This window comes from Cryobacterium algoricola, assembly GCF_004402485.1.
In the GTDB taxonomy this organism is placed as follows: domain Bacteria; phylum Actinomycetota; class Actinomycetes; order Actinomycetales; family Microbacteriaceae; genus Cryobacterium; species Cryobacterium algoricola.
In genome coordinates, this window is sequence record NZ_SOFG01000011.1 from 113354 (window position 1) to 567439 (window position 454086).

The window sequence follows — 454086 nt, forward strand, 5'->3', positions numbered from 1 at the left end:
GCCTTCTCCACCCTTTCATGCTCGATTCGTGTTTCGACGGTTTCGGACACGTCGTCATAGGCGACCGCGAGGTCGCGGATGCCGATCTTCGTGTCCCGGTCGCGTCCGGCCTGCGACGACCTGATCCGGTCGACCGCACGACGGTGCGCCATGGTCATGATCCAGGTGGAAGCCCCGCCACGCGCCGGCTCGTACCGCGTCGCCGATTGCCAGATCTCCAGGAAGATCTCCTGGGTCACTTCTTCCGACTGGGCGTGGTCGATGAGCAGACGCTTGACCAGACCGAGCACCCGAGGGGCCATCTGGTCGTACAGGTCCCCGAAGGCGGTCTGGTCCCCCGTGGCAACTCGGGCAAGCAGCTCCTCTTTTGAGGGAGGCGCTGTCGACTCGGTGTCGGCGGCGAAGTCAGCAGTCATGAGAACCAGCATGTCAGGTCTTATCCCGTTCCATGACTAGTGTTCGGCGCCGAACACGAAATGGATTGGTCAGAAAAGGCTGAAGGCCGGGCCGCAGAACGCCTCTCGGCGCGAGGCCGCTCAGAGCGGCGAATATTGGAGCCCGGGGTTACTGCGGCCCGACCAGCATTCAGTGTAAACGACGAAGGCGGATGTTTATTCCTAGTCGAGCGAATCGCTGCGCCACAACCGGGCGCACGATCCGAATTCCTGGGCTGTCGTGGAAAAACGCAGGGCGCGCGTGGTCAGTTCCGAGGCCCGGGATACCCCGGACGCGGCGAGCTCCGTCGCGTCGAGATCGTCGGCGACACTCGCGCATCCGCTCGCGATCACCCGGCAGAACGCCGCGGCACGGTCGAGCGCGACGGCGAAGTCGCCGGTGAAGATGCCGCGGAGGATCTGGTCGGCGAGGACGATGATCTCGGCGGGCCCCGTCGGCGCGGCCGCCCCGGCGATCACGGGGTCGATCGCCACGGTGACCTCGGTGCCGCGCTGGTATAGGAACGCGGTGCCCTCTGGGTCCTGGCGGATGAGCAGGCGGACGAGGTAGATCCGCCAGAGCGCGCCGGGCAGGCTGCGCGGCGTTGCACGCGACCACAGCTCGGCGACCGCGTCGATGCCGTGCTCGTCGGTGTATGCGACGAGCCGTTCGACGACCTCGGGATCAGGGTCGCTCCGCACCCGGGCGAGCAGCGCGTGCGCGGTCTCGTGCGCGACCCGGCTGATCGTGGCCGGGTCCTGGCCGCCCTCGAAGGATTCGAACTTGCTGCCCGAGAACTGGGTGGGCTTGTGGAAGTCCTCTGCCAATCGAATCCTCCGTGTCTCCTGCGTGTCTCGTGCGTGTTCGGTGTCTCGTGCGTGTCTCGTGCGTGTCCGATGGTGCCGTTGCGGGCCGATTCTTCCCGGTCCGAACGTCTCCCCCACGGTACCCAGAAAAACCTCGCGCGAATCCACGGTAGATTATTTACCGCGGGCCTCTAGCTCAGTTGGTAGAGCAAAGGACTTTTAATCCTTGGGTCGTCGGTTCGAGCCCGACGGGGCCCACTCTTTGTGTTATCGGCAATATTCTCCGGACGGTTGCGGCGATAACACCACCGTGTTATCGTCAATCACATGAGCACAAGATCAGTGATAGTCGAGGCGACGGCCGAGTTGCTGGCACAGTCCCCGAGCGGAGACATCTCCACGCGCGCCGTGTGCGAAGCGGCGGGCGTGCAACAGCCGGTCATCTACCGGCTGTTCGGTGACAAGGACGGCCTCCTCGCGGCCACCGTCGATCACGTCTGGGACCAGTACCTCGGCATGAAGCGCGCCGCCGAGGAATCCGCCGATCCACTGACCGACCTGCGGGCGGGCTGGGACAGTCACTCCGCGTTCGCGCTCGCCCACCCGAACGCCTACCGGTTACTGTTCGGCTCCGGCGGCGTCGCCAAGGCGGAGTCCGCCGACGAGGCGATGCGCCTGCTTCGCCTCGTGCTCGACCGTTTGGCGGCCGAGGGACGACTGCTGGTCGCCCCGGAGATCGCGGCCCGGGTGGTGATGGCGGCGAACACCGGGGTCTCGCTCGCGCTGATCCTGCACCCCGCTCTCTATCCGGATGCCTCGCTGTCGTCGACGATGCGCGACATCGTCCTCGGTTCCCTCGTCTCCGGCGCCACGCCGGCCCCGGGCGCCGGCGAATCGGGTCGCATCGCCGCGATCACCCTCCGAACCACGCTTCCGACCCTGCCCGGCGAACTCTTCACCGACCGCGAAGCCGGGCTGCTCGACGAATGGCTGGGACGCATCCAGTCGTCGTCGCCCACCGACTGACCGCCCCAGCCACACCGACGTTCACCACGCGCCCCACCGGGGCGTTGTCTGTCGCGCCCCATTCCCGGCGCGGACCACCTCTGTACAGAAAGCGATTCACCATGAGCAGCACCATCAGTACCGACCCCGCCACCGGCATCCCGCGCGTCGCCCTCGTCACGGGAGGGTCCGGCGGCATCGGACGCGCCGTCGTCGATCGGCTCGCGCGCGACGGGTTCGCCATCGGCGTGCACTATGCCGGCAACCGGGAGCAGGCCGAAGCGACGGTTGCAGCGGTCGTCGCCGCGGGTGGCCGCGCGATCGCGGTCGGCGGCGACGTCGCGGACGAACAGGCCATGTCGGCCGTTTTCGACTCTGTCGAGGCGGAGTTCGGCGGGATCGACGTCGTCGTGAACACGGCGGGCATCATGCTCCTCTCACCGATCGTGACGCTCGACCTCGGCGACCTCGACCGGATCTACCGAACCAACATCCGCGGCACCTTCGTGGTCTCCCAGCAGGCGGCCCGCCGCATCCGACCCGGTGGGGCGATCATCAACTTCTCCACCTCCGTCACCCGCGCCCAGTTCCCCGGCTACGGCGCCTACGTCGCGAGCAAGGCCGCGGTCGAGAGCATCACGCTGATCCTCGCCCGCGAACTGCGCGGCAAGGACGTGACCGTGAACACGGTCGCCCCCGGCCCCACCGCGACCCCGCTGTTCCTGAACGGAAAGGACGAGGCCACGATCGCGAACCTCGCCACGGCGGTTCCCCTCGAGCGCCTCGGCCAGCCCGACGATATCGCCGAGACGGTCGCGTTCCTCGCCGGTCCAGCCCGCTGGGTCAACGGCCAGGTCGTCTTCACCAACGGCGGGCTCGCCTGACAGCTGCCGAGAGCGAGCCCGTTCGTACTACGCTCGGGCTATCGCCCAACCAACGGATACCCGGCACGAGGAGTCGAAATGCCCAAGAAGGTCAAGTGGCTCGAGGAGCCCATCCCGGAGAACTACCCGAAGGCGGGCGACTACCTGCGGCTGCTGGTGAACGAGCACGCCGTCGAGGCGACAACGCTCGCCCTCGAGGCGGCGCCCATCACCTTCCACAAGGCCAAGGACATCCTGCGCGCCGCCGGATTGCAGCTGCTCACAGCGGAAAACCCGCATGTCGCCAGGTATCTCAAGCTGATCCGTGAGGGAGGCCGGCTCGCGCCGATCCTGCTCGTGCGCGGCAACCTCCCCTCGGCCGTTCCGCTGCACATCGCGGACGGGTACCACCGGGTCTGCGCGACGTACCTCACGAACGAGAACACCGACATCCCGGTGCAGCTGGCGGACCTGACGCTCTAAGCGCGCCATGGTGCACTGCCGGTCGAATGTCCGGATACCCCGATGACGTTCCAGACCCTTGCGATCATCTCCCTAGTCGGCCTCCTCGGTCCGTTACTGGCGACCCCGCCGCGGTGGCGGGTTCCGGTCATGCTCGGCGAGCTCCTCGCCGGGATCCTCGTCGGCCGTTCCGTACTCGGCCTCGTCGACTCGAGCGATCCGACCCTGACCCTCCTTGCTGACGTCGGCTTCGCACTGATCATGTTCGTGGCCGGCACCCATGTCCCGGTGCGTGATGCCGGCATCCGCTCGGCGCTCGGCAGGGGAACGGCCAGGGCCGGCCTCGCCGCCGTCATCGCGGTCGTGCTCGGCGTGGCGACCGCTGTGCTGTTCGGCACCGGGCACGCACCGTTGTATGCGGTGCTGCTCGCCTCGTCGTCCGCGGCGCTCGTGCTTCCGGTGATCGACTCGCTGAAACTGACCGGGCCTTCGGTGCTGCAGGTCACGGCACAGGTTGCGATCGCCGACGTCGCGGCGATCGTCGCGCTGCCGATCGTGATCGACCCGGCCAACGCGGGCCGGGCCTCGCTCGGTGCCGTGGCCGTCGGGGTGTCCGCGGTGCTGCTGTACCTCGTGCTGTCGCGGCTCGAGCGAAGTGGCGCCCGGCTGCGGGTCCACAAGCTGTCCGAGGACCGCAAGTTCGCCCTCGAGCTGCGGGTTCAGCTGACGATCCTGTTCACGTTCGCCGCCCTCGCGGTCGTGAGCCACGTCTCGATCATGCTCGCCGGGTTCTCCTTCGGGCTCGCCGTTGCCATGGTCGGGGAACCGCGGCGCCTGGCCCGGCAACTGTTCGCCATCGCCGACGGGTTCTTCGGGCCGCTCTTCTACGTGTGGCTCGGCGCCTCGCTCAACGTGGTCGACCTGGTATCCCGGCCCGGAATGATCCTGCTCGGAGTTGCCCTCGGCCTCGGCGCCCTCCTTGCGCACGCCTCGGCCCGGCTGCTCGGTCTCCCACTGCCGTACGGCCTGCTCGCGGCCGCCCAGCTCGGCGTGCCGGTTGCGGCAGCGACGATCGGGACCCAGCTGCACCTGCTCGCCCCTGGCGAGGCGGCCGCGCTGATCCTGGGCGCGCTGATCACGATCGGGGTCGCGACCGTGGCCGCGGGCGTCGCCTCCCGGCGGCAGGCCGCCGGGTCGCCCGCCGCACCGGGGCCGCCCGCCGCACCACCGACATCCGCCTGACCGGCGAGCGGCTGCCGCTGCTCGCGCGCCAGGTGCGCCGTTTCGCGCCAGGCATGCCTGGCGCGAAACGGCGGAGTTGGCGCGCAACTCGGGACTAGTGCCGCGGAGCGGCGCAACTGGTGCGCGGGCCGCTGGGCCGCTGGGCCGGGCGACGGCACGGGGAATTCTCGGGGAGCACACAGCGTTGACACGGTCAGCACTCGGGCTCAGCCGCCAGACTTGTCGCTCCGCAGTCGCGCCACGCGCGCTGCGGGCACACAGCGGAGCGGGAGCTGCGGGGTGACGCGACAATTCAAGGAGGTCGCACGTGGAAAGAATCAACGAAGAAGTCGAGACCGAGACCGGCACGATCGAGAAGTACCGCCGGCACGCGAACGGACGCGGACTGGTCTCCGGCGGGGCACGGGTCGACCCGACCGCCTTCATCTCCGGAACGGCATACGTCGAGAGCGGAGCCAGGGTGGGCGCGGAGGCCTGGATCGGACCGGGCAGCTGGATCGACCACAACGCCCTCGTCGGCGCACGGGCCTTCATCGGCCAGAACGTGCACGTGGGCGTCGACGCCGTGATCGGCGGGGCCGCACGTCTCGGGAGCCACTCCCGGATCGGGGACGGCGCGCGGGTACAGAGCGGAGCGGTCGTCGACCGCGATATCCGGATCCCGGCGGGCGGTATCGTGACCGCCGCCGTGCGCGGGCAGGCACGAACGGCCGCGACGCGGCATCCGCTCGAAGCGGACGCGCCGGCCCGCCTGCGCCGCGCCGCCTGAGCAGCGACCGTGACCGAGGCCCCGACCGGGTGATACCGGTCGGGGCCTCGCCGCGTCGGGCTGCGGAGGCTCCGCACGGCTTGTGAGCTCGGCTTCGACGATCGACTCGGACGTTCGGCCGAGACGTCCGGCTCCCGGGCTCCGCCCAGGCGTTCGGCCTAGAAGAGGGTGACGGCGGCCTGGGCGATGGCGAAGATCGCGAGCCCCGCGAGGGAGCCGACGACCGTGCCGTTGATTCGGATGTACTGCAGGTCGCGACCGACCTGCAGCTCGATCTTCTCGCTCGTCTCCGCCGCATCCCAGCGTTCGACGGTCTCGGTGATGACCCCGGCGATCTCGTCGCGGTAGGTGCGCACGAGGTAACTCACCGAGTCGGCGATCCAGCGATCGATGCGCCCGCCGAGTGCGCCGTCGCCGGCCAGCCGCTCGCCCACCTCGATCACGGTGGAACGGATGCCGGCCCTCAGGTCGCTCTCCGGGTCGCCGAGCGACGCCGCGAGAGACACCTTCACGGCCTCCCAGGTCTCGCTCGCGAACTCGCGCAGGCGGGCACTGTCCAGGAGCTCGAGTTTCAGGGTCTCGACGCGGTTGATCATCGCCGGGTCGTGCTCGAGGTCGTCGGCCAGCTCGACGAGATAGCGGTCGATGGCCTCGCGAAGCGGATGCTCGGCATCCGCCCGGACGGAGGCGACGAACCCGAGCACCTCGCGATGCGCCCTGTCGTCGACGAGGCGGTCGACGAAGCCGGGGAGCCAGCTGGGCAGTCGCGCAGATACGGCTTTTCCGAATGCCTCGGGGTGCGCGATCAGCCAGCCCTCCGCCCGGTCGAGGAGCAGGTCGACGACGGCGTGCTGCTGCCCGGACGCGAGGAGCCGCGCGCCGACCCTGCCGATCGGAGGCGCCCACTCCGGGCGCACGAGGTGTTCGCGGGCCACGGTCTCGATGAGGTCCTTGATCGCGTCGTCGCTCAGGAGGGTGAGCAGGCCCGTGCCGGCGACGGCGATCTCATCGGTCAGCCTCCTGGCATTGTCCGGCTGTTTCAGCCAGGTGCCGAGCCGGCGGGACACCCCGATCGAGTCGAGTTTGCCGCGGACGACCTGCTCGGAGAGGAAGTTGGTGCCGACGAATTCGCCGAGGCTCGCGCCGATCTCGTCCTTGCGGCTCGCGATGATGTTGGTGTGCGGGATGCGCAGCCCCAGCGGATACCGGAACAGCGCGGTCACGGCGAACCAGTCGGCGAGGGCGCCGACCATGCCGCCCTCTGCGGCGGCCCGCACGTATTGCAGTGCGGGAATACGATCCTGCAGCGCGAAGGACACCGCGAAGACGATCGCCATCAGCAGGAGCAGGGCGAGGGCGAGCCGCTTCATCCGGACGAGGGCGACGAGTCGGGCGGCGTCGGCGGGGCCGAGCACGGCGGTGCGGCGCTGCCGGGTGCCGCGAGGCTTCGGCCGGCCGGGTGTCGGCTGGCCGGGTGTCGGTTCGCCGGGCTGCGGTTCGCGCGTCAGCGCCATGAATGTGAGCCTAGGCCTGGAATCCGGTCGGGCGAATGGCCCAGCGCACCGTCCAGGACTCGTCCGGCGCGAGCCAGCGGAGGCCTGCCCCCGAGTTGAACGCATCGGCAGGCGCCGTCATCGGCTCGATCGCGACGGCGCGGCCGGGCACGGGGACATCGCCCTCGCTCGCGGTGACGGGGAACTCCGTGGGGGTGAAGACCTGCACGTAGCGCATGTTCTCGTCGCCCCAGACGGTGACCCTGCGGCCGTCCGGCGCGGTGAGCGAATGCTCGCGTCCGGCGCCGCCGAAGGCGTCGTCGAGGGCGAGGTCGGCGACGCGCGCGCCGGCGCGGAGGTCGTAGCGGGTGCCGTCGACCGGGGTGTCGACGCCGGTCGGGTTGAGCCGGGCATCCACTTCGAGGCGGGTGGCCGCGTCGACGCGCAGCACGAGGTCCTCGGTGGGGACGTCGCCGATCTTGAGGTAGGGGTGCACGCCGATGGCGACGGGGGCACTCTCGGTGCCGACGTTGTGCACGGTGTGCGTGACCTCGAGGCCGGTCTCGGTCAGTGCATAGGTCACGCTCGTGTCGAGCTGGAAGGGGAAGCCGGACTGGGGGAACACGGTCGCGGCGAGGGTCACGGCCGCCGCGTCACGTTCGACGAGGCGATACGGCGTGAAGCGGAGGAGTCCGTGGATGGCGTTGTTGAGGAGCGGCTCCGTGATGCTGAGCTGCTGCCAGTCGTCACCGTTCCGCCAGATCCCGTCCCGGATCCGGTTGGGCCAGGGCACGAGCACGATGCCCGCGGACATCGGCGGCTCGACCGCAGCGGCGAAGGATTCGACGAGGTCGATGCCGTTCAGGGCATACGCCCGGATCCCGGCCGCGACCTCGGTGATCGTCGCGGTGGCCCGCCCGTCCGGGGTCTCGTGGGTCAGTTCGTACTGGGTTCCGGTGGCTGCGCGCATGGGACCAGCCTATTCGCCCTGGAGCACGGTCAGTCCTGCCTCGCGGAGCCGGGCCAGCGCGTCGGGGTGCGCCGCGGCATCCGTCAGCAGGGAATCGAAGGATTCGAGGGGTCCGACCCTGCCGAGATGCACCCGGCCGAGCTTGGAGCCGTCGGCCACGACGATCGCCCGGGTCGCCGCCTGGAGCATGAGCGTCTTGACCCCGGCCTCCGGCAGGTTGATGTTCGTGACACCGCCGGCCGCGTCGACGCCGTTGCAGCCGATGAAGGCGAGGTCGGCGTGCACCTGGCTCAGCACCGTCGCGGCGAGCGGTTCGACGAGGGAGTGCTGCAGCGGCCGGAGTGACCCGCCCGTGACGATCACGGTGAATCGCGGAATGGCGGGCTCGAGTTCGAGGGCGATGCTGAGGCCGTTGGTGATCACCACGACGTCGGTCAGCTCGGTGCGGGCGAGCAGGGCCCTGGCGATGGCGAGGGTGGTCGTGCCGACGTCGAGGATCAGGCTCTGCCCGCTCACCACGAGGGACGCGGCGAGCGCGCCGATCTGCTGCTTCGGGATCACGGATGCCCCGAGCGACTCCTCGAAGGACGCCTCGGTGTCCGCGGCGGGCGTCGAACCCGGCGTCAGCGCGGGCACCGCTCCCCCGTGCACCCGGTGCACAAGGCCGGCCGTCTCGAGGGCGTCGAGGTCGGCGCGCGCGGTGACCCCGGACATCCCGAAGGCCTCGCGCAACTCGCTCACCCGCACGAAGCCGCGCTCGTCGACGAGCCTGCGGATCTGCTCCCTGCGCTGGTGCTGCGGGAGCAGTTCGCGGTCGGACGGCACGTCGGATGTCATCTCCCCATCTTCGCTTACTTTCTTTTGGTTATCAATCAGAAACCACTGGTTTCGGTTGCGCAGATCCGCTAACGTGGGGAGGGTTATGGACACCGTCATGGACACCGCAGGCTTCGTCGCCGCACCCGGCATCACCCGTCACCACCACACCCTGGCCGACGGCCGGGACCTCATCTACTTCGACGACCCGGACACGCGGCTCTCGCCCGAACGTGCCGCCGACACCCGCGTGCTCGATCCGCGCCCGCCGACGGCGAGCATGCGGCAGGACCCGCTCAGCGGCGAATGGGTCTCGATCGCCTCCGCTCGCCAGAACCGGGTGTTCCTGCCGCCGGCGAACCTCGACCCGCTCGCCCCCTCGACGCCGGAGAACCCGAGCGAGGTGCCGAGCAACTACGACGTCGCCGTGTTCGAGAACAAGTCGCCGTCCTTCGGTCCGCTGCTGACCGACCCGAACGCCCCGGCCGGGCTGGCCGAACTCGCCGAGATCGGCCTCGGGCGCACCCGCACCTCGGTCGGGCGCTGCGAGGTCGTCTGCTTCAGCCCCGAGAACGAGGGCTCCTTCGCGAGCCTGTCCGTCACCCGGGCGCGCACCGTGATCGAGGCCTGGGCCGAGCGCACCCACGTGCTCTCGCAGCTGCCGGGCATCCAGCAGGTGTTCCCCTTCGAGAACCGCGGCGAAGCGATCGGGGTGACGCTGCGGCATCCGCACGGCCAGATCTACTCGTACCCGTACATCACCCCGCGCACCCAGCGTGTGATCGCCTCGCTCGAAACCTACGGCCCGTCCCTGTTCGCCGACGTGCTCGCGAGCGAGCAGGCCGCGGACCGGGTCATCATCCGCGGCGAGCACTGGACGGCGTTCGTGCCGTTCGCGGCCCGCTGGCCCATCGAGGTGCACATGCTCCCGCACCGCCAGATCCCCGACTTCGCGGCGACGAGCCTCGCCGAGCGCGACGAGCTCGCGGTGCTCTACCGGAGGCTGCTCCGCGGCATCGACGCGATCTACTCGACGCCGACGCCGTACATCGCGGCCTGGCACCAGGCCCCCGTGCACACCCACCGGGACGACATCCGGCTGATGCTGCAGGTGACGAGCCCCCGCCGGGCCGAGGACAAGCTCAAATTCCTCGCCGGCTCCGAAGCCGCGATGGGCGCCTGGATCGGCGACGTCACTCCCGAGCAGGCCGCGGCGGGCATCCGTACGGCCGTCGAGCGGTCGATGGCCGCGGATGCCGCGAGCGAGGCCCGCGCATGAGCGCCCTCGACTCCGCAGCGACCGCCGGTTTCGCCAAGCGCTTCGCCGGCGAGCCGGACGGCCTCTGGTCCGCGCCCGGCCGGGTGAACCTGATCGGGGAGCACACCGACTACAACGACGGCTTCGTGCTGCCGTTCGCGATCGACCGGCGCACCGTGATCGCGCTCGGCGCGCGGACCGACCGGCTGGTGCGGGTGGCGAGCTCGTTCTCCGACGAGATCGTCGAGATCTCCCTCGACGAGCTGACCCCCGACATCCTCTCGGGCTGGTCGGCGTACCCGCTCGGCGTCGCCTGGGCGCTCGGCGAGTTCGGGGCCCCGCTCGCGACGGAGCCCGGTTTCGACGTCTACATCGTCTCCGACGTGCCCATCGGTGCTGGGCTATCGTCATCCGCGGCCATCGAGAGCGCCGTCGCGGTCGCGCTGAACGACGTGTGGGCGCTCGGTTTCGACCGGCGCACCCTGGCCAGGGTGGGCCAGCTCGCCGAGAACCGGGCCGTCGGGGCGCCGACGGGCATCATGGACCAGTCCGCCTCCCTGCTCGGTGAGAAGGACGCCGCGGTGTTCCTGGACTGCCGGAGCCTGGAGTCCGAGGTGATTCCGCTCGGGTTCGACGCCGCCGGACTCGAACTGCTGATCATCGACACGAAGGTGAGCCACGCGCACTCGACCGGCGGGTATGCCTCGCGCCGGGCATCCTGCGAGCTCGGCGCCCGGCTGCTCGGCGTCGACTCGCTCCGCGACCTCGGGGTCGTCGACCTCGCGCGTGCCGCCGAGCTGCTCGACGACGAGACGTTCCGCCGGGTGCGGCACGTGATCACAGAGAACCAGCGGGTGCTCGACACCGTGCGCACGCTGCGCGAGTCCGGCCCTGCCGCGATCGGCGCGCTGCTCGACGCCTCACACACCTCGATGCGCGACGACTTCGAGATTTCCGTGCCCGAGCTCGACCTCGCGGTCGTCGCGGCGCGCGGGGCCGGCGCCCTCGGCGCGCGGATGACGGGCGGCGGCTTCGGCGGCGCCGCGATCGCGCTCACCCCGCACGAGCTCATTCCCACGGTCACCGCTGCCGTGCGCTCCGCGTTCGCGGACGCCGGCTTCGCCGCCCCGGACACCTTCGTGGTGCGCGCGGCGAACGGCGCCGGCCGCGAGGGCTGACCCACCCCGTCCCCTCGTCTCTGGACATAACTCCTGCAGATTCGTCCGGCCGCCCCGGCGCCGCCAGTGAAACACTGGGCGGCTGGGCAGCCGGCCGGGAATCTGCAGGAGTTATGCCGATTCGGGCGGGGTGACGGGAGTCGGCGTACCGCCCGTGATGCGGAGCAGCTCGGCGTAGCTGGTCGGGAAGACGGTGTGGGCGTGGCCGGCGGCCGCCCACACTTCGGGATACCCGTCGAGGGCGACGTCGACGAGGGTGCGCAGCGGTTGCGGGTGCCCGACCGGGGCGACGCCGCCGATGACCTGCCCGGTCGCGCTCTTGACCAGTTCCTTCGACGCGCGCCCGATCGTGCCGCCGAGACGGGTGCCGAGCCAGGGCGTGTCGACCCGGTGCGCGCCCGACGTCAGCACGAGCAACGGCTCGCCGTCGAGGGTGAAGACGAGGGAGTTGGCGATCGCGCCCGGCTCGATGCCGAGGGCGTCCGCGGCCTGCTGAGCGGTCGTCGCGGCGTCGTCGAGCCAGCGGATGTCCGGCGAGAGCCCGAAGGCGGCGAGCGCCTCCCGCACGCGGTCGACGGCGGGGTGTGCGGTGTTCACCATCCGGTCAGCCTAGCCCGTCCCGAATTCAGGAGTTGCGGCCCGTTTCGGCTCGTACAAGCGCTTTCCCGGGGCTAACGCGGCGCAATTCCTGAATTCGACACAGGTCTGGTGCACGGCGGGCACGGGTGCGGGGAGCGGGTGCGGGGAGCGGGCGCGCGGCACGGGCACGGGGAGCGGACACGTGCACGGGCACAGGCACGGATGCCGCACTAGGCTGGCGCGTATGACTGCCGACAGCGCCGCCCGCATCATCACCCTGCCCGACCGGCCGGGCCCGAGCATCGCGGACTCCGCGTTCGTCGCCCCGGGAGCCGTGCTCGTGGGGCACGTGATCCTCGCCGATCAGGCGAGCGTCTGGTACAACTCGGTGTTGCGCGCGGAGGCCGAACCGATCCGGATCGGCGCGGGCTCGAACCTGCAGGACAACGTCTCCTGCCACGTCGACCACGGGTTCCCGCTCATCGTGGGCCGGGACGTGTCCGTCGGGCACGGCGCGGTGCTGCACGGCTGCGTCGTCGAGGACGGCGCCCTGATCGGCATGCAGGCCACCGTGCTCAACGGCGCCGTGATCGGGGCCGGCTCCCTCGTCGCGGCCGGGGCCGTCGTGCTCGAGGGCACGATCGTGCCGCCGCACTCGCTCGTCGCGGGGGTCCCGGCCAAGGTGCGCCGACCCCTGACGGATGCCGAGGTCGCGGGCATCCGCCAGAACGCCGCGAATTACCTGGGGCACGCCGCCCTGCACGCAGCCGCCCTCGCCTGACCCGCCCCGTTCTCCCCTCGCCAGACCAGCCCCGCCCCGTTCGGAATTCAGGAGTTGAGGCTGGAAAGCCGCTCGGAATGCGCTCTTCGGGGCGCGGATGCCCGGATCTCCTGAATTCGGAACACCCGTCACCGGATGCCGGGGTGCCGGGCAACGGATGTCGGGTGCCGGGTAGCGGGTGCCGGGCAACGGGTGCCGGGCGCCGGGCTAGAGCAGGGTGCGCTCGGCGGCCTTGACCACGTTGCTGAGCAGCATGGCGCGGGTCATCGGACCCACGCCGCGCGGGTTCGGGGAAAGGTGGCCGGCGACCTCGGCGACGTCGGGGTGCACGTCGCCCGTGAGGACGCCCTTGCCGGTGAGCGGGTCGACCAGCCGGGTGATGCCCACGTCGAGCACCGCGGCGCCCGGCTTGATCCAGTCGGCCTTGACCAGGTGCGGCACCCCGACCGCGGCCACGACGATGTCCGCGCGGCGGACCTCCTCCGGCAGGTCGACGGTGCGCGAGTGGGTGAGGGTGACGGTCGCGTCGAGGCCCTTGCGGGTGAAGAGCAGGCCGAGCGGCCGGCCGACGGTGAGCCCACGGCCGATCACGACGACCTTGCGGCCGACGATCGGCACCTCGTAGCGGCGCAGCAGCTCGACGATGCCGGCGGGCGTGCACGGCAGCGGCGAGCTGAGCTGGCCTTCGATTCCGAGCACAAGCCGGCCGAGGTTGGTCGGGTGCAGGCCGTCGGCGTCCTTCGCGGGGTCGATCAGTTCGAGCATGGCGTTCTCGTTGTGGCCGACCGGCAGCGGCAACTGGATGATGTAGCCGGTCACCTCGCGGCTGGAGTTCAGGTCCTTGATCGCGGCGCGGACATCCGCCGTGGTCGCCGAGGCGGGCAGGTCGATGCGGATCGACTCGATGCCGACTTCGGCGCAGTCGCGGTGCTTGCCCGCGACGTAGGAGCGTGAGCCCGGGTCGTCGCCGACGAGCAGGGTGCCGAGGCCGGGAACGATCCCGTGCGCGCGCAGCTCGGTGACCCGGGCGATGAGTTCGGTCTTCACGGCGGACGCGGTCGCGACGCCGTCGAGGATGATTGCGGTCATGCGTGATCCAATCGTTTGGTGCTTTCGAGCGCGGTTGATCTCCGCGTTCGCCGAACCAATTCGACGGAGATTCTGGGTGAAAGACCCGGAATCGGGCCTCCCGCGCAGTTTCTTCTCAGAATCTCCGTCGAATTCGTCAGGGGGTGGTGGTGCAGGATGAGCGGCGTGGGCTACTGCTGCAGTCCGGGGTAGAGCGGGAAGGCCTCGGTGAGCGTCTTCACCCGGGCGCGGAGCGCCTGCACGTCGGCGCCGGGCTTGAGGGCCTCTGCGATGACGTCGGACACGACGGTGAACTCGGCGTCGCCGAAGCCGCGGGTCGCGAGGGCGGGCGTGCCGATCCGCAGGCCGCTCGTGACCATCGGCGGGCGCGGGTCGAACGGAACCGAGTTGCGGTTGACCGTGATGCCCACCTCGTGGAGGGCGTCCTCGGCCTGCTGGCCGTTGATCTCCGAGTGGCGGAGGTCGGCGAGCACAAGGTGCACGTCGGTGCCACCGGTGAGCACGTCGATGCCGGCGGCGCGTGAGTCCTCGGCCGTCAGGCGGGCGGCGAGGATGCTGGCACCGCGCAGGGTGCGCTCCTGGCGTTCCTTGAATTCCGGCTCAGCGGCGAGCTTGAACGCGGTCGCCTTGGCGGCGATGACGTGCATGAGCGGGCCGCCCTGCTGGCCGGGGAAGACGTTCGAGTTGAGCTTCTTGGCGAGCGCGGTGTCGCGGGAGAGGATGAAGCCGGAGCGGGGACCAGCGAGGGTCTTGTGCACGGTCGAGGACACGACATCGGCGTACGGCACCGGTGACGGGTGCAGGCCGGCGGCGACGAGCCCGGCGAAGTGCGCCATGTCGACCCAGAGCAGGGCGCCGACCTCGTCGGCGATCGCGCGGAACGCGGCGAAGTCGAGGTGGCGCGGGTACGCCGACCAGCCGGCGATGATGACCTTCGGCTTGTGCTCGATGGCCTTGTCGCGGACGACGTCCATGTCGACGAGGAAGGTATCCGGGTCGACGCCGTACGCGACCGGGTTGTAGAGCTTGCCGGAGAAGTTCAGCTTCATGCCGTGGGTGAGGTGACCGCCGTGGGCGAGCTCGAGGCCGAGGATGGTGTCGCCGGGCGTCGCGATCGCGGAGAGCACAGCGGCGTTCGCGGTGGCGCCGGAGTGCGGCTGCACGTTCGCGTACGCGGCGCCGAAGAGCGACTTGGCCCGCGCGATCGCGAGCTCCTCCGCGACGTCGACGAACTCGCATCCGCCGTAGTAGCGGCGGCCGGGGTAGCCCTCGGCGTACTTGTTGGTGAGCACGGAACCCTGCGACTGCAGGATGGCGCGGGGCACGAAGTTCTCGCTCGCGATCATCTCGAGGTAGTCGCGCTGGCGACCCAGTTCGAGTTCGAGAACGGCGGCGATCTCGGGGTCGACGACCTCGAGCGGCTCGTTGAATGTGGAATGCAGCGTGGTACCAGACACAGATTCGGACACGGGTCTCCTCAGACTTGAATTAATCGTCGTGGCCCAGGCGTGCGGCCACTAACCGTGTCAGTCGCTCCCCGATGGTGACCCATCTTTCGTGCTACGCCAGTTGCGACACGCAAATCCTATCAGGCGCCGCGGTCCCCGCGCCGGTTCGCGCGTCCCAGCTCGTCGACGATGAGCAGCTCCGGCCGGAACCGGTCGGTGTCGTGCGCGACCCGCGCGATCAGGTGCGCGGCCATCGGGGCGGTGAGCGCCTGGAAGGCCACGATCGCAACCGAGAGCGTGACCGTGCCGAGGGTGAAGTTGTTGACCGCGACATCCGCCGTCACGGCGATGAGGCCGAAGATCTGCGGCTTGGTCGCCGCGTGCAGCCTGCTGAGCACGTCCGGGAAACGCAGCAGGCCGACACCGGCCGCGAGGCACATCAGTGCGGCGGAGAGCACGAGCACCGCCGTCACCACGTCGCCGATCACGTCGGTCACGAGTGCTCCTTCCCGCCGAGGAAGCGGCCGACGGCGAGGGAGCCGAGAACCGCGAACAGGGCGAGCACGAGCAGCACCGGCAGGGTGTCGACGTGCCGGTTGATCGCCATCTCCGCGCCGAGGGCGCAGATCACGGTCGCGACGAGCACGTCGGAGGCGATCACCCGGTCGAGCACGGAGGGGCCGCGAATGATGCGGTAGACCGCGCACAGTCCCCCGGCGCCGAACAGCAGGGCGGCAACGATCACGACGATTCCCATCAGGCTTCCTCTCCCGGGTCGTCTGGGTTCCGGCGGTCGCGGTCGTCGCCGTCCCGAGCGGATGCCCGGCTCACGTCCCCGGCCGCGGCGCCCGTTGCCGCCGCGACGGCCGCCACGGTATCGCCGAGCGCGAGCCGTTCGAGGTCTTCGCGGGAGCCGAACGCGCCCACGATCCGCCGCTCGGTCGCGAGCACGCTCGCCCGGAAGTGGTCGATCTGGGCGTGCGTCCGCACTCCGAGCACGTGCAGGTAGAGGGTGGAACTCACCCGGTCGGTGTCGACAACGATCGATCCGGGCACGATCGAGGTCGCAACGGCCGTCCAGGTCAGGATGAGGTCGCTCCGGGTGCGGAGCGGCACCGCGATGATCGCGCTGTCCGGGCCTGCCGGCCTCCGGAACGGCCTCAGGGCGAGCCAGGCGACCTGCACGGACGCGCGCACGATGTCTCCGAGCAGTCGGAGCAGGAAGCCGAGGGTGCGTGCCGGGTTGATCCGGCCGCTCAATTGCACGGCGGGGAGGTAAAACACGACGGAGACGAGCGAGGCGAGCACGGCCCCGGTCACGAGGTTGAGCCAGGAGAAGCTGCCCCAGAGCAGCATCCAGAGGAACACGAGCCCGAGCCAGAGCGGGAGCTGGTTCAGGAGGGCGGCGCGGCGTTCCGCGCGGGTCGTCACGGTGCGCCGCCCGGGAAGACCGCGTCGACGTAGTCGCTCGGGGCTTCGATGTCGGCGGCGGCCCGCGCCGCGAAGTCGAACACGGGACCCGCGAAGACCGTGAGCCCGATGGTCAGCGCGAGGAGGCCCGCCGTGGCGCCGACCATGAGCGGGGAGACGGTCTTGGTCACGACCGTGCCGTCGTCGTGCGGGTCGTCGGTGAGGCGGTCGAGCATGGGCGAGTCGTAGTTCTCGACCTCGCGGCGCGGGCGCCAGAAGGCCATGTTCCACGCGCGGGCGAGGGCGTAGAGGGTCAGGAGCGAGGTGGCCGCTCCCGCCCCGATCACCGCCCACGCGAGTGGGGTGCCGAGCTGTGCCCCGGCCTGGAACAGGGCGAACTTGCCGAGGAAGCCGGAGAACGGCGGGATGCCGCCGAGGTTCATCGCGCCGATGAAGAACAGCACCGCGACAACGGGAGCGGCCTTGAGCATGCCGCCGAGCCGGGCGAGGGAGGTCGTGCCGCCGACGCGCTCGATGAGCCCGGCAGCGAGGAACAGGGTGGTCTGGACGCTGATGTGGTGCACGACGTAGAAGATCGTCGCAGCGAGGGCGAGCGGGGTGCCGATCGCGATGCCGAAGATCAGGTAGCCGATGTGGCTGACCAGGGTGAAGGACAGCAGCCGCTTGATGTCGGCCTGGGCGAGCGCTCCGAGGATGCCGATCAGCATCGTGAGCGCGGCGACGATGAGGAGCGGCACCTGGAACGGGTTGCTCGGGAAGAGCAGGGTCTGGGTGCGCAGGATCGCGTAGACGCCGACCTTGGTGAGCAGTCCCGCGAAGACCGCCGTGACCGGGGCCGGTGCCGTCGGGTAGGAGTCCGGGAGCCAGAACGAGAGCGGGAACACGGCGGCCTTCACCGAGAAGGCGAGGAGGAGCATCAGCCCGAGGATGCCCTGCACGTCTCCGGGCAGGGCGGGGATGCGCTCGGCGAGGAGGGCGAGGGTCACGGTCCCCGTCGCGCCGTAGATCAGGGCGATCGAGCTGAGGAAGAGGATCGAGGAGACCAGGCTCACGACGATGTAGGTGACCCCGGCACGGATGCGCGCACCGGTGCCGCCGAGGGTGAGCAGCACGTAGCTGGCCGAGAGCAGCATCTCGAAGCCGACGTAGAGATTGAACAGGTCCCCGGCGATGAACGCGTTGAACAGTCCGGCGGCGAGCACCAGGTAGGTCGGGTGGAAGATCGAGACCGGGGTTTCCCTGTCGCCGTCGACGATGCCCTGGCCGACGGCGAAGAGCAGCACGCCGAGGAGCATCACGGCCGAGACGAGCAGCATCAGTGCGGAGAGCCGGTCGACGACGAGCACGATCCCCCACGGCGCCTGCCACCCGCCGACGTGCACGACGGCGGGTCCCTGCTGGTCGACGAGCACGAGCAGGGTGGCGCTGATCAGGGCGACCGCGGTGAGCGAGGCGACGCCGACGCTGATCTGGGTCACGGTGCGCCGGCCGAGGGCGAGCGTGATCGCACTGCCGAGCAACGGGATGGCGACGACAAGGGGGACGAGGACAGTCGCGAGGTTCATCGGGCGGCATCCGTGTTCCCGGGGCGGGCGGGCGCCCCGTCGTCGTGGTCGTAGTCGTCCGGGTCCTCGTGATCGTCGGGGTCGTCATGATCGCTCGCGTCGTCATGATCGCTCGCGTCGAGGGACGCGCGCACGGCCGCATCGTCGTCGGTGGACGACCGGAAGTCCTGCTCCGCCGAGGACGCGGTCTCGGTGGCGTGCTCGTCGGTGAGGGTGTCGCCCTCGTCGCCGAGCTGGGCGAGCCACCATGCCCGGTAGACGAGGGCGAGGATGAGCGCGGTGATGCCGAAGTTGATCACGATCGCGGTGAGCATGAGGATCTGCGGCACGGGATCGACCATGTCGGCATCGCTCGCGGTGCCGGTGATGATCGGCGAGCTGCCCGGCCGGCCGCTCATGATGAAGATCAGCAGGTTCGTCGCGTTGCCGACGAGGACGAACCCGATCAGCACCCGGGTGAGGCTGCGTTCGAGCATGATGTAGACGCCGGTCGCGTAGAGCGCGGCCATGATCAGGACCAGGGTTAGCGAGGCGCTCACGGGACCACCTCGGGGACGGGCTCAGCGCCGGGCCCGGCGCCGGGCGCCGCTGCGGCGGCCCCGTCCGCGGTCGCCGAGGCGTCCGACCCGGCGGGCGGGGCCTCGCCGGTCTCGCTCTGCCGGTCGATCTCGCTGCCGAGGCTGCGGAGGATGTCGAGGGCGAGGCCGATCACGACGAGGTACACCCCGATGTCGAAGATAGTCGAGGTGCCGAAGGAGAGGTGGCCGAGCAGGGGCACGTCGATGCTCGCGTACCCGGACAGCAGCGGAATGCCGGTGACGAACAGCGAGGCGACCGCGGTTCCCACGGCGAGGATCACGCCGAGGCCGAGGATCTTGCCCGGGTCGATCGGGGCAGCCTCCCCGATCTCGTAGCGTCCTCCGGCGAGGTAGCGGGCGACGAGGGCGAGGCCGGCGAGGAGCCCCCCGGCGAAGCCGCCCCCTGGCGCGTTGTGCCCGGCGAAGAGCAGGAACACCGACACGACGATCGCCGGGTGGAAGAGCAGCCGCACGATGACCTCGATCAGGATCGACCGGTCCGCCGGCCTGATCGTGCGCCCGGCGAGCAGCCAGGACTGCCGGGTGACGGCGTGGCCGGCCGAGGACGCCTGCGGGTCGGCCACGACGCGGCGGCGGTTGCGCGGCGACCGCTGGGTGCGGGAGCCCTTCAACCGCGGCAGGGTCTCGGTGCGCCCGGAGACGAAGAGCAGGCTCGCGACGCCGGTCGCGACGACGATGAGAACGGACACCTCCCCCATCGTGTCCCAGGCCCGGATGTCCACGAGCGCGACGTTGACGATGTTCGTGCCGTGCGCCTCGAGCGTCAGGCGGGGCAGGTCGAGGGCGATGCTCGGGTCCTGCCGGGCGCCGAGGGCGATCACCGCGATCGTGCCCATCGTGAGACCGACGAGGATGCCGATCAGCGCGCGACGCCGGCGGTGCAGGGGTGCCTGCGGCCGGGCGACGTTCACGGGCAGTCGGCGCAGCACGAGCACGAAGACGACGAGCGTCATCGTCTCGACGAGCGCCTGCGTCAGGGCGAGGTCGGGTGCACCGTGGAACGCGAACAGGGCCACCATGCCATAGCCGGTCACCCCCGCGAGCAGCACCGCCGTCATCCGCTGCCCGGACCGGGAGGCGGCTATCGCCGCGAGGATCATGATCACGGCGATGATGACCTGGCCGGGGTAGTCCCAGAGCACGACCGTGTCGGGCCAGGTGCGGTTGACCGTGGCGGCGAGGCCGAGGGCGAGCACGAAGACCACGAGGATCGTGCCGAGATACTGCGGCAGCCCGCCGTGCTGTGCGAAATGGGTGAGCCGCGCCGCGGTGCGGTCGACAGTGCGCACGAGCAGCCCGTAGCCGCGGCCCGCGTCGACGGTGCCGGGCACCCGCTCCTGCAGCGCAGCGACCCGGCGACGCCTCCAGAACATCGCGGCGCCGAGGGTGAGCACGACCGCGGTGATGCCCAGGGCCGGTTCGAACCCGTGCCAGAGGGCGAGGTGCGCGTGCCCGCCGCCGGGGACGGTGTCCGCGTACGGCGCGAGGAGCGGATCGAGCGCCCCGGCGAGCGGGCCGAGCACGATCGTCGCGACGGCGAGCAGCCCCGGCGCGAGCAGGATGTCCCAGCGGCTCGGGTGCAAGGCCGTCGGCGCACGCCCGGTCCGGGACGCGAATGCGCCGTGAAAGAAGCGGATGCTGTAAGCCACGGTCAGGACCGAGCCCACCGCGGTGCCGGCGAGGGCCGCCCAGCCCCAGCCGTCGCCGTGCAGGCCCGCCTCGAGGAAGGCCGTGAAGACCGCCTCCTTGGCGACGAAGCCGAGCAGGGGCGGGAGGCCGGCCATCGAGGCCACGGCGACGAGCGCGATCGCGGCGAGCGCCGGGTCACTGCGGCCGATTCCGGACAGCTTCCGGAGGTCGCGGGTGCCCGCGCGGTGGTCGATGATCCCGACGACGAGGAAGAGCGCGGCCTTGTAGAGCGCGTGGGCCAAGAGCAGCGCAACCCCGGCGAGCGCCGCGTCGCGGGTGCCGAAGCCGACGACGACCATGATGAAGCCGAGCTGGCTCACGGTGCCGTAGGCGAGCACGAGCTTGAGGTCGTGCTGGCGCAGGGACCGCCACGCGCCCACGAGCATCGTCCAGATGCCGATCGTCATGAGCACCGGCATCCACCCCTCGGTGTCGGCGTACCCGGGGGCGAGCCGGGCGACGAGGTAGATGCCGGCCTTCACCATGGCCGCGGCGTGCAGGTAGGCGCTCACCGGGGTGGGGGCGGCCATCGCGGCGGGGAGCCAGAAGTGGAACGGGACGAGTGCCGACTTGGAGAACGCCCCGACGAGGATGAGCAGGATGGCCCAGGTCGCGACCGGGCCGGTGACGGGGTGCGCGACGAGCAGGGCGAGCGAGGTGGTCCCGGCCTCGACGCTGAGCATCACGATGCCGACGAGCATGACGAGTCCGCCGAACGTCGTCACGATGAGTGCCTGCAGCGCGGCGCCCCTGCTTTCCCTGCGGAACGTGTAATGGCCGATCAACAGGTAGGAGAGCACGCTCGTGATCTCCCAGAACATGAACATCACGACCACGTCGTCCGCGGTCACGAGGCCGTACATGGTGCCGGCGAAGGCGAGGAGGCAGGCGGCGAAGCGGCCGAGTGCCGGTTCGTCCGCGTCGAAGTACCTCGCGCAGTAGAGGAGCACGAGCGCGCCGACCCCGGTCACGACGAGGGCGAGCAGCCAGGCCAGGGTGTCGACGCGGAAGGACAGCGCGACGCCGAGCTGCGGAATCCACGGCACGCTCTCGGTGACCGAGCCGCCCTGCGTGACCGTCGCGGTCTGGGTGAGCGTGACGACGAACGCCGCGGCGGGCAGGAGTGCGATCAGATAGAACACCCGGGTCGACAGCACGCGGGTGAGGGCCGGCGTCAGGACGGACAGCACCAGGAAGGCGAGCAGGATCGTCGTCATGCGGCCTCCGGCTCTGATCTGGGGTCAGGGGTGATCAAGTCTACCTAGTGCCCGATGGACGAACCCTGTTAGGGGGCACCGCCGCCGCGCCGGTAGGGTGGGCGAAAGCAACTGGATCGGAAGTGCCCCCATGACAAGTGCCATCCGGGGGCCACAACGCCCCGATCCGACCGGGTCAGAACCCGGGCCGCAGCCCGGCCACGAGCACGGGCACGAGCACCACGGCCTGCCGGTCGAGACGCCGCTCGAGCACATCCACGACGCGACGAGCGTGCACGAGGACGCCGGCCTGCACAAGGGGCTCAAGGGCCGCCAGGTGCAGATGATCGCCATCGGCGGAGCGATCGGCACCGGGCTCTTCCTCGGCGCAGGCGGCCGGCTCGCATCCGCCGGACCCTCCCTCGTCTTCGTCTACGCGATCTGCGGGTTCTTCGCGTTCCTGATCCTGCGCGCGCTCGGCGAGCTCGTGCTGCACCGCCCGTCGTCCGGCTCCTTCGTCTCCTATGCGCGTGAGTTCTTCGGCGAGAAGGCCGCGTTCGTCACCGGCTGGCTGTACTGGATCAACTGGGTGATGACGGCGATCGTCGATGTCACGGCCGTCGCGCTCTACATGAACTTCTTCGCCAAGTACTGGGCGCCCTTCGGGAGTGTGCCGCAGTGGCTCTACGCACTGACGGCCCTCGCGGTCGTGCTGTGCCTCAACCTGCTGTCGGTGAGCGTGTTCGGCGAACTCGAGTTCTGGTTCGCGCTGATCAAGGTCGTCGCGATCGTGTCCTTCCTGCTCGTCGGCACCTGGATGGTGATCTTCGGCACCCCGATCCCCGGCCAGGAGGCCGGCTTCAGCCTGATCACGGACAACGGCGGCTGGTTCCCGAACGGGGTGCTCGCCTCGATCGTCGTCGTGCAGGGCGTCGTCTTCGCCTACGCCTCGATCGAGCTCGTCGGCACGACCGCCGGCGAGACCGCCCACCCCGAAACGGTGATGCCGAAGGCGATCAACACCGTGATCGTGCGCATCGCGGTGTTCTACGTCGGCTCGATCCTGCTGCTCTCTCTGCTGCTGCCGTACACCGCGTACCAGGCCGGCGTCAGCCCCTTCGTGACATTCTTCGGCAGCATCGGCGTCGGCGGGGTCGACGTGATCATGAACCTCGTCGTACTGACGGCAGCCCTGTCCTCGCTCAATGCCGGCCTCTACTCGACGGGACGGATCCTCCGGTCGATGTCGCTCGCGGGATCGGCGCCGCGCTTCGCCGGGAAGGTGAGCCGCACCGGGGTGCCGTTCGGCGGCATCCTCTTGACCGGCGTCGTCACCCTGCTCGGCGTCGGCCTCAATGCGATCGTGCCGGATGAGGCGTTCGAGATCGTGCTCAACATGGCGGCGATCGGGATCATCAGCGCGTGGGGAATGATCGTGCTCTGTCAGCTGCGCCTGCAGGCGTGGGCCAAGCGCGGGATCCTGAAGCGTCCGGCGTTCCGCCTGTTCGGCGCGCCGTACACCGGGTACGCGAGCCTCGGCTTCCTGGCGACGGTTCTCGTGCTGATGGCCTTCGACTGGCCGGTCGGCACGCTCACGATCAGTTCCCTGATCGTGATCATTCCCGCGCTCATCGTCGGCTGGTATGCCTGCCGAGGCCGGATCCTGCAGATCGCGCTCGCCCGCGACGGCAAGACCGGGGCCTTCCCGATCAAGGCAAACCGGCCGCTTGCCGACGAGCAGGGGAACGGGAAGTCCCCGCACTAGGGACAGGCCGGCGCCGCTTGCACCGACGGGTGTGGTCGCGGCGACCGGGTTCAACGAGCGACGAGCGACGAGCGACGAGCGACGAGCGACGGTCGACGGTCGAGCCTCGACCCGTGCCCCGCGGCCGCGTTACGCGGCCGAGCGGCGGCGGATCACCAGTTGGCTCACCAGCACGAGCACGAGCGCGGCGACGAGGATCCCGACGTAGACGAACGGCACGGAGGTGATGCCTGAGCGTTCCAGCAGGATTCCGCCGAGGAGGGCGCCGCCGCCGATGCCGGTGTTGAACGCGGTCGTGTAGAAGGCGCTCGCGGTGTCGCGGATGCGCCGGGACGCCGTGTGCATCAGTCGCGTCTGCAGGAGCGCAGGGAGCGCGCCGAACGCGACGCCCCAGAGCAGGAATGCGACGATCGCGACCGGGAGCATGCCACTCCAGATGCTCAGCGCCGAGACGCTGACCGCGCTCACGACGAGTCCGAGCACGATGCCGAGCTGGGGTCGCGCGGAGAAGACCGTGCCGCTGAGGAGCAGTCCGACGGCACCGGCGATCCCGTACGCGAACAGGAACGGGGCGATCGCGGACGGATCGACCCCGAGCCCGTCGATCAGGAACGGCGCGATGTACGTGTAGAAGGAGTAGTGACCGATCATGATCAGTGCCGCGATGACACAGATCAGGGCGACGGGTGCGATCGTCGGGTCCCGGCGCGCGGGGGCCTGGGGGCGGGGGGCTGCTGCCTCGGCCTGGACCGTCAGAGGTTCCGGGTCGGGGGCGGATGCCGCGGCATCCGTCGCCTGCGCCGGAGCACCCCGGTCGCTGCGCGGCGGGGCCACGTAGTGCTCGACCTTCGGCAGGAACCGCCAGACGAGGGCCGCGCCGATGAGCATGAGCACGGCGAGCAGGACGAAGGACAGCCGCCAGCCGAGCGCGTGCCCGGCCGCCGTGCCGAGGGGCACGCCGAAGACGAAGGCGAGGGTGCCGCCGGAGATCGTGATCGAGATCGCCCGGCCGATCTGTTCCTTGGGCACGAGGTGGGCGGAGTACGCGCCGACGACGCCCCAGAACAGGCCGTGGGCGAGGCCGCCGAGCACGCGGGTGGCGACGACGAGTTCGTAGCTGGGGGCGAGCGCGGTGAGCACGTTGCTGAGCGCGAAGACGAGGAGCACGAACACGATCAGGCCGTGCCGGGGCAGCCGTTTCGTGAGCAGGGCGAGGGGGGTGCTCGTGAGCACGACGGTGAACGCGAACCAGCTCACGAGCAGGCCGGTCAGCGACTGCGGCACGCCGAGGTCAGCGCTCATCTCCGGGAGCAGGCCGGTCGGCAACATCTCGGAGGTGACGGAGAGGAACACGGCGCCGGACAGGGCGAGCAGCCCGATCCAGGGGAACCGGGCGGGAGGGGTGGAGGCGACCGAGCCGGTGCGGGGGCGGTCGGAGTGCGCGGTCGCGCCGTTGGCGGGATCGAAGCGGGGCAGCTCGATCGGCGAAGTCAGGGACATGGATGTGCTCACAGAGGGCTGGGCCTGCAGCCCGGTCGGGCCGGGCCGGCGCCAGCCGGATCGTGTGCGCGCAGCGTGCGCGCCCGGGGCCTGTCGCTTGTGCCGGCCGCATCCAGCCTAACCGACGGCCCAGCGGCAGCCGATAGCCTAGACGGATGACTAGTTCCACTCCGCTGCCCGCACATCACCACTGGGTCATCGCACTCGTCTGCGTCGACCAGCCGGGCATCGTCCACGCCGTGAGCGGCGCCATCGTGCAGGCCCACGGCAACATCACCGAGAGCCAGCAGTTCACCAGCGCCGACACCGGCCGGTTCTTCATGCGGCTCCAGATCGAGTCACCCGCCTCCCGCGAGGAGCTCACGGCCGCCCTCGCGCCCGTCGCAGAGCGCTACGCGATGGTCTCGGTCATCGACGTCGTCGGCCGGCCGCTTCGCACCCTCGTCCTCGCCTCGACCGCGGGCAACTGTGTGAACGACCTGCTGTTCCGGCACCGCGGCGGCCAGGTCCCGATCGAGATTCCGCTCGTGCTCAGCAACCACGGCACCCTGCGCGATCTTGTCGGCTTCTACGGAGTGCCGTTCGAGTCGCTCCCGATCACGGATGCCGCGAGCAAGGCTGCCTTCGAGGCCCGGGTCATCGAGGCGATCGAGGACAACGACATCGAGCTCGTCGTGCTCGCGCGGTACATGCAGATCCTGTCCCCGGAGCTGTGCGCGGTCCTCGAGGGCCGCGCCATCAACATCCACCACTCGTTCCTGCCCGGGTTCAAGGGTGCGAACCCGTACAAGCAGGCCCACGCGCGCGGGGTGAAGCTGATCGGCGCGACCGCGCACTTCGTGACGAGCGATCTCGACGAGGGGCCGATCATCGAACAGAACGTGGTCCGGGTGGACCATTCCCGCACGCCGGCCGAGCTCGTCGCGATCGGCCAGGACGAGGAGAGCCGCACCCTCACGCAGGCGGTGACCTGGTTCGCCGAGCACCGTGTGCTGCTCGACGGCGCCCGCACGATCATCTTCAAGTAGGCCGCAGGCATCCTCCAGACCCCCGACCCTCGACCCCGCCGGGGTGTTCCGAATTCAGGAGTTGACGCCTAAACCGGGCTGAATCCGGGCTACTCGGGCCCGATCGGGGCTCAACTCCTGAATTCGGGACAGGGCCGCCCGTGGCTTTGGCAGCGGATGCCGCGAGGTGTGCTCGATAGGATAGGCGGGTGACTGACTCCCGTGCCCTGCCGAAGATCGGGTTCAACGACATCCTGCGGTTCCTGCTCGAACTGTTCGCCTTCGTCACACTTGCGGTGTGGGGCTTCACGACCTGGCCGTTCCCGTGGCCCGCGCTGCTCGTCGGCGTCGTCGCGCCTGCGTTCGCGATCACGCTCTGGGCGCTGTTCCGGTCCCCCAAGGCCGTCTTCCGGCTCGACCCGTTCGGCAAGGCGATCATCGAGATCGCCGTCTTCGGCGCTGCCGCGATCGCCTGGTGGGACATGGGCCTGCCGATCATCGGGGGCGTCTTCGCGGTCGTCGCTACGGTCAGCGGCGTCCTCTCCGGTCGCGCCGAACTCCGCTAGCTAGCCCCCTCGCTCCCGGCCGAGCGGATGCGGCGGGGCGATCAGGCGGGACGGACCGCGCGGGTCTCGCGCGGCATCCGCAGGGCGACGGCGCTCGTCGCGAGGAAGAACAGCGCACCGACACCGAACGCGACCGGGTACGAGACGGAGTCGGCGAGCAGTCCCGCCGCGAGCGGGCCGATGATCGCCCCGAAATCCGAGAACATCGAGAAGACCGCGACCGGGCGTCCGCCGCCGGCCCCCGCTGCGTCGCCGACCGCGGCGGCGGGGGCCGTGCCGAGGAACGCCGAGGCGACCCCGTAGACGCAGAGCAGCACGGTCAGCACCACGATATTGGGCGCGAACGGGACCGCGAAGATGGTGACGGCCGCGAGCAGGCACGCGCCGATGATCGCCGGACGGCGTCCGACGGTGTCCACGAAACGGGCGGCGGGCGCGAGTGCGAGCGTCTGGGCGACCGCAGCGACGGCGAAGGCCACGCCGGTCCACGAGCTCGGGCCGCGCAGCACCTCGACGACGAGAACGGGGATCAGCGCGTTGCGCACGCCGAACGAGGTCCAGCCCTGCGCGAAGTTGGCCAGGCATGCGGCCCGGAACCGGGGGTCGGCGAGCACCGTGCGGAACGGGACCCGGGGCGCCGGCGTGCCGGAGGCATCCGCCGGCGCGTTGCGATAGCCGGGACTCAGCAGCAGAAGCCCGAGCACGCCCGCGATCGCGAGCGTGCCCGCGTAGAAGAAGAACGGCGCGGTGAGCGAGATCGTCGCGAGCAGGCCGCCGAGCGCGGGTCCCGCCATGCCGCCGAGCAGGAACCCGCCCTGGTAGAAACCGATGGCGCGGCCGCGGATGCCCGGAGCGGTCGAGCCGAGCAGGAGGGTCATCGCCGAGACGGTGAACATCGCGGAGCCGATGCCGCCTGCCCCGCGCAGCAGGAGCAGCTGCGGGTAGTTCTGGGCGATGCCCGCGAGCCCGCTCGAGAGGGCGACGATGCCGATGCCCGCCGCGAGGATGGTCCGCTCCCCCGCCCAGTCGATCAGGCGCCCGCAGAACGGGCTCGCGACGAACCGCATCAGCGCGAACGCGGAGACGACCGCGCCGATCTCGAGGTTGCCGACGCCGAAGCTCCGCACGTAGACGGGCAGCACCGGGACGACGACCCCGAAGCCGACCATGACGAAGAAGGCGATCACGCCGAGGACGAGCACATCCCGGGAGAGGCGCGACTGCGCATCCGCCGCCGAGGTCGGGGTTCGGGGGCGGAAGAATCGCATCTCCTCAGGCTAAGCGGTCGGAGCACGGCCGGGTGGCCGCCCGCCGGGCCACACTGCTGTCGGGGTGCTGGATTGCCGGGCTGCCGGAGCAACCAGGGCTACCATGCCAGGCGGATGCCGCGGCTCAGCCGGCGAGCACAGTCTCCGGTTCGGGATGCGGGGTCTTGACCTCGGCGGCGAGCGCGGCATCCCGCCGCCCGCCGATGGCCCGCAGCGCGTTGAGGATCGTCGCGAGGTCGACGAGTTCCTGCAGCAGCGCCCCGATCGTCGCCGGGATCAGGCCGAAAGCAGCGAGACCCATCAGGACCAGGCTGAGCGCAATGCCGAGCCAGATGCTCTGCAGCGCGATCCGGATGGTGTCCTTACCGATCGCGACCGCCCTGGCCGTGCGGGAGATATCGTCGATCAGGATGACGACGTCGGCGGACTCGCTCGCCGCGGTCGCTCCACGCGCTCCCATGGCGACGCCGACGTCCGCGACCGCGAGCACGGGCGCGTCGTTCACCCCGTCGCCGACCATGATCACCGGGCGCTGCGTGATCGCGCGAACGGCGTTGACCTTGTCGACCGGCAGGCAGTCTGCCTGCACATTGTCGATACCCACGAGCCCGGCGATGTGCTCGGCCGTCGGCCGGGCGTCTCCGGTGAGCATGACCGTGTTGTGGATACCGAGGGCGCCGAGGTCGGCGATCGTCTGGCGGGCGTTATCACGCAGCCGGTCGCTCGCGACGATGCTCCCGGCGAAGCGCCCGTCGACGGCGACGTAGATGGCGAGCTCACCGCCGTCTAGGCGTGCCTGGGCGGCGTCCGGAGCCATCCCTGCGATGTACGAGAACTTGCCGACGGCGATTTCCCGGCCGTCGAGCGTTGCGACGACGCCGTGCGCCGGCACTTCGCTCGCCGTGTCGGTCGCCGTGAGGTCGAGGTCCCTGGCCTTGGCCGCAGCGATGACGGACGCCGCGAGCACGTGCGAGGAGTACTGCTCGGCCGACGCGGCGAGCGCGAGAACCTCGTCGGCGTCGAACCCGGCCGCGGGCAGCACCCGTGCGATCGTCGGGGTGCCGTGGGTGAGTGTGCCGGTCTTGTCGAAGACGGCCGTGCGGGCGGTCGAGAGGGACTCGAGCACTCCGCCGCCCTTGACGATAATGCCGTTGCGCGCAGCACGACTCATGCCGCCCATGAAGGCGATCGGCGCGGAGATGAGCAGCGGGCACGGGGTCGCCACGACGAGCACCTCGGCGAAGCGCAGCGGGTCCCCGGTGAGCAACCAGGCGAGCCCAGCGACGGCGAGCGCGACCGCGGTGAACGGCACCGCGTAGCGGTCGGCGAGCCTCACGACGGGGGCCTTGCTCGCCGAGGCTTCCTCGACGAGCGCGACGATCTGCTGGTACTGGCTGTTCGCAGCGGTCGCCGTTGCGCGGATCGTCGCGGCCGCCTGGCCGTTGATCGACCCGGAGAGGATGGCGTCGCCGGCGTTCCGCTCCACCGGCAGGCTCTCCCCGGTGAGGGACGACTCGTCGAAGGCCGCGCTCGCGGATTCGAGCACCCCGTCGACCGGGACGATCTCGGCCGGGCGGACGAGCAGAAGGTCCCCGGCCTGCACGTCCGTGGCCGGAACGTCCTCGACGTCCGCCTGGTCTCCCCCGGACGGGATCCGGTGGGCGTTCTGCGGCGCCCGGTCGAGCAACGCATTGAGTTCCCGCTTGGCCCGGTTCACGGCGAAGTCTTCGAGGGCTGCTCCCCCGGTGAGCATCAACACGATCAGGAGGGTCGCGACGTACTCGCCGACCAGCACCGTGGCCACAATGGCCGTGATCGCGAGCAGGTCCACGCCGAAGCTGCCGCGGCGCAGCTGTTTGACCATGCCCACGGCGGAGATCGCGGCGACGAACAGGCCGAAGCCGCCGAAGAGCCAGACCAGGCTGTCGGCGAGGCCGCAGAGCGCGAGCCCGATTCCGACCAGCCCGAGCACGATGGTCGCGGCGACAAGCGGATACCGCCGTGCGGCGGCGAGCAGACGGGACATGCTTCAAGTGTCGTCCCATCCCCCGATCACCGCCAGCAAGGTGAGGCTCCCCTGTCAGGGACGGATGTCCGGCCCGCGCGCGGCGGGCCGGGCATCCGTTTGGAGGGGACGACTCAGAGCACGAGCGCGGTCATGAAGGCCGCGTTGATGGCCTCGCCGACCTTGGCCGGGTGCACGCAGTCGCCGAGCGGATGCACGTTGGCGCGTCCCGCGAGCGCGAGCGTGAGTGCCGTGTTGGGGCGCACCCCGAAGGCCGCGATCACGGTCGACGCGGCGACGTGCACGGCGCCGTCCGGGCCGGTCGCGGTCAGGCCGTCGGCGTCGACGGAGGTGACGGTGTGGCCGGTGAGGATCCGGACGCCCTTCTCGGCGAGTTCGCGCAGCAGGGTGATCCGGTTGATCACGATCATGTCGCGGGCGAGCTCGTCGGCGAGTTCGACGATCGTGACGTTGCAGCCCTGGCCGGCGAGTTCGAGCGCGGCGTCGGAGCCCGAGAGCCCGCCGCCCGCGATGACGACGTCATGGCCGACAGGGGCGCCGCGGTGGAAGTCGAGCACGTCGATCACGTTCGGGCCGTCGAGGCCCGGGATGGGCGGCATCAGCGGAATGGACCCGGTCGCGACGATGATCTCGTCGGCCTCGAAGGTCGCGAGCGAGTCCGCTGTGACGGTCGAGTCGAGGTGCACGGACACGGGCAGGTGGGTGAACTGGCGTTCCCACCAGCCGATCATCGCGCGCAATTCCTTCTTGAACTCCGGGGTCGCCGCGGGCAGCAGCACGCCGCCGAGCGCGGATCCGGCCTCGTAGAGGTCGACGGAGTGTCCGCGGAGCGCCGCGACCCTGGCGGCCTCGAGCCCGCCGGGGCCGCCGCCGATCACGACGACGTGCTTGAGGACATCCGCCTTCTCGACGCGGCGCTCGCGTTCGAAGCCGACCTGGGGGTTCACGGCGCAGCCGAGCGGCAGCGCGAAGAAGGCGTTGCCGACGCACATCGAGTTGCAGCGGATGCACGGGCGGATGTCCGCGCGATTGCCGGCGGTGAGCTTGCCCGCCCACTCCGGGTCCGCGATCAGTCCGCGGCCGATGCCGGCGAAGTCGGCGTCGCCCGCGGCGAGTGCCGCCTCGGCGTTCTCGGGGGTGAGGTTGCCGACGGCCATCACGGGGATGGACACGACGTCCTTGAGTGCGCGGGCGGCCGGGACCATGCACGCGTCGCCGAGGTAGTACGGCGGGAAGACGTAGTCCATGGCCTCGTACGAGCCGTCGTCGGCGATGATGAGGTCGAGGCCGGCCGCTGCGAGCACGACGGCGATCGCCTGGCCCTCCGCGGTCGTGCGTCCGCCGGGGAAGCGGTGGTTGACCGAGAGCCGGAAGCTGACCGGAAGCCCGGGGGCGTTCGCCTTGACGGCGGCGATGATCTCGGTCGCGAACCGGCAGCGGTTCTCGACCGAGCCGCCGTAGACATCCGTGCGGCGGTTCCAGCACGCGCTCATGAACTGGTCGATGAGGTATCCGGTGTGGCCGTGGATGTCGATCGCATCCATCCCCGCGGCGGCGGCACGGGCGGCGGCCTCGCCGAAGCGGCGCACGAGCACGTGGATCTCGTCGATCTCGAGCGGCCGGCAGAGCACGCTCGGGTCGGCGTAGTGGGGGTTGTCCGAGGCGGAGATCGGCAGCCGGTCCGCGTCGATCACGTTGATGTTGCGGCCGAGGCCTGCGGTGAGCTGGAGGGAGATGAGGCCGCCGACGGCGTGGATCGACTCGGCGAGCGCGGTGAGGCCCGGAAGCGCGGCGTCGGTGTGCACGCAGCAGAGACCGGCGTTGAGCGTCTCGTAGTCCTCGGAGACGGCGCTGATGCCGGTCATCACGAGCCCGGTGCCTCCGCGGGCACGTTCGGTGTAGTACGCGATCTCCTTCTCGGTGAAGAGCCCCTCGTGGGTGCCCATCTCGGTGCCCATCGGCGCCATGATCACCCGGTTCGGGAGCTCGAGGGTGCCGATGCGACCCGGTTTGAGGACGTGTGCGAAGCCTGTCATGGTGTACTTTCCCGTGCGATGTCCGAAGGTCGTCGTCGACCTGGAGCGCAACCCCGGGCGGGAAATCGGGCGGGAAAGATGGAGCAAGAGCAACGACCTGAATTGTTTCAATCCTAGGTGAGCCGCCGGAGTCAAACCCGAAGAAACGCTATGGATTCGTTCCGGATGTTCGGTCCCTCAGCATCGCGAAGTCGATCGCGAGCAGGTATTTGATCCGCTCCTCACGCATCCGCGCATAGCCGGGGGCATGGCCGTCGACGGTCTGGCGGATCAGGCGTGCGGCGAGGGCCTTCCGGATCTCGTAACTCGCGTCGTGCTGGGCGTTCTCGACGATCGCGGCCAGTTTCTCGTCGTCGTCCGCGACCGCGTGCAGGATGAGGGCGAGGCCCTTGTGGGCGCGACGGCGGCGGGCGAGCCTGCCGAGGTCGAGCCGTTCGTCCTCGGTGAAGCCCTGCGACCAGCGCCGCGACGCGAGTTCCCGCCGTTCCTTCGCGACGCGGGCGGCATCCTCTTCGTTCTGCACGGCCAGGAGCAGCAATTCGTCGCGTGCGACCGTCGCGTAGGACGCTTCGTCGAAGTTGTCGTGCTCGCGGAGTGCCCCGACGATGATGTGGTTCTTCACGGCCATCCGCACCGCGGAGAGGGCGATCAGGAGGCCCTCGTCGATGATCCGTTCCATCGCGTTCATCCGCGGCACCGCATCGAAAGCGCGGGTCGGTCGCTGGACACCGAATGCCATTCAGCTGCCATGCCGCGTCGCTTTCTCGTCCGGGTGAGAAACTATGTCTCTCACCGCAATTTTATGGGCATTCGACAGCAGTGCGCATGCCGCGCGCAATACCCGATGGGAAAGGTCCCGATGTCCCCGCTCGATCCCGGCACGTCCCTGCCCGGCGTCGTCGCGCGCCTCCGGGCGGCGGGGTGCGTTTTCGCCGAAGACGAGGCAGACCTCCTCCTCGGCGAGGCCCGGTCGGCGGCCGAACTCGAGGTCCTGCTCGAACGCAGGGTGGGTGGAGAGCCGCTCGAGTACGTCCTCGGCTGGGCGCAGTTCTGCGGGCTGCGGATCCACGTCGAACCCGGAGTCTTCGTGCCCCGGCGACGCACGGCGGCGCTCGTACGCGAGGCCGCCGAGCTCGCCGGTCCCGCCGCGATCGTCGTCGACCTCTGCTGCGGGACGGGAGCGGTCGGCGCCGCGCTGCTCGCGGTCCGGCCGGAACTGGGGCTCGACCTCCTGGCAGCGGACCTCGACCCGGTCGCGGTCCGCTGCTCCCGCGTCAACCTGCCGGGACGGACCGTGCTCGAGGGTGATCTTTTCGCCCCGCTGCCCGCGGCCCTGCGCGGCCGGGTCGCCCTCCTGCTCGTGAACGCGCCATACGTGCCGACCGGCTCCATCGAACGGATGCCGCAGGAGGCCAGGGAGCACGAGCACCGACTGGCACTCGACGGCGGTTCAGACGGGCTCGACGTGCAGCGACGGGTCGCCGCGGCGGCGGCCGCGTGGCTCGCCCCCGGCGGCCATCTCCTGATTGAGACGAGTGCGCGCCAGGCGCCGGTCACGAGCGCGCTGTTCGCCAGGAACGGCCTGGTTCCGCGCACGGCGTACCACGAGGACGTCGACGGAACCGTCGTGATCGGCGCGCGCCCCCGCGCTTGACCGGAAGACCGCAGGCACGAAGAAAGGCCCCGACCGTACGGTCGGGGCCTTTCTCGGAACCTGCCCTGGTTACGCCAGGCGCGTCTGCAGGTTCGTGGCGATGGCGGCGAGGAATTCCTCGGTCGTCTGGTAGCCCTGGTCCGGGCCGACGAGCAGCGCGAGGTCCTTGGTCATCTGGCCGCTTTCGACGGTCTTGATGACGACATCCTCGAGGGTCTCGGCGAACTCGGCGAGCGCCGGGTTGCCGTCGAGCTTGGCCCGGTGCGAGAGGCCGCGGGTCCAGGCGTAGATCGAGGCGATCGGGTTCGTCGAGGTGGGCTTGCCCTGCTGGTGCTGGCGGTAGTGCCGGGTCACCGTGCCGTGGGCCGCCTCGGCCTCGACGACCTTGCCGTCGGGGGTGGAGAGCACGCTCGTCATGAGGCCGAGCGAGCCGAAGCCCTGGGCGACGGTGTCCGACTGCACGTCGCCGTCGTAGTTCTTGCACGCCCAGACGTAGCCGCCTTCCCACTTCATGGCGGATGCGACCATGTCGTCGATCAGGCGGTGCTCGTAGGTGAGGCCGGCAGCCTCGTAGCGGGCCTTGAACTCGGTGTCGAAGATCTCCTGGAAGATGTCCTTGAACCGGCCGTCGTATGCCTTGAGGATGGTGTTCTTGGTGGACAGGTAGACAGGGTAGTTCCGCACGAGGCCGTAGTTGAGCGAGGCACGGGCGAAGTCACGGATCGAGCTGTCGAGGTTGTACATACCCATCGCGACGCCGCTGCCGGGAGACTGGAAGACCTCGAAGGTCTGCGCCTCTGAGCCGTCCTTGGGGGTGAAGGTCATGCTGAGCGTGCCCTCCCCCTCGAAGCGGAAGTTGGTGGCCCGGTACTGGTCGCCGAAGGCGTGGCGGCCGATGATGATCGGCTTGTTCCAGCCGGGAACGAGGCGCGGGATGTTCGAGATGATGATCGGCTCACGGAAGATCGTGCCGCCGAGGATGTTGCGGATGGTGCCGTTCGGCGACGCCCACATCTTCTTGAGGCCGAATTCCTCGACCCGGGCTTCGTCAGGCGTGATGGTCGCGCACTTGACTCCGACGCCGTGTTTCTGGATGGCGTGGGCGGCGTCGATCGTGATCTGGTCGTCGGTCTCATCGCGCTTCTGGATCGACAGGTCGTAGTACTCGAGGTCGATGTCGAGGTACGGGTGGATGAGCGTGTCCTTGATGGCCTGCCAGATGATGCGCGTCATCTCGTCGCCGTCGAGCTCGACGACGGTGCCTTCAACCTTGATCTTCGCCAATGAATTCTCCTCAGAATGGTGCGCGGCCGCTTGGCCGAGGCAATTCTACAAGACCCCCGCAACTGTCTCGACATCGAGACAGTTAAGGCCCGGCGCACAAAACCCGACTACCACGCCGCTCGGCCGCAGGTTAGCCTGTTGCCATGGGTGAACTACGTCTGGAAGAACTGTCCGCACGCAACATTGTTGCGGCCAATAGCCTCAGTCTCAAGCCGGGCCAGGAGCAGTACGTCGCTCCGGTCTCCTATTCGGTCGCGGGATCCGTGATCAACCCCGCGACGTCGTGGCAGCGGGTCGTGCTGCTCGACGGAGAGGTGGCGGGCTTCATCCACGGCAACTTCGAGCCGGACTCCGTGCACGAGGAATTCCGGGCGTGCATCTGGCGGATCAACGTCGACGCGGATGCCCAGGGCAGGGGCGTCGGCAAGTTCGCTGCAGAGGCCCTCGCCGAGGAGGCCCGCAAGCGGGGCTTCGACCACATCACCGTGATCTGGGAACCCGGCGCAGAAGGACCGGAGTCCTTCTTCCACCGGATCGGCTTCGTCGACATCGGCGAGACGGCATACGGCGAGACGATCGGCTCGCTCAAGCTGTAGCGGGCCGCTGGTTCAGCAGCGGGTCATGCGCCTCTCCCCCGACAGCGACTTCGTCACGCACGTCCTCGGCATCGTCGACTCGATTCCCGCCGGGCGGGTGATGACGTACGGCGATGTCGCGGCGGTCCTCGGCTCCCGCGGCGCCCGGGTCGTGGGCCAGATCATGGCGCACTACGGGGCGGATGTCCCCTGGTGGCGGGTGATCCGGGCCGGCGGCCACCCGCCGGTCGCGCACGAGGCCAGGGCGCTGCCGCACTACCGTGCGGAGGGAACGCCGCTCGTCCTGCTGAGCACGGCGGACGCCGGTTACCGGGTCGACTACAGGGCGGCGCGCTGGTCACCGTCCTGAACCGCACCTCGCGGGCGGTGGCGGCAGCGGGTACCGTGCCCCGCATGGACAGCGAAGAAGGCTTTCAGGACCCCGTCGTCACCAACCCCGGCCTCTACCGGGTGATCCTCGAGAATGAGCGGGTACGCGTGCTCGAATACCGGGATACGCCCGGTGCCGCGACCGCACCGCACCGCCATCCGGACAGCGTCATGGTCACCCTGAGCGAGTTCAGCCGGCGGATCTCGTCGAACGGTCGCTCCGTCGACGTCGAGCTTCCCGCCGGGGTCGCGCGCTGGCTTCCCGCCCAGGAGCACACCGGTGCGAACACCGGCCATACCGACACGCATTCGATCTTCATCGAGCTCAAGGAGCCGACGCGGCATCCCCGCGGACTCACCGACGAGCAGCCGCTCGGCCCGCAGTCCGCGGCGCCGTCCGCGCCGGATACCGACGACGAGGCGAACGTCTGGGGCTTCTCCTAGCGCGTCGCAGGCAAACGGTGTTAGCGTGCGGCATGTCCAGTGAACAGAACGCCACGCATTCCCTCGATCCGCTCGTGACGGATCCCGGCGTCTACCGGGTATTGCTCGAAAACGACCGCGTTCGCGTGCTCGAATTCCTCGATGCCCCCGGCGACACCACCAACCCGCACGAGCATCCAGACAGCGTGATGATCACGTTGAGCGCCTACGCCAGGAGGCTCTCCTTCGAGGGCCGCGAGGTCGACGTCGAACTCCCGGCCGGCGAGACCGCCTGGCTCCCCGCCCAGGAGCACGCCGGCGTGAACATCGGCACGACACCGACCCACGCGATCTTCGTCGAGCTCAAGGAGCAGGCCGTGCGGGCCCCCGATCCCAGCGTGCATCCGCTCGGCCCGGCGCCGCGTCCGCTGATCGGCATCCCGCTGTCCGACGCCTCGAGCGACGAAGAGAAGGCCTGGGGCTTCGCCTGAGCCGACCGGCCCTGTCTGCCTGCCGGCTCAGGCCGGCAGGCACCAGTCGCCTGACCGCATGGTCGCGGTGACGTAGAGTCCGGCGTCGAGCACGATCAGGTCGGCCGGCTGCCCCGCGGCGATGCGGCCGCAGTCGGTGAGGCCGATCATGTCGGCCGGGTTCTGCGTGGCCGCTCGCACCGCTGCGGCGAGGTCGACGCCGGCCGTGTGCACCGCGAACCGGACGGCCTCGCTCAAGGTGAGGACGCTCCCGGCGATCGTCCCGTCCGCGAGGCGGGCCTCCCCGTCCAGCACGCTGACGGGGAGGCCGCCGAGGGTGTACTCGCCCTCGTCGGCACCGGCCGCTGCCATCGCGTCGGTCACGAATACCGGCCGCGACGGGCTCTCCGTGATGAAACGGACGACGGCGGGATGCAGGTGCACCCCGTCGGCGATCAGTTCGGCGAACACGGCGGGGTTCTCGAGCAGCGCGAGTGCGGGCCCGGGTTCCCGGTGGTGCAGGGGACGCATCGCGTTGAAGAGGTGCGTCCCCGCCGTGGCCCCGGCCTGGATGGCCTGCCTGGTGATGTCGTAATTGGCGTCCGTGTGCCCGATCGCGGCGACCGCGCCGTATCCGACGATCCGACGGACGGCGTCGAGGCCGCCGGGAAGCTCGGGGGCGATCGTGACCATGCGCACCGTGCCGTGGCCGGCGCGCATGAGTCGGTCGATGCTCTCCGGGTCGGGCACCCGCAGCAGCTCCGCCGTGTGGGCACCCCGATGGATCGGGCTCAGCCAGGGTCCTTCGAGGTGGATGCCCGCGAGCAGGCCGGAATCGACGAGGTCGGCGAGGTCGGCCACCAGGCGTTCCATCTCGTCCAGCGGCGCCGTGACGAGGCTCGCCATCAGCGTGGTCGTGCCGTGTTCCCGGTGGGTCGCCGCGATCCCGGCCGCCGCGAGGGCGGTGTCGGCGTCGTTGAAGCTGTAGCCGCCGCCGCCGTGGTTGTGCGCGTCGACGAAGCCGGGGGCGAGGATGCCGTCCGGGAAGGATGCATCGGGGACCCGCGGCGGGACGCCGGCCCCGACGGCATCGATCCGTCCGGCCCTGACCTCGACCCAGCCCGGGGTGTGCACGGCGTCCGCGGCGACGACGGTGCCGGCGCTGAGCAGAATCGAGTCGGCCACGGGTTTAGATACCCTGCCAGGCGTACTTATGCGCGTAGGCGTACGCGTAGTAGTCCCGGTTGGCGAGGCGGGATGCCGCCGCCTCGTCGACGAGGACCGTCACGTGGGGGTGCAGCTGGATGACAGAACCCGGCTTGCTCGAACTGACCGGTCCCTCCACGGCCGCGGCGATCGCATCCGCTTTCTCTTCGCCGAAGGCGAGCAGGATGAGGTGCCTGGCCCGGCGGATCGTGCCGAGACCCTGGGTCATGCAGTGGATCGGCACCTGGTCGGGAGAGTCGAAGAAGCGCGCGTTGTCGACCCGGGTCTTTTCGGTCAGGGTCTTGATCCTGGTGATGGACGCGAACGAGGAACCGGGCTCGTTGAACCCGACGTGGCCGGTCTGCCCGATGCCGAGGATCTGCACGTCGACGCCGCCGGCCGCGAAGATGGCGGCCTCGTAGTCGATTCCCGCGGTCTCGAGGGTGGCCACGTCGCCGTTGGGGGTGCGGATGTTCGCGGGGTCGAGCCCGAGGGGCACGACGACGTCGCGGGTGATGACGGCGCGGTAGCTCTCGGGGTGTCCCGTCGGCAGCCCGACGTACTCGTCGAGTGCGAAGCCGCGCACCCGGGACATGTCGAGGGGGTCCTCCGCGAGGGACGCGGCGAGCGCCGCGTACACCGAGAGCGGGGTCGAGCCGGTCGCGAGGCCAAGGACGGCGTCGGGCTTGCGCGCGATCAGGGCGCGGATGGATGCCGCTGCGAGCGTGCCCGCTGCGGTCTCGCTGTCGAGGACGATTACTTCAGCCAATGTGGTGCTCCAGATTCACGATCTTGATTCGGGGGTGCGGCCGGGGCCGCGGGCGAACCCGCGGCCCCGGCACGGGTGGGGTCAGACCGCCGTAGACGACGCGGAGTCCGGCACGGTCGCGTCGGGGACTTCGTCCTCGCCGCGGCCCGGGGTCTTGAGGTTCCACTTGCGGATCACGAAGCGGAACAGGAAGTAGTAGATGGCGGCGTACGCGAGCCCGATCGGGATGAGCAGCAGCGGTTTCTCGGCCAGGCCGAAGTTGAGCACGTAGTCGAACGTGCCCGCGCTGAAGGTGAACCCGTCCCGGATGCCCAGGGCATTCACGAGGGCGAGCGAGGACCCGGTCAGCACCGCGTGGATGAGGTAGAGCGGGAACGCGACGAACATGAAGGAGAACTCGAGGGGTTCCGTCACGCCGGTGAGGAGGGCCGTCAGGGCGCCGGAGAGCATGATGCCGCCGACGATCTTCTTCTGGGACGGCTTGGCCTCGTGCCAGATGGCGAGAGCGCCTGCGGGCAGCGCGAACATCATGATCGGGAAGAACCCGGTCATGAAGGACCCGGCGGTCGGGTCGCCGGCGAAGAACCGGGCGATGTCGCCGTGCGCTCCGTTGTAGTCGCCGATCACGAACCACATCACCGAGTTGAGGATGTGGTGCAGCCCGACCGGGATCAGCAGGCGGTTGGTGGTGCCGTAGAGGAACCCGCCCCAGATGTTGTTGGAGGAGACGAATTCGCCGAAGGCGGAGAGGCCGGTCGCGAACGCGGGGTAGACGAAGGCCAGCAGCACGCCGAGCACGAGGGCCGTGCCTGCCGTGATGATCGGGACGAACCGGCGGCCGCCGAAGAAGGCCAGGTAGCTCGGCAGGGAGATCCGGTGGAAGCGTTGCCAGAGCAGGGCCGACGTGATGCCGATCAGGATGCCGCCGAGGACGCTGTAGTTGACGAGCACCTGCTTCTCGTCACCGGTCGGCGCCCCGAGCACCAGGGGCGACATCGCCTCGCCCACCTTGGAGAAGACGAGGTAGCCGACGACGGCGGCGAGGGCGGTCGATCCGTCGGACTTCTTCGCGAAGCCGATCGCGACGCCGACCGCGAAGAGCAGCGGCAGCGCGTCGAAGAGTGCGCCGCCCGCCGAGGCGATCACGGCCGCTCCGGTCTCGAAGCCCGGGATCCGCCCGAGCAGGTCCGGCTGGCCGAGGCGCAGCAGCAGGCCTGCCGCCGGCAGTGCCGCGATCGGAAGCATAAGACTTCGACCGACTCGTTGGAGTTGGGCGAGGCCGGGGAACCTGCGTTTCGTCCCGGCGTCTACGGTGATGCTGGACATGGATCTCCTCCTGATGGTGCCTAAGTGGTGCGTGGATGCTGCGTGGAAATCGTGGGGGTCAGGGCTGGTGTTGCAGGTTGAGCGTCATGTGGATCTGGTAGCGGTCGCCGCGGTACCACGAGGTGACGTGTTCCAGGAAGGCAGACCCGGCGGACGAGGTCCGGCGGAAGACGATGAGGGGCGCGCCGGCAACGATGCCGAGGGTGTCCGCGAGCTTCGGGTCGGCGGCCTCCGCCCAGACGGCCTGTTCCGCATTGTCGATCCGCAGGCCGTATTCGGTCGCGAACGTCGCATAGAGCGACCGGGTCAGGTCCTTCTCGCCGAGTTCGGGGAGCAGTTCCGCCGGGTAGTAGCCGCGCTCGAGCGCCATCGGCACCCCGTCGGCGAGCCGGAGGCGTTCGATCTCGAGGACCTGGGCGCCTGAGCCGAGTCCGAGCGCCGCCCGCACCGCGAGGGGCGCCTCGACCAGCCGGGCCGAACGCACGATCGTCGCAGGGACGAGGCCGCGCCTGCGCATGTCCTCGGTGAAGGACGCGAGGTGCAGGTCGCTCTGCACGCGTTCGCCGGCAACGAAGGTGCCCTTGCCCTGCACCCGGTAGAGCACGCCCTCCTCGACGAGCTGCCGGATGGCCTCACGCACCGTCGAGCGGCTCACGCCGTAGCGCGTCATGAGCTTGCGCTCCGGCGGGATCGCCGCGTGGGGGGCGAGGCTGGTCTCGACCAGCTCCGCCAGGATGGAGCGCAGCTGAGCGTGCTTGGAGACCGGTCCTGATTCCAGGACCGGGGCCTCATCGATGTCGGTCATCTCGCTGCGTCCTCCGGAAGAGTTGGGGTGTTGTCGATACCAGCATAGGACCACTTCCGCTTCATGGTCCGTACTGGTACGATCCAATAGTTCGATGATGAAGCCGCGGCACCCTGCTTGTCAAGACCCCCAGCCGCTCGGGTTCTCCGAGAACACCCGAAACCGAATCAGACAGGGCGCAGACTTGGCTCACGGCCGGAACGCTTCACGCGTACCCCGACCCGTGTGACCGGTTCCCGGCCCACCATCACTGGAGGAAACACCATGAGCAGCAAAGCGGAGCAAATCCTCGCCGGCCTCGGCGGATCGGACAACCTCGTCGAGATCGAAGCGTGCATCACCCGGCTGCGCACCGAGGTGAAGGACCCCGCCCTCGTCAACGAGCCGGCCCTCAAGGCAGCGGGCGCCCACGGCGTCTTCCGGTCCGGCACCATCGTCCAGGTCGTCGTCGGCCCGGAGGCGGACAACCTCGCCGAAGACATCGAAGACCTCCTGTGAGCCGTGGTGCCCCCGTCGTCCTCGTGACACCCGTCGTGATCCTCGCGCCGGTCCCCGGTCGTGCGGTCGACCTCACCGCGGTGCCCGATCCCACGTTCGCCCAGGCGATCGTGGGGCCCGGCGCCGCGATCGACCCGCCCCGCGGCATGATCGACGCGATCGCGCCGATCGGCGGCAGGCTGCTCAAGGTCTTCCCGCACGCCTACGTGATCGTCTCCCCCGACGGGATCGGCGTGCTCGTCCACCTCGGCATCGACACGGTCGAGCTCCGCGGTGAGGGCTTCACCCTGCGGGCGAAGCAGGGCGACCAGGTCGCCGCCGGCGACGTGATCGTGAGCTGGGACGCGGCGGCCGTCGCGTCCGGCGGGCGCGATCCGATCGTGCCGGTCATCATCCTCGAGCGCACGCCGCACGACATCACCCTCGCCGACGCCGTCACGGCCGGCGCCGACCTCGCAGCGGGCGACCTCTTCCTCACCGTCACCTCCTGACGGCGGGCCCGCGAGAGCGGAGAAACGGCCCCTTCGCGCGCAGCGAAGGGGCCGTTTTCGTACTCTCGCGGACACGCATCCGCTGTCAGGCGGGCGGATGCTCCTACACGAGTGATTCGCGCCAGGCCGCGTGCAGCTGGGCGAACCGTCCGGTGCCGTCGATCAGGTCGTCGGGGGCGCCGTCTTCGACGATGATCCCGTGCTCCATCACGAGCACCCGGTCGGCGATCGCGACCGTGGACAGCCGGTGCGCGATGATGACGGCCGTGCGGTCGGCGAGCAGGGTCTGCAGCGCCTGCTGCACGAGCCGCTCGCTCGGGATGTCGAGCGAGGACGTCGCCTCGTCGAGGATCAGCACCGCCGGGTCGGCGAGGAAGGCCCGTGCGAACGAGATCAGCTGGCGCTGCCCCGCGGACACCCGGCCGCCGCGCTTGTTCACGTCGGTGTCGTAGCCGCCGGGGAGGTTCTCGATGAACTCGTGCGCACCGACGGCCTTCGCCGCCGCGACGATCTCGGCGGGGGACGCATCCGGCTTGCCGATCGCGATGTTGTCTGCGACGGACCCGCTGAACAGGTAGGCCTCCTGGGTGACCATCACGATGGCGCGGCGGAGGTCCTTCGGGTGCAGCCGGCGCAGGTCGACCCCGTCGAGCAGCACCGTGCCGTCGGTGGGATCGTAAAATCGCGCCATGAGCTTGGCGAGCGTCGACTTGCCCGCCCCGGTCGAACCGACGAGGGCGATGGTCTGGCCGGCCGGAATCCGGAGGTCGAAGGCCGGCAGCACCACGCGGTCTGCCTGGTACTCGAAGCGCACCCCTTCGAACGTGACGGCGCCGTGTGCCTCCCACAGGTCGATGGGGGCGACCGGGTCCGGCACTCCCGGGTGTTCCTCGAGCACTCCGGAGATCTTCTCGAGTGCAGCGGCGGCGGACTGGTAGGAGTTGTAGAACATCGCCATCTCCTCCATCGGGTCGAAGAACCGCCGGGTGTAGAGCAGTGCCGCGAGCAGCGCGCCGATCGCGAGCTGCCCGTCGACGACGCGGAACCCGCCGAGGAGGAGCACGACGGCGACGGCGATGTTACCGATCAGGATGAGCCCGGGATCGAAGATTCCGAACAGCTGGATGACCCGGCCGTTGACCTTCCGGTAGTCCTCGACGAGGCCGCCGAAGACCTCTTCGTTGCGTTTCTCCGCGCGGAACGCCTTGACGGCGCGGATGCCCGTCATCGTCTCGACGAACTTCACGATCAGGCTCGCCGATGCGGTCCTGGACCGACGGAACAGCGTCTGCGAGCGCACCTGGAACCAGCGGGTGAGCGCGAACAACGGGATCAGGGAGCCCAGAAGCACGAGGCCGCTGATGCCGTCGAGGGTCACGAGCGCGATCGCCGTGAAGGTCATGTACAACAGGCCCTGCACGAGCTGGTTGATGCCCGAGTCGAGCAGCTCGCGGATCGCGTCGAGGTCGCTCGTCTGCCGGGAGATGATCCGCCCGGAGGTGTACGACTCGTGGAACTCGAGGCTGAGCCGCTGGGTCTGCAGGAACACCCGTTTGCGGAGGTCGATCAGCACCGCCTGGCTGATCCTGGCCGACATCATCGTGTACCAGGCGATCAGGATCGCCCCGATCACGCCGGTGAGGAGGTAGACCCCGCCGGTCGCCGCGAGCGGGAGCCAGTCCTGGGCGAGGAGGGCAGGCAGCCCCCGGTCGATCCCGTACGCGATCAGGGCGGGACCTGCGACCTGCGCCGCGGTCGAGAGCACCACGACGAGCATCGCCGCGGTGACCCGCCAGCGCACCGGTCGGAGCAGCGAACCGAGCAGGCGCAGCGAGCGCGCGCGGATCTGCTTGCTCTCGGCCGTGGTGAAGTTGTTGCGTTCTTCGCCTTCCACTCCGGTGACGCTCATCGTGCGGCCTCCTCTCGTGCGATCTGTTCTGTTCGTGCGATCCGCTCTGCGCGTGCAGCCGATTCGTCCCTGGCGACCTGCCGGGTGGCGTCGCGCCGTTCTTCGTCTTCGAGGCTCGAGATCACGAACCGGTAGTGCTCGTTGGTGCGCAGGAGCTCGGAGTGCCGGCCGACCGCGGTGATCCGGCCGTCCTCGAGCAGGGCGACCCGGTCGGCGAGCGTCACCGTCGACGGCCGGTGCGCGACGATGAGCGCCGTCGTCGAGGCGAGCACCTCGCGGAGCGCGGCCTCGACGAGGGACTCGGTGTCCACGTCGAGCGCGGAGAGCGGGTCGTCGAGCACGAGCACCGCCGGCTTCGCCGTGACCGCGCGGGCGAGCGCGATCCGCTGGCGCTGACCGCCGGAGAGGCTCATGCCCTCCTCGCCGACGAGGGTGTCGACACCGTCGGGCAGGTCACGCACGAAACCGGCCTGCGCGATCTGGAGGGCCTCGTCGAGCGCGGCATCCGCTGCCGCCGACCGCTCGGCGAACTCGGGCCGGCCGAGCAGCACGTTGTCGCGCACGGACGCCGAGAACAGTGTCGCGTCCTCGAATGCCATCGCGAGATGGCCGCGCAGTTCCTCGCGGCCGAACGCGCGCACGTCGACGCCGTCGAGGGTGACCGCACCCTGGGTGACGTCGTAGAGGCGGGTGGTGAGCGCGGTGAGGGTGGACTTGCCCGACCCGGTCAGGCCGACGAGCGCCATGGTCTCCCCCGGCTGCAGCACGAGGTTGACGCCGTCGAGCAGGTCGGGGAAACGCGCGGGCGAGTCCGGGTAGCGGAAGTGGACGTCCTCGAAGGCGAGCCGGCCGCGGGGCGCGGCGAGCGTGACCGGCCTGGCGGGGTCCGTGATGCTGTTCGGGGCGTCGAGCACGTCGAAATACCGGTCGGTCGCGGTGCGGGTGTCGAAGGTCATCGACAGCAGGAACCCGATCGACTCGACCGGCCAGCGCAACACCGTCGCCGTCGCGAAGAACGCGACGAGGCCGCCGACGCTGAGCTCGCCCTGGGCGGCGAGCCAGACCCCGGCGACGAGGCACAGCGCGAACGCGACGTCGGGCACCATCAGGAGCCAGAGCCAGATGCCGGCGATCGCACGCGCCTTCTCGATCTCGGTGCCCCGGAGGTCCTCGGCCTGCTGGGAGAAGTTCTTGAGCGCGAAGCTGCCGCGCCCGAAGGCCTTGAGCACGCGGATGCCGTGGACGGACTCCTCGACGGCGGTCGCGAGGTCGCCGGCCTGGTCCTGGCTGCGCCGGGCCACAACGGAGTACTTCTCCTCGAACAGGTACCCGACGATCCAGAGCGGGATCGAGCAGACGATGAACACGACGCCGAGGATCCAGTTCATCGACACGAGCACAGCGGCGCCGATCACGATCGTGACGATATTGACGACGAGGAGGACCAGGCCGAAGGAGATCCAGCGCCGGATCAGGTTGAGGTCGCTCACCGCACGGGACAGCAACTGCCCGCTCGGCCAGCGGTCGTGGAAGGAGACCGGCAGGTCCTGCAGGCGCGCGTAGAGCGCGTTGCGCATGCTCGCCTCGACGTGGGTGCCCGGCACCAGCACGAACCAGCGGCGGAGCGCGATCAGGATCGCCTCGAGCACGCCGAGACCGAGGATCAGCAGGACGGCAGGCCAGATCCCGGCGGGATCCTGCCGGGAAAGGGCGCCGTCGACGAGGCCCTGCAGCACCTGTGGGATCGCAAGGGCAACGACGGCGGCCAGGAGGGCCGCGATCATGCCGAGGACGAGCCGGGGCAGCGCGGGGCGCACGTAGGGGAACAGGCGCAGCAGGGTGCGCAGCGTGCTCGCACGCTTGCGGGCAGACGCGGTCTGGGCCGCGGCCGGGGTCGTGGAGGCGGTTGCCGGGTTCGGGGTCGTGTCCATGGGAGTGTGCGGGGTGGTGTCGAGAGGAGTGGTGGGTGTGATCTGGGTCACGAGTGGAGCCTGTTCGGATACATGGTGCCGAGGTCGCCGACCGGGCTGCGGTGGGCGTCGAGGAGTCGAAGACGTCGCGTCAGGGTCGCGATCGACAGTGGGGCGGGAAGCTGGGCGCTACCATACGAGCGCGACGGCGGGATGCCGGTCGCGGGCTGCGGGTTACGGGCGGGGTGCTGGAGGAGGGAGCCGGCGCGCGGTGCGGATCGAGTGGCTAGGCCGCGCTGTCGCGGAGGCCCACGGCAGAGCCAGCGCCGGTGATCGCATCCTGAGCGAGCTGTGGCTGTGCTGTCTGTGTCATGTCGGCCTCCTGAGCGCGTCGATTCTCGTGGTGCTCCCCGGGTCAGGCAGCCTTCCAGACTACGACCACACCGCGTCTGGACGCAAGCACCCGTTTGAGGGGCAGGCTTCGGGTCAGCGGATGCGTACGCTCAGGCAGGTGACGCAGCCCTCGAGCTTCTCGAATTCGGAGATGTCGACGGTGACGACGCGGTAGCCGCGGGCGGCGAACAGGGCGGCGGAGAGCGGAGCCGCGCTCGACATCAGCACGGCGTCCGGGGCGAGCACGACCACGGCGGTGCCGTATTCCTCGGGGACGGGCAGGAACGGATCGAACACCGTGGAGTCGTCGACGAGGGGCGGATAGCCGATCACGGTTCCGTCGGGGAGGGCGGTGACGGCGGACTTGAGGTGCAGGACCTTGCTGATCGGGACAGGGACGACCGTGTAACCGAGCGGGGCGAGGATGTCGCGGAGCTGGTCGATTCCGGCGTCGTTCGTGCGCAGGCTGCGGCCGACGTAGACGTCGCGTCCGATCTTGAGCACGTCGCCGCCGTCGAGGGTGCCGGGCAGCACGAGGTGGTGCACCGGGACGCCGAGGCTGCGGACGGCGGCCTCGGCCCCCGAGGTCTCGTCCCTGCGGGTCGGGGCACCCGGGCTGGTCAGGACGGCCACGTCGCCGAAGGAGATCACGGCATCCTCGATGAAGACCGAGTCTGGCAGCGACGGGGCCGGTTCGACTTCGACGATGTCCCACCCCTCCGCGGCGAGTGCCGCGACGTAGCCGTCCCACTGCGTGCGCGCGAGACCGAGGTCGACGGGCACACGCTCGATGTGCGTGAGCTGGCCCTCGGCGAGGTTGTCGGCGGGGCGGCGAACCAGGGCGATCCGGCGGGCGGCGGGGTCGAGTGCGGGGATGTCCATCCCGACAGTGTATGGGTCCGCCGGGTGTGGGTTCGCCGGGTGCTCGCCGCCGTGCCCGCCTGGTCAGAATTTCTGGTCGTTGACTTCCTGGATCGGCATCGAGCGGGTGAATTCCTCGCCACGGTGCACGGCCTCGGAGTCACCGGAGAACAGACCGGGCGCCTCGGTGACCGGGCGTTGGGCCCCTGCGGGCCTGGGCGCCGCGGACCCGGACGGTCGGCGGCCCGGTTGCCGTACCTCGACGCGGCCGAGCGGGAGGGCTTCGGGGTTCTCGGCGACGAGCCAGGCGACCAGGTTCTCCCGCACGATGCAGCGCAGGTCCCAGAGCATGGCGGCATCCCCCGCCGAGACCAGCACGCGGATGCGGACGAAACCGCCGACGGCATCCGTCACCTGGAGCACGGCGACGCGCCGGTCCCAGAGCTCGGTCTGCGCGACGATCCGGTTGAGTTCCTCGCGCATGGCCACCGCGCTGACCCGCCAGTCGACGTCGAACTCGACGGAGCCGAGCAGTTCGCTCGTGCGACGGGTCCAGTTCTGGAACGGCGTGGTCGTGAAGTAGGTCGAGGGGAGCACCATCCGCCGGTCGTCCCAGATGTGCACGACGATGTAGGTGAGGGTGATCTCCTCGATCCTGCCCCATTCGTTCTCGACGATGACGACGTCGTCGACGCGCAGGGCGTTGCTGAACGACAGTTGCATGCCGGCGAAGACGTTGGCGAGGCTCGACTGGGCGGCGAGGCCGGCGACGACGCTCAGCAGTCCCGCCGAGGCGAAGAGGCTCGCCCCGACCGCCGCGGCCCCCGGGATGCTCAGGAGCACCGTGCCGATCGCGCAGACGATGACCACCACGACGCTGATCCGGCGGAGCATGCGCAACTGGGTGCGGACCCGCCGGGCCACCCGGTTGTCCCGCACGTCGATGCGGTAGCGCGCGGCGATGACCTCCTCGAAGAAGTACATCAAGGCCGCGACGAGCCAGGTCGCCGCCGCGATGAACAGGGCGCGCATGATGAAGTCGACCGCGCGGGACAGCTCGGGCGTCGTCACGAGATACACGGACGTCGCGATCCAGAGGGCTCCGATCAGGATCACGATCCGGAACGGGCGCCGGCACAGGCGGATGAACGTGCGCGCCCAGGCCCGCTTGCGCGCGGCCATCCGGAAGACGAACGCGGCGATCGCGGTGATCGCGAGCGCGGCGACCACCGCGATGACGATCGCGATCAAGAAGGCGGGTTCGATGAAACCATCGAGGAATGGCACGGGTGTCCCTTCGCCCGGAACACCGGCTAGCGACCCGGACACTTCCATCGTGCCAGATCCCGCTGGCAGGAGCCTCCGCGGCTCAGTGGAAGAAGTGACGCTCCCCGGTGAAGTACATCGCGACGCCGGCCTCGGTGGCCGCGGCGATGACCTCGGGGTCGCGCACCGAACCGCCGGGCTGAACGACCGCGGTGACCCCGGCCTCGAGGAGCACCTGGAGGCCGTCGGCGAACGGGAAGAACGCGTCGGACGCCGCGACGGAGCCGGCGGCACGGTCCCCGGCGCGCAGCACGGCGAGGTGGCACGAGTCGACTCGGTTGACCTGGCCCATGCCCACCCCGACGGATGCCCCGGAGCGGGCGAGCAGGATCGCGTTCGACTTCACGGAGCGGCAGGCCTTCCACGCGAACTCGAGGTCGGCGCGGGTGGCCGCGTCGACCTCCTCGCCGGCGACGAGGGTCCAGGTCGAGGAGTCGAAGTCCTCGAAGGAGTCCGTCTCCTGCACGAGCAGCCCGCCGGAGATCTGGCGCAGCTCGAGCGAGGACCGGTGGTAGTTCTCCGGAAGCTCGAGCAGGCGGATGTTCTTCTTCTGGCTGAGCAGTTCGAACGCGGCGGGTTCGAAGCCGGGTGCGACGAGGACCTCGGTGAAGATCTGGCTGACCGTCTCGGCCATGCCGAGGGTCACGATGCGGTTGGCCGCGATGACCCCGCCGAACGCGGAGACCGGGTCGCAGTCGTGAGCCCGCTTGTGGGCGGAGGCGATCGCATCCGGTGCCTTGGGGTTGGCCACGGCGATGCCGCACGGGTTGGCGTGCTTGATGATGGCGACGGCGGGTTCGGCGAAGTCGAAGGCGGCGCGCACGGCCGCGTCGGCGTCGACGTAGTTGTTGTACGACATCTCCTTGCCGTGGCGCTGCACAGCCTGGGCGATGCCTTCTCCGCCGTCGCCGAGGTACAGCGCTGCGGCCTGGTGCGAGTTCTCGCCGTAGCGGAGCACGCTGCCGCGGGTGGCCTCGATCGCGAGGGTGGCCGGGAAGGGGCCCTCGTCGTCGAATGCGGTGCCGATCACGGCGTCGAACTCGTCGAGGATGGCCTCGTCGAGGGCCTCGGTGTCGTCCTGCCACTGGTCGTAGACATTCTCGGTGAACCAGGCGGAGACGCTCAGGTCGTAGCCGGCCGTGTGTTCGAAGGCGAGGGAAGCGAGCTTGCGACGAAGCTCGAGCGTCGTGCCGCCTGCCTCGACGGCGGCGACGATCTCGCCGTAGTTCTCGGGGTCGACGACGATCGCGACGTTCGGGTGGTTCTTCGCCGCGGCGCGCACGAGTGCGGGGCCGCCGATGTCGATCTGCTCGATGACCTCCGCTGCGGGGGCGCCGGAGTTCACGGTCTCGACGAAGGGGTACAGGTTCACCACGACGAGTTCGAAGGGCGCGATGCCGAGCTCGGTGAGCTGGGCCTCGTGGGCGGCGAGGCGCAGGTCGGCGAGGATGCCGGCGTGCACTCCGGGGTGCAGGGTCTTGACCCGGCCGTCGAGGGACTCGGGGAAGCCCGTGACGGCGGCGACATCGGTCACGGCGAAGCCGGCGGCACGGATGCTCGCCGCGGTCGACCCTGTCGACACGATTTCGACGCCGGTCGCCACGAGGGCGGCCGCAAGCTCGACCAGGCCGGTCTTGTCGCTCACCGAGATGAGCGCCCGCCGCACCGGGACGACGTCGCGTTCGCGGTAAAGGCTCTGGTCGTTGCTGTGCCCGCTCATATCTGGGAGTGCTCCTTGAGGTTCGTGTTTCCGTTGGCGATGTCGAGAACGGCCTGCACGAGCAGGCGCCGTTCGACGATCTTGATCCTGGCGTGCAGGGAGTCCTCGGTGTCGTCCGGAAGCACCGGAACCCGTTCCTGCGCGACGATGGGGCCGTCGTCGACACCGGTGTCGACGACGATGAGGCTGGCTCCGGTCTCTGGAACGCCCGCGGCGAGCGCGTCGCGCACCCCGTGGGCTCCGGGGAACTCGGGCAGGTAGGCCGGATGCGTGTTGAGCAGGTTCGGGGACAGCGCGGCGACGACCCGGGCGGGCAGGAGGCGCATGAAACCGCTCAGCACGACGAGGTCGGGTGACCACTGCCGGATGACGGCGAGCAGCTCGTCGCCCCACGCCTCACGGGAGTCGAAGGAGCTGTACGGCACGGTGAAGGTGGACACGCCGAATTCTTCACCGAGGTCGAGGCCGTCCGCGTCCCGGTCGGCGCCGATCGCCACGACCCGCGCCGGGTACTCGGCATCCTGGCACGCTTCCAGGAGGGAACGGAGGTTGGATCCCCCGCCGGAAATCAATACGACCAATGACAGCACTGGTCGAGCCTATCGTTTGCCGGTCCTCGCCGGTGAGGCCGGGGCGGGGGCCGAGGCAGGGGAGGCGGCCCCGCGCGTCCGGATCGGGGGCGTCAGCATACCGAGCACCGCGGCGACGCCGACCTCGAGCGCGGCGAAAGCGCCGACCAGCATCGGGTTCGGTCCGACGTCGACGAGACGGCCCGGTCCGAGCGCCCCGCCGGACCACCAGGCCAGCACTCCGAGGACAATTCCGGCGACGACGCCGGCCAGGACGCCGGTGAGCGCGAGCCGGCCGCGACCGACGCCGGCCCCGCCCGCACGGTACTGGCGCTGCCGGGTCGCGACGGCCGCGAGAAAGCCGAGGAGCACGGGCACGAGCAACCCGAGATACCCGAAGGCGAGGCTGCCGTGCGGGAGCACCCCGAGCAGCGGCAGGCCGGGCACCTGGCCGAGGACGGTGCCGACCGGGGACACGCTCGAGCCCAGGCCGACGGCGACGCCGGGTCCGACGAACCAGGCCGCCGCCCAGATCACGAGGTTGGGAATGAGGGCGAGCTGGGCGATCGTCAGGGTGATGCCGCCCATCACGCCGGCCTGCACGGTCTCGTAGAGTCCGATGATCGTCGCGAAGTTGCTGAGCACGAGCACGAAGACGGCGAGGGCCGCGACGCCGATCGTCCCGGTCGCGGCACCGAAGCCGGCACGGAGGGCGCCGGCCAGGATCGAGCGCCATTCGGCAGGCACCTCCGGCAGCCGGGGCAGTCGCGGCAGGGCGGGAAGCGCGGGGAACGCGGGAAGGGCGCGCAGCCAGGCCGGGCGCGTCGTGCGCGAAGCGGATGCCGCGCCCGCGGATCCCCCACCGGTGCCGGCCACTGCGGGGCGGCCGGTGGCCCCGCGACCGGGCGCCGGGTGGGCGGACGCCCCGGGAAGGTGAGGCGCCTGGCCGGAGACCGGGTGCTCCGGCGACTCGGTCCGATGACGCGCGCCGATGAACACCCCGGCGGCGAACACGGCCGTGGGCAGGAGCACGCCCTGCGGGATCGACGGCTGCAGGGCATCCGTGCCGACGGTCAGGGTGAGCAGGGTCGCGAGCAGCCCGTAGACGGGGATCGCGGTCAGGACGCCGGTCCAGCGGTGCGGCGAGTCCGCCGCGCGGCGACCGGTGTGCCTGCCGAGGAACAGGGCGAGCACGGCGAAGCCGAGCAGCGCGATCGTGAGCGAGAACGGGGCCTCCGCGCCGGGCAGGCCGAGCGCGGCGACGACCGTGGGGTCCAGCTGGACGGCGAGGTCGACGCCGTTGCCGAGTAGCCAGACGTTGACGGCGGCGCGCCAGAAGACGAGCCAGTCGACCGCGAGACCGTACTGGGTGGCCCACAGGATGGTCAGGGGCACGAGGGAGACGCCGACTCCGATGGCTACGACAATGAGCGCCTCGAGTGCGGCGAGCAGGGCTGTCGTTAAGCGGTTCATCCGGTGGGAGCCTACCTCGCCCGGCTGACCGGTCCCCGCGCCCCCGCCGCGACGCGCGAAAAAAAGGGGGCCCGCCGTGGTGGCGGGCCCCCTTGTGGGCTCTGCGAGCGGATGCCGGGCTACAGCGCGGCGAGCACCTCGCGCAGCAGGGTCGCGGTCTCGCTCGGCGTCTTGCCGACCTTGACCCCGGCGGCCTCGAGGGCCTCCTTCTTGCCCTGGGCGGTGCCGGCGCCGTCGGAGACGATCGCACCGGCGTGGCCCATGGTCTTGCCCTCCGGCGCGGTGAAGCCGGCGACATAGCCAACGACGGGCTTGGTGACGTGCGCCCGGATGTAGTCGGCCGCCTTCTCCTCGGCGTCGCCGCCGATCTCGCCGATCATGACGATCGCGAGGGTCTCCGGGTCGTTCTCGAAGGCCTCGAGCGCGTCGATGTGGGTGGTGCCGATGATCGGGTCGCCGCCGATGCCGATCGCGGTCGAGAAGCCGAGGTCGCGCAGTTCGTACATCATCTGGTAGGTCAGGGTGCCCGACTTGGAGACGAGGCCGACCGGGCCCTTGCCGGTGATGTTCGCCGGTGTGATGCCGACGAGCGCTTCGCCGGGCGTGATGATGCCGGGGCAGTTCGGCCCGATGATGCGGGTCTTGTTGCCCTTGGCCTTGGCGTACGCCCAGAACTCAGCGGAGTCCTGGACCGGGACGCCCTCCGTGATGATGACGAGCAGCGGGATCTCGGCGTCGATGGCTTCGATGACGGCGTCCTTGGTGAAGGCCGGCGGGACGAAGGCGATCGAGACATCCGCCCCGGTCTTCTCGATGGCCTCGGCGACCGAGCCGAAGACGGGGAGTTCGACGTCGCCGTGCACGACCGTGGTGCCGGCCTTGCGGGCGTTCACGCCGCCGACGACCTGGGTGCCTGCCTTGAGCATGAGGGCGGTGTGCTTGGTGCCCTCACCGCCGGTGATGCCCTGGACGATGACCTTGGAGTCCTTGTTGAGGAAGATAGACATGTTCGAAAATCCCTTACTTCGCGGCGTAGGCGAGCTCGGCGGCCTTGGCGGCGCCCTCGTCCATGGTGGCGGCCAAGGTGACCAGCGGGTGGTTGGCCTCGGTGAGGATGCGGCGGCCTTCCTCGACGTTGTTGCCGTCGAGGCGCACGACGAGGGGCTTGTTCGCGGCGCTGCCGAGCTCGGCGAGCGCGCCGACGATGCCGCGGGCGACCGCGTCGCAGGCGGTGATGCCGCCGAAGACGTTGACGAAGACGCTCCTGACCTGGGGGTCGCCGAGGATGACGTCGAGTCCGGCCGCCATGACCTCAGCGGATGCTCCGCCGCCGATGTCGAGGAAGTTGGCCGGCTTGACGCCGCCGAAGTTCTCGCCCGCGTACGCGACCACGTCGAGCGTGGACATCACGAGACCGGCGCCGTTGCCGATCACGCCGACGACGCCGTCGAGCTTGACGTAGTTGAGGTCGTTGAGCTTGGCCTTGGCCTCGAGCGGGTCAGCGGCGGCCGCGTCCTCGAGCAGGGCGTGCTTCGGGTGGCGGAAGCCGGCATTCTCATCGAGGGTGACCTTGCCGTCGAGGGCGATGATGTCGCCCTCCTCGGTCAGGACGAGCGGGTTGACCTCGACGAGCGTCGCGTCCTCGCCCTTAAAGACGTTGTAGAGCTGCACGAAGACCGGGGCGACCTTCTCGACGAGCTCGGCGGGGAACTTCGCCTCGACGGCGATCCGGCGTGCGGTGTCGAGGTCGATCCCGAGGTTCGGGTCGATCGCGACGTACGCGAGCGCTTCGGGCTTCTCGACGGCGAGAACCTCGATTTCGACGCCGCCCTCGTAGCTCGCGAGCGAGAGGTAGGAGCGGTTGGAGCGGTCGAGCAGCACCGAGAAGTAGAACTCCTGCTTGATGCGCGCACCGCCGGCGACCATGACCCGGTTGACGGTGTGCCCCTTGATGTCGAGTCCGAGGATCGCCTGGCCTGCCGCGAAAGCGTCGTCGGGGGTCTTGGCGACCTTGACGCCGCCGGCCTTGCCGCGACCGCCGACCTTCACCTGGGCCTTGACGACGACGACACCGCCGAGCTTCTCGGCAGCGGCGCGCACCTCCTCGGGTGTGTCCGCGATGATGCCCGGCAGAACCGGGACTCCATACTGCTCAAACAGGTCTCTTGCCTGATATTCGTAAAGGTCCACGCTGCTCTTTCCAATCCACGACTGAGCGTTCCTGCAGGGTACGAGGGGTGTGACGGCACAGCGTCCGGCATCGAATGTAGCTCGACGTCGAGACAATCTGACCAGTTCAAACTCTAGCGTCACACGTAACCCCCGCCTCGCCAAACCGTCAGGGCGGCAGTACCATGCCAGCCACACCCCCCGACACCCGGAAGGGACCGCGCATGGCCGGACCGTTCAGGACATCCGCTCCCCCGCATGTTCTCGAACTGCGGGTGCACGGCATCAACAACACCTCGCCGTTCGCGCTGCTCGACCTGCCGCCGGACGAGGTCGAGCTCGCCGCCGGCGACGTGCTCGGCAGCTTCTGGACGCCGACGGACGACTCCCTCCGGCGTCATCGCCGGGCAGCGGATGCCGCGGAGCAGCGCGGCTACGTCCCTCGCCGGATCCGCCGCGAGGCGTACTCCTGGGGCGGGCTGGTGCGCAGCACCCCCGGCGGGACCGGGCCGGTCTGGGCGGTCCTCGCCGCGCTCGCCCGGATCGGCTGGGCGCTGCTCCTCCCGTTCTCGATCGCCAACGCTGCCGCCTGGTGCTGGCGGCTCCCGACCCAGGCGGTGCCGCGCGGACTCAGCGTGCGGGCCGGGGTCATCCGCTTGTTCGGCGTGCTGCTCACGCTCCTGCTCGTCGCGACGGTCGCGAACCTCGGCGTCGACCTGCTGGCCCGGCAGTGCTACGTCGACGGGGCGCTGGTCTGCTCCGGGTTGCCCGGTGCACTCGGCGGCCTCGGCGCGTGGACGACCGGGCAGCGGATGGCCGTCTTCTCGCTCGCGCCGATCGCGATGATCCTCGGCATCTGGCAGCTCTCGAACGGGGCACGGCTGCGGTACGACGTCGCCGACCGCTACCTCGCTGCCCGGCCGGCGGCGGCACGACCGGGCGTGCGACCGGCGGACGGGCGACCCGGCACGCCGACCGTCGCGCCCCCGCCGCTGCTGGAGTCGCCGCAGCTCTGGAATCGGCGCGGCGAAACGCACCGGCTCTCGCTCACCCACCTCGCGGCCGGGCTGAGCCTCAGCTCGCTGCTCTCGTGCGCCGCCCTCGCCGGCGGCGCTGGAGGAGCCGGGGTGCGCGCAGGCGCGTCCGGAACGGCGGCGGGCGTCGTCGTCCTGGTCGCGGGGGCCCTGCTCCTGGCGGCCCTCGTGACCGCGTTCTGCACGCGCACTCTTCCCGTCGAACCCATCGCACGCACGACGGCGGCCCGGTGGCACACCGCGCTCGTCCTGCTCGGCATCGTGACGCACCTCGCGGCGCTCGTCGTCCTCGGGCTTGCCCCGCCCTTCCCCGGCGACGGCGGCGCGGCGGGCCCCGGACCGACCGGGGAGGCGGCGGCCTCCGTCGCCTCGATCTCCTCGATCACGCTGCTCGCGCTCCTCGGCGGCATGCTCGCCTGCATCGCGGCGAGCGCCGCGTTCCGCTACCCCGCCCCGCGCGGCCGAATTCGGTTCGAGGCGTGGCACGGCCTCGCGCCGGCCGTGTTCCTGACCGTCGCCCTCACCGTCGGGCTCATCCTGTCGAGCCTCCTCACGGTCGGGGTCGGCACCTGGCTGAACGGCGGGGCCGGCGCGAGCGCCCTGCTCGGTGCGCCGGCGAACGCGGCCGGGTCGCCGGCGACGCCCGTCCTGACCGTGCCTGGCGTGTACCCGTGGTTCGGGGGGCTCGCGTTCGCGCTCCTCGCCGCGGCGGCGCTCTCCGTTGCCTGCGCCATGATCCGCCCGCGCCGGGTGGGCCCGCGCGTCGCCGAGTGGAGCCCGGACGACAGCCCGCCCGGGTCCGGCGGCGTCGGACCGGGTCCGGCGAGCACGGTCGTCGCCGGGGGCGGCACCGTGGACATCGTCCCCGCCACGACCGGCGACGACGCGGGAGAGCCCGGCTTCGGCGGACCCGGCGGCCCGGGCGCCCCCGGTGGCGAGACCCCGATGCCGGCGGGATCAGAGGCCGAACTCGTGGCACTGCTCCGTCCCGTGCGCGACCGGAAGCGGGCGCTCGCGGCTCGCCTGCACCTCGTCGAACCGGTCACCGGGATCCTCGCCGGGGCCGGCTTCCTCGCCCTCCTCGCGACCGAGGTCCTCACCCTCGTCGTGCCCCGGCTGGTCCCGGCGGATGCCGCGACACCGGCACCGGGGTCCGTCCCGACCGACGGCATCACCGCCCCGCCCGGGCTGCTCGCCTGGCTCGACGTGTCGATGGCCGGCTGGGCAGGCGTCGCCGTGATCGTGCTCGCCGGGCTCGTCCTTCGTCCGGCCCCCGGGCGGGCGACGAGGCCGCTCGCGATCGTCTGGGACCTCGCCTGTTTCCTGCCGCGTGCCGGGCATCCGCTCGGCGCTCCCTGCTACACCGAGCGGGCCGTGCCCGAGGTCTGCCGCCGGGTGCTCTGGTGGCTGGACGGCCGGGCGGACGGCACGCCGCCGCGGCAGCGGGAGGTCGTGCTCGCCGCCCACAGCATGGGCACGGTCGTCGCGATCGCCGCGCTCTTCTCGCTGGCCGCGCACCCGGACTGGTCGGCGCGGCGGGACCGGGTCTCGCTGTTGAGCTTCGGCGTGCAGGTGCGGCCGTACTTCGGACGGTTCTTTCCCGAGATCCTCGGGCCGGACGTGCTCGGCACCCTGCCGTGCCAGCGCCCGCGACTGTGGAGCGCCGACCCGTGGCTGGCCGACGCCCGGGCGACCCCGCTGCCGCCGGAACCGGCTTCGCCCGCTGCCGCGCTCCCGGTGCGGCGCTGGATCAGCCTGTGGCGGGCGACCGATCCGCTCGGATTCCCGGCCTGGTCGAACCGGGCGCCGGGCAACCCGATCGACCGCTTCGCCGACGAGATCGACACGAGCGGGTACACGGGCGCGGTCGGCACCCACGGCGAGTACTACCGCACCCGCCAGTACCACGATGCCCTCGCCGACCTCGCCGGCACTACCCTCCCCGCCTAGCCTCCGCCGGGCTCCGTCGTCGAGCGCGGGTGTTGCGCCGTTGCGCGGGCGGTGCACCACCAGCGAAATGGCGCAACACCCGCGTTCGACCGGAAAGGTACAGGTCGGGGCGGATGCCGGGGGTCAGCCGAGCGCGAAGAGGGCGGAGGAGGCGAGGGCGGTGCCGACGCCGATGGACTGCGGCAGCGTGAGGCGCTCCCCGAGGACCGCGATCGACAGCAGGATCGTCGCCACCGGATACAGGGCGACCAGCACGCCGACCACGGCGAGGTTGCCGGAGTACAGGGCGACGAGCAGGAGGGCGTCCCCGACGCCGAGCAGCACTCCGGCGACCATGCTCCCGGCGATCCAGCGCGGCCCGGCCGACCGAAGCCGGCCCAGCACGAACGGGCGTCCACCGGCGGACCTGCTGCGCCACATCCCGAGCACGAGCAGCAGCAGGAGACCGAGGCCGATCTCCACGAAGGCGGGGACCAGCCCGGCGGACCCGGGGGCGAAGGAGAGCGCGACGACGGACAGGCCGAACGCGATCCCGGACCCGATGCCGACGATCCAGGCCTGGCGGGACACCCGCGCGCTTCCCTCGCGGCGCGAGGTCGACACCAGCACGGCGCTCGCGAGGGCGAGACCGACGGCGACCCAGGCCGCACCGGAGAGCTGCGTGCCCGCCACGGTGGCGACGCCGACCGGCACCCCGGCGACGAGGAGGCCAATCACCGGGGAGAGCACGCTCACGGGACCCACCGTGAGCGCCTGGTAGAACAGCACGAAGCCGAAGACGGCGGCCACCCCCGAGACCGCACCCCAGAGCACGGCCTCCCCCGACCAGGTTCCGCCCACGGAAATCAGGCCCGCGCTGAGCGCGACCGTCGCCCACAGGTAGGTCAGGGTCGTCGCGGGCAGCACTCCGAACCGCCGTGCGCCGAGGGTTCCGAAGAAATCCGAAACGCCATAGGACAGCGCGGACGCGAGCGTCAGCACGACCACCAGAATCACGAGACCATCCTCCAGCACGACGGCCCGGCGCGGCAATGCCGCGTGCGCGGCCGACGCGCCGCGTTCGTTCGGGCCGGCAGAGCCGGGACGGCGGACCCGGGGACGGCGAAGGACGGCAGAGTCGGATCGGGCCCGGGTCGGGGCCGAACCGGGCCGGGCCAGGCTGGCGTGAGTAGCGCGAACGCCCCGGGGCTGCTTGACTTCGGGCATGACTGAACTCGATCACGGCATCGAACCGCACGCCCCCGGCCACGCCGAACGGCTCAACTGGCTGCGCGCCGGCGTGCTCGGAGCAAACGACGGCATCGTCTCCGTCGCGGCACTCGTCGTCGGCGTCGCCGCGGCCACCCCGGATGCCGCGGCGATCCTGATCGCCGGAGTCGCGAGCCTGCTCGCCGGGGCGATCTCGATGGCCCTCGGCGAATACGTCTCGGTCAGCAGCCAACGCGACACCGAACGCGCCCTGATCGCCAAGGAACGCTGGGAGCTCGCCAACCTGCCCGAGCAGGAACTCGCCGAACTCGCCGAGATGTACCGGGCGAAGGGGCTGAGCGTTGAGACGGCCCGCCGCGTCGCGGACGAGCTCACCGCGCACGATGCCCTCGCCGCGCACCTCGAGGTCGAACTGCACATCGGCACCGAGGAGCTTTCCAACCCGTGGCACGCGGCGTTCGCATCCGCACTCGCGTTCACCGTCGGCGCGATCCTGCCGCTGCTCGCGGTGCTGCTGCCACCGCCTGCGTGGCGGCTGCCCGCCACCTTCCTCGCGGTGGCGGTCGCGCTCTCGATCACCGGCTGGCTGAGCGCGTACCTCGGCGGAAGCCCCCGCGGCCGTGCGATCGCCCGGGTCCTCGTCGGCGGCCTGCTCGCCCTCGCCGTGACCTGGGCGATCGGCGCCCTGATCGGCACCTCGATCTGACCGTAGGCTGGTGCCATGTCCTCACCACGCACGCTCCCCGCATCCGCTCTGCTCGCGGCGGGCATCGACGCCGCCCTCGTGCTCGTCTTCGCGGCGATCGGCCGCGCGAGCCACGGAGAGAACCTGCTGGGAGTGTTGACGACCTGGTGGCCGTTCCTCGGCGGCCTCACGATCGGCTGGCTGATCATGCGCGCCTGGCACGCCCCGCAGCGGATCGTCTACACCGGGCTCGGCGTCTGGCTGTGGACGGTCGCGGGCGGGTTGCTCCTCCGGGTCGTGAGCGGTCAGGGCATTCAGCCGAGCTTCATCGTCGTGACGGCGATCGTGCTCGGCCTGTTCCTGGTCGGCTGGCGCGGCATCGCGGTGCTGGTGCGCCGGATCCGTGCGCGTCGCCAGACCGCGACGCCGGTCCGGTAGCCTCAGCCGGCCGCGATCGCGTCGTAGCCGAGGAAGGCCGAGAAGAGCACGGCCGCGACGAGCGCCGCTGCTGCGAGCGCGCGCATCCGCTCGATCGGGCTGCGGCCCCAGGCGACGGCGAACCCGGCCCCGGCAAGGGCCTCGCACCACCACTGCGGGCCGCCGATGAGCACGATGCCGTACAGGCCCTCGCCGAGGATGAGTCCTCCGATGATCGCCGCGGCGACGATCCGCTGCCGCGGCAGGGCGCTGCGGGCCAGCGCGCCGGCCCAGCCGCACAACGCCCCGGCGGCGACGCCGACAACGCCCCAGAGCAGCAGGATGCGCGGCGATGCCGGCTGCGGCGCCAGGAGCACCCACGCGGAGACCATCGTGAGCAGGGCGAGCGCCCCGACTCCGGCCGCGGCCCAGCCGCGCACCCGGAGCGCTGCGGTGACGAGGAACGGCACGAGGCCCCAGAGCGCACTCGTGTTCGCGAGGGTGTCCCACGGCGCGGGCAGCACCGCGAACGACAGCCGGGCGAGAAGCCCGGCCGCGACTCCCGCGGCGGCGGCCCAGAGGTACCCGGCACCCCGGCGGCGCGGTACGGGCTCTCGGGAGGTCACGGCCCCAGCCTAGGTCCCCGACCCGCCCGCCCTGGTCGGCATAACTCCTGCACATCTCCAGACGGCGGGATAGCCGCCGCGTGTTTCCGGGCCTCGGGAGTCCCTCCGGCAGAATCTGCAGGAGTTATGCCTCGGCAACGACGAAATGCCGCAGCCAGCGCCCCGCGGGTGCGGACGCTGGCTGCGGCAGGGGCGGTCGGTTAGACGAGAACCTTGAGGGAGGTGTTCCAGTTGAAGTCTTCGAATGCCGGGTTGACCTGCAGGGTCATCACGAGGAACTGGAAGCCCTCGAGCTCGCGGGCACGACGCAGCGGGCCCACGACGATCGGGCGCTGGCCGGCATCGGTGACGAAGGCGGCCACGGCCGCATTGGCCTCGTCGGAGTCGGAGGCGATGAACACGTCGAGCGGGAGGCCGGCGGCGGTGCCTGCGACGAGGGCGCCTGCGAAGGTCGTGTTGAAGGCCTTGACGATGGTCGCTCCGGGTGCGGCGAGTGCGGCGAGCTCTTCGGCGGCGGAGGTGCCGGGGGCGACGACGAGGGAGTCGAAGGTGCTGAAATCGACGGGGTTGGTGATGTCGATCACGGTCTTGCCGGACAGTGCGGAACCGAGGGCGGTGACGACGTCCTTGGCGGCGTCGAACGGGAGTGCGAGCACCACGATGTCGCCGGTCAGCGGGCTGGTCAGCATCCCGGAGGTGACCTCGGCGCCGAGCTCGGTGGCAAGCGCCGCCGCCTTGGCGGGGTCACGGTCGAGGATCTGGAGGCCGCGTCCGGCGACGACGGCACGGGTGCCGATGCCGCGAGCCATGTTGCCGCTGCCGATGATCGTGATGTTCGTCATAGTCGTTCTTCCTCCGGAAAAGTGTCGAGTGGATGCTGCCTCCGGCGGGATCCCCGTCACAATTACTTGAAGCAACAACTAAAGGCTACGACTTTTTAGTTGAACCGTCAAGTTAACAGGTAGAATTCTCGTCATGACCGAACCGCGCTGGCTGACAGATGACGAACGCGAAGCGTGGCTGCGCCTGATGGCCGTGACCATGCTCCTTCCGGGACGACTCGAGACGCAGTTGAAGCGGGATGCCGGGCTGAGCCACTTCGAGTACTACGTGCTCGCGATGATCTCCGAGAGCACCGACCGGTCGCTGGCCCTGAGCGAGCTCGCCGCGCGCACGAACTCGTCGCTGTCCCGCCTGTCGCACGTGATCGCCCGGCTCGAAGTCCAGGGCCTGCTCACCCGGTGCGCCTCGCCGAGCGACGGTCGCACCTCGATCGCCCAGCTGACCGAGGCGGGCTGGGCGAAGGTCGTCGCGAGCGCGCCCGGCCATGTCGAGGAGGTGCGCTCGGTGGTCTTCGACTCCCTGACCCCCGGGCAGGTCGGCCAGCTCTCCGAGATCTGCGGCAGCCTGCTGGGAACCCTGGACCCCGACCACCGCCTGCTCCGCCCGAGCTGAGCGCGCCCCGGGTTAACGTTCGTAGTCGTCGACGTCGTCGAACTCATCGGCATCATCGATGTCGATGATGCTGTGCTCGTCGACGCCGCGGTCGTCCTCGTCCTCGTCGTCCTGTTCGACGGCGCGATCGTCGGCGTCGATCGTCCAATCGAGATCATCGTCCGGGTCGTCCTCCGGAACCAAGTCGTCCTCGAGGGTGAGCCCGACGTCGTCGATGTCGCGATCTTCGTCCAGGCCGTCGCTGCCGGAGTCCGTTCGCCGTGGCCAGAGCCCGTCCGGGTCAATTCTCATAGTCGCTGCCTCCTCGTCGGAAGAGGGACGTCCCCCGCTGGGTGCCCCCCGCGCGAGCAACGGTACGCCACCGCCCCGCCACCGACAAGGGCCGGATGGACCCTGTTCATAACCGGCGGGAATCGGGCGCGAACGGTGCCGGGCCTGCTCAGCCGGGGCCGGAGCGCAGCCCTGCGGTGGCGACGAGCGAGCCGTCCCGCAGGACGGCGAGCACCTCGATCGGAAAGGTCTCGATGCTGCGGTTCAGCGCCGCCTCCCCTCCGGCCACGATCGTCGTGGCGAGCACGTCGACGGTCACGATGTCGAGCCCGATCACGCTGACCTGCCGGTACGGAGAGGTCCCGCCGCCCGCGCTCGTCCAGATGTGCTCGCCGCGCTCGGCGCTTCCCGAGGTCGCGACGGCCCGCACCGGGGCGACGAGCGGCACGGAGGCCAGGAGTTCCTCCCGGTTCGCCGGATCGACGATGCCGGCGACCCAGTCCTGACCGGGTGAATGGTCGCCGCTCACGAGCAGGTCGCCTCCCGCGTTGACCGACCACTCCGAGAGGCCGAGACCCAGCAGGGCCTCCCCCGCTTCCGCGATCGCGAGGCTCTTCACGACCCCGGACAGGTCGAGCACGCCGTCGGCGCGGTGCGGTGTGAACACGCCGTCCGTGCGGTCGCGCCAGTCGAGCGCGATCGCGTAGCAGTCGCGCAGGTCGGCGCTCGCCTGGGTGAGGCGGATGTCGCCGCGCGCGATCCTGCTGATCTCCGAGTCCGGCCGGTACAGGCTGAACCGCTCGTCCCAGCGGGTGAACACGTTTCGGACGGCGGCGAGGGCCTCTTCCGGCACGGGGACTCCTGCGCGGCCTCCGTCTGCCGCCGCGCGACCGACCGCCGCACCGGACGTCCCGCCTGCCGCGCCGCCGATCCGAAGGCTCACGACGGTGCCCATGGTCTCGAAGGTCTGCACGTCCATGGCACCCACGCTAGCGGCGCCGATTGCCGGAAGCACGATCTAGAACCCGGCCGTGTCGAGCGCCGCCTGCAGGGAGGTGGTGTACCCCTTCGAGGTGTATGTGGCGCCGCTGACGTTGCTGACTTTCGCGGATTGGGCGGAGAGCACCTCGGACCGGAGGATCGGGGCGGCCTGCGCGCTGATCGCGACGGAGCGGCCGCCGTCATTGGTCAGCTGCAGGGCGGTGACCTCGGTGATCGTGCCATTGGCGATCGTGACGGAGACCTGCACCGGGCCGAAACGGGTCTGCACGGTCGACCCCGTGAAGGTTCCGGTCGGCCGGGCCGCCGGGGCTGGCGCTGCCGGGGCCGGCGCTACCGGGGCGGGTGCCGCAGGGGCGGGTGCCACTGCGGGCGCGGTCGAGCCCGCGGACACCGTCGCCGGGCCGGAGACGGCCGGTGCGGAGGCGGTCGGCGTCGGCGTTGCCGGGCCGGCGCTCGGCGCGGGGATCGTCGCTGGCGCCGCCTGCGGCGCCGAGAGCGCCTGCATCGACGCATTCGCCTGGGCGCCGACCTGCCAGCCGACGGCGAGCACGGACAGGGATGCCAGGGTGGCCAGGCTGACTGCGCGGGCCCTCACCAGTCGAACCTTTCGAAGTGGATCTGCCGGGTCGGCAGGCCGGCTGACCGGGCGTCCCGCACGACCTCGTCCGTCCACTTGCGTGGCCCGCAGATGTAGACATCCGCTTCACGGAGCTTGGGCACGAGAGTCGCGAGGGTGATCCGGGCTTGAACGGCGTCGCCGGGGAGCCAGCTGCTGGTTCCGGGGGCGCGCTTGCCTGCGATGATGCGCAGTTCGGCGCCGCGGGCCCGGCACAGGGCCGCGAGTTCATCGACGAGGTAGGTGTCGTCGACCGTGCTCGACCGGAGGAGCACGGTCGCCTGCCCGGGTGCGAACGTGGCGGTCTCGAGCAGCGAGCGAATCGGGGCGACCCCGATGCCCGCGGCGATCAGGACGATCCGAGGCGAGGTGCGGGCGAAGTCGGTGAAGAGTCCGTACGGGCCTTCGAAGCTCACCCGGGTGCCGACGGGCACGCGGGGCAGCGCGGAGGACGCGTCGCCGAGCCCGCGCACCGTGATTCGGAGGGAATTGTGGGTCGGCGCGGCAGAGAGCGAGAACGGGTGCGCCTGCCACCACAGCCCGGGGGTCCAGAACCGCCAGATGAAGAACTGGCCGGACTTCGCCTTGAGGCTGCGCAGCTGACGGCCGGAGAGGCGGATCGAGACGACTCCGCGAGCCTCCTGGTCGACTCCGACCACGGTGAGGCGAGCCCGCAGCGAGCGCACGATCGGCACGATGAAGCGGAAGAGGATGATGGACCCGGCAACGCCGGCATACAGGGCCAGCCAGTAGTAGCGCTGCAGCGACCCCTCGCGGAACAGGGTGCCGACGCTGAGCTGGTGCGGAATCGCGACGAGCACCGCAACGTACGAGAGCAGGTGCACGAGGTGCCACACCTCGTAGCGGAACTTGTGCCGCACGATGACGAGCGAGGTGATCACCACGGCGATGAGCAGGCCCACCCCGAGGAACGCGAGCGGCATGTCCGGCAGCGACGAGAACATGATCCATACCTCGTCGAAGAACCCGGCGGGCTGCACGAGCGCGTAGCCGATGGTGAGCAGCACGGCGTGGGCGAGGATCAGGTAGAGCGCCGGCTTGCCGAGCGACTGGTGCAGCGCCATCGCGCTGTCGTGGCCGAAGGCCCTGTCGATTGCGGGCAGACGCGCGGCGAGCAGCATCATCACGAGCAACAGGTCGGTGCCGACCAGGCCGGTGACGATTCCGAGTGCCGTGATGGCGTCGGCCGGTGTGCTGATCCTCGCCGCTCCCCCGTCGGCGAGGAAGACCGCGACGACGAGCGCCACCGAGACCACCGCGAGGATTTGCAGGCTGTCGGCCAGACGCATCCGCCGCGGGTAATTCGGGTGGATGCGCGGCGGGGCGTTGTGCTGTCGTGCACGCGTGTCGAGGCTCATACGGTGAGCATCCCCGGCGAATCCAGTGAATCTCTATCGAGCACCTGAGAGTAACCTGTGTGTCGCCAATGTGCGCTGCACGAGTTCACAGGTTCCCCTCGTCCGCTGCAGAACGGATGCCCGCGGCTAGAACCCGGCGGCGTCGAGCGCCGCCTGCAGCGAGGTGAGGTACCCCTGGGTCGTGTACGTTGCGCCGCTCACATTCGCCACCGCGGCGGACTGGGCTTTCAGCACTTCGGCCTTGAGCACGGGGGCCGCGCGGTTGCTGATCTGCACCGACCTGGAGTCCTTGTCGGTCAGCTGGAGCGCCGTGACGTCGGTGATCGTGCCGTCGGCGAGGGTGACCGACACCTGCATATTGCCGAACCGGGTGGCCACGACAGAGCCGGTGAAGGTCCCGGTGATTCCGGCCGCCGCGGGGGTCACCGTCGGGGTCGGGGTCGCCGTCGCTGCCGGCGCCGCGGTGGCGGTCGCGGTTGCCGCGGCCGCAGGGGTCGACGCGACGGGGGCGGATGCTGCGGCAGACACCGTCGCATCCGTCGCGGTCCCGCCCAGGGTGTCCTGCAGGGAGGCGATGGCCGGCGTGCCGACCAGCCAGCCGATGGCCAGTACGGACAGGGACGCTGTTGCGGCCGCAGCCGCTGCTCGTTTTCTCACCAGTCAAACCTTTCGAAGTGGATCTGTTGCGTGGGGAGTCCGGCCGAGCGGGCATCCCGCACGACCTCGTCGGTCCACCGCCGTGGACCGCAAATGTAGACGTCCGATTCGCTGAGCAGCGGAACGAGGGTGTTCAGGGAGATCCGCGCGTTCACGGCGTCTCCGGGCAGCCAGCTGTGGGCTCCGGGGGCACGCGTGCCGGTGATGATGCGGAACTCGGCACCCCGGAGGCGGCAGAGCTCGGCGATCTCCTCGACGAGGTAGCTGTCGGCGACGGAGTGCGAGCGCAGCAGCACGGTCGCCTGCCCCGGCGCGAAGGTCGCCGTTTCGAGGAGCGCACGGATCGGGGCGACCCCGATGCCGGCCGCGACGAGCACGATCCGCGGGCTCGTCCTGGCCCGGTCGGTGAACAGCCCGTACGGGCCCTCGAAGCTCACCCGGGTGCCGACCGGTACGGAGGCGAGGTCGGTCGAGCCGTCGCCGAGGGCGCGGACCGTGACCCGGAGGGAGTTGTGGGCTGGCGCCGCGGAGAGCGAGAACGGGTGCGCCTGCCACCACTGACCGGGCGTCCAGAACCGCCAGATGAAGAACTGGCCTGCACTCGCCTGCAGGTGGTGCAGCTTGCGTCCGGAGAGCCGGATCGACACGACTCCGGGCGCTTCGCGGTCGACGCCGGCGACGACGAGCCGGGAGCGCAGCGACCGCACGATGGGGAGCACCACCCGGTAGACCACTACGGATCCGGCCACGCCGACGTACAGGGCGAGCCAGTAGTACCACTGCGGCGAACCGGCGACCAGGACCGTGCCCGCGGTCAGCATGTGCGGCAGCGCGGCGAGCACGGCGACGTACGAGAGCAGGTGCACGATGTGCCAGACCTCGTAGGGCAGGCGGTGGCGCACGATGACGAGCGAGGTGACGACCACGACGACGAGCAGGCCGAGGGCGATGAAGGCCAGGAGCATGTCGGGCATCCCGGTGAGCATGCTCCAGGTCTCGGCGAACACGTTCACCCCGCTCGAGAGTGCGTAGCCGATGATCAGGAACACCGCGTGGGCGAAGAGCAGGTACAGGGCGGGTTTGCCGAGCGACTGGTGCAACGCCATGGCGCTGTCATGGCCGAAGGCCCGGTCGATCGCGGGCAGCCGGGCGGCGAGCAGCAGCATCACGAGGAGCAGGTCGGTGCCGACGAGGCCGGTCACGATGCCGATCGAGGTGAGCGTGTCCGCGAGGGTGCCGAAGCGGGCCGCCCCGCCGGAGCTGAGGAAGAGGGCGACGGCGAGCGCGACCGAGACGATGCAGAGCACCTGCAGGGTGTCGGCGAGGCGCATCCGTCTCGGGTAGTTCGGGTTGACGCGCGGGGCGGGTCGACGGCGGATGTGCGTCGTCTCGGGGAGACGCTGCTGGAGGAGCAGGGGTCTGGTGTCGAGGCTCATGTTCCGAGCATCGGGCCACCTCCCATGCGGAGGCTTTCGATAGCCTATGAACCGGCTATGAGCCGCTGGGCGCTTCCGTCGGTCCCCGATGTTCGCGACGCTGGGCGGCGGCTCCGGCCCCGAACCGGAACAACAGCACGAGCAGGATCGCGACCCCGGCCCCGAGTGCGGTCTCGACGACCCGGTCGACGAGCAGGGCAGGCACCGGAACGGGGCTGCCGAGGTGCACGACGGAGAGCGCGAGCGGGGTGATGAAGAGCAGAGCGGCACCGTAGTGCTTGCCGACCAGGATCTCGGCGCCGAACTGGCTGACCGTGATCACGACGACGAGCCAGGCGACGGATGGCCCAGGCAGCAGCACGAGACCGGTCACCACCACGCCGAGTGCGGTCCCGACCACGCGGTGCACCGCGCGGGAGATCGAGTGGGCTGCCCGGGGCGGTGGCAGCACCGCGACGACGGCGACGACGGCCCAGTAAGGGTGCCCGATGCCCACGATCAGGGCGAGGCCACCGGCCAGGAGCACGCCGACCACGTTCTGCAGGATCACGAGCCAGACCTGCGGGTCGCGGTAGGTGGCGGGGCGAAGCCGCGGAGCGCGCGGCAGGTCCTTGAACAGGCCGGTCGAATGCGGCTCGAACATCCGGCGGAGGCCCCAGCCGGACATGGTGAGCAGCCAGGCAAGCACGGCCGCGGCGGTGGCGACGAGCATCCGCTCGCCGACCTCGCCGGGCGGAGTCGGCAGTTGCGCGCACACGGAGAACGCGAAGACGAAGAACAGCGGGGTACCGGGGACGAGCCCGGCCGTCGTCGCAACGAGGATGCCGCCGATGACTACGAGCAGCAGGCCGCCGACGAGGAGCGGAAGTCCGGCCCCGGCGACGGCGACGCCGAGGGCGAGCGCGATGCTGCCGAGCAGGAAGGCGCCGGCGATCGTGATCGTGCGCGCCCGGAGCCGGTAGGGCTCTCCGCGGCCGTAGAGAGCGGTCATCGCCCCGAAGGATGCGTATGCGGTCCAGTCGATCCGCCCGGCAATGATGAGCACGATGAGGGGGATGGCCACGGCGAGGCTGGCCCGCAGCGCGACCTCGACGTCGAGTGCGCGCAGGGACCTGAGCCGGGCGAGGAGGGTCTCCGGAGTCTCCGGAGTCTCCGGAATCTTTGGAGTCTCCGGAATCTCGGGAGCGAGCGCTCCCGGCACTAGATCTTCTCGATCGGCGCGATCTTGATCAGGAGCTTCTTTGCGCCCGCCGTGTCGAACTGGACATGGGCGACCCGCTTGGTGCCTTCGCCGGTGACCTGGTTGACGCGGCCGTCGCCGAAGCTCGAGTGCCGGATCCGGTCGCCGGCAGCGAGCTCGAGGTCGCCGTTGTCGCGGACCTGGGTGACGGTGTTCGCCCACTCGGTCTTCGGTTTCGGGGCGGGCGGCAGCTCGCTGAAACCGCTGCGGGTGGAGTTGAAGCCGCCGCCGAAACCGTCGCGACGGTTGAGCGCACGCGACTGGGTGCCGTTCCGCGAATTGGCCATGCCGGGCGACTGCTTCCAGTCGATCAGCGTGGCCGGGATCTCCTGCAGGTACCGGCTCGGCATGGCCACGTTGATCTCGCCGAACTGGGCGCGGGTCATCGCGAGCGAGAGGTAGAGACGCTGCCGGGCCCGGGTGATGCCCACATAGAAGAGGCGACGCTCCTCGGCGGGTCCGCCGGGCTCATTCGCCGACATCTGGTGGGGCAGCAGCCCCTCCTCGACCCCGGTCAGGAACACGGCCTCGTACTCGAGGCCCTTCGCGGTGTGCAGGGTCATCAGGGAGACGGTGCCCGAGGCGTCGTCGAGGTCGTCGGCCGCAGCGACGAGCGACACCTGGGTGAGGAAGTCGACGAGGCCCGCGTCGGGGTTCTCCCGGTTGAAGTCCTTCGTCTGAGCGACGAGTTCCTCGATGTTCTCCGCTCGCGCTTCGTCCTGGGGGTCGCGGCTGTTGCGCAGCACCGTGAGCAGCCCGCTGCCCTCGAGCACGAAGGTCAGCAGCTCGGAGACGTTGACCGGCCCGCCGGGATACGCGGGGTCGATCTTGAGGGCGGCCTCGTCGAGCACGCCGGCCAGCTGCAGGATGGCGCCGGTGACCTTCGGGCCGAGTCCGAGTGATGCGGAGTCGCGCATCGCCTCGCGGAAGCTGATCTGGTTCGCTTCGGCGAAGCTGCTGAGCCCGGTCTCGGTGGCCGGGCCGATGCCGCGCTTGGGGGTGTTCAGGATGCGCCGCAGGGCGAGCTCGTCGTCGGGGTTGGCGACGGAGATCAGGTAGGCGAGGGCGTCCTTGATCTCGGCGCGCTCGTAGAACTTGGTGCCGCCGACGACGCGGTACGGCACGGCGGCACGGACGAAGATCTCCTCGAGCGCCCTGGTCTGGGCGTTGGTGCGGTAGAACACGGCCATGTCCCGATAGGCCATGCCCGCCCCGTGCAGTGTCTCGATCTCGTCCGCGACGAACTGGGCCTCGTCGTGCCCGTTGTACGCGGTGTAGCCCACGATCTTCTCGCCGTCGCCGCCCGCGCTCCACAGCTTCTTCTCCTTGCGGTCGAAGTTGTGGCCGATCACTGCGTTCGCCGCGGAGAGGATGTTCTGGGTCGAGCGGTAGTTCTGCTCGAGCAGGATGACCTTCGTGCCGGGGAAGTCGCGTTCGAATTCGCTGATGTTGCGGGTGTCGGCACCGCGGAAGGCGTAGATGGACTGGTCGGAGTCGCCGACGACGGTCAGGGACGCACCGGGGATGCCGCCGCTCGGTTCGCGCAGGTTGCGCACGTGCACGCCGGTCGCCTCGAGCTCGTCGGCGAGCTCGGGCGTGACGGGGAGAGTGAGCTCGCGCACGAGGGAGTACTGGGCGTGGTTGGTGTCCTGGTATTCGTCGACGAGAATGTGCCGGAAGCGGCGCCGGTAGGTTGCGGCGACGCGGGGGAACGCGCGGAAGAGGTAGACCGTCTCGCCGATCAGGTCGTCGAAGTCGAGGGCGTTCGCCGCACGCAGCCGCTGCGTGTACTGGCGGAAGATCTCGATGAACATGACCTCCTGCGGGTCACTGAGGTTGGCGTTGCGGGCGTAGGAATCGACGTCCGCGAGCTCGTTCTTGAGCTTGGAGATCTTCGCGGCGGCGTTGCCGGGGGTGAATCCGTAGCTGTCGGCGTCGAGCGACTTGATGATGCGTTTGAGGGTGACCTTCGTGTCCGCGGAGTCGTAGATGCTGAAGCTCGACGAGAGACCGGCGCTTTCGGCCTCGCGGCGCAGGATGCGCACGCAGGATGAGTGGAAGGTCGAGATCCACATTCCCTCGGCACCCTCGCCGAGGAGCACCTTGACGCGCTCGCGCATCTCGGCGGCGGCCTTGTTGGTGAAGGTGATCGCGAGGATCTGGCTCGGGTAGGCCTCCCGGGTCTCGAGAAGGCTCGCGATGCGGCGGGTCAGCACGCTCGTCTTGCCACTGCCCGCGCCCGCGATGATGAGGAGGGACGGCCCGCGGTATTCGACGGCCTCGAGCTGCTGCGGGTTGAGCCCGTCGAGCAGGGGGCTCTGCCGGTGGCCGGTCTCTCCGGCGGGGCCGCCGGGGCCGGCGCCATAACCGGCGCCATAGCCGTCGAGGATTATCGGCGTTGCCGAAGGAGTGCGTACGGGGGTGTTGTCCGGGTCGAAGGGCGTCATCATCTCGCCTCCAAGTCTAAGCGGTGCCCCTGACACCGGCCGAGGCGGCCCGGCGGCGTGACCGACCGAAGCTCAGCTGGATACCGCCCGGTTCAGCGGTCCTCGCGGGCCTCGGCCGCGAGTTCGTCGCGGACCGCGACAGCGAGGTCGGGGTGGTCGGCGAAGACTCCGTCGATCCCCGTGCCCATGATCGTGCGGAACTCGGTCTGCCAGTCGCCGAAGTCGGCGCGGAACCGCCCGCGCTGGAAGGTCTTCGCGAGGAACACGTTCTCCGGGCGCAGGGTCCAGCAGTAGATCTCGAGGTTGGCGGCGTGGGCGGCGTCGACGAGGTCCGAGGCGCCCGTGACGTGCCCGTCCTGCCCGATCTCGAGGATGAGCGATTTCGGGACGCTGACCCCGTCGACGAGTCCGCTCAGCCCGTAGAGGCCCTGGTCGGTCAGGTAGTCCGCATAGTCGGGAGCGGCCCGGCCGACCAGGCGAACCTGGTCTGCGGGCTTCCCCGTCGCCTCGAGCAGGAAGATCCGTTTTCCGTAGATGCCGCGCGCATAGACCTGGTCGAGCAGGGTGCGTTCGAAGCTCTCGATCGTGAGTCGTCCGTCGCCCGCGTTCCAGCCTGCGGTGTTGACCTCTGCGGCGAAGAGTTCGTCGATGGGGAGGCCGATCGACTCGAAGTAGCTCGCGTGCTTGATCTCGGCGACGACGCCGACGGGGCGCCTCGCCCGGCTGGACACCCGGTCCATCAGCTTGAATACGTCGCGCAACCGGAGCAGCGGGAAACGACCGTCGAAGGACGCGCTGGCCTTGCGCAGCGCCGGCAGTCGTTCCCTCGCGCGCAGGGTGCGCAGTTCGGCCCAGGTGAAGTCCTCGGTGAACCAGCCCGTCATGCGGATGCCGTCGATGACCTTCCGGGTACGGCGGTCGGCGAATTCGGGGTGCGCCGCGACATCCGTCGTCGCGGAGATCTCGTTCTCGTGCCGCACGATGAGCACACCGTCCCGGGTGACGACGACGTCCGGTTCGACCGCGTCAGCGCCGAGGGCAACCGCGAGTTCATAGGCGCCGCGGGTGTGTTCCGGCCGGTAACCGCTCGCCCCGCGGTGACCGATCACGATCGGTTGCATGCCCTGACCATACGCGCTGCTGGCAGACTCGAAGCGATGACACTCTGGAGCGAACCCGACACCCGGCGCCACCCGCCGGGCGTGTACCGCGCCCGCCTGACCGTCGGAGTCTCCCTGGTCGCGCTCGGCGTGGCCGCGACGAACCTCACGAGCACGTACAGTCTCTTCTTCCTCGCCCTCGGTCCGGCCCTGCAGTTGCTCGGCTGGCTCGCGCTGCCCGGTGCGCTCTGGCGGCGGCTGCTGGTGATCCTCCCCGCGGAGATCGCCGCGCTCACGCTGCTGGCCGGACCCGATTTCACCGGCGCGTTCGCCGTGCTCCTCGCGTGCTGGCTGTTCGTGCGGCACCGGCCGGGCATCAGCTACCTGGTACTGCTCGCCCCGGTCCTGGTGAGTTTCATCCTCAAGCTGTCGCTGCACAACTCCTCGCAGAACTGGGTCGGCGACGTGGCCGGCTCGGTCACCGTGATCGCCTCGGCGTGGCTCGCCCGGTGGCTCGCGCAGCGGCGCTGGGCGCGGCTCAATCCGCCGCCGGCCGGTGAAACGGCCGGACCGGGTGACACCGGGGACAATCCCTCAGGATCTACTCGGCAGACGCCCAGCAGGGCTGAATAGACTCTCAGAAACGCCCACCGGCGCGTTGCCGGATCCCCGGCGTTGACAATATCCGACCTGATTGAGATCTTAGGAACATGGCATCCTCAAACCCCGCATTCTCGCGCAATCCCGCCTTTGCCGCACAAGGATCAGCGGCAGCGACCAGCCTGACCGAAGCTGACCTGCAGCGCATCTACGAAGCGCCGTCCGCAGGCTCACAGGACACCGGCCGGATGACCTACGAAGACACCATCGTGAAGACCACGCTGAGCTTCGCCCTGTTGCTCGTCGCGGCGGCCGCATCCTGGCTGCTGACCCCGACGATGCCGTTCCTGCCGTTCCTCGGCATGATCGTCGGCCTCGTGCTCGGCCTCGTCAACGCCTTCAAGAAGGAGCCGTCCCCCGGCCTGATCCTCGGCTACGCCGCGGCGGAAGGCCTCTTCGTCGGCGGTATCTCGTACATCTTCGAGGCGATCTACCCGGGCGTCGTCGTCCAGGCCGTGCTCGCGACCCTCGTGGTCGTCGGCGTGACCCTCGCGCTGTTCGCGAGCGGCAAGGTACGCGCGTCCAAGCGCGCGACGAAGGTGTTCATGGTCGCGATGGTCGGCTACTTCGTGTTCTCGCTGCTCAACTTCGGCCTCGTCGCCTTCGGAGCCGTCGACAGCCCGTTCGGCCTCAGCAGCAACGTGAAGATCTTCGGCATCCCCCTCGGCGTCGCGATCGGCATCCTCGCGGTGCTGATGGCCGCGTACTCGCTCGTTCTCGACTTCGACTTCATCCAGCGCGGCGTCAACAACCGCGTCGCACGCAAGTACGGCTGGTCCGGCGCGTTCGGCATCATGGTCACCGTCGTCTGGCTCTACGTCGAACTGCTCCGCCTCTTCGCGATCTCGCGAAACTAAGCAGTACCCGCGCGGGCGCGAGCTCCCGCACAGAACGTGAAGTCGGAGATTCTCGCGACACGCCGCATCCGCAGGCCGGATGAAGGGTGTGTCGGGAAGATCACCGACTTCACGTCGTTAAAGCGGGCGGCGTGGCGACGGAGTCCGGTTCAGATCCAGCCCTTGTCCGTCGCGGTGCGGATCGCCTCTGACCGGTTGCGCGCCCCGAGCTTGGCGGATGCCGCCGAGAGGTAATTCCGGATGGCCCCGGGACTCAGGTGCAGCGAACGCGCGACCTCGGGGGCGCTCCGCCCCTCGGCCGCGAGGAGCAAGACCTCGGTCTCCCGCGCGGTGAGCGGTGATTCGCCGTACATCATCGCGTTGATCGCGAGCTGCGGGTCGATCGCGCGTTCGCCGGCTTGGATCTCCCGGATCACGGCGAGCAGGCGCCCTGAGGCCAGGTCCGTGTGCTGGAAGCCATCCGCGCCGCCCCGGATGGCGCGCCGGACGTCACCGGGCCGCGGATGGCTCACGAGCAGCAGAACCTTGACCCGCGGGTCGGCGGCCTGGATCAGCGGGAGCAGCCCGAGGCCATCGATCCCGGGCAGGTGGATGTCGAGGACGATGACGTCGGGAGCCGTGCGGCGCACCGTCGACAGGACCTCAGCGCCGTCGCCGATCGCGGCAACGACCTCGATATCGGCTTCGAGCGAGAAGACCGCCACGAGCGCCGTACGCAGGAGAACGTGATCCTCGACGAGCAGCACCCGGATCAGCGAGCCAGGCCCCGGTGCCGGGGCAGGATGCGCGGGCTGGGTGGGGTCGAAGCTCATCCGGTACCTCCCCACGTCGGTCGACTGCCCGCGATCACGGCAGTTGCGAGGTGGAAGGTCGCGTATGGACTCTAGCAAACCCTGGCGTCGAAAAACCCCCCCGAACGGGGTGAGAATGTGCAGAGAAGTCCCGATCACAGACGGAGCGGTCAGCGCTGGGACGACGAGGCCTCCACGCGCCATTGCTCGTCCGGACCCCGGGAGCGCGAGGTCGCCCGGCTCATCGAGAAGGTGCGCGTGCGAAACCGCCAGGACAACCGGACCATCGCGATGCCGGACTGCCGGTAGTGCTCGGCGAGCGCGCGGGTGAACACGGCGCGGCCCGGCACGTCGGCCCAGCCGTCGACGCCGGTGTACACGGCTTCGACACGCGGACGGGCCGCCGCGTTCCGGAACAGGGCGGGAAGTACCCGCTGTCACCGCTCCCCCTGACAGCTGTCACCTCGGAACGACCCCGTCTCCCGAGGTACGGAAAAAGCACCCTCGTTGTGACAACGCGGGTGCTTCGTCCGTACTTCACCGGGAGAGGGTCACTCCCACTCGATGGTTCCCGGCGGCTTCGACGTGACGTCGAGAACGACGCGGTTGACGCCATCCACTTCGTTCGTGATGCGGTTCGAGATGCGGGCGAGCAGGTCGTACGGGAGGCGGGTCCAGTCGGCCGTCATCGCGTCCTCAGAGGAGACCGGGCGCAGCACGATCGGGTGGCCGTAGGTGCGGCCGTCGCCCTGCACGCCGACGGAGCGGACGTCTGCGAGGAGCACGACCGGGCACTGCCAGATGACCCCGTCGAGGCCGGCGGCGGTGAGTTCGGCGCGCACGATCGCATCCGCGTGGCGCAGCAGTTCGAGCCGTTCGAAGGTGATCGAACCGACGATGCGGATGCCCAGGCCGGGTCCGGGGAACGGCTGGCGCTGCACGATCTCCGGCGGCAGCCCCAGTTCGGCGCCGATCGCGCGCACCTCGTCCTTGAACAGGGTGCGGAGCGGTTCGACGAGTTCGAACTTCAGGTCTTCCGGCAGGCCGCCCACGTTGTGGTGGCTCTTGATGTTCGCGGTGCCGCTGCCGCCGCCGGACTCGACGACGTCGGGGTACAGGGTGCCCTGCACGAGGAAGCGAATCGGGTCGCCGTCCAGCTCCGCGGCTTCCTTGATGAGCTCGGCCTGGGCCTGCTCGAAGGTGCGGATGAACTCGCGGCCGATGATCTTGCGCTTGGTCTCCGGGTCACTGACGCCCTCGAGCGCTGCGAGGAACTGCTCGCGCACGTCGACGGTAACGAGGCGCACACCGGTTGCCTTGACGTAGTCTTCCTCGACCTGGCGACGTTCGTCCTGGCGGAGCAGGCCGTGGTCGACGAAGACGCAGACGAGCTGGTCGCCGATGGCCTTGTGCACCAGGGCGGCCGCGACGGCGGAGTCGACGCCGCCGGAGAGCCCGCAAATGACCTTTCCGGTGCCGACCTGGGCGCGGATCTTCGCGACCTGTTCCGCGATGACGTTGCCGCTGTTCCAGTCGGCGGGAATCCCGGCGGCCCGGTGCAGGAAGTTCTCGAGCACGTCCTGGCCGAATTCGGTGTGCTTGACCTCGGGGTGCCACTGCACGCCGTAGAGGCGGCGGTCGTCGTTCGCGAACGCGGCGACCGGGGTCGAATCGGTCGAGGCAAGCACCGCGAAGCCCTCGGGGGCGCGCGAGACGGAATCGCCGTGGCTCATCCACACGGTCTGCTCGTTCGGCTGCCCGGCGAGGAGGACGTTCTCCCCGGTCGCGACCGTCACGGGGGTCGAGCCGTATTCGCTGAGCCCGGTGTGGGCGACCTCGCCGCCAAGTGCGGTCGCCATCACCTGGAAGCCGTAGCAGATGCCGAGCACGGGGATGCCGAGGTCGAAGATCGCCGGGTCGAAGGTCGGGGCGCCCTCGGCGTAGACGCTCGAAGGTCCTCCGCTCAGCACGATCCCGACCGGGTTCTTCGCGGCGACCTCCGCGGCGGTGATCGAGTGCGCGACGATCTCCGAGTAGACGGATGCCTCACGCACGCGGCGCGCGATCAACTGGGCGTACTGGGCACCGAAGTCCACCACGAGAACGGGGCGGTCGGTGCCGGACGCCTCCGTCGGGGTCACGACCGCGGTCGGGTCGGCAACTGAAGTCATGAATGGGCCTCCGCACCCTCGGCGTCGGAAAGCGCCCTGGCGGCAAGCCAGGCACGAACCTCGCGGGCGACGCGGCCCTCGAGGAAGAAGGACAGGGTGGGGATCACGCCGCCAAGGGCGATCAGCAGGAACCGGGTGAACGGCCAGCGCATCAGGCTCCAGAGCCGGAAGTCCGCGAACAGGTAGAGCACGTAGAACCAGCCGTGCATGATCAGGATCGCGGTGCTCAGGTTGAACGCGGTGACGGTGTCCCTCGGGACGAGCAGCCCGTACGGACCGCCCAGCTCGAGCTCGTACTGGAAGACGAACTTCAGGACGACCTCGGCGCAGAGCAGCAGCAGGAAGACGCCGGTGATGATCGAGGAGGTCTGGTAGAGCTTCAGCGCCCCCGGGATGCTGGGAACATCAGCGGGTCTGGGTTCGAGTGGCATGCGCCAATTCTAACCGGCGGCGGTCAGAGCTTCCTCGCGGAGCTCCTCCTCGCGCTCCCAGGCATCGCGCACGAGGCGGTACCAGAGGAACACGGCGAAGCCGGCGAAGACGACCCACTCGACGGCGTAGAAGATGTTCAGCCAGTTGAGGGAGGCATCCGTCAGCGGTGCGGGCGAATCGATTGCGGTGAGACCGGATGCCGCGGCCCCGTCGACGATGTAGCCCGGGTAGACCGCGGTGCCGTCGAAGCCGGCCCAGAGGTTGATCAGGGCCGCAGTGGACACCGTCGTCATGCTGTGCGGGTCTCGGCCGTCCGCGGGAACGACGGGGGCTTCGGTGGGGAGGAACCGGCCGGCCAGGGTGATGACCTGGTTGGCGGGGGCCGCCGCGAGGCTACCCATCGTCGACCGGGCCTCCGCCTCGGCCGCCACCCAGCCGCGCGCGACGGCGATGCTCGCTCCCGCACTGCTGCCGCCGCTGGCACCGACGATGAAGTGGCTCACGATCCAGTACCCGCTCGTCCCGTCGTTGGAACGGTTGCTGATCAGTTGCTCGTCGCCGGGCACGTAGCTGCCGTCGACGGTCACGAGCTGGCCGGTCGCGGAATCGCGCGGAGCTCCGCCGGGGGTCACGACCTCGTCGAGGGGTTTCACGGTCTCCGTGCTCCGCTCCACGACCACGCCGGATGCGACGGCGCGTTCGAGCTGCCAGTGCCCGAGTGCCGCGAAGCCGGCCGCGACGGCGAGAGCGAGGAGGAGCGCGAGAATCCAGCGGGGGCGGAACATCATGCGGATCATTGGTAGTCACCTGTCCCGGCGTCGGGTGCCGGCTTGTCCCTCTGGGCGCGAGTGCGCGAAAGTCGTTTGGCGTATTCGGCCATCGGGTCGGCGTCTGCGGCCTGGCCGGACTCGGAGCCGGAGCCGGAGCCGGAATCGGGGCCTGGGCCGGGATCTGTGTCCAATTCCACGCCGACAGACGAGTGCACGTCGGCAGGCGAGAGCGCCTGCGTCACAGCATCGGCACCGGCATCGGCATCGGCATCGGCGTCGGCGTCCGGGTGTGCGTTCGCATTCGGGTTCGCGCCTGAGCGCGCGGCGACGTTCGGGCGTCCCTGCGTCGGCAGCGGCGTCGGACCGTCGAGTTCGTCGATGCCGTCGTCCACAACGTGCTTGACGTACTCGCCGCGCTCGGCCTGTTCCGCCCGCTCGTCGTGGTCGGCGCGCCGGTCGTGGTCCGTGCGCTTCCGCGGCTCCGGCCGCACGGGCGGCAGCGGCTGTTCGCCGAGGTGGGCGGCGGCGCGCTGCGCGTCCTGGTCGCTCAGTGCGCCGGCTGTCGCCGCGTCGACGAGCCGGAACTCCTCGGCGTGCATCGGGTCGCGGTCGGGCCGGATTGCCGCGCGCTTCCGGCGACGACCGGGTAGCAGGGCGCCGAGCCGTTCCGAATTCGCGGCGAAGAGCGGACCGAGGATGGCCATGGTGAGCACGTAGAGGCCCGCGAACGGCTGGAGCAGGCCGTTCAGGCCCGCCCCGACCGAGAGGGTCGCGAGGATGAGCGTGAACTCTCCGCGGTTCACCAGGATCGCGGCGGCATTGAGCCCCTCGGAGATTCCCATCGAGTGCAACCGGGCCAGCAGCATCCCCGAGATCAGGTTGAGCACGAAGGTCATCACGACCGCCGCGAGCACGACGAGGATGACCGAACCGAACTCCGCGATGTGCAGCGCGAGGCCGAAGTTGAGGAAGAAGAAGGCGGCAAAGATGTCCCGCAACGGGACCGCGACACGTTCGAGCCGGGTGCGGTAGGTGCTCGCGCCGAGGACGACGCCGATCAGGAACGCGCCGATCGCATCCGTCACCCCGATGATCTCGCCGATGCCGGCGAAGAGCACGGCGAGCCCGAAGAACAGGATCGTGAAGAGTTCGTCGTCCTTGGTGCGGACCAGGCGGGACACGACCCGGCCGCCCCAGCGGGCGAGCGAGAACATCACGACGAGGAAGAGGAACGCGATGCTCAGCTGGAGCACGATCGGCCAGATCTCGGTCTTGCCGCTCAGCACGACCGAGACGATCGACAGGTACACCGCGATGAAGATGTCGCCGACGACGGTGACGCCGAGGATCATCGGCGTTTCCTTGTTGGCGAGGCGGCGCAGCTCGATCAGGAGTTTGGTGATGATCGCGCTCGAGGAGGTGCCGGTCATGCCCGCGATGACGAGGGCCTCGCGGGTTCCCCAGCCGACCATCATCCCGAAGGCGAAGCCGATGCCCATGTTGATCACGACATACGACCCGCCGGAGAGCAGCAGCTTCCCGGCGTCGTTGAAGAACTCCTCCTGGTCGAACTCGAGGCCGAGGCTGAACAGGAGCAGGATGAGCCCGAAGACGGCGATGAGCTCGATGTCGGCCGAGTGGAAATCGAGCGGGAACCAGTGGGTGTACGGGCTCGCGAACAGGCCGACGATCATGTAGATCGGGATGGACGGCAGGCCGATCAGTTTTGCGGCGCGACCGAGCACATAGGCCACGACCAGCAGGATGCCGAGTGTGATCAGGTCCGTGCCGAGGTTCATCCGTTAGCCCCCAGGGGGCGCGTCGACGGTCTTGGCCTTGAGCTCACCGGTGCGGAAGAACGTGAACGCCTTGGCGACCTTCTCCGGGGACCCGGCGACGACAAGCGTGTCACCGGGGAAGACCCGGAAGTCCTGGGCCGGTGCCGGGTTCGCAGACTCGCCGCGCACGACGGCGACGACCGTGAGGCCGGCGATGCCGCGGTCTGCGGGATTGCCGAGGGTCTGGCCGGCGATGTGGTCCTCGTAGTCGACCGTGAACCAGTCGATGCTGAGACCGGGGATCTGGTCGAGCGCGGTGAGCGACTCGGTGATCTGGGTGCCGCCGAGGAGTTCGGCGAGGGTGTGCGCCTCGTCTTCGTTGAGGCGCAGGGAGACCTTGCTCGCGTCGGGGCCGCCCTCGTCGTCCGCGAAGGTGATGAGGTCGCTGTGTCCGGAGCGGTGGGCGATGACGCCGACCTTGCCGCCGTCATCGGTGATGAAGGTGTGCAGCACACCCACTCCGGGAAGCTTGACCCGCCGAACGTCAACCATGGTTACGACTCCTGAAGATTAAGGGCAAGTGGCCCCAGTCTACCGATGCAGTCCGTGACCCCGGCCGGGGCGCAAACGGATGCCGGGCGCACGTCGTGCGCCCGGCATCCGCCAGGGGGTGGTGCTGCCGCGTCAGTTTGTGACGGCGTCACCCATTGCCGACCGCTCGGTCAGGACGATGTCGGGAGCCTCGAGGCGCACCCGGTCGGCGGACTCGTCGTCGGGTTCGAGCTGCGAGGCCCGTTCCGCGGCGACGCGCTTGAGGTAGACCGCGACCTCGCGTTCCTCGTGTTCGGCGTCCCAGCCGAGCACCCCGGCCATCAGTCGGGCCGCGACCGGCGCCGCGGACACGCCGCGATCCCACGCCTCGATGGAGATACGGGTGCGCCGCGCGAGCACGTCGTCCAGGTGCAGGGCACCGAGGTGACCGGCCGCGTACACGACCTCGGCCTGGATGTAGTCGTCGGCTCCCGGCAGCGGCTCGATCAGCTCCGGGCGCTCACGGATGAGGTCGAGCAGTTCGTCGGTGAGGGTGCCGTACCGGTTGAGCAGGTGCTCGACCCGCACGGTGTGCAGCCCGAAGGCAGTGGCGATCCGGGTGCGCTTGTTCCACGCGGCCTTGTATCCCTCCGCGCCGAGCAGCGGAATCTCGTGCGTCGTCGACGGGGCGATCTTCCCGTCGAGGGCGTCCACGGCGGCGTCGATGGCGTCCTTCGCCATGATCCGGTATGTGGTCCACTTGCCGCCGGCGATCACGACGAGACCCGGAACGGAGTGCCCGACCAGGTGCTCACGGGACAGCTTCGAGGTCTGCTCCGACTCCCCCGCGAGCAGCGGCCGGAGGCCCGCGTAGACACCCTCGACGTCCTCGCGGGTCAGCGGCACGCGCAGCACCGCATTGACGTGCTCGAGCAGGTAGTCGATGTCGGCGGCCGTCGCGGCGGGGTGCGCCTTGTCGAGGTGCCAGTCGGTGTCCGTGGTGCCGATCAGCCAGTGCCTGCCCCACGGGATCACGAAGAGCACACTCTTCTCGGTGCGCAGCAGCAGCCCCATCGCCGACTGGAACCGGTCCCGCGGCACGACGAGGTGGATGCCCTTGCTCGCCCGCACCTTGAACGTGCCGCGCTCGCCGACCATCCGCTGGGTGTCGTCCGTCCAGACGCCGGTCGCGTTCACGACCTGCTTCGCGCGTACCTCGAAACGTTCGCCGGTCTCGAGGTCGTGCGCCCGCACCCCCACGACCCGTTCGCCGACCTTGATGAAGCCCTCGACGCGCACCCGGTTCGCCGCGTGCGCGCCGTAGAACGACGCGGTGCGCACGAGCGACGCCGTGTACAGGGCGTCGTCGACCTGCGCATCGTAGTAGGTGATGCCGCCGACCGTCGCGTCGGCGTCGAGGCTCGGGATCATGCCCATCACCTGATGCTTGGACAGGTGCCGGTGGTGCGGAACGCCGGGCGGGCGACCGCCAGTGTAGGAGAAGATGTCGTAGAGCAGCATGCCGGCGCCGACGTAGAAGCGCTCGGTGACGCGCTTCTTCAGCGGGTACAGGAAGCGCACCGGTTTGACCAGGTGCGGGGCGATCCGCTGGAGGAGCAGCCCCCGCTCGGTGAGCGCCTCCCGGACGAGTCGGAAGTCGAGCTGTTCGAGATAGCGGATGCCGCCGTGCACGAGCTTCGACGACCGGCTCGACGTGCCGCTGGCCCAGTCCCGTGCCTCGAGAATGCCGACGCTCAGTCCGCGGGTGACCGCATCGAGGGCGCTACCCGCGCCGACGATCCCGCCGCCGACGACGAGAATGTCGACCTCTTTGGATTTCAGCCGTTCAATGGCCGCGGCACGTTCCGCCGGTCCCAGCTTGTTCGACCGCGTGACCGAATTCCCTGTTGCCATGTGGGTACTCCCATCGAGATGGTGGTGCGTACCTCGACGCTAGTTCGTTCGGTACGGCGCGACAACCACCTCGACGCGCTGGAATTCCTTCAACGTCGAATACCCGGTGGTCGCCATCGACCGGCGGAGTGCACCGACCAGGTTGGCGGTGCCGTCCGCGATCGGAGTCGGCCCGTAGAGGATGGTCTCGAGCGGGGCGACGGTGCCGACCTCGACGCGCTTGCCCCGGGGCAGCTGCGGGTGGTGCACCTCGGCGCCCCAGTGGAATCCGCCGCCGGGGGCATCCGTCGCCCTGGCCAGCGTGGTGCCGAGCATGACGGCGTCCGCGCCGCAGGCGAGCGCCTTGACGATGTCGCCGGAGGTGCTCAGGCCGCCGTCGGCGATGACGTGCACGTAGCGTCCGCCGGATTCGTCGAGATAGTCGCGGCGAGCGCCGGCGACATCGGCGACGGCCGTGGCCATCGGGGCGTGGATGCCGAGCGAGGCCCGCGTGGTCGAGGCCGCGCCGCCCCCGAAGCCGACGAGCACACCGGCAGCACCGGTACGCATCAAGTGGAGGGCCGCCGTGTAGGTGGCCGCACCGCCGACGATGACGGGAACGTCGAGCTCGTAGATGAACTTCTTGAGGTTGAGCGGCTCCTGGTTGAGCGAGACGTGCTCGGCGGACACGGTGGTGCCGCGGATGACGAAGAGGTCGACGCCGGCGGCGACGACGGTTTCGTACAGTTCCTGGGTGCGCTGCGGGGAGAGGGCTCCGGCGACGGTGACCCCGGCGGCGCGGATCTGGGCGAGCCGCGCGGTGACGAGCTCCGGCTTGATCGGCTCGGAGTACATCTCCTGCATGCGGGCGGTCGCACGGTCGGCCGGCAGCTCGCGGATCTCGGCGAGGAGCGGTTCCGGGTCGTCGTAGCGGGTCCAGAGGCCCTCGAGGTCGAGCACACCGATGCCACCGAGCTGGCCCATCATGATCGCCGTCGTCGGCGACACCACGGAGTCCATCGGAGCGGCGAGGAACGGGATCGCGAATTCGTACGCGTCGATCGTCCAGCTGACGTTCACGTCTTCCGGGTCGCGGGTGCGCCGACTGGGCACGACCGCGATGTCATCAAAGGCGTACGCGCGGCGAGCGCGCTTGGAGCGGCCGATCTCGATTTCCATACCCCCAGCTTAGGCGCAGCCCGTAACCGGAGGATGTGAACCACTAAGCTGGCGCAAATCCTGCAGGTGAGACCCGCAAACCTGCCCGATGCACCAGGAGCACCCGATGTCGTCCGAAAAACCCACCGAGTCCGCGAAGCCCCGCCTCAACCTGATGTTCAGCAATCTCGAGCTCGTGATCGCGGTGCTCCTCGGCCTCGTCTCGATCGCCACGGCGTACGCGTCGTTCCAGGCGGCCCTCTACGACAGCCAGATGGCCGGGGCGTACACCAAGGGTTCGACCCAGTCGACCGAGGCGGAGTCGCTCTACCTCGAGGCCAACCAGCAGTTCCTGGAGGACACCCAGGTCTGGAACCGTCTCGCCGAGCTCGATATCGAGAAGGACAGCACGAATGCCGCGATCGCCGCGGACGCGACCGGGAAGTACGACACCCTGACCTTCCAGGCGGTTTCGACGGACTTCGCCGCGGCCATCGCCCGGGCCGACGCCGCCAACACGGCCGACGCCACGGTCTACCACAGCCCGCTCGACGACGAGGAATACCAGAGCACCCTGTTCGGTAGCTATGCGGAGGGGCAGGCGAAGTCGGTCGCGACGATCAGCCAGGGCGACGAGTACAACAGCCTCAGCGACCGGCTCACCCTCAACACCGTGCTGATGTCCATCTCGCTCTTCCTGCTCGGCATCGCCGCCCTCGTGCGGCAGTTCAAGGTGCAGCTTGTGCTGATGTCGACCGGCGTGGTGATCTTCCTCGCCGCCGCCGCGCTGACCGCGGTGATCCCCTACGTCGGCCTGTAGCGGCGCGAGCCGTGCGAGCTGCACGTAAGGCTGTCGCGGCGGTTGCCGCGCTGGCGCTCCTGGCGAGCCTGGCCGCGTGCACGACCGGCGGCCCGGTCGCCCCGAACGGCGGTGACGGCCCGGCGGCCGGCAGCTGGACCGTGCTCACCTACTCGATCGCCGATACCGATCTCGAGCCGTTCATGATGGCCGACCTCGGTGAGATGGGCGAGGTCGGCTCGCACGACGGGCTCAACCTCGTCGCCCTCGTCGACCGCTCGGCGGACTACAGCACCGAACCCGTGCTCGGCCAGGCCGACTGGACCGGCGGGAAGCTCCTGCACGTGCTGCCGGGCGGCGCCGAGGTGATGGACGACCTCGGCCCCGTCGACACCGGCGACCCCGCCGTGCTCTCCTCCTTCATTACGCGCGGCATCACGGCGTTCCCCGCGGAACACTACGCCGTGATCATCTCCGACCACGGCGCATCCTGGCCGGGAGTCGGCGGCGACGAGTCTGCCGACGGTGACCCGCTGAGCCTCGCCGAGCTGAACGACGCGATCGGCAGCGGCCTGAGCGCCGCCGGCGTCGCGAAGCTCGACCTGCTCGGCTTCGACGCGTGCCTGATGGCGACCTACGAGGTCGCCAGCACCCTCGCACCGCGCGCGGACCGCCTGCTCGCCTCCCAGGAGCTCGAGCCAGGTCACGGCTGGAACTACACCGCCCTCGAGCCTGCCGCACAAGGCGCCACCGTCGACGAACTCGGGTCAGCCCTGATCCAGGGGTTCCAGTCCCAGGCAGAGACCGAAGGGGACGCGGCAGAAATCACCCTCTCGCTCGTCGACCTCGGCAAGCTGCCGGCAGTGGATGCCGCACTCGCGGCCTTCAGCAACGGCCTGGTCGAGCGCGGGTCCGGCATCGCCCCCGTCGTGGGCCGCACCCTCGCCGGAACCCTCGGCTTCGGGCGCAGCCCCGATCCGGCCGAGGACTCCTTCATGGCCGACCTCGGCATCCTCGCCGGCGAGATCGGCCAGGGCGACACCGCGGAAGCCGACGCGGCCGGGACACTCGTGCGGGCGATCAGTTCAGCGGTAGTCGACAAGGTCGACGGCCAGTCCACCGCGGGTGCCACCGGGCTGTCGATCTACTTCCCACCCCAGAAGGCCTATTTCGCTGACGACTACCGGGCACTCGGCACCGCGGGCGGCTGGCTCGACTTCCTGACCTCCTACTACGCGGCCGGCGGTGCCATCCCCGGCGGAGAGAAGGCCCGGTTCACCGACAGTGGCGCCGAGATCTCCTTCGGCGCGGACGGCCTGAGCATCAGCGCCACGCTCGACCCGGCCGGGCTCGGGAACGCGGCGAGCGCATCCCTGCGATACGGCCTCATCGAGGCGGACGGCTCGGTCACCTACCTCGGCGAGCGACCGGCGACGGTGGATGCGGGCGGGTCCGGGCGGGTGCATGGGGGCTACGACCTCACCCAGCTCACCCTGGGCGACGGCACCGACACGACGCCCGCATACGCGCAGTTCGGCGACGACACGGGCGCTGCCGCGTCCGGACCCGGATCCGGATCCGTCACGGTCGACGTGCCGATGGCGTACTACTCGCCCGGTGACGTTGCGGGAGAGACCTACCAGGACGTGCTCCTGAGCCTCACCCTCGACGGCGCGAGTGGAGAGATCCGCAACGAGACCTACTTCGCGTACGACGACAAGCTCGGCAGTTACGGCGAGCTCACCGCTGACCCGACCGGCATCATCGTGCCCGAGCGGCTCAACGTGCAGGGCGACGGCACCGAGAGCTGGGTCGGCACGAGCGACTACGGCCTCTACGCCGACCTCCCTGCCCTGCACTACGCCTTCGCCAGGCTCCCCTCCGGCAGCCGGCTGCGGATCGACCTGACCGTGACCGACTTCGGCGGCAACAGCGCCAGCGTGAGCGGCACGGCCACCGTCCCCTGACCCGCACGGCCCGCGCTGTCGTGAGGTGTCGCAGATCGACGTTCGTTGCGCCCGCGAACCTCGATCTGCGACACCTCAGCGAGGCAATCGATCGGTGCGCGCGTCGCACAGAAGGTGCAAGCTGCTGTCATGGACATCGAAGCCGAACCACTGTCCCTGCTGCGCGAACGCACGAGCCTCAAGTGGCGCGCATTCCCCGACGACGTGCTGCCCCTCTTCGTCGCCGAACTCGACTACCCGCTCGCCGAGCCGATCAGGGACGCCCTCTTCGAAGCCGTGCGGCGGAGCGACACCGGCTATGCGGCATCCGCTGCGCCGCTTGCCGACGCGTTCGCCGCCTTCGCCGCCCGGCGCTGGGGCTGGCACGTCGACCCCAGGCAGGTCGTCGCGACGAACGAGGTGGGCTCGGCCGTCGTCGAGGTGCTGCGGATGATCCTCGCGCCCGGCGACGAGGTCGTGATCACTCCGCCGGTGTACCCGCCGTTCTTCGACCTCGTGCCCGAGGCGGGCGGCCGCGTCATCGACGTGCCGCTGCTGCACGGGCAGACCGGCTGGACGCTCGACCTCGACGGCCTCGAGGCCGCGCTCCGGCGGGGCGCCCGCGCCGTGCTGCTCTGCAATCCGCAGAACCCGCTCGGCCACCCGCACGGCATCGAGGACCTCACGGCACTCGCCGAGCTCGCCGAACGGTACGGGGCCTTCGTGGTCAGCGACGAGGTGAACGCCCCGCTCACCTACAGCGCCGAGAGTTTCACGCCGTACCTCACGGTGTCCCCCGCCGCGGCGCGGCACGGCGTCTGCGTGACGAGCGCGAGCACGGCCTGGAACCTCGCCGGCCTCACCTGCGCGCTCATCGTCACGGCCTCCGAGCGAATGCGCCTGCTCACCTCCGCCCTGCCGCCCGGGATCCGCGAGCGCACCGGCCACCTCGGGCTGCTCGCGAGCACCGCGGCGTTCCGGTACGGCGGCCCGTGGCTCGACGCGGCGCGTACGGCGCTCGAGGAGAACCGCGGCCTGTTGGCCGGGCTCCTCGACGCACACCTCGGCGGTGTCGGCTACGAGCAGCCGCGGGCCGGCTACCTGGCCTGGCTGGACCTGCGCTCCCTCGGCTGGGGCGACGACCCGGCGGCCGTCGCCCTCGAGCGCGCGAAAGTCGCACTCATGCCCGGGCTGCTCTTCGGCGCTACGGGCGCCGGTTTCGCCCGGCTCAACTTCGGCTGCTCACCCGAGGTGCTCAGCGAGGCCGTGTCGCGGATCGCCGCCGCGACCTGAGCCGCGCGCGGGCCCCGCGCCGCGGCATCCGCCACCCGCCACCCGCCGGGAGGCTCAGCGGCGGTAGTTCGGGGCCTCGACCACGATCTGCACGTCGTGCGGGTGCGATTCCTTGAGTCCGGCGGAGGTGATCCGCACGAACTTGCCCTTCTGCTTGAGTTCGTCGATCGTGCGCGCCCCGACGTAGAACATCGACTGGCGGAGGCCGCCGATGAGCTGGTACGCGACGGCGGACACCGGGCCGCGGTACGGGACCTGTCCTTCGATGCCCTCGGGGATGAGCTTGTCGTCGGAAGGCACGTCCGACTGGAAGTACCGGTCCTTGGAATAGGACGTCTTGCTGCCGCGGGTCTGCAGCGCGCCGAGCGAGCCCATGCCGCGGTAGGTCTTGAACTGCTTGCCGTTGACGAAGACGAGCTCTCCCGGGCTCTCGTCGCAGCCGGCGAGGAGCGAGCCGAGCATCACGGTGTCCGCGCCGGCGACGAGCGCCTTGGCGATGTCACCGGAGTACTGCAGGCCACCGTCGGCGATGACCGGGATCCCGGTCTCGCGGGCGGCGAGGGAGGCCTGGTAGACGGCCGTGATCTGGGGGACGCCGACACCGGCGACGATGCGGGTCGTACAGATGGAGCCGGGACCGACCCCGACCTTGATCGCGTCCGCGCCGGCGTCGATGAGTGCCTGCGCTCCGCTCCGGGTCGCGACGTTGCCGCCGATGACGTCCACGTCCGCGAAGGCCGGGTCGGTCTTGAGCCGGCGGATGATCTCGAGCACGCCGGCGCTGTCGCCGTTGGCGGTGTCGACGACGAGCACGTCGACCCCGGCTTCGAGCAGCGCGGTCGCGCGCTGCCAGGCGTCGCCGAAGAAGCCGATGGCCGCTCCGACCCGCAGCCGGCCGGCGTCGTCCTTCGTCGCGTGCGGGTATTCCTCGCTCTTGTCGAAGTCCTTGACGGTGATCAGGCCGGTGAGCCTGCCGGCGTCGTCGACGAGGGGAAGCTTCTCGATCTTGTGGGTGGCGAAGATGGCGACCGCGTCCATCGGGGCCATGCCGACCTTGCCGGTGATGAGCGGCATCCGCGTCATCACCTCGCGCACCCGCATGGTGTGCTTCTGGGTGGCCGTGACGAAGCGCATATCGCGGTTCGTGATGATGCCGACGAGCACACCGTCACCGTCGACGACCGGGAGTCCGCTGATCCGGAACTGCCGGCAGAGCGCGTCGACGTCCGCAACAGTGGCCTCCGGCGAAGTTGTTACCGGATTGGTAATCATTCCGGATTCGCTGCGTTTGACGAGATCGACCTGTTCGGCCTGGTCCGCGATCGACAGGTTGCGGTGCAGAACACCGAGCCCCCCTTCACGGGCCATGGCGATGGCCATCCTGGTCTCGGTGACCGTGTCCATGGCGCTCGAGAGCAGCGGCGTCGCGACGCTGATTCTGCGGGTCAACCGCGACATTGTCACTGCTTCACTGGGAATGACGTCGGTGTGGCCCGGCAGAAGCAGGACGTCGTCGTAGGTAAGCCCGGTGAAACCGAACGGATCTGGCTGATCCATGGAACCCCTTTTAACTGGTGCAGAGTAATTACAGAAAAGTCCGGGAATTCGTCGAAACGACCGGTTTACCAATGTTAAGCGACTTCTCCGCATGCGCATTCCTTGATGACCGAACCGATTCCCAAGACCAGTCCGAAACATTTGCGACATAATCGGGACGTACTGTCGACGAAGAAGTTGGCAGGGGCCGGTTTACCCGAGTTTTTTCCCCTCGACCACCCCGAGGCCCCGCCCGTTCACGGAGGTTACGTTTTGACACCATTCACGCAGCGAACCCGCACGGCAGGCCTCCTGTCGTCCCGGCGGATGCTCGCCGGTCTCCTTCTCATCGGAGTCGCCAGTCTGGGCCTGATGGGCCTCGGCGCGACCAGTGCTTCGGCCGCGACGGCCACGCCGACGACGAAGTGCGTCGCCGACGCGACGACGGGCTGCATCCAGGGCACCATCAAGCAGTCCAACGGTGACCCGGCTGTCGGCGTCAAGCTGACCATCGCCGGCGGTGACGCCCCCGAGACGCTCACCACGGATGCCGCGGGCAAGTGGGGCGTGGCCATCACGGTCGCCGGCCCCTACACCGTGACCCTCGACACCACGACCCTGCCGAGCGGGGAGACGCTCGATCCGAGCGTCACCAACCCGGCCACCGTCACCGGCGGTTTGGGTCGCAACACGGGCACCATCTTCAAGCTCAGCGGCAGCGGCGGCAGTTCCAGCGGCTCGACCTCCGCGCCGACCACGGGCGACACGAGCGCGGCCACCGGCGGCTCCGTCACCTGGGAGCGTTTCCTCCAGCAGGCCGCGTCGGGCATCCGCCTCGGGCTGCTGCTCGCCCTCGCCTCCGTGGGCCTCTCGCTGATCTACGGCACGACCGGGCTGAGCAACTTCGCCCACGGCGAGCAGGTCACCCTCGGCGGACTGCTGGCCTTCGTGCTGGCCAACCAGCTCGGCCTCAACCTCTTCCTTGCCGCCTTCCTCACCGTCGTCGTCTGCGCGGCGACCGGGTACTTCCAGGACGCGCTGATCTGGAAACCGCTGCGCAAGCGCGGCCTGCCGAACACCCAGCTGATGATCGTGACCATCGGGCTCTCGATCGCGTTGCAGTACGCGTTCCAGTTCTTCATCGGCGCCAAGACCGTCCGGATCGACAAGGCCAACCCGGTCACCGTCGAAATCGGGCCGATCACCCTCTCGGTGCAGTCGCTCTGGGCGATGGGCATCGCCGTCGCGGTCATCATCCTCGTCGGGCTCTTCCTGCTCCGCTCCCGCATCGGCCGGGCCACCCGCGCCGTTTCGGACAACCCCTCGCTCGCCGCGGCCTCCGGTATCGACGTCGACGCCATCATCCGCCTGGTCTGGACGGCCTCTGCCGGCCTCGCCGGCCTCGCGGGCGTGATGCTCGGCCTCGTGCTCAACGGCGTGAACTGGCAGACCGGCCTGCAGCTGCTGCTGCTGATGTTCGCCGCGGTCACCCTCGGCGGGCTCGGTACCGCGTTCGGCGCCCTCGCCGGCGCGATGATCATCGGCATGGTCGTCGAGCTCACGAACCTCGTGCTGCCGGGTGACTTCAAGTACGCCACGGCACTGCTCATTCTCATCCTCGTCCTGCTCGTCAGGCCACAAGGCATTTTCGGGCGCCGAGAGCGCATCGGTTAGGAAGGACAAGACCGTGAATGAATTTCTGACAACCCTGACGGCGATCGCCGCCTCCGCCTTCTCGCCATCGACGGCGGCACTCGCCATCGCCGCCATCGGACTCAACATCCACTTCGGCTACACCGGGCTGCTCAACATGGGCCAGGCCGGGTTCATGCTCGTCGGCGCATACGCCTTCGCCATCTCCATCGTCGCCGGGATCCCGTTGTTCCCCGCCGTGTTGATCGCACTCGTCGCCGCGGCGGTGTTCGCGCTCGTCCTCGGTGTCCCGACGCTGAAGCTGCGCGGTGACTACCTCGCGATCGTGACGATCTCGGCCGCCGAGATCGTCCGGATGATCGGGCGCTCCTCGCTCCTCACCGACATCACCGGCGGTTCCAACGGCCTCACGGGCCAGAGCTACCGCGGCCCGTTCACCGACCTGTCCTTCCTCGGCGACGGCCAGACCACCCTCGGCCCGTTCACCTACGACAACACCGGGTCGAACGGCTGGTGGGTCCGCCTCGTGGCGTGGTCCATCGTCGGGATCCTCTGCCTCTTCGTGTTCCTGCTGATGCGCAGCCCGTGGGGTCGCGTGCTCCGCGGCATCCGCGAAGACGAGGATGCGATCCGCAGCCTCGGCAAGAACGTCTACGCCTACAAGATGCAGGCGCTCATCCTCGGCGGCACCATCGGAGCGCTCGGCGGCATCATCTACGTGCTGCCGGCATCCGTTCAGGCGGACAGCATGGGTCGGTCGATGACCTTCTTCGTGTGGACCGCGCTGCTGCTCGGCGGCGCCGCGACCGTGTTCGGGCCCGTGCTCGGCTCGATCATCTTCTTCGCCCTGCGCCTGTTCGTGCAGGGTATCGCCGGCCAGTTCGTGCCGGACAGCATCATGAACGGCCAGCAGGCCGAACAGTTCTCCTGGATTCTGATCGGTGTGGTGCTCATGCTCGTGGTCATCTTCAGACCCCAGGGTGTACTCGGCAACAAGAAGGAGCTGAGCTTCAATGTCAACTGATCTCGGAGTCACCCCCGCCCCGACGAAAGCCGCGGCCGCCGCCACGGCGAGCGTCGCCGCCGTCTCGCCCCTGCCCGGCGTCCCCAAGCCGGACCCGATCCTCGTCGTCGACAACATCGTGCGTCAGTTCGGCGGCATGACCGCCGTCAACGTGCCGCACCTCGAGGTGCAGCGCGGAATCATCACGGCCCTGATCGGACCGAACGGCGCGGGTAAGACCACGTTCTTCAACCTGATCACGGGCTTCGACAAGCCGAGCTCCGCCCCGCGCCTCATCGGCGGGCCGAAGTCCGACCATGCCGCCCGGTCGATGTTCAATGGGCGGTCCGTCAACAACATGGGAGCCGCGAAGGTCGCCCAGCGCGGCATGGTGCGCACCTTCCAGCTGACCAAGGCGCTGTCCCGGCTCACCGTTCTCGAGAACATGCTCCTCGGCGCGAAGGACCAGCCGGGTGAGAACCTCTTCGCCGCGGTGATCAAGCCACTCTGGGCGGCCCGCGAACGGGAGATCACGCTGCAGGCCGAGGACCTCCTGCAGCGCTTCAAGCTTCTCGAGAAGAAGAACGACATGGCCGGCAGCCTCTCCGGCGGCCAGAAGAAACTCCTCGAGATGGCGCGGGCGCTCATGAGCGAACCGACCATGATCATGCTCGACGAGCCGATGGCCGGGGTCAACCCCGCGCTCACCCAGTCGCTGCTCGGCCACATCAAGTCGCTCCGCGACGAGGGCATGACCGTCCTGTTCGTCGAGCACGACATGCACATGGTGCGGCACATCTCCGACTGGGTCGTCGTGATGGCCGAAGGCAAGGTCGTTGCGGAAGGCCCGTCGGCGACCGTCATGGACGACCAGGCCGTGATCGACGCCTATCTCGGCGCGCACCACGACACCGACCTCGGCGACGACTCTCTCCTCACGGACGAAGTCGCGGAGGAACTGGCCAAAGAGGTCGAACTCGAAAACCGCACGGAAGGCGACGCGTAGTCATGGTTGTACCCACAGGCTCCCCCGCTCCGGTCCTGCAGGCGACGGATCTCGTCGCCGGCTACGTTCCCGGGGTCAATATCCTCAATGGCTGCAACCTGGATGTCTACCCGGGTGAGCTCATCGGAATCATCGGCCCGAACGGCGCCGGCAAGTCGACGCTGCTGAAGGCGCTGTTCGGACTCGTGTCCGTCCGCAGCGGCAGCGTCACGCTCAAGGGCGAGGACATCACCGGGTTCAAGGCGAACCGCCTCGTGCAGGCCGGTGTCGGCTTCGTCCCCCAGAACAACAACGTGTTCCCCTCGCTCACGATCGAGGAGAACCTGCAGATGGGCCTGTACCTGCGGCCCCGACTGCTCAGCGAGCGCCTCGACGCGATCTTCGACCTGTTCCCCGCCCTCGCCGACCGCCGCACCCAGCGGGCCGGTTCGCTCTCCGGTGGTGAACGCCAGTCGGTCGCGATGGCGCGCGCACTCATGATGGACCCCTCCGTGCTGCTCCTCGACGAGCCGTCCGCCGGACTGTCCCCCGTGCGTCAGGACGAGACCTTCATCCGCACCCGCCGGATCAACAAGACCGGCGTGACGATCGTGATGGTCGAGCAGAACGCCCGCCGCTGCCTGCAGATCTGCGACCGCGGCTATGTGCTCGATCAGGGCCGCAACGCGTACACGGGCACCGGTCGCGAACTCGCGGACGACCCGAAGGTTATCGAGCTCTACCTCGGCACCCTCGCCAAGGATGTTGACGCCGAGAAGGACGACAAGCCCGTCACCATCGCTTGACCCGGGTCTTCCGGCCCACCCGCACGACCGAGAGGCCCGTGCCAGCCCCCCCTGAGGGCCGGTACGGGCCTTTTCGCGTCCCCGCCGGCATCCGCCCGCAACCGCGCCCGTCTGCGCAGCCCGCTCCCGAAACGGCAGGCGCGGCCTGCCGAAACCGGCGCGGGCGCAGCTGGCGTCGCTGGCGTCGCTGGCGTCGCTGGCGTCGCTGGCGTCGCTGGTGTCGCTGGTGTCGCTGGCGTCGCTGGCGTCGCTGGCGTCGCTGGCGTCGCTGGCGTCGCTGGCGTCGCTGGTGTCGCTGGCGTCGCTGAGGTGTCGCAGATCGACGTTCGTGCGCCCGGCGAACGTCGATGTGCGACACCTCAGCGGACGAGCGGATGCTGCCGCACCGGCGCACGCGCGGAGGCGGGTGCACCAAAGAGCGGGGCCGGGCTTTCGCCCGACCCCGCTCCCTGTGTTCTTACGGCCTCAGCCGAAGATCAGCACTCTCCGACTAGTAGGAGGTCTGTCCTTCGATGGCGGACTGCCAGACCGGCTTGTTGTCCTTGTCGAACTTGTAGATGCCGATGAAGGCGCTCGACGGCTCGTTGTGCGAGTTGAACGGGCCGACGCCGGACTGTCCGACGTACTGGATGTCCGTTCCGGCGGTGACGAGCGGTGCACACTCGGCGTAGCTCTTGCACTTGGTGCCCTTGCCACTCGCGCCGGAGACGGCCGCGAGCTGCGCCTGGATGTCGGCGGAGACGGTGGACTTGGCCTTCAGCGCCGCGAGGGCGGAGAGGGTGGTCGCGTCGTAGGCCTCGGGGGCGTAGGAGAAGTCTCCGAGAGCCGCGTTCTGGGTGTCCTTGTACCAGGAGACGAGCTTGCCCTTGAATTCGTCGGCCGGGTATGCGCCGGGGATCGTGCCCTGTGCGCTGGTCAGCGTGCCGGCTTCGAAGTCCTTGCTGTAGTCGGCGGTGTTGCCGTCGGACAGGTAGACCTTGGAGAGGTCGACGCCCTGGGCCTTGAGCTCGGGGATGATCGACTTGGTCTCGTCGAAGGCGAGGATGACGATCGCGTCGGGGGTGGTCGCCTTGGCGGCGGTCACCTCGGACGAGAACGTGGTCTGGCCGGGGGGGAATTCCTGGCCGTTGCCCTTGCCGCCGTAGACGACGGTTCCGCCGGAGGCTTCGATGCTCTTCTGCGTGAAGTCGCGGAGGCCGGTGCCGTAGGAGTCGTTGAAGACCAGGAAGGCGACCTTGGCGTTGCCGTCACCCGTGATGAGCTGGCCGAGCGCGGAACCCTGGACCGAGTCCGGCGGTGCGGTGCGGAAGTAGAACGGACCGTAGCCGCTGAGCTTGGCCGAGGTGTTGGCCGGGGAGATCTGGACGATCTTCGCGGAGGCGAAAGAGTCGACGACGTTGAGCGAAACGCTCGAGGACGCCGCGCCGATGGCGACGGAGACCTTGGCCGCGATGAGCTTCTGGGCCGATGCTGTCGAGATCGTCAGGTCCGTGCTGTCACCGGAGTCGGTGGCCAGGACGCAGGCGTCCTTGCCGTCGACGCCGCCGGCGGCGTTGATGTCGGAGACGGCGAGGCCAACGCCGGCGAGTTCCGGCGGGTTGAGATAGGCGAGGCTACCGGTGATCGGGAGGATCGAGCCGACGACCAGCGACTTGTCCGTGGACGCTCCGCTCGCACAAGCTGCGTCGGTGTACGAGGACGAGGCCGCGGCCGAGGTCGTGGTAGCGGTAGAACCGCCGCCGGATGCACAACCGGAGAGCATGACGGCGATGACGCCTGCTCCCGCCACGATGGCGGTCCGGAGGGCGTGCTTGGATTTAATCATCCTGGGTACCCTTTCATCTTGCACGCGTCAGTACGCCTCCGGGTGAGGCCCACTCGCGTTATTAGGCTCCAACCTAGGATCACTTTGTTTCGAGGATGTTTTCTTGCCGTGCAAAGAGAACATCGTTAGCGATTCGTGACACCACCGGCACTTGCTCTGGGGGACGCCCTCCGACGAGGTCCTGTACTAAGAGCGTCGTCCGGTCACGCCCTGGTAGGCGATCTGCTTCTTTTCACCGAGCGCGGTGTGGCATGTTGCCCAAGAAGTGCACACCGAGTCACCGTGGCTGACCCGATCGAGGGCCGGGGCGATCGAGGGCCCGCCATCGTCGCCTGCCTCGGCCGCGGCGAGCGCCGCGAGCACCACCCCGTCGAAGGCTTCCCCGCCTCCGGCGGTGTCGGCGAGCCCAGGATCCGAGGTGCGCAGGCGCACCGCGAAGGCTTCGTCCGCCGCGAGCGGAGTGCCGCCGTTCGTGAAATCGTTCAGCGGCAGGAGGGCGATTCCCGCGGCGACCACGGACGCCGAGACCTCGGCGGGCACGGCGCTCGTCGCGTCCCAGAGAACGAGGTCGACGTGTCGGGCCACCAGGTCGGCGACCGCGACCGCGACATTGCCGGTCGAGTTCCGATGCACGAGCTGGATCGGCAGGGTGCCGGGCAGGGCCTGTTCGAGGATCTCACGGGCGGCCAGCTCGGTGCCCGCGACCTGCGCGGCACCGGTCACGGCGACTCCCGCTTCCCCGGTCATCGGGAACAGCGTGCCGATCAACAGGGTGCCGTCGCCGGTGGGCGCAATCGTTGCAGCGACGCTCGGGGTGCTCGTCACGGCGACAGGGGCGCCACTCGCGGTGCAGCCGGTCAGCAGCAGCGCGGCGGCCACGGTGAGCGTGAGGCCGGCAGACGTGCGGCCCCGAGGGCGCGAGGTGAGGGTCGTGGGCGGAAAGGGCATCCGTGGTCCTTTCACAGGTGGGGAATGCCTCGAGCGTATCGCCGGTCAGAGGGGTTCGGGGGATGCTCGCCGCGGGGCGCGTCCGGTGGCGACCATGTCGACCGTGAGGATCACGAGCGCGACCCAGACGAGCCCGAAGCCGACCCAGCGCTCCGGCGGCATGGGCTCGCCCAGGATGAACACGCCGACGAGGAACTGCAGCACCGGCGCCACGAACTGCACGAGGCCGAGCAGGCTGAGCGGCAGGCGGCGGGCGGCCGCGGCGAAGAACAACAGCGGGACGGCCGTCACGACGCCCGTCGACACGAGGCCGACGGTGTGCCAGGGCGACACCGTTCCGAAGGTGAGCCCGGTCATGGCGCCCACGATCAGGAGTTCCGCGATCGCGATCGGCATCAGCCAGGCGGTCTCGAGGGTGAGGCCGGTGAGTGCCCCGACGCCGGGGCCTACGTTCTTCTTGATCAGCCCGTAGAACCCGAAGGACAGGGCGAGGACGAGCGAGATCCACGGCAGCGCCCCGTAGCCGAGGGTGAGCACGAGCACGGCGGCCGCACTGATCGCCACCGCGATCCACTGGATGCGCCGCAAGCGCTCGTGCAGAACGAAGACGCCCAGCAGTACCGTGACGATCGGGTTCATGAAGTAGCCGAGGGCGGCTTCGACGACGTGCCCGGTCAGCGTCGCAAAGACGTAGGTCTGCCAGTTGACGAAGATCAGGAGACCGGCCAGGCCCATCACCCAGACCGTCTTCGGGCGGCGGAGCACCACGAGCAGGGCGGGCCAGCCCCGGGTGGCGGTGATCAGGGCGAGGCAGAAGACGAGCGAGAAGAGCACCCGCCAGGCCACGACTTCGAAGGGTCCCGTGGGGTGCAGCAGCAGGAAGAAGAGCGGGAGCAGGCCCCAGAGGCCGTACGCTGCGATCGCGAATCCGAGTCCGCTGGTCGGCTCGACCGGCTGGTTCCGTGTCCTGCTCACGACGATTCCCCTTCACGGGCGTGCTCTGCGTTGGCGTGCCCTGCGTTGGCGTGCCCTGGGTGCTGCGTGCCGCGTCGAAGCGGGCCTGGGGAACACAAAATCCCGGATGAACAGGCCATCCGGGATTTTGTGTTGTTCGTACTTATACTGCGATCGTGCGTGGCGCCTGGGAGGATTCCCTAGCGGACGACGACGGCGAGCACGTCGCGTGCGGAGAGGACGAGGAGATCGTCGCCACCGAACTTGACCTCGGTTCCGCCGTACTTGGAGTAGATGACCTTGTCGCCCACGGCAATGTCGAGCGGGATGCGGTTGCCGTTGTCGTCGATGCGGCCGGGGCCGACGGCGACAACTTCGCCCTCCTGGGGCTTTTCCTTGGCAGTGTCAGGGATGACCAGACCTGATGCGGTGGTCTGCTCGGCGTCGACCTGCTTGATGACGATGCGATCCTCGAGCGGCTTGATGGAGACCGACACGGTTGACCTCTTTCTTAGCTAAGACTTGGTTGGCAGACTCACAGCGAGAGTGCTAACAGCGAGTTTAGGGCGCATCTGGCACTCACGCAATGTGAGTGCCAGACTCGGGCGTTCCGGGCGCGGCGGCCGCGGCTTGATATCGTTTGGACAATGGACCGCTCCGAGCTTGTCGACCTCTTGTCCCCCGATGGGCTGCGCCTGCTGGACTCGCTTCCGCCCTGGGACAACGCCTCCGATGTGGTGCGCCTGGTCAGCGACCTGCGGAAGGCCGGCCACCCGCAGGGTCTTGTGACCGCGGTGCTCGGCCAGTCCCGGCTGCGCGCGAAGGCCGTGGCCAAGTTCGGCGACTTCGCCGGGCGGATGCTGTTCACCGAGGCCGGTCTCGAACAGGCCACCCGCCTGAACGTCGCCGCACTGCACGCCGGCCGGTTCGCGGCGGCCGGCCTGAACCGGGTCGCCGATCTCGGCAGCGGGATCGGCAGCGACTCGATGGCCCTCGCCGCCCTCGACATCCTGGTGACCGCCGTGGACACCGACGAGGTCACGGCAGCGGTCGCAAGCTACAACCTCGCTCCCTTCGACAATGCGAGCGTCGTGCACGGTGACGCGGAGACCTTCGACCTGACCGGCTTCGATGCGGCCTGGCTCGACCCGGCCCGTCGCACGGCCGGGCACACCAACACCTCCCGGCTGACCCGTCCGGAAGACTATTCGCCGAATCTCGACTTCGTCTTCGGCCTGAGCGAGCGGATGCCGATCGGCGTGAAACTCGGTCCGGGCCACGACCGCGACGCCATTCCCGCAGCCGCGGAAGCACAGTGGGTGTCGGTGGACGGAAAGCTCGTGGAGATGGGACTCTGGTTCGGCGCCCTCGCTCGCGACGGCATCCGCCGCTCGGCGCTGCTTCTGGGCAGGGCAGGCAGTCATGAGCTCACCGCGGCGGCCGACAGCGTCGACGTCGACAGTGTGGCCGGCGAGGCGGGCGTTCCGGGGAGCTACCTCTACGAACCGGACGGGGCCGTGATCCGGGCGCGACTGATCGGTGATCTGGCCCGCAGCCTGGACGCGCTGATGCTCGGGGAGGGCATCGCCTATCTCAGCTCCGAATCCCTGCACGAGACCCCGTTCGCGACCGCGTTCCGGGTGCTCGAGTCGCTGCCGGTGGACGAGAAGAAGCTGCGGCTCGCGCTCAAGGAGCGCCGGATCGGCACGCTCGAGATCAAAAAGCGCGGCGTGGACGTGGATCCGGCCGTGCTGCGCACCCGGCTGAAGCTGCACGGCCCCGAGTCGGCGACGCTGGTGCTCACCCGGGCGGGCGGGCGCAGGCTCGCCCTGCTCGTGGAGCGGGTGCAGCCGCCGCGCTGACCTCTCAGTGCGGGATGGGGCTGATGCCCTGGCTGATCAGCACGATCCAGCCCGCGGCGATGACGAGGCCGGCGAGGCCGGTGCCGAGGCCCCAGGCCCAGATCGAGACGGCCGGGCGTTCGGTGCGGCTCGCCCAGATGGCGAGCACGACGGCGGCGAGCGAGAGCGGCGCGGTCCAGACCACGAAAACGGCACCGGCGAGGCCGACGGCGCCGAACCCGAGGGACGCGACGGAGAGCGCGCGCCGTCTGGCGAGGGCGCGCAGCTCGGACTCGGTGTAGACGTAGGGCACCCACTCGGTGGGGGCCGTGACGGTTGACGCGTAGTCGAGTTCGCCGGTGACCTCCTCCGGCGGGCGCGTCAGCGCGAACCGGAGGTCGTCGCCGGCGGCCGGGTGTCGTGCATCCGTCACTGCGGCCTCCCGGTCCGGTCACTGCGCCCAGGGAACGGGCTCTCAGCGATAGTAGTTGGTACTCGGCATGCTTGCGAAGATGAGCACCCAGACGACGATGCTCAACAGGGCGAGGGCGACGCCGACGATGCCGGTGATCAGGCCGGTCAGCCAGAGCCCCCTGGCGTATGGTTCTTTGGTGCGTCCGAGGGCCCCGAGCACGATCGCCGCGGCCGGCAACAGCAGGGCGAGCACCCCGCCGACGAAGGGGATGAAGGCGACGGGGAGGCCCAGCAGCCCGACGACGCCCGAGACGAGCGAGAGGATGCTGAGCACCGGCTGGCGGGTCGCCGCCTGCGCCCCCGGGGCGGGAGGGTACGGGTACCCGGAACCGAGAGGCTGCGGTGACGACGGGCCGGACTCCGGCGGGCCGACGGGAGGCGGGCCGACGGGAGGCGGGCCGACGGGAGAGTCCCCGAGCGGCGGGCCGGCGGCAGAACCCATGAAGGGCGGGCCGGCGGGCGGGCCGGAGGCAGAATCCGCGGGGGGCGTTCCGGCGGACTCGCCACGCGGAATCTGTGGGACCTCGGGCACCTCGGGCACGTGCGGCACGTCGGGCACCTGCGGGACCTCCGGAACCGGAGGGAGTCCCGAGGCGCGCGGAGCATTCACATCACTCATGAGCTGTTCCTTTCCACTGCATTGGCGGGCCGGTGGCCACGACAGGTCAGCGTCAACGACGGGTCAGCGATGACGGGCCGCTGGGGCCTCAGTAGCTGGAGTATCCGCTGTTCGAGGTCGTGGCGATCAGGACGATGAAGAGGATTATCAGGACTATCTCGGCGACGAGGCGCACGTAGCCGAGCGCGAGGCCGGCGATCGCGAGGCCGCGACCCTTCTCCCCGGTCTTCTTGATCTGGCTGAGCGCGATGTGGCCGGTGATGATCGCGGCGAGGGAAATGAAGAACGCCGAGACAAGTGAGACGATCGCTAGGACGTTGTACTTGTCCTGGGCGAGGGGCTGGCCGTAGGGCTGCTGACCGTACTGCTGCTGGCCGTAGGGCTGCTGCTGGCCGTATGCGTCGGGTGCGCCGTACGCCGGTGCGGCGGGCGCCTGATATGCCGGAACTTCGGGAGCCTGGTACGCCGGTGCGGCGGGCGCCTGATATGCCGGCGCTTCGGGAGCCTGGTAGATCGGGGGCTGGTTCACCGGGGGCGGGGTAACCGGGGGCTGGTTCGGGTCGGTCATGACTAACGGCTCCTTTGGGCTTCGATCAGCTGGCGGTGCCATAGTGGCACCCTCATTGAACGGGTGTCAACGCCCATGACTCGCCATGTCTGTTGTGCCCAGCGTATCGCGGATGCACAGGAACCTGAGATGGGGCGCGGTTTTCACCCCTGGATGACGGAAGCGGGGAGCGTCGAATCCGCGCCGAAGACGAGGGTGGACGGCTCGTGGCCTGCCATGATCAGCTGGGCCCCGAGCGCGGCGATCATGGCGCCGTTGTCGGTGCACAGGGAGAGCGGCGGGATGCGCAGGGCGATGCCGGCGGCATCCGTGCGTTCGACGGCGAGCTCACGGAGTCGCGCGTTCGCGATCACACCGCCGCCGAGGAGGAGGCGCGGAACCCCGAGGTCGGTGCACGCGGCGACGGCCTTGGTGAGCAGGATGTCGATGACGGCCTCGCGGAAGCTCGCCGCGACGTCCGCGAGCGGCACCGTCTCGCCCGCGTCGCGGGTCTGCTCGACCCAGCGGGCCACCGACGTCTTCAGCCCGGAGAAGGAGAAGTCGTAGCGGTGGTGCTCCATGTCCTTGTGGTGGCTGAGGCCGCGCGGGAAACGGATGAACGCCGGATCGCCGCCGACGGCGACGCGGTCGATCTGTGGACCGCCGGGGTAGGGCAGGCCGAGGATGCGGGCGACCTTGTCGAAGGCCTCCCCCGCCGCGTCGTCGATGGTCTCGCCGAGCAGTTCCACGTCGGAGACGAGGTCGCGCACGAGGAGGAGCGAGGTGTGCCCTCCCGAGACGAGGAGGGCTATCGTCGGGTATTCGAGGGGCTCCGTTCCCGGGTCGGCCTCGGTCTGGAGCACGTCGGCGCCGACGTGGCCGACGAGGTGGTTGACCGCGTAGATCGGCTTACCGAGGGCGATCGCGAGGGCCTTCGCTGCGCCGACGCCGACCATTAGGGCGCCGGACAGGCCGGGTCCGTAGGTGACGGCGATCGCGTCGACGTCCTCGAGGCGGATGCCCGCGTCGCTGGTTGCGGCGCGGATCATCGGGACGAGCTCCTCGAGATGGGCGCGCGCCGCGACCTCGGGGACGACGCCGCCGTAGCGGGCGTGCTCGTCCATCGAGGAGGCGATCGTGTTCGAGAGCAGCCGGGTGCCGCGGACGATCCCGATGCCGGTTTCGTCGCACGAGGTTTCGATGCCGAGCACCAGGGGGTTGTCGCGGTTCATTCGGTCGCCTCCGCGGCATCCGTCGGGTCGGTCGGGGGCTGCACCGGGTCGGGCGCGGCGAGCGCCGCCTCCGCCGGAGGGACCGCGAGGCGCATGACGAGCGCATCGACGTTGTCGGGCTGGTAGTAGCCGCGGCGCACGCCGATCTCCTCGAAGCCGAGCCGGAGGTAGACCCGCTGGGCGCCGGGGTTGTCGGAACGGACCTCGAGGAACACCTCGCGGATGCCGCGCTTGCGGGCCTCGGTGACGAGGCTCTGCACGAGGGTGCCGCCGAGCCCGTGGCGGCGGGCCGTCTCGGTGACGGCGATAGTCTGGATGTCGCCCTCGAGGGCCCCGCGCGGTGCGAGCAGCCCCGCGTATGCCTCGATGCGGTCGGGTTCGTCCGGCGGGACCGCGACGAGGTAGTAGCAGTCCGGGTCCGTGATGTCCCGGAGCATGCCCTCCGCGGACCAGGCGTCGTTCTCGAAGAGGCGGGTCTCGAGGGCCATGATGCCGTCGAGGTCTCCCGCGTGGGCGCGACGCAGCTGCCAGGTCACTCAGCTCACCCGTTTCGGGCCAGCGGACAGCGTGACGTCGGGTGAGCGCAGGTAGAAGGCGGCGTCTGTCGCGAAGGCCCGATCGTTGGCGAGCAGCAGCTCGGCGACCCGGCCGAGGTCGGCGGCGGGCACGGTCACGGTGTCCGCGCGGTCGAGATCCGCGTAGACCCAGTCCGGCTCGAGCAGGACGGCCGGCTTTGCGACCCCGGGCGCGGCGAGGCGCACGGGCAGGCCCGCGGCATCCACCCCGCTGTACGCGGACCAGTTGACCTCGCGCCTGCGGGCGTCGGTCACGACGACGAGGCCGCCGGTGTGGCCGGCCAGGTAGCGATTGAGGGCGATGGCGTCGTGGCTGATCACGGGTAGGAAGGGCAGGCCGGCGCCGAGCGCGAAGACGCGGGCGGCGGCGATGCCAACGCGGAGGCCGGTGAACGGGCCGGGACCCATGCCGCCGACGACGCCGGTCAGGTCGGAGACGCGCACGTTCGCACGCTCGAGGCACTCGCTGATGAGGCTGCCGATCACTTCGGCGTGCCGCATGGTGTCCGCGGTGTCGATGTCGGCGAGCACGCCGTGGACCCCGTCGACGACCGCGACGCTGGTTCCGGCGGAGGTATCGATGGCGAGAAGCACCCGTTCAGCCTATTCCCCGCGCAGACCGCCCTCGAACCCGGGCCAGCGAGGGCCGAAACCGGTGATCGTCACGGTGCGCGGCTCGTCGAGATCCACGTCGAGGTCCAGGCCGGGGGCACCGACGCCCGGCGCAGCGGATGCCGGTCCCGGCTCGCCCACGCCCGCGGGCCGGGGTTGCAGCGCGCCGGTCGGCCGCTCGATCTCGATGTCGAGCCAGGACTCGGCGACGCCGTCGAGCAGGCCCCGCCCCCACTCGACCACGACGACGGAGTGTTCGAAATCGATGTCGAGATCGTCCAGTTCGAGCGCACTCTGCAGCCGGTAGGCGTCGACGTGCACGAGCGGCGGTCCACCCGTGAGGTTCGGGTGCGCGCGGGCGAGCACGAAGGTCGGGCTCGTGACCGCGCCGCGCACGCCGAGTCCCGCGCCGAGGCCACGGGTGAAGGTGGTCTTGCCCGCGCCGAGCGGGCCGGTCAGCACGACCAGGTCGCCCGCGCGCAGCTCCGCGGCCACGGCGACGCCGAACTCGTGCATCGCAGCGGCATCGGGGATCACCCGACGGACCACCCGACCGCTCATCCGGCGGGTTCCTCGTTCCGGTAGCTGCGCGGCACCCGGTGCCCGATCCTGGTGACGATCTCGTAGTTGATCGTGCCCGCGGCATCCGCCCAGTCGGCCGCACTCGGCACCGGCTCCCACTCGTCCGCCCCGGTTCCTTTCCGGTCGAGAGTGGCCGGTATGCCGGTACCTCTCGACCGGAAAGGTACCGGCCGGGCGTCGGGATCGCCGAAGAGCACGACCTCGTCGCCGACCTCGACGCTGTCCTGGCCGACGCTCACGACGAACTGGTCCATCGCGATGCGGCCGACGATCGGGTAGCCCTGGCCGTTGATGCTCACCCGGGCGGAGCCGGACGCCGCGCGGGGCACGCCGTCCGCGTAGCCGAGGGGGACGAGGGCGAGGTTGCCGTCTTCGGGGGCACGCCACAGGTAGTCGTAGGAGACGCCGGCTCCCGCAGGCACCCGGCGCACGGCCGCGACGCTCGCGCGCAGGGTCATCGCCGGCGCGAGGCCGAGTTCTCGCGGGGTCGCGTCGTCGAAGGGCGACAGCCCGTAGAGGCCGATGCCGATGCGCACCATCGAGAACCGGGCGGCGGGCAGGCGCAGCGCAGCCGCAGTCGACGCGAGATGCGCGAGCTCCGGGGCCAGTCCCGCCGCGGCGGCGAGGTCGAGACCGGAGCCGAAGCGGGCGACGGCCTCGTCGTCCGCGGCCGGCGAGGCGTTGGAGAGGTGGCTGAAGATGCCGCGAACGTGCACGAGGCGGTCCCGTTCGAAGCCGGCTGCGAGCGCGAAGACCTCGGCCCAGTCCGGCCCGTTCAGACCGTTGCGGCTGAGGCCGGTGTCGAGCTTCAGGTGGACGTTCGCGACGCGGCCGAGCCGGCCTGCGGCATCCGCTATGGCGCGGAGCTGGCGCGCGGAGGACACCCCCAGGTCGATGTCCCTGGCGATCGCGGGGGCGAAATCGGTGTCGGGGCCGTGCAGCCAGGCGAGGAGCGGGGCCTCGATGCCGGCGTCGCGGAGCGCGTGCGCCTCGGTGAGGTCGGCGACGCCGAGCCAGTCGGCACCGGCGGCGAGGGCCGTGCGGGCGACCGGGACCGCGCCGTGGCCGTACGCGTTGGCCTTGACGACGGCCATGAAATGCGGAGCGCCGATCACGGCGCGCAGGTGGGCGACGTTCGCGGCGACCGCGCCGAGGTCGACGACCGCCTCGCGGAACTCGCTCACGACGCGCCCTCGAGCACCACGAAAGCGCAGGCGACGCCCGCGTCGTGGGTCATCGTGAGGTGCACGGAATCGACGCCGCGTGCGCGCAGCACGTCGGCCATGACCCCGCTGAGCCGGAACCCGGGGTTACCGTGGGCGTCGTTCACGACTTCCATCTCCTGCCAGCTGGTGCCCGCACTGTCGCCGAGCGCCTTGATCAGTGCTTCCTTGGCCGCGAACCGGGCCGCGAGGGAGTGGGTGGGCAGGCCACGTTCTCCGGCCGCGAACAGCCGGGGAACGAGTCCGGGCGTGCGCAGCACCTGCCGGTCGAACCGGTCGAGGTCGACGATGTCGACACCGATGCCGCGAATCACGCCGGCGCCCGCCTGCCCGTCCTCACTCCGCCCGTGCCTATTCGACCGTGACCGACTTCGCGAGGTTGCGCGGCTGGTCGACGTCGAGGCCCTTGACCGTTGCGAGTTCCATCGCGAAGATCTGCATCGGCACGACCGCGAGGAACGGCTCGAAGAGCGGCGCGGCGAGCGGGATCCGCAGCACGGTGTCCGCGAACGGCAGCACGGCAACGTCGCCCTCTTCGGCGATCGCGATGATGCGTGCGCCGCGGGCCCGGATCTCCTGGATGTTCGAGATCACCTTGGGGTGCAGGTGCGCGGAACCGCGCGGGCTCGGAACGACGACGAACACGGGCTGGCCCGGCTCGATCAGCGCGATCGGGCCGTGCTTGAGCTCGCCGGCCGCGAAGCCCTCCGCGTGGATGTACGCGAGTTCCTTGAGCTTGAGTGCGCCCTCGAGCGCGATCGGGAAACCGACGTGGCGGCCGAGGAACAGCACGGCGCGGGTGTCCGACATCCAGGCGGCGAGTTCGTGCACGGCGCTCTCCTGGAGCAACACGGTCGCGATCTTCGCGGGAATCGCCTGGAGCTCGACGACCTGAGCCGCGGCATCCGCTGCGGTGATGCTGCCGCGCACCCGGGCGAGGTGCAGGGCGAAGAGGTAGAGGGCGGCGATCTGGGCGGTGAAGCCCTTCGTCGAGGCCACGGCGACCTCGGGACCGGCGTGCGTGTAGATCACGGCGTCGGACTCGCGGGGAATGGTCGCACCCTGGGTGTTGCAGATCGAGATGGCCTTGGCGCCGGACTCCCTGGCGAACTTGACCGCCATCAGGGTGTCCATGGTCTCGCCGGACTGGCTGATCGAGATGATCAGAGTTTCGGCGTTCAGCACCGGGTCGCGGTAACGGAACTCGTGGCTGAGTTCGACGTCCACGGGGACCCTGGTCCACTTCTCGATCGCGTACTTGGCGACGTAGCCGGCGTTCGCGGCGGTGCCGCAGGCGACGATGACGATCCGGCGGATGCTCGCGAGCACGTCGTCTCCGAACGCCTCGAGCTCGGGCACGACGGCCTGGCCCTCGTGAATGCGGCCGAGGAGCGTGTTGGCGACGGCGTCGGGCTGCTCGGAGACTTCCTTGGCCATGAAGCTCGACCAACCGCCCTTTTCGGCGGCGGAGGCGTCCCAGGCGATGTCGAATTCCTCAAACTCGACGGGGTTGCCCTCGAAGTCGGTGATGGTGACAACCTGCGGGGTGATCGTGACGATCTGGTCCTGGCCGACCGCGACGGCGCGGCGGGTGAACTCGACGAACGCCGCGACGTCGGAGCCGAGGAAGTTCTCCCCGTCGCCGAGGCCGATCACGAGCGGGGAATTGCGCCGGGCGCCGACGACGACGCCGGGCTGGTCCTGGTGCACCGCGAGGAGGGTGAAGGCGCCGTCCAGGCGGCCGACGACGCTCAGGAACGCGGCGCTCAGGTCGCCGAGGCGCTGGTACTCACGGCCGAGGAGCACGGCGGCGACCTCGGTGTCGGTCTCGCTCTCGAAGGTGAAGCCCTCGGAGAGGAGTTCGTCCTTGAGGACCGAGAAGTTTTCGATAATTCCGTTGTGGATCAGGGCGAGCTTGCCGTTGTCGCCGAGGTGCGGGTGCGCATTCGCGTCGGTCGGTCCGCCGTGGGTGGCCCAGCGGGTGTGCCCGATACCGGTCCGCCCATTGTTGATCGAATTGGCCTCGAGGTCTCCGGCCAGGATGGCAAGCTTTCCGGCCCGTTTCCTGGTGTTCAGCACGCCGTCATCGTCGATGACGGCGATGCCCGCTGAGTCGTAACCGCGGTATTCCAGTCTCCGCAACCCCCTCATCAGGACCTCGACGCTCTTGTCTTCCCCTACATAACCTACGATTCCGCACATGGCCTCGATTTTAGTCCGACTAAGCTGTGTGGAATGTCCGATCCAGCCGCGAGCCTCTGGAACAACGGCCACACCACACCGTTCGTCGAGCTGGATCGAGCGGACTGGGCGGCCCTTGCACCCACGACCCAGCTCCCCCTTCGTGAGACCGAGATCGTGCAGCTGCGCGGCCTCGGTGAGCCGCTCGACCTCGGCGAGGTGACCGATGTCTACCTGCCCGTCAGCCGCCTGCTCAACCTCTACGCGGCTGGCGCGAGTCAGCTGCATCGGGCGACGAGCGACTTCCTCGGCGAACGCGCCCGGCGCACCCCGTTCGTGATCGGCGTCGCCGGGTCCGTCGCCGTCGGCAAATCGACGATCGCCCGGCTCCTGCGCGAGCTGCTCGCCCGCTGGGAGGACACCCCCCGGGTCGAACTCGTGACCACCGACGGGTTCCTGTTCCCGAACGCCGAACTGGCCCGGCGCGGCCTGATGGCCCGCAAGGGATTCCCGGAGTCGTACGACCGACGGTCGCTGCTCCGCTTCGTGTCCGCCGTCAAGGGCGGTGCCGCCGAGGTGCGGGCCCCGTTCTATTCACACCTGAACTACGACATCGTGCCGGACGCGCAGATCGTGGTGCGCCAGCCGGACGTCCTCATCGTCGAAGGCCTCAACGTGCTCGCACCGCCGGCCACGGGGCATGGACTCACGGTCAGCGACCTCTTCGACTTCACCGTGTACGTGGATGCCCGCACCCAGGACATCGCCCGCTGGTACGTCGAGCGGTTCCTGCGCCTGCAGCGCGGAGCGTTCAGCAACCCGAAGTCCTACTTCCACCGGTACGCGACGATGACGGAAGACGAGGCCCGCCGCGAGGCCCGCCGGATCTGGGACGAGATCAACGAGCCGAACCTCGTCCAGAACATCCTGCCGACGCGCTCCCGGGCGACCCTGGTGCTGCGCAAGGACGAGAACCACGCCGTGTCGAAGGTGCTGCTCCGCAAGCTCTGAGCCGCGCGCAGCATCCGCGGTGTAGAGTCGGTTCACCCATCGTTCTGGCCGACCCGCCTGGAGGCGCGATCGTGAGAGCCGCGTATACCGCGCTAGTGCTGTACTTGACCGGCCCGCTGCTCGCGCTCATCCTCGTGCCGGCCGAACCGGGGATGCTGTTCCTCGCCGGTGTCGCCGTGCTCGGCCTCGCGGTCGTGATCGGGGCGCGCTACCGGCTCACGGCGACCGTGGCCCTCGAGCTCACGGTCGGCCGCCGCTCGCACCAGCACCGCGAGGTGCTCAGCCGGCTCGCCGCACCCAGCCACCCCAACACCGCGGGGCGTGCGCGCCCGCGAGCACCGGCCGGGCAGCCCGCGGTCGCCTAGTCCTCAGCCGGCAGCCCCGACGCAGGGCGAGGCCGCGCGACCGCAGACGCGCCCCCTCCTCCTCCGATCGTTGGGACCTCTTCCGTGGACCTCTATTCCGTTGCGCCCGTCGCAGCCCTGCTCCAGGCCGCCGTCGCGGCCGTCACCGCCCTCTCCTCCGCGCTCGCTCCCCTCTCCGGCGCGAGCAGCACCGCTCTCGTGATCGTCCTGGTCACGCTCCTCCTCCGGGCGACACTCGTTCCGGTCGGTCGCGCCCAGGTGCGCGCCGAGTTCGTCCGCCGGCGCCTCGCGCCCCAGCTCCGGGAGCTGCAACGCCGGTACCGTGCCGACCCCGCGCTCCTCAGCCGCAAGACCGCCGAGCTCTACGCGGCCGAGAAGGCGTCGCCCCTGGCCGGATGCCTGCCGACGCTCCTGCAGGCACCGATCGTGTCGACCGTGTACGCGCTCTTCGTCCTCGCCAGCATCAACGGGCAGCCGAACCCGCTGCTCGCGCAGGAGCTCGGCGGCGTGCCGCTGGGCACGTCGTTCCTGGCGTTTCTGCGCGCTACGCCGAACTTCTGGCCCGCACTCGTGCTGTTCGGCGCGCTCCTGGCCGTCATCGCCGTGACCGCCGGGTTCTCCCGACGGCTGGCCGCGAGATACGCCTCGCCGGTCGTGCCGACAGCGCAGCCCGCCGCGACACGGCTCGCCGCGCTCCTCAGCTGGCTGCCGTTCCTCACGGTCGGGTTCGCGAGCGTGGTCCCGCTGGCCGCGACGCTCTACCTCACGGTCAGCACGGCGTGGACGCTCGTCGAACGCGGCATCCTCTACCGTTCGTTCGCGGCGACCGGACCCGGGTCTTAGAGGGCGAGGCGCTCGCGCACGACGTCGGCGAGCGAGTGCGCGAGCCGGTCAGCGGTGGCCTGGTCGGCCGCCTCGACCATGACGCGCACCATCGGCTCGGTGCCGGACGGACGCAGCAGCACCCGGCCGGTCTCGCCGAGTTCGAGTTCGGCCTCGCGCACGGCGTCGGCGATGACATCGTCGGACTTCAGCGCGTGATGATCGACGCCGCGCACGTTCACCAGAATCTGCGGGAAGACGGTCATCACGGAGGCGAGCTCGTGGAGCGGCTTGCCGGTGCGCGCCATCTCGGCGACGAGGTGCAGGCCGGTGAGGATGCCGTCTCCGGTCGTGGCGAACTCCGTCATGATGACGTGGCCGGACTGTTCCCCGCCGAGGGACAGGCCGTTCGCGTTGAGCTCTTCGAGCACGTAGCGGTCGCCGACCTTGGTCTCGATCATGCGGATGTCGTTGGCCGCCATGGCCTTCCGGAGGCCGAGGTTGCTCATCACGGTGGCAACGAGGGTGCGGTCCTTGAGGACGCCCCGCTCGGCCATGGACACGGCGAGGATCGCCATGATCTGGTCGCCGTCCACGATGTTGCCGTTCCGGTCGACGGCGAGGCACCGGTCGGCGTCGCCGTCGTGGGCGATGCCGACATCGGCACCGTGCTCGAGGACGGCCTTGGCGAGGTTGTCGAGGTGGGTCGAGCCGACCCCGTCGTTGATGTTGAGCCCGTTCGGGTTGGCGCCGATGACGGTCAGGCGCGCACCGGCATCCGTGAAGACCTGAGGGGACACGCCCGCCGCCGCACCGTTGGCGCAGTCGAGCACGACGTGGATGCCGTCGAGGCGGTGCGGGAGGGTGCCGAGGAGGTGCACGACGTACCGGTCTTCTGCATCCGCGAAGCGGGAGATCCGGCCGACGTCGCCGGCGATCGGCGTGAGTTTGTCGTGGTCGAGGTGGGCCTCGATGCGATCCTCGACGTCGTCGGGAAGTTTGGTACCACCGAAGGCGAAAATCTTGATGCCGTTGTCGGGGGCGGGGTTGTGCGAGGCGGAGATCATCACGCCGAAGTCCGCGCCGATGTCCGCGATCAGGAATGCCGCGGCGGGCGTGGGGATGACGCCGGCGTCCAGGACGTCGACACCGGAACTGGCGAGGCCCGCGGCGACGGCCGAGGCCAGGAATTCGCCGGAAATGCGGGGGTCGCGTGCGAGGACGGCCACTGGGCGTCGACCCTCGGCGCGGCGCGATTCGGCGCGGCGGCCCTGGGTCAGTACGGCGGCACTCGCCTGGGCGAGGCCCAGGGCCAGGCCAGCCGTGAGATCACGGTTGGCCAGGCCCCGAACACCGTCGGTGCCGAAAAGTCGAGGCATGTCGGCGCCGACTATCGATCTAGCGCTTCGAGAACTGAGGCGCCTTACGGGCCTTCTTGAGTCCGGCCTTCTTGCGCTCCTTGACGCGAGCGTCACGGTTGAGGAAGCCGGCCTTCTTGAGGATGGCGCGGTTGTTCTCTTCGTCAATCTGGTTGAGCGAACGCGCGATGCCGAGGCGCAGGGCGCCGGCCTGGCCGGAGGGGCCACCACCGGTGATGCGCGCGATGACGTCGTAGCTGCCGATCAGGTCGAGGACCTTGAACGGGTCGTTGATGAGCTGCTGGTGAAGCTTGTTCGGGAAGTAGTCCCCGAACTCGCGACCGTTCACCGTGATGGTGCCGGAGCCGGGAACGATGCGCACGCGGGCGATGGCCTGCTTGCGACGACCCACGGCTGCGCCGGGAACGTTGAGGACGGCGCGGGGCGCCTTGGTTACGATTTCGGCCGGGGTCTCGGTGGAGTAGCTCTCCGGAGCCTGGTCAATCTGATCTGCGATCTTCGCCACGATGGTGTGAATCCTTTTTTCTTAGAGTCGAGAAGTCTGGTGGCCGGCGCTACTGAGCGACCTGGGAGAGGGTGTACGGCTTGGGCTGCTGCGCAGCGTGCGGGTGCTCCGGGCCGGCGTAGACCTTGAGCTTCGCGAGCTGGGCGCGACCGAGCGAGTTCTTCGGCAGCATGCCGCGAATCGCCTTCTCAACCGCACGCGTCGGGTGCTTCTCGAGCATCTCCGAGTAGTTCTGGGCGGAAATGCCGCCCGGGTAACCGGAGTGGCGGTATGCGATCTTCAGTTCGAGCTTCTTGCCGGTGAGGGCGATCTTCTCGGCGTTGACGATGATGACGAAGTCTCCCATGTCCATGTGGGGAGAGAACGTTGCCTTGTGCTTCCCCCGGAGGAGAACGGCGGCGTGGCTGGCAAGACGACCGAGCACGATATCTGTGGCGTCGATGACGACCCAGTCGTGCTGGACTTCGCTTGCTTTGGGAGTATAAGTGCGCGTCACTGTTGTGCTGCTTTCTTGTTCGAACGGAGGTGTTCGTGAATCCCGCTCCGGGTGTGTTCCCCGACGGGGAACACGATCGATGGAGGGCTCACGTTCGCGTGCCTGGCTGCAACGCACAGACACCAAGGGTCAATGCTAGTCCGCCGGGAGCGTCAGCGCAATTCGATTGCGCGCGGGCGCTATTCTTCGTCCTCGTCGAGGGAGCGCCGGGCGCGGGTCTCGAGGGCGCGGGCCGCGAGCTTGTCGTCCGAGGGGTAGTCCACCGCGAGCAGGGTCAGGCCCTGCGGCGGCATCACCTTGAACTCGCTCGTGCGGGCCCGGTTGATCCGCAGTGTCGCGAGCCGCTCCCCCGCGAGTCGCCCCTCCCCGACCGCGACGCACGCGCCGACGAGCGCCCGCACCATGCTGTGGCAGAAGGCGTCCGCCTGCACCGTGGCGACGAGCACGCCGTCCGGGTCCCGCCGCCAGCTGAACTCCTGAAGGGTGCGGATCGTCGTCGCGCCCGGCCGGGGTTTGCAGTATGTCGCGAAATCGTGCAGCCCGAGCAGGGACGCCGCGGCCACCTGCATCGGTTCCAGGTCGAGCGCGAAGCCGTGCCAGGTCGTGCGCAGCCGGTCCTGCGGGTTGTGCCCGAGCACCGAGTCGGCGATCCGGTACTCGTAGCGGCGCCAGTTCGCCGAGAACCGTGCGTCGAATCCGGGGGGTGCGACAGCGGATGCCTTGATCACGATCTCCGGCTGGGTCACCAGGATCCCGCCGAGCCTCCGCTGCACCATCACGTCGAGCGAGACCGGGGTCCGGCCCCTGCCCCGCCGGAGCAGGCTCGCGACCTGGTCCGGCGTGAGGTCGAAGTGCGCGACCTGGCCGAGGGCGTGCACCCCCGCATCCGTTCGCCCGGCGACGACGAGAGACGGATAGGGCGGGTAGCTCTGCAGGATCGCCGCGAGCCCTGCCTCGATCTGCCCCTGCACGGTGCGGAGTTCCGGTTGAATCGCCCAGCCCGAAAAATCGGTGCCGTCGTAGGCGATGTCCAGCCTGATCCGGGTGTTCTCCGGGAGCGGGGAGACAACGGGGGCGGCAGGAAGATTCACGGAGGTAAGTGTAAGTGCCGGGCCGGGTATCGTTGAACCCGGACCGGCTCCGCTCACCGCTATGAAACCCAGTTACCGCACCCCCGCCTCCCTACGCCCGGACTCCGAGACCCGGGATGCGCGCCGGTTGTCTGGCCTCGACGGCCTGCGCGGCATCGCCGTCAGCATCGTGCTCGTCTTCCACTTCTTCCCGGGGATCCTCCCCGGCGGCTTCGTCGGCGTCGACGTGTTCTTCGTGATCAGCGGGTTCCTGATCACCGGTCTCCTCGCGGACGAGTACGCCCGGTCGGGCCGGATCTCCCTGCGTCGCTTCTGGGGGCGCCGGGTGCGCCGGCTCGTGCCGCCGCTCGTGCCGCTCGTGCTGCTCTGCTGCACGGCGGCCTGGCTGCTCGGCGGCGATGTGCTCGTCGGCCTCGGCTGGCAGGTGCTTGGCGCAGTGACGTTCGGCTACAACTGGGCGTCGATCGCCGGCTGGGCGAGCTATTTCTCCGCGACGAGCCCCGAGCTGTTCCGCAACCTCTGGTCGCTCGCCGTCGAGGAGCAGTTCTACCTGGTCTGGCCGTTCGTACTGCTCGCCCTGATGCTCGTGCGTTCCGCCCGGTTCCGGCTCGCGCTCGTGTGCACCCTCGCCGTCGGCTCCGTGGTGTGGATGGGGTTCCTGTTCCAGCCGGGCGCCGATCCGACCAGGGTCTACTACGGCTCGGACACGCACAGCTTCGGGCTCTTCGCCGGTGCCGCGCTCGCTCTCCTGCTGCGCCGCCCCACCGGCCTGGGCGCGGCGAACCCCGGCGGCACCGTCGCCCGCGCCGGCTCGGCCGCCTTCACCCGGTTCGCGGCCCGGCTCCCCTCTCCCGGCCGACTGCGCCCCTGGCTCGGCGTCGCCGCACTCGCCGGCATCGGCGCTGCGGCGGGCTGGCTGCCCGCTGAAGGCCCCCTGGCCTACCGGGGCGGCCTCTTCGTCATCAGCGTGCTGTCCGGCATCGTGATCTGGGCCGCCGTGCGCGGCGCCCGGTTCGGCCGGTGGCTCGACACCCCCGTGCTCCGCTGGCTCGGCGAACGGTCCTATGGCATCTACCTCTGGCACTGGCCCGTCTTCGTGCTCGCCGGCGTGGCCTGGCCGGCCGCGGGCGTCGGAGTGGAACTGCTCGTCGCCGCCGTTGCCGTACTCGTGGCGGCTGCCTCGTACCGGTGGCTCGAGCAGCCGGTGCGGCGCAAGGGCCTGCGCGGCAGCATCCGCTCGCTCTCGGGTTTCGCGACAGAGTCGTGGTCGCGGCTCTGGGTCGTCGGCGTCGCCGCGATGCTCGGGCTGGTCCTCGTCGGCGGCACGACGGCCGCCGTCGTCGTCGCCCCCACCGAGACGAGTGCGCAGGCCCAGATCACCCGCGGCCGCCAGCTGCTCGATGCCGCCCAGGCCGACCGGAAGCGCGAGGAGGCCGAGCGCGGGAGCGACCCGACCGCGGCGCCGACGCCGGTCGCCCCGGGCGACCTGATCACGGCCGTCGGTGATTCCGTCATGCTCGCCTCCGCTCCGGAACTCGAAGACCGGTTCCCGGGGATCCTGATCGACGCCGCGGTGTCCCGGGGGATGCGCGCGGCTCCCGACATCCTCGCCGCCCAGGCCAGTGCGGGAACGCTCCGCCCGGTCATCGTCGTCGGGCTCGGCACCAACGGGCCGATCACCACGGACGAACTGGTCGCGATCGAGGCCGTGATCGGCCCCGACCGGAAGCTCGTGCTCGTGACGGCGTTCGCCGACCGGGACTGGACAGCAGGCGTGAACGAGGCGCTCGCCGGTTTCGCGACCCACCACCGCCTCGTAGGGATCGCCGGCTGGCACGACGCGATCGCGCCGCACACCGACGTCCTGGCGGGGGACAACATCCACCCCGGGCCCACCGGTGGGCGGATCTACGCCGACTGCATCGCCGCGGCACTGGATGTGCTCGCCCCCCAGCATCCGTTGCACGGCCGGGACCCCTACCGAATCGGCCCGGACCCCGTCCTCCTCCGTCCCGTGGCATAACTCCGGGGAGACACGAAAGAAGGGCCCGACCGAAGTCGGGCCCTTCCTGGGTGAAGCGGGTGAAGCGTGGGTTACTTGGCTTCCTCGACGGGAGCCTCGACAACGACCTCGTCCTCGGCCGGGGCGTCGACGACGGCCTCGGTCTCGGCGGGGGCCTCGACGACGACGGGTGCGACTACAGCAGCTGCAGCGGCGGTCGTCTTCGCGGACTTGACCTTCGGCGTGACGGGCTCGAGAACGAGTTCCATCTGGACCATCGAGGCGTTGTCGCCCTTACGGAAGCCGAGCTTCGTGATGCGGGTGTAGCCGCCCTCGCGCAAGGCGACCTGGGGTGCGATCTCGGTGAAGAGCTCGTGCACGACGGTCTTGTCGCCGATGGTGGCCAGAACGCGACGACGGGCGTGCAGGTCGCCCTTCTTCGCGAACGTGATCAGTCGCTCGGCGACCGGACGAAGGCGCTTGGCCCGCGTTTCGGTCGTCTTGATCGACTTGTGGGTGAACAGCGAGGCGGCAAGGTTGGCGAGCATGAGGCGCTCGTGTGCCGGGCCGCCACCGAGGCGTGCTCCCTTAGTGGGCGTGGGCATTAGTAATCTCCAGTATCAAAAGTCAAAAGTCAGTCGGGAGACTGCTTTTAGATGGTTTCTTCGTCGTAGCCGCTGTAGAAGTGGGCGCCGTCGAATCCGGGCACCGAGTCCTTCAGTGACAGGCCAAGCTCGACGAGCTTGTCCTTGACCTCATCCACCGACTTCTGTCCGAAGTTGCGGATGTTCATCAGCTGGGTCTCCGAGAGGGCGACCAGTTCGCTGACGTTGTTGATGCCTTCACGCTTGAGGCAGTTGTACGAACGAACCGACAGATCGAGGTCTTCGATCGGGATCGACAGTTCGGTCGACAGCACGGCGTCGACCGGCGCGGGGCCGATTTCGATGCCCTCTGCCGCGGTGTTCAGCTCGCGGGCCAGACCGAACAGCTCGGTCAGGGTGCGACCGGCGGATGCGATGGCGTCGCGAGGCGAAATCGCCGACTTGGTCTCCACGTCGACGACGAGGCGGTCGAAGTCGGTACGTTCACCGGCACGGGTTGCCTCGACGCGGTAGGTCACCTTGAGCACGGGCGAGTAGATCGAGTCGACCGGAATCTGGCCGGCCTCGGAGTACTCGTTGCGGTTCTGGGTGGCCGACACGTAGCCGCGGCCACGCTCGATGGTCAGTTCGAGTTCGAACTTCGCCTTGTCGTTCAGGGTGGCGATGACCAGTTCGGGGTTGTGCACCTCGACGCCGGCCGGAGCCGAAATGTCGGCGGCGGTGACCTGGCCGGCACCCTGCTTGCGCAGGTACGCCGTGATCGGCTCGTCGTGCTCGCTCGAGATGACGAGTCCCTTGATGTTCAGGATGATCTCGGTGACGTCTTCCTTGACACCGGGGACCGTGCTGAACTCGTGCAGCACGCCGTCGATGCGGATGCTGGTGACAGCGGCTCCGGGGATCGAGGAGAGCAGGGTGCGGCGCATGGAGTTGCCGAGGGTGTAACCGAAGCCAGGCTCGAGCGGCTCAATGATGAACCGGGACCGGAACTCCGAGATGTTCTCCTCGGTGAGCGTGGGGCGCTGTGCGATAAGCACTATTGATTCCTTTCGGCAAAGTGTCCGCTATATGACACTTGCGAGGCGAGGTGTTGAGTGTGAAAGAAAAGAGAATCGCGCGGGGCCTGGGTCGCTCCGTGAGGAGCGAACCAGGCCCGGCGATCCGCGTCGGCCGGGCCCGTCACACGGACGGACCCGGCCAGTGCGGGTGCTTAGACGCGGCGACGCTTCGGCGGACGGCATCCGTTGTGAGCCTGGGGCGTGACGTCGTTGATCGAGCCAACCTCGAGGCCGGCGGCCTGAAGGGAGCGGATCGCGGTTTCGCGGCCTGAGCCGGGTCCCTTGACGAACACGTCGACCTTCTTCATACCGTGCTCCTGCGCCTGGCGGGCAGCCGATTCGGCGGCCAGCTGTGCGGCGAACGGGGTCGACTTGCGCGAACCCTTGAAGCCAACTCCACCTGAGGACGCCCAGCTGATGACCGCACCGGTGGTGTCAGTGATCGAGACGATGGTGTTGTTGAACGTGCTCTTGATGTGGGCCTGGCCCACGGCGACGTTCTTCTTTTCTTTCTTACGCGGCTTCCGAACGGCCGACTTGGGTGCTGCCATGAATTTCTCCTGAATCCTAAAGGCGAGACGGGCCAGGCCGAGGCCTAGCGCGCCTTCTTCTTGCCGGCTACGGTGCGCTTCGGGCCCTTACGGGTGCGAGCGTTGGTCTTGGTGCGCTGGCCGCGGACGGGCAGGCCCTTGCGGTGGCGGATTCCCTCGTAGCTACCGATCTCGACCTTGCGGCGGATGTCGGCGGCAACCTCACGGCGGAGGTCACCCTCAACCTTGAAGGTTCCTTCGATGTAGTCACGGAGGGCGACGAGCTGGTCGTCGGTCAGGTCCTTGACTCGGATGTTTCCATCGATTTCAGTGTCGGCGAGGGTCTTGAGTGCCCTCGTGCGGCCAACACCAAAGATGTAAGTCAGTGCAACTTCCACGCGCTTATCGCGGGGAATATCAACGCCGGCTAGACGTGCCATTATGGCTTCTCCTGTATATGAGTGGAGGTCTGTAGCAGTGCCCGTTCATCGGCCTCCAACCGATGGTGTCCCCCCTTGCGAGGTTCTTGGCACTGCTATTTTCTGTATTCAGTTGAATCGTTCACCAGGGTGAGCCTGTCGGATGACAAACTCACACCGGCTAACCCTGACGCTGCTTGTGACGCGGGTTCTCGCAGATGACCATCACGTTGCCGTTACGGCGGATGACCTTGCACTTGTCACAGATCTTTTTGACGCTGGGCTTGACCTTCATGGTGTGTCCTTGTATTCGCTGTCTTCGTACCCGCGGAATGCCGCGGGCCGTTACTTACAGCAACTTCTTACTTGTAGCGGTAGACGATCCGGCCGCGAGTCAGATCGTAAGGGCTCAGCTCCACGATCACGCGGTCCTCGGGGAGGATGCGGATGTAGTGCTGACGCATCTTGCCCGAAATGTGGGCAAGAACTTTGTGGCCGTTCGTCAACTCAACGCGAAACATCGCGTTGGGAAGAGCTTCGACTACTGCGCCCTCGATTTCGATGACACCGTCTTTTTTGGCCATAACTCACTATCACTAGGTATTGATTGCTGGTCGTGCGGGGATGTGGTGCTCTAGACACGCCGCAGGCGACGGCATCAGACACCAAGGATTTACTCTATGGTATGAAGTTGCCTTTTGGCAATTCTTCCCTATAATCCTTGGCAAATACTGCTGCCGCCGCCCGTTTCAGTGCGGAATCGTCCAGTTTTCTGCGTGTGAAGCCGATGGTGCTCTTTTGAGCGTTGGCGACCTAGAGCGTGCGCTGCACGCCCGCGACGACGGTGACCACGTCCGAGAACAGCGGATGCGTCGCGTCCAGGCCGCAGACCTCCGTCACGAAGGCCTCCGCGTCGAGAACGCGAAGCTTCGACTGCAGTTCGACGCTCTGCTCGTCGTCCGGCACGTCGAAGCGGAGGGCTGCGCCGACCGCCTCGAGCAGTGCCGTCGGGCGGCTGCCGCGTTCGGCGATCTCCGCGGCCGGGCCGATGAACCTCTCATGCCGGCTGAGCTTGCGGAGCGGCTGGCGTCCGACGCGCTGCACGGTGTCGGGAAGTGCCGGGTTCTTGAACCGAACCAGGATCTTCTCGCGGTAGGCGCGCTGGGCGGCCTCGTCGAGGCCGTGCTTGGCCACCAGGAGGGCACTGGTCTCCTCCAGGACGCGCCGGGCGCCGTCAAGCACCTCGGGCACCAGGAGGGCGTCCGAGATCTTCGTGACGCCGGCGACGGAGCCGAGGTAGGCGACCGTGGCGTGACCCGTGTTGACCGTGAACAGCTTGCGCTCGATGTAGGGCGCGAGGTTGTCGACGAAGGTCGCGCCGGGGATCACGGGCACGGCGCCGTTGAAGGCGCCGCGCTCGATGACCCACTCGTAGAAGGCCTCGACGGTGACGTCGATGCCGCTGCCCTCCGCTTGTCCGGGAACGATCCGGTCAACGGCTGTATTGGCGAAGGCGACGCGTGCATTGATGGCCGCACGGTCTCCCTCCGCCACGTTGAGCCAGACCTGCTCCGCGAGCACGTCGGTCGCGTTGATCGCGTTCTCGCACGCCATCACGGCGAGCGGGGGCAGCGACGCGTCGCGGGCTGCGAGGCCCGCGGCGATGACCGGTGCCACGAAGCGCAGGACGGTCGGGCCGACGGCGGTCGTCACGATGTCGGCCGTCGCGATCTCCTGGATCAGGGCGGCCTCGTCGGTCGCGCTGTTGATGGCGCGGAAGTTGTCGACCACGCGAGTGGTCGACTCCTCCCCCGCCTCATGCACCGAGTAGGTCGTCGCGGCCTTGAGGGCGTCGATCAGGGAAGCATTCACATCGGCGAAGACCACCTCGTATCCGGCGTCGTGAAGCAGGAGGCCGACGAATCCGCGACCGATATTGCCTGCACCGAAGTGAATTGCTTTCATTCTGCGTTGACCTCCTCGAGGAGAGCGTAAATCTCTCCTGCATTTCCTGCATCGATCAGTTTCTGTACTTCGTCCTCGTCCGAGAAGACGATGGCGATCTTCGAGAGGATCGCGAGGTGCTCGTTGTTGAGCCCCGCGATCCCGACTGCGAACCGGACCGGGTTGCCGTCCCAGTCGATGGGTGTGTCATAGCGGACGAGGGAGAGCGCCGAATGAAGGATCGACTCCTTCGCCTCGTTCGTGCCGTGCGGGATGGCGAGGAAGTTGCCCATGTAGGTCGACACGCTCGCCTCCCTGTCGAACATCGAATCGACGTACGCCTGGGTCACTGCACCCGCGGCGACCAGCAACGCGCCGGCCTCCGTGATGGCGTCGTTCTTCGTGGTGGCCGTTCCCGCGGCCACCACGTTGCCGGGCTCGAGGATCTGATCGGTCACAGTGTGGCCTCTGTGTCCGCCTTGCTCTGCAGCAATTCAACGACCTCGTCGTACTTCGGGCTGTTCATGAAGTTCGACACCGAAACGTGCACGGATGCCGGCGACTTCTGCTGGGCCCTCGCGGTGAGGTCCTGGTGGGTGATGACCAGGTCGGCGGTGCCGTCGAGGTTCGCGATGGCCTGGTTGGTCACCGTGATGCCTTCGATACCGGCCTTCTTGATCTTGTTCCGCAGGACGGACGCGCCCATGGCGCTCGAACCCATGCCGGCGTCGCAGGCGAAGACGATGTTCTTCAGCTGGTGGCCAGCGGCGGCCGCGGTGGCGGCATCCGTGGTTCCGGCGGCGGCGAGGTTGCCGAGGACGCTGGAGGACTTGCCCTTGAGCGCTTCGGTCTTCGCGACGGCCTCGGTGAGGTCGTTGTCGAGCCCTGCGGCGATGTCGCGCTTGCGGCTGGCACGGAGGATGACGGAGGCGATCAGGAACGACACGGCTGCGGAGCCGATGACCGAGAGGACGACGCCGACGTAGCTGTCCGGTGCGGTCTGGAGAAGCACGGCGAAGATGCTGCCGGGCGAGGCGGGGGCGCGGAGGCCGGTGTGGAACGCGACGTTGATCGCAACGCCGGTCATGCCGCCGCCGATGGTGGCGAGGATGAGGATCGGCTTCATCAGGACGTAGGGGAAGTAGATCTCGTGGATACCACCGAGGAACTGGATGATGATCGCGCCGGGTGCACTGGCCTTGGCAAGTCCGACACCGAAGAACGAGAACGCGAGGAGCAGTCCGAGGCCGGGGCCGGGGTTCGCCTCGATCAGGAAGAGGAGCGACTTGCCGGATTCGGCAACCTGCTGCACGCCGATCGGGGTGAACACGCCGTGGTTGATGGCGTTGTTCAGGAACAGCACCTTGCCGGGCTCGACGAGGATGCTCGCGAGCGGCAGCAGGTTGTTGGAGACGAGCCAGTTGACTCCGCCCTCCAGCATGGTGCTGAAGCCGGTCACGACCGGGGCGATTCCGAAGAACGCGCCCAGGGCGAGGATGGCGCCGAGGATACCCGAGGAGAAGTTGTCAACGAGCATCTCGAAGCCGGGGCGGATCTTGCCCGCCCACAGGCCGTCGAGCTTCTTGAGCAGCCATGCGGAAAGCGGGCCGACGATCATCGCACCGATGAACATCGGGATCGCGCTGCCGACGATGACACCCATCGTGGCGATCGACGCGATGACGCCGCCGCGGACACCGTAGACCATGCGGCCACCGGTGTTGGCGATCAGGAGCGGGAGTAGGTACAAGATCATCGGGTCGACCATCTTGGCGACGGTCTCGTTCGGGGTCCAGCCGGTCGGGATGAAGAACGCGGTGATGAGGCCCCACGCGATAAACGCCGCGATGTTGGGCATGATCATGCCGCTGAGGAAGGTGCCGAAGCGCTGCACGTGGACGCGCGCGCCGCCTCCGCTCTTCGTGTCAGTTGACGTCGTCGTCATTTCTCTGCCTTTCGTTGTGTGTTCGGGTTGTGATTGCGGGTGAGTGGTGAAACGACTCGCACGGACTAGTCCGTGGGAGAGAAGGTGGCGGCCAGGTGCGTCGCCGCGGCGCGAGCGGATGCCGCGCCGTCTGCCGCGAGGGCGACCGCGGCGAGTTGCCGGGCCTCCTCCGCGCTGAACCGGGCGAGTTCCGCCCGGACGTCGGAAAGTGCCGCTGAGGACATGGACAGGCTGGTGGCCCCCAGTCCGACGAGCACGACGGCGAGCAGGGGGTCCGCCGCCGCCTCTCCGCACACCCCGACCGGCTTGCCGAGATCGCGGCCGGCGGCCCCCACCTCAGCAATCAGGCGCAGGACCGCGGGGTGCCACGGGTTCTGGTAACCCGCCACGGAACCGAGGAGACGGTCGGCGGCGAGGGTGTACTGGGTGAGGTCGTTGGTGCCGATCGACGCGAAGTCCGCGTGCTGCAGGATCCGGTCGGCCAGGAGCGCGGCGGAGGGGATCTCCACCATGACGCCGGCCGTCTTGAGCCCGAGCTTGTGGGCGAGCTCCACGAAGTAGGTGGTCTCCTCGACCGTTGCGACCATGGGCGCCATCACCCAGACGTCGGCGTCGGTCGCGGCATCCGCTTCGGCGAGCGCGGTCAGCTGTTCGCGGAGGATGTCCTCTGAGGCGCGCAGGGCGCGGAGGCCGCGGAGGCCGAGTGCGGGGTTCTCCTCCTCGGCGTCGTTGAGGAAGGCGAGCGGCTTGTCGCTGCCGGCGTCGAGGGCGCGCACGACGACCTTCTTGCCGGGGAACGCGTGCAGCAGGCGTGCGTACTGCTCCGCCTGCTCGAGGATCGTCGGCGCGTTGTGGGAATGGAGGAACAGGAACTCGGTGCGGAACAGGCCGACGCCTTCCGCGCCCAGCGCGACGGCCTGGGCGGCGCCGTCGGCGGAGCCGAGGTTCGCGAGGAGCGGGATCGGTGTGCCGTCGCGGAGCCGGCCGGGGCCGGTCGGGGCCTGGGCGCGCAGGGCGCGGGCACGGATGCGGGCTTCGGCCGTTTCGACCTCGGCCTCGGTCGGAGACACGGTCACGGTGCCGGAGGCGGCGTCGACGATCACGAGGGTGCCGTCGGCGAGGTCGGTTGCCCCGGTGGCGCCGACGATCGCGACGATCGCCTTGTCGCGGGCGAGGATCGCGGTGTGCGACGTCGGGCCTCCGTCGCTCGTGACGAGGCCGAGCACGCGGGTGAGGTCGAGCAGGGCGGTGTCCGCGGGAGCGAGGTCGTGGGCGATCAGGATGAACGGTTCTTCCTGCTCGGGCACGCCGGGGGCGGCACGGCCGCCCAGCTGGGCGATGACCCGCTGGGACACGTCGTCGAGGTCGGCGGCGCGTTCGGCGAGGTAGCCGCCGAGCTCGGTGAGCTGGTCGCGGAACGTGGAGAAGGCCTCGAACACGGCGCGCTCCGCGGTCTTGCCGGTCGCGAGCCGTTCGGTGAGGTCGTCGACGAGGGTCGGGTCCTCGGCCATCATGGCCTGGGCTTCGAGGACTTCCTGGGCGGCTCCGCCTGCGCGTTCGGCGCGGGCCTCGAGGTCGACGGCGACGAAACGCTGGGCGGACGCGGCGCGGGCGCCCTCGTCCTCCGGGGTGAGTGCGCTGGGGGTGTCCGTGGGCTCAGGGAGCGGTTCGGGCATCCGCAGGACGCGGCCGATGGCGACGCCCTGGCCGATGCCGGTGCCGGTCAGGTCGACGCCTGCCGTGGCGGATGCCGGTGCGAGGCTCATACCGCGACCCGCGTCTCTGCGGGAGCGGCGTCCGCGGCCGGCAGGTCGTGGTCTGCGGCGAGCAGGGCGACGAGGGTGTCGAGGGCGGCACCGGCCTCGTCGTCGATGGTCGCGAGCGTGACCTCGTCCCCGTTGGCGAGGCCGAGGGAGATGACGGCGAGGATGCTGGCGGCGTTGACGGCCTTGCCGCCCGCCTTTTCGATCGTGATCTTGACGCCGGAGTCGGCTGCCGCCTTGGTGAAGAGTTTTGCGGGGCGCGCGTGCAGGCCGTTTGCCGAGCCGATTCGAACCTGTCGTTCAATCATCGGTGGGTTTCCTTCCGGTGGAGAGTGGAGTGCTGTACTGGGTCAGGCCGCGGCTGCGAGCGCCGCGTCGAGTGCTTCTGATCCGTCACGGGCGGTGAAGATCGTGTCGGGCAGGAGCGCGCAGCCCACGCCGTGTTCGGCCGCCTGCGCCCGGATCTCGGGGAAGCGTCCGGCCAGGTGCGGGCCGACGAGCAGTGCGTCGATGCCGTCGAGGGCGTCGGGGAGCTCGGTTTCACTCGCCGCCGCGACCGTGGCGGTCAGGCCGCGCTCGGAAATGGTCCGGCGCATCCGCAGCGCCACGAAGGTACTGGACGCGCCCGCACCACAGATCACAAGAATCCTCATTGACTCGGCCTTTCGGTGTATCGACTGAATTCAGTTTCGTCGTGTTGCCGTGCGCCGGCCAGTAGAGCTGTTTCCGCACCCCCGGAAACACGGCGCGGGAATACGGTTCGGGAATACCGGAGGGGTGCGACGTGATTGACTAGTGACGACAATGTGGAGTTTTGTGCGATGAGCGACAAACAAACGCGGATGCTGGAGTATCTGTCGCAGACGCCGGTCTGGGTGACCGCCGGTGAACTCGCGGACCACCTCGGGGTCACGCCTCGGACCGTGCGCAGTTACGTGACCAACGTGAAGGCGGCGGCGCATCCGCTCGATGTGATCGAATCGGGGACGGCCGGGTACCGGCTGGACCTCGAGGCGTACGCCGCGTTCCGGTCGAGCCACAAGCCGGCCGACCCGGATTCCAAGCAGAACCGGCTCTACGCCCTCGTCCGGCGGCTCACCGAGTCCGACAACGGTCTCGACGTGTACAGCCTCGCCGCGGAACTGTTCGTGAGCGATTCAACGATCGAAGCCGATCTGGCCCGGGTGCGGTCGCTGCTGCCGGAGACCGGGCTCACCCTCGGGCGGCGCGGTAGCGTCGTCACCCTGGCCGGCTCGGAGACCGACCGACGCCGGCTGCTCAGCAGGATGTTCCGCGAGGAGACCGACCGCGGAATGCTCAACCTCGAGACGATCCAGCGCGAGTTCGCGTCGAAGAGCCTCAGCGCGTTCAAGACCGACCTGATCGCCATGCTCGACGCCCAGGGGTACTTCGTGAACGAGTACGGCACCAACGACGTGTTGCTGCACGTGGCGATCGCCGTCGACCGCGTCACGAAACGCGCGGCCCCGCTGCCCGCGGAGCCGCAGGCCACTCCCCCGGACGAGATGACACAGGCCCTCGCCGTGCTGATCAAACGGCACTTCGACGTCGAGCTTGCGATCGGGGACCTCGACTACATCGGGCTCCTCCTCACCACCCGCGTGATCACGCCCGGGCACGACCAGCCCGCTACGAAGCTGATCGAGAACTTCGTGCGTCCGGAAGACCTCGACACGGTCCGGCAGATCGTCACGCGGGCGAGCGAGGAATTCCTCGTCGACCTCACCGAGGAGACGTTCATCGTGCGGCTCACCCTGCACGTGCGCAACCTGATCAACCGCGCCCAGGACCGGTCGTTCGCCCACAACCCCCTCACCCGGTCGATCAAGACGAGTTACCCGATGATCTACGAGCTCGCGGTGTACATCGCGAGCCAGCTGCAGCGCCAGGAGCGGATCGTGATCAACGACGACGAGATCGCGTACATCGCGATGCATGTCGGCGCGCACCTGCAGCAGCAGTCCCGCCGGGTCGACCTGGTCAGCTGTGCGATCGTCTGCCCCAACTACTACGACATGCACGTCCTGCTGCGTGAGCGCATCGAACGGGTCCTCGGCGACGAGCTCGAGGTCGTCTCGGTCGTCACGCGCAGCGACGTGGACTGGAACGGCCTCGAGGCCGACCTTGTGCTCACGACGATCGACCCCGGCCGCATCGGCGACGGGATCATCGTGATCCAGCCGTTCCTGACCGAGACCGACATCGAGCGGATCCGGAAGGCCGCGAGCCGGGTGCGCAGGCTGCGCAGGCGCGCGCACCTCAAGGACGACCTGCTCCAGTTCTTCGACGCCTCGCTGTTCTCACACAACTTCTACGCGAGCGATGAGGACGCCATGATCCGCGCGCTCGGCGAGCGGATGGCCGAGCAGGGCATCATCGAACCGGAGTACATCGACGGCGCGATCGAGCGCGAACTGATGAGTTCGACGGCGTTCACCGACAACCTCGCCGTGCCGCACTCGATGTCGATGACCGCGAACCGCACGTCGATCGCGATCGTGATCAACGACACCCCGATGGACTGGGGAGAGGCCCGGGTCAACGTCGTCGCGCTCGTCGCGTTCAGCGCCGCGGGTCGCAAGAGCTTCCAGGATGTCTTCGACCAGTTCGTCGAGGTCTTCTCAGACCGCAACGATGTTCAGCGCCTGGTCCGCAGGTCTGTCGACTTCGCATCCTTCATCGACGAACTCGTGCACCTGATGGACCAGTAGCCGGGCGACCGAGCTCAGGCGGTCAGTTCCGCCCAGTCGCGCGACTTGTAGGCGTAGATGGCGAGGTCGAGTGCCTCGTCGCCGTCCTGGGACGCGAACACGGTGTCGGGAAGCAGCGCGACGCCGACGCCCCGCTTGATCGCCTGGGCGCGGATCTTCGCGTAACGCGGCGCGAGGTACGGGCCGACGAGCAAGACGTCGATCGGGTCGAGTGACCCGGGAAGATCGGATTCGCTGCCGGCGTGAACCGTCAGTTCGAGGCCCCTGGCCTCACCGGTACGGCGCACGCGATGTGCGACGAAGGCGCTGGACGCTCCGGCACCGCAAACTACGAGAATCCTCATTGACCTGCTCATTCCTTCAGCGGGCTCTGCCCACTTCCATCCTCCCGCTATTCGGGGACTTTGGCTAGCGGATGCCGCGTCCCGGCGCGCCGCAGCCCACCGTTCCCCACCGCGAGAGTACGAATTTGGCCCTTAAACTCGCGGTTTAAGGGCCAAATTCGTACTCTCGCGGGACAGACGCGCGCGGGACGGGCGCGCGGTGAGGGCAGCAGAGCGCCGAGGGGCGGGGGTTAGGGGATGGGAACGGGGGTCACGCCGAGGGGGGCGAGCTGCGCGGCTCCGCCGTCTTCTGCGGTGAGCACCCAGATGCCGTCCTTGTGCACGGCGACGCTGTGCTCCCAGTGCGCGGCCGCGAGGCCGTCGCTCGTCGCGACGGTCCACTCGTCGTCGCGGACGAAGGTGTCGATCGAGCCGAGCACGACCATCGGCTCGATGGCGACGACGAGACCGGGCTTGACCTCCGGGCCCTTCTGGCGTACCCGGTAGTTGAACACGGGAGGGGCCTCGTGCATGGACCGGCCGATGCCGTGGCCGACGTAGTCCGTGAGGATGCCGTAGCTGCCCTGGGACTCGACGTAGTCCTCGATGGCGTCGCCGACCTCGTTGAGGTAGCGCGCCTCGGCGAGGCGGGCGATGCCGTGCCAGAGGGACTGTTCGGTGACGTCCGAGAGCTTCTGCCGTTCGGCGACGATCTCGGGCCGGGTCGGGTCCGGGATCACGTAGCTGAACGCGGCGTCGCCGTTCCAGCCGTCGAGGATCGCGCCGCTGTCGATCGACACGATGTCGCCGGCGCCGAGGACACGGGCACCGGGGATGCCGTGTACGACGTCCTCGTTCACGCTCGCGCAGACCGTGTGGAAGTAGCCGTGCTCGAGCTTGAAGTTCGGCAGGCCGCCGCGGGCCACGATCGCAGCCTCAGCGGCCGCGTCGAGCTCGAGGGTCGTGACACCCGGACGCATCAACGCGCGGGCAGCGTCGAGTGACGCGGCGGTCGCGAGGCCCGGTGCGATCATCAGCCGCAACTGTGCCGGCGACTTGTAGATGGATCGACGAAGGCTCATTGCCTGGTTCCCCGCAAACGGATCAGGACGCGCTCGGTGCGTCCGGGTTGTCGACGGCGCGGAGCTCGCGCTCCGCAAGGGCGCTCAGGATGCGCTCGGTCACCGCGTCGACGGCACCGAGGCCGTCAACGGTGACAACGAGCCCGCGGGCCCCGTACACGTCGATAAGCGGAGCAGTCTGCTCCGAGTAAACCTCGAGACGGTGACGGATGACGTCGGCCGTGTCGTCCGCGCGGCCCTGTTCGGCCGCGCGCTTGAGCAGACGGGCGACGACCTCGTCGGTGTCCGCTGAGATCTGGACGACGACGTCGAGTGCGGCGCCGTCGGATTCGAGCAGGCGGTCGAGCTCGTGCACCTGGTCGAGCGTGCGCGGGTACCCGTCGAGGAGGAAGCCGTCTGCGGCATCCGCCTGGGCGAGCCGGTCGGCGACGATCTCGTTGGTCAGGGAGTCGGGTACGTATGCGCCCTTGTCCATGAAGGACTTGACCTTCAGGCCGAGTTCGGTCTGGTTGGTCACGTTGTACCGGAAGATATCTCCGGTCGAGACGGCCGGGATCCCGAAGGCGGCGGCCAGGCGAACGGCCTGCGTGCCCTTGCCTGCGCCGGGCGGGCCGATCACGAGCAGGCGGGTCATCGGAGCAGCCCTTCGTAGTGGCGCTGCTGCAGCTGCGAGTCGATCTGCTTGACGGTCTCCAGACCGACACCGACGATGATCAGGATGCTCGCGCCACCGAACGGGAAGTTCTGGTCGGCGCCGATCACCGAGAAGGCGATCAGCGGCAGGAGCGCGATCAGCCCGAGATAGAGCGCACCGGGCAGGGTCACCCGGGTCAGCACGAAGTCGAGGTACTCGGCCGTCGGGCGTCCCGCGCGGATGCCGGGGATGAATCCGCCGTACTTCTTCATGTTGTCGGCGACCTCTTCGGGGTTGAAGGTGATCGCGACGTAGAAGTAGGTGAAGCCGACGATGAGCAGGAAGTACATCAGCATGTAGAGCGGGTGGTCGCCCTTGGTCAGGTTGTTGGTGACCCAGGAGACCCAGGCCGCTGGTGCCTGTCCGGCGGATGGCTGGTTGAACTGCGCGATCAGGGCCGGCAGGTACAGCAGCGAGGACGCGAAGATCACGGGGACCACGCCGGCCATGTTGACCTTGATCGGGATGTACGTGTTGTTGCCGCCGTAGGTGCGACGTCCGACCATCCGCTTGGCGTACTGCACCGGGATGCGTCGTTGCGACTGTTCGACGAACACGACGGCGGCGACGACGAGCAGTCCGACCGCGATGACGATCAGGAAGGTGTCGAGGCCCTTCTGGTTCAGGATCGAGCCGAGGGAGTTCGGGAAGCGCGCCGCGATGGACGTGAAGATGAGGAGCGACATGCCGTTGCCGATGCCGCGCTCGGTGATGAGCTCACCCATCCACATGATGACGCCGGTGCCTGCCGTCATGGTGATGACCATGAGCATGATGGCGTACCAGGCGTCATTGGTGATGAGCTGCGAGCACTCGGAGCTCGACGAGGTGCCGAACAGCGCGCCGCTGCGGGCGACCGTGATGAGCGTCGTCGACTGGAGGATGCCGAGGGCGATCGTGAGATAACGCGTGTACTGGGTGAGTGTGCTCTGCCCGGACGCGCCCTCTTTGTAGAGGGTCTCGAAGTGTGGGATGACCACGCGCAGCAGCTGCACGATGATCGAGGCCGTGATGTACGGCATGATGCCGAGCGCGAAGACCGACAGCTGCAGCAGCGCGCCACCGCTGAACAGGTTGACGAGCTCATAGAGGCCGCTGGTGCCCTGGTTCGCCGCGAGACACGCTTGCACGTTTCCGAAGTCCACAAAGGGAGAGGGGATGAACGAGCCCAGTCGGAACAAAGCCACGATACCGAGGCTGAATCCGATTTTCTTGCGAAGGTCGGGCGTGCGGAAGATCCGCGCTATGGCGCTGAACAAAAGGCCTCCAGTTACTAACGTGAAACGAGCCTGCCGGGGCCGCTATCGAATACACGATGGCGACGCCCGACAAGCTCGATCAGCGTCTACGGACTTACTTGATTGAGCCACCCGCGGCGACGATCTTCTGCTCAGCTGAGCTGGAGACCTTGTCGACCGCAATGTTCAGCTTAACGGCAATTTCACCGTTACCGAGCACCTTGACTTTTTCGTTGTCGCGAACGGCGCCCTTGGCGACCAGGTCGGCGATGGTTACATCGCCACCGTTCGGGTAGAGCTCGGCAAGACGGTCGAGGTTGACGACCTGGTACTCGACGCGGAACGGGTTCTTGAACCCGCGCAGCTTCGGAGTGCGCATGTGCAGAGGCATCTGCCCACCCTCGAAACCGATGCGCACGTTGTAGCGTGCCTTGGTGCCCTTGGTGCCACGACCCGCGGTCTTACCCTTGGATCCTTCACCACGACCGACGCGCATACGGCCCTTCTTCGAACCGGGAGCGGGGCGAAGGTGGTGGACCTTCAGCACCTGCTCGCGCTTCTCAGCGGGTGCAGTCTTCGCGGCGGCAGCCTTGGGGGCAGCCTTCTTTGCGGTGGCGGGCTTGGTTGCTGCCTTGGCGGCAGCGTCCTTCTCGTCAGCCATTAGTCAATCTCCTCGACCTTCACGAGGTGAGCAACCGTGTTGACATAGCCGCGGTTCTGCGAGTTGTCCTCGCGGATCACGACAGCGCCAATGCGCTTGAGACCCAGGCTGCGAAGCGTGTCGCGCTGGTTCTGCTTCTCACTAATTTTGGACTTGATCTGTGTCACTTTGAGGCGAGCCATCAGGCACCTGCCTTTGCTGCCGCTGCTGCAGCAGCAGCCGCGGCGTCGGCGCGCAGGAAACGGGCCGGGGCCACGTCTTCGTACGCGAGGCCACGACGGGCGGCAACGGCACGCGGCTCTTCGAGCTGGTGCAGTGCCTCGACTGTGGCGTGGACGATGTTGATGGTGTTCGACGAACCGAGCGACTTGCTCAGGACGTCGTGGATGCCGGCGCATTCGAGCACGGCGCGGACGGGGCCACCGGCGATAACGCCGGTACCGGCAGCGGCGGGACGCAGCAGGACAACGCCGGCTGCGGCTTCGCCCTGGACCGGGTGCGGGATCGTCAGGCCGACGCGGGGAACGCGGAAGAAGTTCTTCTTCGCTTCCTCGACGCCCTTGGAGATAGCGGTCGGGACCTCGCGGGCCTTGCCGTATCCCACGCCGACGAGTCCGTTGCCGTCACCGACGACGACGAGGGCGGTGAAGCTGAAGCGACGACCACCCTTCACCACCTTGGAAACGCGGTTGATGGTGACAACGCGCTCCAGGAACTGGCTCTTGTCGGCGTCGCGGCTTCCGCGATCCTTGTTCGGGTTGCGCTCACGGCCACCACGACGAGCCTCACGAGGCTCGTTCTGTGCCGGAGCGGTTGACGCAGCGGTTTCGACGGGTGCCTCAGCGGCCACCACGGTCTCCTTGGCTGCTGTGTTACTGGTTTCAGCGGTCACAGGTTCAATCCACCCTCTCGAGCTCCCTCGGCGATGGCAGCGACGCGTCCCGCGTACTTGCTGCCGCCACGGTCAAATACGACGGCGTCGATACCGGCGGCCTTCGCGCGCTCGGCGACGAGTTCACCGACCTTACGGGCCTTGGCGGTCTTGTCACCATCGAAGGTGCGCATGTCCGTCTCGAGCGTGGATGCCGACGCAAGGGTGAAACCCTTGCTGTCGTCGACGACCTGCACGAAGACGTGGCGAGCCGAACGGGTGACGACGAGACGGGGACGAAGCTCCGTACCGACGACCTTTTTGCGAAGACGTGTGTGCCTGCGTCCGCGGGCAGCGGCCTTGCTCTTACCTCTAGTTCCGAGACCCATGGTTACTTACCACTCTTTCCGGCCTTGCGGCGAACAATCTCGCCGGCGTAACGCACACCCTTGCCCTTGTAGGGCTCAGGCTTGCGAATCTTACGGATGTTGGCGGCGACCTCGCCGACGGCCTGCTTGTCGATGCCACCGACCGTGAGGCGGTTGACGCCCTCGACGGTCAGGGTGATGCCGACGGGCGGCTCGATGAGGACCGGGTGTGAGAAGCCAAGGGCGAACTCGACCGCGGTGCCCTTCTGGGCGACGCGGTAACCGGTACCGACGATCTCGAGGCCCTTGGTGTAACCCACGGTCACCCCGATGATCTGGTTGGCGATCAGGGTGCGGGTCAGGCCGTGCAGCGAACGCGATGCGCGCTCGTCGTCCGGACGGGTGACGACAACGTGGCCGTCTTCGATCGACACCTGAATCGGGTTGGCGACGGTGAGCGCGAGCTCACCCTTCGGGCCCTTGACGCTGACGAGGCGGCCCTCAGTGGCAACCGTGACATCCGCGGGGATCGGGATGGGGAGTCTTCCAATACGTGACATTGTCGACTACCACACGTAGGCGAGAACTTCTCCGCCTACGCCCTTCTTCTCGGCCTGACGGTCGGTGAGCAGACCGCTGGAGGTGGACAGGATGGCAACGCCGAGGCCACCGAGAACGGTGGGGATTTCGGTCGACTTTGCGTACACGCGCAGGCCGGGCTTGGAAACCCGCTTGATGCCGACGATGGAACGCTCGCGGTTCGGACCGAACTTGAGGTTCAGCGTGAGGGTCTTTCCGACCTCTGCATCCTTGACATCCCAGGCGGAGATGTAACCCTGCGCCTTGAGGATGTCTGCGATGTGCGCTTTGAGCTTGCTGTGCGGCATCGACACTGTGTCGTGGTACGCCGAGTTAGCGTTGCGCAGTCTGGTCAGCATGTCTGCGACCGGATCTGTCATTGTCATTTGTGGTGCCTTTCTCGCCTGGTTTCGTTCATCCGTTACACGGGTGACGACCTTGGTCGTGGTGGGGCTGGACGGTTGTCCAGCCCCAGGGTTTAAAACTAGCCGGTACTACTTGGTGTTCTCGGCCGTCTGGAAGGGGAAGCCAAGCGCCTTGAGCAGCGCGCGGCCTTCTTCGTTGTTCTTGGCGGTCGTCACGACAGTGATGTCCATACCGCGAAGACGGTCGATCCGGTCCTGGTCGATCTCGTGGAACATGACCTGCTCGGTGAGACCGAAGGTGTAGTTGCCCGCACCGTCGAACTGCTTGTCCGAGAGGCCGCGGAAGTCACGGATACGGGGAAGGGCGAGGCTCAGGAGCCGGTCCAGGAACTCCCACATGCGGTCGCCGCGAAGGGTGACGTGGGTTCCAATGGGCTGTCCTTCACGCAGTTTGAACTGCGCGATGGACTTGCGGGCCTTGGTGACCTGCGGCTTCTGGCCGGTGATCTTGGTGAGGTCCGAAACGGCGCCATCCATGATCTTGCCGTCGCGAGCTGCCTCGCCGACACCCATGTTGACGACGATCTTCACGAGGTTCGGAATCTGGTGAACGTTCGTGAAACCGAGCTCGGTGGCGAGCTTGGCGGAGATCTCGTCGCGGTACTTCTGCTTGAGACGCGGAAGCGTCTTGACGGGCGCTTCGCCCGCAGCAACGATCGTGTCGGTCATCAGAGGTCCTTCCCTGACTTCTTGGCGTAACGGATGCGGACCGTCTTGGTGACGCCGTCCTTCGTTACCTCTTCGATGCGGACGCCGACGCGAGTCGGCTTCTTGGTCTCCGGGTCGACGATGGCCACGTTGGACGCGTGGATCGGCGCCTCCATGGTCTCGATGCCGCCGGTCTTGGTGCCGCGCTGGGTCTGGCCGACACGCACGTGCTTCGTGACGAAGTTGATGCCCTCGACGAGGACACGGTTCTTCTCCACGAGCACGGCGATGACCTTGCCCTGCTTGCCACGGTCGCCGCCGCGTGCCTGGCTGCGGCCGCTGATGACCTGTACGAGGTCACCCTTTTTGAGTCTGGCCATGATTTAGATAACCTCCGGTGCCAGCGAGATGATCTTCATGAACTTCTTGTCGCGAAGCTCGCGACCGACCGGTCCGAAGATTCGGGTGCCCCGGGGGTCACCGTCGTTCTTCAAAATCACTGCGGCGTTCTCATCGAACTTGATGTACGAACCGTCTGGACGACGGGTCATCTTCTTGACGCGAACGACGACGGCCTTGACGACGTCGCCCTTCTTGACGTTTCCGCCCGGGATCGCGTCCTTGACGGTGGCGACGATGGTGTCGCCGAGGCCTGCGTAACGACGACCGGAGCCACCGAGGACGCGGATGGTCAACAGTTCCTTGGCACCCGTGTTGTCGGCAACCTTGAGTCGTGATTCTTGCTGAAGCACTTTTTATACCCTTCTATCAAGTAAGCGCGAGGCTTACTTGGCCTTCTCGAGGATCTCGACCAGGCGGAAGCGCTTGGTGGCGCTCAGCGGACGGGTCTCACTGATCAGGACCAGGTCGCCGACGCCGGCGATGTTCGCCTCGTCGTGGACCTTCAGCTTGGACGTACGGCGGATGACCTTGCCGTACAACGGGTGCTTCACGCGGTCTTCGACCTCGACAACGATGGTCTTGTCCATCTTGTCGCTGGTCACGTAGCCGCGCAGCGTCTTCCGGTAGCCGCGAACGAGAGCTTCTGCCTCGGCTGCGACGACCGTTTCGTCAGTCTTCGCCATGACTAGGCCTCCTTCGTTTCGACGGCCTCGGCGACAGCATCCGTTTCGGATTCTGCAGCCTTGGGGGCCTTCTTGGGCTTCTTCTCTGCCTTGTCGGCCTTGACGGCCGCTTCGACCGGTGCGGGCGTCGGGCGAATGCCCAACTCGCGCTCACGGAGAACCGTGTAGATACGAGCGATGTCGCGCTTGACCGCGCGGAGGCGGCCGTGGCTTTCGAGCTGACCGGTGGCCGACTGGAAGCGCAGGTTGAACAGCTCTTCCTTGGCCTTCTTCAGCTCGTCGAACAGTCGTTCGTTTTCAAAAGTGTCGAGCTCGACTGAGGCGAGCTCCTTGGATCCGATCGCCATTATGCGTCGCCCTCCTCGCGCTTGATGATGCGTGCCTTCAACGGCAGTTTGTGAATGGCGCGGGTGAGCGCTTCCTTGGCGACGATGTCAGTGACACCGCCGATTTCGAAGAGCACACGACCCGGCTTCACGTTGGCGACCCACCACTCCACAGAACCCTTACCGGAACCCATGCGGGTTTCGGCCGGCTTCTTGGTGAGCGGGCGGTCGGGGTAGATGTTGATCCAGACCTTGCCGCCGCGCTTCATGTGACGGGTGATCGCGATACGAGCGGACTCGATCTGACGGTTGGTCACATACGCGGGGGTGATGGCCTGGATGCCGTACTCGCCGAACGACAGCTCGGTGCCACCGGTTGCGTGGCCGGTACGGCCCGGGTGGTGCTGCTTACGGTGCTTGACTCTGCGTGGAATCAACATGGTTATGCCTCAACTCCTGCTGCAACCGGCGCCGCGGCCTCTGCGCGGGGCGCACGGCGGGGTCGGTCGTCACGACGCTCGGGGCGGGACGACTTAGCGTTGGCCTGCTCGCGGGCGAGTTCCTTGTTGGTGATGTCGCCCTTGTAGATCCAGACCTTCACGCCGATGCGGCCGAAGGTGGTCTTGGCTTCGTAGAAGCCGTAGTCGATGTTCGCACGCAGGGTGTGCAGTGGCACGCGTCCCTCGCGGTAGAACTCCGAGCGGCTCATCTCAGCGCCGCCGAGACGACCGGACACCTGGATGCGAACACCCTTGGCGCCGGCGCGCTGGGCGCCCTGCAGGCCCTTACGCATCGCGCGGCGGAAAGCCACACGAGCGGAGAGCTGCTCTGCGATGCCCTGGGCAACGAGCTGGGCGTCGACTTCGGGGTTCTTGACCTCGAGGATGTTGAGCTGGATCTGCTTGCTCGTGAGCTTCTCGAGGTCGGAGCGGATCCGCTCGGCCTCGGCGCCACGACGACCGATCACAATGCCCGGACGGGCGGTGTGGATGTCGACGCGGACACGGTCACGGGTGCGCTCGATCTCGATGCGCGAAACTCCCGCGCGGTCGAGGGTCGTGCTCAGCAGGCGGCGGATCTTGACGTCTTCAGCGACGAAGTCGCTGTAACGCTGTCCCGGCTTCGTGCTGTCAGAGAACCAACGCGACACGTGGTCGGTCGTGATTCCCAGACGGAAGCCATACGGGTTTACTTTCTGACCCATTACTTCGTACCCTCCTCAGGAGTGGCGAGCACAACAGTGATGTGGCTCGTACGCTTCTTGATCTGGAATGCGCGACCCTGTGCGCGGGCCTGGAAACGCTTGAGGGTCGTACCCTCGTCCACGAATGCCTGGCTGACGAAAAGGTCCTGCTCGTCCAGGTATGTGTTCGCTGCATCGGCCTTGACTCGTGCATTCGCGATGGCCGAGGCCACCAGCTTGTACACCGGGTCGCTGGCGCCCTGCGCTGCGAACTTCAGGATTCCCAGGGCCTCGTGGGCCTGCTTGCCGCGGATCAAGTTGACGACGCGACGAGCCTTCTGGGGGGTAACGCGGATGTGACGCACGCGTGCGATCGACTCCACCATTTCTTCTCCTCCTTCACGTCACCGCGTTAGCGGCGACGGCCCTTCTTGTCGTCCTTCACGTGACCACGGAAGGTGCGGGTGGGCGCAAACTCGCCGAGCTTGTGCCCGACCATGCTCTCGGTGACGAACACCGGGATGTGCTTGCGTCCGTCGTGAACCGCGATGGTGTGCCCGAGCATGTCGGGGATGATCATCGAACGGCGCGACCAGGTCTTGATTACGTTCTTGCTGCTGGCTTCATTCGCCCGGACAACCTTGCGAAGCAGGTGGTCGTCAACGAAAGGGCCTTTCTTGAGACTGCGTGGCATCGTCTACTCCTACTTACGCTTCTTGCCGACAGTACGGCGACGAACGATGAGCTTGTCGCTTTCCTTGTTCGGGTGCCGGGTACGGCCTTCTTTCTGGCCCCAGGGGCTGACGGGGTGACGTCCACCGGACGTCTTACCCTCGCCACCACCGTGCGGGTGGTCGACCGGGTTCATGGCAACACCACGAACGGTCGGGCGAACGCCTTTCCAGCGCATCCGGCCGGCCTTGCCCCAGTTGATGTTCGACTGCTCGGCGTTGCCGACCTCGCCGATCGTGGCGCGGCAGCGGGCGTCGACGTTACGGATTTCTCCGGACGGAAGGCGCAGCTGGGCGTAGATGCCATCCTTCGCAACGAGGCGAACCGACGAACCGGCGGAGCGGGCCATCTTGGCACCGCCGCCCGGACGCAGTTCCACCGCGTGGATGATGGTACCGGTGGGGATGTTCTTCAGCGGCAGGTTGTTGCCGGGCTTGATGTCAGCACCCGAACCCGACTCGATGATGTCGCCCTGGTTCAGCTTGTTCGGGGCGATGATGTAGCGCTTGGTGCCGTCAACGAAGTGCAGGAGCGCGATGCGCGCCGTGCGGTTCGGGTCGTACTCGATGTGAGCGACCTTGGCGTTGACGCCATCCTTGTCGTTACGACGGAAGTCGATCAGACGGTACTGACGCTTGTGTCCACCACCGATGTGACGCGTGGTGATGCGACCCTGGTTGTTACGGCCACCGGTCTTGGACAGGGGGCGAAGCAGGGACTTCTCCGGGGTCGAACGGGTGATCTCTGCGAAGTCCGCAACAGATGAACCGCGACGACCAGGAGTCGTGGGCTTGAACTTACGAATAGCCATTTCTTATTCCTCTAGTCCGCGCCGCTTAGCCGACGGCCGTGAAGATGTCGATGGAACCGGACTTGAGCGTGACGATGGCACGCTTGGTGTCCTTGCGCTTGCCCTGACCGAACTTCGTGCGACGCGTCTTGCCGATGCGGTTCATGGTGTTGATCGAAGCGACCTCCACCTTGAAGATCTTTTCGATCGCGAGCTTGATTTCGGTCTTGTTCGAGCGCGGGTCCACGATGAAGGTGTACTTGCCCTCGTCGATCAGGCCGTAGCTCTTTTCAGAGACGACCGGAGCGATGATGACGTCGCGGGGATCCTTGTTGATCGGGGTAGCCATTATGCGGACACCTCTTCCTTCTTGGTCTTGCTCGCCACGAACGCGTCGAACGCGCCCAGGGTGAAGACGATGTCGTCGCTGACGAGAACGTCGTAGGCATTCAGCTGATCCCAGGACAGCACGTGCACCGTCGGGAGGTTGCGGATGCTGCGCAGTGTCAGTTCATCGGTCCGCTCGAGGACGACCAGCACGTGCTTGCTGCTGGCGATCTGGCTGAGCAGCGTGATGGCGCCCTTGGTGCTGGGCGTCTCTGCAGTGAACAGTGCGGTGACGACGTGGAGACGGTCGCCGCGAGCGCGGTCGGAAAGCGATCCGCGCAGTGCTGCCGCGATCATTTTCTTGGGGGTGCGCTGTTCGTAGTTGCGGGGCGTCGGTCCGTGGACGATGCCACCGCCGGTCATCTGGGGCGCGCGGATCGAGCCCTGACGAGCGCGACCGGTTCCCTTCTGCTTGAAGGGCTTGCGACCGGCACCGGAAACTTCTCCGCGGCGCTTGGTCTTGTGCGTGCCCTGGCGTGCGGCAGCGAGCTGCGCGACGACGACCTGGTGGATCAGGGGGATGTTGGTCTGGACGTCGAAGATTTCGGCGGGCAGTTCAACGGAACCGGACTTTGCGCCGGTTGCATCGATGAGATCGAGCGTGGTGGCCATGCGGTTACGCTCCCTTCACGGCAGTGCGGACGAATACGAGGCGGCCCTTGGCGCCGGGAACGGCACCCTTGACCAGCAGGAGGCCCTTCTCGGCATCAATCGCGTGAACCTTGAGGTTCAGCACGGTGACGCGCTCGCCACCCATACGACCGGCCATGCGCATGCCCTTGAAGACACGGCTCGGGGTCGAGGAAGCACCGATGGAACCGGGCTTGCGGTGGTTGCGGTGGGAACCGTGAGAAGAGGAGACACCCTTGAAGTTGTGACGCTTCATAACACCGGCGAAACCCTTACCCTTGCTCGTGCCCATGACGTCGACCTTGGAGCCGGCAACGAAGACACCGTCAACGGTGAGTTCCTGTCCCAGGGTGTAGTCAGCGGCATCCGCGGTGCGGAGCTCTGTGAGGTGACGGCGAGGCGTGACGCCCGCCTTTTCGAAGTGTCCGGCGGAAGGCTTGTTGACCTTGCGCGGGTCGATGGCGCCTGCAGCGATCTGAACGCCGGCGTAGCCGTCGATTTCTTTGCTGCGGATCTGGGTGACAACGTTCGGCGAGATCTCGATGACGGTGACGGGAACAAGCTTGTTGTTCTCGTCCCAGACCTGGGTCATGCCGAGCTTCTTGCCGAGGAGACCCTTGGTGGTCTTGGTATCGGAGTAAGACATCGCGGGCCCTAGAGCTTGATCTCGATGTTGACGTCCGCCGGAAGGTCGAGACGCATGAGCGAGTCGACGGCCTTCGGGGTGGGGTCAATGATGTCGATCAGACGCTTGTGGGTGCGCATTTCAAAGTGCTCCCGGCTGTCCTTGTACTTGTGAGGGGAACGGATGACACACACCACGTTCTTCTCGGTCGGAAGCGGCACGGGGCCGACAACCGTTGCACCCGCACGGGTCACGGTGTCGACGATCTTGCGCGCCGAGATGTCAATGACCTCGTGGTCATACGACTTAAGTCGAATGCGGATTTTCTGTCCCGCCATGTCGAACTCTCTTTCTTGTCAAGGCTTCGTACATCCCGAAGGCTGCATTGGACGCCGTAGTAGCACTGCTGCTGTCGCACCACTGTTCATCTGTCAATTTCGATTCCTCGTCCCGCAGCCTTCCAGCCGCACGACTTTGAACCGAGCCAACCGCTTCTCCACACCGGGGCATGGGGGAAGGCATGGATTTCCCATGCTTTCCCGGCTGTTGGTTTAAGCTCTGTTCTGCTACCCGCGGCCTAACCGTGCGCCCTGTGGACACCGGCTATGCACTGCCTGGCAGTGATCCCGACACCGCGTGCAGCGCGGCAGTCGAAAGTGTTGAACTAGAAGAGTCTGCCACAGGGGTAGTCCTTTGTGCAACCCGGGCGTGTCGCGACCGGCGTGTCGCGCGTCTGGCCCCCCTTTCGCCCTCTTTCCGCCCGTTTCGGCAGCTGCGGACCCTGCTTCGTCCGCACGTCGGCATCCCCTCCCCTCAGCGCTCCAGTTGCGCCCACGGACCCGAATGCGGCACTCAGGTCAAGGAACGAAGAGGCGCGGGCGCCCGATCGGAAGACCGAGAAGGAGGAGTCGGGCGCGAAGACGGGTCTGGCTCCGGCCTATTGCAGAATCCCAGCGTGCGAACCCGCTGACCTGTCGCCGGATACCGTCCTCGCGAAGCTTCTCGTCGTAGACCACCTGCTCCGGGCTCCGACCTCCGCGCAAGGCCTCGTCAAAGTACTTGCTCCGGCCATCGGCTTCACCAACGCCGCGCTGAGCCAGCCAGAAGAAATCACTGAAGTGCTCTCGACCGTCAACGATGAACCGCTGCTGCAGGATCGGCTCGGGGAAACCGATCAGGGCGATGCTGACCCGACTGTCGGTCTCGTTGACCGAGCCGGAGAGGGGCGTGGCGAAGTTAATGACAGCGAGGGCCCTCGCAGACCCCCGGAAAGGCAGCATCCGCTCCCATTGCTCCAGCAGTTCCGCTCGGGTGGTGAGCGGCGGGACTCTGTCCCAGGGGTCAGCGGCGAGTGCACGGTCGGCGGCCACCATTGCTCCCCGCAGGTCGAGGGTCGCCGCGAGGTCGATCACCGTGCGGGCGACGGTTGTGACCAAGAGGCCGTCCCTCCTCGTGATGGAGCGGGGGTCGAGTCCGAGGGCGTGCTTGACGATGCCCGGCTTGGACCGGCCGCCTCGTGTGCGCTCGGTGGTGAAGTGCACCTCGTCCGGCCAGCGGACGCGGCTGGGCAAGCCCCAGATCACGGCGGCCGACTGGTGGGAGAGCACGAGCTCGGTTCGCCGCAGCGTGGCCGCTCCCCTGACCCGGAGTGAGTACCGCCTGTCGTCATCGAGTTCGAGCCACCGACTCGCGTTGATGTACTGGCCGCGGCCGATGCGGTGCAGGGTTCCCGCTTCCGCACGGCGCCGCAACCGAAGATCCGCTTTGAAGGCACGCTGCAGCTGAGCCGAGTACAGGATCTCGTCGCTGTCGTCCCCGGTGATGGTTTCAAGCCGGTCGCCGGAGGGGACTCCGCCCTCTGTGTGCTGGGTCATGCGCTGACTCTGCCCCGCCTGACTCAGGCAGGCATGCAATGCCAGGCATCGGTGGAGAAGGTCACGTTCGGCAGGACTGTGCAGGGGCGGACCTCGCCTGCCGGCCTGGCGCATCCGCCGGGTGCCGCCCGCAGAAACCACGCGCACCAATTGCGCCGCTTCGCGCCAGGCACACCAGGCGCGAAACGGCAGAACCGGCGCGCGAACTGGGCGAACTGGCGCGAAACGGCGGAAGTGGAGCGCGCCGCGCACGTCACCAGGCGACGGTAGGGGGCAGCGCGCCGAGGCGAATGCAGGCCGCGAGAGCGCTAGTCGGTGCCGAGGTGGGTGTCGGCGGCGGCGCGGGCCTGCTCGATCTGGTCCTCGAACTTGTTGCCGGTGACCTTGTTGACCGCATCAGCGGTGCCGTCGAGGAGCTTGTCGCTGATGTCTTCGGCCTGCTCGCTGTGCAGGGCCTCGGTGACCTTGTTGTCGCCCAGGAATTCCTGGGCCTTCTTCGTAATGTCGTCCAGTCCCATGATGTCCTCCAGTCCGGCCGCTCCGGTGCGACCGCGACCCACGATAGAACCGGAATACGCCCGCGACAAGGGTCGCGCGGGGACGCAAAAACGGGCCGGCCCCGAAGGACCGACCCGTTTCCGTGGTGCAGGTGGTGAAGAACTACTTGATGATCTTCGTCACGGTTCCGGCGCCGACGGTGCGGCCACCTTCACGGATAGCGAAGCCGAGTCCATCTTCCAGAGCGATCGGCTGGATCAGCGCGACAGTCAGGTCGGTGGTGTCGCCGGGCATGACCATCTCGGTGCCCTCGGGCAGCGTGATGACGCCGGTGACGTCGGTGGTACGGAAGTAGAACTGCGGACGGTAGTTCGCGTAGAACGGGTTGTGACGGCCGCCCTCTTCCTTTGACAGGATGTACGCGGTGCCCTCGAAGTCGGTGTGCGGCGTGACCGAACCCGGCTTGACGACGACCTGGCCGCGCTCGACGTCTTCGCGCTTGGTGCCACGAAGAAGAAGACCACAGTTCTCGCCGGCCCATGCCTCGTCGAGCTGCTTGTGGAACATCTCGATACCAGTGACCGTGGTCTTGATCGTCGGGCGGATGCCGACAACCTCGACCTCGGAGTTGATCTTGAGGGTTCCACGCTCGGCGCGGCCGGTGACGACCGTTCCACGACCGGTGATCGTGAAGACGTCCTCGATCGGCATGAGGAAGGGCTTGTCCTTGTCGCGGACGGGCTCCGGGAAGTAGTCGTCAACGGCCTGCATGAGCTCCAGGATGTTGCCGACCCACTTCGGGTCGCCTTCCAGCGCCTTGAGCGCCGACACGCGGACAACAGGAGCGTTGTCGCCGTCGAAGCCCTGGGCGGTGAGGAGTTCGCGAACCTCGAGCTCGACGAGCTCAAGGATCTCTTCGTCGTCGACCATGTCGGCCTTGTTCAGCGCGACGAGCAGGGACGGCACGCCGACCTGCTTGGCGAGAAGAACGTGCTCACGGGTCTGAGCCATCGGGCCGTCAGTTGCGGCGACAACGAGAATCGCGCCGTCCATCTGTGCGGCACCGGTGATCATGTTCTTGATGTAGTCAGCGTGGCCCGGTGCGTCGACGTGCGCATAGTGACGCTTTTCGGTCTCGTACTCAACATGGGAGATGTTGATCGTGATGCCGCGCTGGCGTTCTTCCGGAGCCGAGTCGATCGACGCGAAGTCGCGCTGAACGTTGGTCTTGGAAGGGAACGTGTCGGCAAGGACCTTGGAGATCGCTGCAGTCAGCGTGGTCTTTCCGTGGTCAACGTGACCGATCGTTCCGATGTTTACGTGCGGCTTAGTCCGCTCGAACTTGGCCTTGGCCACTGTGGGTCCTCCTCAGGACTCTCGGCTTCACCGCCCGCTGGTTTGCGGCCGGAGAAACTGCTGGATTTGTGTACTTATGTTACTCGGGCCGGGAGGCCGAAGCGATTTCGGCCCGAAGGCCCGGAAAGGCCCGAGGGCCCCAGGCTATTCGCCCTTGTTCTTCTGGATGATCTCTTCGGCGACAGCCTTGGGGACCTCGGCGTAGCTCTCGAAGGTCATCGAGTACACGGCACGCCCTGAAGTCTTGGACCTCAGGTCGCCGATGTAGCCGAACATCTCCGACAGCGGAACGAAGGCACGAATGACCTTGACGCCGCTCGCGTCCTCCATGGTCTGAATCTGACCACGGCGGGAGTTGAGGTCACCGATGACGTCGCCCATGTATTCCTCAGGCGTACGAACTTCGACGCTCATGAGCGGCTCGAGAAGAACAGGGTTGGCCTTGCGGACGGCTTCCTTGAAGCCCATCGAACCGGCGATCTTGAACGCCATCTCCGAGGAGTCGACATCGTGCGCGGCACCGTCGAGCAGGCTGGCGCGAACGCCGACCATCGGGTAGCCGGCCAGAACACCGACGTGCATGGCGTCCTGGATGCCCGCGTCGACCGAGGGGATGTATTCCCTGGGGATGCGGCCACCGGTGACCTTGTTCAGGAACTCGTAACCCTTTTCGGCAGTGATCTCAAGCGGCTCGATCGCGATCTGAATCTTCGCGAACTGGCCGGATCCACCGGTCTGCTTCTTGTGGGTGTAGTCGTGACGCTCGACGGCCTTGCGGATCGTCTCGCGGTACGCGACCTGGGGCTTGCCGACGTTGGCCTCGACATTGAACTCGCGACGCATACGGTCGACGAGGATGTCCAGGTGAAGTTCACCCATTCCCTTGATGACCGTCTGGCCAGTTTCCTGGTTCTGCTCGGTGCGGAAGGTCGGGTCTTCTTCGGCCAGCTTCTGGATCGCGAGACCCAGCTTTTCCTGGTCCTGCTTCGTCTTCGGCTCGATCGCAACCTCGATCACCGGGTCAGGGAACGTCATCGACTCGAGTACGACCTGGTGGTTCGGGTCGCACAGGGTGTCGCCGGTGGTGGTGTCCTTGAGGCCGATGACCGCGTAGATGTGACCGGCGGTCACGAAGGCCACCGGGTTCTCCTTGTTGGCGTGCATCTGGAAGATCTTCCCGATGCGCTCCTTCTTGCCCTTGGTCGAGTTGATGACCTGGCCGCCGGAGTCGAGGTGTCCCGAGTAGACGCGGATGTAGGTGAGGCGACCGAAGAACGGGTGCACCGCAACCTTGAACGCGAGGGCCGTGAACGGCTCGGCAGCGTCGGAGTGACGCATGACGACGACCTCTTCATCGCGCGCGTCGTGGGCCTCGATGGCCGGCACGTCGAGCGGGGTGGGGAGGTAGTCGATGACTGCGTCGAGCATCGGCTGGACGCCGCGGTTCTTGAACGCGGAGCCGCAGAGGACCGGGTAGATCTCGCTGTTGACCGTGAGCTTGCGGATCGCGTGCTTGATCTCGGAGACGGTGAGCTCTTCGCCGGAGAAATACTTCTCCATGAGGTCGTCATCGGTCTCGGCGACGGTCTCGAGGAGCAGCTTGCGGTAGACCGCAGCCTGCTCGACGAGGTCGGCCGGGATGACCTCGATCTCGTAGTGGGAGCCCATCTCGACGTCACCCTTGGAGTCGCCGCGCCAGGTCAGTGCACGCATCTCGACGAGGTCGACAACACCTTCGAAGGTGTTCTCGGCGCCGATCGGCAGCTGGATGACGAGCGGCTTCGCGCCGAGGCGCTTGACGATGGTGTCGACGGTGTAGAAGAAGTCCGCGCCGAGCTTGTCCATCTTGTTGACGAAGCAGATGCGGGGAACGTCGTACTTGTCGGCCTGGCGCCAGACGGTCTCGGACTGGGGCTCAACGCCCTCCTTGCCGTCGAACACGGCAACCGCGCCGTCGAGGACGCGGAGCGAACGCTCCACCTCGACGGTGAAGTCCACGTGGCCGGGGGTGTCGATGATGTTGATCTGGTTACCGGCCCAGAAACAGGTCGTCGCAGCGGAGGTGATCGTGATGCCACGTTCCTGCTCCTGCGCCATCCAGTCCATGGTCGAGGCGCCGTCGTGGGTCTCGCCGATCTTGTGGTTGACACCCGTGTAGTACAGGATGCGCTCAGTGACGGTGGTCTTGCCAGCGTCAATGTGCGCCATGATGCCAATATTGCGGACCTTGCTCAGGTCGGTGAGCACATCAAGTGCCACGGGTGTCCTCCGGACGTTTTTTGGGGGTGTGTGGGGCGAAACAAGACAAGCCGGTGGGCGAGCGGGGCGGGTGACCCGCCCTGCTCGCTCACCGGAACGCGACTACCAGCGGTAGTGTGCGAAGGCCTTGTTCGCCTCGGCCATCTTGTGTGTGTCTTCACGACGCTTGACCGCGGCACCGAGGCCGTTGGACGCGTCGAGGATCTCGTTGGTGAGACGCTCGGTCATGGTCTTCTCGCGACGCGCCTTGGCGTAGCTGGTCAACCAGCGGAGGGCCAGGGTGTTGGCGCGGTGCGGCTTGACTTCGACCGGCACCTGGTAGGTGGAACCACCGACGCGGCGCGAACGCACCTCGAGGGTGGGGCGCACGTTGTCGAGCGCCTTCTTCAGCGTGACGACAGCATCCGCACCGTTCTTGGCAACGACGCCCTCGAGTGCATCGTAAACGATGCGCTCGGCGAGGCCCTTTTTGCCGTCGAGGAGGATTTTGTTGACGAGCTGGGAGACGATGGGGGCGCCGTATACCGGGTCAGCGATAACGGGACGCTTGGGCGCTGGGCCTTTACGAGGCATTACTTCTTCTCCATCTTGGCGCCGTAGCGGCTACGAGCCTGCTTGCGGTTCTTGACAGCCTGGGTGTCCAGTGCGCCGCGAACGATCTTGTAACGAACACCGGGGAGGTCCTTCACGCGACCGCCACGCACGAGCACCATCGAGTGCTCCTGCAGGTTGTGACCCTCGCCGGGGATGTAGGCGGTGACCTCGGTACCGTTCGACAGCTTGACGCGGGCGACCTTGCGGAGAGCCGAGTTCGGCTTCTTCGGGGTGGTGGTGTACACGCGGGTGCACACGCCGCGCTGCTGCGGGTTGGCCTTGAGGGCGGGAGCCTTGGTCTTGGTGACCTTGGGGCTGCGGCCCTTCCTGACCAACTGCTGAATGGTTGGCACTAATTACTCCTTGTTATTGCTGCACGGTGACAGCTCATTGATGGTTAGCATTCGATTCGTTCCGTTTCCGGTCCTTGTCGAGTTCATCTGGACCCGCCGGCGCACGCGGAACAAGTTCCGCGTGTTTCAGTGGGTATGCCGTGGGGGCTGCTCGGTGAGCAAACCCAGCATGCGTGCCGTGTCTGGGCGCCCAAGGTGCGGCACGACGAGATCGCGATGGCATGACTCAAGCGCACGACGAAGCGCACACCTCGAAATACTAACTCCCCTCGGGTGGCCCGGTCAAATGGTGAGCCGCCAACGAGCGGATGCGGCGAGTCGGGTTCCCTGCGCGCCCGCTCCCCCGCGCAACCCGCGAGAATACTCTGCATGCACCCGAAGCTCACCATCGCACCGGGTATCGCCGTCCTGGCCATGGTGGCGGCACTCAGCGGGTGCTCGGCCGTTCCCCCGCAGCCACCGGCGACCGCTTCTGCGGCAGGCGCTGCGGCAGGCGCTGCGCGAACACCGTTTCCCGGCGGAGCCCAGGCGGATTACCAGCTCGGCGGTGCCTACCCCGTTCCGGCCGGAACGGCCGTCGTGACTCGCGACAGCGGCGCTGAGCCCGCGCCCGGGGTGTATTCAATCTGCTACGTCAACGGTTTCCAGTCGCAGCCGGGCGAGACGGCCGACTGGCTCAGGGATCACCCCGACCTGGTGCTCGGCGGTGCTGCCGATCCCGTGGTCGACGCCGGCTGGCCGGACGAAATCATCTTCGACACCTCGACGGACCAGCGACGAGCTGCGATCGTCGCGGCACTCCGTCCGACCCTGCAACGGTGCGCCGACGCCGGCTTCAACGCGGTCGAGATCGACAACCTGGACTCCTTCACCCGATCGGGCGGCGCACTGACCGCGGCAGACAACATCGCCCTGGTGACTCTCTTCGCAGCGGAGACACACGCTCTGGGTCTCGCGATCGGGCAGAAGAACTCCGCTGAACTCGCCGCGCGCCTGCGGACGGCGGTCGGGTTCGACTTCGCCGTGACCGAGGAATGCGACCGCTTCGCCGAGTGCGGCGTGTACACGGATGCCTATGGCGACGACGTGCTGGACATCGAGTACAGCGACGACCTCAGGGACAGCTTTGCCGAGGCGTGCGCCCGGAGTGACCGGCCGCGCTCGATGGTGCTGAGGGACCGCGGGCTCGTCGCCGATACCGATTCCGGCTACGTCTTCGAGCACTGCCCGAGCTGAAGCCCGCCACCTCCGGGGAAAGCGGCCGGCCGTGCAAGTCAGGGGCGGGGAGGCTCAGAGGCCGTGCGGCCAGAGCGGGGAGTCGAGGGTGCTGTCGAGATCCGCGAGCAGGGACTGCACCCAGGGCTCGACGAACTCGTCGACGGCGGCCAGCATCCGCTCACGGTGCCGGTAGAGGGCGGTGCAGACCTGGCCGCCCACGTCGGCGGCGTACTCGTCGGCGAGGCGCAGCTCGGCCCGGATCGCCGCCTTCTCGGCGGCGGTGAGCGGCGCCGGTTCGGCGACGAACGCGGCCGGGGAGGCCGGTCGGGAGAGTTCCGCGAAGGTGAAGAGGTAGGGTGCCTCCCGTTCGGCGGGCGGGTCGAGCTCGAGACCGGTGTACTCGGGGTCGAGGCCGTCGGCCGGGCGGTAGCTTGCCGCCGCGGCCTTGCGTTCCTCGTTCGCGTGGATTTCCCGGCTGAGCAGGGGAAGGGTTGACTCGGTGTACGCGTCGACGGCGCCGTCGATCACGGCCTTCACGCGCATCGCGAGAGCGTGCTGAACCGCGTGGGGCACATCGGTCATGAGGCCGGCGGCGCGGATGACCGGCGAACCGAAACACGTGCGGCAGAGCCGCGTGCGGCGGGTGTGCGTACCGGGTCGCCACTTGGGGAGCCACCTCAGCCAGTCGTCGACGACATCGCCGACGCGCGCTTCGATGGAACCATCCATGGACGTTAAGGTTACTCGATACCGGGCCGAATCGACCGGGAGATTTCGGCTATTCGTCCGGTCGCTCCCACGGCCAGAGCGGCCGGCCGTGTTCGTTCATGCGGGAGGCGAGCACGAGCGAGTAGAGCAGGGTGACGACGAACGCGAGGATGCCCGTCGTCGCCGCGAAGGGTTCGCGCAGCACCGCAGCGGCGAACGTCAGCCCGCTGAAGAGCGGCCCGTTTCCGAGCAGGTAGAGCACGGAGCCCGCGGCGACGAACCCGAGGAACGCGGCGATGCCGGTTCCGGCCGCGTACCCGAGCGCCACCCGTTGGCGGCGCGGAGAGGCGCGCAGCCCGAGCCACAGCAGGAGAGCGAAGACCAGCAGCACGGCCGCCGCCGCCATTCCGGGACCGACGAGCGGGCCGGCATCCGTGACCGGGATCACCTCGATGTCGGCGAGCAGGCTGATCATGCCGAAGCCCGCGACGAGCAGCGCCGCGTACAGCACGGCCGCGAACACGGCGACGACGGCCGCGTATCTCTGGTACTCGCGCATCGCTCAGGCCTCACTCCCCCGCTGCGGGGGCTGCACCGTCACGGCTGCTCCACCGGACGGTTCCGGCTGTTCGGGACTGCTACGGACGGGAGAGCTGCGGCCCTTCCGCGAGGCGGCGGTCGTAGTCCTGCTTGGCGGCGGCGTTGCGGGCCGTGACGGTGCGTCCGCGGCGGGCGATCCAGGCGCCGAACCAGATCGGCACCTCGCGGGCGACGATGGCGGCGGCGATCGCGTAGGGGCTCAGCCACTGCGCGGTGATGAACCGGACCGCTTCGGACGGGGTGAAGGTCCAGGCCTGCACGGTCAGCAGCGCCGCTCCGATGTAGGAGAAGTACACGATGACGGCCACGAGGAAGCCGAAGAGCACGTAGGCCCACCAGCCGCCGCGGTTGACGATCAGCACGAGCAGGGAGAACCCGATGAAGAAGAACACGGCCGGCACGTAGAACACCGGCAGCACGATGAAGTCGCTGAACTTCGCGGCCGCGTCGGCGACCGAGCCGCTGCCTGCCCCGGCGATGCCGAAGGCGACGAGCGCGTAGACGATGGCGTAGACGACCGTCGCGAGCAGCGCGAGCAGCACGCCGGCGCCCCGGTTGCCCTTCTCGACGGGCGGGGCCGGGGCCTGAATGTAGATGGGGCCGGCGGGCGCCTGCACGGGAACCGCGGGCGTGTAGCCGGGGGTGTAATCGGTGACAGGAGCGTGCTCGGCGGTCGCCTGGTCCTGCGTGACGACCTGGGCGTCCTCGTGCGCGGCCTCGGCCGAGACGGCAGCGGGGGTCTCGTAGGAGATCGGCTCACCGACCGGTTCGGGGGCGACGACCGGGGCGACGGGGGCGGATGCCGCGGGCTCGGCGAGCGGCGCCGGTGCCGACTCGTCAGCGGGCGCTGCAGCGGCGGCGTGCGCCGGCTCGTTCGGTGCCGCCTGGTCGGTCGGGTCCGTCTCGGACCGCTGGTATGCGGCCGTCGGGGCATCCGTCTCGGGGGTCGTGTTGCGCTCGTCTGCTGTCGGGTCGCTCATGCTGCACTCCTCGCGGGCCGGGTGGCCGTAGTTCTCTGGAGCAACCATAACAACATGCCCGGCCCCCGATTGGGAGCTTGGCCGCGCGATTTGTGATTCGGCGCGGCGGCCGTCCCGGCTACTGCGCGGGAGCCGCAGCGGCGGGAGTTGCCGGCGGCGTCGCGGCCGGCGTCGCCGCGGTCGCGGGCGGAACGAGCACGTACACGAACCCGGTGATGACCGCGGTCACGTCCGTCGAGGCCTTCCCCTTTGCGGCAGGATCCGCCTCGGCCTTGGATGTGGTCAGTCCCGTCACGAGGAACAGCCGTTCACCGCTCTGCAACCCGTTGACGAAATCGAGGGAATGATCGAAGCTCCCGACGACGGTGATCTGCACGGCCAGCGATGCGAAGTTCGTCGCCGTGATCAGTGAGTTCGTGACCGGCGGAGCGGCGACGACCGCGGTGCCCGCCGTGCCGGTCGAAGCGAGAGGGGCGGGCGCGGCATAGGGCACGGCGTCGGCCACGGTCATCCCGGTCAGGGTGACCGATGTCGATTTGGCGAGGGCATCGAGCTGGTTGACAAAACGCGGCATCTGAGTGCCAGAGGGTACGGAGGCCTCGAGCGGGACCAGGTCCGCCTTGAGGGTGTCGATTCCGGCGAAGTCGGCCTGGAGTTTCGCGAGGACCGCGGCCTGGCTCGCGTTCGTGGCTTCCACTCCCACGCGTGCATCGTCGGCGGTGGCCACTGCCGCGAGTTGAGGCTGGATGCCGAGCAGGAGGCCGAGGCCGACGACGGCGACCATCACGAGCACGGAGCCGATCATCCAGATCCGATTCTTGTCCACGATTACTTCCCTCCGGTCGCGAAACGCTTGGAGTATGCGCCGTCGTTCACGTGCATGGTGATGTTGACCGTGTAGACGCCCGTGGTCTCGTCACGATTGACCGATTGGGGCAGAGCGTCGGCGAACCCGGGAGAGCTCGCGAGCGCGTCCAGCCAGGCGGGGACGTCCGGGAGAGTGGCGCTCTTCGCGTCGAATGTCACGGTTCCGACCCGAGCGCCCTGCAGCGGTGCTGTCGGCTGGGAGTATGGCGAGATCGGGGACCCGAAGTCCAGGGTGACAGTGTCAATGGTCACTCCCTGGGGAAGGGTGTGCGCCACGCTCGTGAGGTACTCCTTCCAGTTGACTTCGGTGGAGACTCCGACCTGTTGCGCCGCCTGGACCAGGGTGACCTCGCTTTGTACCGAGCGCACCTCGAGGTACTTTGACTGTTCGGCGATCAGCGACGCGGTTCGCGACTGCTCGTCGTCCAGGCGGGTCTGCGCCTGGCTCGCCAGCACCGTCGACGCTCCGGTTCCCACAACCATGATCGCCAGGATGCCGACAGCGCTGATCACGAGCCGACGACGGATGGCTGCGGCGTTGCGGTCCTGCTGCACCTCCGGCGGGAGCAGGCCGACTCGCGGCATGCCGCCAATGATCAGCACGGCGTCCTTCCCTGCGCGGCTCATGCGGCACTTCCCAGCGCGAGGCCGAGCGCGACCGCGAACGTGGAGCCGCTGAGTCGGAGCTGATGGGCGTCGATGCCACGTGCGATGCCGACCGTGGCGAACGGGTCACCGACGATGACAGAGGTTCGGGTCATCTCGGCGAGCGCCTCCGGCAACCCGTGAAGCTGGGCGCCACCACCACTCAAGACGATCTGCCGAACCGGTTCGGTCGGGCGGGTATTGGCAAAGTAGTTGATGGTGTTCCGCAGGCTGGTCAGTTGCTCACTCGCGACCTTGTAGATGATTTCGACCGCGCGTTTGTCGGATTCCTGCACTGCTCCGGTGGCGAGCCCCATCGCCCGCTTCATCCCCTCGGCCTGTCCGACATCCGATTTCAGTTCCGTGTGAAGCGCCTGGGTGATGTCGTCTCCGCCCGTGGCGATGATCCGCACGAACTGCGGCACGCCGTCCGCCGCGATGACGACGCTGGTGGTGCTTCCGCCGATGTCGATGAGAGCAACCGTTCCGGTGACACCCGGCCGGGTCACCATCACCCGGCTGAGGGCGAAGGGGATGAGGTCGACGTCGACGGTCGTGAGCCCGGCGAGCTGGGTCGCCTTGACGTTGGCCAGGACGGCCGATTTGACGGCCGCGATCAGCAGGCCGTTCACGAGAGGCCCGGTGGGGCCCTCAGATTCCGAGATCGGGTAGAAGTCGAGCAGCGCATCGGCGACCGGGATCGGCAGCATGTCCTGCACTTCGAAGGGCAATGACTGGCGGATGCGAGCCAGTCCCATCTTCGGCACGCTCAGGTCCCGCGCGAGCACCCGTTGGTTACCCATTCCGAGCACGACATTCTTGGACTTGAACCCGCCGGAGGACCAGAGCTTTTTGAGCGCTGCAGCGACGGTGTTCGGTTCGATCACCTCGCCACTGGTGACCGCTCCCGGAGGGAGCTCGACGACGTGGCACCGAACGAGCATCGGCTTGGAGGATGCCGGATCGCTCACTTCCACCGCGCGCAGCACCGAGCTGCCGATGTCTATCCCGACGACACTGGTCACGAGTGGTGCCTCCATCTTTTCCGGTTTGACATGGACTATCGGACGCCGATCAGCGACAGGTAGCCGCTCCAGATGGCCTCACCACAAAAGATTCCGACCCACGCGCCCATGAGCATCCAGGGGCCGAAGGGGATGCCGCTCTTGCGGTTGGCCCGCCTGCTGATCAGGAGGGCGATGCCAAAGATTCCGCCGAGCAAGAACGCGGCAAAAGCCCCGATGATTAGCTCGCCCCAACCGAGGTAGCCGAGAAACAGGCCGAGTACGCCGGCGAGTTTCACGTCACCGAGACCCATCCCGCCGGGGTAGAAGAAGGCCATCAGGAAGTATGCGGCCCAGAGCACGACGAGACCGATAGCGCCGCCCAACAGGGCCGAATAGTCGCCGCCGATGACGGATGCAGCTCCGAGCAGCAATGCCCCGACGGCATACCCCGGCAGCACGATCCCGTTGGGAAGGCGGTGCACGTCGAGGTCGATGAGCGCGAGTGCAATGCTCACGGCCGCAAGGTAGAGGTACGCGGCGAGGACCAGACCCCCGACGATCAGGTCGGTGCCGCTTGCACCCCACACATCCTCGGGGAACCTGGTCGCCAGGGCCCAGACGGAGACAGCCGCGAAAGCAAGCCCCGTACCCAGCTCCACGAGCGGGTATCGCGTCGAAATTGCGGTCTTGCACTGACGGCACTTCCCGCGGAGCACCAGCCAGGACACGACCGGGATGTTGTCGTACGGCCTGATCGCAGCTCCGCACCGCGGGCAGGCACTCGGCGGCGACACGATCGACAGGCCGTTGGGTACCCGGTAGACGACCACGTTGAGGAACGACCCGATGACCACCCCCAGGATCGCCGACACGAAGATGAGGGCGGTCAATGGCCCACCTCACGGTAGCTGCCGACCGTTGAGCTGACGTAGGTCGCCGGGGCGTTCCACTTCTGCCCGAGATCGAGAGCGTTGCACGGCATCGCTCTGATCAGGTGGATGTCGGCAGTTCCCGATTTCACTGCGCCCGTGTCGACGCCCATGCACCGATTCTGGGAGTCGACAAAGAGATAGCTCGACCCATAGTCTCCGGTGTCCTTCACGCGCTTCCAGGTCTGCCGTGTGGTGGTGGATGTGGCAGTGCAAGCAGTGAACGTGAGTTCTCCGCTGGACGCTGAAGCGACGGGAGACGTGAGGCAGTACCTCTGCCTGGCGTCGTTGTCCTTGAGGACGTAGATTTGCTGGGGTCCATACGTGGAGACCGGCGCGGTGGGAGGCACCGTAACCGGGGGCGCTGGCGGCTCGGTGTAGAACCACTTGTGGTTCCACAGAATGTAGGGCATGCCGGCTACGCCAGACGGGTCCTGCTTACAGGGGAAAGAAATCATGTACCCAGAGCTGATGTCTGCGCTAGTGACGTCCGCGCAGCGGCCGAACTCCAGGTAGTTCACGATCTGATTCGTGTCGTAGGAGGCAGCGCCGGCGCCTACCGAACTCGATGGGGAGAACTCTCCTAAGCATCCGTTGGGATCTCTCGGCGAAAGAGGGTTGGTCTTGTTTACGAACAACTGCTTGGTATCCAGGTTGCTTCCGTTCGCGACTCCGGTCGATAGGCAATACACGCTGGGTCCGGCCGTAATGGATGGCGTCTGGCCGACCCACGAGTAGTCTCCTGTCCAGCTCCATAACTGGTTCCAACGAGCAGTGGTCGCCAGGCACGGGCGAAGAAGCGCAGGCTGATTGTCGTCCGTGCTCGTGACTGGACCAGTGATGCACATCCCCGGCGATCCACTGCCCGTGGTCGGTGACGCCGGAATGACGGTGCTCGCGAGCTTCAATTCGTAGTCGACGCCATAGACCCAGCGCTGCAGGTCTGTGTTGGTGCATGTCGTCGCGGTGACCTTGGTGAACTTCAACGCAGACCCTGTGGCTGCACTGGCCGCTTCCAGACAGTACTGCTTGTTGTCGTTGTAGATCATGCCACCGGGGATATTGACGTTGGTCACCTTGAACTTGTAGACCGCGGACAGCGCCCGATCGCCATCCACGGGAGCGAAGGCAGCCGTTGCCGCGTCTTTCCCACCGGAATAGACGTACGCATACTTCGGAGTGACCGGTGCTCCCGCATTCGTGACGCCACCGGGGGCGGCACAGGTGAGTCGATGGGCCAGCCGCCAGTCCACTGAAGAATTTGTCGGATCCACAGTGAAGTACTCCACGGTCGCCGAATACGACGCCCCGGTGCCGCTGGCGGTCACTCGCCCGGTGACCGCGCAGGGCAGATCGGCAGTCGTCCCGTTACCGGTCGTTGTATCAGCCGACGTGCGGATGAGCCCGAGCGCCGCCTGCAGGCCAGCCTGCGCGGAGTAGATGGTGCGGGTGTTCTTCTGCGCGACCAACGCGGGGGCCGACTGGCTCAGGATCGCCCCCAGCAGGACGACCGAGAGCCCCGCTGCCAGGACCATGAAGAAGATGGCGCTTAAGAGGGCGACACCCTCCTCCCGGGCTCCGGTGCCGTGCGTGCCGGCTCGAGGCCGCCTTTTTCCCATCATGATCGGACTCCTGCCGTGCAAACGGGGGTATCGCTCACTCCGGCGTGGGCGGTCTGGGCATTGCTCGGCGACGCGTCCGAACTGTTTCGCGCTGAGAACGACGTCTTCATCAGCGCGCCGGCATCGAGGCCCGCGTTGCCGATGTGGATGGCCACGCTGAGCTGTTGCATCCTCATGCCGGTCCCGACCGCGGCCGTGCTGGACACGGCGGCCGTGAGCGCGAACGGGTAGCCGGTCCCATCGTCGATGACGTTGCTCGCCTTGATCACGAAGGTGCCAGGAGTTCCCGTGAGGTCCGACCAGGTGCGGGATGCGAGGGTCCCGGCGACGGGATCGAACCTCCATTGGACACAGGTCGTGACACCGCTCGCCGCACTGTCGGCCGGGGTGCGGAATTCGACGTAACGCTTTCCGCCAGAGCCTGCTCCGGGGAAGTTGATCGCATCGGCGTAGCGGGTCTGGCGGTCGAACATGCCGAATACTGTGACCGCTGTGTTCGATGATTCGGCCACGAGCTGCGACCGGGAGGCGCTCTTCGCGATTGTGACGGTCGTGCCAAGGACGAGCGCCACAAAAAGCAGGAAGATCCCCATGGACACGATGAGCTCGAGCAGGGTCATCCCGCTCTCCCGATCGGTGCGACCGTCGCCGCCCTCGCCGGGCCTAATGGGACACCCACGTGAGGTCGACATGGGGGTCGAACAGGCTCGTGGCCTGGAATGTGCAGCCACCGGGCGGCGGGCAGCTTGTGCCGACGGTCCAGCGGACAATGACCATCACGCGCTGGAGTTGCGTGTAGCCGTCGGGGGTCGTCGCGGGCGGTAGCGTCACGCTCGGGAGCTGTTTGCAGTCGCCATTGGCCGGCTCGTAACATGTGCCGATGAGCGTTGTGACGGTGTAGACCGTCCCGCTCTGAATCGGGAGGGTCTTGGTAATTTCCACCAGGTCGGCGGTCGCCCCCGTCGCGGCGGTGTCCCAGTCCATGTACGTGTCGGTCCAGCCGCTTGCGGTCGCGTTGGCGGACCAACTGGATGTCACGTCGACCTGTGTCCGACCCTGCAGCAGGAAGCTCGGCACACTGAGCGCGATCGTCGTGGCTGCTTGCGCGCTCACGGACTCCATGGTCTGGTTCGCGATCGAAACCGCGAGCTCCTGGCGCTGTTGTGCCGCCGCGCCCGTCTGGCTCGCGATGCTCAGTCCGATGGCGGACGTGGCAACGATTCCCATGATGCTGATCGCGACAATGACCTCGATGAGGGTCATGCCGACATCGGCCTGGAGATGGCGAGGTGGGAACTTCACGACATCTCCTTGCAAGTTCGGCGACAGAGGGATGTGTGGGACGCCGCCTAGGCGGCGTCCCACACACGGGGCTAGTTGATCCCCGTAGAACGAATGCCTAGGGCGTAAACGGCGCGAGCCCGCCGGTAGCACTGTTATAGGTTTGTGATCCGACGCTGATATTCGAGTTGGTGCCGACGATCGTGTACGCGGTCGTCCCAACAAGGGTCACAGTAATTGTGTTTCCCGCGGATGCCCGGATCCCCAAGCTCGACGCAGCAGACGCTGCACTTGTCGTTGCCACGATCGCGGCCGTATCAGGGAAGAGAGCGTAGCTACCGTTGTGGCTAGTACCGTATGTCTCGACGACAACAGCGGCATTCTTGAGGTCAGATGCGACGGATGCCTTCCAGGCGCTTGAGCGCTGGTTCAGGAACACCGGAATTGCGATCGCGGCGAGGATGCCGATGATGATGATGACGACGAGGAGCTCGATGAGCGTGAAGCCCTTCTGCTTCTCGTCCGGGTTCTTCCGTCGACGGTCAAGTTCGGCGAGACTTTTTCTGAGCACAGTGGAGTCCTTTCGGTATGTGGAGTGACCCGGCCAGCAGGTCGGATCCAAAGCAGTTTGAGAATTGAATGCCCGAAGCCGCTCATGAAGTGCTCGGCATCCAATCGTTCCGCAGAGATGGAGCTGCCCCGGCTCATGGGGCGCCGCATGGGCGGCGCCCCACACCGGGAGATCCGTTGGTACGGAGTACGTCAGATGGCTACGGCGTCCACGTTCCGAGTCCGCCCGCAGCACTGTCATATACCTGCGTGGCACTGCCGGCGCCTGCACCCGCAGCGATGTTGGTGTTCGAGCCGGTGATCTTGAAGGACGTCCCCGCGTTCGTGGGAATCAGGACCACGATCGTGTTACCTGCGGAGGCGGTGACGCCTGCTCCTGAACTTCCCGCCGCGATCGCGACAGAAGTCGTTGTTCCGGTCACCGTTACGCTCCAGGGGGTCGTGGTTCCGGCGAAGTCCTTGTAGGAACCGTTATGAGCCGTGCCGTAGGTCTCGACCACAAGTGCGGCGTTCTTGAGGTCGGAGGCGACGGAAGCCTTCCAGGCGCTCGTGCGCTGGTTCAGGAAGACCGGGATAGCGATCGCGGCGAGGATGCCGATGATGATGATGACGACGAGGAGCTCGATGAGCGTGAAGCCCTTCTGGTTCTCGTCGGGGTTCTGACGGCGGCGTTCAAGTTCGGCGAGACTCTTTCTCAGCACGGCGGGATCCATTCGTTAGAGGACAGTGAACCGACCTACTGAACGATCGGACTCTAAGAATATTTGGAGGCTATTTTCAGCTGCGACCCATGAATGAGGGGTATTGCATGCAACCGTGCCCCCAATGCCGGGGGCACCCACGGCGTTTCTATTTGACGGCGCCGGCGATGCTGAAGATCGGCATGTAGAGCGCCACGACCATCCCGCCGATAACGACGCCCATGAACGCGATCATGATCGGCTCGATGGCCGCCGTGAGCTGTTCGGTTGACGCCTGAACTTCGTCGTCGTAGAAGTCGGCGATCTTGTTGAGCATGGTCTCGAGCGAGCCCGCGTCCTCGCCGACCGCGATCATTTGGGTGACCATGGGAGGGAAGACCGGCTGGGCCAGAAGCGGCGCGGAGATGGACTGGCCCTGGCGCACGGACTCGGCGACCTTGACGAGCGCATCCTCGATAACCCAGTTGCCGGAGGTTTCGCCGACTATCCGCAGAGCCTGAAGAATGGGTACGCCGGCGCCGATCATGTTGGCGAAGTTGCGGCTGAAGCGAGCGACAGCGATCTTTTTCAGCAAGGGTCCGAACACCGGGAGCTTGAGCTTGATCGGGTCGACGAATTTGCGCACCCGCTCGGTGTGTTTGTTGCCGTTCCACCAGATCGTGAATCCCACAATGATGACGATGAGAGCCGGCCCGACGTAGACCATCGAATGCGAGATGTCGACAAGAATCTGCGTCGGGATGGGCAGGGCACTCCCTAGTCCCTTGAACATGTCCTCGAAGATCGGAACGATGAAGATGAGCATGACGACCACCGCGACAAGAGCCATCACCAGCACCAGAACCGGATAGGTCATCGCAGACTTGATCGTGCCTCGAAGCTTCACTTCCTTTTCGAAGTTGGCCGCGATTGATTCGAGCGCGCCATCGAGAAAACCGCCTGTCTCACCGGCCCGCACCATGTTGATCATGATCGGCGGGAAGTCCTTGCCGTGCTTGCCGAAGGACTCCGAGATTGAGGTACCGGTCTCGACGTCGTCGCGCACTTGCTTCAGAATCTTCGCGAGCGGTTTGCTCTCTGTCTGTTCCGCGAGGATATTGAGAGTCCGCAGCAACGAGAGCCCGGACCCGATCATGGTCGCCATCTGGCGGCTCATGATCGCGAGGTCCTTGAGGCCGACACCCTTGGAGAAGCCCGGGATCGAGATCTCGCGATTCAGGCCGGTGCCGTCTGCCGATTCCTTGATCGAGATCGGGGAAATCCCCATGCTGCCCAGCCGCGACGCAACGGCGCCCTCGCTCGAGGCATCCAGTTTGCCCTTGACGGTCTTGCCCCTGGCATCGCGGCCGACGTAGGCCCATGCGGTTGCGGTCGACATCAGCGCTGCGGAATCGTGTAGGTGTCGCCGTAGTCGACGCCACCGCCGCCCATGGTGCGTGACGAGTCATCCATGGAGGTATCGGCACGTTTGATCAGCTGCAGCAGGCTCTCCACGTCGTGCGCCTTGTCGATCGCCGCCTGGCGGGTGATCTGGCCGGAGTCGACGAGGTCGGCGAGGTGCTGGTCCATGGTATGCATCCCGTCGCCGCCGCCGGCCTGCATCATCGAGGTGATCTGGTGGGTCTTGCCCTCGCGGATGAGGTTGGCGATGGCCGGGGTCGTCACGAGGATCTCCGTCGCCACCACGCGGCCCTTCTGGTTGGCCCGCTTGACAAGGGTCTGGCAGACCACGCCGCGGAGGGTCGCCGCGAGCTGGGTGCGGATCTGGCCCTGCTGGTGCGGCGGGAAGACGTCGATCATGCGGTCGATTGTCTGGGCGGCATCCTGGGTGTGCAGGGTCGCAAAGACGAGGTGGCCGGTCTCGGCTGCGGTCAGCGCCACCGAGATGGTCTCGAGGTCGCGGAGCTCGCCGATGAGGATAATGTCGGGGTCCTGGCGCAGCACGTGCTTGAGGGCTGCGGCGAAGCTCTTGGTGTCGTGGCCGACCTCGCGCTGGTTGACGAGCGACTTCTTGTGCTTGTGCAGGAACTCGATCGGGTCCTCGACCGTGACGATGTGGTCGGGCCGCGTGCTGTTGGCGAGGTCGACCATCGCGGCGAGGGTCGTGGACTTACCGGAACCGGTGGGTCCGGTGACCAGGACGAGGCCGCGGGGCAGCAGCGAGAACCGGCCGACGGACTCGGGAACGCCGAGTTCCCTGAGCGGCTTGATCTCGCGCGGGATGAGCCGGAACGCTGCACCGATCGAGTTGCGCTGGTGGTAGAAGTTCACCCGGAACCGGGCGCCGGCCGCGGTGTACGCGAAGTCGAGCTCGCGGTCGTCCTCGAAGCGTTCGAGGTCGGCGGGCGAGATGATGCTGTGCAGGGCCGTCCGCACCTTCTCCGGCAGCCAGACGGGCAGGCCCTCGATCGGGCGCAGGGCGCCGTCGATGCGGATGGTCGGCGGGGCGCCGACGGTGATGTGCAGGTCGGATGCCTCGAGCTCGAGCACGAGGTGGAGGGCGTCGATCAGGTCCTGGTCGGCGGGGCGGCCATCGGGGCCGATATGCGCGGGGGCGTGCGGGCGCTCGGACTCGAGGTGGCGCTCGGGCTCGGCCTGGATTGCGGCGCGGCGGCCGGCTGCACGCGTGGGCTGCGGGGCTGAGGTCGGAGGCGGGGAGTACGCACGAGTCGGCGCCGGCGCGGAGACGAGCCGGTCCTCCTGCTCGGGGGTCGACGTGGGCACGACGAAGGGGACGACAAACGGCTTCCCGGCCGGCGGCCCGATCGGCAGGGTGCCCGGGAGTGTGTACGGGGCCGCGACCGGGAGAGGGAGCGTGTAGTCGATCGCGGAGCGGGGCGGTTCGGCCTGGCTCACATCGGCGTCGTCGAGGTCTTCGTCGGCGGATGCCGCCGGTGCCGCGAATCCCTGGAGTGGCGCCGGTGCGACGTCGGATTCGGTTCGGCGGGCACTGCGGCGCTCGAAGCCGTGGCCGCCCGTCTCGTCAAGCTGGGCGTCGCGGCGTTCGGCCGCGGCGCTGTCGACGGCGGCCTGCAGGCGCGCGGTGCGCTCGGCAGCGACCTGCTCGGCGGCGGTGCGCTCGGCATCCGCCTTCTCGAGGGCAGCACTCTCGGCGGGGCCGGACGCGATCTGGTCCCACCAGGAGACGTTCTCCCCCGGCTCGACGGCGGGGATTTCGTAAATGGGCTTGTCCATGCGTTCTTTCCTTTCGGCATGCGACGAGCGCTATGCAACAACTCGCAGAATCTCTTCGATGGAGGTCAGGCCCATGCGGACCTTCTCCCAGCCGTCATCACGGAGGGAAATCATTCCCTCCAACCGGGCGGCCCGGCCGATGTCCGCGCTCGAGGCGCGGTCGACGGCGAGCCGTTCGATGTTCTCGGAGACCGTCATGACCTCGTGCACGGCGAGCCGGCCTCGGTAACCGGTCTTCGAGCAGTTCTGGCAGCCGATCGGCTGGTAGAGCACCGGCAGCGGCTGGGTCGGGTCGAACCCGAAGCGCAGCTGGTTGAGGCGCTCGACGGTGACCTCGGCGGGGGCCTTGCAGCGGTCGCAGAGGCGGCGGGCGAGACGCTGGGCGACCACGCAGTCGAGGGCGGAGCCGACGAGGAAGGGCTCGATGCCCATCTCGGTCAGGCGGGTGATCGCGCTCGGCGCGTCGTTGGTGTGCAGGGTCGAGAGCACGAGGTGGCCGGTGAGCGAGGCCTCGATGGCGATCTGGGCGGTCTCGTGGTCGCGGATCTCGCCGAGGAGCACGACGTCGGGGTCGCTGCGCAGGATGGACCGCAGGGCGCTCGCGAACGTGAGCCCCGCCTTCGGGTTCACCTGAACCTGGTTGATGTCCTTCATGCGGTACTCGACCGGGTCTTCGACCGTGATCACGTTGATCTCCGGGCGGGCGACCGAGTTCAGGGTCGTGTACAGAGTGGTCGACTTGCCGGAGCCGGTCGGGCCGGTGACGAGGATCATCCCGTAGGGCTTGGTGTACGACTTCTGGTACGCCGCGTAATTGTGCTCGAGCAGGTTGAGGTCGTGCAGGTCCATCGTCGTCGAAGAGTTGTCGAGGATTCGCATGACGATCTTCTCGCCCCACACCGTGGGCAGGGTCGCGACACGGAGGTCGATCTGGCGGCCGGCGTGGCTGACCGACATCCGGCCGTCCTGCGGCTTCCGCCGCTCGGCGATGTCGATGTCGCTCATGATCTTGAGGCGCGAGATGACGCCGTTCTGGATGCTCTTCGGCGCGCGCTGCATCTCGTGCAGCACCCCGTCGATGCGGTACCGCACCCGCAGGTTGTGCTCGGCGGGCTCGATGTGGATGTCCGACGCCTTGTCCTGGATCGCCTGGCTGACGAGCAGGTTGACGAAGCGCACGATCGGGGCGTCGTCGTCGAGGGAGTCGGAGACGCCGAAGGCCGAGGACGCCTCGACCGTGGCCTGCTCGTCCTCCATCGTGGTGGTGAGGTTGCTGAGTTCGTCGTCGGCGCGGTGGTACCGGGCGATCGCGGCGAGCAGGTCGTTCTTCTCCGCGACGACGGGGATGACCCGCATCCGCGCGGACTCGCGCACGTCGTCGATCGCGAACACGTTGCCGGGGTCGACCATGGCGAGCACGAGGCGCCCGCCCTCGATCGCGATCGGCAACACTTGGTGCCGCCGGGACATGGCCGGGGTGACGAGGGAGACGGCGTGCCGGTCGACGGGGAAGTCGATCAGTTCGACGAAGGCGAGGCCGGCCTGCTCGGCGCGCGCCCTGGCGAACTGGGCCTCGGTGATCACCCCGGAGTCGACGAGGGCGCGCACCGCGCTTTCGTCGGCGGGGTCGCCCGCCATCAGGGTGTCGAGCTTCTCGATCGGCAGTAGGCCGTGCAGGATCAGAATCTCGGTCAGTGAAGCCACGCGATCCTCCCCCGCCGGATGACGCTGCAGAGAACCGCGAGCGCACGCAGCACATCAATCCGCGCCCGGGAAAGTTGGTAACGCCCAACGCTAACCCCGCAATCGGGCCCGGGACAGACCCACGATCAGGGGGTGCGGAGCACTCCGAGCGGCGAAACCGTCAGCATCCGGTTGCCCGTGGAGTCGATGACGAGGGACGCGACGTCGTCGCGGCCGGGCGGGAGCAGCCGCGCGGTGAGCCGGCCGGAGTCGAGCAGATCGAGCTGCCCGGCGATGATACCTGCGACCGCGCCCAGCGTCTCGGGCGGGCGGCCGCCGGAGTCGTCGAGCAGGGTCACGTCGACGCCGCGGAGCCGGGCCGCCCGGGCGGCGGTGATCACGGGCTCGACGAAGAGCGTCCTGGCCCGGATGGCGTCGCGCAGGGTGGCCTCGACGATGAGGCACTCGAAGCGGAGCGGCGGGTCGAGGTCATCCCCGCCGGCGAGGCGCTCGAGTGTCGGCCGGGCGAGGGCGTTGACGCGGGCGAGTTCCGATTCCCGCTCGGTGAGGGCGGCCACGTCGCTCGCAGCGGCCGCGATCGACACGGCGCGCTCCCGGTTGAGCACGTCGAGGGCGCGGGTCGATCGGGTGAGCCCGACGGCGAAGACCGCACCGGCGAGCAGGGTGGCGGCGTGCCGGATCACGAGGTCGAGGCCGACAGCGACGGTCAGGCCGTTCAGCAGCGCCCAGCCGAGCCCGACAGCGACGAGCAGGCCGTAGCCGACCCAGGCCGGACCGGGCCGCCCGCGGGTGGCGAGCAGGACGAGCAGCAGGGTGACGGCACCGAACGGCCAGTGGGCGAAGGGCTGGGCGGATGCCGGTGCGACGGCGGCTGAGGCCAGCGCGGCCCCCGCGGTGGCGAGCAGGATCACGGCGATGGGGGCCCGGCGGGGAATCGGGTCGGGGACGACGACCAGAAGCCACGCCGCGGCGACGACGATGAGGAGCAGGCCGGCCGCGGTGAGGGGGCGACCTGCGGCGGGGCCGGGATCGCCGAAGGCGAGCAGCAGGTGGACCGCCGTGAAGACGGCGAGGAGGACCGCCGCGAGGCTCCGCGGCAGGGTGACGAGGAGCGGGACGGGTGCGGGCGTCACTGGTGTTCCCTGGGCTCCGGCGGATCCCTGGGCTCCCGGGGTTCCCGGGGCTCCCTGCATGGCCGCCGCTGCGGCCTCCGGCGACCAGGAGACGACGACCTCGGCACCCGCGCCCGGCCGCGACCAGACCGTGGCCGCCCCTCCCGGGATGCGGCGCATCCGGTCGACGATGCTGCGGGCGATGCCGAGACGCTCGGCCGGGACGCTGGCGGGATCGAAGCCGACCCCGTCGTCACGGACGGTGATGCGGATGCCGGTGCCGAACATCCGTGCGGTGACGCTGCGAGACACCGGGCGGTCACGACCGCCCCCCGCCGCGACGCGGGAATTGCGCAGGGCCTCTCCGACGGCGCCGAGCAGCGCTGTCGTGGCTGCGGCCGTCACTGCGGAGTGTCCGTCGAGATCGGAGCTGACGACGGCGTCCGGAGTGATCTGCGCGGCGAGGGTTTCGAGCCGGAGGGTCAGGTCGGGGCCGGACACGAGCGTGCCCGGGTCGCGGTCCCTGACCGCGTCGAGGCGCACGAGGGTGGTGGCCGAGTGCTCGGCGAGCGACGCGGCCGGGATACCGCCGCGACCGGCCATCAGCAGAGTGGAGATGACACTGTCGTGCACGAGAGCGTCGATCGCCACGCGCTCGCGGCCGCGCGCCACTCCCGCGGCGGCGGCGGCGATGTCCGCCCGGGTGGCGACGGTCGCAGCGTCGACCCGCGCGGCGTTGCGCCGGGCCGCCATCATCAGGCCGAGGAAGACGCCCACGAGGAGCATCGAGTAGACGGCGTCTTCGAGGCCGACGAGGATCGGCCGGGGATTCGTGGTGGTCGCGGCCCGGACGAGTCCGCTGAGCGTGCACGCGACGACGAGGTAGGCCCAGCCTGCACGGTCGCGGGTGGCGACTCCGACGGCGAGGACGGGCACCCCGGTGAAGGTCAGGGCCCAGGGGATGTCCGCTGCGGCCGGAAGAGGGGTGGCCCGGAACACCAGCCAGAACACGAGGATCCCGAGGAACACGACGCCTTCGGCGAGCGCGATGCGGCGCAGCAGGGCAAGGGACGCCCGCCGGGACAGCACCCCGAGCGCGACCGGCAGCCCGAAGACGAGAGCCCAGACCAGGATCGCGGGGATCGGTCGCGGCCCCCAGACCTGGCTGAGGAAGGAACCCAGGCTGAGGAGGCAGAACACCACCGCGGTGGGGCCGATCGACGTGTAGAGCACCCGGGCGAGGCGCTCGGCGGCGGTCAGGCCGGCGAGCGGGCGCCGGGCGCGCCTCACGGCTGGCCGGGGACCGGCAGGATGCCGTCTTCGAGGGCCCGCTTGTACAGGTCGATCTTGGTGTTGGCCGGGCGCCCGACGCGCTGGTACTTCGAGCGCACCCTGCGGATGTAATCGATCACGGTCGCCTCGGCGAGGCCCGTACGGGCGGCGACGAGCGGGGCCTTCGCACCGGCCGCGTAGAGGGAGAGCACCTCGCGTTCCCGCGGGCTGAGCCCGGCGTCGTTGAGCTCGGGGTCGCCGTCGAGGGCGGCCGCCCACTCCGTCGAGGGGATCGGTTCCCCGGCGGCCGCGCGGAGCACCGCGTCGAGCAGCACGGCGGTCGGTTCGGACTTGCGCACCACTCCGAGCACCCCGCTGCGGGCGGCCGTGCGCATCAGCAGGGCGTCGTCGCCCGCGGTGAACGCGAGGACGGCCGAACCGGCGGCGCGCAGCCGGTCGACGTTGTCGCCGACCTCCGAATCGTCGGACAGCCGCAGGTCGAGGATCACCAGGTCGACCGGGTGGCTGGCGTGCGCGGTCGATTCGAGCAGCTCGGTCACCGACGCGACCGTTGCGACGACCTGGATCTCGGGAAGCGCCCCGAAGAGGGCGGCGAAACCGCGCGCGACGATTTCGTGGTCGTCGATCAAGGCAATGCGATACGTGGGCACGACGACCTTCGGTTGAGCGATAGTGGGGGCGACGGCTGCGGTGCCGCCGAGGTTTTTCTGCCACCGGATCCCCCGTTCGGGTGCCACCGGAAATGACGGCTTTTCGACGGTGATGTGCTGGTCTTAGGGTGAAACCGGGGGAACGCGCCGGGGGGCAGGTGGGGCGCTCGCTGTCTCACCGGGGACGAGGTCTTCTGGAGAGTCGGCTGGGCGCCCCCTCCCTGCATTCATGGCCAGATGGCCGAGCCGCCCGCCGCTCTCCTCGAGGTAGCAGGAGCCGCACAGGGACTCGTAGGTGACGAAGGCCCCGTCGATCGCGACCTGGTCGCCATCGAAGACGAAGCGCCCGTCGATCTTGCGGCCGTTGAACACGGCCTTGCGCCCGCAGCGGCAGATGGTCTTGAGCTCTTCGAGGCTGTGCGCGATCTCGAGCAGGCGGCGGCTGCCGGGAAACGCGACGGTCTGGAAGTCGGTGCGGATCCCGTAGGCCAGGACGGGGATGTTCTCGAGGATCGCGATCCGGAGCAAGTCGTCGACCTGCGCCTCGGTGAGGAATTGCGCCTCGTCGACGAGCAGGGCGCTGACGTCGAGCCCGTCGCGGGCGACGACCTGCGCGCGGTGCTCCTGGAAGAGGGCGTAGGCATCCGTCTCGGGCGTCAGCAGGAAGTCGACGCCGCGCGTCACGCCGAGACGCGAGAGGATGCCCCGATCGCCCTTCGTGTCGACCGACGGCTTGGCGAGCAGCACGCGATGGCCGCGCTCCTCGTAGTTGTATGCGGCCTGGAGCATGGACGTGCTCTTGCCGCTGTTCATCGCTCCATAGCGAAAGTACAGTTTTGCCACGGTACCTGGAATCCCCCCTCTGCGCCACCGGCGCGTTCGTCTGCGCCGGGTCAGTTCAGCGTACTGGGCGGACGGCTCTCCGGCGTTCGGGGCCGTGTTCCGCGTCGAACTCGAGGGTCACGAGCGGACGACGTCCGGGCGCCCGGCTCGTGGAGACGCGCACCCGCCCGAACACCACGTGCAGCACGCCGAGGTAGGGCCGCAGCAGGGCGCGCACGGCCCGGGCGGGCAGGTCGATGCCGACCTGGATCGTGACCTGGTCGAGCCGGGGGGCGGATGCCGGTGCTCCGGCACCTGGGGCGGCCTCGCGCCGGGGCCCGCGGTCCGGAATCGTGCGGAGCGGGGAGGTGCTCAGCGGGATCTCGGACGTCGTGTTGAGGGGTGACCGGGTCAGAGCAGGGCGCGGGGCGCCGGTGCCGCGGAATTCGTCGCCCGCCGTGACCTGCACGACCAGGCTGCAGGGGTCGAAGCCCGGCGCCGAGCAGAGGGCTCCGAGCAGGGCCGCGGTCGCGGCGCGCTGGTCGGTATGGAAGGCGGCGGCGCGGCGGTCGGGATCGGCGACCACAAGCAGCGGGGTGATGCCGCGGGCCAGGAGGGCCGCGCGCTCCCTGGCGATGGCCGCGTCGAGCCAGGTTTTGTCGAGCTCGCGGAGCAACGCCTTGCGCACGTTGGCGGCCAGCACGCCCGCACGGACGATGTCGGCCTTCGTGATCTCGCCGCGGTCGAGGACCTCGGTGAGCAGCGGGAGCACGCCGGCGGCGAGTTCGGTGCGCTGCTGCTCGACGACGGCCCTGACCACGCGGGCCCGGGTCTCCTCGGTGCGCTCGATGATCGCGCGGCGGGCATCCGTCTGCCAGGCCAGGAGGGAACCGACGAGTCGCCGGGAATACGCGGCCCCGGCAAGCGCCGGCGCGAGGACCTGGGTGACCGCGACCGTGACGAAGACGAGGGGTGCGACGTCGATGGAGTGGAACGGCGCCTGCACCCAGGTCACGGCGGCGACGACGAGCGCGAGGATCCCGGCGGTGGACGCGATCTGGCGCCACGGCCGGTAGGGAGCGAGGCCGAGCAGGAGGAGGCCGATGGCGACGGGGCCGAAGTCGTCCTGGATCAGGGCGTTGTGGTTCCAGCGCGAGGCTTGCTCGAGCAGGTAGGCGGCGAGGGCGAGCACACCGATGGCGACGTGCGCTGCGCCCCGGAACGGTGCGTTTCTCGGGCGGGAGGCGAGGACGAGCAGGATCGCGGCGAGGGTGACGGCCGTGATCGCGAGGGAGCCCAGGGGCGCGTTCCCGGCCTGGACGGCCTGGTCCGTCTGCGTGATCGTGGCCGTGACCGCCGAGACCGTGACGATCGCGGCGATCGCCGGCGCGAGCGGCCACGCGGCGAGGGCCCCCAGTGGGTCGAGTTGCTGCTGGGTCAGGGAGCTGCGGCTCATAGCGGCCAGCCGATGCCGGCGTCGCTCGCGGTGTCGCCCGCCGGGCCGGCCGATGGGCCGCTTGCGGAGCCGGTTCCCGGTCGTTCGACGGCATCGCCGGGAGGTGCCGGCACCGTCAGCAGCACGGACGTGCCCGCACCCGGCCGGGTCATGATCGTGACTGAGCCGCCGAGGCGCTCGATCCGGCGGCGAACCGCCTGGCGGAGGCCGAGCCGGTCGGCGCCGGTCTCCGATTCCGTGAAGCCGCGACCGGCATCCATCACAATCACGGAGAGATCGTGATCGGTGGATTCGATGACGACCTCAGCGGAGACGATGCCGGCGTGCAGGATGACGTTGATCAGGCACTGCTGCACGGCGAGGCCGAGTTCGCGGTCGGCGACCGCGTCGAGGCGCCCGAGGGCGGCGCGCTCCCCCGTGACCTCGACGACGAGGCCGCGGTCGCGGCAGCGTTCGATCGCGGAGTAGACGGCGCTGTCGAGCCAGCCGTCGGGGCCGGAGAGGCGCTCGTCGGAGTCGGTCAGCCAGCTCGTGCCGTGCAGGGTGTCGACGGTCTCACGGATGCCGGCGGCCAGGTGCGGACTGAGCGGCCCGGGGTGGGCGTGCACGAGCGCGACGAGCTGGTTGAGTGTGGTGTCCTGACTGAGGGCGACCGCGCGCACGTCGAGTTCGTGGCGGAGCAGCCGGGACTGGTCCTCCTGGAGCGCCCGGTGCATGGCGAGCTGGACCGGGCGGTGCCTGCGCCGACCGAAACCACTCACGAGCATCACCCCGACGAGGAAGGCATAGGTCGACACCGTGAACGCGTCGGGGTGATAGGGCACCCCGGTCTCGATGGCGGCAAGGACGGTCACGGTCTCGGCGAGAATGAAGCCGGCGGTTCCCCAGAGCACTCCGACGAGGGCGCCCGTTCCGACGCCGCCGACCATCACGAGCGCCATTTTCGGCATCGACACGAGGAACACGTCGGAGCTGTGGAAGAGTTCGGGCAGTCCGAGCAGGGTCACGCTGACGATATAGGTGACGACGGAGCCCACCAGAAGGTAGACGACCGAGAGCAGCACCGTACGGTGGCGGGACAGGAGGAAGAGGAGGATCGCCATCGAGAGGATCCCGATCAGGCTCACGCCGATCTGCGCGCTCGGATGGCTGATCCCGAGCACGGCGACCGAGACAAGGGCGCCGACGAGGCAGGTGAGGCCGAACCAGTGCGTGGCCTGGGCCAGGGCGCGCCCGACCGAGGTGCCGACCAGATGGTCGGGGAGGCCTAGGGTCATTGCCGCTCCGTTCTCCGTCGATTATCGCATCCGGCGGAGCCGTTCTGGCGTGAAGGGTCGCGAATCGAGGTTCGCGTGGGCGTTGAACGTCGATCTGCGACACCTCAGCGGAGGGCGGGGTTCAGAACAGGGTCGGGTGCAGCTCAGGCGGAAGCTCACCCGCAATGAGCAGCCCCGGGCCGGGCACGGGCTGGCCCGGAAACGCGGGGACGGCGGGCACGGGGCGGGCGAGCGCGCGGGAGCGGACGCCGCCGGTGACGGGATCCTCGATCCCGTGCTCGAGCCCGTGCGCCCGGATCAGCGGTTTGATCCGGAGCGCGAGCCATTGCCGGTAGCCCTTGGGCGCGTAGGCGTTGCGGCCGTAGAGCTCGTGGTAGCGGGGCACCAGGTCGGGGTGGTCCCGCGCGAGCCACTGCATGAACCAGTCGCGCACTCCGGGCCTCAGGTGTAGCGCGGTGTACATCACGTCGGAGGCTCCGGCGGCCTTCGCCTGGCGGAGGGCATCGTCGAGGTGCGCCCGGGTGTCGGTGAGGAACGGCAGGATCGGCATCATGAAGACGGAGCAGCGCAGGCCGCGCTCCCTGATGGCGGTCACGGTGGCGAGGCGCGCCGCCGTGGATGGCGTGCCCGGCTCGACTGCCGACTGCAGCTCGTCGTCGTAGATCGCGATCGAGAGGGCGAGGTCGACGGGCACGAGCGTGCTCGCCTCCACGAGCAGGTCGAGGTCGCGCCGGATCAGGGTGCCTTTGGTCAGGATCGAGAGCGGGGTTCCGGAGTCGGCGAGCGCCGCGATCACGCCCGGCATCAGCCGGTAACGGCCCTCGGCGCGCTGGTAGGGATCGGTGTTGGTGCCGAGGGCGACGGCGTTGCGCTCCCAGGCGGGCCGGGCGAGCTCCTTGCGGAGAACCTCGGCGACGTTGACCTTCACGATGATCTCGTTGTCGAAGTCCTTGCCCGCGTCGAGGTCGAGGTAGGTGTGCGTGTTGCGAGCAAAACAGTTGTGGCTGATGACCCCGTTCGCGATGAAATCGCCGGTCCCGGTCGTGATGTCGATCATGTCCATCGTGGTCTCCAGGTCCTCCACGGACACGACCTGGAGCAGCGCCGCGGACTTCACGGCGGCACCGGCAATGGACAGCTTCCGGTCGATCGCGGGCCCCACGAGCCCGAAGAACCTGGAGCGCATCGGCAGCCCGCCGGTGACCCGAACGCAGCGAACGCCGTTCGGCCGCGCACCCTCTAACACGTGCTCAATACCCAGCGCGGACAGGGACCTCTGGATGTTGTCGAGGATCGCCGTGTCCTTGTTACTGATCCGCAGAATGCCTCGCGAGCATGAACCTTCCGCGTCGAAAACACCGGCAAGGAACCCGGCATGCCAATCGTCATCGGGGTCGTCGACCCAGCGGATGAGCTCCGTGATCCGAGCGAACGACGCGGCCTTGCCCGAGTAGATTGAGGTCAGGGCGCGCCGGGTGAGGGAAGGCGCGGAGAACGGACGGGTCTGCGTGACCACTCCCTCCTGTTCGAGGAACAGGCGCGAGCGGTTGAGCGCCTCGACGTCCGTCAAGGCAAGCCGGAAGAGCCGCACTTTGTTTCCGCCGCCGGCTCGACGGGGGTAGTCGCGAGAGATCATCATTCCGTCACCACGAATCATGCCGGTCAAGTACCCGCGTCGGTAGCTCGGCTCGAAATAGTTCGGCTGCGTCGCCTCCGTGAGCCCATTGAGCCCGAAACCCATGAGTTTGTTGTTGTCGGTCAGGTAGGGACGTTGGCCGTCCCCGCGCATGGCGCGGGTGACGTACTTCCAACCCCGTTCGGTGAGGAAGCGATGGTCTCCGCTGGCGACGAGTTCGGTTCCGTCAGCGAGGGTGACGCGGTAGCCGCGCTTCCGGGTATCCCACGAAGCGAGCACTGTGGTCTGCACATACCGCCGGTAGGCGCCAACGGTCTCCGTGCCCATGATCGCATCGCCAACCCTCACCTCCCAGAGCGGCTTCTGCCGCCCGTCCGCCATCAGGATGAGCGTTTCCGGGCTCAGGCAGTAGGCGCAGGCATGCGAGCAGCCTCGGTAGGGGTTGATGGTCCAGCCGAAGGGCATGGCGCTCTGGCCCGGCACCCGGTTGAGCGCGGACTTGGCCAGGATCTCGTGGAAGGTGATCCCCGCGAACTCGGGGGTGCGCACGCTCCGCACCAGGTTGTTCAGCCGAGCAAGGCCGGGAAGGGCGCCCGCCTGTTCCGTCGTGAGTTCCTGCCCGCTCCACCGCATACCCACATTCGAACACACGTTCGACACTTGCGCAAGGGTGTCGCAGCATCCGCCCTCACCGAATCGACGGAGATCGTGCCCAAAACGGGCCGAAACTGCCCGCTCGCGTGCCCGGAACCCACAAGCTCCGTCGAATTCGTCAGGGGTTGGTGAGGTGCAGGGTCGCGGCGGTCGCGGCGAGGGACGCCGCGGCGCGGGCGGGGTCGTCGGACAGGGTTGTGCCGAGGCTCGGGATCAGCTCGCGGAGCCGCGGCTCCCAGGCGGGGTACCGCTCGGGGAAGCAGCGCTGGAGCAGGTCGACCATGATCGGTGCCGCGGTCGACGCCCCGGGGGACGCCCCGAGCAGCCCGGCGATGCTGCCATCGGCCGAGGTGATGACCTCGGTGCCGAATTGCAGCACACCGCCTTCCTTCGGGTCCTTCTTCATCACCTGCACGCGCTGGCCCGCGGTGATGAGCTCCCAGTCGGACATCTTGGCCGTCGGCATGAATTCCTGCAGGGCCTTGAGCTTGGCGGTGCGGGAGGCGAAGACCTCGCCGAAGAGGTACTTCATCAGGCCGACGTTGTGCCGGGCGACGGCGAGCATCGGGCCGATGTTGTGCCCGCGGACGGAGAAGGGGAGGTCGAACCAGGTGCTCGACTTGAGGAACTTGGGCGTGAATCCCGCGAAGGGTCCGAAGAGAAGCGAGGCCTCCCCCTCCACGTGGCGGGTGTCGAGGTGCGGGACCGACATCGGCGGGGCGCCGACGGCAGCCTTGCCGTAGACCTTGGCCTGGTGCTGGGCGACGACTGCGGGGTTGGTCGTGCGCAGGAACTGACCGCTGATCGGGAAGCCGCCGAAGCCACGTGCCTCGGGGATGCCGCTCTGCTGCAGGAGGGCGAGCGCGCCGCCGCCGGCACCCACGAACACGAAGCGGGCCTTCACCATGCTCGGGTGCCCGCCGACGAGGCGCCGGAGGTTCAGGCGCCAGGTGCCGTCCGTCAGCTTCTTCAGGCCGGTGACCTGCTGGTTGACGTGGACGCCGACGCCCTTGGCCGCAAGGTCGTCGAAGAGGTAGCGGGTGAGCGCGCCGAAGTCGACGTCGGTGCCGGACGCGATCCGGGTCGCGGCGATGCGCTGGTTCTTCGGGCGGTTCTTCGTGATCAGCGGGGTCCAGGTGCCGATGACGGCCGGGTCCTCGCTGTACTCCATCCCGTGGAAGAGCGGCTGGTCCTTGAGCACGGCGAAGCGTTTGCGCAGGTACTCGACGTTGGACTTGCCGTGCACGAACGTCATGTGCGGCGTCGAGTTGATGAACTTCGTCGGCTCGGGCAGCACTCCGTCGATGACCAGGGACGACCAGAGCTGGCGGCTGATCTGGAACTGCTCGTTGATGCTCACCGCCTTGTCTGCGGTGACGCTCCCGTCGCTTGCCTGCGGCATGTAGTTGAGCTCGCACAGGGCCGCATGACCGGTCCCCGCGTTGTTCCAGGGATTCGAGCTCTCCTGGGCTACCTCGCCGAGGCGCTCATAGACCTCGATGCTCCAGTCCGGCTGCACCTGTTTGATCAAGGTGCCCAGAGTGGCGCTCATGACGCCGCCCCCTATAAGTACGACATCGACCTGCGCCATTGGATTCACACGTTCGAGTGTAACGCCGCGGGCTCGGGCGCCTGACCGCGTCCGGATGCCGCCGACCGCCCCGGACTGGGGGCGGGATCTGCCCCCGAAAAGGAACAAAGAACCGTCAGACGATACTCCTGCGTAACATGTTTGTCGAACCCCCCCGATAGGGTGGGTTCGTGCATTCGTCCGGCTCGCGTACAGGTCTCGTCCTCGGCATCATCGCCCTGGCGTTGCCCGTGCTTGCGCTCGGCACCTTCGTCGGTGCATTCGCCCTGCTTGTGCCGGGAGGTCAGACCGTGAACCCGTTGGCGACCACGTCGTTCTATGTCAACCCGTCCTCGTCGGCAGCGCAGGCCGCAGCGGATGCTGCTGAACGGTCCGGGGCAGGGTCGGCAGAGGCGACAGCTCTGGGCCGGCTCGCCGCCCAGCCGGCGGCGATCTGGCTGACTCCGGAGAAGTATCCGATCGACACGGTCGGCGTCGAGGTCGCAAGCATCACCGACGCCGCACTCAAGGACGGCAAGACCGCCGTCTTCGTTCTCTACGGAATCCCCAACCGGGACTGCGGCAACTTCTCCGCCGGCGGGCTCTCGGTCCTCGAATACCCCGCTTGGGTGCAGGCGATCGCGACGAGCCTGACCTTGCGCGAGGCCGTGGTGATCCTCGAGCCCGACGCCCTTTCCCTCGCCACCCAGTGCAACAACGTCGAGGAGCGAGTGCACGAGGTGCACACCGCCGTCGACCTGCTCGCGCCGACGCGGGCCACCGTCTACCTCGACGCCGGCCACTCCGAATGGATCACCCCGTCCGCGATGGCCGGGCTGCTCAATCGCTCGGGCATCGCCTCCGTGCGCGGTTTCGCGACGAACGTGTCCAACTACATGGCCTCTACGGGCGAGCACGCGTATGCGCAGCAAGTCTCCGAGCTCACCAATGGCTCCCACTACGTCATCGACACCTCCCGCAACGGCGCGGGCTCGAACGGTGAATGGTGCAATCCCTCCGGACGCGCCCTCGGGGCCCTCCCCTCGGTCGTCTCGAACCAGGGCGCCCAGGATGCGAACCTCTGGATCAAGCAGCCCGGCGAGAGCGACGGGACCTGCAACGGCGGTCCAACCGCGGGGATCTGGTGGAACGCGCAGGCACTCGCGCTGGCCAAGGCCGCCGGATGGTAGACCCCGGTGCCGGCGGCACTCCCCTCGACAGCACACCGTTCATTGTTGGAATTCGGTCGCAGGCCGAAGCAGCTAGGAGATAGATCATGGAAACAACGGAGAGTGAGCGGCGCGTTGCCGTCATCATCGAAGACGACGACGACATCCGTCATCTCCTCGAGGCCGTGCTGACCCAGGCCGGTTTCGACGCCATCGCGACCAGCAACGGTGTCGACGGCGTGCGGGCGGTGCGGGCGTACGACCCGATCGTCACGACCCTCGACGTGAGCATGCCCGGGATGGACGGCCTGGAGACCGCGAAGCGCATTCGGGCCTTCAGCTCGACCTACATCGTGATGCTCACTGCGCGCGACGAGGAGATCGACACCCTTCAGGGCCTCGAAGCCGGCGCGGACGATTACATGACCAAGCCGTTCCGCCCTCGCGAACTGCGCGCCCGGATCGACGCCATGATGCGTCGTCCCCGCCAGACCCTCATCTCACCGTCCTCGACCTATGCGGATGCTGCGGCCGCGGATCCCTCCGACGACTCCGGATTCCCGGCGGCGCCCACCGCGCCGGCGGAGCACGCCGCGGTGGACTACCCCGTCACCGAATTCGCCCAGGCCGCTCCCGAGTACGCGCAGGCGCCTCCGGTCGAATACCAGCCGGCCGCCGCGGCTCCGCAGTACCAGCAGCCGCCCGTTGCACAGCCGCCGGCGTATCAGCAGCCGCCCCAGCAGGCTCAGGCCCCGCAATACCAGCAGGCTCCGCCCGCGCAGTACCAGCAGGCGCCACCCGCGCAGGCCGCTCCGCCGGCGCAGTACCAGCAGACTCCGCCGCCCGGCTACGTCCCCGCGGCGTCAGGCTGGGTCCCCGCCCCGATCGAATACACACCGGCGCCCCCGCAGGGCTGGGTGCCCGCGCCCGCGCCCGCGGCTCCCCCGGTGGCCCAGCCGCCGGCATCCGCCCCGTCGAACGCGCTCGCGCTCATCGAGCCGCAGCCCGCCGTTCCGGACGCCGCTGACTGGATGGAGCACAACGGTCTGCGCCTGAGCCCGGAGATGCGTCTCGCGGTACTTGGCACGGCGGAGCTCGACCTCACCCGCACCGAGTTCGACCTGCTCGCGGCGTTGCTCGACTCCAAGCGCCGGGTGCGCAGCAAGGCCGACCTTGCTCTCCTCCTGCGCGGCGAAAGCTACGTGACCGCGTACTACGTGAATGAGGCGGACAAGCGTGCCGTCGAGGCGCACATGGGCAACCTGCGTCGCAAGCTCGGCGACAGTCTCACCACCCCGCGCTGGCTCGAGACCGTGCGCGGTGTCGGCTACCGGCTGGCGGCTTCCGAGAACGACTGAGGCTCGGCTCTCCGCTATGACGTCGACAGGGGCGGGCCTGACGCCCGCCCCTGTCGACGTCTTCCGCGCCCTGGCGGGCGCGCACACCCTGTGACGCCCGTGGTGGAGCGGAGTACGCGCTCAGTGGCGCGCCGGATCGATGCTGCGGATACCGGGTGGTGCGGATACGGGGTGGGGAGCTACCAGCGTCGCGGCAGGGCCGGAGGCTCCCCCAGGGACCCGTGATCGCTGCGCAGGTCCTCGCGGCGACTCTGCCCGCCCTGCTGCACCCGTTCGGAGTCTTCTGCCCGGGCCGCGAGCACGGCAAGTTCCACGCACGTGGCTTCGCCGACCTCGATGAGGCGGGGCAGGTGCCGGAAGCAACCGGGAAGATCTTTCAGGGCCAGCGCGCTGTGCACGAGGGCCGCAGTCGATTCGAGCACGACCGCTCCGACCATGGTGCTCGTCGACCGGATGCTCAGCAGGACGACATGCGCTTCCTCGAGGTCCGGCCGGGCCAGGGACTCGGCGAGCCGCTCGGCCCGGCTCGGCCACAGGGCAACGAAGTCGCGCAGGAAACGGTGGCGCAACGACGTGTCGCCGCCCACCTGGGTGAGCAGCGTCTCGAGCGCCCTGTCTTCGAGTAGGGCGATCACACGCGGTAGCCCCGGTGGCGCTTGACGAGCGTGCCGAACATGGTGAGGGTCTGGATGATGGTGGTGACACCGAGGATCGGCCAGCCGATCCAGAGAACCGTCGACTGCGCCACGACAGGAAGCTGCAGCCAGATGAACACGAGCGCGGCGAAGAAGGCCGTCGCGAAGATGAGCGGGAAGAGGAAGGCGTTGCCGGAGCCGCGTTCGGCCTTGGCCTGCTCCGCCCAGTTGTCGACCTGCTTGTTGCTCGCGAATTTGGTCCAGGCCCTGAGGAAGTGGCCGATGCGCACCCACATGTAGATCTCGGCGGGGAACCAGGCCAGCGCGAAGAAGAAGTCCCGCCCGTTGCGGTTCTTCATCGACCACGCCGTGCGGAAGTTGAGCAGAAGCGCGACGAGCGGCGGGATCAGCCAGACCGGGCTGAACACGAAGGCGCCGATCGACAGGGACGCGGCGAGCAGCACGATGAACAGGCCGCGCGTGACGATGTTGACGGCCATGGAGAAGTTCTCGATCCAGCGCAGCCGGAGGTTGGGGTGGAAGGGCTGTCCCTTCGTGTCGCCGCGCTGTCCCGGCCACATCAGCTCGATGGCGCCGAAGTTCCACTTGACCTGCTGGGCGTCGAGGCCGCGCAGGGTGGTCATGCCGCCGACGTTGGCCCGGGCCTGGGCGCTGATCTTGGTCAGGTATCCGGCGCTCTTGATCTGCAGGGAGAGAAGGGAGTCCTCGACCTCGCTGTCCTTGACCCAGGGAGTGGACTGCTTGCTGTCGATCATGACCTCCTGGAGGGTCCGGATCGAGAAGATCGAGAACTGCCCGCCGAGGACGGCCATGTTGCGGCCGCGGAGCATGTTCTGCATGTTGAAGGCGGCGAACTGGGTGCGCTGTCCGGCGATGAGGAACTTACCCATGGTGCCGTCGATCTGGCTGTCGTCGATGCTGTAAATGGCGGAGATGCCGCCGACGCGGGTGTCGGAGGAGATCTCGGCCTCGAGGTGCCAGACGGCGCGGGGGTCTGCGGTCGTGTCGCCGTCGACGCCGAGGAGGTAGTCACAGCCCTCGATGAGCGAGAAACCGTAGTTGAGCGCGCCGACCTTCTTGTCGGGGTTCTCGCCGATGTCGTGGATGAAGATCTCGGTGAACTGCTCGATACCGTCGGTCATCCGCATGTGCGGGCCAGCGTAGTGACTGGCGATCTCGACCGTGTCGTCCGTCGTGTTGTTCACGACGACGTGGATCACGTCGGGAAGGCGGGTCTGGGCGAGCAGGGAATCGAGGACCGAAGCGATGGAGTCCGCCTCATTGTATGCAGGAACGATGCACCCGATGGTCGGGCGGAACACGGGCAGAGCGTCGACGATTTCCGTGAAATCGTTCGCGTAGGCCGCGAGGGAAGGGTCAACCGGGGGCTGGGCCTTGACATACGGGGAGTTCTGGGGGTTCTCGTTCACAGGTCTTACTCTGCCATCCGAAGCGCAACTTTTGCCATAGCCCCGGTCAAGGTCTCCGCAAGATAAGCTCAAGCGAAGCCCCTGTCCGGGCGTGAACCACGATCCACGGGAGTCCTCATGCCTGCTCGTTCCCTCTCACGAGTGCTTCCCGCACTCGGTCTGGGTCTTCTGCTCACCATGGGTCTGAGCGGATGCGGCCAGGCACCCTGGGCGACGGGTCTCACCTCGAGTACGCCGACGGCCACCTTCTCGGTCGCGCCGATCATCCCGGTGATCAACGATCTCGCGACCGGGTCGACGACCCGCAATCTGAAGGCCGGTGACGTCACCCTCGCCGTCAATTACTGGTCCACGCTCAACATCGGCGAGTGGACACCCGCCGCGAACAAGCCGATCAGCTTTTCGTTGATCGGAACCCTCGGCACCGACGACGGCCAGGCCGTCTACCTTTCCCGGGTCGGCGTCGTCGCGTCCGTAAAGGGCCCGAGCGGCCCCCTGACCGCTCCGCCCGCGTCGGTCGACCAGGCCTCGATCGCGCCCGGCTACCTGATCAAGACGCCGTACAGCTACAGCCAGACGTTCATCCTGCCCGCTGTCGACCCCGCCGCGACGAGCATCACGCTCGCATTCACCTACGAGGTCCTCGTGCAGTCCACGCCGACCTCTGCGGCCTTCGCGAAGTCGACGGCGAGCGACGAGATCACCGTCGCGCTCACCCCCGCCGAGTAACCGCCGGCCGGGCGGTCTCCACGACGCGGCCCGTCAGATTTCAGACCGCTTCGGAGACGACCGCGATGTCGTTGCCGCCGCCGCGCTTGAGAGTGCGGATGGCCTCTGTGACGGCCGAGGTGAGCACGCCGAGTTCGTAGCCGTGGTCGAAGGTGTCCGCGATGGCGAAACTCGCGGTCAGGCGGATCCGATAGGAATCGGTGACCGGTTCGTCGACGAGCGCGGTCTGGATGCGTTCGGTGATGCTCCTGGCCTCCGTTGCGGACGACACGTTGACGAGAATCAGGAAGCTGCCCGCGGCGGGGTGCCCGATCAGGGCCATCACCGGCGCACTGTTCCGCAGGGTCTGGGCGAACCGGGCGATGGCCGCGTCGCCGGCGGCGCGACCGAAGGCCGTGTTGATCTCCGGGAGGTTGTCGATGTCCGCGCCGATCACGGCGAGCCCGAGTTGCCAGCGGTCGGCCCTCTCGATGTGGTCGGTGGCCGCCTGCACGAAGGCGCCAGACGTCATCACGCCCGCGGCGGAGTGGATGCCATCGGTGAAGTCCCCGACGGCGTTGTTGCCGAGCTTCTCGGCGCGGAGAATCGAGATGGCGATCGAACCGAGCACGATCAGCGACATGTTGACGATCGACACAGATCCCGTGCCGAAGAACCGGGAGAAATTCGGATCGTCGTGGCCGAGCACGACGAGGGCGACCACGCGCGCCGACGTGTAGATCGCGACGATCCAGAGGCTCATCCCCAGGATCCTGCCGTTGATGTTCCTGCCGAGCCTGCCCCGAAGCGCCTCGGAACCGCCGAAGCCGCCGAAGACGGCCATGGCCGCCCACGTCACACCCGAGGCACCCCACTCGTCTCCGCCCGGCGCCGTGATGAGCGTCCAGATCGCGACAACCGCAGCCGCGGCTCCCACTGTCCAGAGCAGGGACTCCCGGGAATTGTAGACGCGGGAGCCGCTCCAGAATGCACCGGACAGCACCACGAGGCCGACGTTGCCGACGACGAGTCCCCACCAGTTCGATGACCCGATGATCGCCACACCATAGCCGAAGGCCACGGCGATCCCCGCGATGAAGGAGAGGCTCCACAGCTTGCCTGCCGCGTCGTTGCGATTGAGGGCGGTGTTCAGGATGAACGACACCCCGCAGAGCACGACGATGAGGGCGCTGACGATAAAGATTGTGGTCGAGTCCAAGTGCTGGGCCCCCTTCTGAGGGCAGTCTACCGGCTGGCGACGGACGTCAGGGGTAGCGTGAAGACCGCCACCGAGCCTTTGCCCTTGGTGGATTCGAGGCGCAGGTCTCCGCCGTGCTTGCGCATGATGTCCCTGCTGATGCTCAACCCGAGCCCGGTGCCGTGCACGCTCGAATTCCGCACGGAGTCCGCACGATAGAACCTGTCGAACAGTTTGGTCTGTTCCTCGGCCGTCATGCCCCTGCCGGTATCGGAGATCCGCAGCTCCACCAGCCCGTCATCGACGGCCAGGGTGACGCCGATCCGCCCGGACTCGACGTTGTACTTGATCGCGTTCGAGAGGACGTTGTCGACGACCTGCCGTAACCGGAACGCATCCGCTTCGACCGTGATGATGGGAAGGGCGTCGACATCGAATGTGATGGTGCGCTTGGCGGCAGAGGGGCCCGCTGACTCGAGGGCGTCCGTGACGATCCCGGCCAGGTCGCACGGGGCGATGTTGAGCGGCAGCTCGTGCTTCGAATCGCTCGCATCGGTGAGCAGCCCGGAAACCATCTCGAGCAGTCGGTCCGAGTTCTTCGACGCGACCTCGAGCATGCCCCTGGTCGACGGGTCGAGCCGTTCGTCGTCGAGAGCGAGTTCGAGGTAGCCGAGGATGGACGTGAGCGGGGTGCGCAACTCGTGCGACACCGAGGCGACCAGGTCGTCACGGGCCTGAATCGCCCTGACCTCGGTGGTGACGTCCCGGGAGACCATGACACCGCCGTCGTAGTCGCCTTTCTCGTCGGTGATGGGCCGCGCGGAGACCAGGAGGGCCGCCTGCTGCTGGCCGGGTTCGCCGACCCAGACGGTGAGGCGGTCGATGGTCTCACCGCGGAGCGCCCGGGAGTACGGCCGGTCGCTTTCGGCGTACGGCGTCACCCTGTCCGCGTGGAACACCGTGCTGACCACGGCCGGCCGGTTGTCTGTCGTTCCATAGAGGGCGAGCAGCTCGCGCTGGGCACGGTTCAGGAAGTTCGCCGTCGATGCGCGATCGAAACCGACGACCCCGAAGTCCACCGCGTTGAAGAGTTCGTCGAGGGTCTGCTCCTGGCGGCGGGATCGGCGCAGGGCCGACTCGAACAGACCGGCCTGCTGGGTGAGCAGCACTCGCTGGGCCGCGGCGCGTTTGGTCGTCAGGTGGGTCGTCACCGCGACGAAGCCCAGCATGGCGGGAATCATCGCGAGCTGGGGAACGTCGGCGATTGAGATGGGAGCGGCACGGAAGAAGCTCCCGCCCCAGATCGCGACGGCGGTCAGGATGACGCTTCCCGTCGCGCCCCTGGCTCCGAAGTGCGTCGACAGCCAGATCACCGGCAGCACCAGGAGGAAACTGGCGCCGATCGCAAGCTCGGCGTGCCAGATCAGGACGATCGCAAGGATATCGACGACGGGAAGCACGACGATCCAGTACTTGGAGTGGTCGCTCCACGTGACGAGGGCGCTGACGGCCGTCGCGATGAAGATCAGGACCACCCCGAGGAAGAACATCGGCGCGCTCAGCCGCTGGATCGAGGTGAGCGCAGTGACAGCGACGAGGAAGAGGGTCGCCCCGGCGAGGAGCAGCTGGGAGAGGAAAACGGAACGGTCGAGGCGCGACAGATTCGGCCTCACCGCGCTGTCCGTCCCGGTCTCGCTCATGGACTGAGACTATCGGTCAGGGCGCCGGCGCTGCAGCAGGAGTCCCTGCACCAACGGGCGGCTCGATTGGGAGACTGTCCGCGGGTACGACAGAGGCGGCCCCGTAGCGCTCGAGCCGGGACAGGGTCTTCTCGAAGCTCTCCGGGACGCCGTAGTGGAATCCCTGGGCGCTGCGGATGCCGATCGCCGCGAGGTGCCTGACCATCGCTTCGTTCTCCACGCCTTCGACGATCATCGAGTATTCGAGGTTGTCGCCGAAGCCCTGCAGGGCGGTGAGTACTTCGCGCTGGCGGATGTCGTCGAGGTCGTCGACGAGGCTGCGGTCGATCTTCAGGATGTCCATGGGCATCCGCACGAGGGCGTCCACCGAGGAGTCCTGGGAGCCGTAGTCGTCGAGGGCGATCAGCAGCCCCAGGTCGCGAAGCCGGTCGGCCTGCGAGCGGATGGCGGGGGTCACCCGGGCGACGGAACGTTCGTTGAGCTCGAGGCACAGCGAGATGCCGGGGTAGCGCCCGGCGAGCTCCTCCATGAAGGTGCCGACCCGATCGGGCACGATCTGCCCGGCTTCGACGTTGATGGCCATGCAGGTAACGCGCGGTTCGACGAGGCGGAAGTCGGCGGCCGCGGCCATGGCCTTCACGGCGACCTGCCTGGTGAGGGCGTCCATCCGGCCGAGGCCCTTGGCCTTCTCCACGATGGACGGCGGAGAGAGCGGGCCGAGCACGGGGTCGTTGTAGCGGACGAGGGCCTCGAACGCCCAGATCTGGCCGGTGACGAGGCTGACGATCGGCTGGAACGCCAGCTCGAGGAGGTCCTCGTCGATGGCGTGCGCGATGATGTCGTTGATCTGGGACGAGCGGTGGCTCGAGATGTTGATGCTGCTCTCGTTGGCTGGGCCGCCGCGGCGCCGCGATTTCTTGATCGCGAGCATGGCCCGGTCGGCGTCCTGCACGAGCTGCGAGACGTCGGTCTCGCGGTGGGCCGAATAGGCGAGGCCGATGCTGAGCGTCGGGGTGTAGCTGCTCGAACCGAGGGTGAGCGGCTGGACGGAGGTCTCGAGAATACGCTCGGCGATCTCCTTCGCCTCGCCGAGCGAGGCCAGGTGCGTGAGGATGACGACGAATTCGTCGCCGCCCACTCGGGCGACGACGTCGCTCGGGCGCACGATCATGCGCAGTCTGCGGCCGAGTTCCCTGAGCAGATCGTCGCCGCTCTGGTGCCCATGCCGGTCGTTGAGGCGCTTGAAGTCGTCGAGGTCCAGGAACAGGACGGCGAGGGCCTCCGAATAGTCGCGGTGGTCGTTGATGTTCGCGAGCGCTGCCTGGAATGCCCGATAGTTCGGCAGGCCGGTGAGGGGGTCGGTGTTGGCGCGCGCGGTGAGGCCGCCGATGTTGTAGTGGGCGCTCATCGCGAGTTCGGCCGCACGGGCGAGGGCGTTGAGCGCGCTCGTGTCGTCGGCGGTGAAGACGCCGCCCATGGGTTCACGGCCGGCAACGACATACCGGAGGTCCGTCTCGGAGAGCAGCATGGGGGCGCTGATCTCACCGGTGCGCGCGGGTTTGTCGCGAATGACGACGTACTCGACTCCGATCGTCGTCGCCACGGCCCCGTGAAGCAGCTCGAGGACCCTGGCCGTCGCCTCCGCGTCGTCCTCGGGACCGGACTGGACCCGGCCGGCGGAGATGTCTTCGCGCCCGGCCGCCCCGAGCGCTGCCGCGCCCGCAATGAGGCCGGTGAGCCGGCGACGCATCGTCACGACGCGTCCGATGAGTTTGATACCGACCGCGGCGAGGGTGAACGCGAGCAAGGTGGAGATGACAAAGGCGCTCGAGTCGCGGCTCACGACGCGACCGACGTTGTGGAAGACGACGACGAGCGCAGAGACGAGGGCGCAGCCGATGATCATCACCGCCAGTCGTGCGGGCACGACCAGTGGGCCAGTACGGGACGAGATCGGCCTGACCAACTGCATCCGCAGGTATTCGATGGTTGCGACGAGCGCGACATACGTGGCGCCCGCACAGGCGGCGGCGGCGTAGTCCGGAAGGCCGCTGGCCGTGGCACCGGCGAGGACGGCGACGGCCGCAGCGGATCCCGTGCCCGCGAGACCGGCGCTGTAGAGTGCCACATCGACGCGGCGGGTGCGCGCGAACACGATGAGCAGCACGCCGATGACGATGGCTCCGGCCGCGTCGAGGGGTGTGATCACGGCGGAGAGCACGGGCAGCACGAGGATGGGCAGGCTGACCACGGGGCTGCGGTGCTGTTCAGCGCCGAGGTGCACCCAACAGACGTTGAGCGCTGCGGCGCAGAGCATTCCGACGAAGGCAACCCACCAGATCGGCGCCGGCATGCGGGAGAGGGACACGATCGCGGCGACCACGACGACGCCGGCGATCGCGGCGAAGAGTGCGATGATGACCCGCCTCACGCTCTCCGAAACGCGATAGCCGCCCATGATGTTCACAGTACTGTACTTGCTTCGGCGCCCGTATCCGGCATCGACGTATTGCCGTCCGGTCAGGAGGCGAGGAGGTCCGCGGCCACGAGTTCGGCGATCTGTACGGCGTTGAGTGCGGCACCCTTACGGAGGTTGTCGTTGGTGATGAACAGGGCCAGTCCGCGTCCATCCGGAACGCCGGGGTCCTGACGGACCCGACCGACGAAGCTCGGGTCCTTCCCTGCGGCCTCGAGGGGCGTGGGGACATCCGTGAGCACGACGCCCGGAGCGTCCTTGAGCAGTTCGAGCGCACGGGCGACCGAGAGCGGGTTCGCGAACTCGGCGTTGATGGAGAGGGAGTGGCCGGTGAAGACCGGCACCCGCACACAGGTGCCCGAGACGAGCAGGTCGGGCAGTTCGAGGATCTTCCGGCTCTCGTTGCGGAGCTTCTTCTCCTCGTCCGTCTCGAAGAGTCCGTCGTCGACGATCGAACCGGCGAGGGGAACGACGTCGAAGGCGATCGGACGGACATACAGCACGGGTTCGGGCATCGGGACGGCCGAACCGTCGTGCACGAGCTGGAGGAGGTTGTCGCTGTGCGCTGCGGCGCGGATCTGGCTCGCCAGTTCCTGGGCGCCGGCGAGACCGCTGCCGGACACGGCCTGGTAGGTGCTCACGATGAGGCGCTGCAGGCCCGCTTCGTCGTGCAGGACCTTGAGCACGGGCATCGCGGCCATCGTGGTGCAGTTCGGGTTCGCGATGATCCCCTTGACCGCGTGGTGGATGGCTTCGGGGTTGACCTCGCTGACGACGAGGGGCACGTCGGGGTCCATCCGCCAGCCGGAGGAGTTGTCGATCACGGTGACGCCGGCAGCGGCGAACCGGGGGGCCTGGATCTTGGACAGGGTCGCGCCTGCGGAGAAGATCGCGATGTCGAGCCCGGTCGGGTCGGCCGTCGCGGCGTCTTCGACGACGATCCGATCGTCCTTCCAGGGCAGGGTGGTTCCGGCCGAACGTGCAGAGGCGAAGTAGCGGATGCCGGCAACCGGGAAGTCCCGCTGCTCGAGCAGGTGCCGGACGACGGCGCCCACCTGGCCGGTTGCCCCGACGACTCCGATGTGGATTCCTGCTGTGCTGCTCACGGTTTCTTCCCTAGTATCTGTCTGTCGTGCTGTCTGACGGTCTGACTGCGGGTGACGCGGTGTGTGCGACTGCGGCCCGGCTCAGCGGCCGGTGCCGCCGTGCACGACGGCCTCGGCGTCGTCGTCGAGGTCGAACGCGGTGTGCACGACCCGGAGCGCCTCGTTGATGGTGTCCGCGCGGGTGACGACGGAGATGCGGATCTCGCTCGTCGAGATCATCTCGATGTTGATCCCCGCCTCATAGAGCGCGGCGAACAGCTTCGCGGAGACACCGGTGTTGGTGCGCATACCGGCGCCGACGAGGGCGAGCTTGCCGATCTGGTCGTCGTACTGCAGGCTCGCGAACCCGACGTTCGCGCGCTCGTTCGTCAGCGCGGTGAGGACCCGCTGTCCTTCCGACTTCGGCAAGGTGAAGGAGATGTCCGTCAGCCCGGTCGCGGCGGCGGACACGTTCTGGACGATCATGTCGACGTTGGCGTTGGTGTTCGCGACGATCTTGAAGATCTGCGCGGCCTTGCCGGGGATGTCGGGAACGCCGACGACGGTCACCTTTGCCTCGCTGAGGTCGGCGGCGATCCCGGCGATGATGGGCTCTTCCACTTTTTCTCCGATCAGGGATTCGGTCGTGCTGGTAACGGGGGGCGTGCCGACGGTTCCCTCGGGGAGCGCGGTCGCCGGGTCGGTCGTGTCGGGGTTGTAGACGATCGTGCCGAGATTGTTGTTGAACGACGAGCGCACGTGCAGGGTCACTCCGTGCCTGCGGGCGTATTCCACGGCGCGAATGTACAGGACCTTCGCTCCGGCGGCGGCGAGCTCGAGCATTTCTTCGCTCGAGATGCGGTCGAGTTTGTGTGCCCGGGGAACGACGCGCGGGTCAGCGGTGAACACGCCGTCGACATCCGTGTAGATCTCGCAGATGTCGGCGTTCAGGGCGGCAGCGAGGGCGACGGCCGTGGTGTCGGAGCCGCCGCGACCGAGGGTGGTGATGTCCATGGTGTCGCGGTTGAAGCCCTGGAAGCCGGCGACGATGGCGACGGCGCCCTCGTCGAGCGCCGAGCGGATGCGACCGGGCGTGACGTCGACGATGCGTGCGGCGCCGTGGTGCGCGTCGGTGATCATGCCGGCCTGGCTGCCGGTGAAGGAGCGGGCGTCGTAGCCCATGCTCTTGATCGCCATGGCGAGCAGGGCCATGGAGATGCGTTCGCCGGCGGTGAGGAGCATGTCGAGCTCGCGCGGCGCCGGGATCGGGGTGACCTGGTGCGCGAGGTCGAGAAGTTCATCGGTGGAGTCGCCCATCGCGGAGACGGCGACGACGACCTCGTTGCCGGCTTTGCGCGTGTCGACGATGCGCTTGGCGACGCGCTTGATGCTCTCGGCGTCGGACACGGATGATCCGCCGAACTTCTGCACGATCAAGCTCACGTGGCGCTCCTGGGGGTTCGGGTCTGCGGGCATGGCGGGCATGGACCCGTCTCCCATCATAAATGCTGTTGTATTCGGCGTCGGCAATGTGACGCCGCACACGCGGAGTCACCGAGCGCCCCTCGCACTGGGGGGCGGACGCCGATTGACACTCTGTCAATGGCAGTTCTACCGTGTGATCAGGGCGAAACGACGAGGAAGTTGGGGACCAGGTGCCAGACGTGACCGCACGACGGAGCGCACGATCCCGGCTGAGCAAACAGCCGGACGAACGCCGCAGCGAGATCGTGCGAGCGACCCGCGCGCTCGTCGTCGAACGCGGGGTCGCCGCGGTCACGGTCTCGGCCATCGCGGATCGGGTCGGCGTCACCCGCGGGCTGATCTACCACTACTTCCCCGACACGGGCGCCCTGATCGACCTCATCTGCGAGGACCACATCGATGAGTTCGTCGCAGACATCCGCCGCTGGGATGCCGCGCGCACCCCCGGCGATATCGATGGGGCGCTCCTCGCCTGCGTGCGGCTGTTCCGCCATCACCTGCACGACAAGGACCTGTTCCGGAAGGACCTGGGCCGGAGCGAGAACGCGGGGCTCTACATCCGCTTCGTCGACCGGGCCGTGCAGGCCATCGTCGACTGCCTGCAGGCAACCACGGTCGAGGCGTACCAGCGCCGCCACCGGGTCGACATCGACAACGTCGCCGAGGTGTTCTACGTGCTCGTCTTCGGGCTGATCGGGCTCGTTCGCGCCCGGCCGGGCGTGCCGGACGACGTCCTCGTCGCGATCGTGCGGCAGACGCTCCACCTCGACCCGAACGGCCCCGATTCTTCCCCCACTGCGTCCATCACAAAGGAGTAATGACTATGTTTCTATTCGCGGCAATCCCGTGGTCGTCGACGCTGATGTGGGTCGCGGTCGTTGCGGGGCTGATGATCGCCAACGAGGTCGCCAGGGCCAACAAGTGGGCGGCGCTCGCGCTCTTCATCGCGGTCCCCCTCGCGCTGACGATCTTCGTCTGGCCCACCACGGCCGGGGCGGGGTCGAGCACCGGCACCTGGTTCCACTGGGTCAAGGTGTACTCCGCGCTCGCGGGCTGCCTCGGCTTCGTCGCGATCCGGTTCATTCCCCGACTCGCGAAGAACCGCTGGGCACTGATGTTCCCCGCGCTCATTCTCGCCGTCAACATCTTCGAGGCCGTGATCCGCGACTTCCAGGTCTCCGGACTCAACGGTGAGGTCGACGGCGTCTTCATGGTCGGCGGAGTCTGGAACATCATGAACGGCATCGCCGGCCTGCTGAACCTGCTCACGATCTGCGGCTGGGCGGGCATCATCGTGAGCCGCGGCCCGAAGAAGGACATGATCTGGCCGGACATGCTCTGGTTCTGGATCATCGCGTATGACCTCTGGAACTTCGCATACGTGTACAACGCCGTCGGCGACCACTCCTTCTACGCGGGCGCAGCCCTGCTGGTCTCCTGCACCATCCCGGCATTCTTCATCAAGCGCGGTGCCTGGTTGCAGCACCGGGCCCAGACGCTCGCCTTCTGGATGATGTTCACCATGGCCGTTCCGACATTCGTGACGAGTTCGAGCTTCGCCGTGGAGTCCTCGCACAACCCGGTCGCCCTCTTCACGGTCAGTGCGGTCTCCCTCGTGGCGAACGTCGCCGTCGTGGTCTACCAGCTGTACACGATCGTGAAGCGGCGCAGGAACCCGCTCACCGATGAGCTGTATGTGCACCTGCACGCGTACCAGGCCGTGCTCGCGGAGAACGCGCCGCTGCCGGTCCCGCCGACGGGCGGGGCATCCGCTGCCGGTTCGACGCCGCGGCCGACCGCCGGGGTGCGCTGACCCGTTCCCCAAGTCACCTTTCCGGTCGAGAGTTACCCGCGTAGCGGGCACTCTCGACCGGAAAGGTGACTCTCGGCACTGCGGCGCGCGTGCGCGGTGCGCGGTGCGACGCGGGCGCGGGACGCGTGCGGTGCGGAGCGGAGGCGGCGGGCCGAGGCGGTCGCGCGGTCAGTTCGTGACGGTGCGGCGGCCCTCGAAGGCACGGCCGAGGGTGACCTCGTCGGCGTACTCGAGGTCGCCGCCGACGGGCAGCCCGGAGGCGAGCCGGGTGACCGTGATCTCGAGGGTGGTCAGCAGGCGCGACAGGTAGGCCGCCGTCGCCTCGCCCTCGAGGTTGGGGTCCGTCGCGATGATGACCTCCTGCACGGTGTTGTCGGAGAGGCGCTGCAGCAGCTGGCGGATGCGGAGCTGGTCGGGCCCGATGCCGTCGATGGGGCTGATCGCCCCGCCGAGCACGTGATAGAGCCCTTTGAACTCGCGGGTGCGTTCGATCGCGACGACGTCTTTGGCCTCTTCGACGACGCAGATCATCGCGGGGTTGCGGCGTGGGTCGCGGCAGATCATGCACGTCGGCTGCTCGGAGACGTTGCCGCAGATCTCGCAGAAGCGCACCTTGTCGCGTACCTCGAGGAGGACGTTGGCGAGGTGGGTGACGTCGAAGCTCTCGGTCTGCAGAATGTGGAACGCGATGCGCTGCGCGGACTTGGGCCCGATTCCGGGCAGTCGACCGAGTTCGTCGATCAGTTCCTGGACGATTCCTTCGTACATGGTCAGTCGCCTCTGGTTCGGGGTGCCGGTTCGTACGGCTGTTCTTCGAGGAAGGTCGCGCCGAGGACCTCGCGGACCACGGATTCGCCGTAGCGCTGCTTCTCCTCGAAGGCCGGGCTGCGCCTGCCGTCCGGGGCGATGGTGTTCGGCCCGGAGTGGGTGACGTTATGGTCGGCGGGAGGGTGCACCGGTGCCTGTGCGGACCGGCCCTGCGGTGCCGGCGGCGCCTGGCGCGCGGCGGACCGGTTCGGGACCTGCCGGGCCGAGCCTGGCGCACGATCGGGCGGGGTGTCCTCGTCCGGAGGCACGTCGCTGTCGTCGTAGGGCGGCGGCCCGTCGTCGTATGGCGGTTCCTCCTGGCGGGCAGCGGATGCCGTGGGTCCGGGAACCGACGACGCGGAGTTCGCCGGCCTTGCCGGGCTCGGCGAAGCGGAAGCGGGGGCCGCTGTGGGGGCGCGCGCGGCCTCGGGGTCCGTGGCCGCTCCGGACGCGTCGCCCGCGCCCGGAATCGCGACGGTCGCCCAGGCCGTGACGGAGCCGGTCGGCTCTGCGGGCGCGGTGGGCGATGCCGATGCGGAGGTGCCGGAGGCCCGGGGCGGACCGGCGGAGGCGGCGAGATCGGTCGTTGGCGCAGACGCGTCCGGGCGCCCGGCCTGTTCATCGGCTGCGCCCTCGCTCACTACTGGGGCCGGAGCTGCGGACTGGGGCACTGGTGCGGCCGAGCCCGAGGCCGGTGACGCGGGCACGGGTGCTGCGCTGGGCACCGCCGAGCCGCTGGCGCTGGGGGTCGGAGCCCCCGGCACGTTGACCCGCGCAATGAGACGCGGCGTGAAGCCGAGGACGGAGTTGACCGCCCGCTTGAGGTAGTCGCCGACGCCCTCGCCCGGCGCGGCGGCCTGCTTGAGGCCTGCGACGTCCTTCTGGCTCGGGAACGAGAGCACGAGCAGGTCGCCTTCCCGGAATTCGAGGACGTTCGCCGTGTAGAGCACCAGCCACGCGCTCGTCTTGGCGGCCTGGACGGCCTCGAGAACCTCCGGCCAGGCGTCCTTCACCTGCTGGAATGTGACCGGCCCGATCGGGCGGGCAGAGGCAACGGGAGCCGGCACCGGTTCGCTCGGCGTGCCGGCTGCCGGCAGAACAGGCGCGTGAACTGACGGCGCGCTCGAGCCAGCGGCACTCTCAGCAGGAGTTTTCACAGCAGGACTCTCGGCGGCAGGAGCGCTCACGGCCGGGGCCGGTGCGGCAGGGCTTGGTGCAACGGATGTGGCCGCACTCGTGCCGACCGCACTTGCGTCTGCGTCGCTCGCACCCACACCGCTTGTGCCGACACCGCCTGTACCAACACCGCCTGTACCAACACCGCTTGTGCCGACACCGATGCGGCGCTCGAGCCGTTCGACGCGGGCGAGGGCGCCGCGGGTGGAGTCGTCGCTCGCCGGGATCAGCACGCGGGCGATCATGAGTTCGAGGTGCAGCCGGGGCGAGGTCGCGCCGGTCATCTCGGTGAGTGCGGTGTTGAGGATGTCGGCGGTGCGGGAGAGTTCGGCCGGGCCGAACTTGGCGGCCTGGACGGCCATCCGCTCGATCTCGTCTTGCGGGACCCCGCGGAGCACGGCGGACGCGCCCGCTGCGGAGGTCGCCGCGACGACGATGAGATCGCGCATGCGCTCGAGGAGGTCTTCGACGAAGCGGCGCGGGTCCTGGCCGGTCTGGATGACGCGATCGACCGCGTCGAAGGCCGCGGCGGGGTCGCGGGCGGCGATCGCGTCGATCGACTCGTCGAGCAGGGACGCGCTCGTGTAGCCGAGGAGGGCGACCGCACGGTCGTACTCGACGGAGTGGTCGTCTGAGCCGGCCATGAGCTGGTCGAGGAGTGACAGGGTGTCGCGGGGCGACCCGCCGCCTGCACGGACGACGAGCGGCAGCACTCCGGGTGCGACGGCGACCTTCTCGCTTTCGCAGAGCGTCTGCACGTATTCGAGCATCGGTCCAGGCGGCACGAGCCGGAACGGGTAGTGATGGGTGCGCGAGCGGATCGTGCCGATGACCTTCTCCGGCTCGGTCGTCGCGAAGATGAACTTCACGTGTTCCGGCGGCTCTTCGACAATCTTGAGCAGGGCGTTGAAGCCCTGCGGCGTGACCATGTGCGCCTCGTCGAGGATGAAGATCTTGTAGCGGTCGCGGGCGGGCGCGAAGATGGCGCGCTCGCGGATGTCCCGGGCGTCGTCGACACCGTTGTGGCTCGCGGCGTCGATCTCGACCACGTCGAGCGAGCCTCCGCCGTCGCGGGAGAGCTCGACGCAGCTCGGGCAGACACCGCACGGGGTGTCCGTCGGACCCTCCGCGCAGTTGAGGCAGCGGGCGAGGATGCGCGCACTCGTCGTCTTGCCGCAACCGCGGGGGCCGCTGAACAGGTACGCGTGGTTCACCCGATTCGTGCGCAGGGCCGTCATCAGGGGTTCGGTCACCTGGGACTGACCGATCATCTCGGCAAAGGTCTCTGGCCGGTAGCGGCGATACAGGGCGGTAACCACGGGTCAATCGTAGCCGGGACCGCTGACAGTCCCGCCCGGAGGCCGGCGGGCGCGCGCGAACCCGAAGACCGCGCGCCAGGCATCCGCTCGCGCCGGCCCCACGGCTGCGCAACGTCGGAGAAATTCTCGACACGCCGTAACTCCGGGCAGCGGATGCCGCGCGTCGCGAAAAACTCCGACGTTGCGTCTCCGAGCCCGTACCGAGAAGACCGCAAGGGTGTAGATGGAAGGCTAGAAGTCGGTGTGGCCGAGGTCGGGGCGGGGGACGAAACGGGCGCGGCTGCTCCCGGTTCCGTGCAGGAACAGGACCACGATCTCGTTGCGGTCGCCCAACACCGGACCCGGCACGTACAGGGTCGTCTGCGGGCCGCGATCCCAGAACCGGCCGAGGTTGAACCCGTTGATCCAGGCCTGGCCCTTGCCCCAGCCGGCCGTGCTGAGGAAGAGATCGCGTCCCGGCTCGGCGTCGAACCGGCCGCGCGCGAAGGCGGGTCCGCTGAGTGAGCCGACGGGGGCCTCCCCGGCGACCGTGCCGGCTGCGGGCTCGGCGGCCCGCAGCGAGTCGTAGGCGAATGTCAGGTCGACATCCAGGTCGGGATCGAGATCGCGCTCACCAGCCCCGTCGGAGCATCCCGGATGCGGGCCGAAGAGCCGGCTGCCGGATGCGGCGAATCCGTCCACGTCCAGGGGCAGCACCTGCCAGTTCCCCAGCAGCGTCCCGTCGAGCGTCGCCGGGCCGATCAGACCCTTGTCCTCGCCGATCCTCGGACCGTAGTTGACCCGGCCCTGGTCCTCGACCAGGAGGTCGAGCAGGGACCCCTGCGGGAGGCTGATCGACCGCTCGTGGTGATCCCGCTGCAGCACACCGACGGGCTTGCCGTCGACGAAAACCTGCGCACGATCGCGTACCGCGCCGAAGGACAGCAGGTGCGCGCCCGGTGCCAGCCTGGTGCGGTACAGCGCGAATCCGGTGTACTGGCCGAGGGCATCCATGCTCGGCAGCTCGGGCACGGGCTCGCCGGGCGGACTCGCCAGCTCGCGAACGGCGTCCCAGAGCGTCACCGACTCCGTGAGCTCGACCTCGAAGTCGGGCGCGGCCGGCACGGCTTCGGGGAGTTCGGCGGGCACAGGGGCGTACCGGGCGAGCACCTCGCGAAAGGCGAGGTACTTCTGCGTCACCTCGCCGCTTTCGGAGAGCGGCGCGTCGTAGTCGTAGGAGGTGACCGTCGGCTGGAACACGCCCTTGTCGTTCGCCCCGTTGGTGAAACCGAAGTTGGTACCGCCGGTGAACATGTACAGCGACACGGAGGCTCCGGTGGCGAGCAGGTCGTCGAGCTCACGGGCCGAGTCTTCCGCCGAGGTGGTGTGGTGGTGGGCGCCCCAGTGGTCGAACCAGCCGTTCCAGAATTCCGCGCACATGAGCGGCCCCGTCGGCTGGTGGCGGCGCAGGGTCGCCAGACGTTCGGTCGCACGCGATCCGAACGATCCGGTCTTGTGCAGGCCCGGCAGGCTGCCGTCTGCGAGCATCTGGTCGGTGGGCTGGTCGATCGTGGTGAGGGGCAGGGTGATGCCGCCGGCCCGGTTGAGGTCGACAAGCGCACTCAGGTAGTCCTTGTCGTGGCCGTATGCGCCGTACTCGTTCTCGATCTGCACGAGGATGACGGGCCCGCCCCTGTCGATCTGCCGGGAGGCCACGATCGGAAGCAGTTGCTCGAAGTATTCGGCGACCGCCGCGAGGTAGAGCGGTTCGTTGCGGCGCACGCCGACGGCCGGGTCGCGGAACAGCCAGCCGGGCAGGCCGCCGTTGTCCCACTCGGCGCAGATGAAGGGCCCTGGCCGCACGATCGCGTACATTCCCTCTGCCGCGACGAGGTCGAGGAACCGGCCCAGGTCGAGCCCGGCATCGGTACGGAACTCCCCGCGCACCGGCGAGTGCGCGTTCCACGCCACATAGGTCTCGATGGTGTTGAGCCCCATCAGACGGGCCTTGTGGATGCGGTCGGCCCAGTGGTCGGGGTGTACCCGGAAATAGTGGATGGCCCCGGCGAGCACCCGGAAGGGACTCCCGTTCAGGAGGAAGTCGGTGGCGCCGATCGCGAAGTCGCCCATGATCACGCCCCCGTCCGTTCCCGGCTGAGCACGGCGACGCCGGTGGCCGGGAGTGTGAGCGAGTCGGCGGCCAGGGTGCTGCCGCCGAGGTCGACGGCCGCGAGGCGCCCGTCCGCCGGGGTCAGCGCCACGGTGACCGCCTGTGCGGAATGGTTGATGTAGAACAGGTACTCGAGCGTCTCCGTCTCCCGCACGGCGAGCTGGACGGTACCGCGCACGTCTGCGGGCAACGGCGACGCGATTCCGGCATCCGCGGCGAAGCGGCCGACGAGGGCGACGAGCGTGGCCGTGTCCGGCACCGTCGCGACGAAACTGGCCCGCCCCGCGCCGACGGAACGGCCGGTGACGGCCGGCACGCCGGGGAACGGCCCGTCGTCGAAGCACGCGAGCACGTCGACGTCGGGCTGCACGGTGACGTCGTGGGTGAGCAGCGACCCGGTCGACCCGTCGGGCACCTGCCCCGAGAGCCCGACGGTCTGGCCGGCGAGCAGCCCGCCGAACTCCTCGGCGCGCACGCCGAGGAGTTCACGGAAGGCGCCGGGGTAGCCGCCGGGGTGGATGTGGTCGTCGGCATCGGCGATGCCGGAGAACACGCCGACCACGAGGTGGCCGCCGCTGCCGACATAGCCGGTGAGGGCATCCGTGAGCGCGTCGGTGACCACGTAGAGCATCGGGGCGATCACGAGGTCGTAGCCGTCGAGGCCGGGTCCGTGCAGCACGGACCGGGCGGGCACGATGTCGGCCTGGAGACCGTTGGCGAGCGCTGCGGTGTACCAGGCCATGGCTTCGGTCTTGTAGCGCAGCAGTTCGGTGGGGTGCGAGTCGAGCTCGGAGGCCCACCAGGAGTCCCAGTCGAAAAGGATGCCGATGCGGGCCTGCCTGGTTCGGCTGCCGGCGACCGCGGCGAGGCCGGCGAGTTCGCTGCCGAAGCGGGCGACGCTGCGGAAGACCGAGCTGTCCTCCCCCGCGTGCGGGAGCATCGCCGAGTGGAATTTCTCGGCGCCGGCCAGGGACTGGCGCCACTGGAAGAAACAGACCGCGTCTGCGCCGTGCGCGACGTGGGTGAGGCTGTCGCGGCGCAGCTGGCCTGGCGACTTGGCCTGGTTCACCGGCTGCCAGTTGACGGCACTGGTGGAGTGCTCCATCAGGAACCACGGGGCCCGGTTCGCGATCTGGCCGGTCAGGTTGGCCGAGAACGACAGTTCCTCGAACGCCTGTGGGTCGGCGACGAGCAGGTAGTGATCGTTGGAGACGAGGTCGACTTCGGCGGCCCAGTCCGGGTAGTCCATGCCGCGGGTCTCGCCCATCACCATGAAGTTCGTGGTGACCGGCACCTCGGGAGTGGCCTCCCGCAGGATCTCGCGCTCGGCGATCAGGTAGCCCTTGAGCGCGTCGCTCGAGAACCGGGCGAAGTCGAGTTGCTGGGTGGGGTTCGGGTGGGTGGCGGCCAGTCGGGGCGGCAGGATCTGGCTCCAGCTCGAGTAGTTCTGCGACCAGAACGCGGTGCCCCAGGCCCGGTTGAGTTCGACGAGCGAACCGTACCGGGACGCGAGCCAGTCGCGGAAGGCCGCGGCCGCGTCGTCCGAGTAGTCGTAGACGTTGTGGCAGCCGAGTTCATTGCTGATGTGCCACATCGCCAGGGCGGGATGGTCGGCGTAGCGCATGGCCATCTTCTCGACCAGGGCCAGCGCGTAGCGGCGGAAGACCGGCGAGGTCGGACGCCACTGCTGGCGGCCGCCCGGCCAGATGGTCTCACCGAGCCGGTTCACGGGCAGCACCTCCGGGTGCGCCTCGGTCAGCCACGGTGGCGGGCTCGCGGTGGCGGTGGCAAGGTCGACGGCGATCCCGTTGGCGTGCAACAGGTCGAGGGCGCGGTCGAGCCAACCGAAATCCCAGCTGTCGATGGTGGGCTGCAGCAGCGCCCAGGAGAAGATGCCGACGCTGACGATATTCACGCCGGCCTCGCGCATCAGCCGCATGTCCTCGGCCCAGACCGCTTCCGGCCACTGCTCGGGGTTGTAGTCGGCCCCGTAGGCGATGCGGGCGGTTCCGGACGCCGGGCTCTCCGTGCCGTCTGCGAGAGTGTGCGCTTCGGGCCAGCGCACCCAGCGGGTGGCTGCGATCGTGCTCACGGCGCTCATGCGGCGCTCCGGGCGGCCAGGCGCACGATCGACCAGGACAGGGCGGGGAGAATGACGGTGACCGCGTCGCCGTCCTCGGAGAGCGTCACGTCCGGCAGATTCGCCGGAGCAACGGCATCCTGGTGGTCGGCGGTGTTCGCGCTGAACCGGTCACCTCCGTCCGGGGCGTGCACGCTCTGCGCGGATAGCACGGCGCGGGCGGGAGCGCCGGCGAGGTCGACGTCGAGGGTGAGCGGGGCGGTCTCGGACCGGTTGACCAGATAGAGCACGATCTCCTTCTCGGTGGCCGTCGCCGCCGCATCCGCCAGGTTGACGGTGCCGTGGGCGACGGTTTCGTAGGTGTCTGAGTGGATCGCGGTTGCCAGCACGTCGCCGCGAGCGGCTCCCGCGGTCAACGCGAAGGGGAAGAAGGTGGTCTGCCGCCAGGCGGGCCCGCCGGGTTCGGACCGGATGGGGGCGATCACATTGACGAGCTGGGCGAGGTTGGCCATCGAGACCCGGTCGCTGTTGCGCAGCAGCGAGATCAGCAGGGAACCGACAACGACGGCATCGCTGACGTTGTACTCGTCTTCGATCAGGCGGGGGTGCGTGTTCCACTCCCCGGTGAGCAACGGCTGTTTGTCGACCTCGTTGAAGCGGGTCTGGTACCAGACGTTCCACTCGTCGACGCTGATGCCGATCGGGCGGTCGACGCCCCGTTCCGCCGCTACCTCGTCGACGATCGCGGCGACGTCCGCGATGAAGCGGTCCAGGCCGACGCCGGAGGCCAGGAAGCTGCCGAGGTCGCCGGGTTTCTCTTCGTAGTATGCGTGCAGGGAGATGTGGTCGACGAGGTCGATGGTGTGCTCGAGGACCGTGCGTTCCCAGCTGCCGAAGGTGGGCATCTCGGCGTTGGAGCTGCCGGCGACGACGAGTTCGATCGTGGGGTCGACCCATTTCATCACCCGGGCGGTCTCGGCGGCGAGGCGCCCGTATTCCTCGGCGGTCTTGTGACCGATCTGCCAGGGGCCGTCCATCTCGTTGCCGAGGCACCAGACGCGGATGCCGAACGGCTCGATGCTGCCGTTGGCCCGGCGCTCGTCGGAGCGGGTGGTGCCTCCCGGGTGGTTGGCGTATTCGAGCAGGGCCGCGGCCGCCGCGACGCCCCGGGTGCCCAGGTTCACGGCCTGCATCACCTCGACGCCGGCGGTCTCTGCCCAGGCGGCGAATTCGTGCAGGCCGACCTCGTTCGTCTCCACGCTGTGCCACGCCGGGTCGAGGCGCACGGGGCGCGTCTCGCGGGGGCCGACACTGTCTTCCCAGCGGAAGCCGGAGACGAAATTGCCGCCGGGATAGCGGATGAGGCTCGGGTTCAGTTCCCGCACCAGGTCGAGCACGTCCTCGCGGAATCCCGCCGCATTCGCGGTGGGATGACCGGGCTCGTAGATGCCCGTGTACACGGCGCGACCCATGTGTTCGACGAAGGAGCCGAAGATCCGGGGCGAGACGGGCGCCACGACGTTGTCGCGGGTGATGCTGAGCCGGGCGTGCAACACGGGGGAAGATCCTCTTTGTTCGGTACTACGACGTGTCGCCAGCGACGGAAAAGGGCGGGCCTGGACCAGGCCCGCCCTTCTCCGGCAGTGGCGCAGGCAGCTACTTGCTGGTGACGGTGAAGCCCTGCTGGTTGCCGTAGTCCGCGGTGGCCTTCTGCCACGCGGTCAACCCGGCGTTGATGTCGGACTTGGCGGCATACGCCTGACCGACGGTGTCCTTGAAGATGCTGTTCGAGTAGACCTGGAACGGCAGGTAGCTCCAACCGGGTACGACGTCCTTCGCGGACTGCACGAGGACCTCATTGATCTTCTGGCCGCCGAAGTAGTCGCTCGTGGCGTTCAGGAACTTGTCGGAGTTCAGGTCGGCGACGGTCGACGGGAATCCGCCGGCGTCGATCGAGATCTGGGTGCCGGCGCCTTCGTTCATGTACTGGAGGAATCCGGCAGCCACGAGCTTGTTCGTGCTCTGCTCGAGGATGGCGTCTCCGCCGCCGCCGTTCTCGGCGCTGGCGGTGTCGCCGGCCTTGTAGGTCGGCATCGGCGCGACTCGCCAGTTACCGGAGGCCTCCTTGACGCCGGTCTCCAGGTTTCCGGGCATCCAGGCACCGATGTTGAGGGTGGCGATGGTGCCGTCGCCGAGGCCCTTGTACCATTCGTCGCTCCAGCTGGGCGTTGCGGCGAGGAGGTCGTTACTGAGCAGCGTGTTCCAGGTGTCCGCGAACTTCTTCGAGCCCTCGTCCTGAAGGTTGATGCTGACCTTGGTGGAGTCCGTCGTGGTGAACGGCTTTCCGCCGGCCTGCCAGATCATGCTCGTGGTGAAGCCGGCGTCGCCGGTGTCGTTGGTGATGTACGCCTTCGGGTTGGCCGCGTGCAGCTTCTTGGCCGTTGCGATGTACTCGTCCCAGGTGGTGGGAACGGTGAGGCCGTACTGGTCGAAGACGGCCTTGTTGTAGAACATGGCCATGGGGCCGGAGTCCTGCGGGAGGGCGTAGATGCCGTCGCCGAGCTTGACCGAGCCCCAGGTGCTGTCGGTGTATTCGGACGCGAAGGAGTCGAATCCGTAGGCGCTGAGGTCGGCGAGCGACTTGGAGAGCGCGAACTGCGGAAGCGCGTAGTACTCGATCTGGGCGATGTCCGGCGCGCCGGACCCGGCCTTGATCGCGTTCTGCAGCTTGATGTACTGGTCGTTGCCGGTTCCCGCGTTGACGACCTTGACGGTCACGTTCGGGTGTTCCTTCTCGAACGCGGTGGCGATGTCCGCCACCGCAGGGGCCCAGGCCCAGACGGTGATGGTCGACTTCTCGTTCAGGGCCGCGGTGATGTCGGCGGCGCTTGCGGTCGATGCTGCGGTCGATCCGGTTCCGGATCCGGAACACGCGGCGAGGGACATGCTGAGCGCGAGCCCGGTGGCCACGACGACCGCGGTGCGGCGCAGTGCCTTCCTGGTGCTGTGTGGTGATTTCATGAAATGCCTTTCACTTCCTTGTAAATGGATGAGGTGCCATGCGGGACAGGTGGTGCGGTCGAATGGGTCTTGGGGGGGGTCACGCCTTGACGCTGCCGGCGGCGAGGCCGGACTGCCAGTAGCGCTGGAGGAACAGGAACGCGACGACGATCGGGATGATCGTGAGCATCGAACCGGTGATCACCAGGTTGTAGATCACGTCACCTCCGACGGTCTGCGCCTGGTTGCTCCACTGCTTGAGTCCCACGGTGAGCGGGTACCAGGTCGGTTCGCTCAGCATGATCAGGGGCAGGAAGTAGTTGTTCCAGGTGGCCACGAGGGTGAACAGCAGCACGGTCACGAGACCGGGGGCGAGGAGCTTGAGCGAGATGGTGAAGAAGGTGCGGAATTCGCCTGCTCCGTCCATGCGTGCTGCCTCGAGCACCTCGGTCGGCACGGCGTCGAGCGCGTACGTCCAGATCAGGTACAGGCCGAACGGGCTGATCAACGAGGGCAGGATGACCGCCCACGGCGTGTTCGTGAGACCCATCTGGCTGAACATGAGGAAGGTCGGGACCGCGAGGGCCGTTCCGGGGATCGCGACGGCACCGAGCACGACCGCGAAGACGGCCTTCTTGCCGGGGAAGTTGAATTTAGCCAGGCCATAGCCGCCGAGGGCCGCGAGGAACGTGGCCCCTCCCGCCCCGACGACGACATACATCAGCGTGTTGCCGAACCAGCGGACGAAGACTCCGTCGTTGTAGGTGACGGTCGCGACGATGTTGTCCCAGAGCGCGTTCGGGCCGCTGAACCAAAGGCCGAACGAGTTGAGCAGCTCGGCCTGGGTCTTCGTCGAGTTCACGAAGAGCCAGAACAAGGGCAGCAGGCTGTAGAGGACCAGCGCACCCATGATGATGGTGAGCAGGATCGACTTCCTGGTGTGCAGGCCCTGGTTGGACTTGTTCGTGCGGGTGTAGCGGGACATCCGTGGGGCCTTTGCCGGGCGTGCGGACACGTTCACTCTGGCCTGGTCAGTGGTGGACATCTCAGACCTCCTTCCGCGAACCGGAGTTCTGCACGATGTAGGCGATCACGGCGGTGATGAGGCCGACGATGATCGCGATGGTGGCCGAGTAGTTGTACTGCTGACCGGCGAAGGACAGGTTGTATGCGTACATGTTCGGGGAGAAATAGGTCGAAATGGTGTTGGGCGCCAGGGACTGCAGGATGCTCGGCTCGTTGAAGAGCTGGAAGCTGCCGATGACCGAGAAGATGCCGCCGATCACGATCGCGGGACGCAGCGCAGGCATCTTGATGCTGCGGATGATGCGGAATGCGCCGGCCCCGTCGAGGGAGGCCGCCTCGTAGAGGTCGGTGGGGATCACCCGAAGGGCCGCATAGAACAGGATCATGTTGTACCCGATGAATTCCCAGGTGACGATGTTGCCGATGCTCGCGAGCACCCAGCTGCTTCCGAGCGGGTCCGGAATGGCGAGGTGGAAGAAGTCATTGAGGTTGCCGACGAGGCCGAACTTGGTGCCGTACATGAAGCCCCACATCAGGGTGGCGACGACCGCGGGAACGGCGTACGGCAGGAAGATCGCGATGCGGAAGAAGCTGGACAGGTGCAGGCGGGCACTGTCGATCGCGAGTGCTGCGAAGAGCGCGATGCCGAGCATGATCGGCACCTGGACGACGAAGAACAGGGTCACCCGCCCCATCGACTCCCAGAACTTGGGATCCGTGAGCGCCTGGCCGTAGTTCGCGAAGCCGACGAAGGAGTTGCCTCCGACGAGCTGTTCCTTGAAGAAGCTCAGGTAGATCGAATACAGCACCGGAGCGATCAGGACGAGGGTGAAGACGACCATGAACGGGGCGATGAACTTCCAGCCGGTCCAGTCGCGCTTCTGCACGTGCGGCTTCCGGGGGCCCGAAAGCGCCCGGCCACTGGGGGTGAGTGTTGACAGCGTCGTCATTCCTGTTTCTCTGACTCGATGGTGTGGTGCTGCGGATGATGGAGTTCGAGGTTCACGATCATGTTTACGTAAACATGACGTGTAAGCACGCTAGCATGTTTACGTAAACATACGGAAGCATTTTCCGGGACCCGGGAGGGCACGTGGCAAAGATCAGCCCCGCAGACGGCGTTGGCCCCTCCGCGCCCTCGACTCCCCAGAGTCCGCCGACTGCGCAGACTCCCCCGACGCGCGGCGTGCAGCGCCTGCCCTCGATGGCGGATGTCGCGGCCCTGGCCGGTGTCTCCTCCCAGACCGTGTCCCGGGTGGTGAACGCCCGCAGCAATGTCGACTCCGACACCCGGGACCGCGTGCTCGCGGCCATGGACGAGATCGGCTACCGGCCCAACAGCGCCGCCCGCGCCCTGAAGTCCGGCCGGTTCAGCACCATCGGCGTGATCATGTTCACCCTTTCGAGCTTCGGCAACATGCGCACGCTCGATGCGGTCGCGATGGCAGCCGCGCAGGCCGGGTACTCGATCACGCTCATCCCGGTGACGCGGCCCACCCAGGGCGCGGTCACCGGCGCCGTGACCCGGCTGGCCGAGCAGGCCGTCGACGGCATCGTGATCATCATGGAAGCCCACATGCTCGACCGGATCGACGTGACCGTGCCGACCGGGCTGCCCGTCGTGATCGTCGACTCCGACGCCGGTTCCCGGTACACGGTGGTCGACACCGACCAGACCGAGGGCGCCCGTCTGGCCACCCAGCATCTGCTCGACCTCGGGCACCGCACGGTCTGGCACATCGCGGGTCCGGAGTCGTCCTTCTCGGCCGGTCGTCGCACCGCGTCGTGGCGCAACACCCTAAAGGCCGCCGGCGCTCCGGTGCCGCCCGTGCTCGAGGGGGACTGGAGCGCACAGAGCGGCTACGTGCACGGGGTGACCCTGGCCGCCGACCCGCTCGTCACGGCCATCTTCGCCTCCAACGACCAGATGGCCCTCGGCGTCATGCGCGCCATGCACGAGGCCGGCCGGGGCCTGCCCGCCGACGTGAGTGTCGTCGGCTTCGACGACATGCGCGAGTCCGGCGAATTCTGGCCCCCACTCACGACGGTGCACCAGGACTTCGCCCAGGTGGGCCGGCTCTGCATGGAGAAGCTCCTGCGGCAGATCGACTCCCCCGGCGCATCCGTTCCGGGCACCACGATCGTGCCCACCCACCTCGTCGTCCGCGGCAGCACCGCCCCGAGGCTTCGCAACGTCGGAGATTTTCGCGACATGCCGTGAATCCGGGCAGCGGATGCGGCGAGTTACGAGAATCTCCGACCTTACGTCGGCGCGACCCGGCACGCGCCCACATACGCGCGCTGCGGAGCGCACTCGCGCCGGGCATCCGCTGGCACCCGCCTGAATTACGGACTGTCGGAGATTTTCGCGACATGCCGTGAATCCGGGGCAGCGGATACGGCGGTTCGCGAGAATCTCCGACGTTGCGTCTGTCAGGCCGCAGGGCCGGCCCGCACCAGCGCCGCACGGCTCCCCCACAGGCTCGAGGGCTGCACAATTCTCCCCAGGCACGCCGCCGGCCTGCCTGCGGCCGCCGGCGCGCGGCATTCTCGCCCCGTGGACGAGATTCAGAACCGGAAAGCCCCTGAACGCGCGGCTTCGGGCGCAAGCGACGACACGCGCCCCACAATTGCCCCGGCTACGGCGACCACCACCCCTGCGACGTTTCTCTGCGGCTTCGGGCACGCGAGTACGACCGCCGAACTGCGCCGGTTCGGGGTGACGGCGGCGCGGGTCCGTGCCGCCAGTGCCAACGGCACGATCGAACGCGTCGCCCGCGGATCCTATGTATGCCCACACGCCGGCCGTGACCAGCGCGACGCCGCAGCAGTGCACGCTCAAGTAACCTGCCTCAGCGCCCTGGAATCGGCGCGAGTGTGGACCGACCTGCCGCTCGACGCCCTGCACCTGCAGGTACCGCCGAACGGGCGCGGGAAGCGCCCGTCCCGAACGAGCGATGGGCGGGTCATCGTGTATCACTGGGCCGCGCCGCGCTACCCGGACCGGGCGAGATCCTGGCTCGTCGGTCCGAAGGAGGCGGTGTGGCAGGCGATGCGCTGCCTCGACGAGGAGCATGCGATCGCTTGCCTCGAGTCCGCAGTGCACGAAGGGGTGCTGACGCGGGCAGAGGTGGGTGTGCTGTGTCGTGCGGCTCCGGCGCGGCTGCAGCCGGGCATCCGAGAGCTCGAGTTCACGGCGGACTCCGGGCTCGAGACGATCGTGCGCCGGCGACTCCGGCACGCCTGGTACACGGTCGTCGCGCAGGTGCGCGTGCACGATATCGGCGACGAGGACCTGCTCGTCGAGGACTGCGTCGCGCTCGAGATCGACGGTGCGCGCTGGCACGGAGCCGAGCGGTTCCACCCGGACCGCATTCGCGACCTCAAAACCGAGGCGCTCGGGCGGCGTTCGATTCGACTCACGCACGACCAGATTCTGTTCGAGTGGGAGACGACATTCCTGGCGATCAGGCGAGTGGTCGACGACGCCCTCTCCGTGCGTGCACTCCACGTCGGGCCGCTGCTCTTCGCGAAGCATGACCCGTTGTAGCGCGAGGCCTCGCTGGCGGCTGCCGCGGGCATCCGCTGACGCCGCGGGAAGTCGCCGCGGCCTCCGCGACGTAAGGTCGGAGATTTTTTGCGACACGCCGCGCGACCGGGCAGCGGATGCCGCGTGTCGCGAAAATATCCGACATTACGTTCGCCGATTCACGGCGAAACGGCCGCTCCCCGAAGGGAACGGCCGTTTCGTGTGGCGCTGGGTGCTGCTAGATGACGGCCAGGGTCTGGCGAGCGATCTCCAGCTCCTCGTTCGTCGGGATGACGAGCACGGTGACCTTCGAGTCATCGGTCGAGATGACGCGGGCGACCCGGGAGAACGGGTCGTTCTTCGCCGGGTCGATCTCGATGCCGAGGAATTCGAGTCCGGCAAGGGCGCCGGCCCGGATGATCCCCGAATTCTCGCCGATACCGGCGGTGAAGACGATCACGTCGAGTCCGCCGAGCTGGGCGATGTAGTTGCCCACGTAGCCGCGGATGCGGTGGTAATAGACGTCGAGGGCGGCCTGGGCGACCGCGTCTCCGGCAATGGCGGCGTCTTCGACGTCGCGCATGTCACCGTTGCCGGTCATTCCGAGCATGCCGCTCTTCTTGTTCAGCAGGACGTCGAGCTCTTCGATCGACATGCCGGCCTTGCGGTGCAGGTGGAACAGCACGGCGGGGTCGATGTCGCCGGAGCGGGTACCCATGACGAGTCCCTGCAGCGGGGTGAGGCCCATCGAGGTGTCGATCGAGACGCCGCCGTCGACCGCGCACGCCGACGCACCGTTGCCGAGGTGCAGCACGATCGTCTTGAGCTCCGCGAGCGGGCGGTCCAGGAACTCCGCAACGGCCTCGGACACGAACTTGTGCGAGCTGCCGTGTGCTCCATAACGACGGATGCCGTACTCGGCGGCCAGCGCGGTGTCGATCGCGTAGGTGTACGCCGATGCCGGCATCGTCTGGTGGAACGAGGTGTCGAAGACGGCGACGTGGGGCACGTCCGGGAACTGGGCGCGGGCCGCGTTGATGCCCTGCACGTGTGCCGGGTTGTGCAGCGGCGCGAGGTCGGAGAGCGCGCTGATCTGGGCGAGCACCTCGTCGTCGATCACGGTCGGGCCCTGGAAGATGCTGCCACCCTGCACGACCCGGTGGCCGACGGCCACGAGGTTCGCCGTGCTGAGCTGCGGGCCCGTGGCGGCGAACGCGGCGAGCATCACGGCGAATCCGGCGGTGTGGTCCGGGATCGGCAGCGTCTGCTCGACGCGGTCGGACCCTGCGGCGTTGTGACGGGCGTGCCCGCTTGCCTCACCGATGCGCTCGACGAGACCGCTCGCGAGCTCGGTCTCCGTGGCCATGTCGATCAGCTGGTACTTGAACGACGAGGACCCGGAGTTGATGACCAGGACGGCGCTCATGCGGAGACCGTCGCAGTCGTGGCAGCGGCGGCGGCAGCGGAGTCGAGCGACGCCGCCTGGATGGCGGTGATGGCGACGGTGTTGACGATGTCCTGCACTAGTGCTCCTCGGGAAAGGTCGTTGATCGGTTTGCGCAGGCCCTGCAGAACGGGGCCGAGCGCGAGGGCGCCAGCACTGCGCTGGACGGCCTTGTAGGTGTTGTTACCGGTGTTGAGGTCCGGGAAGATGAAGACGGTGGCCCTGCCGGCCACGGCCGAGGCCGGCATCTTCACAGCGGCGACAGCAGCATCCGCTGCCGCGTCGTACTGGATCGGGCCCTCGATGAGGAGGTCGGGACGGCGCTCGCGCACGAGTGCGGTCGCGGCGCGGACCTTGTCCACGTCCGCTCCCTTGCCCGACTCGCCGGTCGAGTACGACAGCATCGCGATGCGCGGCTCGATGCCGAACTCGACGGCCGTCTCCGAAGCGGAGATGGCGATGTCGGCGAGCTGCTCGGCGGTCGGGTCGGGGTTCACGGCGCAGTCGCCGTAGACGAGGACCTTGTCCGCGAGGGCCATCAGGAACACGCTCGACACGACGGACGTGTTCGGGCGGGTCTTGATGATCTCGAAGCTCGGGCGGATGGTGTGCGCCGTGGTGTGCGTCGCACCGGAGACCATGCCGTCGGCGAGTCCCATCTGCACCATCATCGTGCCGAAGTAGGACACGTCGGTGACGACGTCCCTGGCCTGGTCGATGGTGACGCCCTTGTGGGCGCGCAGTCGGGCGTACTCCGTGGCGAACTTGGTGCGGAGCTCCTCGTCGAAGGGGCTGATCACCTGGGCCTTCCCGATGTCGATGCCGAGTCCGATCGCGCGGGAGCGAACCTCGACCTCTTCTCCGAGAATGATGATGTCGGCGACATCGCGGGCCAGCAGGGTCGCGGCGGCGCGCAGCACGCGGTCGTCCTCCCCCTCGGGCATGACGATGCGCTTGCGGTTCTTCCTCGCACGTTCGAGCAGCGTGTACTCGAACATGAGCGGCGTCACGACGTCGGCGCGGCTGACCTTGAGGCGGTCGAGCAGAACGGATGCCTCGACGTGGCTCTCGAAGAGGGCGAGCGCGGTGTCGAGCTTGCGCTGCGAATCCGCGGCCATCCGGCCGGGGGTATGCGTGATGCGCACCGCGGCCTCGTAGGACGCGAGTTCGGTGCGGATGATCGGCACCGTAGAGGCGAGCCCCTCGACGAGCTGTTCGATCTCGGTCGGGAGGTCGAAACCGCCGACGAGGATGATGCCTGCGATCGAGGGGAACGTCGCAGAGGAGTTCGCCATCAGCACGGCGAGGAGCACGTCGGGCCGGTCGCTCGGGATGAGCACGACGGCGCCGTCGAAGAGGCGCGGCAGCACGTTGACCATCGACATCGCCGCGACGACGACTCCGAGGGCCTCACGGGACAGGAGTGCGGGGTCCCCCTTGACGAGGGTTCCCTTCACGGCCTTGAGGATGCTCTTCATGCTCGGTGCGACGATGTACGGGTCCTCGGGAAGCGCCCAGACCGGCACGTTCGCGAGTTCGCTCCCTGGCGCGTCGACGACGTCGCGGACGGCGCCGATCACGTCGTCCAGACGCGTCGGGTCGGCCCGGTTGACGATGACGCCGAGCAGCGAGACGTGCTCGTTGCGCAGTTCGGCGATCGTGACATCCGTCAGCTGGCGGATGTCGTCCGGCGTGCGCGGGTCGCTCTGGCCGAGTCGGTCATCCTGGTTGAGCGTCTCGCCCTGCCCGGAGCCCACGCGTCCGCCGAGAACCAGCAGCACCGGGACGCCGAGGTTGGCGGCGATGCGGAGGTTGAAGGCGAGCTCGGTGGGGCTGCCGACGTCGGTGTAATCGCTTCCGATGACGACGACCGCGTCACACTGGGCCTCGACGGCCTTATAACGCTGCACGATGCGGCCGAGTGCCGCATCGGGGTCGAGGTGGACCTCGTCATAATGTACGCCGACGCATTCGTCGTACGTGAGCGGGGTGCTCGTTGCGGCGGTCGCACTCGCGGCCTTGCCTGCGGAGAGGTGCTCGAGCAGGAGCTCGAGCACGTAATCGGGATGGTTGGACGATCGGGCGACGGGACGGAAAACGCCGACCCGTTCGACCGAACGCAGCAGGGTGTCCAAAACACCCAGCGCGATCGTAGATTTGCCTGTATAACCCTCGGCGGAGGTGATGTAGATACTGTCAGCCACGATTAGACGTTATCCCCACCCGTTGAAAGTCCCACATCGACCGGGGTGGCGCCGATGCCGTTCGCATCCCAGACCCACTCGGTGACCTCGGGGATGTCCTCACCGAATGCGCGCGTGTAATCGCGGGCACGGAGGCGGGCATCCTGCATTTCCTGGCGGAGAACGCCGGCGCGGGCCCCGAGTCCGGGAACGCGGTCGATGACGTCCATCACCAGGTGGTATCGGTCGAGGTCGTTGAGCATGACCATGTCGAACGGGGTCGTCGTCGTGCCGTTCTCCTTATACCCGCGGGCGTGCAGGTTGCCGTGTCCGTGGCGCTTGTAGGTCAGGCGGTGGATCAGCCACGGGTACCCGTGGTATGCGAACACGATGGGCTTGTCCGCGGTGAAGTAGGCGTCGAACTCGGCGTCGCTGAGTCCGTGCGGGTGGTCCGCCTCGGACTGCAGGCGCATCAGGTCGACGACGTTGACGACGCGGACCTTGAGGTCGGGCATCGCTTCGCGCAGGATCGCGGCGGCGGCGAGGATCTCGAGGGTCGGGACCTCTCCGGCTGCAGCGAGGACGACATCCGGTTCGGTGCCGGCGATTTCCGTGCCTGCCCAGTCGAAGATGCCGAGGCCGCGGTCGCAGTGCGCGACGGCCTGGTCCATGGTGAGCCAGTTCGGAGCCGGCTGCTTGCCCGCGACGACGACGTTCACGTAGTCGACGCTGCGCAGGCAGTGGTCGTAGATCGAGAGCAGCGTGTTCGCGTCGAAGGGCAGGTAGACGCGCACGACATCCGCGCTCTTGTTCACGACGTGGTCGATGAAGCCCGGGTCCTGGTGGGAGAAGCCGTTGTGGTCCTGGCGCCAGACGTGCGAGGAGAGCAGGTAGTTGAGGCTCGAGATGGAGCGGCGCCACGGGATCTCGCGGGTGACCTTGAGCCACTTCGCGTGCTGGTTGAACATCGAGTCGACGATGTGGATGAAGGCCTCGTAGCAGTTGAACAGGCCATGGCGGCCGGTGAGCAGGTAGCCCTCGAGCCAGCCCTGGCACTGGTGCTCGCTGAGCATCTCCATGATGCGGCCGGCACGTTCGAGGTTGGTGTCGCCCTCGTGGTACTCCGCGTCCCAGGTCTTTCCCGTCGCCGCGAACACGGCGGGGGCGAGACGGTTGGATGCTGTCTCATCCGGCCCGAAGATCCGGAAGTTGTCGGGGTTGTCCCGGATGACATCCGCGAGCCAGGTGCCGAGGACCTTCGTGGCCTCGTCCGTCGTCGCGCCCGGGGAGGGAACGTCGACGGCGTAGTCGTGGAAGTCGGGGAGGCGCAGCTCCTTGCGGAGCAGCCCGCCGTTGGAGACGGGGTTCGCGCTCATCCGCAGGTTTCCCTCCGGGGCGAGCGCTGCGATCTTCGCGACCGGGGCACCGGACTCGTCGAACAATTCTTCGGGGTGGTACGAGGCGAGCCAGCCCTCGAGGAGACGGGTGTGCGCCTCGGTGTCGCGGGCGTTGCTGAGCGGCACCTGGTGCGAACGCCAGGAGTCGACGACCTTGAGGCCGTCGATCATTGTCGGGCAGGTCCAGCCCTTGGGGGTGCGCAGGATGATCATGGGCCAGCGCGGACGCTCGGTGTCGCCGGCGAGGGCGCGGGCCTTGATGTCGGCGATCTCGTTGAGGACCTCGTCGAGGGTCTCGGCCATGCGCTGGTGCACGAGGAGCGGGTCTTCCTCGTTGAAGCCGCCGGAGACGATGTACGGCTTGTGGCCGTACCCGCGCATCAGGTCGAGGAGCTCCTCCTCGGGGATGCGGGCGAGGATGGTCGGGTTGGCGATCTTGTACCCGTTGAGGTGCAGGATCGGCAGCACGACGCCGTCGACGAGCGGGTCGACGAACTTGTTGGAGTGCCAGCTGGTGGCGAGCGGGCCGGTCTCGGCCTCGCCGTCTCCGACGACGGCGGCGACGAGCAGGTCGGGGTTGTCGAACGCGGCGCCGTAAGCGTGGCTGAGCGCGTAGCCGAGCTCGCCGCCCTCGTGGATGGAACCGGGGGTCTCCGGTGACGCGTGGCTCGGGATTCCGCCCGGGAAGGAGAACTGGCGGAACAGGGCCTTGACGCCGCGTTCGCTCTGCTCGACTCCGGAGTAGATCTCGGTGTATGTGCCGTCGAGGTAGGCGTTGGCGACCATGCCGGGCCCACCGTGGCCGGGGCCGGTGACATAAAGGGTGCTGATCTTGCGTTCCTGGATCGCGCGGTTCAGGTGGGCATAAATGAAGTTCAGTCCGGGGGTCGTTCCCCAGTGACCGAGCAGGCGGGGCTTAATGTGGTCGCGGGTCAGCGGCTCCCGCAATAACGGGTTGTCGAGCAGGTAGATCTGCCCCACGGAAAGATAATTCGCGGCTCGCCACCAGGCGTCTACGCTCGCGAGCGCTTCATCGCTCAGCGGACGTGGCTGCTGGGTGGGCCACAAGAAGGTTTTATCGGACGTGTTGACCATGGGTGCCTCCGGCACTGTCGGGGCGCGATCCGCGCATAGCCCAGTCTATGAGTAGATATGGAATCGTTATCACGGAATTTTGCACAGTATGCGACGCGCGCGCAGGCAGTACTGCGCGGAGTGCCCACGCCAAGGCAGACGAGGGCGTCAGAGTGCCCTGAGGAGTGCGGGATTCGAGGCCGCGCGGGCATGAAAAAACTCCTCGCGCACCCACCAGAGCCCAGTTACCCTTGCTACGTTTCCGTCCTGGGGGAGTTGGCCGAGATAGCGCCACGCGAGGAGCCACTCCCAGTTTATGCGCAAAGCCGCACCGAGCCAAAAGCAGGTCCCCGCAGACCGCGTTCTCAAGTGCCTCCAGAAACAGGTAAGATTCTTCGAGGTTGTTACCTTCGGGAAATGACCGGCCAGGAGAATTCGCCTAGTGGCCTATGGCGCACGCTTGGAAAGCGTGTTGGGTGAGAGCCCTCGGGGGTTCGAATCCCCCATTCTCCGCCAATATAGATTCGTCAGAGCCAATAAAGATTCGTCAATCGGCGAACGGATGCCGCGGCGCACGCGGCGCCGGCGGCGGCGGTACCTCTTTCGCGGCGACGATCTCGGCGAGCACGATCGTGACGAGACCGCGTTTCGTCTCGACCACGCAGTCGACCGGACCGCACGCGCGGAGGTAGCCGACGGCATCCGTCACCCCGCCCTCGATCGTGCGGCGCACGACGACGCGGGTCCCGATCGCCGCCTCGGTCACAAAACGGGCGGCGGCCGCTGCTGCACTACTCATAGGGCGAGCCTACGCGGCGCCGACCAGGGCCCCGCGTCAGCGCAGCCGGCTGAACGCCTCGACCCGCTCGGTCTCGCCCGCCACGAGGATCACGTCGTCCGCCTCGAGGACGGTCTCGAGGGTCGTGTAGTTCCAGCCGGCGCCGCCACGGAGGAACGCGGTCACGGTCACCCCGTGCACGGGCCGCACCCGGGTCTTCGCGAGCGGGATGCCGACGGTCTCCTGCGGCGGCGCCATCTTGACCATCGCGAAGTTCTCGCCGATCTCGAGGTAGTCCTGCATCACCCCGCGCACAAGGTGCGCGACGCGTTTGCCCATGTCCTTCTCCGGATAGATCACGTGGCTCACCCCGAGCTGGTCGAGGATCGCGCCGTGCGGTTCGCTCACCGCCTTCGCCCAGATGTTTCCGATGCCGAGCTTGATCAGCAGCGACGCCGTGAGGATGTTCGCCTGGATGTCCCCACCGATCGCGACGACCGCGCTGCTGAAGTCGGCGACGCCGAGCTGACGGAGGGTCTCCTCCTTCGTCGAGTCCGCGCGCACGACATGGGTGAGCAGGCCATTGTGCGCCTGCACGATGTCCGCGTCGCCGTCGATCCCGAGCACCTCAGTGCCGCTCTTCATGAGCTCGAGGGCGAGCGAACTGCCGAACCGGCCCAGGCCGATCACGACGACGGCGTCCTCCCGGGTCATGCGGGAGGACGAGCGACGCCCGAACAGGGAGAATTTAGCCAATGATCGGTCTTTCTATCGGTAATTCAAAAGTCGCGGGGCGCTGCCGGAGCGCGAGGGCCGAGGCGAACGTAATGGGGCCGAGCCGGCCGATGAACATCAGGAGCATCAGCAGGACCTGGCCGCCGACCGGCAGGCTCGCCGTGATCCCGGTCGACAGGCCGACCGTCGCGAACGCGGAGATGACCTCGAAGAGCAGCACGTCGAGGCTGAAGTCGGTCAGGAGCATCAGAACGACCGTGGACGCGGCGATCAGGGCGACGGCGATCAGCACGATCGTGATGGCCTGGCGCTGCACCGCCCTGGCGAGCTGCTTGCCGAAGACGTTGACCGCCCCTTCTCCCCGGATCTCGGCGAGGAGAACGAAGAAGAGCACGGCGAAGGTCGTCACCTTGATGCCGCCCGCGGTGCCCGCGGGTCCCCCGCCGATCAGCATCAGCACGTCGGTGCCGAGCAGGCTCGCCGAGTCCATCTGGCCCCAGTCGATGGTGTTGAACCCGCCCGACCGGGCCTGCACGGATTGGAAGAAGCCGGCGAGCACCTTGTCGGGACCCGCGAACTGCCCGAGTGTCGCGGGGTTCGACCACTCGACGGCGGTGAGGTACGTGGTGCCGACCACGAGCAGAACGACGGTGGCGGCCAGCACGATCCGGGTGTTCATCACCCACTTGCGCGGCAGGCGCGGGAACCGCCGCAGCTGCACGAGCACCGGGAAGCCGAGGCTGCCGAGGATGACCGCCGCCGCGATCGGCAGCGAGATCCACGGATCGGTGGCGTAGGACATCAGGTTGTCGCTGAACAGGGCGAATCCTGCGTTGTTGAAGGCGGAGACCGCGTGGAAGAGCCCGAGCCACACGGCGCGTCCCAGGGGCTCTCCGTACCCGATCGCGAACCTCGCGCTCAACAGGGCGCCGACGCAGAGCTCGATGACCACGGATGTCGTCACGATACCGAGCAGGAGACCCCGGACGTTCTCGAGTCCGACGCTTCCGCTCTCGGCAGCCGCGGTGATCCGGGAGCGGAGACTCATCTTGCGCAGCACCGAGAGTCCGACCACGGACGCGAACGTCATGATGCCGAGCCCGCCGACCTGGATCAGCAGGACGATGACGACCTGTCCGAAGGGTGTCCAGTGCGTGGCCGTGTCGACCACGACGAGCCCGGTGACGCAGACGGCGCTCGTCGCCGTGAACAGGGCCTCGAGCAGGGTGGACCCACCGGGGCCGACCCTGGCGACCGGCAGCATCAGCAGCACCGTTCCGATCGCAATCGTCAGGGCGAAGGCCGCGACGCCCACCTGGGCAGGGTGCGCCCGGAATCTCGATAGCTGCGCGCTGCGCCGCGCGCGGGGAGAGTCTGGCACGAGCCCACTCTACGGATACCAATCCACTTCGACGAGGGCTCCGGACTACCTGGATGAAGTTGGGAGGGTTTCCGGGAGGTGCGACGCGGTGTCCCCGTTAAGGTGGCTACCGGGTACGTCCCCCATTGGCGATAATCTGGATACACCGGCTAGGGGGACGCTTAAGGTGAAAGTCACTGGGGGACCGCTCGTTCGGGCGCACGCTTTGAGACCGCACGGCCGGTTGCTCCGGCAGTCCGGTCTGTCCGTGCTTGCCCTCGTCGCTCCGGTGTCCGCCGTTCTCTACTGGCTCACGATCCCGACCGATTCCTGGCGGCCGGTCTTGATCGGCCAGATCATCCTCTTCGTCATCTGCCTGCTCGCCGCGATCGCGTTCTTCCGCACCGTGATCTGGGTCGACAGGGACGGGGTCACCGAACGCGGCTTCCTGGGCAGGGTCACGAGCTACGACAAGTCCGATATCGGAACCATCGTCCTCCTCGACCTCTACGAAAGCGGCGCGCTCGACACGCATCCGCAGCTGTTCGTCACCGGACTCGACGGCCGGCTGCTGCTGCGGATGCGCGGCCAGTTCTATTCGCGCGGGGCGATGGAGACGATCGTCGAGCAGCTCGACGCGCCGATCGTGCGGGTCGCCGAGCCGATGACACTGCAGGACCTGAACCGGTCCCGCCCCGAGCTGCTCTACTGGTTCGAACGCCGCTTCACCCCCCACACCGACTGAGCGGATGCCGGGGCGCGGCTCAGCGCCGGCGCCGGGTTCCGAAGATGCCGGCCACGACGCCGGTCAGGATGGACTTCGTCACCGACGACCCGAGCACCTCCTCGAGCACGCTCTTCTGCGGTTTCGCGCTCGTGCGGGTGCGTGCAGGCCCCGCGGTCTGCCGCATCAGCCGGTCGTACTCGGCCTGCGCCTTCCGTTCGGCCTGCTCGGCGGCCCGCGTGTCCTTCGCCTGCTGGGCGACGGCGGCCTTCTCGGCCTTCTCGCGCTCCGCGGCTTCCTTCGCCGCGTCGAGCGCCGCCTGCTCACTCGCCTGCTGCTCGGCCGCTGCCCGGTTCGCCGCCTCGAGCTTGGTCGCGAGGATCTCCCGCGCCGATTCCCGGTCGATCGTGGCCCCGTACGTCGCCAGGAGCGGCGACGCCGCGACGGCCGACTCGATCGCGGCATCCGCTGTCGGGGACATCGACCCCTGCGGTGCGCGCAGCCGTGTCCACGCGACGGGGCTCGGGGCGCCCTTCTCGTTCATCACGGTCACGATCGCCTCCCCGGTTCCGAGCCCGGTGAGCACCTCTGCGAGGTCATAACCGGAGTTCGGGTAGGTCGAGACGGTCGCTCGCAACGCCTTGGCGTCATCCGGGGTGAAGGCCCGAAGCTGATGCTGCACGCGTGAACCGAGCTGGGCAAGCACGTCGCCGGGCACGTCCTTGGGCGTCTGCGTGACGAAGAAGATGCCGACGCCCTTCGAGCGGATGAGCCGGACGGTCTGGGTGATCGAGGCCAGGAAATCCTGGGAGGCGTTCGCGAAGAGCAGGTGCGCCTCGTCGAAGAAGAACACGAGCTTGGGCTTGTCGAGGTCGCCGACTTCGGGCAGGTCGTTGTAGAGGTCGGCCAGGAGCCACATCAGGAAGGTGGAGAACAGTGCGGGCTGGTCCTGCACCCCGGGCACCTCGAGCAGGCTGATCACGCCGCGGCCGTCGGGTGCGGTGCGGAGGAATTCGCGGGTGTCGATCTCGGGCTCGCCGAAGAAGACGTCGGCGCCCTGGTCCGCGAAGGTGATCAGTTCGCGAAGGATCACGCCGACGGTCGCCGGGGACAGGCCGCCGAGACCGGCGAGCTCGGCCTTACCCGCCGGGCTGGTCAGGAAGCTCAGCACCGCGCGCAGATCGGTGAGGTCGAGCAGCGGAAGGCCGGCCTGGTCGGCGTAGTGGAAGACGAGGCCGAGGCTGGATTCCTGAGTGTCGTTGAGGCCCAGGACCTTGCTCAGGAGCAGCGGACCGAAGCCGGCGACGGTCGCGCGCACCGGCACACCGCGGCCGGTGCCGCCGAGGGAGAAGTACTCGGTTGGGGCGGCCTGGCCGGTCCAGTCCTGCCCGATGCCGCGGGTGCGGGCGAGCAGCTTGTCGTTCGGCACGCCGGCGGTCGCGACGCCGGACAGGTCGCCCTTGATATCGGCGGCGAACACGGGCACGCCGTGCGCGGAGAGCTGCTCGGCGAGCACCTGCAGGGTGCGGGTCTTCCCGGTGCCGGTCGCGCCGGCGACGAGGCCGTGCCGGTTGGTCATCGCGAGCGGGATCCGGATCGGCACGTCGGCGAGCGCGTCGCCGTTGACGAGGGCGCCCATCTCGAGGGCCGGGCCGCTGAAGGCGTACCCGGCCCGAATCACGTCGACCTCTGCCGCGGTGAGCGGTGCCGCTGCTGTCGCCGCTGCGGCTGCTGCGGATGCGGCGTTAGGCGCTGCCGGCACCTCGGATGCCGACCGTTCGGCCGGTACCGCGGGTGCGGCCGCGGGTGCGGCCGCAGGTGCGGCTGCCGCGGATGCGGGTGGCGGTGCCGCAGGGTCGGACTCCCTACGCGCGGCCGCTGTGGCGGCATCCGCCTGAGCCTGGACGGCCGCAGCCTGCACCCGGGCGAGGGCGGCTTCGGCATCGGCCTGCGCCTGGCGTGCCGCGGCGACGGCTGCCTCGGCCGCGGCCTGAAGCTCGGACAACTGATCGGCAGCATCGCTCGAATTCATGGCGCGATCCTAGCCCCGCCGCGCGATCCGCGCGCCCAAATCCTGTCCGCGAGAGCGCACTTTTGGCCCTTAAGCCGCGGATTTAAGGGCCAAAAGTGCACTCTCGCGGGACACACACGCACACCAAGTGGCGGGGGAGGCGGTCAGGCGGGGTCTGCGGGGCGGGAGGTGAAGACCCAGGAGTCGCCGGCGAGTTCGGGCCGGAGGCCGCGGGAGAATGCCGCGGCGAATGCGACCCGCGAGTCGGCGCGCTGCCGGGCCGCGGCATCCGGGTGCTCGGTGCGGAGGCGCTCGAAGTCAGGGTTGAGCCCCAGGGGCTCGGGGGCGGGCAGCCCGTCGCGGGTCGGTTCGGCGGTGCCCCACTGCGGCCGGGCGGAACCGGCGAGTGCCGCCAGCGTCCGGGGCGAGTCGAGGCGCCAGCGCACCTCGAACCGGTCGCTGCGGTCGCTGCCGCTGATCGCGTCGTCGAGCCGCCCGTAGAAGTCCGGGTGGAAGTCGGTCACCTCCGCGCCGAGTTTCACGAGGTTGAAGTGCGCGTTGCGGCGGATCAGCGGGTCGAAGGTCCAGCGCATCTCGTCGACGCCGTGCTCGAGGCAGACCGCGCGCTGGAAGAGCTTGAGCGCATAGCCGACCCCCCCGCCGCGCAGGCCCGGTGCGACGGCCGTCATGTGCGAGTGCAGGTGGATGCCGCCGGCCCAGCCGAGGAAGCCGAGTGCGGCCCCGACGAACGCGGGTTCCGCTCCCGCCCGTGCGCTGGGGCCTCCGTCGGCGGCGGCAGCGGCAGTATCGGCGTCACTCGTCGCGACGAGCACCGTGTTGCCGGCGTGGTCGAGGGCACGCAGGAGGGAGGCATCCGGGCTGCGGCCGGAACCCCAGGTGCGCTCGAAGAGCGCGACGACGGCGGGAAGGTCTTCGGGGCGGGCCGCGCGCACACTGACCGCGGACGCGTCCGCAGCGGCGAGCGCGACCCGGTACGCGGCCACGAGGGTCTCGGCCGCACTCTCAACGCCGTGTGACGGCGGCAGAACGTTCATGCCTCGAGTAGACCACATTCGTGGCCGGCCCGAATCAGTTCAGTGGCCGCGGCCCGAGACGCGGTCGGCGATCGTCGCGAGCGGCGACGTCGTCGTGCGGCGGCCGCCGTGCTCGGCGCGGTCGGCGATCCCATAGGCGCGATACAGGCCGGTCACCGCGAGCCAGCGCAGCGGTTCGGGCTCCCAGTTGCGCACCCGGTGGTTGACCCAGGGCAGCTCGCTGAGCCCACCAGCCCCGCTCGCATCCGCACCACCGGCGACGCGCGCGAGGATCAGCTCGGTCAGGGTGCGCCCGGCCAGGTTCGTGGTCGCGACCCCGGTTCCGACGTAGCCGCCCGCCCAGGCGAGCCCCGTCGCCGGGTCGAGGCCGACCGTCGCAGCCCAGTCCCGCGGCACCCCGAGCACCCCGGACCAGGCGTGGTCGATCGTCACCCCCGTCGTCGCGGGGAAGAACCGGTTCAGGATGCCGCGCAACGCATCGACCGTGCCGGCCGGGGTGTGCCCGTCGGAGTCGGTCTTCGATCCGAAGCGGTACGGCACCCCTCGGCCGCCGATCGCGATCCGGTCGTCGGCGGTGCGCTGCGCGTACATGTAGGCGTGCGCCATGTCGCCGAGGGTCTCGCGGCCGTCCCAGCCGATGCTCTCCCAGACCGCGGGCGCGAGCGGCGCCGTGGCGATCAGTGACGAGTTCATCGGCAGCCAGGCCCGGTGCAGGCCGCGCAGGCCCGCGGTGAATCCCTCGGTCGCCCGTACGACCACGTCCGCGGCGACGATCCCGCGCCCCGTGACCGCGCGGTGCGGGGTGATCTCCGTCACCATGGTGTCCTCGTAGATCTCGACGCCGAGCGCCTCGACGACCCGGGCGAGCCCGGCGGCGAGTTTCGCCGGGTGAATCCGCGCGCAATGCGGGTGCCACATCGCTCCCGTGGCTCCGACGACGTTCACGCGGGCGGATGCCTCCGTTGCGGAGAGGAGTTCGACATCCGTTTCCGCCCACTCCCGTTCGGACCGGGCGCTCGCCTCGAGTCGCCGCTGCTGGGGCACGTCGCACGCAACCGTGAACTCGCCGCCCTTGACGATGTCGGCGTCGATGCCCTCGGCGGCGACGACGCGGATCACCTCGTCGACGGTGTCGTTCATCGCGGCCTGGAAGCGGGCGGCAGCGTCACGCCCGTGCGATCGGACGTACTGCTCACGTCCGCCTGTGATCGAGTTGGTCAGCCAGCCGCCGTTCCGTCCGGAGGCCCCGTAGCCGGCGAAGCGCTGCTCGACGATCACGATGCGCAGGCCGGGCGCGGCCTTCTTCAGGTAGTAGGCGGTCCAGAGGCCGGTATAGCCGGCCCCGACGATGCAGACGTCGGCCCGGAGCGAACCGGGCAGCGGCGGGCGCTGGGCCGGCCGGCCGAGCTGGTTCCACCAGAAGGAGACGTCACCGTTGATCATGCCGGGTCGGCCTCGGAAGCGGGCCGCACCAGCCGGTCTTCCATCCCCCAGGGCTCACCGTACCCACCGGATGCCTCGCTCGCGCTCATCAGGTCGAGGAACGGTTTCGCGTCGAACGCCTCGGGCCCGAGCACGCCGAGACCGGTCCAGGCGCCGGTCGCGAGCAGTTCGAGGGCGATCACCGGGTTGAGGGCGGTCTGCCAGACGACGCACTGGGCGTCGTACTCGCGCATCGTCCACTCGTTGTCGCTCACGTGGTACAGATACACCTCACGCGGCGCTCCGTCGAGACCGGTGCCTGTGACCCAGACTCCGGCGCAGGTCTTCCCGGTCATCCGCGGTCCGATCGTGGCCGGGTCCGGCAGGCTCGCCGCGACGACGTCGCGGGGCGCGACCCAGACGGGCCCGGACTCGCTGCGCACCCGCACGGGCGTCACACTGTCGAGGCCGAGGCGATGCAGGGTCTGCAGCACGCCGATGAACTCCTCGCCGAGCCCGTACTTAAAGGTGACCCGCTTCGCGTCGAGCCAGCGCGGCATCAGCAGCACCTCTTCGTGCTCGACGTTGACGCACTCGACCGGGCCGATCCCCTCGGGGAAGTCGAAGATCTCCGGTTCGCTGAACGGCTCGGTCGTGAACCAGCCGCGGTCCTTCTCGAAGATGACCGGCGGGTTCAGGCACTCCTCGATCGTCGTCCAGATGCTGAACGAGGGCGCGAAGATCTCGGCGCCGGATTCGTCGCGCACCACGAGGTTCGCGCCGTCGCGGGTGCCGAGCTCGTCGATCTCACTGAACAGGTGGTCGGCGGCGTACCGGGCGAACACGTCCGACAGCCCCGGCTCGACTCCCATCCCGACGAGGGCGAGCCGCCCGGCGGTCTCCCAGTCGGCGGCGAGCGCGAACTGGTCGTCGCCGAGCTTGACGCCGGTCTCGTGGTAGGGGTCGGTCGGGTGCGGTTCGGAGAGGCTCGCGGCCATGTCGAGGTAGTTGCAGCCGGCGGCGAGCGCCCCGGCGAACACGCTCGGCACGAACTTCGGCTCGACCGCGTTCATCACATGGGTCGCGCCGTGCTCCCTGGCGACGGATACGACGCGGTCCGGATCCCCCGCATCGATCTGGGCGGCCGTGAACCGGGCCGCGCTCTCGTTACCGTACTTGGCGGCGACGGCGGCGATCGTCCGTTCCGCACGTCCGAGGTCGTAGTCGCTCACGATCACCCGTTCGAAGAACGACCGGCGAGCGATGATCTTCGCGAACGCGTCTCCGACGCCGCCCGCCCCGACAAGGAGGATTCTCATTCGACGACGGTACCGCGCGCATCCGCCGTTGTCTGCCCCACATCCGAACCAATTCGACGGAAACTGTGCTCAGAACAGACCGAAGCAGCCGTCCCACCGACACACACCTCGACACGTCCGTCGAATCGGTCAGGGCCCGGGGGCCGACCTGAGCGGATGCCGGTGGGCGAGCCGGCGCTCACCGTCGAGTTTCGCGGCAACGGGCGCCCAGAGCAGCACGGCGACTCCGATGCCGAGCAGCAGACCGCCGATGGTGTCGGTGAGCCAGTGCGCGCCGAGGTAGGTGCGGCTGACCATCATCACGACGACCCAGATCGTGCCGGTCACCCAGACCCACACCTTAGGGAAGATCAGGGCGAGGCACACGACCATCGTCGCCGCGTTCGCTACATGCCCAGAAGGGAATGAGCCGAAATCGCTCGTGACCAGCATGTCCTGTGGGCGGGCGCGGCCGAACAGGTTCTTGAGGAGTTGCACGAGTCCCGAACTGACCAGCGTTGCCACCAGGAAGTAGCCCGCCGCCCAGGGACGTTTCAGTAGGAGCAATCCCACCAGGATCAGGACCGGGATGATCACGACCCCGGCGATTCCCGCACCGAGGAAGTTCATCACAAGCGAGGCGTACTCCCAGATCGGCGCCCGGTGCTCGATGATCTCGCCCATCCACTCGGTGTCGATGCCGAGCGGGTTCCCGTTGTCGCGAAAGACGATCAGGGCGCCAAGGCCCGCGGCGAGGAGCACCGCGACGAGGCCGCTGAGCAGCGGCCAGCGCCGGGCGATGCGGCGCGCGGCCGGGGCAGCCGCGGTTTCCGGGGCGACGGCGGGCGCGCGGTCTGGCTCGGCTGCACTGTCTGTCTCGAGTGCAGGGTCTGGCTCGGGTATGCGGGCGCTGTCATCGTCCATCAGGCCATGTTAGGCGGATGATCCTGTGCCCTCGCCGTAACGGTTGCCACTACGGACACGTGTTCCCGGTGCGCCGGCCACTCTTGTCCGTATCGGCAACCGTTCGGCAACCGGCGCGCGGGGAACGGCGGCCGGCGGGCGCGGGGAAGGGCGCGCGCGCTCAGTGGGTGAGGCGCGGCACCGTGCGCGGCCGAAGCACGAACCACAGGGAGCACACCGAGGCGAGCGCGGTCCCGAGCATGACCGCGGCCATCGGCACCGCTGTCGAGACCCCGAGCATTCCGACGACGGGTGAGACGAGGCCCGCGAGCCCGTAGTTTCCGGCCCCGAGGAGGGACGCCGCCGTGCCGGCCTCGTGCGGATGCGCGTTGAGCGCGATCACCTGCACGGAGGGGAAGGTGAAGCCGCATGCGGCGATGAAGAACCAGAGCGGAACGATCACGCCCCAGAGCCCCGCGTCGACGAGGCCGAGCACGAGTATCAGGGTCGCGAACACGGCGAGCGCGGCGGTCGAGCAGGCCAGGATCCACTGCGGGGCGACGTTGTGGCGGTGCATCAGCCGGGAGCTGGTCTGCACCCCGACGACGATGCCGAGGGAGTTGACCGCGAACAGCGCGCCGTACTGCTGCGGCGTGAATGCGTAGACCTGCTGGAAGAGGAACGATGACGCCGACAGGTAGGAGAACAGCCCGGTGAAGGTCATCGCCCCGACGACCGCGACGCCGACGAAGGTGCGGTCGCCGAGCACAGCCCGGTACCGCTGACCGAGGGTGCTGTGCCCCGCGTGGTGGCGCTCGTGCACCGGCCGCGTCTCGACGATCCAGATGGCGACCGCGGCGATCACGACCGCGCCATACCCGGCGAGGACGATGAAGATGCCGCGCCAGTTCATCACGAGCAGCAGCTGCGAGCCGAGAACGGGCGCGATCACCGGCGCGAGCCCGCTGATCAGGGCCAGTCGGGACAGCATCCGCACGAGCGGCTTGCCGCCGAACAGGTCCCGCACCATGGCGAGGGCGACGACGACGCCCGCCGCGGCACCGAAGCCCATCAGCACCCGGAAGACACCGAGCCAGACGATGTCGGGCGAGAGCGCGGCACCGATGCTGCTGACAATGTGGAAGCCGGCCGCGAGCATGAGCGGCAGGCGCCGGCCGACCGTGTCGCTCCACGGCCCGACGATGAGCTGGCCGAGCCCGAACCCGACCATGGTGCCGGTCAGAGTCAGCTGGATGGCGGCCGCCGAGACTCCGAGCTCACTCTGCAGGGTCGGGAACGCGGGGAGGTAGAGGTCGATCGTGAACGGGCCGAGTGCCGTGAGCGCCCCGAGAATGAGCACGTAGACGAGCCGTTGCCCGCGGGACAGCGCATCACCCGGGTGCCTCCCGGTCGCCCGCAGGTCTGCCGCGGTGATCACGGTCAGGGATTCGGTGGTCACGGCGGGTGCTCCTCTGGTTGCTTCCCCGCGAGTCAGGATGCCGCAGGCCGGGTCCGGCTGCGTCGAGAGTCCCCAGGGTGCCAGGTCGCACCTGCGTCAAGCCTACGTCTCGCCCGACCCGCTCATCCTGCGTTTTCCGGCGGCGGCATCCGCTTCAGCCGGGCTGCTCCGCGAGGAGTCGCCTGGCGGCGATGCCGATCACCGCGCTGTAGGTCGGGTAGGCGAATCGCACCCGGGCGAGGGTGGCGACGTCGACGCCCGCGGCCATCGCTGTGGTCACGGACTGGACGACTTCCACGGCGTTCTCCCCCGTCGCATGCGCCCCGAGAATCAGTTCCCGCCGACGGTCGGAGATGAGTTTGAGGAATCCGCGTTCCCGATCGTCGATCACGGCACGGTCCAGGCCCGAGTACCGTACGACCGCGACGACGCAGTGCGGGTCGCGCGCTCGGGCATCCGCTTCGGTCAGCCCGACCCCTGCGTAGTCGGGATCGGTGAACCCGCCGGCCGGCAACAGGTGGTGCGGCGTGCGACGATTGGCGTCGAGCACGGCGTTCTCGGCCGCCGCCTCGCCCTCGAATTGGGCCGCCTGCACGAGCATGTCGCGCCCGTTGGCGTCCCCGACGGCGAAGATGTGCGGAACGACCGATCGGAAGTAGCGATCGACGGGGATGGCGGAGCGCTCGGTTGCGATGCCCGCCGCAGCAAGGCCGAGGTCCTCGACGTCCGCCGGCCAGCCCGTCGACATGATCACGGTGTCGAAGTCGGCGGCGAACGGATGCCCGCCCTCGGCCCAGCGGAGCGTGATCGCCCCGTCGCCGGCCCGTTCCAGGCTCGTGATCGTGTCGATCCCGGTGTGGATCGCCACGCCGTTGGCCCGGAAGGCATCGCTCACCGTCGCGGCGATCTCGGCGTCGGAGGCCATCAGGATGCGCGGCGCGACATCGAGCACCGTCACCCGGGAACCGAAGGCGCTGAACACGGTGACCAGCTGGGCGCCCGTGTTGCCCGCCCCGATCACCGCGACCCGGTTCGGGAGGCCGGGGAGGTCGAGAACCGCCTCGGGGACCGTCGCGAGTTCCGCACCGGGCACCGGCAACCGGCGCGAGTGCCCGCCGACGCAGACCAGGAAGGTGTCAGCGGTCAGGGAGCGGCCGCTGTCGAGCACGACAGAGTGCGGACCGGTGAATCGGGCACGGCCCTCGAGCACGAGGGTGATCCCGGCGGCCGCGAAACGCTCTGCCTCGTTCTTGATCGACCGCACCTTGTCGACCTGGGTCTGCACGTGACGCACCACGGCGGGCCACTCGATCCACGGATCGGACACCACGATCCCGTAGCCGCCGAGCGTGCGCGCCTCGCGGATGAGGCGCGCCGTCTTGGCGAGCACCCGCGTCGGCACACATCCGGTGTTGACGCAGGTGCCGCCGAGTCGGTCCGCCTCCACGACCGCGACCCGTGCGCCCAGCTCAGCGGCGCGGAGCGCTGCGGCGGTCCCGGCCGGCCCGGCGCCGATGACGACGATATCGAAGTGGTCGGGGCGGTCAGAGCGATCGGGGTCGTCGGGGTGGTCGGGGTGAGATTCGGGCACGGAGAGGTCCTTCACCTGAGGGAGCGCTGAATAGTGCTTCACAGTGTCTCCGACGCGACTGAAAGCTGCCCGCCAATCCGAGCGGCTCCGAGGTCAGGCCGCGTCGAGCGTCCCGAGCGACCGTGGCCGCACGAGGGTCCACAGCACGACGATCGAGACGACGGCCGTCACGCCCATCACCGCCGACATCGGCACGGCGGTGCCCACCCCGAGCAACCCGACGATCGGGGAGATCAGGCCGGCAACACCGAAGTTGGCCGCTCCGAGCAGGGACGCGGCGGTCCCGGCCTCGTGCCCATGGGCGTTCAGCGCGATGACCTGCACGGACGGGAAGGTGAACCCGCAGGCGGCGATGAAGACCCAGAGCGGGACGAGGGTGCCCCAGAGCCCGGCACCCGCCCGGTCGAGCACGAGGATCGCCGTCGCCGCGGTGAGCAGCACGAGCGTCGAGACCGCGACGATCCACTGCGGGGCGACGTTGAAGCGGTGCATCAGCGCCGAGGACAGCTGCACGCCCGCGACGATGCCGAGCGAGTTCACCGCGAACAGCACGCCGTACTGCTGCGGGCTGAAGGAATACACCTGCTGGAACAGGAAGGGCGAGGCCGAGAGGTAGGAGAACAGCCCGGTGAAGGTCATCGCGCCGATGATCGCGACCCCGACGAAAGTGCGGTCGCCGAGCACGGCCCGGTAGCGCTGGGCGAGCGTGCTGTGCCCGGAGGCGTGGCGGTCCCGCGCGGGCAGGGTCTCGACGATCAGGAACGCGACCGCGACGACGACGACGATCCCGTAGCCGGCGAGCACCCAGAAGATGCCGCGCCAGCTCATCACGAGGAGGAGCTGGGACCCGATCACCGGGGCGAGCACGGGGGCGAGCCCACTGACCAGGGCGAGCCGGGACAGCATCCGCACGAGCGGCTTGCCGCCGAAGAGGTCGCGCACCATCGCGAGGGCGACGACCGCTCCCGCCGCCGCACCGAAGCCCATCAGCACCCGGAAGACGCCGAGCCAGACGATGTCCTGGGACAGCGCGGCGCCGACGCTCGCGAGGATATGGAACCCGGTCGCGAGGAGCAAGGGCAGGCGGCGTCCGACCCGGTCGCTCCACGGCCCGACGACGAGTTGGCCGAAGCCGAAGCCGATCATGGTTCCGGTCAGCGTGAGCTGGATGGCCGCGGCGGAGACGCCGAGTTCGCTCTCGAGGGTAGGGAACGCGGGCAGGTAGAGGTCGATCGTGAACGGGCCGAGTGCGGTGAGGGCTCCGAGCACGAGCACATAGACCAGGCGCTGCGGCCGGGTCAGGGCATCTCCCGGATGCCGGACGACGGAAATGGGGGCGGTGGCGGTGCTCACGGCGTACGAGTCCTCACTCTGTGTGCTGGGGGCTGATGCGGGGGGGGGGATGCGGCGGATGCTGGGCGCAGCCGGGCCGTCACCGTGCCCGTCGCGTGTCCGGGTGCACACGACGAAAGACACTCCGACCCACTGGTGCCAAGGCCGGCGCCCTGCCGGCTATTCCCGCAGGCCCGAGATCGGCCGGGCGACACGCCGGAACGGATCAGTCGGAGGTGCCGAACCCGTTCGGGTCGGCGAGGATCCCCTCGAAGGCGAGCTCGGCAGCCCCGATCATCAGCAGGTTCGATCCGAGTTCCGCCGCGCTGATCCGCACGCTGCCGAAGGAGGAGGGCAGCGACCAGGCGCCGACGGCTGCGCGGAGGCGTTCGGGGTCCGCGTTGAAGAGCGCACCGAGGAAGCCGCCGAGCACGACGAGCTGCGGGTTGAGGATGTTGATCGCTCCGCCGAGCGCGACGGCGAGGAAATCGAGCTGGCGGTGCACCTCGGCCTGGACCTCGGCGGACTCCGTCGCGAGCAAGGCGCGTTCGAGTTCGTCGGCGTCCGCGCCGGAGCCGGAGAGCCCGAGCACCGCGAGCAGTTCTTCCCGGCTCACCTCGGCCTCGAGCGTGCCGGCGATCCCCGCGGAGTCGACGCGGTCGCTTCCGCTCACGCGGGTGTGGCCGAACTCGCCCGCGTAGCCGGCGACGCCGCCGACGGGCAGTCCGCCGACGATCATGCCGCCGCCGATGCCGCTCGCCCCGCCGTTCAGGTAAATCAGGTCGGTGATGCCCCTGCCCGCACCGAAGTAGCGTTCGGCGAGGGCACCGAGGCTCGCGTCGTTCGCGGCCACGACGGGGAAACCGGTGGCCTGCTCGAGCATCTCGGTGAGCGGTTCGTCGACCCAGCCGAGGTGCGGGGCGAGCCGGACGAGCCCGTCGTGGGCGCGCACGAGGCCCGGGACGGCGATGCCGATGCCGACGACGCGGAACCGGGCCTCGAGCTCGCCCCGCATCCCGTCGATGACGGCTGCGGCGATGTTGACGGCCTCTGTCGGGCTCGGGGTGTGCTCGGTCGGGTAGCGGATGCGCCGGTGCACGGTTCCGTCGAGGCCCACGATCCCGATCGTGACCGCATCGATCTCGGGATTCACGGCGAGGGCGACGACCGCCGCGGCCACGTGCACGATGGGACTCGGCCGTCCGACCTGGTTCGTCGAGTCCGGGTCGCGCTCCCCCGCGAGGCCGAGCTGGGCGAGCTCGCCGACGAGGGCGGCGATGGTCGACCGGTTCAGCCCCGTGAGGCGGGTCAGCTGGGCGCGGGAGGTGGGCCCGTTGCGATGGACGAGGCGGAGGATGACCGACAGGTTGTGCCGACGAATGTCGTCGTGGTTGTTGCCCTGCACTTGGTACTCCTCGGTCCGCGCGTGTTGCACAAGGCTACCGCCCGCGCCCGGGGGTCAGCGTCCGCCGCTGCGCCGCTTGTTGAAGATGTCGAAGGCGACCGCGAGCAGGAGGACGAGGCCCTTGATGGCCATCTGCCACGCGGCATCCACAGAGAGGATCGACAGTCCCATGTTCAGGACGCCCATCACGAGGCCACCGACGATGGCGCCGACGACGGTTCCGACGCCGCCCTGCACCGCCGCGCCACCGATGAAGACCGCGGCGATGGCGTCCAGTTCGTAGTTCTGGCCCGCCGATGCCACGGCGCCGCCTGCGCGTGCCGTGCTGTCCACTCCGGCGAGCCCCGCGAGCACCCCCATGTTGACGAAGACGTAGAAGTTGACCCACTTGGTCTTCACGCCGCTCATCATGGCGGCGAAGAGGTTGCCGCCGATCGCGTAGACGTGACGGCCGAAGACGGTCTGGTTCAACAGGAACGTGTAGCCGAGGATCAGGACGGCGAGGACGATCAGGATGATCGGGGTGCCGCGGTAGCCGGAGAGGAGCCAGGACAGCCACATGATCGCGATGACGGCGATGCCGGACTTGACGGCCATCTGCACGATGGACTCCATGGGCAGCTCGAGGCGGCGCAGGGTCGCACGGGTGCGCAACTGCTGCGCGACGAGGGCGATGCACGTGACGGCGCCGAGGGCGAGAGTCAGGGTGTCCCGTCCGCCGAGTTCACCCAGGATTCCCGGGAGCCAGCCGGCGCCGATCGCCGTGAAGGAGTCCGGCAGCCCGCTGATCGTGCCTCCGGTCAGCAGCACGAGGGTGAGACCGCGGAAGATCAGCATGCCGGCGAGGGTCACGATGAAGGCGGGGATGCCGACGAAGGCGATCCAGAAGCCCTGCCAGGCGCCCACGACCGCACCCACGACGAGGGCGAGCAGCACGGCCGCCCACCAGGGGAAGCCCCATTGGTTCGTCGCGATGGCCGAAACCGCGCCGACCATGGCGACGACCGAGCCGACCGAGAGGTCGATGTGGCCGGCGATGATGACGACGACCATGCCGATCGCAAGGATCAGCACGTAGGCGTTCTGCTGGATCAGGTTGTTCACGTTGCCTGGCAGCAGCAGCCGGCCCTTCGTGAGCACTTCGAACAGAACGATGATGACGACGAGCGCGGCGAGGATGCCGTACTGGCGGAAATTGATGGCCAGCCGGGGCTTGCGCTTGGCTGGGGTGGTGGTGGTCATTGCGGTCTAGTCCTTTCCCGCAGTCATAAGGTGCATGAGGCTTTCCTGGGTGGCGTCCTTCGCGGCGACTTCGCCGGTGATGCGCCCCTCGGAGATCGCGTAGATGCGATCGGAGATGCCGAGAAGCTCCGGCAGTTCGGATGAGATGACAACGACGGCTTTGCCTGCCGCCGCGAGCTCGTTGATGATGCCGTAGATCTCGTATTTGGCGCCGACGTCGATGCCTCTCGTCGGTTCGTCGAGGAAGAGCACGTCGGGTCCGGTGAAGACCCACTTCGACAGCACCACCTTCTGCTGGTTGCCGCCGGAGAGCTGCCCGGTGATCGAGGAGACGCTCGGTGCCTTGATGTTCATCCGCCTGCGGTATTCGTCCGCGACCTTGTACTCGCGGTGGCGGTCGATCACGCCGAACCTGGCGAGGGTCGCCAACGCCGCGGCCGAGACGTTCACGGTGATGTCGCCGATCAGGTTGAGCCCGTACTTCTTGCGGTCTTCCGTCGCGTACGCGATTCCGTTGCGAATGGCCTCGTCGACCGTGCGCACCGAGATCTCCTCGCCGTTCTTGAAGACCCGGCCGGTGATGTTCGTGCCGTATGAGCGTCCGAAGATGCTCATGGCGAGTTCGGTGCGGCCGGCGCCCATCAGCCCGGCGAAGCCGACGACCTCGCCAGCGTGCACGGTGAACGAGGCGTTGTCGACGACCTTCCTGGCGGTGTCGACGGGGTGGTACGCGTTCCAGTCCTCGACCCGGAGGATCTCTGCGCCGATCTTCGGCTCCCGGGGCGGGAACATGCTGTTGAGGTCTCGTCCGACCATCGAGCGGATGATGCGGGCCTGGGTCGCATCTGGACCGTGCATGTCGATCGTCTCGATCGTCTTGCCGTCCCGGATCACGGTGACCGTGTCCGCGATCCGACGGATCTCCTTGAGCTTGTGGGAGATGATGATGCAGGTGATGCCCTGGCCACGGAGGTGCTCGATCAGGTCGAGCAGGTGGTCGGAGTCTTCGTCGTTGAGTGCGGCGGTCGGCTCATCGAGGATGAGGAGCTTGACCCGCTTCGACAGCGCCTTCGCGATCTCCACGAGTTGCTGCTTGCCGACGCCGAGCTCGAGCACCTTCGTGGCCGGGTTCTCATCGAGTCCGACCCGGGCGAGCAGGCTCGCGGCCTCGAGGTTGGTCTTGTTCCAGTCGATGACGCCGCGGGTGGCGTTCTCGTTGCCGAGGAAGATGTTCTCGGCGATCGAGAGGTACGGGCTGAGCGCGAGTTCCTGGTGGATGATGACGATCCCGACCGCTTCGCTGTCGTTGATCGATCGGAACTGGGCCTCTTCCCCCTCGAATTCGATCGTGCCGGTGTAGTTACCGTGCGGGTAGACGCCGCTCAGCACCTTCATCAACGTCGACTTGCCTGCGCCGTTCTCACCGCAGATGCCGTGGACCTTGCCGCGTTCGACCTCGAGGGTGACCGAGTCGAGGGCCTTGACCCCGCTGAACTCTTTCCCGATGTCGATCATCCGAAGAATCGGACCGTTCATTTGTGTCGCTCCTGTCAGCGAATTCGTCGTTCGGGTGCGTACGGACCGCAGTGGTGGCGGAGCCCAGGGCCCCGCCACCACCGCAGTCGGTACGGAATTCGGTTTCTTCGGTACGGCTTAGAGGCCGACGTCCGATGCCTTGATGAACCCGGAATCGATGAGCTTCGTCTGCACGAGGTCCTTCGTGACGACCTCAGGCGCGAGCAGGTAGGACGGGACGACCTTCTTGCCGTTGTCGTACGTCTTGGTGTCGTTGACCTCGACCGTTGTTCCGGCCGCGATCGACTGGATCATAGTGAAGACCTGGGCACCGAGGGTACGGGTGTCCTTCCAGACGGTCATCGACTGCGTGCCCGCGAGGATGGCCTTGACGTTGGCCTTGTCGGCGTCCTGACCCGTGATGAGCGGGTAGTCGGCTCCGGCGACGTAGCCGGCCGACTTCAGGGATGCTTCGATGCCGACAGCGAGGCTGTCGTTCGGGGACAGCACGACGTTGACCTTGGCGCCGTTGCCGTAGAACGAGGAGAGCCGGTTGTCCATCTCGGCCTGGGCCTTGTCAGAAGCCCAACCCTGGATGCCAATGGTGGTCCATGCGTCGTTCGTCTTCGGAGCCTTGCCGCTCGGGACGACCAGCTTGCCGCTCTCCACGTAGGGCAGGAGCACGTCCCACGCGCCGGAGAAGAAGAACTTGGCGTTGTTGTCGTCGGGGCTGCCGGCGAACGGCTCGAGGTTGAACGGACCCTTGCCGTCCTTGAGGCCGAGCTGCTTCTCGATGAACTCACCCTGGAGCTGGCCGACCTTGTAGTTGTCGAACGTCGCGTAGTAGTCGACGTCGGCTGTCCCGTTGATCAGGCGGTCGTAGGCGATGACCGTGGCCTTCTGCTTCTTCGCATCGGCGAGCGCCGGTGCGAGCACCTTGCCGTCGATCGCTGCGACGACGAGGATCTTGGCCCCGCCGGCGACCTGGTTCTGGATCTGGCTGATCTGCTGGTCGGTCTTGTTGTCTGCGTACTGGAGGTCGACGGTGCAGCCGGCTCCTTCGAGCTTGGTCTTGAGGCCTTCGCCGTCGTTGATCCAGCGCTCGAGGCTGCGGGTCGGCATCGAGATGCCGACGTTGCAGTCCGCGATTGCCGCAGTGGTGCTTCCGGTCCCGGATGTGGTGGCCGTTGAACACGCCGCGAGCGAGAGCGCAACGGCCCCCGTAGCGACAATCGTGAACAGCCTCTTGGTTTTCGTCATGATCTGCTTTCTGCTCTGAATGCTGTGATCGCACGAGGAGGCGGCAGGAAAACCACCATTACCCCCTTGTAACGCTGTCATCAACGCTGCGACGCGCGCTTATGTTGATGCACCCAACATATACCCGAATTCGCGCCCGGGTCACCCCCCTCTTTCGGGCCGGGGACACATATCTGGCAATTACAACGTGAGAATTCGACACCGTTATCGAATAGTTGTCAGAATCGCTAAAACCGCAGGTGTGCACGGTTTTCAAGGCGCGCCACAGCAGCATTCCCGCCCGCGCCTGTTGCGCCGTTTCGCGCCAGGCCTGCCTGGCGCGAAACGGCGCGACGGGCGCGCAGGCCCGAAAACGCGCGTCAGGCGGCGGGGATGATCCCCGTGGCGACGAGCTTCGCGTACCAGAGGGCGCTGTCCTTGGGGGTGCGCACCTCGGTGTCGTAGTCCACGTAGACGATGCCGAATCGCTTCGAGTAGCCGTATGCCCACTCGAAGTTGTCCATGAACGACCAGACCTGGTACCCGCGCAGGTCGACTCCGCGCGCGAGGGCGCGGTGCGCGGCGGTGAAGTGCCGCTGCAGGTAGTCTGTGCGCAGCGGGTCGTGCACGGCGGCACCGTCGGCCTCCTGCACGAGGGTGTCCGGGAAGGCGGCGCCGTTCTCCGTGATCATGAGCGGCTGGTCCGGGTATTCCTCGCTGAGCGACACGAGCAGTTCCTCGAGGCCCGCCGGCTCGATGTTCCAGCCCATATCGGTGTACGGGCCGGCCTGCTGCACGAACTCGACCCGGTCGGCGCCCGGCCAGGGCGTGCCTTCGGCGTCCTTGTGGCCGTCGGCGCTCTGCCGCGGGTTCTCGCCGTCCCAGAGCCGCACGAGGTTGGTGGAGTAGTAGTTCACGCCGAGCACGTCGATCGGCTGGCGGATGATCTCGGTGTCACCAGGCCGCACGAAGGACCAGTCGGTGATCCCCGCGGTGTCCGCGAGGACATCCGCCGGGTATGCGCCCGTCAGGAGCGGGCCGAGGAAGACCCGGTTGCCGAGGCCGTCGATCTGCCGCACGGCCTCCGGCCCGCCGGGGCCCTCGCCGCGCACGACGTGCAGGTTGAGAGTGATCGAGAAGTCCGGGTCGTTCGTGACGACCTTCCTGAGCTCCGTGATCGCGAGCCCGTGGGCGAGGTTGAGGTGGTGCACCGCGGTCAAGGCCTCCGCCCCATCGGTGTGTCCGGGCGCGTGCGCCCCGGAGCCGTAGCCGAGGTAGGCGGAGCACCACGGCTCGTTGAGCGTCGTCCAGGTGTCGATCCTGTCGCCGAGCGCCGAGCCCATGATCCGCGCATACTCCGCGAACGCGTACGCGGTCTCCCGGTTGGTCCAGCCGCCCTCGTCCTCCAGCGCCTGCGGCAGGTCCCAGTGGTAGAGCGTCGCGATCGGGCGAATGCCGCGGGCGAGCAGCCCGTCGACGAGCCGCTCGTAGAACGCGAGGCCCTTCTCGTTGACCGGCCCGCGCCCGCTGGGCTGGATCCGGGACCACGAGATCGAGAACCGGTACGCGTGCAGCCCGAGCCGCTGCATCAGGTCGAGGTCTTCCTCGAGGTGGTGGTAGTGGTCGCTCGCCTTGTCTCCGGTGTCGCCGTTCAGGATCGTGCCCGGCGTGTGGCTGAAGGTGTCCCAGATCGACGGGCCCCGGCCGTCCTCGGCGACGGCCCCCTCGATCTGGTAGGCGGCCGTCGCCGATCCGAAGATGAACCCGTCGGGGAATTTCAGCCCAGAGTCGCGGTAGTCCGGGTCGCCCTGGTGGGAAAGGGTCATGAGAGGGTGGCCTTTCGGTCTGCGGATGCTGAGGTGTCGCCTCCCGCGCGTCGGGCGCGGAATGCGGCGTCCGAGTCACTCTGCACCGTGACCCCGTTGCCGTCTTCCACAATCGTAAAGGTCACGACGGAATCGCCGAGCGGATCCGTGACCAGCACGGTCCTGGTGGCCTCGCCGCCGGGGTAGACGGTGACCAGGGCGTCCTCGGCGTAGTCGTAGTCCGGCCGGTCGTCCCTCGCGCCCGTCACGAGCACGGCGCCCTCCCGCACCCACAACGGGATGCTGTCGAACGCGTGGGTCTCCCTGCGCCAGACCGGCCCGGTCGCGGTCTCGCCGGTCAGGTAGTTCGTCCAGGTTCCGGCCGGCAGGTAGTACGACACGTCGCCGGCCTCACTGAACACCGGTGCGACGAGCAGGTCGTTGCCGAGCAGGTACTGGCGGTCGAGATAGTCGACGGCGGGGTCGCCGGCGAACTCGAGCTGCATCGGGCGCATGAAGGGGATTCCGGTGCGGTGCGCCTCGAGGCCCACCTGGTAGAGGTAGGGCATCAGCGAAAGTTTGAGCTTCGTGAAACGACGGGTGACGTCGACGGCACTCTGGCCCGGTTCCTCGGTGCCGTCGTCGAAGACCCACGGCACCCGGTAGCTCGTGGAACCGTGCAGCCGGGAGTGGCTCGACATCAGGCCGAAGGCGAGCCAGCGCTTGAGCACGGCCGCGTTCGGCATACCTTCGAAGCCGCCGATGTCGTGGCTCCAGAACCCGAAGCCGGAGAGGGCAAGCGAGAGCCCGCCACGCAGGGTCTCGGCCATCGACTCGTAGCTCGAGGAGTTGTCCCCGCCCCAGTGCACCGGCTGCTTCTGGCCGCCGACGGTCGCGGAGCGCGCGAACAGCACCGCGTCGCCGACGCCGTGGTGCTCCTGGAGCACCTCGAACACGGCGGCGTTGTAGAGCTGGGTGTACCAGTTGTGCATCCGCTCAGGGCTGGAGCCGTCGTGCCAGACCACGTCGAGCGGGATCCGCTCGCCGAAGTCGGTCTTGATGGCGTCGACACCCTGGTCGAGCAGGTGCCGCAGCTTGCCCTGGAACCAGGTGACGGCATCCGGGTTGGTGAAGTCGACGAGACCCATGCCGGCCTGCCAGAAGTCCCACTGCCAGACGGTGCCGTCGGCCCGCTTGACGAGGTAGCCGGCCGCCTGGGCCTCGGCGAAGATCGGCGCGCGCTGGGCGATGTACGGGTTGATCCAGGCGCTCACGTGCAGGTTCTTGCCGTGCAGGCGGGCGAGCATGCCCTCGGGGTCCGGGAACACCCGGGGGTCCCACTCGAAGTCGGTCCAGTTGAATTCGCGCATCCAGAAGCAGTCGAAGTGGAAGACCGAGAGCGGCAGGTCGCGTTCGGCCATGCCGTCGATGAACGAGTTGACCGTGGCCTCGTCGTACTGGGTCGTGAAGGAGGTCGACAGCCAGAGGCCGTACGACCAGGCAGGCACCTGGGCCGGGCGCCCGGTCAGCTCGGTGTAGCGGCCGAGGATCTCCTTGGGTGTCGGCCCGTAGATCACGAAGTACTCGAGGTACTCTCCCGCGACGGAGAACTGCACCTGCTCGACCGACTCGGTACCGACCTCGAAGGAGACGTGCTCCGCGTGGTTGACGAGCACGCCGTAGCCCCGGTTGGTGAGGTAGAACGGGATGTTCTTGTAGGACTGCTCGCTCGACGTGCCGCCGTCGGCGTTCCAGATGTCGATGGTCTGGCCGTTCTTCACGAGCGGGCCGAAGCGTTCGCCGAGACCGTAGACGAGTTCGCCGACGCCGAGCCCGAGCCGGGCGTGCACGTACGCGGATGCGGGGGCGAGCCCGGTCTCCGTGACGCCGGAGACCCCGGTGGGTTCCGCCGCGATCGGGGCACCGTCGGCGAGCTGCAGGTAGCCGATCGATTTCGGTCCGCTCTCGGTCAGGGTGCGTCCGTCGGCCTCGAAGCGGAGGCTCCAGGGGCTCCCCCGGTCGATGCGCGCGGTCAGGGGGCCGCTCGTGACGCTTCCCCCGTCCGCGTCGACGGACACGACGCCGCTGCCGGTGACGGCGCCGTCGAGTTCGAAGCCGGGTTCCGTCGACCCGCCGGTGTCCTTGGCCACCCGCACCCGGATCACGCCGGGCAGCGGGGAGGACAGCGTCACTGAGAGCAGGGCCCGGTTGAGCACGTCGCCGCGGTGGGCGATGACCTTGGTGGGGGCGTCGATCCGCAAGGCGTCGCCGTCGCCCGTCGCCGCCGGCACGACCTCGAGGTCGTACGCCTCCTGCGCATAGAGCGGCGTGACGCCGGGACGCACGTGCCAGAATCCATCGGTGAACTTCATTACTTGACTGCTCCTGCGGTAATGCCACGCGTCAGCGTGCGCTGGAAGATGAGGAAGAAGATGAGCGTCGGCAGCAGGCCGAGCAGTGCCGATGCGCTCGTGGTCGTGACGTCCATCAGGCGGTCGCCCTGCAGCACGCTGATCGCAACCGGGACCGTCTGGTTCGCGTTGCTGACCAGGAACGTCAACGGGATCAGGAATTCGTTCCAGGTCCAGATGAAGAAGAAGATCAGGAGCACCGCGAGGGTCGACCGGCTGATCGGGAAGACGACGCGCCAGAGGATCTGCCAGCGGCTTGCACCGTCGAGCGAGGCCGCCTCGAGCATCTCCTTCGGGAACGTCCCGTAGACGCTCGACAGCAGGTAGGTGCCGAAGGCGCTCTGAATGACCGTGAAGATGATGATGACGGCCCAGATGTTGTCGTACAGGCCGACCTGCTTGAACATGAAGTAGAGCGGGTAGAGCAGGGCCTCCTGCGGCACCATGTTGGCGAGCAGGATCAGCACGACGATCCAGGTGCGGCCGCGGATGCGGCCGATCCCGATCGCGTAGGCGTTGAACATCGACAGCAGCACGGCGGCCACGGCGACGACGCTCGAGATGACGACGCTGTTCCAGAGCTTTTCGGGGAAGTTGACCCTGGTCCAGAAGTTGATGATTCCGTCGAAGTAGAGGTTGCTCGGCAGGGCGAGGGGGCCGGAGCTGTTGTAGTCGGCCGGCGACTTGAAGGAGTTGATCACGATCATCACGAACGGGATCGCGATGAACAGGCCGATGATGATGGCGACGAACAGGATCACCCAGTCGCCGGTGGTCTTGCGAGTGTGCACCTTGGGCAGCTTGAGCGGCTTGGGCTCCGTTGCGCCGGAATCGTGGCGGGGACGGATCTTCTCGGTCAGGGTGGTCATGGCTAGCGCTCCTCGTCCTGGCGCTCGAGCCGGGTCTGGAAAGTGATGAAGATGATCGCGACGACGGCGACCACGACGGTGAGGGCCGTGGCGATCGTTGCGCCGTAGCCGACTTGCTGGTTTTGGAAGAACTCGCTGTACGAGTAGTAGCTCGGCACCATGGTCGATGTGCCCGGCCCGCCGCGGGTGAGGGCGTAGATCGGGCCGAACACCTTGAGGGCCGCGATCGTGCAGGTCAGGGTCACGACGAAGATCTCCGGGCGGATGATTCCGACGGTGATCGCGCGGAACCGCTGGAACCAGTTGGCGCCGTCGAGCTCAGCGGCCTCGTAGAGCTCGGGGTCGACGCGCTGGAGGGCGGCCATGAAGATCACGATCGGGTAGCCGAGCTGGACCCAGATCATGATGACCATGATGCAGGCCATCGCGGTGTCCGGGCTGCCGAGCCAGTTGTGCTCGAGACCGCCGAGCCCGATGGCGCCGAGCACCTGGTTGAGAGCGCCGTTCTCCGGGCGGAGGATCCAGCCGATCACGATCGCCGCGATCACGGTCGGCAGGATTTGCGGGAGGTAGTAGGTGGCGCGGAGGAAGCTCGCGACCTTGCCGCCGAACTTCTTGCCGACGAGGTCGAAGAGCATCGCGGCGAGCACGAGACCCAGCAGGGTCGGGACCACAACCATGGCCACGATCATGGCGACCGAGTTGCCGAACGAGGTCCAGAACACGTCGTCGCCGAAGAGCTTGGTCCAGTTGTCGAGGCCGATCCAGACCGGCGGCTTGATGCCGCGGTACTTGGTGAAGGTCAGGAAGAAGTTCCAGCCGAGCGGAACCAGGACGATGATGGTGAGCAGGAGCAGGCCCGGCACCAGGTAGAGCCAGAAACCCTTGCCGCTCGCACCGGGGATGAGGCTCTGCACGGGTGCGCGGCGAACACGCTTGCCCGCGGGTCTGCCCGGCCGGGGCGGGTGCGATTCGGTTGTCTCAGTGGCCAGCGGGGCTGTCGTAACCATCGCCTTGCCTTTCTTCAGTTCAGGGGTCTGCCGCGCAGCCACAAAGCCTGGGCGGGCGCGGCAGGAAGAGGGGGTGCGGGTCGCGCCAGGGACGGCGCGACCCGCGGCGGACTACTTCTTGATGTCCTTGATGCCGTCGTTGTACTGGGTGCCGAGTTCGGTCAGCACGTCCTTGGACGACTTGGTACCGTTCATGAGCTCCTGCAGGCCGGCGTTCAGCTGGTCGTAGAAGGTCGGGGTGGGCCAGTCGGGGTAGAAGCCGATGCCGTCGCGCGCGGTGAGCGTGTTGAAGTTGGCAATCAGTTCCTGGCTCTTCGGGTCGGTGATGTCCGCGGCGTTCGCGGCGACGGGGACGCCGCCGTTGTTGCCGATCAGGGCCTGGATCTCCGGGCGCATCGTGATGTCGATGAATGCGGCGGCGAGGTCCTTGTTCTTGGCCTTCTCGGGGACGACCCACATGTTTCCGCTGGATCCGGGAGACATCGTGGCGCCGGGGTAGAGGAAGGTGCCGAAGTTGAAGCCCTTGATCTCCGTCGTGAAGCGGTTGTACCACCAGCTGCCGGAGAAGAAGATCGGGCTCGTTCCCGCGATGAACGCGGTGCCGGCATCCTCTGCCTTGGTCCCGGTGGCGTCCTTGGAGATGTACCCCTTGTCGGTCCAGTCCTTGATGGTGTTGGTCGCGTAGGTGAGTTCCTTGCCCTGCCAGTCGACGTCACCGGTGTAGAGCTGGTAGTCGTTGACGAAGCTGCGGTCTGCCTTGGTCAGCGCGAGCTGGTACCAGAGCTGGCCGAGCGGGTACTCGGCTGCCGACTCGGCCAGCGGGGTGATCCCGGCGTCCTTGAAGGTCTTCAGTGCGGCTTCGAACTCGGCCTGCGTTGTCGGGATCGCGACGTTGTACTTCGCGAACATGTCCTTGTTGTAATAGGCCTCGACGAATTCGCCGTAGTTCGGAACGCCGTACCAGGAGCCGGAGCCCATGATGCCGTTTTCGTCGTACTTGGCGGTGGTCTGGAGGGAGGGGGCGAGCTTGGCGTCCCAGCCGTACTGGCTGACGTAGTCGTCGAGGTTGCTGAGCAGCCCCTGGCTGGCGAGCAGGCCGGCGGTGGCGTTTCCCTTGTTGTACTCGAGGATGTCGGGGGCCTGGTCGGAGTTGAGGACCTGGCTCGCGGTCGAACGGATCTGCTCGAAGCTCTTGGCCTCGAACTTCACCTTCGCGCCGGTCTCCTTCTCGAAGACCTTGATCGCCGCATTCCAGGCGATTCCCATCGCACTGGTGTCGGACTCGAAGTCCCAGAGGGTCAGGGTCTTGCCGGTGCCATCGACCGGCCCGCTGCTCGCTGCGGTTGTCGATCCGCCGCTCGAACCGCTGGCACAGCCGGTCAAGAGTGCCGCTGCTGCCGTCAGTGCGACGACAGCGAGGGCGCGCTTTCCTAATCTCACGTTCTACCTCCTTGTAGTGGCGACACCGATTCCTGTCGCCGATGACGACCCCAGCGCGAGCGAATCGAAACGCTTCGATAATTGCTGTGCCTATCGTCTGCCGAAACGCTTCGACAGTGGGTCGCTTTGAAGCATAGGGGCCCGCGGATGCCGGCACAAGCTGTTTGTTGATATTCGCAACATATCCGCGTCGCACGAGCGTCCCCCGACCGTCATCCCCCGATTCCTCCCGCCTGAGGTGTCGCATATCGAGGTTCACACGCGGGTTGAACCTCGATATGCGACACCTCAGGGCTTCAGCGACGGCCGACGGCGGCGCGGCGCACCCGCGCGCGGAGATCGCGCCGCGGAGAACCCGGCTTCATCCGGTACATGTCCGCGTCCGCGAGCGCGAACAGGTCTTCCGCGCTCGCGCCGGGCGCCCCGATGGCGACGCCGATGCTGGCCCGGACGGCCAGCGTGAGCTCTCCGATCGGGAACACGGGGCGCATCCGCTCAGTGACGCGCTCGACGAGGGCGGACGCCTCGGGAATGCCGCCGGTGATCAGGATGACGAATTCGTCGCCGCCGAGGCGCGCGACGAGGTCGCTCGGCCGGACCACGGCGCTCAGCCGCTCGGCGACGACGCGCAGCACGGCGTCGCCGACGCCGTGGCCGTGCCGGTCATTGATGGACTTGAAGTCGTCGAGGTCGCAGTAGATCAGCGCCACCTCCCCGGACTCCCGGCCGACGGCCTCCTCGAAGGCGGAGATGAACTGCCGGCGGTTGGGCAGGCCGGTCAGGTCGTCGTGGTTCGCGGCCCGTTCGAGTTGGCGCTCAGCGTGGACGAGTCCCGTGATGTCACGCGTCACGCTCAGGTACTGGTTGACACCGCCCGCCGGGTTGCGTTTGAACGGGGTCAGCCCCCGCTCGACCCAGAGGGTGCGCCCGTCGCTCGTCGTCATCCGGTGCCGGCAGTGCACGACCTCGTGGTCGAGGGCGCGCCCCACCCGCTCCTGCGCATCCCGGTAGATCGCGCGGTCGGAGTCCGGAACCGCTTTGGCCTGGCCGGCCGGGTCGGAGAGGTCATCCATGGTGTACCCGTAGGTCTCACCCAGCGACCGGGAGGCCCAGAGCAGCTTCTGCCCCTCGAGATCGAACACGGTGATCAGGTCGGGCGTGGTCTCGAGGACGGCGGTCTGGAATTCGATGGCCTCCGCGAGACGCTCCTGCACCACGGCCCGCTCCGAGACGTCTGCGACCTGCACGAAGAAGCCGCCGGCGCCGTCCGGCTGGTAGTCGACCTGCAGGTGGCGCGTCACGCCGCCGGGGTCGACGACGACGCGGTCGAAGTGCTGGGGAATCCCCGCGAGCGCGTCCTGCGCCATTGCTTCGTTGGCCGAATAGAGCTCGGCGCCGAGTACCTCACGCATGTGCAGGCCGCGCATGGACACGCTGTCGCCGCCGAGGAGCGTGCCGTACGCGGTGTTGGCGAGGTCACAGCGGAGGTCCCTGTTCCAATGCCCGATCAGCGCCGGCACCCGGTCCATGGCGGTTCGCAGAAGGTCGCGTTCAGCCACGAGTGCCTCGTAGTCTTCCATCGTCACCTTTGCCCGCGGGATACGACGACGGAAACCCGTCGAAGCTCCCCCTCGTTGAGGTTACAGGGCACGGGACGGCCTGCATCGTTCCGCCCGGATATCGGGCAGCGGGGCCCCACCCGTGACGAGCGGGGAGGTCAGGGGCGCGGGGAGGCCGACGACCGGGTGCGTGGCGGCGCGATGGAGCCGCGCTCGTAGAAGCGCGGAGGAACGAGTTCGATGCGAGGCTCGATCGGTCCACCCACCTGCTCGATCGCGAGGTCCACCGCCCGCGTGCAGGAGTCGGCGGCGACGAGCGGGATCGTGTCGAGGGGCGGCTCGAAGTGGTCGGTCTCGAAGCTCGCGCACGCAGAGAGCACCGAGAGGTCCCCGGGCACCCGCAGGCCGCGTTCGCGCAGCACGTCCAGCACGGCGGCCTGCACGGTCTCCTCGGCGTGGAGGACGACGGCCGTCATGTCGGGGCAGTCGCGGTAGAGGGCATCGAGCGCGAGCCGCGCGCTCGGACCGTCCCGCTCCGGCATCGCGAACGCCGTCTCGATCCCCCGGGCCGCCGCGGCCGCGAAGAAACCGTCGCGGAACCGGGGCGGGAAGTTCGAGCCGCGGGCGTAGACACCGGGAGAGTGCCCGATCAGTCCGATCGACCGGTGCCCGGCTGCTGCCAGCTTCTCGACCGCGAGCGCCGCAGCGGCCTCGAAGTCGAGGTCCACGCAGACGAGACCGGCAGCATCCCGCGGAACCCCGATGAAGGTCGACGGCACGCCGAGCTCGCGGATGACCGCGACCCTGTCGTCGTCGCCCGCGACGTCGAGCACGATGATGCCGTCGACGAGTCTGCTCGACGCCACCCGGCGCAGGCCGTTCGTCGCCTCGTCCTGGGTGAGCAGCAGCACGTCGTAGTCGTGGGCCCTGGCGGCCTGCGCGACCGCGAGCACGAAGGCCATGTGCGCCGGCGCATAGGTGTCCGCGTGAAAGGGCGCCGTGAGGGCGAAGATGTTGGTGCGGGTGCCCGCGAGCATCCTCGCCCCGGCGTTCGGACGATAGCCGAGGCTCTCGACGGCGTCGAGCACGCGCGCCCGGGTGGATGCCGCGATCGACCGCTTGCCGGACAGCGCGTAGGACACCGTACTGATCGAGACCCCGGCGACCCGGGCGACATCGTGGATGCTCGCCATGACGCCGACCTCGCTTCCACCCCGATAATAAATGTCTTGACGCACAGTCTGGCCCATGCCGCACCGGGCCAGAACCACCCACTCGTCGATTTGTTGCGAGAATCGACTAAACCGGGCCGCGGGGCACGGCTGCCGTCGGTCCGATCACTAGGGTGGTCAAGCATGACGGTCTTCACGAATCCGGTCCTGCCCGGAATGTACCCGGATCCCTCGGTCTGCCGGGTCGGCGACACGTTCTACCTCGCCAATTCGTCCTTCGAGTATTTTCCGGGCCTCCCGCTGCACTCGAGCACCGACCTCGTCACGTGGACGCCCGTCGGCCACGCGGTCGACCGCCCCGGCCAGGCCGCCCTGCTCGACCTCGCCGGGGTGCCGGATTCCGGTGGCCTCTACGCGCCGACCCTGCGCCACCACGACGGCGTGTTCTTCCTCGCCTGCACGGTCGTCGGCGGCGGAGCGGACGCGTCGTTCCTCCTGACCGCGACCGACCCGGCGGGCCCGTGGTCCGATCCGGTCTTCCTCGAGGGCGCACGCGGCATCGATCCGACGATCTTCTTCCACGAGGGCAGGGCCTGGTGGGCCGGCTGCCGCCTCGCCGAGCCCGGCGCATACCCCGGCCAGACCGAGATCTGGCTCCGTGAGCTCGACCCGATCGCCGAGAGGCTCCTCGGCCAGGAGTACATCCTCTGGACTGGCGCGGTCGCGGGTGCCGTGTGGGCGGAAGGCCCGCACCTCTACGCGCACGACGGGTGGATCTACCTCGTCGCCGCGGAGGGCGGCACCGAGCGGAACCACGCCGTCTCGGTCGCCAGATCCCGGTCCGTCACCGGCCCATACGTTGGGAACCCCGCCAACCCGATCCTCAGCCACCGCCAGCTGGGTGCCACCGCGACCGTGCAGAACGTCGGCCACGCCGACCTCGTCGAGGCCGGGGACGGCTCCTGGTGGGCGCTTGCCCTCGGGGTTCGCAGCCGCGCGGGCGGGCACGTGCTCGGCCGGGAGACCTTCCTCGCACCCGTCGCCTGGGAGTCCGGCTGGCCCGTGTTCAACCCGGGCGCCGGCCGGCTCGGCGAGCGCGGCAGCACCCCGTTCACGAGCGCGGATGCGCCCACCCCGGCCGAACTGCACGACACGTTCCCACCCGGGCCGCTCGCGGCGCACTGGCTCGGCGCCCGCGGGCCGGTGCCGGGAGCACGGACCTCGGCGGCCGGGTTGCACCTCGAGTCTCCTGCGCCGGCACCCCAGGCCACGGCCGCTGCGGGGTCGGCACTGACATCGGCACCACAGCCCGTGACGGGGACGCCGGCCGCGTTCCTCGGGTATCGGCTGCGGCATCCCGACGTGCGTGCCGGCATCCGCCTGATGCTGCCGCACCCGGGGGTCACGGCCGGGCTCGCCCTCCGGCAGAGCGGGGATTTCGGGCTGCGCCTCGAGCTCGCGCTCGCGCCGGCCGGCTGGGCCGCGACCGCGATCGCGCGCGCGGACGGGGTCGACACGGTCCTCGGCAGGGTGCCGATCGGCCCCGTCGCGGCAGACTCCCAGCTTGGACTCACCGCCGAGCTGTCGGCGGCGGGGATCGACTTCGCGGTCACGGTCGCCGGCGAGACGCGGGTCGTCGCCCTGACGGATGCCGCCCTCCTGACGACCGAACGCGCCGGCGGTTTCGTGGGCACCCTCGTCGGGCCCTTCGTGAGCGGCGAACCCGGTCACCCGGTCACGATCACCGCCTTCGACTACGCGCCCCTCCCCTAACCGATTCGACGGAGATTTTGCCCGGAAAGCGCTTCAAACGCGCTCTCACGCGCAAAAAACCCAAAAAGTCCGTCGAATTCGTCAGGCGAGCGGGGCCGTGCTCTGGCGGGTGACGAGGCTCGTCGCGAGGTCCATCCGCTGCACGGTGCCGCCGGGGGAATGCCGCATGCTGACCGCGAGGTTCGCCGCGGCCTCCGCCATCTCGGTGAGCGGCTGCCGGATCGTCGTGAGCGGCGGCCCGACCCACCGTGCGAGCGGGAGGTCGTCGTAGCCGACGACCGAGAGATCGGCCGGGATGAGCAACCCGAGCGCCCGCGCCGCCTCGTAGACGCCCATCGCCTGGAGGTCGCTCCCCGCGAAGATGGCGGTCGGCCGGTCGGGCCGCTCGAGCAGCTCGACCGCGCGCACCCGGGCTCCCTCCGGGTGGAAGTCGCCGTCGAGCACGAGGGAGGCGTCATAGGCGATGCCGGCCGCGTCGAGCGCTGCCCGGTAGCCGCCGATCCTGGCGATCGAGCAGAGCATGTCGACGGGTCCCCCGATCATGCCGATCCGGGTGTGCCCGAGGTCGATCAGGTGCCGGGTGGCCGCGAGGCCGCCGGACCAGTTCGCGGACCCGATCGAGGGCACGTCGGGGGTCGGCTCGCCCGCCGGGTCGACGACGACGAAGGGGATGCCGCGGGTCGCGAGCTTCTGCTTCTGCTCGCCGGAGAGGTCGGAGAAGACCAGGATCACCCCGACGGGGTTGCGGGCGATCACACCGTCGATCCACTCGACGGACGGCGCGTGCCGGTCGCCGCTCTCGGTGAGCACGATGCTCAGCCCGTTCGCCCGCGCGACGCGCTCGACACCGCGGATGATCTCGATCGCCCAGACGCTCTCGAGTTCGTGGAAGACGAGCTCGAGCAGGGGGGCAGAGGCCGCGGCATCGCCCCGCCGGCTGTACCCGTTGCGGGAGAGCAGGTCCTCGACCCGGGTGCGCGTCGCCGGGGCGACGTCTCCGCGTCCGTTGAGCACCTTGGACACGGTGGAGAGCGACACGGCCGCGAGCGCGGCGATCGCCGAGAGGGTCACGCGGTCCGGGCTCTCCCGGCCTTCTTCGACGATCGACATGGGCTCATTCTTCCCCGAAGCCTCGGCCCCGTGCATCCATTTGGTTTGTAGCTTGACGCAACAAAACCTGCGCCATAGACTCCAGTCATCCTAATCACTTTCGGCAACTTCGCCGAAACTTTCGAGAGGCGTTCAATGTCGAACACGAGCAGGTGGCTCAAGCGAGCCGTCGCCGCATCCGCAGTACTCGCGTTGGGAGTCACGCTCTCCGCGTGCTCCGGCGCGGGAGGCAGCACAGCAAACAGCAACCGACCGGAAAATGTCATCCACGTCGCCGTCTACGGAGATGCCGGCAACACCGTCGAGCAGGCCATGGTCGACAAATTCAACGCCACCTCCAAGGTCCAGGTCATCCTCGACCGGATCCCCGGCGCGAACTACCAGCAGAAGCTCCAGACGATCATCAGCACCGACGCGGCGCCCGACGTCTTCTTCAACTGGGGCGGCGGCAGCATCCAGCCGTTCGTCAAGGCCAACCTCCTCCTCCCCCTCACCGACATGATCAAAACGGACCCGGCCCTCGAGTCGAGCTTCCTGCCCTCCGTCTTCAACGCCGCCGCGATCGACGGGGTGCCGTACGGCATCCCGATGCGCGGCACCCAGCCGGTCATCCTGTTCAACAACAAGCAGGTCCTGACGGATGCGGGAATCACCGCCCCGAAGACGTGGGACGACCTGCTCGCCAGCGTCAAGGTCCTCACCGCCAAGGGCATCACCCCGATCGCCCTCGGCGGCGCCGACCAGTGGCCGACCCTGATGTGGTTCGAGTACCTCTTCGACCGCGTTGCCGGCCCCGACCTCCTCACGAAGGCCATCGGCGGCGACACCACCGTCTGGGACTCCGCTGACGGCAAGGCAGCACTCACCAAGCTCAAGACCCTCATCGACGCGGGCGCCTTCGGCACCAACTTCGACTCCGTGAGCTTCGTCGACGGCGGCTCGCCCGCACTGCTCCGCACCGGCAAGGCCGCCTTCGAGCTCATGGGCTCGTGGGAGTACTCCACCCAGCAGACCGCGGACAAGGCGTGGACCGAAACCAACCTCGGCTACACCGGCTTCCCGTCGATCGCCGACGGCAAGGGTGACGGCGCAGACCTGGTCGGAAACACGAACAACTACTACTCGGTCATCAAGGCCACCCGCTACCCGGACACCGCCCGCGACTTCCTGAAGCTGATGTACTCCGACGAGTTCGTCCAGGCGCAGCTCGGAATCGGCAACCTTCCCACGACGACCACGACCGAGAAGTTCCTCGACCAGGCCGCCGACCCGGCATACGCGACCTTCCAGTTCAACCTGGTCAAGGATGCCCCCGCGTTCCAGCTGTCCTGGGACCAGGCATACCCCCAGTCGGCGTCCGCCGACATGAAGACCGCGGTTTCGCAGTTCTTCACCGGCAAGCTCGACGTCGCGGGCTTCATCTCCGCGATGCAGGCACTCTAGGTAACTGAACATGAAGCGTCCAACCACCGGGCGCTCACGGCACTCGGGCGGCCCCAACGTGGGCCGCCCGGGCTTCGCCTGGGCCCTCCCCGCCACCGTCTTCTTCGCACTCTTCGCGATCGTCCCCCTCATCGGCGTCGCGGTGATGTCCTTCACCAGCTGGAGCGGCCTCGGCTCTCCCGAGTTCAACGGACTCGACAACTGGAACAAGCTCCTCGGCGACAAGGTCATGATGCAGAGCCTGTGGCTGAGCGCCCTGCTCACCGTGCTCGGCGTCGTCATCCAGACCCCGCTGAGCATCCTGCTCGGCGTCTGGGCCGCCGGCCAGCAGAAGAACCGCGCCGTTCTCTCCGCGATCTACTTCATCCCGCTGTTGCTCTCCTCCGCGGCCGTCTCCGTGCTGTGGCGGGCCCTGCTCGACCCCAACTTCGGCATCCCCGGCCAGTTGGCCGGGATCTTCGGCGGCGACGGCAACCTGCTCGGCAGTCAGGCCGGCGCGATCGCCGTGCTCACCTTCGTCGGCGCCTGGCAGTTCACTCCGCTGCACACCCTGCTCTACCAGGGCGCGGCCAGGTCGGTCCCGCCCGTGCTGTACCAGGCCGCCGAGATCGACGGCGCAGGCACGATGCGCAAGTTCTTCAGCATCACCCTGCCGCAGCTGCGCAACACCATCGTGACCTCAGGCATCCTGATGGTCGTCGGCGGCCTCACCACCTTCGACACCGTGCTCATCCTGACCAAGGGCGGGCCGGGCACCGACACCACGATCACGCCGTACTACATGTACCGGAAGGCGTTCCAGTCGTTCGACTTCGGCGTCGGCAGCGCGATCGCGCTCGTCCTCGTGGTCATTGCGACGGCCATCTCGCTCATCATGGTCAGGGCCACCGGCTACGACAAGATGAACAGCGCCCAGGAAGGCATCTGATGAAGCCCAGACCGAATTACTTCGCCGGTGCCGGCAGCATCATCTGGCTCCTGATCGTCCTCGTCCCGATCTATGTCATGGTCACGGCGACGATCCAGACCCAGCAGGGCTACGCATCCGCCGGCCCGCTCTCCCTGCCGAGCTCGTTCACTCTCGACAACTTCGGCGCCCTCGTCACGGGCGGCTTCCTCACCTACGTGTGGAACACCGTCATCGTCACGGTGAGTGTCGTCGCGATCGTCGTGCTCGTCGTCCCGCCGCTCTCCTACGCGGTCGTCCGCAGCCGGAGCCGGGGCATCTCGCTGATCTTCCGCACCTTCCTGCTCGGGCTCGCGATCCCGGCCCAGGCCGTCATCGTGCCGATCTTCTACCTGATCTCGGTCGCAGGGCTCTACGACAGCCTGATCGGCATCATCCTGCCGACGGCGGCGTTCTGCCTGCCGATCTGCACCCTGATCCTGACCGGCAGCATGCGCGACATCACCCCTGAGCTCTACGAGGCCATGGCCATGGACGGCGCGACGCCGATGCGCAGCTTCTTCCAGCTCGTGCTGCCCCTCTCCAAGAGCGGCATCTCGACGATCATCGTCTTCTCCGCGCTGCAGGCGTGGAACGGGTTCCTCTTCCCCCTGATCCTGACCCAGTCGGCCTCGACCAAGGTGATCACGCTCGGACTGTTCGACTTCCAGTCGCAGTACGGCGTCAACATCCCCGGGCTGATGGCGGCCGTGCTGCTCTCGATGCTCCCGGTTCTCTTCGTGTACCTATTCGCCCGGCGCGCCCTCGTTCAGGGCCTCATGGGCGTCGGAGGAAAGTAATAATGACCGACACCCTGTCCCCCGTTCCGTCCCAGACGGATGCCGCAACGCCCGCCTGGCAGGACGTGGCACGCTCCCCCGCCGAGCGCGTCGACGCCCTCCTCGCCGCGATGACGCTGCGCGAGAAGGTGGCCCAGCTCTACGGCGTCTGGGTCGGCGCCTCCAACGACGGCGGCGGCGTAGCCCCGTACCAGCACGACATGGAGGATGCCCTCGACCTCGACGCCCTCCTGCCTCACGGCCTCGGACAGCTGACCCGGCCGTTCGGCTCCGGACCCGTCGACGCCGCCGTCGGCGTCGTCTCGCTCGTGCGCAGCCAGCGCCGCATCGTCGCGGCCGGCCGCTTCGGCATCCCCGCCCTCGCGCACGAGGAATGCCTCGCCGGCTTCACCGCGTGGGGCGCGACCGCATACCCGGTGCCGCTGGCCTGGGGCGCGACCTTCAACCCCGGCCTCGTGCAGGAGATGTCCGGCCGCATCGGCGCGAGCATGCGCTCCGTCGGCGTGCACCAGGGCCTCGCCCCCGTGCTCGACGTCGTGCGCGACGCCCGCTGGGGCCGCGTCGAGGAGACCATCGGGGAGGACCCGACCCTCGTCGGCACCATCGCGACCGCCTACGTGCGCGGCCTCGAATCCGCCGGCATCGTCGCGACCCTCAAACACTTCATCGGCTATTCCGCGTCGAAGGCCGGTCGCAACCTCGCCCCGGTCTCGATCGGCCGCCGCGAATTCAACGACGTGCTCGTCCCGCCGTTCGAGATGGCGGTGCGCGAGGGCGGGGTCCGCTCCGTGATGCACGCGTACACCGACATCGACGGCGTGCCGACGGCCGCAGACCCGACTCTGCTCACCGGGCTCCTCCGCGACACCTGGGGCTTCACCGGGACGGTCGTCGCCGACTACTTCGGCATCGCCTTCCTCAAGACGCTGCACTCGATCGCCGAGACCTGGGGGGATGCCGCGGCGCAGGCCCTGCGCGCCGGCGTCGACGTGGAGCTGCCGACCGTCAAGACCTTCGCCGAACCGCTCCTCGCCGAGATCGAGGCCGGGCGGCTCTCGAGCGACTACATCGACCGTGCCGCGAGGCGCGTGCTGCTGCAGAAGCTCGACCTCGGCCTGCTCGACGCGGACTGGTCCGCGCTCCCCGCCGGCTGGACCGACCTCGATCTCGCCGACGTCGAGGCCGTCCGCGGACGGGTCGACCTCGATCCCGCCGCCAGCCGGAGCGTCGCGCGCCGGATCGCCGAGCAATCGGTCGTGCTGCTCACGAACGACGGGCTGCTGCCGGTCGCACCGGCATCCGCTGCCGCACCGCTGCGGATCGCGGTCGTCGGCCCCAACGCCGACGACGCGCTCAACCTGCTCGGCTGCTACTCGTTCCCCGGCCACGTCGGCACCCTGCACCCCGAGGTGCCGATCGGCATCGAGATCCGCACCGTGCTCGAGGCCATCCGCCGCGAATACCCCGCGGCAACCGTGACGTACTCCCCCGGCGTGACCGTGGACGGGACCGACGAGACGGGCATCGCCGTCGCGGTGCACGCCGCCGCAGACGCCGACCTCGTGATCGTCGTGCTCGGCGACCGTCCCGGCCTTTTCGGGCGCGGGACCAGCGGGGAGGGCTGCGACGCCGAGTCGCTCGAGCTGCCCGGCCGGCAGTGGCCGCTGCTCGACGCGGTCCTCGCGGCCGGAACCCCCGTCGTGACCGTGCTCGTCGCCGGTCGCCCGTACTTCCTGCACGACGCACCGGACCGGGCCGCGGCCGTGCTGCAGTCGTTCTTTCCCGGCGAGGAGGGCGCCGGCGCACTCGCCGGCGTGATCAGCGGCCGGGTGAACCCGTCCGGACGCCTGCCCGTGAGCGTGCCGAACCGTGCGGGCGGCCAGCCGGGCGGGTACCTCGCCTCGCCGCTCGGCAGCCGGAACGAGGTCTCCAACCTCGACCCGACCGCGCGCTTCCCGTTCGGCCACGGCCTCGGCTACAGCGACTTCGAGTGGACGGAGGCCTCGATCGGCGAGGCCTCGATCGGCACGGATGCCGCGACAACGGTCACGCTCACGGTCACCAACGTGGGCGCCCGCGCGGGAGCGGACGTCGTGCAGCTCTACCTGCACGACCCGGTCGCCTCGGTCGTCCGCCCGGTGAACCGGTTGATCGGCTACGCGCGGGTCGAGCTCGACCCGGGTGCGAGCGCACGGGTCGAGTTCGCGGTGTACGCCGACCTCGCCGCATTCACGGGCAGGGCCGGCGACCGCATCGTCGAACCAGGGGCCCTCGAGCTGCGGCTCGGGCGCTCGAGCGCGGAGTTCGCGGCGGCCCTCGGGCTGCTGCTCACCGGCCCCGTGCGCACCGTCGACCACACCCGCGCCCTCGTGGCCGCGGCGACCGTCGCCCCGCGCTGACCCGCCGCCGCCCGCCCACCGTTCGTCGCCGTTCTCGCCGAGTGTCGCCCCTACAACGGCGACACTCGGCGGCAATGGCAACAGTGGGCGCGACCAGCCCATTCTGGGTCGCACCGATTGTCGGGGAACGGTAGCGCCGCATCCGCTTTTCCCCTAATATGTTTATAGATACAACAAATCATCAACGTCGCTGACAGACAAGGAACCTCATGGCCATCACGCCCACTCCCGCAGACAAGTTCTCCTTTGGCCTCTGGACCATCGGCTACAACGGAGCCGACCCGTTCGGCGGGCCGACCCGTCCGCCGCTCGACGTCGTCGACGCCGTGGAGAATCTCGCGAAAATCGGGGCGTACGGCCTGACGTTCCACGACAACGACCTGTTCCCGTTCGGCTGCACGGAAGAGAAGCGCCAGTCGCAGATCGACCGCGTCAAGCAGGCCTGCGCGGACACCGGCCTGATCATCCCGATGATCACGACCAACCTGTTCAGCGAGCCCGTCTTCAAGGACGGCGGCTTCACCTCGAACGACCGCAGCGTCCGCCGTTTCGCACTCCGCAAGGTGCTGCGCAACATCGACCTCGCGGCCGAGCTCGGCGCGAAGACCTTCGTGATGTGGGGCGGGCGCGAAGGCGCAGAGTACGACGCGGCCAAGGACATCCGCTCGGCCCTCTCGCGTTACCGTGAGGCCGTCAACCTGCTCGGCGACTACGTCACCGACAAGGGCTACGACATCCGTTTCGCGATCGAACCGAAGCCGAACGAACCCCGCGGCGACATCCTGCTGCCAACGATCGGCCACGCGATGGCCTTCATCACGACCCTCGAGCGCCCCGAAATGGTCGGCGTGAACCCCGAGGTCGGCCACGAGCAGATGGCCGGGCTCAACTTCGCCGCCGGCATCGCCCAGGCGCTGTACCAGGGCAAGCTGTTCCACATCGACCTCAACGGCCAGCGCGGCATCAAGTACGACCAGGACCTCGTCTTCGGCCACGGCGACCTGCACAACGCCTTCGCCCTCGTCGACCTGCTCGAAAACGGCGGCCCGAACGGCGGCCAGACCTACGAAGGCCCGCGCCACTTCGACTACAAGCCGAGCCGCACCGAGGACATCACGGGCGTCTGGGACTCCGCCAAGGCCAACATCCAGACCTACCTGCTGCTCAAGGAACGCGCCGCGTCCTTCCGTGCCGACCCCGAGGTGCAGCAGATGCTCGCCGCGGCCAAGGTGCCCGACCTCGCGCTGCCGACCCTCGGCGAAGGCGAGACCTACGACGACCTGCTCGCCGACCGCGCCTCCTACGAGGACTTCGACACCGACGCGTACTTCGGTGGCAAGGGCTTCGGCTTCGTCCGCCTGCAGCAGCTGGCGCTCGAGCACCTGCTCGGCGCCCGCAACTAGCACCGCACACCCGCGCGCCCCGGCCGGCGTGTCACGCTCATCTGGGGGGCGCGACAAACCGGCCGGGGCGCGTTTGCCTCGCACTCGCTCGCCGCATTTCCCGCAGTACCCGGCCGCCTCGGCGGCTAACTCAGGAAATCCACCGGCCGGCCCGGTCTGAAGCCGCGGAATTCCGCGGCACCGTGCCACCGGCATCCGGTTCTTCCTGAGTTAGCCACCGGGGCCTGCCCACACCCGTACCTCACTCGCACCTCACCCCCTCTCGAAGCGGAGAATGTAGTCATGACACTGGTTGCCGGAGTCGATTCCTCGACCCAAAGTTGCAAGGTCGTCGTTCGTGACGCCGATTCGGGCGCGCTCGTGCGCACCGGCCGGGCGGCGCATCCGGAGGGCACAGAGGTCGACCCGCAGAAGTGGTGGGAGGCCCTGCAGGCCGCTGTCGCCGACGCCGGCGGACTGGGCGATGTCGCCGCGATCTCGATCGCGGCCCAGCAGCACGGGATGGTCGTCCTCGACATCGATGGCCGCGTCATCCGCTCGGCCCTGCTCTGGAACGACACCCGCAGCGCCCCCGCGGCTGCTGAGCTCATCGACGAGGTCGGCGCCGCGGAGTACGCCCGGCGCACCGGACTCGTTCCCGTCGCCTCGTTCACCGCGACCAAGCTGCGCTGGCTGCGCGACGCCGAACCGGCCAACGCCGCCCGCGTCGCCGCCGTCGCCCTCCCCCACGACTGGCTCACCTGGCGGCTGCGCGGCTTCGGCCCGGCCGACGAGAGCCCCCTGGGCCCCGACCTGACCGAGCTGACCACCGACCGTTCCGACGCAAGCGGCACCGGCTACTGGTCGCCCAGCACCGGCGAGTACGACCTCGACCTCTTCGAACGCGCCCTGGGCCACTCGGCCGTGCTGCCGCGGGTACTCGGCCCCGGCGAGCTCGCCGGAGAGACGGTCGCGCTCGCTCCGTCGAATTGGTTGCCCGCCGGCATCGTCGTCGGCGTGGGAGCCGGCGACAACGCGGGCGCCGCCCTCGGTCTCGGCGCCGGCGACGGCGACGTCATCGTGTCGATCGGCACGAGCGGCACCGTCTTCGCCGTGACCACGAGCCCGGCGGCGGATGCCATGGGCACGGTCGCCGGGTTCGCCGACGCGAGCGGGCTGTTCCTCCCCCTCGTCGCGACGCTCAATGCAGCGCGGGTACTCGACGCGGTGCGCGGACTCCTCGGCGTGGACCACGACGAACTCGGCCGGCTCGCCCTCGAGGCGGAGCCCGGCGCGAACGGACTCGTGCTCCAGCCGTACTTCGAAGGCGAACGCACCCCGAACCTGCCCCACGCGACCGCGACCCTGTTCGGGCTCACCCTCGCGTCCACGACCCGGCCGAACCTCGCCCGCGCGGCGATCGAGGGCCTGCTCTGCGGGCTCGCCGACGGCCTCGAAGCCGTGCGCGGCCAGGGCGTCGTCGTCTCCCGGGTGCTGCTGATCGGCGGCGCCGCGCAGAACCCCGCGGTCCGCAGCATCGCGGCGCAGCTCTTCGAGAGCCCCGTCGTGATCCCGGCCCCCGGGGAGTACGTCGCCGACGGCGCAGCCGTCCAGGCGGCGTGGACGCTGACGGGAGCGCGACCGGACTGGCGGATCTCGATCGCCGCGGCGCCGGAGACCGACTTCCGCCCCGTCATCCGCTCGCAGTACGCCGCCCACCGCGTGGAGGCCTGACCCCGGCCCCTCCCCCTGTTCCGAATTCAGGAGAAGCCGGGGTTGGGCAGATCGCGCCCGCGGGATTCCGCGGCGACGCTGCCCGCAGACTCGTCAACTCCTGAATTCGGAACGCGGCAGGGACAGGCAATCAGAGGGCGCTGATCCGCCAGCTCGCCTCGTGGGTGTCCCCCGGCGCGAGGCGGATCAGGTCGATGCCGGAATTGAACGCATCCGGCGGGCAGGTCATGGGCTCGACCGCGAGGCCGATCCGGGTGATCCCCGGGAGAGGCAGGTCCGCGGTGTGCACCTGCAGCCACGGGCACTCCGGCCCGAAGCTCATGGCCACGCCGTGACCGCCGGCCTCCCGTAGTTCGAGGGTCGCGAGCCCGCTCGAGTCCCGGAGGATGCCCGTGAACGCGTGGTCGATCTCCGTCGTGCCCAGCACCCGGGGATCCCGAAAGTCGAAGGCCAGGTCGCCGCCCGCGACGTCCACGACTCCGACGGGCAGCAGCCGGTCCGGTGTGACCTCGAGGAACAAGTCGGCCGGGATGGTGAGAGTCCAGCTGTCGAGCGGCGAATCCCCCGCCCGCAGGTACGGATGCGGGCAGACGCCGTACGGCGCCGTTCCCGTTCCCGAGTTGCGCACTTCGATCGTCGTCGTCAGCCCGTCCGCGGCGAGCGCGTACCGGGCGGTGAGGTCGAGCTGGAACGGATAGCCGGGACCGGCCGGCAGCCGCAGGCCGAGCACCACCGAGTCGGGCGCCTGCGCGAGCAGTCGCCAGTCCCGGTCGAAGACGAGCCCGTGCAGCGCGCAGTCCCGCGTCGGTTCGTTGATCGGCAGCTGCTCGAGCACCCCGTCCGCCGGGTAGCGGCCGTCGGCGATCCGGTTCGGCCAGGGCGCGGCGAGCGCGCCACGGAAGTTGACCATCGCCTCGTCCTCGCCGAAACCCACGACGAGGTCGCGGCCCTCGAACTGCAACAGCCGCAGGCACGCCCCCACCTCGGTGACGACGGCCCGGTAGCCGTGCCCCGTGATCTCGTACTGCGCCCCGCTCGGCGTTCCCGGCTTCGTCATGACAGGGCCGTCACTCCGGCTCGCGCCGGTGCGCTCGCACCGGTCTCCCCGACGGTTCCGGCGGCAGCGGATGCCCGCATCCGCTCCCCCGCTCCGCCGTGCGTCGCCGTCGATTCGCGTTCGATCACGCGGAAGTCCGCGAGGATCTCCCGCGGAGGTGACGCGGGGTCTGTGGCATTGATCCGCTCGAGCAGGATGCGCACGGCGGTCTCGGCGATCTCCTCGCGACCGGGGTCGATCGTCGAGAGCGTCGGGAGGCTGTACTGCGCTTCGTCGAGGTCGTCGAAGCCGATCGTCGCGACATCCTCCGGGATGTGCAGGCCGGCCTCCTGGAGCACCCGCATGGCGCCGAGGGTGAGGGTGTCGTTGAGCCCGAACACGGCGTCGAACTGAACGCCGGAGGCGAGCAGCTCCCGCATCGCGGTCGCGCCGTTCGACCGGTGCCACAGGGTCGTGAAGCCGAGCAGGGCGGGGTCGAAGGGGATGCCGGCGGCGTCGAGGGCCTCCCGGTAGCCGCGCAGGCGCAGGCCGGCCGAGCCGATCACCTCGCCATCGTGGGCGCCGACCACGGCGATCCGGCGGCGGCCCTGCCGGATCAGGTGTTCGGTGGCGGCACGGGCCGCGTCGACGTTCCGCATCGTGACATGGTCGGTCGGGCCGCCGAAGACCCGCTCGCCGAGCAGCACGAGCGGGTAGCCGACCTTCAGGAAGTCCGCGTCGTCGTTGCCCAGGCCGAGGGGGCTGAAGATCAGGCCGTCGGTGAGTTGCCGCCGCGGGCTCGAGAGCAGGCCGATCTCCCGGTCCCGGTCTCCGCCGGTCTGTTCGATCAGCACGGTGACGCCGTGGCGCTCCGCCGACCGGATCACGGCATCCGCAAGCTCGGCGAAGTAGCTCAGCGACAGCTCCGGGAGGGCGAGGCCGATCATGCCGGTCCGGCCGGACCGCAGGCTGCGCGCCGAGAGATTGGGGTGGTAGTCGAGCTCGGCGATGGCCTCGAGCACCCGCTGCTTGGTGGCCGGGCGGATGTGGGGGTGATCGTTGATGACGTTGGAGACGGTCTTGATCGACACTCCGGCGATTTGCGCCACATCGTGCAGTGTTGCCACCATGGAGGCCCTTCCGTTTCGGGCGACGCTCGCGACAGCGTTCGTCTCCTCGCATAGTACAACGTTGTATGGCAGGCGGTGGGAGGGATCCGGCCCGATCGCGTCGGTCGGTGACGCTCGGGGTCAGGCCGCTCGACCCATCGATGCCCGTCTCCCCCCGGACGCCCCGCAGCCAGGGGTGATTTCCCGGTTCCGCAGGAGAGTCTCAGGCCCGCACGCGCCATCCCCGTGCCCGGCGTGCCACAATGACAAACACCTGCCGAACCGCGCCCCGAACCGCGACCCGGCCCGCCAGTCCCCAGGAAGGGGATGGACCGATGAGTCCGTCATCCCGGCTACCCACCCTGCTCGACGTGGCCACCGCGGCCGGCGTGTCCCTCGCCACAGCGTCGCGTGCCCTGAACGGCAGCTCCCGGACCGTCAACGGCGACTATCGCGACCGGGTCTTCGCCGCCGCCGCCCAACTCGGCTACACGCCCAACCTCTCAGCGCAGGCCGTGGCCACGGGAAGCACCCGCACGGTCGCCCTCGTCGTGACCGACATCGCGGACCCGCCGGATGCGTTCCTCGCGTCAGGCGTGATCGACGCGGCAGCGGATGCCGGACTCACCGTAACCGTCACCGTCACGGCCGGCGACCCCGACCGTGAACTCGCACTCGTGCGGTCCCTGCGCGGGCAACGCCCCCGGATCCTGATCCTCGCCGGACCGCCGTCTCCCGGCGATGCGGACGGCACTCCGCTCACGGAGGAGCTGAGCTCCTTCGAAGCCGGCGGCGGCCGGGTGATCGTGCTCGGCGAGCGTTCCCTCGCGTTCGCGACGGTGCCCCGCGGCGCACTCGGCGCCGAGGCGGGACCGGAGCGGTTCGCCGCCGTCGGTCGCGCGGCCGTCGCACAGGCCCTCGTCGCACCGACCCCCGGGCCCGGTACGCCGTCCGGGACCGTCGCGAGCTGACTCCGGCCGGTCCCCGGCCAGTACAGTGGGGCCGTGAACGACTACACGGCACCCGACTTCGCACGCACGCCCATCGACGAGGAATCGGCGGCCCGGCTCGCGACCGACGGTCTCGACCTGCGCCTGATCGGGGCCGACGACACCGGTGCCCGGCGACACTGGCACCGCGCGACCGCGCGCGGCTTCCACGAGACCGCACCAGACGCCGGCGAACTCGACCGCCGTCTGGCGAACACGGCGGGCGATCGGGTGACGGCCGTGCTCGACGCGACCGCAGCCGATCCGCTCACCCCGGTCGCGACGGTCCGGTCCTGGCCGATGGGACTGAGCGTCCCCGGCGGCAACACCGTTCCGGCCTGGGCGATCAGCTCGGTCACCGTCTCGCCGACGCACCGTCGCCGCGGCCTCGCCCGCGCCCTGCTCACCGCAGAGCTCCGCACCGCGCACCGGCTCGGGCTGCCGCTCGCCATGCTCACCGTGTCGGAGGCCACCATCTACGCGCGGTACGGCTTCGGGCCCGCCGCGTACCAGGCGAGCATCGCCATCACGACCGGGGACGCCCGGCCGGCTCCGGCGGCCCCGGAAGGCACGGGGCGGCTGCACTTCGTGACGCCCGAGTCGCTGCGTCACGACGCCCCGGCGATCTTCGAGGCCGCCAGGAAGCGCGGCGCCGGCGACGTCGACCGCCGCGACAGTCTCTGGGACCAGATCCTGGGGCTCACGACCCCGGCGACCGTCGAGCCCACGACATCGGTCGCACCGGTCCCGCCGACCATGGGCGCTCCGACGCGGCAGACGGTGCGCTTCGACGACCCGACCGGCCGGCCGCAGGGCTTCGCGGTGTACAGCGTCGCTCTCGAGGGCGAGGCCTATCCCGGTCGGCTCGACCTCGTCGACCTCGTCGCGGCGACCGACGCGGCATACACCGCCCTGTGGCGCTTCCTGCTCGACCTCGACCTCATCGGCGAGGTCTCCGCCCCGCTCCGGAACATCGCGGAGCCGCTCGCCTGGCAGCTCGAGAATCCCCGCGCCGTGCGCGCGTCCGACGAACGCGACCACCTCTGGCTGCGCCTCCTCGACGTTCCCGCCGCACTCGAGCGCCGTCGGTACGCCGCACCGGGTGTCTTCCGCCTCGATGTCTCCGACGACCTCGGCATCGCCGGGGGCGAGTTCCTGCTCACGGTCGGCTCAGACGGCGCCGGGTCGGCGCATCCGCTCGCCGCGGGCGAGGCCGCCCCGGTGGCAGCCGCCCACCTCACCCTGTCGGTCGCCGACCTCGCCGCCCTCTACCTGGGCGGACCGAGCGCCGTCGTGCTGAGCCGCGCCGGGCGAGTCACCGAGCAGACGACGGATGCGGCTGCTCGCCTCGACGCCGCATTCCGCACCGGGCCGCCGCCGTACCTCAGTACCTGGTTCTAACGTTCCTCACAGCTGGCTCCCAGCCCGATGGCACGGGGCGTGGAGGTGGAGGATCTAACCTAGATTCGATAAGTCACTCGCGACGAAACGGTGTACAGGGTCTATGAACAGCAACCTCCCCGGCAAAGGCACGCCCCCGAAGAAGGACCGCCGCGACGCGGCACGGGAGAGCGCCCGCCTGATGCGTGAAGCCCAGCAGAAGAAGGACAAGCGAAACAAGCTGTTCCTGCGGGGCGGCATCGGCGCCGGACTCGTTGCGATCGCCGTAGTCGTCGCCCTCGTGATCGTGAACAGCAACGGCCCCGCCGCGGCCGGCCCGCTGAACATGGCGAGCGACGGCGTGCTGCTCACCGGCGACGGCACCACGCTCACCGCCGTCCCGACGGTCGCCCTCGCCGCGGACGCCGCACCGATCGCGACCGACCAGACGAAGCTCACGAGCACCGCGAACATCGTCGTCTACGCCGACTACCTGTGCCCGTATTGCGGCCAGTTCGAGGCCACCAACGGCACCGCGATCAACTCGTGGGTCACCGCGGGCAACGCGACGCTCGAGTTCCACCCGATCTCGATCCTCGACGCCAACTCCGCGGGGACGAAGTACTCGACCAGGGCCGCCAACGCCGCCGTGTGCGTGGCCAACTCCCAGCCGGCCGCATTCCCGGCCGTCAACGCCGCCCTGTTCGCCAAACAGCCGGCTGAGAGCACCGCGGGCCTGACGGACCAGGAACTCGCGAGTCTGGTCACGACGGCGGGAGCCACGGATGCCGGCATCGCGAAGTGCATCACGGACGGCACCTTCAAGTCCTGGGTCGGCAACGCGACCAAGCGCGCCCTCGCCGGCCCGCTCCCCAACTCGACGACACTCACCAAGGTCGCCGGAACCCCGACCGTGCTCGTGAACGGTGTCGCGTACACCGGCTCCCTGACCGACGCGACGGTCTTCTCCACCTTCGTTCAGGACCAGGTCACCGCAGCCGCCAAGAAGTAGTCGGCAGCTCGTGCAGCGGCAGCCGGGTCGGGAACGGTCAGGCGGGACGGACCTCGAGGGCCTCGAGGTCTTCACAGTCTTCGGCGAGACCGTCGACGACGAGACGCGGTGCGTGCACTACAAGACGTCAGCGGATGTCGTCGCGATCCGGTTCTACTGCTGCGACCGGTTCTACCCCTGCCACCTCTGCCACGCCGCCGCGGCCGACCATGCCGCGCGGCAGTGGCCGGTCGCGCGGTGGACAGAGCAGGCGATCCTCTGCGGGGTCTGCCGGCGCACCCTCAGCATCACCGACTACCGCTCGGCGACGCAGTGCCCGCACTGCACGGCGCCCTTCAACGACGGCTGCCGGGCGCACGCCCACCTGCACTTCGAGTCTCCCCGCCCCTGACCCGGTTCTCCAACTGAGGTGTCAGCGCGTTGCGGGTCAGCGGGTGAGGCCGACGGGCAGCAGGGACCCCAGGTCGGCGACCAGGTAGAGGCGCTGCGTCGCGCGGGTCATGGCGACGTACAGCGCTCCGGCTCCGCGCTCCGAGGCGGCCACGATACCGGCGGGATCCACGACGATCACGGCGTCGAACTCGAGGCCCTTCGCGTCGCGGGGCCCGAGCAGAGCGATCTCCCGGGTCAGACCGAGGGCACCGAGTCCGACCCGGTCCCCGAACTCCGCCCCGAGCTCCGCCCCGACAACCTCGAGCGCCGTGTCTGCCGCGATCACGGCGAGCGTGCCGCCGGCGTGAAGCGCGCGTTCGCGGTGCACCGCTGTCGCGACATCCGCTTCGACGGCTATCGGCCATTCACTCGCACGCACGGCACGCGATGGCGTCACCGGCAGGCCGTGCGCGATCGCCATCTCCTCGGCTGCCGTCGCGATCTGGCGCGGGGTGCGGTAGTTCACAGTGAGTTCCTCGAGGCGCCAGCGCCCGGCCTCGAGGGAGGCATCGAGGATGGGGGCGAGGGCCTCCTTCCAGCTGCCGGAGGCCGAAGCGGATGCAGCCTGCGCGATGTCGCCGACGACCGTGAACGACCGGCGCGGCCCGCGCCGCAGCAAGAGCCGCCACTGCATCGGCGAGAGCTCCTGCGCCTCGTCGACGACGACGTGGCCGTACGTCCAGGTGCGGTCGACGGCCGCGCGCTCGGCGGTCGTGGCCCGGTCGCCGAGCTCGGCAAAGTTGTCCGCGAGGGCGCGCGCGTTCACGAGACCCTTGACGTCCATGTTCGCGATCGCGAGTTCGGCGTTCTCGATGTCGCGTTTGCGCTGTTCCTTCTGCTCGCGCTTGAGCGCGACGTCGACGACGTTGTACTCGCCGAGGTGCTCCGCGGCCTCGTCGAGCAGCGGGATGTCGGCGATCGTGAACTCCGCGTCCCTCGCCCGGTGCAGCAGCGCGCGCTGTTCGGCGGTCCAGCCGGGGGTGAGTTCGGCGAGCCATTGCGGGCGCGCATACAGGTCCTGCACGAGCTTCTCGGGGGTGAGCGGCAACCAGGCGGTGTTGAGAGCCACGCGCACGTCCTGGGCGAGGCGCAGGTCTTCGCGCAGCATCGGCAGGTCGCTCTCGTCCATCGAGGCGCCGCCCTGCTGCAACTGCCGCAGCCAATCCCGCGCGAGCGCGCCGATCGCGGTCTTCACGAAGGTGACCCTCGCAAGGTTGTGCGGCTTGCCGCCCTCGCGGGCCTTGGCGATCGCGTTCGCGACGAGCTGCGGGGTCAGGGTCAGCTTGTCGCCGTTGACCTCGAGCTGCCGGCTGCCCACCGGGATGCGCTGCCGGGAGCGCACGGCATGGGCGATGAGCGCGGCCATGAAGGCCTGGCCCTTGAGCGCCGCGACCGCCGGGGCGTCTTCACGGGTCGCCTCGACGCCCGGGTAGAGCTGCCCGACGCTCGCGAGCACGACTCCGGTCTCGCCGAGGGACGGCAGGACGGCCTCGATGTACTGCAGGAAGGAGCGGGACGGCCCCACGATGAGCACACCGTTGTGCTTCAGGCGATCGCGATGCGTGTAGAGCAGGTAGGCCGCTCGGTGCAGCGCCACGGCGGTCTTGCCTGTCCCCGGCCCACCCTGGACGACGAGTACTCCGGCAAGGTCAGAGCGGATGATCCGGTCCTGTTCCGCCTGGATGGTCGCGACGATGTCGGGCATGTGCCCGGTGCGCTGGGCGGTCAGCGCGGCGAGCAGCGCACCCTCACCCTGATGTTCGGAGGGGTCTCCGCCGAGGAGTTCGGCGTCGAGGATCTCGTCCTCGATCCGGACGATGGTCCGCCCCTTGGACTGCAGGTGACGCCGGGACCTCGCTCCGAGCGGGGTCGCGGCCGTCGCCTGGTAGAACGCGCTCGCCTGCGGCACCCGCCAATCGAGGAGCATCGGCTGCAGGTCTTCGTCGCGCAATCCGACCCTGCCGATGTAGCGGAAGACGGAGTCGCCGCTCGCGTCGTCCGCGGCCAGTTCGAGCCGGCCGAACGCCAGCCGGTCGTCGATCTCCCGCAACTGCACGATCCGGTCCTCGTAGAGGCGCGCAAAGGTGTCCCGCTCGGAGCGTGTCTGGTGATTCCCGCCGACGTCGAGCAGCCGCACCGCCGTCAGCTGGTCCTCGGCCTCCCGTTGCAGCGCGTCGAGACGCGCGTACAGCGTTGCCACGTAGTTCTGTTCCCGTTCAAGCTCCAGGTCCACCACCGAAACACCCCTCAAATCCGACATTCGAGTTTACCCGACGCGGCTGGATGCTCCTTTCCGGTCGAGAGTGACCGGTCCGCCGGTCACTCTCGACCGGAAAGGATCGGCCTGCACCGGGGAACGACGAAGCCCCGGGCGGCGCCAGCGGATGTCCGCTGTGCGCTGCCCGGGGCCGATCGGCGTTCCGCGGCGTCCGGTCGGGTCAGTCGCCCTCGACCCTGACCGTCTGGATGGTCCCGGTGAGGACCCCGATCAGGCGATCCCCGTCGAATTCCGAGGTGGGGGCATCCATGACGATCTTGCCGAGCCGAAGGACCACAACCCGGTCGGTTACCTCGAGCACGTGGGGCAGGGTGTGCGAGATGAAGATCACGCCGAGCCCCTTCGCCTTGGCCGCCCTGACCACCTGGAGTACCTCCCCGGCCTGCCGCGCACCGAGGTGGTTGGTCGGCTCGTCGAGGATGATCACGCGGCGCGCCCAGGCCACGGCGCGACCGATGGCCACCGCCTGCCGCTGCCCGCCGGACAGCTGGGACACCGGACGGTCGGACGCCGGGACGGCGATCCCGACGCGCTCGAGGTCTTCGTGGGCGTCGTGCTCCATCTCCTTGCGGGCCAGGAAGCCCATCTTGCCGAAGATTCCCTTGACCGTCTTTTCCCGGCCGAGGAACACGTTCTGCGACACCGTCAGGTGCGGGGCGAGCCCCGAGTCCTGGTATAGGGTCTCCACGCCGGCCTCGAGCGCCTCCCGGGGCGAACCCCAGGTGCGCTCGACGCCGTCAAGGTAGATCTTCCCGCCGTTGGGCTGGTGTGCCCCCGAGAGGACCTTGACGAGCGTCGACTTGCCCGCGCCGTTGTCGCCGACCAGGCCGAGCACCTCACCGGCGTGCAGCTTGAGGCTCGCACCGTCGAGGGCGACGACCGATCCGTACCGCTTCGAGACGTTCTTGACTTCGTAGATCACTTCGCCGGTCATTATTTTCTTCCGTTCTTGCTCTGCAGCGTCTGCGCAGCGACCGCCGCGGCGATCAGGATGGCCACAACGACCTTCTTCCAGTCCGGCGCGACGCCGACCATGATCAGGCCGGACTGCACCGTGAAGAGGATGAGCGCACCGAGCACGGTGCCCCAGATCCGGCCGATGCCACCCATCAGGGAGGCGCCCCCGATGACGACCGCGGCGATGGCGTCGAGCTCACGCCCGGTTCCCGATGACGGCGAGCCGGCACCGAGGCGCAGGTAGACGTACATCCCGGCGAGACCGGCCAGGGCTCCGGAGAGCGCGTAGACCAACGTCAGGTGCCGTTCGACGTTGATGCCTGCGCCGCGGGCCGCGAAGGTGTTCGAGCCGATCGCGTAGGTGTAGAGGCCGAACCGCGCCTTGTGCAGGAACAGGCCGGCGATCGTCACCACGACGATGACGACGATCAGGGCCCACGACAACGGGTTCGTCTTCGGGTCCATCGCGGCGATGAGGCTGAAGTTGTTCGCGGATCCGATCGGCTGCCCGCTCGAGATGATCACCGAGAGCCCGAGTGCGGCCCCCATCGTCGACAGGGTCGCGATGAACGGGACGATCCGGAGCTTGTTGATCAGGAAGGCGTTGGTCAGGCCCACGAGGAGCCCCACTCCCACCGACACCAGGGTGCCGATGAGGAGCGGGCCAGACGCGTCCGCGCCGGACACCGTCTGGTCGACCTTGAGGACGTTCGCCATCGTCCAGGCCGACACGACTCCGCTGAGTCCGATGATGGCTCCGACCGAGAGGTCGATTCCACCGCTGATCACGACGAAGGTCTGGCCAACTGCAATCAGGACGACCGATCCCCAGTCCGTGAGGATATTGCTGGCGGTCGGTGCGGAGAAGAACTTCGGCTCCAGCACCGAGAAGACGACGATGAGCAGTACCATCACGCCGATCAGGATGGTGCTCTGGTTCGACGCGAGGGTGCTGATCCGCGCCGTGAGCGCGAGCGGAACCGGCTTCTGTTCCGCCGGAATGCCCGGTTTCCGCGCGGTGGTTTGATTGCTGTTGGTCATGATGACTCCCTGGCTCTTGTCGTGAAGTACGGGAAGCGTCAGCTACTTGACGTAGGTGTACTTGGCGAAGTCAGCGTCGGAGGTCGTGGAGTTGAGGACGACGTTGGGGATGACGACCTCGTGCTCGGTCGCCGTCTTGCCGGTGTTGATGAACTCGACGAGGGTCTTGATGGCCAGGCGTGCCTCGGCGGCCGGGTCCTGGGCGACGAGGGCGGTGAAGATGCCCGACTTGATCTTGGCGACGTTGTCCGGGTATGCGTCGTAGCCGACGAGGCCGATCTTGCCGCTGAGGCCCTTCGACTCGAGCGCGGCGGCCGCGCCGGAGGCGTTCGTGCCGTCGATCGCGAAGATGCCGTTGAGGTCCGGGTACTTGGTCAGCCAGTTGCTCACGTTGGTGGCAGCCGTCTCCGGGTTGGACTCGGAGTATGCCACGTCGACGATTTCCACACCGGGGTACTTCGCGGCGACCTGGGCCTTGAAGCCGTCGAGGCGGCTCACGTTCGTGGTTGCGGTGGCGCTGGTGAGTCCGACGACGACCTTGTACGAGCCACCGGTCTTGTAGCCGATCTGGGTGGCGAGCGCGTCGGCCGCCTTGGAGCCGCCGTCGGCGTTGTCGCCGGTGATGAAGCTGACGACGTCCTTGAGGTCGGCGACGTGGGTGTCGACGTTGACGACGGGGATGCCGGCGGCAGTGGCCTTGGCCACCGAGGCCTGCAAGGCCTTCGGGTCGGTCGGGATGAGCACAAGGCCGGTGGGCTGCTGGGCGAGCACGGCATCGACGATCGGGATCTGCGTTTCAGCGGAGTACTTGGAGGGGTCGCCCTGCCAGATCAGCTTGACGCCCTCGGCCTTGGCCTCGTCCTCGGCGCCGACCTTCATCGCCTGGAAGAACGGGTCTGCCTCTGCGCCCATCACGAACGCGATGGTGATGTCCTTCTTTTCGGTCGACGTCGTCGCACTCCCGGTGCTCGCTGTGCTGGAGCAGGCGCTCATCGAGATGACGAATGCGGCTGCGACGCCGACGGTGGTGATCGCTCGGTAAGAACGCTTCATGGAGGTCTCCTTTGACACATAGGTGCACTGCAATTGCGACTGCACACGCTGTTTGCGAGATCGTTCTCGCAAACTTGTATAAGATTGCAGCACGCAGCACCGCGGCGCAAGCCTGTTCGGTAACGTTTCGATTACGAGGATTGTTCATGGTTGAACGACGAAGTCACGCTCCGACAATCGTCGACGTCGCAGACCAGGCCGGCGTCTCCCGCGCCACCGCCTCCCGGGCCCTCTCCGGCTACGGGCGCACGTCGGCAGCCACCGTGGAACGCGTCCGTCGCATAGCGGACGAGATCGGCTATCGCCCCAATGAACTCGCGAGAGCCATGCGCGCCGGCTCGACCGGAACGATCGGACTCGTCGTCATCGCCGACTTCACGAACGCCTTCTTCGACCGCGCCACCAAGTCCATCGTCGATGCGGCGCGAAAACGCGGGTACCAGGTCCTGATCACCAACACCGACGAGGACCCCGACGTGGAGAGAGGGGCCATCGAGACCCTGCTCGACAAGCAGGTCGACGGCCTGATCGTGTTCCCCTCCGCAACCGGCCACAGTCAGCACCTCGAGGCCGGAAACCTGGGTGGCCGCCCGCTTGTGCTCGCCGACCGCCGCCTGGACGACCTGGGCGTCACCATGGTCTCGACAGACGATTATTCCGGCACCCGGGAGGCGGTCCGCAACGCCGTCGGCCTCGGGCACACCCGGCTCGGCTTCCTGATCACCGCCGCGAACATCACCGGCCACACCATGGCACGCCCCCTCGCACTGATCTCGAGCGTGCGGGACCGTACCGACGGTTACGCGGCCGGCGCGGCCGAGGCGGGCATCCCTCCCGAAGACCAGGTCTGGCATTTCAGCGAAGACGTCCCCGAGTCCTCGGAGGCCGCGGTCGCAGAGATGCTCGACCTGGCCTCACCGCCCACGGTCATCTTCACCTCCAACAACGACATGGCGTTGTCCGTACTCAAGGTCGCCGGTTCGCGGGGGCTCGCCATCGGACGCGAGGTGTCCCTGGTCACGGTCGACGACAGCCCCTGGGCGGCATACATGGTGCCGGGCATCACGGTCGTCGCCCGCCCGGTCGAGCAGCTCGGAGAGCTCGCCGTCGAGCGACTCGTGGCCGAGATCGAGTCGCCGGGGCAGGCGGCCCAGGACATCCAGCTCCCGACCCAGTTCATCCCCCGGGCGTCGGTTGCCGACCTCCGGACTCCCGCGCCGGGGCAGTAGAACCGCTCAGGCCGGTGCGCCGGGCCGCACCACGAGCACCGGGCAGGCCGCGTGTCGCACGCACTGCTCGCTGACCGACCCGAGCAGCATCCCGGCAAGGCCGCCGCGCCCGCGGGAGCCGACCACCAGCATCCGTGCCCCGCGTGAGACCTCGATCAGGCAGCCGAGCGGTGTCGCGTAGGCCGCCCGGTACTCGACCGGTACGCCCGGGTGCCGGGCGACCGTCGGTGCGGCATCGGCCTCGAGCTTCTCCCGCACCGCGCCGGCGTAGTCGGTGAGGGGCGAGACGTAGCCGAACTTCCAGTCGGCCGGGCGCGGGGCCGTGTCGATCGACCAGGCCCGAACGACGACGACGGATGCCCCGAGCGGCTCCGCGAGGTCGAGGGCGACCTCGAGCGCATGGTTGGCGTAGTCGGAGCCGTCGTGCCCGACGACGATACTGCCGGTGGGAGCTGGAGACTGGTCTGCATCGATGCCTGACATGCTCCCACGCTACTCCCGGCGAAGGCCGAGCGACAGAAATCGACCCCGACCCCGGGAAAAACCGTTGCGGCCGTGCCACGCCGTGAGCCGCGGCGCGATCCCCGGTGCGAGCGACCGCGCGATCCCCAGACCGACCCCGCTCGTTCGCCTTGCCCGGTTAGGGTGGACTCATGCCTCTCCGCGCCTCCCAGCGACGAACCCTCATCGCCGTCGCGACGATCGCCGCCATCGTGGCCGGCGGCTTCCTGGTGCGGTCAGTCGTCGTGCCGCGAACGGCGCCCACCGAACCCGCCGTCTTCGACGCCGGCGCCCTGATCAGCGACTACAACTTCTTCAACCCCGACGCGATGACGGCAGACGACGTGCAGTCCTTCCTCGAGGGCCGGAACTGCGTGCGACGCGACGAGTCGCCGTGCCTCTGGGAGTACCGCGAGTCGACCGCCTCCGAACCCGCGCAGGGCCCCGGGCACTGCGCCGCCTACGAGGGTGCGACGAACGAGCGCGCGAGCACGATCATCGAGAAGGTCGCCAGGGCCTGCACGATCAGCCCCCGGGTTCTGCTCGTGCTGCTGCAGAAGGAACAGTCCCTGCTCACCCGGCCCAGCGCATCCGGTTACCTGCGCGCGACGGGCTACGGCTGCCCGGACACCGCCGACTGCGACGCCGAGTACTTCGGCTTCTTCAACCAGGTCTACCGGGCCGCGTGGCAGTTCCGGCAGTACACCCAGGAGCCCGAACGCACCTACAAGATCGGCGCGGTCAGCGTCGCGTACAACCCCGACTCCGCGTGCGGCGCGGCCACGGTCCAGATCCGCAACCAGGCCACGGCGAACCTGTACAACTACACGCCGTACCAGCCGGATACCGCAGCGCTTGCCGACACGTCGGGCGACGGCGGCGGATGCTCGACGCACGGAAACCTGAATTTCTGGCTGTTCTACAACACCTGGTTCGGGTCCTCGCTGAGTGAGCCGTTCCCCTCCGTGTTCGCGTCCTGCCTCAATCTCGTCGGCGGGCAACCGTGCCCGCGCACCGAGCTGGTCCCGACGATCTGACCTGATCGAGGAAGTCAGTCCCCCGCCGCGGGAGCCCCGCGACTGCGCCGGTAGGTGGACCGCTTCGGCCGCTCACGCAGCTGAGTGCGCACGTCATCGAGGATCTCGGTGACCGTCGCGAGTTCCCCCGGGTCGATCCGGTCGAAGAGCATCTCCCGGACGAGCGTGACGTAGCCGGGTCCGCCGGCGGCGAGCGCCGCCCGGCCGGCCGGCGTGATGTGCGCGATCACGGAGCGTTCGTCGCCGGGCGACGGGCGTCGCCGGGCAAGCCCGAGGGCCTCGAGCCGGGCCACCTGGTAGGTGAGCCCGCTGCGGGACACCGTCAGGGCGTCGGCGATGTCGGTCATCCGCAACCGGCCATCGGGCGCTTCGAGGAGCCGGAGCAGGATCTCGAACTGGGCAAGGGTCAGGCCCACCGCATCCCGCAACTGGCGGTCTGCGGCGAACTGCACGATGTTCGCGGTTTCGACGATGGCCGCCCAGGCGCGCATCTCCGCGGGCGACACTCTCGGGGCGGGGCCGACGGAATCGGGACTGACCGAATCCGGATCGCCCGAATTTGCAGTGCCCGATGGGGGAATACTCACGACTCGCTCCTAGTTGTTTCGAATACGAAGCACTTCCACAAGGGCCACCCCCAGTCTGCCCCCGGTCCGCCACGAAAGAAGACACCATGAGCACCGCCGTCTACACCGCATCCGCCACCTCCTGGGGCGGACGAACGGGCAAGGTCGTCACGAGCGACAACAAACTCGACCTCGACCTGTCCATCCCGGCCGAAATGGGCGGCGACGGCGGCGCGGGGACGAACCCCGAACAGCTCTTCGCGAGCGGCTGGGCGGCGTGCTTCCACAACGCGCTGAAGGGTGTCGCCCGCCAGCGCAAGGTCAACGTCACCGACTCTGCCGTCTCTCTCGAGGTGCACCTCGTCGGCGGCATGGCCACCGGTTTCGACTTCGAGGTCACGATCGAGGCCCAGCTGCCCGGCGTCGACTCCGTCGTCGCCCAGGAGATGCTCGAAGCCGCCCACCAGGTCTGCCCGTACTCCCGTGCCACGCGTGGGAACATCCCGGTCACCCTCGTCGTCGTCCCCGACGAGGACTAACCCGCGAGCGGATGTCCGCGTCAGCGCCGGTGGTGGATCCGAACCTTCGCCGGCGCTGGCGTGGGCTTCGGAGTGGGCGCGGGAGCGGCCGTCGGCACCGGTGCCGGTGTCACGACGACAGGTGCCGGCGCCGGGGCACCGAGGCCGAGGAAGCCCGCATCGAAGGAGTTGAGGTCGACGAGCACGCCGTTCAGGTTGTGCTCGAACTTCTGCTGCACCCCGATCCGCGGGTTCGCTGCCGTATTCCAGCCCCCGTACGACACGGGCGCCGGGGCACCCGTGTCCGCGAGCCAGCCGCTGTAGTTCACCGCGCCGGCATTCGTGTCCCAGAGCGGCACGTCGGCGAAGTCGCTGCTGTTGTTCATGATGCTCGGCCACATCCCCGAGCCGCTGTAGATCACCGGACGCACGCCCATCGAGCGCACCCCGTCGACCATCGCGCGGGTCACCGCAGGGCTGCCGGTCTCGACGTCGAGTGCGAAGAACTGCAGTTGCGACTGGTACGGGCCGGCCGCGGCGATACCGCCCTGCCAGCACGACGCATCCCGGGTGTAGACGGCGATCTTGAGGCCGGCGTCGAGCGCCATCTTGAGTTGCGCCTGGGTGTGCTCCCAGGGCGCGCAGCTGCCCCACGCGGTCGAGTGCATCACGTAGAGACGGATACCCTCGTTGTAGGCCTGCGTGAACCAGGCCGGGTCCGTGATGATGTTCGCGGAGTCGACGACCTTGACGGACGACGGCGTCGCCGCCTGGGCGGACGTGGCGGTGGTGGGGGCGATGACGCCGAGTATAGCCAGCGACAGCGCAAGCGCTGCCGCCAGGTGATTCTTGTTCATTGAGGGGACTCCGAAGGACCAGATCGTGGTGCTGAACCCGGTAACTCCAGTGTCAAATCACTTCAGTGTCGCGTGTACGTCGCCGGAGCTGACTGCTCGTCAGACTCAACGGGTGGAACCAGGGGACAGGATAATCTGTCTATGCTGACACATCCTCACCTTTAACACCAGTCCCCCAACGGGGGACACTCCGAGGCCGCCGACTCAGCCGAGAGCGTAATTGCTCCGCCGCCGGCCCCGGCACCGGTGCCGCCGTCCACGACGAATCGCGCGCGTGCGCCGGCCCCGGAAACGCCCGGTGAGAGCGACAACCAGACCGAGGATGCCTGCCGGGCGACGGCCGGCATCGCCCGGGAAGTCCTGGCGGCACTCGTCCGACTCCGCGGCCGGGCACCCAGCAGACACGGAGGGTCTGGCCGACCCGGCTGCCTAGACTCGCCACGTGCTGCCGGCAGCGGTTCGCCATCCGGGGCCCGCCCTGGGCTGCACCACCGCCGGCCGCACGCAATCGAAAGGAACAACTGTGACCCAGAACAAGAACTCCTCGGCTACCGCCACCTCTCGAAAGAAGCGCCTCACGATCGGCGCCGCCTCCGTACTCGCCGCGGGTGCCCTGCTCGGCACCGGCATGCAGGGAGCAACGGCCAGCCCGCTGGGCGGCACCGCCGAACCCGGCACCCCGTCGACCCCGTCGGCATCCGCCCCCGCCACCCCGGGCGCCTCATTCTTCGGCTCCGTCGCCCACGAGCTGCGCGGGGACCTCGCGCACGGACAGGACTTCGGCGAGAAGGCCCAGAAGGTCGCCGCGACGATCTCCGGTCACGCCGAGCTCTTCGCGAGCCTGCCTGCAAATCTGCAGGCCGACCTGACCACCCTCACACAGGCCTCGGACGGGGACCGCACCGCCGCCGCCGGATTCATCGCCACGTCGGCTCTCGCCGGGAACTATGGCGAGCAGGCGCAGGCGCTCGCCGTTGCGATCCAGGCCGACCCGGAGCATCCGCTGCGCGCCGCCCTGCACGCAGCGCTCGAGGGAAGCCTCGACGCCGGGACAACCGGAACGACGGGCGGCACGGACAGCGCGGCGCCCGACGACAGCGGAACCGACGCTGGGGGCGGTGCCGCCGTCATCAAGCTCGCCTCGAGCCTCGCTGACAACCCGGCCCTGTTCGACAAGCTCCCGGTCGAACTCCAGAGCGCCCTGACGGCGCTCACGGCCCTGCCGGCCGAGCAGCAGGATGCCGCGGCGCAGCAGATCGCGACCGACGCCGGGACCGGGACCTACGGTCCCGAGATCCAGAAGATCGCCGGGCACCTGGCACACGGTGCAGCAGCGGACGCGGGACACGACGCCTCAGTCCACGCCGACGCCACGGTCGCACACTAGAAAGCACGAACGCACGAAGAAGGCCGGGGGGGCACTGCGCTCCCGGCCTTCCTACGTGCTATCGGTCGTGGGCTAGAAGTCCCAGTCGGCGTCTTCCGTGTTCACGGCCTTGCCGATCACGTACGAGGAGCCCGACCCGGAGAAGAAGTCGTGGTTCTCGTCGGCGTTCGGCGAGAGGGCGGACAGGATCGCCGGGTTCACGTCGCAGACCTCCTTGGGGAAGATGGCCTCGTAGCCGAGGTTCATCAGGGCCTTGTTGGCGTTGTAGTGCAGGAACTTCTTGACGTCCTCGGTCAGGCCGACGGCGTCGTAGAGGTCCTGGGTGTACTGCACCTCGTTCTCGTAGAGCTCGAAGACGAGGTTGAACGCGTAGTCCTTGATCTCGTCGCGACGCTCCTGCGTCGCCGCCTCGAGGCCCTTCTGGAACTTGTAGCCGATGTAGTAGCCGTGCACCGCTTCGTCACGAATGATCAAGCGGATGAGGTCGGCCGTGTTGGTCATGCGGGCGCGGCTGGAGAACCACATCGGCAGGTAGAAGCCCGAGTAGAACAGGAACGACTCGAGCAGCACCGAGGCGACCTTGCGCTTGAGCGGGTCGTCGCCCTGGTAGTAGTCCATCACGATCGAGGCCTTGCGCTGCAGGTTGACGTTCTCCGTCGACCAGCGGAACGCCTCGTCGATGTCCTTCGTGTTGCTCAGGGTGGAGAAGATCGACGAGTAGCTCTTGGCGTGCACGGACTCCATGAACGCGATGTTCGTGTAGACGGCCTCTTCGTGCGGGGTGATCGAGTCGGGGATCAGCGAGACAGCGCCGACGGTGCCCTGGATCGTGTCGAGCAGGGTCAGGCCGGTGAACACGCGCAGGGTGAGCTGCTGCTCGACCGGGGTGAGCTGGTTCCAGGACTGCACGTCGTTCGACAGCGGGATCTTCTCCGGCAGCCAGAAGTTGTTGGTCAGCCGGTTCCAGACGTCGACGTCCTTCTCATCCTCGATCTTGTTCCAGTTGATCGCATCAACGTGCGAGATGAGCTTGAGCTTGTCAATCATTGATAGTCCTTAGTCCCAGGGCAGTCGCGGGCAGTGCACAGAAAACGTCCAGCAAACTCACAGCATACAGCTGACGCAACCGTCAACCTCGGTCCCTTCGAGGGCCATCTGGCGCAGACGGATGTAGTAGATGGTCTTGATGCCCTTGCGCCACGCGTAGATCTGCGCCTTGTTGATGTCGCGGGTCGTCGCGGTGTCCTTGAAGAAGAGCGTGAGCGAGAGGCCCTGGTCGACGTGCTGCGTTGCCGCGGCGTAGGTGTCGATGATCTTCTCGGCGCCGATCTCGTAGGCGTCCTGGTAGAAGTCCAGGTTGTCGTTCGTCATGAACGGCGCCGGGTAGTAGACGCGGCCGAGCTTGCCTTCCTTGCGGATCTCGATCTTGGAGGCGATCGGGTGGATCGACGAGGTCGAGTTGTTGATGTAGGAGATCGACCCGGTCGGCGGAACGGCCTGCAGGTTCTGGTTGTAGATGCCGTGCTCCATGACGGATGCCTTCAGCTCGGCCCAGTCGGCCTGGGTCGGAATGCGCACCCCGGCATTCTCGAAGAGCTCGGCGCCGCGAATGGTGGCCGGGACCCACGCCTGGTCGGTGTACTTGTCGAAGAACGTGCCGGAGGCATACGTCGAGTCCTCGAAGCCGGCGAACGCGTGGCCGCGCTCGATGGCGAGGGTGTTCGAGGCGCGGAGGGCGTGGAACAGCACCGTGTAGAAGTAGATGTTCGTGAAGTCGATCGCTTCTTCGCTGCCGTAGTACACCCGCTCGCGGGCGAGGTAGCCGTGCAGGTTCATCTGGCCGAGGCCGATCGCGTGCGACTTGTCGTTGCCGTCTTCGATCGAGCGCACCGAGGTGATGTGGCTCTGCTCGGAGACCGAGTTGAGGCCGCGGATCGCGGTTTCGACGGTCTTGCCGAAGTCGGGCGAGTCCATCGACAGGGCGATGTTCATCGACCCGAGGTTGCAGGAGATGTCCTTGCCGATGGTGTCGTAGGACAGGTCTTCGTTGTACGTGGTCGGGGTGTTGACCTGGAGGATCTCCGAGCACAGGTTCGACATGTTGATGCGGCCCTTGATGGGGTTCGCCGCGTTGACGGTGTCCTCGAACATGATGTACGGGTAGCCGGACTCGAACTGGATCTCCGCGAGGGTCTGGAAGAAGTCGCGCGCCTTCATCTTGGACTTCTTGATCCGCGGGTCGTCGACCATCTCGTGGTACTTCTCGCTCACGGAGATGTCCGCGAAGGGCACGCCGTAGACGCGCTCGACGTCGTACGGCGAGAACAGGTACATGTCCTCGTCCTTCTTGGCGAGCTCGAAGGTGATGTCGGGGATGACGACGCCGAGCGACAGGGTCTTGATCCGCACCTTCTCGTCGGCGTTCTCACGCTTGGTGTCGAGGAAGCGCATGATGTCGGGGTGGTGCGCGTGCAGGTACACGGCGCCGGCACCCTGGCGGGCACCGAGCTGGTTCGCGTAGCTGAAGGAGTCTTCGAGGAGCTTCATCACGGGGATGATGCCGCTCGACTGGTTCTCGATCTGCTTGATCGGGGCGCCGGACTCACGGATGTTGCTGAGCAGGAGGGCGACGCCGCCGCCGCGCTTGGAGAGCTGGAGCGAGGAGTTGATGCCGCGGGCGATCGACTCCATGTTGTCTTCGATGCGGAGCAGGAAGCAGGAGACGAGCTCGCCGCGCTGCGCCTTGCCCGAGTTCAGGAACGTCGGCGTCGCGGGCTGGAAACGGCCGGCGATGATCTCCTCGACGAGTCCGATCGCGAGCTTCTCGTCGCCCTGGGCGAGACCGAGGGCGGTCATGACGACGCGGTCCTCGAAGCGCTCGAGGTAGCGGTTGCCGTCGAAGGTCTTGAGCGTGTACGACGTGTAGTACTTGAAGGCGCCGAGGAAGGTCTGGAAGCGGAACTTCTTCGAGTACGCGAGGTCGTTGAGGCTCGTGATGAAGTCGAAGGAATACTGGTCGATCACGGCCTGCTCGTAGTACTCCTTCTCGACCAGGTAGTCGAGGCGCTCCCGGAGGGAGTGGAAGAACACCGTGTTCTGGTTGACATGCTGCAGGAAGAACTCCCGGGCCGCCTCCCTGTCCTTATCGAACTGGATTTCCCCGTTCGGCCCATAGAGGTTGAGCATGGCGTTGAGGGAGTGATAGTCCATCGCGAGCGCGACCTGCGCGTGCGGGGCTACTTTCACGGCTGTTGCTTCCAAAATGTTTCCAATCCGTCGTGAACGATGCGTACATCATCCGGAGTTCCCAATACTTCAAATCGATACATATGCGGCACGTTGCACTTGGCCGCGATGATGTCCCCCGCGATGCAGAATGCCGTGCCGAAGTTCATGTTGCCCGCGCCGATCACGCCACGGATGAGCGAACGGTTGTGCTCGTCGTTCAGGAAGCGGATGACCTGCTTCGGCACCGCTCCCCTGGCTTCGCCGCCGCCATAGGTCGGCACGACGAGCACATAGGGCTCGGTCGCCTTCAGCGGCTCGTCGCGGGCGTGCAACGGGATGCGCGCGGCCGGCCGGCCGAGTTTCTCCACGAACCTCTGGGTGTTCCCCGAGGTGCTGGAGAAATAGACGATCTCAGCCATTGGATGCCGGCTTCACTCTCGAACCGCTCGCTTCAGTCCCGTACCGCAGACCGCTCAGGCGAGGCGCGCGGCGAGTTCGTTGATCTTGTCCGGGCGGAAGCCGGACCAGTGGTCCTCGTCGGTGATGACGACCGGCGCCTGGAGGTAACCGAGCGCCTTGACGGCCTCGAGGGCGTTCTCGTCGACGGAGAGGTCGAGCACTTCGTACTCGATGCCTTTGTTGTCGAGGGCCCGGTAGGTGGCTGTGCACTGGACACAGGAGGGCTTGGTGTAGACCGTGATTGCCATCTGGAAGGCCTTTCGTGTGATTCAGAAGTGAGTGCGCCAGTACGACTGCGCAAGTGCGATGCGGTCCTGCGAAACGCGGGATGTCACGTGTGTTGCGGCGTTGCTGTGCTGGAGGTCAATACTACATGTAGTGCCACCGAATGGGAATGGCCACTACATGCGGTAATTACAATTATGTAGTTATCCACCGACATTCGTGATGTTGTCAACAGGCCCGCCCATCCGGAGGCCCGTTTTCTCGCGGAATCCGCCCGGTTATCCACATCCTGGAGAAACAGCATCCGCACCTCTGTGGATAACTCAGCACGGGCGTGTCGCCGCCCGCGGTACCTCGTGTTCTACGAGGAATTCGAAAAACCGCCGGGGAGACTCGACCAGATCCCAGTCCCAGCGCATGAAACTGTCCGAGTGTTCCCGAAGTGCGTCCTCGCGCTTCTTCTCCTGCAGGACGACCTCGGCCGGATCGCGTCCCGCCAGGATTCGCCCCCTGGTGTATTTCTGGTGCCCGTCGAATTCGCCGATCTTCCGGACGGTTCTCCAGTAGAAGTCGACCCAGTAGTTGTGCCCCCGGACATTCGGAAAGCCCACCTGCAACTCCGGCACGACGAAGCCCAGCTCGAACAGGCGCACCCGGCTGAGCGACTCGCCCCCATTCGCCGACAGAGGATTGGCAAAATCGATCGCCGCCTCGGCCTGGCGAAATCCACGCCGGGGATTCACAAGCGCCAGCTCGGTGAGCAGGTCGTCCTTGGTGATTGCCCTGGCCCCCGAGCGCCCGAGAAACGCATCGTCAGCGGCCCGCACTTGTTCCACCCGGAGGGCATGGTCGATCATGACCACGGCCGTCAGGAAATTCGTTCCCGCGGCGACGTCGACGAGGGTGCGAACGAGGGATGTCGCGGTGTATCCGGCCACCTCGACAGTGGAGGGCGCGGGCGCTCCGCGATGCGCTGTCAGGAAGCGGGCATGGCTCCCACCGGTTGCTTCCGGATCGAGGGCATGCACCTCGCGCGGCCAGAGGCCGATGTACGGGAGGCCGTGCAGCGCGGCTGCGGAGATGTGCGAGAGGACAAGGGGCCGGGTGGCGCACGCGGCAGAAGCACGAACGAACAGCCGGTACCGGTCATCGGGGTCCGACTCCCGCCAGAGCGTCCCCCAGACGAACATTCCCCGCCGAATGCGAACCAGCGTGCCGTCTCTGAGCAGCGCATCGATCGCCGTGGAATTGAGGCCAGCGGCGTTGAGGGCCCCGGTGGGAATCAGCTCACGGTAGCGGGCGGCGAGGGTGTCGAGGCGAGTTGTCATCGCCCGAGTTTCGGCGGTACCGCCCAGGCCCGCTCGGCTGCCGCGACTCCTGTGGACAGTGGCCGCCGCATCCGCCCCGTTGAGGACCCGCCACCTCGGGGCGCGCACTACGACTCGCGGCGCGTTCCACGCCTCGGGGCGCGCCTTACGTCTCGCGGCGCGCACTACGAGTCGCGGCGCGCCGAGGAGCGCTCGCCCCGAGACGAAACCACCGCCCCGAACGTCCGCCCCGACCACACCACGCGCGCGCTACGTTTCGGGGCGCGCACTACGCCTCGCGGTGCACTCCAAGTCTCGCGGCGCGTGTTACGCGTCGCGGCGCGCTCCACGCCTCGGGGCGCGGCGAGGAGCGCTCGCCCCGAGACGCAACCACCGCCCCGAGCGAATGCACGGGCGTGTCGCCACCTGGAACGGCTAGGCGCGCGGGGCCGTCGACTCCCGGACGATGAGCTCCGGCACCGAGCTCGGCAGGTCCGGAGCCTCCTCGTCTTCGAGGACGGCGAGGAGGGTGCTCAGGATGTTGCGGCCGAGCTCGTCGAAGTCCTGGCGCATGGTCGTCAGTGTCGGGGAGAAGAAGGCGGCCTCGGGGATGTCGTCGAACCCGATGACGCTCACGCGATCCGGCACGGCGAGTCCGTTGCGGACGAGGGCGTGGATCAGGCCGAGCGCCATCTGGTCGTTGCCGGCGAACACCGCGGTGAAGTCGCCATGCGAGCCCGATTCGATCAGGTCGGCACCGAGGCGGTACCCGCTCGCCGGCGACCAGTCGCCGATCAGCGGTTCCCGCGCGATGAGGCCGCGGTCGCCGAGTTCGTCACGCCACCCCCTGGCCCGTTCGATCGCGTCGACGGAGTCGGCCGGTCCGGCGAGGTGCACGATGTTGGTGTGGCCGAGCTCGGCGAGGTGCGCGACGGCGATCCGCGCGCCGCGGTAGTTGTCGACGCCGACCCGATGGAATCCGCCGCGGCCGCTCGACTCCACCGCGATGAGGGGAACCCCGAGTTCGATGCCCCTGACGGCCTCGAGGGCGCTGCGGTGGGCTGCGATCAGCACGATCGCCTCGACGTTCTGACGCAGCAGGAGTTCGACGGCCGAACGCAACGACTCCGGGTCCGACTCGAGCATGCTCGCCATGCTCACCGCGTACCGGGCGTCCCGCGCCGCCTCGTTGAACCGGAGGACGGTGCTCGAGGGTCCGTAGTCCGGGCCGCCCGTGGTGATCAGGCCGATCGTGCGGGACCGGCGGGTGACGAGAGCGCGCGCGGCAGGCGACGGCCGGTAACGGAGCTGCTTGATCGCGTTCTCGACCCGTTCCCGCGTCGCGGGGCGCACGTTGGGGAGGTCATTGAGCACCCGGGAGACCGTCTGGTGCGATACCCCCGCCAGCCGCGCGACGTCGAAGATGTTGGCGACGCGCGCCTTCTCATCGTCCTTGCTCACCAGGCTCATTGGCTCCCACCGATGCGCAACGCATCGTCTCTCTGTCCCCTTATTCTGGCTCACGCACGGGTGCCGTGACCGACACGCTCGCGCCGGACGCGCTACCGGCGGCGTGCCGTGAGGACCTTCTGCAGGACGATGAAGACGAGGAGGAGCCCGCCGATGAAGATCCGGGTCCACCACGAGCTGAGGGTGCCTTCGAAGGTGATGATCGTCTGGATCGTCCCGAGCACGAGCACTCCGAGTACGGAGCCGAGCACGAATCCGTACCCGCCCGTGAGCAGGGTTCCGCCGATCACGACCGCGGCGATCGCGTCGAGTTCGGTGCCGACCGCCGTGAGGCTGTATCCCGACAGCGTATAGAAGGTGAAGAGTACCCCGGCAAGCCCGGAACAGAATCCGCTGATCACGTAAACGAGGACCTTGGTCCGAGCGACGGGCAGTCCCATCAGCATGCCGGACTGCTCCCCGCCGCCGATCGCGTAGACGGTGCGACCCAGGCGCGAGTAATGCAGCACGAGGAACGCGACCAGGACCACGAGCAGGGCGATCACGACGCTGGCCGTGATGCTCATGCGCCCACCGAGCGAGATCCTGGTCTGCGCGAGGCTGACGAAGACCGGATCCGTGATCGAGATCGAGTCCTTGCTGATCACGTAGCAGAGCCCCCTGGCCAGGAACATCGCGGCGAGGGTCGCGATGAACGGCTGGATCTTGAAGACGTGGATCATGAGCCCGACCAGCAGGCCGAGCACGGATGTCAGCACGAGGATGAGCGGGATCACGACCGAGGCCGACCACCCGGACTGGAGCAGGCTCGCGGCGATCATCGTCGACAGGGCGAGGACGGCCCCGACTGACAGGTCGATGCCGCCGGTCAGGATCACGAACGTCATCCCGACCGCCAACACGATCAGGTAGGCGTTGTCGACGAACAGGTTGAGGATCACGGGCCCGGAGACGAAGCCGCGATAGCGGCTCCCGCCGATCGCGAAGACGGCGATGAGCAGCACGAGGGTCACGAGCACGGGACCGTACTTCGGGCTCGTGAACGCGGACGAGACCCGGCCGAACAGCCGGCGACCCGCCACCGGCGCGGAGGAGGTGTCGATGCTCATGAGACGGACGCCCTTTCGGCGGTTCGGGTGCCAGGACGACCCCGGCCGAGCGACCGGCGCCAGCGGCCGAACGCGGCGTTCGTCGTCGGTGACTGCAGCAGGCAGACGGCCGTCACGACCGCGGCCTTGAAGACCATCGTCGCGATGGGCGGAATGCCGACCGTGTACACCGTTGTGACGAGGGTCTGGATGACCAGGGCGCCGACGAGGGTGCCGAGGAGTGAATACCGGCCGCCCGCGAGGGAGGTTCCGCCGATCACGACCGCGAGGATCGCATCCAGTTCGATGAAGAGGCCGGTGTTGTTCGCGTCGGCCGCCGTCTGGTTCGAGGTCAGGATGAGGCCGGCGATGGCGGCGGAGAAGGCCGAAAAGGTGTACACGGTGATGAGGAGTCCCCGCGACCGGACTCCCGCCTGTCTGCTCGCCTCCGGATTGATTCCGACCGATTCGATCAGGAGCCCGAGCGCCGTACGCCGGGTGAGCAGGGCGGCCGCGGTGAAGATGACCACCGCGATGACGACGGAGACCGGGATGCCGAGGACGAAGCCGGACCCGATCACCTTGAACGGAGGACTGTTCACGGTGAGGATCTGGCCCTCGGTGATGAGCATCGCCGCCCCGCGCCCGGCGGTCATCAGGATCAGGGTCGCGATGATGGGCTGGATCCCGAGCACGGCGACCAGGAAACCGTTCCACAGGCCGAGCACGAGGGCGATCAGGAGCGCGACGATCACGGCGACCGCGACCGTGCCGATGCTGCCCGGCTCCGGGGAACCGAGAATGATCGAGCAGGCGACGGCCCCCGCGATCGCACACACGGCGCCCACGGAGAGGTCGATCCCCCGCGTCGCGATGACGAGCGTCATCCCGACCGCGATGATGAGGGTCGGCGCGCCATTGCGGGCGATGTCGACGAGGCTTCCGAACAGGTGGCCGTTCTTGACCTCGAGGCTGAAGAACCCGGGAAAGGCCACCAGGTTGATGATGAACAGGACGAGCAGCATCACCACCGGCCAGAACAGCCGGCTCGAGAACATCCGGCTCGCGTTCATCGTGCCACCGCCGTCAGTTCGCCGTCGGCGATGATGGCCAGGAGGCTGTCGACAGTCAGGTCGTCGTTGACGATGTCGGCGACGAGCCTGCGATCCCGCATGATCGCGATCCTGCTGCTGAGGCGCAGGACTTCCTCGAGTTCCGCCGAGATGAACAGCACCGACATCCCGTTTTCGGCGAGGTTGACCACGAGCTTCTGGATCTCGGCCTTCGCACCCACGTCGATGCCTCGGGTCGGCTCATCGAGGATCAGCAGCCGCGGCGCGACGGCGAGCCACCTCGCCAGCAACACCTTCTGCTGGTTGCCTCCCGAGAGATTCCTGACGATGGCGTCCGGGTTGGCCGGCCGGATGTTCAGGGCCTGGATGTAGCTGACCGCGAGCTCGTCGCGGCGTTTCCGCGAGATCGGGTGGAACCAGCCGCGATCGGCCTGCAGTGCGAGCACGATGTTGTCCCGCACGGTGAGGTCCTCGACGATGCCCTCCGCGCGCCGGTTCTCCGAGGAGTATGCGACACCCCGCGCGAGCGCGGAGCGCGGGGTCCGGAACCGGTGCGGCGTGCCGTCGATCACCAGTTCCCCGGAGTCCGGCCGGTCGATGCCCGAGAGGATCCGGGCGAGCTCGGTCCGCCCGGAGCCGAGGAGCCCGGCGAGCCCGACCACCTCGCCGGTGTAGACCCTGAGGTCGACCGGTGCGATGGATCCCTTGCGTCCGAGCGCCCTCGCGGCGAGAAGGGGCACCTCGTCGCCTTCCCCGCCTCCCGGTTCGACAATCCGTCGCTCGAGGGCGTCGAGGATCGCGAGTTCCTTCCCGATCATCTTCTGCACGAGGTCGAGGCGCAGGATCTCGTCCGTGCGGTACTCGCCGACGAGTTTGCCGTTCCGCAGGACCGTGAGGCGGTCGGAGATCTCGTAGACCTGGTCGAGGAAATGGGAGACGAAGAGAATCGCGACGCCCTCGGCCTTCAGCTCGCGAATCACCCGGAAGAGTTCCGCGACCTCGTCGGCGTCGAGACTCGACGTCGGCTCATCGAGGATGAGGACCTTCGCGTGGACGTCGATGGCCCTGGCGATCGCGACGAGTTGCTGAACGGCGAGAGAGTGCGAACCGAGGAGGGAACCGGGGTCGATGTCGAGGTGCAACCCCCCGAGGAGTTCCAGCGCCCGGCGACGGGTGGCCCGCCAGTCGATGCCGCCGAACCGGCGCGGTTCGCGACCGAGCATGATGTTCTCGGCGACACTCAGGTTTCCGAGCAGGTTGACCTCCTGGTACACCGTGCTGATCCCGGCGTTCTGGGCCTGCGCCGGGCCCGCGAACGACACCCGGCTGCCGGCCAGCAGGATCTCGCCGCTGTCGGTCGGGCCGCTGTCGATCTGATAGACGCCGGTGAGCGCCTTGATCAGGGTCGACTTGCCTGCACCGTTCTCCCCGAGCAGCGAGTGCACCTCCCCGGGGAACATTCGAAAGCTCACCTCGTCGAGTGCTTTGACGCCGGGGAACGAGATCGAGATGTTGGTCATCTCGACGACGGGAACCTGTCCGTTCATTCACGTACTCTCTTCATCGTCTTCTGCAAGCGGATGCCGGCTCCCGGCGGCGGGGACCGGCCGGCCGGATGGCCGACCGGTGGGCGCCGCCGGAGGCCGGCGAGGCAGTGCCGGGCTCGCTCAGTACTGACGGGTGGGAAGCGCGGCGGTCGCCTGCTCCTGGGTGAAGGTGGTCTCCTCCGTGAGGATGCGCTTCTCGACGCTCTCCCCCGCGACGACCTTCTTGACGATGTCGACCAGCTGCTTACCGAGGAGCGGAGAGCACTCCACGATGAAGTTGATCTTGCCGTCGGAGAGGGCCTTCATGCCGTCCTTCACCGCGTCGATCGTGACGATCTTGATGTCCTTCCCCGGGACCTTCCCCGCGGCTTCGACGGCCTCGATCGCGCCGAGGCCCATGTCATCGTTGTGGGCGAAGATCAGGGTGGCGTCCGGGTTGGACTTCAGGAGCGCTTCGGTGACCTGCTTGCCGCCTGCCCTGGTGAAGTCGCCGGTCTGCGACGCGACGATCTGGAACTTCGGGTCCGCCTTGATGACGTCCGCGAAGCCTTCCGCCCGGTCGATGGCGGGAGCCGCGCCCGTTGTGCCCTCGAGCTGGATGATCTTGACGGGATCGGTCTGGTTCTTGTATTCGTCGACGACCCACTGGCCGGCCTTCTGGCCTTCCTTGATGAAGTCGGAGCCGAGGAAGCTCACATAGAGACTGTCGTCTTTCGAGTCGACGGCACGGTCCGTGAGGACCACGGGAATGCCGGCGTCCTTCGCTTCCTTCAGCACCGCGTCCCAGCCGGTCTCGACGACGGGAGAGAACGCGATGACGTCGACGCCCTGGGTGATGTACGAGCGGATGGCCTTGATCTGGTTCTCCTGCTTCTGTTGCGCGTCCGAGAACTTGAGCTGCATTCCGGACGCGGCGAACGCATCCTGGATGTCCTTCGTGTTCGCGGTCCGCCAGCCGCTCTCCGCGCCGACCTGCGCGAAGCCGACGACGATGTCGCCGGGCGCCTTCGCCGCGCCCGCCGATCCGGTGCCCGAGGCCGTGGAACAGCCGGTGAGGGCGAGGAGAAAGGCGCCGACGGCGACCGCTCCGATCATCTTCCTGATCATGTGACTAAACCTCCTTGTTTAGCGTCCCGGCGGAACATTCTGCTGCGTGACTCGGTGCCGGGCGACCAGGTCGTTCTGGTCGTTGCCGAAATGTTAGCGCTCACAAGTATGGGTTGACAAGCCCCCGAGATATCTTTTCGATCTCATTCGACAGGCGAACCACCAGCATCCGTTGAGTGATTGTGAGCGCTCATATTCACTGCCCCCGCACGCAAGCGGAGCCGGCCCCGGGCTGGGGCCGGCTCCGCCGGGTCCTGCTGCAGGCGCTACTTGGTGAGCGGCGCGAGCTTGGGATCGTTCGCGTATGCCTCTGCCGCGTTCGCCTTCGTCACGATGACCGGGGGCAGGAGGTAGGCGGGAACGATCTTGACCCCGTTGTCGTACGACTTGGTGTCGTTCACGTCGACGGCCTCACCCTTCTGCAACGCCTGGGCCATCTTGATGGCCTGGGCGACGAGCAGGCGGGTGTCCTTGTTGATCGTCGAGTACTGCTCACCGGCCATGATCGACTTGACCGATTCGACCTCGGAGTCCTGGCCGGTCACGACCGGGATGGGCTTGCCTGCCGCCTTCACCGAGGTGATGATCGCCCGGGCGAGGGTGTCGTTCGGGGACAGGACACCGTCGAGGGCCTTGTCGCCGTAGGTGCTGGTCAGGAGTGAGTCCATCCGGCTCTGCGCGTTCTCGGCCTTCCAGCCGGCGGTCGCCGTCTGCTTGATGTCGGTCTGGCCGGATGCGACGACGAGGGTGCCGTCGTCGATCTTCGGCTGGAGCACGCTCATCGCGCCGTTGAAGAAGACCGCGGAGTTGGCGTCGTCGGAGGAGCCAGAGAAGAGTTCGATGTTGTACGGCCCGGCCGCCTTCCGGCTCTTGAGCCCGTCCAGGAGCGCCTGGCCCTGCAGCTCGCCGACCTTGAAGTTGTCGTAGGCCACGTAGTAGTCCACGTCCGGCGTGTTCAGGATCAGCCGGTCGTAGGCGATCACCGTCGCGCCCGCGTCCTTCGCCGCCTTCACCTGGGTGCCGAGCTGGCCGCCGTCGGCCGCGCCGATGATGATGACCTTGGCGCCGTTGGTGACCATCGCCGAGATCTGGTCCTGCTGGTCCTTGACCGTTGTCGAGGCGCCGGCGTACTGGACGTCGCCCTTGAACCCGGCCGTCTTGAGGCCGTCTTCGAAGAGGCCGCCGGCGAGGACCCAGTTCTCAGAGGTCTTCGAGGGAAGCGCGACGCCGATCACCGAATCCGCGGGGAAACCGGCGGCCGCTGTGGAGCCGCCCGTGGTGTCGGTGCGGGTGGAACACCCGGAGAGTGCCATCAGGGCTACCGCTGCGAGTGCTGTAGTCGCAAGGAGTTTTCGCATGTTCGATCGCTTTCTACTCAATGTGGTGGGGCAGGGATTGTGATGTGCGGGTGTGGAGCGAGGTCGTGTGGGGTCATGCGGATGCCGCGGCTCAGGACGGCATGCTCGCCGGCGGCCGGGCCGTGTCCGGGGTGCCGGAGTCCGGGACGACCATCGGCGGCTCATCCGGAGCCGGGGTGGACTTCCGGTTCCGGGTCATGAACCCGAGGATTGACGGCCGACCCTGCTTCTTGTTCCAGACATCCACCCCCACGGCGAGGAGAAGTACGAGACCCTTGATGATCTGCACCCGGTCGCTTCCGACGCCGAGGAGCTGGAGCCCGTTGTTGAGCACGGCCATCACGAGACCACCGATGATGGAGCCGGTGACCGTGCCGATGCCACCGGAGACCGCGGCGCCGCCGATGAACACCGCAGCGATCGCGTCGAGTTCCCAGCTGAGGCCGTCCTGGGGGCCGGAGGCGACGGAACGGGCGACGAAGATCATTCCGGCGAGGGCGGCGAGGATCGACATGTTCATCATCACGAGGAAGTTGATCCGCCGGGACTTCACTCCGGACAGTTCGGCGGCGAGCTTGTTGCCGCCGACGGCGTAGACGTGACGGCCGAAGATCGTGTTCCGGGTCACGAACGAATACACCAGCACGAGCACCCCGAGGATGATGCCGGAGACCGGGAAGCTCGTTCCGGTGCGGCCACCGGCGAAGAGGAAGGTCGCGTAGATGACGACCGCGTCGAGCAGCACGACCTTGACGACGCTCGCCCAGAGCGGGGACGGCGTCGAGCCCATGATCCGCTGCACGCGGCGCGCCCTGATCTCCCGCCAGATCACGGCGATCACGATGATGAGCCCAAGCAGGAGAGTGAGGTTGTTGTACCCGGTGTACGGGCCCACCTCCGGCAGGTACCCGGAACCGATGGTGGTGAACCCGGGGGGAACGGGCACCGTGTTGGCGTTGCCGATCAGCTGGTTGCCGCCACGGAAGATGAGCATGCCGGCGAGGGTGACGATGAAGGCGGGCACGCCGACGAAGGCGACCCACCAGCCCTGCCAGGCTCCGATCAGCATGCCCACGAAGAGACCGAAGAGGATGGCGAGCGGCCAGGGCAGGTTCCAGTCCTTCATGGAGGTTGCGACGACGATTCCGACGAACGCGGCGACCGACCCGACGGACAGGTCGATGTGCCCGGCGATGATCACGATCACCATTCCGATGGCGAGAATCAGGATGTAGGAGTACTGGCTGACGAGGTTGATCAGGTTGCCCGAGGAGAGGGTCAGGCCGTTGGTGAGGTACTGGAAGAGCAGGATGATCGCGATCAGGCTGAACAGGATGCCGAACTGACGCAGGTTTCCCCCGCCGAACAGCTTCCGCGCGCCGCGCGCCTCGCTCGTAGTGGTGGTCTCGGTAGTCATCAGCTGCGAACCTTCCTTCTGGCGCTGGTCATGCTCTTCATCAGGGTTTCCGGATCGGCCTCCGCCGCGGGGATGCAATCCGTGATCGCACCCTCGAAGACTGTGTAGATGCGGTCGGCGAGCCCCAGGAGCTCAGGGAGTTCCGAGGAGATCAGGATCACGCCCTTGCCCTGCGCCGCGAGGTTCTGGATGATGCCGTAGATCTCGAATTTCGCGCCGACGTCGATGCCGCGGGTGGGTTCGTCGAGGATGAGCAGGTCGGGGTCGGTGAACATCCACTTGGCGAGCACGACCTTCTGCTGGTTGCCGCCGGAGAGTTTGCTCACCCCGGAATCGACCGTCGGCGTCTTGATCCGGAGACTCGTGCGATAGCCCTCCGCGATCGCGAACTCCTTGCCGTCATTGACGACGGGACCGGCCGAGATCTTGGAGAGCTTCGCGGACACGATCGAACGCTTCACGTCGTCGAGCAGGTTGAGGCCGAGCGCCTTGCGGTCCTCACTCACATAGGCGAGCCCGTGGTCGATGGCCTCCGCGACGTTCCTCAGTTCGATTTCCTTGCCGTCCTTGAACATCCGCCCGGAGAGGAACGTGCCGTATGACCGCCCGAAGATGCTCATCGCGAGTTCGGTGCGGCCGGCTCCCATGAGGCCGGCGATGCCGACGATCTCCCCGCGCCGCACGGTGAGGCTCGAGTTCTTGACGACCATCCGCTCCGTGACCTGCGGGTGCTGCACGTTCCAATCCCGCACCTCGAAGAACACCTCGCCGATGTGCGGGACGTGGTCGGGGAACCGGCTCTCGAGGCTCCGGCCGACCATTCCGCGGATGATGCGGTCCTCGTTGACCCCGTCCCTGACGACGTTGAGGGTTTCGATCGTCTTCCCGTCCCTGATGATCGTGATGGAGTCGGCGACCTGTTCGATCTCGTTGAGCTTGTGGGAGATCATGATCGAGGTGATCCCCTTGCCCTTGAGGCCGCGGATCAGGTCGAGCAGGTGCTGCGAGTCCGCCTCGTTGAGCGCCGCCGTCGGCTCGTCGAGGATCAGCAGCTTGACCGACTTGCTGAGCGCCTTGGCGATCTCGACGAGCTGTTGCTTGCCGACGCCGATGTTCTTGATCAGGGTGTCCGGGTCCTCGCGGAGCCCGACCCGTGCGAGCAGCTCGAGGGCGGTCTTCTTGGCTGTGATCCAGTCGATGGCCCCCCACTTGGTCGGCTCGTTGCCGAGGAAGATGTTCTCGGTGATGGAGAGTTCGGGGATGAGCGCGAGTTCCTGGTGGATGATCGCGATCCCGGCTTCTTCGCTCGAGCGGATGTCCCTGAAGTGCACGGTCACACCCTGATAGACGATGTCGCCGTCGTAGGTCCCGTACGGGTATACCCCGGAGAGGACCTTCATGAGAGTGGACTTGCCCGCACCGTTCTCGCCGCAGATGGCGTGAATCTCTCCGGCTCTCACTGTGAGGGACACATCCGACAGGGCCTTGACCCCGGGAAATTCCTTCGTGATCGATCGCATCTCCAGAATGACCGGCCCGTCCGCGGGGACGGGCTCGTCGTTCATGACGTGCTGGGTGGACATCATTGTGCTCCTTGCGCCAGATGCCACAGATAGTAACCGGCACTGGCCGTGAGCAACAGGCTCGATGCGGCACGCTCGGATCACGCTTGGGTAACGGCCGATCGGCTACCAAAGGGCAGATCGCAGGCGTAAAAAAGCGGGCCGGTCGTCCGAAGACGACCGGCCCGCTCGTGCGTGGCGTTCGGGGTCAGCGACCGCCGGAGCGACGCTTGTTGTATACGTCGAATGCGACGGCGCCGAGCAGCACCAGGCCCTTGATGAGCTGCTGGTACTCCGTTCCGACACCGAGGATCGACATTCCGTTGTTGAGCAGCCCGATGATGAAACCACCGATGATGGCGCCGGTGACCGTACCGATACCACCCGTGACCGCGGCCCCACCGATGAAGACGGCGGCGATGGCGTCGAGCTCGAAGCCGTCACCGGCCTTCGGGTTGGCGAGGTTGAGCTGGGCGGTGAAGACGAGCCCGGCGAGTGCCGAGATGACGCCCATGTTCACGAACAGCATGAACGTGACGCGCTTGGTCTTGATACCCGACAGGGCCGCGGCGTTCAGGTTGCCACCGATGGCGTAGATGTGGCGGCCGAAGACGCTGTTGGACATCACGGATGCGTAGACGACGATCAGGATGCCGAGGACGATGAGCACGATCGGCGTGCCGCGGTAGCTCGCGAGCAGGTACGTGATGCCGATGATCATCGCTGCGGTGAAGACCAGCTTGGTGAGGAACCACGCGAACGGCTCGTCTTCTACGTCGTACTTGGCGCGGGCACGGCGCTGGCGGATGCCCTGGAGCACCAGGAAGAGCGTCGCAATGATGCCGATACCGAGGGTGAGCGGTTCGACGGCACTGGTTCCGCCGCCGAGGTCGGGGAGGAAGCCGCTGCCGAGGGCGCGGAACTCGTCGGGGAACGGCGAGATCTGCTTGTTCTGCAGTGCGATCTGGGTGAGCCCACGGAAGGTGAGCATCCCGGCCAATGTGACGATGAAGGCCGGTATCCCGAAGTAGGCGATCCAGAAGCCCTGCCACATTCCCACGAGGGCGCCGACGCCGAGGCACAGGATGATCGCGAGCCACCACGGCACATTCCACTGCGTGATCATCACGCCGGACATGGCGCCGACGAAGGCGACGACGGAACCGACCGACAGGTCGATGTGGCCGGCGATAATGACCATGACCATGCCGACGGCGAGGATCAGGATGTAGCTGTTCTGCACGATCAGGTTGGTGACGTTGATCGGCTTCAGGGTGATGCCGTTTGTGGCCACCTGGAAGAAGATCACGATCGCGATCAGGGCGATGAACAGGCCGATTTGCCGTAGCTGGCCGGCGAGGTAATTAAGTGAAGATCTGAACACGCTCATCGCTTGTCCTTGTCCCTTTCCTGGGTCATGTTTTGCATAAGGAATTCAGCCGTCGTCTGCCCGCGGGCCACGTCTGCCGTGATCCGGCCTTCGAAGATGGTGTAGATCCGGTCGCAGATGCCGATCAGTTCCGGCAGCTCGGACGAGATCACGATGACGCCCTTGCCTGCGTCGGCGAGGCGGTTGATGATCCCGTAGATCTCATACTTGGCGCCGACGTCGATGCCGCGGGTGGGTTCGTCCAGGATGAGGACATCCGGGTCGGAGAACATCCACTTGGAGAGAACGACCTTCTGCTGGTTGCCGCCGGAGAGCTTCCCGGCGAGGGCCTCTACTGTCGGGGCCTTGATGTTCATGCTCTTCCGGTAGCCCTCCGCGACGACGATCTCCTGGTTGGAGTCGACCCAGCCGCGCTTGGCGATCTTGTGCATGCCCACCGTGGAGATGTTGCGCTTGATGTCTTCGATCAGGTTGAGCCCGTAGCGCTTGCGGTCCTCGGTGGCGTACGCCAGGCCGTGTTCGATCGCGTTCGCTACCGTGCTCGTGTTGATCTTGACGCCGTTCTTGTACACGGTGCCCGAGATGTTGTGGCCGTAGCTGTGGCCGAACACGCTCATCGCGAGTTCGGTCCTGCCCGCGCCCATCAGCCCGGCGATTCCGACGATCTCGCCGGCCCTGACGGTGATGTTCGCGTCCTTGACGACCCGGCGCTGGTGGTCGAGCGGGTGGTAGACGTTCCAGTCTTCAACCCGGAGGAGTTCCTCACCGATGTTCGGCGTGTGGTCGGGGTACCGGCTGCCGAGGTCCCGTCCGACCATGCCCTTGATGATGCGCTCCTCGGAGATGTCATCGGTGTGCATGTCGAGCGTCTCGATGAGCTTGCCGTCACGGATGATCGTGACCTCGTCGGCGATGGCCTTGATCTCGTTCAGCTTGTGGCTGATCATGATCGAGGTGACGCCCTGGCCTTTGAGGTGCTTCATCAGGTCGAGCAGGTGCGCGGAGTCCTCATCGTTGAGTGCCGCGGTCGGCTCGTCCAGGATCAGGAGCTTGACTTCCTTGGACAGGGCCTTCGCGATCTCCACGAGCTGCTGCTTGCCGACGCCGATGTCGCGGATCTTGGTGATCGGGTTGTCCTTGAGACCGACTCTGGCGAGCAGCTTGGCTGCCTCCATGTTGGTCTTGTTCCAGTCGATCCAGCCGTTGTTCTGCTGCTCGTTGCCGAGGAAGATGTTCTCGGCGATGGAGAGGAACGGGCTCAGGGCGAGTTCCTGGTGGATGATGACGACGCCTGAGGCCTCGGAGTCATTGATGGATTTAAAGGCGACCGGCTCGTTTTCGAAGACGATCTCGCCGTCGTACGTGCCGTGCGGGTAGACGCCGGAGAGCACCTTCATCAAGGTGGACTTTCCTGCGCCGTTCTCGCCGCAGATCGCGTGAATGTGGCCTCGCTTCACCGCGAGGGAAACGTCCTGGAGGGCTTTCACTCCGGGAAAGGTTTTCGTGATGCTGCGCATCTCGAGAATATTCGTTGTCACCGTTACTTCTTCTTCCGGTGGAGAGAGGGTGGGTGGTGGTTGTGGTGCTTTCGGTGCTGGCAGTGGCGGCGGGTTACCCGCCGCCACTGCCGGTGAAGAGAAGAACCTACTTGAGGTCGGCTTCGGTGTAGTAACCGGTGTCGACGAGCAGGGCCTTGTAGTTGTCGATCGTGACGACCTGAGGAGCGAACAGGAAGGTCGGGACGATCTTGACCTTGTTGTCGTAGCTCTTCGTGTCGTTGACCTCGGGGGTCTTGCCGTTGAGCAGGTCGTCGGCCATCTTGACGGCCTCGTCGCCGAGCTGGCGCGTGTCCTTGTAGATGGAGGAGTACTGCTGCTTGGCGATGATCGACTTGACCGAAGCGGCCTCGGAGTCCTGACCGGTGATGATCGGGAGCTTGTCGGTGGCGTATCCCGAGCTCGTCAGAGCCGAGATGATGCCGATGGAGAGACCGTCATACGGGGAGAGCACGCCGTCGACCTTGGAGCCGTCGGAGTAGGTGCTCGCGATGAGGTTCTGCATCCGCTTCTGGGCGGTCGCCGGGTCCCAGCGAAGGGTGGCTACCTGGGTGAAGCTGACCTGGCCGCTCTTGACGACGATGACGCCCTTGTCGATCTGCGGCTGCAGGACGGACATTGCGCCGTTGAAGAAGAACGTGGCGTTGTTGTCGTCGGGGCTGCCACCGAAGAGCTCGACATTGAAGGGTCCGGTCTTGCCGGTCTCCTTGCCGTCCTTGTCCAGCACGCCGAGTCCGGTGAGCAGGCTCGTGGCCTGCAGAACGCCGACCTCGTTGTTGTCGAACGTGGTGTAGTAGTCGACGTTCTTGTTGCCGTTGATCAGGCGGTCGTACGCGATGACCTTGACGCCGGCCGCTGCGGCCTGGTCAAGCTGGTCGCTGAGCGCGGTGCCGTCGATCGACGCGATGATGAGGATCTTCGCGCCCTTCGTCAGCATGTTGCTGATCTGCTGGACCTGGGTCGGGATCTTGTCTTCGCCGTATTCGAGGTCGACCTTGTAGCCGAGCTTCTCGAGGGAGGCCTTGACGGCGTCGCCGTCCTTGATCCAGCGCTCGCTGGACTTGGTGGGCATTGCGACGCCGACGAGTGCGCCGGCGTTGGCGCCCGCTGCAGCGGTCGTCGTGGCTGTGTCGCCTCGTCCGCCGGAGCAGGCAGCGAGGGAGAGTGCGAGTCCAATGGCAGCGATGCCTGCGAGGACCTTACTTGTCTTCACTGAATTACCTTTCGTGGATCTGTTATCAACTCTGATGGCAGTTGTATTGGTGCTGCTATGTGATTACAGGCCTTGTCCCAGTGGGTAGTCGGCCTGGTTCCAACGCACCTCGCGGGTGAAATCCCGAAGGGTGGTGGTCTTATCGATCACGAGAAGCTCAGTGCGAGCGCTCTCGGCGAAATCGTGGGGGTGAGCGGTGAAGAGGGCGGACACTACTTCAGTGCTCCCTGCGGCGCTTGTCCGTAGACGTTCTGATAGCGGTTGAAGAGGGAATCGATCGCGGCCTGCGGGATCGGGATGAGTTCGCCGCCCTGCCGGGCGATGTGCACGGTTCGCGCGACGTCCTCGACCATGACGGCCGCCTTGACGGCGTCACGGGCGTCCTTGCCGATCGTGAACGGACCGTGGTTCTGCATCAGCACGGCGCGGGAGCGGTGTCCCGTGAGCGCCTCGACGATGCCGCGGCCGATCGTGTCGTCCCCGATGATCGCAAAGTTGCCGATCGGGATCGGGCCGCCGAATTCGTCGGCCATGGCCGTGATCACGCAGGGGATTTCCTCGCCGCGGGCGGCCCAGGCGGTCGCGTAGGTGGAGTGCGTGTGCACGACACCGCCGATCTCGGGCATGTTGCGGTAGACGTAGGCGTGTGCCGCGGTGTCGCTCGACGGGGAGCGGTCGGAGCCGGGGGTTCCCGGGATCACGGTGCCGTCGAGGTCGCACAGGATCATGTTCTCCGGGGCGAGGTCTGCGTAGTCGACCCCACTCGGCTTGATCACGAAGAGGTCTGCACCCGGGACGCGGCCGGAGACGTTGCCGCCGGTCCAGACCACGAGTCCGTTGCGGGTGAGCTCGGCGTGGAGATCGGCGACTTCGGCGCGGACGCGGGCGATCGCGACCTCGATCTGGGGTCCGTAGGTGCTCATGCGAACGCCACCACATCGGTGGAGATTCCCGCAGCGCACGTGGCGACGTTCGGTCGGTGATCGCCTCTGCTGAGAGAGAGCTCGGCGGATGCGTCGGCTGCGAGCGCGGCCTGTGCGTTCTCGATCACGAAATTCGACTCCTTTGTCATGCGGTGCTGAGGCCGAAGCCATCTGCGTACTCACGTGCGTACTTACATTGTCACGAAATGTGAACGGTCACAATCGCTGTGTTCACATTACGCCCGCAGTGGGCGTTCTTGTCAAGTCACGGCGAAAAGTGGGTGGTTGCGTTTTGATAACCACCCGATTCACGCCGGATTCAGAAGGCGGGCGGGCCCGTCGAGCCGCGAACGATGAGCTCGGGAATGATCGCTTCACGGAACTTGTCCGGGTCTTCACCGGCGATGGTGCCGAGCAGGAGGGCGATGCAGCGTCTGCCCAGTTCGGCGAAATCCTGGCGGACGGTCGTGAGCGGGGGCCAGAAGTGCGCCGCCTCCGGGATGTCGTCGAAACCGACGATGCTCACGTCCCGCGGGATGTCGAGCCCAGCATCCCTGACCGCGTGCATGATCCCGAGCGCCATCTGGTCGTTCGACGAGAAGATGGCGGTGAAATCGCGTTGTCGCAGCAGCTCGCGCCCGGCGTGGTACCCGAAGTCCGCGGTCCAGTCCCCGAGGATCGGGGCGGTCGTCGGAACGTCCATCGCCCCCATCTCCTCGAGGAATCCGCGCATCCGAGCCTCTGCCTCGATCCAGTCCTGCGGCCCCGCGAGGTGGAAGATCCGCCGGTGTCCGAGGTCGATGAGGTGCCGCGTGGCCAGTCGGGCGCCGTGGATCTGGTCGACGGAGAGTGCATGATCGTTGGGCCGGCCCGTCGACTGGAGGGTGACGTACGGCACCTCGATCGAGAGCTGTTCCAGCACGTCGAAGACGCGGACCTGCGGTGCGATGACCACGATCCCCTCCACGGACTGATACATCAGGTGGTCGAGTGCCGCTTCGATGGAGGCCGTGTCGACCGAGGTGAGATTGGCGGTGTTGACGTAGTAGCCCGCCTCCCGCGCCGCATCCTGGATCGCGGCGATGCTGCTCGCGGGGCCGTACTGGGACCCGGAGGCCGACAGCACGCCGATCGTGCGCGACCTTCCCCTCGAGAGGGCCCTGGCCGCCCGGTTCGGCCGGTATTGGAGTTCCTCGATCACCTGGAGCACGCGGGCCTTCGTGGAGTCACGAATGCTCGGGTGGTTGTTGAGCACCCTCGACACGGTCTGATGCGAGACGCCGGCAAGGCGTGCGACGTCCCGGATGCTGGGGGCCCGGCCAGTGGGCAGTTCAGCAGTCATCGGGGCCTCGTCTATGAGCACGGTCACAAAAAATTACGCATCCCCAGTATGCACCGCTCGGGAACCGCGTTGTGACCGTCACATGGCGGGGATCGCGCCTCAGCCGGCGGGGTGGGGCACTCGCGCGAACGCGCGGACCGGGAAGGTCCCGAAGCCTTCGATCTTCGGGGGCACCGCCGAGAACGCGGCCCCGGAGCCCGGCACCTCGGCCATTCCGGTCAGATGTTCGACGACGTGGATGCCGGCGGCGAGCAGGACGGAATGGGCCGGCCGTTCCCCGCTCCCCTCGGTGTCGTCGATGTTGAGCGAGTCGATCCCGACGAGGGCGACACCGGCGTCGACCAGCATCTGTGCGGCCTCCTCTGTGAGGAAGGGGGCACCGGAGCGGTACTCCGGAGTGCCGAAGTGGCGGTCCCAGCCGGTGTGGATCAGCACCGCAGAGCCCACCAGGGCGGGGCCGCGCTCCATGAATACCTCTGCGGGAATGCCCCGGGTCGCAGCATCCGTCAGATGGAATACCTCGGCGGGCAGATCGACAAGGGTGGCGAGGTCGAGACCGGCGAGGTCCGCTCCGCCCGCGTAGCGATGGTACGGACTGTCGAGGTACGTGCCGGTATTGCCGATCAGGGTGATCACGTCCATCGTGAATTCGGTGCCGGGAGCGTACGACGCGCGTGAGGCCGCGCGGGTGAGGAATGGCTCGATCACGGGAGCGGGCAGGCCGGGGTAGGTGATGAGACCGGCACGGATCGTGTGGCTGAGATCGATCAGGCGGGCGCGGGTGACGGTCATGGGGTTCTCCTGGCGGGTTCGGCGTTCAGCGGGCTCAGCGGGTTCGGGGCTCAGCGGGTTCGGGGCTCAGCGGGTTCGGGGCTCGGCGGGTTCAGCGGGTGGCCAGGCGCGATCGGGCGGATCGGCGACCGTGACGTTTGACCTGGCCGATGACCACCGCCACGAGGGCGAGTGCTGCCGGCACGAGCAGGTTCGGGCAGGCGAGCACGAGCAGCGCTCCGGTGAGGAAGACGCTGACCACCGCGAGCCACCAGCCGAGGCTGTACCGGTCGAGGAGGCGTACCGCGGCGATCATGCCGAGCGTGTAGATCGCGACCATGGAGCTCGTGTGGATCAGGATGAACGCAGACAGGGGCAGGTGCTGCGTCACCATGATCGTGAAGTACCCACCGGTGAGCACGGCCACGAGCGTGAGACTGCGGCGCGGAACGCCCCCGGTCTCGACACCCCGGGCGAGCCAGCGCGGGAGGTCACCGTCGCGGCCGAGCGAGGCACCGAGTTTGGCGAAGGCGCCGAGATACACGTTGAGCACCCCGAGCGCGACGATCGCCGCGATCACCGCGACGGACACCGGGCCAACGCCGCCCGGCGACTGGGCGACGAGGGCCAGCAGGGGCACGGCGCCCGATCCCGCTGCGCCGCCGAGGACGGCGACCGTTACGTACTGAAGCGCCAGATAGGCGGCCCCGACCACCACGAGCGCGATCGCGGTCGCCGCCGGGATGACCCGGCGCGGATTGCGGAACTCCCCCGCGATGTGGGTGCCGACCTCCCAGCCCGCGAAGGCCCAGACGAACAGGCTGACGGCTGCGCCGACGCCGGTCCAGCCGTTGGGCAGGAACGGGTGGAAGTTCGCGGGGTCCGCTGCGGGGAAGGCGACGGTGACGACACCGATCACGATGACGAGCAGCGCTCCGGTCAGGACGAGCTGCACGGCCCCGGAGACCCGCACACCGAGGTAGTTGGAGACGAACGGCGGGACCAGGATCAGGAGGGCGACCGCAGGCACCGTGCCGGGGTCTGCTCCGATGATCGCCACGACGTATTCCGCACCGAGCATAGCGACGACGGGTGCGCCGAAACCGACGCCGAAGAAGAACCAGTAGCCGGTCATCCGCGCCCAGGTCTGGCCGAGGGCGGTGCGCACGTAGCTCGCCACACCACCGGGGTCCGGGTACCGGGCGGCGAGGGCGGCGAACGTGCCCGCGAGCGGGATGGACAGCACGAAGACGATCAGGACCGCGAGTAGGGAGGCCGGCCCAGCCGCCGCCGCCGCGAGTCCCGGGAGCACCAGGATCCCGGTGCCTAGAACGGCGGCGATGTAGAGCGCGGTGCCCTGGAGCAGGCCGAGGCTGCCGGCACCGGAGGGAACGGAGTTCGCGGGCGCATCCGTCGCCGGTGTCGTCGTCATGCTCCTATGCTGCCGGACGACGACCCCGCGCGAAATGGCAGACTAGACACACTCCGTCGATTTCCTGCCAAACTGTCCTCCGCCCGCCCGGGCACCTCACCAATTCAGGGGCGGGAGAGGCTCGCGACCGCGGCGAGGGCCGCGTCGAGGTCGGCAATCAGGTCGGCCTTGTCCTCGATACCGACGGAGAGGCGGATGATGTTGTCAGCCACCTCGAGTTCGGTGCCGCGGACCGAGGCGTGCGTCATTTCGGCGGGGTAGTTCACGAGGGACTCGACGCCGCCGAGGGACTCGGCGAGCTGGAAGAGTTTCGTGGACTCGGCGAAGGTGCGCGCTGCGGCGGCTCCTCCGGTGAACGCGATCGAGAGCATGCCTCCGAAGCCGCTCATCTGGCGCTTCGCGAGTTCGTGGCCGGGGTGGTTCGGCAGGCCGGGGTAGTAGACGGCCTCGAGAGCGGCGTGGCCGTCGAGGTGCTCGGCGATCGCCTGCGCGTTGGAGCAGTGCCGGTCCATCCGCACCGAGAGGGTCTTGATGCCGCGCACGGTGAGCCAGGCGTCGAGGGGTGCGGAGACCGGCCCCGTCGCGAACTGCAGGAACTGCGCCTTCTGGTACAGCGCGTCGTCGTTGATCACGAGAGCGCCGCCGAGCACGTCGGAGTGGCCGCCGAGGTACTTGGTGGTCGAGTGCACGACGACGTCGGCTCCGAACGCGAGAGGATGCTGCAGCGCGGGGCTCGCAAAGGTGTTGTCGACGATCACGGTGACACCGAAGCGGTGGCCGAGGGTGGCCAGCGCGCCGATGTCGCTGATCTTCATGAGGGGGTTGCTCGGGGTTTCGACCCAGAGGATCTTCGTCTCGCCGGGAATGATCGCGGCCTCGACGGCGGCGAGGTCGGCCAGGTCCACGGTCGTGTTGCGGATGCCGATCGCGCCGTGGACCGTGTTGATCAGACGGTGGGTTCCGCCGTAGACGTCGTTGCCGAGGACGATGTGGTCTCCGGGGGCGACTAGGGCACGGAGGATGGTGTCTTCCGCGGCGAGACCGCTTGCAAAGGACAGGCCGTGCTTGCCGCCCTCGAGGGCGGCGAGCACGGTCTCGAGCACGGTGCGGGTCGGGTTTCCGCCTCGGCTGTATTCGTAGCCGCCGCGCAGGTGGCCGATGCTCTCCTGGACGTACGTCGAGGTCAGGTAGATCGGCGGGATGACGGCTCCGGTCGTCGGGTCGAATTCCTGTCCGGCGTGGATGGCGAGGGTGTCGAAGTTCGGGGTGCTGGGCATCCGTGGGTCCTTAGGTAGTGGGGGCGCTCAGGCGCTGAGGTAGGTCAGGAGGTCGTGGCGGGTGATGACGCCGAGGGGCTTGCCCTCCGCGGTGACGAGAAGTGCGTCGCCGTGGGCGAAAGCCGCGCGGGCGGCGGCGACGGGTTCGTTGACGCCGATCATCGGGAGGGAGTCGCCGACGTATGCACTGATCTTGTCGGTGAGTTTGGCCTCGCCGGAGAAGACGAGTTCCATCAGATGACGTTCGTCGATCGCGCCGAGCACCTCCCCCATCACGACCGGCGGCTTGGCGGTCAGCACGAGCAGCTGGGAGACGCTCGACGCCGTCATGGCCTCGATCGCGTCCCGCACGGTGGCGATCGGGTGCACGTAGACGAAGGCGGGCAGGGTGCCGGTCTTGCTCTCGAGGAGGTCGGCCACGGTGTGCCCGGCCGGAGCGTTGCTGAAACCGTAGCTGCGCATCCACTTGTCGTTGAAGATCTTGCCGAGGTAGCCGCGGCCGCCGTCGGGCAGCAGCACGACGACGACGGCGTCGGCCGGGAGGGTCGCGGCCGCGCGGAGGGCCGCGACGACGGCCATGCCGCTCGAACCGCCGACGAGGATGCCCTCTTCGAGCGCGAGGCGCCTGGTCATGGCAAAGGAGTCGGCATCGGAAACGGCGATCACCTCGTGCACGACGGCCGGGTCGTATGCGGCCGGCCAGAAGTCTTCGCCGACGCCTTCGACGAGGTACGGCCTGCCGGTGCCGCCCGAGTAGACCGAGCCCTCGGGGTCGGCGCCGATGATCCGCACGGTGTCCCCGGAGACCTCCCGCAGGTAGCGCCCGGTCCCGGTGATGGTTCCGCCGGTGCCGACACCCGCGACGAAGTGGGTGACGGTGCCGTCGGTGTCCCGCCAGATCTCGGGGCCGGTCGACTCGTAGTGACTGAGCGGCCCGTTCGGGTTCGCGTACTGGTTCGGCTTGAAGGCGCCGGGGATCTCCCTGGCGAGCCGGTCGGAGACGCTGTAGTACGACGCGGGGTCGTCGGGGGCGACGGATGTCGGGGTCACGACGACCTCGGCGCCGTACGCGGTGAGCACGTTGCGCTTGTCCTCGCCGACCTTGTCCGGCAGCACGAAGACGCACCGGTAGCCGCGCTGCTGCGCGACGAGGGCGAGGCCGACGCCGGTGTTTCCCGAGGTGGGTTCGACGATGGTTCCGCCGGGCAGCAGCAGTCCGTCACGTTCGGCGGCATCGATGATGCGGGTGGCGATCCGGTCCTTCGCGGAGCCGCCCGGGTTGAAGTATTCGAGTTTGACCAGCACGGTTGCGCCGATCCCCTCGGTGACCTTGTTCAGTCTGACCAGCGGCGTATTGCCGATGAGGTCGAGGATGGTGTCTGCAATCTTCATGGAAGATCCTTCGTCGAGATGTCGTGAGTGTCACCGCGCGGCCTGGGGCACACGCGCGGGACGGCGAGGAGTGTTCGAGGAGTGTTCGGTGGGGCGAAGGGGTCGGTCAGCGACCCGGACAACACGGACAACGCGGACACCTCAGACGGACGGGCACGCCTCAACTCTAGTACCGCTATTCGGAGAGGAGCCTGGGCGGATCCAGGACGGGACCCGGACCCGTGACCTGCTCGGAATAGAGCCGCGCGTAGACGCCGTTCGCGGCGAGCAGGTCGGAGTGGGTGCCGCTCTCGACGATGCGCCCGCCGTCAACGACGAAGATCACGTCGGCCGCGACGATCGTCGAGAGCCGGTGGGCGATCGCGATCGTGGTGCGGCCTCGGGACGCGGTGTCGAGGGCGGCCTGGACGACGCGCTCCGAGATGGCGTCGAGGGCGCTCGTCGCCTCGTCGAGGATGAGCACCTCCGGGTTCTTCAGGAGCACCCTGGCGATGGCGATGCGCTGTTTCTCGCCGCCGGAGAGCCGGTAGCCGCGCTCGCCGACGACCGTGTCGTAACGGGCGGGGAAGGACGCGATCGTGTCGTGGATGCTCGCGGACCGGGCGGCGGCCTCGAGTTCGTCCGCCGTGGCATCCGGTTTCGCGTAGCGGAGGTTCTCGGCGATGGTCGCGTGGAAGAGGTAGGTCTCCTGGCTCACGATGCCGATGTGGGAGACGAGGGACTGCTGCGCGAGGTCGCGCACGTCGATCCCGCCGAACAGGACCCGCCCGTCCGTCGCCTCGTAGAAGCGGGGAATCAGGTAGGAGACGGTCGTCTTCCCGGCCCCGGACGGCCCGACGAACGCGGCGAACTGGCCCGGCTCGATCGTGAACGAGACCGCGTCGAGGGTGGGCCGGGACTCGCCGACGGCATCCGGATAGGCGAAGGTCACATCGTCGAACTCGACCCGTCCGGTGGCGGGGCCGCTCTCGGGCACGGCGAGCGCGGCCGGGGAATCCTGGATCGCCGGGACGAGGTCGAGGTACTGGAAGATCCGGGCGAAGAGCGCGCTCGAGGTCTGCAGGTCGAGGGCGACCCTCATCAGGCCGAGCAGGGGGAACAGCAGCCGGGACTGCACCGTCGTGAACGCGACGATCGTGCCGGCGGTGATGTCGGCCGAACCGTTGCTCATCAGGAGGCCGGCGACGAGGTAGACGATCGCGGGGATGCTCGAGAGGAAGATGCTGACCATGGCGAAGAACCACTGGCCGCTCATCTGCTGGCTGACCTGCAGCCGCACCTGGTTGTCGTTCTCGTCGGAGTAGCGGCCGATCTCGGTCTGCTGCCTCGTGAAGCTCTTGGAGAGCAGGATCCCGGAGACGCTCAGGGTCTCCTGGGTGATCGCGGTCATGTCGGAGAGCGATTCCTGCGTTTTGGCGGCGATCCGGGCGCGCACCTGGCCGACGCGGCGCTGGGCGATCACGAGGATCGGCATCAGGATGAGGGCGACGATCGTGAGCTTCCAGTCGAGCAGCAGCATCGCGACGAACGCGGCGAGCACCGTGACGGCATTGCCGAGCAGGCTCGAGATGGTGTTGGTGAGCACGCTCGCGACGCCGCCGACGTCGTTCTGCAGTCTCGACTGGATGATGCCGGTCTTGGTGCGGGTGAAGAAGCTCAGCTCCATGGCCTGCAGGTGGGTGAACAGGCGCACCCGCAGGGCGCCCATCACCGTGTTGCCGACGGTCGCGGTGAGCCAGGTCTGCCACACCCCGAGCAGCTGGGAACCGAGGTAGATCGCGATCATGAGCCCGACGAGGGTCGCCAGGCGCGGCAGGTTGGGCTCTCCCCCGGGCGGGAACAGGCCTTCGTCGAAGGCACGCTGCACGAGCAGGGGCGGCACGACCGACAACGCCGCGCTGATGATCACGAGCACGATCGTGATGGTGAGCGCGGTGCGGTGCGGTGCGAACAGCGCGGCAATCCGGCCGAGCAGGTTCGGGATCCGCGGTGCCTCGGCGTTCTCGGCACGCTGGGCGACGGGGTCACCGCCGCTGATCCGCCCGCGCGGGCGTCCGAACTGTCCGGGCCTGCCGGAGGGGGCTGACCCACCACCGTGGCCGTGCATTGCACTCATGCAGCCAGCCTAAGCGCCGCCGCCGCGGCATCCGCTCGCTCTCGTTGCCCTGCCCCGCTCCCACCCTGCCAACGCGTCCCCCGTGGTTCCGAATTCAGGAGTTGAGCTCGTTTTCGGCTCGAATCCGGCCCGAAACACCCGCTGCGGTGCTCAACTCCTGAATTCGGAACAGTCCGGCGTGCCGCTGCGCGGGTTGTCCACAGGGGCGGAACTGGTCAGGTTCTCCACCGATACTGCCGTGCCGTCCACGTCGACGCCCGCGAACGGGAGGGTTGTCCGATGCCCGGTGTGACGGATATCCTCACTGCCCTCGAAGGCGTCGCCCAGCGCCGGGAGCTCATCGCGCACGGGGTCACGGGACGACAACTGAGTGCCGCCGTCAACCAGCGGCAAGCCTTTCGCCCACGGAAGGGCTGGTACGCGCTCCCTGGGACATCGAACGAGCTCATCCGGGCCGTCCGGGTCGGCGGCAGACTCGGCTGTGTCTCCGCGGCGAGACACTACGGTTGGGCGGTAGCCGAGCGATCGGGACTGCATGTCTGCGTCGCGGACAATGCCGCACGCCTGCGCCTGCCTCATGACAAGCGCGAGCGGATGCCGGCCCCGATTCCACGGGACGTCACGCTGCATTGGGTGGAACATCCCGCGAGCCGTCCCGAATCCAGGCTCGTCACATCGCGCCGCGAAACGGTACTGCAACTCGCCCTCTGTCAAAGTCCCGAGCTGACGGTGGCCGCACTCGATTCCTTCCTGCACCTGGACCCGGTGGGGAGTCTCGACCTGGACGTCTGGCTGCGCGAACTGCCCGATGCAGCGCTCGCGCGACTCATGGAGTGCAACAGGCTGTGCCACAGTTTCCTGGAAAGCATCGGCCGGATTCGGCTCGCGAATGCCGGCATCCGTGGTCGGCATCAGGTCCGGATCGCGGGCGTTGGCCGCGTGGATCTACTGCTCGCCGACTGGCTGGTCATTGAATGGGATGGGCTGGAACACCACGACAACGCTGCGGCGCACGACGAAGACTGCAGGCGGGACGCCGTGTTGGCCACGCAGCGGCGCCGATGCCTGCGTTTCAGCTACAACCTCGTGATGCACCACTGGCCGCTCGTGCTCGCCGCGATCCAGACGACCCTCGCCGGGAACCGGCCCTGAGACCCACGGACCGGCCCCAGGCATCCGCCTGCCGCCCGCCCATCGCCCCTGCAGTGTTCCGAATTCAGGAGTTGCGGCCGCAAACTCCTGGTTTGCGGCCGCAAACTCCCGGATTGGGGTTCAACTCCTGAATTCGGAACAGTGGCGAGGGACGAGGAGCGGATGCCGGGGCCGGGTCAGCCCTTCGTCGAGCCGGCCAGGAGCCCGCGCACGAAGTAGCGCTGCAGGCTGAAGAACACGATGAGCGGCACGATCAGGGACACGAAGGCGGCGGCCGTCAGGCGCTGCCAGTCCTGGCCCCGGGTACCCGTGAGCTCGGCGAGACGCTGGGTGAGCGGGGCGACATCCGGCGTTCCGCCCGAGAAGATCAGGGCGACCAGCAGGTCGTTCCACACCCAGAGGAACTGGAAGATCGCGAAGGACGCGAGCGCGGGAACCGCGAGCGGCAGCACAATCCGGAAGAAGACCTGGCCGTGGCTTGCGCCGTCGACCCTGGCCGCTTCGATGACCTCACTGGGGATCTCGGAGATGAAGTTGTGCAGCAGGAAGATCGCCAGCGGGAGTGCGAAAATCGTGTGCGCGATCCAGACCGGCAGGTAGTTCTGCGCGGGAATCATCGGGATCAGCTGGTGCAGCGCTTCCTGGCCCGGCTTCAGGATCGCGGTGAACATCTGGAGCAGCGGGATCAGCGCGAGCTGCAACGGCACGATCTGCAGCGCGAACACGAGCACGAAGAGGGCGCCGCTGCCCTTGAACTTGATCCAGGCGAAGGCATACGCGGCCATCGAGGCGATCACGAGGGGGAAGATCGTGGCGGGGATCGCGATCGCGAGGGAGTTCACGAAGTACGCGCCGAGCTGCGGGGAGGACTGCGAGGTGGAGAGCAGCACCTCCTTGTAGTTGTCGAGCGTGAAGCCCGGGTTCTGCAGGATGGTCCACCACCCCGTCGTGGTGATCAACCCGGCGGGCCGGAAGGAGGACACGAACAGGCCGAAGGTCGGCAGCGTCCAGAGGATCGCGATGACGAGCGAAACGACCGTCGCCGTGCGCGACGTGAGGCGCCGTTTCACCCTGGCCGACTTGGTGCCGACGGTGACGACCTCGAGGGCGTTCTTCTTGGTGCCGACGATGGGCAGGTCGACTACGTTGTCACTCATCGGATCTCCCTCTGCTTGCGCATGATTCGTACGTTGTAGATGACGATCGGCAGCACCATCAGGAACAGCACGATCGCGAGCGCAGCACCGCGGCCCTGCTCACCGGCCCGGAAGGCCTGCGTGTACATCTCGTTGGCGATGACGCTCGTGTTGAAGTTACCTGCGGTCATCGTGCGCACGATGTCGAAGACCTTGAGGGTGGCGATCGAGATGGTCGTGATCACGACGACGAGCGAGCCACGGATGCCGGGGATCGTGACGTTCGTGAACCGCTGCCAGGCGTTGGTTCCGTCGAGCTCGGCGGCCTCGATCTGCTCGGTCGGGACCCCCTTGATGGCCGCGGAGAGGATGACCATGGCGAACCCGGTCTGGATCCAGATCATCACGATGATCAGGAGGAAGGTGTTGATCGGCGAGGTCTGGAGCCACTGCACCGGCTGGCCGCCGAGCCAGACCACGATCTGGTTCAGGAGGCCGATCTGGTCGTTTCCTCCGGATTTGTAGTCGTAGATGAAGCGCCAGATGATTCCGGCGCCGACGAAGGAGATCGCCATCGGCATGAAGACGAGGGCCTTGAAGTATTTCTCTCCCCGGGACTTGTCAATGAAGACCGCGTAGCCGAGCCCGATGGCCGTTGAGATCGTCGGCACGACGACGACCCAGATCAGGGTGTTGCCGAGGGTGATCAGAGCAGCCGGCTGGGTGAACATCCAGACAAAGTTCTCGGCGCCGACGTAGACACCCGAGCTGTTGGTGAAGGCCAGGAGGGAGGTGCGGAATGCGGGGTAGATCAGGCCGGCAAGGAGCAGGAGCAGGGCAGGGGCGATGAAGAAGGTCAACTGCCAATAGTCTCGCCCGCGTTTCGGGGCCCTGTCGATCAGGAAGAGCAGGAGACCGATGACGAGCGCGAACGCTGCCAGTGCCCCCACTACCTGGATTATCTTTCCGAGTAAGTCTGCGGTCGTCATCGGCCGGTCCCTTCAATCGTGCGCGAAGCTGTCGTGCGAGGGGTCGAGTGGGGGTCGTACATGTCTCATGAGACAGGCGGCGGGGCCTGCCGGGTTACCGGCAGGCCCCGCCCCGAGCCGGGGAGCCCGGGTGCGGGCTCCCCGGACGGTCTAGCTCTTCGGCCAGCTGGCCTCGATGGTGTCGGTGACCTTCTGGCTGCTGTCGCCGCTCAGCCAGGACACGATGCCCTTCCAGAACGAGTCGGTGCCCACGGCACCCGGCATCAGGTCGGAACCGTCGAAACGGAAGACCGTCTTCGGGTCCTGCAGGATCGTGATGCTCTGCTTGAGCAGGTCGCTCGAGGCGTTCGCGGGGTCGAGGCCGGTGTTCGCGCTGATCACGCCGCCCTCCTTGACCCGGTTGTTCGCCCAGGTGTCACTCGACAGGTAGCTGAGCGTCGCGGTGATCGCGTCGCTCGACTTGAAGGCTCCGACGAGCTCGCCACCACCGGTGACTGCCTGGTCTCCGCCGGCCTTGACCGGGGGCATCAGGAACGCGTAGACGTCGCCCGTGGGGGAAACCGTCACGGCAGAACCGTCGGCCTTCTTCCAGAAGCCCTCGTAGAACGAGGCCTGGTGGTGCAGGGAGCACTTGCCGTCGAGGATCGGGAGGCCCGCGTCGCCGAACTGCGTGGAGATGATCGACGAGACGTCGCCGAGACCGCCGTTGACATCGTCCGGGTTCTTCAGGATCGCGCCTGCGGAGTCGAAGGCCTTGACGATGGCGGGATCGTTGAACGGGATCTTGTGCGTGACCCACTTGTCGTAGGTGTCAGCGCCGGCCTGGCGCAGCACGAAGTCCTCGACCCAGTCCGTGCCCGGCCAGCCGGTTGCGTCACCGGATCCGACACCGGCACACCACGGCTTGTGGTCGCCGTCCGCCGCGATCTTCGCGGTGAGGGCGGTCAGTTCATCGAGGGTCTTCGGGATCTCGTAGCCCTTGGCCTTGAATTCCGCGGGCGAGAACCAGATGTACCCCTTGACGCTCGCCATCAGCGGCGCGGCGTAGAATTTGCCGTCGGTTGCGGTGCCGTAGCCCTTCCAGTCCTTCGACCACCACTTGTCGACGTTCGCCTCGACGGCAGCGGGGGCCGGCTTCAGGAAGCCGGCAGCGGCCAGCTTGTTGAAGAGGCCGGGCTGCGGGATGATCCCGATGTCGGGGGCATTGCCACCCTCGGCGAGCACGGCGATCTGGGCTTCGAATTCCTTGGTGCCCTGGTAGGTGACCTTGATACCGGTGCAGGACTGGAAGTCGGCCCAGGAGTTGACGAGGCGGTCGGCCTCGACGTCCTGGATGGTGCCGCCGATCTTGACCTCGGGGCTGTCTTTGAACGTCCCGTAGGACGCGTAGTCGGCACAGTTGGACGACGACGAACTGGATGCGGCGATGTCCCCCGTGCATCCGGTCAGGGCCAGTCCGACCACGGCCGCGGTGGCCAGCGGCAGATAGAGCCGGCGGTGCTGCTTCACGCTCATGCGTTTCTCCTCATTGAGTGTTGCGGGCCTGCGAACGATGCGGATCGCGTGCCGAAATGTGATGCGGGAATGTACTGCGGGAATGTACCGCAAGAAAGTACTGCGGTACAGCGGTTTTCCGGGTGTCCAACCCCTGACGCGTAGCGCGTAAGGAACCGGTTCCACAACACAAACTACGGGAGCAGGCCCGGATTGGCAAGTCAATCTTTGTCACGGAATCGCAAAGATTTGACGATGGTCGCGCGACCACGTACACGCGTTCATTCAAAGTGCCACTGATCGCGTCTTTTTGCTGGAACCGGTTCCAGTGGCGGCGCAACAAGCGCTATTCTGTCCGTACTGATCCAAGGGAGGACGTGTCGTGAGCGCAATCGCCGACGTGGCACGTCTCGCGGGGGTCGCGAAGGCCACGGCGTCCCGTGCGCTCAGCGGGCGTGGCTATGTTTCTGAGGCCACCCGGATCAAGGTCGTCGCTGCCGCAACGGAGATCGGGTATGTCGCCTCGCCGAACGCCGCGAGCCTCGTGACCGGGCGCACCAAGAACGTCGGGGTGATCATCCCCTTCATCAGCCGGTGGTTCTTCTCCGAGGTGCTCGAGAGCCTCGAACAGTCCCTGCTCGCCGAGGGCTACGACATGACCCTCTACAACCTGCCCGCGGCATCCGCCGAGCGGGACCGGGTTTTCGAGTACTTCCTGGCCCGCAAGCGCTTTGACGGTGTGATCTCGGTCGGCGTCGCACTGAGTGAGGCGGAAGTCGACCGGCTGCACCGCCTCGGCCGCCCGCTGATCGGCATCGGTGGCCCGATCAGGGACGTGCACACGATCGCCATTGACGATGTCGCTACGGCCAGGCTCGCAACCGAACACCTGCTGAGCCTCGGCCATGTCGACGTCGTGCACGTCGGCGGCGATCCCATCGACGAGATGGACTTCCAGGTGCACAGCCAGCGCCTGAGCGGGTTCTACTCGGCCATGCGCACCGCGGGGCGCTCGACCGACGGATGCTTCTACCCCTGCGAGTTCAGCATGCCCGGCGGCTATGCGGTGGGCCTGGCCGTGCTGGGCGACCCGCGCACCCGCCCGACCGCGATCTTCGCCGCGAGCGACGAGATCGCCATCGGACTCATCGTCGCGGCACGGGAGCTCGGCATCCAGGTGCCGGCCGACCTGTCCGTGATCGGCATCGACGGGCATCCGCACGCCGCGATGTTCCGCCTGACGACCCTCGAACAGCATCCGCGGCGGCAGGGCCGCCTCGCCGTCAGTGCGCTCCTGACCGAACTGGCGCGTCCGGCGGAGGCGGAGCTCAACGTCGACGGGTACCTCACCGTGCTGCCGACGAACCTCGTGATCCGGGCGAGCACGAGCGGCCCGCGCCAGCCGCAGCCCTGACCAATGCGACGGAGTATTCAGGTTCTGGACACGTTCGAGCGCGTGTGAAGCGCTTGCCGGGCGAAATCTCCGTCGACTCGGTTCGGGTCAGCTGTCGCCGGCGCCGATCGCCTCTGCTTCTTCGAACTCGTCCTCCATCGCACCGTCGGCACGGGCGAGGTGGCGGTGGCCGAGCACGAGAATCGCGCAGGCGACGAGCACGGATGCCGCCCCGGCGTAGAAGGGGACCGCCGGACCGAAGAACTCGGCGAGCAGGGTGGCGGCAGGCGGCGCGATCGCCCCGCCGAGGAACCGCACGCCGGAGTATGCGGATGACGCGACCGGCCGCGGCAGGTCGGTCGCCTCCATCACGGATTCGGTGAGCACGGTGTTGAGCACGCCGAGCAGCAGCCCGCCGACGATGACGCACGTGACGACTCCGGCGGCCGATCCGATCAGCACGCCCGCAGCGGCGAGGTCGAGGGCGAGCAGGGGCAGCACGAGCCAGAGCACCCGGCTGCGACGCATCCGCCTGGTCAGGAGCGGGGCGACCCAGACCGAGGTGACCGCGAGCGAGATGCCCCAGCCGAAGAAGACCAGGCCGAGGGTGATGGCGCTGCCGAGGCCGAGCGGAACGAGCGCGAACGGCGTGTACGCGAGCAGCACGAAGAAGCCGATGTTGTAGAACAGGGCGGCGCTCGCGAGAATGCCGAGCCCCGGCCGGGCGAGGGCGCGGAACGGCGCGGAGAGCCGGATCGGGGCGGGCTTCTGCGGCTCCTTCTTCAGCATCACGATGATCGCGACGAAGCCGATCGCCATCAGTGCTGCGCTGCCGAAGAACGGTCCGCGCCAGCTGATGCTGCCGAGCAGCCCGCCGATGAGCGGGCCGATCGCGATGCCGAGCCCGAGGGCGGCCTCGTAGAGGATGATCGCGGAGGACGTTCCTCCGGACGCCGCCCCGACGATGGTCGCGAGCGCGGTCGAGATGAAGAGGGCGTTGCCGAGTCCCCAGCCGGCGCGGAAGCCGATGATGGTCTCGACGTTCTGCGACAGGCCGGCGGCGAGCGCGAACACGATGATGAGCGCGAGGCCGATCAGCAGGGTGCGCTTGGCGCCGATCCGGCTGGACAGCCAGCTCGTGAAGAACATCGCGATGCCGGTGATCACGAGATAGCTCGTGAAGAGCATCTCGGTCTGGGTCGGGCTCGCCGCGAGGTCACGGGCGATCGCGGGCAGGATCGGGTCGACGAGGCCGATGCCCATGAACGCGATCACGCACGCGAAGGCGACGGCCCAGACCGCGGTCGGCTGGTGCAGGATGCTGCCGCCGCCCTCCCTGGGCCCGCGTCCGTCGGTCGCGGCGGGGGTTCCGTGTTCCGCCAGTGCGGTCACGCGGCTCATGCGCGGGCTCCGGCCGGAGTCCCGGCCGCCGGCGAAGCGGCGGATGCGGCGGATGCGGCGGATGCGGCGGATGCGGCGACGGGTACCCGCTCGGCGGGCACCTCGCTGCCGTCGAGGCGGTCGCGGAGGATGTCGACGGCGTTCCGGATCGTGGTGAGCTCGGCATCCGCCAGCCCGTCGAACATCGGCAGGAGGGCTTCGGCGAGTTCGCTGCGCCAGGCGGAGAGGGCGGCGTCCCCCGTCGGGGTGATCACGGTGCTCGTGACGCGGGCGTCGAGCGGGTCGGCGAGGCGGGCGGCCCAGCCGCGCTCGACGAGGTGGGTGACGAGCTTGGTCGCGGTCGGCTGCGAGATGCGGCTGCGGGCGGCGACCTCGCCGAGGCGGATCGGGCCGAGCTGGCGGAGCACGCTCAGCGTGCGCCAGACCGCCGGCGACTCCCGGCCATCCGCGGCGTGGGCGGCGACCCGGGCGAGCCGGTGGTTCACGGTGATCAGGTCACCGAGGAGTGCGGGAAGGTCAGAAGGCATTCCTCCACTGTACATAGCTAGGCTATCTATGTCCATAGCCCGGCTATGGACATCGGCTCGCGTGGGGTGAACCGCCGCGCTGCTTTAACGGCAGAAGGCGCCGCATCCAGTGGATGCGACGCCTTCGGCGTGGTACGAATCGAACGGCTGACGCCTGTCGACCCCAGTACGAAGAACCCCCTGAGGGGCCCGACTACTTGAGGGTGACGGTGGCGCCGGCGGCCTCGAGGGAAGCCTTGCCCTTTTCGGCAGCTTCCTTCGTGACGCCCTCGAGGACGGCCTTCGGCGCGCCATCGACAACGGCCTTGGCCTCGCCGAGGCCCAGGCTGGTGAGCTCGCGCACAACCTTGATGACCTGGATCTTCTTGTCGCCGACCGACTCAAGGATGACGTCGAAGGCGCTCTGCTCTTCGACCTCTTCAACGGCGGCGGCGGGGCCAGCGGCACCGGCGACGGCGACGGGGGCTGCTGCGGTGACCTCGAAGGTCTCCTCGAACGCCTTGACGAACTCGGACAGCTCGATGAGGGTCAGGCCCTTGAACTGTTCGAGCAATTCTTCGGTGGAAAGCTTTGCCATGATTATTCTCCCTATAGTTTCTTAGTTACTCACCGCTAGCAGGCCTATGCCTGGTTCGCGGACTCCTGCTTCTCACGCAGTGCTTCGATGGTGCGAACAGCCTTCGAAAGCGGTGCGTTGAACAGATATGCGGCTCCGAACAGCGAGGCCTTGAACGCGCCGGCCAGCTTGGCCAGCAGCACTTCACGGGACTCGAGGTCGGCGAGCTTGCCTACCTCTTCGGCAGTGAGCGGGCTACCGTCGAAGTAACCACCCTTCACTACCAGGAGAGGGTTTGCCTTGGTAAAGGCACGCAGGGTCTTCGCGACGGCGACGGGGTCTCCGTGCACGAAGGCGATGGCGGACGGGCCGGCGAGTTCGTCGTCAAACGACGTGATGCCGGCGTTGTTGGCCGCAATCTTGGTGAGCGTGTTCTTTACCACGGCGTACGTGGCGTCCGCACTGATGGAAACGCGCAGCGTCTTGAGCTGCGCAACAGTGAGACCGCGGTACTCGGTGAGCAGAACGGCGGTCGAGCTCTGGAATTTCTCCGTCAGCTCGGCGACCGTTGCTTCCTTGTTCGCCATGGCGCTCCTCTTGGTTTCATGTGCCGGTAGCCCGGGGCGCAGACATGAAAAAAGCCCCAGCGCAAGGCCGGAGCTGAGCAGTTCTTGCGAACTGAAACTGAACTTCGATTCCTGCGCGGGCTGTTCACATGAGTGAACCTTCGGTCGCTGTCCATTACTGGGCAGCGACAACCGGCGGTCTTTGGCTTCGTTCACTGTAACGGATGCCGCGGGCCGGCGCAAATCGCGGCATCCGCTCGCCGTGAGCGAGCGAAACGGCACAGGTAGTTGACCTGAGTCCACTATCGAGATATAGTTGACGCTTGTCAATTACACCGCCCAGGAGTTCTATGTCTCGCGTTTCATCCGTTCGTACCGCTCCACCGCAGAACCCGCAGGGCCACCGCGCACTCCCCCACCGCGATTCGGACACGCCGATGTCGAAGCGGCAGGTGCTCGAGGCCCTCTCCGGCCTGCTGATGGGCATGTTCGTCTCGATCCTCGCCGGAACCGTCGTCAGCACGTCTCTGCCGCTCATCCTCTCCGACCTGCACGGCGACCAGTCCGCATATACGTGGGTCGTCACCGCGACCCTGCTCGCGACGACCGTCAGCACGCCGATCTGGGGTAAGTTCGCCGACCTCTTCGACCGCAAGCTGCTCATCCAGCTCTCGCTCGTGGTGTTCGTCCTCGGTTCCGCACTCGCCGGCTTCTCCCAGAACACCGGCACCCTGATCAGCTTCCGCGTGCTGCAGGGCCTCGGCGCCGGCGGCCTCGCCGCGCTCAGCCAGATCATCATGGCCGACATCATCAGCCCCCGCGACCGGGGCCGGTACGCCGGGCTGTTCGGCGCGGTCCTGGCCCTCGGCACCGTGGGCGGCCCGCTGCTCGGCGGTGTCGTGACGGACGCCTTCGGCTGGCGCTGGAACTTCTTCATCGCCCTTCCCGTCGCGATCCTCGCGATCATCCTGCTGCAGCGCACCCTGCACCTCCCGGCCAGGGTCAAGCGGGTCGTCAAGATCGACTACCTCGGCGCGATCCTGATCACCGCGGGCATGTCGCTCCTGATGATCTGGGTGACCATTGCCGGCACCCAGTTCGAGTGGGCATCCGTGCCCTCGTTCCTGATGGTCGGCGGCGCCGTCGTGCTGCTCGTCGCCGCGGTGTTCGTGGAGTTCAAGGTCAGCGAGCCGATCATCCCGCTCACCCTGTTCAAGAACCGCACCTTCACCCTCGCCGTCATCGCGAGCATCTCCGTCGGCGTCTCGATGTTCGGCACCTCCGTCTTCCTCAGCCAGTACATGCAGCTCGCCCGGGGAGCAACGCCGACCCAGTCCGGCCTGCTGACCATCCCGATGATGGGCGGCTACCTGATCTGCTCGGTCACCTTCGGCACCCTGATCAGCCGCACCGGCAAGTGGAAGGCGATCATGGTCTCCGGCGGAGCGCTCGTGATCGTCGGCCTGCTGCTGCTCGGCACCCTCGACTACCAGACCAACCTCGTGCTCGTCGGCGTCTACATGTTCGTGCTCGGCTCCGGCCTCGGCATGCTGATGCAGAACCTCGTGCTCGTCGTGCAGAACTCGATCGAGGTCAGGCACCTCGGCGTCGCCACGAGCAGCGTCACCTTCTTCCGCAGCCTCGGCGGCACCATCGGCGTCTCGGTGCTCGGCTCGGTGCTCGGCTCCGCGGTCGCGCAGCACATCACCGACGGCGTGGTCGCGCTGAGTCCCGCGGACAAGATGGCCGCGGCGAGCGCGCTCGGCTCCGGGACCATCCCGCGTGTCGCGGACCTCCCTGCTGCCGTGCGCACCCTCGTCGAATCCGCGTACGGGTCCGGCGTCGGCACGGTCTTCCTGATCGGCATCCCGCTCGCCGTGATCACCCTCGTGATGGTCACCCTGCTGCCGAACGCGACCCTCGGACGGAAGACGGGCATCGCCAGGGCCCGCGAGGGCGCCGGCGCCGGCACCGCGGCCGGGCACGCCGGCCTGACCGCAGTCGAGCGCGCTGCCGAGCGCGAAACGGAGGTCGAGGAGATGGAAGACATCATGATCGAGGTGAGCGCGGCATCCGCCGGTCTCGCCCCCGCCGGTCTCAACAACCCGACCGGGGTGATCCACCTGCCGAAGGACGACCAGCCCGCCCGGCGCAGAGTCAGTAGTCTGTGAGCATGATTCACGGGACCCCCGGCCTGCCGCAGCGCGCCACCGCGCCGGACGAGCCCGGGACTGACACCCGGGTCGAAACGCCCGGCGCTGCGCCGAGCGTGGAGTCGGCGTCGGCGATCACCGAGGTGGAGGAGCAGCTGAGCGTGCTCGCCGGGCTGATCCGGGCGAGCATGCGGGATGCCGCGCTCTTCATCGACACGTCGCTGCAGCCGTTCGCGTTCAAGCTCCTGCGGCACATCGAGCGCTACGGACCGACGCACTCGAGCGCGGTCGCCGCGGCGCTCTACGTGGACAAGAGCGTGATCAGCCGCCAGGCGAAGCAGCTCTGCGAGCTCGGACTCGTGCGCACCGAACTCGACCCGGACGACGGCCGCGCCCGGTTCCTCGCCGTCACCGACCTGGCACGGGCCAAGCTCGACGCGGTGCGGAACGGCGAGACCGCGATCGTGCACAAGCGCCTGAGCGACTGGCCGACGGACGACCTGCACCAGCTCGCCGCGCTCCTCGCCCAGCTCAACAACCCCTAACCGCGTCTCGCCCCCGCTGTCGCGCCGGGTCAGCTCGCGCCGGGGTGTGCCGAATTCAGGAGTTGAGCCCCGAAACGGGCCAAACCGGGCCAAAAACAGGGCAATCCGGGCTCGACTCCTGAATTCGGAACAGGGGCGCGGCAGGGTGGGGCGGGCGGATGCCGCGGGTCAGGCGAGCGGGAGCGACACCCGGAACTCGGTGCGGCCCGGCCGGCTCGACACCGACACCTCGCCCTGGTGCGCGGTCACGACCGCCTGGACGATGGCGAGGCCGAGCCCGGTGCTTCCGGTGCCCCGGAACCGCGAGCTGTCGCCGCGGGCGAAACGCTCGAACAGGGTCGTCTGGAGGTTCGCCGGGATGCCGGGGCCGTCATCCGTTACCGTCACGATCGCCCGGCCGTCCTGCTCGGACAAAGCCACCTCGACGGTCGTGTCGGGCGGGGTGTGGATGCGCGCGTTCGCGAGCAGGTTGGTGAAGACCTGGTGCAGCCGGGGCGTGTCGCCGATGGCCTGGATCGGCTCGTCGGGGAGCTCGAGGTTGAGCACCCGGTCGCGGCCGGCGGCGTGCGCGTCGCTCACGACGTCGACGAGCAGGCTCGTGAGGTCGACGGTGCCGTGCTCGAGTTCGCGGCCCTCGTCGAGGCGGGCGAGCAGCAGCAGGTCCTCGACGAGCCCGGTCATCCGCACGGACTCGGACTCGATCCGGCCGAGGGCGTGCAGGGCGTCCGGCGGCAGCTCCTGGCCGGAGCGCCGGGTGAGCTCGGAGTAGCCCCGGATCGAGGCGAGGGGCGTTCGGAGCTCGTGGCTGGCATCCGCGACGAACTGCCGCACCTTGTTCTCGCTCGCCTGCCGGGTCTCGAGGGCCAGGTCGACGTGGTCGAGCATGCGGTTGAGCGCGGAGCCGACCTGGCCGACCTCGGTGCGGGGGTCGGTGTCCGCGGCGGGGACCCGGTCGACGAGGCTGACCTCGCCGCGGTCGAGCGGGAGCTCGGAGACGCGGGCGGCCGTTGCCGTGACACGCTGCAGCGGGCGGAGGGCGAGGCGCACGATCCACATCGCGAGGATCGCGACGACGATGATGCCGACGAGGGAGACGACGCCGATGATCATGGCGAGCTGTGTCGCAGTGCCGTCGACCGTGCTGAGCGGGAGGCCGACGATCGAGAGGGTGCCGGTGCGGCTCGAGCTCGCGAGGATCCGGTAGCTGCCGACGTCGCCGCCGAGGTCGACGGTGACGGGCCGGGCGGTTCCGGTCTGGCTCGCGAGGATGTCGGCCTTCTGCACGAGGAGGTCGACCTGGTGAGCGGTGAGCGGGACGATCGTGCCGGTGTCGTCGGTGTAGCCGGCGGTGAGGGTGGAGTTGTAGAAGACGAGGGCGAGCGTGCCCGGCTGGCCGGGGCCGTTGAGGATGACGCTCGCGGAGGGAACGAACACCGGCAGCGTGGTGCCGGGGTCGTTGTCGTTGTCGCGGCGCCCCTCGAGCATCGAGTGCGACCGTTCCGCGGCCGAGCTCACCTGCTGGTCGAGAGCGGACAGCAGGTTGGCGCGCAGCACCGTGACGCTCACGACCCCGATCGAGACGCTCACGAGGGCGAGCAGGCCGACGACGGCGAGCACGAGCCGGCGGCGCAGCGTCCAGGGCGCGCGGGCGCGGCGCCGCAACCACTGCGGGCGGCGGAGCCACTGCGGTCGGCGCGACGGATGCTGCCGGCCGGCCGCACCGCTCGGGTGGGCCCGGCTGGTCGGGCCGAACGGGTCGACCTGGTCGGTCGGGTCGGTCGGGTCGACCGGGCCCGGCTGGTCGGTCGGCGTCATCACGCGGTTTTCAGCATGTACCCCGCACCGCGCACGGTGTGGATCATCGGCTCGCGCCCCGCATCGATCTTCTTGCGCAGGTAGGAGATGTAGATCTCGACGACGGAGGACTTGCCCCCGAAGTCATAGCTCCAGACCCGGTCGAGGATCTGGGCCTTGCTCAGCACGCGGCGGGGGTTGCGCATCAGGAAACGGAGCAGTTCGAATTCGGTCGCGGTGAGCTCGATGGCGTCGCCGGCGCGGGAGACCTCGTAGCTGTCCTCGTCGAGGGTGAGGTCGCCGACGGAGATGCGCGGGTCGACGGAGTCGGACACGGCCAGGGTCGAGCGGCGGATCAGGCCGCGCAACCGGGCGACGACCTCTTCGAGGCTGAACGGCTTCGTGACGTAGTCGTCGCCGCCTGCGGTCAGGCCGGCGATGCGGTCGTCGAGGGAGTCTTTGGCGGTCAGGAAGAGCACGGGCGTTTCGTAGCCGTCGGCGCGCACCCGCTGCAACACCTGCAGGCCGTCGATGTCGGGCAGCATGATGTCGAGCACGATCGCGTCCGGCCGGAACTCGCGGGCGATCGTCAGCGCCTGGCGTCCCTCGCCGGCGGTGCGCACCTCCCAGCCCTCGTAGCGGAGGGCCATCGAGAGCAGATCCGTGAGCGTGGGTTCGTCATCGACGACGAGCACTCGAATGGGACTTCCGTCGGCCTTGTGGAGACGCGGCCCGCGGGTCGAGTGGTCAGTTTCACGTGTGCTCATAATTACTCAGTATCGCGAGCTTTCTATGGAAAGCCTATGCGGGGCCCGTGGCGCTCCTGTGAATGGGGTTCGCGTCCGCTCTGCCCCGGCCCGCGCGCCCACCCCGAGCCCGGCCCGGGGCTGGCACAATGGGGAGAGTGACCGATACCCTGCTGCCGCTTTTCGAGCCGGCAGGGTCACCGGCAGGGTCACCGGCAGGGTCACCGGCAAAAGCCTCAGCGGTTGCCGCGGCGGCAGCATCCGCGCTGCGCACGCCCGCGATCGCACCGCACCTGCTCCGTATCGTGGCCGATTCCACGGACTGGGCGGCCTGGATGCGCGCCCGCAACCAGGGCATCACGGCCACGGATGTCGCCAAGCTCGCGACCCCCAAGTCGGTGCAGAACGCGGCCAACGACAAGATGAACGGCAGCAACTTCGGCGGCAACACGTACACCGATCACGGTCGCGCCCGCGAGCCCGTGATCGCCGCCTGGGTGCTCGAGAACTACGGCATCGAGCCGAGCACGACGCTGTTCCATGCCGCCGACCACCGCCGGCACCTCGCGACGCCCGATGGAGTGGGCACGGATGCCCGGACGCTCGAACTTTCGGAGATCAAGACGACGAACAAGGCGTGGCGCAGCATCCCTCGTTCCTATATGCGGCAGGTCTGGTGGCAGCAGTATGTGCTCGGCGCCGACCGGACGCTGCTGGTCTGGGAGCAGCACCGGGACTTCGTGCCGATCCGGTCGGAGCCGGAGTGCCGGTGGATCGAACGCGACGAGGACCAGATCGCGATCCTGGTCGGCTACGCGAACCAGCTGATCGACGTGCTCAACGCAATGGCGACCCGGGCGCAGCAGGCTCGGGCGTAGCCGCGATCCTCGTGGCCGCGGCAGCCCTGGCGCGACGGCGCTTGCGCAGCGCGGACACGGCGCCGCTCGCGAACATGTACCCCGTGTAGGCGAACAGCAACCCGGCGATGACGGGCACGATCCAGCTGCGGCTCTGGCCGTTGACGGCGTTGTTCACCCAGCCGACCCACGGCACCGAGTACCAGAGCCGTCCCTGGATCTGCACCGGGAGCACCTGATCGGCGTCGGCGACGCTGTTGTTGTCTCCTTTGAATGTGAACGTGCGCCCGCCGGCGGAGCTCGAGCTGATCGCGGTGACGCGATGAGTGATCACCCCCGGCACTCCCGAGTGGATCTGGTACGTCACGACGTCGCCGATCCGGATGTCGTCCGGGGCGACCGGACGCACGATGATGAGCGTTCCGGGCGGCAGGGTGGGCTCCATCGAGCTGGTCAGCACGGTGAGCGGTGTCGACCCCGTGACCTTCGGCACCACGATCAGCAGCAGCGCGAGGGCGACGACGAGAAGCAGGATCGCGCCGCTGACCGCGAGGCCGAGGTAGTGCAGCAGGCTCTTCTCGGCCGGTTCTACGGCGGCGGGCACCCCGGGCACGGATGCCTCCGGTCCGGGCAGCTCGCGGTCGAACGACTCGGGTGCGTCGCCGACGACCGGCGTCAGCAGCAGTGGATCGAGCTGGGATCGGGTCATTCCCGGTCCTCCTCAGGTCGGCGACGGCGGGCGAGCAGCAGGAAGAGACCGACCCCGAGCAACAGCCCGCCGACGACCAGCACGGGAGCGGGCGGCTCGACCCCGGTGTGGGCGAGGAATCCGGTGCCCGCGACGGCGGCGAACGTCTTCGTAGTGGGCGTCGGTGTTCCCGGCAGCACGGGGACGACCGTTCCCGGGTCGTCGCAGGCGGACGCCGCGAACGGGCCGCCCTGGGCATCCCGCATCGCCACCAGCAGCCCGAGACCGGCGCTCGCTCCCTGATCGACAGTGCCGGAGACATCCGCCATGGTGAACGTCACGATGAGCTTCATCGTGCCGCCGGCCGCGATCGGCTGGGACGGGACCACGATTCCGCAGCTGTCGAGCGCGCGCAGGGTGCGGGAGAGGGTGTCGCCGGTGCCGGAGTTCCAGGCGGAGAGGGTGACGTGGTCGGCGTATCCGCCGGCCGGGAGCAGCACGTCGTGTGCGCTCACCCGGACCTCGGCCGGGGCGGCGGTCGGGTTGCGCACCCACAGGGTGGCCTGCTGGGAGCCGCGCGGGATGAGCAGGCCGAGCCCGTCGAAGAGGCCGGCGCTGAGCGTCGTCGCGAAGTGCGTGCCGTCGGTGCTGAGGAGCAGGTCGACAGGGGCGGTCGGTGCGGCGGTGACTGTCGGTGTCGAGGTCGGGGTCGAGGTCGCCGTGTTCGCGTGCGCCGGCGTTGCGACGGCGGCGAGCCCGAATACGGCGGCCAGCGCGGCAACGCTGGCGGCGATCCGGATAGCTACCGTCACTCGGCCCGGTCCGAACGCCGGCGACGGAGTTGCAAACGGGCGCATCGTCATCGTCAGCCCACGTTCGTGAGCGTGAAGGCCTGGGTAGCGCTGCCGACAATACACGTCTTCGCGACGACTTGGATGTCCCCTTGTGCGGTGAGGGTGTTGACGTTGTCCAGGCACTTGTTCGTCTGGACGTTCTTGATAGTAAAGGTGCCGTTGCCGCCCGTGATCGGCACGACCGACCAGATCTGGCTCGAGGAGCCATCAAAGGTCTGAATATCCGCGTTGACATTCCCCGTCCCGGTGAGGTCCCAATACCGGTTGGTGACATATTTTGCGCGGATCGTGTAGTTCGTCCCGGAACCGAGCACGAACTGCCAGGCCTGGTTGTCAAAGGACGTTGCTTTGCAGCCGAAGAAGATCAGCAAGGTACCGCTCGCAGTCAGTTCCTTCTCACCGTCGATGCACGTTTCGGTTCCGGCGATCTTGACCTTGTACCAGGCCGAGCCACTAATGCCACTGGTGCTTGTACCGATCGACGCCGTCGCCGGAGAGGCATTGCCATTCGAATCGATGGCCACCACATAGTAGGAGTAACTCGTCCCGACGTTGAGTCCGGTATCGACGTAACTCAGTGCGGTGAGCGAGGTCACGGTTGCGATGGGTGTGCTCGTCCCGACGCGATACACCTGATACCCGGCGACGGTGCTCGCATCGGCCGGAGCTTTCCACGAGACCGTCAGGCTGTGGTCGGTCAGGGTGGTGACCGCAAGGCTGAGCGGCGTCATGCTCGTCAGGCTCTGCGTCGCGGTGTCGGAATTGCCCGTGGTCGCCCAGTTCTTGCCGACCGTTGCACTCAGAGTCGAGGTGGCGTTCAGCGAGCCAGAGGCGGAGGTGAAACGGAGCGCCGGCGTGATGCTGGTGCTGACGCAATAAACCGTCGAGGCGCCCGCGGCGAGAGTGCCGGTCAAGGGAGCAGTCGGCGTCCAATTCTGCGCTCCCGGCACCGCTGCGCTCACGTTTACGGGACATGGCACGGTGGAGACCCATGCCTGCACGGTGATCGCCGACGCTAACCCGCCCGAGGCTGCGAACGCGAGTGTGTATTGCGCCGGCACCGACCCATTGTTCTTGACCGTGACGGGCGTCGTCGCGGACAACGCGCTTGCCGGGCTGGAGAGATACACGTGCGCCAGAGCACTAAAACCCGATTGCTTCACGCTCAGGGTTCCGGCCGCAACAGAGGCCGACAGCGTTGAAGGCTTGGCGGTCCAGGTTGCCTGGGCGACACTCGTACCTGCGAGCGTCAGAAAGAGGGCCAGGGCGAGCGTCAGCATCCGCTTGGGCGAGCGGATGCTCCGGGTCGGGCGCGTCGCGGTCATCACGGTCAGGCCTGGATCCCATCGATGGTGACGCCGAAGGTCGTGGATAGCTGGTCTACGGCCGGCTGGGGCGCGTCATACGAGAGCGCCACCGACACGCAGAGCACGATGGAAGCGCCCACCGGGACGGTCGCGCCCAGAGCGGCAACGGCAGGGGTGGTGCCGACGACCGCGGACCAGGAGGGTGCAGGCACTGCCGGGCACGCCCCGACCGCGAGGCCGACGGTCAGCCATGAGGAGACGGGAATCGCCGGACTCGGAGCTGTCAGTCCCGCAACGCGGATGGCGAGGGGTACGTCACCGGTGTTGGTCACGGTGACAGGGGCGCTGATCGTTGCGCCCGGGTAGAGCGGGGTGGTCGGCAGGCTCAGGGGCGACACGCTGACGGTAGCGGTGCCGGACGTGATCGTTGTAGCTGCGGAGACCGGAGCGCTCGTATTGAGGAACGCATAGGAGCCGCCGGCGCCAAGCACCGCCAGGATCACTGCGGCGGTCGTGGCGGCCACTGCAGATAGGACGGACCGGAGCGTGAGCCGCGGGAGAAATTTGGCCCCCGCAACCTTGTCGGCAGCGATGAAATCCCACTTTCGGGTCCTAGTCAAAGCTTCGTCACCCCTATCCGCGCATGCCCTTGAGAACAGCCTCGAACCTGCGGCCGGCGCACAATGCACAAACTCAAGGTGCGCCGGCCCGAGAACTAACCCTGGGTGATGGTGATGGCGAGGTCACTCAGTTTCACAGAGCCGAGCTTGGTTGCCGCCTCCGAGCTGTCGCCAGCAGTCCCGTTCTTGGGGAATTTGACGGTTACCGTCACCACGGCATCGACACCATTGATTCCAGTGGCACCTGGAGTAACGGTGTAAGACGAGCCGGATCCGGAGAATCCCGTAACACCGGACAAGGCAATTGACGCCGAGTTCGTCAGGTAGGTCGACAAGGCCAGGTCCGCTGGCGCCGTCAACGCTGGCGAAACCGAGACCGGAGCGAACGAGCCGGGAGCGAGAGCAAGTGTGGCGGTGAGGTTGTCACCGGTCGCAGTAATCTTCACCGTCTTCGTGTAGGTGAGAGAGTCGCCCGGAACTGCCTTAAACGTGCTCGGATCGATGCTCTTGCCACCGCTCGTCCAGGCGCCGACCCCGCTTGGTGTGATGACGAGCGTGCCTGCGGTGATCGTCGCGCCACTGCCCGCCGCAGCACTTGAGTTCCACTGCGCGAGGGTTCCCGCACCGCCGAGGAGGAGCGCCACGCCGACCGCGCCGGCGATGGAGCCTTTGAGAAGCTTGTTCATGATGGATCCTTTTCGACGCCTCGAAGGGCATCAGGGTAGTTGCAGGCCGAGATTCGGCCGACCGATGGGAAGGACAGTTCGTTCGTTGCCCGGGCGGGAGAGATCGCGCCACTTCGGGTGCGGCGCGAAATTCCAGCACGGGCAACGGGTCGCCGAATACAGGCCAAAGGCACACCAGTCGCCTGGTGGACGCTCGACTCGAACGGTCCCCCTAAATGAGGACTTCGGTCCCCCTTTATGTGGACAGACTACGACCGCGAGAGAGAGCAAATCCAGACCCCGACGCCCCCAAGGTGAGGCACAATGAGCGTTTCCGCACCCCCAGATCGAGTCACGTTGCTAACGGGATCTGCCGGGTGACCGAGGGTGTTTCAGCTGTCCGCCGGCTGCCGGCCGGGAGACAATGGAGACATGGCACATGCAACGAACCTGCCCCCGACCATGCGCGCCCTCGTGATCGACCGCACCGGCGCGGCCGAAGAGCTCCACCTGGACACGGTGCCGACGCCGATCCCCGTACTCGACGAGCTCATCGTGCGCGTCGTCGCAGCGGGCGTCAACCCGATCGACGTGAAGACCCGCGCCGGATCGGGCGTCGCGGCGGCGATCTCGGCCTTCCCGGCCGTGCTCGGCTTCGACTTCAGCGGGATCGTGGTCAGCTCGCCGTACGAGGCGTTCCCGCTGCAGCCCGGCGACGAGGTCTATGGCATGACGCACTTTCCCCGCACGACGGGCAGCTACGCCGAGTACATCGCCGTCTCGAGCATGAGCGTCGCCCTCAAGCCGTCGACGCTGAGCCACATCGAGGCCGCCGCCGTGCCCGTCGCAGCCCTGGCCGCATGGGAGATGGTCGTCGAGATCGCCGAGGTGACACCCGGCGAGCGGATGCTGATCCACGCCGGCAGCGGCGGCGTCGGTCACTTCGCGGTACAGATCGCCAAGGCCTTCGGCGCCTACGTGATCACGACGGGCTCGCCCCGCAACGCGGAGTTCCTGCGCCAGCTCGGCGCCGACGAGGTCATCGACTACACGAGCATCCGCTTCGACGAGGTTCTCGCCGACGTCGACTCGGTGATCGACCTGATCGGCAACGTGCACGACGATACCGGCACGCGGTCCCTCCGCGTCCTCCGGCCGGACGGGGTGCTCGTGAACGCGCCGAGCGGAAGCTGGCCGACCCTGCAGGCGGATGCGGAGGCCGCCGGAGTGCGGGCGACCGGATTCAAGGTCGCTGCGGACGCAGACGCCCTGGACTGGATCACCAAGATGATCGACGACGGCGCGGTACGCCCCCACATCGACCATGTCTTCGAGCTCGCGGAGGGTCCCGCCGCCCACCGGCTGGTCGAGGAGGGGCACACCCGCGGCAAGATCGTCCTGCGGATCTCCGACGTCGGAGTCTCCGGGACGGGCGCGTGAGCCCAGCGGAAGGCGCCGGGCCGACGATCGTCTGGTTCCGCGACGACCTCCGGCTCGCCGACAACCCGGCACTGCACGCGGCCGTCGAACGCGGGCTCCCGATCGTCGCGGTCTACGTGCTCGACGAGGAATCCCCGGGCGTGCGGCCGCTCGGCGGGGCCTCCCGCTGGTGGCTGCACGGCAGCCTCCGCGCGCTCGGCGACTCGCTCGACGCGCTCGGCGGGAGCCTTCTGCTCCGGCGTGGACCGGCGGCCGACGTCATCGGCGCGCTCGCGGCATCCGTGGGCGCTGGCGCCGTGTTCTGGAACCGCCGCTACGGCGCTGCGGAACGCGAGGTCGACACCGTGATCAAGACGGCGCTGCACGCCGACGGCGTTGAGGCCCGGAGCTTCGCCGGCTCGTTGCTCTTCGAGCCGTGGACGATCCGCACCGGCCAGGGCAACCCGTACTCGGTCTTCACGCCGTTCTGGCGCGCCTGCGTCGCCGGCCCTCCCCCGCGCGAGCCCTACCCGGCGCCGACGGCGATCGACGGCTGGCCGGGGGCGGTGCCCTCTGATCGACTCGACGACTGGGGGCTCCTGCCCACCCACCCGGACTGGGCGGCCGGGCTCCGTGCGACCTGGCAGCCGGGCGAGGCCGTCGCGGCCGAGGCACTCGAGACCTTTCTGCGCGAGTCGCTCGCGCGCTACGCCGACGAGCGGGACACCCCGGCCCAGACCGCGACGAGCCGCCTGTCGCCGCGGCTCCGCTGGGGTGAGGTGAGCCCGTTCCAAGTCTGGCATGCCACCCAGCGGGTGCTGCGCGGGGCGGATGCGGCCACCGCGTCGAGCGCGCAACGGTTCCTGACCGAGCTCGGCTGGCGGGAGTTCAGCTATCACGTGCTCTTCCACGCGCCCGAGCTTGCGACCTCGAATCTCAAGCGCGAGTTCGACCGGTTCCCGTGGCCCCCGCTCGACGACCGGGTGCTCAAGGCGTGGCGGCAGGGCCGTACCGGCATCCCCCTCGTCGACGCCGGGATGCGGGAACTGTGGCGCACCGGGAGTATGCACAATCGGGTACGCATGGTCACCGCTTCATTCCTCACCAAGAATCTGTTGGTGGACTGGCGGGTCGGTGAGCAATGGTTCTGGGACACCCTCGTCGACGCCGACGGCGCAAGCAACCCGTTCGGCTGGCAGTGGGTCGCGGGATCGGGCGCCGATGCCGCGCCCTACTTCCGGGTGTTCAACCCTGAATTGCAGGCGGCGCGGTTCGACCCGCATGGGGAGTACATCCGCGAGTACGTGCCCGAAATCGGCACGGATGCCTACCCGGCGCCGCTCGTTGACCTCGGCGAGACCCGGCGCGCGGCCCTCGCCGCCTACGAGCAGGTCAAGGCAGCGAAGACGCCGGCCCCCACTCCCTGAGGTGTCGCAGATCGACGTTCGCGAGCACAACGAACGTCGATCTGCGACACCTCAGGGGGCGATGGGCAGCATTCGCGCGGGCAGAGTTCGCGCGGGCAGAGTTCGCGCGGTCAGAGTTCGCGTTCGAGCACGTAGTCGTCCTCGTAGCGGTCGCCGACGAGGAAGTGCTTCGTGCCTACAGCGGCGAAGCCGTGCTTCCCGTAGAAGCGGATGGCCCGCGCGTTCTCCTCGTTGACGCCGAGCCAGGCGCCCCGAGCGCCGCGCTCCCTGGCGGCATCGAGTGTGGCCGTCATCAGGAGCCCGGCCACCCCGCGGCCGTGAGTTTCCGCGCGCAGGTAGCACTTGCTGAGTTCAACGGTCGGGCGAATGCCGATGGCCGCGAGCACGTCGGAGTCGGCCGGCTCGCCGAAGATCAGCATGGTGTAGCCGAGCGAGAGGCGAGTGTCCTGGTCTTCGGCGAGGAACAGCATCCGCTCGGGATCGGCGAGGTAGGCGGCGAAGTTGGCCTCGGCCAGAACGTCGCGAACGAACACGGCGATCGCCTCCGCTGTCGTGTGTGGAGGGCACGCGAGCGCAAAAGTCGCGGCCGCCAGTTCGGCGAGCACCCCGGCATCCGCCGCCCCCGCCTGTCGTATCGCAATCACCACCCCACCCTACCGACTCGTCCGTCCGCGAAAGCGGGTGAATCGTCGCCAACCAACGGCCAGAACGACGATTCACCCGCTTTTCGCGGAAACGGCGACGAACGCTAGAGGAAGCGGGCGTAGGCGCCGACGGTGAGGAAGGTCGGGAACTCGGGCTCGAGCGCCGCCGTGCGGAAGACCGACAGGGCGTCGTCGAACCGGTCGCCCGGGGTCCGGGGCAGGGAGGCGAACACGTCGGCGACCAGGGCGTCCACCCAGGGTCCGTCGATGCGCACGCCCTCCGCGGTGACCGAGTTGTCGTGGATCCACTGCCACACCTGCGAGCGGGAGATCTCCGCGGTCGCGGCGTCCTCCATCAGGTTGTCGATCGCCGCGGCGCCGACGCCGCGCAGCCAGGACTCGATGTAGCGCAGCCCGATCGTGATGTTGTCGCGCACGCCGGCCGTCGTGATCTGCCCGCCGACGGATGCGACGTCGAGCAGCTCCGCTGCCGTCACGCTGACGTCGTCGCGGGTGCGCTCGAGCTGGTTCGGCCGGTCGCCGAGCACGGCGTCGAACTCGGCCTGGGCGGTCGGGATCAGGTCGGGGTGGGCGACCCAGGTGCCGTCGAAGCCGTCGCCGGCTTCGCGCTTCTTGTCCGCAGCGACCTGCTCGAGCGCCCGGGCGGTGACCTCGGGATCGCGCCGGTTCGGGATGAACGCGCTCATGCCGCCGATGGCATACGCGCCGCGTCCGTGGCAGGTGGAGACGAGCAGCTCGGTGTACGCGCGCATGAACGGCACGGTCATCGTGATCTGCTTGCGGTCGGGGAAGACGAACCGGCGCCCGCGGGCGCGGAAGGTCTTGATGATGCTGAAGATGTAGTCCCAGCGACCGGCGTTGAGGCCGGCGCAGTGGTCGCGGAGCTCGTAGAGGATCTCCTCCATCTCGAATGCGGCCTGGATCGTCTCGATCAGCACGGTCGCGCGGATCGTGCCGTACGGGATGCCGAGGGCGTCTTCGGAGTGACTGAAGATGTCGTCCCAGAGCCGGGCCTCGAGGTGGCTCTCGAGCTTCGGTAGGTAGAAGTACGGTCCGCTCCCGCCGTCGATGAGGCGCTGGGCGTTGTGGAAGAAGTAGAGGCCGAAGTCGACGAGGCTGCCGGAGGCGCTCATCGTGCGGTTCGCCCGGTCGATGAAGCTGATGTTCTTCTCGACGAGGTGCCAGCCGCGCGGGCGCATCACGATCGTCGGGGTCGCACCGGTCGCGTCACCCGTGACGGTGTATTCCTTGCCCTCCGGGCTCGTGAAGTCGAGCTGCCCGCGAACTGTGTCGAACAGGGTGATCTGGCCCTCGATGACGTTCGCCCAGGTCGGGCTCGTGGCGTCTTCCTGGTCGGCGAGCCACACCCTGGCGCCCGAGTTGAGCGCGTTGATGGCCATCTTGCGGTCGGTCGGACCGGTGATCTCGACGCGGCGGTCTTCGAGTCCGGGTCCGGCGCCGGCGACGCGCCAGCTCGGGTCGCGGCGGATGTGCGCCGTCTCGGTGAGGAAGCCGGGGTCGCGCCCATTGGCGGCGTCGACGCGCTTCCGCAGCCGGGTCGCGAGCAGGTCGTGGCGGGTGCCGGCGAAGCGGTCGTGCAGCTCCGAGACGAAGTCGAGCGCCGCGGGGGTGAGGATCTCGTCGTAGCGGGCACCGAGGTCGCCGGTGACCTCGAGGTGCGGCTGGGTCATGGCGAAACTGCCGGTGTTCGTGCTCGGCGAGACCGTTTCGGTCGTCGCGAGGGGGGAATTCATGGTGTGTCTCCTTCTGCAGGGTGAGGTCGAGGGGTGCTGGGCGGTGAGCGGATGCGGCCGGCCGGGTGGCCGCATCCGCTCGGTGATGCGACGGGTCAGAACGCTGAGCGATTCAGAAACGCGGAGCGGGTCAGAACTGCTCGGCCTCTGTGGAACCGACGAGGGCGAGGGTCGCGCTGTTGGGGTTGAGCGCTGTGGCGATCTTGTCGAAGTAGCCGGTACCGACCTCCCGCTGGTGGCGGGTGGCGGTGTAGCCGTCGGCCTCCGAGGCGAATTCGGCCTCCTGGAGTTCGACGTATGCGCTCATCTGGCGTTCGGAGTAGTCCTTGGCCAGGGTGAACATGGAGTGGTTGAGGGCGTGGAAGCCAGCGAGGGTGATGAACTGGAAGGCGTAGCCGGCCTTGGCGAGTTCGCGCTGGAACGCCTCGATCTGGGCGTCGTCGAGGTGCGACTTCCAGTTGAACGAGGGCGAGCAGTTGTAGGCGAGCTTCTTGCCGGGGAACTGCGCGTGGATCTCCTTCGCGAAGCGCTGCGCGAGCTCGAGGTCGGGCTCCGAGCTTTCCACCCAGAGCAGGTCGGCGTACGGCGCGTACGCGAGGCCGCGGGCGATGACGACGTCGATGCCGTTCTGGGTGTCGTAGAAGCCCTCCGCGGTGCGTTCCCCGGTGAGGAACTCCTGGTCGCGCTCGTCGATGTCGCTCGTGATGAGCGTCGCGGCGAGGGAGTCGGTGCGCGCGATGATGATCGTCGGCACGCCCGCGACATCCGCTGCGAGACGGGCGGCGTTCAGGGTGCGGATGTGCTGCCCGGTGGGGACGAGGACCTTGCCGCCCATGTGGCCGCACTTCTTCTCGCTCGCGAGCTGGTCTTCCCAGTGCACGCCGGCCGCCCCGGCCTCGATCATCGACTGCATGAGTTCGTAGGCGTTGAGCGGGCCGCCGAAGCCGGCCTCTGCGTCGGCGACGATCGGTGCGAGCCAGTCGATGCCGGTGCCGGTGCCGCCGTTCGCGGCCGCCTCACTCGTCTCGATCTGGTCGGCGCGGAGCAGCGCGTTGTTGATGCGGCGCACGACGGACGGGACCGAGTTCGCGGGGTAGAGCGACTGGTCGGGGTAGGTCTGGCCGGAGAGGTTCGCGTCGGCCGCAACCTGCCAGCCGGAGAGGTAGATGGCCTTGAGGCCGGCGCGCACCTGCTGTACGGCCTGGTTGCCGGTGAGGGCGCCGAGGGCGCGCACCCACTCGGGGTTTTCCTCGGTGCCGTTCTCGTGGATGAGCTTCCAGAGGTTCTCGGCGCCGCGGCGGGCGAGCGTGCGGTCTTCGCGAACAGACCCGCGGAGGCCGATGACGTCCTCTGCGGTGTAGTCGCGGCGGATGCCCTCCCAGCGTGCGTCGGCGGCCCACTCGAGGGCGAGCTCGGCGGCGGTCTGGGTCTGGTCTCCCGGGCGGGGTGCGTTCGCGGTCATGTTGTCTCCTTGGGTTTGCGTCATTGCTTGCCTGTGACACCTACTCTGCGGTGTTCTGGCAACCCGCACCCCGGCCGGATTCACAGAAGAAATGCAGTTCTTCTGCTTGCGTGAAGTTCTGCAGCGTGTGAGCATGGTGCGATGATCACCGCCGATCCCACCCTGCGCACCGCCCTGTCCCAGCCGGAACCCGACGAGCACGGGATCGATGCCCTGACCCTGGGCCGTCGCATCCGTGAACTCAGGGGCTCCCGCAGGATGACCCTCGACACCCTCGCTGCGGCGGTCGGGCGGGCGCCGTCGCAGGTCTCGATGATCGAGAACGGCAAGCGGGAGCCGCGGCTGTCGATGCTCCGCTCGATCGCGACCGCGCTCGGAACCACGGTCGACGAGCTGCTCAAGACGGAGGCGCCGTCGGAACGGGCCGCCCTGGAGATCGCGGTGGAACGCGCCCAGCGCGGGCCGGTGTTCACCGCACTCGGGCTCCCGCACATCCGAATCGGCCGGTCAACGAGCGATGAGGCACTCCAGACGATCCTCACCCTGCACCACGAGATCGAGCGCCTGCACCGGGAACGGGCGGCGACCCCCGAAGAGGCGCGGCGGGCGAACGCCGAACTGCGCGGCATCATGCGCGCGCGGGACAACTACTTCCCCGAACTCGAGGCCCAGGCTGCCGGGCTGCTGCGCGCGGTCGGCCACAGCGGCGGACCGGTGCCGCAACGGGTCGTCGCCGACATGGCCGCGCACCTCGGCTACTCGCTGCACTATGTCGCGGACCTGCCTCACTCGACGCGCTCGGTCACCGACAAGCGCAACGGCCGGATCTACCTCCCGATCGAGCAGACCGCCTCCCGGGACACCCGGTCCCCGATCCTGCAGGCGTTCGCGAGCGCGCTGTGCGGGCACGAGGAGCCGACAAGTTATGCGGAATTTCTGCGGCAGCGGGTCGAGACCAACTACCTGACGGCGGCGATCCTGCTGCCGGAGGACGATGCCGTGAAACTTCTGGCCGAGGCCAAGACGCAGCGCAGCATCTCGATGGAGGACCTCCGCGACGCCTTCGCGGTGTCCTACGAGACGGCCGCGCACCGGTTCACGAACCTCGCGACGGCCCGGCTCGGCATCCCGGTGCACTTCATGAAGGTGCACGAGTCCGGCACGATCATCAAGGCCTACGAGAACGACTCCGTCCGGTTCCCGAGCGACGCCCTCGGCGCCGTCGAGGGCACGACGGTCTGCCGCAGCTGGACCGCCCGGACGGTCTTCGACGTCGCCGACCGGTTCAGCCCCTGGTACCAGTACACCGACACCCCCTCCGGCACCTTCTGGTGCACCTCCCGCATCGCCAAGGCGAAGGAGGGCGAGTACTCGGTGAGCGTGGGCGTGCCGTTCTCGGAGACGAAGTGGTTCCTCGGCCGCGAGACGAACAACCGTGCCGTCTCCCGCTGCCCGGACGAGAGCTGCTGCCGCAGCGCCCCCGACGAGCTCGCCGAGCGCTGGGCCGGCCAGGCCTGGCCCGCCGCGCGCACCCCGACGAGCCTGCTCGCCGCCCTCCCGACCGGCACCTTCCCCGGCGTCGACCAGACCGAGGTCTACCAGTTCCTGGAATCCCACTCCCCCACCCGCTGAGCAGATCCCACCCCCTGAGCGGACGCCGTCCCCTGAGCGGATGCCGATCGGCATGACTCCTGCAGATTTCCGGCTCGGCCCGGAAGCTGCCCGGAATTCCGGGGCCGGACATCCGGCATCCCGGAATTTGCAGGAGTTATGCCATCAGGCCTCGCGGGTGATCTCTACCTTGACGAAGAGCTGGGAGCCCGCGGAGCCGGCGTAGACGCCGCGGAGCGGCGGCACGTCGTTGTAGTCGCGACCGCGGCCGACGGAGACGTGCCGGTCACCGATCTCGATCAGGTTCGTCGGGTCGAATCCGCGCCACTCTCCGCAGAACCACTCGACCCACGCGTGGGATTCGCCGGTGACGGTCTCGCCGACCTCCGCATTCGGTTTCGGGTGCAGATAGCCGGAGACGTACCTGGCCGGGATCCCGACCGAGCGCAGCGCGCCGAGGGCGATGTGCGTGATGTCCTGGCAGACCCCGCGCCGGTCGTTCCAGGCCTCTTCCGCGGTCGAGTGCACGCCCGTGACTCCCTGGACGTACTGCATCTGGTCGCCGATCGCGGCACAGATCTCGTAGGCGGCAGAGCAGGAGCTCGTGTGGCGCGCGGCGATCTCTGCCGCGAGCGCCTCGACATCCATCGGCGGTTTCGTCAGGCGGGTCTGCCGGGACTGTTCGAAGAGCGTCGAGGTGCGCAGGGCATCCGCGGCGAGGTCGACCCAGGTGTGTTCGTGGGTCTCGTGCTCGCGCGGCCGCACCTCGACGAGGCTGTTGGCGGTGAGCGTCAGCTCGGAGTGCGGGGTGAGCACCTCGAACGAGGAGACCCGGGTGCCCCAGTAGTCGGCGTAGTAGTGGTTGCCCGCCGTCGGGCTGATCTCGAGGTTCGAGAAGAGCACGAACTGGTCGACGGAACTGACCGGCAGCATCCGCGCCTCGTTGTAGGAGGCCGCGACCTCGCCCTTGTAGCGGTAGCCGGTCGTGTGCCGGATCCGGAGACGGTTCACGAGGCTTCCCCTGTCCAGGTCGGAACGTTCCCCTTCGGGAAATACCGGTTGCCGATGGCCTCCGAGGCGGTACTGGTCGCGTCCTGGACGCGCATCATCTGCAGCGGCAGGTCGTTCAGGATGTCCATGATCGGTCGGTACTCCAGCTGGCTGCGGATTTGGCCGAGCACCCGCTGGGCCTGGCCGGTGACGCCGGCCCGGTCGGTGCGCGGCTCGAGGTCGCGCAGGCACTGTTCGGCGCGCGAGACGGAGAAGACGATCGACCGGGGGAACAACCGGTCCATCAGCAGGTATTCGGCGGCGTTCCGGGCCGACGGCACCCCGCGGTAGGTGCGCAGGTAGGACTCGTACGCGCCGCAGGAACGCAGGATCGTTGTCCACGACGGCCCGCTCGCTTCGGTCAGCGACCGGGTGGCGAGAAGACGAGCCGTCATGTCCGCCTGCTCCAGACTGCGCCCGAGAGTGAAGAAGTGCCAGGCGTCGTCCCGGCTCGCACCGGCTTCGACGATCCCGACGGCGAGCGCGGCGCGTTCCCGCACCCAGGCGAAGTAGTCGTGGGTCTTCTCGCTCGCGACCTTGCGCGGCATCCGCGCGCTCGTCGTGTTGAGGCATTCCCAGAGTTCGGTCGGCACGATCTCCCGCGCGCGGCGGGCGTTCTCGCGTGCGGAGGTGATCGAGTACGCGATCGACGCCGGATGCGTGCGGTCCATGGCGAGGGTGGCGAGAACGTCCTTGCGGGTCAGCTCGCCCTCCTCGGGGACGGGGCTGCCCATCAGCTGCAGGAGCGACCGGCAGGCGAGGTTCTCCTCGATCCACGGATCCTCGAGCAGAAGCTGGAGGTGCACGTCGAGGATGCGGGCGGTGCCGTCGCTGCGCTCGATGTACCGTCCGATCCAGAACAGGCTTTCTGCAATGCGACTCAACATTCCCGGTCCTCCTGCGCCGATGACTTCGATGCCGCCGGCACCCCAACGGACACCGGTTGCTTCCCCTGCTGTTGCTGTTGCTGTTGCTCCTGCTGGTCGCTGTTGCCCAGAGGCTTGTCCTGCGGCGAGTGGTCGATGGAGTGTGCGCCCGCCACCGGAGCCTGGGTGTTCGCGGCCTGGTCGGCCACGAGACCCTGGATGTTGCGTGCGGAGGACTCGTGGTAGAAGTCGGGTTCGAGCCCGATCACCCAGGTGTCCTTCGATCCGCCGCCCTGGCTCGAGTTGACGACGAGCTCACCCTCGGGGAGCGCGACGCGGGTCAGACCGCCCGGCAGCACCCAGACATCCGTGCCGTCGTTCACGGCGAAGGGACGCAGGTCGGCATGGCGCGGCCGCATCCCGTCTTCGACGAGGGTCGGGATGGTCGAGAGCTGCACGACGGGCTGCGCGATCCAGCCACGCGGGTCACGCAGCAGCTGCTTCCGCAGCGTCGCGAGTTCCGCCTTCGACGCGGCAGGCCCCACGACAAGGCCCTTGCCCCCCGACCCGTCGACGGGCTTGACCACGAGCTCGTCGAGCCGGTCGAGCACCTCTTCGAGCGCGAGGGGATCCTCGAGCCGCCAGGTGTCGACGTTCGGGATGATCGGGTCTTCGGCGAGGTAGTAGCGGATGAGATCGGGCAGGTAGGTGTAGACGAGCTTGTCGTCCGCGACCCCGTTGCCGACCGCATTGGCGATCGTGACGTTCCCGAGCCGGGCGGCCATCAGCATGCCGGGCGACCCGAGCTGCGAGTCCGCGCGGAACTGGAGCGGGTCGAGGAATTCGTCGTCGACCCGGCGATAGATGACGTCGACCCGGGTGGGGCCTGCGGTCGTGCGCATCCAGACGCGCCCGCCGGAGCAGAACAGGTCGCGGCCTTCGACGAGTTCGACGCCCATCAGCCGGGCGAGCAGGGTGTGCTCGAAGTACGCGGAGTTGAAGACGCCCGGGGTGAGCACGACGACGTTGGGGTCGTCGACCCCGGCGGGGGCGGATGCCCGCAGCGCCTGGAGAAGCTTGTTCGGGTAATCGCCGACCGGGCGCACCCGCATCGAGACGAAGAGTTCGGGAAGCGTCTGCGCCATCACGCGACGATTGGAGATGACGTAGCTCACGCCGCTGGGCACGCGGACGTTGTCCTCGAGCACCCGCCACGCGCCCTTCTCATCGCGGATGAGGTCGATGCCGGAGACCTGGATGCGCACGTTGTTGGCCGAGACGATGCCGGCGGCCTGGCGGTGGAAGTGGTTGGACGAACTGATCAGGCTCGCCGGGATGACGCCGTCGTGCACGGCGGCCTGGGGCCCGTAGATGTCCGCAAGGAACGCCTCGAGCGCGAGGACGCGCTGCTTGATGCCGGCCTCGACGGTCACCCACTCCGGCTGTTCGATCACCCGCGGCACGGCGTCGAGCGGGAACGGCCGTTCCTCCCCCGCGAAGTCGAAGGTGACGCCCTGGGCGAGGTACGAACTCGCGAGCGCCGCCGTGCGGCCCCGCAGTTCCTCCTGGGTCATCTTGGCCAGGGCGCCATAGACGTCCTTGTACGCGGCACGCGTTTCCGTCGGAGTGAGCGAGGACGGATCCGGGAACATCTCGTCCCAGGCGCTCCCTGACCCCGTCCGTTTCCGACTCTTCGTAGTGGCACCGTAGCCGGTGAACAGGTCAACCATGGTCGGAGCGTAGTCGCCTCATGTTGCGGGATTGTTTCGCCACACCGCTCGAAATCGATGTATGCAACATGACGGATTGGTAGGCAACGAATTCGACATTTATGGCGCTTTACCGCAAAATGTGGTCAAGATTGCATACAGCTTCTGGAGCGCGATGATTGGCCCGCCCGTGACCCCTTTCCCCGATCCCGACTTCGCCGTCACGGCATCGGGAGCCGCGAAGCCGTCCGCCGCCGCCGCCGCCGCCAACGACCACCCGGATGAGGACCCAGTGCCCTCGCACGCCTTCCGGGCGAGTTCCGTGCTCGACGTCCGCGGCCTCGGCATCTCGTCGACCCTCGCGACGCTGACCCCGGTGGATGCGATCACCCTGTCCGTCTCCCACGGCGAGTCCCTGGGCCTCGTCGGAACCGTCGCGGCCGGCGCGATCTCGGTCGCGCTCGCCATCGCGGGGCGGCTCCCGGAGGGCGCCTCGGTCGCGACCGGCTCGATCCTCGTCGAGGGAATCGAACTGGTCGGTCTCAAGCGTCGCCCGGCAGCCCGCCTGCTCGGCACCGCGATCGGCTACCTCCCCGCCGACCCGCTCAGCGGCTTCGACCGCAGCCGCTCGGTCAGGAACCAGCTTGCCGGCGCACTGCGGAAACGCATCGGCGTCACCCCGGACGTCGCGCGGCGGCACATCGTCGACCTGCTCGACCTGGTCGGTGTCGTCGATCCGGCCGCTCGGGCCCGGCAATATCCGCAGGACCTCGACCCCGTCGTGCTCCACCGGGTGGTCCTGGCCGCCGTCCTCTCCGGCGACCCCGCCCTCGTCATCGCCGTCTCCCCCGGCACGGGGCTGGAACCGGACGCGCGGGCCGCGCACGCCATCCTGCTGCGCGACGTGTGGCACGCGAAAGAGTTCGCGCTCCTCGTCGCGTCGACCGATTTCGAGATCGTCGCGGAGACCTGTGACCGGGTTGCGGTGCTCGAGGCCGGCCGGATCGCCCGGCACGGCTCCGTCGCCGAGATCCTGGACGCGGGTTATGGAGTGAAGTCCGCCAGGTCGGCCAGGTCGGCCAGGTCGGCCGCATCGATAGCGTCAGCGTCGAGCTCGACCGCGTCGAGCGGACTGGCCGTCGCGGACTGATCGGCGCCCGGGCCGACGATGGCGCCCTCGTCCCGGTCCCAGCTCTGCACCGAATTGCGCGCGGCAAGGATGTGCGACCGCATGGCCGTCGCAGCCCAAAGCGCGTCGCGCGAGATCAGGGCGGCGAGGATGTCGCGGTGATGGTGATTGCTCACCGCGCGGAAGGATCCGCTGTCGCGCCGGAAGGCCTTCGCCATCAGCGGCACCCGGCCGACGGACACGGTCAGGCGAGTGAGCTGGGCGTTCTCGGCGGCGGTGACGATGATGCGGTGGAATTCAGCGTTGAGTTCGCCGAGCCGGGAGATTCCGGCGTCGTCCTCCGCGAGCACGAACTCATCCATCACGGTGATCAGGTCGGCGAGGCGCGCGAGGTCGTTGTCGGAGATCCGCACCGCGGCGAGGCCTGCCGCGCGGCTCTCGAGCATGGCCCGCAGGTAGTAGGTCTCGCGCATCTGCTCGGTCGTCCAGGCGATGACCGTGGCACCCTTGTTCGGCACGAACTCGACAAGGCCGGTCTCGTCGAGCCGCCGCAGCGCCTCCCGGATCGGGGTACGGCTGACGCCGAGTTCCTCGGCGAGCGCCTGCTCGCGCAGGGTGGCATTGCCCGGGATCTCACCGGAGAGAATGCGCCCGCGCAGGTACGCAAATGCGGCCTGACCGCCTGTTACCGACACTATGTCCACCCCGATGCCCTCGTTGCCACGTGCGCGCCTTTCAACTATTGCACACGCGGTTCCAGAGAAGACGGCGTGGATGCCCCGTCAGGCCCAGGCGGCGCGAAGTGGGGGTACGGCCGGAATCGTCCTCCGATTGCCCCGCCCGGGTCAGAACGCCGTCATCCCCGTGAGAGCGCGACCAATCACGAGCTGGTGGATCTCGTCCGTGCCCTCATAGGTACGGACGGATTCGAGGTTGGCGAGGTGGCGCATCACCGGGAATTCGTTCGTCACTCCGTCGCCACCGAGGATCGACCGGGCGAGGCCGGCGATCCGAATGGCCTCGCGCACGCTGTTGAGTTTGCCGACGCTGATCTGTGCTGGGGTGAGGGTGCCGCGTTCCTTGAGCCGGCCGAGGTGCAGGGCGAGCAGGACGCCCTTCTCGTACTCGACGAGCATGTCGGCGAGTTTGGCCTGGGTCAGTTGCATGGCCCCGATCGGGCGGCCGAACACCTCGCGGCTGCGCGACCGGCCGATCGCGGCGTCGAGGCAGCTCCTGGCGGCGCCCATCGCGCCCCAGACGATGCCGAATCTGGCCTCGTTCAGGCAGCCGAACGGGCCGGAGAGCCCCGTGGCGCCGGGGAGGACGGCATCGCCGGGCAGGCGCACCCCGTCGAGGGTGACGTCGCACTGGATGGAGGCCCGCATCGAGAGTTTGCCGGCGATCGGTGTGGCCGTGAACCCCGCGGTCTCGGTGGGGACGAGGAATCCGCGCACCCCGGCGTCGGTCTGCGCCCACACCACGGCGACGTCTGCGACGCTCGCGAGGCCGATCCAGCGCTTGGTACCCGTGAGCACCCAGTCGTCGCCGTCGCGCCGGGCGATCGTGCGCATCGCGGCAGGGTCGCTGCCGCCGGTCGGTTCGGTGAGGGCGAAGCAGCCGATGAGCGCGCCCGCCGCCATGCCGGGCAGCCAGCGCTGTTTCTGGTCCTCCGACCCGTACTTGTGGATCGCCGACATGGCGAGAGAGCCCTGCACGGAGACGAGGGTGCGCCAGCCGCTGTCGGCAGCCTCGAGTTCGAGGCAGACCAGGCCGTAGCTCACGGCGCTCGCGCCCGCGCAGCCGTAGCCCTCGAGGTGCATGCCGAGGAAGCCGGCCGCGCCGAGTTCGGCGACGAGCTCGGCGCGGAAGAACCGGTCCTCGAAGTCCTGCTCGATCGTGGGCAGGATGCGGTTGGTCGCGAACGCGCGGGCCTTGCGCGACCAGACGACCTCCTCGGGAGTGAGGAGTTCGTCGAGATCGAAGACCGCATCGACGAGCGGGGTGGCGACGAGCGGTGTGGGGCGGCCTGATGCAGTCACGAGAGGTCCTGTTCGGTTCGGCGGAGCGCGGGCGGGGATACGGGAATGAATGCGGGAACGGACGTGGGAACAGCCATCGATGAAGCTCCGGGTGCGGATGCCGGCGCCGGCGGCTCCGAAGCGGCCTCGCCACCGGCGCGGTGGGCGTCCGGCTCGAGCCAGCCGGCCCCGGCGTGTTCGCCGAGCCGGGGCGGAAGCAGCCGGTAGCTCGCCGGACGCTCACCGAGGTGGATCGGATTGGCGACCTGGCGGCTGAGGCGCCGGGGCTCGGTACCCGATCCGAGCTCGACGACGGGCTCGACGCCGAGCCCCGCCGCGAAGGCGAAGGCCTCGCTGATCGAGTTGACCAGTCCGGCGGGCACCCCGGCATCCGTGAGCGTGTCGACCCAGTGCGCCGCCGGCTGGGTGCGCAGCAGCGCCTCGAGCGCCGGCCTGAGGTCGGCGCGGTGCCTGACCCGGTCGGCGTTGCCCAGGAAGCGCGGGTCCGCCGCGAGGCCGGGTGCGCCGAGGAGGCGCACGAGCGTGCGGAATTGGGAGTCGGTGCCGACGGCGATCACGAGGTCGCGGTCGGCCGCCGCGAAAAGCTCGTACGGGGCGATGCTCGGGTGGGCATTGCCGAGGCGGGCCGGAGAGTGCCCGGTCGCAAGGGTGCCGGCCGCCTGGTTCGTGAGCGCAGAGAGCAGGGTCGTCAGGAGGTCGACCTCGACCCGCCCGCCGACGGGGCCACCCGCGTCGACGGCACCGGCATCGCCCCGGCGGGAGTCGCGTTCGCGGAGCGCGAGCAGGATGCCGCTGAGCGCGTTGAGGCCGGCGAGCACGTCCACGAGGGCGACGCCGACCTTGCTCGGCTCCCCGTCGGCCGGACCGGTCACGCTCATCAGCCCGCCGACGGCCTGCACGAGGAGGTCGTATCCGGGCAGCCGGGCGCCGGCTCCTGCGCCGAAGCCCGTGATCGAGCAGTAGACGACGCCGGGGTTCGCGGCACGCACGGCCTCGTAGCCGAGGCCGAACCGTTCCATCACGCCGGGGCGGAAGTTCTCCACCACGACATCCGCCGTGGTCGCGAGCCGCCAGGCCGCCGCCCGTCCCTCGTCCGTGCCGAGGTCGCAGACGACCGAACGCTTGTTGCGGTTGACCGCACCGAAGTAGGTGGACGCGCCCTGGGCATCCGTGGGCGGCAGCCACTGCCGGGTGTCGTCCCCCGCCGGGCTCTCGATCTTGATCACGTCGGCGCCGAAGTCGGCGAGCATCATCGTGGCATACGGGCCGGCGAGCACCCGCGAGAAATCGGCAACCCTCAGCCGGGGTGCGCGGGCGGACGGTTCGTGCGACATCAGCTCACCTCGGTCCCCATCGACGCGTCCGGTCGGCCACAGCGACAGGACTCAGTTGTGATCCTATACCGAATGTTTTTGATTCCGGCACCCGTCTGGCCGCTCCCAGCATGCCACCGTCGGCTACATTGAAGTCTATGGAGGCACAGCTGCGACCCGGCGCCCGGGAGGCGATCTTCGCCCAGCTCATCGAGGCCGGCCGGGCCGAGCAGGTCGCCCGACGCCTCACCGATGCCATCATCCTCGGCGTGCTCACCTCGGGCGAACGCCTGCCGAGCGAGCAGGAACTCGCCCGCCGATTCGGGGTCGCCCTGATCACGGTCCGCGAGGGCCTCGTTATCCTGCGCGAGTCCGGCCTCGTCGAGACCCGTCGCGGCCGCGGCGGCGGCAGCTTCGTGATCCAGGCGGATGCCCCGGACGAGACGCTCCTGCACACCCGGCTCCGGGGCGTCGCCCACGTCGAGCTCTCCGACCTCGCGGTCTACTTTTCCACCATCGTCGAAGGGTGCGCGGAACGGGCGGCCCTCCGCGCGGCGCCGAACGACGCCGACCGGCTCTCCGAGTGGCTTGCCCAGGCCGACTGGGACCGGGATGCGGGCGCGCGCGCCAACGCCGGCGGCTTCTACCTCGAGCTCGCGGTGCTCAGCCAGTCGGCGCGGCTCGTGCGCGAGCAGGTCCGGCTGCAGGCCGAGTTCGGTCCGCTGCTCCTGCTCGGGCTCGTCGACCCGTCGATGCGCGCCAGGGTCGCGGCCTGCAACGCGGACGTCGTCGCGGCGATCCGGGCCGGCGACGGGCCGCTCGCCCGCACCCTCGTCGCCGGTCAAGTGCGCGACCTGGCCGAGTGGCTGCACGCGGCGAAGACCAGGATCGAACGGGGAGGAACGCTCCATGCTGCATCCGCTGTCAGCGCCTGACGTGCCGAGCGCGTCGCCGGACGCACTCGCACCCGTGGCCTCCGCCGTGGGCGCCGCGTTCGCCGACGTGTTCCTGGTGCTCGACGACTGGCGCGATCGCGTCGCCGCCGCGGTCCCCGGTGCGACGACGGCCGAACTCGACGCCCTCGTGGAATCCCTCGTCGTGCCCACGCTCTTCGGCGGTGCGGCACCGGAGGGCTCCCCCATGCTCCTGGTCGGCGCTGGGTTCATCGCGGCAGCGGGCTATCGGCCCGGCCGCCCCGCGCACTTCGCCTGGTGGCTCGGGCCCCTCGCCTCGAACCCCCTGCTCGGTACGACGCTCGCGCCCACCCGGCTCGACCTCGCCGCCCGGGTGCACACCGAATACCTGCGCGACTTCCGCGGCCTCGAGTGGTACCGGGTGCCGGAGGCCACCGGGCAAGCGCATGTGACGGGTCCGTACGTCGACCACCTGTGCACCTTCGACTTCATCGTCACCCTCACCCTTCCCGTCCTCGCCGACGGCCGCATGGTCGGAGTGATCGGGGCGGACGTGTCGGTCACCCGGCTCGAGCAGGCGCTGCTGCCGGTGCTGCTCGGGCTCGATGCGCCCGCCGCCCTCGTCAACTCGGTCGGCCGCGTGCTGATCTCGACGGAAGCTTCGCTCGCCGCCGGGGACATCGTGCCTGACCCGCGGCATCCGCTCGCGGCCTACGACCGGATGCCCTGCGCCGGGATCCCGTTCGACGTGATCGCCCGGCGCCCACCGAAATAAAAGATTGTATTTGGGATGATTTAGGGTATCGTCGGCCTCTGGGGAATTCCGCCCCGGGCGCCGTGGCCCTCGCCAGCGCCGACCAGCCGTTTGGGAAAGGCCCGCGCATGTCCATCCGTGAACTCCGTAACTTCGTCAACGGGCAGTACGTCGAGTCCGCAGCGAGCGAGCAGCTCGACATCGTGAACCCCGCCACCGAGGAGGTCTACGCGCGCACGCCGGTGTCGACCGAAGCGGATGTCGCCTCCGCGTACTCCGCAGCGGCGACCGCCTTCGAGACGTGGGGCGAGACCACGCCCGGCGAACGCCAGCTCGCCCTGCTGAAGTTCGCCGACGCCCTCTCGGAGCGCGCGGAGGAGATCGCCGACGTCGAGAGCGAAAACACCGGAAAGCCGCGGGCCGGCCTCGTCGGCGACGAAGTCGAGGTCATGATCGACCAGGTGCGTTTCTTCGCCGGCGCCGCGCGCGTGCTCGAGGGCAAGTCGGGCGGCGAGTACCTGAAGGACCACACCTCGTTCATCCGGCGGGAGCCGATCGGCGTGATCGGGCAGGTCACCCCCTGGAATTACCCGATGATGATGGCGATCTGGAAGATCGCCCCCGCTCTCGCGGCGGGCAACGCCGTCGTGCTGAAGCCCTCTGACTCGACGCCCGTCTCGACCCTGCTCCTCGCCGAGATCGCCGCGGAGTTCTTCCCGGCCGGCGTCTTCAACGTCGTCACGGGAAACCGCGACACCGGCCGCGCCCTCGTCGCCGACCGAACACCGCAGATGGTGTCGATCACCGGGTCGGTCCGGGCCGGCATGGAGGTCGCGGGGACCGCGGCGCTCGACGTCAAGCGCGTGCACCTCGAGCTCGGCGGCAAGGCCCCCGTCATCGTGTTCGACGACGCCGATATCGACGCAGCCGTCGAGGGCATCGCGACGGCGGCGTTCTACAACGGCGGCCAGGACTGCACCGCGGCCACCCGGGTGCTCGTGCAGGCCGGGATCCACGACGAGTTCGTGGCCGCACTCGCGGCGTACGCCCGCGTGAACGCGCGGACCGGAGGCCCGCGCGAGGACGGCATCCTCTTCGGGGCGCTCTCGAGCGCCGACCAGCTCGCCCGCGTGCAGGGCGTCATCGAGCGCCTGCCCGACCACGCGAACATCGCTCTCGGCGGGCAGCGCCAGGGCAGCCTCGGCTACTTCCACGAGGCGACGATCGTGTCGAACCTGCGGCAGGGCGACGACGCGGTGCAGAACGAGATCTTCGGGCCGGTCATCACGGCGCAGAAGTTCACCGACGAGGCCGAGGCGCTGGCCTGGGCGAACGACGTGCAGTACGGACTAGCCTCCTCGGTCTGGACGAAGGACCACGCGCGGGCGATGCGGATGGCCAAGCGCCTCGACTTCGGCTGCGTCTGGATCAACACGCACATCCCGCTCGTCGCCGAGATGCCGCACGGCGGCTTCAAGCACTCCGGCTACGGCAAGGACCTCTCGATGTACGGCCTCGAGGACTACACCCGGATCAAGCACGTGATGAGCTACATCGGCTGATCCCCCCTGTCCGGGGAATACATCCGGTTCTATAGCTTTGTCGCGGCGGTGTCACTATGTTGGGCACACACGCCCTGCCGACGACGTCGGGGCGCACCACAGCCGGAAGGTCATGATGAGCGCAGAACAGCCGGGGAAGTCGCCCGCCGCGAAGGGGATCGGCGACCAGGAGCACCTCAGGGTGCTCGGGTACGAGGATTCCTTCCACCGTTCGATGTCGCTGTGGGCGAACTTCGCCCTCGGCTTCACCTACCTCTCGCCGCTCGTCGGCGTGTACTCCCTCTTCGCGCTCGCCCTCAGCACGGGCGGGCCGCCCTCGATCTTCTGGATCGTGATCGTGGGAGCCGGCCAGCTGCTCGTCGCCCTCGTCTTCGGCGAGGTGGTCTCGCAGTACCCGATCGCCGGCGGCATCTATCCGTGGACCCGCCGGCTCTGGGGCAAGCGCTACGCCTGGATGGCCGCCTGGGTCTATGTCTGGGCGATGCTCGTCACGATCACCGCGGTCGCCGAGTTCGGCAGCGGCTTCCTCGGCAGCCTGATCGACGCGCCGGTCACGAAGGAGGTCACGCTGGGCCTCTCGGTGCTGTTCCTGCTGGTGGCGTTCGCGTTCAATTTCTCGGGCACGAAGATGCTCGGCCGGGTCGCCAGGATCGGCCTCGCCGCCGAGCTCATCGGCGTGATCGGGCTCGGGCTCTACCTGCTGATCTTCCAGCGCAAGCAGGAGTTCAGCGTCTTCTTCAGCACGATGGGTGTCGAGGGCGACGGCAACTACGCCGTCGCGTTCCTCGGCGCGGCCCTTGCCGGCCTGTTCCTGTTCTACGGCTTCGAAGCCTGCGGGGACGTGGCCGAGGAGGTCGCGAACCCAGCCAGGGGCATCCCGCGGGCCATGATCCTGACCATTCTCGTCGGCGGGGTCTCGGCGCTGTTCTCCTTCGGCGGCTACGTGATGGCGGCGCCCGACCTGCAGGCTGTGGTCGACGGCAACGACATCGACCCGATCCCGGCGATCCTCGAGGCCTCGCTCGGAACGGTCGGCGCCAAGCTCTTCCTCGTGATCGCGATCACGGCCTTCCTGTCCTGCGTACTGAGCCTGCAGGCCGCAGCCAGCCGGCTGATGTTCTCCTTCGCCCGCGACGGGATGATCCCCGGCCACGCCTGGCTCTCCAAGGTCAGCCCGCGCACCGCCGTCCCGGTGAACGCGCTGATCGTCGCCTGTTCGATCCCGCTCGCGCTCTGCCTGCTGATCTACGCGGGCGGCAGCCTCACCCAGATCACGGCGTTCGCGGTGATCGGCATCTACGTCGCGTTCCAGGCCGTCGTGCTCGCCGCTCTCCGCCAGCGGATCAAGGGCTGGCGCCCCGCCGGCCCGTTCAACCTCGGCAGGGCCGGGATCGTCGTCAACATCGTCGCCCTCGCCTACGGGGTCTTCGCGATGGTGCTCCTGGCGCTGCCCGGAAAGACCGGGGTCTTCCTCGACGACTGGATCGTGCTGATCGGCCTCGCGGTCGTGATGGGCGCAGGGTTGCTCTACCTGTTCATCGCGAAGCCGCACACCAACTCGCACCAGCCGGAGGGCGACGCGATCGCGGTCGCGGCGCTGCTCCGGGCGCACCCGGGCAATGCCGCGCCCGCGCCCGCCGCCCCGGGAAAGTCGAGCCCGACATCCGTCTCTGACTGACCCCACCGCCGGACGCCGACGCGGCTCGCGCGCCATCTCCGCCGCTTCGCGCCTGGCATGCCTGGCGCGGAGCGGCGGAAGGGGCGCGCGGCGCTTCGGACGGGCGGATGCGCCGGGTACAACGAAGGGCCCGTCTTGCGACGGGCCCTTCGTTGTGGTGCCGGTGTGGTGCTTAGATGGCGTTGACGTCGAGCGGGATGCCCGGTCCGAAGGTCGTCGAGACGGCGCCCTTCATGACGTAGCGGCCCTTGGACGAGCTCGGCTTGAGGCGGACGATCTCCTCGAGTGCTGCCGTGATGTTCTCGTTCAGCTGCTCGGCGGTGAAGGATGCCTTGCCGACGACGAACTGCACGTTGGCGTGCTTGTCGACGCGGAACGCGATCTTGCCGCCCTTGATGTCGTTGACGGCGCGGGCGACGTCGGTCGTGACCGTTCCGGTCTTCGGGTTCGGCATGAGGCCACGCGGGCCGAGGACCTTACCGAGACGACCGACCTTGCCCATGAGCTCCGGGGTCGAAACCGCGGAGTCGAAGGAGGTGTAACCGGCGGCGACCTTCTCGATGAGCTCGTCGCCACCGACCTCGTCGGCGCCGGCAGCCAGGGCTGCTTCGGCCGCGGGGCCCGTTGCGAAGACGATGACGCGCGACACGCGGCCGGTACCGTGAGGAAGAATAACGGTTCCGCGGACCATCTGGTCAGCCTTGCGCGGGTCGACGCCGAGCTTCAACGCGACCTCGATGGTCGAGTTGAAGTTCGCGGAGCCGGTCTCCCGGGCAATCGCGACGGCTTCGGTGGGGGTGTAGAACTTGTCGGCCTCGATCTTCTCGGCCGCGGCCCGGTAGGCCTTTGACTTCTGTGCCATGTGAATCTCCTGTATATAAAGATTTGAGAGTGTGGTGCGAGCCTGGCCGGCTCTTCCACGTACTGCTGGTGGCGGATGCCTGGTAAGGGTTAGGCCTCGACCGTAACGCCCATGGAGCGTGCGGTGCCGGCGATGATCTTCGCGGCGGCGTCGATGTCGTTGGCGTTGAGGTCAACCATCTTCGCTTCGGCGATCTCGCGGACCTGCGCCTGGGTGAGCTTGGCCACCTTGACGGTGTGCGGGGTGCCGCTGCCCTTGGCAACGCCGGTCGCCTTCTTGATGAGCTCCGCCGCCGGCGGGGTCTTCAGGATGAAAGTGAAGGAACGGTCGTCGTACACGGTGATCTCAACCGGGATGACGTTGCCGCGCTGGGATTCGGTCTGGGCGTTGTATGCCTTGCAGAATTCCATGATGTTCACGCCGTGCTGACCCAGTGCCGGCCCGATGGGCGGTGCGGGGTTTGCGGCGCCGGCCTTGATCTGAAGCTTGATCAGACCAGTAACCTTCTTCTTCGGTGCCATGATTCTTCCTTCTTTTATGATGACGAGCGGCCGTGAGGCAACTCTCCCGGTGGCCCGGACGGGCCCCGGTGGTGGGGAAACTTACTAAAGCTTGGTGACCTGGTCGAAGCTGAGCTCGACCGGGGTCTCACGCTCGAACAGGGAGACGAGGACGATGAGCTTGCCGCTCTCCGCCTTGATCTCGCTGATCGTGCCGGGCAGGCCCGCGAACGAGCCTTCCTTGATCGTGATGGTCTCGCCGATTTCGTAGTCGATCTCGGCGGGCAGTGCGCGGGTCGCGATCTTGCCGTGCGTGCCTGCGCCCTTGGCGGACGGCACGTCCTGGATCTCGACGAGGCTCTTCAGCATGCCGAAGGCCTCCTCGAAGCGCAGCGGCGTCGGGTTGTGCGCGTTGCCGACGAAGCCGGTGACGCCCGGCGTGTGCCGGACGACGGACCAGCTGTCCTCGTTGAGGTCCATGCGGACGAGCACGTATCCGGGGATACGTACGCGGGTGACCATCTTGCGCTGGCCGTTCTTGATCTCGACGACGTCTTCCATCGGAACCTCGACCTGGTAGATGAAATCTTCCATGGCCATCGACTGCTTGCGGTTCTCGATGTTCGACTTCACGCGACGCTCGAAGCCGGCGTAGGAGTGGATGACGAACCACTTGCCGGGCTGGAAGCGGAGTTCCTTGCGGAACTCGGCGTATGGGTCTTCGTCCACGGCTTCGACGGGTGCACCGGCGGCGTCAGCCGCGTCGGCCTCTGCATCGGCGTCGTCCGCGACCGCGTCGACCTCTTCTTCGTCGTCGACGGCTTCGGCGGCGGCTTCTGCCTCGTCGATGGAGTCGATGTCGAGGGCGTCGTCGACGAGCGCGTCGGCCGTGGGGTCGACCGCGCCGGCGAGGGCGTCGAGTGCGGCGTCGAGGTTGTCTTCAACGCCGACGCTGGGGTCGAAGACGTGGACGGCAACCTGTTCGGCGGCTTCCACGGACTCTTCTTCCGCTTCGAGGACGTTGCCTTCCTGTGCTTCGTCGTCGTCGGACGCCTGCTCGGCTGCGGTGGCCCAGTCAACGTCGTCGTGATTCGTCTCAGTCACTAAATCTCAATCCTTATGTAGTGCGCGGGCACGAAGACGTGTCCCGCGCAGCGTTGCCGTGAATCCTGGCCATGCGGTCTCGCCGCCGGTGGGCGGCTGCCGGTCAGCCGCCTGGTGTTCCGAAGACGTACGTCACGACGAGTGCGAACACCCAGTCGAGGGCGGAAACCAGGGCCATCATGATCGCTACGAAGATCAGGACGACAGCCGTATAGCTCAGCAGTTCCTTGCGTGTCGGGGTGACCACCTTGCGGAGCTCCGCCATGACCTGCTTCAGGAACAGGGACATCCGTGCGAACGGACCGCGTTTGGCGTCGCGAGCGAGTCGTGCGTCTGCGACGATTTCCTCACTGGGTTCGTCGACAACTTTTCGGGCCACCTGTTACACCTTTCATGGGCCGACGGAAATGCCACCGACTTGCAGGGCGGACAGGACTCGAACCTGCAACCTGCGGTTTTGGAGACCGCTGCTCTACCAATTGAGCCACCACCCTATGCAGCCGGATCACCATGCGGACCTGCGCAGACCCCCCGAAAGAAACACGAGAAAAAGGCGCAAAAAAGCATGGCAGATTTCAACTACCTCGATCAAGTCTAGGTCACACCGGCACCACTGTAAAGCTGGGGTCGTCGTGGCGGATGCTGGCCGCGCGGGTGCGGCCACCGTATGCTCGTTCTGTGGCTCACGAACTCAAGCGAATCTCTACCCGGATCGGCTCCATCGCGGAATCGGCAACCCTCAAGGTCGACAGCAAGGCCAAGGCCCTCCAGGCAGCCGGTCGACCCGTGATCAGCTTCGCGGCGGGCGAGCCGGACTTCCCGACGCCCGCGCACATCGTCGAGGCGGCGCTTCTCGCCGTGCGCGACCCGAAGAACCACAAGTACACGCCGGCCGCTGGCCTGCCCGACCTGCGCGAGGCCGTCGCCGCGAAGACCCTCCGCGACTCCGGACTCGCGGTCTCCCCCGCCCAGGTGGTCGTCACCAACGGCGGCAAACAGGCCGTCTACCAGGCCTTCGCGACCCTGCTCGACCCGGGCGACGAGGTCATCGTGCCGACCCCGTACTGGACCACCTACCCGGAATCGATCCGGCTTGCCGGCGGCGTGCAGGTCGACGTCTTCGCCGGCAGCGACCAGGGCTACCTCGTCACCGTCGAGCAGCTCGAGGCCGCCCGCACCGAGCGCACCAAGGTGCTGCTCTTCGTCTCTCCCTCCAACCCGACCGGCGCCGTCTACTCGCCGGAGCAGACGAAGGCGATCGGCGAGTGGGCGGAGGAGCACGGCCTCTGGGTCATCACCGACGAGATCTACCAGAACCTCACCTACGACGGCGTGCGCGCCGTCTCGATCGTCGAGGCCGTTCCCGCCCTCGCCGACCGCACCATCCTCGTCAACGGCGTCGCCAAGACGTACGCGATGACCGGCTGGCGCCTCGGCTGGATGGTCGGCCCGCTCGACGCGATCAAGGCGGCGGCGAACCTGCAGTCCCACCTCACCTCGAACGTGTCCAACGTGTCGCAGCGCGCCGCGATCGCCGCCCTCACCGGCCCGCAGGACGACGCGATCGCGATGCGCGAGGCCTTCGACCGGCGCCGCAGGCTCATCGTCGCCGAGATGAACAAGATCCCCGGCATGGTGACGCCTACGCCCCAGGGCGCGTTCTACGTCTACCCGAACGTGACCGGCCTGCTCGGCCGCACCTGGGGCGGGGTCACGCCGACGACGTCTCTCGAGCTCGCCGACCTGATCCTCGACCAGGCCGAGGTCGCCGCGGTTCCCGGTGAGGCGTTCGGCCCGAGCGGGTACCTGCGCTTCTCCTACGCACTCGGGGACGACCAGCTGCTCGAAGGCATCCACCGCCTGCAGCGCCTCTTCGCCTGACTCGCAGCCGGGCGGGCATCCACCGACCGGTGGATGCCCGGGTCGGCCGGGCGGACGCTTACGTTCGCGGGCCTCCGGTGGGATTCTTTCGGTATGACCACCACACCAGAGCCCAGGAACAGCTCAGACCCCGTCGTGCGCGTGCGCAACCTGCACAAGTCCTACGGCGCCTTCGAGGCCGTCGCGGGCATCAGCTTCGACATCCGGCCCGGCGAGACGTTCGCGCTCCTCGGCCCGAACGGCGCGGGCAAGAGCACGGTCATCGAGATCCTCGAGGGCTACCGCGACCGCACCAGCGGCGAGGTGAGCGTGCTCGGCACCGACCCGCAGCACGGCGGCCTCGACTGGAAGGCCCGGCTCGGCATCGTGCTCCAGTCGACGGGCGAAAGCGGCAACGTCACGGTCGCCGAGCAGCTCGCGCACTTCGCGAGCCTCTACCCGAACCCGCGGGACGTGACGGAGGTCATCGCGGCCGTCGGCCTCGAGGAGAAGGCGAAGACCCGGATCAGCCGGCTGTCCGGCGGACAGCGCCGGCGGGTGGATGTCGCGCTCGGCATCATCGGCCGGCCGGAGCTCCTCTTCCTCGACGAACCGACCACGGGGTTCGACCCCGAGGCACGCCACCAGTTCTGGGACCTCGTGCGCAGCCTGAAGTCCGAGGGCACCACGATCCTGCTCACGACCCACTACCTCGACGAGGCCGCCCAGCTCGGCGACCGCGCCGGGGTGATCACCGGGGGCCGCCTGATCGACATCGGCGCGATCGACGAGATCGGCGGGGCGGAGGCGCGGGTTCCGCTCGTGCGCTGGCGGGATGCGGCGGGCCAGTCCCACGAGATCCGCACCGACCAGCCGGGCCGCGTCGTGGCCGAGCTCGTCGCTGCGAGCGTCGGCGCGAGTGGCAAGGGTGCCGGGGAGCCGGCCGAACTCGAGGTGATCCGGCCGAGCCTCGAGGACGTCTACCTCGGGCTCGTGCGCGACGACCGCGCGGAAACCACGGCGGCGGCATCCGCTGCCGACTCGTCCACTTCTGACGACAGCACGGAGGTGCTCGCATGACCACACTCGACACGACCACCGGGACCGGCAGCATCCGCTCGGCCCGCCACGGCGTGCTGCGGCTCGGCCTCGCCCGGGTGTATTACGAAGCGCGCATGTACTTCCGCACCCCGGACAGCGTGTTCTTCACGTTCCTGTTCCCGTTCATCATGCTCGCGATCTTCACCGCCGCGTTCGGCTCGGCCGGCAACATCGGCACAGCGCCCGATGGCAGCGGTGGCGTCAGCGTCGGCGCGTATTACCTTCCGGGCATGCTCGCGGCGGGCATGCTGCTCTCCGGCGTGCAGAACCTCGCGGTCGACATCGCCGGGGAGAAGAGCGACGGCACTCTCAAACGACTCGGCGGCACCCCGCTGTCCCCGCTGAGCTACTTCATCGGCAAGATCGGGATGGTGCTCGTCACCGGCGCGATCCAGGCGGCACTGCTGATCCTCGTGGCGCGGTTCGTGCTCGATATCGCCCTGCCGACCGAACCATCCACCTGGCTGACCTTCGCCTGGGTGTTCCTGTTCGGCGTGATCGCCTGCGCGTTCCTCGGCATTGCGCTCTCCGCGCTGCCGCGCTCCGGGAAGAGCGCGACCGCCGTTGTGATCCCGATCGTGCTGATCCTGCAGTTCATCTCGGGCGTCTACCTGCAGTTCTACGTGCTGCCCGAGTGGATGCAGAATGTCGCGAGCCTGTTCCCGCTCAAGTGGATGGCGCAGGGGATGCGCTCGGTGTTCCTGCCGGACAGCTTTGCGAGCCTCGAGCAGAACGGGTCCTGGGACCTCCCGCTCGTCGCGCTCAACCTCGGGATCTGGCTCGTGGTCGGACTCGTGCTCAGCCGGGTGACGTTCCGCTGGATCCGCAAGGACAGCTGAACCGGTGTTCTCCGGTCACCGCCGCCGTGGGAGGCTGGGCGCATGAGGATTCCGGCCATGACGACTGTGCGCTGGTGGGACGTCGCCGTCGGCGGGTCCCTGCTCCTGATGGGAGTGCTCGCGGCCTCCGACACCTACCGGTACGGGCACGAGCTCGGGCGGATCGGCGCTCTCGCAACACTCGCCGCGATCGGTGTCGGCTATCTCTGGTTCGGGCGGCGCGCCATCGACTGCCCGAGCGGACGGGCCGCGCAATCGGGGATGGCCGCGACGGCCTTCCGCGGCGTGCTGATCGTCGGCGTCGGCGTCGCCGCGGCGTTCAACCCGAGCCTTGCGACGCTCCAGGCGATCGCCTTCCCGCTACTCTGGACGCTCACCGATTCCTTCCTCGTCTCGGTCGTCCTGAGCGCCCTCCTCGCGGCATCGGCGGCGGCCGGGCTCTGGCTGGGCATCGGCGGCACCGCGTCCGCCCTGGGCCAGGCGTTTGCGACGGAAGGCATCTCCTTCGTCTTCGCGATCGCGATGGGCGCCTGGATCACCCGCATCGCCCGCGACGGCAACACCCAGCGCCGCCTCTACGAGGAGCTCAGCGTCGCCCAGGACGAGCTCGCCGCCCTGCACCGGGATGCCGGGAGCGCGGCCGAGCGGGAACGCCTGTCCAGGGAGATCCACGACACCATCGCCCAGAGCCTGACGAGCCTCGTGATGCTCGCCCAGCGCGCGGGGAACGAGCTCGGGCCGGACAGCGGGGCGCGGCCCACCGTCGAACTCATCGAGGACACCGCCCGGCAGGCCCTGACCGAGGCGCGCACCCTGGTCGCGGCGATGTCGCCCGTGCGGGTCGGCGACTCGACCCTCGCCGAGACCCTGCGCCGCCTCGCTGCACGCTTCGAACGCGAGACCGGCATCCAGGTGCTGGTGTCCGTCTCGGCGCCCGGCCTCGACGGACTCGACCGGCTCGACCGCGAAAACGAGGTCGTGCTGCTCCGCTGCGCCCAGGAGGGTCTCGCGAACGTGCGCAAGCACTCCCGCGCGGGGGCGGCATCCGTTCGCCTCGAACGAGTGGGCACGGATGCCGTGCTCACCGTGACCGACGACGGTCGCGGCCTCGGCGCCTATGCTCCCGCCCACGAGAACGGGTTCGGCCTCTCGGGGATGCGCGACCGGCTCGCCCTCGTCGGCGGCGGTCTCACGGTCGGCGCCGGTGAGCGCGGCGGCACCGTGCTGCGGGTGACCGTGCCCGCGGCGGGCGCGGACGACGCCCGCACCTCCGTCGAATCGGTGCGGGGCGAGCGATGATCCGGGTCATCGTGGCCGACGACCACCCGATCGTGCGCGGCGGCATCGCCATGCTGCTCGGCGCCGCCGGCGACATCGAGGTCGTCGGGCAGGCAGGCAACGGCGAGGAGGCCGTCGCGCTCGCGGCCGCGCTCGACCCAGACCTCGTGCTGATGGACCTGCGGATGCCGCTGCTCGACGGCGTCGCGGCGACCGCGCTCATCGTCGCGGCGAACGAGCGTACCCGGGTGCTGGTGCTCACGACCTACGAGAGCGACGACCAGATCCTCGCGGCGATCGCGGCCGGGGCGAGCGGGTACCTGCTCAAGGCGGCGCCCCAGGCGGAGATCATCGAGGGCGTGCGCTCGGTCGCTCGCGGCCAGACCGCGCTCGCCCCGTCGATCGCGGCGATGCTCGTGCAGCGGGTGCGCGTGGATGCCGCCCCGGCGCCGCGCCTGTCGGCCCGCGAACTCGACGTGCTCCGGCTCGTCTCGGCCGGCGAGAGCAACCCGCAGATCGACCGCTCACTGTTCATCAGCGAGGCGACCGTGAAGACGCACCTGCTGCACGCCTTCGAGAAGCTCGCGGTGAGCGACCGGACCCGCGCCGTGACCCGGGCGATGGAACTCGGACTGCTCTAGCCCGGCGGATGCCGCCGGGCGGCTAGAGCAGTTTGCGCTCGAGCGCCCAGGCGGTGAGTTCGTAGCGGGAGGAGAGCTGCAGCTTGCGGAGCACCGCTGAGACGTGCGTCTCGACGGTCTTCGGCGAGATGAACAGGCTCCCGGCGACTTCCTTGTAGGTGTAGCCGCGGGCGATCAGCCGCATGACCTCCTGCTCCCTCGCGGAGAGGCGGTCGAGTTCCTCCGTCGTCTCGGCGGTCTCGCCGGCGACCGCGCCGAACGCGTCGAGCACGAAGCCCGCGAGCCGCGGGGAGAACACGGCGTCGCCGCCGGCGACCCGGCGTGCGGCTTCGGAGACCTCGGCCCCCGATGAGCTCTTGGTGATGTATCCGCGCGCGCCCGCCCGGATCACCCGGACCACGTCGTCGGCGGCGTCGGAGACGCTCAGCGCGAGGAACAGGGTGTGCGGCGCCCGGTGCGCGGCATCGTGGATGACCTCGCTGCCGCCGCCGCCGCGCCCGCCGGGCAGGTGCACGTCGAGCAGCACCACCCGCGGCTGCAGCGCGACCACGAGTTCGATCGCCTCGTCGACGGTCGCGGCCTCGCCGAGCACCCGGATGTCCGCGTCGAGTTCGGCGCGCAGGCCGGAGCGGAAGATCGAGTGGTCGTCGACGATCACGACCGGGAGCCCGGCGGCCGTGCCGGGCGCGGTGCCGAGGTCCGGGCGCGGGTCTGGTGCGGCGTGCGGCTCGCTCATGAGCGGCTCCCGTCGGCATCCGCTTCGTCTGGCTGCACCGGGTCCGGCCGAACCGATTCGACGGAGAGTGCGGGGTTTTCGGCCCGAATCGGGCCCGTAAGGTGCGTTTTCATCACAAAGTCCGTCGAATTGGTTGGGTGCGGGGCGGCAGGGTCGGGGACCGCGGGGGCAGCGGATGCCGTGGGCAGGGTGAGCAGGATCTCCGTGCCGGCGCCGCCGGGGCCGGGACGCACGAGCGCGGAACCGCCGAGGCGGCGCATCCGCCCGATGACGGACTCACGGACGCCGTGCCGGTCGTCCGGTACGTCGTCGAGCCGGAAGCCGGGCCCGCGGTCGGTCACGCTGAGGCTCACCGCGGTCGCCCCCGTCTCGAGGTACACGGACACCGGGCCGCCCGCGTGCCGCGCCGCGTTGAGCATGGCCTCGCGGGCAGCGGCGAGCAGCCCATCCGGGGCGGGTCCGAGGCTCGCGCCGGCGCTCACGACATCGAACTGAACCGGGAAATCGGCCTCGAGCTCCGCGCCGATCCGGCGGAGGGCGGTCGGGAGGTCGACGTCGGGGACACCAGAGCCGGCACCGCCACCGCCATCGGCGCCCGCTCCTCCGCCCGTGCCGAAACCGGTCCCCGTCCCGGTGAACAGCCACTCGCGCAACTCTCGTTCCTGGGCGCGGGCGAGCCGGGCGGCGTCGCTCTGCGGCCCGGCCTTCTGCTGGATCAACGCGAGCGTCTGCAGCACGGAGTCGTGCAGGTGCGCGGCGATCTCGGCGCGTTCGGCCTCGCGGGCCCGCCCGGCGCGTTCGTCGGCAAGGTCGCGCGAGAGCCGCACGAGCCACGGCGCGATCACGACGACGACGCCGAGCAGCACCGAAGCGGATGCGATCACGACCGTCCATCCGTCCGGGCTGTCGCTCGTCACGAAGAACAGCAGGATCCCGACCGCGACGAGCACGAGGGCGCCGAGGGCGCGCACGAGCAGGGCGGAGGAGTGCTGCTCCGAACCGCCGCGGATGTCCGCGAACTGCCGCCAGGCGAGCGCGGTCCCCGAGAGCACGACGATCGCGGGGATGACGACGGCGAGCGGGATATCGGCGCCGAGGCGGCTCGCGACGAGGGTGAGCCCGGCGGCGAGGAGGGCGAGGCCGAGCAGGATCTCCGTGATCGGGGCCGACCGGGCCGAGGACGCGGCGGCGGCGGCTCTCTCGGCCGCGGCATCCGCCGGCCCGCCGAGGCCGGAACCGGAGTCAGAGCCGGAGCCGGAGCCGGAGGAGCCTGCGTACCCGGGCGCCGGGCGCGCGAGACTCGCCTTGGGGAGTTCGCCCGCCCCGAACCGGGCCGGGTTCGCTGTCTCTGTCGGCGTCGTCACCCAGAGCCAGGCGTAGAGCAGCGCGCCGGACCCGCCGGCGAGGACGAGCAGCAGCGTCGCGCTGCGCACCACGGTCACGGACAACCCGGTGTGTTCGGCGAACCCCGCGCAGACGCCGGCGATGATCCGCTGGCGCGGCCGGGTCATCCGCTCGGTTCTCATGTCTTCATCCAAGCACCCCGAAGGCCGCCCCGATCCGGTGCGGCCAGATCTCAGGGTCCGTTCAGGGTTCTCCCCCATAGCAGCGCGCCACCGCGAGTGGTTGGGTGAAGTTATGACCGATCAACCGCGTAATCCGACATATCCGGCCGGCCCGGGCCCGTCGGGTCCAGACCAGCTCACCCGTTTCTTCGACTGGATCCGCCGCAGCGGCATGGTCCGCGGCGCTGACCGCTGGTTCGCCGGAGTCTGCGGCGCGATCGCCGGCCGCACCGGCCTCGACCCGATCATCGTGCGCGGCATCGCGTTCGTTCTCGCCGTGCTCGGGGCTCCCGTGCTCTTCGTCTACGCGGTCGGCTGGGCGCTCCTGCCCAACGCGCTCGGCCGCATCCACGCCGAGGAAGCCCTCCGTGGCCGCTTCGAGCCCGCCATGATCGGGATCGGCGCCGTCCTGCTCCTCACCATCGTGCCGTTCACCCGCGGATTCTGGTGGGACGGCCCTCCCGCCGCCTGGGGCATGCCCGGCTGGCTGAGCACCTCGCTGAGCGCCGCCTGGGGCCTCGCGGTCGTCGCCGGCATCGTCTGGCTCGTGCTCTACCTCGTTCGCCGCGGTCCGGGCGGCGGGGGTTCATCCCGCGGCGGAAACGGCGGCTACGGTTCCGGCGACGGTACCGGGTACAGCCCCGGTCCGGGTTCCGGTTCCGGCGAGCGCCCGCGTCCGACCTCGGGTTACGGCTCGGCAGCGGATGCCGGTCCCACCCCGCCCGCGCCCGGCGCGCCCCCCGCACCCCCGGCTCCGCCGGCGCCCGAGGCCACGTCTTCCGCCGGCTTCGCCCCGCAATCGTCGTGGACCGCTTCGCCATCCGCGACCGAGAACCCGTACCAGGCCGACTACCGGAACCGGAACGGAATCCCGCAGCCGACGCCGGGGACGTACCCGGGGGCATCCGCTTACCCGGGCGGCCCGGGCACCCCGGGCGCACCCGCGACCGGCGCGTACGCGGCGAACGCCGCGAGTGCGACGGCCGCGAACCAGGCCTGGCAGGAGCAGAACCGGGTGCGGACCGAACAGAACCGCGCGTGGCGCGAGCAGAACCTCGCCTGGCAGGAACGCCAGCGTCAGCGGCAGGCCGAACAGGCCGCCTGGCGTCGCGGCCGCCGCCCGAGCGCCGCCGTGTCGGCGATCACCCTCGGGGTCGCGCTGCTCGCCGGAGCGATCGTCGCGTCCGTCTACGCGCACGGGGTCTGGTCGAATTCCGCGTTCGTCCTCGGCCTCGCCGTCGCCCTCGGTGTCGCCGCGATCGGCATGATCGTCTCCGGCATCCGTGGCCGCGAGAGCGGGGCGCTCGGCGGGCTCGCGTTCCTCGCGGCGCTCACCCTCGTCGCCCTCGGCTGGATGCCGCAGGGCACCCAGTTCGCCTTCGCCGGCACCCACAACTGGGCCGTGCCGTCCTCCTCTGCCGGGGCACCCCCCGGCTACGCGATGTTCGCCGGCACGCCGACCGTCGACCTCACCGCCCTCGACAATGCCCCGGCCCGGGACGCCCGCACGATCGACGTGTGGCTCGGATTCGGCGTGACGACGCTCGAGCTGCCGAGCGACCGGCCCGTCGAGGTCGAGGTCAACCTCCTCGCCGGCGTCGTGACGACGGGCGGGGAATCACGCGACCCCGAGCGCGCCGGTGTCTTCCTCCGCGACGTGCGCACCGTCAACGGCACGGATGCCCGGGCCGTCACCCACGTTCGCGTCTGGTCGTTCGCCGGCCAGGTCGACCTCACTCAGTCCGGCGTCCGCGTCGGCACCGCACGCTAGGAGTCCGCCATGACCGATCCCGTCACCCCATCCGCCGGTTCGGGCCGTCCCGACGAGCCCGCAGAGTCGCCCGACACCGCCGGAACGTCAGATTCCACCGGGTCGCCCGACACCGCCGGCCTCCCCCTCAGCGCGACCGTCCCCTTCCCGACCTCGGAGTCCGATACAGAAGTGCTCCCGTTCGAGTCCGGCTCCGCCGGATCAGAACCAACGCCCTCAGCCGATTCAACCGGGACCGCCGTCCTGCCGGACGAGACCGCCACCCCCTCGGTCGAATCGACCGCGGACACCGCCGTCCTGCCGGCCGACGGCACGGCCGCATCGACCGCAGAGACCACCATCCTGCCGGCCGAGCCCTCGACCACCTCTGGCGTATCGGCCGCAGACACCGATGTCCTTCCGTTCGGGACGATGGACCGTTCGGGACTGGCTGAGACCGAAGTGCTCCCGGCCGAGCCGGTCATTCCGGAGTTCACCGCATTCGCCGCACCGCGGGAACCCGCTGTACCCCTGGTCCGGAGTGCCGCTGCGGCTGCGACCCCGGCGTCCGGCTCGACGCCGCCGCCCCCTGCGCCGACCGCACCGACCGCACCCGCTTACGCGGCTCCGAGCGCGAGTGCCCCGGAGCCGTGGCCTGCGGCGCCGGCTCGGCGGCGGCGTCCGCTCTTCGGCACGATCTTCTGGGGCACGGTGATGCTCGCCTTCTCGGGCTTCATCATCTATCGCACGCTCGTGCCCGGCGAGACCGACCCCGCGCTGTGGCTGCTCGGGGGCGTGATCCTGATGGGGCTCGTGCTCATCGTCGCGGGCATCGCCGCGGCGGCCCGGCGAGCGACCTGACCGGTCGCGGCCCCACGCGCGCTCGCGCTGCGATGAGCGAGCGCGGGAGTTGCGCCACAGCGCGGGTGGTCCACCACCCGCGCATCGGCGGAACACCCGCGTTCGGCACGATCGCCGCGCGGCAACTCCTCGAGCGCGGGAGTTGCGCCACAGCGCGGGTGTTCCTCACGGCAGCAGCCGAGCAACAGCCTGGGACAGCGAGCCCCGAGCCGCGAGGCCGCTGGTTGGGCGCCCCTCCCGGGCCCGCGCGCCAGTTCCGCCGCTACGCTGCCGGCATGCCTGGCGCGGAGCGGCGCATGTAGCGCGTGAGAGCAGCTGCAGGCAGCCGCGGAACCTGAACCCAGGCAACGGATGCCGAACGCCGCCCGCTGGAGCCGCCCGGGCATCCGCTGGCCGAACCGATTCGACGGAGTTTGTGGGATTTCGACACTCAGGAAGCCGCGTAAACCGGTTCAGAATCGAAAAACTCCGTCGAACTGGTTGGGGGCACGTTACTCAGGGGCAGGCACGAAGCCGCGCAACCCGGAGCTACAGGCCGAGGCCGACGAGCACGGGCTCCGGCTGCAGGATGACGCCGAACTCCGCCTGCACGCGCTGCTGCACGAACCGGGCGAGCTGGGCGATCTCCTCGCCGCTCGCACCCCCGGTGTTGGTCAGGGCGAGGGTGTGCTTGCTCGACACCGCGGCCCGGGAACCGGGCAACCGGAAGCCGCGCGAGATGCCGGCGTGCTCGATGAGCCACGCCGCGCTCAGTTTGACGAGCGGCACGACCAGGGTCGCGCCGGGCACGGGACCGATCCCGTAGTAGTCGTCGAGCGGGATCACCCGGTCGGGCAGCTCGGGGTCGTTCAGCGGCCAGCGCGGCGCCGACTCCGGCAGGGTCCGCGAGAAGCTGAGGGAGACGATCGGGTTAGTGAAGAACGACCCGGCGCTCGTCGCGTCGGTGTCGTCCGGGTCAAGCAGCATGCCCTTCGCGGCGCGCAGCCGCAGCACGGTCTCGCGCACATCGGCGAGCGGCACGCGGTCGCCGAGGTGCACGCCGAGGGCGTCCGCGAGCTGGGGGAAGGCGAGGGGACGGCTGAGCGCTCCTCCGAGAACGGATGCCTCGGCCGCGGTGTCCCACAGCTCCAGTTCGACCGCCACGACGAGACCGCGGAGCCCGTGCTTGAGCAGCGAGGTGCGGTACCCGAGCTCGAGTTCTGCGGCGGGGATGCGGCGCCGTTCGCCGCTCTCGTAGTCGAGGAAGTCGATCGCGACGAGGCTGTTGGCGAGTTCCTGGCCGTATGCGCCGATGTTCTGCACCGGCGCGGCACCGGTCGAGCCGGGAATTCCGGAGAGGGCTTCGATGCCGGACCAGCCCTGCGCGACGGTGTGAGCGACGAGGGCATCCCAGGGTTCGCCGGCCTGCACGCGCAGGATCACGCGGTCGGCGGAGTGCTCGACCGATACGCCGCGGGTCAGCACCCGCACAACGGTGCCGTCGAACTCGGTGTCCGCCGCGACGGTGTTCGAGCCGCCGCCGAGCAGCAACCACTCCTCGCCGGACGCCCAGACGTCCTGGACGGTCGCGACGAGCTCGTCCTCGGTTTCCGCAGCGAGCAGGAGCCGCGGGCGTCCGCCGGTGCGGATCGTGGTGAGTTCGGCGAACGTCGACGGCGCGGCATCCGTCGGCTCGGTGCCCGCGTCAGAGACCGGCACAGCAGAAGCAGAAGCAGCGTCAGTCATGGGCGCCTAGGCGAGCGAGACGCGTGCCTGCGCCTTGCCGAGGACGGTCTGGTCGTTCGAGGTGACCGTGAGGTCGATGCGCACGATGCCGGCATCCGCTTCGATGCGGCCGACCTTCGCGACCACGGACACGACGGCGCCGAGCGCGGGATCGACGAGCACCGGGCGGGTGAAGCGCACCTGGTAGTCGACGACGCGGGCGGGGTCGCCTGCCCAGTCGACGACGGGCTGAACGGCGAGGCCCATCGTGAGCATGCCGTGGGCGAGCACGCCGGGCAGGCCGACCGAGACGGCGACGTCGTCGCGATAGTGGATGGCGTTGAAGTCACCGGATGCCCCGGCGTACCGCACGAGGGAATCGCGCGTCAGCGGGAACAGCCCGGTGGCGACGATCTGGCCGACGGTGAGCGAATCGAGTGCGGGCGTGGCCGCGGCTGCCTGGGTCATTCGTCTCCCCTGACGACGAGGGTGGATGTCGCAGTGACGACGTGGGCGCCGGTCGCGTCGACGACGCGGGACTCCGCGGTGACCATCGAGTGGCCGCCGAGGCTCTTGACGCTCGCGACGGACAGGGTCGCGGTCAGTTCGTCGCCGGCGACGATCGGGCGGCTGAACGTGAAGCGCTGCTCGCCGTGCACCACCCGGCTGAAGTCGATGCCGCCGTCGGGCTCGGCGAGGAGCTGCGCGAGCGTGGCCTCCTGCACGACGACCGCGAAGGTCGGAGGGGCGACGACGTCGGCGTATCCGGCCGCGCGGGCGGCATCCGGGTCGTGGTTGATCGGGTTGCGCGCGAAGACGGCGCGGGAGAACTCCCGCACCTTCTCCCGACCGACGAGATAGGGGGCGACGGGCGGGAAGACCCGGCCCTGCAGTTCGGGGTTGACAGACACACGAGGAGTTTACCGGGCAGACTGGATCCGTGGAATTTGTTCGCGTACGTCTGACCGACGCCGAAGTCGTCCCCCTGCTGACCGACCTGCACCGCGAATACGTGCTGCGCTACGGCGGCGGCGACGACGTCCTCGAAGACAGTGCCGCGGACTTCGCGGCGCCGGGCGGCGGGTTCATCGTGCTGCGTGACGGCGACGAAACCATCGCGGGCGGCGGCATCCGTCGGTTCGACGACGACACCTGCGAGGCCAAACGCCTGTGGACGAGCCCCGCCCACCGCAGGCAGGGGCACGCCGTCGCAGTGCTCGGCGAGCTCGAGGCGCTCGGCCGGGAGCTCGGCTACTCCCGCTTGCTCCTCGAGACGGGCTACAGGCAGCCGGAGGCCCTCGCGATGTACCGCAGCCTCGGCTACACCGAGATCGGCAACTACGGCGTCTACGCCCGCGCGACCGGCTTCGAGCGGATGCTGGGCGTCACCCCCGCGCGCTGAAACCACCGTTCCAAGGGCCAAAAGTACGCTCTCGCGAAACGGCGACGCGGACGGGACGCGCCCGGGCAGTGGCCCCATCACCTCCCGGGCAGTACCGTGGGGAGTGCTATGCATAACAAATTAGAGCCACACCCCGACCTTCCCATCGACCTTCCGACGGCCGAGCGCATCCACGCGGCCGTCGAACACTACGGCGAGACCGCGGTGGTCGACAGTTCCGTGGCCCTGTTGCGCGCCAAGAACGCCGGCAAGGACTTCCTCCTCTACGCCGGCGGCCGCCACGCCCTGGGCATCCTCGAGGGTGCCCCCGCCCTGTACTGGCCCGAGCTGTGGGGCGCGCGTGCGCTGCTCTACGTCTGGGGCGAGTCTGCCGCGCCGTACATCGTCGTCGGGTTGACCAACCAGGCCTGGCGGGTGCGCGAGATGTGCGCACGCGTCGTGCAGCTGCGCGACCTGCAGGTCGCCCCGAAGCTCGTACGCCTCACCACCGACGAGGTGCCGCGGGTGCGCGCCGCCGCCCTGCACGCCCTCGCCGCCCAGGGCACCGAGGAGAACCTTCCCACGATCGTGCAGCGCCTGCGCGACCCCGACAAGGAGGTCCGCCGCGCCGCCCAGCAGGCCCGCGACGTACTGCAGGAACGCTGGCAGCTGTCCCGCGACCCGAGCCAGGGCGAGGAACAGACCCACGGCACGAAGCACAGCCACGGATCGAAGCACAGCCACCCCGAGCGCTGACCTCCGCCCCGAGCGGGTAACATCGCGCTGGTGACGGATGCGGGGCACGCCCGCAGCAACTGGGGGGTCGGATGTATCAGCGATTCATTGCCATGGGCGACAGCTTCACCGAGGGGGTCGGCGATGAACTCCCCGACGGGCGGCTGCGCGGCTGGGCCGACCTGGTCGCGCTCGGGCTCGCCGCGGCATCCGCTGCCCCGGTCTCGTACGCGAACCTGGCCGTACGCGGCCGGCTCCTCGGCCCGATCGTCGCAGAACAGCTCGAACCCGCGCTCGTCCAGGCGCCCGACCTGCTCTCCATCTGCGGCGGCGGCAACGACATGATGCGCCCACGCGTGGAGATCTCGCGCGTCGTCGGACTGATGGACGAGGTCGTCGAGGCCGGCCTCGCGCACGGCGCGCACATGCTCGTGCTGAGCGGCGGCAACCCCTCGAAGCAGCTCCCCCTGGGCGCGCTCATGCAGCGCCGCGGCGACCAGCTCGCCGAGGCCGCCCGCGCGGCCTTCACCCGGCCGGGCGTCACGCTCGTCGATAACTGGGCGGATGCCCGGCTCACCGATACCCGGTACTGGTCGGCGGACAAGCTGCACCTGAACGCGAGCGGGCACACCCTGATCGCGTCCAACGTGCTCACGGCTCTCGGCATACTGGTTCCCGCGGAGTGGTCGGCGACGGATGCCTCGGGGGCGCCAGCGGCCCCTCCGGCCCAGCGGATGCGTACCGCGGCCTACTACCGCGGCTACGTGTTGCCGTGGATCGGCCGGCGCCTGACCGGGAAGTCCTCCGGCGACGGCCGCGAACCCAAGATTCCGCTCCTCACGCCCGTCGACCCCGCCTGAGCCGCGCACACGCGCTGAGGTGTCGCATATCGAGGTTCGTATGCCCCGGGAACGTCGATCTGCGACACCTCACGGCCGCTCGGCTGACTCTCAGGCCGCGGGTGGCACGCGGAGCAGCGCCCCCTCCGAACGGCAGGTCGCCGCGGCGACGAGCATCGCGGTCGCGAGCAGCCGCTGCCAGCCATCGGCATCCGCCGGCACGCCTTCGGTGAGGAAGCTCCGCACGCTCGAGGCCAGGGTCGCGTCACCGCCGCCCATGGTGTCGACCACCGCGCCGGGCAGGGGCGCGATCGGCTCGCTCACGAGCAGGCCGTCATCGGTCTTGATCGAGGCGCCGGCGCGGCCGGCGGTCGCGAGCACATGGTGTGTCCCGCTCGCGACAAGGCGCTCGCGCAGCTCCTCGAGGGTGCTCCCGTAGAGCAGCTCCGCGTCTTCGTCGCCGACCTTGGTCAGCAGGCTGCGAGCCGCGGCGCGCTCGAAATTCTCCACGAAGCGGGCCTTGTCGTGCATCATCCCGGCCCGCGGATTCGGATCGATCACGAGACGGTGCTCGCCGTCGCCGACCGCGGCGAGGAAGTCGTCGGTCTGCGCGGTGTCATCGAACGGGAAGCAGCTCACGACGACGAGCGGCGCCGCGTCGAGGGCAGCGCGCTCGGCCGGGCCGAAGTCGATTCGGCGCTTCTGCGCGGCCTCGTTGAACGCGTACCGCGGCTCGCCGTCGGTGCGGTCGGAGGTCGCGCGCGAGCTTCCGAACGGTCCGCGCGTCGCGATCAGCTCCACGTCGTACGCGGCGAGGAACTCACGGAGCACGGCGCCGTCGGCGTCGTCGCCGACCATCGCGATCAGGGTCGACGGCACGCCGAGGACGGCGAGGCCGACGGCGACGTTGAGCGCCGCCCCTCCGGGAAACTCCTGCACGGAATCGGGTTCGCGCATCTCGTCGATGAGCGCGTCGCCCACGACGACGACGCGCGGGCGGGTCGCCCCGGCACCTGCAGTCTCGGTTCCTGGCACAGTCTGGTTTTCTGTCATTTCGGTCTCATCTCCCCTGATCCGCGAGTGATCAGCTCGGTTGGTACAACATAGGTTCTCCCGGCGGAGCGGTCTCCGTCGAGTCTGGCAAAAATCCGTTCGGCGGCGAGCCGCCCGATCTCGCTCGGGTTCTGCGCGACGACCGTGATGCCCGGCTCGAGCAGGTCGGCGAGGGGCACGTCATCGAAGCCGACGAGCGCAATCGTGCGGTGCAGGCCCAGCTCGCGCAGGCCACGCACCGCACCGATCGTGATGAGGTTCTGGCTGCTGAACACGGCGGTCGGCGGATGCTCCGACTCCAGAAGCGCGATCAGCGCACGGTTCGCGGCATCCTCGTCGTGCAGCCCGGTGATGACCGGGATGTCCGCGGTCGCGACGCCGGCCCGCCCGAGCTCCTCGAGGAAACCGCGGCGTCGCTCCTGCGCCGTCTGGATATCGGTCCGGTCGCCGAGGAAGGCGATCCGCCGGTGCCCGGACGAGAGCAGATGCCGCGTCGCAGCGGCCGCACCCGCGGCGTTGTCGCTTACGACGACATCCGCTTCGACGCCGGCGGGCTCGCGGTCGACGAAGACGAGCGGTGTCCCGCGCCGCAGCTCGGGCAACAGGTACCCCTGGCTCTTCGACACGGTCGTGAGGATGAGGCCGTCGACCCGACGGCGCAGGAAGGCGGAGACGGCGACTTCTTCACGGTCGGGGTCGTCGTCGAGGCTCGACGCGAAGACCGCGACGCCGCGGGTGTTCGCGAGGTCCTCGATGGCGCGGTGCATCGCGCCGGAGAACGGGTTGCCGACGCTACCGACGAGCAGTCCCAGGGTGCTGCTGCGTCCGTCGGCCCTGCGCAGGTTGCGGGCGTGCAGGTCGGGATGGAAGTCCAGGCTGTCGGCGGCAGCACGCACGCGGGCCGTGGTGACGGCAGAGACATTCGGCTCACCGTTGATCACCCGGGAGACGGTCTTGATACCCACCCCGGCGAGCGCGGCGACGTTCTTCATCGTCGGCCGGGCGCGCGGATCGGCGACGGCAACAGGGGCAGCCGCCCCGCCTTCCGGTTCTGACATCGATGTCACAGTTTGGTCTCCGCCTCACGATTGCACTTGACCTTATTACATTCAGCACTGAGGATGATCACTGACATCGTTGTCAGGGAGCACCCTCCCCCCACCAAGAGGAGATTCAAAGATGAATCGCACGACCACTCCGTCCACCATGAAGCGGATGATTGCCGCCGCTTCGGTTGCCACACTCGCCACGATCGGCTTCGCCGGTTGTTCCTCGACCGCCTCGAGCAGCTCCACCACGGGAGCCGCGTCCGGCCCGATCGGCGTTTCCCTCATCGTGAAGACCACCACCAACCCCTTCTTCGTCGCGATGGAAGACGGCGCCAAGAAGGCCGCAGACGCAGCCGGCGTCACTCTCACCCTGGCGGCCGGCAAGGCCGACGGCGACGAGGCGAGCCAGATCACCGCCGTCGAGAACGCCATCTCCAAGGGCGACAAGGGCATCCTGATCACTCCGACCGGCCCCAGCGTCGAAGACGCCCTCGTCAAGGCCCGCGCGGCCGGCCTCTTCGTGATCGCACTGGACACACCGCCGACGAACAAGGATTCCGTCGACATCACCTTCGCGACCGACAACTACCTCGCCGGTCAGGACATCGGCAAGTGGACCGCCGCGAAGCTCGCCGGCCAGAAGGCGACCATCGCGATGCTCGACCTCTTCGGCGACAAGATCGTCTCCGTCGACGTCAACCGCGACCAGGGCTTCCTGGACGGGATGGGTATCAACACGGCCGACAAGGCCAAGAACGGTGACGAGGCCAAGACCGGTACCTACAGCGGCGGCGACTACGAGATCGTCGGCAACGAGCCCACGAACGGCGCCGAAGACGGCGGACGCACGGCGGCCGAGACGCTGCTGAGCAAGAACCCGAACATCAACGTCGTCTACACGATCAACGAACCCGCCGCATACGGCGCCTACCAGGCGTTCAAGGCTGCAGGCAAGACCGACATGATCGTCGTCTCGATCGACGGCGGCTGCGCCGGCGTCAAGCAGGTCAAGGACGGCATCATCGGTGCGACCGCCCAGCAGTACCCGGTGAAGATGGCCGAGCTCGGCGTGCAGGCGATCGTCGACCTCATCAACAAGGGGGCGAAGCCGACCACGAGCCCGGGCCTCGACTTCTACAACACGGGCGTCGCACTGGTGACGGACGCACCCCAGACCGGCGTCGAGTCGATCGACACGACCAAGGCATCCGGCATCTGCTGGGGCTAGTCAGAACCACTACCGCTCCCGTGGGGCGCCGAGAATCGATTCCGGCGCCCCACGGGGCCTTACCGCAGGCGTCTAGGAAACCGGAGCCCCATCGTGACCCAGCCCACACCAACCGCGAACCCGGCAACGGGCCAGCATGACCTGGCCGAGGAATTCCTCGACCGCACCACCCCCCTCAGCCGGCTGCGGGGCGTCATGCACCGCTACCCGGCGATCAGCCCGGCCGTCGTGCTCGTCATCGCGATCATCGTGTTCGGGATGCTCAACGAACGGTTCCTGAACCCGGCGAACCTCTCCCTGATCACCCAGCAGGTCGCCGTCGTCGGCACCCTCGCGATCGCCCAGACGCTGATCATCCTCACCGCGGGCATCGACCTCTCCGTCGGCGCCGTGATGGTGCTCAGTTCGATGGTGATCGCCCAGTTCACGGTCCAGAACGGCCTCCCGCCCATCATGGGCCTGATCGCCGGACTCGTCGTCGCGCTCGCGGCCGGCGCCCTGAACGGCTTCCTCGTGACCCGGCTGCGGCTTCCCCCGTTCATCGTCACCCTCGGCACCCTCAACGTGTTCGTCGCCCTCACCCTGCTGTACTCCAACGGTGCGACCGTCCGCGGCGGCGACATGCCCGACCTCCTGACCTGGACGGGGACCACGTTCTCCGTCGGCGGGGTCAACTTCACGATGGGCGTGCTGCTGATGCTCGTCCTCTACGTCGTGATCGCCTTCATCCTCTCCCAGACCGCGTGGGGCAGGCACGTCTACGCGGTCGGCGACGACAAGGAAGCCGCCCGCCTGGCCGGCATCAGCGTCAGCCGGGTGCTGATGAGCGTCTACCTCGCCGCCGGGGCCATCCTCGCGATCGGCGCGTGGATCCAGATCGGCCGCAGCAACGCGGCCTCGCCCAACGCGGGCACCGACCTCAACCTCGACTCGATCACCGCCGTCGTCATCGGCGGCACGAGCCTCTTCGGCGGCCGCGGCACCATCTGGGGTACCCTCCTCGGCGCCCTCATCGTCGGCGTCTTCCGCAACGGGCTCTCCCTCGCCGGCCTCGACGTGCTCTGGCAGACCTTCGCGGTCGGCGTGCTCATCGTCCTCGCCGTCTCCGTCGACCAGTGGATCCGAAAGGTACGCAAATGACCCTCATCGATGGCAGCACGGCCGCCGGCGCTCCGGCACCGGTTCGCGAGCCGATCCTCACGGCGAAGAAGCTCGTCAAGACCTACGGCCGCGTCGTCGGCCTCGACGGGGTCAGCCTCGAGCTCTACCCGGGCGAGGTCCTCGCGATCATCGGCGACAACGGCGCGGGCAAGTCCACCCTGATCAAGTGCCTGACCGGCGCCGAAGTCGCCGACGAGGGCGAGATCACCCTCGACGGGAAGCCCGTGCAGTTCAAGCGGCCGCAGGACGCGCACGCCGCAGGCATCGAGACGGTCTATCAGACCCTCGCCGTGTCCCCCGCCCTCGATGTGGCCTCGAACTTGTTCCTCGGCCGCGAACTGCGGCGCGCGGGCCTGCTCGGCTCGGTGTTCCGCATGGTCGACAAGAAAGGCATGCGCAAGCGGGCGAAGCAGGAGCTGAGCGACCTCGGCATCAGCACCCTGCAGGACGTCACCGTCGCGGTCGAAAACCTATCCGGCGGTCAGCGCCAGGCCGTCGCCGTCGCGCGCGCCGCGGCATTCGGCTCCAAGGTCGTCGTCCTCGACGAGCCGACCGCCGCCCTCGGGGTCCGCGAGTCGAACCAGGTACTCCAGCTGGTGAAGAACCTCCGCGACCGGGGCATCCCGGTCATCCTGATCAGCCACAACATGCCGCATGTGTTCGAGGTCGCCGACCGCATCCATATCCAACGCCTCGGCAAGTGCGCCGCGACGATCACGCCGCAGTCGCATTCCATGACGGATGCCGTCGCAATCATGACCGGAGCCAGGAAGGCATGACCATCACACCACCAACGAATCCCGACGAGCCCGTTGCCCTCTACGCCGAATTCACGGCCCTTCCCGGCCGCGGGGACGAGGTCGCGACGATGCTCGCCGGGCTGACCGTCGACGTTCGGCGGGAACCGGGCAATGTGACCTTCGATCCGCACCGCCGCGTGTCGAACCCGCTCGAGTTCTTCGTCTACGAGGTGTACCGCGACTCCGACGCCTTCCAGGCGCACATCACGGCGCCATACGGGGCCGTATTCAACGCCGCCCTCGGCGACCTGATCGAGGGCGAGGGCTCCGTGCTGACCTGGCTCACCCCCGTCCCGGCCTGATTTCCGCGTCGCCCGATCGTTGGGCATCCTAGAAGCGGATGCCCGACGATCGGGCGTCCCGAAAGGTAGCCATGCGCCTCATCCTGATCCGGCACGGCCAGACGGTCTCCAACGTCGGGGGTCTCCTCGATACCGCGCATCCCGGTGCCGATCTCACCCCGCTCGGGCGGGAACAGGCCGGGAGCCTCGTCGCCACCCTCGAACCCGTCGCCATCGACGCGCTCTACGTCTCGACGCTCGTCCGCACCCAGCAGACGGCGGCACCGCTCGCGGCGGCCCGCGGCCTCGAGGTGCGAATCCGTGCGGATATCCGTGAGGTCGGCGCGGGTGCCCTCGAGGGGCGCCACGATCGGATCGCGGTCGACGCGTACTGCACGACCTTCCTGGCGTGGGCGAACGGAGAGCTCGACATCGTGATGCCCGGCGGCGAGTCCGGCCGCGACACCTTCGCCCGGTTCGACCGCGTCGTCGCGGAGGCGGCCGAACTCGGGCTCGAGACCGTGGCGTTCGTCAGCCACGGCGCGATCCTGCGTGCCTGGACCGGGTACTCGTGCAGCAACCTGCAGGCCGGCTACGTGACGGACAATCAGCTCAGTAATACCGGCACGATCGTCGTGACCGGATCACCCGTCGAGGGCTGGACGGCCGAGAGTTGGATCGGCAGCATGCTCCCCGTGGGGTTCGAAGACACCGCGAACTCGTCCGGCCCGACCGGACAGCCCGGACTGCTGGCGGACCGGGGGTTCTGACCCACTGATCCGAGCCCGGTCTTCCCCTATACTCGGGTCACAAGGAGCCCGATGACCGCGAAACCCACTGGCCTGCTCGGCCATCGATACGAGCTCAAAGAGCTGATCGGCAGCGGCGGCATGGCGTCCGTCTACCGGGCCACCGACGACCGGCTCGGCCGCGATGTCGCCATCAAGGTGTTCACGACCGTCGCGATCGAGCAGGACGACATCCAGCGCCAGCAGGCCGAGATCAACGTGCTCGCGAGCCTGAGCCACCACAGCCTCGTCACCCTCTTCGACGTGGGCGTGCACAAAGCGGCCTCTGACCGACGCCAGATCTTCCTCGTGATGGAGCTCGTCGACGGTATCGACCTCCGGGACCGGCTCCTCGAGGGCGTTCTGTCGGTGCGGAACATCGCCCAGGTGGGCTACGACCTCGCCGAGGGACTCGAGTACATCCACGGGCGCGGCATCGTGCACCGCGACATCAAGCCGGCGAACATCCTCCTCGCGCAGTACAGCAGCCGGTTCAGGGCCCGCGCCAAGCTCACGGACTTCGGCATCGCCCTCTCACCGGCGAGCACGCGCCTCACGAGCGAGGGCATGACGACAGGGACGGCGGCCTACCTCTCCCCGGAGCAGGCCCGCGGCGAGGAGGTCGGCCCGGCGAGCGACATCTACTCGCTCGGGCTCGTGCTGCTGGAGTGCTTCACCAGGGAAGTCGCGTTCGACGGTCAACCGGTGCAGGCTGCGCTCGCGCGACTGCTGCGCGACCCGGTGATCCCGGCATCCGTCTCACCGGCCTGGCGGGACCTGCTGTCGACGATGCTCGCCCGGGATCCCGCCGACCGCCCGGACATCGGCGAGGTAGTGCTCGCGCTCCGCCAGGCCGTGATCACGGAGACGGGCAGGCACCGCGGCGACGAGCAGATCCCCCTCTCGACCGACGAAGCCGAGCGGATGGCGGCGGTCGCCCGGCTGGACATCCTCGACACTCCGCCGGACGGCACCTTCGACCGGATCACCGCCCTCGCCGCCAGGATCTTCGACGTGCCGATCGCGATTGTGAGCATCGTCGACCACGACCGCATCTGGTTCAAGTCCCACACCGGGCTCGACCTCGAGCAGATCGCGCGCGACCCGGGCCTGTGCTCGTCCGCGATCATGCAGGACGGCCCCTGGGTGATCGAGGATGCGCGAACGGATGCCCGGGCGCTGACGAACCCCCTTGTCGCCGGCGGTTTCGGCCTTCAGTTCTACGCGGGAGTGCCGCTGCGCACGAAGGACGGGTTCAACCTGGGCACGCTGTGCGTGCTCGACTTCGAGCCACGAGCGGTCACCGACGCGGAGCTCGCGACCCTCGAGGACCTCGCAGCCCTGGTGATGAACGAGCTCGAGCTGCGCCTCGAACACCGCAGGCAGCAGGGGCGGCCGGGCGCGGCATCCACTTCGGCCGACTGACCGCTTCGGCGGGTCGATCGCTTCAGGAGGCCAGGGTCTGCGCCGGAACCGCAGGGACCGCGGGGACCATCGGGACCGACCGCGTCACCGGGGAGCCGACGCGGAGCGGCAGGCGGATCTCGATCGTGGACCCCTCGCCGAGTTCGCTCTGCACGGAGATCGAGCCGTGGTGCGCCTCGACGATGGTCTTCGCCGTCGACAGTCCCAGCCCGCTCCCGGCGATCACGTTGAGCCGGGAGGACGCACCGCGGAAGAACCGGTCGAAGATCTGCGCCTGCTCCGGTTCGCTCATCCCGATGCCGGTGTCGCCGACGCGGATGACGACGTCGTCGCCGTCGACCTCGATCGTGAGGTCGATCTCGCCTTCCGGCCGGTTGAACTTGAGGGCGTTCGAGAGCACCTTGTCGAGCACATTGCCGATCTGGTCGGCGTCCACTTCCGCCCGGACCGGTACCAGGGTGGGCGGCACGATGTGCACGCCCGCCTCAGCGGCCGCGACCCGGATCGTGTTGATCGAGTTCTCTGCGAGCGCGGCCACATCGAAGAGCCGGCGTTCGAGGTGCGCCTGCCCGCGGGTCGTCACGAGGAGGTCGTTGATCAGGGCCAGGAGACGCTGACTGTTGCGCTGCACGATCCCGAATTCCGCGGCAAGGCCGGAATCGGCGAGGTCAACGCTGTCCTCGATCAGGTCGAGGTAGCCGATCATCGAGGTGAGCGGGGTGCGGAGTTCGTGGGTGATGGTCGTCAGGAACTCGTCCCGCGCGTAGATCGCCTCGGCAAGCGGGGTCACGTCGTGGGCGGCGACGACGGTTCCGATCAGCTCGCCGGACGCACGGCGGACGAACTGGGTCGAGACGACGACGGCCCGCTGGTCCGCCTCCACGCCGATCCAGAAGAGCCGGCGGGTGACGATCTCACCACGGGCAGCGAGGGCGACAACGCGCTGGTCCTCGGGAATCGGCGTGACCCGGTCTTCTCCGAAGACGTGTTCCCAGCGCTGCACGGCTGTCGAGGCCGGTGAACCTCCCGCCACCGCAAGCTGGCGGGCGGTGTCGTTGGTGAGCAGGATCTCGCCGGCCGGATTGTAGAAGGTGATGCCGGCATCCACCGTGTCGACGACGGCGAGGGCGGCGGACGCCGTGTCGAGCCCCTCGGCGATGGATACCCGCAGGTCCTCGTATGCGGCGACGAGATCGGCCCGTTCCCTGCGCTGCTGCCGGGCGGCCACGAAGACGGCGATCGCGACGATGGCGATCGTGGCGGGCAGGATCGTCGTGCCCGCCCACTGGGCCGAGGTGGCCGGCCAGTCGCCGCTCAGGGCGTATGGGAGGACTGCGGCGAAGAAATCGCCCATGATGGCGAGCAGCAGGGCGACGATCCCGAATGAATACGCGAGCCACAGCACGGGGATCAGGACGAGTACGTTCACGCCGGGCTGCTCGTTGACGACGGCCACGCGGATCTGGGCGACGATCACGATGTCTACTACGGCGACGAGGAGGATCCAGCCGTCCGGAAGGCTCGCCCAGGGCACGCAGAGGGCTGCGGCAGACACCACGATCAGGGCGAGGCCGAGAAGGAGCTGGGTCCGGATTCCGGCGGAATCCGCCGCCGACCCGACGATCAACGCGACGATGGCGAAGCTGCCGAGCAGCGACAACTGCACGGGGACCAGCAGGGTCCCCGAGGAGTTGGCGATGACGCGTGCCCGCAGGCGAGCCCAGGTCGACGCCGGCGGCACTCCGGAATTCATCGCGCCGTCCCCTCCGAGTCCCGGACACCGCCGGAAAACCGCCGGTGATCTCGCCTCAATCTACCGCGCAGCAGACCCTCGCTATGCGCTTTTTGTGCACAATCTGGCCCTGCAGTGCCGCGTTTCTAGGACAGGGTGCCGGTCGGTGCGCCCGCGGCACGGCGGTTCATCGTGAGGATTCCGAATCCGGCCACGAGCAGGGCGACGCCGACGACGGTGGCAGGAGTGAAGTCTTCGTGCAGCACGAACACGCCGAGGGCCGTCGCGGTCACGGGTTCGACAAGCGTGAGCGTCGATACCTGGGATGCCGACAGGCTCCGCAATCCAAGGGCGAAGAGGGTGTAGGCGAGAGCGGTCGCCACGATTGCGAGCCACGCCGCCGTCGCCAGCCCTGCCGGTTGGGCGAGCCAGGCCGGGTTGCTCGCGAGCAGGACGGGCAGCATCAGAACGGCCGCGGCACCGAACGTCGCTCCCATCGCGGCCGCGGGCGCCCAGCCCCGATCGAGGAGCAGCTTCGTGCTCAGTGTGTACACGGCGTAGGACCCGGCCGCACCGAGTGAGCCCGCGATCCCGAGAACCGTCACGGGCCCGCCTCCCCCGCTGAACAGCCCGGACAGCGCCGACACCCCGGTCGCCGCGACGCACGTCGCGCACGCCCAGCGGATGCCCGGGGGTCGGCGGTACCAGCCCCACTCGAGCAGTCCCGTGAGCACCGGGGCCGAGCCGAGGGCGACGAGCGTGCCGACCGCGACCCCGTTCTGCGCGGTCCCGGTGAAGAAAGCCGGCTGGTACGCGGCAACGCCGGCCGCCCCGAGGAGCACGAGCGCCACGCTCGAGCCGCGCGGCCGGCTTCGGACCCGGCCCGACCCGCGGACGCTGTCGCGGTCGTGATCCCCGTCGCCGTCGGGTTCGCGTTCGGAGTCTCGCTCGCCGTCTCGACCGCGGTCGCCGTCTCGGCCTGCCGCGGCCGACCGCCTCCGGCGTTCAGCGAGCGCCACCGCGAACGCGAGGATAGCCAGGAGCGCGCCCCCGAAGACGATCCGCGCCGCGCCGAGCGATGTCGCACTCGCCTCGGCGCCGCCGAGCGCACCGAGGGCCTGCGCGGTACCCGTCGTCCCGAAGCACACGGCCGCGAGCACGATCAGCCACCTCGAAGCCCGCACGGTCATACGTCATTGTTCCATGCCGAAACCGCCGCCCACGGGGTGCGCCCGGGTCGGGCGAGAACGGTTATGTCGGAGAAAAACGCGCCGCGCGGCATCCGCCGCCCCGGATCGCGGCGTGTCGCTAAAAACTCCGACTTTGCGACGGTCGACCCAGCGCGCGGACGCCCGAGCGCCCGGAACGGGCGGAAACGGTTATGTCGGAGAAAAGCGCGGCTCGCGGCATCCGCCGCCCCGGATCACGGCGTGTCGCGAAAAACTCCGACATTGCGACGATCGACCCAGCGCGCGGACGCCCGAGCGCCCGGGAGGGCGCCTCACCCTCAGGTCGTGGGTCGCCGCATCCGGTCGAGGTCGGCGAGGAGAGCGCGGACCCGCGCCTCGATCTCGTCGCGAATCGCCCGGACGCCCTCCACCGGGAGCCCGACCGGGTCGGCGAGGTCCCAGTCGAGGTACGTGCGGCCGGGATACACCGGGCACGCGTCGCCGCAGCCCATCGTGATCACGTAGTCCGCCGCCCGGACGACCTCGTCCGTCAACGGCTTCGGGTACTCGCCGGCGAGAGGAACGCCGATCTCGTCGAGCGCGGCGACGACCATCGGATTGACCCGGCCGGCCGGGGCTGACCCTGCCGTCAGGACCCGTACGCGGTCCCCGGCGAGCGACCGCAGAATCGCCGAGGCCATCTGGGATCGCCCCGCGTTCTGAACACAGACGAACAGCACCTCCGGAACGTCCGGTGCGTTCGGAACCTTCGCAGCGTCCGGTTCGTCCGGAACGTTCAGAGCGGCGGGGACACCCGGACTGCGCGACGCGCCAGTCCCGAACCGGCCGGCCGTCGGGCTCCGGTCGTTTGCCGTGGCGAGCGACCGCAGCCGGTCGCCGGCGAAGCGCGCCGTGAACGAGGGAAGGTAGCGGGTGACCTTCGCCTGCCGGGCGAGGAGTTCATAGCTCTCGCGCACGTACCGTTCGACGGTTTCGTGCGAGAACGTGCCGCGGAACCGGGTCGCGAGGTCGTCGGTGATGCGTGCGAGCACGGGCGCAGCCACGACGGCCGCGATCTGGTCGCTGCCGTTCCCGGTCGTCTCGAGTACATCCCCGACTCGCTCGGGCACGACCGAGTACCAGACCTGCCGCCCCACCTGCTCCCGGGAGAGCAGGCCTTCCTCGGTCATGATGCGCATGTGGTGGCTGACGGTCGGCTGGCTCAGCCCGAGCGCCGTGGCGAGCTCGCCGACGAGTGCCCGGCCGTCCGGCCGGCCGACGATCATGCCGAGGAGCTGCACCCGGGTCGGGTCGGCCATCGCGCGCAGGCTCCGGGCGATGTCCTCGGCTGCCGCGCGGTCGAGCGGCCGCAGCTCAACCTCAGGTGTATCGGCACGGTTGGTTCGCATAGACGCGAGTCTATGCGACCGGGCAGGGGATGCCCCGGGCAGGCCGGGTGCGCCACCTGCCCGCTGTCGAGCGCGCCGGTTCCGCCGCTTCGCGCCCGCTGCGCCACCGCCTCACCAGCCCACGCGCCATGTCCGCCGCTTCGAGCCAGGCATGCCTGGCGCGAAGCGGCGCAAGGGGCGCGCGACCCGGGAGGCGCGCGACCCGGGAGGCGCGCGGCCGGGTGGATGCCCCGGGCAGGCCGAGCCTTACTGGGACGGGTCGAGGGTGAACAGCTCCGGGTTGGTCTGCCGCACCGCGGCAATGTCGTTGAAGACCCGACGCAGGTGTTCCCGCATGGCGCTCGCGGCAGCATCCCCGTTGCCCGCCGCGAGCGAGTCGGTGATGACCTGATGCTGGTCGATCAGCACGCTCATTCCGGTGAAGGAGAGCGACAGGTGCCGCGCCCTGTCGAGGTGCGCCTTGGCCTGCGCGACCGTCCGCCAGGCGGAGCCGTGGCCACTGATGCCCATCAGGGTCGCGTGGAACTCCTCGTCGAGGGTGAAGAAGCCGGCCTGAGTCTTGCGACTGTCCGCGATCCGCTGCGCGTCGATGATCGCGTTCAGCTCGGCGATGTCGTCCGGCGTCGCCCGGGCCACGGACTCGCTCAGGGCCGCGAGCTCGAGGGATTCCCGAACGAACTGGGCCGTCTCGATCTCCGAGAGCAGGATCGGCGCGACGAGAGTTCCGACCTGGGGAACTACGAAGACGAGCTGCTCCTCGGCGAGGAGGATGAGGCTCTCGCGGATCGGAGTGCGGGATAGCCCGAGCTGGCCGGCGAGCTCGTTCTCGGACAGCCGGGCGCCAGGCGCCAGCTCGAGGGTGATGATCTTCTGGCGAATGATCTCGAGTGCGTGCGTGCGGGCGTTACGCCGTGTGGCCGCGGGCCTGGCCCGCAACGCTCCCGAATCCATCGTCATCTTTCTAGTATGGGGCGCTGGTGTTGTTGCATGGTACAGCGCAGTGGGGCGGGCCCGGAGGTGCGGGCTCGCCCCATCAGGCGATTCAGGCCTTGGAGCCCTTGTCGATGGCTTCCCACAGCCCGTTCAGGTACGCGATTCCGAGCGCACGGTCGTACAGGCCGTAGCCCGGGCGGCCGGTCTCGCCCCAGATCATCCGGCCGTGGTCGGGACGGATGTACCCGTCGAAACCGACGTCGTGGAAGGCCTTCATGATCTCGTAGATGTCGAGCGAGCCCATCTCGGAGAGGTGCGCGGCCTCCTCGAAGTTGTCGTTTCCGAGGTGCTTGATGTTGCGCACGTGGGCGAACGGCACCCGGTCGCGTCCGGCGAAGTAGCGGATGAGCGCGGGAACGTCGTTCTCCGGATTCTCACCGAGGCTGCCGGTGCAGAGGGTCAGCGCGTTGTGCGGGCTGTCCACCATCTCGACGATGGCCTTGAGGTCGTCGAAATTCTTCACGATCCGGGGCAGGCCGAAGATCGGGCGGGGCGGGTCGTCCGGGTGGATCGCCATCTTCACGTCGTACTGCTCGCACGTCGGGATGATCGCCTCGAGGAAGTAGCGCAGGTTGTCGGAGAGCTTCTTCTCGTCGACGTCCGCGTACTGGGCGAAGAGTGCCTTGAGGCCCTTCATGCGCTCGGGCTCCCAGCCCGGCATGACGTAGCCGTTCGAGTCGCCCTCGACCGACGCGGCCATGCCCTCGGGGTCCATGGTGTCCACGATCGACTGGTCGTAGGCCATCGTCGTCGAACCGTCGGGAAGCGTCCTGGCCAGCTCGGTGCGCACCCAGTCGAAGACCGGCATGAAGTTGTAGCAGATGACCTTGATCCCGAACTCGGAGAGGTTCCTGATGGTCTCCTTGTAGTTCTCGATGTACTGGTCGCGGCTCGGGAGCCCGATCTTGATGTCGTCGTGGATGTTGACGCTCTCGATCACCTCGAGGCTCATCCCGGCGTCTTCGATCTGGGCTTTCAGCTCAGCGATCTTGGCCTTCGGCCAGACCTCGCCGACCGGGACGTCGTAGAGGGCGCCGACGACACCCTGGACGCCGGGAATCTGCCGGACCTGCCCGAGCGTGATCTTGTCATCGTCGGGTCCGAACCACCGGAATGTCATTTGCATGATGCTGTCTCCTCTGTCTTGCTTGTGGTGCCGTTGCTTGTGGTGCTCGCGTACTTGTGCAGCGTGTTGCGGACCGCTCCGGGGCCCGCGACGAGTTCTTCGACGTACCCCTCGATCCGCGCACCGAGTGCGGTGTCGTACAGGTTCAGCCCGAAGATGTCCCGGTTGGACAGGATCGGGTGCAGCCGCCTGCCGACGCTCGCCGGGTCGCCGAGACGGATGTCGCTCACGTACCGGCGCAGGTGCTCGTTCATCGGGTCGGGGCTCAGTTCGAACGGCTCTCCGTTGTCGTCGAGCCCGAGCAGGTAGCGGCACCAGCCGGCGATCGCGAGCGGGATGAACGTCAGCTCGTCGACGGTGTCGCTGTTGCGGTAGAGCTTGATCGTCTCGCCGAAGCGGATGCCGACCTTCTGCGAGGTATCGGAGGCGATCCTCTGCGGGGTGTCCGGGATGCGCTTGTTCGGCAGCCGTTCCCCGACGACCTGGTCGAGGAAGCTCTTCGGATCGATGATGCCGGGGTTCGTCACGACGGGAAGTCCCTCGGCATAGCCGATCCCGTTGATCAGGGCCGAAATGTCGGCATCTGCGGTTTCGTCGGCGATCGAGGTGAAGCCCAGCAGGCATCCGTAGATCGCCATGGCCGTGTGCAGCGGGTTGAGGCACGTGCACACCTTCATGCGTTCCACCTTGTTGACGGTGTCCCGGTCGGTGAAGTACACGCCGGCCTTCTCGAGCGGCGGCCGGCCGTTCGGGAAGGTGTCTTCGATGACGAGGTAGTTGACCTCCTCGGTGTTCACGAAGGGCGCCGTCGTGGTGTGCTTCTGCGTGACCAGGATCTCGGTGTCGCCGAATCCCGCTGCCCGCAGCTCGCCGGCGACGGAGGCAGACGGGCTCGGTGTGATCCGGTCGATCATGCTCCAGGGGAAGGCGACCTTGGCCGGGTCGGTGAGGTAGCCGAGGAACCCGTCGTCGACGAAGCCGCGGCCTTTCCAGGCGCGGGCGACCACGACGATCGCGTCGCGGAGCTTCTCGCCGTTGTGGGAGAAGTTGTCGGTGCTGACCATCGCGATCGGGGCCGCGCCGGCCCGATAGCGCTCGAGGAGGAGTGAGGCGAGATGCGCCATGGTGTGCCGCGCGTGGTCGGGGCCCGCCTCGATGTCCCCGAGCACAAGCTGGGAGAGCTCACCGTCCGGGCCCTTCAGGTTGTAGCCCTTCTCGGTGATCGTGACAGTGGCGAGCTGCAGGCTCGGGTTGGCGAAGATCGCCCTGACCCGCGCGGTGGCGGCCGGATTCGACTCCGCGAGGTAGTGGCTCTCGGTGATGCTCGCGATCAGTTCCTTTTCGATGGCACCGTTCGCCTTCATCACGACGGTCAGCGAGAGGTTGTCGCGACCCTGGTAGATCGTCTCGATCAGTTCATCGTCGTAGGTGTCGACGACGACGATTCCGGTGTCGCTCTCACCCTCGTTGAGCAGTCGCTGCTGCAGCGAGGCGTGCAGGCAGCGGAACAGGTTCCCGCCGCCGAAGTGGATCCAGGCCGGGTTCGCCGTGGTGGCTCGCGTGACCGCGGCGCGGTCGAAACGCGGCACGGCGATGCCGGCCGCTTCGAACGCCGCGAGGTTCTGCATGGTTTCAGTCGTGAGCGTCAGCATCAGTTCTTGGCTCCCGCCGTTGTCAGTTCGACCTGGATCTGCTCGAGCGTCTTGCCCTTATTCTCCGGGACGAGCTTGTACGTGCCGGCGTGTGCTTGGGGTTGTGCTGGTGCGTGTGCGACGGTCATTGTCGCCACCTTCCTGGGGATGGAGCTCGTCCGGGGACGGATGGCCCCTGGTTGCGTTGACTACTACCATACTAGTGTTCTCATGCAGCTGCACTCCATTTCTGGACAACGCGCGGCGGCCACAACGACGGCGAGCGCGGGTGGTGCGCCGCAGCGCGGGTGGCGGACCACCAGCGGAACGGCGCAATACCCGCGCTCGGTGCGCGACGGTCGCCGACTACAGGCCGGACGCCACCTCGAAGGCGTCCCAGATCCCGTACATGATGTTCGACACCTTCCGCGCATCTCCGAGCAAGTGGAGTTCCTTGCCCGAGTCACGGACGGCCTCATAGAGCGTCCTGTTCGAGGTGTAGCCGACCGAGAGGATCACCGATTCGCTCGCGATCTCCCGCTCGCTGCCGCCGACGGCCACGACGACACCGCGTGGTGTCGCGCGCAGCACCGTGGCGGAGGTCACCGTCGCGATTCCCTTGAACGGCATCAGCTCGTGCAACATCATGTGGTTCGCTTCACAGAGCGGACCGGACACCTCGAGGATGTCCTCGGCCTGCTCGACGATCGTGACGTTCACCCCGTGGTCGGCGAGGTGCAGGGCGAGCTCGCACCCGACGAGACCGCCGCCGACGATCACCGTCCTCGCGCCCGGGTCCGAGACCCCCTCGAGCACATCGGCGGCAGAGAACACCGGGACACCGCCCGGAAGCGCGAAGAGACGTGGTACCGAACCGGTTGCGACGATGATCTCGTCCGCAGCGGATGCCGCGATCACCTTCTCGTCGACCGGTGAATTCAGGTGCACCTCGACTCCAAGGTCGGCCAGCGTCGCCTCGTACCAGCGGATCAGCGCGAGGTCGTCCTCCTTGAAATCAGGGACACCGCCGGGGATCAGGTTTCCGCCGAGCGCCACGGAGGCCTCGTAGATGATGGGCACGTGCCCGCGGAGCGCGAGCACCCTGGCCGCCTCGCAACCGGCGACTCCGCCGCCGACGATCATCACGGTCTTCGACCGGAGCGCCGGGTGCAGGCGCCACTCGGCCTCGCGTCCGCACTGTGGGTTGACCGCGCAGTTTATGGCGGCGAACGCTTCGATCCGGCCGATGCAGCCCTCCTGGCAGGAGAGGCATGGGCGAATCAGGTTCTGGTGCCCGCTGTGCAGCTTGTTAACGTAGTCGGCGTCGGCGAGCAGCGGGCGGCCGAGCGAGACGAGGTCCGTCGCACCGTCCTCGACCGCGGCGAGCGCGATGTCCGGGTCGTCCATCCGACCGGCGCAGATGACCTTGATGCCGACCGCGTCGCTGACCGCCTTGGCGAAGGGCACGTAGAGACCCTTCTTCTGGTACATCGGCGGGTGGTTCCAGAACCAGGAGTCGTACGTGCCCACATCGATGTCAAGGGCGTCGTAGCCGTACTCCTCGAAGAGGCGCGCGGCCTCCAGGCCCTCCGGGAGATCGCGGCCCTTCTCGACGAAGTCCTCTCCGGGAAGGCCGCCCTCTCGCCAGTCCTTCACGAACGACTTGGGGCTGAATCGCAGCGTCACTGGGTAGTCGGCGCCGCAGCGTTCCTTGATCTCGTCGACGATCTCGCGGGCGAAGCGCAGCCGGTTGTCGAGGCTTCCGCCGTACTCGTCGGTGCGCTGGTTATAGAACGACGTTGCGAACTGGTCGAGCAGGTAGCCCTCGTGCACGGCGTGGATCTGTATGCCGTCGAATCCGGCGCGCTGGGCGAGAACCGCGGAATCTCCCATGCTGCGTACCGTCGCATGGATCTCCTCGACCGTCATCTCGCGGCAGATGGCTTCAGACCAGCGATGCTTGATCGGCGACGGGGCGACGGGCTGCGCGCCGCCCTGCAGGAAGGAGGTCATGATGACCCGCCCGAAGCCGGCGCCGAGCTGGAGCATGATCTTCGCGTCGTAGGCGTGCACCCGTTCGACGAGTTCGCGGCTCGTCCGCAGGAACGCACCGGGGTTCCGCATCGGCATCGGCACGCTGCCGTTCGGAAACTTCTCCGCCGGGTTCGTGACGGGCGTAATCCCCGTGATGATGAGCCCGACGCCGCCGCGGGCTCGCGCGACGTAGTACTCGATGCCGCGCGAATTCCAGCCGCCCTCCGCATCGGAGAAACCGAGGGGCCCCATCGGCGCCATCGCGAAGCGGTTCTTGAGCTCCATCGAGCCGATGTTCGTCGGCTCGAACAGCCGGCGATACCGAACGGATGCGCGGGGCGCCGCCGGAGAGGTGGGTGCAGCGGATGCTGGTGGTGCAGTCTTAATCGTTGGGACAGTCAGGATTGACGTAGCGGTATCCTCCTTGGTTGAGTGGATCCGCCAACATCGTTGTCAAGGGTGCGACTTCTACGGAGAAGCCGCGACGGTCCCTCCCTCCCCACGGTACGCTCGGCACGGCCGGGGAGCCCGACGAAACGGCCGGTCAGACGCTTTCAGCTCAGTGCTCGTGGCGGTGGTGCATGTCGGGGTAGTGCTCGTGCGTGTGGGTGAGGGCTTCGTGGGTGTGTTCGTGCTTGTGCCAGGTCCCCGATGACACCGGTTCGGCATGCTCGTGCTGGTGATGCTCGTCGTGAGTGTGCCAATGGTCGTGCGTGATCGGTTCGTGGGTGTGTTCGTGCTCATGGCGTTCGGTGAGGTGCAGCCAGATCCCGACGGCCATCAGGAGGCCGGCGATGACGAGCGGCCACGTCACGGCGTCGCCGAGGATGATGGCGAGCACGGCACCGAAGAACGGGGCGACCGAGAAGTATGCCCCGGCCCGCGCCGTACCGACGTGGCGCATCGCCACGATGAACAGAACCAGGCTGATGCCGTAGGCGAAGAACCCGACGACGAGTGCCGCGGCGATGTTGCCGGCCGCCGGGAGCTGTGCACCGAGGAGGAAGGCGAGGGCCAGGTTGACCGGCCCGGCGACGGAACCCTTGATCGCGGCGAGCCACGTCGCATCCGTCAGCGCGATCTTGCGCGTGAGGTTGTTGTCGAGTCCCCAGCACAGGCACGCGCCCAGGATGGCCAGGGACGGCCAGGCGCTGCCGAAGTTCGCGCCGCCGGGAGTGCTCAGGATGACAGCGCCGGCTACGATCGCCAGCATTCCGAGGGCGATGCGCCGATCGAAATTCTCCTTGAAGACGAACCACGCCAGTACCGCGGTGAAGACTCCTTCGGCGTTCAGCAGCAGCGACGCGCCCGATGCCGGCATGTTCGAGAGCCCGAGCATCAGGAGGACCGGGCCGAAGATCCCGCCGAAGAGGATCGCACCGGACAGCGGCACCCACTCGACCCGGCTGAGCCGCACCCGGGGCGAGCGGCGAATGAGCCGGATCAGGCCGAGGCCGATCCCGGACCCGCAGTACAGCAGGCCGGCCAGCATCCACGGGCTGACCTCACCGAGGAGAAGTTTGGCCAGAGGCGTTCCGGCACCGAACAGCACCGCCGACACCAGAGCCGCCTGGACCCCGCGGTTAGCGAGGGCGCCCGCCCTCGAGCCGTTCGAATTCGATCGTGTCGTCATCCACACAGTGTCCCAGAAGACGGCGCGAACTTGCTTCGGCAGCAGACTGCGCACGTACGGTTTCGGCTCGCCTGTCCTCAACAAAGTTCATCTGACCGGGTTTTCCACAGGCCAGCTGTGGGCGTGCGGATGCCGGTGGAATGTCGGTGGTGGTCCGTAGAGTGCCCCCATGACAGCTGAAGAACCCTCAGAAACTCACCTGGACAGCCCCGCGGACAGCAGTGTGAACAGCACTGCGGAACCCCCACCCGACACCCCTCCCGACACCTACCTCAACGCCCCGCACCTGAACCTCGTGGAACAATCCCTCGCCGAGGTCTATGACGCGATCAAGGAGGCGGACCGGGAAATGAACCGGGCCGCGGCGAAGCGGGCGGCGGCGATCTATACCGCGCAGCGGGTACTGGCCGACGTCGGGCGGGCCCGGGCCGAGGCCGCCGTGCGGGCCGGCGGGCGGCGCCCGCCGTGGTCGCCGGAGGAGGCCACGAAGGAAGAGTTCACCTGCGAGGTCGCCGCCCTGCTCCGGCTCCCGCGGCGCATGACGGAGACCCTGATCGAAGCCAGCCGCACCCTGGCCGAGGAACTCCCCGCAACCCGGGAAGCCCTTGCAACCGGGTCGATCAGTTACCGGCACGCGCAGGTGATCATGGATCAGGCGTGGGGCATCACCGTCGATGGCGACCCGGTTGCGGCCGCCCGGGCCCGCGCCGTGTTCGAAGACGTCCTCGTGCCCGACGCGGAAGTGCTGACCGTCGCGAAGCTCGCCGACCGGGCCCGCCGGGTGCGGGAACGCACCCACCCGGAAACCATCACCGCCCGACACCAGAAAAGCGTCGAAGACCGACACGTAGTGTTCCAGGCCCTCAACGACAACATGGCATCCCTGTATGTGACCGGCGACGCCGAGAAGATCCAGGCCGCCTACCACCGCACCCTCGACACCGCCCTGACCTTGCAACGCCCGGACGAAGAACGCACCCTGACCCAGCTCGCCGCGGACGTACTCACAGACGTGTTGATCGGCGGGGTCACCCCGGACGGGACCGGTGCCGGGGTCGCCGCGCAGGTCAATGTGACCGTCCCCGTGCTGACCCTGTTGGGGAAGAGTGAAGAACCCGGCTACCTCGCCGGGTACGGGCCGATCGACCCCGACACCGCACGGCGCCTGGCGGCCGGTGCGCCGAGCTTCACCCGGCTACTCACTCACCCCGAGACCGGGGTCGTGCTCTCCATGGGACGCGACACCTACAAGGTCCCGGCCGCGCTCAAGAAGTGGCTCGAGGTGCGGGACGAAACCTGCACCTTCCCCGGCTGCCGCCGCTCCGCGAAACGCTCCGACGTGGACCACAGCGTCGAATGGCAACACGGCGGCCAAACCGACGCGATGAATCTCGCCCACCTCTGCCCCTACCACCACGCGGTCAAGAGCTACACCCGGTGGACACCACGACACCTCGGTGACGGTCGCATCGAATGGACCTCACCGGCCGGGTACCGCTACATCGTCGAACCCTCCGCCGACATGAGACCACCCCGGACACCCCAACCCGCACCAAGACCCCCGACCCCGATCGTCGACGTCTGGAACGTCAACCCCGAACCCGAAGACCCCGACAACCCGACACCCTTCTGAACGGGTCGACTGGCCGAGGTCATGGCCGAGGTCATGGCTGAGGCCGCGCTTCCGGCCGGAAGATGTGGATCGCTTCGCGCACCGCGTAGTAGACGATCAGATACCCGGCAAGGGGATCGGCCCACCACCAGCCGAGAACCAGGTCGAGCACGAGTCCGCCGAGCACGGCAACGGCGAGCAAGCCGTCGATAAACGTCACCCGCCCTTCCGTGACCAGCACCGGATTTCCCAGGGCGCGTCCGGTGCGGGCCTTCCCGAATGCCAGCGCGAACATGACGACGGCCGTGACGCCCGTCCAGGCGATTCCGGCGACACTGGGCGATGCGTGCTGCCGGGACACCAGGGCCACGGTCGATTGCACAGAGAGGTACGCGGCGAGCGCGACGAACGCGATACCGATCCACCGCAGCGCCCGGTGCTGCCGGTCCTCGCCGGTGCCGGAGAGCTCCCAGAGCACGACCGTGCTGGCACCGATCTCGATGAGGCTGTCCAGGCCGAACCCGAGGAGGGCGACGGACGACGCCATCGCGGCGAGAACGGCCAGGACGACGACCCCAACCACATTCCAGCCCAGGGTGATGTACTCGAGCAGCCGTCCTCGCCGGAGGAGAGCCGCCGGGGTATCGACGGCACGGGTTGAACGCATGCCGTCATTCTTTCAGCACCCGCCAATTCCCGGCACCTGTGCGACACCCGGCGTAGAGTGGATGCCTGAGCGGACCACCGACTGGGGGCGTCGGTTCTGCACACAGCATTCCGCTCCCAGATCGCCATCGAGGCCGGTCGGGGTGATGCCTGGTCACACGGCTCCCCCGAACTCGTCACCAGCTAAGGACCCACCCATGACCACGCCCCTCGTTGACACCGTCAGCATCGCCAGCTACATCGACCACACCCTGCTCAAGCCCGAGGCCACCACCGCGGACGTCGCCGCCCTTGTCACCGAGGCCATCGCGCTCGGCACCTACTCGGTCTGCGTCTCCCCGTCGATGCTGCCTCTCACCATTCCCGCCGGTGCCGACCTCAAGGTCGCGGTCGTCTGCGGTTTCCCCAGCGGAAAGCACCACAGCATCATCAAGGCCGCCGAGGCCGCCCTCTCCATCGCGCAAGGCGCCGACGAGGTCGATATGGTCATCGACATCGGCTCCGCCAAGGAGGGCCGCTTCGCCGACGTCCAGGCCGATATCTCCGCCGTTCGAGCGAGCGTCCCCGCGCCGAAGGTGCTCAAGGTCATCATCGAATCTGCCGCCCTGACCGATGCCGAGATCGTCGCCGTCTGCGAAGCCGCGGTATCCGCGGGCGCTGACTTCGTCAAGACCTCGACCGGCTTCCACCCGGCCGGCGGCGCCACTGTGCATGCGGTGCGGCTGATGAAGCAGACGGTCGGCGACCGGGCGCAGGTGAAGGCGTCGGGCGGAGTCCGCAGCTTCGACGATGCCCTCGCCATGATCGAAGCGGGCGCGAGCCGCCTCGGCGTCTCCGGCAGCGCGGCGCTGCTCGCCGGCGCCACCCCGACCGGAGCAGCCGGGGCGTACTGACCCACCTCGAGGTCGACAGAGCCCGGACGTCCAGGGACGTCCAGGGACGTCCGGGGACGTCCGGGCTCCGTCACGCCCTGGAGTTCAGGACCACTGAGGACGCTGAGGCATCCGCCCGCCCTTCTCTCACAACCGCACCTGGCGCGGCCTCGGCGCGCACTCGACGATCGACACCGGACCACCGGACGACCGGAGCCGGCGCCCACTGTCCAGACGATGAAGATGATGAAGTCGATGAAGTCGATGAAGACGATGAAGACGACGGAACAAAGCGCAACATAGGTTCCCCGCTCGGGCGTCGCTGACTACGCTTTTCGAAAGGTCCGCCAGCCGAGGCCGCTTACCCCCATCGTGAAGGACGCATCCATGACCGTGCTCGAAGAAGTCCTGTCCGCAAACGACGCCTACGCCGCAGCATTCGGCGACAAATCGGCCCTTGCCCTGCCACCGGCCAGAGGCTTTGCGATCCTCACCTGCATGGACGCGCGTCTGGATCCGGCCAAGTACGCGGGGCTGAGCGAAGGCGATGCGCACGTGATCCGCAACGCCGGCGGGCGCGCCTCCGACGACGCGATCCGCTCGCTCGTGATCTCCTACAAGTTGCTGGGCACCAGGGAGTGGTTCGTGATCCACCACACCAACTGCGGCATGGAGTTCTTCACGGACGAGGTCATGCGCGGCCTGCTCGCCAACAGTCTGGAGACCGCGGCCCTCGGCGAAGCGGGCTTCTACGACGTCGGCACGGGCCCGGGCTCAGCGGAGGCGAAGTACATCGACTGGTTGACGATCTCCGACCAGGCGTCGAGCGTGCTGGAGGACGTCGAACGCATCAAGGCGCATCCGCTCGTGCCCTCGGGAATCCCGGTCTACGGTTTCATCTACGACGTGGCCACCGGCCGCCTGGTCGAGGTGCCCGCGGCGACAACGGCCGGTTCGGTCCGATAGCCCGGTCACCTCGCGATGACCAGCGGGGGTGAGCAGACGAATCCTCGCGTGTGTTCACCGGGTCGCGTCCGGGACGATGATCCGTGTGCGTCGGCGGGAATCATCCGTCATGTCGTCAGCCATAGAGGTGCTCCGGCGTTTGTGGGCACTGTTTGTAGATGCCCTGGCCAAGGGGTCCGGGGTCCACGTGCGCGTAGGGCTGCCACGCGACAGTGGCCGGGCCCTGGCCGGTGTAGTTGCCCATGAACGAACCGAGCGTGGGCGGCGGATCGACCGGGACGTGGGCGGCCTCGAGGCACCGCATGAGCACCGTCGTCTGATACTCGTACAGGTAGGTGAGCTGAGACTCGTTCAGCGGCACCGAGTTCGTCGGGTCACTGGGGAAACGGGTGTTGCAGACATAGTCCGCGATCGCATGGCGCTCTTCGTCGCCCTTCGCCACGAAGGTCTCGATGCCGCCGTCCGCGGTGGCGGATGCGGGGACTCCTGCCTCGGTCAGGCAGGCCGCGATCACCGGCGGGAGCTCCTCCAGACTCACGAATCGTTCCCGCGTTGCCGTCGGCACGGCCACGTCGGGATAGCTGGCGACGAATCCGTCGCGTAAGGCCGTTTGGGCCTGATCGGCCAGCTCCTGAAGTGCGGCCGCGGTCATCACCGGCGGGGTGGGTGCCGGGATGGGCGTGGACGTTGGTGCGAGAACTGGTGCGGCGGCGCATCCGCTCAGCAGAAGGAGGCCCAGGGCAAGCGCGAGACACTTCGCGGCCGTCGGCAGCGGGCGTCGTGCGCGTGTGACGTGTGACGTAATAACGGTTGTCTCCTGTCAGAGGTAGAGGTGGAAGGTGCCGAGGATGGTGGTTCCGTCGCTGCCGTAGAGCGGAAACGGCTGACCGGTGGGGTATCTGGCCCGGAAGGCGATGAGCCAGTCGAGCACGGCAGCACCTCTGAGGTCGCTCGGGGTCGCGGTGAGTGTCGTTCGCGCCACGTACCCGTAGACCGGCTGGCCGTTGTCGTCGCCGACGGCGAAGAGCAGGTCGGGCAGGTTCGTGGCCTCTGCACCCGGCGTGCCGAAGGTCTGGCCTCGGCCGTTGGTGGGGTAGTCGGTGGGGACGTGGTCGACGTAGTTGGCGTCCACCGCATACTTGCCGCCGGGGGTCGCCGTGATCACGAGTTCCCTCGGCACCGCCGCGTCGACCAGCGGGAATTCGGCCGTCTGGGTCGTGAGACCTGCGCCTGACCCCTCCTGGTACTTCATCGTCATCTCCGCCCCGGGCAGTCCCGGCACGGTCAGGGTAAAGCTGCCCGCGGACAACGTGGTGAACGTGACTCGCAGCGCGTTCGCGGGGAAGTCGGGAGCCGTGAGGGGGATGGTGGCCGGCCCGGAGCTCGGTTCACCGGTATTCAGCACACCGGTCGCGACCGCCGTGCCCGCCGCGGTACCCACACCGAGCAACGTGACGATCACGGCGATCGTGCCGCCGCGACCGAGACCGAATCGCCTGCGGGGTGTGCGCTCAATGCGCGTGAGCACCGTGGCCTTCATCTCGGCGATGAATGCGTCGAGCTCTGCACCGGCGGGCGGTTCCTCCGGGTGCGCGCGACGGATGCCGGGTTCACTCATCATGATTGCTCACCGCCCTTCTGACTCGGTTTCGGTTTCGGGCACTCGCGCGTCGTGTGCCCATCGCTCCCGCGCTCGCCCCCACGATGGCGGCCGCCTCCACGTAGGAACGACCCTCGACCAGGCACAACTCGCAGATGCGTCGGTCCAGACCGTCGAGAGCCTCGATGTCCGTCTGCACCCAGCGCAGACGCTGCACCGCGAGGGCGCGGTCCTCGTTCGCCGCAACATCCGCCAGACCCGCGAGACCCTCCGGGAGAGGCTCGGCGCGGTGAGGCGCCTTCTTCCGTCGGAGATTCAGTGCGTGGTTGCGGCAGGTCACCAACAGCCAGGGCAACGCGGAGGACTCGGCGATCGCTAACGAGCCAGCCTTGCTCCACGCCGTCGTAAACGTGTCCTGCACGATTTCCTGCACATCCAACCCGTCCGAGACCAGCGCCCAGGCATAGCGCGTGACCGCTCGCGAATGCCGGTCGAAGAGCGCTGCGAACGCTCGTCGGTCGCCCGTCGCGGACCTGTGCACCAGCACCCGGTCTGGCTCCCCCACACTGTCCACGATCGCCCCCCTTGTCTATTGAATGTCACCCGCGGGCGAATCATGACAAATTGCCCCTGATCGGGTCCAAAATTGTGCACGGGTCGACGCCGGTCATCGCCGTCCTTTATCCAGGAGCTCACAGCGGCCGGACCCGCCCCGAAATAGTGTGGGCCCCTCTCCACGAGGGCAGCCACCTACCCGCTTACGAGAGGCGATCTGAAGCGGCTCACGGTCATTGGGGTCACTTCCGAGCACGCGAACAAGCATTCCTTTCGACCCCCACGTCGGAGCGCACTATCCATAGAGGTGGTCGGGCATCTGCGGGCATTGCACGTTGATGCTGATCGCAAGGTCGCTGCCGGTCACGTGCTCGTAGGGGAACCAGCTACCGCCGTCGCTTCGGTAGCGGGCCAGGAAGTCCTCACGTGATGGAGGCGTGTCGACTGCGTAGCCGGCATCCTCGAGACAGGGAGTGAGGACCTGGGTTTGGTAGTCGTAGATGTAGGTGATCTGGGAATCGTTCAACGGGACCGAATACGCAGGGTTGGTCGGAAACCTGGTCCTGCACGTGTAACTGACGAGAGCGAAATCCTCTGCATCAGAGTCGAGGTGGCCGCCGCTCCAGCCCCCGTCCGCGGATGCGACCGAGGGGAATCCATGGTCGGTGTAGCAAGCGGCCATGACCGTCGCGATCTCCTCGGGTTCGATGAACCGCGCTCGCTCGACGGCCGGGACGATCGCGTCGGGGAACTCTCCGACCAGGTCCTGGAGGGTTCTGGCTTGATCCTGGGCGGCCAGCGCTGCGAGTTCTGCGTTGGTGAAACTGTCCATTGTTGGCAGCGTGATTGGTCCGGCTTGTCCACCGGGCGTTTGGGCGCATCCGCTGGTCAGGAGGACGGCAGCAACCAGCGCCGCGGTATTCATCAGTTTCTTCATGGTGGCCTCTCGATTCAGCGGTAAAGGGTGAATGTGCCCAGGACGGTCGTTCCAGTGCTGCTGTACAGCGGCAGTGGCTGCCCGTTCGGATACCGCGCGTGCACCTGGGCCAGCCAGGCGGTCCAACCGCCCGCGGGGAAGAGCTCAGGGGTCGCGGCATCAGAGCGCAGCACGTAGCCCTGGACCTTGCCGGCTTTCGCCCACGCCGTCACGAACGTGTCCTGAACGACTTCCTCGACATCCATCTGATCGGAAAGCAGCACCCAGACGTAGCGAGTGACTGCTCGAGAGTGACGATCGAAGAGCACACCAAAGGCGCGGCGATCCCCCGCCGCCGCCCGTCGGACCAAGTCCCAGTCGGCATCCTCTGCAGAATCTACTTCCACCCCCTACCTATTGAATGTCACTCCCGGCCAGTTCATGACAAGACCGGTGATCCACCATCCGCATCGGCAGAGTCGACGGCCGAGATCGACGCCCGGGATCGGTCCCCTAGCATGGCCACATGGGCGAGATAGAGGCTGGGCACAGCGGAGGTTCACACTCAACCGTCTCGCGTCGGGTGAGCGTGTCCCTGGTCATCCTCGGCGCCGTGGCAGCCCTCATCGGAATCGTGCTTCTTCTCCTGCCGGGCAATCAAGCGAGCTTCGGCTGGTTCGCGTATGCACCACTCAGCGATTCGACATTCCTCCCGCCAGGCGGGCTGCTCTCGCCACACAGTCAGATCGGGATAGTGGTGCTCATCGTCGGGCTGGTGGTGCTGGCCTTCGGCGCCGGCTGGATGCTCGGGCTACGTCACACTGCGAGAAGTCCGGAATAAGCCAGAACATCGAGTTGACGTCAATTCGCTGGCGAGGAACGACATCCCATTTCGTGACCCCTCGGTGACCCTGGCCTCTGATCCCCAGACAGCGCGGAGAGCCAGTCGAGCTCCACGAACGGCCTTGGGGTCTTCGCCCGCATCGCCCGCGTACGTGTTCTTCAACCACGGGAAGGAGCACGCATGAACTGCCCTCAAGACGGAGCCGTGCTGGTGGTCGCTAACCGCACCGGCATCGAGATCGATGTTTGTCCAATCTGCAAGGGGGTGTGGCTGGACCGCGGGGAACTGGATAAGGTCATCGCCCTCGCGGACACCCGCCGTCGTCCAGGCCGACCACCGTCTCTACCCCCGCTGCGAGCGAGAAATTCCGCCAGCGAAGATATGGACACCCCACTCGTCGGCACAGTGAAAGAGGACACCCCGCGAGGCGAGAACCGGTTGGCGGACCTGTTCGCGGAAACCCCGCCACCCCTCGACCGGACGACCTGACCGAAAGCACGGCCGGCCCAAAAGGCAAACTGCGACGGGCGTGTCAACGAACTTGGTACTTGTGTATGCCCAGTACTAGGTCATATGCTGACGCCATGTCACACGATGCGCAGATGCTCAAAGGGGTCCTCTCCCTCCTCCTGCTGCGCCTTGTCGGGGACCATGACGACTACGGATACGCTCTCGTGGTTCGTCTTCGAGTGGCCGGGTTCACGGAGCTGGCAGAGGGCACCGTCTATCCCGCACTGACTCGTCTCGAGTCGGCCGGGCTGCTTGATTCGCACCTCGTGCGGTCCACCTCCGGACCGGCTCGAAAGTATTACACGCTCACGGCGGCTGGAGAGGCAGAGGCGGCTCGCGCGCTCGACTCGTGGACCCTACTCACGGCCACCGTTGACCATGTCCTTGACGGAAGGAATGCACCATGAACCTCCTCGACCACGCCCGCATCATTCGCGCCACCCTGTCATACGACGCGTGGCTTGACTTCGCTGGCGTCCCGGGCCGGAGACGACGCGATCTGAGGCGTGAGCTCAGGGCCAACCTGAGTGACGCCGCCGCGCTCGTCGGGTCACGCGAGGCCGTCCGCGGTTTGGGCAGCACCCGCGCGATGGCCGCAGCTGCAAGCGCCCCAGATCCCACGCGCCCACACTGGACGGTAGCATTCACGATCGGCATGAGCCTTTTTGGACTCTCGGTGTTAGCCGAGACACTCGCAGCATTGAGCTGGGTCGACGGTGCACGGGCTGCAACTCCCGAAAGCCCGGTCTCCGGGTCGCTGACGTTCTTCCCGGGGTCGACCCTCGCCTACAGCCCATCCGCCGACGGCTTCAGCCTCTCGATCAACTTCGGCTGGGTTTGCCTGGCCGTCGGACTCGTCGCCTTCGTCATTGCCGCACAGCCCTGGCGGCTGCTCATCCGCCGCACCGCGTCACTCTCGCAGTAGCTGACGCCAGGAGGCCGACTCCTCCCGGCGCGCAGATTGCCACGGTGCTTTTCAGGAGCCGGTCGCAACGCAGGGTTCCTGCGGGTTGGGCCTCTGGAAGGCAAGAAAAAACCCCGGACTTCCGCAGAAGCCCGGGGCGATGTTGATGAATACCGTGTAGCGGGAGCGGGAATTGAACCCGCGACACCACGATTCTGAATTAGCGAGTTTTGACCAATCACTGGGATTCGCCTGCGTCACGCTGACCAGCATATTTTCTCAGCGGAGATCACTGCGGTATGGGATGACATCACTCAATGTGCGGGGTAAAAGCGGGGTCGGTCCGATCAATGCAGTGATTATGTGCCACCCCGCACTGTGAATTTGTGACGCCAGCGCAACCTTGTGCCGACGGGCCATGAGCTCGCTTCCTGAAGCCCGAGGCGCACGTTGAGTGTGCAACATCGCCGGCCTCGGGACGCCCTATCGGCCTCCAACGTACGTTCTGTCCCGAACACGGTGGCGGTGGCGGTGGATGTCATGGTCTTGGGTGCAGCGGCTCTCGCAACTCGCGCACTAGCGACGGCCGTCGCAGGCGGCGCCGTAGCCCAAGCCAGATGTCTTTACGACATGTGATTTGGGCCCTCTTGCTGGCATTGCGGGATGCTAGGCAGCAGTCCCACGCTTGGCTCTCGATACTGCGCTTGTCAGCACCAACGGCCTACTATTCAACGAGCGTCGACAGCGCTGCTGGAAATCCTGCGCCAGGAAGGAACCACTACTGAATGACCTTCTCCTATCGCTCATCTTTCAGGGTCTAATAGTCCCTCTCGCCTTAGCAACCGCCACGTATGTTGCCACAACGATTGGCGTAAGACTTGGACGAATTCGCGTTGTAGGCCGTCTCCGAATTGGCTGCGTCGTCGCCTCGGTGACAGAGGGGTAGAAGCAGTGAGCTACGTGGCTGTGCTTGTTCCCTTAATCATGATTCCGTTGGGTGACTTCGCGGCGTTTGGATTGCCTTGCGTAGCGGAAGATCCGTTGGAGACTTGCTAACTCTCGACGATGGGTCCTGGATCAACGCAGGAGACCTCCCGCAAGCAGGCAATCGAGCTGAGCGAGGTCCCCGTCGATGGCGAAGCTCGCTCTGAACGAGCGCATCGTGATCATCATCTCCATTCCCTATCTGACTAGAGAGCGGAACGCCGTCTCTGCGGCATTGAATCCTCCCATCCCGTGAACACCGCCACCTGGCGGCGTCGCCGCCGAACAGATAAACACCCCTGGAATGCCCGTAGCGTAGGGGTTCAGCCCAAGACTGGGGCGGAATAGCACTTGAATCGGGCTGTTCGCGCCCGAAACGATATTCCCTCCCACATAATTCGGATTGTGAATTTCGAAATCGCGGGGGGAGCGCGTGGCCATGCCCACGATTCGCTCTCGCACGCCAGGAGCGAAACGCTCCAACTGATTCAGAATCCCTGAAGTCGCATCGCCCGAGAATCCGTGTGGAACATGGGCATATGCCCAAATCGGATGCTGATTCCCGTTAGACCGGCTTGAGTCAGCGAGGTACTGCTGACCGACAAGTACGAAAGGCTTCTCAGGCATAATTCCGCGGGACACGTCGAGTTCTGTCTGCACAATCTCGTCAAGCGTTCCTCCGAGGTGAACCGTCCCGGCCGATCTGCTCTCGGCATTCAACCAAGGGATCCCCTCCTCAACGACAAGGTCGAGTTTGAAGGCCGCAGGACCATATTTCCACCGCCCGTAGGACTTAGCTACTCGTCGGGGAAGCATATTGCCGGCCAGACGAGCTACGGCTTGCGGGGTCAAATCGAGCATCACGATATCGGCTCTTGGAAGCTCCTTGAGAGAGACAACGGTGCGGCCAGTTTCTATTTTGCCGCCATGTTCGAGGACAATTCCAGCCAGGGCGTCCGTTATGGACCGAGAACCGCCCACAGCGATAGGCCACCCATATTGGTGGCCTATCGCTATCATCATTGTTCCGATGGCCGAGGTCGTGGGACTACCTAGGGGGTACATCGAATGCGCCGAAATTCCAGCAAAGAGCGCCCGGGTGCCCTCACCCTTCCACCGGTGCGCAGTCCACGTCGCAGGGGGCAATGCCCGCATCCCAAATAGCGCTAAGTCAATCGGATGTTGCGGTATGTGCAGCAATGGCTGAAGAAATTCACTAAGTACCTGGTCGATACGATCCGACAGGGGGCCAAAATCCGATCGCCATCGCTTGCCGTCGACGCCAAGGTTCGCGGCCGTCTCCTCAATCGATCGATGAAGAGCGGCACCATTGCCTCCGTCAAGAGGGTGCGAGACGTCTATGTCCGGATACGCCCATGTTAAGCCATGGCGCTCTAGCCCGAGCAGTCGAAAAGCAGGAGATGCTGCCGCCATAGGGTGCACAGCAGAACACTCATCGTGCCAAACGCCTGATGTGACCAGCTCACTCGTGCGCGTTCCCCCGCCAATGATCTCGGCGCCCTCGATGACTGTCACCTTCATACCTTTAACAGCAAGGACAGCGGCAGCAGTCAGGCCGTTCGGGCCTGCGCCGACAACAATGGCAGTACTCATGATTTGGGCCTCTCAGCGTTCTGCGTTCCCCGGTATTGCGGTTTCCGGTCTTCTAATCCTGAATTGGATTGTCGCGGGTCCCACTTAGAAGGCCTAATGATCCTCCAGATCATCCCGCCCGATCACTTAATTACCTTCCAGAACGGAAATAACAAATTTAGACCGACCACTATGTCCCCGTTTTGGGCCTCTCTTGCATCTCTAGAAACCGGACAGGCGCTCGGGTCAGGCTCGTCGAGCCCGTCTTCACATCGGTCAACGCTTGCTGAGAATAGCTTGGAGAGCCTTGGCCTCACCGATGGGGTCACCAACCGTCAAAGCAAGCTCATGCCCATCGTCTTCGCAAATAATGAGCGCCGGGCCATTGCGCAAAATATAGGAGGAGCGTTTCCCTCCGAGGGCAAGTCCCCAGCCAGCCCAGTCCTCGGCCCGGATTTGTTCGGATCGAACGGAGCTCACCCGTTCCCAAGGGATGCTGAAAATCACTGTTTGCGCCAAGGACTGGATTCGAATTCCGGAGGCGCCCGCGACGACACGAACGCGCGTAAAAAGGATCTGCGTGCACGCGATGGCAAATGAAGCGATCGTAAGGACCAGAAGCCCCGGCCACGGGACGAAGAGCCAAACCACCAGCGCTGCGACCGCCACCCCTAAAAGAAGCACGCCGCCTTCGAAGTAGGCGTCCCCACGGATCTGTTCAATCCATGCAAACCCACTCTTCGACTCATCAACACGCCTCTTCAGTCGATGGATCCGTACGCCCCTGCTGAGAATAAGCATCGAATCGAAAAGGAATGACCAAGCGAGGGCCAAAGCAAAGCTCAGCGACGACCCGACTGCGACGATCGTTCCCCCGTCTGATCCGGATGCACCTCCCGCGATAAGCGATAGCAACAGCATCCCCTGCGAGAAAAAAGATACCCCGGCGGCTATCCCACTAATGTGAGCAGACGCTGATTGCGTGCAGCGCGGAGTTAGAAGCGCAAGGGTGGCAACTACAACAGCAAGCAGTGAAATAGCCAACGTGACAGTGAACATCACTCCAGTCGGCGCGAATCCATCCGCGACACCGGAGTCAGACCAATGCACGCCAAGCCCCCCCGCCCCATCATCCAGCCCCGCCAAACTACATCCGACAACAGCACCAACAGGCAAAAGCGTGCCGGCCAGCGAAAGTCCGAGAGCAGTCCAAAAGGGCATGTTCAGTCCATCCATTCGTCGACCTCCAACATCACTCGAACAGCCTCGTCTTGCGCCATGCCCATCCGTTGGGCCTCACGCACGAATTCACGGGCCAGGGAAATTACGTTGGCCGACCCCGTACTTTCAGCTTCTCTTACTACAGCGCCCCGACCGCGGCGCAGTTCAATGAATCCCTCATCCCGTAACTCCGCGTATGCGCTCAACACCGTGTGAATATTGACGCCTAACGTTGTTCCCAGCGTTCGAGCACTCGGCAACCGTTCTCCGGCATAAAGGGAACCCTTAGCAATCTCCCGCCGAATTTGCTGCGCAATCTGCGCCTTAAGCGACCAGGTGCTCTGGGGTTCCAGCCGAATGAACATGTTCTATATTATCTAGAACAATACTTGCCTGCAATGCTAGTCTCGGCGCATGATCCCAGTTATGGTTCTCGCAAGTGTGGCTGTCCTTGTTCTTCTGGTGACGATCTTGTGCGCCGTCGGAATCGTTCCGCGAAACAGAGCGGCGGGCATTAGAATCCCAGCGTTGCTCGCAAGCGATGAAGGTTGGCGGAGGGGGCACAGATCGGCGATCCTACCCACTGCAGTCGGAGCCTTCGCGTCCGTTGCAATGGCAATTGCGTGCCTCGTCCAGCCATCACTGCAATCCTACGGACCAGCCTTGGTGACACTTACTCTTGTCGCGCCGCTTGCTTGGGCAGTATTTCGGGCTAACCGAACAGCGAGGTAGGTCACGCACCGGATGGTTCCAGACGTGGTCAGATCAAAAGCGAGAGCGTCCGCATCAAGGTGCAGCCGTCAAGGCCAATAGATTCGGCCCCTTGGCGGACGCAGTTGAGATCTTCCGTCATCCCCGAGCGCGCCAGGAGCGCACATATATTCTCGACCTTGCCGATTGATACGGCATAGTCTTCGACCCTCTGACCCAAGGCAGCTGACATGACAGGCAAGCAACGCGTACCATCAGGATTTATCATCGCCGCTATCCTCACGTGGATCCCAGCGGCGGCGCTACTCACTGCGCACGCGCTACAGATCCCACCGGATCTCATCCCCGTACATTGGGACGGTACGGGATCAGCCGACGGATTCGATAGCCCAACAAACGTCTTCTGGTTGTCACTCGTACCGTCGGTGATCTGTGGCGTCATCGCGATCTGCGTTGCGCTCGCAGGGTCTGGGCTGCGCCGAATCCAAGGAGCTTTGGCGTTCGCAGCGATCGCTACCGTCGCCGCCGCAGTCAGTTTGCAATGGGCCGTTGACGTGCGCACCGCCATTGATGCTCAAACCATCGAGACCAACCGCATTGGCGCACCATTTCTGCTGTATCTGCTTGCTATTGGATGGGGACTTGTCGTGTACGCGGCTGGAACGATTGGCAAACATTTTCCAGAAACAGAGGGCAAGAATAGCGACGAATCGCTATCTGAAAAGACTCAGTAGCGACAAGGCGCAGGCGCCGTAACCACAGGCGAACGAGCCGTTCACGTCCCTGAGCTCCACCCATCGGCACTGTGCCTAAAAGTGTTATCGCGATGATCCACCTTCCCCTTTCGGGGGATTGACGGTGATCTATCCCCCTAAATAGTGTGCATGAACAGGCCAATCGTTGGCCCATTGGGGGGAAAATGAACAAGAAAATTGGACTACTCGCAACGATCGGAATAGGCATTCTTGCCGCGTCGATCACCCTGGCCGCGATCCCTGCGAGCGCAGTGCCAATCAGTGCCGCAGCGTCAACTTCGGCCACTTCGACAGTCAAGTACCAGGACGTCGACGTAGTCGGATTCCTGGTCTTCGGGGTCGGACCTATTGCCCAGGACCGGCCAGAGCTTCTGACCAAGCTGAACATCACGCGTGTGCCGCAGGCACCTGCTGCAACGATCAAGACGCTGCTGACAGGACTGCAGTCAGTGGATCCGGACTTCCACAAGAACGTGACCGTGAATGCTCAGGCACGCGATCCGTACAAGGCGCAATTGGCCCTGACGAACTTCAGCACTGATATGACGGCGCTCACGGAGAAGGAACAGGCCCTTCATCCTGACCAGTTGAGGAGTCTCTCAACGGCCGCCGCCGGAAACGGTTCAGTCTGGGCCTTCACTAACTACGTCGTCAGCACCCAGGTCGCTGTCACCGCGGCCGCAGCTGTCAGTGTCCTTGCTGTCCTGGCGGCCCTGGTCGTCTTCCTATACCAGCACCCGAAGGACGGTTCGACGCTGATCATGCAGGATGACGCCTCCGCGCTGGGTGCGCTCTGAGGCCCTCATCAAATCGGTCAGGAGCTCGTACTGACGATAGGACTTTGGTCAAATCAGTTCGCGTCACATTCGGAATCGCGTTGAGCTTCGTTGTCCTGTTGCTCGCGGTAACACTTGGGGCGTCTTGGCCGGCAAATATCCTGTCCAGCACGGCAGGCTTGGATGGCGCCAAAGGCGCCATCCAAGCCGCTCTTCCTCAGGGCTGGGCGTTCTTTACGCGCAGCCCTGAGGACCCGTCGTTGGTCCCGTACGTTACGGGATCTGACGGCACTTGGAATCGAGCCGATACCCTTCCGCAGGGTTCCGTGACCAACCTCTTCGGCCTGAGCCGAAACCAGCGTGCGCAGGGCACAGAACTGGCTCTTATCGTGTCTCGAGTACCCAAGCTAACCGCATGCGATGACTATCTGAGCGAGTGCCTGGCGATGCCGGTAGCGCACTCTTACAGCTTCGCGAATCCGACAAGTTCCCAGTTCTTCTGCGGGCCACTGCGAGTAGTTCTGCAGACACCAGTGAAATGGTCTTTCCGCAACGAGACTCCTGAAGAAGTGCGTGCGGAGCAATTCGTGGACATCGATATTTCCTGTGGGAAGGCACCATGAGTATCTTCTACGACATGCGTTCGGGGTTCCTAGGTCTTTCGAACAACATCGCCCGATTCAACCCTCGGTCATATCAGATTCAGGTTGGGCGGTCAATTATCGCAGTGGGCGAGTTTGCCACGCTGTCCCTGACGACCTGGCCAAACCTGACCACGGAAGTGGCAGGCCGGGACGCCGCGTCTTACTGTTCATCAATTCGAAGAGCCTCCTTATTCTGCATTGGCTCAGATACTCCCAACGTCGTTGGTTTGTGGGTCGGTCTTGTCATCGCCGCAATGGTGGTGGCGGGTGTCTACCCCAGGTTTGTTGCACCCCTGCACGTCTGGCTCGCAATTTCGATGAATGCTTCTCTGTCGCTCCCCGACGGCGGTGAGGCAGTGGCCGCCTTCGCGACGATCCTCCTGATCCCGATCCTGATTGCTGACAACCGCGCGTGCGCGTGGCTCAGAAGCAGCGCGCCGGTTAATCCATATCTCGGAGCAATTTCGTACGCTGCATCAATAGCTCTTTGCTTGCAGATCGCTGGTATCTATCTTGAGAGCGGACTAGCCAAGCTCGCGGTCAGTGACTGGGTAAGCGGTACGGCAATGTACTACGTTATTCGCGACCCGTACTTTGGCGCGTCTGGTCTCCTTGGCTCACTAATGAATTGGGTGACCCAAATACCTCTGGGCTCGGCAGTTCTTACGTGGGGGACCTGCATCCTGGAATGTGCAATCGGGGTGTTCTTCCTCTCCAAGTCTCGATACAAGCGGTATGCCCTGGTGGGTGTGATTGTCCTGCACCTGGGAATCGCTGTAACCATAGGACTTTGGTCATTTTCCCTAACGATGATCGGGACAGCGATGGTAGCGGCGTACACGCTGTCGACCCGGCTCGTCACGGTCGAGGAGGAGAGACTGTTAGACCAGACGGGGAGAGCGGTGCCACTCGAATTCGACGAATCGTCCGACCTGAAGCAACCTTCGTTTTCGATATAGGCACGGCAATAATCTAGGCTCCACGTTGCTCCTGGATACGAAAACCGGAAGACGTCCAGCAGAAAGGCCGGCCGCGCCGCCATGACCAGAAACCTGAGATTGCGGCTGAATGACCCGCCCACCCAAGTAGACCCGTGAATCGAAGCCTGGATTTCCCGATTGCACATAGGCTGTCGAGACTTCAAGGACCTCCTGTCACCTCACAATGGTCCGAGCGCCTAATTCGCTTGGCGTCGACTCATCAAAGTCGAGATGAGAACCGACCCAGCGCCCACGCCTATCGAACGCGATCAGCGACACGAGGTGCAGGCGTTCCGTGCGGAAGATGAACTTATCCGCTTCCCGATTCACGATCCGGTCGGCATCCGCCGTGCAGAAGTAGACGACCCTCGAAACTCCGTCTTGCCTAAGCCGCTTGGAGTGATTCTCGTAGATCTGTCTGTAACGCTGCTTGGACTTCGCTGTCAGCTCAACTTCGACGAGCTCCACACGGTCGCCATAGGTTGCGACGCCGTCCGCTTGGTGATCGAACACACCCAACGGACGTCGATCGCGCTGCCAGGCGTAGCCGAGAACGAGATACCGTGCTGAAACCGTCGCAACAGCGACCTCATGCCGAGTGGTCTGCCGGAACAGATTCGGCGGTTGCCTCCCGACCGCATCGTGCGTCGCCCACACGATCGACGCGCCCTGGAACGTCGGCCGCGCCCGTGCGACGAGGCCGGCCTCGACCATCCGCATCACCCAGTGCTGAGCCTTCCTTGTACTGATCGGCTCCGCTGAACCTGACATCGCGCCCAGGGCCCACCGGATCGCATCGACGTCAGCCAGTCGCACCGTGCCCAGCCAGTTGACCATCGCCTCATCACGGTCTGTCACCTGCACCATGCTGCACCCCCTCCCTCGAACTTCAGCCACTCACCGTTTTTCCTTTTTGTTTTCCTTTTTGTTTTCCTTTTTGTTCTTCTTCTTGTCTTTTCTTTCATTCATATTTCTCTCATCTACCTCTGACTTTTTCCCTGTCCCACCACCTCCCCTTTACTTCCCAACCCCCCACACAATGCCGTTGAGTGTGGGGGGTTGGGAAGCGAGCGCAGCGAGGGGGAGGCGGTGGGACAGGGAAAGAGTGCCCTCGGGTAGTCGTTTACCTATTCGCTCTCGATGACGGGGCAAACGACCAGGCAGGTACTCGCGTACACGGCTCGAGCTCCCTCCGAAGAGGATCTCGAGCCAACGATCTTCAGCGCTTTTTCTTCGTTCGGGCTGCCCGCACTGGCCGGGACATCCGGTGCTCTCGGAGGAGTTATCCACAGGGTCGTCTCGCGCGCGCGTACTGCTCCAGTTTTGTTCTTCCTGCTCCTTACTGTTAAAGGGGACGGTGAGCGTCCCCTTGCTGGGTCAGTTTTCGTACCCCTGAAGGGGACGGTGACCGTACCCCTGAGGGGGACGCTGAGTGACCCCCTAAACATCCGTGACCCGGTCCCGGAACTCCGGAAGCCGGCGACCTCGCGTCGGCGGCTTGGTGCTGTTGAGGTTCAACTCGAACTCCGCGGCACGCCCGTTCCGCCCCGACCGGAGCCGCGTGATCGCGCCGGTGTGGGTGAGTTCCGTGACGGCGCGTTTGACGGCCTGGTGGGCCGCGGCGCTCCCGTTGGACGGAGCGAGGAACCCGAGGGCGAGAGCGGACGCTTCCCGGCCGGCGAAGTAGCGTCGGGGGGGCTGCCCGCCGGGATTGTGCTCGTCGTCCCAGCATTCCAGTGCCATGTGGATCAGCAACGCTCTCGCCGCATGGCCCAGGCCCAGCTGGGCGGCGACCAGGACGGCGTTCTTCGCCGCATACAAGCCCACGAGACCTCACCCACCTCTACGGTCGGGAGGCGACGTGTCGGCCGTGCTCGCTCGTCTGCGCATCGATCGACTCCTCTCCTGGTGACGCTCACTGGTCCCGGGCGTCCACCCGGGCCTCCACTGGGCGACTGAGTGCTGCGCCCGTGACGATGGGTCAGTGCAGTGTGGGGGGCTCGGAGGTGCGGGTGGTGGCGCTGGCTTCGATCCAGGCGAGGACTTCGGATCTCTTGTAGAGCACCGTCCGGGGTGTGGGCTTGTAGAACCGCGGACCCCGGCCTGTGTAGCGGAGTTGGGCCAGGGCGCTGGTCTTCATTCCGGTGATCTCGCCCACGGTGGCGGGGAGGATATAGTCGTCGTCCATGATCATCCTGTCTCGATGACAACCTTTCAGTTGTTCCAATGTTGAGGTCACAATATGGCGACTTCTAGCATTTGACAAGAGTTTGCGTAGTATCTTGTCCGCATGACAGATTTTCGAACTGAGGCGAGCATCGGCGACCGCATCCAGGCCATCCGGAAGCACCGCGGCATCCGCACCACGAAAGAGCTCGCCGATAAGATCCCTGGCGACAACGTCACCGAGGCGATCCTGCAGAACATCGAAGCCGGCCGGAAGAGCGACCTCGCCGTCAGCCAACTGCTCAACATCGCCCACGCCCTCGGCGTCTCCCCCCTGTTCCTCCTGGCCCCCGTGGGCCGTCCCCTCGACACCCTCGACCTGCCCAACCTCAGCCCGGCCGTCGACGGCATGACCGTCGTCGAGTTCGACGCCTGGATCTCCGGCGAGACCGACGGAGCCTACCGGTGGACCACCACCGACGAACGCTCCGAACGCACCCAGCTGCAAACCATGCGCGAACTGGACGCCCTCATCCGCGAACGCAACCGCCTCGCCAGCAACCTCCAGGTCGAAACCACACTGAACACGGCCGCCGGCGACAACGACACCGGCCAGCCGTGGAACACCACCCAAGAACGCCTGAACGAAGCCAACCGACGCATCACGCAATTGTCCTCGTACTTGACCTCGGCAGGCTGGAAATTTGACGGCTGGGCGCAGTGATGTGGGACGGGAGTCACGACCGGCAGCATGGTTGGCACACGACGGGGGCGGCCCTATGTCGCCCGCGTGAGGCAAAATCGTCGGTAATACGCGGAGACGGCACCAGCGGCTCTCCGACGTAGCTGACACGAGCAGAGTGCGGATCTTCTAGGAGGCCGAGGATGGTTCGACCGCGAACACCAATCAGCAATTACGGGACACTGAGCGTGAAGGAGGTGTCCCCCGGTAGGTGGCGGGCGCGCACTCGCTACCGATTCGACGATGGAACACTCCGCCAGATCGAACGGTTCGCAACCACTCGAGCGCGGGCCAGGATCGCGCTGCAGACGGCGCTGGACACCGCGACGGCGAGCAGGTCCCTCGAGGTGAATCGACAGACGTCGCTGGCCCACCTGGCCGATCGGTTCCTGGCCACGAAGGAGGACTGCGCGCCCCGCACGATAGACACCTACCGCCAGACCATCGCCCACCACATCAAGCCGAAGATCGGTGCTCTCACCGTGTCTGAGGCGACGACGGAGCGGCTTGGACGGTTCATCAGCGAGATCACGTCATCGTGTGGGCCGGGCGCCGCAAAGGCCTGCCGCGCCGTGCTCTCGGGCATGATGGGCGTGGCCGCACGGTCCGACGCGGTCGTCGTCAATCCCGTCCGGGAGATCGGCAACATCACCCGGCGTCGCCAGGGCGCCACGGCGATCCCCGTCCAGGATCTACCCGACCTGCTCGAGGCCGTCCGGCGTGACGCGCGTCTCAACGAACTGGATCAGGCCGACGTGATCGTGTTCCTCGCAGGCACAGGATGTCGTCTGGGCGAGGCACTGGCCCTGAGATGGTCGGCCTTCGATCCCGCCGCGGGCACGATCAGCATCGAGGCGAACGTCGTGCGCGCCCACGGCAGGGGCCTCCTGCTTCAGGACCACCCGAAGACGAAGGCCGGCGCGCGCACGATCTCGATCCCGAACTCGCTCCGGCACCTCCTGATGGAGCGTCAGGGGCGGATCCGGGTGCGCAGCGAGTATGACCTCGTCTTCCCGACGGTGCGCGGAAACATCCGCGATCCGCGGAACACGTCACGGGACTGGCGCGACGCGCGCGACCGCCTCGGCTACCCGACGGTGACGACGCACAGCTTCCGGAAGACGGTCGCGACGGCACTTGATCACTCCGGATTGAGCGCCCGCGAGATCGCCGATTACCTCGGTCATGAGAACCCGTCGCTGACGCAGGACGTCTACATGGCCAAGAGCACCGGGGGCACGAAAGCGGCCAAGGCACTAGACGTGATGATTGTCCCTAAATCCAAAGTGCGGGGTTAGTGGCTTTCAAAGTGCGGGGTTTATGCGGGGTTGGCCTCTGGAGGGCGAAAAAATACCCCGGACTTCCGCAGAAATCCGGGGTTTTTGTAGCGGGAGCGGGAATTGAACCCGCGACACCACGATTATGAGCCGTGTGCTCTAACCAACTGAGCTACCCCGCCACGACCTGCCGGCCTCACGACCGCCCAAGCCTGAGCCCCCTGTGGGAATCGGACCCACTACCTCTTCCTTACCAAGGAAGTGCTCTACCAATGAGCTAAGGGGGCAGAACTTCTCTTCAGAAGTTGCGCCCTGAATTTCGGCAACCGGTAAACATTATCATCTCCGCCGCCCTCCCCGTGACCGTTTCACCCAACCGGCACGAGCACCCCGGGAAGGGCCCACGCCGTGAACGACGGGCCGGGTGCTTCCAGGCGGATGCCGGCGGCCGTGCCGATGAGTTCGGCGTCACCGATCAGCCTTGTCGCGGCAACCGCCCCCGCCAGCGTTCCGGCTGGCAGGGACACCGCACCGGACGCCCGCGCCGCCAGCACGAGCACGGACTCGTCGGCCGTTTCGCGCACGAAGACGAGCACGTCGTCGTCCACGTGCAGCCAGCGCATCGAGCCACCGTTGAGGGCCGGGTGACCGGTGCGCAGGTGAATCAGGGCCGCGTAGAGGTCGATAGTCTCGGCGACCGCCGGCTCCCCCGTGCTCGCCCAGGGCATCGGCGTGCGCGAGTGCTCGCCGTCGTCCCCCATGAGGCCGAACTCGTCCCCGGCGAAGACCACCGGGATGCCCGGCAATGTCACCGAGAGACCGAACGCCACCGGCACGGCACCGCCCAGGGCGTGGGTGCGGAACCGGGGCGTGTCGTGCGTGTCGAGCGCATTCATGGTCGCGAGGCGGGTGCGCCACGGGAATCCGGCGGCGAACCTGCGGTGCGCCTCGAAGAACTGCGGCCCGGTGTATTGCGGGATCGTGCCGTATGGCAGGCCGAAGAACGAGGACGGACTGTTCGGTTTTGAGAGCCAGCCCCAGAGCGGTCGGGTGAAGTGGGTGTACGTCATCGCGCCGTGCCACGCGTCGCCCTGGAAATCGCTCGCGGCGTCGTTGGTGCTCTCGCCGAGCAGGATCGTGTCGGGGTTGACGTCGATCATGGTGCGGCGGATCGTCTGGCGCACCTCGGCGTTGAGGTCGTCGCCGAGCATCCGCCCGGTCATGTTGGCCACGTCGATGCGCCAGCCGTCGAGGCTGTACGGCGGTTCGAGCCAGTGCGCGACAACGGAGTCTGGGCCCTCGATGAAACGCCTGCGGAGCTCTGCCGAGGCCCAGTTGAACTTGGGCAGGCTGCGGGCGCCGAGCCAGGAGGCGTAGTCCTGCTGCTCGTCGTCGAGCCAGTAGTAGAAGGCACTCTCGGGTGCCTTCGGGGTGCGGTGCGCGGCCCGGAACCACTCGTGCCGGTCGCCGGAGTGGTTGGTGGTGAGGTCGCCGATCACCCGGAGGCCGCGCGCGTGCGCGGCACCGACAAGCCTGACCAGGGCCTCGTTTCCGCCGAGCAGGGGATCGACCTCGGTGAAGCTCGCGGCGTCGTAGCGGTGGTTGGAGGCGCCGGGGAAGACCGGGGTCAGGTAGAGCAGGGTGACACCGAGCCGGATGAGGTGGTCTAGGTGCTCGATCACACCGTCGAGGTCACCGCCGAAGAACTGGTGCGACCGACCGGGCTGGTCCCGGTCGACGTCGTCGCTCCAGTCCGCCGGAATGGCCCATGCGGGCGCCTCCCGCTCGTCCGCCGCGGCGGACCGGCCGAACCGGTCCGGGAAGACCTGATACATCACGGTCGACCGCGCCCACTCGGGCGGCGGTGCGTACGTGACGAGCTTGAAGTCCTCCGAGTCGAGTGTCTCGATGGAATGCACACCGCTCGCGTTCAGCCAGGCGTGGCCGCCGTCGCCGAGCGTGAGGAGAAACCGGTAGCCGTGCACCGGATTCTCGACGAGCACCTCGGCCTCCCACCACTGGGCGTCGTCGACGGTGCCGAACAGTCGCGCGACACTGAACCGCGGCTCCCGGTCGGGGTTGGACCGTGCGTACACGGCAACGACGGTGCCGAACTGCCGGGGGACGCGCACGCGCACCCGCACCCTGTCCCCGAGCGCGGGAGTCTGCGTGGAGACGTAGAGCGGCGACCCGTCGTGATGGGGCTCGGCGTAGAGCTCGGCGTAGGACTGCGGGCGCATCGTGCCGGTTACTTGACCGACCCGGCGGTCAAGCCGCCGACGATGTACTTCTGCAGGAAGAGGAACAGTGCCATCACCGGGAGAGCAGCGAGCACGGCCCCGGCGGCGAACACCGAGTAGTTGCTTGAGAATTCCTGGGACACGAACTGGTAGAGGCCGACGGCGAGCGTCTGCTTCTCGGGCGTGATGAGCACGATGCTCGCGATCACGAACTCGTTGGTCGTGCCGACGAAGGAGAGGAGGCCGACGACCGCGAGGATCGGAGCGACGAGCCGCAGGATGATCGTGAAGAAGATCCGGGCATGCCCGGCCCCGTCGATCTTGGCCGCCTCGTCGATCGAGGCCGGGATCGTATTGAAGAAGCCGTACATCAGGTAGGTGTTCACGCCGAGGGCGCCGCCGAGGTAGACCATGATCAGGCCGATCTGGGTGTCGAGGCCGATCGCGGGGAAGATGTCCGAGATGCCGCTGAGCAGCAGGAAGATCGCCACGACCGCGAGCAACTGCGGGAACATCTGCACGAGGACGAGCATCAGCAGCCCCGCCCGACGCCCGCGGAAGCGCATGCGGGAGAAGGAATATGCGGCGAGCGCTCCGAGGAAGACGGTGCACACCGAGGTGATCGTGCCGATCAGGAGCGTGTTGCCGTACCAGGCGGCGTAGGGCTGCTGCGGCAGGTTGAACAGGGTCGAGTAGCTGCCGAGGTCGATCTCGTTGAAGAGGCCGTTCGCGGTGATCAGGGTGCCGCCCGGGTGCAGCGACGCGGAGAGCACGTAGAGCAGCGGGAAGGCGGAGAACACGACCATGACCACGCCGACGAGGTGGCGCCAGCCGGTGCGGGAGAACCACCGGCCGAAGTTGAACGGTCGTTTGGTCGGGATGTACTGGTCGCTGGTTTCGGGGGCTGCGATACGCATCTCAGTTCAACTCCTCTAGCGCCTTGGTCTGTTTGAAGCTGATGACCGACACGAGGGCGACCAGCAGGAAGATGATGATCGAGAACGCGCTCGCAAGGCCGTAGTCGCGGCTCGCGCCGACGAAGGCGACCTTGTAGACCATCGAGATCAGGATGTCGGTGGCCCCGACGTTCACGCCGGCCGTGACGTCGCGGGGACCGCCGCCGGTGAGCATGTAGATCAGGTTGAAGTTGTTGAAGTTGAACGCGAACGAGGAGATCAGGAGCGGCGCGACGGACACGAGCAGCAGCGGGAGTTTAATCAGCCGGAACACCTGCCAGGGCCTCGCCCCGTCCACGGTCGCGGCTTCCTGGATCTCGGTCGGGATGGATTGCAATGCGCCGGTGCAGACCAGGAACATGTACGGGAAGCCGAGCCAGAGGTTGACGAAGATGATGCTGAACTTGGCTAGCCACTCGTTGGTCAGCCACGGGATGTCCGCCCCGCCGAAGAGCACCTGGTTCACGAAGCCGAACTGCGGGTTGAGCATGCCCGCCCAGACCAGTGCCGAGAGGAAGGCCGGGAAGGCATATGGCAGGATCATCACCACCCGGTAGACGTTCCGTCCGCGCATCCGCAGGTCGTTGAACACGATCGCGAGGAACAGGCCGAGCCCGAAGGTGGTCAGCACCGAGAGCAGTGCGAAGGCGAAGGTCCAGAGGGTGACGCTGATCAGCGGGCCGCGGATCGACTCGGAGCCGAAGGCGTGCACGAAGTTCGCGAAGCCCACCTCGACCTTCCAGCCCGGGAGCAGTTCCTCTCCGCCCGGCGCCACGAAGGAGCCGGTCTTGCCGTTGTCGCTGTAGACGACGCCGGTGCTGGTGTTGGTCATGGTGCCGTCGGCGGCGGAGTAGACGAGGTCGGAGACGTAGAGGTAGGCGCTCGACCCGTCCGGAGTGCGGAGCGACCCGTCGTTCGGGTCGTCCGAGACCGGAACGGAGAGGGCGGCGATGGCCTGCTGCTGGGCGACGATGTCGGCGAAGCGGAGCGAGGTGTAGCCGGCGAGGCCGGTGGCCTTGCCCGCGGCATCCGTCGTCGCGTCGGTGACGACCCGGAGGGGGCTCGTCGCCGAGCCGACGCTGACGCTGCCATCGGGGTCGGTGACGAGGAAGCTGAACTCCCCGGACTGCTCGAGCACGGTGAGCCCGTAGCTCGGCGAGTCGGGGACGCGTTCCTGCGAGGAGACGATCAGGGCGTTCACGGCGTCGGCCTTGGTGCTGTTGTGCCCGGTGCCGTAGTTGGTGAAAGCGATATAGCCGGAGTAGCCGATCACGAAGATCTGGAAGATGAGCAGGAAGATCAGTCCGGGCGCGAGGTACTTGGCCGGGAGCTTCTGGTGGCTGAAGTAGATCCAGTTGACGACCAGGGTGACGAAGGCGACGAGGCCGGTGACGACCCAGTCCTGCTTCATCACGAGCACGAAGAGGGCGTAGACGCTGATCGCGTCGACGATGCCGAGCAGCACGATCTTGACGAGCAGCACTTTGACCCCGGCGGAGGCGGCCTCGGCGACCCGGGCGGCCCGCCGGGAGCGTTTCGTCTGCCGGAGCTGCGCCGCGTCCTGCTCGGTGCGTGGTGTGGTCATCGTCGTCCGCTTTCTCGGGTGCAGGTGGTGCTGGTGAGCGGATGCCCGTCCGCGGGGGGCCGGGGACGGGCATCCGTCGTGCTGTGGTGCTGTGCTGCTGTGGTGTTACTTGATGGCGGTCTGGATGTCGGCCGTCATCTTCTGCCACAGGCCGACCGGGTCACCCTGCTGCGAGATGATCGCGGCTTCGGTGACGCCCCAGAACTGCCAGACCTTGCCCATCTGCGGGATGCTCGGCATCGGGACGGCCGTGGCCGCAACCTTGCCGAAGCCGGCGGTGATCGGGTCGGAGCTGGCCGCCTCGAAGGCCGCGGTGTTGGCCGGAGCCCGCCCGCCGACCTTGTAGAGGGCGGTCTGCACCTTTTCGCTGCCGATGTAGTTGACGAGGAATTCGTTCGCGGCGAGGGCGTTCTTGCTCTTGGCGCTCACGACGAAGCCCTGCACGCCGACGAACGGCTGCGCGGTCTGGCCACCGGCCGAGGGGATCGGGTCGACCGCGACGGTGATGCCGGCCTTCTGGGCGTCCGGGACGTTCCACGGGCCGGTGATCAGGAAGGGCGAGGCGCCGGCGAGGAACTTCTCCTTGGCGATATCGCTCGTGACGTTGAGGCTCAGGTTGCCCGCTGCGCCCTGGGCACCGAGCCAGGTTGCGAAGCCCTCTCCGCCGGCGTTGCCGATGGACAGGTCGTTCGCGTTGTAGCTGCCGTCGGCGTTGGTGCCGAAGACCGGAGCGCCGAAGGACGTCTGGAAGGGGTACAGGTGGTACGGGTCGGCGTCCGGGCCGAGCTGCACGAGGTAGGGGAACTCGGTGCCGGCTGCCTTGCCCGCTGCGACCATGTCGTCGTAGGTGGCGGGAGCGGTCGGCGCGAGCGCGGTGTTGCGGAGCAGCGCGATGTTCTCGATCGAGTACGGCACGCCATAGGTCTTACCCTCGACGCTCATCGCCGTGACCGCGACCTTCTGGTAGTTGGCGGCGGTGTCGCCGAGTTCGACCGGCTGCACGACGCCGTTGGCGACGAAGTTGCCGAGCCAGTCGTGGGCGGCGATGGTGATGTCCGGGCCCTTGTCGGTCGGGACCTGGGCGATGAATTCGTCCTGGATCTTGGTGAAGTCTTTCTGCACGAGCTTCACCTCGACGCCGGTCTCCTGGGTGAACGCGGCGGCGGCATCCTTCAGCACGGGCGCGCGATCGGCGTCGACCCAGACGGTCAGGCTCCCGGACCCTGCGGCGGCGGTTGCGCTCGCCGTCGAGGCAGCTCCTCCACCTGAACAGCCGGTCAGAACCAGTGTCGCGGCCGCCAGTACGGCGCCGGCGGCAAGCAGGGCTTTCTTCTTCACCATCATTGGTGTGCCTCTCGTAGAACGAACAAATCAAAAGTGCAAGCGTTTACATGTCTAGCCGATGGACTGTTGATTGGCAATTCAAAGTGCGCAGGTATTTGAAAGATTGTCGGAATCGTTTAAGCATAGATTTATGGAAGCGCTTTCATTTGGTATTCCATGCAGTAAAGTTTTCGTCATGACAGGCTCCGAATGGTGGCGTACCGCCGTTATCTACCAGATCTATCCGCGCTCGTTCGCTGACTCGAACGGCGACGGCATGGGCGACCTCGCCGGAATCGAAAGCCGGCTCCCCGCCTTGCGCGATCTCGGCATCGATGCGATCTGGCTCTCACCGTTCTATACGTCGCCCCAGCGCGACGCGGGGTACGACGTCGCCGACTACTGCGATGTCGATCCGCTCTTCGGAACCCTCGACGATTTCGCCAGCCTGCAGGCAACGGCACACAATCTCGGCATCCGGGTCATCGTCGATCTCGTGCCCAACCACTCCTCGAGCGACCACCCGTGGTTCCAGGCCGCCCTCGCGGCCGGCCCCGGAAGCGCCGAGCGCGGACACTACATCTTCCGCGACGGCAAGGGCGTCAACGGGCAGTTGCCGCCGAACAACTGGGAATCCGTCTTCGGCGGCCTCGCGTGGACCCGCGTCATGGAGGCCGACGGCACTCCCGGCCAGTGGTACCTGCACCTCTTCGACTCGAGCCAGCCGGACTTCGACTGGCAGAGCCCGTGGGTGCGCGAACAGTTCCGCGACGTGCTGCGTTTCTGGCTCGACCGCGGCGCAGACGGCTTCCGGGTCGATGTCGCTCACGGAATGATCAAGGCCGCAGGCCTCCCCGACTACACCCCACCCGCCGATGGCGGCAGCATGGGCGGGGCAACGGTTCTCGAGCCGGGCGTCGTCGCCGACCCCGCCGCGACCGCGCCGTACTGGGCGCAGCCCGGAGTGCACGAGATCTACCGCGACTGGCGGCTCGTGCTCGACGAGTACCCCGGCGACCGGATCCTGGCCGCGGAGGCCTGGGTCGACCCGCTCAGCCACGTCGCCGAGTGGGTGCGTCCCGACGAGATGCACCAGGCGTTCAACTTCGCCTACCTCGAGACCCTCTGGGGTGGCCCGGCCCTCCGCCGCGTGATCGACGACTCCCTCGCCGCGTTCAGCGCCGTCGGGGCGCCGAGCACCTGGGTGCTCTCCAACCACGACGTCGTCCGGCACGCCTCGCGCCTCGCGCTCACGGGCGACAACCTGCAGGGCCACGGCATCGGCCCGAAGACGGTCGGCCTACCCGATGCCGTCGTCGGCCTGCGCCGCGCACGGGCGGCATCCGCTCTCATGCTCGCCCTGCCCGGCTCGAGCTACCTGTACCAGGGCGAGGAACTCGGATTGCCCGAGGTCGTCGACCTGCCGGACTCCGCCCGCGAGGACCCGACCTGGTTCCGCACGAACGGCGAGCGCTATGGCCGAGACGGATGCCGCGTGCCGCTGCCCTGGGTCGGCTCTGCGCCGTCCTACGGCTTCGGGCCGACCGCGGCCAGCTGGTTGCCGCAGCCGGCCATCTGGGGCGAACTCGCCCGAGACGTGCAGGAGGGCGTGCCGACCTCGACCCTCGAGCTCTACAAGCTCGCCCTGCGGCTCCGGCGGGAGCACGGCCTCGGACTCGGATCCGTGTCCTGGCTGAACGGGCTCGGTGACGCGGTCGTCGCGTTCACGAACGGCAGCGTGACCGTCGTCGCGAACACGGGGGCGGCATCCATCACCCTGCCCGCCGGCGAGGTGCTGCTCGCGAGCGAACCGCTCACCGGACGCACCCTGCCCGGCGACACCACGGCCTGGTTGCGCGCCTAGCGCCACCGACCCTCCGCTGAGGTGTCGCAGATCGCTGTTCGCAACCCGCGCGAACGTCGATGTGCGGCACCTCAGCGGCTGCCTTTCAGCCCGAAGTGGGAGGATTGAGGGAGCGGCGCCGATTCGGCGCCCGCAGAAGGAGCACACCGTGACCGCCCCACAGACCGACAGCGTCGCCGGCACCCAGCAGAGCACGGATACCGACGTGGTCGCGCAGGAGAGCACCGATACCGACCTCGTCGTGGTCGAACCCGGTTCAGGGAACTACGGCGACACCCGCGCCGTTGCCCACGACGCGACACCGTCCGAACTTCAGGCCGAGAGCGACGCCGAGAAGGCGCGCCACCACGAGATCAAGACCGAGCTCACGCGCTTCATGATGTCGTACAAGTTCGCGACCGACGAGATGATGACGAAGATCAACATCCTCAAGGAAGAGTTCGCGTCCATCCACGACTACAGCCCGATCGAGCACGTCAGCTCGCGGATCAAGTCGCCGGAGGGGATCCTCAACAAGGCTCTGCGCAAGGGCTGCCCGCTCGACCTCGAGGACATCCGCCGGCAGATCCAGGACATCGCCGGCATCCGGGTCACGTGCAGCTTCATCTCCGACACCTACCGGGTGCTCGACATGCTCACGAGCCAGGAGGACGTCACCGTCCTCGAGGTCAAGGACTACGTCACCAACCCGAAGTCGAACGGCTACAAGAGCCTGCACCTGATCGTCGCGATCCCGGTGTTCATGTCCGACCGGGTCGAACCCGTCACCGTCGAGATCCAGATCCGCACCGTGGCGATGGACTTCTGGGCGAGCCTCGAGCACAAGATCTTCTACAAGTACCGCGGGGTCGTGCCGGCGAACCTCGTCGCCGAACTCAAAGAGGCGGCGGATGTCGCCAATCGCCTGGACATCCAGATGGAGCGCCTGCACAACCAGGTCGTCGCCCTCGAACCCGCCGCGCGGGCAGGGGACGACCTGCTGAGCATCGCGGGGCTGACCCCGTTCGCCGTGCCGACGAGTCTGCTCGAGGCCATCGATCGCGGCCGTGCGAGCGACGTCACCGACTAGCGACTAGCTGTAACCACCAGGGACGTTGTGAACGGTGTGGCTTGAGTTAACGGGCGAGGACCTCCGGTATCGCAGTGGGTAACCACACTCACTCGATTTCCAGGAGGTCCTCGTGTCCCACGTTGACGCTTTGTTGTCCCCGGAAGGCCGATTGCTGCTCGCCCGCCGCGTCGTTGATCACGGCTGGAACTCGTGCAGCATTTCACAGTGAATCGTCTTGGCCTGACTCACGGCTTCGCTGACTGGGCCGGAACAGCGGTCGGGATTGGCGTCGGGAAAGTACCAGGGCCGGTCTCGCCGTTGCCGATGCACTTGCTCGTCGCAGCAACAGAGATGTGGGGCCGCGTAGGGCTCTCCCCATTCAGATAGACGCTGACGGTCATATCAGGTCCGTCGTAGTAGAGGTCAACGACGGTCGCGTCGCCCGTGCCGCTCGCTGTTGACGAGTCAGGTCGCAACACCCACTCTGCACCGGACGGTGCTAGAAGCTTGAGCAACTCAGCATTTGCGACGGGCTTCGTCAGATCATAGGCAAGCGCATACGACCAGTAGGCACTACCCGTGGGACCCGTCTCAATAACGTCGCCGCAATAGGCAGAGTCATTCCACCTCGAACCATCGTTATTACTAACCAACCACCCGGCTGGAACCTTCGACATCAGCGTCGTCACTTCCCGCTGGGTGAGCAGAGCCCCGTCACGCAATGTCAGGTCAGTTCTTCCAGTGGGAAGAGAACACCCGGAAAGTGCAAGAAGGGTTAGCGCTGCGCCGAGCACGGCGGCCAAAGGCCGGTACCGCCCTCTTATGGCGTTCCTCGAATTGGGCATTTACCGCATTCTCTCATCCGTGAGCCTCGTGAAGATTTCGGTCCACCCTCTTGAGTCTTGATTGAATACGTCGTTGTGAGCCTGGCTGCCGACGATGAGGCCGACGACCGGACTCATTTCGCTGATGCTGGAATACCCCGAGTCTAGGGTCCTGACTCCAGCCAGCGTGTCGGGGTCGGCTCCCAATACGTGCGACTCTTGAACGTCCTGAATCGGATCATCAGGGGATGTCATTGAGAAACGCTCGATGGCCGGGTTTGCGTAGTCCTCAATGGTGTGCACCCCAGGTCCCGCCCCGGCACTCTCGATGTGCATGACATAAGCAGCAGGCATTCCCGTAACTTCAGCACTCCCGACGATGGCACCCCCCGCGCTATGCCCGACCACGCCGATAGGTGCCGCAGACAGTTCGTCAAGTCCAGAGACAAACCGGGCCAATCGTGGACCACCGTCAATCGCAAACTGGTCCCGGTTCGACGGGAAATAGGTTTCCCAGCTCGGGAAATCCGTGCCCATCCAGGTGATGGTCACCAACGGTGCCGATCCTCGGCGCACTGATTCATCGAACAATAACCTGGCGCGATCGTCGTAGTCGAGGACTGTGTCCATGTCCAGTGTCGTTCCGTTCACGATCACTGCGATGTTCGCGGTTTTCTCGGATAGCGTGCCGTGCACTTCCGCGTAGCGACCGTTCCCGGCGGGGTCGAAGAGTAGAACCTGATGATCATCGCCGGCCATCACCTGATAGGTCAACTCTCGTTTGAGCGCAGCAGCGAGAGCGTTTTGGAGATCCACCTTTTGGGGAACAAACGACTTGCCTTGCGGAACCGCGGCGATCTGTTCGCGCAGACTCGCGATGGTGGCCGCATTGTCTCTTCTCGCTTGGGCGATGTTGGTCTTGTTCGCGGTGAACCGTGCCGGCCACGGCACGCCGTCGAGCGCACCGATGATCGCGGGCGCGCCCGCAAGGAGTGCAGTCTGCTGGCCGGGATCAAGCGCGTCCCACCATCCCTTGACCACGGAGGGCGTGGGCTCGTTGTCCTGGAAGCCGCGGACCAGGTCGGGATGGGACCGGAGGAAGACCTGCAGATCCTCAGCGCTCAGGGCAGCGAGGCTGACCAATATCTCAGTGGCGGTCGCTCCTCGACCGACAGCAGCAGTCACGGAGGAGAGGCCGCCCAACACCGCAACAGACCCCAATTGCTGGGCGCAGAACGAGTCCGCGGCGCGACGCCGCACGACCAGCTCATTCCACTGGGCATCAACGTTCCTGAGAATCGAACGTTCCGAGTCCATGTGGGCACCCAAGCGCGCACGCTCGACAGGGATGGAGGCGTCTACCGTGAACACAGGATCGTCCATCGGCAGCGCCTGGAGCTGCCTCTGAAAGGCCCAATACCGGGAGTGAGCCTCTCCTCGTCGATACTCCAACGACCGCTGCTCGTCTTGGATCTGTTCGACGTCGGCGCCATAACGGCGCAGAGCAGCCCCCTGCTCCTCCAAACCATCAATGAGGAGGGCGAGACCGGGGCCCAAAGTCTCCACTCTCGCCACGAAGGCGTCCCGCGACTGGGCCGTCCAGTCTGCGCTCCCCGCATCGGCAAGCACGTCGGCCAACTGGCTTTGAACTGTTCGGAGGTCGTCCGCCCGTCGTTCACGAACGCTCGCCTCGTTGCGGATACCCCACGGTTCCCCAGCGCCGGGCGTCTCCCTCGTCCACATCATCAGAACATCGTGCCCGACGCGAGGCGCGCATCCGCAGCCTGCAGCTCATGCGCGGCAGTCGCTGGGAAAGACGCGACATCTGAGGCTACGTCGGCAAGGATCTGACCCCGCGCCGAATACTGGGCCGTACCACCGGAAAGCGCATCGGAAACGACATCCGACTGCAACACGGCCTCCCCGGAACCAAACCTCGGGTCGGCCCGCATCACCTCGGCGGCCCGCGACATCGACGTCCTCAAGCCTTCCAGCAATGCGACGCTCACCAGCAAATCTGCCAACGACTCCCCCCCAGTCTCGCGTTCAGCATAGTCAGAATTCGCCGGCGTTTGCGTGTCTTCGTCACCCCCAAGAAAGGGCCTAATCAGGCATTCCGAACGTCACGTCCTACCGGACCGCCGTGCCATAGCTTTTGGTTTTCGCTGAAAATCCGACTAGCGACTAGCTGTAACTCCAGGGACGTTGTGAACGGCGTGGCTTGATTTACAGGGCGAGGACCTCCGGTATCGAAGTGGGCAACCACACTCACTCGATTTCAAGGAAGTCCTCGTGTCCCACGCCAACGCTTTGTTGTCCCCGAAAGGCCGATTGCTGCTCGCCCGCCGCGTCGTTGATCACGGCTGGAACCTCCGGCGGGCCGCGAAGACCACTCACGACTCGGCCTACGCCGCCGCCTACACGTCAGACGAAGCCCGCGCCGCCACCTGCCAGCAGCGGGTCCATGACTACGATCACCACAGACCCCACAGCGGCATCGGAAACACTCCACCCATCAACCGCGTTCACAAGAACCCTGGGAATTACACCTAGCGACTAGCGATCGCGCTAGTTCGTGTTGGCGCGGAGCCAGACGAGCGGGTCGACGTGGACGCCGTCCTTGCCGCCGAGGCGGATTTCGAAGTGCAGGTGCGGGCCGGTGGACATTCCGGTATTGCCGACCTTGCCGATGACCTGGCCGACCTTGACGACGTCGCCGGTCTTGAAGAGCATCGAGCCGTGGATCATGTGCGCGTAGACGCTCGAGACGACCTTGCCGTCGATGACGTGGTCGATGATCATGTGCACGCCGAGGCTGCCTTCGCCGTCTTCGGTGAAGCTCACGACGCCGTCGGCGACGGACTGGATCGGGGCGCCGATGCCGGGGTTGAAGTCCTGACCCTGGTGGTCGGCGGAACAGCCGGCGCAGTTGCGATAGCCGAACCGGTCGCCGATGTGCACGCCGACCGCGAACGGCCACTGGATCGTGCCGTTCGGGTTGTTGGTGAAGGTCGCTTCCATGCGGATGCCGCTCGCCGCGGCGACCTCGGCGATCGACTTCGATTCGAAGCCGTCACGGGTCACGGAGATCGTGTCGGTGCCGCCATCCATGCTGAGCGTCTGCGCCGGTTCGACCTGCGAGGTCTGCGTGGAGAGCCGGGCTGCGGCCTGCACGTCGGCCGAGGAGAGCAACGCTTCCGCGGGAAGCGAGGTGGACACGGCCATCAGGGCGACGAAGGCCATCGCGACGACCGTGACGCCCGTTGTCGCGAGGCGACGGAACTTCGGGGCAGGCCGCGGGGACGCCGTCTGGGCGGTGGCGGGACGCTGGGACGGCTGCTTCATCGTGCCGCTGCGGAGGGCGCGTGACGCGTTCCGCGCTTCGGTGCGCGACGGGCGAACCGGCTGTCCGGCTTCGTCCAGGGCCCGGATCGCCCGGGCGGCACCGGCGGAGCCGTGGGAACCTGACTTCGAGGCACGAACCCGGGACCTGCTCGGCAGCGGGCTCGACGCGATCGGCGCCGCGGCATCCGTCTGGAGCCGGTCGAGGTCGGTGAGCGGCGCGTCTTCGGCGGCGGGGGCCGCGATCAGGCGGTCGGAATCGTTGACGGTCACCGTGGCGAGCGCGGGTTCGGCGAGTTCATCGGCGAGAACCTGCACGGCGTCCGTGCTGAGTTCGATCGGTCGGGACGTAGTAGGAACGGCGGGGACGGCGGGCGCGTCGGCTGCTGCGGCGCGGTGCGCTGCCGCCAGGGGGGCCGCGGCGAGGCGTTCCTGCTCGCGCAGTTCACGGCGGGTGAGGGCGGCCGGATGCACGGGCACAGCACTCTGGGCGGGCTGGACCGGAGTAGAAGTATCGCTCACTACCGGGCTTTCGGAGTCACTCGCGGCACGCGCACGATCGCGCGGTGTGGAGGAGTGAGATGACAAAGTCGGGTGGATTCTTTCGGCGCGGCTGACAGTGGCGAGCGTGGTCGTCTTGGCCTGGCCAAAGTAACGAATCACTACAGGCTAGCCCGGGAGACGCGAATATTCCATTCCTTTGCACGTAATGACACCCCAAAACGGGGTATTTTGCCGTCAATACTGGGGGCACCGTCACGGTCGGATTTCCGCTGTCACCCCGGCATCGGCGGGGGCTCGGCTCCCGCAGGGCTACCGTTCCTGAGAACTCATAAATTGGGTGAAGAGCGGCGCCAGGATCGGCTCGAAGTCGGCGTACAGGTCGGGAGCCCCGGCGATGAGGAGGTCGATTCCCTCCCGGTCCTCGCCGAAGGCTCCGACGCGCGCGCCGGCCTCGCGGGCGACGAGCGCACCCGCGGCCTGGTCCCAGGGGTTGAGCCCGCGTTCGTAATAGAGGTCGAGGCGACCGGCGGCAACGGAACAGAGGTCGAGCGCGGCCGAACCGATGCGACGGATGTCCCGCACCCGGTCGATCAGGCCGTGCACGACGTTCGCCTGGCGCAGCCGCATGGCCGCGCGGTAGGAGAAGCCGGTGCCGACCAACGCGAGGTTGAGCGGAACGCCGGTCGCCACCTGGAGCCTGGTGCCGTTGAGGTGCGAGCCGCCGCCCGTGGAGGCGGTGAAGAGTTCACCGAGCGCGGGGTTGAAGACGGCACCGGCCAGAGTGGTCCAGGTCGCCGGGTCGTCGCCCTCGACGACGGCGATGCTGACGCCCCAGGCGGGAATGCCGTAGAGGAAGTTGACGGTGCCGTCGATCGGGTCGACGACCCAGGTCAGGCCGGAGGTGCCGGGGGTCGCCGCGGACTCCTCCCCGAAGAAGCCGTCATTCGGCCGCGCCTCGGCGAGGAGCGCCCGGATCAGGTTTTCGGTCTCCCGGTCGGCGAAGGTGACGATGTCCTCCGGCGAGGACTTGGACGCGGCAACCTCGACGCCCTCGGCGCGTCGCCGGGCGGCCAGCTCCCCCGCGACGAGCGCGGTGTCCTGGGCGAGGCGGAGCAGTTCGGTCGGGGCGGGAACAGTCATGCTTCCACGCTAGAGGATGCGGGAGACAGCAGGAGAGGAGACGCAAAAACCCCGGAAGCCAGGGCTTCCGGGGTTCTCGTGTGGTGGCAAGTGAGGGATTCGAACCCCCGAAGTCTACGACGGCTGATTTACAGTCAGATCCCTTTGGCCACTTGGGTAACTTGCCATTGCGCACCCGACCATGTGAAACCACCTGACCGGAGACGCTCAGACAGAATACAAGGGAATTGCCCCCGTGCGAAATTGCGTCCGGAACCGCCGGTGTCGGCTGGCGGATGCGCCCGCTCGATATGATCGCAGAAGGGCCATTTCCCCCTGACTTGTGAGGAGCCGCATGGTCGGCATCGACGACGTCGCCCGTCAGGCGGGCGTGTCCACAGCGACGGTCTCCCGCGCCCTGAGCGGCAACGGCCACGTCTCCCCGGCCACCCGGCTCCGGGTCGAGGCCGTTGCGGGGGAACTCGGCTACGTCGTGTCCTCGAACGCCTCGAGCCTCGCATCCGGTCGCATGAAGAACATCGGCGTCGTCGTGCCGTTCCTCGACCGGTGGTTCTTCTCCAACGTTGTCGAAGGCGCCCAGAAGGCCCTTCTCCGCGGCGGCTTCGACCTCACCCTCTACAGCCTCGCCGGCGACGACGACGAACGCCGCAGCGTGTTCGAGCACTTCCTGCTGCGCCAGAGAGTGGATGCCGTCATCGCGGTCTCCCTCGAACTGAACCCGGACGAGGTGGCCCGGTTGCACGCGCTCAAGAAGCCGCTCGTCGGCATCGGCGGCCCGATCGCCGGGGTGCGGACCCTCACGATCGACGACGTCGCCGTCGCCCGCCTCGCGACGGAGCACCTGCTCGCGCTCGGGCACACCCGGATCGCGCACATCGGCGGCAACCTCGAGCTCGACCTCGACTTCCACCTTCCGACGAACCGGCGCCTCGGCTACGAGCTCGCGCTGTCCGCCGCGGGCATCGCGCCCTCCCCCGCCCTGTTCCAGGCGGCGGACTTCACTGTGCGCGGCGGGTACCAGGCCGCGAAGCAATTGCTCGGCAACCCGCACGAGCGGCCGAGTGCGATCTTCGCCGCGTCGGACGAGATGGCGATCGGCAGCATTCTCGCCGCACGCGACCTCGGGCTGGTCGTGCCGCGGGACGTGTCCGTCGTCGGCACGGACGACCACGATCTCGCGGACTTCTTCGGGCTCACCACGATCGCCCAGTTCCCGCAGTGGCAGGGCGAGAAGGCCGTCGAGATCCTCCTCGACGAACTGCAGCCGGGCAAGCACGACCCGGTCGGGCTCGACACCGCCATCCCGTTCGACCTGATCGTGCGCTCCAGCACCGCCCGTCCGCCCCAGGGCTGACTCTCGCCCCCACTTCCCCCTACTCCCCCCGGCTCGCCCCGCGTCGACTCCGCCGCCGTACCCGTTCCGAATTCAGGAGTTGCGCCCGGCTGAACCGGTTTTCTGACCGGTTCCGGACCGGTTTCCGAGGCCGTCTCCTGAATTCGGAACGCGGGATCAGCCCTGGGGCGGGGTGCCGCCGCTGAACCCGCTGAAGTCGCCGGAGGGCGGGCCGCCCTGGAAATCGGCGCTGCTTCCGTTGCTCGAACCGCCGAGGTTGGTAAGGCTCGAGCTCGTGTCGGCCGCGGTCCCCGGGATCGCGTCGCTCAGGTCGGCGAGGATCACGACGTCGCCGGCCGCGAGGCCGGAGGCGATCTCGGTGAGCTCGGCGCCGACGGCGCCGACCGTGACGGTCGTCGAGGTCGAGACCCCGTTCACGAGCAGGTCGACGGTGTACGCCGACCCGTCGCGGTGCACGGCCGAGGTCGGCACGGTGAGCACGGCATCCGTGCTCTCGATCGCGACCGTGACCTGGGCGGAGGCTCCGGTGAGGATCGTGGCGTCCGTCGAGTCGACGGCGAGGGTGACCGCATACTTCGGCGTCGACGACGTCGAGACGTTCAGGATGCCGATGGAGCTGACGACCCCGGTCAGTTCCGTTTTCGTCGTGGCGAGTTCGATCGTCGCGGTCTGGCCGACGGCGAGGCTCGCGACGCTCGCGAGGGACACGGTCGAGTCGACGACGTAGCCGTCGTTACCGAGGATCGTGATCACGGCGGTGCTCGACGCCGCCGAGACGGTGTCGCCGGCGACGATCGAGACCGCGGCGACGGTTCCGGCATAGGGGGCCGTGAGGGTGGCGAGGGTGGCCTGCTTCTGGGCGATGGCGAGCTGGGCCTCCGCCGCCGCGATGTCGGCCCTGTCGGCGACGATCGTCTCAGCGGACGCGACCGTTGCCGTCGCCGTCGCCGTCGACCCGGTGCCGGTGCCGGCGTTGCCGGCGGCAGTCCCGGTCGCGCCCGTGACGGCGGATGCCGTCCCCGTCGTGGTCCCGGACGTGCTGCCTGTGGTTGCTGCGGCGGAACCGGTTGTCGTGCCTGTTGCGCCTGTTGCGCCGGTACTCGTGCCGGTGGCCCCCGTGGTCGCGGTCGCACCGCCGTTCGTGCCCGTCGTGCCGATCGTCGGTGCGGCGTTCGCGGCGGTGACGGCGTCGGTGAGGCCGGTGATGGCTGTGTTCAACGCGGTCACGAGGGTCAGCACGTCCTGCTGGGCCGTGTCGACGGTCTTCTGGCCGGAGAGAACCGCGGTGATCGCGGTCTGGCAGGCGGCCAGGTCGGCCTTAGCTGCGGCGAGTCGCTCGGCTGTGGTCGTCGGATCCGCGGTCGCCGTCGGGGTGGGGGTCGCGGTTTCGGTCGGCGTGGCCGCGGCATCCGTCGTGCCGGCGCTCGTGCCGGTCAAGTTGGTACCGGTTGCGTTCGCATCGATCGTCGCGGCGTCATCGAGGGCCGCGTCGATGAACGGCTTGCAGGTCGCGTCGGTCGAGGCCAGGGTCGCGTCGCTCGCGGCGAGCGCGGCCTGCGCGTCGGTGTATCTCGCGAGCAGCGCGGCCTGGGCCGCGGTGACCGCGGTCACGGCGGACATTACCGCCGCGTTGGGAACGGTCGAGGTCGAGCCGGTCGAGCCTGTCGAACCGGTCGTCGTGCCCGTGCCGGTTGCCGCGGTCGTTCCGGTCGACGAGCCGGTCGACGTCGTCCCTGTCGACCCGGTCGTGGCGGTCGTTGAGGTCGACGACGACGTGGTGGTGGCGGTCTGGGAGTCGAGGTCGTCGGTGAGGGCCTGCTCGGCGTTCGTGACGGTCTCCTCCGCCTTCGTGACGGCGGCGGCCAGGTCGGCCGCGTCGAGCGTTGCGAGGGTCTGGCCTGCTGCCACGGTTGCCCCGGCGGCGACGTCGACCGTAGCGACGGTCCCTCCGACGGAGAAGGCGGCGTCTTTCCTCGTGGTCGGCGCGACGGTGCCGGTCACGGCGAGGGACTGACTGACCGTCCCCGTCGCGGCGATGACGGTGCGGAAGTTACCGCTGTCCGTGCGGTTCATCGCATAGACGACCCCGCCGCCCGAGGCGCACAGCACCGCGGTGACCGCGCCGAGGGCGATCAGGCGCCGGCGGCGCTTCGCAACGGCCTTGGCCGACCGAGCCGTCGTGGCGGACTTCGCGGTCATGGGCGACGCGCCGGACTCGGCCGGTGTCGCCAAGGATGCGCTTGCCGGCTCCGTCAGGCGTGTCGCGACGGCCTTGGCCGACCGGGCCGTCGTGGCGGACTTCGCGTTCGTGGGCGACGCGCCGGACGCGGCCGACGCCGCCAGGTATTCGCGTGCCGGCTCCGTCGCATCCTGCTGGGCGTCTTGGGCGGCGATTGCCGATGCGGTCGACAGCGCCGCTGCGGCCGCGGCTGCCGCTGCGGCCTCGGCGCGGGCCGCCCTGCGAGAGGCGCCGAAGGGAGTCCTACTCATGGGAGGTGCTCCCACCCGGGCGGGTGCCGCCGCCGAAGCCCGACCGCGAGACGCAGCCGTCCGCGGTGGCGGTCGAGATCTTCAGGGCTGTCGCGGCGAAGCCGCCGCTCGTGTCGGAGGCGCCGGTTGCCACGGCGCACGCGCCGACGACGAGGGCGCTCGAGTCGGAGGCGACCGTATTGAGGTAGGTGGTCGTGGACGCGACGGTGACCACGGTCGAGGTCGTGTCCGTGCTGCCCATGCCTGCTGCGTCGACGGTGATCGAGTCAGCGGCAACCGCGGTGACGAGTCCGCTGACCGGGAAGCCGCCGGCCATCCCGCCCGGAGCGCCGGTGGCGCCGTCGCTCGGCATGTCGGTCGGCATGTCGGTCGGCATGTCGGTCGGTGCAGTTCCGTCGGGGGCACCGCTCGGCATCGTGCCGTCCGCCCCGCCCATTCCTCCTGCGCCTCCGCCGCGGTTACCCGTCGTGCAGGCACCGTCCACGGCGTCGGTCACGGTCACGGTCGTCGCCGCGGTGGCCACGGTCGTGCCGCTCGCCGCGGTGAAGCCGGCGACGGTGACACAGCGGCCGACGGAGACATCCGTCAGCGCGCCGGTCACGGTCGCGGTGATCGTCGTCGCCGCCGTGTAGGACACGGCGGTCTGGGTGCTGGAATCCTGCACCTGCAGGATGCCGGCGGCCACCGAGGCGATGGTGCCGTTGATGCCCCCGTCGCCCTGCCCGCCTGCCGATGCCGCCGGGGCAGACGACGCGGCCGGGACCGCTGCCGTGCTCGCCCCCGCGGCGCACCCGGTCAGGAGCAGCACCCCGCCGAGGGCGAGCAGGACTCCGAAGTTGGTGGCGAAACGGGTGGTCGGTCGAGTGTGGGTCATGAGGTCTCCAATGGACGTGGAACAGGACGTGAAACGGTGGCTGAAGCGGATGTCCGCGGCGGGTTCTGGCCGCCGGGCGAGGCGTTCTGGGCGAAGGTTCGGGTGACGCGCACGGCTACTCGCTCCTGAGCGCATCGATCGGCGCGAGCTTGGCCGCCCGGGTGGCCGGGTAGACCCCGAAGACGATGCCGATGGCGATTGCCACCCCGATGGACAGTCCGACCGCGAGCGGGGACACCACGATCGAGCTGCCGATCACCGCGGGCAGGGTCAGGGCCGCGACGACGCCGATCACGGCGCCGAGGATCCCGCCGGACAGCCCGAGGATGGCCGCCTCGATCAGGAACTGGCGCCGGATCGCCCACGGCGGGGCGCCGAGCGCCTTGCGGAGCCCGATCTCCCTGGTGCGTTCGGAAACCGAGACGAGCATGATGTTCATCACGCCGATGCCGCCGACGAGGAGCGACAGCCCGGCCACACCGGTGAGCAGGATCGTCAGGGTCTGGTAGACCGCTGTCGCGGTGCTGACCAGGGCGTCCTGGCTGCTGATCGTGAAGTCGGCGTCGTCCGTCGAGGAGATCGAGTGCAGGTTGAGCAGGAGCGCGTCGGCCTCCTGGTAGGCCGCGGAGAGCTGGGTGTCCGAGGCGGCCTGCAGGTAGATCGTCGACACCGCGTTGCTCGCGGTGCCGCCGACGAGGTCGGTGGCCGCCGTGCTGAAGGGCACGATGGCCACGTCGTCGAGGTTGCTCGACGAGTCCGACCCCGCCGTGGCAAGCACTCCGACCACCTGGAAGGTCTTGTCGCTGATCACGACGGACTGGCCGACCACGTTCTGAGTGCCGAAGAGTTCGTTTGCGGTCTCCGAGCCGAGCACGACGACCGCGGCGGAGGCATCCGCTTGGGCCTGGGTGAAGAAGGCCCCGCGGGCGAGGGTGCGCTGCCGCACGGATGTCCACGCGGTCGTCGTTCCCGTGACGGTCGTCGTCCAGTTGGTGTCGTTGGCCGTGAGTGACAGCGAGGTGGTGCTCTCCGGGGCGACCCCGGAGATGTCGGGAGCGTTCACCGTTGACGTGAGTGCCTCGGCATCCTTGATCGTCAAGGTCGCACTCGTGCCGAAACCGCCGCGGGCTCCCGTGGTGCTCGTGCTGCTGCCGGGGGCGACGATGAGCAGGTTGCTGCCGAGGGAGCTGATCTGGGCGCTCACGTCGAGCTGGGTGCCGAGGCCGAGGCCGACGGTCAGGATGACCGCGGCGATGCCGATCAGGATGCCGAGGATCGTGAGCATCGAGCGCAGGGCGTGGGAGTAGACGGCACTCCAGCTGGTGCGGAAACTCTCCATCCAGGTCATGCTGCGTTCACCTCGTCCCTGACGATGGCGCCGTCCTTGACCCAGACGATCCGGCGGGCGCGCTGGGCGACCTCGAGTTCGTGGGTGATCAGGACGATCGTGCGGCCCAGGTTGTTGAGCTCGTCGAACAGGCTGAGCACGTCGCGGGTCGACACCGAGTCCAGGTTTCCGGTCGGTTCGTCGGCGAGGATCATCGTCGGTTCCCCGACGAGGGCCCTCGCCACGGCGACGCGCTGCTGCTGGCCGCCGCTCATCTCTCCCGGTTTGTTGTCGAGGCGGTCGCCGAGGCCGACGCGTTCGAGGGCGCGGCTCGCGCGCTTCTTGCGTTCCTCGCGCGGCACGTGCCCATAGACGAGGGGAAGTTCGACGTTGCGCCAGGCCGGGAGCGAGGACAGCAGGTTGAAGCCCTGGAAGACGAAGCCGATCTGCTGGTTGCGCACGCTCGCGAGTTCGATCTCGTCGAGCTCCTCGACGTCGGTGCCGCCGAGGCGGTACTGGCCGCGGGTGAGGGTGTCGAGGCAGCCGAGGATGTTCATGATGGTGGATTTCCCGGAGCCGGACGGCCCCATGATGGCGACGTATTCGCCCTCGTGGATGGCGAGGTTGATCCCTTTCAGCGCTTCGAATTCGATGGTGCCCGAGGTATAGGTCTTCCCTGCGTCGATGAGCTCGATCACGGGGCCCGGGGCATCCGCTTCGAGCGGGTTCGTGAGCGGCTCAACCACCGTTCGACCCGCTTCCCTGGGTGAACCCGGCGGGCGGGCCGCCGGTCGGGAATCCGCCGCTGCCGCCGCTCTGCCGGTTGGTCGTCGAGCCGCTGTTGCCGGAGCCCGGGGTGAACGTCACGACCACGACGTCGTCGCCCTCCGCGATCCCGGTGAGGATCTCGGTGAGGTTGCCGACGGTCTCGCCGACCGTGACGGTCGTCGCGACGGCGGTGCCGGCGGCGTCGAGGGTCTTCACGGTCGACACGCCGTCCGCGGTCGTGACCGCGGCGCTCGGAATCGTGAGCACGTTGGTGCGGCGCTCGTAGACGATCTTGGCCGTGACGGCCACTCCGTCGTAGAGTCCGTCCGGATCGCCGGTGACGGCGACGACGACGGGGTAGGTGACCGCGCCGGAGGTGGTGGACGGCAGGATGCCGACGGACTGCACGGTCCCGAAGAACGCGGTGCCGTCGTCGAGGGCGAGCTCGACCTGGTCGTTGACCGCGACCTGGGCGATGTCCGACTCGCCGATGTCGAGGGACAGCGACCACGAGTCGGTGCCGACGATGCTGAAGTCGGCGGTGCTCGTCGAGGAGCTGGACGAGGTCGAGGCTGTCGAGGCGGTTGCGCCGCCACCGGCCCCTGCACTGCCCGAGCTGCCCGAGGAGATCACGTCGCCGACGGCGACGTTGACCGCGGTGACGAGGCCGGCCGACGGGGCGGTGAGGGTCGCACCGGCGACCGCGGCCTGCGCGGTCACGACGGCCGCCTCATCCACGGCGACGGATGCCGTCTGGGCCGCGATCTGCGCGACGGCGGCCGAGGTGCCGTCACTGTCGCTCACGCTCGACGCGAGTTTGGCCCGGGCGGTTGCGAGCGTCGCCTGCGCTTCGAGCACGGCGGCATCGAGGCTGAGCGTGTCGACCGTCGCGAGCACCTGGCCGGCGGTCACGGTGGTCCCCGCCACGACCGGGACGGCCGTGACGGTGCCGGACACGGCGAAGCTGACCGAGTCGTTCACGGTCGGGGTCGCGGTGCCGTCGCTGTCGACGGTCTGCTGCATGGTCGTGAGGCTCGCGGCGACGGTGATCGGAGCGGCGACCTTGGTCTTGGTGTTCGCGGGGACGGCGAAACCGAACCAGTAGATGCTGCCGCCCGCGAGGGCGAGCACGACGACGCCGGCAACCACCCAGGTTCGTGGGCGGATGTGCGTGAGAAACTGTGGCCGTTTCATGGTCTCCTCGATAGCTCGTGCGCGGCCTTTCGACTGCCGCGTCGGCAACGGTACGCAGCAGGGCTATGGCCCCGGCATCCACCGGCTATCAGTTCCCGATGAGCCCCGGAGCGGGCTGAGGAGCGAGGCACGGGTCGTGCGCGAGCCGGGCGCGGATGCCGGGCGAAGCATCCGCCGATAACATTGCTGTCATGGCAGACTCAACGTTCGACATCGTCAGCAAGGTCGACCCGATGGAGGTCGACAACGCCCTCAACCAGGCCCACAAGGAAGTCGCGCAGCGCTACGACTTCAAGAATGTCGGCGCCTCGATCGAGATGAGCGGCGAAAAGGTGCTCATGAAGGCGAGCTCGGAGGAGCGCGTCAAGGCGATCCTCGAGGTCTTCGAATCCAAGCTCATCAAGCGCGGCATCTCGCTGCGCAGCCTCGATGCGGGCGACCCGTACGCCTCGGGCAAGGAATTCCGGATCGAGGCCTCGATGAAGGCCGGCATCGACCAGGAGAACGCGAAGAAGATCGGCAAGATCATCCGCGACGAAGGCCCCAAGGGCGTCAAGAGCCAGATCCAGGGCGACGAGCTCCGGGTGAGCTCGAAGAGCCGCGACGACCTGCAGGCCACGATGGCGCTGCTCAAGGGCAAGGACCTCGACGTCGCCCTGCAGTTCGTCAACTTCCGGTAGGCATCCGGGCATCCTCGTGACGCCGTTCCACAAGCTGGCGCTGCTGAGCCCGAACACCACTACTGCGGACGCCGACGGCCGCCTCACCATGTTCGGCGAGGCGGTCGGCGAACTCCTCGCGTCCTAGGCGGAGGCGGTCGCTGCTGCCGGCGCGACGGCGCGGGAAATGGCGACCATCTCGTCGCGGGGCACGACCTTGATCCGCACCCGGCCCTCGGCCGCACCGAGCGCCTGCTCGTGCTGGTCGAGGCGGTGCCAGCCGTCGAGGTTCGTGTATTCGACGCCGCGTTCGTCGAGGAGCGCGACGATGCTCTCTTCCGACGGGGATTCCGGCCGCCACCAGTTGCCGAGGTCGTTGATCAGGTGCCGCACGGTCTCCATCGCGTCGGACTTGGTGTGCCCGATCAGGCCGACCGGCCCGCGCTTGATCCACCCGGTCGCGTACACGCCGTAGAGCTGCTGGTTGGCGCTGCCCGCACCGGACGACGGGTCGCCCTTGGAGAGCACCTGCCCTTCGCGGTTCGGGATCACGCCGTGCTTCTTGTCGAACGGCACTCCGGGCAGCGGCGAGCCGAAATACCCGACCGCACGGTACACGGCCTGCACCGGCAGCTCGCGGATCTCCCCGGTGCCCACGACGCCGCCCTGGCCGTCCGGCGCGGTGCGTTCGTAGCGGATGCCGCCGACCCGGCCGGTGCCGTCGTCGATCAGTTCCAGGGGCTTGGCGAAGAAGTGCAGGTGCAGCCGGCGGCTCGCACCGGCCTGCGGGTCCTCGGCGAGCTTGTGCGCGCGTTCGCGCCACTTGCCGAGCACCTTGTCGATCACGAAGACCTGCTTGTTGCTGGCCACGGCCGCGCGCGCGGCGTCGTCGTAGTCGAAGTCCTCGTCGTAGACGACGATGTCGACGTCGGGCAGTTCGCCAAGCTCGCGCAGTTCGAGGGGGGTGAACTTCACGGATGTCGGTCCGCGGCGTCCGAAGATGTGCACGTCGGTCACGGGTGAGGCCTTGAGCCCGTCGTAGACGTTGGCCGGGATCTCGGTGGGCAGCAGGTCGTCAGCGTGCTTCGCGAGGATCCGTGCGACGTCGAGGGCGACGTTGCCGTTGCCGATCACGGCGACCTGCTTCGCCTCGAGCGGCCAGGTGCGCGGGTAGTCGGGGTGGCCGTCGAACCAGCTGACGAAGCGGGCGGCACCATAGGAGCCGACGAGGTCGATGCCGGGGATCCTCAGGTCGGCGTCGCGCACGGCGCCGGTCGCGAAGATGACGGCGTTGTAGTGCTTCCGGAGGTCGTCGAGGGTGATGTCCTCGCCGAAGCGCACGTTGCCGAAGATGCGGATGTCGCCGCGGTCGAGCACGTCGCGCAGGGCGGAGATGATGCCCTTGATCCGCGGGTGGTCCGGTGCGACGCCGTAGCGCACGAGCCCGTACGGCGCGGGAAGGTGGTCGAACAGGTCGATCGAGACGTCGAAGTTGCGTTCCGCCTTGAGCAGGATGTCCGCGGCGTAGATGCCGGCGGGTCCTGCGCCGACGATCGCCAGGCGCAGCTTCGCGGGTCGCTGGTCGGTGGGGCGCTTCTCGGTCATGACGACCTTTCTAACTTGATCGCTCGACGATCGTGTCGGCGAATCGGGTCAGCGCCTTCTTGACGGACCCGTCTGGGAGGGGGTCGAGTGAGGCGACGGCGTCGTGTGCCCAGCCGTGCGCTTCGGAGAGGGTCTGCGCGGTCACGTCGTGGTCGCGGAGCGCGGCGATCGCGGAGTCGGCCGCTTCCAACCGGGTGCCCTGGCTGCTCATGACGTCGCGTTCGAGGCGTTCGAGCAGGGCGGCGGATGCCGGGTCGTCGCCGGCGCGCTCGCGGAGCCTGAGCACGGGCAGGGTCGCAACCCCGGCGCGCAGGTCGGTTCCGGGGACCTTCCCGGTCGCCTCGGGCTGCGGGGACAGGTCGAGCACGTCGTCGATGAGCTGGAACGCGACGCCGATCTTCTCGCCGAAGCTCACGAGCGGCTGTTCGAATTCGTCGGGCGCATCCGAGAAGATGATGCCGGCCTGGGCCGCCGCCGCAATGAGCGAACCCGTTTTGTCGGCGAGCACCGAGATGTAGTGCTCGATCGGGTCGTCGCCCGCGTGCGGGCCGACGGTTTCGTGCAGCTGCCCCATGACGAGGCGTTCGAAGGTGTCCGCCTGCAGGCGGATGGCCCGCTCGCCGAGTTTGGCCATCAGCTGGCTCGCCCGGGCGAACAACAGGTCGCCGGTGAGGATCGCGACCGAGTTTCCCCAGACCGTCTGGGCGCTCGGCACTCCGCGACGCTGACCGGAGTCGTCCATGACGTCGTCGTGGTAGAGCGAGGCGAGGTGGGTGATCTCGATGGCTGTCGACGCGGTCACGACGTCGGTGATCCCACCGCTGCCGAGGTGGGCGGTGAGGAGGGCGAGCATCGGGCGAACCCGCTTGCCGCCGGCTTCGAGCAGATACCGGGTGGTGACGCTCGCGATCTCGTCGGCGAAGACGATCTCGGCGAAGAGGCTCGCCTCGACCCGCTCGAGACCGGCGTCGATGCCGGCGGCCAGGCCCCGGTCATCCGCTGTCGAGAAGATTCGATCGCTGAGGCCGATCTGGCTCGTCACGGAGGAGCCGCGCCGGAACAGGGGAACGCTCGGTTTCACTCTGACAGCCTATCCATTGGGTGGGGAGTTTCAGTCGGCGGGGACTGCCGCAGGGGCGGCCTTGACGCCGCGGTGCAGCGCCACGATTCCGAGGGTGAGGTTCTTGTAGGCAACGGACTCGTACCCGACGTCGCGGAGCCATCCGCTCAGCACGGGCTGGGTCGGCCAGGCGGCGATCGATTCGCCGAGGTAGTCGTACGCCTCGGCGTTCGAGGAGGCGAGCTTGACCACCCGGGGCATCACCTGGTTGAGGTAGGCGAAATATGCGCCGCGGATGACCGGGTTCGGCGGGGTGGAGAACTCGCAGATGACGACCCTGCCGCCGGGCTTGGTGACCCGGAAGAACTCGGCGAGCGCCTTGCGCGGTTCCACGACGTTGCGGAGGCCGAAGGAAATGGTGACGGCGTCGAATTCGTTGTCGGCGAAGGGCAGCGCTGTCGCGTCGGCCTGGACGAACTCAATGAGCGGGTTGCCGGCGTGGCGTTCGCGGCCGACCTTGATCATGCCGGCGGAGAAATCGGCGGCGACGACGTGGGCGCCGGTGTGGGTCAGCGCGACGCTCGAGGTGCCGGTGCCCGCGGCGATGTCGAGGATGCGCTCGCCCGCCTGCGGGTTGACGGCACGGGTCGCCTGGAGCCGCCACAGGGCGGCGTTTCCGACCGAAAGCACCGCGTTCGTGCGGTCGTAATGCGTCGACACCTGATCGAACATGGCAGCGACCTGCTCCGGCTGCTTACTGAGGTCTGCTCTGTTCACTCCAACAGTCTAGGTTGCCGCTCCCCGGTCATCCTGCGAAGCCGGTGATAGCGCCGTTCTGGCCCCGGAAGCGGGTGCACGCGGCGGCTGGCATAGGCTGGGCAAGTGAATGTGCAGGCCCTAACGGTTGAAACCACTCCCATTGCCGACATTCGACAACTGGTCCTTCTTCTCGACGCCCAGAAGCCGCTGCTCTGGATGCGCCGCAATCAGGGCCTCGCCGGCCTCGGCTCGGCGCTGCGGCTCGAATTCTCCGGCCCGACCCGCATGACGGATGCCGCGAGCGCGTGGCGGGACGTGGTCGCCGCCGCGACGGTGACCGACCCGCTCGCGCGAACGGGCACCGGCCTGTTGGCGTTCGGAACCTTCGCCTTCGACGACGAATCCGCCGAGACGAGCGTGCTGCTCGTACCTGAGGTCATCGTCGGGCGTGAGGACGGACTCTGCTGGGTCACCCGGATCTGGCCGACCGGCGGAACCCCTCCGGAAATTCCCGTGGCGCTGCATCCGCTCGGCACGGAATACCGCATCTCGCTGCTCTCGGGCACGCTGCGGCCCGAGGCCTACAAGGCGGCCGTCGATGAGGCGGTCGTTCGGCTCTCCGCCGGGGAGGTGAACAAGGTCGTGCTCGCTCGCGACCTGCGCGGGCACCTTCCGGCGAAGTCGGACCTGCGCCGCACGATCAGCGAGCTCGCACTCGGCTACCCGGACTGCTGGACCTACGCCGTCGACGGCCTCGTCGGGTCGAGCCCCGAAACCCTGATCCGCGCCGACCACGGCGAGGTCAATGCCCGGGTGCTCGCCGGGACCGTCTCCCGGGGTGCCGACGCCGCCGCGGACCTCGAGGCCGCAGCCGCGCTCGCGACGAGTGCGAAGGACGGTGACGAACACGCCTTCGCCGTGCAGAGCGTGCTCGCCTCGCTGCGCCCGCACACCTCGCACCTGCTCACGAGCGAGCTGCCGTTCACCGTCAAGCTCCCGAACCTCTGGCACCTCGCAACGGATGTCGAGGGCACCCTCTCCGACGGATCGACCTCCCTCGACCTCATCGCCGCCATGCACCCGACCGCGGCGGTCGCGGGAACGCCGACGCAGGCCGCACTCGCGCTGATCCGCGAACTCGAGCCCTTCGACCGCGGCCGGTACGCCGGCCCGGTCGGCTGGGTCGGCGCGGATGGCGACGGCGAATGGGCGATCGCGCTGCGCTGCGCCCAGGTCACGCCGACCGGCGACGTCACGGCATACGCCGGCTGCGGCATCGTGCTCGGCTCCGAACCCGACCGCGAGCTCGCCGAAACCCGGATGAAGTTCCGCCCCATCGTCGAGGCCTTCGGCTAGCCCCACCCCTTCCGCTTCGCTCAGCGCTCAGCGCTGTGAACCGCGAGAGCACGATTATGGCCCTTAAAACGGCTCCATAAGGGCCGATTTCGTACTCTCGCGGGCAGAACGGGAGGAGCGGGCGGGGCTGGGGCGGGGCGGGGCGCACGGATGAGGCGGGTCAGGTGGCGGCGAGGCGCAGCTTTTCGGCGGCGACGTCGAAGGCGGCGGGCGGCCAGTCGAGATTCAGGCGCTCGAGGGCGTCGATCAGCAGGTGCTGCACGGCCAGGCGCGCGTACCACTTCTTGCCGGCGGGAACGACGAACCACGGTGCGTCGGGGGTCGAGGTGCGTTCGAGGGCGATCTGGTAGGCCGTCTGGTAGTCGGCCCAGCGCATCCGCTCGTCGACGTCGCCGGGGTTGTACTTCCAGTGCTTGTCCGGGCGGTCGAGGCGCTCGAGCAGGCGCTCCTTCTGGTCGGCCGAGCTGATCTGCAGCATGACCTTGACGATCGTGGTGCCGTCGTCGACGAGGTCCTGCTCGAACTGGCGGATCTGCCCGTACCGGGCCTCGATCTCCTCGGCGGGGGCGAGCTCGTGCACGCGGGCGATCAGCACGTCCTCGTAGTGCGAGCGGTCGAATACTCCGATCAGGCCGGGACCCGGCACGCGACTGCGCACCCGCCAGAGGAAGTCGTGCGCGCGTTCCTCGGGCGTGGGCGCCTTGAACGCGGTGAGGCGCACGCCCTGGGGATCGACGGACCCGACGACGTGCCGCACGATGCCGCCCTTGCCCGCGGTGTCCATGGCCTGCAGGACGAGGAGCACCTTGCGTCCGCCGCCGTCGGCCGCCGCGGCCTTGCTGTTGGCGTAGAGCTTCTCCTGCAGCGAATCGAGCAGGCCGACACCGGAGGCGAGCGCCTCGTCGGCGTTCTTCTTCACGACGCCGTCGAAGCCGGGCGTCGCGTCCGGGTCGACGGAGGCGAGCCGGAATCCCGGTCCGACCCGGAGCTTCTCGATCGGGTCGGAGTCCCAGAACTTTCGGTTGAGTCCGCTCATGATGCACCCTTCGTCGGAAACTGCAGGAAACAGACACTCTCCAGCCGGACCCGCGCGGGGTCCCACCGAAAAACCTAGCGCGTGAGCGGCACCTCGAGCAGACTCGGGCCGAGCGGCGGTGCGGTGAGCGCCCGCTCGAGCTCGCTCCGGGTCGCTGCCCGGCCGTACTCCCAGCCGTACGCCGCGGCGAGCGCGGAAAGGTCGACACTCTGCGGCGTGTAGAGCACCCTGCTGATCTGGTCTGCGGGGGCGGATGCCGCGACCTCGAGCCCGTCGAAAATGGTTCCGCCGCCGTCGTTGCCGACGATGACCTGCAGCCGCGCCCGGGCCTCACCCGGGACCAGGAGCATCGACCCCGCGTCGTGCAGCAGGGCGAGGTCGCCGAGGAGCAGCCGGGTCGTGCCGGTCGAGCGCGGCTCGCTGCCGTCCAGGAACGCCTGGCTCGCGAGCGCGATGCCCGTCGCGGTCGCGATCGTGCCGTCGATGCCCGCAAGGCCGCGGTTCGCGTGCACGGCGATCTTCTTGCCCGGCACGCGCCGGTCCGCCTCGCGGACCAGCCGGGACGCGCCGAGCACGAGCCGGTCGTGCGGCCACGAAGCCCGCCAGACGGCGTCGACGAGCATGCTCCGGGTGACGGGCGCGCGGAGTGCGGCGAATTCGGCGCGGGTCATCCCGTGGGCGCCGAAGGGGACATCCGCTTCGTCGGTCGCGGCGTCGAGAACCCGCCGGCTCGTCATCACCCAGCTGCCGAGCCAGGCCCGGCCGTCGCGGGTCTCCGCCGCAGCCGTTGCGGATGCGCCGACGCGCGCCGCGCGGGCGAACGTGCGCACCCGGTGCCCCGGGTTGTACCACTCGGCGCCGGTCGGGGCGACGACGATCGTCTCGACGTCCTCACGCTGGATGAGGGCCGGGATCTCCCGGCTCAGCGACGGATGCCCGAACACGATCACGCGTTCGACCCGCCCGCCGAAGTCCTCGGCCTGCAGCAGCTCGCGGTAGGCGGCCACGAGGTTCGGCCCGAAGCGGGCGTTGCTCGACACCTCGGCGAGCAGCGGCCAGCCACCGGCCCGCGCGAACTCCTCTGCGGCGCTCCCCGCGCCGGTGCCGGCGACCACAACAGTGCGCGGTCCCGCGTCGACAACGAGAACGGCCGCGTCGCCCACCACCGCAGTGCCCGACGCAACGGAGCTCGAACCCGCAACGTTCGCGGCGGCTGGGGTGGCAGCGCCCAGAGCAGTGTCGCCCGCAGCGGCAGCACCCGCAGCAGCGTCGTTGCCCGACGCCGCGAATGTCGGCGCGTCGTCGGACTGGCCGCCGTCGACCGACGGCTCACCGGCTGTCGCGAGCGGGGCGGCGGAGCGCTCGAGGGTCACGGGGGCGGAGAGGGGCTCCCGGAAGGCGAGGTTGAGCTGCACGGGACCGGGGTCGAGCGAGCGGACGCCGGTCGCGGCATCCATCGCCCGGGTGGCGAGTTCGACGGCCCGGACGGCGTCGGCAGCGCGAACGGCACCGGCAGAACCGGCGTCGTCAGCGGCAGCACCGGGGGCGGGCACGTCGAGGCAGAGCCGGGTCGCGACGCCGAAGAGTCCGGTCTGCACGGTGGTCTGGTTCGAGCGGATGCCGCGGAGCTCGACGGGACGATCGGCCGTCAGCACGATGACGGGCACCCCGGAGTGATGGGCCTCGAGCACCGCGGGGTGCAGGTTGGCGACGGCGGTTCCGGAGGTGCAGATCACGAGGGCGGGAACGTCGGTCTCGACTGCGAGGCCGAGCGCGAGGAAGCCGGCGCCGCGTTCGTCGATGCGCACGTGCAGGCGGACCAGTCCGAGGCGTTCGAGTTCCGCGGCGACCAGCGCGAGCGCCTGCGAGCGGGACCCGGGGCTCACGACGATGTCACGGATGCCGAGGCTCACGAACGCGCGGAGGAGGGCGACGCTGAAATCGGTCGCCGGACTGCCGGAAGGCCCGGGATCGCTGAAGGACGCGGAGGTATCCGCTGGCGCCGAGGCACCCGAGGGTACAGTGCCGTCCGGCGGCGCCGAGGCACCCGAGGACACGGGGCCACCCGGCAGCACGGTGCCGCCCACGGCCGCGGTGTCGGTCAGGATCGGGTCAGGCATCCCGGCGGCCAGGCAGTTCGCCCTCGCCAGGGTCGGTCGTCTTCTTCGGCTCCGCTGCGGCAGGACCCTTCGCCGGACCGGCGGCCTGCCCCGTGCCGGGACCGGAGCTCTGGCCCTTGCCCGGTCGATCGGGCTTGTCGCTCGGGTCAGGCTTGTCGAGGTCGGCGAGCTCCTGCTCCAGCTGGCTGATGCGCTCCTCCTGGAGACGGTCACGGCCGAGGCTCTTCAGGAAGTCGGGATCGTCATCGGGGGCGAGCTGCCGCGTTGCGCCGCGACCGGGCGCCGAACGCTGGTTGCTGCCGCGGCCGATGAACAGCCAGAGCAGAGCGCCGACGACGGGGACCAGGACGATCACAAAAACCCAGACCCAGCGCGGCAAACCGCGGATCCGGCTGCGGTCGAAGGTGACACACTCGACGAGCGCATAGACGGTCACGAGAATGACCGCAATTCCTACGACAAGCCACACCTTTACCATCCGCTCATTCTACGTATGTCACCCGAGAGATCGGTGAGTACGCAGAGGTCGGTAAATCTGACGATCGGAACCACAATCTATGCTGAAAGCATGAAAGCTGTCCCGTCCTGGCTGAGCTACTCGGTCTACCGCATCCTCATGTTCGCAGTCCCGCTCGCGGTGCTGCTGATGCTTTCGATCGTCTGGTGGATCTCCGCCATCGTCGCGGCACTGATCGGCCTCTGCCTGTCGTATATCTTCCTGCGGAAGCCCCGGGAGCAGGTCGCCCGCGACCTCTACACGGCCCGGCACCCGACCGCTGAGGTCGTGCACCCGGACGCGGAGTCGGAAGACGCCGCCATCGACCGCGCAGCCGACGCCGCGGAGGCAGCAGAGATCGCAGAGTCTGCCGAGGCAGCGGATGCCGCCGGCCAGGCGACGACGCCGGCCGCGGCATCCGCTGCGCCCGTCACGACCGCTGCGTCAGCAACGTCCGTACCGGCAGCAACGTCACCGGCCTCAGAACGCGAAGGCAGCGCCCAGTAGCAGGCCGTACAGGAGCGCGCTGAAGCTCGTGAGCTTGAGCGCCAGGATGAGCTCGGCGGCGGTCTTCGCCGTGACGGTGATCAGGCACGCCGGAAGGGCGAGCAGGAGCACGAAGAGCACGAACCAGGCCAGCGGGTAGAACAGGGCGAAGAAGGCCGCGATCAGGAACGGCACGAGCAGCAGCACGCAGAAAACGATGCGGCCGGGCAGGTTGCCGATCAGCACCGCGAGGGTGCGCTTGCCGGAGGCCTTGTCCGGGACGATGTCTCGGAGGTTGTTGACCATGAGCACGGCGCAGGCGATCAGGCCGATCGCGACCCCGCCGAGCCAGCTCTCGAGGTTCACCGTTCCGACCTGCACGAAGGTCGTGCCCGCGGTTGCGACGAGTCCGAAGAACACGAACACGAAGAGCTCGCCGAGGCCGAAGTAGCCGTACGGGCGCTTGCCGCCGGTGTAGAACCAGGCGGCGACGATCGCGGCCGCGCCGACGAGTAGCAGCCACCACTGGCCGCTCAGGATCACGAGCACGAGTCCGGCGAGCGCCGCGAGCGCGAAGAACGCGAGCGCGACCGTGAGCACGGACCGGGGCCTGGCCGCTCCGCCGCCGGTGAGCCTGGCGGGGCCGACGCGATAGGCGTCGGTGCCGCGGATACCGTCGGAGTAGTCGTTCGCGTAGTTCACGCCGATCTGCAGGCAGAGTGCCACGATGAGCGCGAGCAGGGCGCGCACCGGGTGGAAGACGCCGGGCTCGCTCGCGACGATGGCCGCGCCGGTGCCGAGGGCGACCGGTGCGATCGCGAGGGGAAGGGTGCGAAGGCGCGCGCCGGAGATCCAGTCGCCGGCCGTCGCCGATCCCGTCGCCGATCCGGAACGGCCGTGCGCCTGTGGGGCGTTCCGCTTCGCGGGGTTGCCCGATCGACCGGTCCCGGCGGGCTTGCCCGCGGGCTTCCCCGTCTGCTTTCCGGTCGGCTGTCCACCGGACGCCGCCGCCCCGAGGGTCTCCGAAGGATTCAATCGCTGCATTTTGGGCCTGACCGGCCGCGCTCCCTGTGCCACGTTTTCATGTTACCGGGCGCTTGATCAGAGGATGCCGCGAGTGCGCCAGGGTTCAGCTGCCGGTCTCGGCGAGGCGCTGCAGGGCGCGCCGGTCCGGCTTGCCGGAGGCAAGCACGGGGATCTCGGCGACGAGGAGCAGTTGGGCGGGCCGGGCCGCCTTGCCGAGCACGGATGCGACGGCTTCCTTCACGACCGCGAGCCTGGCCGCAGACGCCTCCGGGGAGACGGACGGAGCTGCGGCCCGCGACGCGGGCGAGTCCTCGACCCCAGACCGGGTCGGCGCCTCGGCGTGCAACCCCGGGACAGCGACGACCGGGACCTGGCCCCACCGGGCATCCGTCGCCCCGATCACAACCGCATCGGCGAAACCGGGCAGCGCGCGCACCACGCGTTCGACGGCGTCGAGGGAGACCTTCTCGCCGCCGGAGATGATCACGTTGTCCGCGCGGCCGAGCACGCGCACGAGGCCGGTCACGGCGTCGACCTCGCCGAGGTCGCCGGTGCGGTACCAGCGCACGCCGTCCTCCTCGGTGAAGCGGTCGTGGGTGCGCAGCGGGTCGTCGAGGTACCCGTCGGCGAGCACGGAGCCGGAGATCTCGAGTTCGCCGGCGACGACCCGCACGACCGTGTCGCCGATCGGGCGACCGTTGTAGCAGCATCCGCCGGCCGTTTCCGAGGAGCCGTAGGTGCGCACGACCGTGATGCCGTGGGCGGCGGAACGTGCAATGAGTTCGGGAGGCACGGCCTGGCCGCCGACGAGGATCGCCGTGAAGCGGCGCAGGAGCGCGAGGGGTCCCGCGGCCTCGTCCGCGGCGCCGACGGCACCACCGTCGTGCGGCGCCGCGTCAGCAGCGGCGGCGTCGACCGCGTCGAGCAGGCGCGCGAGCTGCACGGGAACAAGGGAGGTGTAGCGCAGCGGCGCGGTCAGCCGGGTCGCCGCGGCCAAGAACTCGGCCGGGTCGAAGTGTCCCGGCGCGAGTACGACCGGCGTCGTCCCCGCCTCGAGCGAGCGGATGAGCACCTGGACGCCCGCGACATAGTGGGCGGGCAGGGCGAGTAGCCACTGGCCCGGTCCTCCGAGCGCCGCACTCGACGCCGCGGCGCTCGCGCGAAGGGCGGGCGCGCCGAGCAGAACCCGCTTGGGCACGCCGGTCGAGCCGCTCGTCTCGATGACGACGACCGTGCCGTCCGGAACGGTCCCGGGCACTGGCGAGGTCACGGGCAGCGAAGCAGAAACGGGGACGCGCGCTCCCGTTGCGCCGTTTCGCGCCAGGCGTGCCTGGTGCGTACCGGCGAAACTGGCGCGGGAAGCATCGGATTCGGCGCTGCTGGCGCGCGAGGCGTCGGTTTCGGGCAGGGTCGGCGTGAGCACGGGCACGGGCAGCAGGGCGTCGCCGCGCCCGGAGAGGGCCTCGCGGAGCAGGTCGAGCAGGTCGAGCGGCCGATCGACGGGGACGACCCGGAGCATCCGTGTCACAGCGGGACTAGAACTGCCAGTCGTACGGACCCCAGTCGGGATCGCGTTTCTGCAGGAAGGCGTCGCGCCCCTCGACGGCCTCGTCGGTGCCGTAGGCGAGGCGCGTCGCCTCTCCCGCGAAGACCTGCTGGCCGACCAGACCGTCGTCGACGGCATTGAAGGCGAACTTGAGCATGCGGATGGCGGTGGGCGACTTGGTCAGGATCGTGCGGGCCCAGTCGATGGCTTCGTTCTCGAGATCCGCGTGCGGGACGACCGCGTTGATCGCGCCCATCTCGAGGGCGCGCTGGGCGGAGTACTCACGGGCGAGGAAGAAGACCTCGCGCGCGGCCTTCTGCCCCACCTGACGGGCAAAGTATGCGCTGCCGTAACCGGCGTCGAAGGAACCGACATTGGCATCCGTCTGCTTGAACTTGGCGTGCTCGGCGCTCGCGATACTGAGGTCGCAGACCACGTGCAGGGAGTGGCCGCCACCCGCGGCCCAGCCGGGGATGACGGCGATGACGACCTTGGGCATGAAGCGGATCAGTCGCTGGATCTCGAGGATGTGCAGTCGACCGCCACGGGCCTTGTCGATGCCGGTTGCGGTGTCGCCCTCCGCGTACTTGTAGCCGTCACGGCCACGGATGCGCTGGTCGCCTCCCGAGCAGAACGCCCAGCCGCCGTCCCGCGGGCTCGGGCCGTTCCCGGTGAGAAGCACGACTCCGATGCGCGGGTTCATCCTGGCGTCTTCGAGGGTGGCCTGCAGCTCGTCGACGGTGTGCGGCCGGAAGGCGTTGCGCACCTCCGGCCGGTTGAAAGCGACGCGCGCAATCTGCCCGGTGAGGTCGTGGTGGTACGTCACGTCGGTCAGGGCCTCGAAGCCCGGTACGAGTTGCCACTGGCTCGGGTCGAAGATTTCAGACACCTGTTCGATCATGCAGCAAGCCTACGCGGCGCACCCTGCGCGGGCGTTCCGGGGCGGATGCGCGGGCGCAGCTACGGCGCGAGCCCTGATGGCCGCGCTCTCACATACCGGAACCCGGAAAATCACGCGACACGCCGGTAAAAATGAGAAATACCCCTTTTGTGGAGGCAAAGTCAACCCCCTTGAGCGCCCCATTTTCACCATGTGTACTTGTGATCTGAGTGAGACCCGGAGGTAGTCATGAAAGACCTAGACACACCGTCAAGAGCCCTGAACGACCTGCCACTCCACAACGACGTGGCAACCCGAACCCGCAGCACCACCGACATCCGCACGGCCCCAGCAGATGAGACCAGAAAACGCCCGAATGCCCTCGGAACGGCGGTGCACTCATGACCGTGACCATGCACACGTCCGCACCGACCCACGAACACTTCGACTCCCCCGACTCCTACCGCGCCCCACTTCCCTCGATCAACCCGGCCGGCTCATCCGCGCGTTCGGCCGGCAGCACCGCAGCCTCCCGCTATAGCCGGGCGTCCACGGACGCCTTCGGCGACTACCTGCGTCGCATCGGCAAGGGCCCGCTCCTGAGCGCAGAGGACGAAGTCAACCTCGCCAGGCGCATCGAGGTCGGCCTGTTCGCCGCCGAGAAGCTCGCGCACGGGATCGACGACCCGGAGCTCTCCCGGGAACTGGCCTGGCTCGCCCACGACGGCGGCCGGGCGAAGAACCACTTCATCGAAGCCAACCTTCGCCTCGTCGTCAGCATCGCGAAGCACTACTCCGGCCGCGGCGTGCCGATCATGGACCTCGTCCAGGACGGCAACATCGGCCTCGTGCGAGCGGTCGAGAAGTACGACTTCATGACCGGCTACAAGTTCTCCACCTACGCGACCTGGTGGATCCGCCAGGCGATCCACCGCGGCATGGCAGACAAGTCCCGGATGATCCGCATCCCCGTGCACACCGCGGAGAAGCTCAACAAGATCAAGCGCATCCGCCGCGACCTCACGAGCACCCTCGACAGGGACCCCTCGCTCAAGGAGCTCTCCGAGGCCGCACAGATCCCCATCCGCGACGTCTCGCGGCTGCTGCAGTACGACAACGAGCCGATCTCCCTGCACTCCCCGGTCGGCGACGGCGTCGGGGACATCTCGGAACTCATCATCGACGACGACCTGCCCCAGCCCGACGAGTACGCGACGGTCACGCTGCGTGCCGCGGACATCTGCTTCTACCTCGACGCCCTGCCGCCGCGGGAGCGGTCGATCCTGAAGGCCCGGTTCGGGCTCGACGGCGACGAGCCGCGCACCCTCGACCAGATCGCCGTCATCCAGGGCGTCACCCGGGAGCGGGTCCGCCAAATAGAGAAGCGCGCGCTGGCCCTCCTGCACGTGCCCAGGCTCGAGCGGTACTTGCGCGACTAGACCCGCGCACAGATGCGCGCGTGCCGACTGTGCGGGAGCACCCGGACAGTCGGCACGCACGTGACCGAACCCACTCCACGGCTCTCCAGTACCCCCCGAATTGAGCGTTGGCAGCGACTCGATTATTAGTGATAATTCTGTATGACGCGCCAACGAGGGAATCATGGGAAAGCTCACCTATAACTCGACGGTGACGGCCGACTTTGATGATCGCATCCTGGCGCACATCCAGGTTGTCATCGGAGCGAAGCTGCGCCGGGGAGAGTGCTTCTACTTCACGTGGAGGGACGACCCGTCCGGAGGCGACGGCCGAAGCACGATCTGGCTGCATCCGGCCATCCCGCTCGCCTTCAAATACTTCGGCGGACGCTCGCCGAGCCTCAACCGCGACTGGGTCGAGGCTCTCATGCTCACCGCCAACTCCTCGGGCGGCCTGCAGCTCGTCCCGGAGCCGCACCGGCCGACATCCGTGCTCGCGACCAAGGAGGAACCATGATTCGCATCGACATCGTCTATGGCGGCCAGCAGTACTCCCTCGGCGGGCGGTCGGCCGAGTCTGTCCGCAACGAGGTCAGCGCGGCCGTCACGTCCGGGCAGCCGTACTGGCTGTCCGTCAACAGCGGCGGCGGCCGCTTCGAGGATGCCTACCTCCTGATCGCGCCCGGCATCGCGTTCGCGGTCCTCGATGTCAAACCCACCAACGGGGACGACCTCGACCTCGAGGTCGACGGCGCCTTCAACCACGACTCCCTCTAACCGCGCGTACCCGGCGCACCGCCCGCCTCGGCGATCCGGCCGCGCACCACGTGCGCCGCTTCGCGCCTGGTATGCCTGGCGCGGACCGGCGGATCTGGCGCGCGACGCACTGCGCGGCTCCACGCCCGCGTCGCGACCGGTCGGCCGCACCCGCGCCCGGCTGGCAGACTGGAACCATGCTTCCCCCACTCGCAGAGTTGCTCGGAACGGCCCGCATTGTCGCGTTGCCGCTCATCACCCGATTCCGCGGAATCGATACCCGAGAGGCACTCCTCCTCCGCGGTCCGGAGGGGTGGACGGAGTTCGCGCCGTTCGCCGAGTACGACGACGCAGAGTCCGTCGCCTGGCTGCGCGCCGCGATCGACTTCGGCTGGACTCCCACCCCCGCGCTCCTGCGCGAAAGCATCCCGGTCAACGCGACCGTCCCTGCGATCGACGCCGAGCTCGTCGCGGATGTCCTCGCCCGCTTTCCCGGGTGCCGCACGGCCAAGGTGAAGGTCGCCGCCCCCGGGCAGACCCTCGCGGACGACGTCGCCCGCGTGCGCGCCGTGCGCCGGGTCCTGGGCCCGGAGGGCCGCATCCGTGTGGACGCGAACGGTCTCTGGAACCTCGACGAGGCCGAACATGCCCTGAACGCCCTCGGCGAGTTCGACCTCGAGTACGTCGAGCAGCCGTGCGCGAGCATCGAAGAACTCGCGGAGATCCGCCGCCGTTCCGCCGACTACCTCGGCATCCCCGTCGCCGCCGACGAGAGCGTGCGTCGCGCGGAGGACCCGCTGCTCGTCGCGACGACCGGCTCCGCCGACATCCTCGTGATCAAGGCGGCGCCGCTCGGCGGAATCCACGTCGCACTCGACCTCGTCGCGCAGGCCGGCCTGCCCGTCGTGGTCTCGAGCGCCCTCGACACCTCGGTCGGCATCGCGATGGGCGCCTACCTCGCCGCCGCGATCCCCGGCCTCGAGTTCGATTGCGGCCTCGGCACGGCCTCGCTGCTCGCGGCCGACGTCACCCACGACCCGCTGTTGCCCGTCGACGGCCGCATCCCGGTGCGCCGCGTCGTACCGGACGCCGACCTGCTCGACCGCTACGCGGCATCCGCCGAACGGCGCGACTGGTGGCTCGCCCGCCTCACCCGCTGCCACGCCCTGCTCGCCGCGGAGCCCGCAGAGACCCCCGAAACCCCGCTCGCCGACTGACGGGCCGGTCGGGCGAGACGAGGCGGGCGGATGCCGGGCTAGAGGCCGGAGTAGGCGTGCAGTCCCTTGAAGAAGACGTTGACGACGCCGAAGTTGAACATCACGGCGCTGAACCCGACGATCGCGAGCCACGCCGAGCGTGAGCCGCGCCAGCCGCGGGTGGCCCGCGCGTGGATGTACCCGGCGTAGATGGTCCAGATGATGAAGGTCCAGACCTCCTTGGTGTCCCAGCCCCAGTAACGGCCCCAGGCCTTCTCCGCCCAGATCGAGCCGGCCATCAGGGTGAACGTCCAGAGGATGAAGCCGATGATGTGCACCCGGTACGCCAGGTTCTCGAGTGTCGCGGCCGAGGGCAGCGTCGCGAGGAAGCGCAGCCGCACGCGGCCGGCGGTCGCGACGAGCGCCTCCCGCCGGAACTGCAGCAGTTGCACCACGGAGAGGGCGAAGCCGAGCGCGAAGAACCCGGTGCCGAGCGAGGCGACGAAGACGTGGATCACGAGCCACGCCGACTGGAGCGCCGGCGGCAGCGGGGCGACCTCGACGTAGAAGCGCAGCGCCGCGATGCCGAGCAGAACGAGCACCATGCCGGTCACGAAGGTGCCGAGGAAGCGCAGGTCCGCGCGGGTGAGCACGATCAGGAACACCGTGACGATGAGCAGCGTGCCCGTCATCGCGAACTCGTACATGTTGGCCCACGGCACCCGGCCGGCCGCGAAGCCGCGCAGCACGTCCGCCATCAGGTGGATCGCCCAGGCCAGCACGGTCAGCGAGACGCCGATCCGCAGGCTCTTCGAGCGGCCGTACGGCGTGGCCGCGTCGTTCGCGATCCGGGCGCTGATGCGGTTGACGATCGTGCCCGCGGGCTTCCCCGAATCGAGGTTTCCGGTCGAGCCCGCCGTCTGCATCCCGTTGACCGCGCCGACACCGACCGGAACGGCGCTGAGCGCCGCGAGGCCCGCGGCCTCGTCGGCGGTCTTCACGGCCGCTGAGCGCTTGGCGAGGTCGAACGCGAAGGAAATGAAGGCGAGCGCGTAGACGGCCATCGCCGAGTACAGGCTCAGGATCGAGAGCTCGTTGAGATTCACGTGGTCAGCCTAATTCTGTTCGGTCGCCGGGACGGCTGATGTGGAGGATACCAGCAGTCGCCCATGACGGTCTGCGATGTCGGTCACGGCGGCTTCGAGAGCGGGGTCCTCGCCGCGGGCGAGCCCCGCGTACTCGAGGGTCAGTGTGCCGTCGTCGTGCTCGATCGCCTTGACCCAGACCCGGCGCCGCGGCACGAAGAGGCTCGTGAGGAGCCCGAGCAGCGCGAGGACCGCGAAGGACAGCACCCAGACCTGGGTCGGGTCGTGGTGGATGTCGAAGGACGCGAAGCGCAGCACCGACCCGGAGAAGTCGTTCGCGGCGGCGCCGGGGTGCGCGTCGTTGAACGTGACCGAGCCGAGTCCGTTCGGCAGCTGCTGGGTCTCCCCCGGCTTGAGCTCGAGCGACTTCACGCCGGTCTTGCCGCCGGTGAGCCGGGTCATCTTGTCGGTGTTGAGCGAGTAGACGGATGTCGGCACCCCGGCATTCAGCCCGAGGTCGCCCGAGTAGATGTTCAGGGTGAGCATCGGATACTCGAGGTCCGGGTACGAGGAGTAGAAGGCGCCCGTCGAACTCGCCGCCTGGGTCGGGTAGAAGAAGCCGATCATGCCGAGCTGTTCGCTGAGGCCGTCCGGAACCTTGATCACGCCGAGCGAGGTGAGGTTCGCATCCTGCGGCAGGAACGGAACCGCGTCGGTGAAGACGACGACCCCGTTGGGGTCCTTGACGGTGATCGAGGGCGCGTAGCCGTTGCCGAGCAGGTAGACGTCGGTGCCGCCGGTGCGCATCGGGGCGTTCACCTTGACGACGCCGGTCTGGAGGGCCTCGCCGCGGCGGGTGACGCTCACGGCGGCGGAGTAGTCGATCGCCTGGCCGTACGCCTTGAGGTTCTGGGTTTCGTAGGTGACGCTGAAGTCGTCGAGGGTGAGCTTGTACGGCTCGAGGCTCGAGTCGGTGAAGAACCGGCCGGGGCTGAACGAGTCGTAGGCGAGCAGGGTGTTCACGAAGGTCTGGCCCTCGACGAGCACCCGCTGGCCGCTGAAGCCGAAGCCGCTGCCGAAGCCGACCGTGATCAGGATGCCGACGAGCGCGAAGTGGAACACCAGGTTGCCGGTCTCGCGCAGGTAGCCGCGCTCGGCGGAGGCCGAGAATTCCCGGGAACCGCCGCGCGGGGCGCTGTCGAACAGGGCGACGCGGTAGCCGCTCTTCTTCAGGAGCGAGCGCGCGGAGTCGACCGCGGCCGCGGCATCCGTGCCCGCAGGAGCGGTGCGCTCGGTGAAGCCGGCCAGCCGGACGAGCCGGGCGGGGGTGCGCGGCGGCTGGGCCCTGAGCGCCTGGAAGTGGTGCTTCGTGCGCGGGATCACGCAGCCGATGAGCGAGATGAAGAGGAGGAGGTAGATCGCGGAGAACCACGCCGAGGAGTAGACGTCGAAGGCCTGGATCTTGTCGAGCACGGGAGCGAGGTCGGGGTTGTCCGCGAAGTACTGGGTGACGCCGTTCGGGTCCGAGCTGCGCTGGGGAACGAGCGAGCCGGGCACGGCGGCGATCGCGAGCAGGAGCAGCAGGAACAGGGCGGTGCGCATGTTGGTGAGCTGGCGCCAGAACCAGCGCAGCCAGCCGATCAGGCCGAGCCTGGGCTGGGTGACATCGTCGGACGCCGGGGCCGGCGCGGGGGAATCGTAGTGGTCAGATGGCCGGGACATAACTGCCGATCACTCCTTGCAGGTCGAGGAGCCAGGCATTCCAGACGCCGGTCACCATGAGGACGCCGATGACGACGAGGAGCACGCCCCCGAACAGATTGATCGCGCGGACGTGCCGCTTCAGGAACGACACCGCCCCGGTCGCCCAGTTGAGGCCGAGCGCGATGAGCAGGAACGGGATGCCGAGGCCGAGGGCGTAGAACAACGCGAGGATGCCGCCCTGCCACGGGGAGCCCGTGGTGAGGCTGAGCGAGTTGATCGCGGTGAGGGTCGGACCGGTGCACGGTGTCCAGCCGACCGCGAAGACCGCGCCGAGCACGGGGGCGCCGGCCAGCCCGGCGCGCGGGCGCCAGGTCGTCTTCACCGTGCGCTGCAGGGCGGCGAACTGGCCGACGAAGACCAGCCCGAGCAGGATCACGACAACGCCGGCGATCCGGGTGACGAGGTCGCGGTACTGGTTGAGCCAGAAACCGGCCGCGCCGAAGACGACCCCGGTCAGCACGAAGACGAGGGTGAAGCCAAGCACGAAGAGGCCGACGCCGGCCAGGAGCCGGTTCCGGCCGCGCCGGTCGCCACGCCCGGCCGTCGACCGACCGTCGGTGAACCCGCCGATGTAGGCCAGATAGCCGGGCACGAGCGGCAGGATGCACGGGGACGCGAACGAGACGAGCCCGGCGAGTACCGCGATGGGAATCGCAAACAGGAGCTGGCCGCTGAAGACGATTTCGCCGAAGGGATTGTTCACGCCGCGGGGACCTCGGCGATGGCGTCGCGCACAATGGTCTCGAGGATCGACGGCGTCGACAGGGCACCGAGGATGCGCGCGGCGACCCGGCCGCTCTTGTCGAGCACGAGCGTGGTCGGCACCGCGTTCGGCGGGATACTGCCGCTGAAGGCGAGCTGCATGGCCCCGCCGTCGACGTCCATGATCGAGGGATAGGTGATGCCGTAGCTCTGGTTGAACGCGATCGCGTTCGCGGCCTGGTCGCGCACGTTCACGCCGAGCCACTCGGCTCCCCTGCCGGAGAACTCGGCGTTGAGCTTCTGCAGGGCCGGGGCCTCGACCCGGCAGGGTGCGCAGCTCGCGTACCAGAAGTTGACCACGAGCACTTTTCCGGCGTAGTCGGTGTTCGACACGGCGGCGCCGGTCTCGTCGACACCGCTCCACGCCACGGCGGCTCCGCGATCGGCGGCTGCGATCTCCGTGACGCTGCCGTCTCCGGCGATGAAGCCCTTGTTGCTGCCGGCGCGGTACTGGTCGGCGAGGGGGTCGGTCGAACAACCGGTGAGCACCAGGGCGAGCGCGAGCAGACCGACCAGGCGCGTCAGCCCGGCGGCGCGGCGCCGCCGCGGGCGCGTTTCGATTCCCGGACCGGCCTTCACACCGCTCCTACGTCCGTGGCACCGGCCTGCAGGTCGGCTGCCGGGTTCGCGTAGCTGATCTCCACGAGCCCCTCACCCCGCCAGGACAGTGTGGTGATGCTGGACAGGGCGCAGCGGCGGCCGCGCGGGTCATGGACGAGCCGTTCGCCGGCGAGGGCGCGGTGCACCATCCAGATCGGCAGCTGGTGGCTGACGAGCACGACGTCGCCGTCGGTCACGGAGTTGTAGGCCTCGTCGATGGCGGCGAGCATCCGTGCGGAGATCGCCCGGTACGGTTCGCCCCAGCTCGGTCGCAGCGGGTTGAGCATGGCCGGCCAGTTGCGGGGGTCGCGGAGGGCGCTGTGCTCGCCGGACATCCGTTTGCCCTCGAACCTGTTGGTCGGTTCGATGATGCGCTCGTCGATTTCGACGGGCAGGCCGAAGGCCGCAGCGATCGGAGCCGCGGACTCGCGCGTGCGCTGGAGAGGGGAGGCGATGACGCGGCGCACCGGCCGGCCGCGCTCCACGAGGTCGACGGCGGCGGTCGCGGCCATAGCCGAGCCGAGGTCGGAGAGCCGGAATTCGGGCAGCCTGCCGTACAGAACGCGCTCGGGATTGAACACTTCACCGTGACGGACGAGATGGATCTGGCTGGCTACCACCCGCTCATTCTACGGAGGAGGTGCCCATGAATTAGCCGAGAGCCGGTGCAGCTAAACTTATGCGGTGACTTCGCGCGTATTGATCAAGAACCTGGCCGCCCTCTCCAACGGAACCGTGACGGTCTCGGGGTGGGTCGATACGGTGCGCGACCAGAAGAAGGTGCAGTTCGTCGTGCTGCGCGACGAGTCGGGTGCGGTGCAGCTCGTGAACCCCCGTACGACGGATGCCGACGGTGCCGTCGTCGCCGACGAGCCGGCCACCACGATCTCCGCGCTCGCCCAGGGCAGCTTCATCACCGTGACCGGTGAACTCAAGCACGACGAGCGGGTCAAGCTCGGCGGCATCGAGATCAAGCTCGCGAGCCTCACCGTCGTCACCGCCGCCATCCCCGAGACGCCGATCGCCGCAGACTCGAGCCTCGACAAGCGCCTCGACTGGCGCTTCCTCGACCTGCGCCAGCCGAAGCAGAACCTCATCTTCCGCATCCAGACCACCTTCGAGCACGCGCTGCGCACCTACTGGATCGAGCACGACTTCATCGAGCTGCACACCCCGAAGCTGATGGCGAGCGCGAGCGAGTCCCGCGCAGAGCTCTTCGAGGTCGACTACTTCGACACCAAGGCCTACCTCGCGCAGAGCCCGCAGTTCTTCAAGCAGATGGCGCAGTCAGCCGGCTTCGGCAAGGTCTTCGAGGTCGGACCGGCGTTCCGCGCCGACCCCTCCTTCACGAGCCGCCACGCGACCGAGTTCACGAGCGTCGACGCCGAGATCAGCTGGATCGACAGCCACGAAGACGTCATGCAGCTGCACGAGGAGCTCCTCGTCGCCGGCTTCACAGCCGTCAAGGCCAAGCACGGCGAGGAAGTTCTGGCCCTGTTCGGAGTCGAGGTTACCGTTCCGACGCAGCCGTTCCCGCGCATCCCCCTCGCCGAGGCCAAGGAAATCGTCAAGAGCCGCGGCTATGAGGTGCCGCGCGACGACGACGACATGGACCCGGAGGGCGAGCGCCAGATCGCCGCGTATGTGCTCGAGACCTACGGGCACGAGTTCGTGTTCCTCACCGACTACGCCGCGAGCATCCGCCCGTTCTACCACATGCGACCGGAGAACGACCAGACCATCACCAACAGCTACGACCTGATCTTCAACGGCACCGAGATCTCGACCGGCGCGCAGCGCGAGCACCGCATCGACGTGCTCACCGCCCAGGCGATCGAGAAGGGCCTCGACCCGGAAGAGCTCGGCGGGTACCTGGACTTCTTCCGCTACGGCGTTCCCGCCCACGGCGGCTTCGGCATGGGCCTCGCCAGGGTGCTGATGCTGATGCTGCACCAGGCCAGCATCCGCGAGGTCACCTACCTGTTCCGCGGCCCGACCCGCCTCGAGCCGTAGGCCAGTCCCACTCGATAGCTCGATAGACGGAGGAGATCCGGCGCCCTAAGGCTCACCCAGCCTCAGCAGCCCGGATCTCCTCCGTTTTGTGGTTCCGGAAGGCTCAGAACTGCACGTCGACGGTGGACTTCTCGGCGACGACGGAGCGGATGAACGCGCCGACGGCCTCGTGGGCCGGGTGCACCTGGTAGCGCGCGAGCGCGTCGAGGTCTTCGTAGTCCGCGATCAGCACGACGTCCCAGTTGGGGTTCCCGACGACATCCGTGCCGACCTGCAGGGTGCGAATCTCGGGGACGACGCCGACGAGGGACTCGAGGCGCTCGACGATGGCGGCCGCATCGGCCGCACGGGCGGCGGGCTCGGTCGCGGCGAGCCGCCACGACACCACGTGCCGGATCATTTCACGGCCAGAAGCGCCGTGCGGAGCCGGTCGGGATCGATCCGCCAGTAGTTGTGCACCGTGCCGTTGATCATCAGCACGGGAATGTCCTCCAGATACAGGTCGCTGAGGGCCGCGTCGTCCAGGATCGAACGCTCCTCGATCGCCATCTCGGGCGCTCCCGGCGTTCCGTCCAGGGTGCGGACGACGCCCGTCACGACCTCACGTGCATCGTCGCAGAGGTGACAACCGGGCTTGCCGATCAGGGTGAGGAGTGCAGTGGCCATGCTCCCACCCTAAGCCGGGCACGGCATGGTGACCCAACTAGACTCCAAGGGAGATGTTCCAAGCCACTCCCCCGCGCGCCATCGCGTTCTTCGATGTCGACAACACCCTGATGCGAGGGGCCAGCCTCTATCATCTGGGCGTCGCCGCGTGGCGATGCGGCCTGATCACCCGGCGCGACATCACCTCGTTCGGCTGGAAGCAGGCCCGGTTCCTCGCGGTCGGCGAGAACCGCGACCACCTCTCCACCGTGCTGCTGCGCGCCCTCGAAGTGGCCGTCGGGTTCGAGCAGGCCGAGCTCATCCGCTTGAGCGAGGAGATCTTCGACACGAAGCTCACCCGTCGGCTCTGGCCGGAGACGGTCGCGGTGGCCAGACGGCACCTCGAGACCGGCCACGAGGTCTGGCTGCTCACCGCGAGCGTGCAGGAGGTCGCCGACGTCATCGCCGCGCGCCTGGGCTTCACGGGCGCGGTCGGCACCGTGCTCGAGGCGGACGACGGCATCTTCACAGGTCGGCTGACCGCCGGCGTCTGTCACGGCGCGCTCAAGTCCGACGCGGCCCGTGCACGCGCGGAGGCGAGCGGGGTCGACCTCGCCGACTGCTGGGCATACTCGGACTCGCACAACGACATTCCGCTGCTCGAGCTGGTCGGCCACCCGGTCGTGGTGAACCCGGATGCCGCGCTCGCGCGATACGCGGCGGCGCGCGACTGGCCCGTGATGCGGATGAAGCGTGCGAGCATCCGCAGGGCGGCGCGCGCGAACCGGGTCCGCACAAGCAAAAAGCGCTAGGCCCGAAAGGACCTAACGCTCACGCTTGGGGACGGGCTAAGCCGTCCTACTTCTTGTTGCGACGCTGATGGCGGGTCTTACGAAGCAGCTTGCGGTGCTTCTTCTTCGCCATACGCTTGCGTCGCTTCTTAATTACAGAACCCACACGGACCTCACAAGATTTGATTTCGCCGCGAGATTCGCGACAGACACGAAAGTGCCAGTCTAGCGGATAAGCGCGACGCTCGACGCTCGACCGGCGGTTGCCGGTCGAGTACTGCTGGTTCTACTGTTCGTTCTTCCGCCATTTGCGCGGTTTAACGTCTTTGACCGCATGCGCGACCTGGAATGAGGTGTCGGCGAAGACCTTGCCGATCGCGGTCGCGAACGCCCGCTGTTCTTCCTTGAGGCCCTCGGCCTCTTCGGCTTCCTCCTCCGTTGCGGCGTCGAAATCAACGCTCAGGAATGGAATCAGCCAGTCTTCGATCTCCTCCAGGGGGGCATAGTCGAGATGGTAATAACGGTGCTGCCCTGCTTCACGTACGCCGACGAGTCCAGCCTCACGCAACACCTTGAGGTGCTTGGAGACGGTCGGCTGACTGAGGCCGAGTTGCACGACGATGTCAGACACGCTGAGCTCGCCGCCGACCGCCCCGGACTGGTTGTATCGCTCGAGGAGAATGCGTAATATTTCGCGTCGAGTCGAGTCCGCCACCACGCCGAAGATGTCTGCCATACCTTTAGGCTAGTCATTCCCGCGAAGGGATACTACGACGGCCAACATACGGGGTCAGTCGGTGGGGGCGGCGAGTTCGCGAGCGCGGGCGAGTGCGGCATCCGTCGCCCGGTCGAAGAGGTCCTTGAGGCCGCCCTTCTCGAGTTCCCAGACCGCGCGCTCGGTGGTGCCGTGAGGGCTCGTGACCTGGCGGCGGAGTTCACCGGGCGACAGCGGGCTTGCCTCGAGGAGGGTGCTCGCGCCGAGGAAGGTCCCGTTGACGAGCACGGCGGCCTCCTCAGGGGTGAAGCCCTTGTCGATGGCCGTGCGGGTGAACTCCTCGATCAGGTAGAACACGTAGGCCGGGCCGGAGCCGCTGATCGTGCTCAGGGCGTCGAGCTTGTCCTCCGGGACGACGAGCACCGAGCCCACGGTGCCGAACAGGGCCTGGGCCAGATCGAGGTCGGCCGGAGTGGAGCGGGTGCCTGCGCTCAGGCCGGTCACGGCTTTGCCGACGAGGGCGGGGGTGTTGGGCATCGACCGGATCACGGCGACGGATGCCGGCAGCAGCGCCTCGAAGGTGGCGATCGTGACGCCGGCCGCGACGCTCACCACCAGGGTGCCCGGTGCGAGGGACGGCGCGATCTCGCGGAGCAGGTCGGGCACCATGGCCGGCTTCACCGCGATGACGACGATGCGGGCCCCGGCAACCGCGGTGCGGTTGGCGTCCGGATCGATCGCGGTGGCCCACGCGGTGACGCCGGGCAGGTCGCGCAGCTCTGCGGCCTTCTCCGCGGTGCGGTTGGTGGCCCGGATGCCGCCCTCGACCGTGACGGCGGGGGTCAGCAGCCCGGTCAGGACGGCACGCGCCATCGATCCGGCTCCGAGGAACGCGATGGTGGGCAGGACGGTGGGGGTCGCCGCAGTGGCGGCAGTCTCGGTCATGCGGCCAGTCTACTTTTCGGGGCGTTTCGGAGTCTCGGGGGCCTTCTACAATTGCTCCATGAGCGCATCGTCGGGGAACAAGGCCATCATCGCGGCACTCGGGGCGAACCTGGGCATCGCCGCGACAAAACTGATCGCCTGGGGGCTCTCGGGTTCGTCCTCGATGCTCGCTGAGGGCGTGCACTCCCTCGCCGATTCGGGCAACCAGTTGCTGCTGCTCCTCGGGGGCCGCAAGTCGCGGAAGGACGCCGACACCGAGCATCCGTTCGGCTACGGCCGCGAGCGTTACGTCTACGCCTTCGTGGTCTCGATCATCCTGTTCTCCATCGGTGGCGTCTTCTCCCTCTATGAAGGGGTGCAGAAGCTGCAGGACCCGCATCACCTCGACGTGCCGTGGCTGCCGATCCTCGTGCTGCTCGTCGCGATGGCCCTCGAATCGTTCTCGCTCCGCACCGCGATCAAGGAATCGAACCACACCAGGGGCGGGGAGACCTGGGTGCAGTTCATTCGACACGCGAAGGCTCCGGAGCTGCCCGTCGTGCTGCTCGAGGACGTCGCGGCACTCAGTGGGCTCGTGCTCGCGTTCCTCGGCGTCGGCCTGACCATCGTGACCGGCGACCCGATCTGGGACGCGATCGGGACTATCTGCATCGGTGTCCTCCTCGTGCTCGTCGCGATCGTGCTCGGCGTCGAGACGAAGAGCCTCCTCGTCGGCGAGGGCGCCCGGCCGGCCGACACCGCGACGATCCAGCGCGCGATCCTGGACGGCCCGGAGACGCAGCGCATCATCCACATGAAGACGCTCTACCTCGGACCGGACGAACTGCTCGTGGCCGCGAAGCTCGCCTTCGACGCCGAGTTGCCCTTCTCCGACGTCGCGGCGTCCATCGACGTGATCGAGGAACGCGTGCGGGCGGCGATGCCGAGCGCCCGCGCGATCTACCTCGAGCCCGACGTGTTCCACGACCCGAGCCAGCCCGGCCCGCTAACGGACACCATCATCATCCGGGGCCGGGAATGAGCGCAGTCCACGCCGCACCGGCCACGGATGCCGCGCCGGTCGCGGTGAAGACGGCGCTCGTGCTGCGCCACGACGCCACCATCCACCTCGGCAACCTCGAACCCGTGCTCCGCGAGCACGGCTACACCGTGGACTACGTCGAGATCCTCAGCGACGACCTCGGCACGATCGACCCGACCGCCGCCGACCTCGTCGTCGTGCTCGGCGGGGAGATGGGCGCGTACGAGACCGAGGCCTTCCCCGCCCTCGCCGACGAGATCTCGATCCTGCGGAACCGGCTCGCGGCCGAACGACCGGTGTTCGGCGTGTGCCTCGGCGCCCAGCTGATGGCCAACGCGCTCGGCGCCAAGGTCTACCCCGGGCCGACGAACGAGATCGGCTTCCGAACGGTTGAACCGACGGGTCTCGGCGCCACCGGGCCGCTCCGCCATGTGGCCGGCGTCCCGGTGCTGCAGTGGCACAGCGACACCTTCGACCTTCCGGAGGGCGTGACGCGCCTGGCCGGTTCGCCGCAGTACGGTAACGAGGCGTTCGGCATCGGCGACTGGGCGCTCGCGGTGCAGTTCCACCCCGAGGTGACACCGGCCATGCACGAGGTCTGGCTGCGCGCATCCGCCGCGGAACTCACCGAGGCAGGCCTCGACCCGGAAACCCTGCGCGCCGAGCGCGACCTCTACGCCGGTTCGATGCAGGATGCCTCCCGCGCCTTGTTCAGCGAATGGCTCGACGGGCTGAATCGCTGAAGAATTCCCGGAGCAGGGCGCCGCACTCCTCGGCGTCGACCTCCCCGTAGACCTCGGCGCGATGGTTGAGCCTGCGGTCGCGCAGCACGTCGTAGACGGAACCCGCTGCGCCCGCCTTCTCGTCCCAGGCGCCGAAGACGACGACCGGGATCCGTGCGGCGAGGATCGCACCGGCGCACATCACGCAGGGCTCGAGCGTGACGACCAGAGTGCAGCCGGTCAGGTGCCAGTCGCCGAGGGCGGCAGCCGCTGCCCGGATGGCGACGATCTCGGCGTGACCGGTCGGATCCTGCCGTGCCTCCCTGTCGTTCCGGCCGCGGCCGATGACGACGCCGTCGGGATCGAGCACGACCGCGCCGACCGGGACATCGCCCGTCTTGAGGGCCGCGCGGGCCTCCCGGAGGGCAAGCCGCATCCATTCGCGGTGCTCGCGATCCTGCTCGCCCATCCGGATACCTCCCCCAGCTAGTAGATTGAGCCTATGCGAGTCCATGTAGCCGACCATCCGCTCATCACCCATAAACTGACGGTTCTGCGGGACAAACGCACCTCCTCACCGCTCTTCCGGTCCCTCGTGGAGGAGCTGATGACGCTCCTCGCCTACGAGGGAACCCGCGGGGTACGGGTCGAAGACATTACCGTCGAGACCCCGGTCGGGCTGGCCCACGGGGTGCAGATCAGCGACCCGAAGCCGCTCGTCGTGCCGATCCTGCGCGCCGGTCTCGGCATGCTCGAGGGCATGGTCAAGTTACTGCCGACCGCAGAGGTCGGATTCCTCGGCATGGCCCGCAACGAGGAGACCCTCCAGCCGACCACGTACGCGGAGCGCCTGCCCGACGATCTCTCCGACCGCCAGTGCTTCGTGCTCGACCCGATGCTCGCCACCGGCGGCTCGTTGATCGCGGCCATCCAGTTCCTCTTCGACCGCGGCGCCGTCGACGTCACGGCCATCTGCATCCTGGCGGCGCCCGAGGGCCTCGCCGCCGTCGAGGCGGCGTTCCCCGGTCGTGAGGTCTCGATCATCCTCGGCGCCGTCGACGAACGCCTCAACGAGCTCGGTTACATCGTTCCCGGACTCGGCGACGCCGGCGACCGTCTCTACGGACTCGTCTAGAACACACTCCGCCCGTTCCGCCGGTTGACACCACGCCGGCGGAACGCGCAGGTCCTGCGACCATCGAGCGTTGCAGCGCAGCAGGTTCACGAATCTTTGATGAAGTGCCTTTTCATCGAGGAACATGTGACGAAGTGCCCATCGGGCACGGATCCTCCCGCTCGACCCGACCGGGCCGAACGTGATGCAGCAGGCTTCCCGGCTTCCTGCGTCACAAAGTTGACACACGCCGTAACAGTGGGCTTTACTCACAGTTATGACAACCACTCACCGCCCCCTGACCTCCCTCGAGGCCCTTGGGACTGCCGGCATGATGATGCCCGGCATGCGCGCCGAGTGTTGCCGAATGTGCCGCTGAACCGCGACACCCTCGCCGAGCTCCCCTCTCGCCTCCGAACCCCGTGCAGTAGCACCCCGCGGTTCTGAGTCGGTCGGTTGAACTCCCGGAGCCTCTCCAACGCTCCGCACCCGGTCACAACGACCATTGCCGAACCCGCAACCGCGCAGAGCGCCGGGTTCACCCCAGCATCATCACCCCAAGGACTCCTGCCATGTCGCTCGCACACATTGACACCGCCCGCTCCATCCACAACGCCCGCCCGGCACTCGCCCTGGCGCCGGCCCCCGCCGCTCCCCGCATCCGCGCCGTGCCGGAGGGCACAGAGGCCAGAGGCTTCGTGCTCTACGTCGGCATCGACGAGGCCAAGGCCGCCGCCGCCGGCACCTCGCTGCACCGCATCGTCGAGGCGCTCAAGGCCCTCACCGAGGAACTGGCCCCGAACGCAGAGACCCACGCCGCAGTGGCACTCGCCCCGGCGGGGGCAGGCGGCCGCGACGTCGACGTCGTGCGCCTCGCCCTCCAGGACCCGGCCGCCCTGGCCCGCCACCGTACGGTGGCCGACCCGGACCGTGCCGCCGGCGGCGTGGTCGTGGACATCTCCCGCAAGCGCGTGGTGCTCGACAACGAGACCGCGGCCTTGACCTACAAGGAATTCGAACTCCTGCAGTACCTCGTGCTGCGTGAAGGCCGCACGATCGAGCGTGCCGAGCTCATCGAAAAGCTCTGGGACGCCGCCGACGAGGAAGACGCTCCCAACGAGCGCACCATCGACGTGCACGTGCGCCGCCTGCGCGCCAAGCTCGGCCGCTACGAAGACATCGTGCGTACCGTGCGCGGCGTCGGCTACCGCTTCGACCGTCACGCGGATGTCTCGATCCGCCAGTCGACGACGCCGAGCCCCGACGTCTTCTAGGTTCTCCCCCGTACCCCGGGCCCCGGGCCCCGCACCGACTCTCATCCGCAGTGAGTTGCGGACACAGCACCGTCGCCGCGCGCACGAACGTGTCTTCACCGCAACTGAGAATGCCCGAGGCCTCTGCGCGGGCGTGGGCGGATTCGTGACGCGGACCGGGCGTTAACGTGATTGAGGGCCGGTCGTAGAGGCTTAACGACCGACCCTCTTCCCTTGCACCAAGAGTGTCCTGCAATCACATTTCGCGTCTTCCGCCACAGCAAACGGTTGACGCACAACGAATATATAACGAACCGGTAACGGAAAGCTAGCTGTGCGGCTGTATTCTTTCTGCGAATTCGCCAAGAGCCGTGCAGCGAGGGCTGGCGTAGATTCTCTAGTCTGGAGAGACACGACTGAGGAGGACCGGTGACGGATCGAGCGGCCGCAGTATCCGCCTGGGAATCGCTGTTTCGCGCGCAAGTGGCGATCATGCGCAGCCTCGCGAGCGACTTTCCGTCCCGCGAGATTTCCTTCAACGAGTACGACGTGCTCTTCAACCTGTCCAGGGAGCCGGATCGGCGCATCCGCCTACGCGACCTGAACCAGCACGTTCTACTCACCCAGCCGAGCGTGAGCCGGCTGATCGACCGCCTGGCCTCGCGTGGGTACATCCACAAGGTCACCGACCCGAACGACGGGCGCGGTGCCATCGTCGAGCTGACGGATGCCGGGTACGCGTTGTTCCGCAGTGTCGCGGTCGATCACATGGGCTCGATCTCCGCCCGGTTCGGCGACGCCCTCTCCAACGAGGAACTCGAGCAGCTCACCGCCCTCTGCGACCGGCTCAGGATCGGGCCGGCGGGTTGCCCGCCGCCGGAAGACCTGCCCTGTTGAGAATGGCGGCCCGGGCGTAGTTTGAACCGCAGGAGGTGCGTGGACATGCGCGCAATCATCGGCGACAGGATCATCATTCGCGGCCGGACGGTCGAGACACCGGACAAACACGGGGAGATCGTCGAGGTGCGCGGGCCCGACGGTGAGCCGCCGTACCTGGTCCGCTTCGGCGAGGGCCACCAGAGTGTCGTCTACCCCGGCGCCGATTTCGTTGTCGAGCGCTCCGACACGGACTGACGCCCCTGACGGCGAACCACAGGCGGGCACGAGCGGCGGCGGGGTTCCTTTCCTGTACGGATACATACTTCGACACATCCGTCTAGGGGGTACCGCGACGGGTTTCGAGAGTTAGCGTTGAAGTACACGTTACAAACCGTGGCGGGTAAGAGGATTAGGGGACCTAACCATGCTGATCACGTGTCCGTTCTGTCATTCGCCGGCGCAGCTCACGCCGAACGCCGCGCACGCGAAGCAGATCACCCTGCCGCTCTACGTGCTCAAGTGCTCGGGCTGCGAACGCACGAGTGTGCGGATCGAGCCGGTTCGCAAGCAGCACCTCACGGTCGGGGCGCACTGACCCGGAACCCGGTGTTCGACGGTCCAGGACCCGAGGCTCGAAGCGCACCCGAAGCGCCCTGAGCATCCGGTCGTAATCGTGCGGATGTGTCCGCCCTGTCGGACGCACTCCCTAGGCTGTCAGGGTGGGAACAGCTGCAGGGAGTGACGAGGGAACGGCGCCGTCAATCGCCGCGCCCACAGGGCCCGGCATGCCCGCAGTCGCGCCGGACCTGACGCAGCGGGAGGCGCCGGAACGCGCGCCGTCCCCGGACTGCTCGAGCCGGTGGCGGCCGGCCCATCCGACGGATGTCGGTCTCACCCTCTCGCGCCTGCGCCGAGGCCGGTCAGACCCCACCTTCCAGGTGAGCCAGGACGGTGCCGTGTGGCGCACCACGCTCACCAAGTCCGGGCCGGCGACCCTCCGCCTCACCCAGTCCGGCCTGACCGAGCTACACTGCGAGGCGTGGGGCGAGGGCGCGCGGGAGGCCCTCGAAGGCGCTCCGGACCTTCTCGGGGAACGCGACGATCCCTCGGGGTTCGTCGCGCAGCATCCGCTCGTGCGAGACGCGCACCGGCGCTGGCCCGGCCTGCGGATCCCCCGCACCGGGCGGGTCATCGAATCGCTCATCCCCGCGATCCTCGAACAGAAGGTCATCAGCCTGCAAGCGACGGCCTCGTTCCGCGCCCTCGTCCGCGCGCATGGAACGCCGGCGCCCGGTCCAGCACCTGCGGGGATGCGCGTGCCGCCGTCGGCCAGGGCCTGGCAGCTCATCCCCTCCTGGGAATGGCATCGGGCCGGTGTCGACCCGCAGCGGTCCCGCACGGTGATGGTCTGCCTTGCCGTGGCGCGGCAGCTGGAAGCGGCGAGCGACCTGACGGCGGCCGAGGCGAGCGCACGGTTGCGCGCGGTGCCGGGGATCGGCGAATGGACGGCGGCGGAAGTCGCCCAGCGGGCCTTCGGTGACGCCGATGCGCTCTCGGTCGGCGACTATCATCTCGCCGGGGCGATCGGCCACACCCTGTTCGACGCGGATTTCGACGACGCGCTCATGGTCGCCGCGATGCGCATCTGGCAGCCGCACCGCTACCGGGTCGTCCGCCTGCTCGAGGCCTCCGGGACCCTAGGCAAGCCCCGTCACGGGCCCCGGCTCGCCTTCGTCGACCACAGGGGTCACTGAGGCGGACCCGGGTTCTGCAGCCGCTGCGGATGCTGGAGGCACTTCGGTTGCCGGCGGCGCTGCGGGCGCTGGAGCCACTTCGGGCTCCGCGGGCGCCGAGGGCGTGGTCACCGCTGCCGGCACAGCGCCTGCCGCGGGCGCCTTCCGCCTTCCGCAGACGAAGTAGGTGATCGGCCCCACGAAGTTCAGTCCGATGACGGCGGCCCACAGGAGCTTGGGTCCGTTGACGAGTGCGGCGGGCCGCTTCGCCAGGTCCGCCCACGCGGTCGCGGCGAGCGCCAGCTGCACCGATCCGGCGACGAGGACGCCGGTCTGCTCCCTGGGACTGAGGTCGCTCCAGGCCCGTTTCCGCGCCGATCGCTTCGAGATGGTCTTCCTGGCCGATGTCATACGATCCTCCCCCGGTGCCGCCCTCTGCGGCAGCCGACGACCACAGCGTACGCCCGGTCCGCCGGCCCCGCCCGCACGCCCTGCCAGGCCGACATCCCCGTGATCCGCAGGTTGCTTAGAAGCTCGCTTGATTGGTTGTATTGAGAAAATCTCACGCGTATAACTGGGCAATATGCTTCGAGGCGACATCGATGGCGCTGAGCCTCAGGCCGATCGGGAATGGCGAGCCATGGGATACCTGATGTACAAGGGGATGATCGTCGATTTCGACGATCGGCTTCTCGCTCACCTGCAGATCGTGATCGTGCAGAAGCTCCGCAGGGGCGAGAGTTTCCTGCTCTCCTGGCCCGATGCCGGGAAATCCGGCGGTCACAGTTCGGCGTGGTTGCACCCGTCGATCCCGCTTTACTTCCGGTTCAGTGGTGGGCACGCTCCGAGCCTCAACGAGAGATGGCTGCACTGCCTGAGCGAATCGGCGAACAGTTCCGCCGGTCTGGTCGTGATCGGGGAAGAGGACTCCCTCCTCGATGCAGGTCCACGGCAGGCATCTTTTCCCCACCGACGCACCGAAGGATACCTCGTGCACGCGGCCCCGCTGACGCAGGAGATCACCGCCCGCGGAGACTGAGCGCGGATGCCTCTGGCCGGTGGGCGCGGGAATTCGGTGACCGGGGCGAAGCGTAGCCTTGAACCATGAGCTTGCCGCAGCTCCACCCTGCCGATTCCACTGACCCCGTCGCGTCGATCTATCGGGAAACGGCTGATGAGGTGCTCAGCGCATTCGGCAGCTCGCGCTCAGGGCTGACGACCGGCGCGGCGGACGAGCGGCGCATCCGCTCGGGCAGCAACGCGATCGTCGCCCTCAAGAAGGAGTCCACGCTGAGGCGCTACCTGCGCCAGTTCGCGGACTGGATGATCGTGTTGCTCCTCGCGAGCGCCGCCATCACGGGGTTCCTCGGCGACCTGGGCACCGCGGGCGTCCTCGTCGCCCTCGTCGGCTTCAACACCCTGATCGGTTTCGTGCAGGAGAACCGCGCGGAGAAGACCATGGAGGCGCTCGAGAGGCTCGTCGACCCGACCACCCAGGTCTATCGGGACGGCGTCCTGACCGAGATCGAGTCCCGTGCACTCGTGCCAGGCGACGTAGTGCGACTCACCGAAGGCGCCTCCGTGCCCGCCGACGTGCGGCTGGTCGACACCACCGCCTTCTCCACCAACGACTTCGCCCTGACCGGCGAGAGCGACCCGACCCGGAAGTTCGCCCGGCCGATCCCACACGAGGTTCCGCTCGCGGACCGCCACAACCTGGCGTTCGCGGGCACCAGCGTTGCGACCGGCGAGGCGCTCGGCCTCGTCACCGCCACCGGGATGCACACCGAGCTGGGGCGGATCGCCCGGCTCAGCCAGTCGGCCCCGCAGACCCGGAGCCCGCTGCAGGTCGAGACGGGCAAGATCGCGAAGTACGTCACGTACGGCGTCGCCGTGGTGTCTCTCGTCGTGCTCGTCATCGCCGTGCAGTCCGAACTTCCGCTCCGCGAAGCGATGCTCTTCGCCGTCGGATTCGCCTGCGCCCTCATCCCCCAGGGGCTGCCCGCGGAGGTCAACACCGCCCTCGCCGCGGCCGCAGGCACCCTCGCCCGACAGAATGCCCTTGTCAAGAAGCTCAGCTCGGTGGAGACGCTCGGGGCGACGCACGTGATCTGCACCGACAAGACCGGCACGCTCACCAAGAACGAGATGACGGTCAGCGAGCTCGTCGTCGGCGGCGCCGACTACCGGGTCACCGGAATCGGCTACGCGCCGCTCGGCGTCTTCGAGCCGGAGCCGCGGAGCGGCGCGGCAACGGACCGGTTGCGCGCGTTCCTCACCGCGGGGGTCTTTGCGAACAACGCCCGGCTGGTCGCCCCGACCGGAGACGACGACTGGCGAATCCTCGGCGACCCGACGGAAGGCGCCCTCCTGGTCGCGGCAGGCAAGGCCGGAATCGACCTCGAGGCTTTGCGCGCCGGCTCCCCCGAAATCAGCGAGTTGCCGTTCGATTCCACCCGGAAACTGATGACCAGCATCCGTCGGGGCCCGGACGGAGTCATCACCGCATACTCGAAGGGCGCCCCGGAGAGCCTTCTCGCCCGGGCCACCCTGATCGACGACGGCAGCACCGTCCGCTCGCTCACGGACGCCGACCGTACCGTCCTTCTCGCCCGGCACACCGAGAAGGCGAGCCGCGCGCTGCGCAACCTCGTCTTCGCGACGCGGGTGCTCACCGAAGCGGATGCCGCCAGTGGCGACATCACCGTCATCGAACGCAATCTGACCGTCCTGGGCCTCGTCTCGATGCAGGACCCGATCCGCGACGCCGTCCCCGCCGCCATGACGACCGTGCTCGCCGCCGGGGTGAAGGTCAACATCGTCACGGGCGACTTCTCCCTCACGGCCGAGGCCATCGCGCACCAGGCCGGACTGTCGGGCGACGACGGTCTCAGCATCGTCACCGGCGCCGAGCTCGCGGAGATGCCCGATGCCGAGGTGCTCCGTCACGCGCTCGGCGGCGGCACCGTCTTCAGCAGGGTCGCACCGGAGGACAAGGTGCGCATCGTCGACCTCGTCAAGGCCTCCGGCCACATCGTCGCCGTCACCGGCGACGGCATCAACGATGCGCCGGCGTTGCGGCACGCGAACATCGGGGTCGCGATGGGCGCCTCCGGGACGGATGTCGCCAAGCAGGCCGCCGAGATCGTGCTGCTCGACGACAGCTTCGCGACCCTCGTCAACGCGATCGCCGAGGGCCGGACGATCTACCGCAACATCACCAAGGGCGTGCTGAGCTGCCTGACCTCGAACATCGCCGAGTTCGTGGTGAACACCGCAAGCCTGGCCCTGGCCTCCCTGTTCGGCGTGCCCCTCGCCCTGAACGTGCTGCAGTTCCTCGCGATCGACCTACTCGGGGAGATCTTCCCGATCGCGGCGCTCGGCAAGGACCCCGCAGAAGGGGAGACGATGAAGGACCCGCCGCGGGATTCCCGCGCGCGGATCCTGAACGGGCGGTCGATCGTCGACGTACTCTGGTGCGGGTCGCTGATCGGCGCCTTCGCCATGGTCAACTACCTGGCCTTCTTCACGCGGAACGGAATCGACCCGTTCAGCCAGGCGGTGCCCGCCGTGCCGCTCGCCCAGGCTATGTCGATCACCTACGTCACGATCATGGTCTGCCAGCTG

The 454086-nt window shown here is 68.2% G+C and carries 428 protein-coding genes, 6 tRNA genes, 1 other RNA gene and 1 riboswitch (2 of these 436 only partly in view); of the genes, 129 read left to right on the forward strand and 306 right to left on the reverse strand.

All coding sequences use genetic code 11. The annotated features are described in order from the left end of the window. Positions 1-416, reverse strand: the 5' portion of a protein-coding gene (locus tag E3O44_RS07265) for a sigma-70 family RNA polymerase sigma factor (protein WP_241976136.1). 169 nt of this gene lie to the left of the window's left edge; only the first 416 of its 585 coding nucleotides appear in the window; its start codon is at positions 414-416; its stop codon lies off the left edge, out of view. 201 nt (positions 417-617) lie between these two features. Continuing rightward, positions 618-1262, reverse strand: a complete 645-nt coding sequence (locus E3O44_RS07270; RefSeq protein ID WP_134533981.1) for a DNA-directed RNA polymerase subunit beta — start codon at positions 1260-1262, stop codon at positions 618-620. A 164-nt stretch (positions 1263-1426) separates the two neighbouring features. Here E3O44_RS07270 and E3O44_RS07275 point away from each other — a divergent pair. The 6 genes from E3O44_RS07275 (at position 1427) to E3O44_RS07300 (ending at position 5582) form a co-directional block, all read left to right on the forward strand. Beyond that, positions 1427-1499: transfer RNA gene (locus E3O44_RS07275), tRNA-Lys, on the forward strand. A 69-nt stretch (positions 1500-1568) separates the two neighbouring features. Further along, positions 1569-2267 carry a TetR/AcrR family transcriptional regulator gene (locus E3O44_RS07280; protein WP_134533983.1) on the forward strand — a complete coding sequence of 233 codons (699 nt, stop codon included), beginning with the start codon at positions 1569-1571 and terminating at the stop codon, positions 2265-2267. A gap of 101 nt (positions 2268-2368) precedes the next feature. After that, positions 2369-3130 (forward strand): SDR family oxidoreductase, encoded by a 762-nt coding sequence (locus E3O44_RS07285; protein WP_134533985.1) that lies wholly within the window; start codon positions 2369-2371, stop codon positions 3128-3130. 78 nt (positions 3131-3208) lie between these two features. Further along, a complete protein-coding gene (locus E3O44_RS07290) occupies positions 3209-3592 on the forward strand; it encodes a hypothetical protein (RefSeq protein ID WP_134533987.1) in 384 nt (127 codons plus the stop codon). Positions 3593-3634: 42 nt separating this feature from the next. Continuing rightward, positions 3635-4813 (forward strand): cation:proton antiporter, encoded by a 1179-nt coding sequence (locus tag E3O44_RS07295; protein ID WP_134533989.1) that lies wholly within the window; start codon positions 3635-3637, stop codon positions 4811-4813. Positions 4814-5120: 307 nt separating this feature from the next. Then, positions 5121-5582 (forward strand): hypothetical protein, encoded by a 462-nt coding sequence (locus E3O44_RS07300; protein WP_134533990.1) that lies wholly within the window; start codon positions 5121-5123, stop codon positions 5580-5582. 158 nt (positions 5583-5740) lie between these two features. Here E3O44_RS07300 and E3O44_RS07305 read toward each other — a convergent pair whose 3' ends face one another. From E3O44_RS07305 to E3O44_RS07315, 3 genes are read right to left on the reverse strand one after another with little or no spacing between them, the layout of a single operon-like run. Further along, positions 5741-7096: a DUF445 domain-containing protein gene (locus tag E3O44_RS07305; protein ID WP_134533992.1), complete on the reverse strand. Its 1356-nt coding sequence runs from the start codon at positions 7094-7096 to the stop codon at positions 5741-5743. A 10-nt stretch (positions 7097-7106) separates the two neighbouring features. Continuing rightward, positions 7107-8045, reverse strand: a complete 939-nt coding sequence (locus E3O44_RS07310; protein WP_134533994.1) for an aldose 1-epimerase family protein — start codon at positions 8043-8045, stop codon at positions 7107-7109. 9 nt (positions 8046-8054) lie between these two features. Next, the gene (locus tag E3O44_RS07315; protein ID WP_134533996.1) at positions 8055-8882 is read right to left on the reverse strand and encodes a DeoR/GlpR family DNA-binding transcription regulator; all 828 of its coding nucleotides are present in this window, start codon (positions 8880-8882) and stop codon (positions 8055-8057) included. A 97-nt stretch (positions 8883-8979) separates the two neighbouring features. On the opposite strand from E3O44_RS07315, the gene galT reads away from it, so the two are divergent. Next, positions 8980-10140, forward strand: a complete 1161-nt coding sequence (gene galT, locus E3O44_RS07320) for a galactose-1-phosphate uridylyltransferase (RefSeq protein WP_134533997.1) — start codon at positions 8980-8982, stop codon at positions 10138-10140. Then, on the forward strand, positions 10137-11297 hold the full coding sequence (gene galK, locus E3O44_RS07325) for a galactokinase (protein ID WP_134533999.1): 1161 nt from the start codon (positions 10137-10139) through the stop codon (positions 11295-11297). Before galT ends, galK begins: the two co-directional genes overlap by 4 nt. A 111-nt stretch (positions 11298-11408) precedes the next feature. Here the strand turns inward: galK and E3O44_RS07330 are convergent, their stop codons facing one another. Next, a complete protein-coding gene (locus E3O44_RS07330) occupies positions 11409-11897 on the reverse strand; it encodes a YbaK/EbsC family protein (protein WP_134534001.1) in 489 nt (162 codons plus the stop codon). Between the two features lie 223 nt (positions 11898-12120). Between E3O44_RS07330 and E3O44_RS07335 the strand changes: the two genes are divergently transcribed. After that, entirely contained in the window at positions 12121-12657 is a 537-nt protein-coding gene (locus tag E3O44_RS07335) for a gamma carbonic anhydrase family protein (RefSeq protein ID WP_134534003.1), read from the forward strand. 207 nt (positions 12658-12864) lie between these two features. Here E3O44_RS07335 and E3O44_RS07340 read toward each other — a convergent pair whose 3' ends face one another. The 8 genes from E3O44_RS07340 to E3O44_RS07375 all read right to left on the reverse strand — a co-directional run bounded on the left by E3O44_RS07340 (position 12865) and on the right by E3O44_RS07375 (position 21695). After that, on the reverse strand, positions 12865-13746 hold the full coding sequence (locus E3O44_RS07340; RefSeq protein ID WP_134534004.1) for a bifunctional methylenetetrahydrofolate dehydrogenase/methenyltetrahydrofolate cyclohydrolase: 882 nt from the start codon (positions 13744-13746) through the stop codon (positions 12865-12867). Between the two features lie 170 nt (positions 13747-13916). Further along, positions 13917-15215 carry a serine hydroxymethyltransferase gene (gene glyA / locus E3O44_RS07345; protein WP_134534006.1) on the reverse strand — a complete coding sequence of 433 codons (1299 nt, stop codon included), beginning with the start codon at positions 15213-15215 and terminating at the stop codon, positions 13917-13919. Positions 15216-15239: 24 nt separating this feature from the next. Then, positions 15240-15329, reverse strand: a riboswitch (ZMP/ZTP riboswitch). A 5-nt stretch (positions 15330-15334) separates the two neighbouring features. Continuing rightward, positions 15335-15691, reverse strand: coding sequence for a monovalent cation/H(+) antiporter subunit G (gene mnhG, locus E3O44_RS07350; RefSeq protein WP_241976138.1), 357 nt, complete (start codon positions 15689-15691; stop codon positions 15335-15337). Further along, the gene (locus E3O44_RS07355; protein ID WP_134534008.1) at positions 15688-15951 is read right to left on the reverse strand and encodes an MrpF/PhaF family protein; all 264 of its coding nucleotides are present in this window, start codon (positions 15949-15951) and stop codon (positions 15688-15690) included. Before E3O44_RS07355 ends, mnhG begins: the two co-directional genes overlap by 4 nt. Next, positions 15951-16625 carry a Na+/H+ antiporter subunit E gene (locus tag E3O44_RS07360; RefSeq protein ID WP_134534010.1) on the reverse strand — a complete coding sequence of 225 codons (675 nt, stop codon included), beginning with the start codon at positions 16623-16625 and terminating at the stop codon, positions 15951-15953. The genes E3O44_RS07355 and E3O44_RS07360 overlap by 1 nt, the downstream gene beginning before the upstream one ends. Continuing rightward, positions 16622-18190: a Na+/H+ antiporter subunit D gene (locus tag E3O44_RS07365; RefSeq protein ID WP_134534012.1), complete on the reverse strand. Its 1569-nt coding sequence runs from the start codon at positions 18188-18190 to the stop codon at positions 16622-16624. The genes E3O44_RS07360 and E3O44_RS07365 overlap by 4 nt, the downstream gene beginning before the upstream one ends. Beyond that, positions 18187-18729, reverse strand: coding sequence for a sodium:proton antiporter (locus tag E3O44_RS07370; RefSeq protein ID WP_134534014.1), 543 nt, complete (start codon positions 18727-18729; stop codon positions 18187-18189). The genes E3O44_RS07365 and E3O44_RS07370 overlap by 4 nt, the downstream gene beginning before the upstream one ends. Further along, entirely contained in the window at positions 18726-21695 is a 2970-nt protein-coding gene (locus tag E3O44_RS07375; RefSeq protein ID WP_134534016.1) for a Na+/H+ antiporter subunit A, read from the reverse strand. The genes E3O44_RS07370 and E3O44_RS07375 overlap by 4 nt, the downstream gene beginning before the upstream one ends. Positions 21696-21825: 130 nt before the next feature. Here E3O44_RS07375 and E3O44_RS07380 point away from each other — a divergent pair, with 130 nt between their 5' ends. After that, complete coding sequence (locus tag E3O44_RS07380) at positions 21826-23439, forward strand: amino acid permease (protein WP_134534018.1); 1614 nt, start codon at positions 21826-21828, stop codon at positions 23437-23439. 129 nt (positions 23440-23568) lie between these two features. Here the strand turns inward: E3O44_RS07380 and E3O44_RS07385 are convergent, their stop codons facing one another. Beyond that, positions 23569-24939: an MFS transporter gene (locus E3O44_RS07385; protein WP_134534020.1), complete on the reverse strand. Its 1371-nt coding sequence runs from the start codon at positions 24937-24939 to the stop codon at positions 23569-23571. A gap of 155 nt (positions 24940-25094) precedes the next feature. Between E3O44_RS07385 and purU the strand changes: the two genes are divergently transcribed. After that, positions 25095-25967, forward strand: a complete 873-nt coding sequence (purU, locus tag E3O44_RS07390; protein WP_134534022.1) for a formyltetrahydrofolate deformylase — start codon at positions 25095-25097, stop codon at positions 25965-25967. A gap of 188 nt (positions 25968-26155) precedes the next feature. Beyond that, the gene (locus E3O44_RS07395; RefSeq protein ID WP_134534024.1) at positions 26156-26512 is read left to right on the forward strand and encodes a YrdB family protein; all 357 of its coding nucleotides are present in this window, start codon (positions 26156-26158) and stop codon (positions 26510-26512) included. A 41-nt stretch (positions 26513-26553) separates the two neighbouring features. Here the strand turns inward: E3O44_RS07395 and E3O44_RS07400 are convergent, their stop codons facing one another. From E3O44_RS07400 to E3O44_RS07415, 4 genes are all read right to left on the reverse strand, one after another. Next, positions 26554-27780, reverse strand: coding sequence for an MFS transporter (locus E3O44_RS07400; protein WP_134534026.1), 1227 nt, complete (start codon positions 27778-27780; stop codon positions 26554-26556). A 124-nt stretch (positions 27781-27904) separates the two neighbouring features. After that, positions 27905-29806 (reverse strand): heavy metal translocating P-type ATPase, encoded by a 1902-nt coding sequence (locus E3O44_RS07405; protein WP_134534028.1) that lies wholly within the window; start codon positions 29804-29806, stop codon positions 27905-27907. Between the two features lie 113 nt (positions 29807-29919). Then, on the reverse strand, positions 29920-31842 hold the full coding sequence (locus E3O44_RS07410) for an oxidoreductase (RefSeq protein WP_134534029.1): 1923 nt from the start codon (positions 31840-31842) through the stop codon (positions 29920-29922). A 148-nt stretch (positions 31843-31990) separates the two neighbouring features. Then, complete coding sequence (locus tag E3O44_RS07415) at positions 31991-32581, reverse strand: hypothetical protein (RefSeq protein ID WP_134534031.1); 591 nt, start codon at positions 32579-32581, stop codon at positions 31991-31993. 120 nt (positions 32582-32701) lie between these two features. Here E3O44_RS07415 and E3O44_RS07420 point away from each other — a divergent pair, with 120 nt between their 5' ends. Next, positions 32702-33496 (forward strand): putative protein N(5)-glutamine methyltransferase, encoded by a 795-nt coding sequence (locus E3O44_RS07420; protein WP_134534033.1) that lies wholly within the window; start codon positions 32702-32704, stop codon positions 33494-33496. A 69-nt stretch (positions 33497-33565) separates the two neighbouring features. Here E3O44_RS07420 and E3O44_RS07425 read toward each other — a convergent pair whose 3' ends face one another. Further along, on the reverse strand, positions 33566-34780 hold the full coding sequence (locus E3O44_RS07425) for an NADP-dependent isocitrate dehydrogenase (RefSeq protein ID WP_134534035.1): 1215 nt from the start codon (positions 34778-34780) through the stop codon (positions 33566-33568). A gap of 143 nt (positions 34781-34923) precedes the next feature. On the opposite strand from E3O44_RS07425, the gene E3O44_RS07430 reads away from it, so the two are divergent. Genes E3O44_RS07430 through E3O44_RS07445 form a run of 4 tightly spaced genes read left to right on the forward strand, consistent with a single transcriptional unit; the run spans position 34924 to position 36659 of the window. Beyond that, the gene (locus E3O44_RS07430; RefSeq protein ID WP_134534037.1) at positions 34924-35376 is read left to right on the forward strand and encodes a GNAT family N-acetyltransferase; all 453 of its coding nucleotides are present in this window, start codon (positions 34924-34926) and stop codon (positions 35374-35376) included. A 25-nt stretch (positions 35377-35401) separates the two neighbouring features. Beyond that, entirely contained in the window at positions 35402-35725 is a 324-nt protein-coding gene (locus E3O44_RS07435; RefSeq protein WP_134534039.1) for an MGMT family protein, read from the forward strand. 44 nt (positions 35726-35769) lie between these two features. Next, on the forward strand, positions 35770-36189 hold the full coding sequence (locus E3O44_RS07440) for a cupin domain-containing protein (protein WP_198415886.1): 420 nt from the start codon (positions 35770-35772) through the stop codon (positions 36187-36189). 32 nt (positions 36190-36221) lie between these two features. After that, a complete protein-coding gene (locus E3O44_RS07445; RefSeq protein WP_198415887.1) occupies positions 36222-36659 on the forward strand; it encodes a cupin domain-containing protein in 438 nt (145 codons plus the stop codon). Between the two features lie 27 nt (positions 36660-36686). Here E3O44_RS07445 and nagA read toward each other — a convergent pair whose 3' ends face one another. The 4 genes from nagA to E3O44_RS07465 all read right to left on the reverse strand — a co-directional run bounded on the left by nagA (position 36687) and on the right by E3O44_RS07465 (position 40744). After that, entirely contained in the window at positions 36687-37823 is a 1137-nt protein-coding gene (gene nagA / locus E3O44_RS07450) for an N-acetylglucosamine-6-phosphate deacetylase (protein WP_241976140.1), read from the reverse strand. A 4-nt stretch (positions 37824-37827) separates the two neighbouring features. Continuing rightward, complete coding sequence (locus tag E3O44_RS07455) at positions 37828-38613, reverse strand: glucosamine-6-phosphate deaminase (RefSeq protein WP_134534041.1); 786 nt, start codon at positions 38611-38613, stop codon at positions 37828-37830. Between the two features lie 81 nt (positions 38614-38694). After that, the gene (locus tag E3O44_RS07460) at positions 38695-39939 is read right to left on the reverse strand and encodes a PTS transporter subunit EIIC (RefSeq protein WP_134534043.1); all 1245 of its coding nucleotides are present in this window, start codon (positions 39937-39939) and stop codon (positions 38695-38697) included. Positions 39940-39997: 58 nt separating this feature from the next. Then, positions 39998-40744 (reverse strand): GntR family transcriptional regulator, encoded by a 747-nt coding sequence (locus tag E3O44_RS07465; RefSeq protein WP_134534045.1) that lies wholly within the window; start codon positions 40742-40744, stop codon positions 39998-40000. Positions 40745-41008: 264 nt separating this feature from the next. Between E3O44_RS07465 and E3O44_RS07470 the strand changes: the two genes are divergently transcribed. Together E3O44_RS07470 and E3O44_RS07475 are read left to right on the forward strand one after the other, a co-directional pair. After that, entirely contained in the window at positions 41009-41242 is a 234-nt protein-coding gene (locus tag E3O44_RS07470) for a PTS sugar transporter subunit IIB (RefSeq protein WP_134534046.1), read from the forward strand. Next, positions 41239-41733, forward strand: a complete 495-nt coding sequence (locus tag E3O44_RS07475) for a PTS sugar transporter subunit IIA (protein ID WP_241976142.1) — start codon at positions 41239-41241, stop codon at positions 41731-41733. The genes E3O44_RS07470 and E3O44_RS07475 overlap by 4 nt, the downstream gene beginning before the upstream one ends. Positions 41734-41836: 103 nt before the next feature. Here the strand turns inward: E3O44_RS07475 and E3O44_RS07480 are convergent, their stop codons facing one another. The 9 genes from E3O44_RS07480 to sucC form a co-directional block, all read right to left on the reverse strand. Then, positions 41837-43642, reverse strand: a complete 1806-nt coding sequence (locus E3O44_RS07480) for an ABC transporter ATP-binding protein (protein WP_134534048.1) — start codon at positions 43640-43642, stop codon at positions 41837-41839. Further along, entirely contained in the window at positions 43639-45573 is a 1935-nt protein-coding gene (locus tag E3O44_RS07485; RefSeq protein WP_134534834.1) for an ABC transporter ATP-binding protein, read from the reverse strand. Before E3O44_RS07485 ends, E3O44_RS07480 begins: the two co-directional genes overlap by 4 nt. 465 nt (positions 45574-46038) lie before the next feature. Next, positions 46039-46827 (reverse strand): dimethylargininase, encoded by a 789-nt coding sequence (gene ddaH / locus E3O44_RS07490; RefSeq protein WP_134534050.1) that lies wholly within the window; start codon positions 46825-46827, stop codon positions 46039-46041. A gap of 63 nt (positions 46828-46890) precedes the next feature. Then, a complete protein-coding gene (locus E3O44_RS07495) occupies positions 46891-48093 on the reverse strand; it encodes a mechanosensitive ion channel family protein (RefSeq protein ID WP_241976144.1) in 1203 nt (400 codons plus the stop codon). Positions 48094-48175: 82 nt separating this feature from the next. After that, the gene (purH, locus tag E3O44_RS07500; protein WP_134534053.1) at positions 48176-49852 is read right to left on the reverse strand and encodes a bifunctional phosphoribosylaminoimidazolecarboxamide formyltransferase/IMP cyclohydrolase; all 1677 of its coding nucleotides are present in this window, start codon (positions 49850-49852) and stop codon (positions 48176-48178) included. Next, entirely contained in the window at positions 49849-50442 is a 594-nt protein-coding gene (purN, locus tag E3O44_RS07505) for a phosphoribosylglycinamide formyltransferase (RefSeq protein WP_134534055.1), read from the reverse strand. Before purN ends, purH begins: the two co-directional genes overlap by 4 nt. Before the next feature lie 9 nt (positions 50443-50451). After that, positions 50452-51894 (reverse strand): cell division protein PerM, encoded by a 1443-nt coding sequence (locus E3O44_RS07510; RefSeq protein ID WP_174775057.1) that lies wholly within the window; start codon positions 51892-51894, stop codon positions 50452-50454. A gap of 119 nt (positions 51895-52013) precedes the next feature. After that, entirely contained in the window at positions 52014-52901 is an 888-nt protein-coding gene (gene sucD / locus E3O44_RS07515; RefSeq protein WP_134449963.1) for a succinate--CoA ligase subunit alpha, read from the reverse strand. 13 nt (positions 52902-52914) lie between these two features. Next, positions 52915-54084: an ADP-forming succinate--CoA ligase subunit beta gene (gene sucC, locus E3O44_RS07520; RefSeq protein WP_134534057.1), complete on the reverse strand. Its 1170-nt coding sequence runs from the start codon at positions 54082-54084 to the stop codon at positions 52915-52917. A gap of 203 nt (positions 54085-54287) precedes the next feature. Between sucC and E3O44_RS07525 the strand changes: the two genes are divergently transcribed. Next, the gene (locus E3O44_RS07525) at positions 54288-57047 is read left to right on the forward strand and encodes a hypothetical protein (RefSeq protein ID WP_134534059.1); all 2760 of its coding nucleotides are present in this window, start codon (positions 54288-54290) and stop codon (positions 57045-57047) included. Positions 57048-57170: 123 nt separating this feature from the next. On the opposite strand, the gene E3O44_RS07530 is transcribed toward E3O44_RS07525, so the two are convergent. Further along, a complete protein-coding gene (locus E3O44_RS07530; protein WP_134534061.1) occupies positions 57171-58043 on the reverse strand; it encodes an EamA family transporter in 873 nt (290 codons plus the stop codon). Positions 58044-58251: 208 nt separating this feature from the next. Between E3O44_RS07530 and E3O44_RS07535 the strand changes: the two genes are divergently transcribed. Then, entirely contained in the window at positions 58252-58962 is a 711-nt protein-coding gene (locus E3O44_RS07535) for a VIT1/CCC1 transporter family protein (protein WP_134534063.1), read from the forward strand. Between the two features lie 15 nt (positions 58963-58977). Continuing rightward, a complete protein-coding gene (locus tag E3O44_RS07540; RefSeq protein ID WP_134534065.1) occupies positions 58978-59379 on the forward strand; it encodes a DUF3054 domain-containing protein in 402 nt (133 codons plus the stop codon). Between the two features lie 2 nt (positions 59380-59381). Here the strand turns inward: E3O44_RS07540 and E3O44_RS07545 are convergent, their stop codons facing one another. Both E3O44_RS07545 and E3O44_RS07550 read right to left on the reverse strand, forming a co-directional pair. After that, positions 59382-59984 carry a DUF6518 family protein gene (locus E3O44_RS07545; RefSeq protein ID WP_134534067.1) on the reverse strand — a complete coding sequence of 201 codons (603 nt, stop codon included), beginning with the start codon at positions 59982-59984 and terminating at the stop codon, positions 59382-59384. 200 nt (positions 59985-60184) lie between these two features. After that, positions 60185-60826 (reverse strand): NADPH-dependent F420 reductase, encoded by a 642-nt coding sequence (locus E3O44_RS07550; RefSeq protein ID WP_134534069.1) that lies wholly within the window; start codon positions 60824-60826, stop codon positions 60185-60187. A gap of 133 nt (positions 60827-60959) precedes the next feature. Here E3O44_RS07550 and E3O44_RS07555 point away from each other — a divergent pair, with 133 nt between their 5' ends. Beyond that, positions 60960-61439, forward strand: coding sequence for a MarR family winged helix-turn-helix transcriptional regulator (locus tag E3O44_RS07555; RefSeq protein WP_134534071.1), 480 nt, complete (start codon positions 60960-60962; stop codon positions 61437-61439). A gap of 12 nt (positions 61440-61451) precedes the next feature. On the opposite strand, the gene E3O44_RS07560 is transcribed toward E3O44_RS07555, so the two are convergent. The 9 genes from E3O44_RS07560 to E3O44_RS07600 all read right to left on the reverse strand — a co-directional run bounded on the left by E3O44_RS07560 (position 61452) and on the right by E3O44_RS07600 (position 71607). After that, positions 61452-61730, reverse strand: coding sequence for a hypothetical protein (locus tag E3O44_RS07560; RefSeq protein ID WP_134534073.1), 279 nt, complete (start codon positions 61728-61730; stop codon positions 61452-61454). A 148-nt stretch (positions 61731-61878) separates the two neighbouring features. Beyond that, positions 61879-62688, reverse strand: a complete 810-nt coding sequence (locus E3O44_RS07565) for an FAD:protein FMN transferase (protein WP_134534075.1) — start codon at positions 62686-62688, stop codon at positions 61879-61881. Between the two features lie 39 nt (positions 62689-62727). Continuing rightward, entirely contained in the window at positions 62728-63306 is a 579-nt protein-coding gene (locus E3O44_RS07570) for an FMN-binding protein (protein ID WP_241976146.1), read from the reverse strand. After that, positions 63303-64706 (reverse strand): ferredoxin reductase family protein, encoded by a 1404-nt coding sequence (locus E3O44_RS07575; RefSeq protein WP_241976148.1) that lies wholly within the window; start codon positions 64704-64706, stop codon positions 63303-63305. The genes E3O44_RS07570 and E3O44_RS07575 overlap by 4 nt, the downstream gene beginning before the upstream one ends. 126 nt (positions 64707-64832) lie before the next feature. Then, complete coding sequence (locus E3O44_RS19185) at positions 64833-65363, reverse strand: FMN-binding protein (RefSeq protein ID WP_166792579.1); 531 nt, start codon at positions 65361-65363, stop codon at positions 64833-64835. After that, positions 65360-66799, reverse strand: a complete 1440-nt coding sequence (locus E3O44_RS07585) for a ferredoxin reductase family protein (RefSeq protein ID WP_241976150.1) — start codon at positions 66797-66799, stop codon at positions 65360-65362. Before E3O44_RS07585 ends, E3O44_RS19185 begins: the two co-directional genes overlap by 4 nt. Before the next feature lie 55 nt (positions 66800-66854). Further along, positions 66855-68000, reverse strand: a complete 1146-nt coding sequence (locus tag E3O44_RS07590) for an FUSC family protein (protein ID WP_241976152.1) — start codon at positions 67998-68000, stop codon at positions 66855-66857. Then, complete coding sequence (locus tag E3O44_RS07595) at positions 68000-70489, reverse strand: ATP-dependent helicase (RefSeq protein WP_420897916.1); 2490 nt, start codon at positions 70487-70489, stop codon at positions 68000-68002. The genes E3O44_RS07590 and E3O44_RS07595 overlap by 1 nt, the downstream gene beginning before the upstream one ends. 89 nt (positions 70490-70578) lie before the next feature. After that, a complete protein-coding gene (locus tag E3O44_RS07600) occupies positions 70579-71607 on the reverse strand; it encodes a glycerophosphodiester phosphodiesterase family protein (protein WP_134534077.1) in 1029 nt (342 codons plus the stop codon). A 36-nt stretch (positions 71608-71643) separates the two neighbouring features. On the opposite strand from E3O44_RS07600, the gene E3O44_RS07605 reads away from it, so the two are divergent. Next, complete coding sequence (locus tag E3O44_RS07605) at positions 71644-72219, forward strand: hypothetical protein (protein ID WP_134534079.1); 576 nt, start codon at positions 71644-71646, stop codon at positions 72217-72219. Positions 72220-72296: 77 nt separating this feature from the next. Further along, complete coding sequence (locus E3O44_RS07610) at positions 72297-73103, forward strand: Bax inhibitor-1/YccA family protein (protein ID WP_134534081.1); 807 nt, start codon at positions 72297-72299, stop codon at positions 73101-73103. A gap of 149 nt (positions 73104-73252) precedes the next feature. Here the strand turns inward: E3O44_RS07610 and E3O44_RS07615 are convergent, their stop codons facing one another. From E3O44_RS07615 to E3O44_RS07655, 9 genes are all read right to left on the reverse strand, one after another. Then, entirely contained in the window at positions 73253-73915 is a 663-nt protein-coding gene (locus E3O44_RS07615; protein ID WP_198415888.1) for a response regulator transcription factor, read from the reverse strand. Between the two features lie 149 nt (positions 73916-74064). After that, on the reverse strand, positions 74065-74274 hold the full coding sequence (locus E3O44_RS07620; RefSeq protein WP_134534083.1) for a hypothetical protein: 210 nt from the start codon (positions 74272-74274) through the stop codon (positions 74065-74067). Between the two features lie 171 nt (positions 74275-74445). Beyond that, positions 74446-76065: a glutamine-hydrolyzing GMP synthase gene (gene guaA / locus E3O44_RS07625; RefSeq protein WP_134534085.1), complete on the reverse strand. Its 1620-nt coding sequence runs from the start codon at positions 76063-76065 to the stop codon at positions 74446-74448. Further along, entirely contained in the window at positions 76062-76496 is a 435-nt protein-coding gene (locus E3O44_RS07630; protein ID WP_134534087.1) for a DUF3817 domain-containing protein, read from the reverse strand. Before E3O44_RS07630 ends, guaA begins: the two co-directional genes overlap by 4 nt. Positions 76497-76505: 9 nt before the next feature. Further along, the gene (locus E3O44_RS07635) at positions 76506-77285 is read right to left on the reverse strand and encodes an SURF1 family protein (RefSeq protein ID WP_166792580.1); all 780 of its coding nucleotides are present in this window, start codon (positions 77283-77285) and stop codon (positions 76506-76508) included. A 5-nt stretch (positions 77286-77290) separates the two neighbouring features. Further along, positions 77291-79066 (reverse strand): cation:proton antiporter, encoded by a 1776-nt coding sequence (locus E3O44_RS07640; RefSeq protein WP_134534091.1) that lies wholly within the window; start codon positions 79064-79066, stop codon positions 77291-77293. Between the two features lie 3 nt (positions 79067-79069). Further along, positions 79070-79597: a cation:proton antiporter regulatory subunit gene (locus tag E3O44_RS07645; RefSeq protein ID WP_134449944.1), complete on the reverse strand. Its 528-nt coding sequence runs from the start codon at positions 79595-79597 to the stop codon at positions 79070-79072. Positions 79598-79729: 132 nt separating this feature from the next. Continuing rightward, positions 79730-81490, reverse strand: coding sequence for a glycerol-3-phosphate dehydrogenase/oxidase (locus E3O44_RS07650; protein ID WP_134534093.1), 1761 nt, complete (start codon positions 81488-81490; stop codon positions 79730-79732). Positions 81491-81529: 39 nt separating this feature from the next. After that, on the reverse strand, positions 81530-82648 hold the full coding sequence (locus E3O44_RS07655; protein WP_134534095.1) for a GuaB3 family IMP dehydrogenase-related protein: 1119 nt from the start codon (positions 82646-82648) through the stop codon (positions 81530-81532). 106 nt (positions 82649-82754) lie between these two features. Between E3O44_RS07655 and E3O44_RS07660 the strand changes: the two genes are divergently transcribed. From E3O44_RS07660 to E3O44_RS07670, 3 genes are all read left to right on the forward strand, one after another. Beyond that, positions 82755-83447, forward strand: coding sequence for a hypothetical protein (locus E3O44_RS07660; RefSeq protein WP_134534097.1), 693 nt, complete (start codon positions 82755-82757; stop codon positions 83445-83447). 11 nt (positions 83448-83458) lie between these two features. Next, complete coding sequence (locus E3O44_RS07665; protein WP_134534099.1) at positions 83459-85393, forward strand: clostripain-related cysteine peptidase; 1935 nt, start codon at positions 83459-83461, stop codon at positions 85391-85393. Positions 85394-85522: 129 nt separating this feature from the next. Next, on the forward strand, positions 85523-86665 hold the full coding sequence (locus E3O44_RS07670) for a MalY/PatB family protein (RefSeq protein ID WP_134534101.1): 1143 nt from the start codon (positions 85523-85525) through the stop codon (positions 86663-86665). 54 nt (positions 86666-86719) lie between these two features. On the opposite strand, the gene guaB is transcribed toward E3O44_RS07670, so the two are convergent. Further along, positions 86720-88222, reverse strand: coding sequence for an IMP dehydrogenase (gene guaB, locus E3O44_RS07675; protein ID WP_134534102.1), 1503 nt, complete (start codon positions 88220-88222; stop codon positions 86720-86722). A 252-nt stretch (positions 88223-88474) separates the two neighbouring features. Here guaB and E3O44_RS07680 point away from each other — a divergent pair, with 252 nt between their 5' ends. From E3O44_RS07680 to E3O44_RS07695, 4 genes are read left to right on the forward strand one after another with little or no spacing between them, the layout of a single operon-like run. Next, positions 88475-89875 (forward strand): branched-chain amino acid ABC transporter permease, encoded by a 1401-nt coding sequence (locus E3O44_RS07680; RefSeq protein ID WP_241976154.1) that lies wholly within the window; start codon positions 88475-88477, stop codon positions 89873-89875. Between the two features lie 13 nt (positions 89876-89888). Further along, complete coding sequence (locus E3O44_RS07685) at positions 89889-90878, forward strand: branched-chain amino acid ABC transporter permease (protein WP_134534104.1); 990 nt, start codon at positions 89889-89891, stop codon at positions 90876-90878. Beyond that, positions 90868-91863: an ABC transporter ATP-binding protein gene (locus tag E3O44_RS07690; protein ID WP_134534106.1), complete on the forward strand. Its 996-nt coding sequence runs from the start codon at positions 90868-90870 to the stop codon at positions 91861-91863. Before E3O44_RS07685 ends, E3O44_RS07690 begins: the two co-directional genes overlap by 11 nt. Positions 91864-91865: 2 nt before the next feature. Continuing rightward, entirely contained in the window at positions 91866-92648 is a 783-nt protein-coding gene (locus tag E3O44_RS07695; protein WP_134534108.1) for an ABC transporter ATP-binding protein, read from the forward strand. Between the two features lie 490 nt (positions 92649-93138). On the opposite strand, the gene E3O44_RS07705 is transcribed toward E3O44_RS07695, so the two are convergent. The 4 genes from E3O44_RS07705 to groES all read right to left on the reverse strand — a co-directional run bounded on the left by E3O44_RS07705 (position 93139) and on the right by groES (position 96872). Then, positions 93139-94473, reverse strand: coding sequence for an ABC transporter substrate-binding protein (locus tag E3O44_RS07705; RefSeq protein WP_134534110.1), 1335 nt, complete (start codon positions 94471-94473; stop codon positions 93139-93141). A 186-nt stretch (positions 94474-94659) separates the two neighbouring features. Continuing rightward, positions 94660-95421 (reverse strand): type 1 periplasmic-binding domain-containing protein, encoded by a 762-nt coding sequence (locus tag E3O44_RS07710; protein ID WP_134534111.1) that lies wholly within the window; start codon positions 95419-95421, stop codon positions 94660-94662. A 45-nt stretch (positions 95422-95466) separates the two neighbouring features. Next, a complete protein-coding gene (gene rarD / locus E3O44_RS07715; RefSeq protein ID WP_134534113.1) occupies positions 95467-96396 on the reverse strand; it encodes an EamA family transporter RarD in 930 nt (309 codons plus the stop codon). Positions 96397-96575: 179 nt separating this feature from the next. Next, on the reverse strand, positions 96576-96872 hold the full coding sequence (groES, locus tag E3O44_RS07720; protein ID WP_092339382.1) for a co-chaperone GroES: 297 nt from the start codon (positions 96870-96872) through the stop codon (positions 96576-96578). A gap of 150 nt (positions 96873-97022) precedes the next feature. On the opposite strand from groES, the gene E3O44_RS07725 reads away from it, so the two are divergent. After that, positions 97023-98237 (forward strand): class I SAM-dependent methyltransferase, encoded by a 1215-nt coding sequence (locus E3O44_RS07725; protein WP_134534115.1) that lies wholly within the window; start codon positions 97023-97025, stop codon positions 98235-98237. 4 nt (positions 98238-98241) lie between these two features. Here E3O44_RS07725 and E3O44_RS07730 read toward each other — a convergent pair whose 3' ends face one another. From E3O44_RS07730 to glmS, 10 genes are all read right to left on the reverse strand, one after another. Next, entirely contained in the window at positions 98242-98649 is a 408-nt protein-coding gene (locus E3O44_RS07730) for a hypothetical protein (protein ID WP_134534117.1), read from the reverse strand. A gap of 42 nt (positions 98650-98691) precedes the next feature. After that, positions 98692-99309 (reverse strand): hypothetical protein, encoded by a 618-nt coding sequence (locus E3O44_RS07735; RefSeq protein WP_134534119.1) that lies wholly within the window; start codon positions 99307-99309, stop codon positions 98692-98694. A gap of 88 nt (positions 99310-99397) precedes the next feature. Further along, the gene (locus E3O44_RS07740) at positions 99398-99877 is read right to left on the reverse strand and encodes a DUF4190 domain-containing protein (protein WP_166792581.1); all 480 of its coding nucleotides are present in this window, start codon (positions 99875-99877) and stop codon (positions 99398-99400) included. 143 nt (positions 99878-100020) lie between these two features. After that, a complete protein-coding gene (gene tsaD, locus E3O44_RS07745) occupies positions 100021-101088 on the reverse strand; it encodes a tRNA (adenosine(37)-N6)-threonylcarbamoyltransferase complex transferase subunit TsaD (RefSeq protein WP_134534122.1) in 1068 nt (355 codons plus the stop codon). Then, entirely contained in the window at positions 101085-101624 is a 540-nt protein-coding gene (rimI, locus tag E3O44_RS07750) for a ribosomal protein S18-alanine N-acetyltransferase (RefSeq protein ID WP_166792582.1), read from the reverse strand. Before rimI ends, tsaD begins: the two co-directional genes overlap by 4 nt. Continuing rightward, positions 101625-102257, reverse strand: coding sequence for a tRNA (adenosine(37)-N6)-threonylcarbamoyltransferase complex dimerization subunit type 1 TsaB (gene tsaB, locus E3O44_RS07755; protein WP_134534124.1), 633 nt, complete (start codon positions 102255-102257; stop codon positions 101625-101627). Positions 102258-102266: 9 nt separating this feature from the next. Continuing rightward, entirely contained in the window at positions 102267-102836 is a 570-nt protein-coding gene (tsaE, locus tag E3O44_RS07760) for a tRNA (adenosine(37)-N6)-threonylcarbamoyltransferase complex ATPase subunit type 1 TsaE (protein ID WP_134534126.1), read from the reverse strand. After that, a complete protein-coding gene (gene alr, locus E3O44_RS07765) occupies positions 102833-104041 on the reverse strand; it encodes an alanine racemase (protein WP_241976156.1) in 1209 nt (402 codons plus the stop codon). Before alr ends, tsaE begins: the two co-directional genes overlap by 4 nt. Beyond that, the gene (locus E3O44_RS07770) at positions 104038-104394 is read right to left on the reverse strand and encodes a holo-ACP synthase (protein WP_134534130.1); all 357 of its coding nucleotides are present in this window, start codon (positions 104392-104394) and stop codon (positions 104038-104040) included. Before E3O44_RS07770 ends, alr begins: the two co-directional genes overlap by 4 nt. 37 nt (positions 104395-104431) lie before the next feature. After that, the gene (gene glmS, locus E3O44_RS07775; RefSeq protein WP_134534132.1) at positions 104432-106282 is read right to left on the reverse strand and encodes a glutamine--fructose-6-phosphate transaminase (isomerizing); all 1851 of its coding nucleotides are present in this window, start codon (positions 106280-106282) and stop codon (positions 104432-104434) included. 33 nt (positions 106283-106315) lie between these two features. On the opposite strand from glmS, the gene coaA reads away from it, so the two are divergent. From coaA to E3O44_RS07790, 3 genes are all read left to right on the forward strand, one after another. Next, positions 106316-107272 carry a type I pantothenate kinase gene (coaA, locus tag E3O44_RS07780; protein ID WP_134534134.1) on the forward strand — a complete coding sequence of 319 codons (957 nt, stop codon included), beginning with the start codon at positions 106316-106318 and terminating at the stop codon, positions 107270-107272. Positions 107273-107367: 95 nt separating this feature from the next. Next, complete coding sequence (locus E3O44_RS07785; protein WP_134534136.1) at positions 107368-107637, forward strand: hypothetical protein; 270 nt, start codon at positions 107368-107370, stop codon at positions 107635-107637. 84 nt (positions 107638-107721) lie between these two features. After that, complete coding sequence (locus E3O44_RS07790; RefSeq protein WP_134534137.1) at positions 107722-108480, forward strand: YidC/Oxa1 family membrane protein insertase; 759 nt, start codon at positions 107722-107724, stop codon at positions 108478-108480. Here E3O44_RS07790 and glmM read toward each other — a convergent pair. The 4 genes from glmM to truA form a co-directional block, all read right to left on the reverse strand. Further along, complete coding sequence (gene glmM, locus E3O44_RS07795; RefSeq protein WP_134534139.1) at positions 108477-109838, reverse strand: phosphoglucosamine mutase; 1362 nt, start codon at positions 109836-109838, stop codon at positions 108477-108479. The two genes, E3O44_RS07790 and glmM, sit on opposite strands and share 4 nt — an antisense overlap. A gap of 19 nt (positions 109839-109857) precedes the next feature. Continuing rightward, positions 109858-110343 carry a 30S ribosomal protein S9 gene (gene rpsI / locus E3O44_RS07800; protein WP_134449916.1) on the reverse strand — a complete coding sequence of 162 codons (486 nt, stop codon included), beginning with the start codon at positions 110341-110343 and terminating at the stop codon, positions 109858-109860. A 49-nt stretch (positions 110344-110392) separates the two neighbouring features. Beyond that, a complete protein-coding gene (gene rplM, locus E3O44_RS07805; RefSeq protein ID WP_134449915.1) occupies positions 110393-110839 on the reverse strand; it encodes a 50S ribosomal protein L13 in 447 nt (148 codons plus the stop codon). A 179-nt stretch (positions 110840-111018) separates the two neighbouring features. Beyond that, on the reverse strand, positions 111019-111930 hold the full coding sequence (truA, locus tag E3O44_RS07810; protein WP_134534141.1) for a tRNA pseudouridine(38-40) synthase TruA: 912 nt from the start codon (positions 111928-111930) through the stop codon (positions 111019-111021). A gap of 61 nt (positions 111931-111991) precedes the next feature. On the opposite strand from truA, the gene E3O44_RS07815 reads away from it, so the two are divergent. Next, a complete protein-coding gene (locus tag E3O44_RS07815; RefSeq protein WP_134534143.1) occupies positions 111992-113953 on the forward strand; it encodes an acyltransferase family protein in 1962 nt (653 codons plus the stop codon). A 71-nt stretch (positions 113954-114024) separates the two neighbouring features. On the opposite strand, the gene rplQ is transcribed toward E3O44_RS07815, so the two are convergent. The 12 genes from rplQ to E3O44_RS07875 all read right to left on the reverse strand — a co-directional run bounded on the left by rplQ (position 114025) and on the right by E3O44_RS07875 (position 122849). Beyond that, positions 114025-114537 carry a 50S ribosomal protein L17 gene (gene rplQ, locus E3O44_RS07820; protein ID WP_134534145.1) on the reverse strand — a complete coding sequence of 171 codons (513 nt, stop codon included), beginning with the start codon at positions 114535-114537 and terminating at the stop codon, positions 114025-114027. A gap of 47 nt (positions 114538-114584) precedes the next feature. Next, positions 114585-115574: a DNA-directed RNA polymerase subunit alpha gene (locus E3O44_RS07825; RefSeq protein WP_134449911.1), complete on the reverse strand. Its 990-nt coding sequence runs from the start codon at positions 115572-115574 to the stop codon at positions 114585-114587. 173 nt (positions 115575-115747) lie between these two features. Continuing rightward, complete coding sequence (rpsK, locus tag E3O44_RS07830; RefSeq protein ID WP_022883249.1) at positions 115748-116146, reverse strand: 30S ribosomal protein S11; 399 nt, start codon at positions 116144-116146, stop codon at positions 115748-115750. 44 nt (positions 116147-116190) lie between these two features. After that, positions 116191-116565, reverse strand: coding sequence for a 30S ribosomal protein S13 (gene rpsM / locus E3O44_RS07835; protein ID WP_134534147.1), 375 nt, complete (start codon positions 116563-116565; stop codon positions 116191-116193). A gap of 160 nt (positions 116566-116725) precedes the next feature. Next, positions 116726-116839, reverse strand: coding sequence for a 50S ribosomal protein L36 (gene rpmJ, locus E3O44_RS07840; protein ID WP_035834639.1), 114 nt, complete (start codon positions 116837-116839; stop codon positions 116726-116728). A 67-nt stretch (positions 116840-116906) separates the two neighbouring features. After that, entirely contained in the window at positions 116907-117128 is a 222-nt protein-coding gene (gene infA / locus E3O44_RS07845) for a translation initiation factor IF-1 (protein ID WP_022883252.1), read from the reverse strand. Between the two features lie 229 nt (positions 117129-117357). Continuing rightward, positions 117358-118509, reverse strand: coding sequence for a mannitol-1-phosphate 5-dehydrogenase (locus tag E3O44_RS07850; protein ID WP_134534148.1), 1152 nt, complete (start codon positions 118507-118509; stop codon positions 117358-117360). Next, positions 118506-118946, reverse strand: coding sequence for a PTS mannitol transporter subunit IIA (locus E3O44_RS07855; RefSeq protein WP_134534150.1), 441 nt, complete (start codon positions 118944-118946; stop codon positions 118506-118508). Before E3O44_RS07855 ends, E3O44_RS07850 begins: the two co-directional genes overlap by 4 nt. Continuing rightward, positions 118943-120433 carry a PTS mannitol transporter subunit IIBC gene (locus E3O44_RS07860; RefSeq protein ID WP_134534152.1) on the reverse strand — a complete coding sequence of 497 codons (1491 nt, stop codon included), beginning with the start codon at positions 120431-120433 and terminating at the stop codon, positions 118943-118945. The genes E3O44_RS07855 and E3O44_RS07860 overlap by 4 nt, the downstream gene beginning before the upstream one ends. A 65-nt stretch (positions 120434-120498) precedes the next feature. Beyond that, a complete protein-coding gene (gene ptsP, locus E3O44_RS07865; RefSeq protein ID WP_134534154.1) occupies positions 120499-122199 on the reverse strand; it encodes a phosphoenolpyruvate--protein phosphotransferase in 1701 nt (566 codons plus the stop codon). Further along, positions 122196-122504 (reverse strand): HPr family phosphocarrier protein, encoded by a 309-nt coding sequence (locus E3O44_RS07870; protein WP_134534156.1) that lies wholly within the window; start codon positions 122502-122504, stop codon positions 122196-122198. Before E3O44_RS07870 ends, ptsP begins: the two co-directional genes overlap by 4 nt. A gap of 42 nt (positions 122505-122546) precedes the next feature. Further along, positions 122547-122849 carry a PTS sugar transporter subunit IIB gene (locus E3O44_RS07875; protein WP_134534158.1) on the reverse strand — a complete coding sequence of 101 codons (303 nt, stop codon included), beginning with the start codon at positions 122847-122849 and terminating at the stop codon, positions 122547-122549. Between the two features lie 168 nt (positions 122850-123017). Here E3O44_RS07875 and E3O44_RS07880 point away from each other — a divergent pair, with 168 nt between their 5' ends. Continuing rightward, the gene (locus E3O44_RS07880; protein WP_134534160.1) at positions 123018-124928 is read left to right on the forward strand and encodes a BglG family transcription antiterminator; all 1911 of its coding nucleotides are present in this window, start codon (positions 123018-123020) and stop codon (positions 124926-124928) included. 14 nt (positions 124929-124942) lie between these two features. Here the strand turns inward: E3O44_RS07880 and E3O44_RS07885 are convergent, their stop codons facing one another. The 30 genes from E3O44_RS07885 to rpsL all read right to left on the reverse strand — a co-directional run bounded on the left by E3O44_RS07885 (position 124943) and on the right by rpsL (position 144509). Further along, positions 124943-125272, reverse strand: coding sequence for a PTS sugar transporter subunit IIB (locus E3O44_RS07885; RefSeq protein ID WP_134534161.1), 330 nt, complete (start codon positions 125270-125272; stop codon positions 124943-124945). Positions 125273-125502: 230 nt separating this feature from the next. Beyond that, the gene (gene map, locus E3O44_RS07890; RefSeq protein WP_134534163.1) at positions 125503-126333 is read right to left on the reverse strand and encodes a type I methionyl aminopeptidase; all 831 of its coding nucleotides are present in this window, start codon (positions 126331-126333) and stop codon (positions 125503-125505) included. A 22-nt stretch (positions 126334-126355) separates the two neighbouring features. Then, the gene (locus tag E3O44_RS07895) at positions 126356-126967 is read right to left on the reverse strand and encodes an adenylate kinase (protein WP_174775058.1); all 612 of its coding nucleotides are present in this window, start codon (positions 126965-126967) and stop codon (positions 126356-126358) included. Then, positions 126964-128286, reverse strand: a complete 1323-nt coding sequence (gene secY, locus E3O44_RS07900) for a preprotein translocase subunit SecY (protein ID WP_134534165.1) — start codon at positions 128284-128286, stop codon at positions 126964-126966. Before secY ends, E3O44_RS07895 begins: the two co-directional genes overlap by 4 nt. A gap of 94 nt (positions 128287-128380) precedes the next feature. Continuing rightward, complete coding sequence (gene rplO / locus E3O44_RS07905) at positions 128381-128926, reverse strand: 50S ribosomal protein L15 (RefSeq protein ID WP_134534167.1); 546 nt, start codon at positions 128924-128926, stop codon at positions 128381-128383. Next, entirely contained in the window at positions 128926-129108 is a 183-nt protein-coding gene (rpmD, locus tag E3O44_RS07910; protein WP_174774564.1) for a 50S ribosomal protein L30, read from the reverse strand. Before rpmD ends, rplO begins: the two co-directional genes overlap by 1 nt. Beyond that, a complete protein-coding gene (gene rpsE, locus E3O44_RS07915) occupies positions 129108-129779 on the reverse strand; it encodes a 30S ribosomal protein S5 (RefSeq protein ID WP_104101028.1) in 672 nt (223 codons plus the stop codon). Before rpsE ends, rpmD begins: the two co-directional genes overlap by 1 nt. 35 nt (positions 129780-129814) lie before the next feature. Then, positions 129815-130186: a 50S ribosomal protein L18 gene (gene rplR / locus E3O44_RS07920; RefSeq protein WP_134449898.1), complete on the reverse strand. Its 372-nt coding sequence runs from the start codon at positions 130184-130186 to the stop codon at positions 129815-129817. A gap of 2 nt (positions 130187-130188) precedes the next feature. After that, positions 130189-130725 (reverse strand): 50S ribosomal protein L6, encoded by a 537-nt coding sequence (gene rplF, locus E3O44_RS07925; RefSeq protein WP_134449897.1) that lies wholly within the window; start codon positions 130723-130725, stop codon positions 130189-130191. A 6-nt stretch (positions 130726-130731) separates the two neighbouring features. Beyond that, positions 130732-131130, reverse strand: a complete 399-nt coding sequence (rpsH, locus tag E3O44_RS07930; protein WP_066597609.1) for a 30S ribosomal protein S8 — start codon at positions 131128-131130, stop codon at positions 130732-130734. Positions 131131-131238: 108 nt separating this feature from the next. Continuing rightward, complete coding sequence (gene rplE / locus E3O44_RS07935; protein ID WP_134534169.1) at positions 131239-131838, reverse strand: 50S ribosomal protein L5; 600 nt, start codon at positions 131836-131838, stop codon at positions 131239-131241. After that, positions 131838-132197 (reverse strand): 50S ribosomal protein L24, encoded by a 360-nt coding sequence (gene rplX / locus E3O44_RS07940; protein WP_134449895.1) that lies wholly within the window; start codon positions 132195-132197, stop codon positions 131838-131840. The genes rplE and rplX overlap by 1 nt, the downstream gene beginning before the upstream one ends. 3 nt (positions 132198-132200) lie before the next feature. Beyond that, positions 132201-132569, reverse strand: coding sequence for a 50S ribosomal protein L14 (rplN, locus tag E3O44_RS07945; protein ID WP_134449894.1), 369 nt, complete (start codon positions 132567-132569; stop codon positions 132201-132203). Between the two features lie 33 nt (positions 132570-132602). Beyond that, positions 132603-132902 (reverse strand): 30S ribosomal protein S17, encoded by a 300-nt coding sequence (gene rpsQ, locus E3O44_RS07950; protein ID WP_134449893.1) that lies wholly within the window; start codon positions 132900-132902, stop codon positions 132603-132605. Positions 132903-132904: 2 nt separating this feature from the next. Beyond that, positions 132905-133249, reverse strand: a complete 345-nt coding sequence (rpmC, locus tag E3O44_RS19840; RefSeq protein WP_134449892.1) for a 50S ribosomal protein L29 — start codon at positions 133247-133249, stop codon at positions 132905-132907. Beyond that, entirely contained in the window at positions 133249-133668 is a 420-nt protein-coding gene (rplP, locus tag E3O44_RS07960) for a 50S ribosomal protein L16 (RefSeq protein WP_134449891.1), read from the reverse strand. The genes rpmC and rplP overlap by 1 nt, the downstream gene beginning before the upstream one ends. Before the next feature lie 2 nt (positions 133669-133670). After that, positions 133671-134432 carry a 30S ribosomal protein S3 gene (rpsC, locus tag E3O44_RS07965; protein ID WP_134449890.1) on the reverse strand — a complete coding sequence of 254 codons (762 nt, stop codon included), beginning with the start codon at positions 134430-134432 and terminating at the stop codon, positions 133671-133673. Then, positions 134432-134797 (reverse strand): 50S ribosomal protein L22, encoded by a 366-nt coding sequence (rplV, locus tag E3O44_RS07970; RefSeq protein WP_134449889.1) that lies wholly within the window; start codon positions 134795-134797, stop codon positions 134432-134434. Before rplV ends, rpsC begins: the two co-directional genes overlap by 1 nt. A gap of 26 nt (positions 134798-134823) precedes the next feature. Next, positions 134824-135105, reverse strand: coding sequence for a 30S ribosomal protein S19 (rpsS, locus tag E3O44_RS07975; RefSeq protein ID WP_134449888.1), 282 nt, complete (start codon positions 135103-135105; stop codon positions 134824-134826). A 9-nt stretch (positions 135106-135114) separates the two neighbouring features. Further along, on the reverse strand, positions 135115-135954 hold the full coding sequence (rplB, locus tag E3O44_RS07980; protein WP_134449887.1) for a 50S ribosomal protein L2: 840 nt from the start codon (positions 135952-135954) through the stop codon (positions 135115-135117). A 25-nt stretch (positions 135955-135979) separates the two neighbouring features. Further along, complete coding sequence (rplW, locus tag E3O44_RS07985) at positions 135980-136282, reverse strand: 50S ribosomal protein L23 (RefSeq protein WP_104100968.1); 303 nt, start codon at positions 136280-136282, stop codon at positions 135980-135982. Next, on the reverse strand, positions 136282-136932 hold the full coding sequence (rplD, locus tag E3O44_RS07990; RefSeq protein ID WP_134534171.1) for a 50S ribosomal protein L4: 651 nt from the start codon (positions 136930-136932) through the stop codon (positions 136282-136284). The genes rplW and rplD overlap by 1 nt, the downstream gene beginning before the upstream one ends. A gap of 4 nt (positions 136933-136936) precedes the next feature. Further along, a complete protein-coding gene (gene rplC, locus E3O44_RS07995; RefSeq protein WP_134534173.1) occupies positions 136937-137596 on the reverse strand; it encodes a 50S ribosomal protein L3 in 660 nt (219 codons plus the stop codon). Positions 137597-137604: 8 nt separating this feature from the next. Then, entirely contained in the window at positions 137605-137913 is a 309-nt protein-coding gene (gene rpsJ / locus E3O44_RS08000) for a 30S ribosomal protein S10 (RefSeq protein ID WP_035834607.1), read from the reverse strand. A gap of 519 nt (positions 137914-138432) precedes the next feature. Then, on the reverse strand, positions 138433-139449 hold the full coding sequence (locus tag E3O44_RS08005; protein ID WP_134534175.1) for a hypothetical protein: 1017 nt from the start codon (positions 139447-139449) through the stop codon (positions 138433-138435). Between the two features lie 308 nt (positions 139450-139757). After that, positions 139758-139967 (reverse strand): Rv0909 family putative TA system antitoxin, encoded by a 210-nt coding sequence (locus E3O44_RS08010; protein ID WP_174775059.1) that lies wholly within the window; start codon positions 139965-139967, stop codon positions 139758-139760. Between the two features lie 142 nt (positions 139968-140109). Beyond that, positions 140110-141303, reverse strand: coding sequence for an elongation factor Tu (gene tuf / locus E3O44_RS08015; RefSeq protein WP_134449883.1), 1194 nt, complete (start codon positions 141301-141303; stop codon positions 140110-140112). 144 nt (positions 141304-141447) lie between these two features. Beyond that, positions 141448-143562: an elongation factor G gene (fusA, locus tag E3O44_RS08020; RefSeq protein ID WP_134534177.1), complete on the reverse strand. Its 2115-nt coding sequence runs from the start codon at positions 143560-143562 to the stop codon at positions 141448-141450. A gap of 102 nt (positions 143563-143664) precedes the next feature. After that, the gene (gene rpsG, locus E3O44_RS08025) at positions 143665-144135 is read right to left on the reverse strand and encodes a 30S ribosomal protein S7 (RefSeq protein ID WP_066597688.1); all 471 of its coding nucleotides are present in this window, start codon (positions 144133-144135) and stop codon (positions 143665-143667) included. Continuing rightward, positions 144135-144509 carry a 30S ribosomal protein S12 gene (gene rpsL / locus E3O44_RS08030; RefSeq protein WP_055787040.1) on the reverse strand — a complete coding sequence of 125 codons (375 nt, stop codon included), beginning with the start codon at positions 144507-144509 and terminating at the stop codon, positions 144135-144137. Before rpsL ends, rpsG begins: the two co-directional genes overlap by 1 nt. Before the next feature lie 369 nt (positions 144510-144878). Here rpsL and E3O44_RS08035 point away from each other — a divergent pair, with 369 nt between their 5' ends. Next, the gene (locus E3O44_RS08035; protein WP_134534179.1) at positions 144879-145745 is read left to right on the forward strand and encodes an endo alpha-1,4 polygalactosaminidase; all 867 of its coding nucleotides are present in this window, start codon (positions 144879-144881) and stop codon (positions 145743-145745) included. A gap of 54 nt (positions 145746-145799) precedes the next feature. Here the strand turns inward: E3O44_RS08035 and E3O44_RS08040 are convergent, their stop codons facing one another. From E3O44_RS08040 to E3O44_RS08150, 22 genes are all read right to left on the reverse strand, one after another. Further along, entirely contained in the window at positions 145800-146456 is a 657-nt protein-coding gene (locus E3O44_RS08040; protein WP_134534181.1) for a spermidine/putrescine ABC transporter substrate-binding protein, read from the reverse strand. Between the two features lie 49 nt (positions 146457-146505). Continuing rightward, complete coding sequence (locus E3O44_RS08045) at positions 146506-146994, reverse strand: DUF6121 family protein (RefSeq protein WP_134534183.1); 489 nt, start codon at positions 146992-146994, stop codon at positions 146506-146508. Positions 146995-147073: 79 nt separating this feature from the next. Beyond that, complete coding sequence (locus E3O44_RS08050) at positions 147074-148015, reverse strand: hypothetical protein (RefSeq protein WP_134534185.1); 942 nt, start codon at positions 148013-148015, stop codon at positions 147074-147076. A gap of 118 nt (positions 148016-148133) precedes the next feature. Beyond that, positions 148134-148841 carry a hypothetical protein gene (locus E3O44_RS08055; protein WP_134534187.1) on the reverse strand — a complete coding sequence of 236 codons (708 nt, stop codon included), beginning with the start codon at positions 148839-148841 and terminating at the stop codon, positions 148134-148136. A 2-nt stretch (positions 148842-148843) separates the two neighbouring features. Then, positions 148844-149509 carry a PilN domain-containing protein gene (locus E3O44_RS08060; RefSeq protein WP_134534189.1) on the reverse strand — a complete coding sequence of 222 codons (666 nt, stop codon included), beginning with the start codon at positions 149507-149509 and terminating at the stop codon, positions 148844-148846. After that, entirely contained in the window at positions 149506-150552 is a 1047-nt protein-coding gene (gene pilM, locus E3O44_RS08065) for a type IV pilus assembly protein PilM (RefSeq protein ID WP_241976158.1), read from the reverse strand. The genes E3O44_RS08060 and pilM overlap by 4 nt, the downstream gene beginning before the upstream one ends. Positions 150553-150587: 35 nt before the next feature. Further along, a complete protein-coding gene (locus E3O44_RS08070) occupies positions 150588-151424 on the reverse strand; it encodes a prepilin peptidase (protein WP_134534193.1) in 837 nt (278 codons plus the stop codon). After that, complete coding sequence (locus E3O44_RS08075) at positions 151421-153085, reverse strand: RICIN domain-containing protein (RefSeq protein WP_134534195.1); 1665 nt, start codon at positions 153083-153085, stop codon at positions 151421-151423. Before E3O44_RS08075 ends, E3O44_RS08070 begins: the two co-directional genes overlap by 4 nt. Continuing rightward, complete coding sequence (locus E3O44_RS08080) at positions 153082-153777, reverse strand: type II secretion system protein (RefSeq protein ID WP_134534197.1); 696 nt, start codon at positions 153775-153777, stop codon at positions 153082-153084. The genes E3O44_RS08075 and E3O44_RS08080 overlap by 4 nt, the downstream gene beginning before the upstream one ends. Then, a complete protein-coding gene (locus E3O44_RS08085) occupies positions 153749-154387 on the reverse strand; it encodes a type IV pilus modification PilV family protein (protein WP_134534199.1) in 639 nt (212 codons plus the stop codon). The genes E3O44_RS08080 and E3O44_RS08085 overlap by 29 nt, the downstream gene beginning before the upstream one ends. Positions 154388-154484: 97 nt before the next feature. After that, entirely contained in the window at positions 154485-154937 is a 453-nt protein-coding gene (locus tag E3O44_RS19845) for a prepilin-type N-terminal cleavage/methylation domain-containing protein (protein ID WP_277612625.1), read from the reverse strand. Between the two features lie 199 nt (positions 154938-155136). Further along, the gene (locus E3O44_RS19850; protein ID WP_277612626.1) at positions 155137-155637 is read right to left on the reverse strand and encodes a prepilin-type N-terminal cleavage/methylation domain-containing protein; all 501 of its coding nucleotides are present in this window, start codon (positions 155635-155637) and stop codon (positions 155137-155139) included. A 148-nt stretch (positions 155638-155785) separates the two neighbouring features. Further along, complete coding sequence (locus E3O44_RS08100) at positions 155786-157015, reverse strand: type II secretion system F family protein (RefSeq protein ID WP_166792584.1); 1230 nt, start codon at positions 157013-157015, stop codon at positions 155786-155788. Continuing rightward, positions 157015-158832: a type IV pilus twitching motility protein PilT gene (locus tag E3O44_RS08105; protein WP_134534205.1), complete on the reverse strand. Its 1818-nt coding sequence runs from the start codon at positions 158830-158832 to the stop codon at positions 157015-157017. The genes E3O44_RS08100 and E3O44_RS08105 overlap by 1 nt, the downstream gene beginning before the upstream one ends. 30 nt (positions 158833-158862) lie before the next feature. Next, a complete protein-coding gene (locus E3O44_RS08110) occupies positions 158863-160536 on the reverse strand; it encodes a GspE/PulE family protein (protein ID WP_134534207.1) in 1674 nt (557 codons plus the stop codon). Positions 160537-160661: 125 nt separating this feature from the next. Continuing rightward, on the reverse strand, positions 160662-162938 hold the full coding sequence (locus E3O44_RS08115) for a sensor histidine kinase (protein WP_134534208.1): 2277 nt from the start codon (positions 162936-162938) through the stop codon (positions 160662-160664). Further along, entirely contained in the window at positions 162935-163678 is a 744-nt protein-coding gene (locus E3O44_RS08120; RefSeq protein WP_241976160.1) for a response regulator, read from the reverse strand. The genes E3O44_RS08115 and E3O44_RS08120 overlap by 4 nt, the downstream gene beginning before the upstream one ends. Positions 163679-163714: 36 nt before the next feature. Continuing rightward, positions 163715-164434, reverse strand: a complete 720-nt coding sequence (locus E3O44_RS08125) for a thymidine kinase (RefSeq protein ID WP_134534209.1) — start codon at positions 164432-164434, stop codon at positions 163715-163717. Positions 164435-164489: 55 nt separating this feature from the next. Next, positions 164490-165869: a hypothetical protein gene (locus E3O44_RS08130; protein WP_134534211.1), complete on the reverse strand. Its 1380-nt coding sequence runs from the start codon at positions 165867-165869 to the stop codon at positions 164490-164492. Then, the gene (locus tag E3O44_RS08135; RefSeq protein WP_134534212.1) at positions 165866-167146 is read right to left on the reverse strand and encodes a sensor histidine kinase; all 1281 of its coding nucleotides are present in this window, start codon (positions 167144-167146) and stop codon (positions 165866-165868) included. Before E3O44_RS08135 ends, E3O44_RS08130 begins: the two co-directional genes overlap by 4 nt. Before the next feature lie 121 nt (positions 167147-167267). After that, positions 167268-169415 carry an intein-containing Rv2578c family radical SAM protein gene (locus tag E3O44_RS08140; protein WP_174775060.1) on the reverse strand — a complete coding sequence of 716 codons (2148 nt, stop codon included), beginning with the start codon at positions 169413-169415 and terminating at the stop codon, positions 167268-167270. 139 nt (positions 169416-169554) lie between these two features. Beyond that, positions 169555-171027: a malate:quinone oxidoreductase gene (locus tag E3O44_RS08150; RefSeq protein WP_134534849.1), complete on the reverse strand. Its 1473-nt coding sequence runs from the start codon at positions 171025-171027 to the stop codon at positions 169555-169557. A gap of 170 nt (positions 171028-171197) precedes the next feature. Between E3O44_RS08150 and E3O44_RS08155 the strand changes: the two genes are divergently transcribed. Both E3O44_RS08155 and E3O44_RS19890 read left to right on the forward strand, forming a co-directional pair. Beyond that, the gene (locus E3O44_RS08155; protein ID WP_134534214.1) at positions 171198-172196 is read left to right on the forward strand and encodes a glycoside hydrolase family 6 protein; all 999 of its coding nucleotides are present in this window, start codon (positions 171198-171200) and stop codon (positions 172194-172196) included. A gap of 86 nt (positions 172197-172282) precedes the next feature. Continuing rightward, entirely contained in the window at positions 172283-173533 is a 1251-nt protein-coding gene (locus tag E3O44_RS19890; protein ID WP_134534216.1) for a winged helix-turn-helix transcriptional regulator, read from the forward strand. A gap of 179 nt (positions 173534-173712) precedes the next feature. Here E3O44_RS19890 and E3O44_RS08165 read toward each other — a convergent pair whose 3' ends face one another. Next, on the reverse strand, positions 173713-174168 hold the full coding sequence (locus E3O44_RS08165) for a hypothetical protein (RefSeq protein ID WP_134534218.1): 456 nt from the start codon (positions 174166-174168) through the stop codon (positions 173713-173715). Further along, positions 174165-175619 (reverse strand): glycosyltransferase family 2 protein, encoded by a 1455-nt coding sequence (locus E3O44_RS08170; protein ID WP_134534220.1) that lies wholly within the window; start codon positions 175617-175619, stop codon positions 174165-174167. Before E3O44_RS08170 ends, E3O44_RS08165 begins: the two co-directional genes overlap by 4 nt. A 117-nt stretch (positions 175620-175736) precedes the next feature. Here E3O44_RS08170 and E3O44_RS08175 point away from each other — a divergent pair, with 117 nt between their 5' ends. Then, positions 175737-176348, forward strand: coding sequence for a hypothetical protein (locus E3O44_RS08175; RefSeq protein WP_241976162.1), 612 nt, complete (start codon positions 175737-175739; stop codon positions 176346-176348). 40 nt (positions 176349-176388) lie between these two features. On the opposite strand, the gene E3O44_RS08180 is transcribed toward E3O44_RS08175, so the two are convergent. From E3O44_RS08180 to E3O44_RS08200, 5 genes are all read right to left on the reverse strand, one after another. Then, positions 176389-177546, reverse strand: a complete 1158-nt coding sequence (locus tag E3O44_RS08180) for a GGDEF domain-containing protein (protein WP_134534222.1) — start codon at positions 177544-177546, stop codon at positions 176389-176391. 26 nt (positions 177547-177572) lie between these two features. Beyond that, positions 177573-179225, reverse strand: coding sequence for a sensor histidine kinase (locus E3O44_RS08185; RefSeq protein WP_134534224.1), 1653 nt, complete (start codon positions 179223-179225; stop codon positions 177573-177575). Between the two features lie 16 nt (positions 179226-179241). Next, positions 179242-181683, reverse strand: a complete 2442-nt coding sequence (locus E3O44_RS19855) for an EAL domain-containing protein (RefSeq protein WP_166792585.1) — start codon at positions 181681-181683, stop codon at positions 179242-179244. A 62-nt stretch (positions 181684-181745) separates the two neighbouring features. Then, entirely contained in the window at positions 181746-182807 is a 1062-nt protein-coding gene (locus tag E3O44_RS08195; protein ID WP_134534228.1) for an aspartate-semialdehyde dehydrogenase, read from the reverse strand. Positions 182808-182888: 81 nt separating this feature from the next. After that, positions 182889-184229: an aspartate kinase gene (locus E3O44_RS08200; RefSeq protein WP_134534851.1), complete on the reverse strand. Its 1341-nt coding sequence runs from the start codon at positions 184227-184229 to the stop codon at positions 182889-182891. A gap of 221 nt (positions 184230-184450) precedes the next feature. On the opposite strand from E3O44_RS08200, the gene E3O44_RS08205 reads away from it, so the two are divergent. Both E3O44_RS08205 and E3O44_RS08210 read left to right on the forward strand, forming a co-directional pair. Further along, positions 184451-185089: a TetR/AcrR family transcriptional regulator gene (locus E3O44_RS08205; RefSeq protein ID WP_166792586.1), complete on the forward strand. Its 639-nt coding sequence runs from the start codon at positions 184451-184453 to the stop codon at positions 185087-185089. Continuing rightward, positions 185089-186084 carry a DUF5692 family protein gene (locus tag E3O44_RS08210; protein WP_241976166.1) on the forward strand — a complete coding sequence of 332 codons (996 nt, stop codon included), beginning with the start codon at positions 185089-185091 and terminating at the stop codon, positions 186082-186084. Before E3O44_RS08205 ends, E3O44_RS08210 begins: the two co-directional genes overlap by 1 nt. A gap of 168 nt (positions 186085-186252) precedes the next feature. Here E3O44_RS08210 and recR read toward each other — a convergent pair whose 3' ends face one another. The 8 genes from recR to E3O44_RS08250 all read right to left on the reverse strand — a co-directional run bounded on the left by recR (position 186253) and on the right by E3O44_RS08250 (position 198591). Next, positions 186253-186852, reverse strand: a complete 600-nt coding sequence (gene recR / locus E3O44_RS08215) for a recombination mediator RecR (RefSeq protein WP_134534232.1) — start codon at positions 186850-186852, stop codon at positions 186253-186255. A gap of 2 nt (positions 186853-186854) precedes the next feature. After that, positions 186855-189386 (reverse strand): DNA polymerase III subunit gamma and tau, encoded by a 2532-nt coding sequence (locus E3O44_RS08220; protein WP_134534234.1) that lies wholly within the window; start codon positions 189384-189386, stop codon positions 186855-186857. Between the two features lie 231 nt (positions 189387-189617). Further along, entirely contained in the window at positions 189618-191495 is a 1878-nt protein-coding gene (locus E3O44_RS08225) for a glycoside hydrolase family 35 protein (protein WP_134534236.1), read from the reverse strand. A 2-nt stretch (positions 191496-191497) separates the two neighbouring features. Continuing rightward, positions 191498-193636 (reverse strand): beta-galactosidase, encoded by a 2139-nt coding sequence (locus tag E3O44_RS08230; RefSeq protein WP_134534238.1) that lies wholly within the window; start codon positions 193634-193636, stop codon positions 191498-191500. Beyond that, positions 193633-195171 carry an arabinosylfuranosidase ArfA gene (gene arfA, locus E3O44_RS08235; protein ID WP_198415889.1) on the reverse strand — a complete coding sequence of 513 codons (1539 nt, stop codon included), beginning with the start codon at positions 195169-195171 and terminating at the stop codon, positions 193633-193635. Before arfA ends, E3O44_RS08230 begins: the two co-directional genes overlap by 4 nt. Positions 195172-195271: 100 nt before the next feature. After that, positions 195272-196636: an ABC transporter substrate-binding protein gene (locus tag E3O44_RS08240; protein ID WP_134534240.1), complete on the reverse strand. Its 1365-nt coding sequence runs from the start codon at positions 196634-196636 to the stop codon at positions 195272-195274. 79 nt (positions 196637-196715) lie between these two features. Beyond that, positions 196716-197600, reverse strand: coding sequence for a carbohydrate ABC transporter permease (locus E3O44_RS08245; RefSeq protein ID WP_241976276.1), 885 nt, complete (start codon positions 197598-197600; stop codon positions 196716-196718). 61 nt (positions 197601-197661) lie between these two features. After that, positions 197662-198591: a carbohydrate ABC transporter permease gene (locus E3O44_RS08250; protein ID WP_134534244.1), complete on the reverse strand. Its 930-nt coding sequence runs from the start codon at positions 198589-198591 to the stop codon at positions 197662-197664. A gap of 254 nt (positions 198592-198845) precedes the next feature. Here E3O44_RS08250 and E3O44_RS08255 point away from each other — a divergent pair, with 254 nt between their 5' ends. After that, positions 198846-199862, forward strand: a complete 1017-nt coding sequence (locus E3O44_RS08255) for a LacI family DNA-binding transcriptional regulator (RefSeq protein ID WP_134534853.1) — start codon at positions 198846-198848, stop codon at positions 199860-199862. A 336-nt stretch (positions 199863-200198) separates the two neighbouring features. After that, positions 200199-201191 carry a hypothetical protein gene (locus E3O44_RS08260; protein WP_134534246.1) on the forward strand — a complete coding sequence of 331 codons (993 nt, stop codon included), beginning with the start codon at positions 200199-200201 and terminating at the stop codon, positions 201189-201191. 217 nt (positions 201192-201408) lie between these two features. Here E3O44_RS08260 and E3O44_RS08265 read toward each other — a convergent pair whose 3' ends face one another. From E3O44_RS08265 to ffs, 4 genes are all read right to left on the reverse strand, one after another. Then, entirely contained in the window at positions 201409-202596 is a 1188-nt protein-coding gene (locus tag E3O44_RS08265) for an acetate/propionate family kinase (protein WP_134534248.1), read from the reverse strand. Then, positions 202593-204818 (reverse strand): phosphate acetyltransferase, encoded by a 2226-nt coding sequence (gene pta / locus E3O44_RS08270; RefSeq protein WP_134534250.1) that lies wholly within the window; start codon positions 204816-204818, stop codon positions 202593-202595. The genes E3O44_RS08265 and pta overlap by 4 nt, the downstream gene beginning before the upstream one ends. Before the next feature lie 2 nt (positions 204819-204820). Next, the gene (locus E3O44_RS08275) at positions 204821-207289 is read right to left on the reverse strand and encodes a phosphoketolase family protein (protein WP_134534252.1); all 2469 of its coding nucleotides are present in this window, start codon (positions 207287-207289) and stop codon (positions 204821-204823) included. A 190-nt stretch (positions 207290-207479) separates the two neighbouring features. Further along, positions 207480-207576: signal recognition particle sRNA small type (gene ffs, locus E3O44_RS08280), an RNA gene on the reverse strand. Between the two features lie 120 nt (positions 207577-207696). On the opposite strand from ffs, the gene E3O44_RS08285 reads away from it, so the two are divergent. Continuing rightward, a tRNA-Ser gene (locus E3O44_RS08285) sits at positions 207697-207784 on the forward strand. A 31-nt stretch (positions 207785-207815) separates the two neighbouring features. Here the strand turns inward: E3O44_RS08285 and E3O44_RS08290 are convergent. Genes E3O44_RS08290 through E3O44_RS08300 form a run of 3 tightly spaced genes read right to left on the reverse strand, consistent with a single transcriptional unit; the run spans position 207816 to position 210162 of the window. After that, positions 207816-208067, reverse strand: coding sequence for a putative acetyltransferase (locus tag E3O44_RS08290; RefSeq protein WP_134534254.1), 252 nt, complete (start codon positions 208065-208067; stop codon positions 207816-207818). A 36-nt stretch (positions 208068-208103) separates the two neighbouring features. After that, positions 208104-208802: a potassium channel family protein gene (locus E3O44_RS08295; protein WP_241976168.1), complete on the reverse strand. Its 699-nt coding sequence runs from the start codon at positions 208800-208802 to the stop codon at positions 208104-208106. Then, complete coding sequence (locus tag E3O44_RS08300; RefSeq protein ID WP_241976170.1) at positions 208795-210162, reverse strand: TrkH family potassium uptake protein; 1368 nt, start codon at positions 210160-210162, stop codon at positions 208795-208797. Before E3O44_RS08300 ends, E3O44_RS08295 begins: the two co-directional genes overlap by 8 nt. Before the next feature lie 247 nt (positions 210163-210409). Between E3O44_RS08300 and E3O44_RS08305 the strand changes: the two genes are divergently transcribed. Next, positions 210410-210886, forward strand: coding sequence for a hypothetical protein (locus tag E3O44_RS08305; protein ID WP_134534256.1), 477 nt, complete (start codon positions 210410-210412; stop codon positions 210884-210886). Between the two features lie 19 nt (positions 210887-210905). On the opposite strand, the gene E3O44_RS08310 is transcribed toward E3O44_RS08305, so the two are convergent. The 19 genes from E3O44_RS08310 to E3O44_RS08400 all read right to left on the reverse strand — a co-directional run bounded on the left by E3O44_RS08310 (position 210906) and on the right by E3O44_RS08400 (position 237624). Continuing rightward, positions 210906-212897, reverse strand: a complete 1992-nt coding sequence (locus E3O44_RS08310; protein ID WP_134534258.1) for a helicase HerA-like domain-containing protein — start codon at positions 212895-212897, stop codon at positions 210906-210908. A 143-nt stretch (positions 212898-213040) separates the two neighbouring features. Continuing rightward, a complete protein-coding gene (locus tag E3O44_RS08315; protein WP_134534260.1) occupies positions 213041-213931 on the reverse strand; it encodes a GNAT family N-acetyltransferase in 891 nt (296 codons plus the stop codon). A 39-nt stretch (positions 213932-213970) separates the two neighbouring features. Then, entirely contained in the window at positions 213971-215374 is a 1404-nt protein-coding gene (locus E3O44_RS08320; protein WP_134534262.1) for an NAD(P)/FAD-dependent oxidoreductase, read from the reverse strand. Next, a complete protein-coding gene (locus tag E3O44_RS08325) occupies positions 215371-216672 on the reverse strand; it encodes a saccharopine dehydrogenase family protein (RefSeq protein WP_134534264.1) in 1302 nt (433 codons plus the stop codon). Before E3O44_RS08325 ends, E3O44_RS08320 begins: the two co-directional genes overlap by 4 nt. Before the next feature lie 129 nt (positions 216673-216801). Then, entirely contained in the window at positions 216802-217575 is a 774-nt protein-coding gene (locus E3O44_RS08330) for a phosphatase PAP2 family protein (protein WP_134534266.1), read from the reverse strand. Between the two features lie 160 nt (positions 217576-217735). Next, the gene (locus E3O44_RS08335) at positions 217736-219013 is read right to left on the reverse strand and encodes a multidrug effflux MFS transporter (RefSeq protein ID WP_241976172.1); all 1278 of its coding nucleotides are present in this window, start codon (positions 219011-219013) and stop codon (positions 217736-217738) included. Positions 219014-219167: 154 nt separating this feature from the next. Further along, a complete protein-coding gene (locus tag E3O44_RS08340; protein ID WP_241976174.1) occupies positions 219168-220646 on the reverse strand; it encodes a dihydrolipoyl dehydrogenase family protein in 1479 nt (492 codons plus the stop codon). A 51-nt stretch (positions 220647-220697) separates the two neighbouring features. Beyond that, the gene (locus E3O44_RS08345) at positions 220698-221957 is read right to left on the reverse strand and encodes a multidrug effflux MFS transporter (RefSeq protein ID WP_241976176.1); all 1260 of its coding nucleotides are present in this window, start codon (positions 221955-221957) and stop codon (positions 220698-220700) included. Between the two features lie 205 nt (positions 221958-222162). Continuing rightward, positions 222163-223341, reverse strand: coding sequence for an ROK family transcriptional regulator (locus E3O44_RS08350; RefSeq protein WP_134534268.1), 1179 nt, complete (start codon positions 223339-223341; stop codon positions 222163-222165). A gap of 54 nt (positions 223342-223395) precedes the next feature. Beyond that, on the reverse strand, positions 223396-224583 hold the full coding sequence (gene mmsB / locus E3O44_RS08355; protein WP_134534270.1) for a multiple monosaccharide ABC transporter permease: 1188 nt from the start codon (positions 224581-224583) through the stop codon (positions 223396-223398). Between the two features lie 6 nt (positions 224584-224589). Further along, positions 224590-226119, reverse strand: coding sequence for a multiple monosaccharide ABC transporter ATP-binding protein (gene mmsA / locus E3O44_RS08360; protein WP_134534272.1), 1530 nt, complete (start codon positions 226117-226119; stop codon positions 224590-224592). Positions 226120-226236: 117 nt separating this feature from the next. Then, positions 226237-227358 carry a multiple monosaccharide ABC transporter substrate-binding protein gene (chvE, locus tag E3O44_RS08365; protein ID WP_134534274.1) on the reverse strand — a complete coding sequence of 374 codons (1122 nt, stop codon included), beginning with the start codon at positions 227356-227358 and terminating at the stop codon, positions 226237-226239. A gap of 359 nt (positions 227359-227717) precedes the next feature. Next, entirely contained in the window at positions 227718-229163 is a 1446-nt protein-coding gene (locus E3O44_RS08370) for a GH1 family beta-glucosidase (RefSeq protein WP_134534276.1), read from the reverse strand. Next, complete coding sequence (gene yicI / locus E3O44_RS08375; RefSeq protein WP_134534278.1) at positions 229160-231514, reverse strand: alpha-xylosidase; 2355 nt, start codon at positions 231512-231514, stop codon at positions 229160-229162. Before yicI ends, E3O44_RS08370 begins: the two co-directional genes overlap by 4 nt. Continuing rightward, positions 231514-232422, reverse strand: coding sequence for a carbohydrate ABC transporter permease (locus E3O44_RS08380; protein ID WP_134534279.1), 909 nt, complete (start codon positions 232420-232422; stop codon positions 231514-231516). The genes yicI and E3O44_RS08380 overlap by 1 nt, the downstream gene beginning before the upstream one ends. Positions 232423-232424: 2 nt before the next feature. Next, positions 232425-233432, reverse strand: a complete 1008-nt coding sequence (locus E3O44_RS08385; protein ID WP_134534281.1) for a carbohydrate ABC transporter permease — start codon at positions 233430-233432, stop codon at positions 232425-232427. A gap of 111 nt (positions 233433-233543) precedes the next feature. After that, a complete protein-coding gene (locus tag E3O44_RS08390) occupies positions 233544-234872 on the reverse strand; it encodes an extracellular solute-binding protein (RefSeq protein WP_134534283.1) in 1329 nt (442 codons plus the stop codon). Positions 234873-235168: 296 nt separating this feature from the next. Next, entirely contained in the window at positions 235169-236452 is a 1284-nt protein-coding gene (locus E3O44_RS08395) for a diguanylate cyclase domain-containing protein (protein ID WP_134534285.1), read from the reverse strand. 137 nt (positions 236453-236589) lie between these two features. Further along, entirely contained in the window at positions 236590-237624 is a 1035-nt protein-coding gene (locus E3O44_RS08400; protein ID WP_134534287.1) for a LacI family DNA-binding transcriptional regulator, read from the reverse strand. Between the two features lie 162 nt (positions 237625-237786). Between E3O44_RS08400 and E3O44_RS08405 the strand changes: the two genes are divergently transcribed. Then, a complete protein-coding gene (locus E3O44_RS08405) occupies positions 237787-239376 on the forward strand; it encodes a glycoside hydrolase family 43 protein (protein WP_134534289.1) in 1590 nt (529 codons plus the stop codon). An 81-nt stretch (positions 239377-239457) separates the two neighbouring features. Here the strand turns inward: E3O44_RS08405 and E3O44_RS08410 are convergent, their stop codons facing one another. Continuing rightward, entirely contained in the window at positions 239458-240486 is a 1029-nt protein-coding gene (locus E3O44_RS08410) for a LacI family DNA-binding transcriptional regulator (RefSeq protein ID WP_134534291.1), read from the reverse strand. Between the two features lie 135 nt (positions 240487-240621). Here E3O44_RS08410 and E3O44_RS08415 point away from each other — a divergent pair, with 135 nt between their 5' ends. The 6 genes from E3O44_RS08415 (at position 240622) to xylB (ending at position 249190) form a co-directional block, all read left to right on the forward strand. Next, complete coding sequence (locus E3O44_RS08415) at positions 240622-241929, forward strand: ABC transporter substrate-binding protein (RefSeq protein WP_134534293.1); 1308 nt, start codon at positions 240622-240624, stop codon at positions 241927-241929. A 10-nt stretch (positions 241930-241939) separates the two neighbouring features. Next, a complete protein-coding gene (locus E3O44_RS08420; RefSeq protein WP_134534295.1) occupies positions 241940-242857 on the forward strand; it encodes a carbohydrate ABC transporter permease in 918 nt (305 codons plus the stop codon). Next, positions 242857-243675 carry a carbohydrate ABC transporter permease gene (locus tag E3O44_RS08425; protein ID WP_134446835.1) on the forward strand — a complete coding sequence of 273 codons (819 nt, stop codon included), beginning with the start codon at positions 242857-242859 and terminating at the stop codon, positions 243673-243675. Before E3O44_RS08420 ends, E3O44_RS08425 begins: the two co-directional genes overlap by 1 nt. Positions 243676-243677: 2 nt before the next feature. Beyond that, a complete protein-coding gene (locus E3O44_RS08430) occupies positions 243678-246074 on the forward strand; it encodes a beta-xylosidase/alpha-l-arabinosidase (RefSeq protein WP_134534297.1) in 2397 nt (798 codons plus the stop codon). 209 nt (positions 246075-246283) lie between these two features. Beyond that, positions 246284-247477: a xylose isomerase gene (gene xylA / locus E3O44_RS08435; protein ID WP_134534299.1), complete on the forward strand. Its 1194-nt coding sequence runs from the start codon at positions 246284-246286 to the stop codon at positions 247475-247477. A 282-nt stretch (positions 247478-247759) separates the two neighbouring features. Next, the gene (gene xylB / locus E3O44_RS08440; RefSeq protein WP_134534300.1) at positions 247760-249190 is read left to right on the forward strand and encodes a xylulokinase; all 1431 of its coding nucleotides are present in this window, start codon (positions 247760-247762) and stop codon (positions 249188-249190) included. 130 nt (positions 249191-249320) lie between these two features. On the opposite strand, the gene E3O44_RS08445 is transcribed toward xylB, so the two are convergent. Next, the gene (locus E3O44_RS08445) at positions 249321-250247 is read right to left on the reverse strand and encodes an aldose 1-epimerase family protein (RefSeq protein WP_134534302.1); all 927 of its coding nucleotides are present in this window, start codon (positions 250245-250247) and stop codon (positions 249321-249323) included. Further along, positions 250244-251356 carry a LacI family DNA-binding transcriptional regulator gene (locus E3O44_RS08450; RefSeq protein ID WP_134534304.1) on the reverse strand — a complete coding sequence of 371 codons (1113 nt, stop codon included), beginning with the start codon at positions 251354-251356 and terminating at the stop codon, positions 250244-250246. The genes E3O44_RS08445 and E3O44_RS08450 overlap by 4 nt, the downstream gene beginning before the upstream one ends. A 314-nt stretch (positions 251357-251670) precedes the next feature. Here E3O44_RS08450 and E3O44_RS08455 point away from each other — a divergent pair, with 314 nt between their 5' ends. The 4 genes from E3O44_RS08455 (at position 251671) to E3O44_RS08470 (ending at position 255107) form a co-directional block, all read left to right on the forward strand. After that, entirely contained in the window at positions 251671-252306 is a 636-nt protein-coding gene (locus E3O44_RS08455) for a LacI family DNA-binding transcriptional regulator (protein WP_134534306.1), read from the forward strand. Between the two features lie 33 nt (positions 252307-252339). Beyond that, on the forward strand, positions 252340-253725 hold the full coding sequence (locus E3O44_RS08460) for a GNAT family N-acetyltransferase (RefSeq protein WP_134534308.1): 1386 nt from the start codon (positions 252340-252342) through the stop codon (positions 253723-253725). A 103-nt stretch (positions 253726-253828) separates the two neighbouring features. Beyond that, the gene (locus E3O44_RS08465) at positions 253829-254716 is read left to right on the forward strand and encodes a DsbA family protein (RefSeq protein ID WP_134534310.1); all 888 of its coding nucleotides are present in this window, start codon (positions 253829-253831) and stop codon (positions 254714-254716) included. Between the two features lie 10 nt (positions 254717-254726). Continuing rightward, complete coding sequence (locus E3O44_RS08470) at positions 254727-255107, forward strand: CHY zinc finger protein (RefSeq protein WP_134534312.1); 381 nt, start codon at positions 254727-254729, stop codon at positions 255105-255107. 36 nt (positions 255108-255143) lie between these two features. Here E3O44_RS08470 and E3O44_RS08475 read toward each other — a convergent pair whose 3' ends face one another. The 4 genes from E3O44_RS08475 to E3O44_RS08490 all read right to left on the reverse strand — a co-directional run bounded on the left by E3O44_RS08475 (position 255144) and on the right by E3O44_RS08490 (position 260477). Next, entirely contained in the window at positions 255144-257384 is a 2241-nt protein-coding gene (locus E3O44_RS08475; RefSeq protein WP_241976277.1) for a HelD family protein, read from the reverse strand. Positions 257385-257586: 202 nt separating this feature from the next. Further along, positions 257587-258360, reverse strand: a complete 774-nt coding sequence (locus tag E3O44_RS08480) for an ATP-binding cassette domain-containing protein (RefSeq protein WP_134534316.1) — start codon at positions 258358-258360, stop codon at positions 257587-257589. Then, positions 258360-259424: an ABC transporter permease gene (locus E3O44_RS08485; protein WP_134534318.1), complete on the reverse strand. Its 1065-nt coding sequence runs from the start codon at positions 259422-259424 to the stop codon at positions 258360-258362. The genes E3O44_RS08480 and E3O44_RS08485 overlap by 1 nt, the downstream gene beginning before the upstream one ends. Before the next feature lie 42 nt (positions 259425-259466). Next, positions 259467-260477: a substrate-binding domain-containing protein gene (locus E3O44_RS08490; protein WP_134534320.1), complete on the reverse strand. Its 1011-nt coding sequence runs from the start codon at positions 260475-260477 to the stop codon at positions 259467-259469. A 146-nt stretch (positions 260478-260623) separates the two neighbouring features. On the opposite strand from E3O44_RS08490, the gene E3O44_RS08495 reads away from it, so the two are divergent. Continuing rightward, positions 260624-261706, forward strand: a complete 1083-nt coding sequence (locus tag E3O44_RS08495; RefSeq protein ID WP_134534322.1) for a LacI family DNA-binding transcriptional regulator — start codon at positions 260624-260626, stop codon at positions 261704-261706. Positions 261707-261712: 6 nt separating this feature from the next. Here the strand turns inward: E3O44_RS08495 and E3O44_RS08500 are convergent, their stop codons facing one another. Continuing rightward, a complete protein-coding gene (locus E3O44_RS08500; protein ID WP_134534324.1) occupies positions 261713-262189 on the reverse strand; it encodes a universal stress protein in 477 nt (158 codons plus the stop codon). 170 nt (positions 262190-262359) lie between these two features. Here E3O44_RS08500 and E3O44_RS08505 point away from each other — a divergent pair, with 170 nt between their 5' ends. Further along, positions 262360-263244, forward strand: a complete 885-nt coding sequence (locus tag E3O44_RS08505) for a hypothetical protein (protein WP_134534325.1) — start codon at positions 262360-262362, stop codon at positions 263242-263244. 14 nt (positions 263245-263258) lie between these two features. Here E3O44_RS08505 and E3O44_RS08510 read toward each other — a convergent pair whose 3' ends face one another. Beyond that, a complete protein-coding gene (locus tag E3O44_RS08510) occupies positions 263259-263831 on the reverse strand; it encodes a MarR family winged helix-turn-helix transcriptional regulator (RefSeq protein ID WP_134534326.1) in 573 nt (190 codons plus the stop codon). Positions 263832-263917: 86 nt separating this feature from the next. Here E3O44_RS08510 and E3O44_RS08515 point away from each other — a divergent pair, with 86 nt between their 5' ends. Then, positions 263918-264349, forward strand: coding sequence for an organic hydroperoxide resistance protein (locus E3O44_RS08515; RefSeq protein WP_134534327.1), 432 nt, complete (start codon positions 263918-263920; stop codon positions 264347-264349). A gap of 20 nt (positions 264350-264369) precedes the next feature. On the opposite strand, the gene E3O44_RS19375 is transcribed toward E3O44_RS08515, so the two are convergent. Continuing rightward, positions 264370-265185: a glycoside hydrolase family 25 domain-containing protein gene (locus tag E3O44_RS19375; RefSeq protein WP_174775061.1), complete on the reverse strand. Its 816-nt coding sequence runs from the start codon at positions 265183-265185 to the stop codon at positions 264370-264372. Between the two features lie 523 nt (positions 265186-265708). On the opposite strand from E3O44_RS19375, the gene E3O44_RS08525 reads away from it, so the two are divergent. Then, on the forward strand, positions 265709-266572 hold the full coding sequence (locus tag E3O44_RS08525; protein ID WP_134534328.1) for a hypothetical protein: 864 nt from the start codon (positions 265709-265711) through the stop codon (positions 266570-266572). 72 nt (positions 266573-266644) lie between these two features. Here the strand turns inward: E3O44_RS08525 and nrdF are convergent, their stop codons facing one another. The 24 genes from nrdF to E3O44_RS08640 all read right to left on the reverse strand — a co-directional run bounded on the left by nrdF (position 266645) and on the right by E3O44_RS08640 (position 295816). Next, the gene (nrdF, locus tag E3O44_RS08530; RefSeq protein WP_134534329.1) at positions 266645-267619 is read right to left on the reverse strand and encodes a class 1b ribonucleoside-diphosphate reductase subunit beta; all 975 of its coding nucleotides are present in this window, start codon (positions 267617-267619) and stop codon (positions 266645-266647) included. Between the two features lie 57 nt (positions 267620-267676). Further along, the gene (gene nrdE / locus E3O44_RS08535; RefSeq protein ID WP_134534859.1) at positions 267677-269782 is read right to left on the reverse strand and encodes a class 1b ribonucleoside-diphosphate reductase subunit alpha; all 2106 of its coding nucleotides are present in this window, start codon (positions 269780-269782) and stop codon (positions 267677-267679) included. 32 nt (positions 269783-269814) lie between these two features. Beyond that, positions 269815-270219, reverse strand: coding sequence for a class Ib ribonucleoside-diphosphate reductase assembly flavoprotein NrdI (gene nrdI / locus E3O44_RS08540; protein ID WP_134534330.1), 405 nt, complete (start codon positions 270217-270219; stop codon positions 269815-269817). A 54-nt stretch (positions 270220-270273) separates the two neighbouring features. Next, positions 270274-270507, reverse strand: coding sequence for a glutaredoxin-like protein NrdH (gene nrdH, locus E3O44_RS08545; protein WP_134446781.1), 234 nt, complete (start codon positions 270505-270507; stop codon positions 270274-270276). Between the two features lie 300 nt (positions 270508-270807). Further along, positions 270808-271812 carry a type IV toxin-antitoxin system AbiEi family antitoxin domain-containing protein gene (locus tag E3O44_RS08550; RefSeq protein WP_134534331.1) on the reverse strand — a complete coding sequence of 335 codons (1005 nt, stop codon included), beginning with the start codon at positions 271810-271812 and terminating at the stop codon, positions 270808-270810. 414 nt (positions 271813-272226) lie between these two features. After that, positions 272227-273261: a LacI family DNA-binding transcriptional regulator gene (locus E3O44_RS08555; RefSeq protein ID WP_134534332.1), complete on the reverse strand. Its 1035-nt coding sequence runs from the start codon at positions 273259-273261 to the stop codon at positions 272227-272229. 92 nt (positions 273262-273353) lie between these two features. Then, complete coding sequence (gene yjfF, locus E3O44_RS08560) at positions 273354-274370, reverse strand: galactofuranose ABC transporter, permease protein YjfF (protein ID WP_134534333.1); 1017 nt, start codon at positions 274368-274370, stop codon at positions 273354-273356. After that, positions 274367-275422 carry an ABC transporter permease gene (locus tag E3O44_RS08565; RefSeq protein WP_134534334.1) on the reverse strand — a complete coding sequence of 352 codons (1056 nt, stop codon included), beginning with the start codon at positions 275420-275422 and terminating at the stop codon, positions 274367-274369. The genes yjfF and E3O44_RS08565 overlap by 4 nt, the downstream gene beginning before the upstream one ends. Next, positions 275419-276969, reverse strand: coding sequence for a sugar ABC transporter ATP-binding protein (locus E3O44_RS08570; protein ID WP_134534335.1), 1551 nt, complete (start codon positions 276967-276969; stop codon positions 275419-275421). Before E3O44_RS08570 ends, E3O44_RS08565 begins: the two co-directional genes overlap by 4 nt. A gap of 120 nt (positions 276970-277089) precedes the next feature. Continuing rightward, positions 277090-278076, reverse strand: coding sequence for an ABC transporter substrate-binding protein (locus tag E3O44_RS08575; protein ID WP_134534336.1), 987 nt, complete (start codon positions 278074-278076; stop codon positions 277090-277092). A gap of 266 nt (positions 278077-278342) precedes the next feature. Continuing rightward, positions 278343-279434: a substrate-binding domain-containing protein gene (locus E3O44_RS08580; protein WP_134534337.1), complete on the reverse strand. Its 1092-nt coding sequence runs from the start codon at positions 279432-279434 to the stop codon at positions 278343-278345. Between the two features lie 91 nt (positions 279435-279525). Further along, positions 279526-280851 (reverse strand): multiple monosaccharide ABC transporter permease, encoded by a 1326-nt coding sequence (mmsB, locus tag E3O44_RS08585; RefSeq protein ID WP_134534338.1) that lies wholly within the window; start codon positions 280849-280851, stop codon positions 279526-279528. Further along, on the reverse strand, positions 280851-282437 hold the full coding sequence (gene mmsA / locus E3O44_RS08590; protein WP_277612627.1) for a multiple monosaccharide ABC transporter ATP-binding protein: 1587 nt from the start codon (positions 282435-282437) through the stop codon (positions 280851-280853). The genes mmsB (E3O44_RS08585) and mmsA (E3O44_RS08590) overlap by 1 nt, the downstream gene beginning before the upstream one ends. A 184-nt stretch (positions 282438-282621) precedes the next feature. Further along, a complete protein-coding gene (gene mmsB, locus E3O44_RS08595; protein WP_134534339.1) occupies positions 282622-283803 on the reverse strand; it encodes a multiple monosaccharide ABC transporter permease in 1182 nt (393 codons plus the stop codon). Then, complete coding sequence (mmsA, locus tag E3O44_RS08600) at positions 283800-285320, reverse strand: multiple monosaccharide ABC transporter ATP-binding protein (RefSeq protein WP_279238375.1); 1521 nt, start codon at positions 285318-285320, stop codon at positions 283800-283802. The genes mmsB (E3O44_RS08595) and mmsA (E3O44_RS08600) overlap by 4 nt, the downstream gene beginning before the upstream one ends. A gap of 127 nt (positions 285321-285447) precedes the next feature. After that, positions 285448-286572 (reverse strand): multiple monosaccharide ABC transporter substrate-binding protein, encoded by a 1125-nt coding sequence (chvE, locus tag E3O44_RS08605; RefSeq protein WP_134534341.1) that lies wholly within the window; start codon positions 286570-286572, stop codon positions 285448-285450. A 212-nt stretch (positions 286573-286784) separates the two neighbouring features. Next, positions 286785-287495, reverse strand: a complete 711-nt coding sequence (locus E3O44_RS08610) for an L-ribulose-5-phosphate 4-epimerase (protein WP_134534342.1) — start codon at positions 287493-287495, stop codon at positions 286785-286787. Beyond that, positions 287492-287623, reverse strand: a complete 132-nt coding sequence (locus E3O44_RS19750) for a hypothetical protein (protein ID WP_255454354.1) — start codon at positions 287621-287623, stop codon at positions 287492-287494. Before E3O44_RS19750 ends, E3O44_RS08610 begins: the two co-directional genes overlap by 4 nt. 191 nt (positions 287624-287814) lie before the next feature. Beyond that, the gene (locus E3O44_RS08615) at positions 287815-288837 is read right to left on the reverse strand and encodes a LacI family DNA-binding transcriptional regulator (RefSeq protein WP_134534343.1); all 1023 of its coding nucleotides are present in this window, start codon (positions 288835-288837) and stop codon (positions 287815-287817) included. 99 nt (positions 288838-288936) lie between these two features. Continuing rightward, on the reverse strand, positions 288937-289629 hold the full coding sequence (locus E3O44_RS08620) for a cyclase family protein (RefSeq protein ID WP_134534344.1): 693 nt from the start codon (positions 289627-289629) through the stop codon (positions 288937-288939). A gap of 91 nt (positions 289630-289720) precedes the next feature. Continuing rightward, a complete protein-coding gene (locus E3O44_RS08625; RefSeq protein ID WP_134534345.1) occupies positions 289721-291040 on the reverse strand; it encodes an APC family permease in 1320 nt (439 codons plus the stop codon). Positions 291041-291144: 104 nt separating this feature from the next. Continuing rightward, positions 291145-292317, reverse strand: a complete 1173-nt coding sequence (locus E3O44_RS08630; protein WP_134534346.1) for a cystathionine gamma-synthase — start codon at positions 292315-292317, stop codon at positions 291145-291147. A 27-nt stretch (positions 292318-292344) separates the two neighbouring features. Then, complete coding sequence (locus E3O44_RS08635) at positions 292345-293709, reverse strand: cystathionine beta-synthase (RefSeq protein WP_134534347.1); 1365 nt, start codon at positions 293707-293709, stop codon at positions 292345-292347. Positions 293710-293884: 175 nt separating this feature from the next. Further along, positions 293885-295816, reverse strand: coding sequence for an ABC transporter ATP-binding protein (locus E3O44_RS08640; protein WP_134534861.1), 1932 nt, complete (start codon positions 295814-295816; stop codon positions 293885-293887). 297 nt (positions 295817-296113) lie between these two features. Here E3O44_RS08640 and E3O44_RS08645 point away from each other — a divergent pair, with 297 nt between their 5' ends. After that, positions 296114-296977, forward strand: coding sequence for an endonuclease domain-containing protein (locus E3O44_RS08645; protein WP_166792587.1), 864 nt, complete (start codon positions 296114-296116; stop codon positions 296975-296977). Between the two features lie 176 nt (positions 296978-297153). Here E3O44_RS08645 and E3O44_RS08650 read toward each other — a convergent pair whose 3' ends face one another. From E3O44_RS08650 to E3O44_RS08660, 3 genes are all read right to left on the reverse strand, one after another. Further along, on the reverse strand, positions 297154-298134 hold the full coding sequence (locus E3O44_RS08650; RefSeq protein ID WP_134446748.1) for a carbohydrate ABC transporter permease: 981 nt from the start codon (positions 298132-298134) through the stop codon (positions 297154-297156). Further along, a complete protein-coding gene (locus E3O44_RS08655; protein WP_134534349.1) occupies positions 298131-299102 on the reverse strand; it encodes a carbohydrate ABC transporter permease in 972 nt (323 codons plus the stop codon). The genes E3O44_RS08650 and E3O44_RS08655 overlap by 4 nt, the downstream gene beginning before the upstream one ends. A gap of 150 nt (positions 299103-299252) precedes the next feature. Then, positions 299253-300617 (reverse strand): ABC transporter substrate-binding protein, encoded by a 1365-nt coding sequence (locus E3O44_RS08660; protein WP_134534350.1) that lies wholly within the window; start codon positions 300615-300617, stop codon positions 299253-299255. Between the two features lie 361 nt (positions 300618-300978). On the opposite strand from E3O44_RS08660, the gene E3O44_RS08665 reads away from it, so the two are divergent. After that, a complete protein-coding gene (locus E3O44_RS08665; RefSeq protein ID WP_134534351.1) occupies positions 300979-302010 on the forward strand; it encodes a LacI family DNA-binding transcriptional regulator in 1032 nt (343 codons plus the stop codon). Positions 302011-302097: 87 nt separating this feature from the next. Here the strand turns inward: E3O44_RS08665 and E3O44_RS08670 are convergent, their stop codons facing one another. The 4 genes from E3O44_RS08670 to rplJ all read right to left on the reverse strand — a co-directional run bounded on the left by E3O44_RS08670 (position 302098) and on the right by rplJ (position 305060). Next, positions 302098-303390 carry an MFS transporter gene (locus E3O44_RS08670; protein WP_134534352.1) on the reverse strand — a complete coding sequence of 431 codons (1293 nt, stop codon included), beginning with the start codon at positions 303388-303390 and terminating at the stop codon, positions 302098-302100. Then, positions 303387-303917, reverse strand: coding sequence for a MarR family winged helix-turn-helix transcriptional regulator (locus E3O44_RS08675; RefSeq protein ID WP_134534353.1), 531 nt, complete (start codon positions 303915-303917; stop codon positions 303387-303389). Before E3O44_RS08675 ends, E3O44_RS08670 begins: the two co-directional genes overlap by 4 nt. A gap of 193 nt (positions 303918-304110) precedes the next feature. Continuing rightward, complete coding sequence (gene rplL, locus E3O44_RS08680) at positions 304111-304494, reverse strand: 50S ribosomal protein L7/L12 (protein ID WP_134446737.1); 384 nt, start codon at positions 304492-304494, stop codon at positions 304111-304113. Positions 304495-304538: 44 nt separating this feature from the next. After that, positions 304539-305060 carry a 50S ribosomal protein L10 gene (gene rplJ / locus E3O44_RS08685; RefSeq protein ID WP_134446735.1) on the reverse strand — a complete coding sequence of 174 codons (522 nt, stop codon included), beginning with the start codon at positions 305058-305060 and terminating at the stop codon, positions 304539-304541. 416 nt (positions 305061-305476) lie between these two features. Here rplJ and E3O44_RS08690 point away from each other — a divergent pair, with 416 nt between their 5' ends. Then, the gene (locus E3O44_RS08690; RefSeq protein WP_134534354.1) at positions 305477-307210 is read left to right on the forward strand and encodes an MFS transporter; all 1734 of its coding nucleotides are present in this window, start codon (positions 305477-305479) and stop codon (positions 307208-307210) included. Between the two features lie 2 nt (positions 307211-307212). Continuing rightward, entirely contained in the window at positions 307213-307737 is a 525-nt protein-coding gene (locus tag E3O44_RS08695) for a MarR family winged helix-turn-helix transcriptional regulator (protein ID WP_134534355.1), read from the forward strand. 168 nt (positions 307738-307905) lie between these two features. Here the strand turns inward: E3O44_RS08695 and E3O44_RS08700 are convergent, their stop codons facing one another. Then, complete coding sequence (locus tag E3O44_RS08700) at positions 307906-309552, reverse strand: sensor histidine kinase (protein ID WP_134534356.1); 1647 nt, start codon at positions 309550-309552, stop codon at positions 307906-307908. Continuing rightward, a complete protein-coding gene (locus E3O44_RS08705) occupies positions 309552-310298 on the reverse strand; it encodes a response regulator transcription factor (RefSeq protein WP_134446731.1) in 747 nt (248 codons plus the stop codon). Before E3O44_RS08705 ends, E3O44_RS08700 begins: the two co-directional genes overlap by 1 nt. Positions 310299-310543: 245 nt before the next feature. Here E3O44_RS08705 and E3O44_RS08710 point away from each other — a divergent pair, with 245 nt between their 5' ends. After that, positions 310544-311155: a YqaJ viral recombinase family protein gene (locus E3O44_RS08710; RefSeq protein ID WP_372488124.1), complete on the forward strand. Its 612-nt coding sequence runs from the start codon at positions 310544-310546 to the stop codon at positions 311153-311155. Here E3O44_RS08710 and E3O44_RS08715 read toward each other — a convergent pair. The 5 genes from E3O44_RS08715 to E3O44_RS08735 form a co-directional block, all read right to left on the reverse strand. Beyond that, positions 311115-311843 carry a signal peptidase I gene (locus E3O44_RS08715; RefSeq protein ID WP_134534358.1) on the reverse strand — a complete coding sequence of 243 codons (729 nt, stop codon included), beginning with the start codon at positions 311841-311843 and terminating at the stop codon, positions 311115-311117. The two genes, E3O44_RS08710 and E3O44_RS08715, sit on opposite strands and share 41 nt — an antisense overlap. Continuing rightward, a complete protein-coding gene (locus tag E3O44_RS08720; RefSeq protein WP_134534359.1) occupies positions 311840-312634 on the reverse strand; it encodes a hypothetical protein in 795 nt (264 codons plus the stop codon). The genes E3O44_RS08715 and E3O44_RS08720 overlap by 4 nt, the downstream gene beginning before the upstream one ends. Positions 312635-312687: 53 nt before the next feature. Continuing rightward, a complete protein-coding gene (locus E3O44_RS08725; RefSeq protein WP_241976280.1) occupies positions 312688-314001 on the reverse strand; it encodes an RICIN domain-containing protein in 1314 nt (437 codons plus the stop codon). A gap of 5 nt (positions 314002-314006) precedes the next feature. Next, complete coding sequence (locus E3O44_RS08730; RefSeq protein ID WP_134534361.1) at positions 314007-314507, reverse strand: hypothetical protein; 501 nt, start codon at positions 314505-314507, stop codon at positions 314007-314009. Between the two features lie 191 nt (positions 314508-314698). Further along, positions 314699-315289 carry an alternate-type signal peptide domain-containing protein gene (locus tag E3O44_RS08735; protein ID WP_134534362.1) on the reverse strand — a complete coding sequence of 197 codons (591 nt, stop codon included), beginning with the start codon at positions 315287-315289 and terminating at the stop codon, positions 314699-314701. Between the two features lie 411 nt (positions 315290-315700). Between E3O44_RS08735 and E3O44_RS08740 the strand changes: the two genes are divergently transcribed. Then, a complete protein-coding gene (locus E3O44_RS08740) occupies positions 315701-316708 on the forward strand; it encodes an NADP-dependent oxidoreductase (protein ID WP_241976178.1) in 1008 nt (335 codons plus the stop codon). Then, the gene (locus E3O44_RS08745) at positions 316705-318114 is read left to right on the forward strand and encodes a cryptochrome/photolyase family protein (protein ID WP_134534363.1); all 1410 of its coding nucleotides are present in this window, start codon (positions 316705-316707) and stop codon (positions 318112-318114) included. Before E3O44_RS08740 ends, E3O44_RS08745 begins: the two co-directional genes overlap by 4 nt. Positions 318115-318224: 110 nt before the next feature. Here E3O44_RS08745 and E3O44_RS08750 read toward each other — a convergent pair whose 3' ends face one another. From E3O44_RS08750 to aceA, 3 genes are all read right to left on the reverse strand, one after another. Further along, positions 318225-318758 carry a GNAT family N-acetyltransferase gene (locus E3O44_RS08750; protein ID WP_338144729.1) on the reverse strand — a complete coding sequence of 178 codons (534 nt, stop codon included), beginning with the start codon at positions 318756-318758 and terminating at the stop codon, positions 318225-318227. A gap of 104 nt (positions 318759-318862) precedes the next feature. Further along, positions 318863-320470, reverse strand: a complete 1608-nt coding sequence (aceB, locus tag E3O44_RS08755; RefSeq protein ID WP_134534863.1) for a malate synthase A — start codon at positions 320468-320470, stop codon at positions 318863-318865. 193 nt (positions 320471-320663) lie between these two features. Further along, positions 320664-321995: an isocitrate lyase gene (aceA, locus tag E3O44_RS08760; protein ID WP_134534365.1), complete on the reverse strand. Its 1332-nt coding sequence runs from the start codon at positions 321993-321995 to the stop codon at positions 320664-320666. A gap of 141 nt (positions 321996-322136) precedes the next feature. Here aceA and E3O44_RS08765 point away from each other — a divergent pair, with 141 nt between their 5' ends. Continuing rightward, positions 322137-323627, forward strand: a complete 1491-nt coding sequence (locus E3O44_RS08765) for a helix-turn-helix transcriptional regulator (protein ID WP_134534366.1) — start codon at positions 322137-322139, stop codon at positions 323625-323627. A gap of 144 nt (positions 323628-323771) precedes the next feature. Here the strand turns inward: E3O44_RS08765 and E3O44_RS08770 are convergent, their stop codons facing one another. From E3O44_RS08770 to E3O44_RS08780, 3 genes are read right to left on the reverse strand one after another with little or no spacing between them, the layout of a single operon-like run. Further along, complete coding sequence (locus E3O44_RS08770) at positions 323772-324617, reverse strand: transglutaminase family protein (protein WP_134534367.1); 846 nt, start codon at positions 324615-324617, stop codon at positions 323772-323774. Then, positions 324614-325543: an alpha-E domain-containing protein gene (locus E3O44_RS08775; RefSeq protein WP_134534368.1), complete on the reverse strand. Its 930-nt coding sequence runs from the start codon at positions 325541-325543 to the stop codon at positions 324614-324616. Before E3O44_RS08775 ends, E3O44_RS08770 begins: the two co-directional genes overlap by 4 nt. Next, the gene (locus E3O44_RS08780; RefSeq protein ID WP_134534369.1) at positions 325537-327252 is read right to left on the reverse strand and encodes a circularly permuted type 2 ATP-grasp protein; all 1716 of its coding nucleotides are present in this window, start codon (positions 327250-327252) and stop codon (positions 325537-325539) included. The genes E3O44_RS08775 and E3O44_RS08780 overlap by 7 nt, the downstream gene beginning before the upstream one ends. Before the next feature lie 169 nt (positions 327253-327421). Between E3O44_RS08780 and E3O44_RS08785 the strand changes: the two genes are divergently transcribed. Continuing rightward, entirely contained in the window at positions 327422-328381 is a 960-nt protein-coding gene (locus tag E3O44_RS08785; protein WP_134534370.1) for an ABC transporter ATP-binding protein, read from the forward strand. Here E3O44_RS08785 and E3O44_RS08790 read toward each other — a convergent pair. The 3 genes from E3O44_RS08790 to E3O44_RS08800 form a co-directional block, all read right to left on the reverse strand. Then, positions 328276-329055, reverse strand: coding sequence for a GntR family transcriptional regulator (locus E3O44_RS08790; RefSeq protein ID WP_134534371.1), 780 nt, complete (start codon positions 329053-329055; stop codon positions 328276-328278). The two genes, E3O44_RS08785 and E3O44_RS08790, sit on opposite strands and share 106 nt — an antisense overlap. A 150-nt stretch (positions 329056-329205) precedes the next feature. Then, positions 329206-330399, reverse strand: coding sequence for an acyl-CoA dehydrogenase family protein (locus tag E3O44_RS08795; protein ID WP_134534372.1), 1194 nt, complete (start codon positions 330397-330399; stop codon positions 329206-329208). Beyond that, positions 330396-331733, reverse strand: a complete 1338-nt coding sequence (locus tag E3O44_RS08800; protein ID WP_134534373.1) for a CaiB/BaiF CoA transferase family protein — start codon at positions 331731-331733, stop codon at positions 330396-330398. The genes E3O44_RS08795 and E3O44_RS08800 overlap by 4 nt, the downstream gene beginning before the upstream one ends. Positions 331734-331870: 137 nt before the next feature. On the opposite strand from E3O44_RS08800, the gene E3O44_RS08805 reads away from it, so the two are divergent. The 4 genes from E3O44_RS08805 to E3O44_RS08820 all read left to right on the forward strand — a co-directional run bounded on the left by E3O44_RS08805 (position 331871) and on the right by E3O44_RS08820 (position 336620). Further along, positions 331871-332647: a FadR/GntR family transcriptional regulator gene (locus E3O44_RS08805; protein WP_241976179.1), complete on the forward strand. Its 777-nt coding sequence runs from the start codon at positions 331871-331873 to the stop codon at positions 332645-332647. Beyond that, positions 332622-333401 (forward strand): cache domain-containing protein, encoded by a 780-nt coding sequence (locus E3O44_RS08810; protein WP_134534375.1) that lies wholly within the window; start codon positions 332622-332624, stop codon positions 333399-333401. The genes E3O44_RS08805 and E3O44_RS08810 overlap by 26 nt, the downstream gene beginning before the upstream one ends. 107 nt (positions 333402-333508) lie before the next feature. Further along, a complete protein-coding gene (locus E3O44_RS08815) occupies positions 333509-334942 on the forward strand; it encodes an aminobutyraldehyde dehydrogenase (protein ID WP_134534376.1) in 1434 nt (477 codons plus the stop codon). A 112-nt stretch (positions 334943-335054) separates the two neighbouring features. Further along, positions 335055-336620 (forward strand): APC family permease, encoded by a 1566-nt coding sequence (locus tag E3O44_RS08820; protein ID WP_241976180.1) that lies wholly within the window; start codon positions 335055-335057, stop codon positions 336618-336620. A gap of 172 nt (positions 336621-336792) precedes the next feature. Here the strand turns inward: E3O44_RS08820 and rplA are convergent, their stop codons facing one another. The 5 genes from rplA to E3O44_RS08845 all read right to left on the reverse strand — a co-directional run bounded on the left by rplA (position 336793) and on the right by E3O44_RS08845 (position 339580). Continuing rightward, entirely contained in the window at positions 336793-337482 is a 690-nt protein-coding gene (gene rplA, locus E3O44_RS08825; protein ID WP_134534377.1) for a 50S ribosomal protein L1, read from the reverse strand. 89 nt (positions 337483-337571) lie between these two features. Next, positions 337572-338003: a 50S ribosomal protein L11 gene (gene rplK, locus E3O44_RS08830; protein ID WP_134534378.1), complete on the reverse strand. Its 432-nt coding sequence runs from the start codon at positions 338001-338003 to the stop codon at positions 337572-337574. A gap of 84 nt (positions 338004-338087) precedes the next feature. After that, positions 338088-339086, reverse strand: a complete 999-nt coding sequence (gene nusG / locus E3O44_RS08835) for a transcription termination/antitermination protein NusG (RefSeq protein WP_134534379.1) — start codon at positions 339084-339086, stop codon at positions 338088-338090. A 103-nt stretch (positions 339087-339189) separates the two neighbouring features. Then, positions 339190-339465, reverse strand: a complete 276-nt coding sequence (secE, locus tag E3O44_RS08840; RefSeq protein ID WP_134534380.1) for a preprotein translocase subunit SecE — start codon at positions 339463-339465, stop codon at positions 339190-339192. A 42-nt stretch (positions 339466-339507) separates the two neighbouring features. Further along, a tRNA-Trp gene (locus tag E3O44_RS08845) sits at positions 339508-339580 on the reverse strand. A 145-nt stretch (positions 339581-339725) separates the two neighbouring features. Between E3O44_RS08845 and E3O44_RS08850 the strand changes: the two genes are divergently transcribed. The 5 genes from E3O44_RS08850 to E3O44_RS08870 all read left to right on the forward strand — a co-directional run bounded on the left by E3O44_RS08850 (position 339726) and on the right by E3O44_RS08870 (position 344805). After that, positions 339726-340967 carry a pyridoxal phosphate-dependent aminotransferase gene (locus E3O44_RS08850; protein WP_134534381.1) on the forward strand — a complete coding sequence of 414 codons (1242 nt, stop codon included), beginning with the start codon at positions 339726-339728 and terminating at the stop codon, positions 340965-340967. A gap of 93 nt (positions 340968-341060) precedes the next feature. Then, positions 341061-342026 (forward strand): ABC transporter ATP-binding protein, encoded by a 966-nt coding sequence (locus E3O44_RS08855; protein ID WP_134534382.1) that lies wholly within the window; start codon positions 341061-341063, stop codon positions 342024-342026. Continuing rightward, on the forward strand, positions 342023-342886 hold the full coding sequence (locus E3O44_RS08860; RefSeq protein ID WP_134534383.1) for an ABC transporter permease: 864 nt from the start codon (positions 342023-342025) through the stop codon (positions 342884-342886). Before E3O44_RS08855 ends, E3O44_RS08860 begins: the two co-directional genes overlap by 4 nt. Before the next feature lie 57 nt (positions 342887-342943). Continuing rightward, on the forward strand, positions 342944-344185 hold the full coding sequence (locus E3O44_RS08865; RefSeq protein WP_166792588.1) for a sensor histidine kinase: 1242 nt from the start codon (positions 342944-342946) through the stop codon (positions 344183-344185). Beyond that, on the forward strand, positions 344182-344805 hold the full coding sequence (locus tag E3O44_RS08870; RefSeq protein ID WP_134534385.1) for a response regulator: 624 nt from the start codon (positions 344182-344184) through the stop codon (positions 344803-344805). Before E3O44_RS08865 ends, E3O44_RS08870 begins: the two co-directional genes overlap by 4 nt. Positions 344806-344827: 22 nt before the next feature. Here the strand turns inward: E3O44_RS08870 and E3O44_RS08875 are convergent, their stop codons facing one another. Both E3O44_RS08875 and E3O44_RS08880 read right to left on the reverse strand, forming a co-directional pair. Then, the gene (locus tag E3O44_RS08875) at positions 344828-345541 is read right to left on the reverse strand and encodes a LuxR C-terminal-related transcriptional regulator (protein WP_134534386.1); all 714 of its coding nucleotides are present in this window, start codon (positions 345539-345541) and stop codon (positions 344828-344830) included. Next, complete coding sequence (locus tag E3O44_RS08880; protein WP_134534387.1) at positions 345538-347067, reverse strand: ATP-binding protein; 1530 nt, start codon at positions 347065-347067, stop codon at positions 345538-345540. The genes E3O44_RS08875 and E3O44_RS08880 overlap by 4 nt, the downstream gene beginning before the upstream one ends. A gap of 112 nt (positions 347068-347179) precedes the next feature. On the opposite strand from E3O44_RS08880, the gene E3O44_RS08885 reads away from it, so the two are divergent. Both E3O44_RS08885 and E3O44_RS08890 read left to right on the forward strand, forming a co-directional pair. Next, positions 347180-348877 carry a PspC domain-containing protein gene (locus tag E3O44_RS08885; RefSeq protein ID WP_166792589.1) on the forward strand — a complete coding sequence of 566 codons (1698 nt, stop codon included), beginning with the start codon at positions 347180-347182 and terminating at the stop codon, positions 348875-348877. 9 nt (positions 348878-348886) lie between these two features. After that, entirely contained in the window at positions 348887-349717 is an 831-nt protein-coding gene (locus E3O44_RS08890; RefSeq protein ID WP_134534389.1) for a hypothetical protein, read from the forward strand. A gap of 528 nt (positions 349718-350245) precedes the next feature. Here E3O44_RS08890 and E3O44_RS08895 read toward each other — a convergent pair. Genes E3O44_RS08895 through E3O44_RS08905 form a run of 3 tightly spaced genes read right to left on the reverse strand, consistent with a single transcriptional unit; the run spans position 350246 to position 352332 of the window. Beyond that, positions 350246-351415: a UDP-N-acetylmuramate dehydrogenase gene (locus tag E3O44_RS08895; protein ID WP_241976184.1), complete on the reverse strand. Its 1170-nt coding sequence runs from the start codon at positions 351413-351415 to the stop codon at positions 350246-350248. 33 nt (positions 351416-351448) lie between these two features. Next, positions 351449-351889 carry a MaoC family dehydratase gene (locus tag E3O44_RS08900; protein WP_134534391.1) on the reverse strand — a complete coding sequence of 147 codons (441 nt, stop codon included), beginning with the start codon at positions 351887-351889 and terminating at the stop codon, positions 351449-351451. Then, on the reverse strand, positions 351886-352332 hold the full coding sequence (locus E3O44_RS08905; RefSeq protein WP_134534392.1) for an FAS1-like dehydratase domain-containing protein: 447 nt from the start codon (positions 352330-352332) through the stop codon (positions 351886-351888). The genes E3O44_RS08900 and E3O44_RS08905 overlap by 4 nt, the downstream gene beginning before the upstream one ends. 29 nt (positions 352333-352361) lie before the next feature. Between E3O44_RS08905 and E3O44_RS08910 the strand changes: the two genes are divergently transcribed. From E3O44_RS08910 to E3O44_RS08920, 3 genes are all read left to right on the forward strand, one after another. Beyond that, on the forward strand, positions 352362-352823 hold the full coding sequence (locus E3O44_RS08910) for a GNAT family N-acetyltransferase (RefSeq protein ID WP_134534393.1): 462 nt from the start codon (positions 352362-352364) through the stop codon (positions 352821-352823). A 108-nt stretch (positions 352824-352931) separates the two neighbouring features. Then, positions 352932-353558, forward strand: a complete 627-nt coding sequence (locus tag E3O44_RS08915; RefSeq protein ID WP_134534394.1) for a HEAT repeat domain-containing protein — start codon at positions 352932-352934, stop codon at positions 353556-353558. A gap of 71 nt (positions 353559-353629) precedes the next feature. Beyond that, positions 353630-354397, forward strand: a complete 768-nt coding sequence (locus E3O44_RS08920) for an SGNH/GDSL hydrolase family protein (protein ID WP_134534395.1) — start codon at positions 353630-353632, stop codon at positions 354395-354397. A gap of 90 nt (positions 354398-354487) precedes the next feature. On the opposite strand, the gene E3O44_RS08925 is transcribed toward E3O44_RS08920, so the two are convergent. Continuing rightward, entirely contained in the window at positions 354488-355429 is a 942-nt protein-coding gene (locus E3O44_RS08925; protein ID WP_134534396.1) for a carbohydrate kinase family protein, read from the reverse strand. Beyond that, entirely contained in the window at positions 355426-356496 is a 1071-nt protein-coding gene (locus E3O44_RS08930; RefSeq protein WP_420897917.1) for a LacI family DNA-binding transcriptional regulator, read from the reverse strand. Before E3O44_RS08930 ends, E3O44_RS08925 begins: the two co-directional genes overlap by 4 nt. A gap of 112 nt (positions 356497-356608) precedes the next feature. On the opposite strand from E3O44_RS08930, the gene E3O44_RS08935 reads away from it, so the two are divergent. The 6 genes from E3O44_RS08935 (at position 356609) to E3O44_RS08960 (ending at position 362161) form a co-directional block, all read left to right on the forward strand. Further along, positions 356609-357706 (forward strand): substrate-binding domain-containing protein, encoded by a 1098-nt coding sequence (locus tag E3O44_RS08935; protein ID WP_134534397.1) that lies wholly within the window; start codon positions 356609-356611, stop codon positions 357704-357706. 93 nt (positions 357707-357799) lie between these two features. Continuing rightward, positions 357800-358846: an ABC transporter permease gene (locus tag E3O44_RS08940; RefSeq protein WP_241976186.1), complete on the forward strand. Its 1047-nt coding sequence runs from the start codon at positions 357800-357802 to the stop codon at positions 358844-358846. Beyond that, positions 358843-359646 carry an ATP-binding cassette domain-containing protein gene (locus tag E3O44_RS08945; RefSeq protein WP_134534398.1) on the forward strand — a complete coding sequence of 268 codons (804 nt, stop codon included), beginning with the start codon at positions 358843-358845 and terminating at the stop codon, positions 359644-359646. Before E3O44_RS08940 ends, E3O44_RS08945 begins: the two co-directional genes overlap by 4 nt. Then, on the forward strand, positions 359643-359969 hold the full coding sequence (locus E3O44_RS08950; protein WP_134534399.1) for a putative quinol monooxygenase: 327 nt from the start codon (positions 359643-359645) through the stop codon (positions 359967-359969). The genes E3O44_RS08945 and E3O44_RS08950 overlap by 4 nt, the downstream gene beginning before the upstream one ends. Positions 359970-360040: 71 nt before the next feature. Beyond that, positions 360041-360718: a histidine phosphatase family protein gene (locus E3O44_RS08955; protein WP_134534400.1), complete on the forward strand. Its 678-nt coding sequence runs from the start codon at positions 360041-360043 to the stop codon at positions 360716-360718. A 51-nt stretch (positions 360719-360769) separates the two neighbouring features. Then, the gene (locus E3O44_RS08960; protein ID WP_134534401.1) at positions 360770-362161 is read left to right on the forward strand and encodes a protein kinase domain-containing protein; all 1392 of its coding nucleotides are present in this window, start codon (positions 360770-360772) and stop codon (positions 362159-362161) included. Positions 362162-362183: 22 nt separating this feature from the next. Here E3O44_RS08960 and E3O44_RS08965 read toward each other — a convergent pair whose 3' ends face one another. The 9 genes from E3O44_RS08965 to E3O44_RS09000 all read right to left on the reverse strand — a co-directional run bounded on the left by E3O44_RS08965 (position 362184) and on the right by E3O44_RS09000 (position 373888). Further along, a complete protein-coding gene (locus E3O44_RS08965) occupies positions 362184-363914 on the reverse strand; it encodes a sensor histidine kinase (RefSeq protein ID WP_134534402.1) in 1731 nt (576 codons plus the stop codon). A gap of 125 nt (positions 363915-364039) precedes the next feature. Further along, the gene (locus tag E3O44_RS08970; RefSeq protein WP_134534403.1) at positions 364040-365083 is read right to left on the reverse strand and encodes a DMT family transporter; all 1044 of its coding nucleotides are present in this window, start codon (positions 365081-365083) and stop codon (positions 364040-364042) included. 317 nt (positions 365084-365400) lie between these two features. Next, on the reverse strand, positions 365401-366471 hold the full coding sequence (locus E3O44_RS08975) for a metalloregulator ArsR/SmtB family transcription factor (RefSeq protein WP_134534404.1): 1071 nt from the start codon (positions 366469-366471) through the stop codon (positions 365401-365403). Between the two features lie 246 nt (positions 366472-366717). Then, positions 366718-367428, reverse strand: coding sequence for a GntR family transcriptional regulator (locus tag E3O44_RS08980; protein ID WP_241976188.1), 711 nt, complete (start codon positions 367426-367428; stop codon positions 366718-366720). An 85-nt stretch (positions 367429-367513) separates the two neighbouring features. After that, a complete protein-coding gene (gene uxuA / locus E3O44_RS08985; RefSeq protein ID WP_255454356.1) occupies positions 367514-368584 on the reverse strand; it encodes a mannonate dehydratase in 1071 nt (356 codons plus the stop codon). Further along, positions 368581-370242: a mannitol dehydrogenase family protein gene (locus E3O44_RS08990; protein ID WP_134534406.1), complete on the reverse strand. Its 1662-nt coding sequence runs from the start codon at positions 370240-370242 to the stop codon at positions 368581-368583. The genes uxuA and E3O44_RS08990 overlap by 4 nt, the downstream gene beginning before the upstream one ends. Continuing rightward, positions 370242-370370, reverse strand: a complete 129-nt coding sequence (locus tag E3O44_RS19755; RefSeq protein WP_255454357.1) for a hypothetical protein — start codon at positions 370368-370370, stop codon at positions 370242-370244. The genes E3O44_RS08990 and E3O44_RS19755 overlap by 1 nt, the downstream gene beginning before the upstream one ends. Before the next feature lie 217 nt (positions 370371-370587). Continuing rightward, entirely contained in the window at positions 370588-372693 is a 2106-nt protein-coding gene (locus E3O44_RS08995) for an oxidoreductase (RefSeq protein ID WP_338144732.1), read from the reverse strand. A gap of 121 nt (positions 372694-372814) precedes the next feature. After that, positions 372815-373888, reverse strand: coding sequence for a DMT family transporter (locus tag E3O44_RS09000; RefSeq protein ID WP_134534408.1), 1074 nt, complete (start codon positions 373886-373888; stop codon positions 372815-372817). A gap of 169 nt (positions 373889-374057) precedes the next feature. On the opposite strand from E3O44_RS09000, the gene E3O44_RS09005 reads away from it, so the two are divergent. Next, the gene (locus E3O44_RS09005) at positions 374058-375521 is read left to right on the forward strand and encodes an HNH endonuclease signature motif containing protein (RefSeq protein WP_134534409.1); all 1464 of its coding nucleotides are present in this window, start codon (positions 374058-374060) and stop codon (positions 375519-375521) included. A gap of 31 nt (positions 375522-375552) precedes the next feature. Here E3O44_RS09005 and E3O44_RS09010 read toward each other — a convergent pair whose 3' ends face one another. Next, positions 375553-376167: a cation efflux transmembrane domain-containing protein gene (locus E3O44_RS09010; RefSeq protein ID WP_134534410.1), complete on the reverse strand. Its 615-nt coding sequence runs from the start codon at positions 376165-376167 to the stop codon at positions 375553-375555. A gap of 196 nt (positions 376168-376363) precedes the next feature. Here E3O44_RS09010 and deoC point away from each other — a divergent pair, with 196 nt between their 5' ends. Both deoC and E3O44_RS09020 read left to right on the forward strand, forming a co-directional pair. Beyond that, positions 376364-377059, forward strand: a complete 696-nt coding sequence (gene deoC / locus E3O44_RS09015; protein ID WP_134534411.1) for a deoxyribose-phosphate aldolase — start codon at positions 376364-376366, stop codon at positions 377057-377059. Between the two features lie 366 nt (positions 377060-377425). Continuing rightward, positions 377426-378004: a beta-class carbonic anhydrase gene (locus tag E3O44_RS09020; protein ID WP_134534412.1), complete on the forward strand. Its 579-nt coding sequence runs from the start codon at positions 377426-377428 to the stop codon at positions 378002-378004. A 115-nt stretch (positions 378005-378119) separates the two neighbouring features. Here E3O44_RS09020 and E3O44_RS09025 read toward each other — a convergent pair whose 3' ends face one another. The 5 genes from E3O44_RS09025 to E3O44_RS09045 all read right to left on the reverse strand — a co-directional run bounded on the left by E3O44_RS09025 (position 378120) and on the right by E3O44_RS09045 (position 381482). After that, positions 378120-378656 carry a hypothetical protein gene (locus E3O44_RS09025; RefSeq protein ID WP_134534413.1) on the reverse strand — a complete coding sequence of 179 codons (537 nt, stop codon included), beginning with the start codon at positions 378654-378656 and terminating at the stop codon, positions 378120-378122. 168 nt (positions 378657-378824) lie between these two features. Continuing rightward, positions 378825-379625: a hypothetical protein gene (locus E3O44_RS09030; RefSeq protein WP_134534414.1), complete on the reverse strand. Its 801-nt coding sequence runs from the start codon at positions 379623-379625 to the stop codon at positions 378825-378827. Beyond that, positions 379615-380178: an RNA polymerase sigma factor gene (locus tag E3O44_RS09035; protein ID WP_166792590.1), complete on the reverse strand. Its 564-nt coding sequence runs from the start codon at positions 380176-380178 to the stop codon at positions 379615-379617. Before E3O44_RS09035 ends, E3O44_RS09030 begins: the two co-directional genes overlap by 11 nt. 276 nt (positions 380179-380454) lie before the next feature. Then, positions 380455-381096, reverse strand: a complete 642-nt coding sequence (locus E3O44_RS09040; protein ID WP_134534416.1) for a hypothetical protein — start codon at positions 381094-381096, stop codon at positions 380455-380457. A 14-nt stretch (positions 381097-381110) separates the two neighbouring features. Next, complete coding sequence (locus E3O44_RS09045; protein ID WP_134534417.1) at positions 381111-381482, reverse strand: RNA polymerase sigma factor; 372 nt, start codon at positions 381480-381482, stop codon at positions 381111-381113. Between the two features lie 176 nt (positions 381483-381658). Here E3O44_RS09045 and E3O44_RS09050 point away from each other — a divergent pair, with 176 nt between their 5' ends. The 4 genes from E3O44_RS09050 to E3O44_RS09065 all read left to right on the forward strand — a co-directional run bounded on the left by E3O44_RS09050 (position 381659) and on the right by E3O44_RS09065 (position 383354). After that, complete coding sequence (locus E3O44_RS09050; RefSeq protein WP_134534418.1) at positions 381659-381916, forward strand: hypothetical protein; 258 nt, start codon at positions 381659-381661, stop codon at positions 381914-381916. A gap of 183 nt (positions 381917-382099) precedes the next feature. Then, positions 382100-382408 carry a TFIIB-type zinc ribbon-containing protein gene (locus E3O44_RS19955; RefSeq protein ID WP_134534419.1) on the forward strand — a complete coding sequence of 103 codons (309 nt, stop codon included), beginning with the start codon at positions 382100-382102 and terminating at the stop codon, positions 382406-382408. Between the two features lie 95 nt (positions 382409-382503). After that, a complete protein-coding gene (locus E3O44_RS09060) occupies positions 382504-382836 on the forward strand; it encodes a PadR family transcriptional regulator (RefSeq protein ID WP_134534420.1) in 333 nt (110 codons plus the stop codon). Beyond that, positions 382833-383354 (forward strand): hypothetical protein, encoded by a 522-nt coding sequence (locus E3O44_RS09065; protein WP_134534421.1) that lies wholly within the window; start codon positions 382833-382835, stop codon positions 383352-383354. Before E3O44_RS09060 ends, E3O44_RS09065 begins: the two co-directional genes overlap by 4 nt. A gap of 1161 nt (positions 383355-384515) precedes the next feature. Here E3O44_RS09065 and E3O44_RS09070 read toward each other — a convergent pair. The 3 genes from E3O44_RS09070 to E3O44_RS09080 all read right to left on the reverse strand — a co-directional run bounded on the left by E3O44_RS09070 (position 384516) and on the right by E3O44_RS09080 (position 387496). After that, on the reverse strand, positions 384516-385931 hold the full coding sequence (locus E3O44_RS09070) for a phytoene desaturase family protein (RefSeq protein ID WP_134534422.1): 1416 nt from the start codon (positions 385929-385931) through the stop codon (positions 384516-384518). 255 nt (positions 385932-386186) lie between these two features. After that, positions 386187-387146 (reverse strand): hypothetical protein, encoded by a 960-nt coding sequence (locus tag E3O44_RS09075; RefSeq protein ID WP_134534423.1) that lies wholly within the window; start codon positions 387144-387146, stop codon positions 386187-386189. Next, positions 387134-387496 carry a GntR family transcriptional regulator gene (locus tag E3O44_RS09080; protein WP_134534424.1) on the reverse strand — a complete coding sequence of 121 codons (363 nt, stop codon included), beginning with the start codon at positions 387494-387496 and terminating at the stop codon, positions 387134-387136. Before E3O44_RS09080 ends, E3O44_RS09075 begins: the two co-directional genes overlap by 13 nt. Before the next feature lie 61 nt (positions 387497-387557). Here E3O44_RS09080 and E3O44_RS19960 point away from each other — a divergent pair, with 61 nt between their 5' ends. The 5 genes from E3O44_RS19960 (at position 387558) to E3O44_RS09105 (ending at position 390976) form a co-directional block, all read left to right on the forward strand. Beyond that, the gene (locus tag E3O44_RS19960; RefSeq protein ID WP_420897920.1) at positions 387558-387863 is read left to right on the forward strand and encodes an SdpI family protein; all 306 of its coding nucleotides are present in this window, start codon (positions 387558-387560) and stop codon (positions 387861-387863) included. A 209-nt stretch (positions 387864-388072) separates the two neighbouring features. Beyond that, a complete protein-coding gene (locus tag E3O44_RS09090) occupies positions 388073-388576 on the forward strand; it encodes a DUF1648 domain-containing protein (protein WP_134534426.1) in 504 nt (167 codons plus the stop codon). Positions 388577-388761: 185 nt separating this feature from the next. Then, positions 388762-389394 carry a sporulation delaying protein family toxin gene (locus tag E3O44_RS09095; RefSeq protein ID WP_134534427.1) on the forward strand — a complete coding sequence of 211 codons (633 nt, stop codon included), beginning with the start codon at positions 388762-388764 and terminating at the stop codon, positions 389392-389394. A 158-nt stretch (positions 389395-389552) separates the two neighbouring features. Then, a complete protein-coding gene (locus E3O44_RS19965) occupies positions 389553-389996 on the forward strand; it encodes an SdpA family antimicrobial peptide system protein (protein WP_420897921.1) in 444 nt (147 codons plus the stop codon). Then, entirely contained in the window at positions 389993-390976 is a 984-nt protein-coding gene (locus tag E3O44_RS09105; RefSeq protein WP_134534428.1) for a sporulation-delaying protein SdpB family protein, read from the forward strand. Before E3O44_RS19965 ends, E3O44_RS09105 begins: the two co-directional genes overlap by 4 nt. Positions 390977-391171: 195 nt before the next feature. On the opposite strand, the gene E3O44_RS09110 is transcribed toward E3O44_RS09105, so the two are convergent. The 3 genes from E3O44_RS09110 to E3O44_RS09120 form a co-directional block, all read right to left on the reverse strand. Further along, the gene (locus tag E3O44_RS09110) at positions 391172-391864 is read right to left on the reverse strand and encodes a hypothetical protein (RefSeq protein ID WP_134534429.1); all 693 of its coding nucleotides are present in this window, start codon (positions 391862-391864) and stop codon (positions 391172-391174) included. 573 nt (positions 391865-392437) lie between these two features. After that, positions 392438-392824, reverse strand: coding sequence for a hypothetical protein (locus E3O44_RS09115; RefSeq protein ID WP_134534430.1), 387 nt, complete (start codon positions 392822-392824; stop codon positions 392438-392440). Positions 392825-392978: 154 nt separating this feature from the next. Then, positions 392979-393185, reverse strand: coding sequence for a helix-turn-helix transcriptional regulator (locus E3O44_RS09120; protein WP_241976191.1), 207 nt, complete (start codon positions 393183-393185; stop codon positions 392979-392981). Positions 393186-393287: 102 nt separating this feature from the next. On the opposite strand from E3O44_RS09120, the gene E3O44_RS09125 reads away from it, so the two are divergent. Beyond that, positions 393288-393887 (forward strand): helix-turn-helix domain-containing protein, encoded by a 600-nt coding sequence (locus E3O44_RS09125; RefSeq protein ID WP_134534432.1) that lies wholly within the window; start codon positions 393288-393290, stop codon positions 393885-393887. A gap of 215 nt (positions 393888-394102) precedes the next feature. Beyond that, positions 394103-395203: a site-specific integrase gene (locus E3O44_RS09130; RefSeq protein ID WP_166792592.1), complete on the forward strand. Its 1101-nt coding sequence runs from the start codon at positions 394103-394105 to the stop codon at positions 395201-395203. Between the two features lie 87 nt (positions 395204-395290). Here the strand turns inward: E3O44_RS09130 and E3O44_RS09135 are convergent. From E3O44_RS09135 to E3O44_RS09160, 6 genes are all read right to left on the reverse strand, one after another. Beyond that, positions 395291-395364, reverse strand: a tRNA-Met gene (locus tag E3O44_RS09135). Between the two features lie 33 nt (positions 395365-395397). Continuing rightward, positions 395398-395469, reverse strand: a tRNA-Thr gene (locus E3O44_RS09140). Positions 395470-395550: 81 nt separating this feature from the next. Then, on the reverse strand, positions 395551-397422 hold the full coding sequence (locus E3O44_RS09145) for a glycoside hydrolase family 13 protein (RefSeq protein WP_134534434.1): 1872 nt from the start codon (positions 397420-397422) through the stop codon (positions 395551-395553). A gap of 8 nt (positions 397423-397430) precedes the next feature. Beyond that, positions 397431-398339, reverse strand: a complete 909-nt coding sequence (locus tag E3O44_RS09150; RefSeq protein WP_134534435.1) for a sugar ABC transporter permease — start codon at positions 398337-398339, stop codon at positions 397431-397433. Between the two features lies 1 nt (position 398340). Then, complete coding sequence (locus E3O44_RS09155; protein WP_134534436.1) at positions 398341-399963, reverse strand: ABC transporter permease subunit; 1623 nt, start codon at positions 399961-399963, stop codon at positions 398341-398343. Between the two features lie 105 nt (positions 399964-400068). Then, positions 400069-401307 (reverse strand): sugar ABC transporter substrate-binding protein, encoded by a 1239-nt coding sequence (locus E3O44_RS09160; RefSeq protein ID WP_134534437.1) that lies wholly within the window; start codon positions 401305-401307, stop codon positions 400069-400071. A gap of 175 nt (positions 401308-401482) precedes the next feature. Here E3O44_RS09160 and E3O44_RS09165 point away from each other — a divergent pair, with 175 nt between their 5' ends. Beyond that, positions 401483-403150: a glycoside hydrolase family 13 protein gene (locus E3O44_RS09165; protein ID WP_241976193.1), complete on the forward strand. Its 1668-nt coding sequence runs from the start codon at positions 401483-401485 to the stop codon at positions 403148-403150. A 148-nt stretch (positions 403151-403298) separates the two neighbouring features. Continuing rightward, positions 403299-404219 carry a GTP pyrophosphokinase gene (locus E3O44_RS09170; RefSeq protein ID WP_338144730.1) on the forward strand — a complete coding sequence of 307 codons (921 nt, stop codon included), beginning with the start codon at positions 403299-403301 and terminating at the stop codon, positions 404217-404219. A 227-nt stretch (positions 404220-404446) separates the two neighbouring features. Here the strand turns inward: E3O44_RS09170 and E3O44_RS09175 are convergent, their stop codons facing one another. From E3O44_RS09175 to E3O44_RS09185, 3 genes are read right to left on the reverse strand one after another with little or no spacing between them, the layout of a single operon-like run. After that, positions 404447-405046, reverse strand: coding sequence for a hypothetical protein (locus E3O44_RS09175; protein WP_134534439.1), 600 nt, complete (start codon positions 405044-405046; stop codon positions 404447-404449). Further along, on the reverse strand, positions 405047-406771 hold the full coding sequence (locus E3O44_RS09180) for a hypothetical protein (RefSeq protein ID WP_134534440.1): 1725 nt from the start codon (positions 406769-406771) through the stop codon (positions 405047-405049). After that, complete coding sequence (locus E3O44_RS09185; protein WP_134534441.1) at positions 406771-407034, reverse strand: hypothetical protein; 264 nt, start codon at positions 407032-407034, stop codon at positions 406771-406773. The genes E3O44_RS09180 and E3O44_RS09185 overlap by 1 nt, the downstream gene beginning before the upstream one ends. Positions 407035-407317: 283 nt before the next feature. On the opposite strand from E3O44_RS09185, the gene E3O44_RS19760 reads away from it, so the two are divergent. Beyond that, positions 407318-407578 carry an integrase core domain-containing protein gene (locus E3O44_RS19760; protein WP_134534442.1) on the forward strand — a complete coding sequence of 87 codons (261 nt, stop codon included), beginning with the start codon at positions 407318-407320 and terminating at the stop codon, positions 407576-407578. 15 nt (positions 407579-407593) lie between these two features. On the opposite strand, the gene E3O44_RS19860 is transcribed toward E3O44_RS19760, so the two are convergent. From E3O44_RS19860 to E3O44_RS09205, 3 genes are all read right to left on the reverse strand, one after another. After that, complete coding sequence (locus tag E3O44_RS19860) at positions 407594-408889, reverse strand: peptidoglycan DD-metalloendopeptidase family protein (RefSeq protein ID WP_134534443.1); 1296 nt, start codon at positions 408887-408889, stop codon at positions 407594-407596. A 291-nt stretch (positions 408890-409180) separates the two neighbouring features. Continuing rightward, entirely contained in the window at positions 409181-410011 is an 831-nt protein-coding gene (locus tag E3O44_RS09200; protein WP_134534444.1) for an inositol monophosphatase family protein, read from the reverse strand. 81 nt (positions 410012-410092) lie between these two features. Continuing rightward, positions 410093-410177, reverse strand: a tRNA-Tyr gene (locus tag E3O44_RS09205). A 168-nt stretch (positions 410178-410345) separates the two neighbouring features. Here E3O44_RS09205 and E3O44_RS09210 point away from each other — a divergent pair. Further along, a complete protein-coding gene (locus tag E3O44_RS09210; RefSeq protein ID WP_134534445.1) occupies positions 410346-411365 on the forward strand; it encodes a LacI family DNA-binding transcriptional regulator in 1020 nt (339 codons plus the stop codon). A gap of 156 nt (positions 411366-411521) precedes the next feature. Here the strand turns inward: E3O44_RS09210 and E3O44_RS09215 are convergent, their stop codons facing one another. The 5 genes from E3O44_RS09215 to E3O44_RS09235 form a co-directional block, all read right to left on the reverse strand. Further along, complete coding sequence (locus tag E3O44_RS09215; protein WP_134534446.1) at positions 411522-413855, reverse strand: RND family efflux transporter; 2334 nt, start codon at positions 413853-413855, stop codon at positions 411522-411524. Then, the gene (locus E3O44_RS09220) at positions 413848-414729 is read right to left on the reverse strand and encodes a hypothetical protein (RefSeq protein WP_134534447.1); all 882 of its coding nucleotides are present in this window, start codon (positions 414727-414729) and stop codon (positions 413848-413850) included. Before E3O44_RS09220 ends, E3O44_RS09215 begins: the two co-directional genes overlap by 8 nt. Before the next feature lie 115 nt (positions 414730-414844). Continuing rightward, the gene (locus E3O44_RS09225; RefSeq protein ID WP_134534448.1) at positions 414845-416077 is read right to left on the reverse strand and encodes an ABC transporter permease; all 1233 of its coding nucleotides are present in this window, start codon (positions 416075-416077) and stop codon (positions 414845-414847) included. Then, on the reverse strand, positions 416074-416802 hold the full coding sequence (locus tag E3O44_RS09230) for an ABC transporter ATP-binding protein (RefSeq protein WP_134534449.1): 729 nt from the start codon (positions 416800-416802) through the stop codon (positions 416074-416076). The genes E3O44_RS09225 and E3O44_RS09230 overlap by 4 nt, the downstream gene beginning before the upstream one ends. Then, positions 416795-418018 (reverse strand): efflux RND transporter periplasmic adaptor subunit, encoded by a 1224-nt coding sequence (locus E3O44_RS09235; RefSeq protein WP_134534450.1) that lies wholly within the window; start codon positions 418016-418018, stop codon positions 416795-416797. Before E3O44_RS09235 ends, E3O44_RS09230 begins: the two co-directional genes overlap by 8 nt. Before the next feature lie 191 nt (positions 418019-418209). On the opposite strand from E3O44_RS09235, the gene E3O44_RS09240 reads away from it, so the two are divergent. Next, positions 418210-418698, forward strand: coding sequence for a YajQ family cyclic di-GMP-binding protein (locus tag E3O44_RS09240; RefSeq protein ID WP_134534451.1), 489 nt, complete (start codon positions 418210-418212; stop codon positions 418696-418698). Positions 418699-418821: 123 nt separating this feature from the next. On the opposite strand, the gene E3O44_RS09245 is transcribed toward E3O44_RS09240, so the two are convergent. The 3 genes from E3O44_RS09245 to ubiE are packed head-to-tail and all read right to left on the reverse strand — an operon-like array spanning position 418822 to position 422119. Further along, positions 418822-420282 (reverse strand): FAD-dependent oxidoreductase, encoded by a 1461-nt coding sequence (locus tag E3O44_RS09245; protein ID WP_134534452.1) that lies wholly within the window; start codon positions 420280-420282, stop codon positions 418822-418824. Between the two features lie 10 nt (positions 420283-420292). Then, the gene (locus E3O44_RS09250) at positions 420293-421363 is read right to left on the reverse strand and encodes a polyprenyl synthetase family protein (protein WP_134534453.1); all 1071 of its coding nucleotides are present in this window, start codon (positions 421361-421363) and stop codon (positions 420293-420295) included. Positions 421364-421393: 30 nt separating this feature from the next. Further along, positions 421394-422119 (reverse strand): bifunctional demethylmenaquinone methyltransferase/2-methoxy-6-polyprenyl-1,4-benzoquinol methylase UbiE, encoded by a 726-nt coding sequence (ubiE, locus tag E3O44_RS09255; RefSeq protein WP_166792593.1) that lies wholly within the window; start codon positions 422117-422119, stop codon positions 421394-421396. Between the two features lie 111 nt (positions 422120-422230). Between ubiE and E3O44_RS09260 the strand changes: the two genes are divergently transcribed. Further along, a complete protein-coding gene (locus E3O44_RS09260; protein ID WP_420897923.1) occupies positions 422231-423457 on the forward strand; it encodes an isochorismate synthase in 1227 nt (408 codons plus the stop codon). Positions 423458-423617: 160 nt separating this feature from the next. On the opposite strand, the gene E3O44_RS09265 is transcribed toward E3O44_RS09260, so the two are convergent. The 3 genes from E3O44_RS09265 to E3O44_RS09275 all read right to left on the reverse strand — a co-directional run bounded on the left by E3O44_RS09265 (position 423618) and on the right by E3O44_RS09275 (position 427091). After that, positions 423618-424493, reverse strand: a complete 876-nt coding sequence (locus tag E3O44_RS09265; protein ID WP_134534454.1) for a polyphosphate kinase 2 family protein — start codon at positions 424491-424493, stop codon at positions 423618-423620. Positions 424494-424567: 74 nt separating this feature from the next. Beyond that, positions 424568-426613 (reverse strand): 2-succinyl-5-enolpyruvyl-6-hydroxy-3-cyclohexene-1-carboxylic-acid synthase, encoded by a 2046-nt coding sequence (menD, locus tag E3O44_RS09270; RefSeq protein WP_134534455.1) that lies wholly within the window; start codon positions 426611-426613, stop codon positions 424568-424570. Further along, positions 426606-427091, reverse strand: coding sequence for a PLDc N-terminal domain-containing protein (locus E3O44_RS09275; protein WP_134534456.1), 486 nt, complete (start codon positions 427089-427091; stop codon positions 426606-426608). Before E3O44_RS09275 ends, menD begins: the two co-directional genes overlap by 8 nt. A gap of 90 nt (positions 427092-427181) precedes the next feature. Here E3O44_RS09275 and E3O44_RS09280 point away from each other — a divergent pair, with 90 nt between their 5' ends. After that, positions 427182-427616, forward strand: a complete 435-nt coding sequence (locus E3O44_RS09280) for a DUF4229 domain-containing protein (protein WP_134534457.1) — start codon at positions 427182-427184, stop codon at positions 427614-427616. On the opposite strand, the gene E3O44_RS09285 is transcribed toward E3O44_RS09280, so the two are convergent. The 3 genes from E3O44_RS09285 to E3O44_RS09295 all read right to left on the reverse strand — a co-directional run bounded on the left by E3O44_RS09285 (position 427590) and on the right by E3O44_RS09295 (position 431068). After that, complete coding sequence (locus E3O44_RS09285) at positions 427590-428639, reverse strand: 1,4-dihydroxy-2-naphthoate polyprenyltransferase (RefSeq protein WP_134534458.1); 1050 nt, start codon at positions 428637-428639, stop codon at positions 427590-427592. The genes E3O44_RS09280 and E3O44_RS09285 overlap by 27 nt on opposite strands. A gap of 85 nt (positions 428640-428724) precedes the next feature. Next, positions 428725-430140 (reverse strand): AMP-binding protein, encoded by a 1416-nt coding sequence (locus E3O44_RS09290; protein ID WP_134534872.1) that lies wholly within the window; start codon positions 430138-430140, stop codon positions 428725-428727. Positions 430141-430156: 16 nt separating this feature from the next. After that, positions 430157-431068, reverse strand: coding sequence for a 1,4-dihydroxy-2-naphthoyl-CoA synthase (locus tag E3O44_RS09295; RefSeq protein WP_134534459.1), 912 nt, complete (start codon positions 431066-431068; stop codon positions 430157-430159). A 392-nt stretch (positions 431069-431460) separates the two neighbouring features. Here E3O44_RS09295 and E3O44_RS09300 point away from each other — a divergent pair, with 392 nt between their 5' ends. From E3O44_RS09300 to E3O44_RS09315, 4 genes are all read left to right on the forward strand, one after another. Further along, positions 431461-432486, forward strand: coding sequence for a sigma-70 family RNA polymerase sigma factor (locus E3O44_RS09300; RefSeq protein WP_134534873.1), 1026 nt, complete (start codon positions 431461-431463; stop codon positions 432484-432486). A gap of 163 nt (positions 432487-432649) precedes the next feature. After that, complete coding sequence (locus E3O44_RS09305) at positions 432650-432982, forward strand: DUF7882 family protein (RefSeq protein ID WP_134534460.1); 333 nt, start codon at positions 432650-432652, stop codon at positions 432980-432982. After that, entirely contained in the window at positions 432979-433242 is a 264-nt protein-coding gene (locus E3O44_RS09310; protein ID WP_134534461.1) for a hypothetical protein, read from the forward strand. The genes E3O44_RS09305 and E3O44_RS09310 overlap by 4 nt, the downstream gene beginning before the upstream one ends. A gap of 176 nt (positions 433243-433418) precedes the next feature. Beyond that, positions 433419-434438: an o-succinylbenzoate synthase gene (locus E3O44_RS09315; protein ID WP_134534462.1), complete on the forward strand. Its 1020-nt coding sequence runs from the start codon at positions 433419-433421 to the stop codon at positions 434436-434438. A 38-nt stretch (positions 434439-434476) separates the two neighbouring features. On the opposite strand, the gene ccsB is transcribed toward E3O44_RS09315, so the two are convergent. Genes ccsB through E3O44_RS09340 form a run of 5 tightly spaced genes read right to left on the reverse strand, consistent with a single transcriptional unit; the run spans position 434477 to position 439248 of the window. Beyond that, a complete protein-coding gene (gene ccsB, locus E3O44_RS09320; RefSeq protein WP_134534874.1) occupies positions 434477-435481 on the reverse strand; it encodes a c-type cytochrome biogenesis protein CcsB in 1005 nt (334 codons plus the stop codon). A gap of 51 nt (positions 435482-435532) precedes the next feature. Then, positions 435533-437224, reverse strand: a complete 1692-nt coding sequence (gene resB, locus E3O44_RS09325) for a cytochrome c biogenesis protein ResB (protein ID WP_134534463.1) — start codon at positions 437222-437224, stop codon at positions 435533-435535. Then, positions 437208-437969, reverse strand: a complete 762-nt coding sequence (locus E3O44_RS09330; protein ID WP_134534464.1) for a cytochrome c biogenesis CcdA family protein — start codon at positions 437967-437969, stop codon at positions 437208-437210. The genes resB and E3O44_RS09330 overlap by 17 nt, the downstream gene beginning before the upstream one ends. Then, positions 437966-438607, reverse strand: coding sequence for a TlpA family protein disulfide reductase (locus tag E3O44_RS09335; protein WP_241976197.1), 642 nt, complete (start codon positions 438605-438607; stop codon positions 437966-437968). Before E3O44_RS09335 ends, E3O44_RS09330 begins: the two co-directional genes overlap by 4 nt. Then, the gene (locus E3O44_RS09340) at positions 438604-439248 is read right to left on the reverse strand and encodes a histidine phosphatase family protein (protein WP_134534465.1); all 645 of its coding nucleotides are present in this window, start codon (positions 439246-439248) and stop codon (positions 438604-438606) included. Before E3O44_RS09340 ends, E3O44_RS09335 begins: the two co-directional genes overlap by 4 nt. Before the next feature lie 64 nt (positions 439249-439312). On the opposite strand from E3O44_RS09340, the gene aspS reads away from it, so the two are divergent. After that, complete coding sequence (gene aspS, locus E3O44_RS09345; protein ID WP_166792594.1) at positions 439313-440641, forward strand: aspartate--tRNA(Asn) ligase; 1329 nt, start codon at positions 439313-439315, stop codon at positions 440639-440641. A gap of 103 nt (positions 440642-440744) precedes the next feature. Here aspS and E3O44_RS09350 read toward each other — a convergent pair whose 3' ends face one another. Together E3O44_RS09350 and E3O44_RS09355 are read right to left on the reverse strand one after the other, a co-directional pair. Beyond that, the gene (locus E3O44_RS09350) at positions 440745-441041 is read right to left on the reverse strand and encodes a Dabb family protein (RefSeq protein WP_134534466.1); all 297 of its coding nucleotides are present in this window, start codon (positions 441039-441041) and stop codon (positions 440745-440747) included. Beyond that, positions 441038-441307, reverse strand: coding sequence for a glutaredoxin family protein (locus E3O44_RS09355; RefSeq protein ID WP_134534467.1), 270 nt, complete (start codon positions 441305-441307; stop codon positions 441038-441040). The genes E3O44_RS09350 and E3O44_RS09355 overlap by 4 nt, the downstream gene beginning before the upstream one ends. 53 nt (positions 441308-441360) lie before the next feature. On the opposite strand from E3O44_RS09355, the gene E3O44_RS09360 reads away from it, so the two are divergent. After that, on the forward strand, positions 441361-442098 hold the full coding sequence (locus tag E3O44_RS09360) for an HAD family hydrolase (protein WP_134534468.1): 738 nt from the start codon (positions 441361-441363) through the stop codon (positions 442096-442098). Between the two features lie 46 nt (positions 442099-442144). Here the strand turns inward: E3O44_RS09360 and E3O44_RS09365 are convergent, their stop codons facing one another. The 3 genes from E3O44_RS09365 to proC all read right to left on the reverse strand — a co-directional run bounded on the left by E3O44_RS09365 (position 442145) and on the right by proC (position 443737). Further along, positions 442145-442243 carry a 30S ribosomal protein bS22 gene (locus E3O44_RS09365; protein ID WP_003792170.1) on the reverse strand — a complete coding sequence of 33 codons (99 nt, stop codon included), beginning with the start codon at positions 442241-442243 and terminating at the stop codon, positions 442145-442147. Positions 442244-442363: 120 nt separating this feature from the next. Further along, positions 442364-442813, reverse strand: a complete 450-nt coding sequence (locus tag E3O44_RS09370) for an ArsR/SmtB family transcription factor (protein WP_134534469.1) — start codon at positions 442811-442813, stop codon at positions 442364-442366. A gap of 54 nt (positions 442814-442867) precedes the next feature. Beyond that, positions 442868-443737 (reverse strand): pyrroline-5-carboxylate reductase, encoded by an 870-nt coding sequence (proC, locus tag E3O44_RS09375; protein ID WP_134534470.1) that lies wholly within the window; start codon positions 443735-443737, stop codon positions 442868-442870. Between the two features lie 58 nt (positions 443738-443795). Here proC and E3O44_RS09380 point away from each other — a divergent pair, with 58 nt between their 5' ends. Continuing rightward, positions 443796-444758 (forward strand): cation diffusion facilitator family transporter, encoded by a 963-nt coding sequence (locus E3O44_RS09380; RefSeq protein ID WP_134534471.1) that lies wholly within the window; start codon positions 443796-443798, stop codon positions 444756-444758. Next, the gene (locus E3O44_RS09385; protein ID WP_134534472.1) at positions 444755-445501 is read left to right on the forward strand and encodes a glutamine amidotransferase; all 747 of its coding nucleotides are present in this window, start codon (positions 444755-444757) and stop codon (positions 445499-445501) included. Before E3O44_RS09380 ends, E3O44_RS09385 begins: the two co-directional genes overlap by 4 nt. Here E3O44_RS09385 and tadA read toward each other — a convergent pair. Further along, the gene (gene tadA, locus E3O44_RS09390) at positions 445470-445949 is read right to left on the reverse strand and encodes a tRNA adenosine(34) deaminase TadA (RefSeq protein WP_206751272.1); all 480 of its coding nucleotides are present in this window, start codon (positions 445947-445949) and stop codon (positions 445470-445472) included. The genes E3O44_RS09385 and tadA overlap by 32 nt on opposite strands. A 33-nt stretch (positions 445950-445982) precedes the next feature. On the opposite strand from tadA, the gene upp reads away from it, so the two are divergent. The 6 genes from upp to E3O44_RS09415 all read left to right on the forward strand — a co-directional run bounded on the left by upp (position 445983) and on the right by E3O44_RS09415 (position 450480). Continuing rightward, positions 445983-446615, forward strand: coding sequence for a uracil phosphoribosyltransferase (gene upp, locus E3O44_RS09395; protein ID WP_134534473.1), 633 nt, complete (start codon positions 445983-445985; stop codon positions 446613-446615). Positions 446616-447166: 551 nt separating this feature from the next. Then, positions 447167-447868 carry a winged helix-turn-helix domain-containing protein gene (locus E3O44_RS09400; protein WP_134534474.1) on the forward strand — a complete coding sequence of 234 codons (702 nt, stop codon included), beginning with the start codon at positions 447167-447169 and terminating at the stop codon, positions 447866-447868. Between the two features lie 471 nt (positions 447869-448339). Next, positions 448340-448744: a MarR family winged helix-turn-helix transcriptional regulator gene (locus tag E3O44_RS09405; protein WP_134534878.1), complete on the forward strand. Its 405-nt coding sequence runs from the start codon at positions 448340-448342 to the stop codon at positions 448742-448744. 45 nt (positions 448745-448789) lie between these two features. Next, complete coding sequence (locus E3O44_RS09410) at positions 448790-448981, forward strand: DUF1918 domain-containing protein (protein ID WP_134534475.1); 192 nt, start codon at positions 448790-448792, stop codon at positions 448979-448981. 169 nt (positions 448982-449150) lie between these two features. After that, on the forward strand, positions 449151-449321 hold the full coding sequence (locus E3O44_RS19195) for a hypothetical protein (RefSeq protein WP_166792595.1): 171 nt from the start codon (positions 449151-449153) through the stop codon (positions 449319-449321). 190 nt (positions 449322-449511) lie between these two features. Continuing rightward, positions 449512-450480: a DNA-3-methyladenine glycosylase family protein gene (locus E3O44_RS09415; protein WP_166792596.1), complete on the forward strand. Its 969-nt coding sequence runs from the start codon at positions 449512-449514 to the stop codon at positions 450478-450480. Here the strand turns inward: E3O44_RS09415 and E3O44_RS09420 are convergent. Continuing rightward, positions 450424-450870, reverse strand: coding sequence for a PLDc N-terminal domain-containing protein (locus E3O44_RS09420; protein ID WP_134534476.1), 447 nt, complete (start codon positions 450868-450870; stop codon positions 450424-450426). The two genes, E3O44_RS09415 and E3O44_RS09420, sit on opposite strands and share 57 nt — an antisense overlap. Positions 450871-451099: 229 nt before the next feature. On the opposite strand from E3O44_RS09420, the gene E3O44_RS09425 reads away from it, so the two are divergent. Further along, positions 451100-451498, forward strand: coding sequence for a DUF7882 family protein (locus E3O44_RS09425; protein ID WP_174775062.1), 399 nt, complete (start codon positions 451100-451102; stop codon positions 451496-451498). A gap of 65 nt (positions 451499-451563) precedes the next feature. Continuing rightward, positions 451564-454086, forward strand: partial view of a cation-translocating P-type ATPase gene (locus E3O44_RS09430; RefSeq protein ID WP_134534477.1) — the 5' portion only. 270 nt of this gene lie beyond the right edge of the window; the window shows 2523 of its 2793 coding nt (coding positions 1-2523); it begins with the start codon at positions 451564-451566; the stop codon falls past the right edge of the window.

Excerpts from the sequence above, each read along its gene's own strand:
- E3O44_RS08385 (WP_134534281.1), bottom strand. The coding sequence starts at position 233,432 with ATGGTTACGACAGCCCCGCTGGCCACTGAGACAACCGAATCGCACCCG.
- E3O44_RS07420 (WP_134534033.1), top strand. The coding sequence starts at position 32,702 with ATGTCCCCGCTCGATCCCGGCACGTCCCTGCCCGGCGTCGTCGCGCGC.
- E3O44_RS08575 (WP_134534336.1), bottom strand. The coding sequence starts at position 278,076 with ATGATCAGGAAGATGATCGGAGCGGTCGCCGTCGGCGCCTTTCTCCTC.
- sucD (WP_134449963.1), bottom strand. The coding sequence starts at position 52,901 with ATGTCTATCTTCCTCAACAAGGACTCCAAGGTCATCGTCCAGGGCATC.
- E3O44_RS09355 (WP_134534467.1), bottom strand. The coding sequence starts at position 441,307 with ATGGCCACTGCACTCCTCACCCTGATCGGCAAGCCCGGTTGTCACCTC.
- E3O44_RS09240 (WP_134534451.1), top strand. The coding sequence starts at position 418,210 with ATGGCAGACTCAACGTTCGACATCGTCAGCAAGGTCGACCCGATGGAG.
- mmsA (WP_277612627.1), bottom strand. The coding sequence starts at position 282,437 with ATGATGTCCACCCAGCACGTCATGAACGACGAGCCCGTCCCCGCGGAC.
- E3O44_RS07415 (WP_134534031.1), bottom strand. The coding sequence starts at position 32,581 with ATGGCATTCGGTGTCCAGCGACCGACCCGCGCTTTCGATGCGGTGCCG.
- E3O44_RS08320 (WP_134534262.1), bottom strand. The coding sequence starts at position 215,374 with ATGATCAACGGTGACGTCTCCTTCTGGTGGAACCAGCTCGGCCGGCCG.
- nrdI (WP_134534330.1), bottom strand. The coding sequence starts at position 270,219 with ATGGCTGAGATCGTCTATTTCTCCAGCACCTCGGGGAACACCCAGAGG.
- E3O44_RS19890 (WP_134534216.1), top strand. The coding sequence starts at position 172,283 with ATGGAAACAACGGAGAGTGAGCGGCGCGTTGCCGTCATCATCGAAGAC.
- E3O44_RS07605 (WP_134534079.1), top strand. The coding sequence starts at position 71,644 with ATGACACTCTGGAGCGAACCCGACACCCGGCGCCACCCGCCGGGCGTG.
- E3O44_RS08775 (WP_134534368.1), bottom strand. The coding sequence starts at position 325,543 with ATGTTGAGTCGCATTGCAGAAAGCCTGTTCTGGATCGGACGGTACATC.
- E3O44_RS08075 (WP_134534195.1), bottom strand. The coding sequence starts at position 153,085 with ATGATGGGAAAAAGGCGGCCTCGAGCCGGCACGCACGGCACCGGAGCC.
- E3O44_RS08965 (WP_134534402.1), bottom strand. The coding sequence starts at position 363,914 with ATGAATTCCGGAGTGCCGCCGGCGTCGACCTGGGCTCGCCTGCGGGCA.
- rplF (WP_134449897.1), bottom strand. The coding sequence starts at position 130,725 with ATGTCACGTATTGGAAGACTCCCCATCCCGATCCCCGCGGATGTCACG.
- E3O44_RS07380 (WP_134534018.1), top strand. The coding sequence starts at position 21,826 with ATGACAAGTGCCATCCGGGGGCCACAACGCCCCGATCCGACCGGGTCA.
- E3O44_RS07510 (WP_174775057.1), bottom strand. The coding sequence starts at position 51,894 with ATGAACCGCTTAACGACAGCCCTGCTCGCCGCACTCGAGGCGCTCATT.
- chvE (WP_134534274.1), bottom strand. The coding sequence starts at position 227,358 with ATGACGAAAACCAAGAGGCTGTTCACGATTGTCGCTACGGGGGCCGTT.
- E3O44_RS08105 (WP_134534205.1), bottom strand. The coding sequence starts at position 158,832 with ATGGACAAGCCCATTTACGAAATCCCCGCCGTCGAGCCGGGGGAGAAC.
- rpsQ (WP_134449893.1), bottom strand. The coding sequence starts at position 132,902 with ATGGCGAAGACTGACGAAACGGTCGTCGCAGCCGAGGCAGAAGCTCTC.
- E3O44_RS07485 (WP_134534834.1), bottom strand. The coding sequence starts at position 45,573 with ATGGACACGACCCCGAACCCGGCAACCGCCTCCACGACCCCGGCCGCG.
- mmsB (WP_134534339.1), bottom strand. The coding sequence starts at position 283,803 with ATGAGCGTGTTCAGATCTTCACTTAATTACCTCGCCGGCCAGCTACGG.
- E3O44_RS08415 (WP_134534293.1), top strand. The coding sequence starts at position 240,622 with ATGTCGAACACGAGCAGGTGGCTCAAGCGAGCCGTCGCCGCATCCGCA.
- E3O44_RS07280 (WP_134533983.1), top strand. The coding sequence starts at position 1,569 with ATGAGCACAAGATCAGTGATAGTCGAGGCGACGGCCGAGTTGCTGGCA.
- E3O44_RS08400 (WP_134534287.1), bottom strand. The coding sequence starts at position 237,624 with ATGGCGAGCATCCACGATGTCGCCCGGGTCGCCGGGGTCTCGATCAGT.
- E3O44_RS08980 (WP_241976188.1), bottom strand. The coding sequence starts at position 367,428 with ATGACGATGGATTCGGGAGCGTTGCGGGCCAGGCCCGCGGCCACACGG.
- E3O44_RS07655 (WP_134534095.1), bottom strand. The coding sequence starts at position 82,648 with ATGGAAATCGAGATCGGCCGCTCCAAGCGCGCTCGCCGCGCGTACGCC.
- E3O44_RS07400 (WP_134534026.1), bottom strand. The coding sequence starts at position 27,780 with ATGCGATTCTTCCGCCCCCGAACCCCGACCTCGGCGGCGGATGCGCAG.
- E3O44_RS07315 (WP_134533996.1), bottom strand. The coding sequence starts at position 8,882 with ATGACATCCGACGTGCCGTCCGACCGCGAACTGCTCCCGCAGCACCAG.
- E3O44_RS07435 (WP_134534039.1), top strand. The coding sequence starts at position 35,402 with ATGCGCCTCTCCCCCGACAGCGACTTCGTCACGCACGTCCTCGGCATC.
- E3O44_RS09040 (WP_134534416.1), bottom strand. The coding sequence starts at position 381,096 with ATGAAGAAACTGATGAATACCGCGGCGCTGGTTGCTGCCGTCCTCCTG.
- tsaD (WP_134534122.1), bottom strand. The coding sequence starts at position 101,088 with ATGAACCGCGACAACCCCCTGGTGCTCGGCATCGAAACCTCGTGCGAC.
- E3O44_RS09410 (WP_134534475.1), top strand. The coding sequence starts at position 448,790 with ATGCGCGCAATCATCGGCGACAGGATCATCATTCGCGGCCGGACGGTC.
- E3O44_RS07410 (WP_134534029.1), bottom strand. The coding sequence starts at position 31,842 with ATGACAGGCTTCGCACACGTCCTCAAACCGGGTCGCATCGGCACCCTC.
- E3O44_RS08950 (WP_134534399.1), top strand. The coding sequence starts at position 359,643 with ATGACCATCACACCACCAACGAATCCCGACGAGCCCGTTGCCCTCTAC.
- E3O44_RS07375 (WP_134534016.1), bottom strand. The coding sequence starts at position 21,695 with ATGACGACGATCCTGCTCGCCTTCCTGGTGCTGTCCGTCCTGACGCCG.
- E3O44_RS08810 (WP_134534375.1), top strand. The coding sequence starts at position 332,622 with ATGCTGCATCCGCTGTCAGCGCCTGACGTGCCGAGCGCGTCGCCGGAC.
- E3O44_RS09145 (WP_134534434.1), bottom strand. The coding sequence starts at position 397,422 with ATGCGCCCGCAGTCCTACGCCGAGCTCTACGCCGAGCCCCATCACGAC.
- rpsG (WP_066597688.1), bottom strand. The coding sequence starts at position 144,135 with ATGCCTCGTAAAGGCCCAGCGCCCAAGCGTCCCGTTATCGCTGACCCG.
- rpsJ (WP_035834607.1), bottom strand. The coding sequence starts at position 137,913 with ATGGCGGGACAGAAAATCCGCATTCGACTTAAGTCGTATGACCACGAG.
- E3O44_RS09400 (WP_134534474.1), top strand. The coding sequence starts at position 447,167 with ATGTCGCTCGCACACATTGACACCGCCCGCTCCATCCACAACGCCCGC.
- recR (WP_134534232.1), bottom strand. The coding sequence starts at position 186,852 with ATGTACGAAGGAATCGTCCAGGAACTGATCGACGAACTCGGTCGACTG.
- E3O44_RS07555 (WP_134534071.1), top strand. The coding sequence starts at position 60,960 with ATGACCGAACCGCGCTGGCTGACAGATGACGAACGCGAAGCGTGGCTG.
- E3O44_RS08860 (WP_134534383.1), top strand. The coding sequence starts at position 342,023 with ATGACCACACTCGACACGACCACCGGGACCGGCAGCATCCGCTCGGCC.
- E3O44_RS08630 (WP_134534346.1), bottom strand. The coding sequence starts at position 292,317 with ATGCCCAGCACCCCGAACTTCGACACCCTCGCCATCCACGCCGGACAG.
- E3O44_RS19960 (WP_420897920.1), top strand. The coding sequence starts at position 387,558 with ATGGTTCTCGCAAGTGTGGCTGTCCTTGTTCTTCTGGTGACGATCTTG.
- E3O44_RS08715 (WP_134534358.1), bottom strand. The coding sequence starts at position 311,843 with ATGACCCGATCCCAGCTCGATCCACTGCTGCTGACGCCGGTCGTCGGC.
- E3O44_RS08920 (WP_134534395.1), top strand. The coding sequence starts at position 353,630 with ATGTATCAGCGATTCATTGCCATGGGCGACAGCTTCACCGAGGGGGTC.
- E3O44_RS07430 (WP_134534037.1), top strand. The coding sequence starts at position 34,924 with ATGGGTGAACTACGTCTGGAAGAACTGTCCGCACGCAACATTGTTGCG.
- E3O44_RS09215 (WP_134534446.1), bottom strand. The coding sequence starts at position 413,855 with ATGAGTAGGACTCCCTTCGGCGCCTCTCGCAGGGCGGCCCGCGCCGAG.
- E3O44_RS08660 (WP_134534350.1), bottom strand. The coding sequence starts at position 300,617 with ATGAGCGTGAAGCAGCACCGCCGGCTCTATCTGCCGCTGGCCACCGCG.
- E3O44_RS08975 (WP_134534404.1), bottom strand. The coding sequence starts at position 366,471 with ATGCGAACCAACCGTGCCGATACACCTGAGGTTGAGCTGCGGCCGCTC.
- E3O44_RS08490 (WP_134534320.1), bottom strand. The coding sequence starts at position 260,477 with ATGAAGCGTTCTTACCGAGCGATCACCACCGTCGGCGTCGCAGCCGCA.
- E3O44_RS09160 (WP_134534437.1), bottom strand. The coding sequence starts at position 401,307 with ATGATGGTGAAGAAGAAAGCCCTGCTTGCCGCCGGCGCCGTACTGGCG.
- E3O44_RS07860 (WP_134534152.1), bottom strand. The coding sequence starts at position 120,433 with ATGACGACGACGTCAACTGACACGAAGAGCGGAGGCGGCGCGCGCGTC.
- E3O44_RS08380 (WP_134534279.1), bottom strand. The coding sequence starts at position 232,422 with ATGACCACCCTGACCGAGAAGATCCGTCCCCGCCACGATTCCGGCGCA.
- E3O44_RS08700 (WP_134534356.1), bottom strand. The coding sequence starts at position 309,552 with ATGACGCCGACCGACCAGCCGGGCCCGGTCGACCCGACCGACCCGACC.
- E3O44_RS08370 (WP_134534276.1), bottom strand. The coding sequence starts at position 229,163 with ATGACCCTTTCCCACCAGGGCGACCCGGACTACCGCGACTCTGGGCTG.
- E3O44_RS08325 (WP_134534264.1), bottom strand. The coding sequence starts at position 216,672 with ATGAGAATCCTCCTTGTCGGGGCGGGCGGCGTCGGAGACGCGTTCGCG.
- E3O44_RS07690 (WP_134534106.1), top strand. The coding sequence starts at position 90,868 with ATGTCAACTGATCTCGGAGTCACCCCCGCCCCGACGAAAGCCGCGGCC.
- E3O44_RS07735 (WP_134534119.1), bottom strand. The coding sequence starts at position 99,309 with ATGAGTGATGTGAATGCTCCGCGCGCCTCGGGACTCCCTCCGGTTCCG.
- E3O44_RS08640 (WP_134534861.1), bottom strand. The coding sequence starts at position 295,816 with ATGCACGGCCACGGTGGTGGGTCAGCCCCCTCCGGCAGGCCCGGACAG.
- E3O44_RS07560 (WP_134534073.1), bottom strand. The coding sequence starts at position 61,730 with ATGAGAATTGACCCGGACGGGCTCTGGCCACGGCGAACGGACTCCGGC.
- rpsS (WP_134449888.1), bottom strand. The coding sequence starts at position 135,105 with ATGCCACGCAGTCTCAAGAAAGGCCCTTTCGTTGACGACCACCTGCTT.
- E3O44_RS08505 (WP_134534325.1), top strand. The coding sequence starts at position 262,360 with ATGCCTCTCCGCGCCTCCCAGCGACGAACCCTCATCGCCGTCGCGACG.
- E3O44_RS07725 (WP_134534115.1), top strand. The coding sequence starts at position 97,023 with ATGGACCGCTCCGAGCTTGTCGACCTCTTGTCCCCCGATGGGCTGCGC.
- E3O44_RS08740 (WP_241976178.1), top strand. The coding sequence starts at position 315,701 with ATGGCACATGCAACGAACCTGCCCCCGACCATGCGCGCCCTCGTGATC.
- rplD (WP_134534171.1), bottom strand. The coding sequence starts at position 136,932 with ATGGCCACCACGCTCGATCTCATCGATGCAACCGGCGCAAAGTCCGGT.
- ptsP (WP_134534154.1), bottom strand. The coding sequence starts at position 122,199 with ATGAGCCTCGCACCGGCATCCGCCACGGCAGGCGTCGACCTGACCGGC.
- E3O44_RS08800 (WP_134534373.1), bottom strand. The coding sequence starts at position 331,733 with ATGTCGCACGAACCGTCCGCCCGCGCACCCCGGCTGAGGGTTGCCGAT.
- E3O44_RS07880 (WP_134534160.1), top strand. The coding sequence starts at position 123,018 with ATGAGCGACAAACAAACGCGGATGCTGGAGTATCTGTCGCAGACGCCG.
- xylA (WP_134534299.1), top strand. The coding sequence starts at position 246,284 with ATGGCCATCACGCCCACTCCCGCAGACAAGTTCTCCTTTGGCCTCTGG.
- E3O44_RS07445 (WP_198415887.1), top strand. The coding sequence starts at position 36,222 with ATGTCCAGTGAACAGAACGCCACGCATTCCCTCGATCCGCTCGTGACG.
- E3O44_RS07460 (WP_134534043.1), bottom strand. The coding sequence starts at position 39,939 with ATGTCCAGCATCACCGTAGACGCCGGGACGAAACGCAGGTTCCCCGGC.
- E3O44_RS08210 (WP_241976166.1), top strand. The coding sequence starts at position 185,089 with ATGACTATGTTTCTATTCGCGGCAATCCCGTGGTCGTCGACGCTGATG.
- E3O44_RS08610 (WP_134534342.1), bottom strand. The coding sequence starts at position 287,495 with ATGAGCACCTACGGACCCCAGATCGAGGTCGCGATCGCCCGCGTCCGC.
- purH (WP_134534053.1), bottom strand. The coding sequence starts at position 49,852 with ATGAGCGGGCACAGCAACGACCAGAGCCTTTACCGCGAACGCGACGTC.
- E3O44_RS08130 (WP_134534211.1), bottom strand. The coding sequence starts at position 165,869 with ATGAGCCGCAGCTCCCTGACCCAGCAGCAACTCGACCCACTGGGGGCC.
- E3O44_RS09110 (WP_134534429.1), bottom strand. The coding sequence starts at position 391,864 with ATGGTGCAGGTGACAGACCGTGATGAGGCGATGGTCAACTGGCTGGGC.
- E3O44_RS08865 (WP_166792588.1), top strand. The coding sequence starts at position 342,944 with ATGACGACTGTGCGCTGGTGGGACGTCGCCGTCGGCGGGTCCCTGCTC.
- E3O44_RS08150 (WP_134534849.1), bottom strand. The coding sequence starts at position 171,027 with ATGGCGCAGGTCGATGTCGTACTTATAGGGGGCGGCGTCATGAGCGCC.
- E3O44_RS07670 (WP_134534101.1), top strand. The coding sequence starts at position 85,523 with ATGGACATCGAAGCCGAACCACTGTCCCTGCTGCGCGAACGCACGAGC.
- E3O44_RS09245 (WP_134534452.1), bottom strand. The coding sequence starts at position 420,282 with ATGACCGAGAAGCGCCCCACCGACCAGCGACCCGCGAAGCTGCGCCTG.
- E3O44_RS07405 (WP_134534028.1), bottom strand. The coding sequence starts at position 29,806 with ATGTCCCGTCTGCTCGCCGCCGCACGGCGGTATCCGCTTGTCGCCGCG.
- aceB (WP_134534863.1), bottom strand. The coding sequence starts at position 320,470 with ATGACCCAGCCGCACCTCGAGGTCACCGGCGACCTCGGTGCCCGCTAC.
- E3O44_RS07870 (WP_134534156.1), bottom strand. The coding sequence starts at position 122,504 with ATGATTGAACGACAGGTTCGAATCGGCTCGGCAAACGGCCTGCACGCG.
- E3O44_RS07600 (WP_134534077.1), bottom strand. The coding sequence starts at position 71,607 with ATGCAACCGATCGTGATCGGTCACCGCGGGGCGAGCGGTTACCGGCCG.
- E3O44_RS07290 (WP_134533987.1), top strand. The coding sequence starts at position 3,209 with ATGCCCAAGAAGGTCAAGTGGCTCGAGGAGCCCATCCCGGAGAACTAC.
- E3O44_RS09370 (WP_134534469.1), bottom strand. The coding sequence starts at position 442,813 with ATGGCAGACATCTTCGGCGTGGTGGCGGACTCGACTCGACGCGAAATA.
- E3O44_RS08315 (WP_134534260.1), bottom strand. The coding sequence starts at position 213,931 with ATGAACGTTCTGCCGCCGTCACACGGCGTTGAGAGTGCGGCCGAGACC.
- E3O44_RS08550 (WP_134534331.1), bottom strand. The coding sequence starts at position 271,812 with ATGACAACTCGCCTCGACACCCTCGCCGCCCGCTACCGTGAGCTGATT.
- E3O44_RS08850 (WP_134534381.1), top strand. The coding sequence starts at position 339,726 with ATGCTGGCCGCGCGGGTGCGGCCACCGTATGCTCGTTCTGTGGCTCAC.
- E3O44_RS09275 (WP_134534456.1), bottom strand. The coding sequence starts at position 427,091 with ATGGTAAAGGTGTGGCTTGTCGTAGGAATTGCGGTCATTCTCGTGACC.
- E3O44_RS09020 (WP_134534412.1), top strand. The coding sequence starts at position 377,426 with ATGACCGTGCTCGAAGAAGTCCTGTCCGCAAACGACGCCTACGCCGCA.
- E3O44_RS08570 (WP_134534335.1), bottom strand. The coding sequence starts at position 276,969 with ATGAACGGACAGGTTCCCGTCGTCGAGATGACCAACATCTCGATCTCG.
- mmsA (WP_134534272.1), bottom strand. The coding sequence starts at position 226,119 with ATGAACGGTCCGATTCTTCGGATGATCGACATCGGGAAAGAGTTCAGC.
- xylB (WP_134534300.1), top strand. The coding sequence starts at position 247,760 with ATGACACTGGTTGCCGGAGTCGATTCCTCGACCCAAAGTTGCAAGGTC.
- E3O44_RS07535 (WP_134534063.1), top strand. The coding sequence starts at position 58,252 with ATGACTGAACTCGATCACGGCATCGAACCGCACGCCCCCGGCCACGCC.
- E3O44_RS09310 (WP_134534461.1), top strand. The coding sequence starts at position 432,979 with ATGATTCGCATCGACATCGTCTATGGCGGCCAGCAGTACTCCCTCGGC.
- E3O44_RS07565 (WP_134534075.1), bottom strand. The coding sequence starts at position 62,688 with ATGGACGTGCAGACCTTCGAGACCATGGGCACCGTCGTGAGCCTTCGG.
- E3O44_RS08655 (WP_134534349.1), bottom strand. The coding sequence starts at position 299,102 with ATGACGACCGCAGACTTACTCGGAAAGATAATCCAGGTAGTGGGGGCA.
- rplV (WP_134449889.1), bottom strand. The coding sequence starts at position 134,797 with ATGGTGGAGTCGATCGCACGCGTGCGTCACATCCGCGTTACCCCCCAG.
- E3O44_RS07540 (WP_134534065.1), top strand. The coding sequence starts at position 58,978 with ATGTCCTCACCACGCACGCTCCCCGCATCCGCTCTGCTCGCGGCGGGC.
- rpsC (WP_134449890.1), bottom strand. The coding sequence starts at position 134,432 with ATGGGTCAGAAAGTAAACCCGTATGGCTTCCGTCTGGGAATCACGACC.
- rplC (WP_134534173.1), bottom strand. The coding sequence starts at position 137,596 with ATGTCTTACTCCGATACCAAGACCACCAAGGGTCTCCTCGGCAAGAAG.
- E3O44_RS07595 (WP_420897916.1), bottom strand. The coding sequence starts at position 70,489 with ATGATGACGCCCTTCGACCCGGACAACACCCCCGTACGCACTCCTTCG.
- infA (WP_022883252.1), bottom strand. The coding sequence starts at position 117,128 with ATGGCCAAAAAAGACGGTGTCATCGAAATCGAGGGCGCAGTAGTCGAA.
- E3O44_RS08565 (WP_134534334.1), bottom strand. The coding sequence starts at position 275,422 with ATGAACGCGAGCCGGATGTTCTCGAGCCGGCTGTTCTGGCCGGTGGTG.
- E3O44_RS07310 (WP_134533994.1), bottom strand. The coding sequence starts at position 8,045 with ATGCGCGCAGCCACCGGAACCCAGTACGAACTGACCCACGAGACCCCG.
- E3O44_RS09180 (WP_134534440.1), bottom strand. The coding sequence starts at position 406,771 with ATGATGTGGACGAGGGAGACGCCCGGCGCTGGGGAACCGTGGGGTATC.
- E3O44_RS07850 (WP_134534148.1), bottom strand. The coding sequence starts at position 118,509 with ATGAAAGCAATTCACTTCGGTGCAGGCAATATCGGTCGCGGATTCGTC.
- galK (WP_134533999.1), top strand. The coding sequence starts at position 10,137 with ATGAGCGCCCTCGACTCCGCAGCGACCGCCGGTTTCGCCAAGCGCTTC.
- E3O44_RS08815 (WP_134534376.1), top strand. The coding sequence starts at position 333,509 with ATGTCCATCCGTGAACTCCGTAACTTCGTCAACGGGCAGTACGTCGAG.
- E3O44_RS08990 (WP_134534406.1), bottom strand. The coding sequence starts at position 370,242 with ATGCTGACGCTCACGACTGAAACCATGCAGAACCTCGCGGCGTTCGAA.
- E3O44_RS09210 (WP_134534445.1), top strand. The coding sequence starts at position 410,346 with ATGGTCGGCATCGACGACGTCGCCCGTCAGGCGGGCGTGTCCACAGCG.
- E3O44_RS09070 (WP_134534422.1), bottom strand. The coding sequence starts at position 385,931 with ATGAGTACTGCCATTGTTGTCGGCGCAGGCCCGAACGGCCTGACTGCT.
- mmsB (WP_134534338.1), bottom strand. The coding sequence starts at position 280,851 with ATGACTACCGAGACCACCACTACGAGCGAGGCGCGCGGCGCGCGGAAG.
- E3O44_RS08040 (WP_134534181.1), bottom strand. The coding sequence starts at position 146,456 with ATGGATGGTTCCATCGAAGCGCGCGTCGGCGATGTCGTCGACGACTGG.
- rplE (WP_134534169.1), bottom strand. The coding sequence starts at position 131,838 with ATGACCGACACGATCGTTGCTGCGGGCGAAGCGCCCGTCAAGACGCTT.
- E3O44_RS07650 (WP_134534093.1), bottom strand. The coding sequence starts at position 81,490 with ATGGCAACAGGGAATTCGGTCACGCGGTCGAACAAGCTGGGACCGGCG.
- E3O44_RS08140 (WP_174775060.1), bottom strand. The coding sequence starts at position 169,415 with ATGCGGTGGAGCGGGCAGGAACTCACGACGGAACAGGCGGGCGCCCTT.
- E3O44_RS07340 (WP_134534004.1), bottom strand. The coding sequence starts at position 13,746 with ATGACCGCAATCATCCTCGACGGCGTCGCGACCGCGTCCGCCGTGAAG.
- guaA (WP_134534085.1), bottom strand. The coding sequence starts at position 76,065 with ATGACTTCAGTTGCCGACCCGACCGCGGTCGTGACCCCGACGGAGGCG.
- rpsM (WP_134534147.1), bottom strand. The coding sequence starts at position 116,565 with ATGGCACGTCTAGCCGGCGTTGATATTCCCCGCGATAAGCGCGTGGAA.
- E3O44_RS09065 (WP_134534421.1), top strand. The coding sequence starts at position 382,833 with ATGAACCTCCTCGACCACGCCCGCATCATTCGCGCCACCCTGTCATAC.
- E3O44_RS08880 (WP_134534387.1), bottom strand. The coding sequence starts at position 347,067 with ATGAGAACCGAGCGGATGACCCGGCCGCGCCAGCGGATCATCGCCGGC.
- E3O44_RS09200 (WP_134534444.1), bottom strand. The coding sequence starts at position 410,011 with ATGACTGTTCCCGCCCCGACCGAACTGCTCCGCCTCGCCCAGGACACC.
- E3O44_RS08690 (WP_134534354.1), top strand. The coding sequence starts at position 305,477 with ATGTCGAAGCGGCAGGTGCTCGAGGCCCTCTCCGGCCTGCTGATGGGC.
- E3O44_RS08100 (WP_166792584.1), bottom strand. The coding sequence starts at position 157,015 with ATGTCGACCGCAACCGCATGGGCCTACGTCGGCCGCGATGCCAGGGGC.
- E3O44_RS08885 (WP_166792589.1), top strand. The coding sequence starts at position 347,180 with ATGACCGATCAACCGCGTAATCCGACATATCCGGCCGGCCCGGGCCCG.
- E3O44_RS08010 (WP_174775059.1), bottom strand. The coding sequence starts at position 139,967 with ATGGGACTGGACGACATTACGAAGAAGGCCCAGGAATTCCTGGGCGAC.
- E3O44_RS09175 (WP_134534439.1), bottom strand. The coding sequence starts at position 405,046 with ATGCCCAATTCGAGGAACGCCATAAGAGGGCGGTACCGGCCTTTGGCC.
- guaB (WP_134534102.1), bottom strand. The coding sequence starts at position 88,222 with ATGGATCAGCCAGATCCGTTCGGTTTCACCGGGCTTACCTACGACGAC.
- E3O44_RS08955 (WP_134534400.1), top strand. The coding sequence starts at position 360,041 with ATGCGCCTCATCCTGATCCGGCACGGCCAGACGGTCTCCAACGTCGGG.
- deoC (WP_134534411.1), top strand. The coding sequence starts at position 376,364 with ATGACCACGCCCCTCGTTGACACCGTCAGCATCGCCAGCTACATCGAC.
- map (WP_134534163.1), bottom strand. The coding sequence starts at position 126,333 with ATGAGCCTTCGTCGATCCATCTACAAGTCGCCGGCACAGTTGCGGCTG.
- mmsA (WP_279238375.1), bottom strand. The coding sequence starts at position 285,320 with ATGCGCAGCATCACGAAAACCTTTCCCGGAGTGAAAGCCCTCCAGGAC.
- E3O44_RS08820 (WP_241976180.1), top strand. The coding sequence starts at position 335,055 with ATGATGAGCGCAGAACAGCCGGGGAAGTCGCCCGCCGCGAAGGGGATC.
- E3O44_RS08890 (WP_134534389.1), top strand. The coding sequence starts at position 348,887 with ATGACCGATCCCGTCACCCCATCCGCCGGTTCGGGCCGTCCCGACGAG.
- E3O44_RS09080 (WP_134534424.1), bottom strand. The coding sequence starts at position 387,496 with ATGTTCATTCGGCTGGAACCCCAGAGCACCTGGTCGCTTAAGGCGCAG.
- ccsB (WP_134534874.1), bottom strand. The coding sequence starts at position 435,481 with ATGGCCGTCTACGCGCTCGCCTTCATTTCCTTCGCGTTCGACCTCGCC.
- E3O44_RS09010 (WP_134534410.1), bottom strand. The coding sequence starts at position 376,167 with ATGCGTTCAACCCGTGCCGTCGATACCCCGGCGGCTCTCCTCCGGCGA.
- coaA (WP_134534134.1), top strand. The coding sequence starts at position 106,316 with ATGTCCGATCCAGCCGCGAGCCTCTGGAACAACGGCCACACCACACCG.
- E3O44_RS08780 (WP_134534369.1), bottom strand. The coding sequence starts at position 327,252 with ATGGTTGACCTGTTCACCGGCTACGGTGCCACTACGAAGAGTCGGAAA.
- E3O44_RS09095 (WP_134534427.1), top strand. The coding sequence starts at position 388,762 with ATGAACAAGAAAATTGGACTACTCGCAACGATCGGAATAGGCATTCTT.
- E3O44_RS08695 (WP_134534355.1), top strand. The coding sequence starts at position 307,213 with ATGATTCACGGGACCCCCGGCCTGCCGCAGCGCGCCACCGCGCCGGAC.
- E3O44_RS09235 (WP_134534450.1), bottom strand. The coding sequence starts at position 418,018 with ATGAAACGGCCACAGTTTCTCACGCACATCCGCCCACGAACCTGGGTG.
- E3O44_RS08005 (WP_134534175.1), bottom strand. The coding sequence starts at position 139,449 with ATGACCCAGCACACAGAGGGCGGAGTCCCCTCCGGCGACCGGCTTGAA.
- E3O44_RS08240 (WP_134534240.1), bottom strand. The coding sequence starts at position 196,636 with ATGAAATCACCACACAGCACCAGGAAGGCACTGCGCCGCACCGCGGTC.
- nrdH (WP_134446781.1), bottom strand. The coding sequence starts at position 270,507 with ATGGCAATCACGGTCTACACCAAGCCCTCCTGTGTCCAGTGCACAGCC.
- E3O44_RS09220 (WP_134534447.1), bottom strand. The coding sequence starts at position 414,729 with ATGACCCACACTCGACCGACCACCCGTTTCGCCACCAACTTCGGAGTC.
- rpmJ (WP_035834639.1), bottom strand. The coding sequence starts at position 116,839 with ATGAAGGTCAAGCCCAGCGTCAAAAAGATCTGTGACAAGTGCAAGGTC.
- E3O44_RS07710 (WP_134534111.1), bottom strand. The coding sequence starts at position 95,421 with ATGCCCTTTCCGCCCACGACCCTCACCTCGCGCCCTCGGGGCCGCACG.
- E3O44_RS07550 (WP_134534069.1), bottom strand. The coding sequence starts at position 60,826 with ATGACGAACATCACGATCATCGGCAGCGGCAACATGGCTCGCGGCATC.
- E3O44_RS07365 (WP_134534012.1), bottom strand. The coding sequence starts at position 18,190 with ATGAACCTCGCGACTGTCCTCGTCCCCCTTGTCGTCGCCATCCCGTTG.
- E3O44_RS08870 (WP_134534385.1), top strand. The coding sequence starts at position 344,182 with ATGATCCGGGTCATCGTGGCCGACGACCACCCGATCGTGCGCGGCGGC.
- E3O44_RS07525 (WP_134534059.1), top strand. The coding sequence starts at position 54,288 with ATGGCCGGACCGTTCAGGACATCCGCTCCCCCGCATGTTCTCGAACTG.
- E3O44_RS09060 (WP_134534420.1), top strand. The coding sequence starts at position 382,504 with ATGTCACACGATGCGCAGATGCTCAAAGGGGTCCTCTCCCTCCTCCTG.
- E3O44_RS08420 (WP_134534295.1), top strand. The coding sequence starts at position 241,940 with ATGAAGCGTCCAACCACCGGGCGCTCACGGCACTCGGGCGGCCCCAAC.
- E3O44_RS07440 (WP_198415886.1), top strand. The coding sequence starts at position 35,770 with ATGGACAGCGAAGAAGGCTTTCAGGACCCCGTCGTCACCAACCCCGGC.
- nrdE (WP_134534859.1), bottom strand. The coding sequence starts at position 269,782 with ATGGACTATCACTCCCTCAACGCCATGCTCAACCTCTATGGGCCGAAC.
- E3O44_RS08275 (WP_134534252.1), bottom strand. The coding sequence starts at position 207,289 with ATGGTCAACACGTCCGATAAAACCTTCTTGTGGCCCACCCAGCAGCCA.
- E3O44_RS09150 (WP_134534435.1), bottom strand. The coding sequence starts at position 398,339 with ATGCGTATCGCAGCCCCCGAAACCAGCGACCAGTACATCCCGACCAAA.
- E3O44_RS09000 (WP_134534408.1), bottom strand. The coding sequence starts at position 373,888 with ATGACGACACGATCGAATTCGAACGGCTCGAGGGCGGGCGCCCTCGCT.
- E3O44_RS09305 (WP_134534460.1), top strand. The coding sequence starts at position 432,650 with ATGGGAAAGCTCACCTATAACTCGACGGTGACGGCCGACTTTGATGAT.
- E3O44_RS08960 (WP_134534401.1), top strand. The coding sequence starts at position 360,770 with ATGACCGCGAAACCCACTGGCCTGCTCGGCCATCGATACGAGCTCAAA.
- E3O44_RS08675 (WP_134534353.1), bottom strand. The coding sequence starts at position 303,917 with ATGCCTTCTGACCTTCCCGCACTCCTCGGTGACCTGATCACCGTGAAC.
- E3O44_RS08445 (WP_134534302.1), bottom strand. The coding sequence starts at position 250,247 with ATGACGAAGCCGGGAACGCCGAGCGGGGCGCAGTACGAGATCACGGGG.
- E3O44_RS07660 (WP_134534097.1), top strand. The coding sequence starts at position 82,755 with ATGTCGTCCGAAAAACCCACCGAGTCCGCGAAGCCCCGCCTCAACCTG.
- E3O44_RS08915 (WP_134534394.1), top strand. The coding sequence starts at position 352,932 with ATGCATAACAAATTAGAGCCACACCCCGACCTTCCCATCGACCTTCCG.
- E3O44_RS09005 (WP_134534409.1), top strand. The coding sequence starts at position 374,058 with ATGACAGCTGAAGAACCCTCAGAAACTCACCTGGACAGCCCCGCGGAC.
- rplB (WP_134449887.1), bottom strand. The coding sequence starts at position 135,954 with ATGGCTATTCGTAAGTTCAAGCCCACGACTCCTGGTCGTCGCGGTTCA.
- E3O44_RS09030 (WP_134534414.1), bottom strand. The coding sequence starts at position 379,625 with ATGATGAGTGAACCCGGCATCCGTCGCGCGCACCCGGAGGAACCGCCC.
- E3O44_RS08945 (WP_134534398.1), top strand. The coding sequence starts at position 358,843 with ATGACCCTCATCGATGGCAGCACGGCCGCCGGCGCTCCGGCACCGGTT.
- E3O44_RS08925 (WP_134534396.1), bottom strand. The coding sequence starts at position 355,429 with ATGACAGAAAACCAGACTGTGCCAGGAACCGAGACTGCAGGTGCCGGG.
- E3O44_RS08495 (WP_134534322.1), top strand. The coding sequence starts at position 260,624 with ATGGTTGAACGACGAAGTCACGCTCCGACAATCGTCGACGTCGCAGAC.
- galT (WP_134533997.1), top strand. The coding sequence starts at position 8,980 with ATGGACACCGCAGGCTTCGTCGCCGCACCCGGCATCACCCGTCACCAC.
- E3O44_RS07740 (WP_166792581.1), bottom strand. The coding sequence starts at position 99,877 with ATGACCGACCCGAACCAGCCCCCGGTTACCCCGCCCCCGGTGAACCAG.
- E3O44_RS08615 (WP_134534343.1), bottom strand. The coding sequence starts at position 288,837 with ATGACTGCTGAACTGCCCACTGGCCGGGCCCCCAGCATCCGGGACGTC.
- tsaE (WP_134534126.1), bottom strand. The coding sequence starts at position 102,836 with ATGAGCGGTCGGGTGGTCCGTCGGGTGATCCCCGATGCCGCTGCGATG.
- E3O44_RS07465 (WP_134534045.1), bottom strand. The coding sequence starts at position 40,744 with ATGACCGACATCGATGAGGCCCCGGTCCTGGAATCAGGACCGGTCTCC.
- E3O44_RS08405 (WP_134534289.1), top strand. The coding sequence starts at position 237,787 with ATGACGGTCTTCACGAATCCGGTCCTGCCCGGAATGTACCCGGATCCC.
- E3O44_RS08255 (WP_134534853.1), top strand. The coding sequence starts at position 198,846 with ATGGCGGATGTCGCGGCCCTGGCCGGTGTCTCCTCCCAGACCGTGTCC.
- E3O44_RS09075 (WP_134534423.1), bottom strand. The coding sequence starts at position 387,146 with ATGGATGGACTGAACATGCCCTTTTGGACTGCTCTCGGACTTTCGCTG.
- E3O44_RS09290 (WP_134534872.1), bottom strand. The coding sequence starts at position 430,140 with ATGCTCCGGGTCGTCCCCGTCGATCGGCCGCTCGACCTGCTCGACCTG.
- E3O44_RS08290 (WP_134534254.1), bottom strand. The coding sequence starts at position 208,067 with ATGAGTAGTGCAGCAGCGGCCGCCGCCCGTTTTGTGACCGAGGCGGCG.
- E3O44_RS09265 (WP_134534454.1), bottom strand. The coding sequence starts at position 424,493 with ATGAGCGGACTCAACCGAAAGTTCTGGGACTCCGACCCGATCGAGAAG.
- E3O44_RS09420 (WP_134534476.1), bottom strand. The coding sequence starts at position 450,870 with ATGACATCGGCCAGGAAGACCATCTCGAAGCGATCGGCGCGGAAACGG.
- E3O44_RS19955 (WP_134534419.1), top strand. The coding sequence starts at position 382,100 with ATGAACTGCCCTCAAGACGGAGCCGTGCTGGTGGTCGCTAACCGCACC.
- E3O44_RS07480 (WP_134534048.1), bottom strand. The coding sequence starts at position 43,642 with ATGAGCGTCACCGGAGTGGAAGGCGAAGAACGCAACAACTTCACCACG.
- E3O44_RS08230 (WP_134534238.1), bottom strand. The coding sequence starts at position 193,636 with ATGAGCGCCGTGAGCACGATCGCAGCCACCCGCTGGGTGCGCTGGCCC.
- rplX (WP_134449895.1), bottom strand. The coding sequence starts at position 132,197 with ATGGCCAGACTCAAAAAGGGTGACCTCGTACAGGTCATCAGCGGCCGC.
- rpmD (WP_174774564.1), bottom strand. The coding sequence starts at position 129,108 with ATGGCTCGCCTCAAAGTGACACAGATCAAGTCCAAAATTAGTGAGAAG.
- E3O44_RS08080 (WP_134534197.1), bottom strand. The coding sequence starts at position 153,777 with ATGTCGACCTCACGTGGGTGTCCCATTAGGCCCGGCGAGGGCGGCGAC.
- E3O44_RS08310 (WP_134534258.1), bottom strand. The coding sequence starts at position 212,897 with ATGAATTCGAGCGATGCTGCCGATCAGTTGTCCGAGCTTCAGGCCGCG.
- rplK (WP_134534378.1), bottom strand. The coding sequence starts at position 338,003 with ATGGCACCGAAGAAGAAGGTTACTGGTCTGATCAAGCTTCAGATCAAG.
- E3O44_RS07705 (WP_134534110.1), bottom strand. The coding sequence starts at position 94,473 with ATGATTAAATCCAAGCACGCCCTCCGGACCGCCATCGTGGCGGGAGCA.
- yicI (WP_134534278.1), bottom strand. The coding sequence starts at position 231,514 with ATGAAGTTCACCGATGGATTCTGGCACGTGCGTCCCGGCGTCACGCCG.
- E3O44_RS08395 (WP_134534285.1), bottom strand. The coding sequence starts at position 236,452 with ATGGAAGACTACGAGGCACTCGTGGCTGAACGCGACCTTCTGCGAACC.
- nrdF (WP_134534329.1), bottom strand. The coding sequence starts at position 267,619 with ATGATTGACAAGCTCAAGCTCATCTCGCACGTTGATGCGATCAACTGG.
- rpsH (WP_066597609.1), bottom strand. The coding sequence starts at position 131,130 with ATGACAATGACAGATCCGGTCGCAGACATGCTGACCAGACTGCGCAAC.
- E3O44_RS07355 (WP_134534008.1), bottom strand. The coding sequence starts at position 15,951 with ATGGGAATCGTCGTGATCGTTGCCGCCCTGCTGTTCGGCGCCGGGGGA.
- E3O44_RS07585 (WP_241976150.1), bottom strand. The coding sequence starts at position 66,799 with ATGAGCCTCGACACCAGACCCCTGCTCCTCCAGCAGCGTCTCCCCGAG.
- E3O44_RS08045 (WP_134534183.1), bottom strand. The coding sequence starts at position 146,994 with ATGCGCGAGTACCAGAGATACGCGGCCGTCGTCGCCGTGTTCGCGGCC.
- E3O44_RS08060 (WP_134534189.1), bottom strand. The coding sequence starts at position 149,509 with ATGAGCCGCGCAGGGAAGGACGCCGTGCTGATCATTGGCGGCATGCCG.
- E3O44_RS19195 (WP_166792595.1), top strand. The coding sequence starts at position 449,151 with ATGCTGATCACGTGTCCGTTCTGTCATTCGCCGGCGCAGCTCACGCCG.
- E3O44_RS09300 (WP_134534873.1), top strand. The coding sequence starts at position 431,461 with ATGCACACGTCCGCACCGACCCACGAACACTTCGACTCCCCCGACTCC.
- rplQ (WP_134534145.1), bottom strand. The coding sequence starts at position 114,537 with ATGCCCACGCCCACTAAGGGAGCACGCCTCGGTGGCGGCCCGGCACAC.
- E3O44_RS08455 (WP_134534306.1), top strand. The coding sequence starts at position 251,671 with ATGAGTCCGTCATCCCGGCTACCCACCCTGCTCGACGTGGCCACCGCG.
- E3O44_RS08620 (WP_134534344.1), bottom strand. The coding sequence starts at position 289,629 with ATGACCGTCACCCGCGCCCGCCTGATCGATCTCAGCCACACGATCCGT.
- glmM (WP_134534139.1), bottom strand. The coding sequence starts at position 109,838 with ATGCCTCGACTTTTCGGCACCGACGGTGTTCGGGGCCTGGCCAACCGT.
- E3O44_RS09405 (WP_134534878.1), top strand. The coding sequence starts at position 448,340 with ATGCGCAGCCTCGCGAGCGACTTTCCGTCCCGCGAGATTTCCTTCAAC.
- rpmC (WP_134449892.1), bottom strand. The coding sequence starts at position 133,249 with ATGGCGATCGGATCCAAGGAGCTCGCCTCAGTCGAGCTCGACACTTTT.
- E3O44_RS08450 (WP_134534304.1), bottom strand. The coding sequence starts at position 251,356 with ATGGTGGCAACACTGCACGATGTGGCGCAAATCGCCGGAGTGTCGATC.
- E3O44_RS07695 (WP_134534108.1), top strand. The coding sequence starts at position 91,866 with ATGGTTGTACCCACAGGCTCCCCCGCTCCGGTCCTGCAGGCGACGGAT.
- E3O44_RS09120 (WP_241976191.1), bottom strand. The coding sequence starts at position 393,185 with ATGGACGACGACTATATCCTCCCCGCCACCGTGGGCGAGATCACCGGA.
- E3O44_RS07610 (WP_134534081.1), top strand. The coding sequence starts at position 72,297 with ATGGCATCCTCAAACCCCGCATTCTCGCGCAATCCCGCCTTTGCCGCA.
- rplL (WP_134446737.1), bottom strand. The coding sequence starts at position 304,494 with ATGGCAAAGCTTTCCACCGAAGAATTGCTCGAACAGTTCAAGGGCCTG.
- E3O44_RS08935 (WP_134534397.1), top strand. The coding sequence starts at position 356,609 with ATGAATCGCACGACCACTCCGTCCACCATGAAGCGGATGATTGCCGCC.
- E3O44_RS08875 (WP_134534386.1), bottom strand. The coding sequence starts at position 345,541 with ATGAGCGAGCCGCACGCCGCACCAGACCCGCGCCCGGACCTCGGCACC.
- uxuA (WP_255454356.1), bottom strand. The coding sequence starts at position 368,584 with ATGACATTCCGGTGGTTCGGACCCGACGATGACAAGATCACGCTCGGG.
- aceA (WP_134534365.1), bottom strand. The coding sequence starts at position 321,995 with ATGACCGCGAACGCACCCCGCCCGGGAGACCAGACCCAGACCGCCGCC.
- E3O44_RS09360 (WP_134534468.1), top strand. The coding sequence starts at position 441,361 with ATGTTCCAAGCCACTCCCCCGCGCGCCATCGCGTTCTTCGATGTCGAC.
- E3O44_RS07635 (WP_166792580.1), bottom strand. The coding sequence starts at position 77,285 with ATGATGTTCCGCCCCCGCTGGATTCTCGCGCTCCTCCTCGCTCTCGCC.
- E3O44_RS08970 (WP_134534403.1), bottom strand. The coding sequence starts at position 365,083 with ATGACCGTGCGGGCTTCGAGGTGGCTGATCGTGCTCGCGGCCGTGTGC.
- mmsB (WP_134534270.1), bottom strand. The coding sequence starts at position 224,583 with ATGACCACCACCACCCCAGCCAAGCGCAAGCCCCGGCTGGCCATCAAT.
- rplR (WP_134449898.1), bottom strand. The coding sequence starts at position 130,186 with ATGGGTCTCGGAACTAGAGGTAAGAGCAAGGCCGCTGCCCGCGGACGC.
- E3O44_RS08485 (WP_134534318.1), bottom strand. The coding sequence starts at position 259,424 with ATGACCAACAGCAATCAAACCACCGCGCGGAAACCGGGCATTCCGGCG.
- E3O44_RS08670 (WP_134534352.1), bottom strand. The coding sequence starts at position 303,390 with ATGAGCCGCGTGACCGCACTGGCGGAACACGGAACCCCCGCCGCGACC.
- E3O44_RS09415 (WP_166792596.1), top strand. The coding sequence starts at position 449,512 with ATGCCCGCAGTCGCGCCGGACCTGACGCAGCGGGAGGCGCCGGAACGC.
- E3O44_RS08265 (WP_134534248.1), bottom strand. The coding sequence starts at position 202,596 with ATGAGCGCCGTCCTGGTCATCAACTCCGGGTCCTCGTCGTTCAAGTAC.
- E3O44_RS09385 (WP_134534472.1), top strand. The coding sequence starts at position 444,755 with ATGAGCGCAGTCCACGCCGCACCGGCCACGGATGCCGCGCCGGTCGCG.
- E3O44_RS09350 (WP_134534466.1), bottom strand. The coding sequence starts at position 441,041 with ATGATCCGGCACGTGGTGTCGTGGCGGCTCGCCGCGACCGAGCCCGCC.
- E3O44_RS08410 (WP_134534291.1), bottom strand. The coding sequence starts at position 240,486 with ATGTCGATCGTCGAAGAAGGCCGGGAGAGCCCGGACCGCGTGACCCTC.
- E3O44_RS08855 (WP_134534382.1), top strand. The coding sequence starts at position 341,061 with ATGACCACCACACCAGAGCCCAGGAACAGCTCAGACCCCGTCGTGCGC.
- E3O44_RS09025 (WP_134534413.1), bottom strand. The coding sequence starts at position 378,656 with ATGACCGCGGCCGCACTTCAGGAGCTGGCCGATCAGGCCCAAACGGCC.
- E3O44_RS08465 (WP_134534310.1), top strand. The coding sequence starts at position 253,829 with ATGAACAGCAACCTCCCCGGCAAAGGCACGCCCCCGAAGAAGGACCGC.
- E3O44_RS08245 (WP_241976276.1), bottom strand. The coding sequence starts at position 197,600 with ATGTCCCGCTACACCCGCACGAACAAGTCCAACCAGGGCCTGCACACC.
- menD (WP_134534455.1), bottom strand. The coding sequence starts at position 426,613 with ATGCCTGACCCGATCCTGACCGACACCGCGGCCGTGGGCGGCACCGTG.
- E3O44_RS07305 (WP_134533992.1), bottom strand. The coding sequence starts at position 7,096 with ATGGCGCTGACGCGCGAACCGCAGCCCGGCGAACCGACACCCGGCCAG.
- rplA (WP_134534377.1), bottom strand. The coding sequence starts at position 337,482 with ATGGCACAGAAGTCAAAGGCCTACCGGGCCGCGGCCGAGAAGATCGAG.
- E3O44_RS08900 (WP_134534391.1), bottom strand. The coding sequence starts at position 351,889 with ATGACCCAGGCAGCCGCGGCCACGCCCGCACTCGATTCGCTCACCGTC.
- E3O44_RS09225 (WP_134534448.1), bottom strand. The coding sequence starts at position 416,077 with ATGACCTGGATGGAGAGTTTCCGCACCAGCTGGAGTGCCGTCTACTCC.
- E3O44_RS08735 (WP_134534362.1), bottom strand. The coding sequence starts at position 315,289 with ATGAACAAGCTTCTCAAAGGCTCCATCGCCGGCGCGGTCGGCGTGGCG.
- E3O44_RS08425 (WP_134446835.1), top strand. The coding sequence starts at position 242,857 with ATGAAGCCCAGACCGAATTACTTCGCCGGTGCCGGCAGCATCATCTGG.
- E3O44_RS08705 (WP_134446731.1), bottom strand. The coding sequence starts at position 310,298 with ATGAGCACACGTGAAACTGACCACTCGACCCGCGGGCCGCGTCTCCAC.
- E3O44_RS08625 (WP_134534345.1), bottom strand. The coding sequence starts at position 291,040 with ATGACGACGACACCGGCGACGGATGCGCCCGCGAACTCCGTTCCCTCC.
- E3O44_RS07645 (WP_134449944.1), bottom strand. The coding sequence starts at position 79,597 with ATGGTTGACGTTCGGCGGGTCAAGCTTCCCGGAGTGGGTGTGCTGCAC.
- rplO (WP_134534167.1), bottom strand. The coding sequence starts at position 128,926 with ATGGCTGACGAGAAGGACGCTGCCGCCAAGGCAGCAACCAAGCCCGCC.
- E3O44_RS07335 (WP_134534003.1), top strand. The coding sequence starts at position 12,121 with ATGACTGCCGACAGCGCCGCCCGCATCATCACCCTGCCCGACCGGCCG.
- rpsK (WP_022883249.1), bottom strand. The coding sequence starts at position 116,146 with ATGGCAGCACCCAAGTCGGCCGTTCGGAAGCCGCGTAAGAAAGAAAAG.
- E3O44_RS09125 (WP_134534432.1), top strand. The coding sequence starts at position 393,288 with ATGACAGATTTTCGAACTGAGGCGAGCATCGGCGACCGCATCCAGGCC.
- E3O44_RS07630 (WP_134534087.1), bottom strand. The coding sequence starts at position 76,496 with ATGCCACTCGAACCCAGACCCGCTGATGTTCCCAGCATCCCGGGGGCG.
- E3O44_RS07285 (WP_134533985.1), top strand. The coding sequence starts at position 2,369 with ATGAGCAGCACCATCAGTACCGACCCCGCCACCGGCATCCCGCGCGTC.
- E3O44_RS08765 (WP_134534366.1), top strand. The coding sequence starts at position 322,137 with ATGATCACCGCCGATCCCACCCTGCGCACCGCCCTGTCCCAGCCGGAA.
- E3O44_RS07385 (WP_134534020.1), bottom strand. The coding sequence starts at position 24,939 with ATGTCCCTGACTTCGCCGATCGAGCTGCCCCGCTTCGATCCCGCCAAC.
- E3O44_RS08725 (WP_241976280.1), bottom strand. The coding sequence starts at position 314,001 with ATGACCGCGACGCGCCCGACCCGGAGCATCCGCTCGCCCAAGCGGATG.
- resB (WP_134534463.1), bottom strand. The coding sequence starts at position 437,224 with ATGTCCCGGCCATCTGACCACTACGATTCCCCCGCGCCGGCCCCGGCG.
- E3O44_RS08635 (WP_134534347.1), bottom strand. The coding sequence starts at position 293,709 with ATGAAGATTGCAGACACCATCCTCGACCTCATCGGCAATACGCCGCTG.
- E3O44_RS07470 (WP_134534046.1), top strand. The coding sequence starts at position 41,009 with ATGAGCAGCAAAGCGGAGCAAATCCTCGCCGGCCTCGGCGGATCGGAC.
- E3O44_RS07895 (WP_174775058.1), bottom strand. The coding sequence starts at position 126,967 with ATGACCCGCCTGCTCGTGATCGGCCCGCCCGGCGCAGGCAAGGGCACG.
- E3O44_RS09165 (WP_241976193.1), top strand. The coding sequence starts at position 401,483 with ATGACAGGCTCCGAATGGTGGCGTACCGCCGTTATCTACCAGATCTAT.
- E3O44_RS07815 (WP_134534143.1), top strand. The coding sequence starts at position 111,992 with ATGAAACCCAGTTACCGCACCCCCGCCTCCCTACGCCCGGACTCCGAG.
- rplJ (WP_134446735.1), bottom strand. The coding sequence starts at position 305,060 with ATGGCGAACAAGGAAGCAACGGTCGCCGAGCTGACGGAGAAATTCCAG.
- E3O44_RS08050 (WP_134534185.1), bottom strand. The coding sequence starts at position 148,015 with ATGAGCGACCCGACAGCAGACGAGCGCAACACGACCCCCGAGACGGAT.
- E3O44_RS08035 (WP_134534179.1), top strand. The coding sequence starts at position 144,879 with ATGCACCCGAAGCTCACCATCGCACCGGGTATCGCCGTCCTGGCCATG.
- E3O44_RS08515 (WP_134534327.1), top strand. The coding sequence starts at position 263,918 with ATGAGCACCGCCGTCTACACCGCATCCGCCACCTCCTGGGGCGGACGA.
- E3O44_RS08555 (WP_134534332.1), bottom strand. The coding sequence starts at position 273,261 with ATGAGCCTGGTGAGCAAGGACGATGAGAAGGCGCGCGTCGCCAACATC.
- E3O44_RS09090 (WP_134534426.1), top strand. The coding sequence starts at position 388,073 with ATGACAGGCAAGCAACGCGTACCATCAGGATTTATCATCGCCGCTATC.
- yjfF (WP_134534333.1), bottom strand. The coding sequence starts at position 274,370 with ATGAGCATCGACACCTCCTCCGCGCCGGTGGCGGGTCGCCGGCTGTTC.
- E3O44_RS19755 (WP_255454357.1), bottom strand. The coding sequence starts at position 370,370 with ATGACCGTCGCACACGCACCAGCACAACCCCAAGCACACGCCGGCACG.
- upp (WP_134534473.1), top strand. The coding sequence starts at position 445,983 with ATGCGAGTCCATGTAGCCGACCATCCGCTCATCACCCATAAACTGACG.
- rplW (WP_104100968.1), bottom strand. The coding sequence starts at position 136,282 with ATGGCTACCCCGATCAACAAGGATCCCCGCGACGTCATCATCGCTCCG.
- proC (WP_134534470.1), bottom strand. The coding sequence starts at position 443,737 with ATGACCGAGACTGCCGCCACTGCGGCGACCCCCACCGTCCTGCCCACC.
- E3O44_RS08580 (WP_134534337.1), bottom strand. The coding sequence starts at position 279,434 with ATGCGAAAACTCCTTGCGACTACAGCACTCGCAGCGGTAGCCCTGATG.
- E3O44_RS09295 (WP_134534459.1), bottom strand. The coding sequence starts at position 431,068 with ATGATCGAACAGGTGTCTGAAATCTTCGACCCGAGCCAGTGGCAACTC.
- E3O44_RS08330 (WP_134534266.1), bottom strand. The coding sequence starts at position 217,575 with ATGGACGATGACAGCGCCCGCATACCCGAGCCAGACCCTGCACTCGAG.
- E3O44_RS09105 (WP_134534428.1), top strand. The coding sequence starts at position 389,993 with ATGAGTATCTTCTACGACATGCGTTCGGGGTTCCTAGGTCTTTCGAAC.
- E3O44_RS09380 (WP_134534471.1), top strand. The coding sequence starts at position 443,796 with ATGAGCGCATCGTCGGGGAACAAGGCCATCATCGCGGCACTCGGGGCG.
- E3O44_RS07875 (WP_134534158.1), bottom strand. The coding sequence starts at position 122,849 with ATGAGGATTCTTGTGATCTGTGGTGCGGGCGCGTCCAGTACCTTCGTG.
- E3O44_RS07330 (WP_134534001.1), bottom strand. The coding sequence starts at position 11,897 with ATGGTGAACACCGCACACCCCGCCGTCGACCGCGTGCGGGAGGCGCTC.
- E3O44_RS08250 (WP_134534244.1), bottom strand. The coding sequence starts at position 198,591 with ATGACGACGCTGTCAACACTCACCCCCAGTGGCCGGGCGCTTTCGGGC.
- E3O44_RS07575 (WP_241976148.1), bottom strand. The coding sequence starts at position 64,706 with ATGAGCCTCGACACGCGTGCACGACAGCACAACGCCCCGCCGCGCATC.
- E3O44_RS19855 (WP_166792585.1), bottom strand. The coding sequence starts at position 181,683 with ATGGGCGGCTATCGCGTTTCGGAGAGCGTGAGGCGGGTCATCATCGCA.
- E3O44_RS09155 (WP_134534436.1), bottom strand. The coding sequence starts at position 399,963 with ATGACCACACCACGCACCGAGCAGGACGCGGCGCAGCTCCGGCAGACG.
- E3O44_RS08135 (WP_134534212.1), bottom strand. The coding sequence starts at position 167,146 with ATGACCCTAGGCCTCCCCGACCATCTGGTCGGCACCTCGGTCGGGCGC.
- glmS (WP_134534132.1), bottom strand. The coding sequence starts at position 106,282 with ATGTGCGGAATCGTAGGTTATGTAGGGGAAGACAAGAGCGTCGAGGTC.
- E3O44_RS07615 (WP_198415888.1), bottom strand. The coding sequence starts at position 73,915 with ATGAGCTTCGACCCCACCCAGCCCGCGCATCCTGCCCCGGCACCGGGG.
- E3O44_RS08225 (WP_134534236.1), bottom strand. The coding sequence starts at position 191,495 with ATGGGCGACTTCGCGATCGGCGCCACCGACTTCCTCCTGAACGGGAGT.
- ddaH (WP_134534050.1), bottom strand. The coding sequence starts at position 46,827 with ATGGACATCCCCGCACTCGACCCCGCCGCCCGCCGGATCGCCCTGGTT.
- E3O44_RS09285 (WP_134534458.1), bottom strand. The coding sequence starts at position 428,639 with ATGCAGCGATTGAATCCTTCGGAGACCCTCGGGGCGGCGGCGTCCGGT.
- purU (WP_134534022.1), top strand. The coding sequence starts at position 25,095 with ATGACTAGTTCCACTCCGCTGCCCGCACATCACCACTGGGTCATCGCA.
- E3O44_RS08500 (WP_134534324.1), bottom strand. The coding sequence starts at position 262,189 with ATGTCAGGCATCGATGCAGACCAGTCTCCAGCTCCCACCGGCAGTATC.
- E3O44_RS07885 (WP_134534161.1), bottom strand. The coding sequence starts at position 125,272 with ATGAGGATTCTCGTAGTTTGCGGTGCCGGAGCGTCCAGCGCCTTCGTC.
- E3O44_RS09315 (WP_134534462.1), top strand. The coding sequence starts at position 433,419 with ATGCTTCCCCCACTCGCAGAGTTGCTCGGAACGGCCCGCATTGTCGCG.
- E3O44_RS09425 (WP_174775062.1), top strand. The coding sequence starts at position 451,100 with ATGGGATACCTGATGTACAAGGGGATGATCGTCGATTTCGACGATCGG.
- E3O44_RS08175 (WP_241976162.1), top strand. The coding sequence starts at position 175,737 with ATGCCTGCTCGTTCCCTCTCACGAGTGCTTCCCGCACTCGGTCTGGGT.
- E3O44_RS08805 (WP_241976179.1), top strand. The coding sequence starts at position 331,871 with ATGGAGGCACAGCTGCGACCCGGCGCCCGGGAGGCGATCTTCGCCCAG.
- E3O44_RS08430 (WP_134534297.1), top strand. The coding sequence starts at position 243,678 with ATGACCGACACCCTGTCCCCCGTTCCGTCCCAGACGGATGCCGCAACG.
- rplP (WP_134449891.1), bottom strand. The coding sequence starts at position 133,668 with ATGTTGATTCCACGCAGAGTCAAGCACCGTAAGCAGCACCACCCGGGC.
- E3O44_RS08650 (WP_134446748.1), bottom strand. The coding sequence starts at position 298,134 with ATGAGTGACAACGTAGTCGACCTGCCCATCGTCGGCACCAAGAAGAAC.
- E3O44_RS19375 (WP_174775061.1), bottom strand. The coding sequence starts at position 265,185 with ATGAACAAGAATCACCTGGCGGCAGCGCTTGCGCTGTCGCTGGCTATA.
- E3O44_RS07640 (WP_134534091.1), bottom strand. The coding sequence starts at position 79,066 with ATGAACCTCGGCACGGACCTGATCACACTCGGCATCCTGCTGGTCGTG.
- E3O44_RS08480 (WP_134534316.1), bottom strand. The coding sequence starts at position 258,360 with ATGACCGGCGAAGTGATCTACGAAGTCAAGAACGTCTCGAAGCGGTAC.
- tadA (WP_206751272.1), bottom strand. The coding sequence starts at position 445,949 with ATGGGCGAGCAGGATCGCGAGCACCGCGAATGGATGCGGCTTGCCCTC.
- E3O44_RS08185 (WP_134534224.1), bottom strand. The coding sequence starts at position 179,225 with ATGAGCGAGACCGGGACGGACAGCGCGGTGAGGCCGAATCTGTCGCGC.
- E3O44_RS09280 (WP_134534457.1), top strand. The coding sequence starts at position 427,182 with ATGAAAGCTGTCCCGTCCTGGCTGAGCTACTCGGTCTACCGCATCCTC.
- E3O44_RS07295 (WP_134533989.1), top strand. The coding sequence starts at position 3,635 with ATGACGTTCCAGACCCTTGCGATCATCTCCCTAGTCGGCCTCCTCGGT.